Genomic DNA, 456,855 nt, shown 5'->3' on the forward strand with positions numbered 1-456,855 from the left:
GGCAGCGCATAAAATAAGCGCAATGAAAAAGATGCGCTTCGCATCCTTCTGCTCGCCGTAGAAAAGAATGCCGGCTAATGCGCCGCCCGCCGTGCCGATACCGGTCCAGATCGCATAGGCCGTGCCCATCGCGATCGTCTCCATCGCATAAGAAAGCAGGGAAAAAGAAGCCGCAAATCCGGCGATAATGAAAAGAATCCATTTGACTTTCTTTTCTTTTTGAAATTGATTCATTAAAATGACCCCGAGCATTTCACAAAGACCCGCGGCTATCAGGCTGATCCAATGCATTACGCCTTCTCCTCCTTCGTCTCAGGCTTATCCTGTGTGACCAGCTTTAATCCGATGACACCGATCAGCAAAACGCCGATCAGCACGATTTTCACCGGATCGGCTTGCTCTTTGAAAAGCAGGATTTCACTGAGCACGGTGCCCGCTGTCCCGAGTCCGGTAAAGACCGCATATACCGTTCCTACGGGCAGGCTGTCTGTCGCCTTGATTAATAGATAAAAACTGATGATGATTCCCGTAATCGTGCCGCTCCACGCCAGTGCCGAATCAGCATGTTTCAGGCCGGTGACCCATACCACTTCAAATACGGCCGCTATGACCACTAAACCCCATTTCATGTTCTTCACCCTTTCTGTATCCGGACAATACAAAAAAGCCCGGATAGTCGTCTCACATGAGATTGACTCTCCCGGGCTTTTTTCCCTCCGTGTGCATATGCGGGATATGTCCGCATATGTGTTTTCTCTCGGACCAGGCCATGTATGAACATGCGGAACCCTAGAAAACATGTCTGTTCGTATCATACTACATTTCGCCGAAACGTTCAACGTCAGATGTGATGTCAAAAACCGTCAGCTGCCTCTCCCATTTGGTAACGGTCTCACCGGGCACCATACCGATTTTTTCCGCGACACGGACGGAGGCAGCGTTTTCCGGATCAATCAGCGCCGCTATGCGTCCGTATTGCTGCGTATGAAAACCGTAGTCCAGACAGGCGTTCGCCGCCTCTGTCGCATAGCCGCAGCCCCAGCGGCGGCGGGCAAACATATAGCCGATTTCCATCAAAGTGTTTCCGTTTCCCGTCTGCGGAACGATTCCGCATTGACCGAGAAATGCGCCCGTCTCTTTATCCTCTGCGATCCAAAGACTGACGCCGTATCCTGCGGCCAATCGTTTGTTCCAGGCAATCCATTCCTTCGTTTCCCGTCTGCTTTTAAGAGAAGGATAATATTTCATGACCTCTCTGTCGGTAAACAGCCCGTACAAATTTTCTTCATCGTCATCCCGCATAGTCCGCAGACGGATACGCCCGGTTGTCAGGATGGTGCCGGAAGACTTATGTTTCATCATGCACGCCACGTCTCCTTTCCCTGTAATAGATTATGGATCCGGCAGGAAAAGTCCTTTCTCAGCATAAAAAAACCGCTTTTTAAAAAAGCGGTTTGACGATTACCAAGGTTTATTTGTTCCTAGCGCCTCGGCCAGGGCCTTGCTGTGTTTTAAGCGGTTTTTTCGTTCTCCGGCGCGCTGAACGGCCGTATTGTGAAGCATGATTTCTTCCTCGGTTTCCGGCACGATCCGCGGAACGGGTACCGATTTCCCGTTTGAATCAAGCGCGACAAAGGTCAGAAACGACGTTGCCGCAAGCTCGCGTTCGCCCGTCATCAGATGTTCTTTAATGACTTTGACAAACACCTCCATAGACGATGTGCCGACCCATGTGACGTAAGATTCAAGACATACGGAATCCTGTTGGCCGATGGGGCGCAAAAAATCTACAGAATCCATTGAGGCCGTGACTGTTTCACACCGGCAGTGGCGGGCCGCGGAAATTGAAGCGATATCATCAATGTAGCTCATCAGCTTTCCGCCAAACAGCGTATTGTGATTATTCGTATCAAGCGGAAAAACCCTGCTTGTTTTAACAACCCTTGTTTCTTTGCAAAATCTTGATTCTGGCAACTTCATATTATTTAAACTCCCCTTTGGTGTCTGGTCGTTTTGACTCATTCATCTGTACCCTATTAAACAATACTTTGACCGTTTTGTCTAAAATTTTAAATATTAAGTTGGTTAGATATTCTCTCATAAATGTTTCATTATTCATCACATCCGGGAATAATAAACGCACATTGAATACCGATAGGAGGATATCACATGGACGTATCCATTTCCAAATCCACGCGGAAACCGGCTTGCCGCAGTGAGTTTGATGCTTTGCAGACAGTCATCTTATGCCGGCCGGAACACATGGCCATCAAGGATATTATTAACGGAACGCAGAAACATTTCAAACAAGAAAATATTAACATATCCGTTGCCCTCAAACAGCATAGTGAGTTTATTGACATTTTAAGATCTCATCAGATTGAAGTCGTCCTGCTGCCTGCCGATCCCGCATTGCCTGAGCAGGTATTCACCCGGGATATCGGATTTGTCTTAGGGGAGACGGCGTTTATTTCAAACATGGCGGCTTCAGTCCGGCAGGGAGAAGAGAAAGTGTTTCAAAACCTGCTTGACAATAAGAAAATCCCTTATACGCGACTGAAAAAAGCGAATATTGAAGGCGGCGACATCTTGATCGCAGACGGCACCGTTTACGCCGGGCTGAGCAAGCGCACGGATAAAGCGGCTGTCCGGGAGCTGCGGGAGGCGCTGCCGGAGATGACGGTTGTGCCGATCCCTCTCAAGGAGGATTTCTTACATTTGGACTGTGTATTTAATATGATCTCGGAAACGGAGGCGCTATACTGCAAAAATGGCTTGCGGCAGAAAGAAATTGATCTTCTCGCCGAACGTTTTGAGATGATAGAAGTGCCTGAAGAAGAGCAATTCACGCTCGGACCGAATATCCTGTCACTCGGCAATCAGACAATTATCAGCCTGCCGCAGCACCGTCATACGAACCGCGAGCTCAGAAAAAGAGGTTATACAGTCATTGAAACCGAGTTTTCCGAAATTATTAAATCAGGCGGTTCCTTCCGCTGCTGCACCTTGCCGCTTGTCAGAACATCTTAAACATTTACAAGGCAGTTTCCTTCAAGATACGTTAATATAGAGAAGACAAGACTCTAAAGGGGGAAACCGAATGGCTAAGTACATAGGATACGCGGGAACATATACAAAAGGCGGAAGCGAAGGCATTTATTGTTTTGAACTTGATACAGAAGCGAAACGGCTCAGCCGTCCGAAGCTGGCAGCAAAGCTCGGCAACCCGACATACGTCACTCCGAATTCTGATAACAGCATGCTGTATTCCATTGAAAAGGCAGACGGAAAAGGCGGCGTCGCAGCCTATCAGATTCATCAGAACAGCGGGGAATTAACTTTTGTGAACCACCAGCTGATTGAAGGCCCGTCTCCATGCCACGTCAGCATTGATGATAAACATGAATATGTGTTAACCGCTAATTACCACAGCGGAAAAGTGCACGCCTTTCCCGTCAATGAAGACGGAAGTCTGCGGGAGCCGGCTGCCGAAGCCGCTCATACGGGAACAGGTCCTCATGAAAGACAAGAGAAACCGCATACCCATTTCGCAGGCTATACACCTGAGCATAACTACATTGCAGCCGTCGATTTAGGGACGGATACGCTTTATACTTACCAAATGAAAAACGGTTCGCTCACAGAGGTGAAAACTCACTCTTTCGCACCGGGTTCAGGGCCGCGCCACATCGTTTTCCATCCGGCGGAAAAATACGCCTATGTCATGACGGAAATCAGTAATGAAGTCATCGCGCTTGAATACAACCCGACCTTAGGTGAATTCAGAGAGCTGCAGGTCATTTCCGCTTTGCCTGAAGGCTTTACGGACAAATCGCAAGGCAGCGCGATCCGCATATCTAAAGACGGCAGATTTCTTTATGCCGCCAACCGCGGACATGACAGCATCGCCATCTTTAAGATCAACCAATATTCCGGCGAATTGTCTCTTATTGAATGGGTGCCGACAGAAGGCAACTGGCCGCGTGATTTCGCGTTTGACCCTTCCGAGACATTCCTTGTCGCGTCAAACGAAGAAACGGGAAATCTGGTTTTGTTTGAACGCGACCCGGAAACGGGCAAATTGACTCTGCTTCAATCTGACATTCCGGTTCCGTATCCGGTCTGCGTGTCATTTCTGCATCAGGTTTAATTAAAAAAGAAAGCTGACTTTATATTGTCAGCTTTCTTTTTTGTATAAATGGCAGGCGACAAAACGCCCCGCCTTCACTTCTTCAAGCTCAGGCGTTATCTTACCGCAGAGCTCCATCGCTTCAGGACACCGCGTCCTGAATACACAGCCGCTCGGCGGGTTAAGGGGGCTCGGCAGCTCCCCTTTCAGAATAATCCGTTCACGCTTGTCCTCAAGAAGCGGATCAGGAATCGGGATTGAGGATAAAAGCGCCTTCGTATAAGGGTGAAGCGGTTCCCGGTAAAGCGCAGCGCTTTCTGTAATTTCCATCATGCGGCCCAAATACATCACGCCGATCCGGTCGCTGATATGCTTGACCATTGATAAATCGTGAGCGATAAATAAAAATGTCAGCCCTTTCTCTTTCTGAAGCCTTTTTAAAAGGTTGACGACCTGAGCCTGTACCGACACATCCAGCGCGGAAATCGGCTCATCCGCCACGATAAATTCGGGATGCAGAGAGAGCGCTCTGGCAATCCCGATTCTCTGCCTCTGTCCGCCGCTGAATTCATGGGGATACCGGCTGCCGAAATCCGGATGGAGCCCGACAGCTTCAAGCAGTTCATCCGCCATCATCAGACGGGCTTTTCTTGTATTGTAAAGATTGTGGATTTCCATCGGCTCCATAATAATTTCCCTTACGGTCAGGCGCGGATTTAACGAGGCGTAAGGGTCTTGGAAAATCATCTGCAGCTTGCGGAAGAAGACCGACCGCTGTTCTGCCGCGGCACGGTGTATATCCGTCCCTTCATATGATACCGAACCGGCCGTCGGGTCATACAGACGGAGAATAACCCTTCCGAGCGTCGATTTACCGCATCCCGATTCTCCGACAAGTCCGAATGTTTCTCCTCTTTTAATGTGAAAGCTGACACCGTCGACTGCTTTTACGGCTTTCTTTCTTCCTGCGTCAAAATGCATTTTCAGCCCGCTGACTTCAAGGAGCGGAGATGCCGTCATTTTCTATTCCCCCTTTTCGCTTATACAGCGGCGTACGGTGCATAATTCTTTTTCATAGACGGTTCCTTCCAAAGACAGCACTTCGATTGTTTTTCCCGTTTTCGGGGAGTGCAGCATTCGGCCGTCTCCCAGCGCCAAACCGACATGGTGGATCGCGCCTTTTCCTTCTTCATAGGCGAAAAACAAAAGGTCAGCCGGCAGGATATCGTTTACCGCCGCGCCGCATCCGGCTTTTGCTTGGTCCTTTGCATCACGGGGAAGGGTATAGCCGTTTGCTTTAAATATCGAATACATAAACCCGGAACAGTCAAACCCGAAACCGCTCAGTCCTCCCCATAAATACGGAAGCCCGAGAAACATCATGCCCGTTTCGATGACATCGGCCGCCCGTCCTTCCGTATGCCGGCACTCGTCTGCGTCAGCTTCATTTACGAACCGTTCTCCGAGCGGCGTCACCACCCGGAAAAAGCCTTTCTCACGTCCTGCTGCCGGAAGACGCGTTAAGAAACTTACTTCCAAGTCCGGTTCGCCGTTTGTGTGATATAAAATAGCTGTCGGTTTGGTAATCCATACGGCAGGGGAAGATGTATGAAAGCCGTCTTTTGAAATCTGGCTTTTTTTCATCCACCCCGGATATCCGCGCACATCCTTGTTTGAAGGCTGGCCGGGAACGGCGACAAAAGCCCATTCCCCTTCCTCTTTGAGAATGATCACCTCTTCCCCGAAAAGCGCTTGCGTTTGGACAAGATTGTCTGTGCATAATTGCAGCCGCTCTTCATATCCCATAGACGCTAACCATTTTCTGATCTGCGGCGGGTTTTCAAGCATCGGCGCATCATACGAACGGGGAGATGACGGCAGCGTCCATACGTTGGCTGCCGCCGCTGTAACGGCTGCTCTCATCTTTTCGCCCCCTCTTGTATCGACACACCGGTAATGCCGAGACCCGGTTCGTCGGGAATCGTAATCTGACTGCCGCTGTATGTGATGCCGCCTTGAATCAAATCATCTTTCAGCATAAGCGGCGCATCAAAATCAAACTTCGTCACATTCCGTTTGCCCGCGGCAAAATGGGCCGCGGCGGTGATGCCGAGCTTGGTCTCAATCATGCTGCCGACCATGCATTCCACGCCGCACGTTTCCGCCATCGCATTGATTGTTTCCGCCTGCTTTATGCCGCCCGCTTTCATCAGCTTAATATTAATTAAATCGGCGCTTCTCGTCTGCAGCACGTGAAATGCCTGACGGGGGGTAAAGACGCTCTCATCCGCCATAATCGGCGTGTCTACGGCATCTGTGACCTGCTTCAGCCCGGCGATATCGTCTTTGTGAACAGGCTGCTCGACCAGCTCAATGCCGAGGCCTGCGTCTTCCATCTTTCGGATCGCAGTCACGGCTTCTTTCGGCATCCAGCCTTGATTCGCGTCCAATCTCAGTTTGACGTTTCCGCCGACACGTGATCTGATCGCCTGAATCCGCGCAACATCGTCCGATATGTCACCTATGCCGACTTTTACCTTTAAAATATGAAATCCTTTGTTCACATAACGGTCTGCATCCCCCGCCATCTCCTCAGGAGAATTGACGCTGACGGTAAAATCTGTTTCCAGTGTATTCCGATAGCCGCCGAGAAGCCGGTAAAGCGGCTGTCCGTGCATTTGCGCCCATCCGTCATATACAGCCATATCCACCGCGGCTTTTGCGCTTTGATTTCTTTCCAACAGCCGGCTGATATCAAACAAAACGGCTTCCGTGCCGGAAAGGCTCCGTCCCAAGAGAGCCGGCTTCAGCACATCGTGGACGGCGCTTTCAATACCGGCCGCGCTGTCGCCTGTAATGACAACCGTCGGCGGCGCCTCCCCCCAGCCGGTCAGACCGTTGTCAAAAGTGAGCTTCACAATGACCGATTCAGCATTGTAAACCGTGCGCAAAGCGGTCTTAAACGGCTTTTTCAGCGGCACGGACATCCGTCCCGTTTGAATATCTGTAATCCTCACGCCTGATCACTCCCTTCCGGAAACCCCCGATTCAATCGTTACCGCTTTGGCCGCCGTATCCATAACCGCGCGGGCTCCGATCGGAACGGCGAAGCTCGGTGAACAATGGCCGATTTTAAAGCCTTTGAGCGCGGGCTTCCCTGATTTGACAATGTAATCGTTCAGCACTTGCTCTAAAGTAAGCGACTTTTCTTTATGCTTCGGTTCGCATTGGTGAAAATCACAGACCAGGATTCCGGCTGCGTCTGACAGTTTTCCGGCCATCTTTAATTGATTCAGCATTCTGTCGATTTGATACGGCTCCTCATCAATATCCTCGATAAACAGCAATTTGTCTTTTGTATCAATTTCAAACGGCGTGCCGAGTGTGGACGTAATGAGCGACAAGTTGCCGCCCGCAAGCTCTCCCTCGGCCCTTCCGCCTGTCAGCACCTCTAAGGGAGAAATGTCCTCCGTATAGGTAAATTCCGTTTCTGTAAAAAGCTGATGATACGACGCTTTTGTCAGGGGATCAGCATTTTCAAGCCCGACATCTGTGCTCAGCATCGGACCGTGAAATGTGACGAGCCCCGTATTTTGATGAATGGCGGTATGTAAAAACGTGATATCACTGTATCCCCAGAAAATTTTCGGATTGCGGCGGATTAATCCGAAATCGATGTCGGCGGCAATACGGCCAGTGCCGAATCCTCCGCACGCGCATATCACCGCTTTGACATTCTGATCACTAAACATGTCATGGAGATCATCGAGACGCGCCCGGTCTTCTCCCGCCAAATAGCCGTGACGGGCCTTCAGCGCCCGGCCGAGTTTCACTTGAAGGCCAAGCTCATTCTCTAAAAACAGCAGCGCGGTTTGCAGCGTCCCGCTCTCAGGCGGGCTTGCGGGCGCAATCACACCGACCGTGTCGCCTTTTTGCAGTGCTTTCGGTTTATGGTTCATGACTTTTTCAATCTCCTTTCCGGATTGAAAAGTGAAACACGCCGCTCCTTTAACGGCAAAAGAACGGCGTATGTTTCCGCTGTAAGATCAGGACTTTTCCGCCCACTTCAGATCAATGTAACCGACGGGGTGCCGGACAATGCCCTTCACGCCGCTGTTCTGCAGATGCACCTGATTGTAAAAGTAAATCGGAATGATCGGAGCCTCGTTCATGAGCAGTTTTTCCGCTTTATGCATGAGCGCAAAACGTTTTTTGGCATCGGCTTCCTGTTTTGCCTGCTTGATGTAGCCGTCGTATGCCGCGCTGCCCCAGCCGGTGCGGTTCATGGAATTATCCGTCTGGAAAGCCTCTAGAAAACTGATCGGATCTGCGTAATCCGGTAAAAATGAGCTTTGAGAGAACTGGAACTTCAGTCCTTTCTGCTCTTCTAAAAAGACGTTCCATTCCATATTGGCGAGCTTAACGTCTATACCGAGCACACTTTTGAGCTTCTGCTGAATCGCTTCCGCTATTTTCTTATGCTCCGGTTTTGTGCTGTATGTCAATGTAACGGCGGGCAGCTTGTCATAATGCTCTTCTGCCATGCCTTTTTCCAGCAGTTTTTTGGCTTCTGATTCATCCGGATTTAATAAACTGCCGCCCGCTTCGCGGAAATCTTTCCCGTCAGGCTGAGTAAATCCCGGGGATACAAAGGCATGTGCCGACTTTTCACTGTTTTTGGTCACATAATCCGTGATTTCTTTCTGATCAATCGCTGCCGCGAACGCTTTTCTGATCTTTTCATTTTGAAACGGCTCCATTTTCACGTTAAAACGATAGAAATAGAGTCCGGCCTGATCCCACGTGCGGACATTTTTTCCTCCCATCAGCTGCTCGCTCAGCTCTGCCGGCACAAAGGCGGTATCCAAATCCCCCGACTGGAACATCTGATAATCGGTATTCCGGTCACTGACCATCGCCCATGTGACTTTATCCAGTTTCACCGTCTTTTTATCCCAATACGTCTCGTTTTTGACCATCGTCATGCTATCGTCATGCTTCCATTCCGTCAGTTTGAACGGCCCGTTGCCGACAAAGGTTTTTGCTTCAGTAAACCATTTCGGATCAGCCTTGGCGACCTTCTCATTAATCGGGAAATACGCCGGATTGGACACGACGCTCAGAAAATAATCCTGCGGTGCCGCCAATGTGACGACAAGCGTTTTTTTATCTTTTGCCGTGACTTTCACGTCTTCTTGTTTGCCTTTTCCGCTGTTAAATTCTTCCCCGCCTTTGATCATATAGCCGAGAAAAGCGGAAGATGCGCCCGTTTTCGGATCGAGCATCCGTTTCCAGGCGTACACGAAATCTTCCGCCGTAACGGGATCGCCATTTGTCCATTCGGCGTTATCCCGGATATTGAAGGTATATGTCAGCTTATCAGCGGACACCTTCCAGCTTTCCGCCATGGCCGGTTCGGGCTTATTATCTTTTCCGAGCCTCGTCAATCCTTCCATGATGTTATTCAGCGGCTGCCAGGAAACATTATTAAATCCGATCGGCGGATCAAGTGAGGTCGGCTCATTTTCGTTATTGAGCCGCAGCACCGTTTCACCCCCCTGTTCTTTTGCTTTGCCGGGTTCTGTCCCCGCCTGTTCATTGGCTGTACAGCCCATCAGAGCAAACGAAACAACAGCAATCACACCGATCGCCCATCTCTTTTTCATTTCAATCCCCCTTTTTCCTCTGCTGCCGTCAGCTGCTGCTTCAGCCGCTCTGCACGGTGATCCTGAAGCCAGCAGTTGACGATATGGCTTTTGGATTTCACGGTTGTTGCCGGGTATACCTTTTCACAGACGATCATCCTGTCCGGGCAGCGGGCGGCAAACGGGCAGCCCGGCGGCGGATCGAATAAATCAGGCGGCGTCCCGTCAATCGGCGACAGCTCACTATCCTCCATATCCAGCCGCGGCACTGAACGAAGCAGCCCCTTTGTGTATGGATGAGCCGGACGGTAAAAAATATCATGCCTCGTGCCGATTTCGGCGATTTTCCCCGCATACATGACGGCGACTCTGTCGGCGGTCTGAGCGACGACGCCGAGATCGTGCGTGATCAGAATAATAGACACGCCTGTTTTTCTTTGAATCTTCTTAAATAATTCAAGGATTTGTGCTTGAATCGTCACATCAAGAGCCGTTGTCGGTTCATCGGCGATCATAATTTCCGGCTCGCAGATCAGAGCCATCGCAATCACGATCCGCTGCCGCATGCCCCCGCTTAATTGGTGGGGGTACTGCTTCAGGCGGGATTTCGAGTCCGGGATACCGACCAGATCCAGCATGGCGAGAACTTCGGATTCAGCTTGTTTTCTTGTCATGGCGCGGTGTTCCAACAGCGCTTCTGAGAGCTGATCGCCTATGGTCAAAGTCGGATTGAGCGCCGTCATCGGGTCCTGAAAAATCATAGAAATATCGCGCCCCCGGATTCCCCGCATTTCCCGATCCGACATTTGGCAAAGGTTTTTCTGTTTAAATTGTATGCTTCCGGATTCAATCTTTGCCGAATGTTTCGGAAGAAGACCCATCACGGCTTGTGACGTCACGCTTTTTCCGCAGCCCGATTCACCGACGATCGCAAACGTTTCACCTTTATATAAATCGAAGCTGACGCCTCTGACGGCTTTTACAGTGCCTCCGTATGTTGAAAAAGTAACATGCAGATTTTGAACGGAAAGAACTTGCTGCGCCATTTTTCCTACCTCCTCAGTTTCGGGTCTAACGCGTCCTGCAAGCCGTCTCCAAGTACGTTAAACGCGTACATCGTCAAGGAAATGAAAAAAGCGGGGAAAAACAGCCGCCACCAATGGCCTGATAAAATCGCCGGCAGCCCGTCGTTTGCCATGACTCCCCAGCTTGCAAACGGCGCCTGAATGCCGAGTCCGAGAAAACTTAAAAATGATTCCGCAAAAATCGCCGCCGGCACCGTAAGCGTCATTTGGACAATAATGGCTCCCATCGTATTCGGCAGCAGATTTTTCTTAATGATCCGAAATGTTTTCGCTCCAAACGTTTTCGAAGCCAATACGTGTTCATCATGCTTCATCCTCAGCACCTGCCCTCTGACAATCCGCGCCATGCCGACCCATCCCGTCACGGTCAAAGCGACGATAATGGAACTGAGCCCCGGCCCCATCAGCACCATTAACAAAATGACAACGAGCAGATACGGCAATCCGTAGAGAACCTCGATGATTCTCATCATGGCGCTGTCTGTCCGGCCCCCTTTGTAACCGGCGACGCCTCCGTAGATGACGCCGATCAAAAAGTCGATCAGCGCCGCCATCACACCGACAAATAAAGAGATCCTCGCTCCGTACCACGTTCTTGTAAACACGTCCCGGCCAAGTTCATCGGTTCCGAACCAGTGTGAAAAAGACGGCGGAAGATTCTGCTCGGCGAGCGTCTGCCTTGTCACGCTGTGCGGTGATATCAGCGGACCGAACACAGCCGATAGAAACAGGCAGCATAATATCACAAGGCCGGCCATCGCCAATTTGTTCTTTTTAAGCCGCCGCCACGCATCCTGACTGTAAGACAGGCTCGGACGCTTGACCGACTCGGTTTCACCCTTTCTTTCCGCGCCCGGCTGAAACCAGTCATCAGGCACTTCTGTGTGTTTTACCGTTTCTTGCGGGAGATTCATCAGGATCACCCTTTCTTATGAAGTTTTATGCGCGGGTCTAACAGGCCGTATGCCAAATCAACCAGAAACAGCAGGACGATCAGAATCACACTGTAAAATACGGTCGTTCCCATGATGACCGGGTAATCTCGCTGATTGATGCTTTCTACGAAATATTTGCCCATTCCCGGTATGGCAAAAATTTTCTCGATGACGAAACTGCCCGTTAAAATACTTGCGGCAAGCGTCCCGAGTACTGTCACAACAGGCATAAGAGCATTTTTCAATGCGTGTTTGATCACAATTTTGACGGGAGAAAGCCCCTTTGCTTTTGCCGTGCGGATGTAATCCTGAGTCAGCACTTCGGCCATGCTTGATCTTGTCAGCCTCGCGATAATAGCCATGGGACCGACGGCAAGCGCAACAGTCGGCAGGACCATGTGAACGGGACTCGTCCAGGTAGCTGCCGGAAACCATTTCAGATGAACCGCAAATTGCTGAATCAGCAGCGTAGCCATAATAAAATTCGGAATGGAAATCCCGAGCACCGCAAGGCTCATGGCCGCATAATCGAGAAAGCCGCCGCGCCTGAGAGCGGCCATTATGCCGAGCGCGAGTCCGGAAATCACAGCGATGATGATCGCCGTTATCCCAAGCTCAAATGAGACCGGAAACCCGCGTTCAAGCATAGCGTTTACACTGTCTGACGGTTTTTTAATTGAAGGACCGAAATCAAAGGTAAGAATGGATTTTAGATAGATGGCGTATTGTGTGATAAGAGGTTCGTTCAGATGGTAGTAGGATTCGAGATTTCGCTGGACCGCTTCGTTTGTGCCCCGCTCTTCGTTAAAAGGCGAGCCGGGTATCACTTTCATCATGACAAATGTCAGAGTGGTGATGACGAGGACGGTCATAATCATGGCGATAAAACGTTTGATAAAATACCGCAGCAATGCCGTTCACCCCTTTAACAGAAAGTTGTTCTCATGGCGAGTTCTGTCATGACGAGCATGGCCTGATAGGCTTCCGGCATGTCTTTTGCCTGAAATTGAACGATTGTCGTTCCCGGGATGATTTCTGTGCCCGGCATTAAATGGGCCCATTCAGCCTGTCCGTAGTTGGCAAATTCAATGCCTAATACAGGTCTTTCAGGCGGAGTCAGCGGTTTGACCTTATCTTTATTTTTGAGCGCATAGGCTGTTTTTTCCGTCAGGAGCCGTCCGGCTTTTTGAGGGGACAGGCATTTGACCGCAGTTCTTGAAATGGTTTGTTTGACGGCGGCAGTCGTCACATTCGGGATCAGCTCCTCCGCTTCTTTTGCGGCGCAATCATCTCCGGCAGCCATGATGACCGGGACATCGTAAAATCCGGCGAGATAGGCATTTAACCCCAGTTCACCGACCGGCTTATCATTTATGTAAAAGTGGCGGACGCCGAATATCATGCTGTGCGACATAACGCCCGGCATCGACGCTCTCGCATGATAGCCGATAAACATCACACCCGAATACGATTCATCAAGCCCCTGCATCATGGAAAACGGCTTGACATCCCCCGTAATCAGCTCTGCCTCAGGGTGAAGTTTTTCAGCGAGCAGATTATTCATCTTTGAGTGGCTGTCATTCACGGTCACTTCCGTGCATCCGTTATTAAACGCTTCTGCGATGCACCAGTTTGCTTCTTCGGTCATCAGAACCCTGCCGCGCTCATAATTGTGCATGCGGGAATTGACAAATGTTTCATCAGGCAGTCCGGAAATCCCTTCCATATCCACAGATAGATACAGTTTCATGTAATGCCTCCTTTTTTACTTAAAATTTCGATATTAAATTATGAATATTCTAACAAATTATATTAAAAAAGGATGAAACATGCAATATACCATTCTGCCATTATGGGAAAAAACAAACCCTTTTCACCGGGAAAAGGGTTTGCTGGTAGAAAAAGTTACATACCGTTTTTGTTTATAGGGTGACCCCGAAACTGTCTGACCGCACTTCTGTATTCGCGATCGGGAATGACCTGATGCCTGATCGGTCCAGGAGTCTGCGGCGAAGGCTCTTCAGCCGCCTGCTTACAGACGGCATGCGGTTTATGCGCCAGCTTATGTCCCATGCCGGTCGCATTCATGACAAATGATAAACACACTAAAAGCAAGCTTAAGATGAAAGCAATAAGAAACAAATCGCTGTATGTCCCCATCAGCAGGTCATGCGGCGATTGTGTGCCGCGCGCGCCCCGAAGCATGCCGGAAGCATCTCTTTTCGTAAAATACCCTATTAAAACAGGTGCGCCCATATAAATGAACAGCCTCAAAAACTGAACGGCCGTCATGCGTTTCACCAGTTCCGGAAGCGGTCCGCCCAACGCGGCTCCCATCAGTCCGGCTGCCACGATAAGCCCTGTCCCGGCCGCCAGCATCACGAAAAGCCCCGCAAATAGAATAAGGGGTATATGATGATCCGCCGTCATCCATTGGAAATTCACGAACACCAGTATAACAGAGCCTGTTATGCCGAGCATGCCCGGACCGACTTTATCATATGCTAATGCACTGATAACAGCGGCGATGGCCACGCCTCCCAAAAGGCATGCATATAGGAATATCTGTTGAGTTTGTGACATGTGATATGCGGTCTGAAGCTCCCCGTGAAATGCAGAAAGACTGACCGCTATGGAAATACTGCCCGCAGCGATCATGAAAACACCCAAAATCGGCTTTGGAATCAGCATAAGTTTAATCGAAATCAGCGCATGTTCGTTTCTGTACTGCATGATCAGCAAGATCAGGAGAATGACGATGCTTCCTCCAAATCCCGCCAATGTCTGCCATGATGAAAAGCCCCATTTCGGCAGATGAATAAATGTATAGGCGGTCAGCACGGCTGATACACCCGCTAACAGAAAACCGATGCCGTCAAATGGAGATTTTTCAGTATTTTTATGAGCGTCATCCCTCAGCCACATATAACTGAAAATGAGGCCGAAAAAAGACAGCAGGCCAAAAATGCCGAACAGCCAATGCCAATGGCCGGCGCTTGCCGCCGCCGTGCCTAAAACGGTCCCCATAATGACGGACCCGTAAAATCCGCCGATTAACACAAATAATGCGTAATTCCGGCGTTCAATCGGAAACGAAAGCACCAGCATCGGAATCATAATCATCAGCATAGTGCCCGCCGCAGCCCCCTGTAAAAAACGGCCCGCGGCGAGCGGATAAATATCATTTGTCACAGCAGCAAGCAGCGCTCCGATGACACCCGCGGCCATCGAAATCATATAGACAGGCCGGGAGCCGAATCTTTTTCTTAAATACGGCCCCGCCGGCACGAATAAGGCAAATGCCATATTACCGATAATAATCGGATGAAAAGAGTCAAAGTTTTCCCCGCCGACCGTCTGCCGGACAAGGCTTTGGACAGCCGAAAGAGCCGTATTCGACATCAGCCCCGGCCCGACCGCCAGCACAGCAAGCAGAGAAATGATCCAGTGATGTTTTTCTTTCATTTGACAGCTCCTTTCTTACTATTTGACAAAGTGAAAAAGCTAACAGATTTCCCCCATTAGCTTGACAGAATTTTTTCATATCTTTTCATGTGAAGGATTGAACATAATATCTCATTATTATTTCAAATCCGATGGAAATTGTCAATATAAAGCGCCGCCGTCCGATTTCGTCTTTTTCACAATTTCCCACAATCTTTTCATTATTATCCCACACTTTTTGTTTAAGATGGAGTCAGTAATAATAGGCAAATCATGCTATGATGAAATAGAGAAACGGAGTGAACATGATGGATAACTATCGTGATGAAAATCGGACAGACCAAAAAGAACAGGAAGTCCTTTTAGTAAAAGAACACCCGCAGCCGGCCGGATATTCCGCGCCGGACGAGGACAAGAAAAAACGAAGCTTCGGCTGGTTCAGACCGCTTCTCGGCGGAGTGATCGGCGGAGGGCTCGCCCTCGGCATCTATACATTTACGCCGCTTGGAGACCATCAGACTCAAGATACTTCCAATCCGGCTCCCGCTCAGGAAACGTCATCGGTAACCGCTAAGCAGACATCTTCTGAATCCGGCAGCGGCAAATCGGCAAACAGCTCATCGGCAAATTCAAGCAGCATTTCGAATATGGTGGAAGACATTTCACCGGCGATTGTCGGAATCACCAATCTGCAAAAGCAGCAAAGCAGTTCCGATTTATTCGGATTCGGATCAAGCTCGGATTCAAACTCTAATTCGTCGGGTGATGATGCGGAAACGGGATCGGGTTCAGGCGTTATTTTTAAGAAAGCAAACGGCAAAGCGTATATCATTACGAATAACCACGTGGTCGAAGGCGCCTCTTCCCTTAAAGTGTCATTATATGACGGCACTGATGTAACAGCTAAACTCGTCGGCAGCGACTCTCTGACAGACTTGGCCGTTTTAGAAATCAGAGATAAACACGTAACAAAAACGGCAAGCTTCGGCAGTTCATCCGCTCTCAGAACGGGTGAATCCGTCATCGCCATCGGTGATCCGCTCGGAAAAGACCTTTCCCGCACCGTCACACAGGGCATCGTGAGCGGCTTAAACAGAACCGTCTCGATCTCCACGTCAGCCGGTGAGTCAAGCATCAACGTCATCCAAACCGATGCCGCCATCAATCCCGGAAACAGCGGCGGACCGCTCTTGAATACAGACGGCAAAATCATCGGCATCAACAGCATGAAAATCAGCGAAAATGATGTAGAAGGCATCGGCTTTGCCATTCCGAGCAACGATGTAAAACCGATCGCCGAAGAGCTTCTCACGAAAGGACAGGTGGAGCGCCCTTATATCGGCGTGAGCATGATCGACTTGGAACAAGTGCCGCAAAACTATCAGGAAGGCACACTCGGCCTCTTCGGCAAACAGCTGAATAAAGGGGTTTACATTCGCGAAGTGGCGCAGGGATCCCCTGCTGCCAAAGCCGGATTAAAAGCAGAAGACATCATTATCAGCTTAAAAGGGAAAGAAACTGACACGGGCAGCGAACTTCGCAATATTCTCTACAAGAATACGAAAGTCGGCAGCACCGTTGACGTGAAGATTATCAGAAACGGCAAGGAAATGACGAAAAAAATGAAACTGACTCAAAAAGAAGAAACCTCTTCTTAACAAAAATCCAAGGCAGCCGCCTTGGATTTTTTTATATACAGCTGAAACTTTAGGCCTAGATCAGCCGTATGACTCAGTGTACAAAGGAGGATACATACACATGAAACAAACCGGACTTTTGCTGGTCGTTACCGGCCTGATCTTGCTGCAGCTGAGCATTCAGCTTCCTCAGCAAAACACTGCTTGGGGAATGACGCTTGGTGCAAGCATTTTACTGAACCTTTCGGGAACCGGACTGATCATGCGCTCTCTGCACACGCAGACCGGCCGCAGATGAATGAAAAAAGCCGCGGGACATTCTGTCATCCTGCGGCTTTTATTTTACATAAAAGCACCCTGTCCGCTGGCCGGACAGGGTGTTTGTTAAGACATATGCTGGTCCCGATAAATCTTTTCGTTTTTCATACCGTACGCTTTTTGCACGATATAGAGCGGACGGTCTTTTGCTTCGTCATAAATCCTTCCGATATATTCGCCGATCATTCCGAGCATTAATAGAACGATGCCGCTGAATAACAGCTGTATCACAATCAGAGAGGACCAGCCCGTAATGGTGCTGTCTGTAAAAAGCTTCATGTATAAAACGATAAACATATAGAGAAAACCCGCTCCGGACATGAGCATTCCCGCATAGCTTGCCGCCTTGAGCGGTTTATGAGAGAACGTTGTGATCCCGTCCATGGAAAGCTTCAGCATTTTTTTAAGCGGGTATTTCGTTTCCCCCGCAAGCCGCTCATCTCGTTCATATTCTACAGCAGTCTGCTTAAAGCCGACCCAGCTGACGAGTCCTCTGACAAAAGGGTTTTTTTCTTTTAATCTTTTCATCTCATCACAGACTTTTCTGTCCAGCAGGCGGAAATCTCCGGTGTCGAGCGGAATATCAATATCAGTCACGCTCCGCAGCAGCCGGTAAAACAGAGAGGCCGTCTGTTTCTTGAAAAAGGTTTCTCCCTTTCGTTTCGTTCTGACGGCGTACACCACATCGTAGCCTTCTTTCCACTGCTCAATCATATCAAGGATTAATTCAGGAGGATCCTGCAAATCGGCGTCAATGACGGCGATTGCATTCCCCTCTGCATAATCCATGCCCGCTGTGATCGCGATCTGATGTCCGAAGTTTCTGGAAAAATCAATAATTTTCACTCTCGGATCAATCAGACTTTGCTCTCTTAAAATCTCAATACTGCGGTCTTTGCTTCCATCATTGACAAAGATCAATTCATAATGCTCTTTTGTTTGATCCATGACTTCTTTCAGGCGCTGATAGGTTGTCTGAATGACGAGTTCCTCGTTATAAACCGGGACGACTATTGAATATTGAATATGTCTGCTCATGTTTTTCCTCCTATTCATCAGATTGCAGTTCGTATAGTGAAGCTGACTGATTCATTCCGCCCGGCCCGCCGCTCATCCGGCTGTTTTTACCCGCGGCCTTGCTGCTTTTTGTATCAGCTGCATCATGATTTTTCGTTTTCTGATCTGTGCTTGATTGCCATTTGTCTGAAGATACTTTCTTTCCGTTTTTCTCAACCCATTCAACAATATCGTTGTTTCCGCCTTTGCCCATTCCGGATGTTAAGAAGTATTTTACTTTCCCTTCTTTTACGAGCTTTTTAAATTGAGTCAGCGTAATGGCCGGGTCAGACCCGCTGAATCCGCCGATCGCCATGACCGCTTTTTTCGTTTTTATAATGTAAGGCGCCGCTGTGTTGGAATCGGTTGTAGCAAATAGATAGTCTGCTCCGGCGTTATGCTTCTCTAAATAGTTGATCAGTTTTGTATTGACAGATGCGTTATCCATTCCCATGCCTTTTCCGCTTGCTGACGCAAGCTGAGGGCCTGTTTCAGGCAATGAGCTGTTGCCTCCGTACAGAAGCGGTGTGCTTGCCCAATAAATCGGCATCACCATCAAGACGAGAAGGGCCGCAAGTGAAACATAGTAACTGAGCGGTTTTTGGCGCTGTTTGAATACGAACAGGGCGATTGCTGCCACTGCGCCGAGAACGCCTGCTCCGATGCTCCAGCCTGCGCCGATTTGATCATTGTAGTTTCTGAGGATAAACAGCTCAAATCCGGTTGTCACAAGAATAGCGGCCGGCAATAGCCAAGACTTCCAGCCTGTCTGCTCGCGGTACAGATGAACGAGGGCGACCCATCCCGCACCGGTAAGAGCAGCGATTGGAGGCGCCAGCATAATGAGATAATAATGGTGGAAAAATTCCGCCACACTGAAGAATCCGGCAATCGGCACAAGCCACGCTGCCCAAAAGATCGTTTCCTTCTGTTCTGCAGATAATCTTCTTCTTTCTCTCGCCCCGGCGATCACTAAACCGGCCAATCCAAAAATCGCAAACGGCAGGAGCCAGCTGATCTGATCGGATAATTCTTGTTGGAAGAGTCTCAGCGGACCGGGTGTTCCCGTACCGAACATTCCTGACCCTGACTGCATTTTCGAGCCGGTGCCTGTACCGCTTTTTCCTCCGCCAGGACCGCCTTTGCCGCCGTCTCCGCCGCTTGGAGGGCCTCCTTGACCGCCGCTTGGCATTTGGCCGTTAGATGGAGGTGCCGTCATACTGCCGGTTTGTGATTTGTCTCCGCTTGATGAACTGCTGCTTGAAGACTGTCCAGGCGGTTTTTGCATTTGTGAAGAACCGCCGGAAGAAGACATCTCTTTCGATGCGTTTCCGTCGGGCCCGCCCTGGCCGGCGGAACTTTGCCCCGTCAGCCGCTGAATCCCGTTATATCCGAAAGCCAATTCCAATACGGAGTTTGTCTGGCTGCTTCCGACATATGGCCTTTTGCCGGCAGGAATATTGTCAACAATGAGCGGCCATGACAATGAAACGGCTGCTAATACGGCCAGCGCGCTTACCAGTGAAATGATTTTTTTCTTAATCGCGGTATTTGCCGCCATCATATAGAACAGCAAGAAGGCCGGTAAGATCATATAAGCCTGAAGCATTTTTGTGTTAAAGCCTACTCCGACGACAAAAAATGCCGCCAAAAGCCAGATCAGTTTTCCTTTTCGAATCGCTTTAAAGAGAAGCCATGTGGCGAACAAGAGGAAAAAGACCAGCAACGCATCAACATTGTTTGTGCGCGCTACGGCTACAGCAATCGGTGTACACGCCATGACAAACGAAGCGATGCGCGCCGCCGTTTTTCCGAACGTCGGCTTTATTAATAAGTACATGAATAGAACTGAACCTACCCCCGCCAATGCCTGAGGCAGGATGACGCTCCACCCGTGCATACCGAATATCAGCGCGCTGATCGTTTGAATCTGGTATGTAACAGGCGGTTTATCTACCGTGATAAATCCGGCTGCGTCAAATGAAGCGTAAAAGAAATTATGAAAGCTTTGAAGCATACTCGTTACCGCTGCGGTGTAATAAGGATTCACCGTATCGTCATTCCAGATGTTGTACATATTCAAGAATGCGGAAGCGAGTAAAATGAGGATTAAGACCGCGTCTATCTCGCGTTTTTTCATTTTCACCTGTGTTTTCACTCCTTTTGTTTAACTTTGAACAAGTGTAACAACCAAATGTGAAAAATTTATTAATAAACAAAGACAATTATTTTGCCGTTTACAAATAGGTAAAAAGAATGGCAAAATGGGTAAAAAAGCAAAAAAAAAGATGCCCCCGTCAAGCTGGGAGGCATCTGTCATTATTTCTGATTTACTGAATCGGTTTCAGCCGCGCTTCTATTTCAGAACGGCGGTGTTCGAGATAAGGCGGGAGCGCAACCGTTTTGCCTAGCTCTTCAGGTTTTTCATCAACCATAAATCCCGGACCGTCCGTTGACAATTCAAACAGAATTCCGTTCGGTTCCCGGAAGTACAGCGCTTTGAAATAATAACGCTCTACAATGCCTGAGTTGCTGAAACCTTCTTTCGTAATGATGCGGTGCCATAAAGCAAGCTCCTCCTCATTCTGAACACGGAAGGCCACATGGTGCACGCTGCCTTTTCCAGGACGCTCGCGCGGAAGATCGTTTCTTTCAATGAGATGGACTTCTGTACGCGCGCCACCGTTTCCGGATTCGAGCACCGTAACCGTGCCCCGGTCTTCATGTGTTTCTTTCCCGATTTCAGTGAAGCCCAGCACATCGGTTAACACACGCAGCGTCGGTTCTGCGTACGGGACGGTCAATTCAACGGGACCAAGACCGCGGAAAGAATATTCTTCCGGTATGCCGCTTTGCTTCACCGCTTCACCGATGTCTTTTCCTTTTTCGTCAGCTGTCAGCACAAGCCGCTGTCCTTCATGATCCTGAAAAGCGAGTGTGTCCCTGCCCGCTGTTTTCACGATCTCACTGTGAGAGACCTGATGCTCTTCAAATCGTTTTTTCCAATATTGAAGCGCTTGTGCATCCGGAACACGCAGGCCGATTGAAGAAATACTGTTTGTCCCCGCATGGAACGGCGCGATCCGCGGAATCTCGAAAAACGTCAATTCCGATCCCGGATTGGCTGATTCATCACCGTAAAATAAGTGATACATCGTCGGTTCATCCTGGTTTACCGATTTTTTCACAAGCTTCAGCCCCAGGATATTTCGATAAAAATCTAAATTTTTCTGCGCATCAGCCGTCAATGCTGATACATGGTGTATTCCATTAACTTTCATTATATTATCCTCCAGTCGATTATCTCGATTTCGAGATATTTTATATATACAATTTATGTTATCCGGATCGCAAAGTCAACCCATCTGCTTCACAGACAGTCTGCAGACTGCCGCTCCGCAAATAACGAACCTTTGATATTAAAAAACTATTAATGTTCGTTTTTAAAACGGTATTTTTTCCTTCTCAAAAGCAGAAACCTTTATCTTTTAGGGAAAACAACAAAATCAGAAAATTTATTTTATTCGTGTTTCAGCAATTAGGGTTTACAATATGGAAAATAGTTTTTTCAGCATGACGATTTTACATCTGGAGGGATAGGATATGCAGATTGAAGAGAACGGACTTAAAAAAGAGATCGGCCTTACCATCGCCCTCTCACTTGTTATCGGCACCATCATCGGTTCCGGCGTATTTATGAAACCAGGCGCCGTGCTTGCCTACTCCGGTGATGCGAAAACCGCGCTTATCGCGTGGCTGTTAGGAGGCATTTTGACGCTTGCCGGCGGCTTGACCGTTGCGGAAATCGGCACTCAGATTCCGAAAACGGGCGGACTTTATACATATCTAGAAGAAGTGTACGGCGAATTTTGGGGCTTTTTGTGCGGATGGGTTCAAATTATCATTTACGGCCCCGCCATTATCGGAGCAATCGGCTTGTATTTCGGCTCTTTGATGGCGCACTTGTTCAATTGGGATTCCGGCTGGTCTAAATTGATCGGGATTTCAGCCGTTTTGTTTTTAAGCATCATTAACATTATCGGAACGAAATATGGCGGCATCGTCCAGGGAATTACGACGGTCGGCAAATTGATTCCGATTATCTGCATGATCGTGTTCGGCCTTTGGAAAGGCGATCAGCATATTTTCACAGCCGTTACAAGCAGCATGTCGGACATGAATTTCGGCGCTGCCATACTGGCCACCTTGTTTGCTTATGACGGATGGATTCTGCTTGCGGCACTCGGCGGCGAAATGAAAAATCCGGAAAAGCTGCTCCCGAGAGCGATGACGGGCGGACTGCTGGTCGTCACCGCCATTTATCTTTTCATTAACTTTGCGCTGCTGCACATTCTTCCTGCGACCGACATCGTCAAACTCGGTGAAAATGCGACCGGCACCGCTGCCGGAATGCTGTTTGGCGACATCGGAGGAAAATTGATCAGCGTCGGAATCATCGTCAGCATCTTCGGCTGTTTAAACGGAAAGATTCTCGCTTTTCCGCGTGTCTCGTTTGCGATGGCGGAACGGAAACAGCTGCCGTTTGCCGGACAGATTTCGCGGGTGCATCCGACGTTCCGCACCCCGTGGATTGCCGTGTCATTTCAGATCGCGCTGGCCATTATTTTTATGATCGCCAGCAATCCCGATAAGCTGTCTGAAATCTCTATTTTCATGATTTATATTTTTTACGTCATGGCCTTTTTCGCCGTGTTTATCCTCAGAAAAAAAAGCGGCGGAAAACCGCGCGCCTACAGCGTGCCTTTGTATCCGATCATTCCTGTTTTGGCCATCGCGGGTTCACTGTTTGTGCTGATCAGCACGATCATTACAGATACACTGAGCTGCGCGCTGTCCCTCTTGATCGGCCTCGCCGGGCTGCCGCTCTATTTTTGGCTGAAAAACGGCAGAAAAAACTGACAAAAACGGTTCCTTTTACGGGAGCCGTTTTTTTTCTGGCAAAATCACGTGCAAAAGTTGACAGCAAATTCACATCTTTTGTTATACTTTTTAAGCAAGATGTCTGAATTCGAAGTATGTTACGTTTTTTTGGCGAAGTGGGTAACATAAGAAAAACAGGATGAGACACGTTTTTACGAAAAAATCAAGAGGCGTTTTTTTCGACTTTATCTGTTTTTTTTCGACAAAAGGCTATATAATAATTTGATGTGTGCATTGTCTCATTCAAACAATGGAGGGTTTTTAATGATAAAAAGAAAAAAAGATAAGTTCTCACTCCTTTTAACAGAAATCGCAAAAAACATAGACGAAACCGCAGAATATTTTGTCAACTTTAAAGTGACGAACCAGACGACTTTAAAGGAATTTGCCGATACGTTAAAAGAGTTTGAAACAAAAGGAGATAATCATGTTCATGTCATGATTAAAGAGCTGAACAAAGCTTTTATCACTCCCATTGAACGTGAAGACATCCTTGAGCTGACAAACAGCCTCGATGACGTGCTTGACGGAATCGAACATTTTTCAGCAATGATGGAGATTTTCTCGATCACTTCTTCCGATGAGCATATCGATAAGTTCAGCGGATACATCAGAGAGTGCGCGAAGGAAATTTTAATCACGATTGAACTGCTTGCAGAAAACCGATTGAAGGACATTCACCCTCACGCCATTAAAATTAAGGAATACGAGCACAGCTGTGATAACCTGCACCGTAAATCATTAAAAAATCTGTTCGGCACAGAAACCGATCCGATTAAAGTGATTCAGTACCGCGAAATTTACGAAACGCTTGAGGAAATTGCCGACTCTTGCCAAAGCGTTGCCAATAACCTTGAAACCATTATTATGAAAAACGCGTAACGAGGGGTTATAATGGATACTCTATTACTTTTAACGATATTAATTGTCATATGCGCTTTGGTATTTGACTTCATTAACGGATTTCACGATACCGCAAACGCAATCGCCACCTCAGTTTCGACAAAAGCGCTGAAGCCGCGGCACGCAATCGTCATGGCCGCCATCATGAACTTTCTCGGAGCAATGACATTTACCGGTGTGGCGAAAACCATTACAAAGGACATTGTGAATCCTTATACATTAGACAATGGGTCAGTTGTCATTCTTGCGGCTCTACTCGCCGCAATCGCCTGGAACTTGATCACATGGTATTTCGGCATTCCGAGCAGCTCTTCACATGCGATTATCGGAGCGATCGCCGGAGCGGCCATTGCAGCGTCAGGTTTTGCGACGCTTAATTATAAAGGGTTCATTAAAATTATCGAAGCACTTATTTTATCACCGATCATCGCCTTTGTTCTCGGCTTTATCGTATATTCGATCGTGAAGCTGATTTTTAAAGACAGCAATTTGGCGAAAACAAATAAACGCTTCCGCAGAGTGCAGATTTTGACGGCTGCCATTCAGTCCTATACACACGGAACGAACGACGCGCAAAAAGCGATGGGTATTATTACGATGGCGCTTATGACGGCCAATTTACATAAAAGTGATGCCATTCCTTTTTGGGTGCAGCTCTCTTGTGCCCTGGCAATGGGTCTCGGCACATCCATCGGCGGCTGGAAAATCATTAAAACCGTCGGCGGAAAAATTATGAAAATCCGTCCGGTAAACGGCGTATCTGCCGACTTAACCGGCGCAGCCATTATTTTCGGGGCCACGTTTATTCATCTCCCTGTCAGCACGACGCACGTCATTTCGTCTTCCATTCTCGGTGTGGGCGCTTCCCACCGCGTAAAAGGCGTAAACTGGGGAACGGCTAAACGGATGCTCATTACATGGGTCATCACCCTGCCGATTGCAGGTACACTCGGCGCCATCGCCTTTTTCATCCTAGATCTCTTTTTCTGATGACATCCGCTTCTTTACAGAAGCGGTTTTTTTGTGACAGGAAAATGATGTCATGACATAGAATGAACATAGCAGACCATTTTTCAAATTGTGAGGGATGCTCATGCTTTTGTTTTTTCAGATTATGGTGTGGACGATGGCGGCCGCACTCATTTTATATGTGTACGCATCCTGGCGGTATGAGGCAAAGGTAAAAGAAAAAATGTTTGCCATCCGTAAAACGTGGTATTTACTATTTGTACTGGGCTCCATGGTCTATTGGACATATGATCCCGAATCGCTCTTTGCCGCATGGAGACAATATTTGATTGTTGCCGTCTGCTTTGCCCTTATTGATGCGTTTATCTTTTTGAGCGCGTATATCAAAAAGCTCGCCGGCAATGAATTAGAGACGGATACGCGGGAAATTTTAGAAGAAAATAACGAAATGCTTCACTCCTATCTTGAAAAACTGAAAACCTATCAATATCTGTTGAAAAATGAACCGATCCATGTATATTATGGAAGTACAGAAGCTTATGCGGAAGGCATCAGCAGACTGCTGGCCGCTTATGCCGAAAAAATGAATGTCACGGCTTCCTTGTGCGACTATTCCGCACAATCGGATAAGGACCGCTTGACGGAGCATATGCCTGATGCGGCGGACGTTCAGTCCCGTCTTAACCGTAAAGACGTCTACTATGATCAAAAAGGCAGGCTTGTGCTTATTCCGTTTACAGTCCAGAACCGCCATTACGTGATCAAACTCACGTCGGAAAACCTGTTGACGGAATTCGATTATTTGCTTTTCACATCGCTAACGAGCATTTATGATTTAATGCTGCCAATAGAAGAGGAAGGTGACGGTTAAATGGAGCAGGCATTTCAAAACGGGCAGCCGGAACAAAGAGCGAAACCGTTCAAAATGTTTAAAAAACGTTCAATGACAAGTATCGCAAGTTACCAGGTCAGCCCTCATACCGCCAGAATTTTCAAAGAAAACGAGCGGCTGATTGACAAGTATAAACAAAAAAAAGCTTGATTACACTAAGGACAGGAGACACGGCTCTTGTCCTTATTCCTTTTTTCCATATCTTTCATATAATAAAACCAACAAAGAGATGCGACAGGTGATGATGTGAAGAAAATTGTCAGGCGCGTAAAGTTTGTGGATTACGGACGCTTCGGGCTTTCCGCTTATTCGCTGAGGATGCGGGCGAGGAATCTCAGGCTATTGAACCGGTTAAAAAAGAAAAAAGGCTGAATCCCGCAATGTGAACGGGACTCAGCCTTTTTTTGTTAAAGCTGCATCAGAATTTTGCTTTTACAGCGGGACCGTAGACGCCATCAGACGTCAGTCCGTTTACAGATTGGAAGCGGGCCACGGCATCTGCCGTTTTCGGACCGTAGATACCGTCAATGCCGTTATTGACAGCTCCTTTTTCAGGATAGAAGTAAAGCGCGGCGAGCGCGTTTTGCACCTGGTATACCTTTTCGCCGGACGTGTACGGCTCTGTCAGCTGAATCACCTCGTCCGGAAGAGAATACAGTGCTTCAACCGGCGGGCTGACGATCAGTACTTGTCCGACTTTAATCAGGTTCGGGTCAGCGATGTTATTCCATTTCTGCAGATCGGCCACGCTGACGCCGAATTTCCGCGCGATCGCCGACAGCGTATCTCCTTTTTGGACGGTATACGTCTGTCTTTCCCCAGAACCGATTCCCGCTTTAAACTCATCCCATGTATCCAACAGTCTTCTCGGACAAAGCTTTCCTGACCAATGCTTGTGCGCAACGACATTTGCAAGCGGGATGCCGTGCGAGGTCATTAATGTGCGGATGAGCCATTGGGCGTTTGCCACGGCCTGTGAAAAGTTGCCGTCTGCGTTTTCACAAATTTCAATACCGATGGATTTACGGTTGCCGTCCCCGTTTCCGTCACCGGCATGCCAGCCGTTTTCGTTCAGCGGAAGATGCTGATAAATTTCCGTATCATCGACTGTGAAATGCCAGCTTGTCGGTGTATCGGGATTTTTCACATAGCTTGCGTGACTTTTGGCGTTAGCTCCGACTGCGGTATTGGCTGTATTGTGCACCGTAATGTAAATCGGTGTCATTGCATAGCCTGGACGGTTATTGTTTCCTGCCGGGATAAAATCCTGTGTGATTTTTACCATATTCTCATCTCTCCTATTTCGATAAATTGTTTATTTTTAATAAAGCCTGCTGTTTTTTCCCTTTTGCTGTAACGTAATTGTTTTTAAACCAGGCGGCGGCAGTCGTTATGATTGTAAAAACGGCCGACCCGGCGGCATACAGCGTATCTGCAAGCTGGCTGACCTGGTCCTCCTGAATATTCAGCGGCGATTTGCCGAACATCAGCAAAGTTTGATTCAATAAAGCAAGCAAAAGAAGCACCGTCCTGACGACCGTGCCTTTGTCCGCGAATTTCATATCGGTTTCCCCCTTACTTTTGCAGCAGATTGTACATGATGGCGATGGCTCCGCCAATGACGCCCGTGCAGATTGCTGTCACGATCGCTCCTGTAATGGTCCGCTTAATCCATGTTGTGTTTTCGTCAATTTTGTTCAGTTTTTCGTTCAGCGTCATGATTTGCTGATCCTGCCGGTCGGATACCCGCTCTAATGCGGCCACCCGCTGTTCAAGCACCTTTTGTTCACCTTTGATGCCTGCGAATTCTTTTTGCACCGCTTGTTCATCCAGAAGCACTTCCGCTCCCCCCTCTTACATTGTTCTCACCTCCCTTCGGAAGCTTCATTCTTACGAAAATGCCGTGCCTTTGACAGAAAGGCTCCCGCCGGAAATGCTTTTGATTTCCATGACGATTTCCTTAAAGCCGGCAATATCAAATGACCACACTTCTTCTGTGCCTGACGTACCGGCGGCTGATGTCCCGTCATCAGACCTGATTCCTCTGATCGGCACGTTTTTTCCCGAGATGGATCTCCCCCAAAACGCGACATGACCCGACTCAGCCGTGCCGGTGATTTCGACGAGAAGTTTTTTCCAAGCGCCCGCCGAGAAGATGCTTCCCTCGCCCGCCTCTGCTGCATTTTCATGAAAAATCACATCTGTATATGAAAACGCCATATCACCGCCCGTACCGACAGATTGGTATAAAACAAATTCGGACTGTTTTTGATTTCCGTTTTCAAAACGGAACCGATAATATCTTTTTGTCAGGCTGACCCAACCCGAAGCGGTCAGCACTCCGCCTTTTACTGCGACAGAATGTGAAGCTGTCCACGAATTGTTATCCTCGCTCTCTTCGATAAAAAGAGTTCCGCTGCGGTCCGAATAAGCCCACCCCTGTGCTCTGTTTATTAAGACGGCTCCTAAACGGTCTTGTCCGAATTGGCTGTAGACTTCAATCGCTTCTAGCGGCGTATTGGTAAGGAGCTCTGCCATTCCGGACAAATCAGCAACCGGTGTGACATAATCGTTTTTGTTACCGCGATAAGCTTTTACGGCGCCGGGCCTGCCAAGTTGATCGGCGGGAAATTCAAATGAATGCTTTTTCATCGGCCGTCCTCCTTTTCTGATTTATTAAAAATGACAAATAAAAAAAGCCGTTTGGCTTATGACACAGCATTTTTATAATTTTCGTATGTTTCACCCGTTATTTCTTGAAATTCCTCAGGCGTGATATACTTCGCGGCCACACCTTCAGCCAGATCTTCGGCAGAGCAGTCATCATAGCCCATAGCCTGTTTTACCATTTCTATTGTGGCCCACTTATAAAACAAAGCGTAAACCCAAAAGTTAAGTCTCTTCATTTTTTCATTCTCCTTTTACGTTTAATAATTCTAATTTTAAAGACGCTAATTGCCTGCCGAGTGACTGCTGCGCTTGTTCGGCTGCTTTTCTGGCCAATTTCTCATTCGCCAGCTGTCCGCCGAGGCCTGCAAGCTGGTTTGAATCGGGAGCCGTATCTTTTTTTAAGCTCTCTTTATATGCTTCGTCAGCCGTTTCCACCCATTCTTGTTTCTCTTCATCAAAAAATGGGCGCCACATGCCTTCGCCGTTTATTTCCGGCGGAAAGTCCGCAGCGTTAGGCGGCATCATATAATCTCCTGTCTCAGAATCCGGATAAAGCTCAATCGGAGTGCCTGTATAAATGTTGTCATTGTCATACGGAAATATTAATTTCATATTCTCGCTCCTTTACGTGAGTGCCAAAACAAGGTCAATATAATAGCCGTTCACATTATTTTCTATATTGGCCATAATTCCCGTCAGCTTCATATCTCCATTAGAATATATAATAAATTTGCTATAACCGGTGGTGCCGCTGGCTGCAACCATCGTCACAACGCCTTTGGCCGGCGCACAAGAGGATGGCACACTCCCGAATACCACTTCTCTGTCCGTAAGAACGTGTCCGTTCAGGTGAAGGGTGTTTCCCACTTTGCGGTATTGAAGCGGCCTGTCTCCTGATTTAGCGCCATTTTTATAAGGAACATTTATCCAAGGTACATTCTCAGTATCAAGTTCAGTAATGAGGCGACGCCAGCCCTGCCAGCCCAAGTTCAAATCCAAATAGTTCGTGAACATATTATTTTTATAATCGACGGCAATGACATACCCAAACGTTCCCTTTCCCTCACTGTCAAGAGAGGTAAAATGAAACATGCCGCGGGTCGAAGCATTGCTCGGACTGTTTGCCGCTTTGCCGGTTGAATAAAAGGTGCCGAACGCCCTGCCGTTTTTAACGATTTTTTCAAGAAAGTTATCATCATCACCAATTGTAAGAAGATAGCCGCCGTTATCGTTTGTTATTTTCGAAAGCTGTGCGCCGTTCCACATATTTTTATCCGCCTGTGTGACATGGATGTCTTTTTTATTAGCGTGAGCGTCTACTAGTTTTTGTACAGCTTCTGTGTTGTCCAACTCAACCCAATCACTCCAAACATTATTTGCCAAAGACTTACGGAATGTTCTGTTGTCGTTTGTCATGGCAAGAACATGACCATATGACTTTCCGACACTGCAGGTCCAAAACCCGCGTCCGCCTGCAGGAGGGGTATTCGCCGCAGTTTTTTCATATGAGAAATAGGTCAATGAAGGATAATTTAACAATTCAGCATGAAGATCAGTTGTGACATTAAATAACGGCTGGCCGTCATCATTCGAAATTTTATTTAACTGCGCATTGTTCCATTTATCCTTATCAGATTTTGTTACGTGAATATCTGTTTTATTAGCATGTGCATCGACCTTTGACTGCGATCCTTCCACTGACTCAAACTCACGCCATGACGTCCAAGAATCCGAGCCTGAGATTTTATTACGCATAAACTTTCGGCGGCCTGACGACGTTGAGTCGCTGCTGCTATAGGACGTATATTCCTGATAAGCATACGTTCCGTAGTTGTGAACAAACAAATACCCGTTATTATTCACTGGCGCGTTTAATGCGGTCGTGACACTGCTCATATAATATAAACCTGTATCCGTTACCGTATTAAAGTCAGCACCGTTTCGATACTTTGCCAACCCATTATCTTCCGTTAATTTAAACAGCTGTCCTGCATTCCATGTATCCTTCTCAGCTTTCGTCACATGCCGGTCCAGATCTTGATTGTGCCGGTCAAAATCTTTCTTTGCTGCCTGCTGGACATTGTCTACGTTTCCGAGGCCGATTTGCGCCTTTGTCGTTTTGTGCGGGTTGTTCATGTCGTTTTTATGGGCCGCCAGATCCGTGTGTGCGTCATTTATGCCTTTTTCCCAGCGGTTGACGTCATCTTCGTTAATCGGATCGTCCGGAAGCCAGTCTGTTTTTTCTTCGTAAGCCATCGTTACACCACCTCAAAGGTAAATCTTAAATCAAGCGTTCTGTTATTGCTGAGATCTAAATTTGTTTTTCGTTCTGTAATGACGCTTCCTGTTTCGTCAAGCATCTGCACGGTTTCAATGTGTTTGACGTCTTCTTCCCTGCGTGTGAGAACGGTGACTGCGGCATCTTTTACGGAAATGTCCGCAATCGGAGTTTCTTTTCCGTTTAACAGCACTTTTGTGATCCTGTTTTTCAGATCGGCTGCGGCACGCTGTCTGTAAGCGGCTGATATCATGGTAAGACCACCTCGTTATTGTTGAGTGTGACGGAATAACCGACCTTCAGTTCACTGACTTTTCGGTATCTCCGATTGTTGAGAATGACACGGTCTTTGATTTCCAGTGTTTCGTTTAATGCGGCTCTCAGTGTATACGCCAAATGAGCGGGTTTGATTTTTTCAAGCGTTTCAATCAGCTCGTTCATGTGCTGCAGGTCATCAAGCCCGATATCGGCATAAAAACGATACTGCCCCGGAAACATCCGAACGTAAGCTGACGGATGTTTTAAAAAACGGTTTAGCGCCTGCTCGATCGCTTGATGTGTGATGGGCGGAATATTCGACATCTTTGAAATCAGCCTGAGCCGTCTCATATCCTCCGTGTCACCTGATTCCCGCGGTATTTTTAATATTTTTTCCCAGCGTTCAAGCCCCCACGTCGCCGTCGTGATAAAGAGCTGATCTGTCAAATCGAAAATATCGTTATTCTGCCGCTCAAACTCGGGAGCTTCCGCCTCAAGCAGTTGTGCCATCTCCTTTAATCGGGTTAAAAACGGCGGGAGGTACGCCGTCATCTCATCGAGTCTGCTCAAGGATTGTCACCTCTTTGAGTTTAGGAATTTCCACGTCACTGAGCACGAGGTTTTCCGCCGCACCGTTCATTTTGATATCGGCATAGTCACTGACGGATGCCGAGTTATAAACGATGTTGTTAATTTGTGATAAACGGACGGTGTTTTCTTCGAAGGCCATTTTCTTAAATAAATTCAGGACGCCTTTTTCAATCTCCGCTTTCACGTCATCGATCGAGCTGTTCAGCTCAGGCAGCACGGAAGCGGAGATTTCGATTTCCTTCCATACGGCGCTTTCCACCGTTACTGCCGCTCCGATCGGCGCCTGTCCTTCTCCCTGCCCTTCGTCCGGATCAATATAATCCTTTACTTTCTTGATCAGAATATCTGATGCCGGTTCCAAATTCGCATTTGTGATGACAACCTTCACCGTTCCGGCTCCGTTCCAAAGCGGGAAGATTTTCGCCCTGCCGACGCCGTCAACCTCTTCGGCCCATTGTTTATAGTGCTGTTTATTTGCGCTGACTGCTTCCCGGCGGACACGGGTAAAATAGCGCGCCCTTAAGCTGTTGTCATCTTCTTCCTCACGGCCGGGAATTAATATATCGCGCACGACTGCTTTCTCAAGCCCGGGTATCGTATCAAGCGGCAGCAGGTTCTGCCCTGAAATGCCGGCATTGCCCGCTTCACCGGCTGTTTCACATTCAAGCGTTCCATCCCCCGTATATTGAAAATACAGGTTATCAACGAAGAAACGAGAGCCTGGCGGAATGGTGATGCCCGCTGTGAATTCTCCGGCTCTGACCGCTTTTGTGGCAGGTGTTCGTTCAATTCCCGCTTCAGCAGCCCGCCTGTCCAGAAATTCTCCCTGAGCCGTATCGGAAAACACGAGCTCCAGCACGGTATCAAGCCAAATATAAGACTTTGCGAGCTCAGCGGCCGCAGGCGCGAGCGCATTGTAAATGACGCTGCCTTCTCTCGTATCAATATCTGCCGTAATGCGCGTCAGCATTCTGTCCATAATGTCGTCAAACGTCTGAGCTTCAAACATCCTCACCCAGCACCTCCTCTATCTCAAGCATGCCCTCATCAGTTTCAACGGTAAAAGAGACGGTGAAGGCATCATCTTTTTTCTCAATCTCAAAATTGGTAACAGCCAAAATACGGTCATCATACAGCAAGGCTTCTTCTATCAGTCTTGGAATCTCCATTTTTTTATAAGCATCCGTCGTGTTCTGATCTGAAAGCACTTCCTGCAGTTCATTTCCGATATCATGGCTGAAAACCGAATATGAATACCGTTCTGTGTGAAGAGCGATATAGACGAATTGTCTGATTGCGTCCAGTCCGTTTATCAGTTCATTGGTAATCCGGTTGTTTTCAAAATCAATTCGGTAGGTTTGTGAAGTTTCAATGGCCTCACTCGCATCCTCCAAATCTTCAAATTCGATTTCCGGTGTCAGGGCCATTGCACCCGCTCCTTTTAGATTTGATCATGTAAAAAAGCCCTCTTCGGATGATGAAGCGGCTTTAATAGGCTGATATTCTCTTACATTTCCGTCCGAACGCCGGTTAAATTTTGTCCAGTACAAAGAAAGACTGTCCTCCTGTTAAAGCGGCGGTCATCACCCGATCACCCGCCTGGAGCTGATCCTCTCCCCCGGATCTCAGCCGCTTCGGCACAATGAGTGCATCAGACGGAATCAAAAGTTTGTCGTGATCTTTCAGTTTCAGCTCGAGCGGCGAAACGGAGGTCACTTCGGCCGGCATCAGCTCCACCGGCGCTTCGGCGTCAACCGCTCCGACGGCTAAATGTTTAATGGCATCACTTAATCTCATCAGGATGTCCCCTCCGGAAGTGAATTTTTCTCCGTGACATCAATCGTCATGGTATGTTTTGTTCCTTGGAATTCATGGCGGTCCGTATCTACATAATAGGTTTTCTTCAGCCCGATTTCCGGAATTGAAATATAGACGGGCAATCCGCTTTCCAACCCAGGAATACCGATCGCCTGTATATTTTTCAGCTCTTTTTTAATGCCTTTTTTCTCAGCCTGCTTCACTTTTGCGCGCTGTTTCAGCTGGGCTTCGTTAATGTCGTCAGAAACCGTTTCGGTATACTGCAAAACGCCGAATGTTTTCATGCCGGCGCTGTCTGAGGCGGAAGCCTTTATCGTTTTATTGTCTTTTTGCAGCCGCATGACGACACGGGTTGCGGTGTCATCAATTGAGGTGCTGTATTGATACCCTGTAATATTAACTCCTGTTTCCAGCACCCATATGTCAGACGGCTCCGGCCATTCACGCAAGCCGAGCCTGCCTTTTTCTGAATAGAGCTGATAATTGCGCCCCGTCTGGCTTTTTGTCTGCTTTAACGCTTTTAGCATCATATCGTAAAGGCTTGTATCATTTTTAAAAACGAGTGATTTAATGGTATGGCCTGTGTTGGCAATGGATGTGACGGGAATTTGAAAATCGCTGGCGATCCTTTTTAATATTTGATCGGCGCGCTTGTTGGAAAACACGTAAACGTCCTGGTTTTTCACAAGGTATTGGAGCATATCGTATGCGGTGAAGGCGACGGTATGCTCATCGGGCGTTCTTGCAAAAACAATGCCGCGGAACAGCTCTTTTCCGTTCCATTTGAACAAAACCGTATCCCCTTCTGATACGCCGTAATACGTCTGGCTGCCCTGCTTTACGACAATCGTCGCTTCGATGGAGCGGGGCGCCTGATATCTGTGTCCTTCCAGCGTTACGCTTTCTGTGACAAGCTCGAGCCACTCCGTTTCTTTTATGACAAATAGTTCAATCATCTTTTCACCCGTTTCATTGCGGTATCTTCAGCTTCTGCCCCGGGAAGATCCAATGCCCCGGCTGCCGGATATTCCGTTTGCTGCGTTTAATCATGGCGGTTTTATTCGCGTTCCAGATTTTCCGCCACTCTGTGTGTTTTCCGTAAAACTTACCGGCGATGTCCCAAAGCGTATCCCCTTTTTTGACGGTATATGTTTTGGGTGAAGCTTTGGACGGGCGCTTCGCTTTCGTTTTTTTCTTTTGTTTGATTTTTCTTGGCGAAGCGGTTTTATATTCTTTCAGTACGATATCAAAATTCCGGTCGCCGATTTCATTGTCACCTTCGCTGTAATTAAAGCTTTCAATACTGCATGCGACATTGATTTTTGTCCCTGTAATCAAAAACTGAACGGGTTTTTTCGCTTTCATCCATGTTTCAATGACTGAAATGGCTTTTTCCGGCGAAGGAATGCTTTGATATTCGGCAATCGGGCTGTACCGTTTCGGAAAAAAAGAAGAGAACGAAATTTCTTTCGCTCCCGGTTCTTCGATAAACGTCACCTCTCCAAGTCCGGTGACTTTCACGGAATCATTCTGCACGCTGTTTGCGATATCAATCGCTTCAGGGAGAACGGGAAGCCGGAGCTTGTCCTTCCCCTGAGACAGCCAAAATTCGTAAACAGATTTAGTCAAAAGCAACGGCCCCCTTTGCTCCGGTATAAATGTCTTTTTGCAGTTCATCAATCAGCGCCTGTTTGATTTTGGCGGCGAGGCTCTCGGCGTCCTGTCCGTTATGGAAATGCTGATCGCCGCTGAATTCGATTTTAATTTCTTTTGTTCCCGTTTTTTGAACGGTTTGTCCGCCGCCTTTAACGGCTGCGGATACCGTGCCGGCTGAAAGCGCCGCCGGTTCCGTCTGGGACGGATCGGACACTTCCATGCCGAGCGCCTGAGCCGCTTTTTGCAGCAGATAACGGCCGCGGATGCCCCGCTCTTCAGGGATGATCCACTCCCGTTTGTTCCCTTCGCCGACACGGGCGATCTGCTCCTTGGTAATCAGACCCCCATTGGCATAACCGACGTACGGGCCGCCATGAGCCATACTTTTAATCCCGGGGACATTGCTGATCGAGCCGTATCGGCTTTTAATATAGCCGATAGCGGCAGCGGCGTTGTGGATTGGATTTCTGATATCATTCATGCCCGGCGCTTTGTGATCTTCAAAGGTGCTCGGAATCGTCTGCATAAGCCCCTGTGACGGGTGTCCGGCTTTGGCGTTGCTGTCCCATAGATTAATGGAATTAGGGTTGCCGCCTGACTCATGCTGTGCGATCGTCATTAATCCCGGAAGCCAGCTGATCGGCGTATTGGTTGCTTTCATTGCGGCCAAAAGCCATTCTTTGACGCTTCCTCCCGCTGCACCCATGCCGGAAAAGGCTGCTGCAAGCGAGCCTGCCTGTTTTTCGGCGTATTTTTTCACGTCAACTGAGCTGAGGCCTTTGACGACGCCGACTGAAGCAAAGCGTCCGAGACTCATCATGACACGGGAAGGAGAGTGAATATCAAGCTCTTCCCTGAATGCGTCCTCGACTTTTTTGGCCATATCTTTGGCCGCCTGTTTGACTTCGCTTCCTTTTGCAGTCATTCCTGATACGAAGTGTCCGATCAGGCCTGATCCCCAGCCGTTCGCGGAATCTCTTGATTGAACAAACGGTTTATTGATATGTGTGCTTACGTATTGCGACGTTCCCGTATCTTTTGCATTCTGTCCGGCCGAATATCCTTTCACTGTTGCGGCGCCCCATGATGACGATTGATTAACCGCCGATTGATAAGGTGTTTTCACCTTTGTTTTTAAAAATGAATCGGTGCCCGTCGGCGATGTATTCTGACCTTTGGCATAGCCCGCAACGACTTGCTTTCCGTAACCGGGTGAAGACGAAATGAGGGCATTGAACGGCGTTCCGATGTTTTTTTCCTTCCAGCCGTCCATATCCACCGCTTTTTTGCTGATTCCGCTGTCAAAGCCTTCAGTAAACTGTTTGCCGAGTGATGAAGCCGTCCCGCCAAGTCCGGATGCCTCTACAGACGCTGCTGCCGATACAGATGCAGAAGAAGAAACACCGCCCGCTCCCGCCGGAACAGCAGAAGACTGAGCCGAAGCCGCGCCCATATCATCGACAACACGCATGCCGAGCTTAGACGCAGCTTGTGAAAGCAGCATCTTTCCGCGTCCGCGATTGTTGTCAACGGGAATGACAAATTCTTTACCGGCTTCACCGATCCAGGAAATGGTCGGCTTTGTAATGTAGCCGCCCGTGGCGTTTTTGTCCGTTTTCTTTTTATCTCCGCCGCCTCCTGTGACAAAGTTCATTATGCCTGAAATCATTTTGCCGCCGGTTTTATCCCAAATCTTTTTCACCCAGTCGAATGCTGCAGAAAAAGCATCTGATATGGCCGTTCCCACTTTTACAAGAGGTTCTTTTATATGTTTCTCAAACCAGCCGCTTAACCCTTTCCATATATTCTTTACCGTATCTAAAGCAGTCTTGAAAGCATCTGATATTCCTTTACCGACATTTTTCACCATGTCTTTCACCGGATTCCAGACAGTATCCATGAACCAGCCGGAAACCGTACTGAAAACGGATTTAATTTTATCCCAAGCTCCTGTGATTTTACTCCAAATGGACGTCGTCACTCCGACGACAGCCGATTTTACGGGCCCCCATACCGTGCTCATAAACCAGCCGGATACTGTGCTGAAGACACCTTGAATCGTCGTCCACGCATTCACGATATTTGACCAGATGCTGGTTGCCACTCCGACGACAGCCGATGAAACCGGCGTCCATACATTTTCCATGAACCAGGATGACACCGTGCTGAAAATCCCTTGAATCGTCGTCCACGCATTCACGATATTTGACCAGATGCTTGTCGCCACTCCGACGACAGCCGATGAAACCGGCGTCCATACATTTTCCATGAACCAGGATGAAACGCTTCCCCAAGTATCTTGTATTGTTGTCCAAGCACTTTGCGCCGCTTTGGAAATATCATTCCACGTGTCTTTCAAAGCTCCTGAATCAAAGGCCTCTCCCAAGCTGGAACCGCCTAAACTGCCGGCGATGCCGCCTACCGCGCCGCCGATTAATGTGCCCACTCCGGGAACAACGCTGCCGATTGCCGCTCCGGCCGCGGCTCCGGCAAGACCGCCGCCTGCTGAGCCGACCTTCTCTCCTGCATTATCTTTATTGATGCCGGCTAAATCAGTAAGTGATAACAATTCACCTATGCCGGGAATTCCTTTAGCGGCACCTTTTAACCCTTTCATACCGCCTTTTAGCGCCTTTGAATCTCCCAAGCCTTTCAAAAGCGCGCCGATGCCTTTACCTGCCCCTTTTGTTTTCGGCGTGTTTACGGATGCCTGTTTGCTTTCCTTTACGGAGGAACCTCTTTTCGAGGATTTATTTCGCCCTTCGACTTTACTGCTTTTGCCCCTCGTCACTCCGGTACAGCAGCAGCAGCCCCCCAAAGCCCCGCCGGTTTTTTTGGCTGACTTTCCTGAAGATTTTGGCGCTGTTACCGTGCGCTGTGAACCCTTTGTCAGATCTGGACGCTTCGGGCCGTTGGAGCCGCCGGCAGTAAGGCCGCCCTTACTCTTTTCTTTTTTCGTGCCGCCTCCTAATAATCCGCCGATATTGAGTTTGCCTAATTTTTCAGCGATTCCTGAAAATATTTTTTCTATTAATTCCCCGGCTTTTTCGATGATTTTGTCCGGGCTGAATTTCTCAAATTTCTTGGCAATCTTGCTGACAATTTTATCAACAAATGCCTCAGCTTTTTCGATGATCGCATCAGGACTGAATTTGCCGAACTTTTTATCAATGCCTCCGAACAGTGAGGATGTAAACTGCTCCACTTTTTCCAAAATCTTATCCGGATTGAGAAAATCGAATTTCTCAGAAATTCGGTCAATCGTGTCATTTACAAATTGTTCGGCGCGGTCGATTAGCTTATCAGGACTGAATTTACCGACAACGTCGTCGACTTTCTTCATAAACGAATCAGTAAAATGATCCAGCTCTTTCAATATGGTCTTCGGACTGAATTTACTCACAACCCCGTCTACCTTTTTCATAAATGAATCAGCGAATTTGTCCAGCTCTGCTAAAAGTGTCTCCGGGCTGAATTTGCTTGCGATCTCATCCACTTTTCCCATGAATGAGGTTGTGAACTTATCCAGTTCTGCCAAAATCGTTGCCGGGCTGAATTTGCTCGCGATTTCGTCTACTTTTCCCATGAATGAGGTCGTGAACTTGTCCAGCTCTGCTAAAATCGTCTCCGGGCTGAATTTGCTTGCGATCTCATCCACTTTTCCCATGAATGAGGTTGTGAACTTATCCAGTTCGGTTAATATCGTTGCCGGACTGAATTTGCTCGCGATTTCGTCTACTTTTCCCATGAATGAGGTCGTGAACTTGTCCAGCTCTGCTAAAATCGTCTCCGGGCTGAATTTGCTTGCGATCTCGTCCACTTTTCCCATGAATGACGTTGTGAACTTATCCAGTTCGGTTAATATCGTTGCCGGGCTGAATTTGCTCGCGATTTCGTCTACTTTTCCCATGAATGATGTTGTGAACTTATCCAGCTCTGCTAAAATCGTCTCCGGGCTGAATTTGCTTGCGATCTCGTCCACTTTTCCCATGAATGACGTTGTGAACTTATCCAGCTCTGCCAAAATCGTCTCCGGGCTGAATTTGCTTGCGATCTCGTCCACTTTTCCCATAAATGACGTTGTGAACTTATCCAGTTCGGTTAAAATCGTTGCCGGACTGAATTTGCTCGCGATCTCGTCCACTTTTCCCATGAATGACGTTGTGAACTTATCCAGCTCTGCCAAAATCGTTGCCGGGCTGAATTTGCTCGCGATTTCGTCTACTTTTCCCATGAATGATGTTGTGAACTTGTCCAGCTCTGCCAAAATCGTTGCCGGGCTGAATTTGCTTGCGATTTCGTCCGCTTTCTTCATAAAGCTTGCAGCGAATTTATCCAGTTCCGCTATGATTGTTTCCGGATAAAATTTGGATGCGATGTCATTGACTTTTTTCATGAAGGTGTCTGCAATGGAGTCAAGCATTGAAAAATCGTTTTTCGGCGAAGCAGGAGCAGCAGATGCAGAAGCTTTTCCGCCGTCCGGCATATTCTTTTGCATTGCAGCCAGCTGTGCTGTCACCTTTTCGTTTAACGATAATTGAATAACATTGTTTTTTCCCGTCAGCGAATCAATGCCCGCTGAAATTCGGCCGACTGTTTTCATGACGTGATCTATGACGCGTATAGTGACAGAGTACCCGTTCTTTAACGCAGATTGCATATAGCGTTTGATACGTTCCATGGCAGGGGTCACTTCGTCTGACGCATACAGTGAAACGGTAAATCCTTTAAAACCGGCAGTCAGATCCCGCAATCTCTCAAATGCCGCTGTCGCGCTGTCTTTTGCTCCTATTTTAATGGTTAAAGACGCAGGCAGACCCGCTAATTGGGCTTGCACCTTTTGAATGACGGCACTGGCTCCGTCTTCAGCTGAAATAGAGATCATTTGTGCGCCCAGCTTTCTTTTCATAGAGCGCTGGATGCGGTCAATTGTTCTTAAAACAGATTTACTCTCTTTGCGTATATCAATTTCACTTTGGCGTTTTGTCATTTTCCTGTATTTCTCAAGCGCTCTGAAGCCATTTTGGATTTTCCTTATTTTCTTTGAAACCCGATCTTCCAATTCAAAACGGGCGGTCAGCTTTGCCATGATGTCGCTCCCCCTTTCTTCGCTTGTTTTTCAAGAATGTCCAGCTTGTAACCGATTAAACCGTACAACAGCGCCTTAAAATGTCTCGGTGCTTCATATAACTCTTTCAGTTCTGATGGAGAATAATGAAGCTCATGCATCGCGTAATAGAGATACACGGCTTCCTTATTCCCATCTTTTATCAGTTTTTTGCTTCTTGCTCCAGATCTTCTAATTCATCTTCAAAACCGTTGATCTCAATCGCTTTATTCAGCCAATTTGCATACTCACCGCCGACTGAAAGCACGCGTTTTGCCACCTCGACCGGATCTGCCGTTTTGTAAGCGTCGCGGAGCTCCTTAGACCGGAAATCAGGGTAAATCGTAGATTCAACCGCGATCCGCGCATAAAAGCGCTGGCTGTCTAAGTCTTTTACTCGGCCTCTGCCCTTCACATTTTTATATGTCGTGCTTTCCTTCTCCAGTTCATCAATGCGCTCAGTCGTAATGGCTTTAAAAATAAAAGGCACGATGTTTCCTTTTTTATCGACAAAACGCTTTGAAAGCGGAACCCGAATCTCCTCAGCCTCGACTGTTTTACCCGGCATAAAGAATGACAGATCATATACTTGTTCGTTTTTTTCGCTCATGATGAAAACTCCCTTACTCTTTTTTTTATAAAAAACAGACCTGTAAAAAGGCCTGTTTCACTCATACCGATCTTAATTAAAACGTTTCAGAAAGCTTTTCCGGCACATCGAAATCTTCAAAAGTAAACGGCACTTCTTCTTCGAGTGCTTCTGAGTCTACGTCCAGTCCGGCGATTTTTGCAGAATCAAAGTTGACGTCATACAGAGTGACGCGTTCTGTTCCGCGGCCCGATGATTTGTCATCAAGAACGGCTTGCAGCGTAAAATACGGGTCGCTGCCTTTTTTGACATAATCCATCATAAGGACGGCGAATTTGGATGTGACCTTATAGAATGTTGCCGTGCCCGTTCCGTTGGCGCCTGTTGTTTTATGTCCCGTCATGCGGCGGCCCATGATGTTTACTTCTGATTTGTTTTTTTCCACGTTTGCTTCAAACGTTTTAATATGCGCCATCTCTTCTCCGTCGAGAAATAAACGGCCTTCTTTTCCTGAAATCGTGTTTTGCGCTTTTAATGCCATCTTAGTTTACCTCCACGTTAAAGTAGAATTTTTCTGCCGCATCCACAGGCTGTACGGCGAGATCGATTAAAAAGCCGTCGCGGTCTTCATTCAGCCCGATTGTAATGTCTTTGTCTGAATCAAAGTTGGCGATGCCGCCCGCATCCTGAAGCGTAGTCAAATATTGAATGATCATCGTTTTGACGAATTGAAGGCCGTCATTTGTCGCAGGAAGATCGCTGCCCGTGCCTTTTTTCGATTTAATTAAGGCTTTCAGTTCACGTGTCAAATCGTTATTCACCGCATCAAGCACACGGACGATTTTGTTTTTCGCGAACTTTTTGTTTTTCTCTGCCGTAAATGTCACCAATGAGTTGATATCTTTTTCAACGCTGACTGACTTATCACGGGCATCATAAGAGAAAAGGAATTCACCTTTGGAAAGACGTTCGATCACTTCATCATGAGTCAGGCGGTGTAGCACATCGACGGCGCCTTCGTATTCAACGAATGTTAAGGATTGATTAAATGCGGCGCTGGCACTTGCGCCTGCCACCCAGGCGGTCGCATCTTCAGCTTTAATCTCGGTTCCGTCTTCCAGCAGCACACCTTCAGTCACATTGATAATGCCTTCATAATCGCCGCTGTAATGGGCGGTCACCCCTTGCACTTTCTGTCCCTGCGCATCGCGAAGGCGTTTAATGAATGCGGCAAATGTCGCTTTCAGCTGATCGTTTTCCGCGACAGGAAGAGCGATGACATCGAAATTCTCCGTTTCAGCCGCAGCTAAAAAATCCGTATAGTCTGAGTTGACCGGTGCTTTATCAGTTCCGCCCGCGAGACGGATGCCTGCCTGCGGGTTTAACGTTTCCCCGGATTCTTCCTCAGTGCCTGTCAGCGGGATGGAAGCCGACAGTTCGCCCGTTCCCGTAAATGTGACATAGCCGTTTGCTTTTAATTCTTCGGCTTTTTTCACCGTTTGTTTGTCAACTTCCGCTTCATCCATGTAAGTGGTCACATCGAAAGCGGTCTGATCAAGGACGTTTTCACTGATGCGGATGATGATGTCATTTCCTTTTGAACCGCCGTACAAAGCGGTTGCTTTAACACCTTGCGAAAGATCGGCACTCGCTCTGATTCCCTCTGTCAGACGGTACATCAAAACGGTTTTTGCTTTCTTTTTCGCCTCACGAAGCAGAATCAGTGACGGATCTTCAATACTGAGCCCCACTTTTTTATTCAAATCTTCAATGCTTGAAATGGAAACGAATGTTTTCGCTTCCCCCCAGCCGGATGCGACGGGAAGGGCGACAATCCCGCGTTCACCGATCGATACCCGCTCCTGGGCGGTTGTTTTAAAGTTAAAATAGATTCCGGCACGTTCTTTTTCTTTTCCTTGCGTAAATGTTCCGCCGTTCATTATTGCATGACCTCCTTGGTTAAAAATGCTTCAATGTAAGACTCGGCTTGCGCTTTTGTCATTTGTTTTTGCTTCACGCCGAATAAAGCCCCCTGGAGAATCTCGGGTTTTACGCCGAAAAGCTCCTTCGCGTGCTTTGTTAAATCCGCCGTGTCATAAAGAACCGCTCGTTCCGCAGTTGCGGCGTTTTTCTTTTTATGTTGTTTCACTTTTGTTTCACCCCGCTGTTAATGTCCACATCCCGCAGTGCGGGAGATGTTTGTTTCTGATAGTAGTAGCGGCTCGTCCAGCGGATGGTGATCACTGCCTCGCCTTTGTCTCCGACTCTTGTTTCGATACGGCTGATGCGGACGAAATCACCGGTATCCTCCCCTGATTCCGTAAGCAGCGGAATCAGCTGTCTTGATTCTCTCACCGCATCGGCGATCCGGTCGGCTGCATAGAGCGCCTGCACCGAGTCGGCATGGAACAGCTTCACATTCAGACTGTATGTCTTCTTAAAGGTAGAGACTGTGTCATTCTCGTCAAAAGCGTACGGGGGCGGGATGTAAAGTGACGGCACCTGAAATTGTTCAGGCAGTTCATTTTCATATACGGGCACGCCGCATTGCTGATACAAAAAAGCGGCGATTGAACCGGTCTCGCGATTCATCCGATATCTCCCCCCAACGTGTTAAGCCACTGATTGAAACGCTTGTCCAGCGATTCGGCGAAGAGTGTTTCATACAAAAGAAGGGCTTTGTCCCAAAACCCATTTCCGCTGATCCACTGTTTTTTTAGCGCCATTCCCGTTGAAGCTGACGGATCATAGATGAACCGGGAGCCTTGAAAATACCCGGGCACCCATCTGACATTTTCATCTGAGACGGTCCAATGTCCGTCATTTATGAATGAGGCATACTCTGCATTGGTGCCGATTTCAAGGGTCAGTCCCCCGTTTTCAATGATCCATACGTGATCCTGCGCTCCTTTTCGGAAAGAAGACAGCAGGCTTTCTGTATCAATCCCTCCCGAATGAATAAGCTCCTCTCGTACCAAGTCGAGAAAATCCTCTCCTGACTGTTCCAGCCATTCGCCTGCCTGACGGGCAAATTCTCCGGATGATGCCTTTTGCAGCGACCGACTCCATTGTTCAAGGTTTTTTATGCTCATAGTCTGTCATCTCTCACAGCGATAACCTCCCAATGGTGCTGTCTTGCTTTCTTCGGCAGTTCCAGAATATACGCCTGGCCTTCCCAAATGATTTTGTCATTGACACGCACAACGGCCTCTTTCGGAAAATGAACGAGAAACCGCTGATATACCTTATGATCAGGCTCAAGCTGAATAAGCTGCTGCTGTTTTTCAACAAACAGACACGGCACGTCTTCAGCATCGGGCACTTCCGGATAAGAAAAGACAGGCTGGAGCTTTTCGGCGGGAATCCCGAAGCGTCCGGCCTTCGGAACTGACACCGTCTCATGATAAATATCGCATCTGTCAGTGAGCAGCCGTTCGTAGCTCATAAAGGTCTCACCTTTGCGTGTGCAGAAACCGGGGAATAACCCGGCGCGATATATTCACAGAGCAGATGGTGCACCGCCGGTTTTCTGATTCCGCCTTCACCTGCCACCGTATACGAGTAGTCGCCTATCTTTTCAGATTGATAGGCGGAAGCGGCTGCTTCATTCTGGTTGATCAGCGCAAAATATTGAGAAAGCTTTAATAACGCAAGCTTAATCTTTTCGGGAAGCGGTGAGTAAACAGGGTCAGTGAACGAATGCCCCGCCATTCTGGCCGCTTCCGCCTCCGCCTCCAGAATGTCCTGTATAAGAAGCGGCTCCGGCCTGTTTTTGACTTGATCATAAACTGAATATGAAACAACGTCAGACGGCTGAATTAACATAACTGCCACCCCCGTCTTATTCTTTAACGTTTACGATTTTGGCGCTTGCATCTTCTTCTTCAAATTTGCTGTCAAGTTTAGCCGTCAGTACGATAATAAATTTGCGGCTGCGAATATCTTTATCTACTTCGATTCGGATATTCCGTGAAAAACCGAGAATGATATTTTTCGGGTGAGTCAAAATGATGTCAGACGCATCGTACTGGGAATCACCTTCTCCGACTGAGTACGGCTGCAGATTGGACACTCCTTTGACCGGAACGCCGAATGCTGAAGACAAACCGCCCTGCACCGCAAGATCTCCCAGATTGGTCTGACGGTCAGCCACACGGTCTTTCCATTCAATCTCCATGCCTTGAGATGTGTAAAATCTGAATTCCTGAGGCAGTCGCAAATATTTTGCCGGAATGGCTTTTAAGCCTTTTTTAAATGTGGCTCTGGACAGCTCTTCCCCGTTTCCGTCAATGACGTGAGATACAGTCTGCTTACGGATTCCGTCAAGCTGTGCCAAGTACGGATCAGAAGAAGATGTATCGCCGTTTACGACAAGCTCCTCAATATCGACTGCCGCCCGCTCCGCCAAAATCTGCATGATCGTCTGCTGCAGGCCGTCTTTTTCAATATTGTTTTCAAGCGTGTCATAGGTGATATTAATTTCCGCAATGACTTCTTTCGTATTCAGCTGCACCGTACTTGTTGCCGGGACGGTCAGCTGATCGTCAGTTAAGGCTTTTCCTTCCTCAGCGGCACGCAGAATACGCTGGCCGAAACCGATTTTTTCAAATTTCTGCGAGTCATTTTCCATTTGAATCACACGCGATTCGCTGAAAATGGTCGGCGTATTCTGCACCATGCGGATAAATGCTGAAGCTTGTGCGGGGTTCATTAAACCGCCGCTTTTTAAAGCGGAAAGTGACATTTCCGCCTTTCTGATGATATCTTGATTTCTCACTCTACAGTTCCTCCTTCTGACTGGGCTTAAAGCAGTCCGCTCCAAATGGATTTTTTAACAGGCTCTTGGCCGCCCGTCTCTTCTTCCGGCTGCTTTGATGCGCCTCTTACTTTTTCAAGCGCTTCAATGCGTTTAATAATCGGCGCCAGCATGTCCTCAACAAGCGTTTTCAGCTTTTCTTCATCAGACGGCGCAGACGCCCCGTCTTTGTCTTCCGTGTTCTGGTCCAAACTGTCAAGCCGCTTTAAAAGCGGGTGCAGCGCGTGTTCAATCGATTCTCTTACGTCTTCTTTTCTCATCTTGTTCAAGTCCTCTCCCTTGCGGTTTCTTGATTTGCGGTCACGGTCGAGAAATTGCTTGACCGCGCCGAATAAGCCGGCTTGCTTTTCTGCCGGCTCTTCGTAAACGTCAGCGGTTCCCGCCATGCTGTAGCCCGTAATGATACCGGCTTTAATCTGATCCCATACTTCATCGGAAGCTTTGGTGACAAGCACCCAAGATCCTTTCCGGATCACAGCATTCCCGATTTCAAAGTCATCCGGGGCGACGTACGACTCCACCACCTCGCCGGTCCCGCCTTCAAAGTTATGATTTGTATCGATGTTGCGGGCGTCCGCCAAAAAACCGTGAGCGGCCTTTTCAATCTCTTCAGCCGTCATATAATCGCCATGTGCATCGGGGACATCCGGCTCGTAAACGATGCCGTAAACAAGCTTCTGCTCATCCGATTCGTTTTTTGTAAACACCTGCACCTTTTTTTCAAATGACGGAAGGCCTCCGGCTGATTTTGTAAAAAAGAATTCCGTTTGGTTCGCCGCCTTATCGACATAGCTCACAAAACTGATAACGGCATTTCTCAATTCTCTCGGCACGAGATGTTTTCACCCCCTTTCAGGATTGCTCCTTTTTCCCTTTCAGCACCGGCCGGCTGTAGTGCTCTTCAGGCCATTCCTCAAGCGTCTTGCCGAGCACTCTTCCCGCCAGATCACGGAGGTCATTAGGAGAGACCGCGCCGGCGGAAATAAATGGCGTAAGCACCTTCGCAATTTCAAGCGGATCGCGAAAATCAGGCCCTTTTAATGTGAGCTGTACATCGTGGAGACCCAGTTCAGGCAAAAATAACGTGTTGAGCTTATTAATCAGCGTTTTCCGCTCCGGCTGAAACACCTGCTCCTCCGTGATTTTCCGTGCCGTATCGGCTGTGGCTTTGTTGTATTCCTGCGCCTCGCCCGTATAAAGCGGCGGGAGACGGAAAGCGGAACGGAGTTTATTTCTGCTTTTGTCGTCATATTCAAGAAACAGCGCATCATCCTGCAGAATTTCCGCAAGTGATTTAATTTCCACAGACACGGGCGTAATGTCTTCGCCTCCGTGAAGGTCTTTTTCCTTCGCAATGCCTTCCGCCTCAATCAGCAGAAATTTGTGGGCGTTTTCCACCCCTTCCAGGTCATTCATATAATCCTGGAGCTCTTTGTATGAGGTTTCTGACAGCATGCCGTTTTCAACCGTAATGGCGGCCGGCACGTGACGGCCCTGCTTGAAATACATAAAATTCAGTTCTTCCGCTTTCCGGGCGCCGTACAGATTGACGATATTGCCGACCCAGCGCGGAATTCCGTAAGTGCCGCTGCCGATTTTTAAGTGAATGGCTTCATTTGCCCGGTATTCTTCAGACAGGGTCTTTACGTAATCGCCGGTTCTCATGTCCATCATGCGGGGATCGCCGTATTCCTTAAAAAACACTTTCCGTCCGTTCAGCATCTGAACATATTTACGGAACCGTTTTTGCCTTTTAATCGTTTTGGATGCGCCGTTTTCTTCATATGAAAATGTAACTTCAACGGGATCAGTCACACCGCAGACGCGCATATGTTTTACATCCAGATATTCAATCCCCGCCGGTTTTCCCGCGCCGTCCCGAAGCACTTCGAGGAAACCGTTGCCCGTTTTTTCGCGGTCTTCTATCGCATATCCGAGGACCGTCTCGGCCGATTCATCAAAATGAAGACATTTGTAAAAGCTCTCCAGCTTCATCCAGTTTTTTTCGGCCCGGGCCTTTTTTGACGGGGAGCAATCTGGGCTATTTACATCAAAGGTATATTCCACATCGAACCCAAAACCCGTAATATTGACCCGATACGCGTCAATGCACTGCTGAAGAATCGTCGAGTATTCGGCGATTGTTTTCAGTTCAATGAGATTATAGGGCGGTGAAATGATGTCTTCGCCGTACAGATCGGCAAATTGATCTTCGTTCATCTGCCTTGCCTGCGGCGCGGCCATTTTTGATTTAAAGACGGTGGCTCTAACGTTTTGATAGTTCGGCAACGCCTATCTCCTCCTTTCCCGATTCGGACGTCTCCGTTTTTGTGATGCATCTTTCAGATCCGCCGCGTCATAGTCATCCAGCGCATACCAAATGGCTGAAAGTGTGTGGGGATCAATTGAAAACTCATCTTCCGACAGAACGCCGTTTTTGTTTTTTGCGTACGTTAAGTTCTGCAATTCGCGGATCGTATTTTCACAGCTGTCTGAGCAATAGATGTGTCTGAACCGTTTCAGCTTTTTTGTATACTGAAGTCTTGAGCCCGGAAACTTTTTGGCCGCAACCATGCAAAAGCCCTGCCTGCGGAAATATTGGATGCTTTTCGGCTCAGCCGAATCCGCTTTGATCAGCTCTTTTTGATCCGCCAATTCCTGAAGCTCCTCAGCTGTCTGATCATCGGTCATTTTGTTTTTGTAATACTCCCAGAAAATATAAAGATCTTTTTGATCCGGATCGACGGCAAGCCGAATGACCGCATTGTATGACTCTTCAAAACCGAAATCCATGCCCGTCCGAAACAGGGGGCGCCTGATGGAAGCAATCCGCTCCGTTACTTCGTTGTGCTCCATGACCTGAAACTGCGGAAACACGCGGATGCCGTTGACGCCGAACTGTCCTTTGCGGGCGATCCGGTACAAATCAGGATCGTAATGCCGTAAGCTGTCCAGCTGCTTAATATAGCTTTTCGGCAAAAACAGATTATCGCACGCTGTGGAATGGTGGTAATACGTATCTCCCTTAACGACGGTGCCTTTTTCATACAGCGTCTGATCATCCAATACGAACCGTTTTTTTTGGTCATCACGAAAAAAATGCCGGTACGTCCAATTGGAGGTGCCGACGGGATTTGTGGTGCATATCATATGCAGCGAAAGCTCGGGATGACGCAGACGGCCGATCAGCTCCTTAAAGCCTTCATACTTCACTTCAGAGCATTCTTCAATCCAAATCAGTGAAATATGATGAATGGATTTCAATTTGGCCGGGTTGTCCATCCCTTTAAACATAATCCGGCTTCCGTTTGAAAATCTGAGCTGCATCGGTGAAGAAACGGCCTTTACGGCATGTCCCAGTTCAAGCTCCCCGATAATATCTTCAAACAAGGCAAAAGTAGAATCTCTGTGCGTATCGAAAACTTCCCGCACGACAAGCGCCGTCCGCTTTTCACGAAGCAGCTTCAGGATGATTTTCAGCGCGGTATGATAGCTTTTTGACGAGCCGTAGCCTCCGACGAGAAATTGGTACGTTTCATTCCAATTGAACAAATAATCTTCAAAGCGCGGGTTGACCGCTTTTTCAATCATGACCGTTCCTCTTTCCGCGTAATGACAATGTCAATCGGCTTTTGGCTGTCTTCTGTTTTTTCCATCTTCTGCTGTGCCAGCTTTAATTTTTCATTTTCGATTTTTTGTTTAAATTGATCGGGGAAAAGGTCAAAGTACAAGGACAGCTTTTCAAGAGCCTTCATCTTGTCGGCAAGCTTTATTGCAATGCCTTCTTTCCCGAGTTTTGCTTCCGTGACGATGGTTCCGTCCAGAAGGTGCGAATCTTTAACGTCAACGTAGCTGATCTCCTGCATAATCGGATTATCATTTTCGTCAAAGAGCGGCCCTGATTTTCCGAAGGCCTGAACCTCTTTTTTTCCGAAGGTTACATAATCGGTAATGTCGGCGAAAGCGATTTTCACATAGACTTGAAGAACGTCCATCGCTTCGACAAACACTTTATTGACCATTTCCTTTTTCATGCGGCTGATTTCTTTGGCGACTTTTTCGTTTTTTAACAGCCTGCTTCCCGTCACATGCGCGCTTTCCGGTGAATACCCGGCTTTTATCGCAGATTGGGTGGCGTTAAAGCTTTTCACATAATAAAGACAAAACAGCCGCTGGCGTTCGTTTAACTCATCACCTTCGCCCGGGGTGTTTTTTCCGCCGCTTTCCGCGTTCTTATTAAGCGCCTCGTCCCAGCGCCCTTCTTTTTTCCATCTGCCGATCGTTCTTGCGGATACGCCTGATTTGCCGGCAAGGGCGCGATTTGTGATGCGGCCTTTATGAGACTGATAGATTGTAAATGCCTGTTCTCTTTTTGCGTTTTTCATGCTACGGCATCACCGCCACCTCCGACATGATTGTCTATAATAAAAAGCGGCTTCTAATCGGGCCGCTTTTTGTGATCGTCTGTTCACTTCTAGGTGGCAAACGTATGACAACTTATGAAGCAGGCGATTGATTTCTTTGTTCCTGCTGTTTTTGAATTTTTAAAAGCGCCCGTTTGACCGTCGTTTGTACGGTTGATTTCTTTACATTCAGCAAGGCGGCGATCCGTTCATACGAAAAGCATTCCGCTTTGTGGAGCAGCAGCATTTCTTTTTCTCTATCCGTTAAAACGGCTAATGCGTCCCGCAGTCTGATTCTGTCTTCTTCAGTCACATTTGCGGACGGTTCAAACATCAGCGCCTGCGAATAGGTTTCTATGATTCTCGGATCTTTAATGAGCATTCTCTGATAAGCGTCTCTGCGGTCTATCGCTCTTCTTATGCCGGGCTGCCGGCCTTTTTCAAGCCATTCGATGACATATTCCAAATCTGTAATAATCGTTCTGATGATTTTTTTATCTTTCAGTTCTTCTGAAGTAAGCACCGTTTCATCGGCTGCCTCCAGCTGCTTGTACCACTTTTTCGTCTCTTTCAGCGTGCGTTTATATTCAAATAGTAAGTCTTCCATGTAGATCCTCCTCTTTTTCGGAACAAAAAAAGGACACCAACCAATGCGCAGCATGTGCGCGATTGATCAGTGTCCGCAGGCTTTCCGTCTTGGACGTATTCTGTTTTTTTCGATTAATTCAATTTAAAGCCGATTTCATATTCGACCCGGGCCAGATCCCCTTTTCGCGTTTCGACAAGCGTTTTGCCGTGCTCCGGCGCTTCGGCGAGCCATGCTTCCTTCTTCAGTCCGTCTACTATAATCACCCGAACCTTGCCTTCTTCCAGCTGGCTTTTTAATGTTGTATGTTCAATGTCAGTCAGTTTTTTAGGATTCATGTTTTACGTCCTCCGTCTTTTTCAAAATGTTCACTTCATGTATGAGGCTTCCGAGCTTATTTATGAACGCTTCTTTTTCTTCAGAACTTTCTCCCCGGAGCAGGCGGAGAGCCGTTTCGGCCGCCTCAAAGAGTTCCGGGGCTTTCGCCATCAATGCCGCGTTGATCTGCTGTGAGTATGAACTTAAGTTGAAAACGGCCGCGATGAGCCTTCCGTTTGAATAAGGGAACTTCTCTTTATCCGCTTCGCTGTAAGCGGAATAAATGTAAATGGGTTTTTCTTCTCCGCTGTGTACGGCCCGCCATGGAGCGGGGCTGTGTTTTTCTTGCAATGGTGATCCTCACTTTCCATCAGCCTCATGCCATGCTTCAATTTGCTTTTCTATCCGTTTTGCCCTGAACAGCAGGCAAAAAAGCCATTTGATATATTTACACACGTGCATCAAGCCTCACTTTTGCGTCTTGAACCATTCGTTCAAGCCGTTTAATGACCGGCGTTAAATCAGTGCCTGTTTTGCAGTTCGGGCAAGGGTGAAAGACAGCGCCGAAACCCGTTTCCATCACAATGACCTTCTTCGGCCCGCACAGCTTACACATTATCTCGCCCCCTCTAATCTGTGGTTTACGTCAAATGAATTGCCATTAATGATGACTAAATAATCGCTGCACATCTCATAAATTCTTGTGCCCAAGGCTTCATCAACCTGCACCAATCCGTCACATGCCAGCTCGCTCGAGATAAGAACCGGCTTATGATTTAAATAGCGGTAATTCACGACGGCGTACATTTGTTCAATCTGCCAATCGGTCGCCCGGGGTTTTCCGTTCAGCGGTTTGAACAGATCGTCAATAAAAAGCACATCCGCCTGTTTCATACGGCCAAGCTTTGCATCGAGCAGATCAAAATCATTTTTTAAATCCGTAAAGCCCTCCACAAAAGGAAAATACAGCACCGGTGTCTGCTTCTGTCTCATGACATAATTGCTGAGAGCGGTCAAAAGATGGGTTTTTCCCGACCCCGGACGCCCTAAAAGGGCAATGCTGTTTTTCCGGCAGTTTTTCATCTTGTCGAAGTTCTCAACATATTCAAGGGCGCACTCGTATGCGTCGACGACTGCCTGAGGCTTGCCGCGCGTGATAAATCCTTTGAAATCCAGCTTCCGAAAGGCATCTGTAATCTCACTTGCACCGAGAATGCGTTCTACTTTTCGTTCGGCGGCGCAGCGGCACTTGACCCACACATCCATGCCCAGCTGTTTTTTGAGATAACCGCCCCGATCTTTACAGAGCGGACAGTCAAAGCGGCTTTTGTCTGATTCTTCCGGTCTGTCCGCCAGTAATGGACGTTTTCCGTTTTTCAGGTCGGCAAGAATCTGCTCGATCGTTCGTTTTGTCATGTATCGTATTCCTCTCTTTTTTTGTTGTGATTGTCCTTCCCGCAATTCGTGCATTCAAGCGGTCTTCCATAAACTTGGCGCAATAGCTGAAAGCCTTGATCGTTTCAGCTGAAGAGGTGCGCCGCTGTTCAAAAGCGGTAAAGCATTCGCCGAGCCATTTGATTGCTTCTTGTGCTGACGCACCGAGGGAAACAATACGGGCGATGGCCTGATAATCCCGGGGCGACGGGTATACGCTCCGCCCCTCCTGTGCAGACCTTAATCTGATAAAATGGGCGGCAATGTCGTTAATCGCTTCTTCAGCAGTATGATTTTTTGTTATATCTATTTCTCTCCGGACATTTTTGTCCCGGTGATCCGCCGATATTGTCCGGTCAGTTGCTTCCGGGCGGGTCAATGTCTTTTTCGGCGTGAATCTTTTCGAATGCTTTACGGAGACGATGAGTCCGTAAGGGGCGCGGACGGTTTTGATATACTCATGCTGTTCCAAGCTCTCGAGCCACCGCCTGACGGTTTTTTCGCTGACCGCGAATACATCGGCCATTTCTCTTGCTTTTACGGGCTTATGTCCGAGGACGATCCCCCACTTTACGCCGTCTTTTACATGTTCCTTTGTCGTTGAGCTGATGAACCATAAAAACAGCCAAATGGCGGACCCTATTTTGTCATAATGTTCTGAATTCAATAATCCGGAATAGATGAAAAACGGGCAGCTTTTACGATTCATAAGGGACCTCTCCATTTTTCTTCAGACCTATATAGCGTTCATACTGCAATCGGTTATCAAATCGGAATACCGGTAGTCCGCAAGCGGTAAAAGATATCGAACCGCCTGCTTTCCCTAAACATCTCTGGTCAGCCGGATTGCTGCTGAAACGGATGATTATCGCCTGCATCTCTCACCCTCCTGATCAATTTCTTATCGTATTTTGATACATTTTGTATCCCTATGATGTTGATTATATACGATACATTTCGTATCATCAAGACCTTTTTGATACTTTTTTTATCATCTCTTTCTTTTGATACATTTTGTATCTATAATCATAAGTAACTTAGGGTGTTGAAAAAAGAGAGGTCATTTCGGATGATAGGCGGAAGATTAAAGAGTCTCAGAGGTAAGAAAACGCAGGAAGAAGTCGCAAATCATATCGGTGTCTCGCGCGCCAGATATTCTCATTATGAAAACGGCCGATCTGAACCCGATTACGACACGCTGCAAAAGCTTGCGGATTATTTCAAAGTGTCGACTGATTATTTGTTAACCGGAAAAGAACCTTCAGATGAAGACATGTTTGCCGATCCCGACCTGCAGATCGCATATCGGGACATGCAGGACTTTTCCCCGGAAAGCAAGCAGCAGGCCATTGAATTCATTAATTATTTAAAAGAAAAAGAGAAAAACCGCAGGCCGAAACATAAATAATCCGCTCTTTTCCTTTAAACTGCTTAACGTTCAGCCGATATAAAAGCTGAATGTTTATTTTTAAAAGAAAAGGGAATTGATTCAAAGTCCGATCAGGGCTTTTCTTTCTCGCTTAAAAAAGAACATATGTTCGAAAGGGTGTATTCAATTGGGCGATTTTTTAACACATCTTGAGGAATACGTCAAAAACTTATATTGCCGCATGGGAATGACCGCCCCTCTCCATATTGATATGCAGATGATTGCCAAGGAGCTTGACATTTGGATTCATTTTGAAGATACGCACAGTATGATGCTGAAGCGGGACGGCATGTACAGCATCGTCCTGAATCAAAAAAAGTCACCCGAAGAGCAATGGCAGGATTTTGCGCACGAACTGTGCCATGTGCTGAAGCATACCGGGAACCATTTTCATATGAACAAGCTGTTCAGGGAACTGCAGGAATTTCAGGCCAACCATTTTATGTACCACTTCTGTGTGCCGACCTTTATGCTGTTAAACATGGAGCTTCCCCAGCGGAGGAGCCACGCCGTTATTTTAATCGCAGCCGCTTTCCGGGTGACGGCATCATTTGCGGAAAAAAGGCTGGAGCTGTTTGAACGGCGTAAAGCAGGTATTCAATTTCAGAAGCGGCTCGCTTGTCTGTTATCCGACAAGCGGCCGAATGTGTATTATGGAAGCGGACAGACACACTTGCATGCCGCTGAAGAAAAAACGCCGTATTTTATTGAAAATTAGCGATTCTCCGCCGGCAGTGTGTCAGCATTTTGACATCGGAGGAAGAGTATTGTGAAGCCACATTGGCGCCGGTTTAAGATGAGGCGCAGATGCGAATGCAATCGGGGCGGAAATATATCTGAACTCGCCCCGTCCGTCAAAGGCTTCACCGCGGGCCCATCTTCCTTGTGAACTCTCATCTCCCCTGGAAAAGTTAAACAGATCATACGACACTTCCTGCTTTTCGAGTTCACGCGGAAACGTAGCAGGCACGACAATGTCCCGTTCTCTTTCTTCCAGCTCTTTTATGGCCGCATACCACATATTTTGATGATACGTATCTCTTGCAATTAAAAAGGACAGCATATCCCTGACACCCGGATCGTCTGTCATCGCATACAGCCGAGTCACCTGCAGGCGTCCCTGGGATTCCGCATTTAAATTTGCCCGAAAATCTGCAAGTAAATTCCCGCTGGAAATAATGTATTTCGCATTCCAAGGATACCCTTCAGCGTCAGCCGCCATCGCGCCTAAACCTGCAACAATGGCGTGCTGCGGGTTCATTCCGCCCATGACAGCCGCGACGGCCGGGTCACTTTTATAGGCGTTTTCCTGCACATCAGCCGGCGCATCGTCCAAGAGCCTTGAAATCATCGTCGCAAGCATTTCCACATGTCCGATCTCTTCCGTTCCGACATCATGCAGCAAATCTCTATATTTTTCATCGGCACGGCAGTTAAAGCCTTGAAACAAATATTGCATCATGACGCTGATCTCACCGTACTGCCCTCCAAGCACTTCTTGAAGCTTTTTCGCGTAAGCCGGATCAGGACAAGACGGCTTTGCGCGGTATTGAAGCTCTTTAATATGATAAAACATACTCATTCCCCCATTCTTTCAAACAATCTTAGTGTATGAAAGAATGGGCAGGCGGTGCGAGTCCGTTTCTTCACTCATAAAAACCGGCCTTCACGGCTTCTACATACCGAAAAAACAGATCGGTTGGCGTATATTTTTCTCCCCGGCAGCCAAAATTGCTGAACAGCGCGTGTCTCTGCGCCGTGCTCACTTCCAATTGCAGCCCCATTTTCCTTTTTGTCCGATTGACAATGTTGCCGGGATTTACACCTGCCAGCCGATCATTCTTCTCTGTCAGCTCGGCATCAAATCCCGCTTCACGCAGCAGATCACAAATCAGTCTTGCTTTTTCCAGATCCGCGCCCCCGACGAGTGTATTTGCCTTTTTCAGATCATGATACCCATGAAAAGCCAATCCGTAATGATGGGCGGTCACTTTTTCTAAAGCCAGGGGTTCGTCAAAGCGTGTGCTTGTCAAATGGAGAGAACGGTTATCGCACCGCTTCGTTCCTTCAAATAAATAAATTGAGCTTTGGTCAGAAAATGCCCGCACCAGCTCACTGACTCCCGGCTCAATCCTGCCGCCGTGGGGAGCGAGGACGATACATTTACTTCCCTCTTTTTCTTCATAAATAATTCTGTATTCCGATTCAGCAGCAGAAAGGGCTGCGAAATTGTCATATCTATCTTTCATGTGTAGCATGCTCTCCTTTTCCAGTCAGCACCAGTTTACTCTACTCATCTGGGAATGGAAACCTTTTTATAGTATGATTTGATAGAATACGTATCAGGGGGGATATATCATGGGATTCATCAATGGATTGCTGGGCAATGCGTCGACAATATCGACGGCTGAAGCAAAAGCAGAACTGGCTCGTATTCTGCTGGAAGGTGAGAATGTCAACGCCGCATTTAAGCTCGTCCGGGATATCATTGTCTTTACGGATAAGCGTCTTATTCTTGTTGATAAACAGGGACTCACGGGGAAGAAAACGGAGATTCAATCCATTCCGTACAAGAGCATTTCCAGATTCAGCGTAGAAACCGCCGGCCGCTTTGACCTTGATTCAGAGCTGAAAATTTGGATTTCAGGCGCGGAACTTCCCGCTGTCTCAAAGCAGTTTAAAAAAGATGAAAGCATTTATGATATTCAAAAGGCCCTTGCAGCAGTTTGTATGTAAAAGAAACGGAAGCCCGGGGAGCTTCCGTTTTATTGATTACAGTTTTTCTTCAATTTTCGCCTTCGTTTTCGGGCCGTAAATTCCGTCTGCCGTTAATCCGCTGACGGATTGAAAACGTTTTACGGCATTTGCCGTCTTCGGACCGTAAACGCCGTCCGCCCCATGATTTTTTGCTCCTTTATCGGGATAAAAATAAAGAGCGGATAAAGCGTTTTGCACTTGTTTTACGTTTGTCCCTTTCGTCAGCGGTTTCGTCACTTTGATCACACCGGATGGAAGCGGATAGGAAGACACAGCCTGACTTTTTGAAGAAGAACCCGTCTGAGCGAGCTTGATCACTTGTCCGACTGTAATGTGATTCGGATCGGTGATATGGTTGATGCTTTGCAGCGATTTTACGCTGACACCGTGCGATGCGGCGATTTCCGATAAGGTGTCGCCTTTTTTCACATGGTATTCAGACGCGGAAGAAGCAATAGAGGCTTTTTTCGCCGGCATACTCCCGCTTAATTTCTTTTCAATCTTCGCCTTCACTTCATCCCAGCGGCCTTCAGACAAAATGCGGTGCGGGCAGTACTTTCCGTTCCAGTCCTGATGCTTTCTGATTCTGTCAATCCCCCAGCCCCGTTCTTTCAAAAGCTGCGCCGCAAACGCAATCGCCAGTTCTTCTGCGGCTCTGTACCGTTCGCCGCCTGACTTGCTGTAACAGATTTCTATAGCAATCGACTTTCGGTTTCCGGTACCGTTCGTGCCGTCTCCCGAATGCCAGGCATTCCGGTCCAACGGGATTCCCTGGATCACTTCTTTGTCATCAACCGCAAAATGATAGCTCGTTGATTCGCTGTTTCCCGTCATATAGCTGATTTCATTAGCGGCGGATGCGTCGTTTGCCGTGTTATGAATGGTAATATACTCCGGCGTCATCGGATTCGGACATTTTAACGCATATTTATCAGCCGATACGAGCCGTTTTTTCACTTCAATCCCCACTCTTCATCTCTCCTTATGCCTTTTTCATCAATAGGTGGCATTCGTAGGACAGATAACTTGAGCATATAGACCCTGCATTCGGATAAAAATGGAATGGATACGCATGCAAAAAATAAGACCCTTCCAAAGAAGGGTCTTTATGTTATGTTTGGTTGCGCGCGGCAATATGGAATGTGCCGTCCGCTTGGTTTTCCAAATGGCTTTCATGGCCGATCACCTGTGTAAAGCTGAATCCGACAGCAACAAGCAGCAATCCTGACAACAGTTTAGATTTCATATAGACAATCTCCTCTCTGGATTTGTTTTTGGGCGTGCACCATTTTTTCATAAAACGTGAGCGCTTTTTCAGGCTGTCCGTGTTTCATGTAAAATTTGGCAGCATCATGCGCCAATTCTTCCACATACGGATACAGCATGTGTTCTTCCAGAAAATCAAACGTGTGCCTGACGGATGCGTTATCCATTTCCTTGCCGTATAACGCATGTAAAAATTGGAACAGATTCACAAACAATTCATCATTGTATTCGCGGGCGATACTGAGCCCGAGACGGTATTGCTTCTCTGCTTCGGCTGTAGTGTTCTGTTTATAAAGAACCTGTGTTAATGAGTAAATAGAATGCGGAAGATTATCGAACTTTTCTGACCTGCAAATGGAAACGGATGTCTCAAAATATTCGGCTGCTTTAGAGAGGTCTCCCATTTTTTCGTAACAGTTTCCGAGATTATATAAGGCTGAACTGATAAGACGGGGATTGCCTTCTTGTTTTGCAAGATCTAAAGCAAGTTCTAAGTGGGGCAATGCTCTTTCTGGATACTGCATGTCATCATAATTCCCTGCAATAACGAATTCACATTGGATTCTGCGGACGTTGTACGTCTCATACGATTGGTACGTTTCAAGGGCTTGAACGGCATAACTCATGGAGACGTAGGTTTGTTTCAGGTTGTAAAATATCTCGGCCATTTTAAAAGCAAACTCAGCTTTCTCGATGTCATCAGAAACGAGTGCAAGGTTTTTTTCAGCCCGTTTGTAATACATCATGGCGTTTAGGAACATTTTCTGTTTAAATTCGTACATTCCTCGAAAAAAATTAAAGTAGTAATCAAGCAGTCCTGTCAGTTTATACTGGTTGCCTTCAATGTCTTCCAATAATTCTGAAAACTCAGGCTGAGAAGGGTCCTCCTTTAAGGGCTTGATGTAATCCAGCATGACACGGTGTCTGAATTCCATTAATGAATAATACAGCAGCAGATCCTGATCTTCTTCCATATCCTCGATCTCTCTCTCTACTTCACGTTTGACGCGCTCCGCCTCAAGAACGTGAAACTGCCGGATATGGGTATACCATTCATTAATTTTGAGCCCGACAAAAGAGGACGGAATAGTCTGCTTCATCCTCAATAAATCCCCCCTTTTGGAATGACCGAGATATGTCATATTTTATCATATTTGCTAGAAAAAGAAGAACGCAAAAAGACCGCAATTGTCGAATTTCGGATATCCGCAACGATTTATCTCCGTCACAAGCTTATTGCTTGTTTCTTCCGTGCCGTTGATATAGCATATCCTTGCAGCTTTTTATTCTGTATTAAATGGGGGTTTTCACATGACAGCACAAAATCAGTTGGTCAGCCACTTTCTGTCACATCGAAACGTAACGATTGAGCTGGCGGAAAAAATCAGCCGCGAACATTACGATTACAAGCCGGCAGAGACATCAATGTCCGCTCAGGAACTTGTAAAACACATGGTTTATTCTTTTCTTATGTTTGCAAACGTCATTAACGACGGAAACGCATCAGCCATCCAGAACAAACCGAAAGAAGAAGCAGAAACAGACCTCGTCAAACTGGCTGAAACGTGTACTGAAAAAACGACAAACATCCTGTCACAGCTGACAGAAGAGCAGCTGAACCGCGAAATTGACCTGACCGCCTCTTTCGGCAGAAAAGTGACCGGCGCGGCTCTCCTTCAGCTTGCCATGGAGCATGAAATTCATCATAAAGGCAATCTTTTCGTGTATGTCAGAGAAATGGGCCACACGGAACTTCCGTTTTATCAGCAAAAATCATAATCCGGCCATCCGCCGGTCTGCGACATAACAGCAGGCTGGCGGATTTTTTGTTCTGCATAAAATTTTCCGAAAATTTAATTGATTACCGCCTCTTAATCATATATAATCTGATAAAAATAGTAGGATTATTCAGGAGGCACACAGATGACTGTAAGCATTGTGTTTATGGGTTTCTTTGTCGGAACGCTTGTCGGATTGACGGGTGTGGGAGGAGCAGCGCTCTTGACTCCTTTACTGATCGTTTTGGGGATCAACCCCTCAATCGCCGTCGGCACTGACCTTTTATATAACTCCATCACCAAACTGTTCGGTGTCGTTTCTCATTGGAAGCAGCGCACCGTTCAATTTAAACTTGTCGGTTACTTGGCGCTCGGAAGCATTCCCAGCGCAACAGCCGCCATCGGTGTTCTTCACTTGTTTCCCGCTTTTCACCAGCATCAGGAGCAGATTATCAAACAGGCGCTCGGCTACGTACTGACCCTTGTCGCCATTTCCATTATCGCCCGCCTTTTTTTCGATAAAAAACTGCGGCCGAACCGCTGGCAGCAAAAAACGCTTGAAGAAAAGCGGACACTCATGATACTGATCGGCGTCATTTTCGGCTTCATCGTCGGCCTGACATCTATTGGATCCGGCTCATTATTTGCGATCGCCATGTTATACCTGTTCAGAATGAAAACGGCAGAAGTGGTGGGAACGGATATCGCACATGCCTTTCTGCTCGTAACTGCTGCCGGTCTGTTAAACGCAAGCTTTGGAAGCGTCGATTACCTGCTTGTATTGAATCTGTTGATCGGCTCTGTGCCGGGTGTGCTTCTCGGCAGCTTCTTTTCGCCGAAATTCTCACCGCGCCCCCTGCAGTTTGTGATGGCGGCGATTATTTTAATCAGCGGAATCAAATTAATATAAAAAAGGCGGTCTGTTGTCAGATCGCCTTTTCCCTTATAACGTCACACCGGACTTAAAGATTGCAAGCTCCCGAAAATCGTTTTTTTCGTTATTGACGAATTCTCCGCTTGCAACTTTGATGATGTATTGAATAAAATCTCTTATAATGTGATCTTCTGTTGTTTGGTCTTCCGCCAATCTCCCCGCGTTGTAATCAATCCAATGAGGCTTTGATTGAAATAAATCGGTATTTGTTGATACTTTCACAGTCGGGACAAATGTGCCGAACGGCGTGCCTCTTCCGGTTGTAAACAAAACGATGTGACAGCCCGCCGCGGCGAGCGCTGAAGAAGCGATTAAATCATTGCCGGGCGCACTGAGCAGTGTCAATCCCTTTGTTTTCAGTGTTTCACCGTATGTCAGCACATCAGAAACCGGTGCAAGACCGGCTTTTTGGGTGCAGCCGAGCGACTTGTCTTCGAGCGTTGAAATGCCGCCTTCCTTATTCCCTGGTGACGGGTTTTCATAAATCGGCTGCTCGTGCTTCATAAAATATTGCTTGAAATCATTGATCAATCGGACTGTTTTATGAAACACTTCTTCACTCGCCGCGCGCTGCATGAGAATCGTCTCAGCGCCGAACATCTCAGGCACCTCCGTTAAGACCGTGCTCCCTCCCTGTGCAATCAAGTAGTCTGAAAATCTCCCTAATAAAGGGTTTGCCGTAATGCCGGAAAAACCGTCCGACCCGCCGCATTTCAATCCGATGCTCAATTCTGACAGCGGAATCTCCTCACGTTTATCTCCCTTTGCCGTAAGATGTATCTCTTTAAGAAGCGCAGTCCCCGCTTCAATTTCATCTGTGACAGCTTGTGATTCGAGAAATTTCACACGATCTCCGTTCACTTCAGAAAGGGTTTCCCTAATCGCCGCCAGCTCATTATTTTCACAGCCGAGCCCTAAAACCAGCACACCGCCCGCATTTGGATGACGGATGGCGTTCATCAGCATTTGTTTCGTATTCTCATGATCATCGCCAAGCTGGGAGCATCCGTATTGGTGCTTTAAAACCAGCACATGGTCAAAGGGCGCAATGTCTTTCGCCTCTTTTACGAAGCGCTGCAGGATTTTCTCAGCGACGCCGTTAACGCAGCCGACTGTAGGCACGATCCACAGTTCATTCCGGACGCCGGATGCACCGTTTTCTCTTCTGTAGCCTTTAAATGTCCGGTTCTCATTTGTAAAAGGATTGTCCTCGAAGCGCGGTGAATACGTGTATTCTTGCACATCGGATAAATTCGTTTGCAGATTATGGGTATGAATATGCTCGCCGGCCGAAATCCGCCTTGTCGCACGCCCGATTGAAAAACCGTATTTAATGATGCTGCCGTTTTCTTCAATGGTTTGCAGCGCGATTTTATGCCCCCGCTTGACAGGGTCCTTCACTTCAATCGTCATTCCGTCTGTATGCAGCCGCTCCCCTTTGTTAAAATGGCGCATGGCGAGAAGCACGTTATCGTTTTTATGGATTTTTATGACCTCTTTCATTTCACTTCCCCCTTTTTTCCGCAGCATTCATGTAACGCATGCTTCATACCCCGCTTATGAATGACAGACAGAAAAAAAGCCGTTCGTTCAGTCAGCCCCGGAAGATGATTCAGATTCTTCCCCCACAACCGCTCTTCTCCTAATATGGCAGATGCCGCTTGAAACATATCATCTTTGCAACGGGACCGCGCCATTTGAAAACAGTTAAGAACCTCCCCGCCGTCTGCCGGTTTGTTCGGTCCGTTCCAGTATGAATAGATCATGGCGCTGAACGAAAATACCAGCTTCTCAGGCAGCCGGCCCTCCTGTTCGATATAAGCCCTCAGCGTCGGCAGGTTTCTTGTTTTGAATTTCGCGGCGGCGTTAAGGGTAATGCTTTGCAGATAATGGTGGATATAAGGGTTTTTAAACCGCTGTAACACGTCTGCCGCGTATTGGGTGACACCCTCCATTTGCAGCACAGTGAGGATTTCTTCATTGATCAGCTCTTCGATGAATCTGCCCGTCACCTCGTGCTCAGCCGCTTCCCGGACGGTTTGCAGTCCGTATAGTAAAGCCACTGGCGCCAATGCCGTGTGAGCGCCGTTTAAGATTCTCACCTTTTTTGTCCTGTAAGGCGTAAGGTCAGATGTGATCAGTGCGTTCAGCCCGGCCTCAGCAAAAGGAAGCTCATTCTGAAGCTGTTCCGGCCCTTCTATCACCCACAAATAATAATGCTCACCAACCACAAGCAGACGGTCTTCGTATCCGAGAAAATCGGTAAGTTCTTCCGCGGTATCAACAGGAAATCCGGGAACAATCCGATCCACGAGGGTATTGCAGAAGATGTTCGCGTCATGAATCCATTGAGTAAAACCAGGTTCCAGCTCCCACAGCCCGGCATATTGAAGCACGGCCGCCTTCAGTTTCCGTCCGTTTTCTTCGACCAGTTCACATGGAAGCACAATACACCCTTTCTCGGCGTCACCCGCAAATGCCTTATAGCGGAAATAAAGGAACGCCGCTAATTTCCCGGGGAATGTTTTTTGAGGTCTATCCTCAAGCCGGTCGCCTTTCTCAAACGTAATTCCCGCTTCCGTCGTATTGGAAATGATAAAACGAAGCTCCTCTTGTGCTGCCAGCCGTTTAAAGGAATCATAGTCAGAAAAAAGATCAATGCCGCGGCTGATGGATTTGACGATCATGTGTTCTTCAGCCGGTTTTCCGTCCTTTATCCCCTGCAAAAAAAGCGTAAATAAACCGTCCTGTTCGTTTAAACGTTTGATTTTCTCAGAGCCTCTCGGCTGTACGGCGACCACGCTTCCGTTAAAATCCGTCAATTGATTCAATTGATCGATCTGCCAGTCAGCGAAAGCCCGCAAAAAGTTGCCTTCACCGAACTGAAGGACTTTTTCAGGATATTGAATGTATTCGCCGCACATCTTTTTATTCAGCTGCCGCAAGCTGTCCGCCTCCTTCTGTATTTATGCACACGTTAACATTTCTCCGTGTGAAAACCCGGATATTCAGACGGGCCGTTATGTGAGTTTTTTAATGGAATCTCTTATCATCACCTCGGTGTTTTCGTATATTTTTTCCGCCGCCGTATCCGGGTCGGCGATTAGCGCCAAAATCTTCTCTGCGCCGAGTATGCTGATGTTTTCAACCGGGCGTTTTACTGTCGAAAGCCTCGGCGTCATGTATTGGGAAATGCCGATGTCATCAAACCCGATAACGGATATATCTTCCGGAACGTTCAGGCCCTTGGCGAAAATGGCGTTCATCGCCCCGATCGCCATATCATCGTTTGAACAAAAAACAGCCGTAGGCGGTGATTGAAGCGCCAAGAGTTTTTCCATCGCCTGACTGCCGCTTTCCATATCATAGCGGCCTTTTACACTGTATTCATGCTTAATCGGAATAGAATGATCAATTAAAGATGTCAAATAGCCTTCTTTCCGCTGAGAAGTTGACCTGAATCCTTCCTTTCCCTCAATGATCGCGATATCTCTGTGTCCGTTTGCGATCAGGCAGTCGACCGCCTGTCTGGAGCCTTCTTTATCGTTTGACAGGATATTCGTGATGCTCCGGTCATCAATGTCCCGGTTCAGCACGACAAGCGGGATGTTTTTCTCGCGGATATGATAAATAAATGAATTATCACTGTCGCTTTGGCTCATTAAAATGATTCCGTCATATCTCATAGGCGTAATGGTTTCAAAGCTTTTCAGGTCGTCAATCGCGCGGACGAACAAATTGTATTCCTCACTGATTGTGCGGTTTACACCTTTGATGGTATCGGAAAAAAAGCTGTGTGAGGTTCCGTTTGTGATGCTTGTAAAAAACAGTCCGATCGTATGGGACTTTTGCATGGCAAGGCTTTTTGCATTTACATTCGGTGTGTAATTCAGCTGTGAAGCGAGCTCTAATATTTTCTGTTTTGTATGCTCTTTAATGTAGGGGCTGCCGTTAAGTGCCCGGGATACGGTTGTGTGGGATACGTTGGCGAGTTTTGCGATATCTTTTATGGTTACCATCGTTTTTCCTTTCTTTCTGTATGCTGTCATTTATTTCTATTGTACCATTAACGGACAGTCCATAAAATCACTAAAGTTGAGGTTTTGCATGATGTAAGTCCTGAACGAGCTCGGCATGCTGCCGGTCCGTCAGTTTATACATTAAACCGATAATCAGCATGGCGCACGCTAAAGCGAAAGCCGGGTACAGCAGCAGAAGCCCTTTAATCCCGATTAACGTGCCTTTTGTCTGAGATGCATTCGGGATATAGCCGATAACGCTCAGCCCGATGCCTGAAAGAAAACCTGATAAAGATTGGGCGAGTTTTCTGGAGAAGTTGAAAAGCGAATATGTCGTCGCCTCCTTCCGTTCACCCGTCTTCCATTCCCCGTAATCAATAATGTCTGACACGAGTGCCCACGTAATGCCGTTTGGTATGCTGATCCCGATAAAAGCAATGCTCGCTAACGCCGTAAAGATAAATACGTTTGACGGCAGACAGAAATTCAGCGCATCAGCCGCGGCGCTGACGGCAAAACCGATCATCACCGTTTGCTTTTTTCCGAAATGTTTGACGAGTTTCGGCATAAACAAAACACCTAAAAATGAAGAACCGATGATGATAAAACTCATGTAGGACATCAGCTCCGCATTGTTGAGATTATACTGGGCGAAGTAAACAAGCATAGCGGATTTAATGTTATATGCCGATATTGAGAAAATCGTCATGAAAACGACGGTCAGAAGCGGTTGGTTGCCGATAAAGCATTTGAAAACCGACATGACGGACAGCTTTTCTTTCGGCGCTTCACGGACGATAATTCTTTCTTTGCAGTTTCGGTAGCAGATCATAAATCCCGCGATTCCGATTACGGCCATCATTCCCATGACTGCCGGGTAGCCGATGTGAACGTTATCAAAAAGAACGAGAATCGGGATGACGATGACACTTGTAATGAGCAGCGCGCCGAGGGAGCCGATCTGGCGGAATGCAGAAAGCGCCGTTCTGTCCTCCGCATCCTGTGTAATGGCCGCGCCGAGAGAGCCGTACGGAATATTGACGAAAGAATAAGCGACCCCCCACAGCATGTAAGAAGCATAGGCGTACACAAGCTTCCAGGTGACGCTCACGTCCGGTGACACAAAAATCAATACGGTCATGACCGCAAGGATAATACTTCCGAATAATAAGTACGGCCTGAATTTCCCCCGGGGTCCGATCTTTTTTCTGTAGTCAATGGCCGAGCCGACAATCGGATCAGTCAAAGCCGCAAACAGCTTGCTGACCAAAAAAATACTGCCGGCGAACGCTGCCGGAATGCCTGCGACATCTGTGAAAAACTTCAGCAAATAGATCTGCCCGAGATCAAACATAAATCCGTTCCCAAAATCTCCAAAACCATAGGATACTTTTTCTTTCAGACTCAGCTTATGCTCCTTCACTTTTGCGGCAGGTGCTGTCACGACAGGCACATTACTCATAGGCCACCTCTTTCATTCCATTTTTTAAAAGCGGAAATATTCCTCAGCATTCCGGTAACAAATCCCCTCGACAATCTTTCCTAAAAGCTCCATATCGTAAGGCGCTTCGCCTTGTTCCGCCCAGCCGCCGATCAGCGTGCAGACAAGCCGCCTGAAGTATTCATGGCGGGGATAGGACAGGAAACTTCTTGAATCCGTCAGCATCCCGATAAAACGGCTGAACAGGCCCATGTTTGATAACGCTTTCATTTGTTGGAGCATTCCATCTTTCGTGTCATTGAACCACCAGGCTGTGCCGAATTGAATTTTCCCCGGTGTTTTCCCATCCTGAAAGCTGTTGATCATGCTGGCGATAATATAGTTGTCATTCGGATTCAAAGAATACAAAATCGTTTTAGGCAATTGCCGCTTTTTTTCGGCGGAATCTAACAGCCGGGCAAGCGGTTTTGCGATACGTTCATCATTAATTGAGTCATATCCCGTATCAGGACCAAGGCTGCTGAACTTATTTGTATTGGTATTTCTTAACGCGTTAATATGGAACTGCATCGCCCAGTCCAGTTCGGCGTAAAGACCGCAAAGATATTGCAGCGTCCGTGTTCTGAATTTCTTTTCATCTTCAAAAGACACATGCTCTCCGCTTAATCCGGCTGCAAAAATCCGGGCCGCTTCCTCTTCGGTCGTCTCGGCATAGACCATTTGATCTAACGCATGATCCGACACTCTTCCCCCGGCATTGTGAAAAAAGCGGACGCGGGATTCTAACGCATCTAAATACGATTGGTAGGTGGTGACAGCCATTCCGGAAGCGCTCTCCAGCGAACGGACCCAATCGGCAAAACCCGGGCTGCTGATGTCCAGTCCTTTGTCAGGCCGAAATCCGGGCAGCACTTGAACCGGAAAATCACTTTCTTTCAACAGTTCGTGGTATGTCAGCGCATCGGCAGGATCGTCGGTTGTGCAAATGACTTTGACATTTGATTTCAGAATGAGATCCCTTGCGCCAAACCCGTCTCCCTGCAGGAGCTCATTCGTTTTTTTCCAAATTGCCGCGGCCGTTTTTTCATTCAATACGTCATAAATGCCGAACCAGCGCTGCAGCTCTAAATGCGTCCAGCTGTACAGCGGATTGCCTATCGCCATCGGCACCGTTTTTGCCCAGGCGAAAAACTTCTCTTCATCTGAAGCGTTTCCGGTAATGCAGCGCTCTTCAATGCCGTTGGCCCTCATGATCCGCCACTTGTAGTGGTCACCGTAAAGCCATGCCTCCGTAATCGTTGCGAAGGTTTTATTTTCATAGATTTCCTTTGGGCTTAAGTGACAGTGATAATCAATGATCGGCATGTTTTCAGCATATTCCCTGTACAGCTTTACGGCCGTTTTACTATCCAGTAAAAAATCATCACCCATAAAAGCTTTCACACTTTCATCCTCCCTCTTAAAAATGTTAACGTTAACAAAATGGTTCTTTTTTATTTTAGCTTCCTCTTTCTCACATATCAATCATTTTATTTTATTTTTCAGAAAATTGTATCCATTAACATTTTCATACAAAAAAAAAGACACTGCCGAGAAAGTCCGGCAATGTCTTCTGTGTGATCTTAAGGATTAATTAGTAAGCGAGGCTGAATAATCCTTTGATATGTGTTAAATAACGTACGTTACTTGCTTCTTTCATTAAAGATGCCGGAAGACCTTTCAGCGGAGTAGAGTTCGCTCCGATGATGGCAACCGCGTCTTTACGTCCGAGGCTTGCAAGCGTACCAGAGTTTACAGGCTTGAATGTTTCAAGCGTTTTTCCTTCTAAGTAAGCGAACAGGTTGTAACCGACAAGTTCACCCATCTGCCAAGCGATTTGCGCTGTCGGCGGGTACGGACGGCCGTCCGGCGCAAAGTATACAGCGCTGTCTCCGACAACGAATACATCTTCATGAGAAGTAGATTGTAAGAAATCGTTAACCGTCGCACGGCCGCGGTTCACTTCAAGGCCGGATTCGCCGACTAACGGGTTGCCTTGTACGCCGCCTGTCCATACAAATGTGTTGGCAACGACTTTTGAACCGTCTTTCAGATCAATAACGTTTCCTTCAACATTTGTAACAGGAAGACCTGTTAAGAACTCAACGCCGCGTTTTTCAAGACTTTTTGTCGCGCGTTCGATAAGGTCATCAGGAAGAACAGGAAGAATTTTCGGACCTGCTTCTACTAATTTCAGTTTGATTTCTTTCGGATCTACGCCGTATTTTTTCGTAAGGTTCGGCATGATATCAGCAAGCTCACCGACAAGCTCAACGCCTGTTAAGCCGCCGCCGCCGATAAGGATCGTTGCATCAGCTTCGTTTTTCGTTTTAGCGTATTCACGCACACGGTCTTCCACGTGTTTGTATACTTTGTTGGCATCAGCCGCAGATTTCAGCACCATGCTGTTTTCTTCGAGTCCAGGAATGCCGAAATAAGCCGTAACAGAACCAAGTCCGACAACAAGCGCGTCATAAGTCAGCTTAGAACCGTCAGAAAGGGCAACTTCTTTCTTATCAACTGAGAAAGAATTGACTTCTGCGATTTTAATGTCGACGTCTTTTCCTTTCAGAAGTTTTTCAAGCGGCATAGCAACAGCCTGTTCAGACACGTTGCCGGCTGCAAGGCGGTGCAGTTCCGTAATGATTTGGTGAGTCGGGTATTTGTTCACAACGGTTACGCGTGCTTCATCTTTACTGTAATGTTTGCGAACGGTTAAAGCAGAAAGAACTCCGCCGTAACCAGCGCCTAAAATGACAATATGTTTTGACATCGTATATCCTCCGTCCTTTATATCAATTTGAATCTGAGATTATTTTTGTTTTTCGTTCATGATTTCAAGATAGCTGTTAGCAAAACGGAACAGCTTTTGAGCTTGAGGATCTTTCAGCATGCGCAGCAGGCCGAAAAGTCCGATCGTTTCATTGCTTGCATCCGCGCGGTCTTTTGCTTCGATCGCAGTAGCCGCCACTTCTTTCGCTGTTTCTTTCACCGGCTCAAGAATTTCTGTAAGCGCACCCACTGTATCGCTCTTCAATACTTCGTCTGTCGCTACAGACTGTGCAAAATCATAAGACTTCGTTAAAATATTTACTAACTCAGTCAGTTTTGGAAGCTGATCCACTAAAACAGTCAGTGATTCTTGAACTTCAGGTTTTAGCAGCTGATCAATAAGATCGCGTTGGCCTTGGCTGACAGATGCATTTGTTTGATCGATTGTTTCTGGCATATCCGATTCTCCTTTACTATAAGCAGTATGCTGATTTTTTTGGAAAGGGTAGCCTTTCCCCCTTCATGCAGAAAAGCATGAAAAAGCAAGATTGTGAATTCATGCACAATCATTTACAAAAATAAATGTTTACTACCCAGTTTTTCACTTTGCCATATCCAGTATTATTTTTATATCAACAAAAACAATTGAATAAGTCAAAATTTCTTTTTCCTCTCTGAAAATAGCAAACATAAAAAACCCCAATTTGATTTACTCTTATATAATAACACTTTTTGAACAAAATTTGAACGTGAATTGTTTCGTTTATGAAATTATTTATATGGCGGGGGTGTAATAACGTTTCTTTTAGGCTATTTTTTTACAGACCATCCGCTTTTCCCCTGTCATTTTTCCCACAATTTTAATAGCGGGCCCGTTTTTCCCGTAAAGGGGTCGCATTCCGGGAGCGGGACACGGCTGATTTCTTCTGAAGTTCTATCATTTTTCTCCGTTTTTGTATCGTACTGCCGGCCGCCCGGATAAGCCCCGATCACGGTAAAATCAGAACTGCCCGACAGTTTTTTATGTCCGGTGCCGGCCGGAATGACCGCTGCGTCCCCCGTTTGAAGAACGGCATCCGCTCCTTGTTCCCCGCCGAACCTCAAAACCGCGTTTCCTTTTACCGCGACAAGAACTTCGTGCGTGGTGCTGTGAAAATGGTGATACGGAAATACTCCGCCCGTCCAGCTGTTCGACCAATCGTGCCGGCGGAGGACGGACTCTGCTTTCTGTACCGTTTCTTCATTAAATACCGCTTTATAAATAACAAGCGGAAGATTCGGGTTATTCGGAATGCGGCCGTCATCTTCAAAATAAAGCACTTGAATATCCTCTTTCTGCATTGTTTTCACCTCCGTATATGTCTGTTTCCCATTCATCATTTGTTAAAACGCTATTTTCTCATATTCCATTGCGAAGCCTGCCGGTGAATAGTATAGTATAAAAAAATATGTGTCAAAATGAGGGATTTAATGAAAGCCATCGTGATCGGAATATTGGCATCTCTGTTTTTTGCAGTCACATTTATTTTAAACAGGGCGATGGAGCTTTCCGGCGGAAGCTGGATGTGGAGCTCTTCCCTGCGTTTTCTTTTTATGGTTCCGTTTTTATTTTTGATCGTTTATGCGAAAGGAAAATGGGCGCCGCTCTGGCATGAAATCCGAAAAAAACCGTTTTTTTGGCTGAAGTGGAGTTTTACCGGGTTCGTGCTTTTTTATGCCCCGATTACGTTTGCGGCGGCATATGGGCCGGGCTGGCTGATCGCCGGCACGTGGCAGATTACAATTGTCGCGGGTGTGCTTCTGTCGCCGTTTTTCTACGAAACAAAAAATTCACCGGCGGGCCCGGTTTCCGCCAGACAAAAGATCCCGCTCATTTCGCTGGTTACTTCCGTCATCATCCTGATCGGAGCCGGTCTGATTCAGCTTCAGCATGCGGGTTCTCTGTCCGGCCGCACGATACTATTCAGCGTGGTGCCGGTCGTCATCGCCGCATTTGCCTATCCGCTCGGCAACCGCAAAATGCTGGAACAATACGGCGGAAAACTCGATACGTTTCAGCGGGTGCTCGGCATGACGCTCGCAAGTCTTCCGTTTTGGCTTTTGATCGCCGCTTTCGGCTGGCATAGAGACGGGCTTCCGTCAATGGGACAGACATTCCAATCCTTTATCGTCGCACTCAGCTCTGGCGTTATCGCAACAGTATTATTTTTCCGCGCCACCGATATGGTGAGGAATGAGCCGCAGAAGCTCGCTGCTGTTGAAGCGACGCAGTCCGGAGAGGTTCTTTTTGCACTGATCGGCGAAATCGTCTTTTTATCCGCGGCGTTTCCGTCACTTCTTTCATTTGCCGGACTGTTCATTATTATTGCGGGAATGGTCATGCATACATTCGCTTCCCGGCAGACAGACCAGAAAACGGCTGAGCAAACGTCAGCCAATCTCACCGGTTCCTGATTTTTTACGAAAGGTGTCCTCCTGTATGAAAGAAGAAATTCCGGCAATATCTTTTCTGTCAGCTGGCAAACGCTTTGAACAAAACAATACGTCCTTTGATGTCCTAAGCCGTGTAACCGGACATATTCAAAAAGGTTCTATCACGGCGTTGATAGGCCCTTCCGGCGCGGGAAAAAGCACATTGCTGTCGCTGTGCAATCTGATGAATACACCTGATGAAGGGGAAGTGCTTGTATTCGGAAAAGAAATAAGGCGCTGGGACATCAGAGAGCTCAGAAAAACCGCGGGCCTTGCATTTCAATCAGCTCCCGTCCTCAAGGGAACGGTGCGGGACAACCTTCTGCTCGCAGAAAAACTCCACGGAGCACAGCACTATACGCCTGAAGAGCTCGCAGATTTTACAGACCTTCCGCGCGGGCTTCTGGATCGAAATGCAAAAGAATTATCCGGAGGTCAGCGGCAGAAGCTCTCGTTAGCGCGAACTCTCGCCGGACTGCCGTCCATCCTGCTGCTGGATGAAATCACATCGGCGCTGGACCCGTCATCTGTTCTCATCATTGAGAAACTGATTACGAAACTCCATCGGCAAAAACAGCTGACGGTCCTGTGGATCACCCATAACCTTGAACAAGCCGAACGGTTATCCGATACGGTATGGTTTATGGCTGAGGGACGGCTTTTAGAGACCGCGGAAACGAAAACGTTCTTTAAGGAACCGAAACATGAAAAGGCCCGGGCGCTTTTACAAGGGAGCGGGTGCTGATATGAATGATCTTTCTCTGTTATTGACAAGTATATTTGTCATTATTGCTTTATTCCTGTCTAAATCTTTTAAAGCCGGCGTCGAAAAGGATATGATCGTCGCAACCGTCAGGGCCGTCATTCAGCTGCTTATCATCGGCTATGTGCTGTCGCTGATTTTTCGCGGTGATCACCCGATATTTATCATATTAATGGTGCTTCTCATGCTCACGGCCGCTTCGCACAGCGTCTCCAAACGGAAAAAAATGCGGATCGGCTCATTTTGGCGCGTTTTTCTGACACTGGCGATCGCGGAAGTTGTGACGCAGGGACTTTTACTGACCCTGCATATCATTCCGTTCACTTCAAGATATGTCATTCCGATAAGCGGCATGGTCATCGGAAACTCCATGGTGCTCTCAAGCCTGTTTTTAAGCAGGCTCAGTTCGGAAGCAGACCTGCGGAAAGAAGAAATCCAGCTGATTCTCTCTCTCGGAGGAACGCCTAAGCAGGCCGTCCGGCAGATATTGACGTCCAGTATGAAGCTCAGTATGATCCCGACGCTTGAAAGCCAGAAAACATTGGGTCTCGTTCAGCTTCCCGGCATGATGACGGGGCAGATTTTAGCGGGGGCTGATCCGATACAGGCGGTGCGCTTTCAGCTGCTGATCGTTTTTACAACGATGGCCTCCGCTCTTCTTTCATGTATCATCCTCAGCGCCTTGACATATCCTTCCCTTTTCACGGAACACTGGCAATTAAAAAAATTCAGCAGGGAAGCGTAGGCTTTTTTCCCTGCTGAATGAAGGTTTATGACAAGGTCAGAGATTCATAGTAACGGGATAATTCAATAATCATCGCTCCCATCCGCTCAATGTCCGGAGCAAGGACCCTCTTTACCCCTTCATCCCGGATCGCTTCAGCCGTCACTTTGCCGACTGCGGCGGCAAGCACTTGTTTTTCGAATGCCTGCTGCACTTCTTTTGTGAACCCTTTTTCTTTTGCATAATCAAAGAGAGAACGCACTTGAATGGCTGTCGTAAAACATACGGCATCGACCTCTCCGTTTAACAGCTCTCCCAGCAGTTTATCGACCGTCTCCCTTTCAGGCGGAATATGCTGATACGGCAGAACAGGGAATACCTCCGCTCCGTTTTTCTCAAGGAACTCCGTTAAGACCGGCGCTTTTTCGCCATGAAGCTGTATCATGACTTTTTTATCTTTAAAGTCAAATCGTTCCAAGGAGCGGATCAGCCCTCTTGTTGTACCGTCTTCATCTGAGGCATGCGGCGTGATGCCGAGCTTTTTTAAGGCCGCATATGTTTTATAGCCTCTGCAGCCGATTTTCGCTTCATGAACGGCCGCTAAAAATTCTTCTTTCAGACCGATTTTTTCCGATACCGACAATAACGTTTCCGTACCGATGCCTGTGGTGAATATCACCCAGTCGGCTTTTTGCCCGGCAAATGTTCTTACGTCGGGTTCAATTTGATCCTCCGCCAGGTATACGGTTCCTTGGAGGGAACGGACGACCGCCGTTCCGCCCTGCTTTTCTATTAATCTTGTGATCTCTTCTGTTTTCCGCGAACCGCCGATGGCAATCCGTTTCCCGTTCAATCCTTTTCCCATCGCTGTTTTCTTCTTCCCTTCAGATGCCGGGCGCCCTATGGCAGGCCGTCATTTATTTCTATTATTGTTACGCAATCAGCCGGGAAAATCAAGCTATGCTCCCGTTGAATCCCCCGTGCAGTTGCTGTATCATTAACCGGGCAGAACGATTTGATTCGCGGAGGGATTTTCAATCATGGAAACAAAAAAAGAGTTCGAGACAAAAGGATACGATACTTCGGTCATTTATGAGTTCAATGAATATCCTGATGTTCACAGCGGCCGATGCGACAATTGCGACTACACGCTGTTTAAAAGCTCAGTGAAGGGCGGAAAATTTTTGAGGGAATGCCGGAGATGCGGCATGAAGAAAAACATATAACAAAACAGGCAGCCGTCTTCCGGTGCGCTGCCTGTTTCTCAATCAATTTTCGACGGCCGCCGTTTTCAAAAATTCTTCAATGGCGCAAACAGCCTGTTTGGGGCCGCCGGTTTCTTCTATTTTCTGCTGCATGCTTTTCACGCGGCTGAGGATGTTTTTATCGCCGTATACGTTTTGAACGTCTTTTTGCAAACGGGCCACAGTGACTTCTTTCGGCGGCAGATGCACGCCAAGCCCCAATTCATCCACACGCTTTGCGGTAACCTCTTGTTCGTGCATTTGCGGAACGACAACGAGCGGGACACCCGCATTCATCGCCTCCATTGTACTGTTCATCCCGCCGTGAGATACGAACAGCTTTGCTTTCTCCAGCACATCAAGCTGAGGAACGTGCTGGCGGATGATAAAGTGATCGGGGACATCCGAAAAACTTTCCGGATCAATTGTTGTGCCGACTGACATAATAACCCGCCAGTCCGAGTCCCGAAACGCGTCAATACACATCTGGTAAAATTCAGGCCAGGCGTTAAACGCCGTTCCCAGTGAGATGAGCATAAGCGGACGGTCATCGGCTGCATCAATTTCCAGACTTCCCGTATTTGTGCGTTCTCCAAGAGACGGACCCACAAAACAGAATCGTTCATCAAAGGTTTCCTGTTTCGGCTGAAAGGCCCTTGGCATAAAGACAATATTCAGTTTTTCAGGCATAAAAAATTCTTCCATTGTCATCCGTTTCAATTGTTCATTTTCAATCTGCTCCTGGTATTCTTCTATCGCCTGTTTGGCCGCTTCCAGTGTTTCTTCGTCTCTTCCTAATTGAAAATACTCATTCATTGCATAGCTCGGGCAGAACTTTACGGCCGGGATGCCGCCATTATCCGCAAACAATTTTCCGGCAAGAGCTAAAAAATCAAACAGGACGATGTCAGGAAGGTCGTCTTTGTACAGCTCTTCCAGCTGCGGAAGCACTTCAACCGCTTCTTCCAGAAACATCACAAACGCGTCATTTTTGTTTACCCGTTCTTTTATCGTCTCCGGGTCCGCCTTTATGCTTGTGCGGTATAAAACGGGAATGGCGCCCGTTTTGGCAACGGAAGCTTCGAATTCCTCAGTCGTAGCGAATGTCACTTTATACCCGCGATTGACAAGTTCCTCGGCTACGGGCAGCGTGGGATTGACATGACCGTGAGCGGCCACATTAATAATGGCGATGTGTGTTTTTCTCATCATTTTTCTTCTCCCTCATTTTCGTTTATCTCCGCTTCTAAAGACTCCAGCCCGTACATGACACTGTTTCGGATCGGCTCAATCCGAATAGGCTCAAGGTGTGAAAAGGCTTTTACAATTCCTTTCAGCGCGACTTCCGCTTCAAGTCTGGCAAGCGGAGCGCCTAAGCAGAAGTGTACGCCGAATCCGAAGGAAAGGTGCGGATTCGATTGGCGATGAATATCAAATACGCCCGCCTTCTCAAATTTGTTTTCATCACGGTTGGCAGATGCAACGTAGCAGAGAACGATTTCCCCGCTTTTCAAGCGGCGTCCGCGCAGTTCAGTGTCGTGCCGGACCGTCCTTCTGACAAACGGAGCGGGAGCGCGAAAACGCAGCGTTTCTTCCACCGTTTGCGCGATGAGAGAAGGGTCCTGTCTCAGCTCTTCATAAAGGCCGGGCGTCTCTAATATGCTGTAAACCGCATTTGAAATGAGATTAGTCGTTGTTTCATTTCCCGCCACTAAAAGCAGGTTGCAAAACGGGATCAGATCTTCTGCCGTGAGCTTCTCTCCCTCTTCTTCCTCTTTTATCAAAATAGAAATAATGTCTTGGCCGGGCTGTTTTCGTTTGCTTTCTATTATTTCCGCAAAAAACGCCGCCAGCTCCGCCTCACATTGGTCACGTTCCTGCTGATTTTTCTCCGCCGCTTCAGGGCTCGCATCTTTCGGCATGCTGACGAGAATGTCCGACCATTTTTTAAACTGATCCATACGTTCGGACGGAACGCCCAATAATTCTGAAATCACCATGACCGGCAAAGGGTAAGAGAGATCTTTAACGATATCAATCCGTCCTTTGTTCTTTGCCTGTTTCAGGAGATGATCGGTAATGTCTTTAATTCGCGGCTCCCATTCCTTCAAGACGCGGGGAGTGAAAGCGCGATTGACGGCGGATCTGATTTGGGTATGCTTCGGCGGGTCCATATTCAGCATGGACTTTGCAATCGAGCTTTTCACATCAGTCATGAGGCTTGAGAACGTCTCTTTATCACTGATGACTTTTTTGACATCATCGTATAAAAACACACTCCAAACCTTCGTTTCTTCATCAAAGTGTATAGGGCTTTCCCGTCTCATTTTTTCGTACCAAGGAAAAGGGTTGTATACGTCCAGGCCGTTTTTTCCTTTCATCAGGGTTCTTTGGATGGCTTGTCTCGTGCTCCTCAGCTTACTCATGTTTCATCACTCCTGATTGTTTCATATTTGAATAGTTGACGTACCTTGAATTTTATCCTAGCACATATTTTCAATTTTTTTCTATTCATAACCTTAACTATTAACATAACACAACAAAAGTCATGAATCCGGAGGTGAAATTTCTCCCAAGAAAACAGGAGAAGCGCACAAAAAACCCGAGCCTTCGGCCAGGCTCGGGAGAGATGTTCACTCATTCGTCTGCGGTTTCTGGTGCTGCTTTTGGTTTTCAGGAGGCTGCGTATTTCTTTCCATATCGTCCGTATCAGCGCCCATGCCTTTCAGGAAAGAAAACAGCAGAGTGACGGCCTTGTTGATTTCCGGGTCTTTTAAAGCGCGGACGATATCAAAATACCCGGTCTTCCTGCCGCTGTCTTTTTCCTCGACGGCCTTTGTGACCCCCGCATTGATTTTAACGATAAATGGCTCAAGCTGTTTTACATCGAGCATGCCGAGAACGCCGCTTAACAGCAGGAGATTTTTCAGCATATTGGCCGTTTCCGGAGTATTCGCCTTCTTCACGAGGATATCCATCACTTTGTCTCCCTGGCCGAAGAGCCCGCGCAGAAGCGCCAAAACGCCGCGCTCGTTCATGTGCTGAAGAATGTGCAGAGATTCCAAAATCGCGTCTTTATTTCGTAAAAGAGCCGTCTCGATCTCTTCTAAGTCCTTTTTTCGTTTGTCGTCTTCTGTGACGGTCTGTTTTCGGATGCCGCTGATTGCTTTAGCCATTTTGCTGTTTCCCCCTTTTTACGGCGTCTCCCGGAAATACATAATCTTTACGCGCCCATTTCCGATCAACCCGGACACCGATCTGCGGCTGCGGGTTTCCGTAACGGAAATTGATTTTCGGAAGCGGATTAACGCCTTCTTTTTTCAAAATCTCCATCTTCGCTGATGTTTCTTTATAAGCCGGTGTATCGGTATCCTTATCGGCATAGCTGCTTGTCAAAAGGTTAATGGCAGCGTCTTTTGAATCGTTCATCGGGAGATAGACTTGTTTGCCTTTTACCCTGTCTGTGATGACGCATTTGACTTTCACATTTCCGTACGGTGATGTCAGACGGACAAGCGTTCCGTCTTCCAGCCCTCTTTCTTCGGCGAGTTCGGGCGAGACCTCAAGGAACACACTCGGTGTTTTTTCGGATATTCCTTTTGATCGGTAAGTCAGATTCCCTTCGTGAAAATGCTCGAGCAGCCGCCCGTTATTCACATGGATATCATATTCTTCATCAAATTCTTTCGGCTCGGTCCACTGAACGGGATATAGAATCGCTTTGCCGTCTGAAAACGGGAACTTGTCCGTAAATAAAAGCGGTGAATCGGTTCCGTCCGCTGCAACCGGCCATTGCAGTGAATTGTAGCCTTCGAGACGTTCGTAAGTGACGCCTGCGTAGAGCGGCGAAAGCATCGTCGCTTCTTCCATAATGTCTGCCGGATGTTCATAGTGCCAATCAGCGCCCAGACGGTTGGCGATGTCCGTAATGATCTGCCAATCAGGCTTTGAATCGCCCAGCGGTTCAAACACTTCGTAAAGGCGCTGCACCCTCCGTTCCGTATTTGTAAACGTCCCTTCTTTTTCAAGGCTCGGGCTTGCCGGAAGCACGACATCGGCGAACTCGGCCGTACGCGAAAGAAAGATATCCTGCACAACGAAGAAATCAAGTTTTTCGAATGCGGCATGAACATGGTTAATATTGGAGTCGACAAGCCCCATTTCTTCTCCTTTTAAGTACATGGACTTCAGTTTTCCTGAGTGGATGCCTTCGATCATTTCATGATTTGTCATTCCGATTTCTTTCGGCAGGTCTGTTCCCCAGCCCTGTTCATACTTTTTACGGGCTTTTTCATCCGTTACTTTTTCATAGCCGGGGAAGCTGTCAGGCATACTGCCGAAATCACTGGCTCCCTGCACGTTATTATGGCCCCGAAGCGGATATGAGCCTGCGCCGGGCTTTCCGTAATTTCCGGTCACAAGAAGCATATTGGAAATGGCCGTGCTCGTATCACTTCCTCCGATATGCTGGGTGACACCCATCGCCCACAGTGCGCACACGCTGCCGGCTTCATGAATCATCCGGGCCACTTTGATTAAGGTATCCTTGTCCACACCGGTATGTTTTTCCGCATATTCCATTGTATAAGGTTCAAGGCTTTTCACGAATTCATCTAATCCGTTCACTCTCTCCTTCAGAAATGCAGTATCCGCCAAATCGTGATCAAGCAGATATTTCGATACGGCATTCAGCCAGACAATATCTGATCCGGCACGCGGCTGGAAAAACACATCGGAGCGCTCGGCCATTTCATGTTTTCGCAAGTCAGCGACGACGAGCTTCTGTCCGTGCAGTTTATGAGAACGTTTAATGCGTGTGGACAGAACGGGGTGAGACTCAGACGTATTTGAACCGATTATCAGCACGAGCTCAGCTTTTTCTATATCTGTAATCGACCCTGAATCACCGCCGTATCCGACCGTTCTGAACAATCCGGCCGTGGCGGGAGACTGGCAGTAGCGTGAGCAGTTGTCGACATTATTTGTGCCGATGACGGCTCTTGCAAGCTTCTGCATCACGTATGATTCTTCATTCGTGCATTTGGAAGATGTGATAAAGGCAAGTGCGTCAGGGCCGAAATGTTCTTTTATATCGGTAAATTTATCAGCGATCAGCTGCAGCGCTTCATCCCATTCCGCCTCCCGAAACGAGTCTCCTTCCCGGATAAGCGGTTTGGTAAGGCGCTTTTCACTATTGACGAAATCCCAGCCGAATTTCCCTTTCACACACGTCGAAATGCCATTTGCTGGGGCCTCGGCCTGAGGCTCGACCTTTAAAATGTCTCTTCCTTTCGTCCATATATCAAAACTGCAGCCGACACCGCAGTATGTGCATACGGTTTTCGTTTTTTTGATTCTTTCATCCCGCATGGCCGATTCCATGTCCGATATGGCCAAAATCGATCCGTATCCGGTTTCGACGCCTTTTGTGATGTCAATCATCGGACGAAGCGTCTCTTGGTTAATGCCTGTTAAATACCCCGCTTCGCCTTCCATGCCTTTTTCCATCATGGCATTACACGGACATACCGTCGAACAATGTCCGCAGGAAACACATGATGATTCATTGATCGGCACATCCTGATCCCAAATGACCCGCGGGCGTTTCCGCTCCCAATCAATGCTTAAGGTTTCGGTTACCTGTACGTCCTGACAGGCTTCGACGCAGCGTCCGCACAAAATGCACTGGTCGGGATCATATCGGTAAAACGGATTTGATTCATCTTTAGGATACGGTTTTTGATCGAACGGAATGCTTTGATGATTGATTTTCATTTCCTTTACGGTATTATGTACTTCGCAGCTCCCATTGTTGTAATCACAGACCGTGCAGTACAATTCATGGTTGTGCAAAATGTTGTCCATGCCGATAATCTGCGCTTTTTTTACATCGGACGAAAGCGTATCGATGACATCTCCGTCCTTTATTTGCGCGGAACACGAACGCACCAGTTCCCCGTTAACATTGACGATACAGGTATCGCACGTTTCAATCGGCCCGAGACTCGGGTGATAACACACGTGCGGCACGTCAATTGAACTATTGTTCAAAAGCTGCAAAACGGTTTGGCCGTCCGGCGCTTCCATTTCAACCCCATTGATTGTAACTTTCTTTGTCCCAGCCATTTTCTTTTCCCCTTTCTGTACCCCTCTATACATCCTCTATGATTCCCAGCCGGCCTTTCACTAAAACATCTCGTTTATCTCAGGAAACATACGGGTATGAGCGGTAAAAAGGAGGCGTTCACATATGTTGAAGAAAAAAACACTCGCCACGGGATTATCGGCAGTGATGCTCACGGGATGCGCATTCGGCGCAGAAGCATTTTCGGTTACACAGCCCGTCCACGCCGCAGCCGCTTCAAAAACGGAAAACCAACGTGCACAAGAACTGGTGAACAGCCTTTACCAATCGGCGTTTAAAGGGGAAATGCCGCAAAATGTGAAAGGCCTGAAAATCAACCAAAGCACAAGACAGGACGTTTACGATAAAATCGGCGAGCCGGAACAAAAAGCAGACAGCCGCAATCCATTTGATTTATACAGCTGGAACATGGGAAACCCCGGTTATGGATTTTCCTATCATAAAAACGGAAAAATCTCGGAAATACGCTATTTCGGAACAGGGGTCGAGCGGCGCTTAAACCTCGGCAGCGTCACACCTGACGTCTTAAGCAAACAAATCGGCAGCGCTGACAAAATCCTGACAGTGCCAAAAACGGGCGAAACAGATTACGTCTACCATACGGGGCAGTATGAGCTCCGCTTCGTCATCGGCAGTGACCAAAAAGCAGACCACGTCAACCTAAAAGCCAGATAACGCAAAAAAAGCGGCCTCCCGGGCCGTTTTTTCATAGACAGCTTTTCCGTCGTTCCTTACAATACATGGGAGTACAAAAAAAGGGGAACAGTGTGAAGTGAATAGACATCCATTGACATACGGAATATGTACCGTTTTTATCATCGCCCTCGGTTTGCTGTCCAGAACCGCATACATCACCGCCCTATTGCCCGGCATCATAAACGCTTATTTAGGAGATGCCTTGTGGGCGGCAATGATTTTTACAGGATTCGGGCTTTTGTTTCGGCACATACGGACGGAAACAGCCGCATTTTTGAGCCTCTCGTTTTGCTGTCTGATTGAATGCAGCCAGCTGTATCACGCGCCTTGGATTGACGCAATCAGAAGCAGCACGCTCGGCGGGCTGATCCTCGGCTGGCAATTTGTCTGGAGTGACATTTTCGCCTATACCCTCGGGGTATGCGCCGCCGCATTTTTAGAATGGGCCGTAAAAAGAAACCGCCAGTCCCCTTCATAATCGGAGCATGCCGCCGATATGAAGGGATAAGGAGGTGGAAGCTATGGATATCCCTGCGTTATCAATCGCAATGCATCAGGCATCTCTGGCGCAGAATGTAAATATCGCTTTAACAAAAACGGTCATGCAGCATGCACAGGCTGCGGCAGAAGAAACAGTGAAAATGCTGCCGTCCCAGCACCCGACTGCCGGACATTCAATTGATGTGAAAGTATAAAAAAGATGCCGGATGATAACCGGCGTCTTTTTTTTGCCCGTTGTACGTACACCATACCGGGCATACAGGAATAAGGTAAACGGAACCAAACATTTGAAAAGGAGGTTTTCCTCTTGTACGATCCTTTCTATCATGAATACACAGCCGAGAGCCACGAACGGGTGCCATATCATTATCCGCGGCCGCCTTATTATTTCCCCAGACCATATCCATACTATCCGCGGCCGCCTTATTATTATCCCAGACCATATCCATACTATCCGCGGCCGTATATCCCGTTCTATCCTTGGTATTAATGTTTGAAAAGAAATGACCGCAGACAGGAGGCTTCCCCTGTCTGCTATTCAACTTTGACCGACAGGATATACGGGAGGGCTTGAACTTTTTCCATTACCGCCGCTTTCCCGCTTTTGCTTTTCACCCTTCCCTTCACTTCAAGCACCGCCTTATTCAATTCATAGGACGTAATAAGAATTCCTTTTTCCTCAAGAGAAGTTAAAATATCATGCATGACGGCTTTCTCCTCAATCCTGAAACTGACAGACAAAGAATGCGCCGCCGGTTTAAACAGAAAATTTAACAGTTCAAGCCCGATTAACGCCAAAATCGTGCCGCTGATGCCGATGACATACATACCTGCCCCGATTGTCAGCCCGATCCCTGACGTAGCCCAAATCCCCGCGGCCGTCGTAAGCCCCCGCACGACATGCCGCTGCAAAATAATCGTGCCGGCTCCTAAAAATCCGACACCGCTGACGACCTGCGCCGCCACCCGGCTCGGATCAAAGGACGTATGGCTGTTGGATAACAAATCAAAAAAGCCGTATTTGGAAACGATCATCATCAAGGCGCTGCCGACGGCCACTAAAAAATGCGTCCTCAAACCGGCTTCCTTCGCCCTGAATTCTCTCTCCAATCCAATAAGAGCCCCAAGCAGACCCGCAACCGCCAGACGAATCACAAAATCAAGTTCCATCCGTCTCTCTCCTTTCCTTATCTTCTTACCCGCTTTTTCACCCCAATCATGCGGTGTATCTTTTTTTAAAATGCACCGACTAATTGACATAAGGAGGTTTTATGAAATTTATTCTGTGGTTTTTTATATTATTGTTATTTAGCTTATTTATTTTGGGAGGATATAAAGCATCTGTTTCTCACCCTGATTTCCCGGTGCCATTATTCGCTATGCACACTAAAACAAAGGAATATGAAAAAGGAAAATACGTTTCAAACTATACATACCGTTTCGCAAAAGAAGAAGAAGGTCCGAGCGGTTTATACCAATTGGAAATAGCCGAAAAAGGCTGGAAACTTATAGGGCAGGAAGGACTTATCAAAACCTATGAAAAGCGAGGAGAACGTGTTTCACTTTTTTTCGGTACGGGGGAAATAAGCGTCATTGAAGAATGATCCTTCTCAAAAGACAGGCTGAAATCCGCAAACGGCATATCTTTTACGACTTCCTTTATCTCTGCGAATCTATAAATTCAGCCAATATCTCAATTAAGGCGAACACCTTTCTGATCCAAAAAATGCCGCCTTCAATGAGAAAATCATTATACAAAAACAAAAGCGCAACTGAAAAAGAATAAGCACCTCATAAAAAAAGCCCTCTTTTTAAAAAGAGGGCTGCAGAAGGAAAACAGGTAATTATTTATCTAAAGTGTACTCACTCACATTAAAAGTAAGAATGTTCCCAAAAACAATATGGTCCCTTCTATTTTGAAAAGGGCCTATATTATTATAGTGCTTCTCGATAACATATCTAGATAAGCCTATTCCAGAACTTTTTTGATCATACCATCTGATAAAATCTTTAATCTCTTCCATTGAAAGATCAAATTCTTTCTCAAGACCTGTGGTCATTGTAACAAGAAGAATTGCCCGATTGCTGGCGGGCTGTTTATTTGGTGGTTCCTCCCAACTGCATCTCTCAAACAGAATGTCCGGCAATCACCTCAAAAAACGAGGTGAAATCTGTCAGTATCCCGTCACCCGCCAGCTGTTTTTCTTCAAATAACGCGCGGTTTTTTCCGAGCGGATCAATGGCCATAATCTTGCCTGCACCTGCTTTTTTCGCCGCTGTGAGCCCCGAAAAGGCATCTTCAATGACTAAGCAATCTTCAGGTCTGAGGCCTAACTTTTCCGATGCGATGAGAAAAATATCCGGCGCCGGTTTTCCGGGGAAGCTCCCGTCATCAAACGTGACTTTGTCAAAATCAAACCACCGATCCAACTGAAAGACGTCAAAGTAAAACTCGACATTTTCCTTTACCGTAGCCGTGGCAATGGTCATTGGCGTTTCTGAATTTTTCAGATGATTCAATACGCCGGTCAGTCCCTTCGTCAGCTTTAACTCATCTTTGTTTTCAAGGCATAATTCTCTGTAGTAGGCTTCTTTTTCAAAAGACAGCTTCTTGATTTCTTCATTTGTTAAATCGCCGGAAATAAAATACGTCAGGATTTCACTGTTTGTTCTCCCGTGAATGTTAACGAAAATGTCTTCATCAGAAATGGTTTTCGGCGCGTATTTTTTCACCATGAAAAACCATGCTTTTTCGTGCAGATGCGAATCTTGAAACATCGTGCCGTTGAAATCAAAAATAACCCCTTTCATCGAACCGCCCGCCTTTTTTATTTTTTTGCGATTTTGACATCTACATATTGCTCGTAATGAATTTGAACATCTTTCATCACTTTATCATCCGTAATCAGATAATCCATATCGTGCAAGTTATAGAACACGTAAAAATCTTCCCGGTTGAATTTTTTATTATCCGCCAGCAAAAATTTCGTCCGCGAATTATTCAGCGCGATTTGATGAGCTTCCCCTTCTTCAATGCTGTAAGAAGAAATCTCATCATTATGTATGCCGTTGGCGCTGATGAAGGCTTTCGTAAAATTGAATTTCTGCAGATTGCCGTTCACGATGGGTCCAACGAAGGCACCGGTGTTTTTTCGGAAATCGCCGCCAATCAGGATGGTATCCGCAGTGTCACCATGTTTTAAAATATCAAATACGGGATAGTTGTTTGTGATAATCCTGATTCGCTTATGCAGCAGGTGTTTGGCTAAAAGTTCAATCGTCGTGCCGGGCCCTAAAAAAACGGTATCGCCGTCATTTACATATGAAGCTGCGAGTTCCGCGATCTTCCCCTTCTCCTCCATTTGAACACCCAGTTTTTCATTATGCGATAATTCGTGATCAATGGAATAAGATATGCTCTGTGCGCCTCCGTGAATACGTACGATTTTTCCGGCCTTATCCAGCTCGTCCAGATCTCTTCTCACTGTCATATCAGAAACATCCAGTTCATCGATAATATCACTCACCGTAATAAATCCCCGCGAGTTTACGATATCGATGATTTTTAAAAGACGCTCTTTTTTTAACATGTTCAATCATCCCCTCAACTTTACACACAATCTAACACACCGCGGCACTTCGGTCAACAAAAACAAACACTAACAAACAACATAATCAACATATAAAACAACGAAAAACTTATATAATCCCTATGAACACAGATGTTATTTCTTTATGAAGCTATTGACAACAAAAATGTATGCGTTTACTATTAAACAAAAGATAACATTTACAAACATTAACAAACTTCAATTCACACATTGGCGAAGGAGGATTCAGTAATGCTCAAATTACCTTATGACTTTATTTTCGGCGGGGCGACTGCGGCATATCAAGCGGAAGGCGCCACAAAAGAAGGCGGCAAAGGGCCTGTGGCCTGGGATGAATTTCTTGAAAAACAGGGAAGATTCAGCCCTGATCCGGCAAGTGATTTTTACCGCCAGTTTCCGGAAGATATTAAACTATGTGAAAAATTCGGAATAAACGGCATCCGCCTTTCTATAGCCTGGACGAGAATTTTCCCTGACGGCACGGGCAAAATCAATCAGGAAGGTGTTGATTACTATCATCGTATTTTCTCAGAATGCCATAAACGCAACGTCACCCCTTTTGTCACGCTGCATCATTTCGATACACCGAAAAGATTATTTGATCAGGGAGATTTCCTCAACCGCGCTGCAATAGAAGCGTTCGTCAGCTATGCGGAGTTTTGCTTTAAAGAATTCAGCGAAATCAGATATTGGAGCACGTTTAACGAAATTTATCCCACAGCCACTAACCAGTATTTACTCGGGGTTTTCCCGCCATCTGTTAAAAGTGATATCACAAAAGTCATTCAATGCCTCCATCACATGATGGTAGCGCATGCGATGACCGTCAATCTTTTTAAAGACGGCGGCTATCCGGGAGAAATCGGTGTCGTCCACTCATTGGAAACAAAATATCCCGCCAGCGACTCAGAAGAAGACCGCCATGCCTGTTTTCTGGATGACGCGTTATCAGTGAGATTTCTCCTCGACGCCACCTACCTCGGTTATTATTCTGAGGAAACCATGCGGGCTCTGGATGAAATCTGTGAGGCAAACGGCGCTTCATACGAGTTTTCAGACAGTGACTTTGACGTGATGAAAAAAGCTTCAACGCGCAATGATTATCTCGGCATCAATCATTATCAATGCCATTTCGTCAAAGCGTACGACGGAGAAACCGTTATTCACCATAACGGAACGGGCGATAAGGGCACTTCGGTCTATAAAGTAAAAGGAATCGGCGAAAGAATTTACAAAGAAGGCCTGAAGCGGACTGATTGGGACTGGCTTATTTATCCTGAAGGCATGTATGACATGCTGATGCGCATCAAACGGGACTATCCGCAATATAACAAAATGTACATTACCGAAAACGGCATGGGCTATAAAGATGAGTTTGAAGACGGCATCATTATGGATAAGGCAAGAATCGACTATTTAAAAGTCTATTTAGAAGCCGTCAGTAAAGCGATTACCGACGGAGTCAATGTAAAGGGGTACTTCTTATGGTCCTTAATGGATTTATTTTCATGGACCAACGGCTACAACAAACGTTACGGTCTTTTTTACGTCGACTTTGACACCCAAAAACGGTATCCGAAAGAATCGGCCTACTGGTACAAACTTGTAAGTGAAACAAAAACAATCATTTAATGATCATACATGGTGAAAAGAGTCTCTTTTCATCATGTGTGCCGTCTTTAGGAGGTTTTTTTCATGACAAAGGAAGAATTGCAGATGCTCGGTTTTGAAATCGTCGCCTATGCCGGCGACGCCAGAAGCACTTTATTGAGAGTCCTGAAAGAAGTCCGTGCCGGAAACTTCGAAAACACGGAAGCAGCATTGAAAAGCGCCGATGAAAATTTAACCCTCGCCCACAATGCGCAAACGAAAATGTTAGCTGAAGAAGCTGACGGCAAGGACATGGAATTAGGATTTATTTTCGTTCACGGTCAGGACCACTTGATGACAACCCTTTTGCTCCGTGATCTTATTCAGGATTTTATAGAACTCTACCGAAGCCGCCGATAAGGAGTGGAAAAATGAACGGTATCATCAAGCAAATCGAAAAGGGAAAACCGTTTTTTGAAAAAATCTCAAGAAACATTTATTTAGGCGCGATCCGCGACGGCTTCTTAACGGCCATGCCTGTTATTTTATTCGCCAGCATTTTCATCCTCACCGCCGCTGTGCCGGAAGTGTTGGGGTTCACTTGGCCTAAAAGTGTTTCTGAATGGCTTTGGAAAGTTTATAACTATTCAATGGGCGCCCTCGGTCTGATCGTTGCGGCAACAAGTGCGAAATGCCTGAGTGAATCAATGAACCGAAAAATGCCTAAAAACAAAGGGATCAACCCCGTTTCAGCGATGCTTGCTTCAGTCGTCGGGTTTCTCATTTTAAGCGTCACTCAAATCGATGGCGGATTCTCCACGGAATACCTCGGCACAAAAGGTCTTTTAGCCGCTTTTGTATCCGCTTTCATAACAGTGAACGTTTACAGATTCTGCGTGCTGAAAAATATTACGATTAAAATGCCTAAAGAAGTACCGGGTACCATTTCACAAACATTTAAAGATGTTTTTCCGTTCGCTTTTTCCGTTTTGGCCATGGTGATCGTTGATTTATTGATCAGGAACACGCTGAACGTATCTTTTGCAGAGGCTCTCTCCTCTCTCTTATCGCCGTTTTTTACCGCCGCAGACGGTTATCTTGGGATTTGTGTCATTTGGGGAATGATGGCGCTGTTCTGGTTTGTCGGCGTTCACGGGCCTTCTATTGTGGAACCGGCCATCGCAGCTATTATTTACGCAAATGTGGAGGCGAACCTGCAGCTTCATAATGCCGGTGAGCAGGCGTCCAACGTGCTGACCGTCGGACTCGGGAACTTCGTCGGCACAATGGGAGGAACCGGCGCAACCCTTGTGGTTCCGTTTATCTTTCTTCTTTTCGCGAAATCCAAGCAATTGAAAGCTGTCGGAAAAGCATCCGCGGTTCCGGTGTCTTTCGCAGTAAACGAACCTCTGCTCTTTGCTGCGCCGATCATTTTAAATCCTTATTTTTTCATTCCGTTTGTTGTAACGCCGATGGTGAATGTCTGTTTGTTTAAATTTTTCGTGGATGTTATCGGAATGAACAGTTTTATGTATGTTCTTCCGTGGGCCACCCCGGCGCCCGCCGGCTTGATTCTCGGAACCGGCATGGGGCTCTCGGCTTTTGTGCTGACGGCTGTATTAATCATTGTCGATTTCCTGATATACCTGCCATTCTGCAAAGCTTATGACAAAGTATTAGCGGCGAAAGAAGCCCAACACACCGAGCCTGAAACCGCGCCGCAAACATTACAGCCCGCCATGGCCGGCGCCTCAGAAGACGCGGCCTCCGTCATCAGCACAAATCTTCAGGAATCCTCATCCGCCTTGGAACACGGCACCAATGTGTTAGTGCTGTGCGCCGGAGCGGGAACGAGCGCCATGCTTGCGAACGCACTGACAGAAGGAGCCGAAGAATACAACGTGCCGATTACCGCCTCAGCAGGCGCCTACGGTTCCCATTACGACATCATGAAAGACTTCGATATGATCATTTTGGCTCCGCAGGTCGGCTCTTATTATGATGACATTAAAGAAGATGCGGACCGCCTGCAAGTGAAACTCATCGCAACGAAAGGAGCGGAATATATCAGCCTCACCAGAAATTCAGAAAAAGCCATTCAGTTCATACTGGAGCATACCTCAAAATAGAATCGGAGGTTTATCATGGATGCCAAACTTTTAAAATCAAGATTCGAAGACGTTTTCAAGAGAAATTACGGAGAACTGTTTTTCGCACCCGGCCGGATCAACCTGATCGGGGAACATACGGATTATATAGGCGGCCACGTTCTTCCCTGCGCGATCACAATCGGAACATATGCCGTATGCGCAAAACGCGGAGATCACCAGATCCGGTTATACTCAGAAAACTTTCCTGACAGCGGCATTGTCTGCCTTGATCTTTCCGCCACAGCATACAAAAAAGAAGACGGCTGGGCCAATTATCCGAAGGGGATGATCCATTACCTTCTTAAAGCCGGCGGCCAAATAGACAGCGGAATGGATATTCTTTTTCACGGTACGATTCCAAACGGAGCCGGTTTAAGCTCCTCCGCTTCTATTGAAATGTTAACCGGTTCCATTTTAAGAAAGTTATTCAGCCTGGATGTTTCCGATACTGAACTGGCGCTTATCGGAAAAAGAGTCGAAAATGAATTTATCGGCGTGAATTCAGGCATTATGGATCAATTCGCAGTGCAAAAAGGCAAAAAGAACATGGCCATTCTGTTAAACTGCGATAAGCTTGAGCACGAAATGATTCCGGCTGCTTTTAACGGATATAAAATCGTCATTATGAATACGAACAAGCGCCGGGAGCTGGCCGCTTCAAAATATAATGAACGCCGCAGCGAATGCGACGCAGCTCTCTCGGAACTGCGGCAATATCGGAATATCGCATCACTTGCGGAATTGACGGCAGAAGAATTCAACGAACTCGAATCCCTTCTCTCCTGTGAAACTTTGCGTAAAAGAGCCCGGCACGCGGTCAATGAAAACGAGCGGACCCTCTCAGCCGCGGAGGCTCTAAAATCGAATGATTTGAAAACGTTCGGCGAGCTGATGAATGCGTCCCACCGTTCGTTACGCGATGATTATGAAGTGACCGGTGACGAATTAGACGCACTCGCTGAAGCAGCCTGGAAAGAAGGAGCACTCGGAGCGCGGATGACGGGCGCGGGGTTCGGCGGCTGCGCCATAGCCATTGTGGAAAGTGAAGAAACCGCCGGCTTTATCCGGGCCGTTTCATCTCACTACCGCAGCAGGACAGGTCTTGAAGCTTCTTTCTACATCGCGGATATAAGCGATGGCGCGGATGAATGGAGGGAAAAATAAATCATGGCGATTCTCGTTCTCGGCGGAGCCGGCTATATCGGTTCTCATGCGGTTGATCAATTATTAAACAAAGGATTTAAAACGATAGCTGTGGATCATCTGCAGACAGGCCACCGGAAAGCTGTTCATGAAAAAGCAGTTTTTTACCATGGAGATATCCGTGACAAACCGTTTCTTCGCTCTGTGTTTGCGAAGGAGAACGTAACAGGCGTTCTCCATTTTGCCGCTCAATCCCTTGTCGGCGAATCAATGAAAGACCCTCTTTCATATTTCAAAAATAATGTGTACGGTACGCAAATTACACTGGAGGTCATGCAGGAATTCGGGGTGAAACACATTGTGTTTTCTTCATCCGCCGCTGTATACGGCGAACCTGAAAAAGTACCCATCACAGAAGACATGCCGGAAAAGCCGGAAAGCGCATACGGCGAATCAAAACTCATGACAGAAAAAATGCTGAAGTGGTGTGAAACCGCCTGCGGCATAAAATATGTCTCGCTTCGGTATTTTAACGTTGCCGGCGCGAAAACGGACGGTTCCATCGGAGAAGATCATCATCCGGAAACCCACCTTATCCCTATCCTTTTACAAACCGCGCTCGGTCAGCGCGAGGAGGTTTTGATATTCGGCACTGACTATGATACAAAAGACGGCACGTGCATCCGCGATTATGTCCATGTTTCCGATTTAATCGATGCCCATATTCTCGCTCTGGAATATTTGCAAAACGGCGGAGACAGCGGCATTTTCAATTTAGGATCAAGCAGCGGGTTTTCCGTATCAGAAATGGCGGAAGCGGCCCGGCAAGTGACCGAAAGAGACATAAAAGTAAGAGCGGCCGCAAGAAGACCCGGTGATCCAAGCACCCTCATCGCTTCCAGCGATAAAGCGCGGAACATTCTGGGCTGGAATCCGAAACAAACGGACATATCGGAAATCATTGCGTCAGCATGGAATTGGCATCGGCAACATCCAAACGGATACAAGGACAAATGAAATGGAGGCGGCGGTCATTGAAATTTTTGAATCAGTGGCAGGGTTTCTGAAAGAAAGCACTGTCTTAGGCGACATAAATGAAACAGATGTGATTTATACAAGAAACAGACTTCTCGATCTGCTCGGACTGCCGGATTATGCAGAACCGAAACATATCAAGAAACAAAACAGGCTTCACTATTTGGACGAAATGGTGAAAGACGCGGTAAAACGGTCAATCATTAACGATACGCCGGCTGAAAGAGACATGCTGGGAAGCAGAATCATGGACGTGATCACACCGGCCCCTTCTCTGATCAATGCCGCGTTCAGCGAGTTATTATCAGATTGCCCGAAAAAAGCAACAGATTACTTTTACCGACTGAGCCAAAACAACGACTATATTAAGACGCGGGCCATTCGAAAAAATATCGTGTACCGCTCATCAACACCTTTTGGAGAATTGGACATCACCATTAATTTATCAAAACCGGAAAAAGACCCTAAAGACATCGCCGCGGTAAAAAACAGTCCGGAAAACCGGTATCCGACATGCCTGCTCTGTATGGAAAACGAGGGGTATGCCGGAACACCGCACCACCCCGCCCGTTCAAACCACCGCATCATCAGGCTTGACTTAGCGGGAGAACAATGGGGTTTTCAATACTCTCCTTATGCGTATTACAGCGAGCATGCCATCTTTCTATCAAGCGTGCACAAGCCGATGAACATCAGCCGTGACAGCTTCAGAAGGCTTCTGGCCATTACGGAAATTTTCCCGCATTATTTCGCGGGATCAAACGCAGACTTGCCGATCGTAGGAGGCTCCATTCTTTCTCACGATCATTATCAAGGCGGCGCCCATGAGTTTCCGATGGCAAAAGCGGGTTCCCTCTATCCTTTTCATATGCATCATTTTCCAGACGTTCAGGCCGAAGCCGTGAAGTGGCCGGTATCAGTGATCCGCCTTCGCGCAAAAGATCCGGATTTGCTGACAGATGCCGCTGCGTATGTTTTTGAAAAGTGGCGGGAATATTCAGACGAAACCGTCAGCATCATCGCAAAGACAAATGAACCCCATAATACCGTCACTCCAATTGCCAGACGCAGGGGAACGGATTTTGAAATCGATCTCGCTCTCAGAAACAACCGCACCTCCGAAGATTATCCGGATGGCATTTTTCACCCGCATCAAGACGTTCATCACATCAAAAAAGAAAATATCGGTCTGATTGAAGTGATGGGACTCGCCGTTTTACCTCCCCGCCTGAAAGATGAGCTGGCAGAAGTGAAAAAGTATTTACTGAATGAACCTCATGACATCAAAGATATTCATCTTCCGTGGGCTGAAAACATCAAAACGGATAAAGACGTGACACCGGAGAACGCAGCAGCTGTTTTACAAAAAGAAACCGCGAATGTATTTTTACGCGCGCTGACCGATGCAGGCGTTTTTAAAATGACACCCGAAGGAATTCAGGCATTTCAGCGTTTCACGACGTTATTGGAGAATGGCAGCTGAAACATTCAGAGTGAAATCAATCAACAATCTTTTTTATCAGGAGGTATTGTGATGTTCAAAAACCGATTGAAACGTGTATTTGTAAACGCAATCTGTCTTTCTCTCATTTTCACTGCTTTTACATTCTTTGAGAAGTCTCCTAAAGCAAAAGCGGATGCCCCGTTTGCCTATGGCGCTGATATAGGATGGCTGAAACAAATGGAGGACGAAGGTGTGCGCTGGCTGGATGACGGCGGAAAACAGAAAGATGCCTTGCAGATTCTTAAAGATCACGGAATAAATGCCGTGAGACTGAGAGTGTTTGTGAATCCGCCAAGCAGCTATTATTGGCTGAAAGACGGCACAACATGGACCATGCTCGGCTATAGTGACAAAGCGGGCGTACTTGCGGCGGCAAAAAGGGCAAAAGCGTTAGGAATGAAGGTAATGGTTGACTTCCATTACAGTGATGTGTTCGCTGATCCAGGACACCAGATCAAGCCGAACCAATGGAACGGCTATTCAAACAGCCAGCTGCAGGCAGCCGTGTATAACCATACGTACGATGTCATGAAAGAACTTAAAAATCACGGCATCTCCCCTGATTGGGTGCAAGTAGGAAATGAAATGAATTCAGGAATTTTACTGCCCGACGGCAGCACGAACGATTTCAGCAAATTGACCGGCTTACTGAACAAAGGCTATGACGCCGTGAAATCCGTCAGCCCGGCCACCAAGGTCATCAGCCATTTGGCACACGGCACGGACAACAGCCTATTCAGATGGTGGTTTGATCAATTCTTTAAAAACGGAGGAAAAACCGACATCATCGGTGTTTCATTCTATCCCTATTGGGAAGGCAAGCCGTACTGGGAGCTCACCAGCCATTTATCAACTAATTTGAATGACATCGCCTCACGCTACAACAAGGAAGTCATGGTGGTTGAACTGGGCGGAGATGAAAATAATCCGAAAGATTCCTACTGGACCATAAAAGACACCATAAAACTGGTGAAAGCCGTTCCGAACGGCAAAGGAACCGGCGTATTTTACTGGGAACCCGAAGCTCACTCCAGCGTTCTGTCAGACGCGTACCCATTAGGCGCAACCGCCAAAGTGTCTAAAAACGTCTTGAAATACACAACCGCAATCGACGCTTTTTATGATGCCGCAACAGGAAAATGATTGATGCGATTCTCAAGCAGGCTCATTGTGCAGCCTGCTTTTTTATAAGGCTGTAGTGTTGGCCTGTTATGAAACAGAGCAAGTAACGAATACGGAAAGAAAAATACCCGAAAACCCGCGTTTCGGTTAAAAAACCGCTTTTTAAATAGAATACTTCTTCTGTTCTCCCTCCTTCTTATTTCTGCGCACTATCTCTCAGTTCCTAAATCATAACTTTACGATTGTTGAAAAAGAAACAAACATTTTATAATATTGTGTAAGCACCACCGAGCAGGAGGACGGGACATGGACAAAAAAGAACAGCTCCTCACGGATTTCAGGGACTTTTTTAACAAGATGGTGTGGCTGAATAGGCTGAAGATGGAAGAAAGCCTTAAGGGGCATAAACCTTCTGAAGTGCATTGCATCGAATTCATCGAAAAAATTGAAGACGCCAATGTGACAAAACTTGCGGAGTCCCTTTATATGACAAGAGGCGCCATAAGTAAATTAACGAAGAAGCTTATCAATAAAGGCCTTATCGAAAGCTATCAGAAGCCGCTTAACAAGAAAGAAATCTATTTCAGGCTTACCGAGCAAGGAAAAGTCATTTATAAAATTCACGAGGAATTGCACAAAGAGTTTCAAGAACGGGACAAAATCGTGTTTGAACAAGTAACTGATGAACAATTTGACACGATGCTGAACTTCGTGGAAACATACAGCAGGCATTTGGATTCAGAAATAAAGAAACTTGGTGCAGACATGAAATCGGAATAAATATGAATAAAACCATAGGCAGCCCTGCTCCATGAAAACGGGCTGCCTTTTTATATCCCTCTTATTGTTGACAAAGAAACAAAATCACTCTATTATTTTGTTGACAAGGAAACAAAGACAGCAATTTTGAGAGGAGAGTAATATGTCAACACATAAAAGAAAGGAACTTCGGATGCCAAAAGAAGTTCTCACAGCCGCCTGGGCTATTGCACTGGGAGCAATCGCTCCAATGCTTGACTCTACGATGGTAAACATCGCCATCGGCAAACTGACCAAAGACTTCAACACGACATTGGATACCATTCAGTGGTCCGTTACAGGCTATATGTTAGCACTTGCGATTGCAGTACCCGTATCCGGCTGGCTTATGAATAAATATAACGGTAAGAAAATCTTCATCGGCTCAGTCATCGCCTTTGGTGTCATTTCTGTTTTTGCGGGGATGAGCCGTGACGTTTCCAGCTTCATCTTCTTCCGTTTGCTTCAAGGATTCAGCGCCGGCATTATGACTCCGCTTATGTCAACACTCTTGGTTAAAACGGCAGGTCCGGAAAACCTGGGAAAAGTGATGGCAATCGTCAGCACCCCTATGATCTTCGGCCCGATCTTAGGACCTGTCATCGGAGGCTTCATCGTCCAAGGCGCTTCATGGCATTGGATTTTTTACATCAACGTGTTCATCGTTTTGATTGCTGCACCGCTTATGATGAAAACCATTCCAGACTTTGAACCATTCAACAAAGATCGTAAACTCGATATTTTCGGGATTATCAATTTGTCATTAATGAGCGCGGCATTGATGTACGGTATTACAAAAGCGGCGGATCATGCATCATTTAACAATAGCGACACCATTTTATGGGCGGGCATCGGTCTTGTTTCAGCAGCCATTTATCTTGTATATAATCAGATCAAGAAAAACCAAACCGTGCTGCCTATGAATTTGTTTGCAAACAAAAGCTTCTTATCATCTTCGATCGGGTTGTTCTTAGCGAATGTTGCCATCATGGGGCCGATGTTAATACTTCCGCTGTTTTTTCAAAACATTCGTCAGTTCACGGCAGCCGGAGCAGCACTCGCTTTAATCCCTCAAGGAGTCGGAATGCTCGTGACTCGTCCGCTGATCGGAAAAATGATTGATAAGATCGGTGCGAAATACGTGGTTACGGTCAGTCTTGTTCTTTCGCTGATCGGATCTATCCCGCTTATTTTTATCACCGATAACACAAGTATGGTTTGGATTTCCGTCGTATTATTTATCCGCGGCACCAGTTTTGGAGGAATTATGCTCCCATTGATGAGTGACGCTTATACAGGTCTTGACAGCAAACAGCTTCCGGAAGCGGGTGTCGGTATTCATATGATTGAAAACCTCGGTTCCAGCTTTGGCTCAGCTGTGATCGCAACCGTTACCGCAACTGTCATACAAGGATTGCAGCCGACGATTTCGAACAGTTTAAAAGGCTACCATGCCGGATTCTTAGTATCCGTCATCATCCTTGCGGCCATCTTCATTCCAAGTCTGTTCCTTACCCATAAAAAGACTGCCATATAAAGAACTTTTTAAAGTAAAAAACCCTTGCACAGCAAGGGTTTTAGTGAATAAAACTGATGATGGTTGCCGGCAAAGTCAGCCAACAACAGACAAAGCCTTTTACTCATTCACATTGCTTTTCATTAACCATTCTACTTCCGTTAATTCTTGTTTTTGAACGTCTTTTGTATGTTTTTTCGTAAAATGGACTTTAACAGCTTCTTCGTTTTCCCAAATCTCCCAAAGCATGATTTTGCGTTCTGATGGTTCGAGCGGATAAGCATGGAACTGAATACAGCCTTCTTCTTTGTTCGTTTCTTCCTCAAGTTTTTTGAACTCTTTCATTATTTCATTAAGGTCTTTATCACTGATGATTTTTAAGCATGCCGTTATGTAATGCATCGAAATTCCCCCTCTTCCCATCATTTTATGGCTTTACATTATAACATCGAAACCGGCATACCGCATTCTCAACATATAAAAAACCGTCCATAAAAATGAACGGCAATGTTTATTTAAGAGCATTTAGAGCGACTTTTGCAGCCTCAGCGATAAGAGCATTATTATAATTGGCATCTTCCGTAAACCGGTTTGACAGGATTGCCAAAACAATTGGGGCTCTGTCAGGCGGCCAAACGATCGCAATGTCGTTTCGTGTGCCGTAGCTTCCGGCTCCGGATTTATCGCCGACTTCCCATCCTGCAGGAGCGCCTGCCCGAATCAGTTCGTCGCCGGTAGCGTTGCCCCGCATCCAATCTGTTAAAATCGTGCGCTTGTCAGCCGTGAGAGTGTTACCCAAAGCGAAAGTCTTAAGGTCAGTTGCCAGTGCTTTTGCGGTGCTTGTGTCACGACGATCCCCGGGAATCGCAGAGTTTAGATCCGTCTCGAATCGATCAGCTTTCGTTACATGATCCCCGATCTGTTTCAATGATTTTTCAAAACCTTTGGGACCGCCAAGCTGCTGCAGCAATAGGTTCCCGGCAGTATTATCGCTGTAACGGACAGCGGCTTCTGAGATTTCTTTCAGGCTCATGCCTGTATCCAGGTGTTTTTCTGTGATTGGGGAATATGTAACCAAATCGTCTTTGCTGTAGCGGATGATAGCATTAAGTTTTTCATTTGAGCTTTTCTTCAGAACAGCAGCTGCAGCCAGAACTTTATAGGTTGATGCGTAAGCAAACCGTTCATTCGGCCGATAGGCGATTGTCTTGTTTGAACCTGTATCAATCGCATAAACGCCGAGCCTGGCATCAAATTTTTTCTCAAGCTGAACAAATTTCTGATTCGTTATACAGCTTGTCATTTTTGCGTCCTCTATAGATTTCGCTTCAGCATGCGCTGAGCCAAATAAAGGATTGAAACCGGTAAAGCTTAAACATAAAAGTCCAATGCATATTCCAAATTGTATTCTCGCTTTATTTTTCACATCCAGACCTCCTCATTATAATGATTTTGTATACATCTTCTAATTAACATTACAAACAGGGTGAAAGTCAATATAATTCCTGTGTGATGTTTTCCGTGACAGTTAGGAAATCAGCTGAAAATTTAATTAAAACACCCCTGACTCTTCAATGGATAGCGTTTCTTCCGGCAGATATTTCGCGAAGAACCCATGTGATACAGCGTTTGATTTCTTGCTTGAGCCACGGCCGCTCTCCCCGGATTCATTTTGCCATCTGGACCATGCGGCGGAAGCAGGCGGCGCAACGGCCGCCGCTCCTGTAAGTAAAACAACTGATAAATGATTGACTGAATCGTTTTTTCACCGTCATTGCTTCCCCTGTTTTTTGTATTCTGCGATTTCCTTAGGGGTAGCCTTCCGGACTCCGTCTGTGTCTGTCCTGTTTGCCACTTGAACGCCTTCCATGTTTTTTATCTCGCTGACGACTCCCAAATGCTCTAAATACACATGATCACCAATCTTGAAACGATTCAGTTTAGCCCGCTCCTCTGTCATGCTCCTGTATTCAGTCGCGGCTTTCATTTTTAATTCAGCCAGACACATTTGACAAAGGGTTACTGTTACAGAATTGCCGTTAAAATCAGTAAACGAAACCGATCTGACAGATTCCTTTTCCGGGTGCATCGTGCATGTTTTCTTCATAGGCGATGGCCGTGTAAATTTAATCATTCCGCTTCCTCCTCAAAAAAAGTCTTTTCGTCCCCTGACATAACAGCGGATGAATGGGAAGTTCCATTCACCCGCATCCGAACTGTCACGACACATGGAGATTGTCTTTCCTTCGCCGGCTGACGGATATTCATACATCCTGCATAGCTGTAAAGCCTATATTTCTTTATATTCCCAATGCTCGCCGCATTTCCCTGTTAGGATGAAATTTCTAATGCTGTTGACCAGTTGCCGCATGTTGGTTCCATGCGAAAAGCCGTGTGGACCGCCGTATCCCAATTCATACGGGTAATTTTCAGCCCTCTCATATGTGTGTATGCTTTTTAAAGGAGGTGCGTCACATGATGTTCTAACAACCAATTCAACTTAAACAAAGTGATTTAGTCGACAAAAAGATTGTCAGGAGCAAAAAGAACGGTGAATCTAAAAGCAATTGATCTTTTTGAATATGGATTGTAAGTCAACGCATTTTCCAAATTAATAAGATAAATAAAAATAGACCCCCTCACAGTTAATGGTAAGGGGGTTATTGAGTATACGGCCGATATTTCTTTTTTGAATCCAAATGTCTGCATTCCCATACCGTCTACAGATATACTTTCTCTAGATTGGAATATTTTAAGCATGTATAAGGATAACAACTGAAATAAACGAAGATTATGCAAAAATGGATTGATGAGGTGTTGAGCAGTAAAGTGTTTTATGATTTTGCCGCCATGTTAATGTACAAATATTTAATTAATACTGTATTAGTTTATTCAATATGTTAATTTTACTTTGATCTTTATTACTCTTCTTTGTTCTTCTATATCCATCTAATAAAGACTTATTATAAACCTTGAGGTAATCATCAATAGTCAGCAAATGATATTTGGCTCCGTCATCTTCCAAAACCCCTAGGTTATTATAGTCTACGTCTGCAAATGGTTTTAAATCCTCAATGCAAGCAATGCCTATTTTAGTATTCTTTTTCCTAAATTCATGCTCATGTAAATCAACCAATTTATATCCTTGCAGTTCCATACTTTTTTTTAGCTTTTCCCACTTTTCCTCTAAAAATATTACAGGAATAAGGATATCAATATCTTCTGGTGAAAAGTTCAACCCAGTTACCTTCTCAAGACCTAAAGATCCATATAATAATGGAATAATGTCTAACTCTTTATTAAGAGTTTTAGCTATATTTATAAATTCATTATACAATTTCATCTTTATATCCCCAATTTTTGGCCATTTAGAATCAACTGCTACTTGGAGTTTCTTTGGAATTTCATAAATCCTGTAGGTCAATTTTATAATTTTCACTTTAAAAGGATTCTTTTATCTCAATGGATCTCCTGAAGCTATATGCCAATGCAGATGCTTTGAATCCTGATAATCTCCTAAGTTTGTAAGCACCCTGCAAGAACCACTTTCTTTTGTCACCTTCGCCGCAACCTTTTTAATCACACCCAGCAACTCGAGTAAAAGTTCATTGTCGTCTTCTTCCAAAGTGATTAAAGAAGAGATATGTTTTTTAGGAATAGCAACAATATGCACCGGCCAAAAAGGTCTTGTATGATGATACGCCAAAACATTCTCGGTTTCTAAAACTTTATTTACTTTTGTTTTTCCGCTTAATACTTCGTCACAATAAAAGTCTTCAGTCATCATTAATCCCCCTTACTATTTAACTTTAATCATCACAATCAATATACAAATTAAACCAATTATCCGCTTTATTTTTCACTTTTGTTATTAAGATAAGAGAACCACAATAAACTTATGAACCCAGCGGCTCCTATAATTGTAGATATAATGTAAGTCCAATTAAGTAAATCCATTAACTTTCTCCTCTAAGAAAAATTCAGATCCGTCTAAATCCGTATCTATTTACATAATTTTCCATCACGTGCAATCCAGCCGCTTTTGATACAGTGTTTAAGGATTTCTACCTATTCTAACCAATACAAGACTGCCCCCCATCTACTGCTTTTACTCCTTGTACAGTTTTCAAACTAAACTTATTTCTGTATCTCTTTCAATGTATTTTTAATAATGTCAACAATAATCTGGGGTTGATCAACATGTAGACCGTGTGATGCATTCTTCACAACAATATGTTTACTATTTGTTGATAAACGCAGCAAGTCTCTTTGAAATAGATTCCACGCTGCGAAGGATTCAGCTGTATGATAAGACTGTAAACCAGCGCTGACAACTATAAGTAGGATATCTCCTAATGATGTGCATTTGTCTATTTGTTCAAAACTATCTTGAATTTCACTTAAAGAACCTTCTACCGAAAATTGGTTAAAGTAAAGAGATCTTGTTTCTTCACTGAATAGTGGTGGCATAATTTTATTTTGATCTTCATGGCAGGAATCTAAGAGAATAACTGCTGCTACTTCTTCTGGATATGTACAAGCATATAATCTTACATTTGCTCCTCCAAATGAATGCCCTACAAGCATAAATGGTGGTTTAATATTCGCATTTTGTAAAAGGGTACGCAGGTTTTCAACAGACTGCTTGCTGTCTTTCGGTCTATCGTCTTTTTCACTTTTTCCTAAACCTACTCTATCGTAGATGAAAAATTGTGCAAATTTTGAAATTTCACCTTTTATAGGGTCCCAAGAAGCAGAAGGGCACCCGTACCCTGATTCAAATATGACTGTAATGTTTTCATTTTGCCTTTCAAAAAATTCGTAATAGAGCTTAATACCACCAATATCTTGCATCTTGCCATTATTGGTAATTTCATTCATACAAAAACCTCCAGTGTTTAATCATTAGGTTCAGCGGAGAGCTTGAATTACATACTCGTAATCCCTCCGTATCCTTCATTTTGTCCTTAATCCTCACCAAACTCATATCAACACCCCAAATACTAGATAATAGTACGATATTATGCAGACCTATAAAATTTGTAATTACTTACTGTTCTTGTATTTTTAATACAACACGACCATTTTAAATGATCAATATCTTTTTGTTTTTTGCAGATCAACAGCTCAGTTAACTCAATATAAAAAGGTATTTTTATTTAGAGCTCAGCTACTTAACCACAACTTTTTGTACAAGAATAGAGTCCCAAAGCCAAAAGATCAGAGAAAATAATACGCTGAATAAATATATCTCATAACTCGCTAGTATAGACCCTAATGGGTTATAAAGTTCAAAGAGAACCGACATGATTAGCCATGCAATAAATGAAAACACTGTGTATAGTAAGAGATATTTAAAATTGAACATTCTAGGTTTTCGGTTTAAGATAAACTGCAATGGCAATAAAAAAATTGAATAACATGTCAACATGATCCCGCTAATTATAAGATAAGGAACATATTCAGCTTGATGCAGGGTGATCACATATACCAGTGTAGAACATATGGCCGACAAAATAAGGACAGCTAGGTATCTTACTACCATCAAATCTATCTCCCCCTTACGATTAAAAAACAAAAATGCTTGCAATTGCTATTTTTCGTAATAATAAGATTTGACCCAAGGATAGCTTCTGCCCTTATTTTCACACCATTCAACAAATCCCTTTGATTGTTCTTCTTTAAACAACAACCAGTCATTCAACAAATCTTGATAATAGTTAAGCTGTTCCTTATTGCTTTTTCTTGTTTGTTGACATTCTATCTTGTTGTTCAACTGCCGGGACTTGGTAAGAAGTGCTTGATCTTCTTTAATATCGCCTAGATATAAATCTTCGGATATGTGATGAAATGAATACCACAAGGCGTTCAAATGAATATCGATTAACGTTAATAAAGATAATTGTTCATTACTGCCGCCCAGTCTAAGTGCATTATTTAAGTAATCGATACGGTTTTCAGTATTTAAAAACACACCATACCACCTGTATGGTCTTGGATCTTCGGGGTTACTCTTCATCCATGCTTCAAGCAGAGGCTTTAAAAGATCCATTTCCAAAGGGTGAACAAGTATATGGTGAATATCATCTGATGTTTCTAATAAAGCAAATAGCCAACAAGCAAAATTCTGTTGTGCATGATTATCCCACGTTTTGGCTTCATCGATAAAGGAAGATAATGCTTTAAGGGATTCTTTACGTAACCCTTTTTCTTTGAGAGAGCAAAACTTTTTAAATAATGGGTATTCATCCAGTCTGTCATTTTTTAAGATATTAGTTAAGACATCTATCATGATTCACATCTCTCTTTGCCTAGAATAAACTTAAACAATTTGAAATACGACATACAATGCAACTTCAGCTACAAGCAAATAAATCATATATCTAGCATAATTTAATACATCTTGATCAGTATTTTTCTCTTTTTTAAAAGTCCATGCAAATAAACCTAATACAGTTGTTACCAATGCGATTTCAATTATTGTTATTATTGACATACCTTCCTCCTAAAAAAGACGAGAGTTCCTTATGATGCATATTTACTTAGTTTCTTCAAAATAATAATGACAATAAACTGAGTTGCTTTCCTCATATCTAATATATGTATCTTGGGTTAAGAACTTTGTATAGCCGGTTGTTTTGAGTATCGCTTTACTCATCATGAGCATATCCTTCTGGATATCATAATCTGTTTGGATATCCAAATTAACTTTAAATGCTGCATGTAACTCAAAGAACCAATCGTCAAATTTAAATTTTAAAATTTTCATTGCGCCCCCCCGATCTGTTTCATTGAAATGCGTCAATTTAGACTAAAACTATAAATCAACCTCAATCGCCTTTTCATATGCTGAATGGAAAATTATTTTGTTATCTTTCCATTCGGCATTACCTACTCCTAACACATCAAGGTCGTCTTCACCCTCGGTATTTCGGGTCATAATATATACGGTGTCCTTATTCACTTTTCTCATTAAACCAGGGTATAAACTAGGAACATGCACATAAAAATCGTAAAAGTGATTCGTTTCCCCTAAGGTGGCGTTTCTATATTCTATGGTTACTGTTACATTTTTAGCTGGCGAAGAAATGGTCCCATATGAATCACCAGTTGCCGCCAACAATGCAACTATAAGTACTACTGGAATTGTTAAGCAAATTACATATAATTGCCGTATTTTATATCTACGAGCTAACACAAAAAAACCGACTAAAGTAATCAGTACAGGGAAAATATAATTTGTTTCCACTACAAAGCTTAAGTAATAACCATCATGAGACATTAAGAAAACAGTTAAATCAAATGCTAAAACCAATACAAAGAAGATTGTTGCTCCATTTATTTTGCGTAATATTTTGTTTACCATAATCATTGCCCCCGTTCATACACCGCACTCGATCATTTGCGATCTGCAGCCTTAGAGTTGCATTATAGCAAAGTAAAAGGGGCGTCAGTAATAAAGACAGAACAAAAAGACTTATACAAATTTAATCTCTTCATTTAATTCAGAATTATTTCACCTTATAAAAACTTTCCATTTCTTCATGTTCATCACCTTCAATGAGTTCAAAGCTGCCTGGTACATTATACATTATTTTCCGTTAATCTATCAATTCCGGTTAATACCTCACCATCATCTTGCATCTTCATCTATCACACACCATAATTCATTATCTAATAATACGTTCCAACCTTTTTAACCCGCTTAATCTTTCCAATTCAATTAATTCGAACACTGCCAAGTAATTCCCTGCACTCCGGTTTCTCACCCATAGCCTCTCTTCTCAAATTCTTAACCACACAAGATTAAGGACAAAGACTCAGGTCAAATTATTCATTTTCTTCTCCTTGATCACACATTGTTCTGTTTCTTCATTCCTACATGGTAATATCTTGTTAAAGTATTTCGTATGAAAGGATATGGTCATGAAAGTTTTCGAAGCAACCACCCTGCTGGCCGCTGCCAAACAGCGCGCGGGTGAATACAAAGAACTGCGCGGCCAGATGGTTAATCTGAAAAAAGCGTTTCAAGGCATGGCTGATCTTGGTGAGGGCGATTTCTCAGGCCGGGGCGCCGACAATATCAAAGCCTTTTTTCAGGACCACGCCGGCGTCACAGACAGCTGGCTTGATCTGATCGATATGAAAATCGCATTTCTCACAAGCCTTCCCGGCAAAATCGAAGACGCAGGTCTTTCCGGATCTCATGTAGAAGAATCATTTCTGGAGCACGAGCTCACCCACGCCCTCAGTAAATCAAAGGCAATTATGGAAGAGCAGAAAAAGGACATGCGCTCCATCCTCGGTGAGATCGATGACATCATCTCGCTTGATCTATTTTCAACGGAAAGCACAGATCAGAAGCTTTCTTCAGCTGACAAAAAAAGAAGCGAAACGATACATAAGCTCGGCAAGCTTGATCACGATCTAACGAAAGAATACGCAGAAACCGAAGCGAACGAACAGTTCATCCAAGCCGACTTTCAGCAGCTTCAAAACGCAACAGGCAAAGGAAAAAGCGCCACGCCGCTTCACTACAACGCCAAAGCGTACCGTGAAAGCGACATCCATAAGAAAAAAGGCGATATCGCAAGACATTCGGATGCTTATTTGACGATTAAAAAGGAAGAAGCGAAAGAGCGGGAAATCAAGGATCTAAAGAAAAAGCTGGCCGATGGTGTCACCGATCCGGATGAGTATTTGGAAATCGCGAAGAAGATCGGCTATGAAAACCTTGAACCCGCTCAGGTGGAATATGTGATGCAGCTTGAACAAGCAAAACAGCTCGAAGAAGTCGGAGAAACGGCTTGGGATATCGTCAAAGGAATAGGCGTCGGCCTTTATGATGTCGGGAAAGACACAATAACCGGCGTCAAAGATCTGGCTGTCGGCGCATGGGATTTTTACCATCTCTCTGATGAACAAAAAGTTGCTAAAACCATATCGGCTGTATTGAACACACCCTCCTACGCAAAAATCATATGGACAAACCTGGCGGATTCATGGAATGATAAAATGGTTAACGGGGATGCGTATTCTAGATCACATTACATCACTTACGCCATCGGGAGCATCGTCGGGCTCAAAGGTTCCGGCTCAGCTGTAAAAGTATCAAGCAAGCTCGCAAAAACAGGTGCCGCCAAAGTGGATAACGTCTTGGAAGCCGGAGAAAAAGCGGCTGTCAAACATGTAAAAACCGGGATCAAAAAAGGAAAAGACTATATCAATTCCGTTTCGAAAAATAAGTACGAACCCGCACTTGCCGGAATAGCACAGGATATTGAAAATACTCACAATGTGAAAAATACGCCTTTGTTGAAAAGTATTATTGAAGATCAGAAAGAGAGTGTTCTCAGTAAATCTGTGACTTCAAATTTTAGCACAGGAAAAAGCAAGTATACCGCAGGTACAATGAAACATATTTATCATGGAGAAGTTAATAAACGCGGTAAAGCAGTTGGCTACCACCATGAAAGCATGATGGGCGGGAAGATTATACCAGGTACAGAAAAGAAACCTGACAAAAATGGAGTGTATATGGCGAAAGTTGAAGTCGGGTCTGTAAAAAAGATAGCGGATTCAAGTTTCTTTCCAAGAGAATGGAACCGCGCCGATGTATTAAAAGCAATTGACGAAGCTTATCATACTAGAAAACAAGTACGTTCAAATAAGTATAGGGGAATCACTTCAACAGGAATTAAAATTGAAATGTATTTAAATAGTGACGGAACAATAGCAACTGCATATCCGTTATATAAAAAATAATCTAAAAGGTGACCGTGACACATGAAATATTCATACAGGTTTGATAAAGATCCATTTGGTGATATAAAAATAGTTTTACCAGAAGAAATCAGTCTTTTCTCTGACTTCATTGAAAATATTACAACAATAGAACAAACTGATGAGTATATAGAATACATTCAGAATGTTTTAAATGGGATACATGAGGATTTTGAAATTGATTTAAATGGCATAAGTGTATTGATAAAAAAAGATGTTACCGATGTTGAAAACCCTTTTTTGATCGACGCCCCTTATAAAAACTCAATAGAAACAGACCAATTTAAAGAGCTGTTATTAATATGGAGAAATAAAATTCCTGAGGTATTTAAAGGTTAAGTACATTCACTATTCTACGCGGTGAAATTTGAGTAACATGTCAGACAGCACTTGCCGAAAAGGTCGGAAAGTATAGTTCTGTTCTGAGTGATCCAAAAAACATTAGTAAAATAAAAAAAGGGATCTCTAATCCTGATAGTAGACCTCCTAATGCCTTAAACAAGTTACAGAACAAATAAAACAACACATTGAATCCCTCAAGATAAAAGAAAGCCCTTCTCTTATGAGAAGGGCTTTATCTATGTTTTCAATAGGATAGACTGTCTTCAGTCCGTAGAAAAGCACATCGAGATTGCGCGTAGTCTTCCGTAAAGTACGTTCCTTTTTGACGAGTTTTCCTTTTCTATTTGCGGACATATTACCGCCTCCATTCGGTTAAGTCACCGCAATAAAAACCGCTTCCTTGTCGTTGGTAGGACCGCTACCCTGCGCCTTAATACGACTAAGTCAACGCAATAAAAAACGGCTAGAAACGTTGATATAACGTCTCTAACCGCAGTGTATGATTCCGACTGGGCTCGAACCAGCGACCTCTACCCTGTCAAGGTATCCGCAAGTGATCCGATAAGTCAGTCGGTAAGTCAAACGTTGGTATATCAGCGTTAAGTCGCCGTTAAGTCATGCGACTAACATGGAACGTTCTTATTCTGTTAATTACGATTATAGACTACAGCGCTTCTACCTGCAACCTTTACATATACTAAACCTTAACTCTAATGTCTCAATTTTTCATACTGCTAAGATTGAGTAATTAAAAATTATTTAATTCTCCTAAATACTCTTCTTCATTATATATCTTAATTATGTTGAGAGGTTCAACTTTACAATTTTTTAAAAGGTATGCAACAAATTCACTTTTAGAGTAATAATGAAAAATACTATTTATAGCTTGTAATGCTTTAGTTATAAGCGATTTTAAAATTAACAAATATTTATGTTCTTTGCCATATAGATTGTGTTCTTCTCCGTCTAGAAATGTAAAATCTTCATAGTCAACCAAAGATGATTTAAATTTTATAATATAGGGTTTGTGTAAATCTTCCCACTCAATTTCAATATCTGAAAGACCGGGTAAACAAGCTAAGTTTTGTAAAAATTCAGGTCGCATGTAATTAAAACCATCGTATTCTAACGCATTGTCAGTATGTAAAAAAGCATTTATTTGATAATCGCCATATAATTTTCGATAAATGTTAGAGATAATTTTTTCCCTGCGACTTTGGAGTAGATACCCTGAAGGTTTACTTTCTAGGTATATTTTTTTATCTTTATAGAATAAAATTTTTTTGCGTATATCAAACCTTATATCATATTTATTCAAAAATCTCTTCAAAGAAGTATCTTCTGTTAAAGCCTCTTGAAGGTTTAGGAGTCCATTATCTTTTATCGCTTTACAATCATCATCATTGAACGTTGCATGTAGTGCCACAAGCATTATTTTATCCCTTAAAATACTTTCCTCTTTGATACCGAACTTTTTAAGAAATACTTCTGCACAATACTCATCCTTATTATTAATTATGTACTCAGCAATCTGGTTTCTGTTCAAATCTAAGTACGAAGACAGAGTGTCTAATGCTGAATCTAACGAACTAATATCAAAAATTAAATTTTCGTCCAAGCTCACGCCCTCCCATACCAAAATTATACTGTATAATCAATTATAACTTCAATACAATTTAGCCCTTCAACTACTTCACAGCTGCTAAATGGCGCAAAATTCTGTATCTTTCCTGCATCGAATAATTTAAAATTAAGTCGATATAGATAAAAAGGGGGAATACGCATGAAAAAATCGTTATGGTTTGCGATTATAGTCGGCTGCCTCGTTTTCGTCATGGCTGCTTGCGGCAAGGGTACGGAGTCCTCTACGCAGACTACCAAGAAAGAAGAATCCTCTGTGGACACATCGTCGTCTGACGCAGCAGAAAAAGACACATCTTCTACGGAGAAAAAGACGTTATCAAAAGCCGGTGACAGCTTGAAAGACCCTAATGTCGGCACGATCACGGCGCATTCTGTGAAGGACAATAGAGACAAGTCGTTAAAGATCGGAGATTTAAAGATCACGTTTAAGGACGCGAAAGTATTGACTGCGACTAGCTTGACAGATGATTTTAAGGTGACGCTGAACAACGCTTTGGGAGAAGATATGAACGAGTTTACATATGCGCAAATATCTTATGATATCGAAAATGTCGGATCGGATGAAATTAAGAAGTGGAACGGATTCGAAACCGCTGTGGACAGCGAAGGGCAGCAAGTGGACTTAAGCTTTAACGCTACATTGGGCGCGCCTAACCCGTCAGCTACAGAGATAATGTCCGGCGCAAAAGTCGGAGATAATATGGTGCTTGTTCCGGTGCTGAAAGGCGAGAGTAATGTGCGGATTAAGGCTGCGGATGTACTAAAAGATTCGCACGCAAAAGACTTCATTGTGCACGGGAAAGATATTAAAATTGATCTATATTAAATAAAAAAACGCCCCATCCGGTTAAGGACAGGGCTTTTCGTTATTTTATTTCGTAGTTCCCTCTCGTTTTGTTCCGATCTCGAAAAGACCTGTCGCAGCCAAGCCGGCAAACCCGCCGGCCCACAAACGCAGCACCAAGTCGAGGTCAGTAAACGGATAAGCAATCGCGCCCAATCCGATACCGATGACGAAACTGAGAGCCGGCACAATATTCGTCGGCAGCTTAATCGTTTTCTTAACGAGCTGAACGAGCGCCGTTAAGATAGGCGCGAGGATAGTCGCGAAAATTAATACTTCTTCCATAATTATCGTCTCCCTTTTCGTTTATTTTACTGTTGCGCCTGTTATTTTTCCGGCATAGATATTTACCTTTCCGAACTGGTCCGTCTTGATCGTGTAAACGTCCGTTTGCGGATTCGCAAGGATTTCGTATTTAAGGCCGCCGAATTTTTTCGGACGCAAATAGTTAATTTCGTTCCCTTTGACTGGCGCCTTATTTGTCGGATAGATGCGCCATGAGTCGGCCGAAGCCGGAAGGTAAACGTATTTCTTACCGCCGGATGACGGTTTAGAAGAGCCGCCAGACCCCGTCAGTTTTAACACTTGGCCGACCGTAATCTTATTCGCATTCTTAATGCCATTATATGCTTGTAACTTCGCCATACTGACGCCTGTTTTCACCGCAATTTCAGACAAGGTGTCGCCTTTCTTAACGGTGTATGTCGATCCGGACGTCTTGGCCGGCTTGCTTGCAGAAGACTTGCCGCCGAGTACTTTGAGTTCCGTAGCGATTGCCGCTTTTACGGCTTCCCAACGTCCTTCCGCTAACACGCGATGTGGGCAGTATTTACCGGACCAGTCTTGGTGTTTACGCAGACGATCGATGCCCCATCCGCGTTCCTTCAGTAATTGCGCGATGAATTTGATCGCCAGTTTTTCGGCAGCTTCGTACTTAGCACCGCCGGATTTCGAGTAACAAACCTCGACGCCGATAGACGTCCGGTTGCCGGAATTTGCGCCGTTTCCATCTCCGGTATGCCATGCGTTACGGTCTGTCGGAATACCCTGAACGACTTCCTTATCGTCTACTGCGAAATGGTAAGACACTTCGTTGTTGTTTCCGATCATATATCGGATCTCTGCGTCTGCTGACGCGTCATTCGCCGTATTATGAAACGTGATGTATTGCGCATCCATTGAATTCGGACACTTAATCGAATACTTACTCGCAGACACTAGGTTCTTACGTACTGAAATCGCCATTAAATCGTCCCCTTTTCGTTTTTTGCATTAAAAAAGCCCGCCGGGACTCTCACCTGACGGGCGTGTTGCGTTTATTCAGTTATTCTCTTCCGCGGAATTTCTCTTCGAGCCTATCGATCTTGTCGATGATGACGTCATACTTATCGCTAAATTTATCGAGTAAGTCCTGTAGCCGCGATTCGCGCTCCCTATTCGATTTCATTACGTAAATCAGCAGCCACGTAAAAAGGACCGCGAACGGTCCCTGCGTTAAAAAATATTTGAGTACGTCTAATTCGCCGCCGTTCAATAACTACGCCTCCTGTCCGCCTGTTTCTTCCGAAGGTTCTTCGATAGGAGGTTTGTTGGGATCGTAAACATCTCCGGTGATTTTTTCGTATTCTTCCGGCGTTATCCGACCGGCTCCGACAGTATCGTGAACTTGCTTTTTCGTCCAAAGGCCGGCGTCATAAAGATTTTTGATACGGAGATACCAAGTCATTTAGTTTCCTCCTGTCGCGATAAGATAATATAAATCCGCTATCTGCTTCTGAAGATTCTCGATTTCATTCGGAGCCGGCGGATCAGGCTTAATGCTCTCTTTGTATTCCTCTGTCGCCCCCTCGACCCATACGTTTTTCTTCTTATCGAATCGCGGCGAGATGATCGAGGGATCGGGCAATACGTCCGTACTGTTTGGCGGCAGCACTTCTACATCGATATCTTCTTCGCCGGCATAGTCGAAATTTTTGTCGTAGTATAAAACGTGCATTCTGATTTCCTCCTTTACCATAGTGGAATACCGATATTAAAGGACACACGCGTAACGCTTGCCGAGTCGGTCGCTGAAAGACCATCGAACCGCAATTCGCCATCCGTCGTAAATGCGAACCGCGCCGTTCCATAAGATCCGATCGTAGGTACGACGAAATCTACAAGCTGCGTCGGCTTGTACGTGAACTTCGCTACCGTCGTACCGGCGGCCGGTAGCGAGCCGAACGTGCCTCGCAGTTTAATTTCGTTATTCGCTACTGAAAACTTGAACGGATAGCCGGTGTTTTGCTGCGCTCCGTTAATCAAAGTAACGTTATTCCACGTCGCGACCCACGGACTATTCCACTTATCTTTATCCGCTTGTACGACGTGGATGTCCGTTCTGTTAGCGTGAGCGTCAACCTTTGATTGCGCCCCATCCACCGATTCGAGCTCGCGCCACGACGTCCATGAATCCGAGCTCGCGACCTTATTACGCATAAACTTCCGCCGGCCCGAAGACGTCGAATCGTTACTGCTATAGGACGTGTATTCCTGATACGCGTACGTACTATAGTTATGAACGAGCAGATATCCGTTGTTATTTACCGGGGCGTTTAATGCCGCCGTTGCGCCGCTCATATAATAGAAGCCGGTATCCGTCACCGCATTAAAATCGACGCCCGTCATGTACTTTGCTGCGCCGGTATCCTGCGTCAATTTAAACAATTGCGATCCATAGCTATATCTCTCAGCTTCATCGTATAAATACCAATTATGATCAACTAACAACTGCATCCGCTCGACCGTCTGCCTTACGAGGTCTTTTACGCCCTCCGGATAACCGACCGCATATTCGACCGTGCCCTCTTCGAAACCATATTCGTCCGGCAACATATCGCGAATAGCCGCTAACTCTCCCCTAAACATTTCGTTTTCCTCTTTCAGCCGCTCGTTCTCGCCAATCAGATCCGCCACAGCACATCGCAATCGTTTAACTTCTTCGGTCATGTTTTCGCCGCCTCCATTCCGTGTATTTTCACGTTTTACCGCTTACCCTACCGATTGCCCCCGACCGCCAGTAAAGCCGCTATTTCCTCGCGAAATTCCCGTATTAATCGTGCTAATTCCGCTATCGATGTCGCATCCGAGTCGCGCAATCGCCGATTCATTACGTCGAGTACCGCGCGTTCGACCGTTGAGTGATATGCTACTTCGCGCCACTTTTCCTTCGGCGTCGGGTCAGCGTTCGGGTCCTCCGCAAGCTTCTTCGGCCAGTTCGGCGCTTTTGTCGGGTCGGTGAAATAGCGTTCATTTACGATGATGTTAAGCGAGTCGGACGTCAGTTTGTAATCGGGTGAGATCGGGATTTCAATCGCCATGGTTGGCGTCGCCTCCTTCGTTAGCTTTTCGTTCATCGCACAATAACCTGAACAACGATCTATGAACGTATGAGTGCTTGTTGTAAGTCCGCAGTAAACATTCGATGTTGGACCGCTCTTCGTTGGATAACGGCCTATCTAAACCGAGCCGGGCGCCTTCTTTGTACATATCCATACTACCGCCTTCCTTTCGTTTATTAATAAGACCTAGCAATCGCTCGCTTACGCTCACTCTTGCGGATGTTCCTTACCGCGATAGAATTATTATTTAATAAGTATCTGCGCGAAAGGGTTTTAATTGAGCGCTATTATTTAATTGAGTATAGATAATGAATATAGTAAATGAGTATAGTTCGTCTATCGTTTAAGCAAGGGACGGCTTCACCTTACGAACCCCCGGCTTCACGAATCGAAGATGCTCGGTATTGGAAGCAATACGTAAAGGTTCGATAACTGCCCGCTCTCCTGCGATTTCCTTTCGCGTATATCGATGAGTCCCACCGCCTTCAATTTCTTTAACGCATCCCTAACCGTATTCTCCGAACATAAGCATTCGCTTGCCAACGTTTTTATAGACGGAAACGATCGCTTACTGTGATTGTCCGCGTGCATTGATAGCATCGTGTAAACGAGCTTCTGCGCGCTCTTATCGAGAATCTTACGGTCAGATAAAACGCAACTCGCTACCTGCGTAAATTTGTGTTCGCGTAAGTCTAATACGCCTAGCTGTTCGTTTGTCATTCGTAATCACCTCTCACTTCTATAACGGGTAGGCTACCGTTAATTTTGCGACATGAATCACGAAACTTTTTTCGCCCGTCATTTATAACTGCGAATACACTTCGGAAAAAGGACAAAAAAATAACCCGGCCTTATGGCCGAGTCATCTCCGTTTTATTTTTCGCTGCTTATTTAGTTTTCCACGAACCTTATTTATGGCGGAATATTTTTCGTGTTGAGCCGTTAGTGAGCTTCCGGAAAGGTGCGTGTATCTTTGAACCATACGTAAATCACTATGCCCCAATAACATTTGTAAATGGCGCATATCTCCACCGCTCTCCAAGTACATAGTTGCCGCCGTATGTCGGAATAAATGCGGATGCACCCGCTTCTTTATGCCGACCTCTTTCGCGTATTCAACGAGGCGTTTTCGGAAGTGATCGCGCGTTAAACGTTCGCCATAGTTTGCGAGAAAAATATATTCGCTCTCGAAATCCGCACGGTTTTCTACTATTAATTCATTCAATATTTTCGCTGTGCCGAATTCAATAGGAACCGTACGAGCCCGTCTATTTTTCGCAACAGTAGCCGGAATATAAAGAGTACGAGCTGCAAAGTCGAAGTTTTCCTGCTTGAGCCCTAGCGCTTCAGAAATACGCATCATTCCGTCGAGTAAAACGTTCATTAAAACGTAATCCCTGAAGTCGGCATATTCGCGTTGATTAGGCGCAGCAAATAGCAACCGAAGCTCCTCCTCGTCTAAAATAACGACTTCCTCTTCGGGTTCGTTAACGTTCTTTATACCGACCATCGGGTTATGCTCGATAAGATCCTCGTCATATAATGTCTTAAAGAACACGCGCAAGGTCTTCAATCGAGTATTAATCGTCCCCGGCGCAAGCCCTTTCGTCATATGCTCGTCCTTCTTAAAATAATGGTCCTCGAATTTAACCCATTCGTCTTGCATGTAAACGATATACCTGCGAATTACTTCTCGGCTCATTTCGTGAATGGACCGCGCGATCCCCTTACGGTCAAGAAATTCGAGAAAGAAGCCGTAATTGTCTTCGTATTGGTTGAGCGTTGATTGCGCTCGCCCCTCCGATTTCTTAATTGCGCGAAACTGTACGAAAAGCACATCGAGATTGCTCGTAGTCTTCCGTAAAGTACGTTCCTTTTTGACGCGTTTTCCTGTTCTATTTGCGGACATATTACCGCCTCCATTTCGGTTAAGTCACCGAAATAAAAACCGCTACCTTGTCGTTGGTAGGACCGCTACCCTGCACCGTTATACGCCTAAGTCATCGACTAAGTCAACGCAATAAAAAACGGCTAGAAACGTTGATATAACGCCTCTAACCGCAGTGTATGATTCCGACTGGGCTCGAACCAGCGACCTCTACCCTGTCAAGGTAGCGCTCTCCCAGCTGAGCTACGGAATCATGATATGTATATGTTGCTGGGTATGTTGTTGTCTCTCTGACATTTATAATTATATATCCTGATTTCTCATTCGTCAACACTTTTTTTATCTAAAATAAAAAAAGGGCGCGTTGCAAAATTGACGGCGCCCTTTTCGTTTATGATCTCACTTGGGCAGGGGTTATTTTTTTTAATGCCTGTTCGAAGTCCCGCTCTAAATCTTCGGCGTTTTCGACTCCGACGCTCAGGCGCAGAAGGCCGTCTGTGATGCCGCGTTTCTCCCTCTCAGCTTTCGGCATGGCGGCATGCGACATGGCTGCAGGGTATGAGAGAATGGATTCGACGGCGCCGAGGCTGACGGCAAATACCGGAAGCGATACGTTTTCGACCAGCTTTTTGACGGCTTCTTTGCTTTCCAATTCAAAGGACAGGACGGCGCCCGCTCCGCTCGCTTGCCGTTTATGGGTATCGGCTCCCGGGTGTCCGGCAAGGCCGGGATAGTAAACGTTTTTGACGGCGGGATGCCCGTCAAAATAGGCAGCCAGCCGCTCAGCCGTCCGGCTCGCTTTTTCCAGTCTGACCTGCAATGTTTTTAAGCCTCTCAATACGAGCCAACAGTCCTGAACGCCGAGCACCGCTCCAAATGAGTTTTGCAGCTTATACAGCTGATTGCCGAGCTCTTCATCTTTTACGGCGGCAAGGCCTGACAGCACGTCACTGTGTCCGCTTAAAAATTTCGTCGCACTGTGGAGCACGATATCTACACCGAGATCAAGCGGACGCTGCAGAGCAGGCGTCATGAAAGTATTGTCAAGGTATGTCAGACAGCCGTGATCCTTTGCCAGTTTGACGACGCCCTTAATATCCGTGATGCCGAGCGTCGGATTTGACGGTGTTTCCATATAGATGGCTTTCGTGTTCGGGCGGATGGTTCGGGCGACCGCTTCTGTGTCCGTCATATCGACAAAGGTATGTTCAATTCCGAAACGGGACAGAACCTCAGTCACCATGCGGAATGTTCCGCCGTACACATCCTCCGTGACGAGGACATGGTCGCCTTGGGATAAGAGCAGAAACGCCGTCGAAATCGCCGCCATTCCCGAGCTGAAAGCAAAGCCTCTCGTTCCGCCTTCAAGACCTGCGATCGTTTCTTCAAGCGCTGTTCTTGTCGGTGTGCCTGAGCGGCTGTAGTCATATGTCCCGAATTCTTCAAATGAAGACTGATGGAATGTGGAAGCATGCTGGATCGGGACGCTGACGGCTCCGGTGGCTCCGTCTGTTTTAAATGGATTGTGCACGAGCTGGGTTTCCAGCGTCCAATTGTGATTACTCATATGACACGGCCCCCCTCTTTTACTTGCTGTAATGCCTGCTTTACATCCCGCTTCAAATCTTCTGCATGTTCAATGCCCACTGAAAATCTCAGCAGACGGTTGCAGACGCCGTTTGCAATACGGATGTCTTCAGGAATATCCATGTGCGTCTGTGTCGCGGGGTATGTAATAAAGCTTTCCACCCCGCCGAGACTTTCTGCGAAACAGATCGTTTTCAGCGCCTTTAAAAACGGATTGACCCATTCCTCTTTTTGCAGCCGGAAAGACAGCATCCCGCCTTTTCCGGGATATAACACATCGGCGATTTCTTCTTCCTGTTCTAAAAATTCTGCAAGTTCACGGGCGTTATCTTCATGACGGCGCATTCTGAGTCCGAGTGTTTTCATCCCTCTCATTAAAAGCCACGAATCAAACGGCGAAAGAACCGCGCCGATCGCATTTTGGTGATTAAACATGATCTCGCCGAGCTCTTCATCCTTTACGACAGCCAGACCGGCAAGGAGATCATTGTGCCCGCCTAAATATTTTGTGGCGCTGTGAATGACGATGTCCGCTCCCAGTTCAAGCGGGCGCTGGAGCACCGGGGTATAAAACGTATTATCCACAATCAAAAGCAGGCCGGCTTCTTTCGTAATCCGGGCGATTTTTTCAATGTCCGCCTCCTGCATTAACGGGTTTGTCGGTGTTTCAACAAATACCGCTTTCGTGTTTTCCGTTATTTTGGAGCGTAAACAGTCTTCATCGCTGAAATCATCGTAAATAAAGCTTAAGCCGTATTTTCTCCATTCGTTTTCAAACAAACGGTACGTGCCTCCGTATAAATCGGAGGATACAATCAATTCATCCCCGCTTTTAAATAAAGCCATAATCGTTTGAATGGCTGCCATTCCCGAGCTGAAAGCAAAGCCTCTCGCACCGTGTTCCAACACGGCGATAGCGTCTTCAACGAGCTGGCGTGTCGGGTTTTTCGTGCGCACGTAATCAAAACCTGTAGATTCTCCAATTCCTCTATGTCGGTAAGCGGTGGACAGATAAATCGGCGGACTGACCGTTCCCGTTGCTTCTTCGCTTCTATTTCCGATTTGGGCTAATTTTGTATCAACATGCTGCGTCATCAGTAAGCACCATCCTTTTTCAAAAATAAAAAAGCCCCCTCTTCATAAGAAGAAGGAGCTTTTCTCTTCCTCTTATCTTCCAAGCATGTGAATCGCTTGCTGGATTTAGCACCTTGGCACTTTGCCTTCCCGCGGCAAAGCAAACCGGTTGCTGAGGTTTCAAAGGGCCAGTCCCTCCACCTCTCGTGATAAGAATATTGTTTTGTATTTTCTGATTGTTCTATATTAACGCACTATAAAATGAATTTCAATAACTTTTTATTTATCTGAACTCTCGCAAGAAGTGCATCTGAAGAAAGAAATTTCTAATAATTCATGGTACAATAGGAAAAAACCATCAAGACAAGAAGCGGCCTGGAGGAATGCGAAGTGGCATCAAAAAACGGAATCATTCATGAGAAAAAACTTTTCTCCCATGAGCTTGAAGAGGAAATGACCGTTTTGGTCTACCTGCCCGCCACCTTCTCCCCTCTGTATAAATATCATACGGTCATCGCTCAGGACGGCCATGATTATTTCAGATTAGGGAGAATCGGGCGGCAGGCGGAAGAGCTTATGTCAAAAGGGGAAATTGACCGCTGCATCATTATCGGCGTCCCTTATAAAAATGTGCGGGAGCGAAGAAACACATACCATCCAGAAGGCTCTAAATTCGCCTCATATAAGCGATTTATCGCAAATGAGCTCGTTCCTTTTATCGACAAAGAATACCCGACTTATCAAGTCGGATACGGCCGCACCATGATCGGGGATTCCCTCGGCGGAACCGTTTCGCTTATGACGGCGATTGACTATCCGAACATGTTTGGAAACGTCATCATGCAGTCTCCGTATGTTGACGGGCACGTGCTGGATGCCGTCCGGCAGTCGGAGGATCTCAAACAGATTTCCGTTTATCATCAAATCGGAGAAAAAGAAACCGGCGTTCACACGACAGACGGCCAGGTTCTTGATTTCACCGCGCCGAACGAAGAGCTCAAACAGCTGCTGGAAAGCAAACAGTCTGAATACACGTATGAAACCTTCGACGGGGATCATAAATGGACCTACTGGCAGCCGCTCATCACGCCGGCGCTGAAAAAAATGCTGTAACCATTCATTTAAGGAGGGAACTTTCATGAAATACGGTATTGTTTTATTTCCATCAAAAAAATTACAGGATCTCGCTAATTCGTACCGGAAACGCTACGACCCGAGCTATGCGCTCATTCCGCCGCATCTGACGGTAAGAGATCCGTTTGAAGCGACAGAACAGGAAATCGAGCAGGTCGTATCACAGCTGAGACAGACGGCGAAAGAGTCGCATCCGCTCGTTCTGAAAATCACAAAATACAGCTCGTTTTCTCCTGTGAATAATGTGATATATATGAAAGCAGAGCCGACGGAGGAATTAAAATCTCTGAGTGAGAAATGCTACTCAGGAGCATTATCCGGCGAGCCGGAATACAGCTTCGTTCCGCATGTCACGGTCGGCCAGAAGCTGTCGTCAGATGAACATTCCGACGTACTCGGACAGCTGAAAATGCTGGACATTTCCCACGAAGAAGTCATCGACCGTTTTCACTTGCTCTATCAGCTGGATAACGGCTCATGGACTGTGTACGAAACATTTTTATTAGGCGGAGGAGAATAACTGCTTGGAATCCATCATCGCAAAAACTGAAAAACAGCTGAACGACGCTTTTTTCGTCAGAAAAGAGGTCTTTGTTAAAGAACAGCACGTTCCGGAAGAAGAAGAGATTGATCAATTCGAAGACACGTCAGAGCATATAGTCATATATGACGGCGGCCAGCCGGTCGGAGCCGGCAGATGGCGCTTGAAAAACGGGCATGGAAAATTAGAGCGCATCTGCGTGATGAAAAGCCATCGTTCTTTAGGCGTCGGAGCCATCATTATGCAGGCGCTTGAAAAAGCGGCGGCAGCCAAGGGCGCCGACAGCTTTATCTTACATGCGCAGACGCAGGCCGTTCCGTTTTACGAAAAACAAGGATACCGCGTCACATCCGGCGAAGAATTTCTCGATGCGGGCATCCCCCATCTGGAAATGATAAAGGAACACAAACGATAAAATCAAAAGCACTCCTGTTATATGGCAGGAGTGCTTTTTTTATGAAAATAATACTATTTCATGAATTTTATTGCATTTTATGGAAGGTTAATGTATGTTTAGTATACGAAGTATTACAATTCATACAAAAAATACAATTCATATTTCGGAGGGATAAACATGACGGCACCAAAAGGAAAACACATATTCGGGACTGTTAAAGTGGGCACAAAAGGACAGATTGTCATTCCTAAAGAAGCAAGAGATGTTTTCGATATAAATCCGGGGGATTCACTGCTTATGCTTGGGGATGACCAGCAAGGTATCGCACTTGTTAAACAAGAACTCTTTTTCGAGTTTGCAAAAGATATTTTAAACGCTAAGCAAATCGACGCAGATAGCGAGGATGAGTAAATGCACGCGATTGAGCTGAAGCAATTAACGAAACATTATAAAGAAACCGCCGCCGTTGACCGTCTTGAGTTCTCAGTTGAGAAAGGGGAATTTTTTGCTTTACTCGGTGAGAACGGAGCCGGAAAAACGACATTAATCAGTATGCTTTGCGGACTCCTTTCTCCGGATGACGGTGATGCATCAGTGCTTGGACACAGTATTTTGACTGATTTAGATAAAATAAAACCGAAATTGAATATGTCCCCGCAGGAAACAGCTATCGCTCCTCATCTAACCGTACGGGAAAACTTAGAGTTTATAGCCGGTGTCTACGGAATTCCGAAAAAAGAAGCAAAAAAAAGAACAGATGAGATGCTCGAATTGTTTCAATTAAAAGAGAAAGAAAGAGCAAAAACCAAAACATTATCAGGAGGAATGCAGCGCCGGCTCAGCATCGCAATGGGAATGATCACCAAGCCGGATATTTATTTCTTAGATGAGCCGACATTAGGGCTGGACGTCCGTTCGCGCCGCGAGTTGTGGAAAAATCTTGAGGCATTAAAGGGTGACATGACGATTATTTTAACGACACACTATTTAGAAGAGGCTGAAGCCCTGGCAGATCGTATTTGCATTTTAGAAAATGGGACTTTAAAAGCACTGGGTACGGCGGAGGCCCTGAAAAAGCAAACTCATTCAGCTACATTTGAAGATGCCTTTTTAGCGATTTGTGACGGGGAGGCGGGTCTTTATGCTTGATTTCGCCATTCGCAACCGCAAAGAAATTTTTCGTGACCCCCTGTCTATTATCCTTGGAATCGCACTGCCTGTTATTCTATTGTTTCTGTTTACGGCGATTGAAAAAAATGCGCCGCTTGATACCTTTAAAATTCAGCATTTAGCACCCGGACTCATTGTTTTCGGTTTCGCTTTCCTTACGATGTTCTCTGCATTGCTGATCGCAAAAGACAAACAGACCGCCCTTTTGACCCGTTTGTTTGCTTCCCCTTTAAAAACAGCCGATTATGTCATCGGTTATGCAATGCCGATGATGCCGTTAGCCATTTTACAAATCGTCATTTGTTTTATCGCAGCTGCTGCTGCCGGTTTATCCGCCGAGTGGATGAATCTTCTCGCAGGTATCGCTGTCTTGCTGCCGATTGCGATGATGTCCGTTTTCTTCGGTTTATGTTTAGGGGCTGTGTTTACGGACAAACAAATTTCAGGTATCGGAACGATTTATATTACACTCGTGCAGTTTCTGGGCGGGGCTTGGATGGAGGTGAGCCTGCTCGGTGACACATTCAAACATATCGCTTATGCCTTACCGTTTATTCACTCGATCGAGCTGGCCCAGGAAGTCATAACCGGAGATTATTCTTCCTTTCATCAGCATATTTGGCCGATAGCGGGATATACCGTTTTGGCGCTTGCACTTGCTTTCCTCAGTTTTATGAAAATCAGGAAGAGATAAAAAAAGCCGGCACTCCGTAATGGGAGCGCCGGTCTTCTTTATTACGTTTCTTTCAGAAGGCTTATCGTATGCGGCAGCAGACGGTCATCCCCCGGACTGCCATGCCCCGGAACGACAATGCTGATGTCCTGATATCTTTTCATGACTTTGCGGACGGCGCGCGGCCACTGATCCGGATAAAAGCCCGGAGTAGGCACGATTTCCTTTGTTTCTAAAGCCTTGATTAAGCAACCGCCGAATAAGAGCTTATCCTCAGTCAGCCAGACGGTCATATTGTCTTCCGTATGCCCTTTTCCCGGATAAAACGTTTCAATTTTCATATCGCCAAACTGCAGCTTTGTCACGTTTTTCAGATCTCCGAGCGGCCGGTCATATCCCTGCTGTCGGGCGAAGTCGGCGGTCAGCTTCGTGCTGTGCACCTTTACACCGTATTTGTACAGGGTGTTCAGACCGCCGATACGATCATCATGGGCGTGTGTCACAATGGCATCGGTCATCCTTTTGCCGGGAAACCGCTTTTTTATTTGTGTCATTAATTGCTCTGTGAGACTGTCATTCCACGGAGTATCAATCAGTACGATTCCTTTGGAAGTCTCAAGAAGCAATCCGTTCGCAGGGACGGGACTTCCGTCTGCCGTACCGATGCTTGTATGCATCCAGACATGCGGCGCCAGCTGTGTGAGAGTGACACCTTTTGCTGCGGAGCCCTCCGCCGCGTCTGCCGGTTTCATTCCGGGAGTAAAGAGGCCGAAAAGAAATAACCCCGCAATTAATAATGAAAGCTTTCTCAAATTGAATCATTCCTTTCCGCATCTTTCATATATACGACTCAAAAAAACCCGGATATATCCGGGCTTTTTCACACGTATTGATTTATTAACCGGCCTTTTCCCATGATTTGCGGCAGACGGGAAAGAGAGCGCTTACGTTTTTCCTCATGTACTTTCTTTTCTGCGGCTGCGGTGTTTTCCTGGCGGCGCTCCACCTCTCTGTACACCCTGTCATTGGCGAGGGCGGCCGCTTTCGTAATGCCGGCGTAATCAGGCTTATAACCCGCTGCCCGGTTTGCGTATTGAGAATACTGCTGGTTTTGAATCCGTCCTGCATAAATCATATGTACCCCTCCCCTTCGCTTTTCATTTCCCTTAATCTTACTTTTTGAAACGCTGTTCTTTTGTTATGATATTCTTTGTCTATCAAATGGATGAACACCTTTTAATGGGAGGACCCCTTTTTGAAATGCGCCCGACTGAATAACCGAACGATACATTTACATACATATTCTAGAGAACATTACCAATTCCTTTTTGAAGAAGCTCAGAAAGGAAATATTTTTTGCGCACATTGTGAGCAGCCCGTCTTGATGCGGCTTTCGATTTTAGAGCAGCCGGCATTTTATCACCGGCAAAAGGGAGACTTCACCGCCTGTGAAAAAGCATGCGCGGCCAAGGAACCACTAGCGGAGAAAGAAACAGAAGAGTATAAGGAAGCCGGCATGTTCCGCCTGCCGAAAGGAAAAGCGATTTCAGAGAATCCGAAACCGATCGTCTCAGAATGGAAAAGCCCGAAAAAAGTGCCTGCGGCCGAACCGTTTTCACCAACATCCGAGGCGGCTGATACGTCTTTGTTCCCCGGCATCGGCCTGAACCGTGAACAGATGAAGGCAGTTACTGAAACGGACGGGCCTTTATTAGTGCTTGCCGGAGCGGGAAGCGGAAAAACAAGGGTGCTGACAGCACGCGCCGCCCATATGATTGAACACCTCGGCATTTCACCTGAGAATATGCTGCTTGTGACCTTTACGACAAAAGCCGTCGCCGAAATGAAAGAGCGGATGGCAAATGAGTACGGTCTGGCAGCCGGAAAAGTCTCCCGTCTCGTGACAGGAACATTCCACAGCTTTTTCTATAAAATACTCTATCATTATGATTCTTCAAAATGGAACGGCAGCCAGCTTTTAAAAATGGAGTGGCAAAAAGAGCAATATGTGAAAAAGGCGCTCTATGAAGAAAATTTGGATGAAAAAGAGTTTCCCATCGACCAGGCGCTTCAGCTTATCGGCTGCTGGAAAAACACGTATCTCCCCCATGAGACCATTCCGCTTGCGGACGACTGGGAGAAAAAAGTGTACAGGCTCTACGAACATTACGAACGGCAGAAGCGGGAAAAACGGCAATTTGATTTTGATGACATGGCCCAAGGCTGTTATGAACTGTTTCAAAGCCGGCCTGATATTCTCGCGCAGTACCAAAACAGATTTTCTCATATTTTGATTGATGAATTTCAAGATATCAATCCTGTCCAGTACAACATTATGCAAATGATCGCAAGCCCAGAGAATAACCTGTGCTGCGTGGGTGATGACGACCAATCCATTTATGCGTTCCGCGGCAGCAGCCCGTCTTTCATTCTTGACTTTCAAAAGGATTATCCGGCAGCAAAGACCATTTACTTAACGGCAAATTACCGCTCGCCGCATCCGATCGTCTCAAGCGCTCATGCCGTCGTAAAGAAAAATAAAAAACGGTATGAAAAAACACTTTCTGCCGTCAAAGACGGCGTTCACAATCCCGTGATGTTTTATCCTTACGATGAAGAAGAAGAAGCGACCATGATCGTTTCGGATATGAAAGAGAAGATTCAAAACGGGGCGAGTCCTGACGATTTTGCCGTGCTTTACCGGACAAACAGCGCCGGACGGGCCATTTATGAAAGACTGCACCAATCATCGATTCCTTATCATGCCGACCGGGGCGTGCAGACGTTCTACAGCCGCAGAATCGTACGCCAGATCCTCGCCTACTTATATGCGAGTCAGAATGAAGATGATCCGGATGCGGTGAAAGACCTGCTGCCCGCCTTATTTTTAAAGCAATCCGCCCTGCAAACGTTAAAGGCGCTGTCAATTACGGAAGATTGCACGATGATTAAGGCACTGACGAAACTGCCTGACCTGAAGCCTTTTCAAATAGGGAAGATCAAGCAGATCGTTCCGTTTTTCGCAAGCATCCGGACAATGAAGCCGGTTGAAGCCATCACCTTTGCAGAAAGCAAAATGGGTTTTTCCGAGTATTTAAAAAAACGGGGCAATGAGGGAAACAAACTGGAAAAAGGCTCTGATGATCTCAGGGATGTCAAAGTGGCCGCCAAAAAATTCAAAACCATTCCCGATTTTCTTGCGCATGTCGATCATATGCGCGCCGCTGAGAATCTGAAAACCGATGAAAACGGCGTCGAACTGCTGACCATTCACCGCTCTAAAGGTCTTGAATTCAATACGGTCTATATTTTAGGCGCGGCTGACGGCTCGATCCCCCATGACTTCGCGCTTGAGACGGCGAGACAGGGCGATCCCGCTCCGCTCGAAGAAGAAAGACGGCTTCTGTATGTCGCAATGACAAGGGCCATGCAGCATTTATATGTATCTTGTCCCGCGTACAGGCGGGGAAAAACAGCGCGCAGATCAAGATTTCTCGAGCCCCTTCTTCGGACGGACAGACGGAGCGCACTCAGGATATAAAGAACCCGGCAGATCACTGCCGGGTTCTTCTCACATAAAAAGGCCTTTTTAGCAAGGCCGGCTGACGCCTATTTATTGTTCAGCATTTTAGAAATGGTGCCAAAATCAAGTTTCTCTTTACCGCTTGTAATAGATTGAACGATTTTGTCTTCCAATTCTTTCGGAACACGCTTGTTAGCCAGCTGGGACACCTTCTGAATGACGCCTCTCACCGTGTTTTCATCTTTGAAATTGGCATTTTGCAATGATCCTGCAAGGTTCATGACATCCTTCATGCTGACGCCTGTTTTCTTCTCAATATTTTTGAAAAATTGATTATCCATGGTGTGCCTCCTTTTGTGGAGTAATACGATATTGTATGAATAAAGAGCGGAACATGTGCCCGTAAGACAAGGAAAAAATTCCGAGTGCCCCGTCTCTATACTCCTTCATACATCAGGGAAGCACGGGACTGAACGGTCCCGCGCTTATCCAAGGTCTTGCTAAGGTTTAGCCAAAAAAGGATGCACCGACAATGATCAGAAGGATGAACAATACGACAACAAGAACAAATGTTGAGCCGTATCCGCCTCCGACATAGCCGCCTCCGTATCCGCCGCAGCCGCCGTAACCGCCGTAGCCGCCGTATCCGCCATATCCGAATCCCATATCTAAGCACCTCCTTTACTCTCTATACTCTATGTGAGCCGACTTGTTTGGCTTGGATAAATGCATAGGGCCGGTGCGGATTTCATTCATTTTAGTGAGAATGCTCATTTTTCTTCAGTTTCGCTTCTGTTTCGGCGGCAAACACATCTATCCATTCCTCAAAGCGCGATCCCGCTTCATCAAACTCAGACAGCTGTTTTTCAATAGATAAGATATATTTGTCATGCTCCCGCTGGTTTTGATTGTGCCGGCGGTATTTACCGTTTATGAATGATTCAAATATATTCATAACATCCCCTCCTCCTATGATCTATGCCGAACAGAGGCCGACGTTCGGCAAAAAACAAAAAAACCGGAAGCTCCGGTTTTTTAGAAAACGGCTATTTCGGTTTTTTCTTTTGCCCGCAGCCGCAGCCTTTTTTCTTAATTTTTTTTTCGTAAGGCTGATGCTCAGTTGATTTGTATGGAGAGTGTTGGGAAGGTTTGCTTGATTGACTCATGGTGATCCTTCCTTTCCTTATGTCATATATGCCAGTTTATGCCGAAGGTGACGGTAAGTTGCTGGTGGAACCGCCTTATTCCTGCAGAAGACGAGAAACCGCAGCTTCAATGATCCCGGCTGCGCCGGCTATGGCTAACAGTAAAATCAGCCATTGCGCGGTCTCGGGTATCACAATCTGCACGGCAATTAAAAAGGCGGCGCACCATACGCCCGTACACCAGTAGCAGCTGAGAAGTTCACCGATAAATGCCCTGATCCCTTTGCCTTTTATGACAATGTAGGTTTCTGTCGTGCCGTCGGGTGCGGTTTCTGTTTTTTCCTCGTGAAAAAGGCTCCGAAGCGGCGCCATAATAGTGTCAAATACGAAAAGCCTGGCCAGCCGGAAAACGGCAAACGATAACAGAATAAATGAAAGCCAATTGATAACCACCTGTTCACTCCTTTTCAAAACTTGACCTCTTTATACATATGCGAAAACCCTGATCTTCATGAATCGCACCTTGTCCGGTAAAAAAATAGGTGCGGTTTAGTTGTTTTTCTTATTCCGCTCGGCGTTTCATTTGCATTATATAAAGTATGAATGAGAAAGGAGTGAAGGTTATGTCGTTTGAAGAAAAAGTCGAAACACTGCAACCGCAAATATACGAACAATTATCCAACGAATTCGAGCAGACGATCGAAGTGATTGATTGCGAAAATGTCACAATAGATACAACACATATAACGGCCGCTCTTTCTATACAAGCCTCAGTTACTACGGCGATTATCCTCGCGACACAGCTCGCGATCGCAGATGAAGACACAGCCGATCAAATGGCAACCGAACTGCTGATCCTCGAGGATTGCCAAATAAAAAAGCGAACCCTCATTCAAGTCATTAACAGCCGCAATATTAAAATCACACTGACAGCAGACGATATCATGGCCTTTGTACAAACTTTGTTTCAGCTATTAAATATACTTTTTGCTGAACTAGACATCCTTTAACTCTTTCTTTTCAAATTTTTAAAATAGAGGTGAGAACAAATGGCAGATAACGAAAAATTCAAAGAAGAACTCGCAAATCTACCAGAAGTGGATCCGCTTTTAAAAGTGCTTGTCAGCAATGTCTTCAAAAAACACGGCGTGACAAAAGATAAAATGCGGGAAATACCTGATGAAGAAAAAGAAATGCTGATCGCATTAGTGAAAGACATGCAGGCGAAATCAGAAGCTTTTCTTGAAAGCCAGAAACAGAAAAAAGAGCAGAAAGCGCAAGAACAGCAGACAAAGCAGCAAACCCGCAGAGAACAATTAATCGAACAGCTCCGGCAAAGACGCCAAAATCCCGGTCAATAACTAAAAATAGTGATTTTTATCAGGATAGATGCCTGAGTCAAAGTAAGGGGCCGGCTCATTTAATATTAGTAAAAGAAAAGGAGGAATAGATATGGAAAGCAGACCATACTCTTGGGTTGCACTTGATCCTGAATGTGAACATCCGCGAGAAGAAAAAGAAGAAAAAGAAGGCAGAAGATGTAATGTTTGCTGTAACGGACACGGGTTCGGCGAAGATAATGCCTTCATCGACCAAGACCTGGCACAGGCGAATCTCAACAAACAAGTTTCTGAAGAAGCGATTATTATCAGAGATTCTTGTGATATTAACGTGACATCGACAGATATTCAGGCAGTCACTTCAGTCATGACAGCGATTAATGCAGCAGTCGTAACGGCCACTCTCACTTCAATCGCTGACGGAGTCATCGCTGAATTGGTCGCACAAGACTTATTGCAGCTAACAGCTAACAAACAAATCAACCGTCAAAAACTGCTCATCGAAAACTCCCGCGGCGTAAACGTGACAACAGTAGATGCCGATATCGCAACATTGATCTCAACAGCAACAAATACACTGATTGCCATCTTAGTCATCACCCTCGTCCTCTAAAAAGAAAAAGCAGAGCTAAAAATGCTCTGCTTTTTCTTATTTTCTCCGCATATGATGAATATATAGACGTTCACCCACACCAAGTGAGGCTCGCGTACATATGTTGTTAAAGACAAAAGTCAAATACCCTAAAAGAAGGAGCTGAAATCCATGAGCTGCGGAAAACACCATGGCCGAGATGAAAATTGTGTATGCGATGCAGTCGAGAAGATTTTAGCAGAACAAGAGGCTGTTGAAGAACAATGCCCGACTGGATGCTATACGAATCTTTTGAGCCCGACGATTGCAGGTAAAGACACCATTCCGTTTCTCGTATTTGATAAAAAAGGCGGATTGTTCTCCACATTCGGGAACGTCGGAGGATTTGCGGATGACAGCCAGTGCTTTGAGTCCATTTTCTTTCGTGTAGAAAGACTATGCGATTGCTGCGCGACGCTTTCAGTATTGCGCCCCGTAGATGTGCACGGCGACACCCTCAGCGTCTGCCATCCTTGTGATCCTGATTTCTTCGGTTTAGAAAAAACAGAATTTTGCATTGAAGTTGATCTGAGCTGCTTCAGCGCCATTCAGTGCCTTTCACCCGAGCTTGTTAACCGGCCTGCGCCGCACAAAGAGAAAAAGCATCACGGATAGTCATTGATTCGCATCTTTCCTAAAGAAGAATCCCCTTCCAACCTTCTATTACAGATGCAATCATCAGCCCGCCCGGACTTCCGGGCGGCTGACTCTCCGCTATCGTTTAAACCGGTACCATTTAAAACGTGAAGTCAGGAGGGATATTATGAGCAAGCATACAACATACTGTGTGCGTGAAGCGGTAGAAAATATTGAAGACCTGCAAAATGCGGTTGAAGAAGATTGCCCGACAGGCTGTTATTCTAAACTTTTATCTCCGGCTTATACATTAGGCGATACAGTGCCGTTCGCCATCTTCACCTCAAAATCGAAACCGTTCACCGCATTCGGAAACGTCGGCGAGCTGGATAACGGTCCGTGCTTTAATACCGTTTTTTTCAGAGTTGAAAGGGTCTGTGACGGCTGTGCCACATTAAGCCTGCTTATTGCTTTTGACGAGCATAAGCACATTCTTGATTTTACAGATAAAGACTCTCTCTGCGATGTATTCCGTTTAGAAAAAACGAACTATTGCGTTGAAGTCGATCTCCATAGCTTCTGCGCCATCAATTGCCTGAACCCGAGACTGATCAACCGCACACATTCTTAAATCAAAAAGCATAAAAATAAGCTGCCGGATGAAAGAATTCAGGCAGCTTTTTGTATGGTTAAAATCCAAGCGGATGCAGCGAGGTAATATCGTCTATTGCGAGTTCTGCCGGCGCTCCGTTGCTTGTCGTCCGCAGGAAGATCGCATTATTTTTTCTGCCGACGATTACGCCTCTGTAGGTTTTCCCGTTGGCTTCTATCAGACAAAGGGTCCGCGGCATATTATGCGGCAGCTTCGTTAAGAAATCAATTTTTTCAAGAATGGACATTCTGCTCATCGGCTTTTTCACGCGCTTTGGCGGAACCTTTTCCTCTGGGGCGGCATTGTGAACCGCTTCAGGCTCTTTTTTAGCGGCATCAGGCTCTTTTTTAGCGGCGTCGGGCTTGGCAGTGTCCTGCTCCGCTTGCGCCGGAACTTCTTGAACGGCTTCTTCTGCGCGGCTGTGCTGTTCAGGTACTTGCTTTTCTGGTTCGACAGCCACTGCTCCTTCAGGCTGAGTTTGACATTCTTCCTCCCGCTTTCCAGGCATCGGCTCTTCTTCCGGCAGCTGAGGCGCTTTCCTTTTTTTGATTAATATGTCCTGCATTGATGATTGCGTGTCTGAATAATCCGCCTGAACAATATACATGAGCGGTTTTTTTTCCGCGTTTCTGTTTTGTTTTGACATCTTCATCCCTCCGATTCTGTCATGTTTTATTTATATGACGGAATGATTAAAATCAGAAGAAAGAAAAAAGCAATCCCTGAAAGGGACTGCTTGTTATTTAACGTGCGGTAATATGGAATCCTGAATCAACGTGAAGATTTTCGCCCGTGATGCCTCTTGACAGGTCACTGAACAAGAATGCAGCCGTGTCGCCCACTTCTTCAGGTGTTGTCGTGCGGCGCAGAGGCGCGCGCTCTTCAATTTCTTTCAGGATGGAGTTGAAATCACTGATTCCTTTTGCAGACAGCGTACGGATCGGTCCTGCTGAAATGCTGTTGACGCGGATGTTTTCTTTTCCTAAGTCAGCGGCTAAATATCTGACGCTCGCATCAAGAGACGCTTTTGCCACACCCATTACGTTATAGTTTGAAACGACGCGCTCTCCGCCGAGGTAAGTGAGTGTAACGATGCTTCCGCCTTCAGTCATAATCGGACGCGCCGCTTTTGCGACCGCTGTCAGAGAGTAAGAACTGATGTTATGCGCAAGCAGGAATCCTTCGCGGTTCGTATTTAAATATTCGCCGACAAGCTCTTCTTTGTTTGCGAACGCGATGCAGTGCGCAATGCCGTGAATCACGCCGACCTGCTCTTTAATGCTCGCAAAGCAAGTTTCGATCTCAGCGTCATTTGTCACATCACACGGAAGGATGATGGAATCATTTCTTTCTAATGTAGCCGCAAGGTCATGAACTGATTTTTCCAAGCGCTCTCCCGCGTAAGTGAAAATGAGGCGCGCTCCGGCTTCATGCAGCGAACGGGCGATTCCCCATGCGATACTGCGTTTATTGGCAACGCCCATCACAACGATGTTGCGGCCTTCAAGTGAGAAATTCATATGTATAAAGCCTCCTGTAATCGTCTTAAAGACATAGTTTTAGTACCTGATCTTAATTTTTATCATATCATAACCTTGTCCAGATTGAAAGCATGGGAAAAAGACCGCGGATGTTGAAGCGGTCTCTTTTTTATCTCGTCTGCAGACTGTTCCTTTTAAAGGCAAAATGATTGGTCGGGCCGTGTCCCTCTCCAATGCCAAGCGTATGTTCCACGGCTTCCCGCACAAAATTGACGGCTGTCTCAAACGCGGTCTGAATGTTTTTCCCCTTTGCCGTTTCCGCCGTCAGCGCGGCTGCGAACGTGCAGCCTGTTCCGTGGGTGTGTTTGGTGTCAATATAAGCGTGGCTGATTTGGGTAAAAGACGAACCGTCAAATAATAAATCAACGATCCTCCCCTGTTCAGGCTGGTGTCCGCCTTTTATGATGACATGCTTTGCACCAAGCTTGCAAAGGCGTTCGGCCGCTTTTTTCCGGTCCTCAAACGTGCGGATTTCCATTCCCGTCAATACCTCAGCTTCCGGAACATTCGGCGTCACCGCATAGCTGCGCGGAATTAACAGCTCTTTTAACGCGGCCTGAGATTCCTCACGCAGCAGGGAAGCACCTCCTTTGGCAATCATGACGGGGTCGGTGATGACATGATCAAGCCCGTACTGATCCGTTTTTTCCGCAATTTCCGCAATCATTTCCGCGCTCCACAGCATTCCCGTTTTTACAGCGTCAGGCCGCAAATCTTCCGCCACCGCGTCAATCTGGCTGCCCAGCGCTTCCCGGGTGAGCGGATAAATGCCGTGAACACCCAAAGTGTTCTGGGCGGTTACCGCTGTAATGGCTGACATCCCGAAAACGCCGAGCTCCTGAAAGGTTTTGAGATCCGCCTGTATACCGGCGCCGCCTCCTGAATCTGATCCGGCAATCGTCAATGCTTTGCATATGCTCATGATGTTTTTCTCTCCTTTCGCATTATCCGATCCATTTATGATAAAAGGATTTCGCTCTGCTGATATCACTTGTGCCGTGTATTAATGCTCTGCCGTCACGAAACAGTACCATCTTGAAATTGTCTGTGCAAAACGAAATTAAATACGGGTTGGCTGAAACATCAAGCCCTGTCCGTCTGAGCTGTCCCGCAAGTTTTTGCAGATCAACCTGCTCGGAGATCCCCGTTCTGATCTGCACCGTGTTCCGCCCGCACAGAACCGCCGCTTTTGTCTGATTTTCATAGGATAAAAACGGAAAATCGTTTGTGCCGCAGCTTGGGCAATCAGCCGACTTAAGACGGGCGACGTTTATTTCTGACCGTTCATTTTTCCATAAATCAAAGGAACGGAGAACATGCTCGATAGATCCGCCCGTTAACAGCTTCAGCGCATCTGCTGCCTGAAAAACGGCCGTCTGCAATACAGCCGGGCTGATGATTCCCGCCGTATCGCATGTCATACCGCCTAAAGGCAATGTCTCAAGCAGACAATGAAGGCACGGCGTTACACCGGGAATGACGGTAAAAGAGAGCCCGTAGCTGCCGACACAGGCGCCATACAGAAAGGGAATCCCTTTCTGCACAGCCGCATCATTCACAATCAGTCTTGTTTCGAAGTTGTCGGCGGCATCCACGATGAGGGAGGCGTCACGAATCAATCCGGGTGCGTTTTCCGCAGTGACATCCATGACAAATCCCTCGACCTCTACATCACTATTTATAGATCGAAGCCGTTTTTCAGCCGCCGCGGCTTTCGGCATTTCCTGTCTGACATCGTCTTCGGTATAAAGCTGCTGGCGCTGGAGATTACTCCACTCCACATAATCTCTGTCAGCGATCGTTATCTTCCCGACCCCTGCTCTGACAAGCATCTCCGCACTTGCCGTCCCAAGCGCACCCGCGCCGATAATCACGGCATGAGACGACCGGAGCTTCTCTTGGCCGGAGGGACCGATCGGCTGAAACAGCTCCTGTCTGGAATATCTCTCCGTCATACCGGAAGACCGTCTCGCGGACTGCTTGCAGTTCCGTAATCTTTCACCGGAATTCTCCCGGCTTCATAAGAAAGGCGGCCCGCTTCTACGGCAAGCTTCATCGCCCGGGCCATCTTGACCGGATCATCAGCGCCTGACACAGCGGTATTTAACAGCACGCCGTCTGCCCCGAGCTCCATCGCGTAGGCGGCGTCTTTTGAAGATCCGACGCCGGCATCGACAATGACCGGCACCTTCGCCTGTTCAATGATAAAGGAAAGATTCAGCGGATTTAAAATTCCCTGACCGGAACCGATCGGGGAAGCGCCCGGCATAATGGCATGCACTCCGAGCTCCTCAAGACGTCTTGCGAGCACGACATCATCTGACGTATACGGAAGCACGATAAATCCCTCTTCGAGCAGCTGTTCTGATGCTTTCAGCGTTTCAACCGGATCAGGCAAAAGTGACCGGCTGCATCCGATGACTTCTACTTTTATCATGTCACAAAGCCCTGAAGCTTTGGCAAGCCTTGCGATTCGGACCGCCTCTTCAGCCGTTGCGGCGCCGGCCGTATTCGGCAGAAGCGTGTATTTAGACAAATCAAGCTGTTCGAGAAAGTTAGGCTGAGACTCTTCAAAGATGTTCATCCTCCGCACCGCAAAGGTTAAAATATCTGATTCCGAGACGGCCACCGCCTCTTTCTGAATCTCAAAACTCGGATATTTTCCCGTTCCTAACAGCAATCTTGACTGAAACTGTTTTCCGCCTATTGTTAACATCCTCATCCGCCTCCTACAAAATGGACAATTTCTATGACATCGCGGTCACACAAACTCGTCTTTTCATAATTCTTTTTTTCAATGATTTCTTTATTTCTCTCCACAACTACGATTCTTTGATCAAGCTGGTACGATTCAAGCAAATCCTGAACCGTCCCCTCATTTTGATTCCAATCAATTTGTTTTCCGTTCAGCTGAAGGATCATATATGAACAGCCTCCTTGCGATCAATTCGAAACGCTTCTTCCCATTCCTGTTTAATCTGTCTTTCCAGGATCATATCCCGCACCATTTCAGCAGTTGCCGGCGCCAACAGGATGCCGTTCCGAAAATGGCCGGCGGCGAATATGATCCCGCTGTCTTCAGGATGCCGCCCGATAAACGGCTTTCCATCTCTTGTTCCCGGCCTGAGTCCCGCCCAAAACCGGTCTATTTTCATATGTTCGATGGCGGGAAGCATGGTTTTCGCTTTTGCAATGACGGCCTCAATTCCTCCGATGTCAGGCGTATCGCTCCAGTCGCCCTGTTTCATCGTGGCGCCGATGACAAGCCGGCCGCTTTTTCTCGGGACGACATAACAATGATCATGGTAAAGGGTTTTGGTCAGCGGGGTATCGTCATTCCACACGGAAAGGCATTCTCCTTTTACAGGAAAAAAAGGCTGTCCCAAGCCGAGCTGGCTGAAAAACCGGCCGCTCCATACACCGCTTGCAACTGCGACTTTGTCAGCATAGACATCCCCGCCGGACGTTGTGATGCAATATTCTCCGTTCACTCGTTTTACGGAGGTGACTTGTGTATGCTCATATATGTCAGCGCCATAGCGCCGCGCCCCTTTTGCATACGCTTTGCAAACATAGTACGGTTCGACATGGACATCGTCTTTTATAAAACTTGCGCCTAGAATGTCTTTTGAAGCGTAAGGCTCTTTTTCAAGGGCATCTTCCGCTGAAAGCCAGGTGACGGAAGGTAGATCATCCATCTTCCGCAGACGGGCGATATCTTCTTCGGTATACGCCAGTTTAAGCATTCCGCCGTTATGGCGCCTGATGTCAATGCCGCAAGCTTCCTCAAGCTCTTGCCCCGCCGCTTCATACAGCCTTTGACTGTGCATGGCAAAATCAAAAAACGCATCCCGGTTTTCACATTCCGCATGAGCGCCCAGCATTCCCGCGGCAGCGCTTGTCGTTTTTCGGCCGACTTCTCCGGCTTCAAGCAAGACAACGTTCTGCTGCGTCTTCGCCAGCTCATAAGAAATGGCGCACCCGATAATTCCGCCGCCGATCACCGCCGTATCATAGTGCTTCTTCATAATCGGCCTCCCTTACCGCGCGTGCATACCGTTTTGCCGCCTCCTCAGGATTTTCAGCTGAGAAAATGCCTGACATGACGGCAATTCCGTCCGGCTTCGCCTGCTTTGTGTGTCCGATCGTCTGCAGTGTCATTCCGCCGATTGCGATGACGGGGATGGAAAGCGTGCGTTTGATCTCTGAAAGCAGGCTGATGCCTCTTGCTTCAAGTCCTTGTTTACATTCGGTTTCAAATACATGGCCGAACACCACATAATCCGCATCTTCCTTTTCAGCTTGGATGGCTTCTTTCAGCGAATGAACCGAACGTCCGATATGAAGATGGGGAAATCTGCTTCGCACCTGCTTTACGGAAAAGCTGCGGGACGGAAGCTGAACACGGTGTATATTGGCAAAAAGCGCGATATCCGCCCTGTCATTGATGATCAATTTGTCCTTATCCGCACCGCCCTTTTTCAAAAGGGACAAAAGCTGCATGATCTCTCCCGCTGTTTTATCCCGCTCACGGATATGGATAAAGCTTACTTCGCGCTGAATCGAAAGAATATCCTCGGCCAGCTCGGCAACGGGTTTGCGATTATCAGTTACCGCGTGCAGCTCCAAAAGATTCCACCTCTTTTCCGCCCTTCTCGGACCAGCCTTCTTTTTGATAGGCCATTCCCCAAAATTGATATTCATAATAGCTTGAAATCACAAAATTCTCTTTCATTTTCGCGCGGATGTCCTCTGTGCTGTTTTCAGCAATCTCGTCAAAACGGCTGATCTGTTCTTCGACTTGCTGTCTGAACCAGTCTCCGCCGTATGTACCGATCCATTTTTCATAAATCGGATGCTCCGGTTTGCACTCCTTTAAGTGTTCGCCGACTTCATAATAAAGCCAATAACAGGGCAGAAGCGCAGCTAATATTTCTCCAAAATTGCCGCTCATCACCGATCTGTACATATGAGACGTATAAGAATAGGCGGTCGGTGCCGGTTTAAATGCCGCACGCTCTTCTTCCGTAATCCCTATAAGCTCCGTAAACTCGCGGTGCAGCGCCATTTCCGCTTCATATGTCCCTTGAGCGTGGCCCGCCATCCTGCCCGTCGTAAACAAGTCTTCGGCATATGCGGCGCCGAACGCCTGAACTTTTGCAAAATGCGTCAAATAGTAGGAATCTTGCAGCACGTAATAGCTGAAACGGTCTATCGGCAGGCTTCCGTCACCGATTCCCGTTACAAACGGATGAACAAAACTTCCGTCCCACCATTCGGCAGCCGCCAGTCTGCATTCTTCAGAAAATGTCATCATGTCTTCCCCCCTGTTAAAATAAAAAAACCACTTTCCCGCATCGGAAAAGTGGTTTGGAATTTAAATGGATAAAAGGAACCCCAAAAAAATACCGCTCCACTTCCCTACGCAGGTCTGAACCTGTTCAAGTTATGAGGGTCTAAAAGTCTCACTTTTATCTCAGCCCTTATGAAGGACACCCCTAGTGGTCATACGATTATTGATTTATTTGTTATGCCTTCTATATTATCACGAATTGCAATTTGGTCAAGCTTCAAGGATTTTTCTCAGTTCCGACACGTAGTTGCGCGAGCCCGTGACGATGAGACGGTCTCCTGTTTTCAGCCGCGTGTCTCCGTGCGGAACGATGCTGTCCACACCTCTGAAAATCCGGACGAAAATCACATCGCCCATCAGCGGAAATTCTCGCAGAATGATGCCGTTATACGCCGGGTTTTCCAGATTGATCTGATATAACGAAGACTCCTCATTCGTCAGGAGGCTCATCACGCCCGGCGCCTCAATTAATGCGCGCAAGAGCGTCTTTGTAGACAGAAGGATAGAAAAAATACTGATGCCCTCTTCTTTCAGTTTTGTTTCATGCTCAACCGAGCCGACGCTTGCGATGATACGCTCAGTCCCTTTCTCTTTCGCTATTAAGGCGATTTCAGCGTTCACATCTTCATTTCCCGTCGCCACGACAAGAATATCCGTTTTGAAAATACCGTGCGACTCAAGCGTTCCGGGCTCGTAATCAGAAATCGTGTCAACCGAAAAAACGGATTCCGCAAGCGTTTCCCCGGCATTTTCCTGATACACATGGACGACCCGTACTTCATATTCCTCCTCAGGCAATTCCAGCGTAACCGGAAGCGTCATTTGGTTGGCGCCGATAAATGTAATGCGCTTTTTTTCCTGCGGCGCACTTTGCCGTTTGTATAATTTCTTAAAGCCGATCGGCGTGATGATGCTGGCAATAACCGCAACTAAAGTCAGCGCGCCGGACATATTGGCGCTGATAATGTGGAGCCTTTCTCCGATCGTAGCCGCCGCGATAACAAGCGACAGCGTGGACGTCAGCAAAAAGCCCGAAGCAAACACGGTTCTATTGTCATACCATTTCTTTAAATAAAACACCGGGAACATCTTGCTGATAAACAGCGCAAGCAGAAGCAGCGGAATCATCGTTAACGTTTTCGGATCTTGGAAGAGCGTCCAAATGTCCAATTTCACCCCGACCATGACGAAAAAGATCGGAATTAAAAACCCGTAGCCGAAGGAATCCAGCTGTTCCACCATTTCTTTATTCGGAGACAGAAGCGATACCAGAACGCCTGCCAAAAACGCGCCGAGAATATTTTCCGCCCCGAGAGATTCCGATAAAGCGACAAGCACGATAATCAGTGTGAAAATGGCTCTCGTGCCGATCTGCACGGTGCCTTTAGACATCGACTGCACAAATGAACGGTGTTTAAAGATCCTGCCGAAGAAATACAGCACGACCCCCGCGGCAAAGAGAATCAACAGAAGCCACATATTTCCGCTGTCTTCTCCGTAAAGAGAAGAGAAGAAAGCGAGCAGAATCATCGTAGCCAAGTCCGCGATAACGGCGACAAGCAGGATGATCTGGCCGATATTGGAGTTCATAATCCGTTCTTCCTTTAAAGTCGGGACCACCACACCGAGTGATATCGTCGAAATAATAAGCGTCATTAAAAATGCGTTTTGAATAAAACCGGCTAATACAAAGGCATAGGACAGCAGCAATGATAAAATAAAGATGCCGAAAAAGATAATCAGTGCGGCAGAAAACGTGTTGGGCGCTTCCTTGCCGTTCGGAAGGAATTGTTTTTTCTTCCCTTTCTCAAATGAAGAAAAATCAATTTCCAAGCCGCTTAAAAACATTAAAAAGATAAAGCCGAGAACAGACAGCGTCTCCAGCCACGTGTCTCCCTGAACGACAAGATTCAGGCCGCTTTTTCCGATAATAAGCCCCATGATGATCTCCGCGACGACGACGGGGATGCTGAGCTTAAACCGATGTAAAAGGAGCGGCGTCAAAAAAGCGACGATCAGAACGACGACTAAAGATGCGACTGATGTGTGTTCCATTCGTAAATACCTCCTTAAAACAAGGGTTATAAAAGCCCGCTTTAAGCGGGCGAAACCTTACTTTTTTTTAAAAACATAACGCATATTCTAACAAGGCTGAACGCGAAAAAAAAGTGATAAGGCTTTATTTCTTCAATTCTTTTTTTAATTTGTGCAAAAACAGCGTAATTAGGTATAGGAATTAGCCCCATAATAAATAAAAAACCGTTAATAAGGAGGCTGACACGAATGGCTTACGACATCATCAGCGATATACACGGATGTTATGACGAAATGATCGCGTTAATGCAAAAGCTCGGATATGAAGTGAAAGACGGAACGCCCGTTCACTCTGAAGGCAGGACGCTTGTCTTTGCGGGGGATTTAACGGACAGAGGCCCAAAATCCGTAGAAGTGATGCGTTTTGTGGCAAAAGCATATGAAAAAGGAGCCGTCCGTTATGTCCCGGGAAATCATTGCAACAAACTGTATCGTTACTTAAAAGGAAACCCCGTAAAAGTGATGCACGGACTGGAAACGACGGCAGCCGAACTGAAAGAGCTGTCTCCCGCCGACAGAACGGAAGTCTCCAGACAATTCATCCGCTTATATGAGTCAGCGCCGCTTTATGACATTTTACATAAGGGCGATCTCGTCGTCGCTCACGCCGGCATAAAAGCTGACGATATCGGTAAATACTCGCGTAAGGTAAAAGAATTTGTTCTGTACGGCGATATCACGGGTGAAACGTATCCCGACGGCAGACCCGTCAGAAGAGACTGGGCCGCCGCTTATGAAGGCAAGGCATGGATTGTTTACGGCCATACCCCGGTAAAACGCCCCCGGATCGTCAACCGTACAATCAACATTGATACAGGATGCGTCTTCGGCAATCAACTGACAGGCTTTCGCTTTCCAGAGCATGAAACCGTCTCTGTGGAAAGCTCAATGCCCTATGATGCCTCACGATTTCGCGAGGATCACGGAAGGCAGGCATAAAAAAAAGCCCGAAACCGGTAAACGGTTCGGGCTTTACACGTGTTCAATTAATGTTTTCATATCGTCAGGCACCGGGGCCTGAAAAACGAGCGTTTCTCCGGTCATGGGGTGTACGAATGAAAGCCGCTCACTGTGAAGAGCCTGCCGGGCAATTCCCTCATTTTTTCCGCCGTACAGTGTATCACCGACTAACGGATGGCCGAGGTAGCTCATGTGCACCCGGATTTGATGCGTCCGCCCCGTTTCCAGCCGCAGGGCTGCAAGCGTAAACGCATGTCCCGCTTTTTCCGTTTGAAAATGCGTCACCGCTCGTTGTCCCTCCGGCGTTACCATCCGCTCAATAATACTGTCGTGTTTTCTTCCGATGGGCGCGTCCACCGTTCCTTCCTTCTGAGGCATGATCCCGTGTACGACAGCGAGATACCGCCTGCTGACAAGCCCCTTCTTCTGCGCTGCCGACAAAAGAGAATGGGAAAGCCGATGTTTGGCGATCAGCATCGCCCCCGATGTATCCCTGTCAAGGCGGGTGACAAGATGAACCGTTGATTGTACGCCGCTTTTTCGGTAGTGGCTGATCACTCCGTTAGCGATGCTTTCCGACGGGTGTTCTCTTGATGGAATTGAGGAGACATACGGCTGTTTATTGACCACAAGCACATGGTCATCTTCATAAAGAATATCAAGAGGAACCGGCTCAGGCAAAAGCGTTTCACTCACATGCTCCTTCGGAAATTCAATCTTAAGCACGTCTCCTTCCGCTAACACGGCGCGGACGGTTACATGCTCTCCGTTCACAAGCAGGTCTCCCCCGCCGAATTTAATGTCAGCGAGAAGCCGCTTTGAAATGCCGAGCTGCGCCGTATATTCTTTTACCGTCATGCCGGCTTCCCGGGCAGTCATGTTCTTTTGGATAAAAAAGTTGTCCAATCCGTTTCCTCTTTCTATTCGCCTTTTCCGATAAAGGAGTCCTGCACCCTTTTCCAAAACGGAAAAGGACGGAATCTTGCAAATCTGACTTTTTCATTTGCCACACGGCATAGAATGGACTTGACATCCTTATGCAGCAAGGTTAAATGATCAATTGTGACTTGAAAGTCGACGTCGTTTCTCGGTTTGATGACACAGTTATGATGATCGGGAAGCAAAAGCGGCGAGCCGACAGTCCTGAACACTCTGTTGTTGATGGATGCCATTTCAGCAAGCTGAATCGCCCTGATGGAAGGGTGGATGATTGCGCCGCCTAACGCCTTATTATAAGCCGTGCTTCCGGAAGGCGTGGACAGACATAAACCGTCTCCCCTGAACGTTTCAAACAGCTGGCCTTTAATTTCCACGTCAGCGACGAGGCTGCCTTCTATGCTTTTGATCGTACATTCGTTCAAAGCCAGATACCGCTCCTCACGCTCTTCATCATGATAAGTGACAATCACCTCAAGAAGGGGATACTCCACGGTATGATACGGCGTTTTGGCAATGGCCAGAACGAGCTTTTCTATCTCCTGCGGAACCCAATCGGCATAAAAACCCAAATGCCCCGTGTGAACTCCGACAAAAGCCGTTTTATCAAGACGGTCGCTGTACCTGTGAAATGCGTAAAGAAGCGTTCCGTCACCGCCGACGGAAATAACGATTTCCGGCTCTTTTTCATCCAAGGTCATATCAAAATCGAGTAAATACGCCTGTATTTTGCTTTTCAGTGTATCTGAAACCTCGTCTCCTTTTGAAGAAACGGCAAATTTCATGCCATTCCCCTCCTTTCCTACTGGCGGTCTCCCGCTTTTTTCTTTCGCGAGAACGCGGCTTGGGCTTCCTGGATTTCTCCGCGGATTTCTGACATTTCTTCATCGAGCCGGGATGCGGCTTCTGAGGCCCGCTGCAGCCTCAGCTTTACTTTTTCGGGAATGTTCCCGCTGTATTTGTAATTCAGTGAATGCTCAATGGTTGCCCAAAAGTTCATGGCAAGCGTCCGAATCTGTATTTCCACAAGAACGTGCTTTTCACCGGACGTTGTTTGTAAAGGATATAAAACGACAAGGTGGTAAGACCGATATCCGCTTTCCTTATGCTCTGCTATGTAATCCCGCTTATCCACAACGGTAAAATCTTTTCTGGCAAACAGCATATTTTTGACGATCTGGATATCATCGACAAATTGGCACATAATACGCAGCCCCGCGATATCCTGCATCGTTTCGATCTGATGAAGCGGTATGCTTTTTCGTCTCGCTTTTTCAAGTATGCTCGCCACCGGCTTCACACGGCCTGTCACAAACTCAATCGGTGAGTGGTCATCTTCATACTCATAAAGGGTTCTGACGCCTTTCAGCTTCACCTTTAATTCTTCAACAGCCTGGCGGTATGGCGCTAGAAATTGCTCCCATTGTTTGTCATCCATCGTACATCCCCCAATTCCGAACCTGTTCTAAAGAAATACGCTTTTCACTTTTTCTTCCATATCTCCGTAGTTTGCATTATCTTTAATATTTTCAAGAAGATAATCGAGTTCTTCATGCAGCCCTGAAAGTTCAACCGTTTTTCCGCCGGCCTCAAGGACCGCCGGTTTTCTTTGGTCTAAGGCTTCTTTCAGATCCGGCCAGACATGTTCTTTTATAATGACATATTCAAAAGAGTCAGCTGATTCAAGTATGTATACAAAAGCAAAGTGATCGGAATCAACAAGCATTTGACCTGAGGCTTTGCGTTCCGCTCCGCTTAAGTCTTCTCCGCACTTTAAGCGGAGCGCGTCTTCTGTTAATGATGCATTTTGGATTTCAATTCTCTTTTGCATAATGTTCTCCTTTTTTAACAAAGTACAGCATTTATTTTATCATATCAAGGTCGATATTGATAAACGTAACCTCTAAAGAGATAATGGGAATTATACAATTTTTCGTCCTGAAAGGAAGACTGTCATGACCCAAGAAATAGAAATTGAATTCAAAAACCTGCTGACAAAATCAGAATTTCTGAAGCTGAGTGAAGCACTCTGCATGAAAGAACATGATTTTAAACAGCAGGTCAATCATTATTTCGACACGAAAGATTTTTCCCTGAAACAAAAAAAATCAGCACTCCGCATCCGAGAAAAAGACGGCGCGTTCGTTCTGACGTTAAAAGAGCCTGCCGCGGTCGGTCTGCTGGAAACCCACCAAGAGCTTGCGGCACCTGATCTTGACGTCTTCAAGATTCCGGATGGCCCCGTCAAACGTCAGCTGGAAGGTCTCGGAATCAACTCAGAACACATTTGCTATTTCGGGACGCTGTCGACCGCACGCGCGGAAAAAGAATCAGAAAAAGGCTTAATCATTTTAGATCACAGCCGATATTTAGAGAAAGAAGACTTTGAATTGGAATTCGAGGCTGCTGACTGGGATGAAGGAAAACGGGCGTTTGAACAATTGCTCAAGCAATTCGGCATCCCAGAGCGAATCACGAAAAATAAAATCCAGCGTTTTTATGAACAGAAACAAAAAAAGGTGGAATGACACAGTGAATATAACGAATTGGGCGGCCCTTCTCCAGCTGCAATCAATGGCGCTGCAATCAATCTCTCATACAAGCACGGCTTCAGGCGGACAATCTTCAGAAAGCCCGCTTGCAAATTTCAGCGCGCTGCTCAGCCAGTATACGGACACAGCCGTCCGGCAGCAGCCAGAATCGGGAATTTTAAACGGTGTGCGGACCGCTCACGCTTCATATTCACCGAGAATTCCCGTTTCATCCGGCTCCGCGGCTGCTTCACAGACCGCTTCCGCTTCCCCGGGCATCAAGTCTCCGGATGCGGCTTCTGATATCAGCACCGGAAACTTTTCAATAGACAGCGCCATTCAGAAAGCAGCTGAAAAATACGGAGTGGACGAAAAGCTGATCCGCGCGGTTATTAAACAGGAATCAGGCTTTAATCCGAAAGCGGTCAGCGGTGCGGGGGCAATGGGACTGATGCAGCTTATGCCTTCCACGGCAGAATCACTCGGGGTGTCAAACCCGCTTGATCCCGTCCAGAACGCTGAGGGCGGCACAAAGTACTTAAAGCAGATGCTCACGAAATACGACGGAAATGTATCTCTGGCGTTAGCCGCCTACAACGCAGGCCCCGGCAACGTAGATCGGTACGGAGGCATTCCGCCGTTTAAGGAAACACAGCAATATGTCAAAAACATAACCAAACAGTATTACGCGTAAACCAGAGAGGCTTCCTTCGCCCTCTGGTTTTTTTGCGGAGTGAAATCTTACACATGAATGAAGGCGATGTGATATGATATGAAATACAAGCGCCTGACAGAAAGGCACTTTGTTTGTAGAAATAAAATGTTATTGCTAAAATATACAGTAACTGAAGATAGTAAAACTGAAAGATAAATTCGCAATGGGAATTATGATTCCTATTAGCCATATAAAGGAGTAGTCAACATGGGACAATCGTTTAACGCACCATATGAAGCGATTGGAGAGGAACTTCTATCGCAACTTGTTGATACTTTTTATGAGCGTGTCTCGTCTCATCCCTTGCTGAAGCCGATATTTCCAAGTGATTTGACTGAAACGGCCAGAAAACAAAAGCAATTTTTAACCCAGTATTTGGGCGGACCTCCTCTTTATACTGAAGAGCACGGACACCCCATGCTCAGGGCAAGGCATCTCCCCTTTCCGATTACGGACGAGAGGGCTGATGCGTGGCTAAGCTGTATGAGCAAAGCGATGGATCAGGTCGGGCTGGAGGGCGATATTCGTGAATTTCTGTACGGGCGTCTGGAACTGACGGCCAGGCATATGGTAAACCAGTCAGAAGCGGAGGATCGATCATATTGACGAATTATCAGCATGAGCAATACTTCGCCCATTGCCACGGACATCCAAAAAAACCGCTCGAAATTTACATGTTTGTCGACCCTTTATGTCCTGAATGCTGGTCGCTGGAGCCCGCCATAAAAAAATTAAAAATCAAATACGGTCGTTTTTTTACGCTGCGGATCATTGTTTCCGCGAGCATTACATCGCTGAATAAGCAAAAGCGGAAAAAACACCTTCTTGCCGAAGCTTGGGAAAAAATTGCGAACCGTTCCGGGATGCCCTGTGACGGAAGCCTTTGGCTTGAGCAGGATCAGCCTCTTTCATCGCCCTACCTTGCCGCACTCGCTTTAAAAGCGGCCGAACTGCAGGGAAGAAAAGCGGGCATTCTGTTTCTCCGCAGCATGCAGGAAAGCCTGTTTGTTTCCAAGCAGAATATTACGGATGAAGACGTTCTTTTAGAAATTGCCGAAAAGACGAAATTGGATGTTGAAGAATTCAAGCGCGACCTCCATTCGCAAAGCGCGGTAAAAGCGCTTCAGTGCGATATGAAAATCGCGGCGGAAATGGACGTCACCGTCAACCCGACATTGACGTTCTTTAACAGCCTGCATGATGATGAAGGGCTGAAGGTTCCCGGCAACTATTCTTATGACGTATACGAAGAGATCTTATTCGAAATGCTCGGGGATGAACCGAAGCCTTCTGAAACGCCGCCTTTGGAATGTTTCATTGAATATTTCCGGTTTGTCGCATCGAAAGAAATCGCACTCGTTTATGATTTGAGTCTAGAAGAAGTTGAAAAAGAAATGAAAAAACTGGCATTCGCCAAAAAGGTCGCCAGAGTGGAAGCAAAGCACGGTCTGTTTTGGAAGTCTCTGACCGGCACCCAGGAGGATGTCACCTGTTGTGATCATTAAAAAAAGCTGATTCCTTACGGAGCCGGCTTTTTTTTGTGCAAATAAAGAAACCGCGCCGGGATAAGCGCGGTTTCATATGTCTTAACGACAACAAAGGGGATGGGAGAAATTTTTCACGGTCAAACAAAGGGGTAATGTTTGTTTGTGATCAATTTCACATCCTTATCATATCAAATCTTGTCGAGTTTTGACAAGCCATAAGATTAATGTTCATATTTTTGTCACAAAACATAACTGACTGCTTGTTTTCATAGAATATATCAATGAAAAACAAGGAGGGAAATCAATGCTCCGCACCGTATTGATCATCGGAATGATTGTGTTTTTCTTCTTTTTAAACCTGCTGGCCATGATGCACATGCTGCCGATTTACATTACATCTCCCCTGCTGTTTCTTTCCATATTGTTTGCCTTGTACCGGCTGAATCACCGAAAAACGTTTAAGGGATTTTAGAAAAAGCCTGCGCATCTAATGCACAGGCTTTTTTGGTTACGAAGGGTTCACTTTCGAAAGAAGCTCTTCCATTTCGTTCAGTTTCTCTTCAAACATTTTGCAGGCCGCCTCGATCGGTTCAGGCGATGTCATATCAACTCCCGCTTTTTTCAGTATGTCGATCGGATATTCCGAGCTTCCCGCTTTTAAGAATTCGGTATAGCGCTCCACCGCAGGCTTGCCTTCTTTTAAGATCTGGCTGCTCAGCGCTTGGGCCGCACTGTAGCCTGTCGCATATTGATACACATAATAATTGTAATAGAAATGCGGAATTCTTGACCATTCCAGACTGATTTCTTTATCAATCACCATGTTGTCACCGAAATACTTTTTATTCAGATCATAATAAAGTTCGTTCAGCAGTTCAGGCGTTAGCGGCTCGCCTTCCTGCGCTTTCGTATGAATCAGATGCTCAAATTCAGCGAACATCGTCTGTCTGAACACTGTGCCTCTGAATCCTTCAAGCATGTGGTTGAGCAGGTACAGACGCTGTTTTTCATCCTTTAAGCTGTTCAGCATATATTCACCGAGCAGCGCTTCATTAGTCGTTGAAGCAACTTCAGCGACAAAAATGCTGTAGTTACCGTACGGATACGGCTGATATTTTCTCGTATAGTAGCTGTGCACGGAATGGCCGAACTCGTGAACGAGCGTAAACAGATTATTGACATTGTCATGCCAGTTCATCAAGATGTACGGATTCGTGCCGTATGTACCGGACGAATAAGCACCGCTGCGTTTTCCTTTATTTTCGTATATATCGACCCAGCGGTTTTCAAGTCCTTCTTTTAAAATAGACGCGTATTCCTCGCCCAGCGGAGCAAGTCCTTTGAGCATATAATCTTTCGCTTCCTCATATGTGACCTTCATTCCCGAATCTTTTACGAGCGGTGTGTAAAGGTCATAAATATGGACTTCATCAAGGCCGAGAACCTTTTTCCGCAGGTCAATGTAACGGTGTAATAACGGAAGATGTTTATTGATCGTTTTAATAAGGTTATCGTAAACTTCTTCAGGGATGCTGTTATTGGATAAAGCCGCTTCCCGTGCTGATTTATATTTTTTCACACGGGCGTAAAAATTATCTTTTTTCACAGTGCCGCTGAGTGTAGTCGCCATCGTGTTTTTATACTGTCCGTATGTTTTATATACGGCTTCAAATGCGTTTTTGCGGACTTCACGATTGCTGTTTTCCAGGAAATTAATAAAGTTGCCGTGTGTGATTTGAGTTTCCTTGCCGTTTTCATCTTTAATCGACGGAAATGTAATATCGGCGTTATTTAAAACACTGAATGTATTGGAAGGCGAGGACAGCGCTTCTGAGGCTTCCGCAAGCAGGGCCTCTTCTTGTTCGCTCAGCACGTGCGGACGCTGTTTTGTAATTTCTTCAATTGCATGGGAGTAAAGTTTAAGCTCCTCTTTTTCCAGAATAAACTGGTGCAGCTTGTCCTCCTGAATCGCCAGAATTTCCGGTTCAATGTAAGCAGTCGCGCTGGCAGCCTGGGAATACAGGCTTGCGGCTTTGTCGTTCAGCCCTTGGTAGAAAGAATTTCCCGTATCCTGGTCTGAGCGCATATGCGCGTATGCATAAAGTTTCCCAAGGCGGTTCGTCACTTCATCCTGTGCCGTAAGCGCCGCGTATAAATTATCAGCCGAATGAGCAAGCGTGCCTTTAAAAGAAGATAAATTCGGGATTAATTCTTTAACTGCTTGAAATTCTTTATTCCAGGCCTCATCACTAGGAAAAATATCCTCTAGTCTCCATGTATGCTCTGCCTTTACTTCACTTCTGTCAGGCAGCTGTGCTGCTTTATTTTCCTCAGTCATGGTGATCCCCCTCGTTTTCTTTACTTCAAGCCAATTGAAAAAACGATTGTTTCTCCAAAAACTTGTGTTGTGATTATCTTCCGGCTTTTCACTGCCTTTTGTCAAATTATATGCGGCATATAAGACCGAGCATACCAATAATACAGTGAAAAAACGAAAACAAAATGCTTGTATGCCCCTCACATTCGCCACCACCTTGACGTTAGGGTGAACGAAATGAAGCATTCTCATTCCCCAAAAAAGAGGAGATCCCTCCGGCGCAGCTCTTCTGCCGTTTGAGGGAGCTTCCGTTGAGATGAGGGCATATATACTTCATTCTCAATTTCCCTTAAAAAATCCTGCAAGCATAAGAAATCAGCATATTGTTTTACCGCCATTCTGATAAGGCTATCTTGTGAACCATACCGCATCCGAATCTCCTTACGCCTGATTTTTTGCCGCAAATCATGAACCATGCCGGATAATCGGATCGGCGCGCCTTTTTTAGAAAGTTCCGCAAGCCGCAAGTATAAATGGCTCTGCCACACAAAAACGGGACTGGCAAACACAAAGCCCGCTGAAACGGGAATAAACACTTCAGATGGGAGAAATGGAAATGCAACCTGATGTCTTTCGTAAAAAAGACGCCGGATAAGACCGGCATCTTCAGATAAAAACCGCCCGCTTTTGCTGCGGAAGCCGGCTACGGCACGTCCCCACGAGGGAAGTCTGACGCTGTGCCGCCCTTCCGGATGACAAATGTCTTTCAGGTTTGCTTTGTGAAGAGGGATTGTGGTTAAGCCGGCATAAGAATAGCCGGTGTAAAACGGAGTGATGGAATGCAGCCTGTAAAAGGAGCGGGCGTCGGGGCAGTAAAACAGTAAGGAGGAAAATGAATGGACTTCAAAGAACTGCCAGTGAAAAGCAGAAAGCCGGAAAAATTGCGCGGCCATCCGTTTTAACCGTTTTGCCCCGATGATCCAGATCGGCCGGTACCCGGCGTTTTTCAGGCCTGCCGTCCGGCTCTTTAAAGAGTCCGCCGAAAGATTCGCACATTGAAATTCAAAAGCCAGCCTCTCTTCTCCGCTTTCTGCCGTCAAGTCAGGCCGCTGTCCAGCGGAAGTCAGATACGGTTCCAGGCTGACGCTGCACCCTTGTGTCTTCAGCCAGAGAAAAAGCTGTCTTTTTCCCTCCAGATGGTATTCGCTTTCAGGTTCGGATTCCCCGGGACACAGCCTGCTTTTTTTATGAGCGAAGTGCGGCAGTTTCTCCCGCCCCAGTTTGATATCAAGCTCACTTTTGCAAACGGGGCAGAACCAGCGTTTCTTTCTCAGCTCCGCCGCTTTTTCCTTTGAATAGCTTCCGGCCAGCTGAATGAGCCGTCCGTCGGCAGTCACAGCACTGAACATGTTGCATCTTCTCCTTTCCTGAATCTTGTTGTATTCAGCAGGAAGAAGGCATACTCCTGTTTACGGATGAGAGCCGTTATACGGTTTTCATCCGTTCATCATGTCATTCAGAATAAAAAAAACCGATTTCTGCTGAGAGAAATCGGTTTGTTATGATGCAAAGTGTTTTTTTATTGTATATAACGCATGATCAGCGATCACCAATTTGCCGTATTCTTCAAGACGGTGAATGCTGACTGATGATTCGTGCGCGTACTCCAACAGGATGCTTAGCTGATTTTCAACCTCTTCATCAGTTTGCTCATAAAAATCTGCATATAAATAATATCGGTCTTCAAACGAATACAGGGTCGTTTTGATTCCGTTAAGATTCAATTTTGATAGCGAGATGAGATCCTCAAAATCATCGAACCGCAAAGTGAACTGAAGCTTTTGCTCCTTATCTTCCCGGCTCTCGGCCTGCTCTTCTTTCTGGAAATCATCAAGTAAAGCATCGAGATTTTCATCTGCCGGCTCTTGTTTTTTATCTTCCGGGATCGGCAGTTCGAGTTTTTGTCCGTCCTTGGAAAGCTGGGCTTTTGTTACGATTATTTCCAGTCCTTTGTCCAATGCCTGAACCTGAATCCAAAGAGGACCCTCGACAGCGAATTCCTCTTCATCATGCACTTCATCCATGACTTCCCAGAACAGTTCTTCACTGCGCTCGCGATTGTACCAGATTTCTTCTCTGTCAAAACCGCGATCTTCAATATCACCATAAGACATATAAAATTTTACAGTATGCTCATTAATTCTTTCTATTTCCATTTTGCCAACCTTCCCTTCTTTATAAGATGTTGAAGGGACATCTAAGCTCCCGATGAATAGTACTTTACTACACTTTACCCATTCCGTCCACATCTTAACCTTATAGAAGACAGCGCAAATTCTTTATATTTCTATTTTATGATAAAACAGTTATAAAAGAAATAAAAAAGCATTTTCACACCGAAAAACAGGCTTTCTCCCGGTTCCCATCATAAATAGCGCACTGCTTCATATATTAGCTGTACAAGCAATCGATCTATAAGCGAGGTGTTACCATGCCGCACGATTACCTGCTGTCCCTTCTGCTTATTATCGGGATTGACCTTATTCTCGGCGGTGACAATGCCGTCGTCATCGCGATGGCCAGCCGGAATCTGGCTCATAAACAAAGACAGCAAGCGATCATCTTCGGAACGTTTATCGCAGTCGTCTTGAGAATCGTTCTGACGAGCGCTGCGGTCTATTTATTGAATGTTCCTTTTTTGCAATGCGCAGGCGGGGTATTTTTATTGTATCTCGGCTATCAGCTCCTGATTGAGAAGAAAGATGCGCAGCATGTGAAAAGCAGTTCTTCTCTTTGGAAAGCCATCCGCACAATCGTTATGGCTGATATCTTTATGTCGCTTGACAATGTCATCGCAGTAGCCGGCGCTTCTCACGGTGAGCTGACACTTGTAGTGATCGGTCTCTTCATCTCGGTGCCGATTATCATCTGGGGCAGCAAGCTCGTTCATGCCGCCATGGACAAAATGCCTTTATTGATGTACGCCGGGAGCGGCCTTCTCGCATTTACCGGCGGTGAAATGATTGCCGGAGACAGCAAGCTGTCATTTTTCATGGCAGAACACGGCATTATACAAATGACGCTGCCGATTTTGACCGTCGTATTTGTTATCCTCGCCAGTATGATTTACCAGCAGACTGAAAAATAACAAAAAGCCCAAACCGCGATGGTTTTGGGCTTTTTCCATGCTTATCGTAAGCTTATATCAGTTGGCAAGACGCTGTGCTTCTCTTAATTGGAAAGAACGCACTTTTCTTGGCAGGAATCGTCTGATTTCATCTTCGTTATAGCCGACTTGCAGACGTTTTTCATCAATGATAATCGGACGGCGGAGCAGTCCCGGATGCTCATTGATCAAAGTATATAAGTCTTGAAGCGGCATAGATTCAACATTTACGTTCAGTTTCTGGAATACTTTAGAACGGGTAGAGATAATTTCATCCGTACCGTCTTCAGTCATACGCAGAATCTGCTTGATCTCATCAATTGATAACGGCTCGGAGAAAATGTTTCTCTCTACAAACGGAATCTCGTGCTCTTCAAGCCAAGCTCTTGCTTTTCTGCATGACGTACAGCTAGGTGATGTGTATAATGTAACCATTAATCTTCACTCCTCTAATTAGTAGGATGAACATGTTGTATTCTCAAATTGAAATAACTTTAAAAAAGGAATCTTTATAGGTATTATACTATAAAAAAGTAAGTGTGAACAGTCTCCTGAGAAAAAAATGTGTCAATCCGGCAAATTTACGGCTGGCGGATGTTTCCCCATTCTCAATTAGCTCAGCTGATCGAAAATGTTTTTTCGTTTTTTCTCATCAATGACTTTGAGAACTTCATCCGTTTTTTCGTATGATTCTCCGTACCATTTTTCATCTTTATAAGTGTGAATGTTTTCATATGTCTGTTTCATCGCTTCAAACATTTCTTCTTCTGATTCCGTCTTAGGTGACCAGTACAGAATCTCCATTTTGTTCACTTCATTCGTAGCCAATGACCGGCGCCGATACCCGATTGACTGCGCGTGCTTGAAATGCTCTCTTTGATAAAAACGCAAGCGTTTCTGTGTATCCGTGTCATCCTCGTCAACAGGCTCCACCTCAAGCAGAATCGGCTTGTTTTTCTTTTTCAGCCTGCCGATCAGCTTACTTCCGAGGCCTTGTCCTCTGGATTTCTTTGACACAAACAGGTAATCAATAAAGATGAAAGAGTCAAATTCCGCATACATCAGCACGTGGTACTGCCCCTCTTCTTTATGATAAACATCGCTTTGCTCCTTTAACAGAGCTTCCATATGCGCTTTTGATTTCATTTCTTCAATCGGAAAATATTCACTCAGCTTTTCGTACCAGTTCATTCATTTGCTCCTTATGGGTTCGTTGACTTCACACTTTTAGATATACCCCATTTCCGATTGTTTAAACAATCTTACATCTATTAAGACGTGTGATCCTTTAACATGGTTTCAATTTTTTTAAAATGGTGTGTAATCGACGTTTTTGGTATAGCGGTTTGCCGCGTCCCACAATAAAAATTCGTCAATTCCTTCATCATGCAGCGCTTTAACCTGGTCTTCCACCTGGCGTTTTCCGTACTTTTGATAATTTCCGCTGCCGAGATATGATGCCGTGAAGTCCTGAAGCCACGGACGCGATACAGGCGGGTGTTTCAGCTTAGACAGTTTTTTATGTTCCACCTTCGCGTATTCTTTGACGACTTTGTAAGGCTCAAGATCCGGTTTATCAATGCCGAAATAGCTTGTCCAATGGCTCGGATAAATCATGGATGAAATGACATCGACCTGTTCTGAAATTTTGCTGAAATTCTGGCCGATCCCAGGCGCTTCCGGCAGCGTGGCTGAATAGCCGAAAATATCAACCGACACATCCGCGCCGTACGGCTTGAGTTTTTTCTTCGCATAACCGACAAAATCGGTGACGGCGTGAACGCGTTTTTGCACATTGCTGTCTGCTGTTTTTCCGTAATCGCCGTGTCCGTATGTCAGTTCGTCATCACGTTTTTCAAATCCTTCAGGAAAACGGACATAATCAAATTGAATTTCTTGAAAACCCATCTTTACGGCTTGTTTTGCAATCTTTACATTGTAATCCCATACTTCTTTCATAAACGGATTGACGAACGACTCGCCGCGGCCGTTTTTCCAGACACTTCCGTTTTTTTCTTTAAAGGACCACTCCGGCTTTTTGTTCGCGAGTTCGCTGTCTTTAAATACGACAATACGCGCAATCGGATAGATCTTTTTTTCCTCCAGCTTTTTCATCATCTTTTTTGGGTCTTTGATGTACGGCTTGGCGATTTTGGCATACTCAGAATGGCCGTCCGGCTTAAAGGTGAGGTTTCCGTTGTCATCCTTGACATCAATCACCATTGTATTGAGCTCCGTTTTGTCCACAAAGTCTGTCAGCTCCCCGAATTTGCTTCCTCCCGCTGAATGCCCTGTGACGTAAATGCCCCGCACCTTATCAGGATGTGAAAAATGCAGCCCTGACGGATAAGCGAACCGTGCATTTGATTTCGGCAGTTCTTTTTCGGCCAGCGCTATTTTTACAAGCGGCTGCTCCTCTTTCGCAGCGGCGTGAGCCGGATAAGCGGCTGCACTGATAAACAGTCCCGCACAAATGGCGCACAAAATGGTTTTCATACTGATCTCCCCCTTTTTTTCCATTATAGAAAAACGGGAGCAAGCTTAATAAACTTGAATGTGCGCAAAAAAATCCTCCAAGACTGAGTCTTGGAGGATGATACGTTTATAGGTAGGTTTTAAATTCATCTTCAGTGCACATAACAAAGTGTCCCGGTTTCACTTCTCTGAATTCCATCTTTTCTCCGTCTTGCAGCTGATGAATGGACGGATCGTATTTCTTTCGCGTACGATTTCTTTCATAGTCCGGATCAGGGAGCGGGATAGCGGACAGCAATGATTTCGTGTATGGGTGAAGCGGGTTTTCGTAAAGCTCATCCGCCGGCGCAAGCTCCACCAATTTTCCAAAATACATGACGCCGATGCGGTCACTGATGTATTTGACCATTGATAAATCATGGGCGATAAACAGGTAAGTGAGCCCTTTTTCTTTCTGCAATTCTTTCATTAAATTGACGACTTGCGCCTGAATGGAGACATCAAGCGCCGAAATCGGTTCGTCCGCGATGATAAACTCCGGATCAACCGCCAGCGCTCTGGCGATTCCGATACGCTGGCGCTGTCCGCCCGAAAATTCATGCGGGTAGCGGTTGGCGTGCTCTTTATTTAAACCGACCGTTTCCAGCAGTTCGTGAACCCGCTGCATCCGCTCTTTTTTCGTTTTTGCCAGGCGGTGAATATCTATTCCCTCGGCAATAATGTCGGCGACTGTCATTCTCGGATTTAAAGATGCGTACGGATCCTGGAAAATCATCTGCATTTTCCGGTTAAACTCCAGCAGCTTCTTGCGGGATTTTTTCCCGTGCACATTTTCCCCGTTAAAGAGAACTTCCCCGCCGGTTGCCTCATACAGCCGGATAATGCTGCGGCCCGTCGTTGATTTACCGCAGCCCGATTCTCCGACAAGGCCGAGCGTTTCACCTTTATAAATATCAAATGACAAATCATCTACGGCTTTTACCGTTCCTTTCTGCGTGAAAAAATGCTGTTTTAAGTGTTTAATTTCGAGAAGTTTCTCAGTCATTTTTTTCACCTTCCTTCATTAAAACAGGATGCTGATACGTATTCGGAAGCTGACGGATTTTAGCCTTCACCGCTTCAGGCGGCTCGACCTTAGGCGCATCAGGATGCAGAAGCCACGATTTCACAAAATGCGTGTCAGACACTTTATACATCGGCGGTTCCTGTTCAAAGTCAATTTTCATCGCATATGAGCTGCGGAGCGCAAATGCATCCCCTTTCGGAGGATTCGTCAGATCAGGCGGCGTGCCCGGGATGGCCGTCAGTTTTTCCTGATCGGTGCTGTCCAGGCTAGGCATTGAGGCAAGCAGTCCCCACGTATACGGATGGCGCGGATCATAAAAGATTTCATCCACCGTGCCCGATTCGACGACCTGACCCGCGTACATGACAGCGACCCGGTCGGCGACATTGGCGACAACGCCGAGATCATGCGTGATAAAAATGATAGATGTATCAATTTTCTTTTGCAGATCTTTCATCAGCTCAAGGATCTGTGCCTGAATCGTCACATCAAGCGCTGTTGTCGGTTCATCGGCAATTAACAGTTTCGGATTTGCCGCAAGCGCCATCGCGATGACGACACGCTGTCTCATCCCGCCTGAAAATTCATGGGGGAATTGGCCGATCCGTTTTTCGGGCATCGGAATCCCGACGAGATCAAGCAGCTCTATGGCGCGCTTTTTCGCGGCTTCACTTGAGATTTTTTCATGTTTGAAAAGCACTTCCGTAATTTGTTTGCCGACTCTCATCGTCGGGTTCAGAGAGGTCATCGGATCTTGGAAAATCATTCCGATGTCCTTTCCTCTGATGGCCTGCATTTCTTTTTCGGACATCGGCACGATATCGCGTCCGTCAAAAAGAATCTGTCCTCTTTTAAAGTAGCCCGGCGGCATCGGGATCAGCTTCATAATCGCTTGGGAGGTCACACTTTTTCCGGAACCTGACTCCCCCACGATCGCCAGCGTCTCTCCTTTATTCAAATGGAAATTCACGCCGCGGATTGCCTGTACCTCTCCGCCGTATGTTTTAAATGAAATGGCTAAGTCTTTTACTTCTAGCAAACGTGTCACTCATATCACTCCTTATTTGCGTAACTTAGGATCCAGCGCGTCTCTTAACCCGTCGCCGACAACGTTAAAGCCGAACATCGCCAGGCAGATAAAGCCGGCAGGGAAGAACAGACGCCAAGGGTAATAGGTTAATGCAGGCAATCCGTCTGAGGCCATCGTTCCCCAGCTCGCAAGCGGCGCAGGTACGCCGAGGCCCAAATAACTTAAAAACGCTTCTGTAAAAATCGCCGTCGGAACCGTCAGTGTCATTGTTACGAGGATAGAGCCCATCGCGTTCGGGACGATATGCTTAAACAATAGCCGGCCGGTTTTGGCGCCGAGTGTCTGTGAAGCAAGCACATACTCCTGATTCTTTAATTGCAGCACCTGTCCGCGGACGATCCTCGCCATATTGATCCAGCCCGTGATCGTCATGGCGACGATAATGGTCAGCAATCCTTTCGGCAGGACAACCATCAGCAAAATAACCATTAATAATGAAGGAACAGCCCACAGAATGTCGGCGATGCGCATCATCACTTCATCTGTGCGTCCGCCGCGGAATCCGGAAATGCTGCCCCAGATTACGCCGATTAATAAATCAAGCACGGCAGCTGCGACACCGATAAAGATGGAAATCCGCGCGCCCACCCATGTCCGGACGAATATATCCCTTCCAAGGTCATCCGTGCCGAACCAATGATCTTTCGACGGCGCTTTATCCGCATTTAATAGATTGGTAGTGGCATAATCATACCTTGAAAAGACAGGCGCAAAAATCGCCATCAGAATAATAAGAACGATCAGTACGAACCCGACCATCGCAAGCTTATTGCTGCGGAAGCGGAGCATGGCGTCTTTCCAGAGGGAAAGGCTTTTTTTATTTATTTTTTCGGCATCGCCGGCATTAGCTGAAGCTGGTTCAAACATATTTTTAGGAATGTTCTGCATGGTCTAGGCTCCTTTCTTTGCTTTGGAAAGCTTGATTCTCGGATCGATTAATCCGTACAGCACGTCTACAATTAATACGCATAAAAGCAGGAGCACGCTGAAGAACACGGTAACTCCCATAATGACCGTATAATCACGGTTTGTAATGCTGTTTACAAAATGCGCGCCTAAACCGGGAATTCCGAAAATGGATTCAATGATGAAACTCCCCGTTAAAATGGATGCCGCCATCGGCCCCATATATGTCACGACCGGCAAAAGCGCGTTTCGCAGCGCATGGCGCACGGTGACTGACGGACGGGAAAGTCCTTTAGCTTTTGCAGTCCGTATGTAATCGCTGTTTAACACTTCAATCATGCTTGAACGGGAGAGTCTGGCAATGAACGCCATCGGCATGGAAGCGAGCGCAATAGAGGGTAGAAAGGTGTATGCCCAGGATTCCCACCCTGCGACCGGGAACAGTTCTAATTTAATTGAGAAAATATATTGCAAAATCGTCGCCAATATAAAGCTCGGAACTGAGATCCCAAATATCGTTAAAATCGCAATGGTATAATCCTGCCATTTATTATGGTACAGGGCAGCAAGCACCCCGAAAAGCACACCGAACGCTAAAGCGAGGAGAATAGCTTCTGCACCGAGAGTGAATGAGACGGGGAAGCCTGAATTGATTAAATCATTAACACTTTGGCCTTTATATTTAAAAGAAGGTCCGAAGTCCCACATCGCCACAGATTTTAAGTAGCTGACATATTGAACGAAAAGAGGCTTGTCCAAGCCATAGTGTTCGTTTAAGTTTGCCTCAATTTCAGGCGGCAGCTTTCTTTCGCCGGAAAATGGTCCGCCCGGCGCTGCCTGCATTAAGAAGAATGTGGCGGTCACAATCACAAACAGCGTGATGATCATGTAAATGAATCGTTTACCGATATATTTCAGCAAGGTGAACACCTCCATGTTTTTTACAATTTTATACTTAATCAGTAAGAAAGGTATATGGGGACATCCTCCCCATATACCTTGGGTCTTTTGTTTTCAGAACCGTCTTTTATTCAAAAGAAGCATTTCTGAAGTAAACTTCGCCTGTTCCTGTCAAGATCACATTTTTGAGGTTTTTATCCTGCACCCAAGGATCCGTATAGAAATAAACTGGCGCGACCGGCATTGCGTCAATAAAGATCTTTTCTGCTTTTTTCAGCTCTTCGATACGTTTATCCGGATCCGTTTCAAGCTGAGATTGGTTCAGCAGCTTTTTAAACTCAGGATCTTCCCATCCGGTATCATTGTTTCCGCCTTCTTTATCACGGAACAATTCTAGGAAGTTGATCGGATCGTTGAAATCGCCGAGCCAGCCCATACGCCCGATTTGGTAGTTCTGGCTGTGCAGCTTGTCGATGTAAACATTCCATTCGGAGTTATCAAGCTCAACTTTGACGCCCAAGTTCTTTTTCCACATTTCCTGTACGGCCTGCGCAATTTTCGCATGCGCGTCATCCGTATTGTAGGACAGTTTGATCGCCGGAAGGTCAGAGGCATTCTTGACGCCTAATTCCTTCAGTCCTTTATTTAAGAATTCTTTAGCTGATTTGACGTCATTGTCTTTGAAATAACCTTTTGTGTTATCCTTGAATCCCTTCATTGACGGCGGCACCGCAGCCATGGCCGGGATCTGTTCGCCCTGCGTTACATTTTTCACGATGGACGAGCGGTCGATCGCATAAGCAAGGGCTTTACGGATGTTGACATTGTTCAGCGGTTTCGCTTCTGTGTTGAATTTGTACCAATACACGCCTGCGATCGGTTCAACGTGAAGAGATCCGTCTTTTTTCAATGTCGGCAGAGATTCAGTCGGAAGCTGGCCGAGCGGCATTCCTGCCCAGTCAAGCTCACCGGCCTGGAATTTTTTCAGTTCGGTGTTGTTATTGTTAATCATCACCATGTTGATTTTCTTCAATTTCACAGCGTCTTTATCCCAATATTGATCGTTCTTTTCGAGCGTGATGGAACCGCTGTGTTTCCAGGCCGTCATTTTGAACGGGCCGTTTGACACATAATTTTCGCCCGCGTTTGTGTTCCAGTTTTTATGTTTTTCCGCGATTTTCTTGTTGATCGGCATATACGTATAGAATGAAGTTAATTGCGTGAAATAAGGTGTCGGGTTATTCAGTTCAACCTTTAATGTTTTGTCATTTACGGCTTTTACGCCTACATCATCAATCTTGCCTTTTCCTGTATTGGCAGCTTCAGCGCCTTTGATATAGTAGAGCTGATAAGCGTATTGTGATTCGTTGTTCGGGTCAAGCGCCCATTTCCACGCATATTCAAAATCCTGCGCCGTCACAGGGTCGCCGTTAGACCATTTCGCACCGTCACGAATCGTAAATGTATAGGTCTTTCCGTCTTTGCTTGTTTCAATTTTAGATGCCATTCCTTCTTCAGGCTCACCTTTGGAGTTTACGCGTGTCAATCCTTCAAAAGTCTGGCGGATTACGCCTCCTGAAACGGAATCATTCGCTAAACCAGGATGCAGTGAGAACGGCTCGGTTTTAATATTGATATTAAGTGAAGTCTGTCCTTTGGTGTCTTTTTTACCGCCGCCTGATCCGCCGCTGAATCCGCCGCACGCACTTAATACAAGCGAGAAGATAAGCATCAAACCTACAATAGACCAACGCTTTTTCATGCACTAACCCCCTAATCAAATTTTTCAGCCTTTACTACTAAATACTCAGAAATATCAGACAAAATAACTTAATATTTTTCTAAACTTTAATTGTGTTCCGTCTTTTCTGATTATTTTATGTAAAGAAGCTGTAACAATAGAGTGAACAAGTTCATTATAATGAAATGAATAATTTATTGCAATACTATTTTCTCAATTTAAAATATTTAAATTTGGTCAGTTTTTCTGTCAAAAAGGTGATACACTTCTATAGTTTAAAGCATGACCTAACTAAATTTTTTTATTGCAATTTCCAGTTCATATTGCTTTTTACATATAATATTCGTTATACGAAATGTTGATATACGTTATCATTTAAGCATTTTCAGTTCTTTTTGAGGATTTCCAGCCCTTAAGCAAACTGGAAATAAGCTTGTATTCCTCTGATGACATTTGGCTATAATTGATTTATAATAGATCAATCAAATACATTTGTTGTGATTGCGATGATGAAGAGTAGTACACATTTTCATCCGTTTGAAGAGAGTCTGCGGTGCTGGGAGCAGGTAACGGGCGATGTGGAATGGACTTCTGAGCAGCTGACCGAACGTTAGTAGGCCCAGCCGGAGCAGCCTCCGTTACCAACGTCTCGAGCGATTCCATTGTAATGGAATAATCAGGGTGGCACCACGGTTCATTCGTCCCTTTTTTCTACGGGAAGAATGGGCTTTTTTTATTATGTTTTAAGAAATGAGGTAAAAACTATGAAGAAAACGATTTTTTCTGGCATTCAGCCGAGCGGTTCCGTTACCCTCGGCAACTACATCGGCGCAATGAAGCAATTTGTTGATTTGCAGCATGACTACAACGGCTACTTCTGTATTGTCGATCAGCATGCGATTACGGTTCCGCAGGATCGGCTTGAGCTGCGGAAGAACATCCGCAATCTCGCGGCTCTTTACCTGGCCGTCGGACTTGATCCCGAGAAAGCGACCCTCTTTATCCAGTCGGAGGTTCCCGCTCATGCCCAGGCGGGGTGGATGCTCCAATGCGTCGCATATATCGGCGAGCTTGAGCGGATGACGCAATTTAAGGATAAGTCAAAGGGCAAAGAAGCCGTCGTGTCCGGACTGTTAACCTATCCGCCGCTGATGGCCGGCGATATTTTACTGTACGGAACGGACCTTGTTCCGGTCGGGGAAGACCAAAAACAGCATCTTGAACTGACCCGCAACCTGGCGGAACGCTTTAATAAAAAATACAATGACATCTTCACGATTCCTGAGGTGAAAATTCCTGAATCAGGCGCGCGCATCATGTCACTGGCTGATCCGCTCAAAAAAATGAGCAAATCAGATCCGAACCAAAAGGCATTCATCACGCTGCTTGATGAACCGAAGCAGCTCGAGAAGAAAATCAAGAGCGCCGTGACTGATTCTGAAGGCATTGTAAAGTATGATAAAGAAAACAAACCGGGCGTTTCTAATCTTTTGACGATCTATTCTATTTTAGGAAACACATCAATTGAAGAATTAGAAGCTAAATATGAAGGCAAAGGGTACGGTGAATTCAAAAGCGATTTAGCCGAAGTCGTTATCGGCGCATTGACACCGATCCAAGAGCGCTACCGTGAATTAATTGAGAGCGACGAACTTGACCGCATTCTCGACGAAGGAGCGGCGCGCGCAAACAAAACGGCCGGCAAAATGGTGAAGAAAATGGAAAACGCCATGGGTCTCGGACGAAAAAGAAGATAAAGAAAAGAGGCGGGAGAATCCCCGCCTCTTTTTTAGTTCACTTTTGATTCCTGCTCCATTTCCCAAAGCTTTTCGAAAAACGGCTGCCCTTTAATCAAATTTTCACAGAACGCAAGATGTTTATCTGACCAGCCTTCAATTGTTTCATTGTAAAGCATGTCCCAAATCTCTTCAAAGCTCATCCGTTTGATCTGCTCGTACATATGCGGATTCCATTCCGTGTACCAATACACAATTTCCGCACGGTTTTTCAACCCTTTCAGCTGGTCGAGCGCCATAAACATCAGCTGCTTGATCTGCCGCTCTTTTCTCGTCAGCCCTCTGACATGCTCCGGCGCCAATGACAAAATGTGATATTCCTTTGAAGACTCCAATTGCGCCGGCTCAAATTGAAACGATTCCGGTTCTACATCCTTTACCATTTCATAAACAAGCTGCTCCTGTCTCGGAATCAGGCGGCTCTTTCTGACCGGAATGGTATATCCAATCGTATCCACGGCAATGATGCCGATCCCGTCTGTCACGACAAAACAGTACTCCAGCTTTGTCCGCTCATGATTTTTTCGCACGTATGACTTTTGGTGGACTTGGTCAAGCAGCTCTTTCGGAAGCTCTGATAAGTCGTTTTCTATGTAATGAAATAATACCGACGGCACTCTGAGCAGCGGCGTCTGATCCAAAAGCTCAACCGTGTCTTCCTTCCGCCATTCGTGAAAATGGCATACATTGTAGCCGTTTTCTTCCCCTTCAAACCAATTGACCCATACATCATGAAGAAATAACATATTCGACCCCTCACTTTATAAAAACTGTTGTCCACAGTATAGGCAAGGGATAGATAAATTATTCCATTTCAATATGAGATTTCCGCATTACGGAGCTGGATTTCCGACTGCATCGCAACAAAAAAATCTCCCGTTCCGTCCGGGAGATCATTTCACATTTTTCGGATCAAGCGCATCACGCAGCCCGTCTCCGACAAAGTTAAAGCACAATACGGTAAGAAGAATCAACAACCCCGGGAATAACGGGTACCACCAAGCCTGAATCATAAGCGTAAAGTTCTGTGCATCCTGAAGCATATTGCCCCAGCTTGCGATCGGCGGCTGAATCCCGAAACCGAGATAACTTAATGTAGATTCCGCCAAAATAACCGTTCCCACCTTTAATGTGGCTGAAACAATAATCGGTCCGAGCGCATTCGGCAATATATGAGAAAAGATGATGTGATGATTTTTTGTACCGATCGTCTTTGCAGCTAATACAAACTCTCTGGAACGAAGCGATAAAAACTCCCCTCGGACAAGGCGTGCCGTTGTTGTCCAGCCTGTAAGGGAGAAAATTAAAATTAATTTATCCATTCCGGGCTGGAAAATCGTAACAAGTGTAATAAGCAAAAATATATCAGGTATGGATAATACGATATCAACGGTTCTCATGAGAACGGCATCGACAATCCCTTTAAAATATCCGGCAACGGCTCCGACAACTGTCCCGATTGTAATCGCGCCGATCACAGAAGCGAATCCGACAAGCAAGGAGACGCGCGCCCCGTACAGAACCCTCGTAAAGATGTCTCTTCCGAATTTATCAGTTCCCATTAGATGTTTTAAGCTCGGCGGCTTCAAACGATTGATAAGAGATTGACTCTCCGGAGAGTAAGGAGCGATTACCGAAGCGAATAAGGCTGACAAGATGATGATGGTTAATATAACGGCTCCGATTACAGCTAGTTTATTTTGAAAGAACTTTTCGAAAAAAATCTTCGTCATTGTTTCCGGTTTGGATTGAATATTTTCCTTTAATTTTACTTCGCTGGGGGGTGTGCCGGTATTTGGCTGTAACATTTGACCTCTCACCTCTCTTTGTTAATATTCAATGCGGGGATCAACCAGCGCATATAAGATGTCCGCAATTAAATTCCCCACCACAACCAAAACAGCTGAAATGACCGTCATGGCCATGATAACCGGATAATCCCGCGAAAAGGCTGAATCAATAAACAATTTGCCGAGACCCGGCCAAGTAAAAATCTGTTCTACCACTACCGCTCCCCCGATAAATGACGGTATCATCAGACCAAAAATAGTGATGACAGGAAGAAGTCCGTTTCTCAAACCGTGTTTAAAAATCACTTTATTATCTCGGAATCCTTTCGCACGCGCCGTTCGTATATAATCCTGTTTTAACACATCAAGCATACTGGATCTTGTGTATCTCGTTATCCCTGCCATGTCTGCCGTGGCGAGCACAAAAGCAGGCAGAATCAAGTGATGCAATCGGTCAAATATGTTAAAGTCAGCATTCAAAGTGCTTACTCCGCCAGTGGGAAACCACCCCAGATTTACAGATAAAACCATGATTAAAATCAAACCGAACCAAAAATTCGGAATGGCAAGCCCTAAAAATGAAGTAACAGTTATCCCGTAATCCAATTTTGAATAAGGACGTTTCGCTGACAGAACACCAAATGGAATAGAAATAAGAAGAGCGACAAGGGTTGAGAAAAGCATAAGCACAATCGTATTCGGTAAGCGGGATAAGATAAGTTCAGAAACTGGAGTGCCTTTCTTGACGATAGAAGTCCCGAAATCCCCTTGCAGCATATTACCCAGCCATTTCACATATTGAACAGGTTCCGGATCATTCAACCCGTATTTTTCAATGAATTTCGCCCTGTCCGCTTGACTGATTGTAGGGTCCATCATAAGTGACATCGGGTCTCCCGGCGCTGCTTTCATGATGGCAAACGACAAAATTGTAATGCCTAAGAGAATCGGCAAGGACATTAATGTTCGCCGTAAAATATATGTAACCATGTTCTTGTCCCCTTTTTAAATAGGATAAGAGAGGAAAGGAACCTCCTTCCCTCTCCAGGGCTTTTGCTATTTTTGATCCAGCCACCATTTTTCAATATTGTACAAGTCATTTTTAGGGTGGAATACATAACCTTGTAAATTATTCGGCATCGCTCTGTGGTAATTGTAATAGAATAAGAAGCTGTACGGCTGATCTTCAGCAATCAATTTGTATATCTCTTCATATTTCTTTTGGTATTCTTTTCTGTCTGTAATTGTCTTCGCTTCTTCAAGCAGCTTATCGACTTTCGAGTTTTTATACCAGATATTATTCAGCCCGTTTTTCGATTGGCTTGAATGGAAGATAGAGAATTGATCCGGGAACGTTGCAAGACTCCATCCGAGAAGAAGAGCGTCATAATCCCAATTAGGGGCACTTGTCTGTTCAATTAACGCACTGAATTCAACAATTCGCGGTTTAGCCTCGATTCCCACTTCTTTTAATTGCTGCTGAACGACAACAGCTAAATCTTCACGAATTTTATTGCCTTGATTCGTTTTAATTTCAAATGAGAATTTTTTTCCGTCTTTATCAAGGTAGCCGTCACCGTCATGGTCTTCCCATCCGGCTTCTTTTAGCAGCTGCTTTGCTTTTTTCGGATTATAATCAAATGTCGGCACTTTAGACTTCGGATAATTCCATGACAGCGGACTCTCAGGAACATCCGCTACCTTACCGTCTCCGTTCAGCACTTGATCCACCATTGCCTGCCTGTCAAGAGCGTAAGTCAATGCCTGACGCACTTTTTTGTCCTTAAAGATCTCTTTTTTCTCATTCCAGCCGATATAGCTGTAGTTTAAGCCAAGGTCAGATTTGACCTTCACATTTCCAAACGTTTTAACCGTATCAAAATCTGTGCCCGGCACAACGAAGAAATCAATATCTCCCGCTTTTAACTGAGCCACGGCAGCGTTAGAATCAGGTATTGTTTTTACTGTCACTGTATCAAGGTAAGGTCTGCCGCCAAAGTAATCATCATTTGCTTCCAGTTTGACATACTCGCCCTTTTTCCACTCAACAAACTTAAACGGACCGGAGCCGATTGGATTTTTACGGTTAAATTCATTCTCTCCCAGATCAGCAACCGGGACCTTACCCAATATATGTTTAGGCAAAATGCCGTAACTGTCGAGAACGACATTATAGAAATAGGCATCTTTTTTCTTCATTTTAAACTGAATTTCATATTTTCCTTTTTTCGTTACGGATTTAAGGGACTCAAAACCCGAGCCACGCTCACCGTTGTAATCTTTGTTAAGAGGGATGCTGTAGGTGAAAACAACATCATCGGCCGTCAGCTCTTTTCCATCATGGAATTTTACGCCTTTTTTCAGTTTTACATCATACGTTAATCCCCCGTCAGCTTCTGTTACTTTTTCAGCCAGCGACGGCTTGACGTTTAATTTCTCATCAGTTTCCAATAATGTGCTGTAAAGCATTCCTTCAATATCAGAACTTGCAACATCGGTAGAATAAAGTGGATTAAAAAGTGTGGGTTCCCCGGTTGACCCGACAACCAAATCTCCGCCTTTTTGCGGTTTTCCTGCCGGTTTGGATTCGGTGCTTGTGGATTTTGAGCCGGAGCAGGCTGACAGGAAGATGGCAAACGCCATAAAAACACTTAGCATCATCAGTGCGCTTTTACGTAATTTCATATCAATTCCCCCTTTGTGATATATATGCAGCAAACTGGTTATGTAATCCGGCATACCCCCTCTCGATGCTTGTCATTTCAGGCATATAAATGGCAGGCAACGTAATGGCCGGGAGCGGCTTCTTCAAATGCCGGGATTTGTTCCTTGCAGATCGGTTTGGCCATCGGGCACCGCGTGTGGAACACGCAGCCTTTCGGCGGGTTTGCCGGGCTTGGCAGTTCTCCTTTCAGGATGATTCGTTCCCGCTTGACGGCGTCTTTTTTTCTCGTGACGGGCACTGAAGACAAAAGCGCTTGCGTATAAGGGTGAAGCGGATTGCCGTACAGCTCGTGTTTATCGGTCAGCTCCATCATTTTTCCCAGATACATGACGCCGACTCTGTCGCTGATATGGCGGACAACACTCAAATCATGAGAAATAAACAAATAGGTCAGGTTGAATTCATCCTGCAGTTCTTCCATCAGATTGATGACCTGGGCCTGAATGGAGACATCGAGTGCGGAAACGGGTTCATCCGCAATAATCAGCTCGGGATTCAACGTCAGAGCCCGCGCAATCCCGATCCGCTGGCGCTGCCCCCCGGAAAATTCGTGCGGATAGCGGTTTGCAAAGCTCGGATGAAGGCCGACTTTCGCCAGCAGCTCCTCCACTCGCTCGTTCCGCTCGCTCATGCTGTACATATGGTGAGTCTGGAACGGTTCTTTAATAATGGAACGCAGCGTTTTCCTCGGGTTAAGGGATGCGAAGGGATCTTGGAAGACCATCTGGATGTTTTTGCGGACGCTTTTTCTCAGCTTTTCTTCAGATAAGCCGGAGATATCCTGACCCTTAAAAAGAATCCGGCCGTCTGTCGGCTTGTATAAACGGATCATCGTCCTTCCCGCCGTTGATTTGCCGCATCCTGATTCACCGACGATGCCGAGCGTCTCCCCGCGCTTCAGTGAAAAAGAAACACCGTCAACAGCCTTTATATCACCGACTTTCCTTTGAAAAAAACCGGAGCGGATCGGGAAATATTTTTTTACGTCTTTCAGCTCTAAAATCGTTTCTTGGCCTGCAGCTGTCATTTTGATTGGGCACCCTCTTCCTCATATAAAAAACATCTTACAGAACGGCCGCTTTCATGCGTTATCAGCTCCGGCTGCCCTGTTTTGCATTTGTCCATCGCTTTTGAACACCTCGGGGCAAATCGGCAGCCTTCCGGAAGATTATCCGGTGTCGGGACACTGCCTTTGATCGCTTTTAATGTATCAATCTCTCCATCTATCACCGGTATGGAGTTTAACAGCCCTTCGGTATACGGATGAAGAGGGTTTAAAAATAAGTCCTCCACACTCGCGCTCTCTACGACTTGTCCGCAGTACATCACGATCACCCTGTCGGCGGCTTCGGAAACCACACCTAAATCGTGAGTGATCAGCAGAATGGAAGTATCAAATTTTTTGCAGAGGTCTTTCATCAGCTCCAATACTTGGGCTTGTATCGTCACATCAAGCGCCGTCGTCGGCTCATCAGCGATCAGAAGCTTCGGATTGCAGCTGAGCGCAATGGCGATCATCACCCTCTGTCTCATCCCTCCGGAAAGACGGTGCGGATATTCTTTCATTACTTGTTCCGCTCTGGAGAATCCGACGAGTTCCAGAAGCTCAACGGCTTTTTTGGACGCTTCTCTTTTATTCATTTTTTTATGGTATTCAAGCACTTCGGTAATTTGTTCGCCGATGGTCAGCACCGGATTCAGGGAAGTCATGGGCTCCTGAAAGATCATAGAGACGTCATTTCCGCGGATTTTGCAATATTCGTTTTCGGTGAAGGAGGCCAGGTCCCTGCCTTCAAGCTTAATCGAGCCGTCCATAATTTTTCCGCCCGAGCTTTGGACAAGTCCCATAATAGAAAGCGAGGTGATGCTTTTGCCCGAGCCGGATTCTCCTACAAGAGCGACGGTTTCGCCTTTGTTAATGTGAAAATCAACCCCGTCGACTGCGGGGATCGGCTGTTTCTTTCTGAAAAAATAGGTCTTTAAATTATTCACTTCTAATAGTGTGCTCATGATACGCCCCTTTCTCATTCCGCTGAAGCAGAGGGAAACATACGTTTCGCTATCACAAAATATAGAATAGTCGAAAAATTTTATAGTTGTATATTATTACATCATTATTACAAAAGCAAGAATTTTTTAGGATAAATGTAATATCCTTAAATAATTTCCATTCTTTTAATCTATTAAAGCGTTGCCTCCAGAAAGGTTTTTGAAGGGATGGCCAATGCTTCTTTTACTGTTTTTTGATGGTCGGTTAAATATTTTTTTACTATATTGAATCCGACGGCATAGCCGAGCATTGAGGGGAAGTATCCTTTTCCGTATAACAGCTGGGAAAACATTCTGCTGTCTCTCGTTAAGCGGAGGTTCGGCTTGACTCTTTTTTCAAACAGAAAATCAAGCTGCTCAGGCGTATAGTAGGACGTCCATTCAGCCGTAAGACTTGAGCCGAACCGCTCATATACAGCATATTCTGCCAGCCCCTCCATCATGATTGTATCAAGAAATGTCTCGTCTTTTTCGTCCTTTGTCACATGTTCTAACCGGCAGACGTGATTATATTCATGTGTCATAAGGGCGGATACAGCTGAATTGGAACTATCCGACGATAGAAAGAGGAACATTTTGTCCCGAAAGGCCAGACCGGATTTTGATCCGAATTCCTGACGGATTTTCCGGTTTCGTTCGTCGACGGGCAAAACGACGATCGGCACGTCCGGCCCGTTCCACTTCTCCTTTAAATAAGCTTCCTCCTTTTGAATATGGCTGTAGCATCCTTTTTCTTTCAGCCGTTTACTGGTCCTAACGCCGTCCTTCAAATGGCGGAACATGCCGTGGTTTTGCAGCATCCCGAGTATCGGCTTCCACTCTTTCTTATCGGCCCCTGAAAAAAGCGGCAAAAGATGCGGAGCCAGATCATTTACGGATGCCGCCTTTTCCATCCATTGATATGTCTGCTTGACGCTCATACGGTTCGCCTCCTCTTGTTGTTATCATATGCACACAAAAAAAAACCGGCCACCTTTTTCAGGCAGCCGGTCAAAAACTGTATTATTGATATTTTTTAAAGATCAAAGTGGCATTATGTCCGCCGAAGCCGAGCGAGTTGCTGAGAACGATGTTGACATCCTGCTCGCGCGCTTTGTCCGGTACATAATCTAAATCACACTCTTCATCAGGTGTTTCGATGTTAATCGTCGGCGGGATAATGCCGTCTTTAATGGCCATGACGGAGAAGATTGCTTCAATTCCTCCGGCAGCGCCTAACAAATGACCCGTCATTGATTTTGTCGAACTGACGGCAAGCTTGTACGCATGATCACCGAAAACGGTCTTAATGGCTTTTGTCTCGTATTTATCATTGTAGTACGTGCTTGTGCCGTGAGCGTTGATGTAATCAATTTCTTCAGGCTTGATGCCCGCATCTTTGATTGCTTCCTGCATCGCTCTTGCACCGCCTTCCCCGTCTTGGGCAGGCGCGGTAATGTGGTAGGCGTCACCCGTTGAGCCGTAGCCGACAATTTCCCCGTAGATTTTCGCACCGCGGGCAAGGGCATGCTCAAGCTCTTCAAGCACGATGATCCCCGCGCCTTCTCCCATGACAAAGCCGTCACGGTTTTTATCAAACGGGCGGCTTGCCGTTTTCGGATCAGGATTTGTAGAAAGGGCTTTGTTTGCGCTGAAGCCCGCAAATGACATTCTTGTCAGCGGCGCTTCCGTTCCGCCCGTAATCATCGCATCGGCATCGCCGCGCTGAATGACTTTAAACGCGTCACCGATAGAGTTCGTTCCCGTCGCACATGCCGTCACCGTACAGGAGTTGACTCCTTTTGCTCCGAGAGCGATTGAGATTTGGCCTGTCGCCATATCCGGAATCATCATCGGAACAAAGAACGGGCTGACCCTTCTCGGCCCTTTAGTCAGGAAGATTTCGAATTGGGATTCAAGCGTTTCAAGACCGCCGATTCCGGACCCGACCCAAACGCCGACTCTCGGCGCGATCTCGTCTGTGATATTCAGACCGGCATCTTGAACGGCCATTTTCGCGGCTACGACAGCATATTGCGTGAAGCGGTCCATTTTTCGCGCTTCTTTTTTATCCATGTGATTTTCAATATTGAAATCTTTCAGTTCAGCAGCTACTTTCGCCGGATACTCGTCCGATTCCACACGTGTGATCGGTCCGATTCCGGATACGCCGCCGATTGCATTTTTCCAGCTTGTTTCGGCATCGTTTCCAAGCGGAGACAGGGCTCCAAGCCCTGTAACGACTACTCTTTTTTTACTCATCTTGTGTACACCTCACCTTTTTTTATCGTCCCCAGCGTATTGCTATGGCGCCCCATGTCAATCCTCCGCCGAAACCGACCATGACGATGACGTCGCCGTCTTTAATTTTGCCTGCTTCCAGTTCCTCTACTAATGAAATCGGAATGGATGCTGCGGATGTGTTTCCATATTTATGGACTGTTTTAGACATCTTTTCAACCGGAAGCTCCAAACGTTCCCGTGCCGCTTCCATGATGCGGATGTTTGCCTGATGCGGAATCAAAAAGTCTACGTCCTCTTTGGAGAGGCCGGCTTTTTCAATGACATTTACACTCGATTCACCCATTTGCCGGACGGCGAATTTGAATACTTCTCTTCCATGCATGATTGTATGCCCTTTTTCATCTAAGTACAAGTGCTGACCGCCTGTACCGTCTGCTCCGAGCTCAAATGACAGTATGCCTCTGTCGTCGCTGACCGGTCCGATGACCGCCGCTCCGGCTCCGTCTCCGAACAGCACAGCCGTATTGCGGTCGTCCCAGTCGGTAATGCTTGAGAGCTTTTCCACGCCGACCACGAGGACATGTTTGTATGTTTGCGATTCAATGAATTGTTTGGCGGTTACGATACCGTACATAAAACCCGCACATGCGGCGCTGATATCCATCGCGCACGCTTTTTTGGCCCCGAGCTTCTCTTGTATCATACAGGAAACGGTAGGGAAGGACTGGTCAGGAGTAACCGTCGCCACGAGGATCATATCAAGCTCCTCAGCGGAAATGCCGGCCTGATCAAGCGCTTTTTGCGCAGCCTCAGCGGCCATGCCGGATGAATACATATCTTCCGCGGCGATTCTTCTTTCTTCTATACCTGTTCTCGTACGAATCCACTCGTCCGATGTATCTACCATTTGTTCAAGATCATGATTTGTCAGCACTTTTTCCGGGATGTAACGGCCGACGCCAAGAATTCCAGCTTTCATTGGAAAAGACTCCTTTTTTATAATGAATTTAAAACTAATTAGTTATGATCAATTATTAGTATCAGGTACTAATTCTACCCTATTTTTTTTCTGTTGGCAATATATTCGTCTAAACTATCGGACGCTGCTCCTCATAGAATAAAAGGAAGACGAAAGGAGGCTTCACTATGGATATTTTCTCCAAAATGATGTTCGGCGATTCCAGAGACCGGGATAAAGAACCGGAAGAAAACCCGGAGCAGCCTCAGGCTGAAAACGAAGAAGAGATCGATTACAACCACGTGATGAATCAGCTGGGGTCCATCATGAACTCTCTGGATCAATTAAAGCCCGTATTTAAAGACTTCGCGCCGATGGTGTCCGCTATAAAGAAAAAAATCATGTGAAAAGCCACTTCATGAAAAGTGGCTCTCTTTATTTATTCAGCTCCCCGGCATCAGATCTGCCAAGCTCATACGCTTCCGCCATGACCGATGTAAACAGGTCCATAAACGGCTGAATCATTTCCAAAGACAGATCTATGCCGGATTTCTCAAGCTCCGCCTTTGCTTCCGGCAGGTATTTCATCGCGATCTGCATAAATTCAAGAGACTTTTCATGCTGCATGTGTATCCACCTCTATTCATTTGACGGCAGTTCATTTGTTCGGTTATACGTTTTGACAAGGTCTGAGATTTTGTCTTGAAATGCTTTGTCCACCAGAGGGCTGAACGTCCCCATTTCAACGACTCCTTCCCTGAAATCAAAGTTGTGATCTCCGCTCTTGAGCGAACCTTTATTATATTGCTCGGCAATTAATGTATAGGCTTTATCTACGTTTTGCACCGTGCTTGTCAGCACCGTGTTTTTGCCGAGATTCGATTGTTCGGCGACATAGCCGATGGCGTAAAGCCCGTCTTTTTTGATTTGCTGAATGACAGGAACATTATACCCGTCTCCGGCCGGATATACAACATCCGTGCCTTCCGCTTTTAACTTCTCGTAAAGATGCAGCGCTTCATTGCCGTTATCCCAGTGGTCCGTAAATTCAGTATTGACGGTGATATCAGGCTTTTCATATTTCGCCCCTTTGATAAAGCCGTCTACTTCAGGCTGCCACAAAAAGGAGGCGATGACGCCGACCTCATTGGTTTTTGACATATGGGCGGCTGTCATTCCCCCGAAAAAACCCATTGCTTCTCCCATAAGATGAACGCTTGTGACATTATCGCTTTTCGCCGTTCCGTTTGCGACGACGAATTCCATGTCGGGATAATCCTTGCTGATCATATTGAAGATTTCCTCGTATTCATTTCCGTGCCCGTATAAAAGATTGACTCCTTTTTTATGAAAATCATCTATCGCTTTTAAAATATCTTCATCGGATCTGATATTTTCTTTATAATAAACGTCAACGTTAAATTCAGATTGTATCGCTAATAAACCTTTGTAACCTTTTGTGCCCCATACCAAGTCACTGATGGTATCGGGAAAAAGCATTCCGACCTTCTCAATTTTTCCTTTAAACGGAGTTTGTGCGCATCCGCTCAATAAAAGGAGGACAGAAAAGATCATGACAAGCCTGGTGATCAAGCCATGTTCAACCCCTTTTCAAACTCATAACATATATAATTGATATACGTTTATTGTAGCGGTAATGCACATAACATGGAAGGTATTTCTTAAAAAATGTCGAATATTGATGAAAATTGTCTTTTCCATTCTTTAATTTTTTCTTCCGCTTCCGTTTTTTGCGTTTTTTCTTTTATTTCCAGGGTAATAATCTGATTTTCGTCTTCTGTGCCGTCAGCCTCAAGCTGATTCATCAGCCCGCAGACCGCGTCTTCTAAAAAGATCCTGCTTTCGCCATCTTCTTTTTCTTCCGTCCACGGACCGTAAAGGGGAGGAAGGATAATCGCTTTGGCTGTATCCCGCTGAGCGTTTTTCTCCCAGTCTCCGTGATCCTCACTGTAAACAATCCAATATAAGGGCTCAGCCCTTTCTTCAGGCAGACACCCGCTCCCGTATTGAACGCAGATACGATCGTATTCCTTTTCACCGATTTCATCTATTATTTGAAAAAGCCCGTTTCTCGCGAGCCACATTAATCGTTCTTCTAAATACAGCTGCCTCGTTTTGTCCTCCGGTTCTGCCAAAATGACATCAACGTGCACACCCTCATCCATCAACCGTTCGCACAATGAAAGGCCGAGAAATTCATCTGCTCCAATGATCAGCGCTGTTTTCATCACATCTGCCGCCTTTCCGGTTTTTCATTCACACACAAGCCAAACAGCCCTCTGAAAAGAGATGGCTGTTGTATTCTATTCATTACAGGTCTTTTTCATGACTGCGGAAAAACCGGCAGATGGCTCTGTAAATACGCGCAGGGTTCTCAAGCAGGTGATACGTGATATCAGTCTTGCTTCCGGTCTTTTCCCGGGCTTCTTTATACGCGTTCGCATGCAGGGTGTACGGGTACGGCGCTCCGGTCGTTCTTTGCCATATATGTACCGGCGCCCGGGTGCGGCAGCCGGTAATGGTCTGATAGCTCAGTGAGCTTGCCTCTTTTTCAGAAACACCGAAGCTCTGTGCCGTTTCCCTCAGAAACTGCTTATAAAAGAACTTATTTTCTTTCTCTGATTCAAAATGGGCTTGAAGGTCAAGACAAGGATCTAACATTGCGGCTGAACGGATATGCTCCGCTGAAGACTGCAGCAATTGATCGGCGATAAGGGCGCCCATGCCTTCTGCGAGCAAGTGTATTTTCGGATTGAGGGTTTCTTGTTTCAGCACATAATGCATCAGCTGTCTGGCGTAAAGGACGGCTTTTTCCGAACCCCAATGCCGCCCGTATAAATTGCTGTTAATAATGGTGTACCCTCTGTCAAGCAGCACATGTAACAGCTGGTTTCTCCCTTCATGTTCGAGCCAAAAGCTTGAGTCCCGGCTGACAAAGTGGGTTCTGTCCCCCAGAATAAAGATACAGAAGCCATTCGGCCGATACGGCAGATGGATGACGTTCAGCTCAGATCCGAATTGGAAAAATCTTTCCGTAATCCCCATGCCTGCCCGCCTCCTTTTACTCCTAATCTCTCTATTGGCTATCATATGTAAGAAGAATGAAAACGGATCGGATAAACTCCTATTTGCTGCTATGTTTTGGCTATTATCCCAAGCACAGGAACCGAATTTTCCATCAGACGGCCGGACAGGCGGGCACATGTCAGTTTCAGGCGCGCTTTTTGATGAGAAAATGACCTTCCGCCCGCGCTTTATGTATGGTATGATACAACGTAGAATAAAATGAAGGACGAGGTGGAAACGTGCGGTTTATTATCGGTTTTATTTGGACGTTCCTTTTAACACATATGGCCTGTTATCTGGTCGCCTCCATGAACAGCGCGGCGTACAATTTCAAGCAATCATCCGTTATTGCCGTGGTTATTGCGGTGCTAGTCTTTGTTCTTGCGGAGATCATGCCTGTCAAACAGGATGCAAACCAGCATTAAATAAAAAAACCTGCTATTCAGCAGGTTTTTTTGTGTTCACGGTTTTCGTTGATACGTCCACAATCTGTTGTGGTTTGAAGTTTCAGGGAACATTTCTCCAACCGTAAGCTTGATTTTTTGCGGATTTTTGACCATGCTTCCCGTTTCGCCGATTTCAACGTACACACCGTTATTCGGCGCTTTTTGTCCCGGGCGGAATTGATGCTGCTGTCCCACGTCATTTCCTCCTTTTTCTTTTTTATGTAGTATGCGCTTGTATGCGGAGAAATATTAAAAACCGCTGAATGAGATTCAGCGGTTTTTTTGTTCATCCTGTTTGTAAAGAAGAGCTTTCAGGAGCGCTTTTTGCGCGTGAAGCCGGTTTTCCGCCTGCTGAAATACCGCAGAGTTCGGACCGTCGATAATCTCGGACGTGACCTCTTCTTCCCGATGCGCGGGCAGGCAATGCAAAAATGTATAGTCGGGTTTGGCGAGACTGACGAGTGAGGCGTTGACTTGATACGGGGCAAACACATGCAGCCGCTGCTGCGTCTCTTCCTCCTGCCCCATGCTCGTGAAGACGTCGGAGTAAATCACGTCTGCATCCCGCACCGCTTCCTGCGGATTTTCGGTAAGGGTGATTTTCGCTCCGGAAACAGCCGCCGCTTCTTTTGCGGCATTTACCGCCTCTTCCTCTACTTCATAGCCTTTCGGCGAAGCAATCGCAATGTCACAGCCCATTTTTGCGCAGCCGATCATTAGTGAATGCGCCACATTATTTCCGTCACCGATATAGGCGGCTTTTACTCCTTTTAATTTTCCTTTTATTTCTTGTATCGTTAACAGATCCGCGAGTGCCTGACACGGGTGATACCGGTCGGTCAGCCCGTTTATGACGGGAATATCAGCATGCTCGGCAAGCTCTTCGACTTTTTCATGCTCAAAGGTGCGGATCATAATGGCATCAACGAAGCCGGACAGCACCTTCGCCGTATCCGCGACTGTCTCCCCCCGCCCAAGCTGCAGGTCGCTGCTTGAAAGAAATAGTCCCGTTCCCCCGAGCTGGGCCATTCCCGCTTCAAAAGACACACGTGTGCGGGTTGAAGATTTTTCAAAAATCATCGCCAATGTTTTCCCTTGGAAAATCGGCTGTATCGGATGTTGTTTTAATAATGAAGCTTCTGTCAGAAGCGCATTGATGTCTGACGGGCTGACATCTTTTAAGGAAAGAAAATCTTTGCCGTACAAATGGGTTAATGTGTGTTCCGCTTTTATTGTGTGCATGATGCCACTTCCTTTTGATAAAGATCTTTGAGCGATACAGGCTGAGGTTCGCCGGAGCCGCTTGCTAAAAATGCCTTTACGGTTTCCGGTTCAGTAAAGACCGTCACACCGTGCGTCATGGCTTCAATCCGTTGTTTACGCGCTTCTTCAGAGTGATTGAAATTGATGTGGACCGCTTTATCCTTTCGCTCTGCCCATGCCGGGAACGCATCTTTGCATACGGTAAATCCCGCCTCTTGAGCCTGACGTTCCAATTCCGCATCACAGCCTTCCAGATAGATGCTGCCTTTTTTCTCCCAGACGTGCGCGTAGATTTTTTTCAGGGCGCTTTCTGCGTCAAACGCGACACACATGCCTTCTCCGGTCGACTTCATTTCCGGCCCGGGCTTTACGTCCACATCCTGAATGGCGTGTGAAGAAAAAACCGGGAATTTCACTGCCGTTCCGTGCTGATTTTGAACCTCGGGCTTGATGTCTTTAAGGGAAGCGCCGGCCAGCAATCTGGCGGCAAGCGGGATCATCGGCACCCCCATCACCTTAGACACGACAGGAACCGTGCGGCTTGCCCGCGGATTCACTTCAAGAACGAGAATATCCCCTTTGTCATCAATGACAAACTGAATGTTCATGATGCCTTTAAAAGCCAGTTTTACCGCGATTTTTTCGGCGGCCTCTTTTATATTCCGCTGCATATCAGGTGTGACAGACGGACCCGGAAGAATCGCAAAACTGTCGCCCGAATGGACGCCGGCGCGTTCAATGTGCTCTGTGTAAGTCGGCACGAATACTTCATGTCCGTCGGAAATCAGATCGATCTCCAATTCTTTTCCTGTAATGTACTGATCGATCAAAATCGGATACGGCATGCCCGCTTCATTTGCCAGCAGCTCTGACATTTGCGCTTCTGAATCAACGATGATCATGCCCATCCCACCGATGACATAAGACGGACGGATCAGCACAGGGTAGCCGATTCGGCTTGCTTTTTCCGTTGCTTCTTCTTTTGAATAAGCGGTTTCGCCTTTGGCATGTTTCAGGTCAAGGTCATCAAGCAGCTGATAAAACAGATCCCGATCCTCCAGCGCATCAAGGGTTTCAAAGGATGTTCCGAGCAGCGGAATGCCCGCTTTTTCCAGCGGTTCAGCGGCATTGATCGCGGTCTGCCCTCCAAACTGGACGATGGCAAAATCAATGTTTTCATGTTCCGCCACGTTCAAAATATGTTCTGTCGTCAGCGGTTCAAAATAAAGCCGGTCAGCGATTTCATAATCCGTGCTTACTGTTTCCGGATTGTTATTGATCATAATCGTTTCATACCCCAGCTTTTGCAGGGTCAGAACGCCGTGGACGGCACTGTAATCAAATTCCACTCCCTGACCGATGCGGATCGGGCCTGAGCCGATGATGAGGGCGCGTTTTTTCTCTTTCCGGCTGATATCTCCGTCGCTTTCCCCGAGGTAGGTGGAGTAGAAATAATTCGTCTTGGCATCAAATTCAGCGGCGCATGTATCTACGATTTTAAACGACGGGACGATGCCTGATTTCTTTCTGAGAGCACGGATGTCTTCTTCCGTTTTTCCCGTGAGAGATGCGATCATGACATCCGTGAAGCCTTTTACCTTCGCCTGCTTTAAAAGCAGCATTGACAGATGATCCCCTTCTTCCATCAGCTTGTTTTCCAATGTGATGATATTTCGGAATACATGGAGAAAAAACGGGTCAATTTTCGTTTTGGCATGGATGTCTTCTATCGTTTCACCGCGGCTTAACAGCTCCATGACGACGAAAAATCTCCGGTCATCCGGCGTTACCGCTAATTCCCACAGCTGATTGATCGTACAGCCGCCGAGTTCAGGCAGGCGGGTGCCGATCGTTTTCAGCTCAAGGGAGGCCGCCGCTTTTTGAATGGCCGCTTCCATATTTCTTTCAATCGCCATGACCTCTCCCGTCGCTTTCATCTTCGTTCCGAGCGTGCGGTCGGCATGTTTAAATTTATCAAACGGCCAGCGCGGGAATTTGACGATGACATAATCAAGCGCCGGTTCAAAGCTTGCATAAGTAGAGCCCGTCAGCGGATTTTTCAGTTCATCAAGCGTATAGCCGACGGCAAGTTTCGCCGCCATTTTGGCAATCGGATAGCCGGTCGCTTTTGACGCGAGAGCTGAAGAGCGGCTGACACGCGGGTTCACTTCAATGACATAGTACTGTTTGCTGAACGGATCCAGCGCAAATTGAATGTTGCAGCCGCCGACCACATCCAGCGCCGAAATAATCGCCAGGCTTGCTGAACGCAGCATCTGATATTCTTCATCCGTTAACGTCTGGGACGGTGCGACGACGATGGAGTCTCCTGTATGCACGCCGACGGGATCGATGTTTTCCATGTTGCAGACGGTGATGCATGTATGATTGCTGTCACGCATGACCTCATATTCGATTTCTTTAAATCCGGCGATGCTTTTTTCGACGAGGCATTGGCTGATCGGGCTTGCTAACAGCGCCTGTTTAATCAGCGTCTGAAACGCTTCTTTCGTTTTCGCGATTCCGCCTCCCTTTCCGCCTAACGTATACGCCGGTCTCAGAATAACCGGAAATCCGATAGACTCGGCGAAACGGAGGGCATCTTCTTCGTTGTCGACGATTTCGCTTTCCGGAACGGGCTGATCGAGCTCTTTCATCAGGGCGCGGAACTGCTCCCGGTCTTCGCCTTTTTGAATGGTTTCCACCGATGTTCCCAAAAGCTTGACGTGATGCTTCTTCAGCACGCCTGCTTCTTCAAGCTTAACGGCTAAATTCAATGCCGTCTGGCCGCCCAAATTGGCAAGCAGACCGTCCGGTTTTTCTTTTTCAATAATGGCCTCGATGCTGTCGGTTGTGAGCGGTTCAAAATATATTTCATCGGCAAACGCCTCATCCGTCATAATCGTTGCCGGGTTGTTGTTGACTAGAATAACGCGGTATCCTTCTTCTTTCAGAGCCATGCAGCCCTGCGTTCCTGAATAATCAAATTCTGCCGCCTGGCCGATGATGATCGGGCCGGAGCCGATGACTAATATGCTGGAAATGGTTGTATCTTTAGGCATGAGCGATTTCTCTCCTTGCTGGTATCACTTTCTCTAGAAATTCATCAAATATCCACTCGCTCTCAGCCGGTCCGGGATGAGCTTCAGGGTGGAACTGGACGCTTAATACGGGAAGGCGCTTATGAATGAGCCCTTCCACCGATGTATCATTGACATGATGAAATCTGATGGACAGCTCGTTTTCGTCAATTGATGCTTCATCAACGACATAGCTGTGGTTCTGGCTTGTCATAAACACCCGTTTCGTTTTCCGGTCAATGACGGGATGGTTGGCACCCCTGTGGCCGAACGGCAGCTTATACGTATTTCCTCCGAAAGCCAGGGCAATCAGCTGATGCCCGAGGCAAATGCCGAGTGCGGGGAAATCACTGAGTAATGATGTAATCCGGTTCATGTACGGCGCAATCGCTTTCGGGTCGCCCGGGCCGTTTGAGAGCACGATTCCGTCAGGCTGAATGTCGTAAACAGCGTTCATCTGCTGATACGGAATGACCGTTACTTTACAGCCGCGCTTTACAAGTGACGAGGCGATTGATTTTTTATAACCGAAATCAATCAGCGCAATATGCCGGTCTCCGTTCCCCATTGACGTGATGTCTTCAGACTGCGCCAGCTCCGCCGGGTTTTCCGTTCCGGATGCTGCCGGAATTTCTCCTGTTGTTGACACGGCAGCGTTCATCGTGCCGCCGGAGCGGATGGTTTTGACGACGGCCCGTGTGTCCACTTCGGTTAAGAGCGGGATGTTCCATTTATTTAAATACTCTCTCAAGCTTGAGACTGCTTCATGGTGAGAAAAATGTTCACACGCTTCATAGACGGCAACAGCCTTGACTTGAGGAATCTTACTTTCAAGGTCTTTTTCATTAATTCCGTAGTTTCCGATCAGCGGATACGTAAAGACGACGATCTGGCCCTTATAAGACGGGTCTGTAAGCACTTCCTGATAGCCCGTCATTCCGGTGAAAAAAACAGCTTCGCCAACACAGCGGGCCTCTTTTTCAAGTTCACCGCCGAATGATGTTCCGTCTTCCAATACTAAATAGCCTTTCATCTAAAGCCCACCTCTTGATGAATAATTAATTAAAAATATGAATTTTTATACTTTTATATCGAAAAAAAATTACCGTTTCACTGCCGAATGCGCTTCGATCGCTGCTTTCAGCATACTGACGGCCGACAGCATTTCTTCTTCAGAAACCGTAAGCGGCGGGAGCAGCCTGATGACATTCGGTCCGGCCGGAAGCACGAGAAGCCCGCGTTCCTGCAGATCTCCGATGATGCCGGACACGGGACCTGCGCATTCAATGCCGATTAATAACCCTTTTCCGCGGATTTCTTTTACAAAAGGCCCTGTCAGTTCACGGTTCAGCTGCGCTTTTAAAAATGATCCTTTGTCTGCCGCCGCCTGGAGAAAGTCCGGCTGAAACACAATATCCAAGGTTGCTTTCACAGCTGCCATGGCAAGCTTATTGCCGCCGAAAGTCGTACCATGCGTACCCGGCGTAAAGGCGTCGCCAAGCTTCTTTTTGCCGATCACGGCTCCGACGGGAAAACCGTTTCCAAGCCCTTTCGCAGCAGTGATGATGTCCGGCGAGATGCCGAAATGCTCATAGCCGAATGCCTTGCCCGTCCGGCCGATTCCGGTTTGAATCTCGTCTGTGATAAGCAGCGCCTGTTTGTCTTTGCAAAATGTCTGTAAGGCTTCGATGAATTCCGGATCGGCGGGATTGACTCCCCCTTCTCCCTGCACCGTCTCAAGCATGACGGCGGCGATATCATCCTCTTTTGAAAGCGTGCTGAATACCGACGGATCATTGAACGGAAGATAGTGAAAGCCTTGAAGCATCGGTCCGAAACCGGTCTTGATTTTGTCTTGTCCGGTGGCGGCCATCCCCGCATAGGTCCGTCCGTGAAAGGATTGATGGAACGTTACGATTTTTGTCTTTCCCGTTGCTTTACGGGCAAGCTTAATGGCGCCTTCATTCGCTTCGGCCCCGCTGTTGCAGAAGAAAACGAGATCCCCCGCGCTATGTTCGGCAAGCTTTGCCGCGGCTTTTTCCTGAAGATCATTTTCAAACAGATTGGAAACGTGCCATACACTGTCAAGCTGTTCTTTCACCGCTTCTGTGACCTCATCATGACAATGGCCGAGATTGGAAACGGCGATGCCCTGAATAAAATCGAGATACGTTTTTCCGTTTTCATCCTCTGCAATTGTCCCTTTCGCTTTTTTGATATCAATGGGCCAGCGGCTGTAGGTTTGAAATAGACTGCTCATGACACGCTCTCCTTTTCTTTGACAATTTTTGTTCCTTGGAAGGCTTGATCGGTAAAAAACGCTCCTTTTCCGTTTACGATCATCACTTCCTCGACATCTTCACTCAGTGCCGATAATGCCGAGTTTACCTTCGGAATCATCCCTCCTGAAATCACGCCGTCATCTATGAGGGCGTGAGTCTCTTGCGGCGTCAAAGTATCCAGCCTGCTCTCTCCGTCCATAATTCCTTCGACATCCGTGACAAATAAAAGTTTGTCGGCGTGTAAGGCTGAAGCGACGGCCGATGCCGCGGCGTCTGCGTTGACGTTCAGCGTTTCGAAATCACTTGTCATGGAAAGCGGAGCGATAACGGGAATGATGCCTTCTTTCATTAATGCGTGAATGATTGACGGATCGGTTTTTTGTATTTCGCCGACTTCTCCGTATTTGTCTTGATTAAGATAGGATGCTTGAAGGAGACCGCCGTCCTTTCCTGATATTCCCGCGGCTTTCAGCCCGTTTTTCGCGAGTTCGGTTACGAAAAATTTATTGATCGTCCCTGACAAGACCATTTCCGCTGTTTCCAGCACCGGTTTGGTCGTTTTCCGCTGTCCATCGACAAATTCCGTTTCAATCTGCAATGTTTTCAGCATTCTTGAAATGTCCGGACCGCCTCCATGCACGACGGCAATGTTCCAGCCGGATTGCATAAGCTCTTTTACATTTTGAAAAAAATCGGCGGATAACTCGCGGATTACGCTGCCGCCGCACTTAAAAACGATCGTTTTCTTCATGCCGCTCCCCTTTGTTATGTGCGATAGCTCGCATTGATTTTAATATAATCATAGGTTAAGTCACAGCCCCATGCCCGGCCGCTGCCGGAGCCTTCCTGCAGGCGGACTGCAATCGTAATTTCATCACCTGATAAGTACTCCTTGGCATCAGTTTCCGAAAACGGCTGAGGTTCGTTGTGTTTAAACAGACACTGGCCGCCGAGGAAAACTTCCACTTGTTCGGCCGTTACGCTTGCCGCACTGTGCCCGATTGCGCCGATGATGCGCCCCCAGTTGGCGTCTGTGCCGTAAACGGCGGTCTTCACAAGGCTTGAGCCGACGATTTTTTTGGCGATAATATTCGCCTCAAGGTTGTTTTTCGCGCCTTCGACTCTGGCTTCAATTAATTTCGTCGCTCCTTCACCGTCTCTGGCTATATCTTTGGCAAGGTCTTCGCATACAAGCTTTAATCCCTTTTTAAAAGCCGGCCAGTCAGGGTGCTGCTCCGTCAGGCAATCATTCCCCGCGCAGCCGTTTGCCATCACAAGCACCATGTCATTCGTCGATGTTTCTCCGTCAACGGTGATTTGGTTAAATGAAACATCCGTAATCTCTCTGAGCGCGTTTTTGAGCGCCTGTTCTTCCACGGCCGCGTCCGTTGTGACAAAGCCGAGCATTGTCGCCATGTTGGGGTGGATCATGCCGGAGCCTTTCGCCGCTCCGCCGATCGTGATGATGTCTCCGCCGATCACCAGTTCATAACACGTCTGTTTCGTCACTGTATCCGTCGTCAAAATGGCTTCTTCAAATGCTCCGGACACGGACGGCGCTTGACCGAGCTGTTCAATGCCCGCTTGAATTTTTTTCATGTCTAAAAGCTCGCCGATCACCCCGGTTGACGAAACCGCAACAAGCTCCGGCTCAATGCCGAGCTGGCTCGCGAAGCCGTCCCGCATTTCATAGGCGTCCTTTAATCCTTGGTCTCCCGTACAGGCGTTGGCAATCGCGCTGTTGACGATAACCGCCTGAAGCACACCCTCTTTTTTCAGGCTGGCTTGCGTCACTTTCAGCGGCGCTGCCTGAAAATGGCTCTGCGTATATACCGCTGCACTGACTGCAGGCGCTTCGCTGATAATCGCTCCGAGATCTTTTTTTGAATAGCGCAGACCGCAATGCACGCCCTTTGCCTCAAACCCTTTCGGCGAGGATACGCCGCCTTTTATTTTCGTGATTTCCTCACTCAGCTGAATCATATTTTTGAATCCCTCTTTCGTTCTATGGATAGACTGGCATCATCGTAAGTCCCGTTTCTTCCTGCCAGCCATTCATGATATTTAAATTTTGAACCGCCTGCCCTGCGGCGCCTTTCATCAGATTATCTATGACAGAAACGATGGTGGCACGGTTTGTTCTTTCATCCACGGTGACACTGATATCACAAAAATTGCTGCCGTATACCTCTTTCGTCGCCGGAAATTCACCTTCCGGCCTGATTCTGACAAAATATGAATCTTTGTAGAATTCGGAATACAATCCTCTTACCTGTGCAGCAGACATTCCCGGAGGGGCGTCGGTATACATCGTCGCCATAATGCCCCTTGTCATCGGCGCCAAATGAGCGGAAAACGTGATCGGGCCTGTGCCGGGCTGCCAAGCCGCTAATTGCTGTTCAATTTCCGGAGTATGCTGATGCTCATTAACCTTATAAATTTTGAAATTATCATTCAGCTCAGAATAATGAGTGCCCATGGATGCTTTTCGGCCGGCGCCGGATACGCCCGTTTTCGCATCAACAATCAGAAATGAATCTTGTAAAAGCTTATTCTTCGCCAGCGGGGCGAGCCCGAGCAGCACAGCCGTCGGAAAACATCCCGGATTGGCAATCAGCTTTGCAGTCTGAATCTCTTCTTTTTGCAGTTCAGCTAAACCGTAAACCGCGCTTTGAATCGTTCCTTTCGGAGCGGCCTTCCGCTTATACCACTTTTCATACACGGCCGGGTTTTGAATCCGCAGATCGCCGGATAGATCAATGACCGGGATGCCCGCCTCCGCCAGCTTGGGCGACCACTCTCCGGAAACGCCGGGCGGCGCGGCTATGAACATGACATCAATTTCGTTTCGGATCGTTTCTATATGAAGCGGCTGAAGTGATTGTGACGCTATATTCCTCAAATGCGGATATGAAGCGGCATATTCTTTTCCTTCGTCGCTCGATGAATATAATATACAATCTTCTGCATAAGGGTGATGGTTAAGAATCCTGACAAGTTCGGCGCCTCCATAACCAGTCGCGCCTATAATACCTATTTTCAACGGGTTCACCTTCTTGGTTTTGTGAAATTATTTAACATTATAACATGAATAAAAATTAATTCAATTGTATATTTAATATTTTTTCATTCATTTTCCATCTGTTTTCGCTGACAAAAAACCCCCTCTCGATCGAGGGGGGGCATAAAAAAAACAGGCTGCTCGGATCAGCCTGTTTTTTTCAGCATCATCAGCCCGCTTATAAAAAACAGCACGGAGCTGGCGTAAAAAATAATATAAACCGTAAAGAAATCAGCGAGAAACCCGCCGAGAATAATGGCGGCAGCTGAAAATACGGCCGTCCAGAAATGATAGCTGCCGACTTTTTTTCCCCGCTCCCCGCCGTCGGTGTAATCGGCGATCATGATTTTCTCGCCGTGTTTTTGCATCGCGCCGAACAGGCCCAAAAGCACCTGCACAACATAAACCTGGTGCACGCCGGTAATGTGCGGGAGCGTCAGAAGAAGCACCGCCATCCCCCACGAATTTGCCATAAGGAACCAGTGGGAATCCAGTCTTGCCGACAGCCGGCCGAGCAGCGGATGAATCAATGCGCCGCTCAGGCCGAACAAGCCGTATGAAAGACCGAATTGCGTGTAGCTGGAACCGATGTTTTTAATAAATAAAATATAAAACGGAAAGATCAGGCTGCCGGCAAAAAAGACACTGCTCTGAGACAGGATCAGCCATTTTAAATGGTTGTGTTTCATGATTTGTACCTCTGATAAAAATAATTCATAAACAAGTCATCCGGATCATATTTGTGTTTTTTCTGAAAGAACATATCGCTTTTCGGATATGCCTCACGCATCTGCTCTTTCGTTTGATACAGCATATACGGGAGATAATAACTGCCGCGGTGGCACAATGCCGTATCCGTCATTTTTCTGACAATCCGCGCAGCACTTGCCTGGCTGTCTGTTGAAAACCCTTCATTGATTAAAAGAACGAGTGAAAACATGTCTTCCTTTGCGTATGATAGATCGGCTTTTTCATTTTTTTGCACGTAGCGGATCGTAATATTTACGAGATTGAGATCTTCATGTGACAGCGTCTTGCGTAAATCATGAATGTACGGCGCAAATTCGCCGACGGGCACGAAGTATTCTTGCAGCACATCGGTGTTGTCCGTGTTTTCATATTCCAAAAATTTCGATTCTGACCGCATGACATTGTTCCTGGAGACTTTCACGCCGTTTTGGCTGAGAAAATAAGACTGCTGGGTTGACCAGAACCAATTTCTTCCCCAGTCATACCGGCGGGAGAGGCCGAGCGCGAATTTCGTCAGCGCCGGATGCTCATCTTCTTTCAGTTCATTGTGCCGCTTTAATTCTTTCTGGTTGTCTGAGAGTGTGTAATCAGTCACATACATATCGTGCAAAAAGCCTTTATCCCCTGTTGCGATCCGCGCGAGATGCATGCGCACGGCGGGGTTGCGCTGAACATGCTGCGTAAAATATTGACTGTATGTATCAGCGTTCATGCGTTTCGTTTTCATTTCATAAAGCTCATCATCCGTCAGCTCAATATCCGCGTCAAGGATGACGCCGAACAGGCCGTAGCCGCCGATGACGGCTGAAAACAGGTCATCTTTCGGAGTAACGGTGATGACTTTGCCGTCCGCCTTTAAAAGATGAAACGATTTGACCGTATCAATCAGCGAACCGTACCGGATATCCCGGCCGTGGGCGTTGGCGCTCAGTGAGCCGCCGATCGTAAAAATGTTTTGCGATTGCATGACTTTTACCGCGAGCCCGTACGGATTGACATAGCGCTGAATATCATTCCACGTCGCTCCCGCCTGCACTCTGATGATTTTTTTCTTTCGGTCGAGACCGAGTATTTTGTTGTAGCCCGTCATGTCGAGAACGATACCGTCTTCATAATACGTCTGGCCGCCCATTGAGTGTTGGGCGCCTGCGATTGAGATCTTCAAATGCTTTCTCTTTGCTTCCTTAATCGTTTCGACCAATGTTTCTTTCTCTTTTCCTTTGACCGTCTGCTTAATTTTCACGGGCATGAGACGGCTGACATCCGTCATTGTCCCTGCCTGCCGCTCCGGCTCTTTGTGAAAGGCGGAAACAGCGAATAGCGCCGTATAAACAAGTATGCTAAGGATAATGAGAAGTAATTTTTTCTTCATGGATTCCTCCCTCGCATGCAGCCGGTCTATTATATCATGCCTCACGTCCGTTTTTTTCCTTTTTAACCCGATACCGCAAAAAACCCCGAATGGTGGGAAACTCGGGTTTTTTTAGTGACTTGCCCTTCTTTCCGCACGCCGGTCTCTAGCGGCAAAGCAGACAGAATGGCGCCCGACAGAAGAATCATGTTTAGTACAGCTCGAAACGGTCAGCCGGAAAACACCGGGCATAAAAATCCACAGAAATCCTTAAAATGATTTTTTAGTCAGTATATAATCGATATATATGCAGATGTATTACCAAAGGGATTGTTTAAAACAAACATGTTAAACGAGGTGGGGAAAATAAACATAAAAGGAATCAATCATCTTCTTTTTTCTGTTTCAAATTTGGAAAAATCCATAGTATTTTATGAAAAAGTATTTCATGCACAACTCTTGGTTAAAGGGCAAAAAACAGCATATTTTGATCTGAACGGGCTTTGGCTTGCACTTAACTTAGAGGCGGATATACCAAGAAATGAAATACATAAATCTTATACGCATATGGCCTTTACAATTGACCCAAAAGATTTTGATGCAATACATCAAAGGTTAAAAAATCTAAATGTAAATATATTAAATGGGCGTCCTAGGGATAAGCAAGATCATAAGTCAATTTATTTTACTGATCCCGATGGACATAAATTTGAATTCCACACAGGTACACTCCAAGACAGACTGTCCTATTACAAAAAAGATAAACCTCATATGAAATTTTATATTTAAAGGTTTGTTTGCGATCCAAAACAAACCCTCACTGTCGCTTATCCGCGTTGATTTTTTCCTTGTAAATGCAGACAAAAGAAAAGCACCTCCAAACTTTAGGATGTACCTAAAATCCGAGGTGCATTTTCTTATTACTGAATCCCTAATGCGATTTTTGCGTAGCGTGACATTTTGTCTCTTGTCCAAGGCGGATTCCAGACGATGTGGACCTCCGTCTCTTTTACATCCGGAATGTCGGCGAGCGCTTTTTTCACCTCGTCGACGATGATCGGAGCGAGCGGGCACCCCATTGATGTCAGTGTCATCGTAACATGCGTCAGGCCGTCGTCATCCATATCAACGTCGTATACAAGGCCGAGATTGACGATATCGACGCCGAGCTCAGGGTCAACAACCTGCTCCAAGGCGCCCATGATGTTTTCTTTTAATGCTTCTTCCACGTTCCATCACTCCTTTTTCCTCAGTATAACGTAAAAGCGGGTATTGTTAACACCTTTGTGCTTTATAAATGCTTATCGAACCAGGCGACGGTTTCTAAAACGGCGTATCTCGGGACTTTATGATCAGCCCGTTCGTCTTTCAGAAACTGAAGATGGTCAGGCCGGCTGCTGTAATGAGGTTTAATCGTTTCATAAAAGCCGCGGGTCGGTGCATACGGAACGACTTTGTCTTGAACGCCGTGCCAGAACAGCAGCGGGCGGCTGCGGAGTTTTTCCGGTTCCAGACTGAGATCGAACGGTTTGAGCCGCGCAAACAGTTCGTCGACCTGTTCTTTTGTGACGTCAATGTCGATGTCCTGCTTTTGAATGTGGTCAATCTGCTGCTGAAAAAATGCCGTATAGTTCGGGCTTCCCATCAGACTGACGCCGGCTTTGACCCAATCATACGCGGCCATCGCGCCGAATGTCGTAATTCCGCCCATTGACGTCCCCGCAAGACCGATCCGCCCGTCTTCAATCAGACCGCGCGCTTCAAAATCCTTTTTCAGCACGTCAAGCTCCTCGATTTCATTTAAGACAATGTCCCAAAAATGGACGGCGAGCTCTTCTGCTGACAGCTGTTCAGCGCGTTCACCGTGGTAAAGAGCTTCCGGCAGCACGGCTCTGAAACCCTTTTCAGCAAGCAGGTAAGCGAAATGAAGATTATGCTCCTTCGCGCTTGTAAAACCGTGAATAAAGAAAACAAGGGGAGCGGGACGGTCCCGATTTTCTTCTTTTACAATATGTAAAAACGGAATGCCTGATACGGTTTGATGATCAATAAGAATCACGTTGACTCCCTCCTTAGGATAACCATAATCATAAGTGTAACATGTAGACAATAAAGATGGTAAAAAGCTACACTGTACATAAGAGAAAAACAGCAAATTATATGACAAAAGGAGTTATTTATGGAGACAAAACCTTACCTCATCGCCTTAGATCTGGATGGAACCTTATTAAAAGATGATAAAACCATTTCCCCTGAAACGGCACGGACGATTCAGACGCTGAAAGAAGCGGGCCATCATGTCTGCATCTCAACCGGCCGCCCTTTCCGTTCCAGTTCGATGTATTATGACGAGCTTGGGCTGACAACGCCGATTGTCAATTTTAACGGAGCGTTTGTCCACCACCCGAAAGACGAGTCATGGGGACGCTACCACACGTCTTTATCTGTCGATGTGGTCAGACAGCTTGCCGAACTTACAGAGACCTACCAAATACATAATGTGCTCGCTGAGATCATTGATGATGTGTACTTCCATTATCATGATGAGCATTTAATTGAGGCGTTTCATATGAATACGGCGAATGTCACATTCGGCGATCTGCGCGAAACGGTCAAAGAGGATGTGACGTCCGTATTGATTCACGCGAAGGAAGAGGACGTCGCGGACATACGCGCGCATTTATCCGATGTGCACGCCGAGGTCATTGACCACAGAAGATGGGCGGCTCCTTGGCATGTGATTGAAATTATTAAACACGGGATGAATAAAGCGGTCGGCCTGAAGAAAATCAGCGACTATTACCAAGTGCCGAGAGAACGGATCATCGCGTTCGGCGACGAAGACAACGATCTTGAAATGCTCCGATTTGCCGGGTGCGGCGTAGCGATGGGAAACGGCACGGATGAAGTCAAACAGGCCGCCGATCGCGTCACGGGTTCAAATGAAGCGGACGGAATCGCCGAATTTTTAAAATCCTATTTCTCCCTGTGAGGTTTTCCCGCTCATAACACAAAGCCTTCCGCCCATACTAAAACAGACGACTCATCTCGTCTAAATATGGAAGGGGGACATTGCAATGGGTAAACGAAACAAATCAAAACGGTTTATTCAGCAAGGCAAGGACTCTGTCAGTCTTCATGACGCAAGATTTCCATATCGGTCTACATTAGAGGAAGCACAGCATGATGCAGCAAAAGATTCGGCTGAAAGGCAGGTTGACTTTTAATGAGAAACGAACTGTTTTCTCAAGCCAAGTCATTTGTCCAGCAGGCCGTCATGATTGCTAACGGTTTCGAGGACGGCGACCAGGAAAAAGCTGTCTCACGCGCCAAAAATGCCGTGTCTTCCGCGTACGCCAATTCGACGGATGCAGAACGTCAGCAGCTGCACCAATTTCAGGATCAGCTGGAGAAATTGCAATAAAAAAAGGCGCCCCGTTTGAGATGAGGGCGCCGCTTTTTTATTTTACTTCAAATGTTTTTACCGTTTTCAGTCTTTTTCCGATCAGATCGGACTTCCCTAAAAACGTCACCGTCACCGTGTATGTTCCCGGACCGGGCACGTTCTTCCACACATCTGAAAAGTCATACGTTTCATTCGGCATTAAGGTCACGGTCTGAAACGCCTGGGTAAACATTTTGTCTTTTGAATAGCGGTACAGTTCTTTGTGATGTTGGTCATGTACGGTCAGTTCGAATTTCTGCCCTGAGCTGAATGTGAAATCGATCGGGCTTTCGCTTTTGTTTTTTAAAGACATTTGAAATTCGATCTGCTGATCTGTCTGCACAGGATTTACGGCTAATTCCGCTTGCTGTTCATTCATCTCTCCGGATACCTCCTCAGCGGGCTCCTTCTGCCCGGATTGACTGCTGCATCCGATCAATAAAATGACCGGTAATAACAGGCCAAACAGCCACTTCATTCTATCCGCTCCTATCAGTCTTTTCTGAAGAAACCAAAGATGCCCGTCGTTTGCACGATGTTTGTGAAGGCTTTCGGGTCGACTTCTTTCACGATTTTCTCAAGGTCATACAATTCGTACCGCGTGATGACGATGATCATCATTTCTTTCTGTTCGTTTGTGTAAGCGCCTTTTGCCGGCACCGTCGTAATGCCGCGGACCATTTTCCCGTAAATCGCTTCTTTGATTTCATCAGCTTTTTTTGTAACGATCATGGCGGTCAGTTTCATGTGGCGCGTGTGAATGGCGTCAATCACCCTTGTTGTGACATACAGAGCGACAAGGGTATATAATGCTTTCTCCCATCCTTGCAATAATCCTGCCGTCAAAATGATAATCCCGTTCAAAATGAAGAAATATGTGCCGACCGGTTTATCCTTCCATTTGGCCAGCACCATCGACACGATATCAAGACCGCCTGTCGAAGCGCCGAATTTCAGCGTTAAACCGATGCCGATAGCTGAGATGACTCCTCCGAATACGGTATTCAGAAGAATATCGTGTGACAGTCTCATTTCCGGGAGAATCCCCATAAAGACGGACGTCAGCGCTACGCTTAATATGCTGTATACGGTGAATGATCTGCCGACTTTCAGCCACCCTAACACACCGATGGGAATGTTTAAGAGGAACATGAGAACTCCTGTCGAAATATAAAAGGGGGCGTATTGATCAACGACGCTTGACAGCAGCTGGGCGACACCGGTAAAACCGCTGGCATATACATTCGCCGGTATCAGGAATAAATTCAGTCCCGCCGCATACAGAAACGCGCCGATGACGACGATTGCTAATTTTTTTACTTGTTCTAGTACCATGGCTTGCTCCTCCGCTCATTTTCATTATTAGCTTTTCCCTTAAAATAAAGTTTTGAACACTATTTTGCCAAATTTATATGATATAGTTGGCATACTCTCACCAACCGGAAAGAAGGGAATTATGATGACAGTTCACCTTATTGCTGACAGCGCCTCTGACCTGCCGAAATCTTATATTGAAGAAAACCGGATCGGGTTCATTCCGCTGCACGTAACACTTGGCGGAAACGAATATGAGGACGCGGTCACCATTCAGGCGGATCATATCTTTCAAGCGATGCGGGACGGGAAAGTTCCGAAAACATCCCAGGCATCACCGGATACGATAAAAAAAGTATTTTTACAATACGCGGAACTGGGAGAACCGGCGATATACATCGCCTTTTCCTCAGGTCTTTCCGGCACCTATCAGACGGCCGTAATGATCGCCAATGAAGTAAAAGAGGAATTTCCCGATTTTGATTTACGGATTGTAGATTCCAAATGCGCTTCACTGGGCTGCGGCCTCGCGGTGATGCACGCGCAAACACTCTGTGTTAACGGGAATACAATACAAGAAATCGAAACGTCTGTAAAGAACTTTTGCGCACGGATGAAACATATATTTACGGTCGATGACGTCGCTTATCTCGCGCGGGGCGGCAGAATTTCAAAAACGTCCGCTTTTGTCGGGGGGCTTTTGAACATCAAACCGATTCTGCATGTGGATGACGGCAGGCTCGTGCCGCTCGAAAAATTGCGCGGACAGAAGAAACTGTTTAAACGGATTATAGAAATGATGAAGGAAGAAGGCGGCGATTGGGCGGATCAAACCGTGGGAATCAGCTATGCAGATAATGAAGAGACGGCGATTGGGATGAAGGAAATGATTGAAGAAGCGTTCCATCCGAAAGAGATCATTCTTCATTCAATCGGCTCTGCGATCGGCGCCCACTCCGGGCCGGGCACGCTCGCGATTTTTTTCCTGAAGCCATAATTTCAATGCGGGCGGGCATCCTAACGGACAGAAGGGAGGCTTTGCCGCATGAAAGATGATGACAAAAAACCGTTGGACAATAACGCCGTAAATCAGAAAAAGAACCGGCTTGCCGAAAAAAACCGGCAGGCGGGAAAAAACCAGAATTCCAAAAAACCGGACCATCTGTAAAAGCAAAACAGCCCTCTTGTCTTAGAAGAAAGAGGGCTGTTTTTTGCGCACGGATGTCCGTTACAAAGTAAACCGGCGGACCTGATCGTTTAACCGCTCTGTCAGGCTCACCAGATTATTGACGCTTTCCGCCATTTTATGAAAAGAAGACAGCTGCTCAAGCGCGGAGGCAGAAATCTCTTCGCTTCCTGCAGCCGTTTCCTGAACGACGGCGCTGATGCTTTCGGCATGATGCAGCACTTGCTCACCAAGCTGTTTCGATTCGATGATCCGTCCGTCCAATTGAGTAAGCTCCGCCTTAATATGGGCGGCTTTTTGTTCAATATGGGCGAATGATTCTGACGTTTTCTCCATCAGCTCCTGCTGTCTGTCCGCCAAAGCGACGCCGGTCGTGACAGCTCCGGTAATGGATGTGATGCCGTCTTCAATTTGTTTTACCATATCGAAAATCTGCGCGGTCGCTTTGGCTGATCCGTCTGCGAGCTTCCGTATCTCCTCGGCAACGACGGCAAATCCTTTTCCGGCCTCGCCTGCTCTGGCCGCCTCGATTGCGGCGTTTAATGACAGCAGATTGGTCTGGCCCGCAATGTCGGAAACGGTCTGCGCCATCATACTGATGCCTGCCGCATGCTCTATGAAGAGATCGGCGGCTTCGGAAATCTCTTTTGATGTCTCATTGCTTTTATCAATGGCTTGCTTGGTCTCGGCTAAAGCACCTCGCCCCGCAGCCACCGCAGCAATCGTCTCTTCGCTGCTTCTCGTCGTTTGTTTTGAACGTTCGGCGTTCGCCTTTGAATGTTCATCCATTTGTTCAATGAATTGCACCGCATGCTGCAGATCTTCTGAAATGGTTTGGGAGCCTTGCGCCATTTCTTCCGTCGATACGGACACCTGCTCGGTCATGTCCTTCAGCGTCTGGTTTTCCTTCGTCAAACCTTCCGCAAAAGTCTCGACTTCACGGCCGACCTCTCCGATCGCCTGAATTAAGGTGCGGAGCTGTTCAGCCATCATTCCGAATGAGTCATTCAGCTCTTTCAGTTCGTCCTTCCCTTTATAATCAAGCATTTCAACAGCAAGGTTCCCTCCTGCAATACGGCGGGCATTTTCAGCCATGCGGCGGATCGGCCCTGCAATTCTCTTCGTCAGCCTGATGGAAGATATGACGGTGACGGCAAGTATCACGATGGTCAGCACGGCTGCGCTGTAAACGATAAACTGAATCTGGTCAGCCGTCTGCTTCTGCATGTCTTCATAGTGATCCCGGCTTTTCAGATTCAGCATATAAATATCATTCAGAAGACCGTTGATGCGGGCCGCCGTCCTTGTCGCTTCAGCCGGGCTTTTCGAATCAAGAGCAGCGTCCGCCTCCGCCTGCCATGATTCGTATTTTTTGGCGAGTTTGTCATAAGCGGCTTTGTCTGCACCGTCCGTCATCGTTTTTTTGAGCGCCGCCAGTTTGTCTGAGCTGCTTTTCATATAGCTTCGCACATCTTCTTTCTGGGCGTCTGCGAGCGTATAGGAATAGCCGGTGATGCTTTCTTTTAACGTATTAAGGTCAGCTTTTGCTTCCTGGACGTTTAACAGCGCGTCCACTTCATCTTCATTTGAAGCCTGAATCTTCATCATGTTTACGATGGTAAAGCCGATGACGGCGGCGAAGCAAATCATCGTAACGGCTGCGTTAACGAGCAGCCTTGTCCGTAATGTCACTTCAGATCGCCTCCTTTTTCAATCAGGCTGTTTTTCATATCCGTGATCTTTTTCGTCAGCCCGCCTGCGTTTTTGACAACTCTGATCTTGGCTAAGTCCATGCCGTTTTCCTTCAGTCCGTAAACGATCTCACCGCTTTTGATCTCCTTGTTGTCTTTTAAATCTTTCGCCAATTCATAGATGACATGGTCGACGTTTTTCACTAAAGAAGAGATAACGGCGTGCTCGGCGGTGTAATATTGATCGCTGTCAACACCGATGGCGTATACTTTTTGCGCCTCCGCTTCTTTCAGTGCGCCGACACCCGTGAAGCCGGCTGCCGTAAACAGGACATCGGCTTTTTTTCGGATCATGTTTTGGGCGATGCCCTTCCCGAGCTTATCATCGTCAAACGTACCGCTGATGTCCGACAGCACGCGGATATTCGGTTTGACTGATTCCGCGCCTTTCAGATAGCCTTTTTTAAACCGTTTAATGACGTCGGCATCTGAACCGCCGATAAATCCGATTGTGCCGGTTTTGCTCGTCATGGCCGCCAGCGCTCCGGCTAAGAAGCTTCCTTCATCCTCTTTAAACGTGACGGAGGTGACATTATCCAGGTCTGATACGGAATCAATCAGCACAAACCGCTGCTTCGGATATTTTTTGGCGACCTTTTCTAAATCCGCCTGCATGCTGTAACCGAGCCCCACAACAACATCATTGCCTTCCCGGACAAGCTGGGTCAGTCCTTTTTCGTACGTACCGGTGTCTTTTATTTCTCTGTAATCAAATGTGATGCCGAGCTCGTCTCTTGCTTTCATCAAACCTTGAAAGCCTGAATCATTAAATGATTGGTCGCCGAGGCCGTTGTCTGTCAGCATGATGCCGATTGTTTTCGTTTTTTCGGCCGCCGTCTCCTCGGATTTGCCGGCACATCCCGCCGTGCTGAGCGCAAGCAGCAGTACAGCCGCAAATATCGCCATTTTTCTCATTGAAACTCTCCTTTTGTTTTTTTCTATAGTTATATATCGGTTCGGATGTCAGAATATTTTATTTCAATAAAATATGTATGTTCGGCAGGTTGATAAACAAATGAGGGATATAGGAGCTTTTGAGAAAATAAAAAACACCGGTTTTGGTTCACCGATGTTTTTGCAGAAAATTTATTGTTTTTCGTATGTCCAGCCGTCTTTCTGATACACTTTGCCGTTTTTCATCAGGTGCCCGAGCGCCCGCTTAAAGGCGGCTTTGCTTAAATGAAACCGTTCGCGGATATCGTCAGGATCGCTTTTGTCTCCGTAAGGCATCGCGCCGTTTCTTGATCTCAGATAGGTCAGAATCTCCTCCGCGTCAACCGAAAGCGCATCCTGCTTTCTCGGCAGCAGGGACATGTTGACGGAGCCGTCTTCCTTCACCTCGATGACACGCCCCGTCACGCGGCTGCCGAGTCTCGGCTCTTCTTTTCTTTCTGAAGGGTGAATAAACGCGCGGATGCCTTCATCGGTTATCAGAAAAGAGCCTGATGCGATCAGTCTGTACACCGTGCCTGTCAGGTCTTTATTCATGACGTCTTCCTCTGCATCCGTAAATAATTCACTGATGATATCCTCAGGCGCCGGCTTGGCAAACATGCGTCCGCGGCTTGTCACCTTCAGCATGCAATACAGTCTGTCGCCTTTTTGCGGCCAGACGGATTTGTACGGAGGCAGGTGCTCCGTTGCGACGAGCGCGTCTTTTGACAGACCGACGTCGACGAATACGCCCATATCCTCCACAGCGTCCGTCACTTCCACCCATCCGTAGTCATAAAAGCTGATGAGCGGCTTTTTCATCGTCGCCGCGAGTCTTTCCTGATGATCGACGTAAATAAATACGTCCACTTCATCTCTGTCTTCAATATCCTCTGTGATTTCACTGTTATGTAAAAGAACCGTATCCTCGCCGTCGGTTAAAAAATAACCGAAATCGGTTTGGTGATCTATACTAAGCGTGAGCTGCTGCCCTGGTCTCATGTTATCGTCCTTCCTGATTCGCCCGTATGGGGCTGATGTTTTTCTCATTTTTTCCAATATGCATAAATTCATGCTTTATGCTGTTGGACATTTCTCTTTATTCTACTATAATCAACTCATAAGTGAAATGTTATAGGAGGTTTTCTCATGGCAAAAGAAAGTTCTTTTGATATTGTATCCAAAGTTGAATTTCCCGAAGTGCAGAATGCGATTCAGATGACGCTGAAAGAAATCGGCACGCGCTATGACTTTAAAGGATCGAAAAGCGATGTAACTTTAGAAAAGGAAGAACTTGTCCTGATTTCTGATGACGAGTTTAAACTGAATCAGCTCAAAGATGTGCTGAGCGGCAAGCTGATCAAACGGGACGTGCCGACGAAAAACATTGAATACGGCAAAATCGAAAATGCCTCAGGGGGCACGGTGCGCCAGCGCGCGAAGCTTGTACAGGGCATTGATAAAGACAGCGCCAAAAAAATCAACGCGGTGATTAAAAACTCCGGCTTGAAGGTAAAGTCGCAGATTCAGGACGACCAAGTGCGCGTCACCGGAAAAAATAAAGATGATCTGCAGCAGATTATTGCAGCCGTCCGCGGGGCAGACCTGCCGATTGACGTTCAATTTATTAATTTTAGATAAATTATGTGATTCCTATTGATTATTGTCTCTATTTTCGGTAAATTTGGAGAAAGGGATTTTCACAGTTAAGTTTTGGAAACCCATGACAATTACATGAACGTTCTTATCAAGAGAAGCCGAGGGACTGGCCCGACGACGCTTCAGCAACCGGTGTAATGGTTTAACCCAAACCATGACCAAGGTGCTAAATCCAGCAAGCTAAAAACAGCTTGGAAGATAAGAAGAGAGACAAATGATTACAAAGTCTTCTTCTTAAGAAGACTTTTTTTATTTCTCTTTTTTCCTTGCTGAATGTGACGAAGGAGGCAAACAATGGGACTATTACAAGACTTAAAAGAACGGATTTTAATCGGAGACGGCGCGATGGGCACTCTCCTCTATTCCTACGGCATTGACAGATGTTTTGAGGAACTGAACGTATCAAAGCCCGAGGAAATCAAGCGGATACATAAGGCTTACGTGGAAGCCGGGGCAGACATCATCCAGACAAATACGTACGGCGCGAATTTTATTAAACTCTCAAGATACGGACTTGAGGATGAAACGAAAAAAATCAATCAGGAAGCGGTCAGAATCGCGCGCGCTTCTTCAGACGGCGCTTATGTATTGGGAACGATGGGCGGCATCCGCACATTTAACAAAAACGCCTACAGCCTGGAGGAGATTAAACGCAGCTTTCGGGAGCAGCTTTATTTATTGCTTCACGAAGAGCCGGACGGTCTGCTCCTGGAAACATACTATGATTTAGAAGAGGCGCGCGAAGTGCTGAAGATAGCGAGAAAAGAAACGGAACTTCCGATTATGCTGAACGTATCCATGCACGAACAGGGCGTGCTGCAGGACGGAACGCCGCTTCGGGAAGCCCTCAGGTCAATTGCCGATCTCGGCGCTGACATAACGGGAATCAATTGCCGGCTCGGCCCGTACCACATGATTGAAGCGCTCACCGAAGTGCCGATATTCCGTGACGCTTATTTATCGGTCTATCCGAACAGCAGCCTCCCGTCTTTAGAAGAAGGCCGGCTTGTTTATGATACGGACGATGCCTATTTCCGGGAGAGCGCCGTACAGTTCCGCACTCAGGGCGCGCGCATTATCGGCGGCTGCTGCGGTACGACGCCAAACCATATCAGAGCCATGGCTGAAGCGGTCCGCGGACTTTCTCCCGTCACTGATAAAGAAGTGAAAATCAGACGGGAAGAAGAAGTCATCTCCGTCCGGAATGAACGGACCGAGCCGGGTTTAAACGAAATCGCCGCTCAAAAACGGTCAATTATCGTAGAGCTTGATCCGCCGAAAAAATTGAATTTTGACAAATTTCTGCAAGCGGCGGCTGAATTAAAAGAAACCGGCATAGAAGCGCTGACGCTCGCCGACAATTCATTGGCGACACCGCGGATCAGCAATGCCGCCTGCGGTTCATTGCTGAAAGAGCGTCTTGATATCCGTTCTCTCGTTCACATTACATGCAGAGACCGCAACATCATCGGCCTTCAGTCACATTTAATGGGGCTGGATACGCTCGGGCTCACCGACATTTTAGCCATCACGGGTGATCCTTCAAAAATCGGCGACTTTCCGGGGGCTACCTCCGTCTATGATTTAACGTCCTTTGACTTGATCAGGCTGATTAAACAATTCAACGAGGGCATTTCTTTATCTGGGAAACCGCTCGGCAAGAAAACGAACTTTTCCGTAGCCGGAGCATTTAATCCGAATGTCCGCCACCTTGATAAAGCAGTAAAACGGCTGGAGAAAAAAATAGAGTGCGGAGCTGACTACTTCGTGTCCCAGCCTGTCTACTCGGAGCAGCAGCTCATTGACATTCATCATGAAACGAAGCATCTCAAAACACCGGTGTATATCGGAATCATGCCGTTAACGAGCAGCCGCAACGCAGAGTTCATCCATCATGAAATCCCGGGCATTAAGCTGTCAGACAGCATCCGCGAAAAAATGGCGCTCGCCGGCGAAGACAAGCGGAAGCAGAAAGCCGAAGGCCTCGCCATCGCCAAGTCGCTTCTCGACACGGCGTGCGAACTGTTTAACGGAATTTATTTAATCACCCCGTTTCTCCGTTCTGATTTGACGTCAGAGCTTGCAGCTTATATTAAGCAAAAGGATGAAAAGCGGGCTGATGTATATTTGCATTGACGCGAAAGAGGCCGCCTGATATGACAGGCGGCTTTTTCATGGTACGATACAGAAAAAGAATCAAGCAAAGGAGGATTTTTTCATGGTTGAAGTAAAACCCATCACCGCAGAAGACACATACGCGATCAGACACAGCGTGCTGCGCCCCCATCAGACGATTGAGGATTGTAAATATGATCAGGACAGCGTCAAAGGAGCCTTTCATCTCGGAGGTTTTTACGACGGGACATTGATCAGCATCGCTTCTTTCTACCCGCAGAACCAGCAGGCGTTACAGGCAGCGCCCGCCTACCAGCTGCGCGGCATGGCGACGCTTGAGGAATACCGGACGCAAAAAGCGGGAAGCACGTTAATCGCCTATGCAGAACGGAAACTGGCAGATATGGGGGCGGCGCTTGTCTGGTGCAACGCCAGATGTCACGTAAAGGGATATTACGAAAAGCTCGGCTGGAAAAGCACGGGCAGCCCCTTTGACATACCCGGCATCGGCCCGCATGTGATCATGTATAAAGAACTCGCCTGAAACAGACAAATGCCCTTGGGGACATGTCTCTAAGGGCATTACCTTGAATGTCACGCCTGCTTTTATATGCGGTACTATTGACGCCCTCCCGCTTTTTTAATACCCTTTGTACATTACGCAACAGCAAGGATGGCAGGCAGAAAACGATATCTGTCAATTGCCGTTTTCAGCTATTAATTCAGAAAAGGAAGTATGAGATGAATACGATCCAAAAACCGAAAATCCCGAAAGAATTGCCGGTGCTTTCTTTCACAGAAGCGCTTCAGGACGACCTCATAAAAGAAGTCGTCATAGAGAACGCCGTCGTAAACAGCAAACTGGACGGCCTGCGCGCCGAAAAAGTCATTTTCAGAAACACCGTTTTTACGGATGTCTCTTTCAGACATATGGAATGTACCGATGTCCTGTTTGACAAATGTGATGTCTCAAACGCTGATTTCAGCGGAAGCATCATCCATAGAACGGCGTTTCAGCATTCAAAACTTCTCGGCTTGAATCTGGCGGATTCCGCCATGCGTCATGTACGGTTTGAAGACTGCCTCGCAAATTACAGCTCCTTCAGCTATTCCAATATGAAGCATGTCCGGTTTGACACGTGCGCTCTTACAGAAAGCGAGTGGAATGATGCCGTTCTTGAATACACAGATCTTGACGCCTGTGATTTGAACGGCTCAAATTTTATCGGCACGTCTCTTTTTAATATGGATATCAGCACGTGCACATTTGATCATCTGCATGTCTCACTTGAGAAGCTGAAAGGATGCCGCATCTCTCCGGCGCATGCCGTTACATTCGCAGAAGCGCTCGGAGCCATTGTGACGTGATCTTTTATTAAACGAAACGGCGGGCGATGTCCGCTATCGTTTGAATGCCTTTTTCCAAGTCCGGTAAGGATGCGTACGAATAGGAAAGACGCAGGCTTTGCCGGTCTTCGGGAAGATAGAGAGCTCCCGGATTGATCAGCACGCCGGCCTCCAAGGCACGGGTGAAAAGCGTCTGAACGGCGATTGCTTGATGAAAAGTGACCCAAATATAAAAGCCCCCCTCCGGCACACGCCACTCCGCAATATCTCCCGCGTATCTTTCAAGAGAACGCAATGCCGCATCTCTTCTGATTTTGAGTTCCTTTCTGAGACGCAAAAGGCGCGCTTCATAGCGGCCGCTTGACAGCCATTGACATGCCGCCCATTGAGATAAAGCACTGGAGCCGTAATCCGTCTGCATTTTAATATCGGCGAGCCTGTCTGCAACCGGCTCAGGGGCGACGACCCATCCGATGCGCAGACCCGGGCTTACGGTTTTTGACAGCGTGCCGATATACAGTACATTCCCCTCACCGTCCATCGATTTTAACGGAGGCGGCGGTTCTTTATCGATCCATAAATCACCGTATGCGTCATCTTCAATGACAGGCAGGCGGTGATTTCTTGCGAGCGCGATGAGTTCCTTCCTCCGCTTAAGTGACATTACCGTTCCGGTCGGATTATGGAATGACGGAATGGTGTACAGCAGCCCTGCTTCGTATTGCCGCCGGTAAGCGGGAAGATGATCCGTTTTGATTCCGCTCCCATCCATCGGCACTCCCTTAAGCCTGACGCCCGCTGATTGAAACACACGCAGGGAATGGAGATACGACGGGTTTTCAGTCAGCATGACGGAGTTTGGTTTTAGCAGCCCGATTGAAATGAGCTGAAGCCCCTGCAGCGCGCCTGAGACGATTACGATGGATGCCGGGGACGCGTGAATCCCCTTTGTTTTCAAATGTTCCGCGACGCTTTGCCGAAGCTGCAGGCTGCCCTTCGGTTCTTCATAGCCGAGCGCAAAAATGTTAGTTCCCGCTTCACGGAACAGTTCGGCCATCTCCTGCTCAGGCAGCAGCTCTTGACTCAGTTCACCCGTCCCCAGCCTGATCAGATCCGGACGCGGCTCGTTTTGATTAATGGCCTGAATCAAGGATGAATTCGGCTGATGACTCCCCGATGTAACGTATGTGCTCCAATCAAGGGGCTTAGCCGCTGCCATGATGCTCCACGTATTGTTGACGACCTTTGTGCCTCCCCCTCTTTTTCCTTCCAGAAGACCTTGGGCGATTAACTCATCAACTGCTGCCGTCACTGTGCTTCGGTTGACCTGAAGCTCCTCGGCGAGCTTTCTTTGTGAGGGAATTTTCGTGCCGATGGTCCATTCGCCATGAAGTATTTTTTCTTTTATATGCTGTTCGATCTGGAGATAAAGCGGTATGTGCGACTCCCGATCCGGACGCCAGCTGTTCATACGTCATCCCTCCTTCTTTATTTATTATACATTTGGCTGGTTCAAGTACCAGCCAAATGGCCGGAGACATCAGCACACAGTGCGGCTACAATGAGATTTAGTTGACGATTGGAGGGTTTTACGAAATGAATGCCATTCTTCACGGAGTGATGCTCGCTTTCGGCCTTATTTTGCCATTGGGCGCGCAAAACGTGTTTATTTTTCAGCAGGGAGCCTGGCAAAAACATGTGTGGCAGGCGTTTCCCGCAGTGATTGCCGCCGCGGTATGCGATACGATTCTCATCAGCGCGGCCGTCGCAGGCGTGTCAATGATTATTGCAGAGATTCCCGTTTTTCAGACCGTCATGCTTATAGGCGGCTTTTTGTTTCTCAGTTTTTTAGGCTGGCAGACTTGGAGAAGCAAACCGCAGGCCGAACAGGCGAGAAAAACGGTTTTCACGGCAAAAAAACAGGCGGTCACGGCCGTCATGGTATCCCTTTTGAACCCGCATGCGATTTTGGATACCGTCAGTGTCATCGGCACAAGCTCCGCCGCCTATCCGGGAATTGATAAATGGCTGTTTGCCGGTGCTTGTATCGCGGTTTCCTGGGTATGGTTCGCCGGACTGGCATTCGCGGGACGGCTCGTTCAAACGGCGGATACAGGAGGCCGGCTCCTCGGCATCCTGAATAAATGCTCGGCATTGGTGATGTGGGGTGCTGCTTTTTATTTTGCGGCGCTTTTGTTTCGATAAAAGGAATTCGGCCAGGCCATGTTGAATGTACCGGAAGGAAGAGGGGGAATTGGAATGTCAGACATTTTAAAGCTGTATCACTACCACAGATGGGCAAATGAGCAAGTTATTCAGCATCTGAAGACGCTGCCCGCGGTCAGCTTACAGCAGAAACTGAAAAGTGTTTTTCCGACTGTGAACGCCGTGCTTGTGCATATATACCGGGCTGATTACATTTGGCTTCACGTGCTTTACGGAGAAACTTTCGAACAAATCGTCTCGCAGTTTGATCAATTTGAAAAGCTTGACGGAGATTTTGAGGCGATTGAACATAGAATGACTGAACTGGACAAAGAATTCAGCGAATTTTTAAAAGAAATGGAGAACCCGGAAGGTCCGATCTCTATTTCTCATCCGCGCCTGGGGACGCTTCAGACGACATATGCCGATGTGATCCGGCATGTTGTGAATCACGGCACATACCATCGCGGCAATATCACCGCGATGCTTCACCAAATGGGCTATAAAGGCGTGCCGACTGACTACATTTTTTTCTCATACGAATCATAAAAAAGCAAAGGCCTCCCGGGCCTTTGCTTTTTTACTTCGAATCTATCATAATCCGATATAGCTGGAGACGCCCGCTTTTTCGGCCACATCGTAAATTGTCATTTTCATGCTTACTGATCCCTCTTTTGTTCTCTGGTTTTAGGTCAGTCCGTTTTCCGGCTTACGAATTTGCGGTATTCAAGCGGCGAAATGCCTTCAATCTGTTTAAACAGTTTGGAAAAATAGGTCGGGTCCTCCATACCGATGGCGTCCGCGATTGCCCCCATTTTGTCATTGGTTGCGGACAAAAGACGTTTCGCCTCCGTCATTCTGACTTTGTTCGTATACTGGCCGGGCGTGACGCCGAGCACCTGCTGCATACAGCGGGTCACGTAGTCTTGGTTGTAATGAAGAGCCGAAGAGAGCGCTTTGATGGTTGTTTTCTCCTGATAGTGCTCCTGCAGGTACCGGGCGGCCTCCCATGCGACTCTTTCCTTTGCGGACGGGATTTGGAACGCTTCTTTCTGAAGATGGAGCAGCAGCTCTTCAAACAGAATCTGCTTTCTGAGCGGCAGATCGGAGTTCTCGGCGCTGTCATCGGTCAGCACACTGAATTGCCCGGCCATAAACTGCGGGCGTCTCACCTTCCCTTTTTGCGGCAGGGACAGGCGGTAGCGGGACGGTTCTTCAAAGCTCCCTTTTTTTCGCCTCAGCTCCGACCAATTGTTCCCGGTTGTTTCCGTCACCTCATAAGCCGCTCCCTCAAAATGAAGCCACGAATAGGATGTCGTTTCTTCACTGCCTTTTGTCCCGTAATGTTCAAGGCCGGGAGAAAGCAGAATATATTCTCCCGCTTCAACGGAAAAGGCGTTTTCGTCTTCTGTAATGTAGAGGACGCCTTCTTTCACATACAGCAGATCAAACACCGGGAAGACCCGTCTCACATGGGTTTCGCCTTTTTTGAACACTCCTTCTCCCGCAGCGATAAAGACCGGGAACGGAGGAACTGTGAACTCGAGAAAGGACATATTTTCGGCCCTCCTTTTTAAGTCGGATTTTTGCAAGAAGTTTCGTTTCTCTCCCTTTTTATTATAAGAAAATGGAGGTACACTTTTAAACGTTGATTTTGTCAGGAAAGGGGTTAAAAGAAATGAAACAAGCGATTTTAAAACGGGCTGCGTTCAAACAATCCTCTGATCACAAACTCTCATTATACGCGCTGACTTGGCCGATATTTATTGAGGTTTCATTATATATGTTTATGGGAAACGCCGACACTCTTATGCTTAGCCAATACTCTGACAACAGTGTGGCGGCCGTGGGTGTCAGCAATCAGATTTTAAATTTAATTATCGTGATGTTCAGCTTTATCGCAACGGGCACGACAATTGTGATTTCACAGTTTTTAGGATCTAAACAGAAAAAAGAGGCGCAGGAAGTGGCTTATGTATCAATAGGAGCGAACTTTGTCATCAGTCTCGCCATCAGCGCCGCCATATTTTTTGCGGCCGTTCCGCTGCTTCATGTAATGGGTCTTTCCAATGAATTGATGCCGGATGCCAAAGTCTTTTTGCAGGTGGTCGGCGGGCTGTCCTTCATTCAGGCTTTGATTATGACGTTCAGCGCCATTTTAAAAAGCTACGGTCATACGAAGGATACGATGTTCGTTACGATCGGGATGAATATTTTAAATATTGCCGGAAACTTTCTTGTCATTTTCGGGCCGCTTGGCCTTCCGGTGTTAGGCGTCGCCGGTGTTGCGATGTCAACGTCCTTCGCGCGGATCATCGGGCTGTTCGCGATGATTGTGATCCTCAAAAAACGCATCGGACTCGGTCTGACATGGCAAAAGATTTTTCACGTCCATAAAGAGCACTTGCGGAAACTCCTGAAAATCGGGATTCCGTCTGCCGGCGAACAGCTGTCTTACAACATTTCGCAAATGGTTGTCACTTATTTTATCGCCATTATGGGCGCTCAGGCGCTTACGACAAAGGTTTATACACAAAACATCACCATGTTTATCCTGCTGTTCGGAACGGCGATCAGCCAGGGCACACAGATTTTGATCGGCAGATATATCGGCGCCAAACGGTTTGACGACGCTTATGACCGCTGCATGAAAAGTCTGTACTGGGCGCTTGGCATTGCCGCTTTGACATCCGTGATCATGACCTTGTTTTCAAAGCAGCTGATCGGAATTTTCACAAGCAGCCCTGACATTATTGCGACGGCGAGCATGCTGATCGCCATGACAATCATTCTTGAGCCCGGCCGTTCATTTAATGTCATTATCATCAACTCGCTGCGGGCTGCCGGAGATGCAAAATTCCCCGTCTACATGGCGATGATTTCCATGTGGGGTATCGGACTGCCGCTCGCTTATCTGTTCGGCATCCATTTCGGATTAGGGCTTATGGGCATCTGGATTTCATTTATCGCGGATGAATGGGTCAGAGGCATTCTTATGTACAGAAGATGGCGGTCGCGGATTTGGATTCAAAAAGGGATTGCATAAACGCCCGAAGCTTCGTTATGAAGCCGGGCGTTTTTTATGCTTGCGAAAGCTGTTGTCTCATGTCACCGAGCTCTGACCGGTAATGTGCCGCTAAACCGGTAACGGCGGGCCTTGAGTATAACGGAAACAGCTCCAGCTCTTCAGACGCCTCCTCGAAATACGCCTCGGCCTCGAATGCGATGTACTCCCATACATTCATAAAAGCTTTGTTGACGGTATGGCTCTCCAGCTCTTCTTCCGTATAGCCGAATTGCTTCATCACCTGGCGCGGGAGACGCTTTTTCGCCCGCTCATCCGTATGGACCTCCAGAAGCACCCGGGTCAGCTGAATGGCTGCTCCTAATGAAACGGCTGCATGGCGGAGTTTCTCTTGGTTCCGGCGCGCGCAAACCGGCAGCAGAAGCAGGCCGAGGGCTCCGCCTGTTTGGCCCGCGTACATCAGCAGATCATCAAACTCTTGATACGTTACTTTTTCTCTGTCAGAGATTTGGCCGGCGATAAACTCACGTAACGGCTCTTCTTCAAGCGCAAATTGCTGCCGCGCATCGGTGAGCGCCTCCCACAAAAAGCCGTCGGCGCGGGACCCGTTCAGAAAGTCTTGTGCCGACTGTTCAAATCCTCCAAGTTCCTGCACATCAAGCCGGTCAGCTTCGTGAAACAAAGCAAGCACCGCCCATACGGCCCGCCTGTTTTTTGGCGGCAGGGATGAGAAAGTCCGTTTATATAAAGGAAAGTGCGCCTCGGCAAGCTGGGCGCATGTTTCGTATTCGGTCATGGTATCACTCCTCTGTTTTTTAGTGTACCATATGTTTCACAATAAAAAGACCGATATCCTTCAGCGGAAACCGGTCGCGGCACTGTTATTCTTCTATATCGATACGATACGCCTCAAACCATGTATGGATCTGGGCAAGATGGGCGATCAGCTGCGGGCCTTTCATCAGCTGGCCGAACCACGGAACCTGAAAAGATGAACCTTCTGTCTCCAGCAGCATTTCCAGCTTCTTTCTGTCAAGCAGGGTGTGAAGCACGGAATCTTTCTGTTGTAAAATCGTTTTCAGCCATTCCGTGACCCCCTGCGTGTATTTCGGGTGATGCGTTTTCGGATAAGGGCTTTTTTTGCGGTACAAAATATCTTCAGGAAGCAGTCCTTCAAGCGCTTTCCGCAAGATGCCTTTTTCCCGGCTGCCATGCATTTTCATTTCCCAAGGAATATTCCAAACGTATTCCACAAGTCTGTGGTCGGCGAACGGCACCCGTACTTCAAGACTTGCGCCCATGCTCATGCGGTCTTTGCGGTCGAGCAGATTTGTCATAAACCAAAGCATATTTAAGTAGAACAGCTGCCGTCTCGCTTTATCTGTTCCCGTCTCACCGTCTAACAGCGGCGTTTCCGCAATGGTTTCTTCATATCTCGCATTCACGTATTCTCTAAGATTCAGCCGTTTTTGCCACTTTTCATCCAAGAGCGTGATCCTCTCCTCAGTCGACCTCATCCAAGGAAATCCGTCTTCTTCTGCCGCGGTGTGAAACCACGGATATCCGCCGAAAATTTCGTCCGCGCATTCTCCGGAAAGGCTCACGACAAAATCTTTTTTAATTTCCCGGCAGAACCATAATAGCGAGGAATCAACATCAGCCATGCCCGGCAGATCTCTGACGAGAACGGATTCCTCCAGGTGTTCAACCAGCTGATCCTGCGTAATCACGCACTTATGATGCTGTGTGCCGAATGCATTTGTCATTTTATCGATCCACGGGCCGTCATCATTCGGCTGAAAGGCGCTCGCTTTAAAAAATTTGCTGTTCTCCTCATAATCAATGGAATAAGTATGAAGGGGATCTCTGCCTTGTTTCTCAAAATGAGCGGCGGCTATCGCGGTTATCGCGCTCGAATCAAGCCCCCCTGATAAAAACGTGCAAACCGGCACGTCAGATACGAGCTGGCGTGTCACTGCATCCTGAAATAAGTACCGAATGTGAGCCGCGGTTTCATCGAAGCTGTCTGTATGCTTTTCGCTCTTTACATTCCAATAACGCCATATGGACAAACCGTCCTTTGAGAAAGTGAACGCATGGGCGGGACGCACCTCGTGAATTCCTTTAAACACCCCGCAGCCCGGAGTTCTGGATGGTCCGAGTCCGAATACTTCCGCAAGTCCGCCGCTGTCTGTGCGGGCTTTCACATCAGGATGAGCAAGGATGGCTTTCAATTCCGACCCAAACAGAAAGGAAGAGCCGTGTTCTTTATAAAAAAACGGTTTGACGCCGAGCCGGTCTCTTGCCCCGAACAGCCGCTTGCGCTTCTCATCCCAGATGGCAAAAGCGAAAATACCGTTCAAGCGGTCCACGCACTCCTCCCGCCACTCAATATAGCTGTGCAGCAGCACTTCTGTATCAGAGGTCCTCTCAAAACGGTGGCCCCTCGCCTGAAGCTCCTTCCGCAATTCCTCCGTGTTATACAGCTCGCCATTATAAATGATGGTGTACGTTTCCTCTTGATGCGTGCAGGCCATCGGCTGGCGGCCGCCTTCAATGTCAACGACCGAAAGTCTTTTATGTCCGAATAAAACATGGGGTTCTCCCCAGACGTTTGAATCATCAGGCCCTCGTTTTGAAAGAGTGTCTATCATATTGTTCATAATATGTTTCTCTTGGACGAGCTGCTTTTGAAAATCGACCCAACCCGCAATTCCACACATGTGATATCAGCTCCAATCCCGTTTCTGTCGGTATCAAATTCGTTTCTATCAGCACTTTACCCAGTTTATGCAAAGAAACGCAGATAGTTGATTTGTCCCACTAAGAGTTGTATGAGACAAGCCCGATTTGGAAAGAACGGAAGAGAAGAAACAAACAAAGGAGACCGGCACGGTTATGAAACGAAAACAGCTTTTCTCAGAAAAAAACAAATGGGGGCGCGGCACCCTGATGATAGAGGACGGCATCTGCCTCGTCGAAAACGATGAAGGCGATATCCTGCTGGCAGACAGTCTAGGTAACGCAGACGTATTGATGAAACGCGGCGGCAGATGGCAGCCGGCACGGATTTGCGGCGGTGCGGCCGAAATCGGCGCAGACACCATCCCCCTGCTCGGCGGGGAAGAAATCCGTTATGAAAAGGCGGTCAAACGGCCGCTGTTAACCTTGCTCGATTCGCTGGACGATGAAACGTTTCTGCTGTTTCTCAGCCATCTTCACGGGTTCGGCCTGTCTGTATATGATTGCGTATTTTCCTACAATCAGGCGCTGTTTTCCGGTGAAGGCGTTTCGTTTTATCACTTCTCGGCGGATGACGCACAATGCGCCTTGCAGCATCACCGCGGCAGCTCGGGTAAACACGACAGATTTGAATGGACGGCATCTGACGGACGGCGCTCCATTATGTATTCAGCGGCAAAACAAGACGGCACCGCGTAACAAACAGGCGGCACCTTTTAAATAGGTGCCGCCTGATGTATTCAGCTTTGTTTTTCACGCTGATTGACGCCCGGCGTTTGCTATTACCCTTCACAGCCGCAGCTTTTGCGGTAACAAGAGTGATTGACGCTTTTGGCATCCTGCACATCTCCTTCGCCTCATCAACATCCCCCTGCCACGGCCTTTCTCATTCAGCGGCACAGTTGCGCGACTAAAAAAAACCCGGATGCATCCGGGTTTTTCAAGCGATTGATTAAAATACGTGAAAGCCGATCGGCAAGTGAAGGCCGAGCAGCACCGTCAGGACGAGCACGATAATAAAACCGATCCACAGTCCGCCGGTTGATTTGCCTTTTTTCTTACGGATGACGAGCATTTCCATCAGTCCGATGGTAATGATGCCGAGCAGCATTTTTCCGGCGTACTCTCCGTTCCAATTCGCAAAACGGACAAAAAGCTCAGCTCCGGTCAGAATAATAATAATGTAGAATAAGCGCAGAATCATATGCGTAATTTTTGCGCCCTTCGCTTTTCCGGAACCGTACAGCCCGTAGCTGACAAATACCAGGATAAGCGCAACGACCCATGAAGTAATATGCCAATGTGTCATTATGTTCAATTCCCCCTATCAGATCAATCTGCCTCACTTATGGTACCACAACAAGCCGATCGGAGCATTATCAATCGTGCGAAAGACACACAATTATCCGATTTGGTTCGACAGCGTGCCGATCGGTTCAATTGTAATGTCAATGCGGTCCCCCGGCTTTAAAAATTTCGGCGGCTTAAACCCTTTTCCGACACCGGACGGCGTCCCCGTCGCTATAATGTCACCGGCTTCAAGCGTCATTCCTTTTGACAGCGTTTCGATTAATTCAGCTATCGGAAAAATCATGTCACCCGTTGATCCTGATTGGCGCAGTTCTCCGTTCACCCGCGTTTCAACTTTCAGGCTTTGTGGATCACTGACGGCCGACTTATGTACAATGACCGGGCCCATCGGGCATGTCGTATCGAGGCTTTTGCCGATAAAAAACTGTTTATGTTTCTTCTGCAGATCGCGCGCTGTTATATCATTTACAATTGTATAGCCGAATATATGATCAAGCGCATGTTCTTTGGAGATGTGCGATCCGCTTTTTGATATGATGACCGCAAGCTCCCCTTCATAATCAAGCTGCTCCGTTACGTCCAAGTGGCTGTCCACTGTTTCTCCGTGTCCTGTAACGGCAGCGGGGGCTTTCGTAAAAACCATGGGATGCTCCGGTATATCAGCCTCACTCCCCATTTCAACAGCATGATCACGATAATTTTTCCCGATGCAGATCACGTTCTTTGAAGGTCTCGGAATAGGCGCGCAAAGCTTTACGTCAGACAGCGCATACATAAATGAACCCGACTCATCATTCGGTTTTTTCGCCCATTCCGCAAGCTGTCCGGCATGCGCGACAAACTTATCTCCTTTTTGAATGCACTCGATCAGCGAACCCGGAATCGTCTCAAGTTCAAACAATTTTTTTTCAGCCTTTTGCAGATCTAAGATTTTGTCATCATCAATGATCAGACCGACAAATGTTCGGCTGTTCAGTTCCCCTGTCGCAAATTTCATGTTAATCCCCCATCATTTTTAAATCTGGCATTCCTTTATGTATTCTTCCTCCTGGCGGGAAATTCCTCTTTTAAACAGGCTGAAAATAAGTGTAAAAGAGTATCAAAAATTGTCACTTTTTTAGTCATATTGACGAAATAAAACCTTCTTGGCCAAAATGGGTTATACTATTATCATCCTATGTTTTCCAAAATAATCGAGAATTGGAGATCACACGATGAACAAAATTGAAGAAAAAAGATTAACTTTATTCGAGACAGCGCAAAAATTCGGAATCAATGCAACGGAGACCATCAGGTGCAGCCAGGAGCTGGACAGCCTTTTAAACGGGTGCCGGGGCGGGCTCATCCAACAAACGAAAGACAGCGGGCTGAACCCGGCCGCACAGATTGAGCACGGCCGCACCGCAGGAAAAAAAGAGGCTTTCTCATAAACGTGATATGTATATAAATCTGTATCATTTATGTATAAGACCCGGCATGCGTAAAGCGCCGGTGTTTTTACGTCTAAAGTTTTTTCCGCTCACAAAAATGTGCATTTGTCATAAGCTATTTTAGGCAGGCAGCCCAGATAAGCTCCTGGAGTGCAGTCATGAAAATCTTCACGAAAAGGATGTGCTCGTATGCCCGCAATTGTCGGAGCGTTTAAAATTAATGCCGTCGGTACGAGCGGAGTCGTTCATATAGGCGACTGCATCACCATTTCTCCAAAAGCAGAGGTTAAGACATTTGCCGGAGCGGGCAGCTTCAATACCGGAGACAATCTCACACTGACGAATTACAGGAATTCAACGAATGTGTACGATAATGATGTAATCGATCAGCCGATGGCAGGAAACGCATAAAGGAGGCGCCGTATGAATTTTTACGTCAATCAGTCGATCCATATCAATTACATGCGTGTAGAATCTGTCAGCAATTCCTCCATACTGCAAATCGGAAGCGCCGGTTCAATTAAATCTCTTTCCAATCTGTACAACACAGGGAGTTATGTTGAGCCGGCGCCGCCTGTCACCGCGGGGCAGCAGACTGTAACAACAGGGGGAGGTCCCGGCACCTCATCATTTGTACCGCTCCAGCCGCCAAGCCGGTAGTTTTAATGAAGGAAACGAGACGCGAGGTGAATGTCATGTATGATCAATCCGTTTCATCCTACCTGCAGAATTTAAATTCTTTCGTACAGCAGCAGGCGCAGCAGATTCAGGAGCTCGAACGGCAGCTGAAAGAATTCCAAAATGAAATTTCAACGCTGAAGCAGCAGCCTTCTACAAGAATCGATCGGCTCGAGTATAAATTTGATCAGCTGAAAATTGAACGGCTGGAAGGAACGCTGAATATCGGATTGAATCCGACTGATCCGAATGCCGTGCAAAACTTCGAAGTCGGCCAGACATCTCCGCAGGTCGGAATGATGCAGCAGGAACAGGCGGGCCAGCAAATGCAGCAAATCCGCCAAAACGTCGATATGTACCTGAATGAAGAAATCCCCGCGCTTTTAGAGCAGCTCGAAACTCAGTATGAGAGCAGGCTGGACGAAGCGAACAAATATCATATTATTGAAGATATCAGAAAGCAGATGGACAGCCGGATTCAGTATTATCTGTCCCATGTCCCGAAAGAAGAAAATACGGCGCCCGCGCAATATGCCGAGCAGATTGCCGAACATGTGAAGCGTGATATTGTCAGGGCCGTCGAGCACTTTATTAAGCACATACCTGGTGAAATGAAAGGTGATGATCCGTCATGATTTTTACAGTGATTAACCGGAATATTGAAGTCGGCGACATCCGGTCTACCGGTGTATCCAGTTCTTCCTTATTATTAATCGGCGACACCGATTCCGTCTATCTGTCTTCCATCTTTGACACGCCTCCGGAATCTCTTATTATCGGGCCTTATGTGCCGCTGGCGCCGGAATAATGTTAAAGCGCATTTCACGCCTCCGGAACGCCAAAATCAATTCAGTCGGGATTGCGAGTGTCTTTCAAGCAGGCGATACGAATGAAATCAATATGCGGATCAAAGTATTGGCCGATCAGCGTAGTCTTGCTGTATACAGAGATGATGAAGGCTCATTTAACAAAAAAGAATACCAGATTTTTCGGCAGCCAGCCGTCATGCCGTTACCGGAAACGGGAGTCCAAAGCGCATTCTGCCATGAAAACCCTTCAATTCGGGTAAGGAATGTGAAAGTTCAAGGGGTATCGTCAGCATCCGTGGTTCAAATCGGATCGACGTCGATCGTTCTGGGAGATTCGCGGCTGAAACATATTAGGCAGATCTTCACGCCAAGCTCACAATCACAGCAGCCCTGACATATAATGACGATGAGACTTCTATAAAGGGTGTCGTTTATGCCAGCAATTACCGGACCTATAGCTATCAATTCCATATCGGGCGGAGTCGTAAACTTTGGTGATTCCTTTTACCTTTCTCCAAAAAGCTCTTCTAAATCTGCGCTCGGTTCGGGAGCAGGCAATACCGGAGATTTCCTGTTATTAAACAACGTTGTCAATGCGACAAACTATATAGACCCCGATGTCAGCGATCAAAATGTGGTCGGAAACGCCTAAAAAGCAGCCGCTCTTTCAGAAGAGGGCTGCTTTTGTTTCAGCGTTATTTTCGTTCATTTGCTTTTTTTGTTTTTACAAGCTTTTCCGGCGGCTGTTTTCTGATCCATTTCACAAACCGCGCGAGTTTCGGGTCACGACGCAGCTCTTCTATTCCCGTGAGCCTTGCCGCAAGCTCCTGATTCGTATAGAGCGCGTGAACCTGTTTATGACAAGGGATGCAGAGCATTGCGGTCGGAAGGAATGTCCCGCCTTCTTCCTTAGGCGTTAAGTGGTGCTCCGTCAGCCGCACATGATGGCGGCCGCATAATTCACATGTGCCCTCGGCAGAATCGGCCATGATTCCTTCTCCTTTCTACATGATCTCCAATGTGACCCGGGTGCCTTTCCCGCCCGGTTCGGACGGATGAACGATTAATTTTTTCGGCAGACGCGCTCTCAGCTCCTGCACATGGCTGATCACTCCGACGGATAAGTTGTCCGATTGCAGCTTTTCGAGCGCTGTAACAACGGTGTCTAAGAGCCCTTGGTCAAGAGTTCCAAATCCTTCATCTAAGAAAAAGAATTGCAGCGGGTATTGCCCCCGCAGCTGAATCTGGGCGGACAAGGCAAGCGCAAGCGACAGCGATGTCAGAAACGTCTCTCCGCCAGAAAGGCTTGATACGGGCCGTTTGACGCCTCCGTTCGCGTCATCACGCATGACGAAACCGCCTTCTGAATCGACTAATATGGCATACCGCTGCCTTGTCAAAGCTCCGAGACGGGCAGAGGCGTCCCGAGCCACACTTTCCAGCTGTTCTTCCGCTAAAAATTCGACGAATGTATTGCCTTTACATACAGACTGGAGCTTATCAAGCCTGTCAATCTGTGTCTGCCAGCTTTTCAGTTCGGCTTCAATCTCTTTAAAGCGCTTATGCTGTTTTTGCATAACCGCGAAGGCTTTTGCCTGCGCTCCTTTTTCCTCCATGGCGGCGCCTGACTCAGCCTCTGCCTGCTTCAGCAGAGAAACGGATGCTGTCCATTCTTCCTCCGATATCCGGCGCTCGGCTAATTTATCAGTAACACGGCTGATATTTGCCGATAGCTGTTTTGAGGTGTCCAGGAACTCATCTATTTCTTTTTTCATTTCCTCTGCACGCCCTTGCGGAAGCAGATTTTTTTTGACTTGGTCCGGGTCGGCAAACCCGGTGTCTTTTGACCTCACGCGCCAGTCGTTTTGCGCTTTCTCAAGGGAGGTCTCAGCATCCCTGAGTGACATGAGACTCCCGGATTCCCGGCCTTTTGCGTCATTCAGTGATTGCTGCGCCTGCTTCAGCGCGTCGAATAGGGACTGTTCTTTCGATTTTAACAGCTGTAATTCCTGCCGCACCGCTTCAAGCTTTGCGGAAATTGATGTTTCTTCAGCTGCTGTTCCGAGCTCTTGTTCATACCCGTCAATCATCTGCTGCAGGCGCTCAGACGCATAGTGAAGCTCGAGCCGTTCCCGTTCAAGCCGATGCTTCATCTCCTGCAGGCGTTCTTTCTCCTCTTCATGTTCCTTGAGGAATGCGATGCTTGTTTCAATGCGCTTCTCACATTCTTCTGCCTGCCTGTCCTTCTCATCTATCGAAGCCTGCCAAGTGTCAATCCGGTTTGGCGGAATATCACCGCAGACTTCGTTGTACTGATTCAATCGGCTTTCTGACAGCGATTCAAGCTCTTCTAATGAATGTCTGAGACGGCCGGCTTCTTTTTCCTCGTAGCGGATTCGTTCGGCAAGCTGCTCAGCTTGTTTCACCGTCTGCTGATGCGCGCTGATCAGTCTTGTGACCTTCTCTTTTACCGACAGCATATCCTGTTTCATTTGTTTCCATTCCAAGCGGACGGCGCTGAACGCTTCATCAAGCGGGCGTCCGCTGATGGAGGAAGCGGCTTCCAGCTCCGGAACCCGGACGCTTTGCAGAAACGGACATTCTTCGGTAAAACGCCCCGACTGTTCTTCTAATGCAACCTTGGCTGTCAGCACTTCCTGAGAAAGAGCCGCCGCCTCAGAAAGCAGCGCTTCAACCTGCTGCAGCTGTTCCTGTACAGCCGTATCAGGCGAGAATGTTTCATGAGCGGAACGCGGGCGGTCATGCTGCGTCGAGCCGCATACAGGACAAGGCTTTCCTTCGATTAGTTTTTCCGATAATTCTTTTGTTAATGCAGCCGTTCTCGCTTCCTCTGAGCGCCTGCGGAGATCGGCTTGCGTTTTGTCAGCCCGTTCGGCTGCGGCTTTCAGTGAACGTTCCGTTTCACAGACCATATGGTAAACGGTTTGAAGCGTTTGATAAGCGTGCGTAACATCTTCCTCTTCCGTTTTCGCTTTCGCTGTGAGCGACTCGCTTTCTCCGTTCAGCTTCTCCACGTTTTTCAGCTGCGTTGTCAGATTGGCCCGTTCTTTCGTGATTTGTTCCTGTGTCTGCTGAAAGCCTGCCGCCAGCTGTGCGGCGGTCTGGCATTTTTTCCGTTCATCGGCGGTCACTTGAACTGCTTTCAGCTCTTCTTTCAGCTCATTCTGCCTGTTTTGGCCGCGGGTCAGGCGGTCTTTCACTCCGGCCAGCTGTTTCGAGGCGGCTTCGTATTCTTCCTCTTTTTTGCTGTGTTCCGCATTTGTTTTTTCCGCTTCTTTTTTCGCTTCAAGCAGTTTTTGTTCAATGGCTGAAAGTCTTTGATACAGCTCTTCTTCCTTGACAAGCTTCGGCTCCTGTTCGGCCTTATGGGCCCGCCATGCTTCATAGGCTTCATTTTGCCGGGTAAATGAAACGGTTTCCGCCTCTGATTTCCGTTTGGCCAGTTCGTGTTCCTGTTCGGCGCGCTGCTTCCGGCGGACGGCTTCTGTGTAACGGTCTGCGTACGGCTCAAGGGCGAGAGCTGTTTCCGCCTCTTTAAGACGCTCAGTCAAATCCGTGATGTACGGGCGTCTTTCCTCAAGCTTTTTCTCCCGGCGCTCATATTCATCTCTTTCTGTCTGCAGGTTCCAAATTTCCTGGTGATTCTCAAAGCGCTCTTTTGCCCGGACCCGTTTCTTCTCAGCTTCTTCAAGCCGTTCGTTCGCTTCGTGAAACTGCTGTTCAGCCTGCTTCAGCGCATCTTCTCCTGCGTCTCCGAGGCCGGATTGTTCGGCCAGCATTTCATTTTTTTTCGCTGCCGCTTCCTGCGCCCGCCGCCGCAATTTTTTGACAAGCCTGTCCCCGTACTGTTCCAGATTAAACAGGCGCTGGAGCATATGTCTTCTTTCCGCGCCTTTAAGCGACAGAAACTCGGCAAACTTTCCTTGCGGCAGCACGACGGCTCTTGTAAAGTCGTCAATGGTCAGGCCAAGAAGCTCTTCCACCTTTTTGTTCACTTCATTCGCTTTATCGGCCAGCACCGTTTGTTCGTCTTTGATTTCAATCAGGCGGCAGAGGGCGGTTTTTACTTTCGTTTCATCCGTTCTCTTAAAAACGCGCTCGACCTTGTAGGAAACCCGGTGGCCGGATTGAAGCGCGAATGTAAATGAGACGGCGAGCTGATCTTCGGCATGATTCAGGATGCCGTGCGTATTATTTGCGGCGCGCTCCACTTTTCCGTATAAAGCGAGTGTCATGGCATCAAGGATTGATGATTTTCCGCTTCCGGTCGGCCCGAAAATCCCGAACACCCCGGCTCCGGACAGTCCGGCAAAATCAATGGTCTGTTCCTCCCTGAAGCTGTGGAGCCCTTTTATCGTTAACAGAATCGGCTTCATGTCGCATCCTCCTCATCATCTGCTGACGCAAGCTCTAAAAACAGCTTGACCATCTCCTCATCCGGCACGCCGCCGCCCGTTTGTTTTTCATAAAACTTCTTAAATCGATCCTCAATTGATGTGTGTTTCACTTCAATCCGGTCATTTTCGGTCTCTTTTTCTTCAAAAACCGGCCTGATATGGATAAAGCCGGGATGCGCCTTTCTCAGCCGATGAATTTCCTCGAGAGAAAGCTGATCCGTCAAATGGATATCAAGATCGATCCAGGCATTCCGGTCACGCCCTTCATCAAGCCAGCCGTGAACCTCGCTCAGCCCCTGCGCTTTCCATTTGACGAGCGGTTTACCGGAAGACAGGAAAATCTCTTCCCACTTCGCTTCTCCGCCGGGCTTCGCTTCTACCACCGTCACCGATTTGGCATAACCGGCTTCCGAAAAGCTGTATGCGAGCGGAGAGCCTGAATAACGGGCAGCCGTCTTGGCGCGCTTGATCGTTTGCGGACGGTGGAGATGGCCGAGAGCCACGTAAGCCGCATCAGCCGGCAGGCTGTCAGCGGCAACTGTGTAAGCGCCCCCGACTTCAATCGGACGCTCTGAATCGGTCTGATTTCCCCCCGCGACATAAATGTGGCTCGCCGCGATTTTCACGGCATCGTCCCGGCACAGTCCGCACATGTGAGCAAACGCCTCTCTGATTTTGACATCGTAATGATCGCGAAGAAGCTTTTCCTCAAACGTATCAGAAAGCACTTCGTTTAATCTCGCCTCTGACGGATATGCCAGCGCAGCTACGGCTAACAGCTCGTCCGCCGACGGCACTTCAATATGCACAGGTTCTGTCCGCGGATAGCCGATTAAATGAATGCCGCGCTCATTTGTTAACGGAGAAGCCGCCGCCAGCCTGTCGGGATTGTCATGGTTTCCGGCAATGACGACAACCGGGCGCTTTCCGCCGTCAGAAAGCGCGGAAAGACTTTCGTAATACAATTGTTCAGCGAGCGCAGGCGGGTTGACCGTATCAAATACATCCCCCGCCATAATGACCGCATCAATATTTTCTTCCTTGACAATGGTATTCAGCTCTTCCAATACCTCGGCCTGCTCGCTCAGCCTGCTTCTGCCTTCCAGCGTTTTGCCGAGGTGCCAGTCAGCTGTATGTAAAATGCGCATACCGCATTCACCTCACTTTTTGATAGAAAAAAAGATCCGCTCCAAAAAAGAGCTTCGGATCTTGTTACAGTGTAAGAACGTGACCTCCATCGAAGAAATAGAGCGCACGCCCTTTCACTTTCGTTTTTGTAATTTGTTCAACCGCTTTTGTATACAATTCGATTTGTGTTTCATACCTTTTTTGCAGAATCGGAGCCGCGCCTTCAAATCCGTTCCGGAATTTCCCCTCTATCCGATCTGTTTTATAGTCCAGCAAATAGAGACCGTCCGCAGTTTCGTAGAGGCAGTCAATAATCCCCTGCACGAGCAGCGGTTCACCGGCCGTTTCGGCATCCTTGTACACCTCGCCGGTCGGAAGCGCCATACTGAACGGCACTTCCCGGTCAATCCGCAGCGCCCCGAGAAGGTCTTTCCCGATTTCAGTTCCGAAAAACTGGACAATTTCTTCTATATCAATAGCTTCCTGCTGTTCTTCTGTCAGCAGCTCTTTTTCGTAAAGCATCCGGACCGTCCGCTCCGCTTCTTCGGCAGTCGGAACGTGCGTCAGCGGTATGTGCTGCATCACCGTATGCATCGCCGTCCCTTTTTCGGCGGCTGTCAGCCCTTTTTTCATCATAAAACCGGGACGCCTGTATAAAAGCGTGTCTCCTGACGGTTTGATGAGAGAGCGGCCGCTGTATTCATCCTCGTATTCTTGCTTTCTCTTCAGCTCAGAAACTGACTGCTTCGTTCTGATAGCCGTCAGCTCTCGGTACGGATATTCCCATACAAGCAGACGGCGCGCCTGATCATCAAATGAAAACGAATCAGGAATCGGCTCGCCCTGCTGAATCGCTTTGAGACGTTTGCTCTTTTCTTCAGCACGTTCTTTTGGATTCTCTTCCAGCAATTCACTTTGCTGCAGCATCCGGATATGAAAACGCGACGGGTCGCGCGCGATATCCTCAGATGAGGAAAGTCCCGGCGTCCTGTGCGCTTCCATGTCACGGTGGCGGATGAGCGCCGGCCCGATAAAGTCCAAATAAGATGACGCCTGATAGCGGTCGAATTCAGAAAGAAGCCAATCGGCCCGGTCTGCTTGCGCCTGCCATTTGGCCAGCTGTTTTTCCCGGTTTTTGCAGGAACCGACGAGAAACAGCTTTTCCTTCGCTCTGGTCAGCGCCACATACAATACGCGCAATTCTTCGGATAAGAGCTCTCTGCGCATCTTTTTCTTCATCGCCACAAGCGGAAGAGTCGGATAGCTGATTCTGAGTTCCGGATGAATATACTTCGTGCCGAAACCGAGCTCTTTATCAAGCAGGTATGATTTGTTGAGATCCATCATATTAAAACTTCTGCCGAGTCCGGCGGTGAAAACGACGGGGAATTCAAGTCCTTTGCTGCTGTGGATCGTCATCAGCCGAACGACATCCTCCTGCTCGCTGAGCGCCCGGGCCGTCCCCAGATCATCGCCGCGCTCCTGCATCCGTTCAATGAACCGCAAAAAGCGGAATAACCCGCGGAACGCCGTCGCTTCGTACGAGCGCGCCCGGTCATACAAGACGCGCAGATTGGCCTGGCGCTGCTTTCCGCCTGGCATGCCGCCTGCATAGTCAAAATATCCGGTATCGCGGTATACTTCCCAAATCAGCTCAGACACCGAATGATTCGTCGAAAATGACCGCCACTTTTGCAGACTGTCATAAAAGGTTCTCAGTTTTTGATACAGGTCATCATGCCTGTCAGCGTTCGCTATATATGCTTTCAGCGCTTCATAAAACGGCGCTTTTTTCTTTTCAAGGCGTATCAGCGCAAGTTCATTTTCGTCACAGCCGACGATGGGCGATCGCAGCACGGAAGCAAGCGGAATATCCTGATACGGATTATCAATCACCTTCAAGACTGAAAGCGCCGCAGCTACCTCCACGGCTTCAAAGTAACCCGACGTCAAATTGGCGTACACCGGAATGCCCTGGTTTTTCAGCTCTTCCATTAATTGCGGCGCCCACGGCATGGAGCGCAGCAAAATTACGATATCCCGGTACTGGATATTCCGGTGTGTTTTTGTTTTGCCGTCATATACCTTAAACGGAGATGAGACAAGCTTTCGGATCTCCCCGGCTATCGCTTTCGCTTCCCAATGCACAGTTTCAAAGTCTTCGGCATCCTCGGAGCTGTCTGCGCCATCAGCGCTGTCAATGAGCAGCAGTTCCGTTTTTGCCGCGTCATTCGGCGGATACGATGCGCCGAGCTTCAATGCCGCCTGTTCATCGTAATCCACTTCGCCGATTTTTCCGCCCATCAGCTGCTTAAACAAGAAATTCGTACTGTCCAAAATATCGGAGCGGCTGCGGAAATTTTGGTTCAGGTCAATTTTCTGCCCCGCGCCTTCCCCGCTTTCTGTAAACCTTTTATATTTCCCGAGAAACAGCAGCGGCTCAGCAAGTCTGAAACGGTAGATCGATTGTTTAACGTCGCCTACCATAAACAGATTTCCCGTCTCTTCATTCCCGCTTTTAACAAGCTGCAGGATAGACTCTTGCACAAGATTCGTATCTTGATATTCATCAACCAGAACTTCATGGAACTGGTCTTGATAATAAACGGCCGCTTCGCTCGGCACCCGCCGGCCTTCTTCATCAACCGCAGTTAAAATCGCCAGGCAGTAATGTTCCAAATCTGAGAAATCAATAATTGATTTTTCTTGTTTCGCCGCTTCAAATCGTTTTCCGTACGATATCACGAGCTGAACGAGCGTTTCGATGACAGGCTTCATATCTGTTAAACTCTTTAAGTGATCTTGCGGACTTCTTGTAAAGTAATCGGTCTTTACCTTTTCGATCAGTTTCTTCGCGCCGTTTCGCAAATCGGTCGCTTCGTCCAAAAGCGCTTTGTCAAATTCATCGCCCTTTACCGCCTTCGCCCGCTTAAAGGAGACTGCGGGAACCCGTTCATACAGCGCATCGAAGTCATGCCGGCAGCTGATCAGCTCTTCTATCTGCTGAAGGTCATCCAGAAAATTATCAGCGCGCGGGGCCGGCCCACCGGGCGCTTTTGTCAGTTCAAGCGCCTTCTCAAGCTTTTGTTTTGCCCCGAAGAGCGCCATTTCAGCATCTTCTTTCACATACTGGTAAAACGGAAGCTCTTCCATTTTGCTTTCTTCCGTCACGTCATACAGGCGGACAAAGCTTTGCAGCCACGCTTCCGGGTCAGGATGCGACCGGGAATACTCGTACACCCGTTTGACAAGGTCTTGAAGATCAAGATCATGCCTGTCTGTCGTATATCTGTCCGCAAGCTCAAAAAACGCCTGATTCCCTTTTGCGTATTCATCTTCAAACAGCTCATCAAGCACTTCGTCTCCGAGCAATTCGCCTTCCGTCTGGTCAGCCATCCGAAAACCGGGGTCAAGATCAATCATATAATAATATTTTTTAAGCACTTGCAGACAGAAAGAGTGAAGCGTCGAAATGCTCGCCCGATTTAATAGAGAGAGCTGCCGTCTGATATGCAGAGATCCCGGATTTTTGGCGAGCTCTTTTTCTAATGCTTCCGCGATCCGATGCTTCATCTCCGCTGCTGAGGCGTTTGTAAAGGTCACCACAAGGAGCCGGTCAACATCAACCGGATCTTCCTCCGCGGTTATCTTTCTGATCATCCGTTCCACGAGCACGGCCGTTTTACCTGATCCGGCTGCGGCAGCGACCAAAATATCGCGGCCGGAAGAAACGATGGCGCTCCATTGGTCATCCGTCCATATGCTGTCTTTCGGTTTAGGAATTTGCATCATCATCCGCCTCCTTCTTCAGCCAATCCAGTATGGTGCCGTCTTTTTCCGCTTTCAGGCTGCGGTATTCATTTTCCTTAAGTGACTCATCAAACTGGCATACCGACTTAAACGCACAGTACGTACAAGGCGTCTTATCTTTCAGCTTATACGGGGTAATGGACACAAGCCCGTCCGTTATCGCTTCGCCAGCCTGTTCAAATGTCCGCCGCACATGGTCTGTCAGCAGATGAAAGTCCTGTTCGCTGACCGCGGCTGAGTCGGATCTTAAAGACCCGTCCTTTTTCAAACCGGCATTGATGATATTTGAACGCCCTTCCTCCAAGGTCGTGTCCATCAGACTGATCGCCTCCCGGTCACCGAGGAGAAGGCCTTTCATTTTAAATTTCTTGAAAATTTCCTGCTCGATTTCATCAAGCCCCATCGGCAGACTGGCCTGAATCATCGGATCGTGAATATGGAAATACAAAACGCCTGCCGGTGTCGCTTTCATGCCGAGCCAATCCGCGGAATGTGTAATCGATAAGTCAAGATATGTGAGCATTTGCAGAGCGAGCCCGTAATACACCTCAGCCAGATCAAGCCCCCTGTCGCTTGATTTATAATCAACGATTCTCAGCAGCAGGCCTTTTGAACTTTCCGCTTTATCCACGCGGTCGATCCGTCCGACGAGTTCCATCGTACAGCCGTTTTTCAGCGTGAAAGTGAGCGGAGGCAGCGGCCCGCTTCCGCCGAAACCGAGTTCAAGACCGACCGGGACGAAACCGCTCGCCTTCGCATGCTCGCTTAATATGCCAGAAACACGCGTGACGATCTTCTGCAGTTTTTCCTTCACATAAAAGTGTCTGTTTGAGCTGAGCAGAATCTCTTTTTGCAGCTTTGGCGCAAGCCGTTCCACCGCTTCATAGGAGAAATTCCGGCACTGATCTTTCGTCAGATCGCGCCATTCCAGCTTCTGCTCACGAAGCCGGTCTGAAATCAGCTTCAGGCTGGAGTGAAACAGCTGGCCGATATCCGGCGCGTCCAGCTTGAAAAACTGCCGCTCTTTTAATTGAAGCCCGTGAGATGCAAAATGAGAAAACTGGCAGGCATTAAACGCCTCCATCCGGGAGACGCTTCCTTTAATATGCTCGCCGTAAAGCTGGCGCGAAACAGGGCGTTCAAGACGCTTCGCCTCATTGCGGAAAAACAAGCTTGAAAACAGCTTTTTCGCACGCCGGTGATCAGGCTCTTTCATCAGCACATTGTATGCGCTCCACCATACGTCACTGATCTCGTACTCTCTTGTCCACAGCCTGAGCTGACTTGCCGTATATGTCTGAGCCACCTGTTTATTGACGAGATACTGAAGCTGCTCTTCTTCGCTTACCTGCTCGGGATCAGCCGCTGACAGCTTTTCCTGATGATCGGGAAACAGCTCGCCAAGCCGGTTTACAACGATTGACGGCAGGAGCGTTTTTCCTTCCGCATCAGCAATCGGGTATGACACATAAAGACGGTCAGACGGACTCGACAGCGCCATATAGATGAGAAAATGCTCATCAAGCAGCCGCTCACGCCCCGCGGAAGACAGCTCCACTCCGACTGCTTTCAGCCACTCCCGGTCATCATCAGACAGCACGCCGTTTTCATCCGGGCGCGCCGGAAGAACGCCGTCATTGGCCCCGATGACGAATGTGCAGGACGTGCCGTACATTCTTGAGAGATCCATATTCCCTACAAATACTTGGTCAAGCGCAGGCGGAATTAAAGAAAAATGAAGCGATTCCGTTCCCGTTTCAAGCATTTGCTGGAACAGTGCCAAAGATATTTCATCTTCACCCATCATGCCGGCAAACTCCTCGAGAAGCTGGATAACGGCATCCCACGCCTGGCCGTGCTGCTGCGCTTCGATCATGTTTCCGGTCTCTTCGGCCCGCTGCCTTTTCCGGTCCAGCTTCAGGGGAACATCGGTATCTTCCAAAAAGAGATAAAGAGCCTCCGCCATGCTTTGAACCGTTTTCGCTTTTTTCATCCGGTTTTGAAGCCGGACAAGGGGCGCGGCTATCCACTCTCTCGTCTCATTCAGCATGTGTTCCATCTCTATTTCCTGATCCGTCTGCGCGAAATCCTCATCGAGCGATACGAAGCGCCTGTATACAAACCGCTCGCCGCTCGTCCAGCGCTCCCCTTTAATGCCGTAGGCGATACAGTAATTTTCAAGCTGATCGACCTGCTCTCTTATTTTCTGCTCCGGCTGATCAAGCGGGAATAACAGTTCGGTTTTCGCACAGCGGAACACCGCTTCATATCTCCAGTTCCCCTTCACGACATCCAGGCTTGAACGGATGAATTCAATAAGCGGGTGATGCTGCATAGAAGCTTTTCCGTCAATAAAATAAGGAAGCCCGTAATCGGCAAACACTTCCTTCAGCAAATCTTTATAATCTTCCGGCTGACGGATGAGAATCGCCATATCTTTGTACCGGTATCCTCCGTCCCGGACAAGTGATTGAATTTCCCGGGCAATACCTTCAAGCTCAGCTCTTCTGTTTTGCGCCTGCATGACGGTAAAAGCTTCCTGTCCGCCGGTATACGCCGCGGCGGGACGCACATCGTACTGCGACTCTATACAGGCAAGCTCCGGCGCATGCTGATGCCGCTTCGTGCCATGCAGTTCCTTGCAGGAAATATCGGCATTCAATTCCTTTGCCGTCTGATAAAGCTTATAGTATGTGCTTCCCGTCATTCTGAACAGATCGAGCTCATCCGGTGCCTGTTCCGCCGAAGGGCTGTCCGCCGTCAGCGAGAATGTGACATGTTCAGCATGCATGATCAGCTGCTCCAGCACCCTTAATTCCTGCGGCGTAAATTGATAGAATCCGTCGACGTAAACACGGGCGCCTTTTACAACGTCCGCCAAAGGAATCTGCTGAGCGAGCAGCGTCAAATAATCCTCTGAATGCAAATAGTGTCCGGCGAGGCTTCTTTCCATCTGCTGATATAAAATGCCTAAATCATGAAGTTTTTCAGACAGCATCCGCTCTCCGCGATATTCTGATGCCGTTCCGCTTTCCGCCATGCGGCGGACGTCTTCAGGCTCAATACAGTACCGCTTAAACTCTGTCAGCATCCGTTCCACCTGCTCAGTGAACCCGGTTTTGTCACTCGCTTTTTGATACACTTTAAACTCGTGCTTATGTTCTTCAATCAGTTTCCTTAAAAGCATCTGCACACCCGTCGTCGTCACAAACGGGCGGTTCATGCCCCCGGTATGCTGAAGCACGCGCCACGCCAAACGCGAAAAACTGAACACTTGAGCGCGTATCATGCCGCCGATATCCGGCGTTTTAGCAAGCTCATATTCCATTAAAAACGTCATTTGATCCGGGACTAGAAAAATGATCGGTTTCCCGAACGGCTCCCGGCGCAGTTCATCTTGAATGCTGTCGATAATCAGCCTCGTTTTCCCACTCCCCGATCTGCCTACTAAAAACTCAACACCCAATTAGAAGACCCCTCTCTTTTTATCTTTCTACATTTTATCGAAAGTTGACGAAAATGACCAATCTCATCTGCTGGTAAAAACGGGATGACTGTTTTAAAACATATCGTTTTTGACCAAAATAAAGAAAAAAGGACTAATGATGATGTCAGAATATCCCGAAGTAATTGTACGGACGGCTCTGTCGTTCAGCATTCTGTTTATCGGCGCCCGGATACTCGGTAAACAAACCATTTCACAGATGACGCTTTTTGATTTCATTGCGGCAATCTCGCTCGGCGCCATCACGGCAAATCTGTCATTTAATACAAAGCTGCCGATTCATTATCATGTCATTGCCTACATTATTTTTGTGGCAATCATTTACCTTGTCGCATATCTTTCTATGAAAAACAGGGCCCTTAGGGGTTTCTTTGCAGGCAAACCGACCATTATCATTCAAAACGGTAAAATACTTGAGCATAATATGAAAACGATGCGTTATACCATCGACTACTTGAACCAGCAGCTGCGTGTAAATGACGTATTTGACATTTCTCAGGTTCAGACTGCCATCATTGAAACAAACGGCAGCATGTCAGTGGAGGTCAAACCGGAATTTGCGCCCGTTACAAGACAGGATCTCGGCATCTTTGCCGGACATGAAAAGAACTTTGCCGTTGAGCTGATTATGGACGGCCGGCTGGTGATGAAAAATCTGGAAGAAAACCACGTATCGGAAAAATGGCTGAGAGAAGAATTGGACAAGAGAAACCTCAAACCGGAAGACGTTGTATACGCTGTGCGCGGAAGCAACGGCCGGCTTTTTGTCGACACATACGACGACCATATTACATCGCCGCTAGATCAAGAATAAAAATGACATCCGCACATGTCACGGGCTGCCGCCGTATAATACCCTATAAACATTCGGGGGTGAGTCCAATGCACGAGAATTTTTTTCATTATACAGCCATCTGCAGCGACGATTCTGTGCTTATAAAGGATCTGGTAAAATCCATAAACGGTGAATACAGCGCTGTGATTTGCTACTCAATATTAGCCGAAAAAGCGCCGACCGCAGAAATCAGAAGACGAATCGAACATATCAGAGAGGAAGAAGTGCGCCACCTGCACGCTTTCTCTTCACTGTATACGTCAATTACCGGAAAACAGTTGACGCCGAAACAGACGGAGCATTGTCCGCACACATACAGAGAAGGACTGAGGGCGGCGTTTTATGATGAGCAGAAAACGAATGATTTTTATTTGCAGGCATCCGATAGAGCGGTGCATCCGGAAGCGAAGCGGTTATTTGCCCGCACGGCATTTGACGAGCAGCGTCATGCCGTCTGGTTTTTATACGATATGGCCCACTCTCCTTTCCACCATACAGGGGGAACGGTATCAAACGCGCCGAACACAAGCTACACCGAGGTAAATAACGGCAAATAACGGTTCAGGCAGATCACGCTCCCCCGCCGGGAGTCTTCAGACCGCTGACAAACCCCGTTCTTTCAACATGAGAGAATGGGGTTTACTTTTCGAGCCGTTTTATACTCCCTCTAAACAATGGATACCTTCTTCATTGTATAATCAGCAAAAACCCTTTATAATAAAATAAACCAACTGGTCGGTTTCAAACGAACCGAGCCCCGCTTTGCGGGACAACGATATGAATGAGGCGGAAAGGATCTGTGTGAAGTGACAAATACAAAAGGCGGTGCCGGAAAGAGCCAAAAGACGAAGAACAGGCTCGTATCCGCTTCGCGTGACTTATTTGCAAAAAAAGGATATTCAGAAACATCGATTCGGGATATTTTAGAGGCTGCCGAAATCAGTAAAGGCAATCTATATCACCATTTTAAAGGAAAAGAGTTTCTGTTTCTTCATATCATGGAAGAGGATCACCGCGTGATGATCGAGACGTGGAGGGAAATGGAAGCTGATCTGAAAGATGCTGCCGAAAAGCTGGCGGGCTTTGCGGAGCTGCTCAGCCGGATGAGCATCAATTACCCGCTTATGAGAGCAAGTGAAGAGTTTTATGCGAGTGCGTTTACGTCAGACGAGGTCGTAAAGCGGCTCAACAAAATTGATATTGAATATGACGATGTGATGAGAGAGATCTTAGAAGAGGGGAATCAAGACGGCAGCTGGTCCATTCATCATGTCGAATCAAAAGTAAAAATCCTGCTATCCGTCTTCTACGGTTTAGATGTGTTATATAAAAACGATACCATTCAGCAAAGAATCGAATTGCAAAAAGAAGCCATCTCCGTGTTTATTCACGGGTCGATCAGCGCTGATAAACAGAATGACAGCTGACAAAGGAGAAACAACATGCAAAAACCGATCAGAGAACAAAAGGCTGTACTCATCATCTTATTAAGCAATATATTTATTGCGTTTTTAGGCATCGGATTGATCATTCCCGTTATGCCGCTGTTTATGAATGTGATGCACTTGACGGGCAGCACAATGGGATACCTTGTCGCTGCCTTCGCCGTTGCGCAATTAATTGCATCCCCCATTGCGGGGAGATGGGTTGACCGCTTCGGCAGAAAAATCATGATTCTCGCCGGACTGTTTTTGTTCGCATTATCCGAACTGACCTTCGGATTGGGCACACATGTCTCCATTTTATATTTCGCAAGGGTGCTGGGGGGCATCAGTGCCGCTTTTATCATGCCCGCTGTTACAGCGTATGTCGCAGATATTACGACGGTGCAGGAAAGATCGAAGGCGATGGGCTATGTATCTGCCGCCATCAGCACAGGGTTTATCATCGGGCCCGGCATAGGAGGATTTATTGCCGATCACGGCGTTCGAATGCCGTTTTTCTTTGCGGCGGGAATTGCATTTATCGCAGTGATTTCCTCTGTCTTTATGCTGAAAGAGCCGTTAACTAAAGAAGAACGCGCAAAGCAGCTGGAAAGCGTCAAAGAATCAACTTTCTTAAAAGATTTGAAAAAGTCGATTCATCCAAACTACTTGATCGCCTTTATCATCGTTTTTGTTTTGGCATTCGGACTGTCGGCTTACGAAACGGTATTCAGCTTATTTACAAACCATAAATTCGGCTTCACGCCAAAGGATATCGCCATTATTATTACGTTCAGCTCCATTGTGGCGGTCCTCATTCAAGTACTCGCGTTCGGAAGACTTGTCAACTTCCTCGGGGAGAAAAAAGTCATTCAGCTTTGTCTGATCATCGGCGCTGTGCTGGCTTTCGTTTCTACGGTGATGTCAGGATTTTTGCCCGTGCTCGCTGTCACCTGCATCATTTTCCTTGCGTTTGATTTACTGCGCCCGGCACTGACTACTTATTTATCGAAAATCGCAGGAAATCAGCAGGGGTTTGTTGCCGGTATGAACTCAACATACACGAGTTTGGGCACCATTTTCGGCCCGGCTCTGGGCGGTATTTTATTTGATATGAATATTCACTTCCCGTTTCTGTTCGCAGGTGTGGTTTTATTTCTCGGTCTGGGATTGACCTTTGTGTGGAAAGGAAAAGCGGGCGAGGTTTCGGAGTAGGGTGCACTCACCCATCTCCGGAGCTTTTTTTGCGTTTGCGATAAGAAAAATGAATGGATTATGAGAAATAATTCATTATTTATTTATCTCAAAATCTATACTATAGTAATAGTAAGGTTAACGAGCTTAACAATTTAATATGAATGTTTCAGGAAGAAGGGTTTTCATTGAAGAAAGACAAACATCTCCTTACGGATATCTGGTTTATTCTCATCAGTGCGGCAGGGGGGTTTCTTCTTTCTCTTACAGGGATGTCGATCGCCTGGATGCTCGGAACGCTGGCCGCCGGCTGCATCCTCTCCATGACGAGGCCCCGCTGGCTGTTCATGGCGCCTGACAGAAGAGGGATTCACCGCAGATGGCTTGCCGCGGGACAAATGATCCTCGGCATCGAACTCGGCCAGAAACTGAACCTGTCCGTTCTGTCGGTTTTACGGGAGCATTGGCTTCCGGTAGGCTTCATGCTGATTTTTTCTATCGTGATGGCGCTTGTTTCCGGATATGTGCTCTTTCGGTTCAGCCGGACAGACATGATGACAAGCTTTGTAGGCACGGCGCCGGGCGGTTTATCCGCCATGCCGGGTATCGCCCAGGAAGTCGGCGCAAACACCGCGATTGTAAGCCTTATTCAGCTGACGCGCGTCCTTTTGGTCGTCATGACAATACCGTTTCTTGTCATTTTCTTATTTACCAAACAAAACGGTGCAGCTCAGACATCAGCCGGAGCCGTTTCGGCAGGAGCTTCACATCCGGGCCTTACTCCCGTCTTGTTAACGGCCGGATTTATTTTGGCTGCCTGGCTTGCAAGCAAAGGCGCAAAACGGCTGAAATTTCCCGCCCCTTGGCTGCTCGGCAGCATGATTGGCGTTGCTGCTGCGGAAATCGGCGTGTCCGCCTTGGCGGGCAAAGACATGCTGGCCTGGTGGCCGCCGGAAGCGAACCAGCTGTCACAAATTTTTCTCGGCGCCACAATCGGATCAAAAATGTACAAAAGTATGTTCACCGGTGTGACGAGAGTGCTGACCGTCGGATTTATTTCTTCCGTCGGATTAATCGCCGCCATGATTCTGAGCGCGATTGCGGTTTCTAAATTAACGGGCATCTCCATGATTACATCTGTTCTCGCCTTTTCTCCCGGCGGGATCGCCGAGATGGCGGCGACTTCGATCACCCTGCACGAAGACTCGACTTTCGTCGTCGCGGTTCAGGTCATCCGGATCGTTCTCGTCATCGCCATGCTTCCGCCCTTCTATCGGCTGCTGCACCACCTTTCTCAGCTGAAACGGGCACACGGTGAAAGAGGCCGGGCAGAAAGAGGAACATGATCCGAATAAAAAAACACGCATCCATATGCGTGTTTTTTATTTGAACAGCTCTCCGCCGCCATTTACAGACCGCCAGTTTGCTGAAAGATCACGGAACAGCCGTTCAGCAAATAACAGTTCTTCATCTGTATAGCGGTCTAAAAACGCCAAGAGCCGCTTTTTTATCAATTCATGATATTCATGATGAAGAGAATGCAGCTCTTTCCCGGCAGGAGTCAGCCGGAAATAGACTTCTTTTTTATTGTCGCTCAGCCGGGTCCTGCGCAGAAAGCCGGCTTCCAAAAACTTCGCGCAGCTTCTCGACACGGTCGGCTTTGTCGTCTTCATTTTTTCCGCTATTGACGTGACATTGATCGGTTCATGATCTCCGATACACGACAAAATGTGAATTTCCGTCAAAGTCAACTGTAATTTTTTTCCGTTTTCTTCACGGAGTTCGTCCATCCGTCCGGCCAACGACGCCCTGATGTCCTCCTGACACCTCTCCTGCTCGTGAAAAATATCTGTCAGCCCTTCAAGAATCATGTGTTTTGCATGGTCTGGCTGTCTTCTGTCCAACTGCTGAATCACCCTTCCGTATTGATTGTTTCTTTTACTATAACGTTTTGTTACACAAGAAACAATCACACAGGCGCATAAAAGGGTATCAGATGAATCCCCATCTCTCCAAACCGGCCAGAACAGCTTCTTCCGCTTCACGTCCCGAGCCGCCGGCTGCCCATGCCGCGTGGCCGTCCGGCCGGATGAAAACGGCGTGGACGTCATCCCAATCGGCACGTGTTTCAGCAAGCTCCGCCCTGACAGCTGCCACGCTGTCCGTATCAATACCGGCGGGAATGCTCCCTCTTAATGACAAAAGCACAAAGGCGCCCTTATGAAGAAAATCATACAGCCGGGCCGGCCGCCCGTCATGAAGGGTCAATTCGATATCCGGCAGGCGTTTTCCGTTCAGGATATGCGGCGGCAGCTCCGCATCCGGTTCATAATGCAGATCAAGCGCGGATACTTTTCCCGCCAATAAACGGTTGGACTCCTGAAAATCCAGCAAAGCGGCCATCGTTTCTCTTAATGCCATCCCCGACTCGGTAAAATCCATGAGCTTTATCTGGGTTTTTATATTGTGCAATACTTCTTTTCCTGTGCTGTGCCTTTCCTGATGATAGCTGTCCAGAAGATAAGGCGCCGCTTTCCCCTTCATTTGCGCCGCCAGCTTCCAGCCGAGGTTGAAGGCATCCTGAAGCCCCGTGTTCAGCCCTTGGCCGCCTGCGGGAAAATGAATGTGCGCCGCATCACCGGCCACAAAAACCCGGCCTGATCGGTACTGCTCAGCCTGACGCTCGGCATTGCCGAACCGCGACGTCCATACCGGATCACCCAATCCGAAATCAGTGCCGCATATCCGCCGCAGGTCTTCTTTCAGCTCATTTTCGGTGACCGGCTCTTCCTTCCGCTTTTGCGGAGCGTGCGGAGAAACGATGAGGACGCGGAAAAGTCCGTCCGTAAGAGGGACAATCACAACCGATCCCTCCAGGCGGCACGTTGACAAAAAGGAAGATTCGGGCGGATGTTTCAAAGCGGCATCACAGAGGGTTCCTGTTAAGTCGGCATCAGTGCCCGAAAAAGCGATGCCCGCCTGTTTCCTGACAATGCTCCCCGCTCCGTCTGTACCCGCGGCATATAAGCTGTGAAGAGTGCGGATCCCGCTTTCGTCCCGGAACACCGTCTCCACTCCGTCATCCGTCTGGGTGACAGCCACCGCTTCCGCCCCGCGGATGATGTCTGCGCCGAGACTTGATGCATACTCCTCCAAAATCCGCTCCGTTTCTGCCTGAGGCAGCATTAACGAATAATTCTGCTTCGTATCCAGCCGAGAAAAATCCAGCCGTGTATCCAGCATGGAAAAATGGCCGGAAGACACCTTCGTCCCTTTTTCCAAAAAGCGTTCCAATATACCTCTCATGGCAAAAAGCTCAAGTGTGCGCGGATGCATGATAAGCGCTTTGGAATATGGCACCGTCTTCTTCAATCGTTCAATAACAGTCGTTTTCACTCCGGCCAGCGCCAGTTCTGATGCAAGCATAAGTCCGACCGGACCTCCCCCGATAATGGCAGCCTGTGTTTTCATCTCATCAGCCCTCTTTCATATTTTTTGTTGCACACGTAACAAAATCACCAAAAAATAAAACGCCTCCTTTTTGTTTCGCGCGTAACAATTTTCATTATAGTCTTCCCTCTGCTTTTTTACAATCATTTCCGAAAAAAAAGACGCCGTTTACTTGGCGTCTGATTCACTGATGACTCCGACAATGTCTTTATCCTTAATCGGACCGAAATGACGGCTGTCGAGGCTGTATATGCGGTTGTCGCCAATAACAAAGTATTGTCCCTTCGGTATGCTTTTGCGCCCGGTCGTTTCCTTCAGCGTATAATCACCGGTCACATGGCTCCCGGCGGACAATGATGACTTTAAGGGTTTTAAAAACGGTTCCGCCACCCGTTTTCCATTCACATACAGCTGATCCTCCCTGTATGCGATTGACTCGCCGGGGAGCCCGATGACACGTTTGATCAGCACTTTGCGGTGCGGGCCTTTGAACAGGACAATATCGAAACGGCGGATCGTTTTGTAACGATGGGAAAACTTGTTGACCATCAGCTCATTTCCTTGTTTAAAGGTCGGATTCATGCTGATTCCTTCGACTTTATAATCAATAAAAATGGCATTCTTTAATTGTATGGCCAAAACAACGATAAGCACGCCAGCTATAAACCAAAATCGTTTTTTCAAGATTCCTGTCTCCCTCCGTCTTTCTCATGCTGACTGATTCTCGTCTGTAACCGCCGTTCGATATGCTTTCCGGCATACCACAGCACCGCGATCACCATTATGGCGCCCGCCATCCTGAAAGGCTGTGTCATGAGTGCATGTAGATCATATCCGATAAAGCTGATCATAAAAATCATGACCATTTTCCCCATAGCGGCTGCTGATATAAACTGCAGCGCCCCGACCCGTGACAGGCCGGCAACGATATGAACCGCAGCGGACGGCGTAAAGGGGAAGCAAAGTAAAATAAACAGCGGACCGAAACCGTGCCGCTCAACCCAAAGCATCATCCGCCTTATGGTCTGATGCCTGCGGATGAAACTGAAAGCTCTTTTCTGTCCGAAACGGCGGACGGCATAAAACATCAGCATCGATCCTGCCGCAGATCCGAGCCACGACAGAAAAAAACCTTCCCATAACCCAAATGCATTCGTATTCGCCACCACAAATACAACAAGCGGCAAAAACGGAAGAAACGCTTCAATAAAAGGCAGTGCAACCGCAGCCGCCGGGCCGAAAGCTCTATAGCTTTGGAACCATTCCGTCAGCTGTTCCTCAGTCAAATATGATAAAAATTGCTCCAACGTTTATACTCCTTAACGAGTTTGTCTATCCTTATTCTACACATTATCTCCAAAAAACGAAAATGTTTACGAATTTTCCGACTTGAAATATCGTGTAAGCGAGTATAAAATAAGAACAAACGTTCTCTTTTTTAAGAAAGAAGGAGTATTTATGCCTGACATCCGGAGCGGCACCCGCGATCTCATCGAAAAAGGGCTGTTTCTGCCCATGGCGGCTGCCATCCTGAACCGGGACCTCGAAGCGCTTGATTCGTGCCCGTTCAAATTAAAACAACCCTATAAACAGCTTATCAGCTGCTCTTTAAAATTAGCACAAAAGGATTTGAGTGATGTTCGAAAAGAGTTAAGAAAGCGTAAAATTAAAATATACGAAGCGGAAAGAGACGAAGCATTTACGCTTTATATATGCACCATTAACGGCTATGAAGAAAAACACCGTTATTTCAACCCGAGAATACGGGAACAGGTAACCGCCTTATTAGAATATTACCTGTCTCTTGCGACCATTTAAAAAGCAGCCGGGACTGCTTTTCCTTTTCAGCTGATAAATTTCAGACTATTCACACTATACATTCGACATGATTTTCTTTATAATCGGGACACGCTGTTTTCAATGAAAAGGAGGAATGTTATGAAACTGATTCATGTTCTCGCCGCCCTGCCCTTTTTCGGAATTCTCGCCGGCATTCCATTTGCCAACCGGGTGACGCCTTATGTTTTCGGAATGCCTTTCATTCTCGCGTATGTCGTCATCTGGGCGGTGCTGACTTCCGTTCTGATGGCCGCCGTTTACAAATTGGACAAAGAAAACAAGGCGGGTGAGGCGGAATGAACGCAGCATTTCCCGTAATGGCCGCCGTGCTCCTGTTTTGTGTGTATCTCGGAATCCGGGCCCGAAAAGGAAAACATATGGACCTTGAACAATGGACAGTGGGCGGACGCGGCTTCGGCACGATGTTTGTCTTTTTATTAATGGCGGGAGAAATATACACGACCTTTACATTCCTCGGCGGAAGCGGATGGGCTTACGGAAAAGGAGGCCCCGCCTTTTATATTATCGCGTACGGCTGCCTTGCCTACATTTTGTCATATTGGCTTCTGCCAGCCGTGTGGACTTACGCCAAACAACACAAACTGATGTCGCAATCAGATTTTTTTATTTCAAAATACAACAGCCCGCTCCTCGGCATTCTCGTATCGCTCGTCGGCATCGCATCCCTCATCCCCTATCTCGTCCTGCAGCTGAAAGGGCTCGGATTAATTGTTTCAGCAACGTCATACGGACAGATTCCGCCCTCCGCCGCTGTCTGGATCGGCGCTGTCTCCATCACGATTTATGTGATGATATCAGGAATCCACGGTTCAGCGTGGATATCAGTCGTTAAAGATATCATGATTTTAGGCATCGTCCTGTATTTAGGCATTTATCTGCCCATTCATTACTATGGCGGGTTTACGGAGATGTTCAAACAAATTGACGCCGCAAAACCCGGTTTTCTCACGCTGCCGGAAACCGGACAGAGCGTTTCCTGGTTCAGCTCAACGGTTTTGCTGACCGCCCTCGGCTTTTATATGTGGCCCCATACATTTGCCGCTTCCTATTCGGCGGAGCATCCGCGGGTGTTTCGGAAAAACGCGATCATCATGCCTCTTTATCAGCTCGTCCTGCTGTTTGTCATCTTTACCGGATTTGCGGCGATTCTGCAGGTGCCCGGTTTAAAAGGGGCGGACACGGATCTCGCCTTATTAAAGCTGTCTGTGAAAACCTTTGATCCCTGGTTTGTCGGACTGATCGGATCGGCGGGCATTCTGACGGCGCTTGTACCCGGTTCAATGATATTAATGGCCTCAAGCACGCTGTTCGCCAAAAATGTGTACAAAGCCATTCTGCCCGGCACGACTGACGACAAAGTCTCACGGCTCGCAAAATACGCCGTACCCGTCATCGCGCTGATATCCGTATATTTTACGCTGAAAGGCGGAAATACCATCGTCACCTTGCTTTTAATGGGCTACAGCCTTGTCACCCAGCTTTTCCCCGCCCTCTTATTCAGCCTGCCGAAGCGGCGTTTCATCACAAGCCACGGCGCTTTTGCCGGCATAACGGCCGGGGTCGGAACGGTGGCCTTCATTACGCTGACCGAATCAACCATCGGAACCCTCTTTCCGTTTCTTCCGCAGATCGTTAAAGATATGAATACAGGCATCATCGCACTGGTTCTGAACATTGTCGTCATGTTTGCAGTCAGCGCCGCAGTCAGAAAAAAACAAATCAGCGCAGCCGAAAAGGCGGCTTAAATGGTAAGATAGCGGTAAGATACACGAAAGGGGAAAAACGCATGATCATGACAACGACCGAAACCGTCGCCGGAAAACAGATTACAGAAGTGAAAGGCTTGGTGACAAGCAGTATCGTCCAGTCCCGTCACATCGGAAAAGACTTGCTTGCAGGCTTAAAATCTGTCGTCGGCGGCGAATTAAAAAGCTATACCGAAATGCTGGAAGACTCCAAAAAAGCGGTGAAAGAGCGGCTGATCAGAGAGGCGGAGCAGCTCGGAGCGAACGCCATCGTCGGCCTGCGGTTCGAACTGACCGCAGGACAGAACACATCCGAATTAATCGGATACGGAACCGCCGTCACCGCCGAATCCATTTAAAAAACAAGCCTCTTTAAAGAGGCTTGTTTTTTTATTTCTCACATGCGATATAGTCTTTATCTCGGTCAAGTCTTTTATTTGCATTGTAAAGCGCTTTTGATACATACGGCTTGTACTTGTGTTCTGCCGCCCTTGTTTTTCACTTTCGACGATTTGGCCACGCCGCCCTTATACACCTTGTTCAGCGCCTTGCAGTTTTGATACGTTTTTACCTTTGTTTTCGCTTCTGCCGTCTGCCCCGCTCCATATGAACAACCGAACACCAGACCGAAAGACAAAAGCACAGCTGCCGTCTTTTTCATTTCTATCCTATCCCCTTTCCTGAATCATGCTGTATTGCTGAACATATCATAGTTCAAATAATCTCCATTTACAAGATAAATAGGAAAATAGGTTTAATTTACGTCCGCCCGTATATCTTTTATGGAATTTTTCCCAAAACCTTTTATAATATGAATTGATAGCGCTATCTGACTATGATGATAGGAGGAGAAATGATGATGAAAAAAGGGCTTCTTGCGGGTGTTCTCACTTCAGCCGTTCTATTCGGCGCATGTACGGCGGATATTCCGGGGGTGATCAGTCCCAATACGGCGGAAGCGGCGTCCCAGCTCAGCAAAGGAATCGGCGGAAGGGCCTACCTGAACAGCACGGGCTCAGTTCTCGTCACGAAAATTCAGCTTCCAAGCTCGATTCAGGTGTCAAATGGGACAGCCTATATTTACTCAGGGTTTACCGGAGGCACAGAGGCTGATATCGGACTTCAGTACAGTGACACCTATCATGTATGGAAACCGATCATGAAAGTCGGTTCAAAGGGACAAGGCCAGGTCCGGTATCTGGAAGGAGAAAGCCAATTCACCTATACGAAAGGCTTCCGGCCCGGCAGCACCGTACAGCTGACCATTTACAAAAATCTGAACGGCAATACCCGCGCCACATATTGGGGCACAAATAATGACGGATACACCGGCCGCATCATCTCAGAACTCTCCCAAACAAATGTAGGCTCTGTCTCAAAATGGAAAGCGCTCGCCACCGTCGCGGTCACATCAGAGGATCAGCGCCCTTACATCAAATCAAACTTCTCAACAGCCTTTACGAACATCACGATTGACAATAAAGCAGTCACACCTGTGATTGATACACAGGATTTTGCCAAATTGACAGTGTCAGGCAGCAGCGTCAGCATGTCTGTGGTCAAATAAAGAATTTTGAACGCAAGATTTCTGACATCGTGCGTTTCGTGAGGGTCTGCCGGATACGCAAATCCCTTATTACGTTTAATAAACAAACTCTGTTACATTCAAAATGTCGATTTCTATATAACAATTAGAGGAACCTCATTTGTTGAGGTTCCCCGTTATTCTCCAACTCACGCACCGGTTAACTTCACATACTGTCAGCCGGCTCAGGGCTGTCCAATTTTAGTTAGAATATAGCTTTAACAGGTCTTGTGCTGGAAAACGATCTGCATCGTTCGCCTCAACAAAATATGCCAACTGCCATTTTTGTGTTTCAATAGCTTGTTTGCTAGTGGGATTTTCCCATTTAGGGTAAACTCTAATTGCCATTTTTCCTTTTGTAGCGGCTGTTTTAAGGATATTTTGCTTTACAAGAACTTCTTTTGGAAAAATGAATTATCCAAAATGATTATTACTGGCAAAAGTATTGATAACCAATAAATCAGCAGCTTTTTTATATGAAAAGGCTTGATTTTTACCATCTCCATCTTTTTCCCAAAAAGCAACAAACTGTCCTATCTTGTCAGGCGTTATTTTTGCGACTCTGAATCGAACTGATTTTGAATGCAGCTGAAACATACCGGCCCCATACTCTGAGTTTTGAGCTTCTTCTTGAATATCATGTATCGTTAAGTGATTTGGTTCATAAAAAATTTTATTTACATGTGTTAACGCCTTATAAAATTCATTCACTGCTTCGTACTCCTTATTTTTTATAGTACGTCATCCATTGCTTCTTGATTAAAATGGGCTGATCATGTGTTTCCAATAAAAAAACAGCCCTCCTCAGGGTTGTTTTTTTAACATTCCTTTCATTATTTCCGCCAAAATGCTGAGCAGTCCGCCTTATCCTGAATATTGAATTGAATCATGCGTTCAAGCAGCTCATAATGCACCGGTTCAGTCCATTGAATTCTGAACAAACGGGAAGTAGCGCTGTAGCCGGCACAGGCAATGTCCTCGGCAAAATGCGCAATTCCAGCTTCTTCGGGGGAAACACTTACATGATGCTTCGCTGCCGCAAAGCCGATAATAAAGGTGCCGTGATTGGTAAACATCGGCGTGTTCCACTTGATCTGCGCTTCTAAGTTCGGAAATTGGTCAGCCGTCCACGACAGGATTTCCTCCATTCGCAGACGATGATCAGGGCTGTCGATACTTGATAAATAGTCTTTGAAAACGTCCATGTCTTCCTCCTTCAACATCACGTCCGCTAGCGCCAAAACCCCGGATTTTCAGCTTTTTCCTTGATGTTAAATTCGATGATCTTCTTAAGCAGATCATAGTGCACCGGATCAGTCCATCGAATTCTGAACAGGCGCGAAGAAGCGCTGTACCCGGCTTGAGCGATGTCATCGGCAAAATGCTCCATCGTCTCTTTTTCAGGTAAAATGCTCAAATGATTTTTTGCCGCGGCAAACATAATGATATAGGTGCCGTGATCGGTAAATGTCGGTTTGTTCCACTTGATCTGCGCTTCTAAATTCGGAAATTGGCCAGCCGTCCACGACAAAATTTCCTCTGCTTTGAGACGGTGATCCGGGTTATCGATTCCTGATACATATTTTGCAAACACATCCATGCCCATCTCTCCTAAAATGAAATATCATTACTCTTTACATCATCATAGCCAACAGACGGACACGATACAACTCTGCCCGGGCATGTAAATCGAAAAAAGCCCTCCCCAAAAGGAGAGGACCCGTCCCTTCACATCACAGCTTTCTCTAATATCTCTCCCCCAGCTCCCGCAAAATAAAGTCGTAGATCATTCTTGTCCGCTCTTCTTTCGGATACAGCATGAATTCCTGCCGCTTCGGGATATGACTGCCCATCCTGTCCTGAAAAGTGGTTCTGAGATAGGCGGTTCTGTAAACCTGATTTTCAAAAGAATGATAGGATACTTCCAGCTCCATCGTTTTGCCGTTTGAGAACGTGACCGCTGTGTCATCAAATGCCGTCGGTTGAAAATCTTTAACGTGCACATGAGATATCCAGCCGCATTGAGGCCTTGCAGAAGAAAGTGTAGGGAATAAAAAGATGTGATTTGAAGGGTCCACCATAATCGGCGGCTTGTGAGAAATTTTAATCGCTTCATATGTTCCCGCTTTTCTCCCGGCATAGCTGGAGCCAAAGTAGCGGCAGCTTCTGTCGATGATGTGAATCGGCTTCATACTGACATACAGAATGCAGTCTTTTTCAATGACCTTAGACCCCATTTTACCGTCTATTTCCTCAGGCAAAACAGCGATGGTTGAACGATTTACTTCATAGCTTTCTAAGGGTGCGTGTGTTTTCTGGCACATAATGTGCAGCCTCCAATCCTTTTCTTGAAAATTTATACTAATAATCTATCATCTGTCATTGGAAAACGACAGGTTTTTTTTGAATATAGCTAAAAATCACCTTTTAAAGATGTAATTTAGTCTTAAATTACTATTTAAATATTATTTTTCTTTTTCATTTCACCTCATTTATACAATGCTAATTTTCGTTTTTTCGTCAATTTGCAGGATATGTCGATATAATTCCAAGTATTAGTTGTCTAAAGATTATAAAAATTAATTGATTTTTCCGGCCGTTATCCATATACTATAAAAAAGGCATTGGGGGGATTCTTTATGAAAGAGAAAAAGTCGTACACTGAGCTCATGAAGTCCCGCAACACGCAAAAAGCAAACGAATTCGATGTGACAATGGCCGATATTTACATTCAAATGGTGCTTGATGAATCCTTGTATAAACGCCGGATCGCCATGCTGACCATGCAGATTAATAAGGCGCTTGATGATAAAAATAAAGAAGCGTTCCTCACGCTTTCAAAAGAATATGCCGCACTCAAACAGAGTGAATAAGCCAATCCATATGGATTGGCTTTTTTTACATTATCCGTTTACGATGGTGCCGCCGTTCACATGAATCGTCTGTCCCGTGACATAGGAAGAATCATCGCTTGCTAAGTACAAATAGCTCGGCGCCACTTCAACAGGCTCTCCCGGGCGCTGCATCGGCACGTCTGAGCCGAAGACTTCCACTTCCTTCGCCGAGAAGCTCGCCGGGATCAGCGGCGTCCAGATCGGCCCCGGAGCCACTGCGTTTACCCTGATGCCCTGAGTGACAAGAGATTGGGAAAGAGATCTTGTAAACGTGACGATCGCCCCTTTTGTCGCTGAATAGTCAATCAATGTTTTGTGGCCTTTATAGGCGGTAATGGAGGCCGTATTAATGATTGAACTTCCTTTTTTCAGGTGAGGGAGCGCGGCTTTCGTTAAGTAAAACATTGAAAAAATATTCGTCTGAAACGTTCTGATGAGCTGGTGGCTCGTGATTTTCTCAATCCCCGGCTGCACGTGCTGCTCACCTGCGTTGTTGACCAGGATGTCAATGGAAGGAAAGGCTTGGCCCGCCTGGCGGATGACATCGTTGCAAAAGGCTTCGTCGCCGACATCCCCTGCGATCAGCAGACACTTCGCCCCCTCTTTTTCTACATATTGCTTCGTCTCTTCGGCATCCTGATGCTCATCAAAGTAAACGATGACCACATTAGCGCCTTCCTTCGCGAATAAAACGGATACGGCGCGGCCGATTCCGCTGTCTCCGCCCGTGATGATCGCCGTTTTCCCTTCAAGTTTTTTCGCCGCTTTCGGTTTGTCAAAAACGGGGCGCGGGTCCATTACATATTCAAAGCCCGGCTGCCGATTTTGATGCTGCGGCGGCAAGGTTTTCTTCTTCTGGTTAGCCATTTTGATCACTCCTTTACATTAATTACTATATTATGAGTAATTTGAGCATCTTATACGAATTTCATGTATGAACAGAGTCTTATTGGAAAAATTAAGAATATACAACAGAGGAGGTAAATCTGAATTGACTACTTTTTCAAACGAGGAACCGGCTTCCTATTGGAAAGCAACAGCTGACATTCCTTCCTTTCCCGCCCTCACTGAAGATACGGAATGTGACGTTGCGGTTATCGGCGGAGGAATTACGGGCCTGACAACGGCATACGAACTGACGAAAAGAGGTTTCCGTGTCGCTGTCATTGAAGCAGACCGGATTTTAAACGGGACGACCGCGGGCACGACCGCAAAAATCACCGCCCAGCATGATTTCATCTATGCCGATCTTATTCAGCAGATCGGCCTGACCAGCGCAAGGCTGTATTTCGAAGCCCATCTCCGCGCCATGGAAGACATGAAGCAGATCATCAAGGACCTTTCGATTGACTGCAGACTGATTGAACAAGACGCATATCTTTACACCAATACAGAATCAGGCGTCAAAAAAATCCGCAGTGAGCAGGAAGCTTATACCAAGCTCGGTATTGAACACGAGCTTGTGAAAGAACTTCCCGTCCCCGTTGATTGCAGGCTCGGTCTCGCCATGAAGAATCAGGCGCAATTCCATCCGCTTTTATATGGTGCGGCGCTCGTTAAAGAGATCGTTAAAAACGGGGCGCGGATTTTTGAACAGACGGCTGCGATCGACATAAAAAAAGAACCGCAGCCGGAAGTGGTCACGAAAAACAGACACGGCATCAAGTGCAGCTATATTGTCTGCTCTTCCCACTTTCCTTTTTATGACGGAGGCGGGCTTTACGCCGCCAGAATGTATGCCAGCAGATCCTACGTACTGGCGGTAAAACCGAAACAAGCGTATCCGGACGGGATGTATCTCAGCATAGACAAGCCGTCCAGATCACTGCGATACACCGATTTGAACGGTGAAAAACTGGTTCTTGTCGGCGGCGAAAGCCACAAAACAGGCCAGGGAAAAGAAATGTCCGAGCATTACGAAGCGCTGAAACAATTTGCGGAAGACACAATCGGAGTTGAAAGCATCCCATATCATTGGTCTGCACAAGACCTTGTCACCATTGACAAAATTCCGTTCATCGGTCCCATCTCGGGCGATGAAGAACATATTTTGGCGGCGACAGGCTTTAAAAAATGGGGCATGACAAGCTCAGCGCTCGCGGCGAAGCTTTTGGCTGATCATATTCAAAACAAAAAGAACCCGTTTTCCGGCCTGTTTATTCCGTCACGCTTCCACGCAGATCCGGGACTGAAAAAACTGATTTCCTATAATGCCGACGTGGCCAAACACCTTATCTCGGGCAAACTTGAGAGGCCGGACGCTTCACCTGAGACTCTTCGGCCCGGGGAGGGAAAAATCGTAACGGTAAACGGCAAACGGGCCGGCGCCTATAAAGATGAAAAAGGCTGTCTGCACCTTGTCGATACGACATGCACCCATTTGGGCTGTGAGGTCGAATGGAATGACGGCGAACGGACGTGGGACTGTCCTTGTCACGGGTCCCGGTTCACACCCGACGGCGGGGTTGTCGAAGGTCCCGCCATCAAGCCGCTGAAGCGCCTCAGCCAAGATTAACTAAACCATTCTGTACGAATGGTTTTATTTTTTTGCATTAAAATATTTTTATCAGATTCCTTCATTCAAGTTCCTTCCATACCGATAAAAAGAAAAAGAGAATATCTGGGGGAACTTATATTGTTATTTAAAAAAGACCGCAAAAAAGAAACAGCTTATTTTTCGGAAGCCGATGGAAAAAAACGCATCGCGCTTTCAAATCAATATGCAGATGTCCAAAAACAGCTGAAAATGGTCAGGCTGGGAAACGAAGAACTTCATGTGCTTGAAGAGCTGCAGCCGTTAATTAAAGAACATATCTCAACAATCGTCGATTCCTTTTACCGAAACCTGGATCACGAAAAATCATTAATGACGATCATTAACGACCACAGCACGGTCGAGCGCCTGAAAAAAACATTACGGCGTCATATCCATGAGATGTTTGCCGGCACGATTGATGATGAATTCATTGAAAAAAGACAGCGCATCGCTTCCATCCATTTGCGGATCGGCCTTGAACCGAAATGGTATATGGGAGCGTTTCAGGATCTGCTTCTGTCGATGATGAACATATATGAAGCAACCATTCCGGATTTGCATGAGCTTTTAAAAGCGATCAAAGCGACGACGAAAATATTGAATCTTGAACAGCAGCTCGTCCTTGAAGCATTCCAGAGCGAATATAACTGTCAGCGTGACGAACAAGAGGAAAAGAAAGCCCGTCTTCATCAAAAAATCCAGGAAACATCCGGATCACTCGCTGATTTGTTTTCAGAAACGAGCAGAGCCGTGCAGGAGCTGGTCGATAAATCCGAGGGCATTTCCGAGGCGTCAAAAGCCGGCACTGTCACTTCCGTACATGTCGAAGAAAAATCAATCGGCGGGAAAAAAGAGCTTGAAAGCCAGCAGAAGCAGATGAATAAAATCGACGCCAGTCTTCTGCAGATTGAAGAAGAAATGGACAAGCTGAATGACATCGCCCAGCAGATCGAAAAAATCTTCGGCATCGTGACGGGGATCGCCGAGCAAACGAATCTCCTGTCACTCAACGCTTCAATAGAATCCGCGAGAGCCGGGGAGCACGGCAAAGGGTTCGCCGTTGTCGCGACGGAGGTAAGAAAGCTTTCAGAGGATACGAAAAAAACCGTTTCCACCGTATCAGAGCTTGTGAACAATACTAATACACAAATCAACATCGTGTCCAAACATATTAAAGATGTAAACGGACTTGTAAGTGAAACGAAAGAAAAAATGGCGCAGATCAACCGTCTGTTTGATGACATCGTCCAAAGCATGAAAACGAGCAAAGACCAGACAGGCAAAATCGACGTTGATTTGCAGGCCTTTCTCGGCGGCCTTCAAGAAGTCAGCCGCGCCGTTTCCCACGTTGCATCATCCGTTGATTCACTTGTTATCCTTACAGAAGAATAAAGACAAACCGATCGGCCTTTTTCATAAAGGGCCGGTCTTTTTAATGTTAACTTAAAATATAATAGAGTTGACATATATAAAGACTCGCTTTATTGTATAAACATATTTTGATAAGCTGGAGGAATACATAATGAAATTGACAGAAATGATGCATATTGCCGTGTTTACCGCCATTATGGGACTTTTGGGGCTGCTCCCGCCGCTTTTCTTATCCTTTACGCCGATTCCGATTACGCTCCAGACGATCGGAGTGCTCTTATCGGGAAGCATCCTAAAACCGAAAGCGGCGTTTTTAAGCCAATTGCTTTTTTTGCTGATTGTGGCATGCGGAGCGCCTCTCCTTTCAGGCGGCAGAGGCGGGTTCGGGGTTTTTTTCGGGCCGAGCGCCGGATATCTCATCGCATATCCGCTGGCGGCATTACTGCTGAGCCTCAGCATCCAAGGCCTTCGCTCAGCTGCTGTCCCCCATTTGTTTATCAGACAGTTCTTGTTCGGCGTGCTGTTTTTGTATGTCATCGGCATTCCCGTTCAGGCTTTTATGATGCACATTGATATCTTAACTGCCGTAAAGCTCAGCCTCATCTATGTGCCCGGAGATCTGCTTAAAGCGGCCGCAGCCTCATTCGCAGCCGTAAGAATCAGAAAAACTCTTCAAGCAAGCCGGCTTTTGCCGACGAAAGGAAGCTGATTTTAGTCATCATGATTACATCATCATATTCAGATACAGCCGGACAAGCGCCGGAACAGATCGCAATTCAGACAGAAACAGAACAGATCACCTATCAAACTTGGAACAGGCTGGTTAACCAAACCGCAAACTGGCTTGGCAGCCTTTTAGGTAAGCCGGAAAACATTGCAATATTACTGCCGAACGGCATCCCTTTTTTACAACTTTTCGCAGGGGCGGCGCATGCCGGCTGCACGGCGGTTCCGTTAGATCCCCGCTCGGCAGCGGCGGAACTCGCGGACCAGCTGAACATCAGCAAAACCGGCCTCGTCATCTGTGACCGCCGGCTGAGCGGCAGACTGGACGGCGTCAAAACGCCTGTCATCCTGTGGGATGAATGCAGGCCTTTGATCGAGGCGGAAAAAACGGAAGGCGCTTTGATCAAAAACGCCGGCCTGCCCTTTTATACCGGATTCACCTCGGGATCGACCGGTAAGCCGAAAGCCTTCACCCGCTCTCACCGTTCGTGGCTGGAGAGCTTTTCTTGTACGAAACGTGAATTCGGCATTTCCCCTGATGACAAAGTGCTGGTACCGGGCACGCTTCGCTCGTCACACTTTTTATACGGCGCCGTCAGCACTTTGTTTATCGGCGGAACCGTCATCCTTCAAAGAAAATTCAACCCAGCCGGAATGAAAGACCGGCTCAGACAAGCTGACGTTCTATATACCGTTCCGACAATGACGGACGCCCTGCTCTCACTAGAGGCGTTTCCGGATACACCGCTCAAGGTGATTTCTTCCGGTGCAGACTGGCCCGCTTCGTCAAAACAAGCGCTGTCAGAGCGCTATCCCCATTTGCGGTTGTACGATTTTTACGGAACGTCCGAGCTGAGTTTCGTGGCGTTCTTATCGCCTGAAGACAGCGCCCGAAAGCCTGACGCGGCGGGCCGCCCGTTTGAAAATGTTACAATCGAAATCCGCCGGCCCGGCGGAGAACGCTGCATGCCGGGCGAAACGGGGAAGATTTTTGTGAACAGCCCGATGAAATTTTCCGGATACATCAACGGCGCAAAACCTGATGATTCCGGCTGGATGACGGTTGATGACATGGGATATATTGATCGTGAAGGCTATCTTTATATCAAAGGACGTGAAAACGGGATGATCGTATCAGGCGGCCTGAATGTATTCCCTGAAGAGATAGAACGTGTGCTCAACCGCTGTCCGGGCGTCAGAAAAGCGGCCGTCATCGGCATTCCTGATGATTATTGGGGCAGCATCGCCGTTGCGGTGATCGACGGAGATGCAAATGTAAAGGAACTGAAGAAACAGTGCCGCGAGCAGCTGGCGGCATATAAAATCCCGAAGAAATGGCTGTTTTCAGAAATACCGGAAACAGCCGGCGGAAAGATCGCCCGTGCCGCCGTACAAAAGCAGGCAAAGGACATGATGGAATGGAAGCTGTAATTACGGATGCGAAACGGACAATTTTCGCCCGGGAAAACGGCCTGTTAAAAGACTGTCTCCCAGAAGATTTGGCAGCTCCGCTGATCCGCCATTTGAGCCGGAACATGCCCGAAGACATTGATGAAGTCCTGATCGGAAACGCGACGGGCCGCGGCGGGAATCTCGCCCGGCTGTCAGCCTTGGCCGCCGGACTTCCTTTGAGCGTGTCCGGTACGACCATCGACAGGCAGTGCGGCTCCGGACTGGACGCCGTGAGGGTCGCGTGCCACTTTGTTAAAGCCGGTGCGGGGAGCACATACATCGCGGGAGGAGCGGAGAGCAGCAGCCGTTCCCCTTTCTCATCCCGGGCGCGCTTTTCTCCTGAACACATCGGCGATCCTGATATGGGCATAGCAGCAGAGTATACGGCACAGGCTTACGGCGTAACGAGAAAGATGCAGGACGAATATGCCCTTCTCAGCTATGAACGGAGCGTCAAAGCGCACGAAGACGGCTTGTACCGCCCGGAAATTCTTCCCTGTCACGGATTCGCCGCTGACGAAAACATGCTGAAAAAGCGGAACATGGAGCCTCTCATCTCCCGTGCCAAGCCCGTCTTTCAGTCCGGAGGCTCTGTCACCGCCGCCAACAGCTGCGGAATTTCTGACGGGGCGGCGGCAGTTTGTGTGATGGAAGAACAAAAAGCGCGGTCTCTCGGTTTAAAGCCGGGATTGCGTTTTATCGGAAGCGCGGTAAGCGGCGTCCATCCGCATTATCCGTCAGCAGCTCCGGTTTATGCCGTCAAAAAACTTTTGAAGGAACGGGACCTGTCACCGGATGATATTGATATATACGAAATCAACGAGGCGTTTGCCGTCAAAATATGCGTTTTTTCACAGCAGCTTCGAGTGCCGTATTCTAAAATAAATGTCAGGGGCGGCGCTCTGGCCGTCGGGCATCCGTACGGGGCTTCCGGGGCGGCGCTTGTCACCCGGCTTTTTTATGAAGCAAAAAGACGCCCGGATGCCCGCTACGCAGCAGCAGCGATCGGCAGCGGAGGCGGAGTCGGACTGGCGCTTCTCTTTGAAGTGTTAACGTAACGGCAGTATAATAGATGATATCGATAAAAAATGATCGGAGTGGAGACTTTATGACTGCCGTTTGTTTAGTAAGACATGGAGAGACTGATTGGAATGCCCAAAAGAAGCTTCAAGGCAAATCGGATATTCCGTTAAATGCGACGGGAGAGCGTCAGGCGAAAGAAACAGGAGAGTACTTAAAGGGGTCCGAATGGGATGTCATCGTCTCAAGCCCGATGAAACGGGCCAGAAAAACAGCTGACATTATTAACGGGTTTTTGAATCTTCCCATTGTCGTCATGGAAGATTTCAGAGAACGGAGCTACGGTGATGCGGAAGGAATGTCTTTACCGGAACGGTCGAAGCGCTACCCGGATAAAAACTACCCGAACATGGAGACAGCAGAAGAGCTGACAGACAGAATGCTTGCCGGTTTAGTGAAAGTTCAGGAGCGGTTTCCTGATCAAAAAGTACTGATCGTCGCTCACGGCGCAGCCATTCACGCCCTCTTGTCGGCCATTTCTGACGGTGATACCGACATCCAAAACGCAAAGCTTGTCAATGCGTGCCTAAGCAATATCGAACGAATTGAAAATAAATGGCGCGTCAAAGATTACAATGTAAGCAGCCACCTATCAGAATCATAACAAAAAGGCCCGAATTCAGTTTTGGGCCTTTTTGGCGAGCATTTTTTTCTGAAGATCATGTAATATGGCGTCCGCCCCGTCAATGCTCCGGCGCTCCGTCCATACCGCCCTGTCCGCGCGGTAAACGTGTCCGTTTTTTACGGCTGTCAGCTGTTTCCAGAGGTGATTTTTTTCGAGTTCTTTCTCACCGTCCAACAGTACGATGTAATCAGGATCGATATGCAAAAGCTGCCCGGGCGTCATCTTGATAGAGTCTGATTTCCCGCCGGAATCCGTCTGGACCGCATAGGTAAACCCTGCGAGCGTCAAAAGCCGGGACGTAAAAAACTGATCATCCTTTACGGAAATGCTGTCATTTGCAGCGTCAATTAATAAAATCGTGCCGCCTTCTGCATCCAGCTTTCTTTTGATGTCATTCAGCTTTTCTTCCTGAGCCGACAATTGTTTCTCTATGATGCCATCTTTACCGACCGCCTTTTCAATAGTAAGGGCAGCGTCAACCGCATCCTGATAATCCGCAGCTTCATTTTTTAAAGCGATTGTCGGAGCGATCTTTGTCAGTTTTCGGTATATCCCCCTGTGAAGGCTTGAGTCTGCAATGATGAGATCGGGCTTTAACGAAGTGATCTTTTTCAAATCGGGATGTGACGGGGGCCCGACGGACGGACTGCCGTCGTTTCGCTCTGTCCGATTATCCGCCGCAGCCACAGGCTTTATGCCGAGATCATGGAGAATATCATTAAAGCCCGGATTCAACACGGCAACGCGCTGCGGGTGCGCAGCCACATGCGCCGTCCCCAGATCGTGCCTGACGGCGGTTTCATGTTCCTGTTCTGAGCATGCCGTTATGAAGAGAACGGATAAGATCATCAGCATACTGAAAATTGGTTTCATCTGTTCCCCCTCTTTCGTTTTTCCGCAATTATATCATTGACAATATAAGTATCAATGATATTCATTATCATTATTTTTATAAAATGGTTTCACAGCTTTTCTCCGTCAAGAAAGCCGAAGACTGATTCATGCCGGCCGCTTTATTTCATTCCGATTCCGTTTCCATCAGACTTCTGCATTCAACAAAAGGTGACATTTATCCTGTTTTTGCCGCAGCTTCCAAAAATGGAATCAAACCGTTCGACCCAGCAAACAAGAGAGCGATTGCGGCTGTGTACAAATACTCATGTCCTTCCATCGGTTTTTTCCATTAAAATTTAAATATTTCGGGTTCCTATTAAACGAAAGAGAGATGATATACCTAAATAGAAATAAAACAAATTGAAAAAAATTGGGTCTACTAAAATATTATTCCATGCTATACAATTAATCCACAGAATAATCTGTCTATTGGTTGTTCTGCAAATGAAAAAAAGGAGAGGATAAAGAGTGAGAGGCAAAAAGGTATGGATCAGTTTGCTGTTTGCTTTAGCGTTAATCTTTACGATGGCGTTCGGCAGCACGTCTCCTGCCCAGGCGGCAGGGAAATCAAACGGGGAAAAGAAATACATTGTCGGATTTAAACAGACAATGAGCACGATGAGCGCCGCTAAGAAAAAAGATGTCATTTCTGAAAAAGGCGGGAAAGTGCAAAAGCAATTCAAATATGTAGACGCAGCTTCAGCTACATTAAATGAAAAAGCTGTAAAAGAGCTGAAAAAAGACCCTAGCGTCGCTTACGTTGAAGAAGATCACGTTGCAAAAGCGTACGCGCAGTCCGTGCCTTACGGCGTATCACAAATTAAAGCCCCTGCTCTGCACTCTCAAGGCTTCACTGGATCAAATGTGAAAGTAGCGGTTATCGACAGCGGTATCGATTCTTCTCATCCTGATTTAAAAGTAGCAGGCGGAGCCAGCATGGTTCCTTCTGAAACAAATCCTTTCCAAGACTACAACTCTCACGGAACTCACGTTGCCGGTACAGTTGCGGCTCTTAATAACTCAGTCGGTGTATTAGGCGTTGCGCCAAGCGCATCTCTTTACGCTGTAAAAGTTCTCGGCGCTGACGGTTCCGGCCAGTACAGCTGGATCATTAACGGAATTGAGTGGGCGATCGCAAACAATATGGACGTTATTAACATGAGCCTCGGCGGACCTTCTGGTTCTGCAGCGTTAAAAGCGGCAGTTGACAAAGCCGTTGCTTCCGGCGTCGTAGTCGTAGCGGCAGCCGGTAACGAAGGCACTTCCGGCGGCTCAAGCACAGTGGGCTACCCTGGTAAATACCCTTCTGTCATTGCGGTAGGCGCTGTTAACAGCAGCAACCAAAGAGCATCTTTCTCAAGCGTAGGTTCTGAGCTTGATGTCATGGCACCAGGCGTCTCTATCCAAAGCACGCTTCCTGGAAACAAATACGGCGCGTACAATGGTACGTCAATGGCATCTCCGCACGTTGCCGGAGCGGCTGCTTTGATTCTTTCTAAGCACCCGAACTGGACAAACACTCAAGTCCGCAGCAGTTTAGAAAACACCACTACAAAACTTGGTGATGCTTTCTACTACGGAAAAGGGCTGATCAACGTACAGGCGGCAGCTCAGTAAAACATAAAAAACCGGCGTCGGCCATGGCCCCGCCGGTTTTTTTATTATTTTTCTTCCTCCGCTTGTTCAATCCGCTCCATGATCGACGGGTGGCTCCCTCTGAAAATTTTGACGAGAAACGGCGGGTTGACCCGGCTCAGTCCCGTATCGGCCAAGTCCTGAAACGTCTCAATCGCCGCTTCCCGGTTTCCGGTCAGCTCGATGCCGTAGCGGTCGGCGGCGTTTTCCTGATACCTGGAGACGGCATTCGTAATCGGATCAGAAGCAAAACTGAGAACGGATATGAGCAGCAATAACAGCGGGAGGGCGGCCAGATCTTCAGGCCCCTTTATATGAAGCATTCGGCCGAAGAATTTGGACAGCCGCTTATAAAGCTTGTCAATGATATAGAACCCGGCTAATGACAGCAGCAGATACCCGGCCAGTCCGATGTACACGTGCTTCATCACATAATGCCCCATCTCATGCCCCATAATGAACAAAATTTCCCGATCCTTCAGTTTGTTAAGCGTCGTATCCCACAAAACGATTCGCTTATTCGAACCGATTCCCGTCACATACGCATTCAGCGCATTCGTTTTCTCCGACATATTTACTTCATAAACATGGCTGGCCGGAATATCAGCCTTATCGGCAAGCGACAAGATTTTGCTTTCCAGCTCCTTGTCTTTCAGCGGATAGAAATCATTGTATAAAGGATCAATCACGACCGGCTGCAGGAAAAACAAAAACAGGGTAAACGGCACAGTAAGACACCAAGCGTAAAACCACCATTTTTTTGTATGCTTTGTGATCAGCCAGTAAAACACAAGCACACACACGGCAAACAGCGGAAAACTGATCCAGAAATCAATGACATGGTCTCTTATCCAGCTTGCTGTTGTCTGCGTCGAAATATGATACGCAAGCGAAACCCGATATCCGATCCATTCAAGCGGAAGCGAAGCCGCCGTAACGATGAGTGAAATCACAAATACGAAGCTTCCGATTTGCAGCACCCGAAAGCGCACCGCTGCTTCCAGCCAATGCTTTATTTTTTTGGCAAGCCCCGTAATGAGCAGCAGAAAAAATAAAAACCAATCTAACGGCGCACCGATGAAAAATAAAAAATCCTTTACATTTGAAAAGTTTTCAGCGGCTTCCAGGCGGCCCGGGTCCATAAACGAGGACGGATCGGCTTTCGTTCCCTTTACGGCCTCCGGGACGGCGGAGTCGCCTGTCATAAAGAAATACCAATAGAAAAAAAGGCCGTACAGCACATAGGCAAGTCCGGCTGCCGCTATCCATTTGCGCATGGAAGTCTCCCTCCTTAGCCTGATGACTTACTCCTATTGTAAGCATAAATGCAAATAAATAGAACCAAGCCTCCGAAACGGATGTTAATCTTTTCACAACAGAAAAGAATGGAACAACAGGAAGCGGGAAAGACTAAAAGACGGAGTGATGAATATGAAAAAAATAATCGCGTTTATTGTAGTAATCGCCCTTTTGGTTATTGCTTTCTTTTATGTATACAGCCGGACCGGCGATGTGTTTCCATCAAGCAACGCAGATCTGATTATTCTGTCTGAGCACGGAAAAAAAGAAATCAAAATTAAAGACAGGCAGAATGTAAAAGATATGCTCGATATCTTGAACCAAGGAAAACAAGTCAAACTGACCAAAAGCGTATCTCCCGATTACGACGGAACGGTCAAATACCATGAAGACCGTTTCGATTCATTCAGCATGTGGCTCGAAGGCGGCAATTATATGCTGTACAAGTATAAAAACACGTATTACAAACTGACCCGGCATGATACGAAGCTTGTGCAAAGCATCATTAAGGAAGAATCGCAGAGCTGACCGGATCAGCATGTAAAAGCGAAGCCCCCGGCTTCGCTTTTCGTCCGTCATTTCGGAAGCATGTCCCGGACCGCCCGCCTCAGCAGCTTCCCGGTCGCGTTCTTCGGAATCTCATCAAGAAAAACCACTTCCGCCGGCCGTTTATATTTTGCCAAATGTGTTTGACAGTAATCAAAAACCGCCTGCTCTGTCAGCTCACCGTCCCCAGGCACTATATAAGCATGCACCGCTTCCCCCGTTTTGGCGTCAGGAACGCCGATGACCACGGCTTCTTTAATGCCCTCATGGCTGTAGAGCACTTCTTCTACTTCGCGCGGATAGACGTTGTATCCGCCGACGAGAATCATATCTTTTTTTCTGTCGACGATATAAAAATAACCGTCTTCGTCGCGCTTCGCCAAATCACCCGTGTACAGCCAGCCGTCTTTCAGCGCGTGCTCCGTCTCCTCGGGCATCTTGTAATAGCCTTTCATCACATTCGGCCCTTTCACGATCAATTCTCCCACTTGATGGTCGGGCAATTCGCGTCCGAGCGTATCGACGACTTTATTTTCGACATGTAAAATATTCGTCCCGATTGAGCCGGGCTTTCTCCCCCGGTCAAACGGATTAAAACAAGTAACCGGAGACGCTTCAGAAAGTCCGTACCCCTCCAGAATGGTGACGTCAAAGGTTTGTTCAAACGTCTGCAACAGAGCGACCGGCATGGAGGCCCCGCCTGAAATGCACAGTCTGACGGACGCAAAATCCTCCGCCTTGCCGTGCTCGTATTGATACAGATAGTTATACATCGTCGGAACGCCGGCAAAAATGGTTGCCTGACGGCTTTTAATCAGTTTAAACACAGAAGCCGGGCTGAATTGCGGCTCGATTAAGACACACGCTCCGCTCATCAGAGGCGCATTCATACAAACGGTTAAACAAAAAACGTGAAACATCGGCAATGCCGCCACAATTTTGTCTTTCTCATTCATTCCTAAGTATCCGGCGACATCATTTGCATTGGAGAAAAGATTCTGATGGGTGAGCATGGCGCCTTTCGGTTTTCCGGTCGTCCCTGAGGTGTATAAAATGACGGCAGTATCATCTTTGGACAATGTCGGATAAGTTCTGCTGCGCTCCGCCGGGCGAAGCATTTTTGTAAACGTTGTCATTTTTAAGCGCAATTGAGGGTCTTCTGTCGATGGAGCGTTCTCTGCTGTCTGGCTGATAATGATATGCTCCAGCAGCGGCAGCGAGCCGTGCAGGCTTTCAAATACGGGAATTAAAAGGTCGATGCCGGCGATCGCTTTGACATCGCCGTTTTTCAGCATGTATGCGATTTCTGAAGGTGTATATGCCGGATTAACAGGTATGACGACAATTCCCGCTTTTAACGCGCCGAAAAACGCAATAACAAAATCAGGCGTATTTCCGAGCAGCAGCGCGAGATGATCCCCTTTTTTCAGTCCCCTGTCCTCCAAGCCGTTTGCAAATGCTTTGATTTTACCTGCCAGCTCCTCATACGTCATGTACTGATCTTGAAACAGACAAGCTGGTTTTTCCGGTTTCTGCGATGCGGTTTCTTCCAATTTGGAAACCAGATTCATTTTCCCACCCCTTTAAAAATTGTAATGAATGAATAGTCATTCATTTATCCGGAATAAACGTTCACTTTTATTATAGAAAAATATAGAAAAACACTCAAGGGCAAAAAGCCCCGAGTGCCGTAAAACCGGAAACTATAATTGTTTCAGCGCTTCACTGACCGGCGTGCCGCCCGCCGTCAGATCGAATGCTTTTTCATACGTATTCGGTTCATCAAGGGATGCGATAACGGTCTTGGCGACATCGTCTCTTGAAATGGAGCCTCTTTCCAAATCGGCCGCGGCTTTGATATTTCCCGTGCCGGGATCATTTAATAACCCGCCCGGCCGGATAATCGTATACGTCAGACCGCTCGCTTCAAGAATTTTATCCGCATAATGCTTTGCGGCGTAATACGGCTTCAGCGCTTCATTCCAATTGCCGCGGTTATGAGCCTGAAGGGCGCTTACCATAATGAACCGCTTGATGCCTGCTATCTTTGCCGCTTCTATCGCTTTCGCGGCTCCGTCAAGATCAATCAAAAGCGTCTTATCGTATCCGGTGCTTCCTCCTGATCCGGCGGTAAACACAATCGCGTCACAGCCTTCAGCGGCTTTCGCGATGTCTTCCGGGCTTCCTTCCAAATCTGCAAGAACGGCTTCTGTTCCCGCGGCTTGAAGCGCTTCTTTCTGCTCTTGTTTCCGGACCATCGCCCGCAGCGTATGCGTGCAATCTTTTTGAAACAGCCCGGTCAGCCGCTGTCCGATCTGTCCGTTTGCTCCGATGAGAAATACCTTCATCATGATCCCTCCCCATTCATTATGGTTCTATCATTTCACAAAAACGGGCGCTGATTCAAATCATGCGTTCGGCAAATGTTCTAATAAATCAGCTCGAGGAAATCTTCCAGCTCTATTTTGCCGAAATACTGTTTCAGATCGATTCCGGCCAGCGCCTCCTTGATAGCGGTTCGGTCATACTGTTTTCCGGTCAGCGCCTGTTCGACTTCACTCACATCTTTCGCACCGAAGAAATCACCGAAAATTTTGCAGTCCTGAATGATTCCTTTTTTCACTTCAAGACGCAGATCAATCGATCCGACCGGATAACGTTTCGAATGCTGAAGATTAAATGCGGGCGACCTTCCGAAATTCCAGTCCCAGTTTTGATAGCGCTCTTCGGAAATCTTCCGGATCGCTTTCCAGTCTTCATCGGTCAGTTTATATTCCGGCACTTCGGAAAGATCATTTGTATTAAAAATATGGTGAAGCAGGTGCTTTTTGAATTCATCCGCCGTCATTTTGTCATCAAGAAACTCGCTGATGTTGGCGACACGGCTTCTGATCGACTTAATGCCTTTTGATTCGATTTTGTCTTTTTTCACTTTCAAGGCTGACACAACATGATCAATGGCGGAATCCAGCATTAATGTTCCGTGGCTGAAAATACGCCCTTTCGTCGAAAATTGAGCGTTGCCGGAAATTTTTCTGCCGTCCGCGACGATGTCATTTCGGCCGCTTAATTCAGCTTCCACACCGAGCTGGCGCAGCGCCTGAATAACGGGTTCGGTGAATTTTTTAAAATTGTGAAAGCTGTCGCCGTCATCCTTAGTGATAAAACTGAAATTCAGATTCCCGAGGTCATGGTAAACCGCGCCGCCTCCTGACAGCCTGCGGACGACGATGATTCCGTTATCTTCTACGTATTTCGTATTGATTTCTTCTATTGTGTTTTGGTTCTTCCCAATGATAATCGACGGCTGATTGACATAAAACAGCAGGTATGTCTGTTCAGGGTCGAGATGCTTCACGCAATATTCCTCGATCGCGAGGTTGATCCTCGGGTCGGTTATGTTTTGGTTGTCGATAAATAACATGGTGCTCCTCCTTTATTTCTCCCACTTTAATCCGGAAGCGGCGATTGTCACTTCGCCCCCGAACACGGATTCCGCTTCTTCTTTCAGCTTCCGGTGCTCGCCGAAATGAGGCAGATGCGTGAGAATCAGCTCCCCCGCTCCGGCCTCCTTCGCGATCCGTCCGGCTTCCAAACTGTTCATATGGCCGGCTGACGTGCCGTCCTGGTCCGCGTAAAAATTGCACTCGCAGATCAGCAGATCGGCATTTTCCGCAAACGGGATAAACGCGTCCTGGTAGCTTGAATCAGCCGTATACACAACAGAAGCTGAACCGTCAGTAATCCGCATCGCATAACAAGTGACCGGATGCACCGTTTTCAGAAAGGTAATGGTGAACGGACCTAGAGAAAGCGGGCGGTCCGGCTGATAGGCCACTCCTTTTGTATGCGTTTTATATGTAAGGCGCTCAAACTGTTCTATATCAGCATCATGCCCGTAAATCGGCAGTGCATGCGTCCCTTTTCCGAGAAAGGAGCCGACCTGTTTGGCAAATTGAAGCGGCCCGATATCAGCGATATGATCATCGTGATAATGGGACAAAATGACGGCATCAAGCTCTTCTGCCGGAACATAGGCAAACAGCTTTGATAATACGGCGCTTCCGCAATCGACGAGCAGAGAATAGCCGCCGGACTGAAACAGATAGCCTGAAGTTGCTTCGTTTGCGGCCGGAAACCCGCCGCAGCATCCAATAACTGTAACTTTCATATAATCCTCCGAATGTTTATGATAAAAAGATCCTTTCCTCCAATATACCTATTTTTCGTACAAATTGCATGTTTTAAACATTGTGCCAAAACAGCCGTTGATTTTCTTAAACTGTTATAATACAATGTAGAGACAAAACAATGAAAGAGGGATGGGTATGTTGGAAAAGATGTCGGATTTTTTCAGAAATTTACCCGGTAAGAAATGCGAAGAATGCGGAAATGAGATTGTTGAGCAGTATGAGTGTCACATTAATCTGTGCAATGACTGCTTGAAAATTAAGGATATGTGACAATAGGGCGCCGCACAATTCTAAGTTGTGCGGCGCCCGTTTTTTCGGCCGTCATCATACTTTCTGAATAGGGCGTTATTCACCATTATTAGCAATTATCTGTACGTTTTAAAAGATTCAGTATATTCAATCTATATTTTTCTATAGACGGATTGTTTTCTTTTCTATTATAATTTGTTCTAATAGCTATCTTTTTAGATACTTATTGCACTTTTTTCTTCGGGAGGTAATCTATGAAAAAATTACGCTTTGGACTAGCGACGCAAATTTTCGTCGGACTCATACTAGGGGTTGTAGTCGGTGTCATCTGGTACGGCAATCCCGCCATTCCAACATATTTACAGCCTATCGGCGATTTGTTTTTACGCTTAATCAAAATGATAGTGATTCCAATTGTCGTCTCCAGCTTAATCATCGGCGTTGCCGGCGCGGGAAGCGGAAAACAAGTCGGAAAATTAGGCTTCAAAACGATTTTGTATTTTGAGATCATTACTACTTTTGCCATTATTCTCGGGCTGGCTTTGGCGAATCTGTTTCATCCGGGAACAGGCGTTAATATACATGAAGCTCAAAAGACAGATATCAGTCAATATGTTGAAACAGAAAAAGAACAAAATAACAAATCTATCGCAGACACATTCCTGCATATCGTACCGACAAACTTCTTCCAATCATTAGCCGAAGGAGATCTGCTTGCCATCATCTGCTTTACCGTGCTGTTTGCACTCGGCATCTCGGCAATCGGTGAAAAAGGAAAGCCTGTCTTGGCCTTCTTTGAAGGTGTTTCTCATGCGATGTTCCATGTTGTGAACCTCGTCATGAAAGTTGCGCCGTTTGGTGTTTTTGCGTTGATTGGTGTTACCGTTTCCAAATTTGGGCTCAGTTCCCTGCTTTCACTCGGTAAACTGGTCGGTTTAGTATATGTAGCTTTGGCTTTCTTTCTCATTGTTGTATTCGGAATCGTCGGAAAGCTTGCCGGAGTAAACATTTTCAAATTCCTCGCCTATATGAAGGATGAAATTTTATTAGCGTTCAGTACGTCAAGCTCCGAAACCGTACTCCCCCGCGTTATGGAAAAAATGGAGAAAATCGGCTGTCCGAAAGGTATTGTTTCCTTTGTTGTGCCGATCGGATATACCTTTAACTTAGACGGATCTGTGCTGTACCAATCTATCGCCGCTTTATTCCTCGCTCAGGTATACCACATTGACTTGTCCATTTGGCAGCAGATTACCCTTGTGCTTGTCTTGATGGTCACTTCCAAAGGAATGGCTGCCGTGCCCGGGACTTCTTTCGTCGTCCTGCTTGCGACATTAGGCGCATTCAACATTCCTGCAGAAGGCCTTGCATTCATCGCCGGTGTTGACCGGATTATGGACATGGCCCGTACGGTCGTCAATCTGACCGGAAACGCGCTGGCATCCGTTGTGATGTCAAAATGGGAAGGCCAGTATGATCCCGTTAAAGGCGCGAAGGTCATGAGCCTCGCCAAAACAGAACAAAACACAACCATCTCAGGTTAAAATGAAAACCCTGCACGGAATGATTTCCGCGCAGGGTTTTTTATGCCATCGGCGATAGAACGTACCGGTGCAAAAGCTTCGCCGTATTAAGAAGCGATAATTCATGCGTGCGTTCAAATGCGTGTGAAGCGTCAATTCCCGGGCCGATCAGCCCGTGGACGATGTCATGGCCCGAACGGATGGCTGCTGAGGCATCAGAACCGTAATACGGATAAATATCAAGCTGATAATCAATGCCATAGCGCTCCGCAAGCCCGGCCAGATGTTTTCTGAGCTGATAATGGTACGGGCCGCTCGCATCCTTCACGCAAATGGAGACGGTATATTCATCCGTAGACTGGCCGTCGCCGATCGCCCCCATATCAACAGCCAAGTATTCGACGGTCTCAGGAGGAATGTTAGAATTGCCTCCGTAACCGATTTCTTCATTATTAGAAATCAGAAAATGCGTCGTATACGGAAGTTCGATTTTCTCTTCCGTGATGCGGCGGATTAAATTCAAGAGCAGAGCCACGCTCGCTTTGTCATCAAGATGCCGGGACTTAATAAAGCCGCTCGGCGTAATCTGCACGCGCGGGTCAAATGAGATGAAATCGCCGACCCTGATGCCGAGATCGGACGTCTCTTCCTTCGTCCGGACAGGCTCATCAAGGCGGACTTCCATATTCTCCTGATTCCGCTCTGCCTTGCCGGCGTCCTTGTAGACGTGCACTGAAGTCTGATGCATTAAGATGGTGCCTGTATAGGTTTTGCCGGAAGAAGTTTGGATCTCGCAATATTCCCCTTCAATTGAGTTATATCGGAAGCCGCCGATCAAGTCAATCTTCAGCCGGCCGTCCGCCTTTATCTCCTTTACCATCGCGCCGAGCGTATCGACATGCGCCGTCAGCAATCTGTGTTTCTTATCATCACGGCCGGGAATTGTGACAAAAAGACCGCCTTTGCGGTTTCTGTAAGAGGAGACGCCCCATTCTTTTAAAAGACTTTCTGTATAGGCGATAACCTCGTATGTATTGCCCGTCGGACTCGGAATCGACACCAATTCTTTAATCAGTTCCATCGTATGTTTCATATTTTCCACAGGTCATTCCTCCTATCAATTTTATTCTTCTTAAAATATACTCTTTTGATCCATAACCCGTCCAATCTTTTCCTTCTCTTTTTTCATAGAATGAAGGGAGCATGAGCATAGGAGGGAAATGTATGATCAGCCGTAAACCGCACAAGCGGAAAAGGTTTCATAATGATTGGTTTGAGGATTGGTTTGAGGATGATTGGTCTGGTGCAGCCTTCTGGGGCTGTAAAAAAGAAGAAGATCACTGTAAAAAGAAAAAAGAAGACCCTTGTAAAAAGAAGAAAGAAAAAAAGAAGCATCATCATTCATGCCGCCGCTGCTGCCGCCGCTGCTGCCGTCATTGGTAATCGTTCACACAAGCCCGTTTTACAAATAGATTTCTCATGCTCCCCAAACAGCGGATGCTGCTTGGGTTTTTTTATTAAAATTAGTACCAAGTAATAATATCAGGTGTTATAATCTGATATAAAGGAGTGATTTTTTCATGTCAAAATCTAAAATTACAGCAATCGGTACATATGCTCCGGCACGCCGATTAACAAACGCGGATTTGGAGCGCATCGTCGATACATCTGATGAATGGATCGTCCAGCGCACCGGTATGAAGGAAAGACGCATTGCCGGCGAACATGAATTCACATCGGATTTGTGTGTGGAAGCGGTGAAAAACCTTGCAGAACGATACAGCGGAACTCTTGATGATGTCGATATGATCCTTGTCGCCACAACGACGGCGGACTATGCGTTTCCAAGCACCGCGGCACGCGTGCAGGCTTACTTCGGCTGGCCGCACACGGGAGCGCTTGATATTAACGCCACATGCGCCGGACTCACTTACGGCCTTCAGCTCGCAGACGCATTAATTACCGCCGGTTCCCATCAAAAAGTGATTGTCATTGCCGGTGAAACATTATCAAAGGTAACGGATTATACTGACCGGACGACCTGCGTTCTTTTCGGAGACGCTGCAGGCGCCCTATTGGTGGAACGCGATGAATCAGCGCCGGGCTTTTTGGCAGCCGTGCAAGGCACAGCGGGAGGAAGCGCGGACGTGCTGTATCGCACGGGACTGAGCACAGAATTAAACGGCGAGCCGCTTAAAGGCGGAGGAAACATGGTGCAAAACGGGCGCGAAGTATATAAATGGGCGGCCAGAACCGTGCCTGAGGAATGCAATGCCCTTTTAGAAAAAGCCGGCTTTTCAAAAGACGATCTGGATTGGTTCGTTCCTCACAGCGCCAACATGCGGATGATCGAATCCATCTGCGAAAAGCTGCCCTTCCCGCTTGAACGGACGTTGACAAGCGTTGAATATTACGGCAACACTTCATCGGTTTCTATTATTCTCGCATTGGATGAAGCTGTGAAAGCAAAAAAACTGTCGGAAGGCCAGACGCTGGTATTATTCGGATTCGGCGGCGGATTGACGTATACCGGACTGTTGGTGAGATGGGGATTTTAATAGTACGACGATCGAAATCTAAAAAAAGAGGCCCCGAGCATCTGCTCAGAGCCTCTTTTTCTTATGATGTTATTTCTTCTTCCGTTTTGTGTTCTTTTTTGCTTTGCACCGTAAAATACACGATGGTCAGCGCGATCATGACAACGGCGATGCCCAACAGAATGGATGCCTGCTGCCACATATAGCCGTAATCGCCATTTGAAATGACGGCGCGGAATCCGTTGATGCTGTAAGTCATCGGCAGTGCCCCGTGAATCACTTGATAGAATCCCGGCAGGAGTTCAAGCGGGAAGGTTCCTCCGCTTGCCCCGAGCTGGAGCACCAGAATGATGACAGCGATAAAGCGTCCCGGATTTCCCATCGTTGTCGCCAATAATTGAATCATGGACAGGAACGCGATGCTGGTAATCATTGTAAATAGATAGAATCTCCACGTGCTTTCCACATCAAGCCCAATTCCTTTCAACAGAACCGTGGCGACAATAACGGATTGAATCAGTCCGACAAGCAGAATAACACTGAATTTGCTGAGGAACCATTCAAAACCGTTTCTCGGACGCCCTGAAGCTTCACTCAGAGGGAATACGACCGTCAGCATCAATCCGCCGACATACAAGCCCATAGAGAGAATATAAGGCGTCAGTCCGGTACCGTAGTTAGGCACGGAATGAATCGCGTTATCGTCCGTTTTTACCGGATCGGCAAACATGCTGTACGTTTTGTCATCTGTCTTAATGTCCCCGGTTTGATCGGCCGCATCTTTCAGCTGGCTGGACAATTGTCCGGTGCCGTCTAAAAGTTTGCTTAAACCGGTGCCGAGAGACGCTTGACCCTGCTCAATTTTGGACGAGCCGTCATGGATTTTGTTTTGCGCGTCCAGCAGTTTCGTTAAGCCGCCTGACACTTGGCCGCTCCCTGACACTAACGCTTCTGATCCTGATTTGAGCTGTCCGAACTTGCTGTTGTATTCGCCGATGCCGGCTGTCAGTTTGTTTTGGCTTTCAAAAACGGTCTGCGCTCCGCTGTACAATTTATCAGTTCCCGCTGTCAGCTGGTTAATCGCGTCTTGTACCGCCGCTGCGCCGTTATACAGTTTCGATGTGGACTGAGGCAGTGCTTTCAGCTGATCAGCCTTCGCTTTTACATCTTTGAGCGCGCTTTTTATGACTGACATATCCGGAAGCTGAATATCTCCGCCGGACGGAAGCTGGCTGACGATATTGTCTAAATCCGGAAGGTCGGCTTTCGGAAGCTTCTCATTCAGAAGCTGAACAAGTTTCGCTTTTTGCTCATCCGTTAAGAAATCACTGTCCTTAATCACCTTTTTGACCGCATCATCCCGGGCATCCAGGCTGTTTTTCAGATCAGAAAGCTTCTTCTTAAATTGCTGCAGGTCCTTTTCAGTCTGTTCGAGCTGCCCAACCGCGTTTTCAATGTCTGACAGGTTGACTGAATTGATCGCATCTTCAAATGCCGCCGCTTTTTGCGACACTTCCTGCGCCTTGCTGTTTAACGCGCTTAATCCATTCGTTAAATCCGGAAGCTTTTGCTGGAGCTGCTTTTGTGCGTCAAGGCTTGTTTTCAGCCCGCTGGCCACTTGGCCTCCTCCTGAAGCAATCTGTCCTGATTTATCTTGAATTTCGGCGCTTGCGCTTTGAAGTTTTGCGATAGAGCTGTCAAGCGTTTGAATTCCGCTTGTCACTTTCGCCGCGCCGTCTGCAAGCTGCTGTGTTTTATCGCCGATGGTGGCGGTGCTTTCAGTAAGCTTCGCTAAATTTTCCTTCAGCTTGGCGCTGCCGTCTTTCGCGTTTTTCGTGCCGTCGTCTATTTTCTTGGCTCCGCTGCTGGCTTTGCCGAGCCCTTTGGCAATATCTTTAAAGTTATCAAAAATGACTTTTGCGTATTGCTCTGTCACTTCTTTCGACACGGAGGCTTTCAGTTTGTCGATCGCCTTTTCCCCGATTGTCGCGCCGACATAGTTTGATCCGGCATTCGTATGATATTTCAGATCCAGCTTCTTCGGATTTTTATCCATTACCGTGCTGGCGTTTTTCGAAAAATCTTCAGGAATCTCGACCAATAAATAATATTTAGCATTTAATAAGTCCTTTAACGATTGATCAAGATCGCTTGAAAAATGCCAATCAAAATTATCATTTTTCTTTAACTCTTTCACAAGATCGTCACCGATCTGAAGATGTTTCCCTTCGTAGTCCGCCCCTTTATCCTGGTTGACAACGACAACCGGCAGCTGATCCACCGTGCCGTACGGGTCCCAGTACGCCTTCAAAAACACTCCGCTGTAAATCAGCGGAACGAATAATATGGCAATGATGGGGATTAACAGTTTCTTGTTCGTTACAATGTCTTTCCACTGGCTTTTTATTGTATTCAACCCTGTTGCCTCCTTCCGCAAACTGACTCATTTGACAAAACGGTCACGGCACCTAAAAAGTGAAGGATCATCTATTATTTAGATAATCCTTGACCAACATACATTTCCAGCAATTCGGCGATCGTCTCTTTTTCAAGAGGCGGATGGTTTTTTTCCCAGTCAAATATCAGCGCGATGTAAAGCTTGAGCATCACAAAAGCGGTCAGTTCCGGATCACACGGTTTAATGCTTCTGTTTTCTATGGCTGTTTCTATCTTTTCTTTAATGTATGACAGAATGGCCCGCTCCATTTTCGCAATGACATCCTGAACGGCTATTGTACCAATCTCGGCGTTCTCCTGAAAAATTTTAATAGTCAGCTGGTGTGTTTTTCTGAATTCCAAAATCGCGACAAGCGCCCGGTGGACATTTTCGTGAAATGAAAGCTCCGGTTTCATCGCTTCGTCTGCATGTTCCTTCATTTCTCTTAAAATAGTGGTGAAAATATCATCAAACAGTTCTTCTTTGTTTTTGAAAAACGTGTAGATGGTTCCCTTCCCCACATTTGCAAGCTTTGCCACCAGATCCATTGTCGTTGCTTTGTAGCCGAATTGTGTAAAAGACTTCGTTGCCGCTTCCAGAATGAGCTTTTTCCGATCGACGGACATGTTTCCCACCTCGTTAAATTGACCGTTTGAACATTTTAGTCATTTTGTACATAAGATAACTTATCACAGTCACAAAGAAGATTCAAATGTTTTCTCTCTTTATTGGTGTTCCCTTTACAGAACGGGAACATGCAAAAAAACCTCCGTTTTACGATAACGGAGGCTGGTACGTTTCAAATAAATAAGCCAGTGAATCGTATACGGCGGCTTTTCCCTGGTCGATACAGTCGGGGATGCCCACCCCTTCGAAAGACGCGCCCGTCGCGTATACGCCCGGATAGGAAGCTTTCAGCGCATCTCTGAACTCTTTGATGCGCTCCTTATGGCCGACATGGTATTGCGGCATGCTTTCGTTCCAGCGGGTCACACAGGTCATTTCCGGTTCGCCATTTATTTTCATTACTTTTTTCAAATCTTCCATTACGATTTTAATGATCTCGTTATCTGAAAGATCTACGATGGATTCATCCCCGGCCTTTCCGACGTACGCCCTGAGAAGCGTTTTGCCCTCCGGCGCCGCGTGCGGCCATTTTTTATTCGTCCATGTGCAGGCCGTGATGGAGAAATCGCTGTTTCTTGAGATAACGAATCCCGTACCTTCATGCTCCATCTTGACGGCACCCTCATGAAAACCTAAGGCGACGTTGGCAACGGACGTAGAATGCATGTCTTTAAGACATGAAACCGCCGGCAGATCAGAAAGCATTTTCGCCGCGGCTTTATGCGGAGCTGTCACTATGCATCCTTCCGCATAGAGCACTTTGCCGTTATCAAGCGTCACAGAATATCCTTTCTCCTCGCGGCCGATATGGGTGACTTTCGTTCCTTTCATCACCCTTGTCAGCGTAAGCTGCTTTTCCAGCTCCTCCACCAACGTTTGAAGCCCTGTTGTCAGCGTTAAAAACTGGCCCTGCTTTTTGGCTGTCAGCTGCTGTCCCGAAGGCTGCGGACGCGATTTTTTCATGCCGAGAATCAGGCTTCTGTGCTTCTGCTCAGTCTGATAGAATTGCGGAAACGTGGACATGAGGCTCAGCTTATCAATATCTCCGGCATAAATCCCTGATAATAGCGGTTCTATTAAATTCTCAACGACTTCGTCACCGACGCGTCTGCGGAAAAATTCACCCAGAGACTGATCTTCCTTCGGTTTGCTCGCAGGCAGGACAAAGTCAAGCGCCGCCCGCGCCTTTCCGGGAACAGAAAATAAACCGGTGGAGATGAACGGAGCGATTTTGGTCGGAATGCCCATCACCGCGCCCTTCGGCATCGGATGGAGCGTCTCGTTGACGAGCACGTAAGACTGGCCGGTCGCATTGTTGACGAGCAGATGCTCAAGCCCCAAATCTTTGACGAGCTGCGGCGCGCTTTTTTTCCTTTCCAAAAAAGAATCCGGCCCCCGCTCAATGATGTAGCCGTCTTTATGCTGCGTCTGAATTTTGCCGCCCGCTCTCGGGCCCGCTTCAATCAGAGTGACCTCAAGCGGCAGCTGTTTTACTTTGATTTCTTTTTCCATGTAGAAGGCGACGGCTAATCCCGTTATGCCGCCGCCGATGATGACCAGATGTTTTTTATCGCCACTCATTTTTATCGCCTTCTTTACCGTTTAATTCTACTTGTCCAGCTCTTTCAGCACGACCGCTGCAAGCGCGTCGATAAATTCAGGCTGTGCGTTCGGCATAGCCGGACGATAGTAGCTTGCGCCGACTTCTTCGGTCACAGCTTTGCATTCATAATCATTATCGTAAAGCACCTCTAAATGATCGGCAACGAAGCCTGCGGGCACGTATACAAATGCTTTATAAGGATGCTTTTGGTACAGATCGCGCGTGAGATCCTGCACATCCGGCCCGAGCCACGGATCAGGGGTATTCCCTTCACTTTGCCAGCCGACTGCGTAATCGGTAATTCCGGCGCCTTCGGCAATCAGTTTTGCGGATTCCTCCAGCTGGTCAGGATACGGATCGCCGTATTCTTTAATTTTTTCAGGAAGGCTGTGCGCTGAGACGATCAGCATCGCGTCATCCCGTTCTTCTTTCGGCATTGATTCATACGTTTTCTTCACCTGGCTGACCCAATAATCAACGAATTTCGGTTCATCATACCAGCTTTCAACAGACTTGATGGTCAAGCCGCCGAGCTTCTCCGCTTCTTCTTTCGCGCGTTTGTTGTATGACTGGACGCTGAATGTTGAAAAATGAGGGGCGAGCACAAGGCTGACAGCTTCTGTAATGCCGTCTTTATGCATGTCCGCCACCGCGTCTTCAATAAACGGTTCAATATGTTTTAATCCGATGTACACTTTGAATGTTACGTCATCCTGGATTTCATTTAAACGCTGTGCGAGCTTCTCCGCCTGCTCCTGCGTAATTTTTGCAAGCGGCGAAATGCCTCCGATCGCTTCATATCTGTCTTTTAAATCTTGAAGCATATGAGGCTCCGGCTTTCTTCCGCGTCTGATATGCGTATAATAACGTTCTATGTCCTCTTCTTTGTAAGGCGTTCCGTAAGCCATGACAAGAAGTCCCATTTTCTTTTTGCTGCTCATTTTGTTACACACCTCTTTTGATGGTCTGTCTACCTTGATTTTGACAGGAAAATCTTCTTATAACCAACGATCTGCTCAGGAAGATTGTTCCGTTTTTTTGGCCGCGGAATATTCATGTACAAACGCCGTCAGCTTTTTCAGCGTTGCCGGATTGACATCTGGGAATACACCGTGCCCTAAATTGAAAATAAACCCGTCCGTTTTCATGCCTTGATCAAGTATCGCTTTCGCTTTTTTCTCGATGACTTCCCAAGGCGCAAGAAGAAGCGACGGATCAAGATTGCCCTGAACCGTTTTTGTAATCCCTTGTTTTCTGGCGTCATCTATGCCGAGTCTCCAATCAAGACCGACGACATCAAGAGGAAGGTCATGCCAATCCCCGGCCAGATGGCTTGCGCCTACGCCGAACATGATCAGCGGAACTTGTTCTGCTGAAAGCTCCCGGAAAATTCTGTCCATCACCGGTTTTATAAACTGCCGGTAATCTTCGCGGTTCAGCGCGCCGACCCATGAATCAAAGATCTGAATGGCTTTTGCGCCGGCGTTAACCTGCGCTTTCGCATAAACGATAATCATGTCCGCGAGCTTGTCCATCAGCATTTGCCACGCTTGCGGCATACTGTGCATAAATGCTTTTGTTTTGTTGTAATTTTTAGAAGGCCCGCCTTCAATCATATAACTGGCCAGCGTAAAAGGCGCTCCCGAAAAACCGATGAGCGGAACATTCAGCTGTTCGTTTACGAGTAATCGGATCGTTTCCAGCACGTAAGGAACATCCTGTTCGGGATTCAGTTCGCCGAGCTTTTCAATATCCGCAGCAGAGCGCACCGGCTGATCGATCACCGGGCCGATTCCGTTTTTTATTTCAACATCCACTCCGATATAAGGAAGCGGCGTCATAATGTCTTTATATAAAATGGCAGCGTCCACTCCGTACTGCTCGACCGGAAGCCTCGTCACATACGCGCACAGCTCGGGCTGATGCGTAATTTCGACTAAGCCGTACTTTTCCTTCAGCTTGCGGTATTCCGGCTGAGACCTCCCCGCCTGTCTCATGTACCAGACAGGGACGTGATTTGTTTTTTCTCCCCGTGCCGCTTTTAAAAACGTATCATTAAACGCTTCTCGTTTACTCATCTGAATTTCCACCTTTCCTCCTGCAACCATACGTTCGTGTTCTTCGCCCATTACACTATACCTTGTTTTTTCAAAAGCGTATAGAATTGAGGCTTAATGTTCAAAAAATCGCCGAATTCACGATTAAGAAGAAAAAAGCTTCGGCTGAACGTATTCCGTTCCCTCTCCTTCTTGATCCGTCTGTGAATTATATGGAACGACTTTGTATGAAGCCCCTGAAAACAGATTGGCGTACGGTATGTCAAAGCTGCCTTTTCCTTTCACCGAATCCAGAAGTTTGTCTTTTCCGTCTTTCTTCTCATATATTCGGTAAACAACCCGATCATCCTTTTGAATATCCCATTTTAATTGAACCGTAATCAGTCCCATCGCCTTAAATGTATAACGGGCCGACAGGGACTTTACCGCCTCCAGCTCAATCGGGCTGCCCAGTTCCTTCACATTTTCAGGCTTTTTGAATGTCCGGCCGTTTTCCCCCGCTTTTGTGACGATATCTTTAAAGAGTCTGACCGGGTATTGGCTTCCGCCTTTCAGGTAATGGGTTTTATCCGTTTTGTCATAGCCCATCCAGACGGCTCCCGTCAGTCCGGGAGTGTATCCCGCAAACCAGGCGTCCTTTGTCGCGCCGGGGACGCCGGGAAATGTGGTCGTGCCGGTTTTCCCCGCCAGGTCACCTTGATAGCTGCCTTGTGAAGCGGTTCCTTCTTTTACGACCTGCTGAAGCATTCTCGTCATATTCCATGCCGTCTGTCCGCTGAAGACGCGCGTTTTGCCGTTTTTAGGCCCGGACAACGTTTCTCCGTCTTCGTCCGTGATGTTCTCTATAAAAAATGGCTTCGTATACATTCCGTTTGCCGCAAAGGTATGATAAGCTCCGGCAAGCTGAAGCGGAGTAACGCCTTCAGACAGACCGCCCAGCGCAATCGCGAGTCCGTTGTCAGAAATGTTCATGCCGTTTTTCTCAAGATACGATTTTCCCGTATCCACGCCGATCTGCTTCAATGTCCAGACAGCGGGCGCATTTATGCTGTAAGTGATCGCATCCTGCATCGTCACTTCCCCCTTGTACTGTCCGTCATAATTTTTCGGTTCATACCCGTCGTAGGACGTCAGTTTGTCTTGGAGAAGCGAATACGGTTTGAACTTGTCTTCCTGCATGGCGGGCCCGTATACGGCAATCGGCTTAAACGTTGAGCCCGGCTGCCGCTTCGCCGTAACCCTGTTGTATCCTTTTGTCACGTAGTCGCGTCCGCCGACCGCCGCGCGCACGCCTCCGGTTTTATTATCAATAAAGACGGCGCTTCCCTCTGCCGCCTGATCCGTCCCCGGAAAATAGCCGCTTTCCTTCATGAGGGTGTATGCCGTTTTCTGCAGCTTGGAATCAAGTGACGTCCGGATCGTATAGCCGCCTTGAAGCAGCTGTTCACCCGACATCGAATAACGGGATTCCGCCTCCTTGATGACAAGATCGATATAACTGTCAAACCAAGGCGTTTCTGATGTTTTCTTGACATGAAGCCCCAATGTCCGGCCCTGGGCTCTGACCGCTTCCTTGGCGCTGATATAGCCTTGGTCGTTCATCATTGCAAGAATCGTATCGCGGCGTTCTTTATTTTTATCCGGATGCTGAATCGGCGAATAAAGAGAAGGCGCCTTCGGAATCGCTGCCAGAACGGCTCCTTCCGCAACGGTTAAATCTTTTACTTCTTTATTAAAGTAGTAGTGGGACGCGGCTTGAATGCCGTAAACGCCATGGCCGAAATAAAGCTGGTTCAGGTACATTTCAAGCAGCTTGTCCTTGCTGTAATCACGCTCAAGATTGATGGCGATAATGACTTCCTTCGTCTTGCGCAAAAATGTTTTATCATGAGTCAGAAAAATGTTTTTCGCCAGCTGCTGGGTGATCGTGCTTCCGCCTTCCACCTTGCCGCCTGCTAAAACATCCCGGAACACCGCCCGGCCGACAGACTTCACATCAATCCCGTGATGTTCGTAAAACCGTTTATCTTCAACGGCGATAAAGGCATCTCTCACATCTTCCGGAACCTGCTGAATGGATACCGGCTCGCGATTTTCCGTATAGAGGCTCGCGATTTCATCGCCGTTTTGATCGACGATTTTTGAAGATGCGTGCAGTATTAATTTCTTTTCGTCGATGACATAATGGCCGAGAAATATAATGATAATGTATCCGATTAACGCGAGAAAAGCGGTTGCCGCCGCAATTACAGCCGGAATAAAGAATCTTTTTTTCTTTTTCAGCATAAGTCACCTCGCCTTTCTTAACTTGTAGTATGGGAAATATTGTTTCGAATTATGTCAGAATGAGTCGCCAATAGAAACTTATACCACTCTTTTGATATACTAGCAAGCAGGAGGTGGCTGATATGAAGGTTTATATTACATACGGGACAGCCGATTTTTTAAAGACGATTGCAAAGAAACACCCGAGTGAGAATATGGTGCTGATGCAAGGGGAGGATAATGCGGTTTTAATTCATGAAACAAATGGAGAAACCGTTTTTCAGGCGCCCCATTCCTATGAAAGCATCGACAGCGTCGGGGAAATCAAAAAGCCGGGCTACGCCGTCCTCAACAACATTGCCGTTACCCAGGAAGGCCGTCCGCTGTTTGAAAACCGGTTTAAAAACCGCGCCGGCAAAGTGGAAAATGAACCCGGTTTTAAAGCCATCCGCGTATTAAGACCGCTCGAAGGCGATACGTATGTCATTTTGACCCTGTGGGAAGAGGAAAAAGCCTTTCAGGATTGGCAGCAGTCAAACTCTTATCAGGAAGCTCATAAAAAACGCGGAACATCTGCCGGCATCGACACGACGTCTATTTTCTCCCGCCCGTCTTATGTAACCGCTTATTACGCAATAGACTGAAAACCGCCGGAGATTCTCCGGCTTTTTTAATGTCCCGATTTTACGCATCCTTCTTTGCACCTTCCGCCCGCCTATGAATAACCTGTAGCAATCCTATTTATAAACGGAGTGGTTCAATTGGGGATCGGCGTCTACTCGGTACATCTGCTTTATGTTGCTTTTATCGCGGCCATTATCGTTTTTATGCTCCTCAGGAAAGATACAACCTTTATTTCACTCGCCGGCATTTTTGTGATTGCGCTATGGACGACGCATTCATTCTCCGCTTCGGTCAGCAGCCTGTTTCACAGCTTCACGTATGCCGCCGGAGAATTGCTGCCGACGATTTTTATTATTTGTTTTATCGTGGCGATGAGCGGCCTCTTGACCGAAACCGGTATTAATGAAGCGATGATTTCTCCGTTTGCAAAGGTGATGAAAGGGCCGGCTGTCGCGTATTGGGTTATCGGCTGTCTGATGTTTGCCATCTCTCTTTTTTTCTGGCCGTCACCAGGAGTGGCGCTGATCGGCGCTGTGCTGCTTCCCGCAGCGATCCGAGCGGGCCTTTCTCCGATCGCCGCGGCTATGGCGATGAACCTGTTCGGCCACGGATTCGCTTTATCGGGGGATTATGTCATTCAGGCGGCCCCGAAATTAACGGCCGATGCCGCGGGCATTCCCGTGAGCGATGTCATGCAGGCAAGTATTCCGCTCGTTTTGATCATGGGGTTCACGACGACAATCACCGCTTTCTTCCTCATCATGCGGGATCGAAAAAAAACGAAGGCCCCCCTCTCCTTGGACAGCTCCGGTTCTTTGGACACAAGTATGTATCTGCCGAAAAAACTCAGGGTGATCCTGGCGGTTTTCATTCCGCTTGTTTTTCTCGCCGATATTATCTGCATGATCGTATACCGTCTGCAAGGAAACGATGCGACGGCACTCGTCGGAGGAACAGCGATCGGCATTCTCCTGATCATTCATTTCATTGTATATAAAGAGCGGCATTTAGAAAAGATCACCGAGTATTTTATCGGCGGTTTTCAATTCGGCTTTAAAGTATTCGGCCCCGTCATTCCGATCGCGGCCTTCTTTTATCTCGGTGACGCGGGGTTTAAAAGTATTTTGAACACCCCGCTGCCGAAAGGATCTGCGGGGATCGTCAATGACCTCGGATTGGCCCTGTCCCATTCTTTTCCGATGTCCGGAGAATTCGCCGGCATCGCCCTGACCGCAGTCGGTGCGATTACCGGGCTCGACGGGTCAGGGTTTTCCGGTATATCTCTTGCAGGCTCGATGGCAAAGCTGTTTTCCGCCGCGCTTCATACGGACCCGGCCGTTTTAACGGCGCTGGGCCAGATTTCAGCGATCTGGGTCGGAGGCGGAACATTGGTCCCTTGGGCACTGATCCCCGCTGCGGCTATTTGTAAAGTTGACCCGTTTGAGCTTGCCAGAAAAAACTTTATCCCGGTTGCGGCCGGGCTAGTCGTCACAACGATCGCCGCCATCATCATTCTCCCGTAGCAAAAGGATTGAAATCTTCTGACATTTTCTATACAATCATGGGAAAAGCAGACGAGGGGGCATCGCTTTTGACGTTAACGACACTTCAAAAAAGCTTAAACGCTCAGCTTGACGGGCTGTATGAGGAAATGGTTGAAATCAGGCGTCACCTTCACATGAATCCCGAGCCATCCTTTAAGGAGAAAAAAACACCGGCGTTCATCGCCTCATTTTATGAAAAGCTCGGCGTTCCCATCCGGACGAATGTCGGGGGCAACGGTGTCACAGCCTATATTGAAGGGAGTGAACCGGGACCGGCCGTGGCACTCAGAGCTGATTTTGACGCTTTGCCGATACAGGATGAAAAAGATGTGCCCTATGCTTCACAAATTCCCGGCGTCATGCACGCCTGCGGGCATGACGGCCATACGGCGGCTCTGCTCGCGGTCGGAAAAGTGCTGTACTGCAACCGGGAAAAACTGAAAGGGTCATTTGTGATGATCCACCAGCACGCCGAGGAATTATCTCCCGGCGGAGCAAAAGCAATGATTGAGGATGGGTGCCTCGAGCATGTCGATGCCATTTTCGGCACTCACCTTTGGGCGACTGAACCCGTCGGGACGGTCTTATGCCGCCCGGGCGCAGTGATGGCCGCCGCTGACGGCTTTACGATTAAAGTCATCGGCAAAGGCGGCCACGGCGCGATTCCTCACGATACAAAGGACGCCGTTTTAATCGGCTCACAAATCGTCACGGCTCTTCAGCATATCGTCAGCCGGCGGGTAAATCCGGTGCAGCCGGCCGTCATCTCAGCCGGCTCGTTCACCGCTGAAAATCCGTTTAATGCGATTGCCGATCAGGCAGTCATATCAGGCACCGTCCGCTCGTTTGACGAAAGTGTGCGCAGCCTGCTCGAAGCAGAAATAGAAGCCGTCGTAAAAGGAATCTGTTCCATGCACTCCGCTTCCTATGAATATCGTTTCAAGCGCGGTTATCCCGCCGTCGTTAATCACCCCGAGGAAGCGGCGCACGCGGCGGCAGCCGCAGCGGAAACAGACGGCGTCACGAAGGTCATTGAAGGAGAGCCGCAGATGGCCGGAGAGGATTTTTCCTATTATCTGCAGCATACAAAAGGCGCATTTTTCTTTACGGGCGCCGCTTTAGAAAACCCGGAAACCATTTATCCTCATCATCATCCGAAATTTGATTTTAATGAAAAAGCGATGCTGACGGCCGCCAAAGTGCTTATCGGCGCCGCGGTGAGCTACCCCCGATAGGGCATAAAAAACAGCCGGTACATTACGTACCGGCTGCTGTGATTCTTAAATGAAAAACGTGCCTTGCCGTCTCACCGAGCTGTGACAGCAGTTTATAATTGGCCGCTCCGCCCACGGCGGCTCCGACGACCGGCAAAAGCTGAAACAATTTCACCACGTCCAGATAATCGCGGTATTCCTGCTGAAAAACTCTCCAATCGACATCATGCTTTTTCGAATCCCACTGTTCAATCATTGAGTATATGCGTTTCCGCTGTTCACCGCTTGAGAAAGCCAGCTGAAAAATAAACAGCAAAAACAATCGCTCATCCCTGTCTTTCACATCATAGCCGTAAATAGAGGCAAGATCGAACAGACATTTCATTTTAATGGATAACAGCAAAGGAAAATCAGCCATCCCTAAAAAAATTCCGCCGGCCCCCGTACCGATCCCTTCGGCTGCCGCGACCTTTTGGTACGATGCGATGGTTTGTCTGGCGAGGGCATCTTTTTCAGCAAGCGTCATACCGTTTGTATCCCGCTTGCCTTTCACCAGATTTGAACCCGCCATTGTTGCTTCGGTCATTTTTTTAATGCTTTCTGTGATGACGGCATGAATTTTATCAGGAATCCGCTCATTTATTTTCGCCTGCATTCCTTTAGAAAAACGTTCAAGCATAGAATCTTTGCGCAAAAAACGCACTTTCCATTGCAGTGCTTCCTGTATCAGCTGCTGATCGTCGGTCATCTGTGTCTCCTTCTTTCATTGAGGTTTCAAAAACCCGATTGATTACAGCTTGCCGTACTTTTTCAATCTTCCGCCCATATACGAAGGCATGATCACAAAAATCAGAACGGCTGAAGCAACAGCCGCATACAGCGCCCCGCTGACTCCCGCGGCATAGGCTGACGCTGCACAGAACAGCAGCGCCTGCACGGTTAATGCCGATTTCATCAGCGAAAAGAAACTTTGCAGCTTCGCTTTCTGATTGACCGGGTAAAGCTCCTGCAGAGAAAGATGATGAAAATGCCCGAACAGCGGCAGAAGCTGTATTCCCGTAATAAAGACGGTAAATACGGTTAACGCCGCCGTTATCCACGGATTGGCGGAAACGAGCATAATAATCAGGATAAAAATAATCGTGAGCCTGACCTGAATGCCTAGATAATCATTTGAACGCAGAAAGGCCCGCGCATACATATAGGAGAACGTTTTCCGCTGTTCGAACGGAATCATTCTGAGCAAAAAGTCGAGATACGCCCGGCGTTTTGCCTGTTTTTTCAGGTGAGGCACATCGGTAAACAGATTGGCGATTCTGTAAAACCGCTGCTTCCTTCTTAATTCATATTCAATATGGGCTTCCCATTTTAATGATTTATGTTTTGCGGCCGATGTGAAATACACATAAAGGCCGGCCATCACAATGTAGACGGCGGCAGCGTACACATAAAACGACTGTAAGACGAAGTATAAAAGCAGCATATTGCAGATAAAGCGTATGACCGTATCCATCATTTTCATGCTTCTGTCATTCATAAACGTCATCCGCCACTCCATGGCCTGATTCCACGCTTTTACCGCCAGCATCTGAATAAATACGGCGGCATACGACGCAAGCGACGCCCCCGGACTTACAGCGAAAAACAGAGGCATGCATACAAGCGACAGAGCAATAAGCGGAAACAGCTGTGACAGATAGCTGTACTTAAATGAATGCTTAAAGTATGTCCCCATTTTCGGTTCAAGCGGCAGCAGAAACACGAGGTCCGCTTCCTTTAACAGCGTCCGGACGTATGAACCGGTCAGCACAAATGAAAAGAGCACCGCCATCACCCAAAATGACGGAAAATGAACGGGAATGTCTTTGACCCACTTGCTGTACCAGCTTGCCGCGCCGGCAATAAAAAAGATCAGCACAATGACGAGATGATCATTGAGCATATATTTCATATACATTCTGGTTTCCTTTATATGCTCTTCAAGCCGGGACTGCCAAATCGTAGACATATTATTCATGGCCGGCGTCTTCCTTCGTCAGTTCGATATACAAGTCATCAAGAGCTGCGTCTTTCATGCCGAACTGCTCTCTCAGTTCTTCCAGTGTGCCGCTTGCCCGCACTTCGCCGTTATGTAAAATAATGAAAGCGTCACAGTAGCGCTCTGCCGTAGCCAGGATATGCGTTGACATCAGCACGCTTGATCCGGCTTTTTTCGCGGCGTCCATCCGCTCCAGCAATGCATTGATCGCAAGCGGGTCAAGGCCGAGAAACGGCTCGTCAATGATATAAAGCGAAGGCTCCGCGAGAAACGCGCACATGATCATGACTTTCTGTTTCATCCCTTTGGAAAAGTGAGCGGGAAACCATTTCAGCCTTTTTTCCATTCTGAATTCTTTCAGAAGCGGAGGAAGCCTTTTTTCAAGCGTTTCTTTGGAAAGGCCGTACGCCATGGCCGTCAGCTCCAGATGCTCTTTGAGCGTCAGTTCTTCATACAGCACCGGCGTTTCGGGGATGTACGTAAATTGCGAGCGGTAGCTTTCCTTATCCTCCGAAAACGTCTTGCCGTTCAGCTCGATCGAGCCTTTATGCGGGTCCATTAACCCGATAATATGCCGGATCGTCGTGCTTTTGCCCGCGCCGTTTAATCCGATGAGTCCGACAATCTGGTTCGGCTCAAGGGTGAATGAAACATTTTTTAAGACCGGGTTTCTCGTATAACCGCCGGTTAAGTCTTTTACCGATAGCAGAGACATAATTTCTCCCCTTCTGATTCGTTTTTCTTCATAGTACCAAAAATAAAGTCTGATTTGAAACGATTCCCTTTTTTTCTCACGTGAAAAGTGTGCATAGTTATCGTTTTGGCGGACATCATAATGTATGTAGAAGGAAACAGCTTTAATCAACTGAAAATGAGGTGTTTATAAAAGACGTCTTAGAACAGTTGGATGAAAATCAACATGTCCTGTGCTTACAATTTCTTCACACACTGCTTTGATGATGTTCTTCATTCATGATGAAATAATCAAATGAGGTGTTTGTCCCAGGAATGATTAAGCAGACCCATAAGTCTTCATTTTAAAAACAAATGAGGTGCTTACAAAAGGCATATTCAATTTTCTGTGATAAAGCTCGTACTTCTGCATCAGGGTGAACGCGCAGCCGTTCATCCTGTTTTTTGTTTTGGCCGTTTTTGTGGTACGATGAGAATATACATATATTTCTTTTCAGGGAGGAAACCCATCTATGCACAAAGCGGACGATTGTATTTTCTGCAAAATCATTGCCGGTGACATTCCGTCTTCAAAAGTATACGAAAATGAACACGTCGTGGCGTTTCTTGATATCAGCCAGGTCACAAAAGGCCATACGCTCGTGATTCCGAAAACACATATCGAAAACGTGTACGAGTTTACGCCTGAGCTTTCTAAAGAATATTTTGAAGCGGTGCCGAAAATCGCACGCGCCATCCGCGATGAATTCGAGCCGATCGGGCTGAATATTCTCAATAACAACGGTGAAAAAGCGGGCCAATCGGTGTTCCATTTTCACATGCATATCATTCCGCGTTACGGAAAAGGCGACGGTTTCGGGGCTGTCTGGAAGACCCACGCCGAAGACTATACGCCTGACGATCTTCAGGAGATCGCTTCAACCGTCAGAAAACGGCTTGCCTCATCTTAAAGATGAGGTTTTTTTGCGTCCGGAAACACAAAAAACATAAATTATATTTTTTATATCAAAAAAATCAAAAAATTGTGATAGGATAATTGTATTATTTCTTACACTAAAGCGGAAAACAGGGAGAGATCGTAAACATGGAACGTACAACGAATTTCAATGCAGGACCCGCAGCCCTTCCACTGGATGTGCTGCAAAAAGCACAAAAAGAATTTGTCAACTTCAATGATACCGGCATGTCCGTCATGGAGCTGTCCCACCGGAGCAAAGAATATGACGCGGTGCACCAAAAAGCCAAAAGCCTTCTGAAAGAACTGATGGATATTCCCGACGATTATGATATTTTATTTCTTCAAGGCGGCGCAAGCCTTCAATTCTCCATGCTGCCGATGAACTTTTTAACGCCGGAAAAAACGGCGCACTTCATCGTAACGGGCGCATGGTCTGAAAAAGCACTCGCCGAGGCGAAACTGTTCGGAAACACATCCGTCACGGCATCAAGCGCAGATTCAAACCACAACCACATACCGGAAGCGGGCCTCTCAGGAATCAAAGACGGCGCCTACCTGCATATTACGTCAAACAACACGATTTTCGGAACGCAGTGGAAAGAGTTCCCGAATTCACCAATCCCGCTCGTAGCCGACATGTCAAGCGACATCCTGAGCAGAAAAATTGATGTCAAAACGTTTGATGTCATCTATGGCGGAGCCCAGAAAAACCTCGGTCCGTCCGGCGTCACGGTCGTCATCATGAAAAAATCATGGCTTGAAAACGAAAACGCCAACGTCCCTAAAATGTTGAAATACTCCACCCATACAAAAGCCGATTCACTTTATAATACGCCGCCTACATTTGCGATTTATATGCTGAGCCTCGTCCTTGAATGGCTGGCTGAAAACGGAGGTGTCGAAGCGGCTGAACGGCGCAATCAGGAAAAGGCCGACATCCTGTACGGCACAATCGACGCAAGCGGCGGGTTTTACGCGGGGCATGCCGCAAAAGACAGCCGTTCTCACATGAACGTCACGTTCACCCTCCGCGACAGCAGTCTCACGAAAAAATTCGTTGAAGAAGCGAAAGCGGCTAAAATGACCGGACTCGGAGGCCACCGCTCAGTCGGAGGCTGCAGGGCGTCTATCTACAACGCCGTCAGCCTGGCTGATTGTGAAAAACTGGCTCAGTTTATGAGAAAGTTCCAGCAGGAAAACGAATAAATTTCTTCTAACATAACGGTTCCTTTGATATACTGTTTGCATATCAATTTTTCCGGCCATCGCAATAAATGGCGAGCATATTATTGGATGGCGAAAAAGCTTAGCAGAGGAGAGCTTAGTATGAAAACAAAAGAATTAGTCATTATGGCCCTGTTTGCGGCAATCGGAGCGGTGCTTCATTCCATTATGCCGCCGGTATTATTCGGAATGAAACCCGATATGATGCTTGTGATGATGTTTATGGGTATTCTGTTATTCCCCCGTGTGCAGAACGTGCTGATGATCGGGATTGTAACGGGAATCATTTCCGCACTCACGACATCTTTTCCGGGCGGACAGCTTCCGAATATCATTGAAAAACCGGTAACGGCGTTTCTGTTTCTCGCGCTGGCGCTTTTGGTGAAAAAGAGCGTGAAAACAGCGCCCGCCGCCGTCATTACGATAGCCGGCACCTTCATCTCCGGTTTGCTCTTTTTGGCGCTGGCCCTTCTGATTGTCGGCCTGCCGGGCGGATTCACCGCATTGGTGCTCGCGGTCGTCCTTCCGGCGGCTGCGCTGAATACGATCGCCATTATCATTATGCATCCGATTGTGCAGACGATCTTAAAACGGTCCAATATGATTGAAACGGTGAAATAACCGCATACCGAAACCTCTTCCGGCCGGAAGAGGTTTTTTAATGTGTTTCAGCATGTTTTATACGAGAAGTTTTGTGAAAAAAATAAGGAACAATGCGAGGGCGGTTCCTGCTGAGCAGACGATGGCCTTTTGGCGGACGACCCGCTTCGGCGGATAAGAAGCGGCCTGGCCGAGCAGTTTCAGGTAATAAACGGCGCCCGCCGCAAAGACAAGAGCCATACAAGATAAAACAATCATAAAGACAGACAACCTTCTCCCTCCTTTTTCCTTAAAAAATATGCTAAAATAAAGCAAGCTATGTATAGAAGTTTATTCTTCTGAACAAAAATGATAAAAGTTATGAGAAAAAAAACGGGGTGATTTCAAATGGCTGACGGACGTTCCCTTTTAACAGGCCTTTTCGTAGGCGGATTGATCGGAGGCGCAGCGGTGTTACTCTCGGCTCCTTCATCCGGAAAAGAGCTGCGGGGCAAAATCAAAGAGAATTGCAATTCAATTGAGGACACAATCAAACGGTTAAAAAAAGACGGAATGGCGCTTAAGGACCAGCTTGTCCAAACGGCGAAAGAAAGCGCAGAAGTCATTAAAGACGTAGGCGGAGAGCTTCAGACCAGCATTAAAAGGTGGCAGGAGGAAATCAAACCGCACCAGCAGGATCTCCAGAAGGAAATCGCTGATATTGAAGAGAAAATCAGACAGCTGGAGAAAACCTTACAAAACTAATATCCTATACAACCAAAAAAAGTGCGGACATATTGCGTTCCGCACTTTTTTTTGCGGTTTAAAGCCTTTCCCAGCAACGGATCAAGAATTTATTATAAAATTCTTAAATTTTCATCTTTATTAATCTTTATTTTATTGGCATAATAGAGGAAAAGAAAATGTGAAGCAGGTGATCTGTATTGAATCGTGTTGAACCGCCTTACGATCTAAAAGAAGCTTTAATCTATACCCAAAAAATGGCGCAGCTGTCCAAAGCGCTCTGGAAATCTATCGAGAAAGACTGGCAGAATTGGCTGAAGCCGTACGACCTTAATATTAATGAGCATCATATATTATGGATTGCCTATCAGCTTAAAGGAGCTTCTATTTCAGAAATCGCCAAATTCGGCGTTATGCACGTATCAACTGCATTTAACTTTTCAAAAAAGCTTGAAGAACGGGGATATCTGAAATTTTCCAAGCGGCTGAATGATAAACGGAACACGTACATTCAGTTAACAGAAGAAGGGGAAAATGTATTCGAAAGCCTGCTTGAGGAGTTTGATCCGTCGAGAAACGCTGTGTTTAAAGGCTCACAGCCGATCTACCACTTATTCGGGAAGTTTCCTGAGGTTGAAGAATTAACCTGTGTCATCCGCCACATTTACGGCGAAGATTTTATGGAGATATTCGAGAAATCATTGACAAACATAAACAATGATTTTGATAGTGAAGACGGAAGGCTGAAGAAAAAAACGGACGAATCGGCTGTCCATGAAACGGCTGAAGAGCTGGAACCGATCAACAGTTAATCAAAGTGCTTCATAATCTCAATAAATTCTTCCATCAGCGCTGTATAAAGCCCCTGCTCATACAGAGCAAAAATCGTTTCATGAACATCTAATTTTTCGTTCAGCTGTCCCGCAAAAAGCGCAAGGAGCTTGTCAAACGTCACAAAGCCTTGCGCTTTTTGCGACTCCAGCTCGTCCTCCAATTCGCGGCAGATCCGCCCGACCTCTTCTCCTTCTTCTTCGGTCAGCCCTTTTTCAATCATCATCGCATAAAAAGGGTACTTATCCATATCCACCGTTTTCACCAGCAATTGTATGTAATATTCTAAACGCCCGATACGCTGATCCATTGAATCCATCCGTTTCACTTCTTTCTATCTTTAATCTTATTTTAGCTGATAATGAATGGAGAAGAAAGGTTAAACCGTACATTTCCATGTTTCACCGAGCTCTTCTGTTCTTCTCTTTCCAGGTTTATTTTTTTCTTTAAAAAAGGATTGATTTTTTCTCCTGAAGAGAGTAAATTATTTTGAGATTGTATTCCATCTTTGTACGGAAGGATGACTCTGATGAATTGCTGGAAAACCATTAATCTGATCAAAGATTATGGTGCGGTTCGTTTATTATTGACTGCTGTAGGTTTTATGATCCTGTTTTTTATATGCAACTTCTTGGCATTCGGGCTGCTGCGTCCGAATATCAGTTTAAGTGACGGGCACGTGTTTGCTTTTTGTGTTCTGCTCGTTGTTACTTTATTTGTACATAAAGTCATACATGTCCTGCCGATGATCTGTAAAAAAAGAAAAAAGGAAATGAAAATGTACTTCTTGCGGATGCCGACATGGAAAGGCATACCGAAAACGACGATGCTGATTTCAACGATCAGCCCGTTTTTATTCATTACGCCGTTATTGTTTTATGCCGGACTGGCATTTCCGAGACACGCTCATTACTTTTATATGATTTCGAGCATCCATGCGGGGTATTGCCTGCCTGATCTTCTGTTTGCCCTGCATCTGGTCAAAGCGCCCAAATCATGTCTGATTGACCAGGAATCCGACGGTTTTGATATTTTAGTAAAAAAAGTGCCGGAGTCTTGATGTCCCGCTGATTTTTCAGGTTACATTCTATCTTTTTTAATAAATATTTGGTAATGTAATATGGGAGCAGTTCAGAGAGAGGGGGAATCTCCCATCATTTTATTCTATTTTATCGTGGCTGCCCTGTTTATTCTTTATTTCATAAACAGGCTCACAAATACATTATGCCTTGTCAGAGAGATTCCTGAAGACCGGCAGGATAAGGTATTCCGTTTTATTAATGTATCTATTTTAATTTTACTGATCTCTTCATTCGTCGAGATCTCCTTTACTGTGTAAACAGGCAAAAAAATATGGCTGACGGAGGCCTGACCCCCGACAGCCATATTTTTTTCTTAATAAAGCCAAGAAGCGCCGATGATGATCAATAAGATGAACAGAACAACCAATAATGCAAAACCGCCTGCAAATACTTCACCCATCTCCAAAAGCACCTCCTACAAAACGTTTTATTTTTCCAATTACATCATATGCAATTTACTACTGAAACGATTAGGCGCCCGGGTAAGAAAACGGACCGCTTTTAGAAAAAGCGATCCGTTTCGCTTAACAAATGTAAGCTGCACCTACGATGATAAGCAATATGAACAGTACTACGAGCAGTGCGAAACCGTTTGAATATCCTCCGCCCATGGTTCATTACCTCCTTTTCATGATCAATATATTTGTATGTATCAGGAAAAAGTTTGACTAGACGAATGCCCTTTATTTAAAATCTTTTTACAGAAAGCCACAATATGTTATGATACGCATATGCAATTTAATTTGGATGATTAGGAGTGTTTAAAGGAATGAAGAAAATCGCGATAGCAGCTATTACGGCAACGAGCGTCCTGGCTCTCAGCGCTTGCAGCAGCGGCGACAACGACGTGATTGCCAAGACGGATGCCGGAAATGTAACAAAAGGCGAGCTCTACACGAACATGAAAAAAACCGCGGGCGCAAGTGTGCTGACACAGCTCGTACAAGAAAAAGTATTAGCAAAAAAATACAAAGTATCGGATAAAGAAATCGATACCAAGCTGAAAGAGTACAAAACGCAGCTCGGCGATCAGTACAGCGCCCTTAAACAGCAGTACGGCGAAGATTACCTGAAAGATCAGGTGAAGTACGAACTGCTTGCACAAAAAGCGGCGAAAGACAACATCAAAGTGACTGACTCCGATACGAAAGAATATTACGACGGCTTAAAAGGTAAAATCCGCGCGAGCCACATCCTTGTCACTGACAAAAAGACAGCTGACGAAGTGGAGAAAAAGCTGAAAAAAGGCGAGAAGTTTGAAACGCTTGCGAAAGAATATTCAACTGACAACTCAAAAGACAACGGCGGCGACCTTGGCTGGTTCGATAAAAAGTCAATGGATGAAACATTCAGCAAAGCTGCATTCGGCCTGAAAGTCGGACAAGTCAGCGATCCGGTCAAAACAAAATTCGGTTATCATATTATCAAAAAGACAGAAGAACGCGGCAAATATGATGACATGAAAAAAGAACTGAAAGAAGAAGTTCTTAAACAGAAATTAAACGACAACTCAGCTGTACAGGCGGCAATTCAAAAAGTCATGAAAAAAGCTGACGTAAAAGTGGAAGACAAAGACTTAAAAGACACGTTTAACACTTCAACATCATCATCTTCCCAATCTAAATAAAAAAACTGTGCGGGCTCTCGGCGAGCCGCACAGTTTTTTTATGCGATGGAATGATTGGAGTTTTCTTCCGCATCCGCGTTTTCACTTGCGGGCGCCGCCATACGGCGCTCGCGTTCCTGTTCCATCCGTTCAATATACACCCTTCCTTCTTTTTCAATAAACGACTGGTCCAGCTTTTCCTCTTCTTTAGCTGTTGTGAAAAGCTTATAAGCGCTGAAAATAATTCCGATAATGCAAAGGTATACCCACCAAGGAAAAAATAGCACGTCGGTTTCCTCCCTTTTTTACCCAGAGTCTTTATTCTAAGCTATGCTTGATAAAGACAAGTTATGAGAGCTGAACGTAAAAAAGACCGATCATAGAGAATCGGTCTTTTTTATCTTATTGGTGGAAAGTCGGTTTGTAGAAAGAACGGTTTTCAAGCGCAAATACACGCTCTGTGTATTCGCCCGGCTTCACCCGTTCCAGCGCTCTGTCCATCATGATCATTTTTGCATCCAGATTGTCAATGTAGTGCAGAATTTCCGCTTCTTTCACCATCGGCGGTTTCGGGCTTCCCCATTCCGCTTTTCCGTGATGGCTTAAAATCAAATGCTTCAGAATCAGCACTTCTTCAGCGTCAATCTGAAGCTCTTCGGCTGCTTTTGAAAGCTCTGTCACCATGATCGAAATGTGCCCGAGCAGATTCCCTTCCACGGTGTACGTTGTGGAGACGGGGCCTGAAAGCTCTTTTACTTTGCCGAGATCATGCAGAATGACTCCGGCATAAAGTAAATCCCGGTCAAGAGACGGATACAGATCGGCTATCGCTTTTGCCAGGTTCAGCATGGACACTACATGATACGCGAGCCCTGAAACGAACTCATGGTGGTTTTTAGCCGCCGCCGGGTAATCCATAAACTCAGCCGCATATTTTTTGACCAGATGTCTTGTGATCCGCTGGATGTTTGGATTTTTCATTTCAAAAATGTATTGAGTGACGGTTTCCATCATTTCATTTTTCGGAATCGGCGCCGTTTCCAGAAAATCATCAATGCTGACATTTTCGTTCTCGCCGGCCGGCCGGATGTTTCTCAGCTTAAGCTGGTTTCGTCCGCGATAGTGATGGACATCTCCGATCACCTTCACGATCGTCTGCGCCGCGTACGTTACTTCATCAGTCGGCTTGGCATCCCACAGCTTCGCTTCGATATCTCCCGATTGGTCCTGCAGCATTAACGTCAGGAATGGTTTTCCGTTGCTTGCGATTCCCTTAGTCGAAGATTTAATCAGAAAGTATTGATCGACCTGCTCGCCGACCTCGTGCAGCATAATACCTTTTGCCATTCTATTAAAAGCTCCCTCCATATCTTACATAATACCAGTATAGCACATACCTCTTTTTTGAAAATAAACTCTTTTATGACAGGAGGCGCATGACTTGTCCGCTGTGAAAAGACCGGCTGACATGCTCATGACAGGTGAAATAAAGTATCTGCCGCCCGCCTTCTGAAAGCTGATTCAGCACATCAAACAGCCGCTGCAGCCGCTGCCTGTCAAAATGGACAAAACTGTCATCAAGTAAAAACGGCAGTGATACCGCAGATTCCCTCTCTGACGCAAGGGCAAAACGAATCGCCGCATAAAGCTGCTCGCATGCCGCCTGTGAGAGTTCGCCTGCAGAAAACACCGTTCCGTCTTTCCGCATGACCATAATGGAATCATCAGCCTCGGAAAAATACAATTTGTGATAGCGTCCGTCCGTAAGCGGTCCGTATAATGCACCGGCGGTTTCTAACAGACGGGGAAGCGTCACTTTTTTATGCCGCTCCATTTTTTCCCTTATAATGTGTCTGACCGTCTGTAATGCGGCCCACTCTTTAGCGGTTTTTTTCACGCGCTCCTTCTGCATTTCTGTCTGCTGTTTTAAATCGGATACAAGCCCCGAGGACTCCAGCTGCTCTTGCTTCACCGTTAATAAAGCGGTTTGCTCACGGAGCTGGGCGCTTTTTTCCTCAAGCGTTTTTTTCTCTGTTTCCTTCTGAACGACTGTATGTTCAAGTTCGGACACTGTGCGGCTCATGTACGGCTCCAGCTGTTTTCCGCCTATGCCGGACAAGTGCGTTTTGATTTCGCGCAGCTGCCGCTCTGTTTCCCGGCGGCTTTCATTCAGCCTGGCGAGTTCACAAAAGTGTTCGCGGTTTTTTGCGCCTGCCGCCATGAAAAGCTGTTTGACCTGCTGTTCGTAGTAATGAACTTCTTCGTTTAATTCACGCATTTGCTCTTGTGCATGCAGCAGATCCGTTTCGAGCGCCTGCTTTCGTTTTGCTTCCTCACGGGCCCTTTCCGCCTGCGCCAGCAAAACGTGCAGTCTTTCTCTTACGGACAGCTCCCTTCCGTCTGAAGGACTCAGCTTTTTGACCCGGTCCTCAAATGCTCTTTGCAGCTTTTGCAGCCGGCCCGCTTCAATGGTCAGCTCATGCTTGTTAAGGATTTCTTTTTTGACATCTTTCATCACATGATATGCGTCAAGAAGATGGGAAGGACTTCCTGAAAACCCCAGTTCCTTCATAAAAAGTTCCGCCTGTTTTTCAGACGGCGCCATTTCCGCCTCCCATTCTTCATATTGACGGATGACTCTTTCATATGCCGCTTCTTTCTGTTCAAGCACGGCTTGATCCGCAATCAGCTGCTGCCGGTGCCGGCCGTCACGCCAAAGCTCTTCCTGCAGAAGATCAGCCGCTTCTTTAGAGATCGCCGGCTTCTTTTTCTTGTGTCCGGGCCCTCCTCTTTCTGACGGCAGCGGTTTTTGCATGCCGGACAGCATATACAGCAGCAGAGCGCCGGTAAAAAGGGCGGCGGGCAGCCATTCCTTTAACATAGCGAAAATCGCAATGAACAGAATGCCCGCACCGAGAAAGAGCTTTTTTTGTTTGGCGCGCTGTTTTTCCAGCTGCTGTACATGTTCCTGCCATTCGTTTCCTTCTGTATCAGCCGTTTGCTTATATGATTGTAAAGCGGCTTCTTTTTCTTTCCTGACAGCGGGGTCCAAAATGTTTTCCGCCGTCAAGGCATGTTTTCGTTCGGCTTCTTCCAGCTCCAGCCGCGCTTGTTCGAAAATCGCATCAAGCTGTGTCTTTCTTTCTCTTGCCTGTCCGGCGCTCTGCACGGCTTCCTGCAGCCGCCATTCATATTCATAATCGGTGTTCAGTGAAAGAATGCCGTCTTCCTCATGTCTTCCGAGCTGCTGCAATCCTGACGAAACGCGGGCAGATGTCTGCCGGATCTGTGATTGGATGGCTGCAAGCTGTTCGCCGCGCGATTCATACATATGCTGCTCGCCGGAAAGCTCCTGCAGCTGCCGCTCTTTTTGCAGCAAGTCCTCATTTGGAGCGAGCAGATCAGCCTGCCGCCTGAGTTCAGCCGCTTTTGCCCGAAGCCCCTCAAGACGGGCCGCTTTCGGATGGAGATGCGATTCGTATTTTTCAAGCTGATGCATTCCATCCTTCGGGAATTGCTTCAATGCTTCCGGATAAGAAGAAAGTTCGCTTTCCAAGGCTGTTTTTTTGTCTGCGAGCGGCTTTGCTTCTATCGCCGATTTTACTGTTTTGATTTCTTCAGTTATGTCTTTCAATCGTGCTTCGGCATCCTGCAAACGGCCGCCGGCGCTTTTTTTCTCTTCCAGAAGGCTGTGATAGCCCGCTTCCGCAGCTTCCGCCTGTTTCAGCTGGGCGCTGAGCCGCTTTAATGTATCCAACTCCTGATTTAAGCGGGGGTTCCGCCCGTTCGGCTTATACATCCTGTCAAGTTCTTTTGCCAGTCGCCCGTCAAGCTTTGCCGCCGCTTCTGACCCGAATAAGCTCGAATACAGGAGAAACTCGCCGATTTTGTCCCGGTTAAAAGCTTGAATCTCCTGCAGTCCGAATACATCGAACGAATAGATCGCTTCGTACAGCGCCCGATCTGTATCGGAAAGAAGCTGTTTGAGACATTCTCCGTCCTTGATTTCGCCTGAAGCCGTATACACTCTGACTTTTTCGGCAGCGCCTTTTGTCCGTTCGATTTTGACAGCGCCGTGATCGCCATGCTTCAATTCCACAGTGCCGCCGTAAACCCCGCCGTTTTTCGGTTCGTATTTTTTTGATTTCGGAAAACCGAACAGCACGCTTTTGATAAAGGACATCAATGTCGTTTTACCCGCTTCATTTAACCCGTAGATCACTTGCACGGGAGAATCTGACAACTGAAAACTTCGGTCGGAAAATTTTCCGTATTGGTAAATATGCATCGCCGTTATTTTCATCGCTGAAGCTCCTTCATTTGGCGTCTTAAAACGGCTTGAGCCTGCCGCTTAATATCCAGTATCTCTTCATCTGTAAATGAAGCCATCTGACGCCGGTATACGGGATGACGCTCAAGGGCTTCAAATACACCGCTCATGTCCGCGCATTGTTCTATGTCCTGAAGGAGCCCTTTAAAAAACGGATCGGGCGGCACGGTGTCTGTTTCATCCGTCCGATCCTCAAGCGCAAGCGGCCAGACGAAACATTCCTCTTCGGCCTCTTCCTCCTGTAAAGCGGAAAGAAGCTCCTCCGCGATGCCTGCGGGCGCCTCCGTCCAAAAGCGGGGCGCTGCGCCGCGAAGCACCAGCCTGACACATGCCGGGCGGCCCGCCGCGCGCAAGCCGGAGAATGTATCCGATGCGGTTTTCAGAAGTGAAGTCATATGTTCAGCTTCGGAGATATCAAGATCAATTTCCTCCCATAACACATCATGCGCTTCTTTGAATTCCCAAGACATCTCACCGTTTGCCGCCCGGACGAGATAATATCCCTTAGGCCCGGTTTCTTTTAAATGCCGGGCTTGAATATTCCCGGGGTAAATGGCGGCGGGATGCCGGGCGGACAGAACCTGCCGTTTATGAATGTGTCCGAGCGCCCAGTAATCCATGCCGCTTTTTTCAAGGTCTTCTTTCGTAAACGGGCAGTACGGGTCATGCCCTTCCGCTCCTGATAACATGCCGTGGAGCATGCCGATATGATAAGGCGCGCCGGTCACTTTCCGGTAACGGGCCGCCTGATTGACCGTTACGCTTCTGTCCTGATAGCTGCATCCGTATATGCTTGCCGCAAGCTCTCCGTTTTTAAAGAAAGATTTTTCCTCCGGTGTATCCGAGGTGAAGATATGTACATTTTCCGGCCATTCAATCGGCGTCCACTTACCGCCCAAATGATCATGGTTGCCGAATATGACGAACACTTGGATATCCGCTTCCTGTAATCTCGTAAACTGTTTTCTCAAAAACAGCTGGGCTTTTAAACTTCTGTTGGCTTCGTCAAACAGATCCCCCGAAAGCAGCACGAAATCTGCCTGCTCCCGGAGTGCCCCGTCCGTCAGTCGGCGGACGCTGTGAAATGTGCTTTCTTTAATACGCGCATATACCGGTTCAGGCAGATTCGAAATACCGTAAAACGGGCTGTCCAGATGCAGGTCAGCGGCATGAATAAACGTCAGATCAGCCATCTCGCCCTCCCCTTTCTGCAGATTGAATTACCCTTATTTTAGCACCGTTTTTATACGAATGCACGTTCTGCAAAATAAAAAAACAGCCCGGCTGTTCCGGGCTGTTTCACTTATTTTTTGGAGATGCGCAGCGCTTGTTTGATCGCTTTGAATCCGCTGGCGTTTCCGTAAATCAAAACGCCGCCTTTGTAAATTTTCGCGCCGACCGCCGCAAAGATCACGATAGTGAGCAGTGTCAGGGCGATTCCGGCCGCAGCCTGCCAAAACGGGATATCGAGCATCCCGACGCGTAAAAACATAATCATCGGCGTGAAAAACGGAATGTAAGATGTAACGGTAATAAAACCCGCGTCAGGATTGCCAAGTCCGAACATGGCGATAAAAAAACCTGCCGCGACTAAAAAAACCATCGGCTGAATCGTCTGCTGTACGTCCTCTATCCGGCTGACAACACTGCCGAGAAACGCGGCAAGCGTCGCGTAAAGAAAATAGCCGAGCAAATAGAAAATGACGGCATAGACTATCGTCGAGACGGGAACATCCGTAAAATTGAGAAATGCACTGATCGGCGACGACGCATCATTTTGAGGGTTCAGCTTCAGTGAGAGATAACCCGCCGCAATCAGCAACGCAAACTGTGTGATCCCCACGAGCGCGATACCGAACAGTTTGGCAAACATCTGCTGAATCGGCGGCATGCTTGAAATTAAAATTTCCATGACGCGGGACGATTTTTCCGTCGCCACTTCCATCGCAATCATGCTTGCGTACATGATAACTGAGAAGTAGATGACAAACAGCATGATGTATACAAGCCCCATTACCTGACCGAGCTCTTCCTCAGATTTCGCCCCTTTTTCCAGCGCGCTTTTGCTGACTTCCGGCGGAGTGTAGAGGCTGCTGACTTTTTCTGCAGAAATGCCGAGCTTGGCGGTTTCGACAGCGGTTTTTGTCTGGGTTAAAGCCTGCTTGAGCAGTTTATACGCTGATTCATCGGAAATGGTCAGCGCTTTGTATGCTCCTGTTATCGTTCCTTTTTGATCTTGTCTGATGATAAACAGTCCGTCCCATTCACCGTCTTTGACACGCTTTACGGCATCTTTTTCGGACTCCTTCGTCTCCATTGCCTGCAGATCATTGTCTGTATCCGCCGCTTTAAGCTGTTTTGCAAACGCCGGGTACAGCCCGCCCGTTTCATCAATCACCGCAATTTGCTGCTTGCCGTCATCCGATTGAAACACGGATATAATCGATTGCAGGTTGGTCACCGCTAATACTAATAAAACGGTAATGGCGGTCGAAATAATGAATGACTTTGTCGCGATTTTGTTTTTATATGTATGAAACAGCATAATCCAAAATTTATTCATATACGGCCCCCACCTTTTCTATAAAAATATCATGCAGTGACGGCTCTTCCAATTCGAACTTCCGTATAAAACCTTTCCCTTGCAGCGCCCGGAAAATATCCTGAGAAACCGGTTCATTCGCGACCTGCAGTCTGATCCCGTCATTTGTTTCCTTCCATTTCATGACACCTTCATGCGTTTTTAAAAAGCTGAGGTCATCATCTGAATGAACGGTGACATTTTTTTTGCCGAAAGACCGCTTAATGTCTTTCAGATTGCCTTGAACGACGGGTTTTCCCTTCTGGAGAATGCACAAATTCTCACAAAGTTCTTCCACATGCTCCATTCGGTGGCTTGAAAAAACGTTGGAAACGCCGCTGTTTTTCAAAGAAATAACCGCTTCTTTCAGCAGCTCGACATTCACCGGATCAAGACCGCTGAAAGGTTCATCGAGAATCAGCAGTTCAGGCTTATGCAGGACGGCCGAAATGAACTGGATTTTCTGCTGGTTTCCTTTAGACAGCTCTTCGACTTTCTTATTCTTGTAATCTGTAATGCCGAACCGCTCGAGCCATGTCATGAGCTCTTTTTCCGCCTCTTTTTTGCCCATTCCTTTTAATCTCGCCAAATAGACAAGCTGGTCACTCACCTTCACTTTCGGATACAGCCCCCGCTCTTCCGGGAGATAGCCGATTTTTTCACTGATGGAATAATTGACCGGCTGCCCTTTCCAGGTGATATGCCCGTCAGTCAGGCTTAAAAGACCTAAAATCATCCGAAAGGTCGTCGTTTTTCCCGCGCCGTTTGCGCCGAGCAGCCCGAACATTTCCCTTTCAGGTATTTGCAGGTTCAAATTGTCAACAGCGGTAAAGCTGCCGAATGTTTTCGTTACGTTTTCAATTGTAAGCACGAATCCAACTCCTTCCTTGACCCATTATATACTAATAATGGGTAAAAATTAATGGAGGATTTTAAATTCTTTATCAGAATATCATTCTATAAAGGGGGTGACATGATGGGACAATATGTATTGACCGCATTCCATGCGTCGGGAGAAACGCTGCTGGATGAACGGATCGAAGCGGATAATGAGGCGGAGGCGAAGGCCGCCGGAGAGGCTTTGTTAAAGGAAAAAAAACTTGAGAACAGTACTCATCGCTTGGTAAATGAAGCCGGAAAGCTGATTTTATTCCACAGATAACAGAAGCTTTCCGGCTTCTGTATTTTACCGGTTAAATTGCGGCGTCCGTTTTTCTAAAAAGGCGCGGATGCCCTCTTTATGATCATCCGTTTTTCTCATATTTTCCTGGGCCTTTCGTTCAAGAGACAAAACATCTTTTAACCGGCTGATATGGAGGCTCTGATAAATAGCCTTCGTTTCAATCATCGCTGACAGCGGCGCATGCAGCAATCGGTCGATATACGGTTGTGCCCCCTCCGCAGGGCCGCCGCTGAACAGCCCGTCGGCAAGCTTGAGCCGCACCGCTTTTTCAGCAGGCAATTTTTCACCGCTCCAAATCAGTTTTTTCGCTTCGATCTCACCGACGCGTCTCATTAATAAATAATGGCCTCCTCCGTCGGGGACCAATCCGATGCCGATGAAATTCATCGCGAGGCGGGCGTTTTCTTCAGCGAGCACCACATCGGCGCACAGCGCGAAACTCAGCCCGAGCCCCGCCGCGGCTCCGTGGATGGCGGCTATCACAATTTTTTTCATATCATAGAGCGTCAGCGTAATGGATTCGATCATTTTCATGAGCCGTTCATATTCTCCTGAATCATGATCCGACGTCATCATCTGAATATCACCGCCCGCGGAAAATCCCCGGCCTTCCCCCCGCAAGAGGACGATAAGCGCTTCGCTGTCGGCTGCCATCACGCATGCATTTTCCAATTCCCGGAGCATTTGTTCATTCAGCGCGTTGTAACTGTCAGGCCGGTTCAGCACAATCTCTGCGATCTTTCCCTTTTCTTCATAACGAATATACTGCATGTTTACACCCTCCTTGTATCCGCTTACATATTTTGTTCAAATGATATATTCCTTCCGCCGAAGCGAAACTCCTTTATTTTTCAAGGTCAACAGATACCGAAAAATGCATATCATTTGAAACTGAACATACATTTTTATATAGTGAAATTGATATACAAAACAAAAGGGGGGAAAACACCGATAATGAAATATGTGATACTCAGCTTGTTACTGAGCTTTTTTATGGTGCTGTTCCCCCCTTCGGATGTCGCTCTTCCTTCCCAATTGGTGACAGAAACAGACAGCCATGTACAAATTTCGGTTTACCCGCAGGAAACGGAATCGGCAAAGACGCCGGTTCAAACCAAAACCGCTCCGCAAGGCCTGTCAAAAGGATACGGTGCGTTATCCCGGATGATCTCCCTGTTATCTGTCAAACCTCTTGATCAATTCATTGATTCCACAATGGAAAGGACATGCGCCATTCCGATACAATACCAGTCAAATTACCTCCGGCATCAGACAATTTCTCATTGCCAATCTGTATTTACGATGTAAAAACAGTATATTCCGGAGGGATTTTTTATGAATATTAAAGAAAACGATCTGCCCGGCATCGGGAAAAAATTCGAAATCGAAACGAGAAATCATGAAAAAATGACGATCATCATTCATGATGACGGCAGGCGGGAAATTTACAGATTTGATGACCGCGACCCTGATGAGCTTCTGGCAAGCATTTCACTTGATGATGCGGAAGCAAGACAGATTGCCGCGATTATCGGCGGGATGGTGTACAAACCGCAGGCGCTTGAATCGATTGAAATGGCGTTCAACGATCTGATTATCGAATGGTTTAAAGTTGAAAAAGGGGCAAAAGCGGCAGGGCGGACGCTCGGCGAACTGGATGTGCGTCAGAACTATGACGTGACGGTCATCGCCATCATTAAGCATAACCGGAAAAAGCTTTTAAACCCGGGGGCTGATTCGCTCCTTGAAGCAAACGATACACTCGTCCTCTCAGGTGAAAGAAAGCATCTGAAAAAGCTGATCCAAGACTTCCTCTCCAGAGACGGAGTGTGATCTGTTTATGGACCATCTCGTATTTGAAGTCGGTACGGCGTTAGTTCTTGTAGCCATTGCGAGTGTCATCGCCAATAAAATTAAATTCTCGATCATCCCCTTCCTGATCATTTTAGGAATGCTCGTCGGGCCGCACGCGCCCCAAGCGGGCATCATTGACCTGACGTTTATTGAAAGCCGGGAAGTGATTGAATTTTTCGGACGGATGGGCGTCCTGTTCCTCCTCTTTTACCTCGGGCTTGAATTCTCGGTCGGAAAATTAGTCAAATCCGGACGTTCAATCGCCGCCGGCGGAACGATTTATATTCTGATTAATTTCAGTTTAGGGCTGATCTATGGCTTTATCACGGGCTTTTCCTTTTTGGAAGTGCTTGTATTGGCGGGCGTCATCACGATATCATCAAGCGCCATTGTCGCAAAGGTGCTTGTCGACTTAAAGCGCACGGCTAATCCGGAAACGGAGCTGATTCTCGGCATCATTATGTTTGAGGATATCTTTCTGGCGGTTTACTTATCCGTCGTTTCCGGGCTTGTTCTGGGAGACGCGACGTCTGTCGGAGGCGCGCTGATGTCAATCGTGATCGCTTTCGGATATATGCTGCTGTTTTTCATTGCCGCCCGAAAATTGCCGCCTCTGCTGAACAAGCTGCTTGATATCCGTTCAAACGAGGTATTTGTCATCGTCATTTTCGCCGCGCTCTTTTTCATTGCCGGCTTTTCCGAAACGATTCATGTCGCTGAAGCGATCGGCGCGCTCTTGCTCGGACTCGTGTTTTCGGAGACGGCCCATTCTGACAGGATTGAGCATCTTGTCGTGCCGTTCCGTGACTTTTTCGGGGCCATGTTTTTCTTCAGCTTCGGTCTCAGCATTGATCCGTTTTCACTCGGAGATGCGGTATGGCTTGCCCTTGGCGCCGTTCTGCTGACGATTGCCGGAAACTTTATCGCCGGCATGATCGCCGGGTGCCGGGCGGGGCTTTCTCATAAAGCATCGTCTAATATCGGGCTGACCATTGTGTCACGCGGCGAATTCTCCATTATCGTCGCAAATCTCGGCATCGCCGGCGGCCTGTCCGCTTCACTTAAACCTTTCGCCGCCTTATATGTTTTGATACTGGCCATCTTCGGCCCTTTGCTCACGAAAGAATCGAAGCGGATATATCTCCTGTTGAACAGCGTGTTCAAATGGAAGACGCCTGAAAAGAAGCCGCAGAAATCATAAAAAAACTGACCTCTTCATAAGGGGTCAGTTTTTTTGAGCGGGAAGAAATTGCTGAAAAGCCGTTTTTTTATTAATGGAGAAATGCTCTTTTCCCAGAATGGTATTGATGATTTTTTGGTTTCTGTAAACAGACAGCTTCAAATTCGTAGCGCCCGTTCCGTGAGCATGATCAAGATTCGTTAATGTGAAAAAATGATGCCGCCTGTCGTCCTTAAAGACAAGACGGGAATCGGCCGTCACTTTAAAGCGTTTCTCATCCTCCCATTCGATATCGGGGGCAATTGCCGTAAACCATTCCGGAATATGAGGTTTAAAACCGGTCGCCAATATCACTTTTTCTGAATCGGCCGTAAAGGTTTCATCCATCTGCCATTGATGAAAGCTCAGTACGCAGCGCCCGTTTTGCTTTTCAATTTTTTCAAGCTCCGCCATCGGCTGAATATACACGTCAGGCGAACCTCCGCTGATCGATCTGTGATACAGGGCATCGTAAATGGCGGCAAGTGTGTCAGAATCAATGCCGTGGCGCAGTCCGTCCAGCTCAGGGAGCGTGTTCAGCCGTTCCTTAAAAGGCAGGCGGTTAAAATATTCCACATAATCAGGTGTAAACATTTCCTGCCCGAGCTTGGCGGTTTCCAATTCTCGGAATCCGGCGGAGCGTGTCACCCATTGCAGCCGGCTGCGGCGGTATTGTTCATCGCGCAATAAGTCAGAAAAGATCTCCGCGGCACTCTGTCCGGAGCCGACCACTGTAATTGATTCGGCGCCGGCGAGCTCGTCTTTCCGAAACAAATATTCCGTGCTGACCATCGTGTCCTGACGCGCTTCGGCAGCAATCTCTGCGGGAATAAGCGGTTCAGACCCCGTCCCCATGACGAAATGCTTCGTTTGATAGACACTGATGCTTCCGTCCTCAATGTTCTTGACGCTGACGTCATAATGTCCGCCGGCATTTTTCACGCCGATTACCTCTGAGCCGAAACGGCATGATTTGATTTCTGAAGCCGCCCAGCTCAAATAGTCGTTAAATTCCCGTCTCGGAATATCAAATTCATTAAACGTATAAAACCGGTACAGCCGGTCATGTTCATGGAGAAAGTTTAAAAACGTGTAGCGGCTTTTCGGATCGGCGAGCGTGACCAGGTCCGCCAGAAACGCCACCTGTAAATCCGTCCCTTTAATTAATAGACCGGGATGCCACGCAAATTCTTTCTTTTTATCGAAAAAAAGAGCATCTGTTCCGGGTATATCCTCTAACAATGCGGCAAGCCCTAAATTAAACGGCCCGATTCCCGCTCCAATGACATCATACATATTATGCACCTCTTACGAATAACAGTCTGATGGTCTTTTCCCGTTTTTACAGACGGTTAAACATAAAAAAACGGCACGCTGATTCCGTGCCGTTTTTGATATTATAATGCGGATTTGACGAACATCTCATCTAAGTATTTGATTTTCTCTTCTGTATAATGCTCGAATCGGTCATTATATGATTTCGGATCTTTCGGATTGGCGAAGTGCGTGATTTTTCCGGTTTCCGGATGAATGAATTTGCTTGCCGCGCCGCAGCCGATACCGATAATCGTCTGCACTTCTTCCATAATCATAATGTTGTAGATGCTTTCCTGACCAGGGAAGGAGTAGCCGACATTTTCAAGGTTTCCGAGAATGTTTTTCTGCCGGTACAAGTAGTACGGCGTATAGCCGTGCTCTTTTGTCCAGCGGACGGCGTCATCCATCATGCGGGACACTTCCTGTCTGTCGGCAACTTTATACTTATGCTTGTTTCTCGTCATTTCTGACGCCCGTTTAAAAGAAAGCGTATGAACGGTCAAAGATTCAGGCATCAGCTTTTCCGTTTCCTCAAGACTGTGCCTGAACTCAGCCGTCCCTTCTCCCGGCAGGCCGATGATCAGGTCCATGTTGATGTTGTTCATTCCGTGTTTGCGGGAAAGATGGTATTTTTCGATGGTTTCTTCAACTGTATGGTGTCTGCCGATGGCCTTAAGCGTTTCGTTTTCATAAGATTGCGGGTTGATGCTGATTCTGTCAATCTTATACTTATTTAAAACGGCAAGCTTTTCCTCCGTAATCGTGTCGGGACGGCCCGCTTCAACGGTAATCTCCCTGATATTTGCGACATCCGGAAAAGAGCGGACCATTTCTTCATATAAAAGATCCATTTCCTCAGCGGTAATGCTTGTCGGCGTGCCGCCGCCGAAATAAATGGTCGTCACTTTGATATCATGCCGCTTCAGCCATTCTCCGATTTTCTGCATTTCATAGTGAAGCCCCCATAAAAAGGAGCCGACTCTTCCCGCCTGTCCTTGAATGGCATAAGCCGGAAACGTGCAGTAGGCGCACTTCGTCGGGCAGAACGGAATGCCGATATAAATGCTGACTTCATCTTTGACCCGGTACAGATCGGGAACCGCAGCGAGCTGGCGGTCGACAATCTCCTGCATCAGATTGATTTTTTCATCATGGATCAGATAATCTTTTTTCAGATCGGCATGCGCCTCTTCTTTTGTCAGGCCGCTCTGCAGCTTTTTATGAAGAAGTTTAGTAGGCCTGATGCCGGTTAAGATTCCCCATTTTTGTGTCATGCCCGTATGCGATTGAAGAAGATTTAAGTAGACATATGACAGCGTATTTTTCACCTGTTTAAATACTTCTTTTTCGTTCCATCCGGCAAGAAGCGGTTTCGTATGATGTTCCTTTTCGCCGGTTCCTTTGATTTCTCCGGATACCGACACGCTGTCTGCATCTTGAGAAATGGCAAGTGAGATGACGAGATCAGAGGGTTCCTCCGTTTCGCCGTATGCAAGAACACACTCTTCAAAAAATAAATTTGCGATGTTTTGCAGCGGACGATGCAGCCTGTCATCCGTGATGCCGTCTATTTTTATTTGCAATGTGATCACCTTATTTTTCAGATTCAAAACTTTCTTTAGTGTACAGAAAGAACAGGCTAAAATCAATCCGCGAAAAAGCCGCAGACCGGCGTTTCGCGTCTGCGGCTCTTGATTACGGCCGTTTCATATGGAACTTATCGAGAAAGCCTTTACGGTGCTGCATGCGGAAATATTCCTTAATCATATAGGCGACTCCCTGTTCATCATTTGACCTTGTCACCCAATCCGCTTTTCTTTTTAATTCATTTGAGGCATTCCCCATCGCGACGCCGAGACCGGCCAGCTCGATCATCGGCAGATCATCTTCCTGATGGCCGATAGCCACAACCTCTTCCATTGAAAGCCCGAGATCAGCGGCGACCATCGAAAGTCCGCTTTCTTTTGAAACCCCTTTAGGCACGATGTTCAGTTTTTCTCCGTTGACGCGGATCACATCGACGGCCGGGAATGCTTTCATTATCGTATCCGTTATATCAGCCTGCAGGCCATCTTCGGCATGCACTTCAATGACGGGCGCTGAAACCGGCTCATCAAGGAGCAGGTCACTTAATGATTCGACAAACTGCACCGGATAAAAAATCGGGTCGGACGGATGAATCATCGTTTTCCCGACCAGATTGGAGTTCACTTTCTTCTTGTTTCCGATCGAATATTTTTCGTGAAGAAGCCGGATATTGCATGGATAGCTTTCCAGCACCTGAACGATATTAAACGTGTGATCTTCTGATATTTTCTTTTCAAAAAACGGCTCATCTATTTTTTCAGAAATGTATGCGCCGCTGTGGGTAATCAATTTTGCATTCAGCTTTAATATTTTCGCCACTTTTTGAGCGGAGCGAAAATGGCGGTTTGTGACCAGTGTGACGTAAATTCCTTTTTTCTTGACGTATTCGATGGCATCCTTTGTCGTCTGATGAAGTTTGCCGTTGGAGCGAAGAAGCGCTCCGTCTATATTTAACGCCAGCATTTGTTTTGACACAGAGAAGTCCCCCTCCTTGATGACTGTACTTGTCATTAGGATATGACCCTGTCTCTTTGTTTAGAACAACCTTTTCTCCGCAGCAAAAAAGCCTGCCTCAAGCAGACTTTGAACTGTCGTTTTGTTGGGATACGATCGATTTGCTGCCTTCTCCCCAATGTGTATTTCTATTTACGAAATATATCAGGAACCCCTTATTTGACCGTTGATGCGCTCGTTTCACTTACTCTCTGTTGCTACCCCTTAACATACCAGGCAGTATAGGCGACCGTATCCTTAGATCATCTGTAAGTGTAGGCGCTTTCAGAGTTATTATCTCAATTATATTGTTAAAAAACAAGGGTTTTTTTAACTAAAAAAATCAGAGGAAATATCTATGCTGAATGTATGATAAAGTTGCAAGGGAACATACATTCTCATATAATAAAAGAAAAAAAGCGGTGACTGTCATGTCTCTATTAAAAGATATTTATAACGAAGAATTTGCAGAAGCACTTCTGAACAGAATCAAATCGGCGTATCCGGCTTTTGAGCGGGACAAGTGCCGGGCGCTGATGTTTCAGGAAGATTGGCCCGGACTGGCGTTAAAACAGCGGATGCGCCGGATCACAGACTCTTTATATGAAACACTGCCGAAGGATTACATACGGGCGCTTGACGTCTTATATGAGACAGCTCCCCGCTTCTCAGGGCTCGCCGGGATTATTTTTCCCGATTATGTCCAACAGTACGGAACGGATCACTGGGACGAATCAATGAAGGCGCTTCAGTATTTCACTCGTTTTTCCACTTCCGAATTTGCGGTCCGCCCGTATATCAGGCTTGACCGGGAGCGGATGTTCAAAGAGTTCCTTTCCTGGACGGAGCATCCGGACGAACATGTCAGAAGGCTTGCCAGCGAAGGCTCAAGACCGCGCCTGCCATGGGGAATCTCCATTCCGGCTCTTCTTGAAGATCCTTCTCCGATTCTCCCTGTCCTGGACCGCTTGATGCAGGATGACTCGTTATATGTCAGAAAAAGCGTGGCGAATAACCTGAATGACATCTCCAAAACACATCCGGATCTTCTGGCACAGATCGCAGCCGAGCGGTTCGGCAGCTGTCCGCACACGGACTGGATTTTGAAGCACGCCTGCAGGACACTGTTAAAAAGAGGAGACAAACAGGCGCTCGCGGTTTTCGGGTTTGAAGACGCCTCCCGGATTTCATTGGAACGTTTTACATTGAATTCGGAAACGGCCGCTATCGGAACCAGCATACATTTTTCTTTTCAGATCCGCTCATCCGCCCGGCAAAAAATCAGGGTTGAATACGCGATTGATTTTGTAAAGAAAAGGGGGCACCGCAGCCGCAAGGTGTTTAAGATGTCGGAGTCCGCCATGGATAACGGAGACGTAAAAGCCTTCAGCAAACATCATTCCCTTAAAGATTTAACCACCCGCAAGCATTATCGGGGAATTCACACTCTGTCTGTCATCATTAACGGTACGGTAAAAGGTTCGCTTGATTTTTCTGTTGAATAAAAAAACCCCTCCATTTCATAGATGGAGGGGTGTGAAGCTTATTCCGGACTGCCGTAAAGCTCTTCAAGAGGTTTCATAATGATTTTGTTTAACTCGCCGATCAGCATGCTCATGCGCTGTTCCGCTTCCATCAGCTGAGAAATCAATTCATGCTGCTGTACGAGAGCAACCGTTTTTTGTGCCTGCTCTACCTCTTCCTGAGTGATTTCTTCACCTGACATCTGTTTCTGCTGCAGCTGCATCTGTACATTGCGGAAGTTATCAAACATGCGTTTTGCGGATTCATCTGCGTTTACTTGATCATAAAGCCCTCTCAGACGGCTGTATTCATCACTGTTTCGCAAAGCTTTTTCAAGATCATATGCTGCATCATAAAAATGAACTGCCATAGTAACCGCTCCTTTCTTCCTTTCGGACATACCACTCCACTATAACAGACTGCGGAGCGACTTTCATCATCGGCGTATGTTTTCCTTAGAAAAGAATGACAAACAAAGCCTGAATTGCTCCGATTATCCCGCCGAGCAGACCGCCTAAATACGTTATCATCTTAAATTCTCTCTTGGAAATCGACAGCACCATTTCCTCCAGCCGTTCAACGGGAAACTGATCAACCTGCTCTTTGACCACTTCCTCAAGACGCAGCCGTTTCAGCACATCCTCCAAATGAGCGGCAATACTGCCGAGCGCCGCATCAAGCAGCTTCGGCGCGTACGTTCCCGTAATCTCCCCTTCATAACGGGAGATGATGTCACCGAGCCGGCATTCGAAAAAGGGCGCGGTTTGAAGTGCGGCCAAAGCCCGCTTTTTCATGCTGAACAGCAGATCTTTCGCATTCCACTTTTCATCGGCCTCATAAAGTGTATAAGATTTGAGCTTGCCCCATTCTTGAGAAAGCAGATCAGCCAGAAGCTTTTTCGTTTCCTCATTGCGCAAAAACTTTAACAGCTCAGGCAGCACACGGTCTGCCAAGCTTGAATTGCCGAGGAACATCTGCACCATGCTGCCGAGCATCCCCCGGGAATTCAAAAAGTCGTCAATCATATTTCCGAGCCTGTCTTTCCCTTCTTCGCTCTCAAAATAATCAATGCTCCGCTTTAGAATATAATCTGCGGCCATCGGGACTTTTTCATCCAGCTTTTCCTGAAGCTCATCAGGAAGCCAGTCTTTTATGGCGCGGTGCTCATATTTCCGGTACAGGTCCGAAAGCTTTTCATCGGTAAAACGGTCAATCCAGGCATCCGTCTTTTCCTGCGGATTCCGGATGCCCGCGGCGGCCAAAGCTTCGTGCACCGTCATCTCGGAAGCGGCCATTTTTTGCGTGAATTGTTCGGCGAAAAGAAGCGCCTGGTTTTTAACGGTATCTGATAAAAGCCGCTTTTTTATTCCTTCCGGGGTTAAAAGGTGGTTCGTCACCATGAGCCCCATTTGTTTTGCCAATTCATCCCGCCTTTTCGGGATCAGCCCCGGCGTAAACGGAACCCGTTTTCCGAACAGGTAATACGGCCGGTATGGACGAAATAACATCTGAATGGCAAGATGATTCGTCACCGCGCCGATCGCGGCTCCGATTACAATCATAAATAGAAACGTTCCTGCTATGCCCATTCCTTTTCTTCTGCCTCCATCTTATGTTCTATTTTCTTGATGATATATCTATTCGTATTATAGAGGCTGGCGGGCATGCGGGCAAATGAAGAACCTGAATTGTTGTTTGTGAGGAATAAGGCAAGATGCTGTTTCGTACTCTTTACAGTAGATCATCTTTTATGATGCGCTTAGCATATTTATTGGATGGAAGGGCCGTTCCATCAGCGGCTTTTTGAATAAAGGGGGAGTAATAATATGACAACACTCGGTTTTATGTCTGTATCCCGCCGGCACGAAGAAGATTACGCCGGGGAATTGGCTGAAAGAGCGCCTCAATATAATGTGCGCTTAGCCCGTTTTACACCGTTTGATATTTTTCCGGATTCTTTGCGCGTGAAAGCGCTCGTCTATCACCCGCAAAGCGGAAAGTGGAACGAAACGGAAATCGATATTCCCGAATATATTTACGACCGCTGTTTTTACGGAAAATCCGCTGAAGCGCAAAAAGCCAAACCGATCGTCGAATGGCTGAAAAAATATCGGAAAACGGAATTTATCGGCCGGGGGCTTCCTGATAAATGGACGGTCACGGATGCGCTCCAAAAGCATCATCTGATCAGTCCCTATATTCCTGAAACGGCCGAAGTCAGCCGCTATGAACAGGTGCAATCATACTTAGCCAAGGAAAAAGCATGTATACTTAAGCCCGCTTTCGGCGCGGGAGGCAGAGGCATCATCCTGCTTGAAACAGGCAAAAAATCAATTACGGCCACTTACTATATCGGAAAAAACAAACAAACAAAATCATTTTCCAATCACGTGTCTTTTAAGTCTTGGTGCAAAAAAGTGCTGCAGCACCGCTATTTGCTTCAATCCTACTTAAATATCCAGGATAAAGAGCGGCATCCGTGCGACATCCGCATTTTCATGCGCAAAACTGAGTCAGGCGTTTGGGAAACGGTCGGAAAAGCGGTCAGAAGGGGTTATCAGAACGGTCTTTTATCTCATTTGCCAGGAGGATCTGAACCGATTAAGTTTGACACATGGTTTGAGGAAATTCCGAGAAAGCAGCAGGCCGTTTTATTGGATGATGTCTTTTCGATCACCCAATCCGTCCCTTATTTCCTTGATGAACGGTTCGGGCCGCTGTTTGAGCTGGGGCTCGATATTTGTTATGCCAAAGACGGACGCATCTGGCTTTTGGATGTCAACTCAAAGCCGGGACGGAAAGCTATTTTAAGCGTGGCTCCGGAGGCGAAAGAGGATTTGTATACGAGTCCGCTGAGACGCTTCCGCGAACTTCAGTCACAGGAAAGCCGGAAAGGAGTATTACCGCGTGAATCATAAAGGGATGATTGTCGGCATCGATAAAAAAAGCAAAAATACGCTGTTTCTCCCCTCCTCCATGAAACGGGAAGGGCTTTTATCCGCTGCCTTCGGGACCAAGGTTGTCAAATGCCGTGTAGCCTTTTCTCAATCACTTGAAAAAAGCGCGCTCCTTTCTGAAGATTTGTTTGAGGAGCTGTTGATACCGCATAAAAGCCGGGCTGACTTTCTCATACACGGCCAGACGGTGCACATCGGACCGCTGATCGGCGTTTTCACAGCCGGGTTCACATCATCGCCGTCCCGCCCGTTAAGAGACCGTACAGCCTTCTTTTCCAAGATGCTCTCTCTTCATGAACACGCGAACGGATATTGTTTCGTTTTCGGGGCTCATCAGATCAACTGGGAAGAAGGCACCGTCCAAGCGCTGATTTATAAAGAAAACAGCTGGAAACGGACGGCCGTCCCGCTTCCGAATGTCGTATATGACAGGCTCCCGAGCCGAAAAACGGAAGAAGTTCCGCTTTTACAGCAGACAAAACAAAGGCTGATGAATGACTATCAGATTCCGTGGTTTAATCCGCAATTCTTTAATAAATGGGACATTCATAAGCTTCTGGAAAAAAACAGTCTCACCGCTTCACTTCTGCCAAAATCTGTCCTGCACCCGAATGCGGAAGCGTTAGAAACGTTATGCAGCACGTTTGGCACCGTCTATATCAAACCTGCAGACGGCGCACTCGGCACGGGGATTTATAAGGTGGAAAAAACAGATGCCGGCTTATCTGTCAAACACACGAATGAGGAAAAAACGGTGGTGACGGCAGAGTATTCAGATGCGGCATCCTTCATGACATCATTTAAAGAAAACAATGACCCGTCCGCATTTTTAATTCAGCAAGGCATTGATCTGATCCGGCTGGATGGGCGCCCCGTCGATTTCAGGGTGCACACGAATAAAAACGCCGAGGGGAAATGGACAGTGACGGCCATTGCGGCAAAAATTTCCGGTGAAAACAGCATCACGACGCATCTGGCAACCGGCGGAGAAGTCAGGACGTTAGCTGAATTATACGGCGATCCGCGAGAGAGAGTCGGCATGATGCGGAAACTTTCAAAAGCCGCCTTGGCGGTCAGCCGCGTGTTAAATGAGCACATTGAAGGTTTTATCGGCGAAATCGGTTTTGACCTCGGCGTCGATCATTCAGGGAAAGTTTGGATGTTTGAAGCCAATTCCCGCCCCGGGCGCAGCATTTTTTCCCATCCGAAGCTGAGATCGGTCGATTACCTGACAAAACGGAGAAATTTTGAATACGCGTCGTATTTATCAGAACGGTCCATCACCGCCCCGGAAAAACTTTGGCGGTGAGGCTGTCTTTTTTTAGGTTTACCCGGGACAGGCATTGAACGATGAGCTACAATGAACAAGATCAACATTTCCCATAAGGAGCGTGAACGTCATGATTTCGCACTTCAGCTGGAAACCGTTATTCAAAAAAGAGAAACTGCCCGGATGGCGGATTTCATTTTACTGGCAGGGTACGCATTACGAAGGGATTTACCATAAGTCCGGAGACATTGAATGGGGACACACACATCCGGGAAAAGAAGAGCCGGCTCTCGTAAAAGAGCTGCATGAATTAATGCTTTATCACATATATGACTGAAAGCTAAAAGCTCAGCCGCACCAGGCTGGGCTTTTCTTTTTCCTTCCGCTATTTACCACACCGTTTTCCGAATGAGATGCCGTTTGATTCACCATAATACGTAGTACAAAGCGGCAAACAGCATTGGGTGAAGCCGAGCTGGCAATGGTTTTCGTTCCGAAAATCATCGGCTGGTGCAATTCCAGCAAACCCAACCATACTACTTTATAAAGGAGATCATACAAATGGCAAACAACAACTCTTCAAACAACCTAGTAGTACCCGGCGCTGCTCAAGCAATCGACCAAATGAAATATGAAATTGCTTCTGAGTTCGGCGTAAACCTTGGCGGAGAAACAACTTCTCGTGCAAACGGTTCTGTCGGAGGAGAAATCACTAAACGTTTAGTATCTTTCGCACAGCAGAACATGGGCGGCCAAGGCGTACAATAACTCAATAAATGGCTTACAGAAGGCGCGGGATACCGCGTCTTCTTTTATGCCGTCACCCTTTTTTCCTATTCCACATACCCTAGGAAAAAAGGAGGGAAAACATGTCATTCATTGCCTCAGTCAATTGGGAGCTGTTTCAGTTCGTAAGTGTCTCTTTGGTCAATGAATATGTTGCCCACCATTTCCCGTTTATTCACAGGTATTCTTTTCCCCGCTGCTTTGAATGATATAATGAGCGGCGAGGAGGTTTTTTACATGAACATCGCTTTACTCGGAGCAACGGGAAGAGTCGGACAGGCTTTTATAAAAGAAGCGCAGAAACATGGACACATGGAGATATTCGCTCTTGTCAGATCAGCCGGAACAGTCCTTCCCATTCCTGAAAAACAAATCATAACAGGGAATGCGAAGCGGCGGGAAGATGTAAGCCGATTGATTTCCACAGCGGACACAGTCGTGAGCTGTCTCGGCACGGACGGTGACGATACCCTTTCAGCCGCTATGACCCATATAATAGACAGCATGAAACGGCATCATGTTCATCGTCTGATTACGATCGGCACCGCGGGTATCCTTCAATCACGGCTTATGCCTGATCAATACCGTTTTGAATCGGCAGAATCAAAACGAAAATCAACAAGAGCCGCAAAGGAACACGCCCGCGTATACGAAATGCTGCTGGCAGAGGATCTTGACTGGACGATCATCTGTCCCACCTACCTTCCTGACGGAGACGCTGCCGGAGTTTACCGGTTCGAACAGGATCGCCTTCCTGAAGACGGCGCTGAAATCACCGTTGGAGACACGGCGCACTTTCTGTACCGTGAGCTGATCAGCCCGCAGTTTGTCAGAAAACGGGTGGGACTGGCTTACTGAATGAAAAAAAGGGCGAATCTTTAGATTCACCCTTTCCGATTACACCGCGGACTTCGCCGTTCCTTTCTGCAATTCATACATTTGGTGGTACTGCCCCTTTTGCGCCATTAATTCGTCATGGCTTCCCTTTTCAATAATGCGGCCCTTTTCCAGCACGAGAATCTGGTCTGCGTGTCTGATCGTGGAAAGCCGATGGGCGATAATAAATGTCGTGCGCCCTTCTTGAACGACTTGCAGCGCTTTTTGAATGACTGCTTCTGTTTCGGTGTCAATGTGCGCCGTCGCCTCATCCAAAATTAAAATGGCCGGATCGAACACAAGCGCTCTTGCAAAAGAAATCAGCTGACGCTGGCCTGAGGACAGTGTGCCGCCTTTTTCGGTGACGGGCTCTCTGATGCCCTTCGGCAAAGATTGCAGAAGACTTGCGGCGCCGACTTGGCGAAGCGCTTCTTCCGCCTGCTCCAAAGAAATACGCTGATCATCGAGTGTCACATTGGAGCCGATCGTGCCCGAGAAAAGATACGGGTCTTGCAGCACAATGCCCATATGCGACCTCAGCTCCTGCCTCGACATGCCGTATATGCTTTTATCGTCCAGCAGGATATCTCCTTTTTGGGCATCATAAAAACGGAACAGAAGATTCAGGATGGAGCTTTTGCCGGACCCCGTATGGCCGACGAGGGCGACCGTCTCCCCTTTTTCAGCTGTAAAGCTGATCTGTTTCAGCACCTCTTCTCCCTTTCGATACCCAAAAGAAACATCGCGGAATTCCACTGTCCCTTCCGCCTTTCTGTCTGCGAGAGCACCTTCTTCTTCCGTTTCCTCCTCCTGTAAAAGCTCGAATACCCTGGCGGCAGAGACACGGGCCAATTCAAGCTTCGAAAATTGGTTGACAATCCCCGTAACCGGCTGGAACAAACGGTTTAAATAATCAACAAATGCATATAAAACACCGATCGAAACAATTCCGGCCGCACTCAGACTCGCGCCTCCGAAATACCAGATCAGCCCGACAAACGCCAGATTGCGCAACACATTGACAAGACTGTGGGACATGAGGGAATTTAAGGACAGCATTTTGTTCTTATAGCGAAAATGAGCTTCATTCAATTCTTCAAATTCCTTCATCGTTTCCTTTTCGCGGCGGAACGCCTGAATAATCGGCATTCCTTGAATGGACTCGTTCATTTTCGCATTGATGTTACTGTTAATGGAACGGATTTTTTGGTTGAAGACGGATGCGTATTTGCGGTACACAACCGACCAGATCATTAAAATCGGAATAATCAGCAGGCAAACGGCGGCCAGCCTGACGTCAAGCATAAACAGCGCCGTAAAAATGCCGAGCATATAAACGCCGCTTGTGATAAATGTCGACAGCACCGTTACATATAAATCCCTGACCGCTTCTGTGTCATTCGTAATGCGGGCCACGACTTTTCCGGCAGGCAGATTATCAAAGTAGCGGATCGGCATTTTCTGAATGTGTGAAAATACATCCTGCCTCATGCGCTGTATGATCCGGTTCGCTCCCATCTGCAGCAGATAATGCTGACCGTAATGAAAACATACGGAAAACATGAGCAGTCCCGCGTAAATGGCGGTCAGCGTCAGCAATCCTTTTATTTCGGGACGGTAAAATTGAAAAATCTCCTGTCTTGATAACGTAATGGCGGGATATGACCTGCTTTCTTTACCGTTTGATATTGTCAGCCGGCCGTCAGACACCGAACGGTTTCCGTCAAAACTGACGGGACGGTCAACAAAATAGTAGCCCGCACCGACTTGATAAATGTGCGCCTCTCCGGTTTTGTCCGCCCCCGGTTTGAGCCGGTCCTCCCTGACATAATCATGCCCCCGGAACCTGACGGCGCCCGGATCGTCCCTAGAGGCTTTAACCCATGTTTTTTCAATGCCGAGAATGTGGTCGTCAATCATTTTTTTTCCGATAAACGGGCCGGTCAGCTCAGTGCCGACCGCAATAATGAGCAGGACGACCGCCCATATCAGCAGCTTCTTATATTGAAGCGCGTAATTCCATAATCTTCTCCCGGTCTTCATGCGCCCGTCCCCCCTTCTTCAAGAGAGGACAGCTGCTGCCTCTCATATTGTTTTCGATACCAGCCGTCCTGCGCCAATAGCTCCCGGTGCGTGCCTCTTTCAGACACCCGGCCTTCATCCATGACGAGAATGAGATCTGCGTGTTCAACTGCCGAGAGCCGGTGGGTGGTGATAATCGTTGTTTTATGCCGCCGTTTTTTACGGATGCTGTCAATGATGGCGGCTTCCGTTTTCGCGTCTACGGCAGAAAGCGAATCATCTAATATGAGAATGTCAGGATCGGTCAAAAGCGCTCTCGCAATTGAGATGCGCTGCTTTTGTCCGCCAGAGAGCGCTACGCCCTTCTCGCCGACAAGCGTCTCCAGTCCGTCGGAAAGCATGCCGATATCGTTTTCAAAATGCGCATCTTTCAGCGCACTGCCGATTTCCTCTTCGTTTGCATCCTGCCGGCCGTAAAGCAGATTCTCTTTTACAGTCTTTGAAAATAAAATATGATCCTGCGGCACATAGCCGATCCACCCGCGGAGCTCCTCGAGCGGAATCTCCTGAATCGGAACGCCTGTAAACGTGATTGCTCCCGCACCGGGCGGATATTCACGCAACAGCTGCTTAATGATCGTCGTCTTTCCGCTACCCGTCTTCCCGACGATGCCGAGTGTCTGCCCTTTTTCTACGGAAAAAGATACATCAGAAACCGCCGGTCCCGCTCCGCTCGGATACGTGAAAGTCACTTGTTCAAAAACAAGACGCCCGGGCTCCTTGATGCCGGCGGAGTGCTTGGGTCCTATCACGTCAGGCTCATAGGAAAGCGTCTCATTGACACGATCCAAGGAGGCATTTCCGCGCTGCATGATATTGATTAATTCTCCGATCGCAAACATCGGCCAGATCATCATTCCGAGGTACACGTTAAACGATACCAGCTCTCCCAGCGTCAGCCGGTTTTGAAAAACGAGATAAGCGCCGTAGCCGAGACCGATGAGATAGCTGAGGCCGACGAGAAGTTTTACAGTCGGTTCAAAAAGTGAATCGATAAACGCCACTTTCATATTTTTCTCATATACATCCGCCGTCATATCACCGAACCGGCTGACATCATTTTTTTCCTGCACGAATGCCCGGATGACCCGGACGCCGGATACCGACTCCAGCACCTTGTCATTTAATGATCCGAAAGCATCCTGCGCTTCCGTAAACCGCTCATGGATCTTTTTTCCGTACAGGCTGACCGCAGCCGCCATTATCGGCAGCGGAATAATCGCGGCAAATGTCAGCTTCCAGCTGATGAGAAGCCCCATTGTCAAAAATATCGTCAGCATATACATCGTTGAATCAACGAGCGTTAAGACCCCGAAGCCCGTCGTCATACTGACGGCCTGCAAGTCATTTGTCCCCCGCGCCATTAAATCGCCCGTTCTGTATTTCTCGTAAAACGGCGGTGACATTTGAAGAAGCCTTCCCATCAGCTTTGAACGGAGAATCTTCTCCATGACATTCGCCCCGCCGAAAAGCTGATACATCCAAAAATAAGACAGTAAATAGACGGCTGCCGTTAATGCGAGAAAAACACATATGTAAAACAGCATCCCGCTTTTTGTAAACACGCCCGCCTTCATATCGTCTATCGCGTTACCGAGAAGTTTAGGCGGAAACATTTCAATGACATTCACAATCAATAACAGAACAATCGCTGTCGTATAGCGCAGCCAATAGGCTTTAAAAAACCACGCGAGCTTTTTTAATACAGTAAACAAATACCGTCATCCCCTTTCATCAATCAGCCGCCCTCAAGCTTTTCCGGATTGTTTTTCATTGTTTTCGCTAATACCGCCACATGCATCACACCTGTCTTTCTTTCATTTTTTTGTATAAAAAAAGACATGAAGCCTCAGCTCCATGCCTCTTATTATTATAAATAAGGTACAGACCCGCCGTTTATGCGCGACTGCCTCGTTTTTAAGCAAATGTTCAGAAAACGGAAGCTGTATGGGAGTCACGCCGGTATTCAGCTGAAGATGAGTTGACAAGCTTTAGTTTTGACATGATCCATACCTCCTTTTTCCCTATATTGTTCCTTCATCATATAAACAAATCCTTTTTTTGTCAATGCAGGTTTTACATTTCTGCCATTCGGGTATTGTAAAACAAACCTTTTTTACTGAAAGGATGAGGCCGATGTTTCACGCGGACCGGTTGATAGCAGCTTTTGACGGAAGTGATGATAGTAAAAAAGCGCTCCAAAAAGCCATAGACCTTTCAAAAACGTTTCACGCGGATTTAACGGTCGTACATTCCCACAATGCAAAAGATACCCAGACGATTGTTGATCCCCCGAGGCCGGGAGCCGGGGCAACGTATATCGGCGGCGGGATTGCAAGCGTTCCTGATCCGCTCCAGGCGGAAAGAATCTCCCCTGATCCGATGATTTATGAAGACCGTACGGAAGAAATCGTTGCGGAAGCGAGAATGCTGATGAACGACAGCCAGATTGACGGGGATATCGACATTTTAGAAGGTGATCCCGCTGATGCCATTATCGAGCATGCCGACCGTATATCAGCGGATTTGATCGTCATGGGGAGCCGGGACCAGAACAGGCTGAAAAAACTTTTATTCGGAAGCGTCAGTGAAAAACTGTCATCGAAATCCGATATTCCCGTGCTGATCGTAAAATAATTCTTTCTGTAAAGCAGCTTAATCAAAAGCTGCTTTTTTTACAGCTCCCGGCTGTTTCTTCTTTTTTTCGGCATCACAAAAAAACTCGCCATGATCAAAAAATCGATGCACAATACGACAGACCAGCCCTTTAACAGCTTGCTGAGCGCTTCGGTGCGGGAAGCGTCCTGAATGAGAAATACCGTTCCGGCTAAAAGAACGCCGCCGATGGCAAACGCTAATACATGTCTCCCCCACCCTTTTGCATAATGTTTGGCATAATCCAGCCCGTACCGCTTGACCGGTCTTGCCCCTTCCTTGACCACATAATAGCGGAACCGCTCATCCGCCCATTGAATCATGCTTTTCCCGAAGGCGACAGACACTCCGATATAAATGGCCGCCACCGCATGCGCCATAGTCGCCGCCGCCCCTCTGTATAAATCAGCTGCGGCCGCCAGAAACAGTACGGCATCCAATAAAGGAATGAGAGCGAAAAAAAACATTCCGAGCTTTTGCCGCCTGAATATATAGCGCGCCGCCAATCCGAAGATGACAGCCGCCCAAAAAGCAGCCTCACAAATGACAATCAACCAAGCAATCGCGTTCAATCCGGTTCCCCCTTATCGTTTTCTAAAATGCATTGTATCACTGCTTTTTATTTAATACAACTGTATTACAAAATTGCAAGAAAAAATATTTCCTGTTACACTGGAACCATGCCTAAAATAATCGATCATGAAAAAAGAAGAAAACAAATAGCCGAAGCCACTTGGCGGACGATTTTGGAGCGGGGAATGGAAGGAGCGACAGTGAGAAACATCGCCCAGGAAGCGGGTCTTTCTTTAGGCGCGCTGAGGCACTATTTCACCACCCAGGATGAGCTTTTAGGGTATGCGATGACACTCGTAAAAGAAAAAGCGGCCGCCAGAATTAACGAAGTTGCCATGAAAGATCTGCCGCCGAAAGAAAAAGCGGTGCGTCTGATGCTTGAAATCATCCCGACAGATGAAGAAACGATGGCTGAAATGGAGGTATGGTTCGCTTTCACAGCTTATGCCAGACATAAGGGAGAAGAGTTTCAACCCCAGCAGGACGGGATCTTGGCATATATCCGCGGTCTGATTGACTGGCTGGATGAAAATAAGCTTCTGAAACCGAATCTTGATAAAGAGATCGAAGCGGAGAAAATGTACGCCATCGCCGACGGATTGGCGCTGCATGCCATGCTTGAACCTGAGCGTCTTTCAAAAGAGAAGATCTCCCGTGTGCTCGTTCAGCATATCGAATCTCTTTTTATCTGACTGAAGTAAAAAGGCCGGATGTGTTCCGGCCTATTTTCAGCTTATGACTGAACCCCGAGCTCCTGCTGAATGTGCGACTGAAAAGCCTCCTGAATCGTTTTGGCTACAGGTCCCGGCGCTCCGCTTCCGACCGGTTTTCCGTCAAGGGTTACGATCGGGATTAATTCAGCCGTCGTTGACGAGATGAAAATTTCATCCGCATCCCTGAGTTCGTCTTCGGTAAGAGCCTTCTCCCGCACCTCAATCCCGTTTTCTTTCATCAGCTCTAACAGTTTCATCCGCGTAATGCCGTTTAAAATCAGCTCATTTGCAGGATGCGTCCGGACAGTGCCGTTTATGACGGCGTATACATTGGAAGAGGTTCCTTCCGTGACCGCTCCGTCCCTTATCAGCACCGCTTCATAAGCGCCTGCTTCATAGGCTTTTTGTTTAATCATCACATTATACAGTAAATTCAGACTCTTAATGTCACACCTCAGCCAGCGTTTGTCTTCCGCCGTTATGGCCTGCGCTCCGGCTTTTTGTTCATTTTCCGGTTTTTTCACTGAAAAGGTGTATGCCGTCGTCTGCGGTTCCAATCCTTCGTCATACTGGTGCTTCCGCGGCGCCTTCCCTCTCGTCGTCTGTATATAGACCCCGCCGTCAATGAGTTTGTTTTCCTGTACGAGCTTTTGCAGATCCCATTCTATGTCCTCTGCGGAGAACGGCAGGGTGATGCCGATTTCTGCGGCGCTTCTGAAAAGACGGACGATATGCTCACGCAGACCGAATAAGGCACCGTTATACACTCTGATGACCTCATACACACCGTCACCGAATTGATATCCGCGGTCCTCAATATCAACTGCCGCTTCTTCACGATCAATCAACTGGCCGTTTACTAATGTCTTCATGTAAACCCTCCTCATCGTTATCTGCCGTGATGTGCATTCTCAGCTGTTATTGTCAACTATTCTATCATACTGAACGAGCCGGCTGCGGAGTTTATTTTTTTCTTAAAATCTTATTATTCGACATCTTTTCTATGTCTTTTCCAGTTTTGTTCCTGTATACTTGATTCGACATACATATGCTGTTAACTTATGGCACTTCGCAAGCCTCCGCTGTTATCGGCATTATGCAGAAACTTATGCTACTGGAGAGATTGTTATGCGCAACACAAAAGAAGGTGCTTCCCCTTCTCTGTTTTCATTGGCTTTTAAACTTACGAGTTTAGCAGTTTTGTGCGGACTGCTTCTGGTAATCGTCATAATGGGATATTCCGCTTCCGCCGCAAAAAACAAACAGGTCACCGTGACCGCAAACGGGCAGCTTCGGGATGAAGCAGAAAGCCTGCGGCTGAAAAATGATTCTCCCGACGTCTTAATGAAACATTTGCAGAGAGAGCGTGACCCAGGGAAAAAAACGGTATATTTAACCTTCGACGACGGGCCGTCTCCATATACTGAACAGCTGTTGAATGTATTGAAGGCAAATGGCGCAAAGGCCACTTTTTTTATGCTTGAACCGCGGATGAAAGCCTATAAGCATTCCGTGCAAAGAGCGAAGCAGGAAGGAATCGCGCTCGGCCTGCACGGCGTGACGCACGATAATCACCTGTTTTATCAAACACCGACATCACCGCTGAACGAAATGCAGCAGGGACGCGATACACTCGAGGCAATCACCGGAGTAAAAACGGATCTTGTCCGCACGCCTTACGGCAGTAAACCGTCATTGACGGATGCCCAGATTAAGAATCTCGAAAAAGGCGGATTCGTGTACTGGGACTGGACGATAGACAGTGAAGACTGGAAGTACAAAAACGCACGGTACGTGCCGGAAGTATTGAATCAGCTCGCATATTTGGAAAGCGTTCATACGAGCAGGCCGCATGTCATTTTAATGCACGATCTGCCTGCGACGGTGCACGCTTTGCCGAGCCTGATCCAAAAACTGAAAGCCCAGGGCTACTCCTTTGATGTTCTGACGGATCAAATGATTCCCGTCCATGAATAAGAAAAGCCGGATCTGTATATGATCCGGCTTTTTTTATGTCGCGGCGCTGATCCGTTTTGCAAATTCACCGATCTTCTCATGGATGACAAGATCAAATAAATGGTCGCAATATGTCGGCTCAAGGTTAATGATCACCTGCTTCAAACCGGGAATCCGTCCCGCATCCTCAGGGACAAACCTTGCCGGCGCCACTTCAAGCGAAGTGCCGATCACAAGAAGAAGATCAGCTTTATCTAGCTTTTCATAAAGGGTTTCAAAATGCTGAACGAGATCGCCGAACAGCACGACATCCGTTTTTAATACGGTGCCGCATACCGCATGATCACCGATTTCCGCCGTACATTCCGGCACTTCGTCCTTCAGCAGATGAGAAAGCCCGTAGCGCGCTCCGCAGCGGGGGCATGCGGCGGTCTGAATTGAACCGTGAAGCTCATAGACACTGCTGCTTCCCGCTTTCTTATGCAGCCCGTCAATATTCTGCGTGAAAATGTCTACCTGCTTTCCCCGCTTTTCAAGATCCGCCAAATACGTATGGCCGGCATTCGGCTCATAGCTTCCGCTCATTTTCATCTGAAAGAGCTGTTTGAATTTAGGCCAGAATTCACGCGGACGGCGTTCAAAGGATTCCCTGCTCATCGCTTCCATTCTGGAGGTGTCTTCGGTCCATATACCGCCCGCCGAACGAAAATCAGGAATGCCGGATTCCGTGCTCATTCCCGCTCCCGTCAGTACCACGATACGTTCCGCCTGATTGATCAATGTTATAAACGCTTCCACTCTTCCACCGCCTTTTCTTTTTATCATATCATGAAAAAAGAACGGCGCCTGTTATGCCCGTTCTTTTTCTCCGGAATGATCCTTCACATGAACCGGATCATCGTGGCTTTTCTGTTTTACGAATACATTCTGGCCCGGATAGGCGAATTCCACGCCTTCCTCAGCAAAAATATCAATAATCCGGCGGTTGATATCCTGCCGCACGTCCAAGCTTTCCGCCCAGACGATGGTCTTTGTGTAAAAGTTGAAAAACAGATTGTAATAGCTGTCCGCAAACACGTCAAAGTTAACCATAATCGTATCATCATGCACGCCTTCATGTTCACGAAGCATTTCTCTGAGCCTTGTGATGCACCGCTCTAAACGATCAATCGGCGTCGCATAAGAAACACGAACGGAAAACGTGACCTGGCGCTTCGTCATCCTCGTCCAGTTTGTGATGGCTTCCATGGACAGCGTTGAATTGGGCACGGTAACAAGCGCCCCCTGCGCCGTGCGGAACCTTGTGCTTCGGAAAGTGATATCTTCAACGCCTCCCGTCACAGATGACGTCTCGACCCAGTCGCCGATCGTAAACGGCTTTTCCGTAATGATGATAATGCCGCCGAAAAAATTGCTGATCGTATCTTTAGCCGCGAGCGCGAAGGCCAATCCGCCAAGTCCGAGTCCGGCCACGAACCCGTTTACATCATAATTGAATTCCTGCGCGATCACACTGACGCTGAGCGCGAGAATGACAAAGCGCAGCACCTTGGATAAAAACGGCGCCAAAATGTCATCCATATCAAGCTCAAAGCGCTGATTGACTTTATGAAATAAAAACGAAGACGCCGATGTCAGATTGCAAAGCCCCCAGGCGATCAGCGCAACGATCAGAGAGCGGTACAATTTTTTGACAATGTCCATCTGCCCGTCTAAAAACGGCGAATACTCAATCGCCAAAAACAGACCCAGCGCCACGAAAAACCATCTGGCCGGCTTGTCAAACGCTACGGCAATCTGTTTGAATATGTCGGTTTTCGGCTTGTTTGCCAATTTGTAAATGAGCTGAAAAAAGTATTTGACAAACAGTTTTCTCAAAACGAGAAAAGCCGCTAAAATTCCGATGCTGATACTGATCTGCGAAATATGGTCAAGCGTAAAAAAGCTCTGAAATTGTGTCATCATGGCATATGCTCCTTTGTTTTGTCGAAAATCTATTATACTAAAACATTCGGACATCAGCTTTTTTTAATGTCTTTAGGCAGCCTAAAAAACCCCGGCATCAGAGTACAGACGGGGTTTTCACACATTCGTTCATCTTTCAGCCAGATACAACAGGGTCAGGCACTATTTCTTCTTTGATTGTGTCTGTTTCAGGAGAGTCGCTTTTTGGATTTCAGCATCGGTTTCGGCCTTAATTCTTTCTTCCACTTTCAATCTCCCTTTTCCCATGATCTCGCCTCCTTTTTGCCATTATAAATCATCACTGCGGATTGTAAACCGAAAAAAGCACTATCTTTATTCCAATAAAATACTGTTTCGCACATTCACCAGTTTGAATCGCTGAGCATATACGAATCTGATATAATAACAGAAATGCCCATGAGGGGAGCTGACAAGCTTGTATACCATCGCTCATCGCGGCGCATCCGGTTACGCGCCCGAAAATACATTTGCGGCATTTGATATCGCTGCCGAAATGAACGCTGATTTCATTGAGCTTGACGTCCAGCTCACAAAAGACGGCCAGATTGTCGTCATCCATGATGACAAAGTCGACCGGACGACGGACGGCTCCGGTTTTGTAAAAGATTTTACGCTGAAGAAGCTGCAGTCTCTGGACGCCGGCAGCTGGTATGGGGCTGAGTTTAAAGGGGAGCGGATTCCCCTGCTCGAAGAGGTCTTGAAGCGTTATCATTCTGAAATCGGTTTTTTAATTGAACTGAAAGGGCACGTTTCTCAAGTCGGTCTTGAAAAAGCAGTCGGCCAGCTGTTAAGCAGGTTTTCCTTTTCCATCCGCCCTATCGTTCAATCATTCAGCCTCAAGTCAATTCAGACCTTTCACGACATGTATCCGTCCGTTCCGACTGCAATAATTGCAAGACCCAGCTTCGGGATGTTTTCCAAAAGCCAGCTGGCCGCCTACAAATCAGCCGTAAATTATGTCAATATTAAATATACCCGTCTGAATCGGTTCTTGATTTCCACCGCTCACAGACACGGCCTGAAAGTATTTGCCTGGACGGTCAGCAATCAAAAGACGGCCGAAAAACTGCAAATGATGGCAGTAGACGGCATTGTAACTGATTTTCCGGATTTTATTTCTAAGGATGGCTGATATGAAACAATACATCGCAATTTTTATCGGAGGCGCGCTTGGCGCATTGCTCCGCTTTGAAATGAGCGCGCACATTCACAGCGGTTCTTTCCCGGCGGCCACTTTCCTCGAAAACGCGGCGGGAAGCCTTTTACTCGGTCTTATTACGGGTTATTTCATCATTCGGGCTAAACGCCCTCTTTTGACCGCCTTTTTAGGAACCGGTTTTTGCGGAGGTTTCACGACGATGTCAACCTTCGCAAAAGAAACCATTTTTCTGCTGCAATCGTCTCCCGCAGCGGCTTTTTGTTATGCTGCCGCGACTTTATTCGCTGGTCTTGCCCTTGCATACGCCGGCATTTTTTTGGGACGGCGGATTGCCCTTCACGCGGCGGGAAGGGGGCATGATACACCATGACGATTGTCCTGATGCTTATCGCAGCGGGTATCGGAGCGGTATTACGTTCTCTTTTGGGTAAAACAATTTCAGAAAGAACAAAAGGTTTTCCGATGCCGCTTGGAATGGCTGCGGTCAACCTGCTCGGCTCCTTCGGCCTCGGCATGTTCACCGGCCTGGGCCTGGATAATCCTTCTGCCGGCATCATCATCGCGACGGGCTTTTTCGGTGCGTTTACGACCTTTTCCACGTTCAGTATTGAAGCCGTGCAGCTGATGATGAACAATCGCATAAAGGAAAGCCTGCTCTACATCGCTGTTTCAGCAGCCGGAAGCCTTTTGGCGTTCTGGTGCGGCTTCATTATCATTTCCATTTAAAAAACCTTGAGCTTATTTTTCGCTCAAGGTTGCGTTATGAAGCATGACCGTTTCAGGCACGGGCAGCTGGCGGTTTATTGTTCCCTGACCGCCCGGCCGGCCCTGTTCTTCTTTGAGTTCAAGCTGTTTAATAAACCGGCCGTCCATTTCTAATATGAGGGCAGTGTATCCCCCGATTTGTATCGACTCACCCGCACAGATGTCAATATTCCGTTTCAGCACAAGACCGCCGATCGTGTCGACTTCCTCTTCAATCCCTGCGCCGAGAAGATGATTCACCTGATCAATCCGAACCTTTCCGTCCAGCACATAATGGCGTTCGGACAGCTTTTGAATCTGCGGCTGTTCGTCCTCATCAAATTCGTCTCTGATATCGCCGACGATTTCTTCAAGGATGTCTTCGGTCGTCACAAGACCGGACGTTCCGCCGTATTCATCAGACAATATCGCCAAATGAATCCGTTCTCTCTGCATTTTTATCAGCAGGTCGTGTATCGGGATCGTCTCGATGACTTCAATCACCGGGCGGACGTAAGACGTGATGGATACTTCCGCTTTTTCATCTTCTGTCATAAACAGCAGATCTGAAAAGAGATGCTTCGTATTGATCATGCCGATGACATTGTCTTTGTCCCCGTCCGTTACGGGCCAGCGCGTATATTTGTCTTTCAGCATCATATCAAGCATTTCCGGCACGTCCATATCAGTGGAAACAGCCGCGATTTCTTTTCTCGGGATCATGATTTCCTTGGCGATCCGATTATCAAAATCAAAAATTTTATTCACAAATGTATATTCAGACGGATTGATTTCTCCGTTTTTTAAACTTTCTGACAGCAGGATCCGCAGCTCTTCTTCAGAGTGGGAGCCTTCATGCTCAGATGCCGGCTTTAATCCGGCCAAACCGGTCAGAATTCTCGCGGAGCCGTTCAGCACCCAAATAAACGGGAACATGAACACGTAAAATAACCGAAGCGGTCCGGCAATCCATAACGTCAGCTTTTCAGCTTTTTGAATCGCAACCGTTTTAGGCGCAAGCTCACCGACGACGACATGCAGAAACGTAATCAGCCCGTACGCCGCAGCAAAAGAAATCACATGCTCAGCAGAATCCGGCAGCCCCATACCCTGAAACACAGGATGAAGCATCCGCTCAAATGCAGGCTCTCCCAGTACGCCGAGCCCGATGGATGTGAGTGTAATGCCAAGCTGCGACGCGGATAAATACTCATCAAGATCCGTAATGATACGCTTTGCGAGCACCGCCCGTCTGTTCCCTTCTGAAATGAGCTGATCGATTCTGGATCTTCTCACTCTGACGATCGCAAATTCACTCGCCACGAAAAATGCCGTTAACGCAATGAGCACACCGATTAAAATCAAACTGTCAATATCGTCCATTTCACCTTATCCCGAATTAAAGGATAAGGACGTCACCTCCTGATTTCATCGTTTTTTCTTAAGCGAGAGGAACGAAATGGGTGATTGACTACACAGAGGGCCCCATCCTGCCACCTCCTAAGTCAAAGCATGATTGTCATTTGTATAGTTTATTGTATCACAACTCCATTCTTTCATCATTTTCAGATTTTTATCATATAAAAAACAGCCTTCAAAAAGAAGGCTGCCGTTATGTGCTCCGGAAATGATTTTCTAAACAAAGCGCCGTATTAATCCCCCCGAATCCCATGCTTAAGCTTAACGCATGGTGTACGGTATGGGCGCTCGGCCCGTCGGTCACCCACTGAAACGAATCGTCAATCGGCTCCGTTAAGTTTCGGATCGGATGAAGCTTGTTTTCCCGCATTTGCAAGAGAGCAGCAATGATTTCCACCGTTCCGGCCGCACTCAGACCGTGTCCGGTAATTGATTTTGTCGCATTAATCCGCGCGTGCGACAGGCCGCTTTCAGAAAGCGCCCGGCATTCAGTCTTATCACCGATCGGCGAACCGGTGCCGTGCGGGTTGATGTAATCGATTTCTTTTGCTGAAAGACCGGCCCGCTCCAGCGCCTGGCGGATCACCGTCATTTCGCCCTCTGCTGAAGGATTCGGGTTGCGGTTCGCATCAGAAGCCATCCCCCAGCCCTTTAAGCCGGCCCACGATCGTGCGCCCCTCTGTTCGGCAGATTCAGCGCGTTCCAGCACAATCGCCCCGCACGCCTCTCCGAATATAAACCCGTCCGTATGCCGGTCAAACGGGCGGCAGGCGGCTTCAGGCCGTTCAGCGTATGTATCAGTGCCCATCGCTCCCAAAGAACGGAGAGCATGACACTCCATGTACGACAGATCGGCCAGCGCCCCGATCACGATGCACCGGTCAAACAGGCCGCCTTTGATTCCTTGAGCAGCCTGAATAACCGCCGCCTGGCCGCTGGCCGACGCGCCGCCGACCGTAAAGGCCGGCCCTTTTATCCCGAATTGCTCCGTACAAAGCCCCGACAAATCACTATCCATAAAAGAAAGCCCGTATGTCGGATTTACAAATTGCGGCGTTTCACCGTTTTTCTCAAAGGCCTGCAGCAATTCGCGCTGCGTCATATTCGAGCCGCCGATGATCAGACCGGTGCGGCTGTGATCAGCGCCGTCTAATTGAGCGTCATGCCACGCTTCATATAAAGCGATAAGCGCCGTCTTTCCTGATAATGCGGCTCTTCGGTACAAGCGCTTGGACAGCGCGTCCGGCGGCGTTAATTCGCTAAGCTCCGCGCCGATAAACGAACTGCCTTTCTGCCGGCCGGGCCGTTTCATCACATCAAAGGCGTGCCGCCCCTCCATGAGCGCATCGAGAAACGCCTCCTTGCCTTGTCCGACCGCGGTTAAGACTCCGATTCCTGTAATGCTGATGTCTGACGTGCCATTATTTCTCCTCGACATTTGTCCGTTCTCCCATCTTTATGTATTGGAAGCTATGAAGAAAAATCTTGATACAGTGCTTTGAAAATATCGCGCGACTGTCTGATCTGTTCTGAAGGCACGCTGAAAGATAATCGGAAATAGCCGCTTTTTCCAAATCCGCTGCCGGGTACGATCAATAGTTTGTATTTCTGTGCGGCATGCATGCAGAATGCCACCTCGTCTTCAATCGGTGATTTCGGAAAGACGAAAAAGCCTCCTTTCGGCATTTCAAATTCGAAACCGGCTTCTGTGAGGATGTCCACCATAAGGTCTCTCCGCTTTCTGTAAGGTTCAGCGTCAATCGAAAGATCATCCATTTTCGCCACGGCGCGCTGCATCATGACCGGAGCGTTCACAAAGCCGAGCGTCCGGTTGCAGAAAACGAACGCATCCGTCAGAAGATCGCCCTCAGGCATTTGGGCGTCTGCCGCGATATACCCGAGCCTTTCCCCCGCAATGCCGAGATCTTTACTGAACGAACTGACTAAAATCACGCGGTGATACGCCTGAAACGGATTCGCCTGCTCTTCTCCGTAGATCAGCTGGCTGTACGGTTCATCAAATAAAATAAATATGCTTTGGCCGTTCCGCTCTTCGGCTTCTTTTAATAAAGCGCCCAATTCGTTAAGGTTTTTCTGGCTGAGCACAGTCCCCGTCGGATTATGCGGCGTATTAACGATCAGTCCTTTCGTACGGGGGGTGATCGCACCTTTAACCGCTTCAATATCAATCTCAAATGAGTCAGTCAGCGGGCAGATGACGGGTCTGCCGCGGTAATTTTCAACATACGCTTTATATTCCGCAAAATAAGGCGAAAGAAGGATGACTTCTTCCTCGGGGTTTAAAATGCTTTTCAGCGCGACATTCAGCGCCCCGCCGGCTCCGACCGTCATGACTGTATGCCTGGCGGAAATTTCTGTCTGAAACCGCTCTGACAAAAAGCGCGCAACCTTTTCTCTCGCCTCCGGAAGCCCCTGGTTTTGTATGTATCCGTGCCGCCCTGTTTCAGCCGCTTCGCAAAGCGCCTTTTTAAATGTTTCAGGCGGCTCCGCAACCGGATTTCCTATTGAAAAGTCAAACACCTTATCGGCGCCGAACTCTTTTTTCAGCCGAGCGCCTTCATCAAATAGTTTGCGTATCCATGACCCTTTCTCCAGATTCTGTGTCACTTCCCGTGATAAACCGGCCACTGTCATCTGTCCCTTCTGTCTTTTTCTTCCGTTTCTATTTACAATGATTATGAAAGATTTACATGGCGCAGTCAACGCTTTTTCAGACAGCCCGCCGCGCCGTTTCAGGAGAAAGACGGAAAACAATAAACTTGTGCAAACTCCCCTTCATATATTAAACTATTCTCATAACTATAACGTGATGGTTGGGGAGGGATTTAGATGGGGCTGAGACTTATCGCATCAGTGAATTAGCAGAGCTTGCCGGTGTAACGAAACGCACGGTGGATTACTACACAAACCTCGGGCTTTTAAAGCCTGACAGGTCTTGTTCGAACTATCGTTACTACGATACACTTGCACTTAATCGGTTAAAGTTTATAGTCGCTTGTAAAAAGCAGCGATTGGCCCTGTCTGATATAAAAGATCGACTGGAGAACCAGTTTCCCTCTTCAGCCCTGCCTGACGATATTGGAAATCTGGCATCGGAAATTGATCACATGAATCAAAACATCTCCGTGATCTTGAATCGGTTTGAAAAGCTTGAACCAGAGGAGCGTGCCCAGCTGAAAAAAAGGCTGGCTCCTGAAAAGCTTGCAGTGCTTCAATCATTTATGCTGCTGTTAAGTTAAACCATTATCTTACTAACAGGAGGTGTTACCTTCATCTTCCCAAAAGAAGTGAAGGTTCTAATTGGACATTGTGAATTTGATTTTAGTCGCGGTTTTAATCGCGCTGACGGCATTTTTCGTAGCATCTGAGTTTGCGATAATCAGAATCAGAGGCTCACGGGTTGACCAGCTTATAGCAGAAGGAAATAAAGCCGCAATCGGTGTCAAAAAAGTGACCACGCATTTAGATGAGTATTTATCGGCGTGCCAGCTCGGCATAACATTGACTTCCATCGGTCTTGGTGTCTTAGGCGAATCAACGATTGAACGCTTGCTTCATCCGCTTTTCACAAAGATAAACGTACCAAGCTCATTATCGCATATTATTTCATTTATTCTCGCCTATGCGATCATTACATTCTTACACGTGGTCGTGGGAGAGTTGGCGCCGAAAACAGTCGCCATCCAGAAAGCGGAAGCCGTTTCAATGCTGTTTTCGAAACCGCTCATTTGGTTTTACCGCATCATGTTCCCGTTTATCTGGCTTCTGAACAACTCCGCCCGTCTTTTAACGAAGACGTTCGGTCTGGAGACGGTGTCTGAAAATGAGCTTGCCCACTCTGAAGAAGAGCTGCGCATCATTTTATCGGAAAGCTATAAAAGCGGTGAAATCAACCAGTCTGAATTTAAATACGTGAACAAAATCTTTGAATTTGACGACAGACTTGCAAAAGAAATCATGATTCCGCGTACGGAAATCGTCAGTCTGCCGCATGATATCAAAATTTCTGAAATGATGGACATCATTCAGATTGAAAAATATACCCGGTACCCTGTCGAAGAGGGTGACAAAGATAATATTATCGGCGTTATTAACATTAAAGAAGTGCTGACTGCCTGCATCAGCGGCGAAGTATCAGTCGACTCGCCGATTACCGATTTTGTCAATCCGATCATCCATGTGATTGAGTCGGCACCGATTCACGATCTGCTTGTAAAAATGCAGAAGGAACGGGTTCATATGGCGATTCTGTCGGATGAATACGGCGGAACCGCGGGGCTTGTCACCGTTGAAGACATTATTGAAGAAATCGTCGGGGAAATCCGTGATGAATTTGATATCGATGAAATCAACGAAATCCGCAAACTCGGAGACGGCCATTACATGCTTGACGGCAAGGTCCTGATTGATCAAGTGAACGAACTCCTCGGCATCCATTTGGAAAATGACGAGGTCGACACTATCGGCGGCTGGTTCCTTACCCAGAAATACGACGTCGAACAATACGACTCGATTATCGAAGAAGGCTGTGAATTTATCATTAATGAAATTGACGGCCACCACGTCGCATATATCGAAGTGAAAAAACTGGCGTTTGATGAACTGCTGGAAACCGCCGAACAAAAAGAAGCATAACAAAAAAGCTTGCGCGTCTGATACAGACGGCAAGCTTTTTTTCATTTACAGTTGTTCAAGTTTTTTCTCAAGCTCTTTAATTCTGGCATTCAGCTCTTCTGTCATGGCCGCAAGCCTCTCCTTCGGCGCAAGATCGGAAAAGTCCTCCAAAAAAATCGGCTCGCCGATGATAAGCCGCATTTTTCCCTTTTTAAACAGCGCTTTTCCCGTAGACGGCCCTTTATATGCGGCCGGAACGAGCGGCGCTTTTCCCATTTGGGCGATGGTCACGGCCCCTCTTTTCAGCGGGACGTCTTCTGATGTTCTCGTACCGCTCGGAAAAATCCCGACAATCTTTCCTTCCTTCAGAAGCTTAATCGGCGTTTTAATGCTGCTTGGGCCCGGATTTTCACGGTCAACCGGGAATGCGTGAATCTTCTTCAAAAAACGTCCGATCCACTTTTTCTGAAACAGCTCTTTTTTCGCCATATAATGAATCTGAAGGGGCAATATCCCGACACCGAGCGTGAGGACATCCACCCAGCCCGCATGCGTGCACGCGATAACGAATCCTTTATCAGACGGAAGATTCTCTTTATTGTACACTTTCACTCCTCCGCGCAGGGATAGAATGCATTTGATGGCATTTGCACAAAACTTATACATAACGCACTTCCTTTGTTGTAATGATCAAAAGTGTTCTCTCTCTCTATTATAACAATATTTTTTATTACCTGGTACTAATAATTATATTTTTCCTCCGCCGATCTCTATCTTTTATGACGGATTTTGGGTACTATAGAGAAATGGTGTTTGATGAGGTGAAAATGAATTTAAGCCGTTTGCATGGAACGTGCAACTTTAAACCTTTCTTATGCGTGTATAACATAGAGGGGAGAAAAGGCAGTGACGATCGATGAAATTTACCAATTGTATATGAATGATGTTTACCGGTTCCTGCTCTCCATGACAAAAGACAAGCATCTCGCTGAAGATTTGCTGCAGGAAACCTTTATGAGGGCATACATACACATTCACTCCTACGACCACAGCAAAGTAAAGCCATGGCTTTTTCAAGTGGCGAGAAATGCGTTTATAGATTATGTCAGAAAACATAAAAAGGAAGTGACCATTTCCGATGACTTAATTGGGAGCCTTTTTCAGACGGCTGTTCAAAGCCCGGCTCATCAGATTGAAATCAAGGAAGTGCTGACAGGGTATATGTCCGAACTTCCCGACAATTATCGGGAGGCCTTAACACTGTATTATTTAAAAGAACTGAATTACAAAGAAGCATCCCATATTATGAATATTTCAGAGGCTAATTTTAAAAGTGTTTTATTTCGTGCCAGACAGCGGCTGAAAGCACTTTATAATAGAGGTGTTAATGATGAATGAAGAATTTAAAAAGCGTTTTTACCAATACAAAAATGGAGAAATGAGCGACCGGGAAATGGCCGCCTTTGAAGAAGAGCTGGAAAAGCTGGAAGTCTATCAGGAGTTGATTGAAAGCGAAATGCAGGACGACCGGGAATGGGACGTCGGCATCAGCCCGGAAAAACAGAAGGCCATTTTATCATACGGAAAACGCAAATCGTATTTGCGGATTTCAGTTCTCGCCGTCATCTCCACTTTGATGATTTTGCCGCTTTGCACATTAGGAAGCTACCTCTATTACGGTCTGGGAGGAAAAGAAAGCACCGGCAATCAATTAATGGAGACCGCGGCAGTGACGGTGGCGACCACAATGCCGAACGTCCTCGTCGATACCTCCGGACTGAAAAGCCAGGTGAAGCTGTTTGGAATGAATACGGAATTTCCGCTGCAAAAGCAGATCGGCACAAAAACGAAATCCGTCGGCGGAGAACGGATTGAAATGTTTTTAGATACGGTCAAATCGCCTGCCGTTAACTACTATGATCTAGACGCGGCACAGGCAAAGCATTATTTCGCCCATCCTTCCGGCTTAAAGGAACGTACGATTGAAAAAGCCGGACAGACATTAAAAAAATTGCCTGAAGGAAGCGTGGCGGAGGTCTATCTTTCTTATGACAGGGCCTACCCTTCTTCTCAAGTATATTCGACTTTTAAAAAATACGATGTGAAGTTTTTATGGAACGCGGTCGAAACGGAGAAAAATCTGAAAGACAGTCCTTATGCAGAGCCGTTAGGATTTCCCGGGAAAGATTCCAAGATGGTGTCCTCTTTCGAAACGCAAGGACAGACAGACCGTGAACAATTTATCAATGCCCTTGAATTTATGTCCCGCCATAAAAAATGGGCGCATGCGATATCGAAACGCAAAGACATGAATCTTGGCAGCCGAATCGACTATGTTGAACATCACGGAATGAACGTATACGGCTCTGTCGTGACGGGGCCGACAAAAGAAATCGAACGTCTGCTGAAAAACAAAACAGTAAAAGCAGCAAACATCGGTGAGGTGGAATTATGGAATTGGTAAGAATTTTTAAAGAGCATAATGTTTTCGGCTGGATATCAGTCGGTACCGCGATTTTGTCGCTGCTGCTTTTGAACGTGGCAATCATCAGCAATGTGACTTTCTATTCTTATCAGATGCTGCCGTTTGCGATGGCCGCCGTGCCGTTCGGCATCATTGAGCTGTTTATTAAAAAAGGCCGGACGGGCCCGGGACTGCTCGGTGTCATTCTCAATCTGTTCGTCATTGTCTGTGTATATACGATCGTTGCGGTTGATACGAATCTGCAATTCGGTTTTTAAACATAAAAACAGGCCCTTTTACGGGGGCCTGTTTTTTTAAAATGAAAGAACGCCGATTAAATGCAGCAATACGACGATGATAGCCAGCGGCACGAGGTATTTCAGAAGGAAATACCACACCTGAAAGAAACGATAGCCGATGGCGGAACCGCTTTTCATCTCGGCAAACAGCTCCTGCTTCGGTATTTTCAGCGGGACGAAGATTGATATTAATAAAGCGCCGAGCGGAATCAGCACATTGCTGACGGTGAAATCCGCAAGATCAAAAAACGTTTTTCCGAACAAATGAACATCACCGAGAACACCGTATGATAAACAGGACGGAATTCCGACTAAGAAAATGAGCAGACCGCTTGTCCACGACAGCTTCTTTCTTTTCATTTCATCACCTTTCCCGACAGTCGCCACGATAATTTCCACCATCGAAAAGGCCGAAGTCAGCGCGGCGAAGAAAAAGACCGCCAAAAAGCTGATAAAAAACAGCGAGCCGAACGGCAGCCGGTCAAACACAGCCGGCAGCACGGTAAACAGCAGTGTAGGCCCTTCATCCGGTTTAAAGTCGAACGAAAAAACCGCCGGGAAAATGGCCAGTCCCGCAAACAGCGTAACGAGCACATTCATCATAACAATGGAACCCGCCGAACCCGGAAGATTTTGGGTTTTCGGCAGGTACGAACTGTATGTCACCATGACCGAAACACCGAGCGTTAATGTAAAAAACGCCTGTCCTAAAGCATATAGGATGGATTCCGGCGTCAAATCTTCAAAGTGCGGAACCAATAAAAATCTAATCCCCTCAACGGCATGATCGAGCGTGACTGATCGCAGCACAAGCAATAGAAACAGCACGAATAAAATCGGCATCAGCACCGCACTGACACGTTCAATCCCTTTCTGCACGCCTTTTGCGACGACCGCCACCGTCATGATCATAAATACAAGCTGCGCAATGAGAGTCTGGATCGGATTTTCAATGACCGTCCCGAACACCGTGCCGTACTGCTCCTGAGTGAGCCCGGATAAAGAACCGGTAACGGCTTTTAACACATAAAGCAAAATCCACCCGCCGACAACACTGTAAAAAGACAAAACTAAAAAACAGGCCGCCACACCCACATAACCCGTAAGGTGCCATACCGACTTCGGCGCGGCTTGTTTGTAGGCATCAATCGCATTTGTCTGGCTCCGCCTTCCGAAAATAAATTCACCGAGCAAAAGCGGATAGCCTAAAAGCACGGTAAAAAGGACGAATACAAGAAAAAAGGCGCCTCCCCCGTTCGTACCCGCTACGTAAGGGAACTTCCAAATGGCTCCCAGACCGATCGCCGAACCGGCAGCGGCCATAATAAATCCTATTTTTGAGGCCCATTGAACCCTTTTTTGGTCAGACACGACTTTCCACTTCCCTTCCGCCCTATATTATCCCTTATTCGCTGCGATAACTTAAGCCCATTTCAATATGTTTCATTATTCCGAAAAATAAAAAGGAGCGGCGGATGCCGCTCCTTACAAATCCCCGTTTAATTTCGAATGCTTTCTCGAATATAAGAAATAAATCACCAGACCGATGATCAGCCAGATAAAGAAACGGAATATGGTGGTGGCGCCGAGGTTAATAATCAAAAACACGCAGAACAGAATGGACAATACCGGAATAAAGGGAACCCCCGGACATTTAAAAGCCCTTGGCAGATCAGGCTGTTTCTTTCTCAATACGATAACCGCCACGGAAATCAGGACAAATGCGGCAAGCGTGCCGATGTTCACCAGCTTCGCCAGTTCATCAAGCGGGACGAGCGAGCCGAGTAATGCCGACAGGATGCCGAAAACCCATGTCACCACGTGCGGCGTTTTATGCTTCGGATGGACTTTTGAAAGCGCCCCCGGCACCAAACCGTCACGGGACATGGCAAACATCACCCTCGTCTGGCCGTACAGCATGACGAGCATCACCGTTGTCATCCCCAACACTGCGCCGATATCAATAATCCCGGCCACCCAATTCTGTCCGGCCATCTGCAGGACGAGAGACACGGGATGGTCAACGCCTTCAAAGCGGGCAAACGGAACGACGCCCGTCATAATCGCCGATACGGTCACATACAGCACGGTGCAGACGATTAATGAAAAGATAATTCCTTTTGGCAGATCCTTCGCCGGATTTTTCGTTTCTTCAGCGGCGGAAGAGACGGCGTCAAAACCGATAAAAGAGAAGAAAACGAGCGCCGCGGCACTGAAAACACCGCCGAACCCCATCGGTATAAACGGCTGCCAGTTGTGAGGTTTGACATATACGGCCGCAACGGCGATAAACAATAGAACAACCAGAACCTTTAAAATGACCATAATATTATTGACCCGCTTCGATTCCTTAATGCCTAAATAGAGGAGGAATGTAATCGCAAGCACGATAACAAATGCGGGGAGATTAAAGAATGTGACCGTGCCTTTAATGGATCCCGGCGCGGCCGTTAATGCGGTCGGAAGATGAATGCCGAAGCCCGCCAAGAATGATTGAAAATAGCCGGACCAGCCGACCGAAACCGCGCTGACGGCGAGCATATATTCCAAGATTAAATCCCATCCGATGATAAACGCGAGAAGTTCACCCAGTGTCGCATAAGTAAACGTGTAGACGGAACCTGAAACCGGGACGCTTGAAGCAAATTCGGCATATGACAGAGCCGCAAATAAACACGCAAGAGCGGCGATGACAAATGAAACGGTCAGCCCCGGCCCCGCCGTGACAGCGCCTGTTCCGGTTAATACAAAAATCCCCGTTCCGATGATGGCCCCTATCCCCAGAAGGGTCAGATCAAAGGCCCCTAACTCTCTTTTCAGCGACTTTTCCCCGCCCGTTGCGGCAAGCAGGTCCTGAATGCTTTTCTTTCTGAATACGCTCCCCTTCATCTGCTTCACTCCTTGTAAATCAATATATGTTAGAATATTCAGATAACAATAGCAATAATGACTAAATTCTTATTTTTCGCATGAAATGTTTCAGCACATCATCCCTTTCTCCTATGTCATATTATAGCGAAAAATATAAAAATGAAAATAACTTTTTTGAAAATTCTATATATTATTTTTAGTTTTCATAAAACAGAACTCAGCGGATTCTCCACTGTGAAATATTAACATTAGTGATTCAGCTGGCGACGTCCATTTTTTGAAAATCGTATTCATATGTACGTTCAAATAAAAATCCCGCACTCTTTAAAAGCGCGGGATAAGACTTGCGTATTATGTTGAAATAAATCTTCCGCCATTTACGTGAATGGTTTGCCCCGTCATATAGGAAGATTCGTCTGAAGCCAGAAGCACGTAAGCTCCGGCGTGTTCAGCAGGCTGTCCCGGTCTTCCCATCGGAGTGTCCAGACCGTGCTTTTCCACCTTTTCTTCAGTAAACGTTGCCGGAATCAGGGCGGTCCAGATCGGCCCGGGGGCCACCGCATTAACTCTGATCCCCTGATCGGCCAATGACATCGCCATTGAACGCGTAAAGGAAACGATGCCGCCTTTCGTGCACGAATAGTCGATCAATGATGTGTCTCCCTGATAAGCGGTAATAGACGTTGTATTAATGATGGCGCTCCCTTTTTGCAGGTGGGGCAGCACGGCTTTTGTCATATGAAACATAGAAAACATGTTTGTACGGAATGTCTTCTCCAGCTGTTCAGCTGTAATATCAAGAATCCCGTTTTGCGGATGCTGCTCAGCCGCATTATTAACGAGAATATCTATTTTTCCGTAGCGATCTAAGACTTGCCGGACCGCCTTCTGACAATGCGCCTCATCACCGACGTCTCCCGGAATTAACAGGCATTCGGCCTGGTATTCTTCCGCACGCTTTTTCGTTCTCTCAGCATCGGCATGTTCGTCTAGGTACAGGATGGCAAGATCCGCTCCTTCCTTCGCGTAAGCGATCGCAGCCGCTGCGCCGATGCCGCTGTCTCCGCCCGTGATGACGGCGACTTTTCCTTTTAATCTGCCCGACCCTTTTACATCCGGGTCCTCCAAGAGCGGTTTTGGCTCCATGTCTGACTCAATGCCGGGCTGGCGGTTTTGCACCTGCGGCTTTTGTCCTTCCGTCTGTCTGTCTATCGGATTCATATTCTCACACTCCTGCAATTGGTATTACTGAGACGATACCACGCAGTGCGGGGAGTTAAACGGACAAATATGCCGGTAATTAAAGCTGCTGAGCCGTTTCGGGAAAAGCGCCGGTGTATTTCGCAGACGGCCTGTAAATCATGTTGTCAGCGGACTGTTCAAGCACGTGTGCGCACCAGCCTGCCATTCTGCTTGCTGAAAAGGTCGGCGTAAACAAATCATTGTCGACATCAATGGCCTGCATCACAGCCGCTGCGTAAAACTCCACATTCGTATACAGCTTCCGTCCGGGCTTATATTGCTCTAGCAGGCGGATGGCTTCCTTCTCCACATAAAGCGCCAAGTCAAGCGACGGATCATTTCCCGCCACCTCTTCAGCCTTTATGCGCAGCGCTTCCGCCCGCGGGTCTTTTGTTTTGTACACCCTGTGCCCGAAGCCCATCAGGCGTTCTCCCCTCATAAGCTTCGCTGCCAAATACGCTTCTGCATTTTCTTTTGTCCCGATGTCTTCAAGCATTTTCGTGACGCCTGAAGGCGCGCCTCCGTGCAGCGGCCCTTTCATCGTACCCAGTGCGGCAGTGACGGCAGACACTAAGTCCGATTCAGTCGAAACGGTGACTCTCGCCGAAAAAGTCGATGCATTCATCCCGTGCTCCATCGCCAGAATCATATACGTCTCAAGCGCTTTCTTTTGGGCTGCGGACGGCTGCCTGCCTGTCAGCATATACAAATAGTTTTCAACGTGTCCGTATCGCGCCTCAGGTGACAACGCTTCCTGCCCTTGTTTACGGCGGTATCTGTACGCAATAATCGTCGGTGTGACGGCAATCAGTTTAATCGCTTCTTCCGGCTTGGGCGGATATGTAAATGAATCTGTGCCCAAACCTGAAACAGCCGTTCTCAGCACCGCCATGTCTTCCATTTCATCCGGAAGCGTTTCCAGTAAGTCGATCAAATGTTTCGGAAGCCCGCGCTCGGCTGCAAGTTCTTCCTGAAACGCAAGCAATTGCCGCTCATCAGGAAGCGCCCCGTTCAAAATGAGATACGCCGCTTCTTCAAAACTGGATTGCAGCGCGATATCCTTCGCGTCATAGCCGCGATATATTAAATGCCCCTTTTCTCCATCAATGTGGCTGATCGCCGTTTCTGCACAAGTAATCCCTTTCAATCCACGATAAATCAATTTCATTCCCCCTTATCCTCTTTCTGTTATTATAGTAAATATAATATTTAAAAAATAATGAATATTTTTAAGGGAATTAATTAAAACTTTTAATCAGAGGAGTGCATCTATGGATTTTAAATGGCTTCACACCTTCGTCACCGCGGCAAAATATGAGAATTTCAGAAAAACGGCGGAAACGCTTTTTTTATCTCAGCCGACCGTCACCGTTCATATAAAATTATTAGAGAAAGAAATCAGCTGCAAGCTGTTTCAGCGGAGCGGCCGGAAAATACAATTGACGGAAGAAGGAAAAGCATACGTGCCGTTTGCCATGAGGCTTTTGGAAGACTATGAAAACAGCATGGCGGAGCTGCACAGGGTGCGCCAGGGCTACTCGCACACGCTGACACTCGCTGTTTCACCGCTTATCGCCGACACCGTTCTCCCGTCTGTCATGAAGCGTTATACAGAGGACAATAAAGAAACCGAAATGACGGTCACCATTTTCGAATCGGAAGAAATCGCCTCTCAAATCAGAAACGGCTCAGCCGATATCGGACTGAGCTGCTTAAAGGTGCAATCATCTTCCCTCACTTGCCGCCCCCTGTACAATGACCCCGTTGTCCTCGTCGCGCCGCCCGGCCGAAAACCCGGAACAGGGAAGGCGGATGAAGTGAAAGACCTGTTCGGACAATATCTGCTTTTGACCCATAACCATCCTGACTATTGGGATGATTTGCTCCGCCAGGTCAGAATACAGTTCCCTTTCGTCAGGACAATGAAGGTGACACAGACGCATATTACGAAACGATTTATTAAAGAGGGGCTGGGTGTCTCATTTCTGCCGCTGTCAGCGGTACGGGCCGAACTCGCCGCAGGCAGCATGATTGAAATTCCGTGCGAATTCGCCCAGATGCCGAGCGCGGGCGCATACGCCATCGCCCTCTATGAAAATGAAAAAAAGAAAACCTTTTTAGATTTTTTATCACATTTTCATTTTTAGGTGAAACAAATGGAGCTCTGTCCCGTCTAAATAAAAAACCCGTTCTGATGAACGGGTTTCTATCTCTGCTAGAATCTTTTCGCGCCCAGGTAGCGCGGTTTCCAGTAGCTGTTATTCAGATCACTTGTTGTGACGCCGTCAGAACCGGCATGGATGAACTTGTTGTTTCCGATGTACACACCCATGTGTGAAGGGCCGGCCTGATATGTTGTAAAGAAGACGAAGTCTCCTCTTGACGGGCTGGACACGCTCTTCATTGAGCTCCAGTATCCCGCAGTGCTCGTTCTGCCGACACTCGTCTGTTTGTTTAACAGGTACCAGATAAATCCGCTGCAGTCAAAGCCGGAAGTCGTTGTTCCGCCCCATACATACGGCGTCCCGGTTAAAGATTGCGCATCAGAAATCAGCTTGTTTACATTCAGGCTCGTCTGTGCAACATTATGGCTGGATGAAGGCTGCTTTGATGACGAAGATCCCGAAGACGTTGAACCGGAAGTTGATCCCTTTACTTTAAGAACTTGTCCGATGCGGATCAGGTCCGTTTTTAAACCGTTTAAACTTTTTAATTGGTTTACCGTCATTTTATATTTATTCGCAATTTTCCAAAGGCTGTCGCCTTTTACGACTTTATATGTAGACGATGATGACTTGCTGCTTGAGCTTGAACCTGAGGATGATTTACCGTTGATCGAAAGCGTCTGACCGATGTAAATGATATCCGATTTTAATTTGTTCTCAGATTTAATGGAATTAATTGACGTTCCGTACCGATTTGAAAGTCCCCATAATGTATCGCCTTTTTTTACCTTAATCGTTTGCGCAGATGCCGCGCCCGCAAACAAAGTCGTCCCCAAAACCACTGCCGTTGTTGCTGTAACAAGTTGCTTTTTCATATTTTCCTCCCTGAATGATTCTATCTATTTTATGTGTCTCTTTTTTAAAGTTTTTATCTGTTTCCTATTATAAGGTTCAATTTCCACTAGAAATAGACTTGACTTCCCGTGACAAATTTCTTACTAATTCGTTTTAGAAAAAAGTTTTTAAGGGTATTAAATATTTCAATTTGATTTCAAACGTGACGAAAAACGAGTCAATTTGTCATGTTTTTTTCCTGTGATCCTCGTATTTTGGAAAAACAAAGCAGTTTATTTTCCAAATAACCCCTTGTTAAAAAAATCCTCGACTTTTTCAAAAAAGTGAATGGTTTTCATCCTTTCTTGAAAACATAAGTTACACCGGAATTTACATTTCTAACAATGTTTCACCTGAAATTTACAGGAGGAACAGGCGCTCTTTACAAACACCCCCTACCATTAGACATGCAGACACGATTAAAGGAGGACGAGTGAGAATGAGTCTATTTAAACAGGTTCGATCAAAACTTCTGCCGGCGGCAGCCGTATCCGTGCTGACAGCCGGTCTGATTGCGGGCGCGGGGCTTCAGCACTCCGAACAGGCTGCGGCAAAAAAACAGCCTGACAAAAACGAAATCAGAAACGTCATCTTCATGGTCGGCGACGGAATGGGCGCTCCCTATATGAACGCCTACCGTTCGGTCATTAACAAAGGAAAGCCTTCGGATGGTATGAAACTGACGGCATTCGACCCCAATCTCGCCGGTATGATGATGACTTATCCTGACGATCCTGATTCCAATATTACCGATTCCGCGGCGGCTGGCACGGCAATGGCCACAGGCGTGAAAACGTATAACGCGGCGATCGGAGTCAATAAAAAAGGAAAGCGGGTAAAATCCGTCCTCGAAGAAGCGAAACAAAGAGGGAAATCCACCGGACTTGTCGCAACTTCAGAGATTGCCCACGCCACCCCTGCGGCATTCGGAGCCCATAACAAATCCCGAAAGAACATGGATGACATCGCAAGCAGCTACTTTGATGACCGCATCAACGGAAAACAGAAAGTCGATGTGCTCCTCGGAGGCGGCAAGTCAAACTTTATCCGTAAAGACCGCAATGTAACAAAGGATTTCAAAAAAGCGGGATACAGCTACGTGACATCAAAACAGGAGCTCAAAAAGGATCGTAATAAGAAGATTCTCGGCCTGTTTGCCGATGGCGGACTCGACAAAGCAATCGACCGCTCAAATGCCGTCCCTTCATTAGAAGACATGACAACGGCAGCGATCGACAGGCTGAACAAGAATAAAAAAGGGTTTTTCTTAATGGTCGAAGGCAGCCAAATTGACTGGGCGGGACATGACAATGATATAGTCGGCGCAATGAGTGAAATGAAGGATTTTGAAAAAGCGTATAAAGCAGCGATCGCATTTGCCAAAAAGGACAAACATACGCTTGTCGTTGCCACGGCTGATCATACCACCGGCGGATTGACGATCGGCGCGAATGACGATAAAAACTGGCATGTTGAACCGATTCTTGCCGCAAAAAAAACCCCGGCATTTATGGCTGACCAAATCAAAGCGGGCAAATCCGTATCTTCCGTGCTTGCGCATTATACAGACCTGAAATGGTCAAAAGCGGAAATCAAACAGATCGAAACGGCCGCAAAACAGGATGCTGACAAGAGCATCTACAAAGCGATCATTAAGCTCTTTAATGCGAAAACCAACAGCGGCTGGACAACCGGCGATCATACAGGCGAAGAAGTTCCCGTTTACGCATACGGTCCGGGAAGAGAGTCATTTACGGGGCTTTTAAACAACACGGACCAGGCCAAAAAGATCTTTCACATCCTGAAACACGGAAAATAAAAAAAGGATGCGGGGGTTTCCCCGCATCCTTTCTTCTTTTACAGATATCTCCGGTGCACTCCTTTGCCGTCATACGAAAACATCACTTCTCTGTCTTCAAGAACAGATTCGATGTGCACGCTCCTGCCCCACAGCTGGTACAGATACGGCAGCACTTTCTCCAAATATTTCAGATCAAGCTCAATTCCCTCATACCAATGTTTAATATAAAGTTCATTATTCTTCAGGTAATCCCCGTCATTGACGGTCAGATAAGGAAATCCCCCGTTGACCCTCATGTTCACGAGCTGGTCGCGCACGGCCTTCCATTCTTTGTCGATCACTTTATAGTCCCTGCCCTGCTTTTGGAATAAATACAAATCCTCACGCATCACGAGATCTTTCGTCAAATAATTGCGGATAAATGATATATCCGATTCAATTTCCCTGACCTCAAACATTTTCTCGCGTCCGGAACCGGGCTTTACCCCTGTTTTTTTCATTTCATCTGTCGGGTTGTCATAACGCTCTTCGATGTCTTCAAAAATTTTCAGCCCTAAATAATACGGGTTGATTCCCGTTTTTGACGGCTGAACGACGCCTGCGTTCAGCTTCGCAAATTCGATAGCTTCATCTGAAGTCAGGTCAAGCTCGCGGATAATCCGCTGATGCCAATAGGATGCCCAGCCTTCGTTCATGATTTTCGTTTCCAGCTGAGGCCAGAAATACAGCATTTCTTCTCTCATCATGGTTAAAATGTCACGCTGCCACGGTTCAAGCTCCCGCGAATGTTCCTCGATAAACAACAGAATATCTTTTTCCGGCCGGGGCGGAAACGGTTTTTTCCCTTTTTTCTTTTTCAGCTGCTTCGGCTTATCCATTCCCCATAAATCATCGTAAGGCGATGGCGCGGTTTCTTCTTCGTCCTCCTCTTCGTCATCGACGCTCCACAGCAGCTTCGGCCTGACGAGCGACGGATCGATATGCTCCTGAACCGCCAGAATGGCATCTAAAAAGGACTCCACCTCTTTTATCCCGTGAATTCTTTCATAATGCTTAATCCGCTCCGCCGCAGCCGCCATACTCTCAACCATGTCCCGGTTCGTATTTTGAAAGCGGCAGTTATGTTTGAAAAAATCACAATGGGCAAGAACATGGGCTACAATTAATTTATTTTGGATCAGCGAATTGCTGTCCAGCAAAAAAGCGTAGCAAGGGTTGGAATTAATGACAAGTTCATAAATTTTGCTCAAACCGAGATCATAATGGAGTTTCATCTTGTGAAATTGTTTGCCGAAACTCCAATGGCTGAATCTCGTCGGCATGCCGTACGCGCCGAATGTATAAATAATCTCAGCCGGACAAATTTCATATCTCATCGGGTAGAAATCAAGGCCGAAACCCTTCGCAATGTCGGTTATTTCCTCAATTGCCCGCTGTAAACCTTTTGTCTCCTCCGCGTTCAACCGAATCCCCCCTACTTGGACTTATTTATAATGTATGACCCCTCCTCTCAAAAGATGAAATAACAGACCGGTTTCCGTCTGAAAACTTTCGGCACACCCGCCCCGTTTGCTTTATATGTAAGTGGGTAAAACACACACCATACCCCAAAAAGAAAAGGAGCGATTCTACTTGAATACAGCAGACATGCTTACGACGTATCTCAGCAAACTCCCGAATCTGGTCATTGCACTGCTCGTCCTGCTTATCGGCTGGGGCATTGCCAAAATCATTGAAAAAGCTGTATACAAAGGCCTGCAAAAAACAAAAATCGACGACAGACTGTTCGCCGAAACAAAGCCGGCGCGCTATTCCTCAGAAAAAGTCATCAGTAAAGTCATTTATTTTATCGCATTAATCATCGTTTTTATTCTATTCTTTAACATTCTGCATCTGACAACCGTGGCTTCGCCTTTTGTCAGCATGCTGTCAGCGATAACGGCGGCTGTGCCGAGCATTTTAAAAGCCGGCCTGATTCTGCTGTTGGGCTGGGCGGCCGCTTCGCTTTTCAGCTATCTCGTCAAAAAAGCGGGCATGAAACTCGCTGAAAACGGCCGGCTCAGAAAATGGACAATGGTGTCTGAAGAAGCGGAGATGAGCAGATCCGTTACGGCCGCTTCACGAATCGTTTTTTACTTCGTCTTGCTCTTGTTCCTGCCCGGCGTCTTGGCCGCTCTCCAAATCAGCGGAGTATCAGGGCCGTTTACAAATATGATCCAAAGCGTTTTGTCCTTTATACCGAAATTATTCGCCGCGGCGCTGATTGTTTTAATCGGCTGGCTTGTTGCCCGTCTCGTCCGTGATATCGTCACAAACTTTCTGGCGAGTATCGGCACGGAAAGGCTCGCCGCACGTATGGGGCTTTCTATATACCTGAAGGATACAAGCCTGTCGGCAATCATCGGAACGATTGTCTACGTGCTGATTTTCATTCCGGTGATCATTTCTGCGCTTGACCGGCTTGATGTGGCGGGTATTTCTGAACCGGCGTCAGCCATGCTGCACACGGTCTTCACAATGCTCCCTAATATCATCATCGGTATCGTGCTGATCATCGCCGGCATCTGGATCGGAAAATGGGTCAACAGCATTGTATCCGGGCTCTTGCACCGGGCCGGTTTCGACTCTCTTCTCGGTAAAATGGGTTTTGAACAGACGGGTACCCCGAAGCTGACGCTTTCTCAGACGGTCGGCATGATTGTTCAGATTATCATCGTCCTGCTGTTTACGGCAGAGGCGCTGCAGCTTGTTCATCTCGAATTTCTCGTCGTTATCGCAACAGGTATTATCGCTTACCTGCCTAATGTTCTGGCCGCTGTATTTATTCTCGGAATCGGACTTTTGGCCGGACAGCTCGTCAGCAGACTGCTTGCCGGCATGCTGAGCGGAAAGGAATTCAGATTCCTGGCGCCGGTTGCGAAATATACCATTATCACTCTTTCAATCTTTATGGCGCTGGATCAGCTCGGTGTCGCCGACACGATCGTAAATGCCGCGTTTATTCTGATTCTGGGCGGTTTCGCGCTTGCCTTCGGACTTTCATTCGGTCTTGGCGGAAAAGATTTCGCCTCTCGTTATCTCGCAAAATTGGATCGCAAAATTGAAAAACATCAATCGGCTGACGATCGGAAGCCGCCGATGTCTTAACGAAAAAAACGTGTGCTCAGAAGGAGCGCACGTATTTTTTTGAGTTAAGGGGGCAAATTCCTTTTTTTTCATTTTAGATTCATATATGATAGACTGTAACAGAAGCAAAATCTCTTTTTTCGAGGTCATTCTATGAAATTAACGAACTATACCGATTATTCTTTACGCGTTTTGATTTTTTTGGCTTCCAGACATTCCGATGAACTTTCCAACATAAAAGAAATCGCAGATACTTATTCCATCTCTAAAAACCACCTTATGAAAGTCATTTACCGCCTCGGCCAGCTCGGATATGTCGAAACGATCCGGGGCCGGGGAGGCGGAATCCGTTTAGGAATGACACCGGAAGACATAAACATTGGAGAAGTCGTTCGAAATACAGAAGACGACTTTAACATCGTAGAATGCTTTGACTCCAAAAAAAATCTCTGTATCATATCTCCCGCCTGCAACTTAAAGAACCTTCTGAATGAAGCCCTGCAAGCTTACCTGGCCGTTTTAGACAAATATACGTTAAGGGATCTGGTCAAAAATAAAGAGGAGATTATGAGACTGCTCAGAAGCTGAAGGAATGCCCGCATTCCTTCTTTTTTTATGCCGGCATAAGAAAAAAGGACTATTTCTATTAATATGATAAACGATTGCAGACAAGTGCCGATATAAAGATTATCATTACTGATATCCTCACCTTGCGGCTGCAACGAATGGGGATAGTAAAATCATCGCAGGAAAAGGGAGATTCATTATGAAAAAAAAGGTAGCGGTCGGTTTGACTGCATCTGCGATCGTCGGGTCTGCGTTAGCTGTAACACCGGCAGAAGCACAAACGATTAAGGTTAAAAGCGGAGATTCATTATGGAAGCTTGCCCAAAACTACAATACGAGCGTGGATGCCATTACATCAGCCAATCATCTAAAATCCACCGTTCTTTCTATCGGGCAGACGCTCAACATTCCTAACGGCAAATCAGATTCCGGCAGCAAAAAGCCATCTTCAAAGAACAGCGGCACGACTAAAAGCGTTTATACAGTGAAAAGCGGCGACTCGCTGTGGCTGATCGCATCTGATTTTAAAATGTCCGTACAGGAACTGAAAAAATTGAACGGTCTGACAAGCGACTTAATCCGCGCGGGACAGAAGCTGCAAGTGACGGGGAAAGTTTCCTCAAGCACCGATCAGAAAAAAACCGCTCCTGGCAGCAGCTCAAACAGCAGCAAAAAGCAGTCATCATCTTCCGGGACGTATAAAGTCAAACTCGGCGATTCACTATGGAAGATCGCAAACAGCGTCAATATGACCATTGCGGAACTCAAAGTATTAAACAACTTAAAAACGGATACGATCTACGTAAACCAAGTCCTGAAAACAAAAGGAACGTCTTCTTCGGGAAACACGCCGTCAAAAGACAATTCAAACCAAAATAAAAACCAGACGCAAACGTCCTCCTATACAGTAAAAAGCGGAGACTCACTCTGGAAAATCGCAAACGCATACAATATGACGGTTCAGCAAATCAGAAGCATCAACAAACTGACGTCAGACATGCTGCGGGTCGGACAAGTGCTTAAGCTGACCAAAACGTCATCTTCCGGCTCTTCGACTTCACCGTCAACTCCGAACCAGTCCGGAAATACAGGGAAAACCACTACATATACCGTGAAAAGCGGGGATTCTTTATGGGTGATCGCCCAAAAGTTCAATGTGACCGCCCAGCAGATCCGCGAGAAAAACAATCTGAAAACAGACGTTCTTCAAATCGGACAAAAGCTGACGATTACCGGGCAGCAGACAAACACGACTCCGAATCAGTCCGGCAACACAGGCGGCACAGGTTCAACAAGCGCGAAGATTAATGTAATGATCGATGCCGCAAAAGCTCAGCTGGGCGTACCGTATGTATGGGGCGGGACGACGCCGAGAGGCTTTGACTGCAGCGGTTTCATTTATTACGTTCTCAATAAGGTCACTTCTGTATCCAGACTTTCAGCCGCAGGCTACTGGAATACGATGACATCAGTCAGCCAGCCGGCGGTCGGTGACTTTGTCTTTTTCTCAACTTATAAAGCCGGACCTTCCCACGTCGGTATTTATCTCGGGAACGGCCAGTTTATTAATGCCAACGATTCGGGTGTCGTTATTTCCAGCATGAACAATTCCTATTGGAAACAGCGCTACCTCGGCGCAAAACGTTTCTTCTGATATCTGACAAGCTGTACGGCCTCAATAAGGCTGTGCAGCTTTTTTTACAGTCTGAAAATATTAATGCTGATCACGTGTTTTGTCACCGGATGGAAATACACTTCAGCACGGGATGAAAACGTTTCTTTTGTTGTTTGCACCGTTACGCGAAACACATCTTTCGTCTGTTCCCGGTTCACTTTTGTACGGCCCATGTACGAATAATCGGTAAGCTCGGCCCCCTTGTATTCACGTTCAAGCTGGTTCCATGCGAGCTGTTCCCATTTTTCAACTGACGGATCAAGGTGTTCTGTATGCCCTTTTTCAGCGATCGAGGCAATGAGAATGCCGCAAAACAAGAGGGCAAGCACAAATGGAAGGGATTTCATCTTTATGTTCTCCTGAGTCGTTTTTTGTCAATCTTAGCGTGTCCAAAGAAGAGACGGATATGCGGTTTTATTTTATGTCTCCCTCATATTGCTATGCCGCTGTGATAAGGACACCAACTTTTCCCCCGTTGCATCGGTCTTCGACGGCATAAACTAACGGAGAACTTCTCATTGAAAGGAGAAGCGTAAGATGGATCATGCGGATTATGATAAAGCCTTATATTACACACACCGGTCTCAATGGGACAATTTGTTAATTTTGATGGTTCGTACAAAAGATGATTTATTATCAAAGCGTATTGAGTACTTTCTGCACGCGTATCATTTCGAATATGATCATGCGGTGCTTGAAAAAGAGCTGTATTCCCTTCTCGGGTATATTGATCATGCGACAGAGCTCGCTTATGAAGATCAATTAGCCATGCTGACATAAAACAATCCCGGCGTCAGACGCCGGGATTTCTTGTATTTGTGAACATATTCAGCTCTTCGATCATCTCTTTCAGGCTGACTGCCATATCCTCAGATACGGTCCGGCGCTCCATGTCAATGTGAATCGGGTCTAAGACCAGCTGTTTCGGGATGACATTTGCATAAACGCCCCGCATGACCGTCCGCATATTCGCCAGCGCGTTCATGCCTCCTTTTCCTCCGCCCGCCGCGGCAATGATTGCCACCGGTTTGTATGCCCAGTGATCGCTGCTTAAAAAATCGATGGCGTTTTTTAAAGCGCCGCTCATGCCGCTGTGATACTCGGGAGATAATAAGACGACGGCCGCCGACTTTTTCACCTGCCGCCTTAACTCTTGCACTGCGGGCAGCTCGTTCTGTTCTTCTTCACCGTTATAAAGCGGCAGTTCACTTTCGCTCAAATCAATAAAATCGGTATGAAACCGATCTCTTATATAAGAAGCGGCAATTCTAGTCCGCCCGTTTTTTCTCGGTGTGCCGCTGATCACTAATATGCTCATCATTTTACCGCCTTTCCAAAAACATTATATTTTACCGCATACAATGCCGCCTGCGTCCGATCGGAAAGATTCAGCTTTGACAGCAGGTTGGACACGTGGGTTTTCACTGTTTTTTCTGAAATAAACAGTGCCGCCGCAATTTCCTTATTGCTTTTCCCTTTGGCTATTTCTTGAAGAACATCTTTTTCACGAGGGGTGAGCTGATCATATTTTTCCTTATCCTGATCGTCCTGAACCATATGGGTCAGCACGTGAGGCACAATATCCGCCGACAGCCGGTAACGTCCGGAATACACTTCCCAGAGCGTTTTCACTAAATCATCGGGCTGGGCGTCTTTCAGCTGATACGCTTTTGCGCCGGCTTTAAGGGCGGGAATGACATGCTCCTGATCAGAATAGCTCGTCAAAACGACGATACTGATGTCCGGAAATCGTTCAGCCGCAATTTTTGCCGCTTCTATGCCGTCCATATCAGGCATTGATAAATCCATCAAAATCATGTCCGGCTCCGTCTTTTCAGCTTGCTGAAGCGCTTCAGCACCGGTGGACGCCTCACCGACAACTTCAATGTCTTCCTGAGTGGCGAAGAAATAGCGCAGTCCTTTGCGGACAACGTGATGATCATCAGCAATCGGCGAGCGTATAAGACCCGTCCGGCTCAATCAGAAAAATCCACCCTGTCTGCAGCCCGGTCAGGCTGAGCAGTTCGCGAAGCACTTTATCAAGCGCTTCCTTTAAATCGTGGCTTTGGTTTAAGGTTTCCGCAATCGCTTTTAACGTTTTTAACGTTTCTACCGTCGTTTTCGTCAATTTCCCTCACTCCGGCCAATCAGAATTATCCATATTATATCAATTCTTTTCTGTATATTCCTTTGTTTTCAGCATGAATTTTCCTCATACTTTTGATGAGGCGTATAAAAAAACCGCCGGAAGTCGCTTCCGGCGGTTTGTTGTTTATTTCGTTTTTTCCACTATGCCATCCACCGTTTTCATGACGGCTTCAGATAATGCGGCAAGACGCTGTTCGCTGTCTTGTAAAGAAGTTCCCTTCACGGCGAAATAGAACTTCACTTTCGGCTCCGTTCCCGATGGACGAAGGCAGAACCAAGAGCCGTCTTCAAGGAAATATTTCAGGACATTTGACTTCGGCAGATCAATATCTTCTTCATGATGATCGGCAAATACAGTCCGTTTTCCCGTTGAATAGTCTTCAGCCTGCGTGATTTGTTTTCCGGCCATCTGCTTCGGCGGATCGTTTCGGAAGGAAGTCAGGATAGCGGAAATCTGCTCTGCTCCCTGTTTTCCTTTTAACGTCAATGACTTCAAGCCTTCACGGTAATATCCGTATTCTTTAAAAATGGACAGCAGCGCGTCATAAAGCGACATGCCCTGCTTTTTATAAAAGGCGCATACCTCGACGGCTAACAGCGCAGCCTGGATCGCGTCTTTGTCACGCGCGAAATCGCCGATTAAGTAGCCGTAGCTTTCTTCATACCCGAACTGGAACGTGTATTGGCCTGATTTTTCATATTCTTTGATCTTTTCACCGATAAATTTGAAGCCTGTCAGCGTGTCAACCGTATCTAATCCGAACGATGAAGCGACGGCGCGGCCCAATTCGCTCGTGACAATCGTTTTCATGACGACACCGTTTTCAGGAAGGGCGCCCTGTTTTTTCTTCTCGGAAAGCAGGTAATGCAATAAAAGCGCGCCTGTCTGGTTTCCCGTCAGCACTGTGTACTTGCCTTCGCTGTTTTTTACGGCAATGCCGAGACGGTCGGCATCCGGGTCCGTAGCGACGAGAATATCAGCGTTTTGTTCTTCTCCGAGTTTAATGGCATATTCGAATGCCGCGTGCTCTTCCGGATTCGGCGATTTGACGGTTGAAAAATCCGGGTCCGGCAGCTCTTGCTCCTTCACGACGGTGACGTTTTTGTAACCGAGTGCTTCAAGACCGCGGCGCACCGGTTTATTTGCCGTGCCGTGCAGCGGAGTGAACACGACGCTGACATCCACTTCAGCCGAAAGCTCGGGATGTACGGAGATGGAAGTCAGTTCTTCAGTATACGGTTTATCAATTTCTTCACCGATTATTTTAATCAAACCTTTTTCTTTCAGTGAAAGTTCATCTTCAACTTGAATCGTTAATTCATTTTCTATGGCATTCACTTCCGCAATGACGATGTCCGCTTCTTTCGGCGGCAGCTGTGCGCCGTCATCGCCATACACTTTATATCCGTTATATTCAGGCGGGTTATGGCTGGCCGTCACGACGATACCGGCATAAGCGTTCAGCTTTCTCACCGCAAAAGACAGCTCAGGCGTCGGGCGGAGCTCATCAAATACGTATGTTTGAACGCCTTGGGAAGCAAGGGTTTTTGCAGCTTCCATCGCAAACTCAGGAGATTTATGACGGGAGTCGTATGCGATCGCAACCCCTCTTTTTTTCGCGTCTTCCCCCTGTTTCGCGATATACGCCGCAAGTCCGGCGGATGCTTTGCGGACCGTGTAAATATTCATCCTGTTCGTACCCGGCCCGATTTCCCCTCTCATGCCTCCTGTTCCGAACTCAAGATCTTTGTAGAAAAAATCTTCCAGCAGCTGCTCGTTTCCTTCTGCGTCCGCCAATAATTTTTTCAATTCTGAATCTAATTGTTCGGCCTGATTCCAGCGTTCGTAACTCTTACTCCAACTCATGTTCGTCCTCCTATAATTTCAGCTTATGACCATATTTTAATATGAAGCGGCTGTCCGTGTCACTTGATAACTTAACCAAATGCTTTATGTAAAAAGATAAAAGAAGGGCTCATGCCTTTTCGGCACAGCCCTCCGGTTATTATTGTTCGAGCGGAACAACCGCGTCGTGCAGCAGCGTATTTAACCACTCAGTGTGTTTTTCTTTCGTTTCGTCATTCCATTGGAATCGGTCGCTCATGTAATCAATCACGGCTGTTTTATACGTTTGCACCCATTTGATGTCGAAGAACAGTCTTCCCGTTCTGCGGACGAAGAAATCGGCAGGTGTCGCAGCCATTTCTTCTTCGATGCTGTAAGCTGCTTCAGCCAAAATGTGAACCGGAATCTGGCGTTTTTCCGCTTCGTCTTTCAGACCTTCAATCCGGCTGAATACATTTTCAACGTTAGAGCCGTATCTGATGGCTAACTGCTTAGCGGTTTCCTGTGATAATCCGATTTTCAAGCCGTCTTTTGTCTTTGCTTCCACAAATGACTCGAAGTTTTTAGAGCCGCCGACATGTCCGCCGGAAATCGGCATCGTCTTCGTCTTGCAGCCGCCGAAGTCCTGGCCGCCCTCTTCTTTCAAGCGGTCGCGGACAAGATCGACAATGTGCTCAGCCATTTTACGGTAGCCCGTCAGTTTTCCTCCGGCGATCGTAATCAGGCCTGATTGAGATGTCCAGATTTCATCTTTACGGGAGATCTCAGACGGGTCTTTCCCTTCTTCGTGAATAAGCGGTCTGAGGCCGGCCCAGCTTGATTCAATATCGTCCGCCGTAATGTTCAGTTCCGGGAACATATAATTGATGGAGCTGACGACATAATCGCGGTCCTGCACCGTCATGCGCGGGTGCTCAAGTTTTTGTTTGTAAACCGTATCGGTCGTACCCACGTATGTTTTTCCTTCACGCGGAATGGCGAACACCATCCGGCCGTCCGGCGTATCAAAGTACACCGCCTGTTTAAGCGGGAACACGGATTGGTCGAATACGAGATGGACCCCTTTTGTGTGCTGAAGATGTTTTCCGCTTTTGCTGTGGTCTTTTTCTCTCAGCTCGTCGACCCACGGACCTGTCGCATTGACGATTTTTTTGGCGTAAACTTTGTATTCCTTGCCTGACAGCAGATCTTCAATTAAAACGCCGACAACTTTTCCTTTTTCATAAAGCAGTTCTTTCACTTTAGAATAGTTGACAGGCTCCGCACCGAATTTAACGGCTTCTTTCATGACTTCAATCGTCAGTCTCGCATCGTCCGTCCGGTACTCTACATAATAGCCTCCGCCTTTTAAGCCGTCTTTTTTGACGAGCGGCTCTTTTTGCAGCGTTTCTTTAGCAGACAGCATGCTTCTGCGCTCTGATTTTTTTACTCCCGCTAAATAGTCATACACACGCAGGCCGATGGAAGTAGAGAATGAACCGAACGTGCCCCCTTTATGAAACGGCAGCAGCATCCATTCCGGCGTCGTGACGTGCGGGCCGTTTTCGTACACGATGGCACGTTCCTTACCGACTTCTGCAACCATTTTGACTTCAAATTGCTTCAGATAACGCAAACCGCCGTGGACAAGCTTTGTGGATCTGCTTGATGTGCCGGCCGCGAAATCCTGCATTTCGCTCAAAGCGACTTTCATTCCCCTTGAAGCAGCGTCAAGCGCCGTACCGGCACCCGTAATACCTCCCCCTATAATAAACAGATCGTATGTTTTTTTAGTCATGTCTTCCAGCATATGATCCCGTTCCAAACTTGAAAATTGGTGATTCATCATTACGTTTCCTCCTTGTTGTCACGGTATAGAAAAAGAGACCACAACAGCCAAAGCGCAGTTATCACTTTGGTGCTGTGGTCTCTCCTCATCTCAGGACCGTTCCTATTAACTTGTTTTCAGTATACCACATTTTTATCTTATTTAAAAGCCATAGCTGCATTTACTGCTTTTTTCCATCCGCCGTACAATTCATCGCGTTTTTCATCTTCCATTTCCGGTTTGAATTGCTTATCAAGGTTCCATTGATCAGCGATTTCAGTGCTGTCCTTCCAGTAGCCGACAGCGATTCCGGCCAAATACGCGGCACCGAGCGCCGTCGTTTCATTAATTTCCGGACGTTCGACCGGCACATCAAGCAAGTCGCTCTGGAATTGCATGAGGAAGTTATTTTTTACCGCTCCGCCATCTACACGCAATGTTTTTAAAGAGATGCCTGAATCAGCCTCCATGGCATCAAGCACATCTTTCGCCTGATAAGCGAGAGATTCAAGCGTAGCCCGGATGAAATGCTCCTTCGTCGTTCCGCGTGTCAGGCCGAAAACTGAGCCGCGCACGTCACTGTCCCAGTACGGTGTGCCTAATCCGACGAAAGCGGGCACGACATAAACACCGTCAGCGGAATCCACACGCTCTGCGTATGTCTCGCTTTCTTTTGAATCTTGGAACATCCGCATGCCGTCTCTCAGCCATTGGATGGCAGAACCTGCGACAAAGATGCTTCCTTCCAGTGCATACTCGACTTTTCCGTCTAATCCCCAGGCGATTGTCGTCAGAAGGCCGTGATCAGAAGTGATGGCTTTTTCTCCGGTATTCATCAGCATAAAGCAGCCTGTGCCGTATGTGTTTTTCCCCATGCCTTCTTCAAAGCACGCCTGACCGAACAGCGCAGACTGCTGGTCTCCGGCCGCTCCCGCAATCGGAATGTTTTTACCGAAGAAATGATAATCAACCGTTTTCGCGTACACATGAGAAGACGGTTTCACTTCCGGCAGCATTGATTTCGGCACGCCTAAAATATCAAGCAGCTCGTCATCCCATTTTAATTCATGAATATTAAACATCAGCGTTCTTGAAGCGTTGGAATAATCCGTTACGTGCGCCGCCCCTCCGGACATTTTCCAGATGAGCCATGAATCAATCGTTCCGAATAGAAGATTTCCGTTTTCCGCTTTTTCCCGCGCGCCTTCTACATTGTCAAGAATCCATTTGACTTTCGTTCCTGAGAAATAAGGGTCGATCAAAAGTCCCGTTTTTTCTCTGAATGTATCATTATATCCTTTTTCACGAAGCTCTTCGCAAATGCCGGATGTTTGTCTCGATTGCCAGACAATCGCATTGTATACCGGCTTTCCGGTATCTTTATCCCATACGACCGTCGTTTCCCTTTGGTTCGTGATGCCGATGCCGGCAATTTGATCAGCGCTGATTCCGGACTCGGAAATCACAGTCGCGATAACGGCGAGCACCGATCCCCAGATTTCGTTCGCATTGTGCTCCACCCAGCCCGGCTGAGGGAAATGCTGTGTGAATTCCTTTTGAGCGGAATGCACGATTTTTCCTTCTTTATTAAAAAGAATCGCTCTTGAACTTGTTGTGCCTTGGTCAATTGATAAAATATAGGTCTCCATGATGCCGCTCTCCTTTTTAAATATATTCAGAATTTGATAATGTTTTCCGTGATTGAGATTTCTTGGTATAAATATAGAGTATGAAAAGCACTACAACCATTATAACGCTTACAAACCAAAAGCTAGGTGTCACATTTCCTTTAAACGCGGCATTGTAAAATACGCCGCCGAACGCACCGCCCATGATCGGACCGATTACGGGAATCCAGGCATATTTCCAATTTGAAGGCCCTTTTTTCGGGATCGGCAGAAAGGCGTGAGCGATTCTCGGCCCCAAATCCCGCGCAGGGTTGATCGCATATCCGGTCGTCCCTCCAAGAGAAATCCCGATGGCAACGATGAGGAATCCGACAATCAGCGGGTTCAGCCCTTTTGTAAATTCATTCGCTCCGATTGCCAAAATGCCGAGCACAAGCACAAACGTACCAATGACTTCACTTATCATATTCCCAAATGTATGAGGAATACTCGGGCCGGTCGAGAAAACGCCCAGTTTAGCGGCCGGATCATCCGTCGCCTTCCAATGCGGCAGATAATGAAGGTACACAACAACCGCACCGATCATTGCTCCGATCATCTGTCCCGCAATATAAACAGGGACGTCTTTCCAAGGAAAGCTGCCTTCAAGCGCAAGGCCTATCGTTAAAGCCGGATTCAAGTGAGCGCCGCTGATGCTGCCGACGGCATATGCCGCCATGGCTACTCCCAATCCCCAGCCGAATACAATAACAATCCATCCGGATTGGTATGAAAGCGATTTCTTTAAGTTGACTCCCGCACAAACGCCGCCGCCGAAAATAACAAGCAGCATTGTACCGATTACTTCTCCCCAAAATGCTGTCATCATCATTCCTCCTAAATGACAAAATAGCAGGTTTGACAGAGTTATAGAGAATAAAAAACCCACAACAAACCGCTTTACGCTTTATTGCTTCCGTAAAGAGCTGTTGTGGGTCTCCGGGTCTCCATCACATAGTATTAACCTAGGTCTATTGTAACAATGGGTGTAAGCGGTGTCAATCTTTTTTTGTCATAGAATGTTCATATTTAGCCCATAGTTCGGTGTCTGAAGTCGTCACGGCCGTGGCTCCTGCCTGCAAGGCGTTTTCAACGTCCTGCTCCGTGCGGATGAAGCCGCCGGCAAAAATCGGAATCCCCGTCATTTCTTTAATTTCTCTGATTAAAGTCGGAACGATGCCCGGGAGAACCTCGATAAAGTCAGGCTTATGCTTTCCGACGAATTCCATGCTTTTCTCCATGGCGCTTGTATCCAAGAGAAACAGACGCTGGATCGCGTATATTTTCTTTTGTTTCGCTTTGACGATGACTGATGATCTCGTCGAAATGATGCCCGCGGGCCGGATATCCTGGCAAATGAACTCCGCACCGTATTCATCATGCTTAATGCCGTGGATTAAATCGACGTGAACCATCAGAAGTTTTCCGTGTTTTTTTGCTTCATTCACAACACCTTTTAATTGACCGAGGTGGATATCTAAAATGACGCCGTATAAGAACGGACTTTCTAAAAATGCATCGAATTGCTTCATGTTCCGGATTGCCGGTAGAATCTGCTGGTTGTGAAAACTCATGTTTTACTCCTTTACATTAAAAATCAATGCTCAGCACGCTTTCCTTGACGGTCGAAATGATGAAAGAGAGCTCCTCGTCCGACAGGCAAAAAGGCGGAGACAGCTGAATGACATTATTATATCCCGCTACAGTATCGCCATTTTTCCCGACAAGCAGGCCTTTTTCTCTGCACGCGGTGATGACGTGCTGCACAAGGGCGGCATCAGCGGGTTCCTTCGTGACTTTGTCCTTGACGAGCTCAATGCCGGCAAGAAGGCCCTTGCCCCGTACATCTCCGACCGCCGGATGTTCTCTGAGCGGCTCAAGCTCACGGAGCAGCCTTTCTCCAAGCTCCCGGGAGCGGGCGATCAAATTTTCGTCCTCCATCAATTGCAGGTTTTTCAAGGCCAGGGCGCAGGCTGCCGGATTGCCTCCGAATGTATTCACGTGCCGGAGGCGGCCGTACGGCTCACCACCCGAATACGCCTCAAAAATCTCCCGTTTTACTGCCGTTGCCGACAGCGGCAGATAAGCGCTCGTAATGCCTTTTGCCATTGTGACGATGTCCGGTGAAACGCCGTAATGCTGAAATCCGAACGGCTCTCCCGTGCGGCCGAAACCGCAAATAACTTCATCACTGATCAGAAGCGCGCCGTGGCGGCGGCAAATGTCCTCTACCTTTGCCATATACCCGTCCGGGGGCATCAGTATCCCTCCGCCTGTAATAATCGGTTCCATAATAACGCCGGCAATCGTTTCGCTTAACTCCCACGTCATGATCCGGTCGATGTCATGCGCGCTTTCCAATGTGACGGCATCGCCGGGATTCCGATAAAGATCAGGCGGCGCCGCGTGCAAAAAACCTTGTGAGAGCGGCTCATATTTATATTTTCTCTGCGCCTGGCCGGTAGCGGCGAGCGCCCCCATCGTATTGCCGTGATAGCCTCTGTACCGGGAGATGAATTTGAAGCGGCTGTGATCGCCGTTTTCAATGTGGTATTGGCGGGCAATTTTGAACGCGGTTTCATTTGCTTCCGATCCGCTGTTGGAAAAGAAGATTACATAATCGCCGCCGAGCCATTCATTCAGTTTTTCCGCAAGCTCAATCGCGGGTTGATGGCTTTGGGTCAGCGGATAATAAGGAAGCTCCTTCAATTGGCTGTAAGCCGCATCGGCAAGTTCCTTTCTCCCATATCCGATATTGACGCACCACAGGCCTGACATGCCGTCCAAATACCGTCTGCCGTCAATGTCCGTAACCCAGGCGCCTTCCCCTTTTTGGACGATTATGCTGTCATCCGGCTCCGCTCCTTTCATCGCGTGCCAAATCAGCTCTTTATCCTTTTGTTTGAGTGACTGATTTTTTTGTACATGTTCCACACCGCTCATCTCCCTTTCAATATCATTGCACTGTATCGAAAGCTGCCCGGCTTCTGACGCCGATTCTCTTGGTGAAGTTTTCCTCTTAATAAGAATATAAAGGCGCGGCATGGGCGAGTCAATAAAGCGGCGGCAATTAAAAAAACGCTTTCTCCCAGAAAGCGAAAGGGCTACAAGAGCATATCCCGAAACCGGGGCCGGTGCAAGTGTTTTTATAAAAAAACCCGCCCCTTAAGCGGAGCGGGCGTTTTTTTATTTCAGATGCGTAATCCGGTAAATGTCTTTGCGCCGGTCTTTCAGCTGGCGCACGGTTCCGTTTTCACGCTGCCTTCTTAAGATTTCAAGGTCCACGTCCCCGATCACGACCATTTCGATATTCGGATTCGTTTCACCGACGATTCCGTCTCTGGCAAATTCAAAATCAGACGGAGCAAAAATGGCTGACTGCGCGTATTGAATATCCATATTTTCTGTTTGCGGCAGATTTCCGACCGTACCTGAGATGACGGTGTAAATTTGGTTTTCAACCGCTCTCGCCTGAGAGCAGTACCTTACGCGCAAGTAGCCTTGGCGGTCTTCAGTGCAGAACGGCGTAAAGATAATTTTCGCCCCTTGATCCGCGGCAATTCTCGCAAGCTCCGGAAATTCGATATCGTAACAGATCTGAATGGCGATCTTTCCGCAGTCCGTATCAAATACGCGCACCCTGTCTCCGGCGCTGATGCCCCACCATTTCCGCTCATTCGGCGTAATGTGAAGCTTATATTGTTTTTCAATCGTGCCGTCACGTCTGAATAAGTAGGCGATGTTATAAATTTTCCCCTCTTCTTCAACGAAGTGGGAGCCGCCGATGATGTTGACATTATATTTCACCGCGAGATCTGTAAAGAGGCTGATATAGTCCTCGGTATATTCGGTAATCCTCTGAATGGCCAGACTCGGAGAACGCTCCTCGAGAAATGACATGAGCTGCGTCGTGAAAATTTCCGGGAACACCGCGAAATCAGATCTCGCATCGGAAGCCACATCGACATAATATTCAACCTGATTGGCAAATTCCTCGAAGGAGTAAATCTTTTTCATTTCATATTGAATGACGCAGATGCGCACCGGAAATGCCGATTTGTAATAGCGCTTCGATTGCGGCAGGTAATCGACATTGTTCCATTGCATTAATGTCGCATATTTAATGGACGCGGTGTCATCCGGGAGATAATTCGGATTGATCCGCATGAGCGTAAATCCGTTCATCAGCTGGAAAGAAAGCACCGGATCATAAATCTGATGGCGCGTCACCTGTTCGACATAAGCTCTCGCCGTCATTTCTTCCGCATACTTATGATAATTCGGAATCCGCCCGCCGATAATAATGCTTTTCAGATTCAATCGTCTCGCCAAGTCTTTTCTCGCCTCATACAGCCGGTGTCCGATTTTCATCCGTCTGTATTCCGGGTGAACCATTACCTCAATCCCGTACAGATTCAATCCGTCCGGGTTGTGGTTCGTGATATAACCGTCGTCTGTAATGTCCTGCCACGTGTGGCGGTCATCATATTCATCGAAATTGATGATCAGGCTTGAGCATGAACCGATAATTTCCCCTTCGTACTCGGCGCAAAACTGACCTTCCGGAAAGTGCGCGAGATGGCTGATTAAATGCTCAGGCTCCCACGGCTCCATCCCCGGAAAACAATCCTTTTGTAGCTCAATAATTTTGTTGATATCTTTCTCTTCCATATTCCGTATGACCATTTTCTTTTCAAAACGGGTCAGATCAAGTTTCTCAGACAATGCTGCTTCCCCCTGCCGGTTCGTTTTGATCGTTCAATCGCTGTAAGAGTAATTCAAGTTCCATTTCCGCCATCGATTCCAGTCTGTGATCGTATTCTTCAAATAACAGGGCGCTTGTTACCTTATTCGGCACGATGACACATTTCATGCCGGCCCGTTTGGCTGCGATAGAGCCGTTGACCGAATCCTCAAAGGCCAGACATTCAGATGGTTCAACGCCTAAATGTTCCGCAGCTTTCAGATAGAGCTCCGGATTCGGCTTCACTTCTTCTACGTCGTCAGCCGTCTGAATCACTTCAAATTCATCAAACAGGCCTAATTCCTTCAGATGGCCCGATACCCATTTGAAATCTGAGCTGGACGCGAGCCCCACCTTCAATCCTAATTCTTTTGCCGCGGCTAAATAAGCTTCCACTCCGGGGCGCGCCGTTTCCGTCTTCATCCGCTGTTCGAAGCGCCCGCGCCTGATCGCCGTCAGTTCATCATGATCGAGCTTTCTTCCCAGCTGCTCCTCTAAATATGCGAACGGCTTAAACCCCGCGGCCGTTCCGATCACCTTTCCCCAGACGGATAAAGGCAATGTTGAACCGTGTTCTTCAAACATTTCCTGCAGCACTTCATATTCATGGGTTTCTGTATCTAAAATTAACCCGTCAAAATCAAAGATTAATGCTTTTATCAATGGTTACAGCTCCTTTAGCTAAACGTACTGACCTATGTATACACTATACCGTGAATTTCTTTCGCGTTCAAAATGTAACATTCTCACGGAAAGAAGAGCCTGCATGAGTGCAAGCTCTCTTCATCCGTTACTGTGTGTTTTGACTGGAAATATTGGAAAGAGCTGCTCCCGCAGACTCATTTGAACGCTGATCGACCGCTAAGTCTCCAAGCGCAACGATCCCGACCAGATGATTTTGATCGACAATGGGAAGGCGGCGGATTTGGTGTTGGGCCATCAGATGTGACGCCTCTTCAAGACTCATTTCCGGGTTTCCGGATACAACTGCAGAAGACATCACGTGTGAAACAGGTGTTTGGCCGTCGCGGCCTTGAGCCGTTGTTCTCAATGCGATATCACGGTCTGTCAGCATTCCTTTTAATTCCCCTCCGTCAACGACGGGAATTGCTCCGACATTATGCTGGTGCATCAGCGCAGCCGCTTCCTGAATCGTTTGATTGGGAGAAACGGTAGCCACGTGGGTAGTCATTGATTGTTTGATTGAACTCATTGTAAAGCACCCCTTTCGACATTTATTATGCTCGGGGATTTGTCTCATTATAAAGGGAGTTAGAGGAAAGAAATTGTGGTATCATGTCAAGGAAGCAAAAAAGAGCCTGTCAAAAGGCTCTTTATACCCTTCAGATCAGCCTTCTGTGACCGCAGGCTTCTGATCCGGCCCCTGTCTCGAAAGCATCATAGGTAAAGGGAAAGTTCATTCCGCATTCATTCAGCAAAGCGCAATTTTTATCAAACAGCGCCCGCTCTTTGACGTCATATACCGGGTGCGGCTTTGACAGCATGATATGTACCGTTTGCAGACAAGCCATAATTTGAAACGCTTCTTTTAAAGTTCCTTGGTAACGTTGGTTTTGTAATGATAATACGCCCCTTTTTTTAAAGCGCTGAATTTCCAGTTCGGAGAAATAAAGAGGAAAGACATTTTGAAACAATTCAGAGGAAAGCTCTTGTATCGCGCTTTCTTGTCCGTCAGTCGCTGCGTTCACAATTCTCACATCAATCACCTTTCTTGCCATGTGAATATCCTTAATCTTTATCAAGAATAGCATAGAAAAAAACGCGAAAGCTAAGGTAAGTGTTTCCTATTGAAACAGCCGCTTTCCGCTTGAAAAGGAGCTTTATGATATGAAACAAAATGACCGCGGTCTGGAACTCCTGATTACGGAAAAGCACGCCGGACAATGGCTGTTTTCAGTCCTGAAATCTGAATTCCAGGCGTCAAAACCCGTAATTACGGAATGGATGAACCAAGAAAGCATTCAGGTGAATCGAACATCCCCGAAAAACAACATCATACTGAAGACCGGAGATCGCTTATTCATTGATCTTCAGGAAAAAACGGGTTCTTCGGTGACTCCGGAATACGGAGAGCCGGACATTTTATTTGAGGACAATCATATGCTGATTGCAAATAAGCCGGCGGGAATGCCGACTCATCCAAATGAAGAGGGTCAGACCGGCACCCTCAGCAACCTGATCGCTTACCATTTTCAAATCAACGGCGAGCAGGCGAAAGTGCGCCACGTTCACCGTCTTGACCGTGACACGTCAGGCGCGGTCGTTTTCGCGAAACACCGCCTGGCTCATGCAATCCTTGACCGTCAGCTCGAAACCAAAACATTAAAACGCACCTATATCGCCGCGGCGGAAGGAAAAGTCACGCCGAAAAAAGGCACGGTTGACTCGCCGATCGGCCGCGACAGGTCACATTCCGTCAGACGGCGCGTCTCACCCGGCGGACAAGCCGCCGTCACCCATTACAAAGTGAAAGGCTATCATCCCGGTGCGCAGCTTACATTGGCAGAGCTTGAACTGGAAACCGGGAGAACACATCAAATCAGGGTGCATATGGCAAGCATCGGCCATCCGTTGGCGGGCGATGACCTGTACGGCGGAAGCAGGACGCTGTTTCACAGGCAGGCGCTTCACGCAAAAAAAGTCAGTGTCGTCCATCCGATCTCAGGAGAAGAAATCGTTGCCGAGGCGCCGATGCCGGCTGATCTGGCTCATTTTACCGAAACGTATTTTTCTTAAACCGGGTCGGCATATATAATATATCGTTTCGGCGCATTTCCAATGTAAGAAAACGGATAGCAAGTGGTCAGAATCAGTTCCTCCCGCTTGTGCTGAAGGGTGATGACAGATGTATCATCCCGGCTGACAATTTTTGTACGGCTGATTTTATAAGAAAACGTGCCGTAAGACAAAATCACGTTCAGTCTGTCTCCTTTTTTCAATTCGCCGGTCCGGCGGAACACCGTGTCCCTGTGGCCGGATAACACAATTTGGCCGTGATCGCCCGGATAATAGCTGTCCTTATAATGTCCGACGCCTTTTGCTAAATCATCTGCGTCAGTCCCTTCCACGATCGGGAGCTCAGCGTCGATTTCAGGGATTTCTAAAATGCCGCTTGCCTCACCCGTTTCGGGGTGAAATTCTTTTTTGCGCTGTGTCAGCACAGCGCTTTTTGTTTCGTTCTTTTCCAAGACAGGTTCTGTTGCTTTTTTTGCTTCTTCAAGCGAATGGTTCGTTTTCATATGTGAATCAATGATCTTCCAGCTTCCGTAACATGTGATGATGATACCGGCGATGATGACGAAAAGCGGAATAAGTTTCAGTTTGTTCATCGTGTGCGGATTCCCCTTTTCTTTCTGAAAAGCCAATATACGCCGGCACCCGTGATCACCAGACCGGCCAATGCCGTCTGATGGCTGCCCGCTGAAGTATCAGGCAATGGGCGGCCTTTTTGTGTGCCGCTTTCAGTCTGTTTTGTGCTTTGTTCCGAATTTGCGGCAGACGCCGGACGGGATTCGGGAATTGACTGCACTGTATCAGATGCTGTTTCTTCTGCGACAGGACGTTCAGGTTTTTTGGTTTGATCAGGCTGTTCTGCCGCATCCGGTTTTTTAGCGGGTTTTTCCGCTTGAGGTTTTTCTCCTTTATCAGGCCTGGTGCCGCCCGGTGTTTCCCCGCTTCCCGGCTGATTGCCGGTGTCATCAGGTGTTTCGGCGGCTGATGCCGTGCGGATGCGGCCGTCGGTTTGATAAGAAATCGGTGCGGAAAAGCTTTTGACATAGTCTACTGTCGCTTCCAAATCCTCAGGCCCCGTCACCGGATTCTTGCCGAGTTTCCCGATCGGACCGTATTTTGCCCCCGCTGCCGTCGCCATAAATTGATTGACTGTTACTGTATATCCTTTTTCGGGCTGTATGTCTGTCCCGTCCGCCATCTTCATATCAACCGCTTGTCCGGTTTCCGGGTTCCATGTATAGGAAAATCCGCTGATGCTGTAATCCGGTCCGTACACCGGAGAAATTTGCGCGTTAATGATCTCCCGCAAATCTTTTCCTTTGATTTCAAGCTTCGTCAGCACATTGCCGAACGGCTGTACATTATAAAGGTCTCCCCATGTAATCGTCCCTTTTTTTATGCCGTCCCGGATGCCTCCCCCATTCATAAGCGCAAAATCGGATTTCATCTTCGCTTTCATACCGTCGGCAATCAGATTTCCGAGCGCCGTGTCGCCGTCATTTGAATACCCGCCCGTTATATCATGGGCCGCTTCCCCGACCGCTTCGCTGATAATCGGTTTCACTTTCTCTTCGTATTTGCTTAATATGCCTGCCGCAACCGGGTCAGGCTTGATTTTGCTTTGATCGATATATTGGATTTCCGCTGATTTTTTCACGATATCCTTCGACTCTTTATCAAGTTCAAGATCCGCGATTCCGATTGCTTTTCCGTATTCAAATGCCTGCACGATCAGCTTGCCGTCGATTTCTCCGTTTACGACTTTATGATTGTGCGCGGCGAAAATCACGTCAATCTCTGAGTCTGTTCCGCTTGCAAGCTTTGCGGATTCTCCCGTGATGGCTGAGCCATTTTGTTCAGCAGACATATGGGCGAGCACGGCGATTGCTTTAATTCCTTTTTTCTTCAGGTCAGCAGCGGCGTCATTGACGGCCTTTACCTCATCCGTAAACGTAATATTTTTAATTCCGTCCGGGATGACCATGCCTGCCGCCGATCTGGTTACAACCCCGATAAATGCGACCGGAATTCCGGAAACGTATTTAATTTCATACGGCGGCAGAAAGGACTCCCCTGACTTCAGTTTACAGTTGGCGCAGACGAGCGGGAAATTTTGGCCGTCATAACCGCTTGTCCCCTTACCGTCCGGATGATCTCCTCCATTGATGATCCGTTTAAGCTCATTCGTTCCTTCATCGAATTCGTGATTGCCGACAGTTCCGACATCAAAACCGATGTCTTCCATCAATTCTACTGTCGGTTCATCCTGAAAAAGGGCTGACACGGGAGAGCTGCCCCCGATCATATCGCCCGCATGCACGACAAAGGCGTGTTCTTTCTCGGCTTTCGCCTTTTTAATGTACGCTGTGGCGTAGTCCATCCGCCCGAACGTGCCATCCGGTTTACCGTCTCCGTTAAGGTCAAGCTCATATTGCTGATCAATTTTTCCGTGCAGATCATTCATGCTGATGATTCTGAGTGGGACACGGCCGGAGTCTTCTGTCTGCTGTTCTTTATACGCTTTATCCGTGCCGGCTTCATTCAGTGATCCGGCTTGTCCGATTGCTTCCGCATCTTTCACGCTGAACATCAAAAAACAAACCGTCAGCAAACAGCACGAAAGACGCATACCCCTTTTTTTCTTCATTCATTTCCCCCCTGTCTTCTAAGAAATACGTTAGCTTATTTTCTTAAAAATCACATCACTTTTTTGTAAAGATTGTCTTCGCCGGCGCAAAATAGTAAATAATCCCCACGTAACGAAACAGGACTTGATGTATAACGGATCGGCTTTTTTCACATCTTAATGATGATTTGACATGAAGGAGGAAAACAACCAGTGGAACAGCAGCAGAATCAGCAGCAGCCGCCAGTAAATCAAGGGATCCCGGGTTCACCGCAAGTGAATCACGGAGGACATGAGCTTTTCGATATGCATGAAGTGCTGGCCGGAACAGTCGGCGTTTTGGATCAATTTATGATGCTCAGACAGTTTATACAGGATCAGCAGCTGGCCGACATCCTTGACCGCCAGTATCAATTCATTCTCGGACTCTATAATCTGACGGCAGAATGCTTTAAGACCGGCCAAAAGCCTTCTCAGGAAACGTCGACATATATGATGAAGGAACAGAACCAGGCCGTCTACGGTATAAAACCGACTCAGCCGAAAAAACCGAATCAATCATTAAATGATGTCAAAGATCTCGGGATCAGCGGCCATATGCTCGGCCTGATTAAAGCTCAAGCTTCTCTCTTGACGATGAGCTCGCTTGAAATGACCAATCCCGTCACTAGAAGAGTGCTCTCCGCCCAAATTCAGCAATATGTCGAAATGGCGTATGAAATCTTCTTATACCAAAACAAACACGGTTATTATCAGGTTCCTCAGCTCAATGCACAAGATATGCAGACCATGCTGAATTCATTTGCACCGGCCCAGGGACAGCCGCAAATGCCTCCGATTAAAGGACAAATGGGACAGCAGCAGCAAAACCTCCATTGATTAAAAAACGGCGTTGGAAACCTGACTCTCCAACGCCGTTTTCTTTTTTTCATATGCTTTTGTGAAATCATGTTCAAATCGTTTCAGGCTTTCTTTCGTAGCCGCTTCAAAGCCTTTTTCAAAATCCTGTGTTTCGGCGGTTTTATTGATAATGGTTAAGATAATGCCTTCTCCGAATGTTTCGGTTAAGTCCTTTATCATATAGAAGCTTTGCAAATAGACATCCGTTTCATATTCCATACGCGATTTCTGCCATTTTCGGTCGGTCGTTAATTGATCAAACGGCACGACGGAAAATGCAATCGGATCAATGACTACATCATAATGCGCGACCCACTCGCTCAACCCCTCATGAAACCAAAGCGGAAATACAGACGTATCCGTCCCCAATTGCCGCGTTTTTTGATGAAACGCATAGTGTGTATATTCATGTATAATCAATTGCTTATACATGAAAACGGCCAGCTCATCTTTTTTCAAAAGCTGTTTTTTCTCTTCAGGCAAAAGCCCCATCATCTGCTCCTGTTCTGAATAAAAACCGACTACATTTTTCAATCCTGAATATTGCTCCATTTCATCTTCATCCGAAAAGAAAATGAGTTCAAGCGGCGCTGCACCTTTATAACCGACAATGATTTGATTGATACGCTTTGCGTGGTCCAGCGTAAGCTTGGTCAGATCCAAGAGCGGCTTTTCATCCGCCGTATAGTAAATCGCTGTATGTTTGTAAATTTCTTTATTCATGTGTTCAGTCACTTGTTCCTTCGTCGGAACAGAGCGGCTGTTTTGGCCTGACAGGACGTACATCATACTTACTGAAACGGCTGAACTGACAGCCAATATGACAAGGACTCCGCATAGGATCAGAGTGAATGCCGCCCGTTTCCCCATGCCGTCACGCAAACAAGCTCCCCTCCCCGATCCTTTCATTTTCATCTCATTCTTTACTTTATGCTCAGGAGCGCTGGGTCGTGACGGCAGATAAAATAAAAAAGCCGCAGCAAATGCGGCTTTTCCATTCATTTATTTATTGGGGTTTGGGAATACACGCTGCACCATTTGGCCGAATTCATCAAACAGACCGGATACAGGATGTCCGTTTTGGATTCGTTTTCCGTAGCCTTGCATGCGTTCAACGAAGTCCGGGTTCGCTGATACATATACAGTCCGGACATGTTTATCGGCTGATTTCACCTTATCGGTAATCTTATTTTTCAAATGGTTGGCGATGGCGCCTTTTTGCCCGTTTGTCAAAACAACGGCAACATATGCGCTGTTTCCGGCAACGATCACAGTCGCATTTTTAACCTCTTTTAAATCAGTCACCTTGTCGGCGGCTTTATCAGCCACTCTCAGGTTACGATTGTCATTGTGATCGGTGTTTTGGTTATGACGGTTCACTGTATTCATATTTGTCGCACCGTCGTTAGGCGTGTTGCGGTAATTTACATTCTGGGTGCGGTTGTCATTTCGTTTTCCTTCTCCTTGGTTCCCCATACTGCACCCTGCGGTAATCAGCATCGGCAGAAGAAGGGCAGAGATAACTGCTTGTTTTTTTATCATGTGAATTCCTCCTTTCTCACTTTACGTATAGGTTTTTCTATTCGGCGGGATTTATGCACGCCGTTTGCATTCTGAACGGTTTGGATAAATATCAGAAGGAAAGGGAAAGGTAAGCGTAATCAATTGAATGAGGAGGGATTTAACTTGTTCAGAAAAAAAAGCGGTATCAGCCCGACAGCGCTGCTGATCGGATCATCGATTCTGATTGCAGCTTTATCACCCGAAATCCGCCGGAAAATCTCCGGAATGGTTTCAGGCAGAATGCAGCATAAAGATGGCACACACTCCATGCAGCCTGCTGACCTGATTCAACAGGCTTTCAGCGGGGAATCCGGCGGACAGCAGCACACGGACAAAGCCCGGCATTCACAAACCGGCTCATTGCAGCCTGCCGACCTGATTAAACAGGCTTTCGGCGGCGAATCCGGCGGACAGCAGCATGAGCAGACTTCCCGCAATCACTCCGGCTCATCCCATACGGACGGACAGGCAGACCGCAGCCGCAGTAAAGAAACTTCGCCGAAGCCTCACTATACCGAGCCGATTCACTTCGAAGAAAGCGCGGTGAATGTTTTAAATGACAGCACCGTGATGAATATGCTGGAAGAAATTGAACCCGGAAATCATTAGAAACGAAAAAATCCTTCATTCGTTCAACGATGAAGGATTTTTCGTTTTAGTGCTATCTGCTTTTTTATTAAGCTTCTTCAGTTTCAATGACGATTGTGGAATCATTGTACACCGCGGTATCGGTTTCCTTCGTCATTTTACTTGTTAACAGCCCTGCGGTCATACTGCCGCTGACATTTAAGGCGGTGCGCCCCATGTCAATTAACGGCTCAATTGAAATGAGCAGTCCGGCAAGCGCCACAGGCATGTTCAAAGCGGATAGGACGAGCAGAGCCGCAAATGTCGCGCCGCCTCCCACGCCTGCTACACCGAATGAACTGATTGCCACGATGGCGATGACGGAAATGATAAATCCCGGTTCAAACGGGTTTTGCCCCACTGTCGGCGCAATCATCATCGCGAGCATCGCCGGATAAATGCCGGCACAGCCGTTTTGACCGATTGATAAGCCGAATGAACCGGCGAAGTTCGCAATGCCTTCCGGTACGCCCATGCTTTTTTGTGTTTTAATATTAAGCGGCAAAGCCCCTGCGCTTGAACGGGACGTAAACGCAAACACCATAACCGGAAAAGCTTTTTTCACGTATGTGATCGGATTTAAACCGCTGAACGTGATCAGCAGCAAGTGAATGATAAACATGGCGATAAGCGCGGCGTATGAAGCGATCACAAACATCCCCAGTTTCGCAATGCTGTCGATGTCGCTTGTCGCGATCGTTTTGGTCATAATCGCCAATACTCCGTAAGGCGTCAGTCTTAAAATTAATGTCACGACGCGCATAATAATCGCGTAAACCGCATCGACAATTCCGCTGAATGTCGCTGCGTGCTCCGGCTGTTTCCGTTTCACGCCCAGAAAAGCGATGCCGAGGAAAGCGGCGAAAATAACGACTCCGATGGTGGAAGTCGGTCTGGCTCCCGTGAAATCAAGAAACGGATTCCCCGGCAGAAGCTCAACGATTTGCTGAGGCAGCGTTTTGGCCGTCATATCCTCAGATTTTTGCTGCAGCTCCTGACCCCTTGATAACTCGGTGCTCCCCTGGTCGATATGAACGGCTTTCAGATCAAAGGAAAGCGCCGAAACAATTCCGACTGCCGCGGCAATTGCTGTCGTAGCAATCAAAATTCCGATGATCAGTCCGCTGATTTTCCCAATGTTATGGGTCAGTTTAAGCTTCGTAAATGCGCCGAGAATAGAAATAAAGACTAGCGGCATGACGATCATCTGAAGCAATTTGACATAACCGCCGCCGGCAATATTAAACCAATCGGCCGTTTGTGTCACGACATGTGAGGCCGGCCCGTAAATCAATTGCAGTGCAAAACCGAATACAATGCCTAATCCGAGTGCGGTAAAGACACGTTTAGAAAAGGAAACGTGTTTTTTTTGCATCACAAACAGACCTGCTATAAACAAAAACAAAATAAAAACATGTAAGATTACAAATAAATTCTCCAAAACAGGTAAACACTCCCTTGCTCATTATCCTTAAACACTATATTACATCAATTCCGATCGGTCAAGTAAGAATTGACAATATATGTATTTTTATTGATTTTTCTCTTTTCTTTCCATCCTTTCTTTAGTAACTTATATAAGGGTGATTGTTATGCTGAAGGAACTGTTTCTTAATTTGACGATTTTAATCACATTTAATTATCTCTTCACCGTTCTTTTTAAAGAGTCGCTTTCACATAAAGAAGACCGTCCGATGTTTCAATTACTGAAGGGGACGGTCTGCGGGCTTTTAGGGGTTTTTCTGATTGCTTTCGGCTTTTCTTACTCCGATTCCATCATTGATCTCAGAAATATCCCCATTATCATCGCCGCTCTTTACGGAGGCTGGGTGTCTACAGCAGCTGCCTTTATCATTATCGTGGCAGGCCGTATCCTGATCAATTTCAATGCCAGCGCCATTTATTCTATCGCCGCAGTCGGCATGATTGCGATACTTTCTGTGGCCGTATTCAGAGGAAAAAAGCCGAATCACAAAAATGCGTTCGTTATGCTGCTCTTTTCAAATGTTATTATCACCCTGACGCTGCTGTTACTTATGCCTGAACAGCCTGCCGGGGCCCTCGTTTATTTTTGGCTCATTTCTACCTTGGGCGGAATGCTGTCGCTGTATATCATTAAACACGAAGCCGATGCCCGCCTTTTGTTCAAGCAATACAAGTTTCAAGCGAATTATGATTTTCTGACGGGGATTTTTAATAAGAGAAAATTCGAGGAAGTCTCGCGCGTTCTGTACGATCGGGCGTCTCAATCCCCCTCGTCTCAGCTCGCGCTTATTTATTTGGATATTGATCACTTTAAGCAGATCAATGACCAATACGGCCATTATGAAGGGGACCAAGTGCTGAAGGAACTGGGGGCGCGCCTGAGGTTCTTACTCAGCAGTTCTGATCCGTCAGCCCGTATCGGCGGGGAAGAATTTGCCGTGCTTATGCCCAATTGCACGTATACAAAAGGGCTTCACCTCGCAGAAGAAATCAGGCACACGATTGACGCGAACCCGATTCTGCTGACGAGCGGAGATACAATTCCCGTGACCGTTTCCCTCGGCATCGCGCATTATCCGACAAATACATCGGATCCTCAGACATTGCCCCTGATCGCGGACCGGATGCTGTACAAAGCGAAAACATCAGGGCGCAATCAAGTGTGCAGCACTGAAAAAAAAGAATGATCGCCCGAAGAGGAAATCATTCTTTCTTTTCAGTGAGAAAACCGCCCCTCAGGAAAACAGGAATCAGGCTGCCCTCATATTCTTTTTCAATAAACGCCGCGGTATCATCTGATTGATACAAAGACAGGAGTTTTTGCATCCGTTCATCATCTTTATTCTCAGCTCTGACGGCGATCAGATGAATATATGCTTCCTTCATTTGCGCCGATCGGATCAGCGCGTCCTTCTCCGCATGAAATCCTGCTCTTTTCGCCTCGCTTTGACTGAGAACTGCTGCGTCAGCATGTTCCGCCGCCTGATAGGCGTTCTTTTTTGTTTCCGTTTTTAAGGTCAGATGCTTCGGGTTGTCCTTGATCATATCAGTTGAACCCGTACCGGTGAATCCCTTTTTCAATGTCATCAGTCCGGCCTCCTGCATGAGAAAAAGCGCCCTGCCGAAGGCCGCCGCTTCACCAGGCACGGCAATGACCGCTCCGTCCGGTATATCCTTCAGCCGTTTATGTTGCTTGGAATACACCCCCAGCGATGCCGCATATGTCGTTCCTAAAGGAGCCAGCTTCTTTTTCATATGAGGCGGCAAAGATTGAAAATAAGAAACGGATTGAAACGCATTGGCGTCGAGATCCCCACCGGCAAGCGCCAAATCGGCCTCGGCATAATCCGAAAACGTTACCAAAGAAAGCTGCAATCCTTCCTCACCGGCTTTTTTCGCGACAAACTCCCAGATCGATTGATCAGATTCATTGATTCCGATAGTAATTGTCCGGTTCCCGTCAGGATAATGACATGAAGTAAGTGACATGATCAAAATGAAAAGAAACAGACTGTTTATAAGCTGCAGGTTCAAGTTGACCTACTCCCTATCTATTTTTATGTACAGAGGCGGCACCATGGTATTCGGGCTCATGATTACATACAATACCGATTAAAAAAAAGGTTGTCAATTGCTTCCTTAAGAGACCGTAAAGCGGTTTTTATCAGCTGAAAATGGGCTGTTCTAGTCTCAAATCAGATTTCCGTATCAGAGCGTTCCCCTCTTAAAACATGTTATTTCGAAAAAAGTTACATTTAGCAGTTGTTTTTTCTTCGAATTACTGGTAGAGTAAAGGTAATTATTTTTGTTCGAACTATCTTTAAGAAGAAAGTTTTGTAAGAGTTTTCGTCTTGGAAGTTTGTTTTAGAGCAAGAATAGTGAATTTAAGCGTTATGTCGCTTTAGGAGGAAATTTCATGTTAGAAGGTAAAGTAAAATGGTTCAACTCTGAAAAAGGATTCGGATTCATCGAAGTAGAAGGTCAAGACGATGTATTCGTTCACTTCTCTGCTATTCAAGGCGAAGGCTTCAAAACTTTAGAAGAAGGCCAATCTGTTTCTTTCGAAATCGTTGAAGGAAACCGCGGACCACAAGCTGCTAACGTAACAAAAGCATAAATTGTTTAAAAACCCTGCCGGTGTACGCCGGCAGGGTTTTTTTCATCTAAAACGAAAAGCTGTTTTGCAAAGGCAAAACAGCTTTTTTATATCAGGTGGCAATATCGCGTTTTAAGAAGACGCCGAATGCGAGCGCCAGAAAAATGATGAAGTAAATCACAAGCATCACAACCGAAAATGTCATCGTCATCCCCTCTACTAAAGGAGTCCCGTTCATATATTGCGACAAATCCGTATTGGCGAATAAAATATATTTGGTCCATTCAAATTTCGTGGCAAGAAATACAGTCGCCGTGTTCCCCATAACCAATAGAAAAATAGAAAATCCGACCGCTAATGAGCTGTTCCGGAATACCGCAGACAGCATAAACGCCATCGTCGCAAGCATAAAAGCGGAGACAGATTCATAGACATATGTTTTAGCGAGGAAAGCGATGATATTTTGCTCAAAAACATGGCCGTCTTTGTATACGAGATGAACATCAGCCGCAGTATCTCCCCCTGTACCGAAAAAGACCAATCCCAGCAGAGCGGAGCCGGCAAATAAAATCACAAGCATCAGCAGTCCGAACAGCAGCACCGTCATATATTTAGAAAGCAAAATCTGAAAACGGCTGAGCGGACGGATAGCCAGCAGCTTGATCGTCCCCCAGTTGAACTCATTCGCCACGATGCCTGCGGCAATGATAATCGTAAACAGCCCGGTCAAAACCGTCATCATCGAAGAATCAGCTACGTATGACCACACTGTGTACCCTGTATCCTCAGGAATATTATGATCCATACGGTATTGATTTATCGCGATATTCTGTTTCAGACTATCAATGACAGTCTGATTTCCGGTTTCCTTCATCTGCTGTTTCATTTCTTTGTTTTCGGCCTGGAGCTCCTGTTTCCAATTCGGATTGGCTTCGCTCGAGGTGAAATGGTTTGACAGAAGCGCAAAACCGATCATCGAAACGCCTAAAATTACAATCATAGCCCACGTGCCGACGCGGCTGAAAATTTTTATCCATTCATTATAGATCAGCTTAAACATATTGAACCTCCTCTTTCGTCCCGCCGGTAATCTCCAAGAAACGGTCTTCCAAAGATTTTGTCATGATTTTCACTTCATATAAGCGGATGTTTTCACGGACGAGCAGTGATATCACATCAGGCACTTCCTGTTTTGACAGCCTGATCTCAATGCCGTTTGTCTTCTTCATACAGTCAAACTGACTCAGAACGGCCAGAGCCTCTTCTCTTTGTTCAATATGGAAGAAGTATGTATCTTTATCCTCTTTTCCTTCATCCCTTACTTTTTGAATATCGACAAGCTCCCCTTTTTGCAGAATGCCGATTCGGTCGCACATTAACTCCATTTCTGACAGCAGATGGCTTGAGACGATGACAGCCATTCCTTTTTCACGTGTCAGCTTTTTCAGATGGTCCCTGATTTCCCTGATGCCCGCGGGATCAAGGCCGTTTGTCGGTTCATCCAGAATCAGCACCTTAGGATTATGCAGCAGGCTTTGGGCGAGGCCGAGACGCTGTCTCATTCCGAGAGAGTAGGTTTTTACTTTGTCATGTATTCTGTCCTGCAACCCGACGAGCTCGATGACCTCATCTATTTTTTCTTTCGTAACGCCTTTTACCATCCTTGCGTACTGCTGTAAATTTTTATAGCCGCTCAGGAATTTGTACAGCTCCGGGTTTTCAACGATGGCTCCGACGTGCCTGACCGCTTTTGCATAGTTTTTCGTAATGGATTCCCCGCAGATTACGATGTCTCCCTGAGACAGTTTCATTAATCCGACCATCATTCTGATCGTAGTGGTTTTCCCCGCTCCGTTCGGCCCTAGAAACCCAAACACTTCGCCCGCCCGGACGGAGAAGCTCAGATCATGAATAATCGTTCGTCCTTTTATCGTTTTCTTTACCTGTTGCAGTTCTAATACCGTTTCCAATTAGAATCCCCCTTCTATTTCGTGCGCCTGCATGACGCTTCTGTACCATTGCAGCACGGACATTCCTTCCTGTTCCCGAATTTCTTCGACCTCGCGCCGTTCAGCGATTTTCCCTTTTATGAAAACCATCACTTCGTCTAACAGCGTCTCAATCTCGCCGATCTCATGCGTGGCAATGACGACGATCTGGCTGTCAAAATCAATATAAGATACGAGACTGTTGACAATCGATTCTCTGACAGCCGGATCAAGACCTGAAAACGGCTCATCCAGCAGAATGACGGATGCTTTTCTCGACAGGGCCAAAACGATTTTCAGCCTGCCCCGGCTGCCTTTGGACAGCTCTTTTATCTTCCGCTTCGCTGAAAGATTCATTTCCGTTAATAGGTTATGTGCTTTTTCCAGCTGAAAATCCGGGAATTGCGAATGATAAAATGTGAGCATATCACCGACGGTCGTCCGGGCGGAAAACATATCGTGTTCGGTTAAATAAGCCGTACGAAACAGCATGTTCCTGCTTACTGCGCAGTCTCCCATCCGGACGGCGCCCGATGTCGGGAACGCTAGCCCGGCAAGCATTTTAAGCGTTGTTGATTTACCGCTTCCGTTCGGCCCTAAAATTCCGTAGATTTTACCCGGAGACAATGAAAATGATACATCGCTGACCGCGAGCCTGCGGCCGTATTTTTTTGTTACGCGTTCAAAATCAAGATTCATCGTTTGCTTCCTCCGCATATTGTTTGATCCCGTCGATCATTTCCTCAGGAGATAACCCCAGCTCCGCCATTTCCTGAATAAAGCGTTTGAAAACGTCTTTAGTCAGCCTGTCTTTCAGCTCCGCTTTCAGATCGGACCTTTCCGCTATAAAGGTTCCCTGTCCTCTTCTCGTCTCCACGATCCCCAGCCTTTCCATTTCACTGTACGTTCTTTGTATCGTATTCGGATTCACTTTCATCTGTACGGCCATCTCCCTTACGGACGGCAGTTTGTCCCCCGGTGAAAGCTCGTCTCGGATCAGCCGGTAATATACACGATCGGCAATCTGCAGATAAATCGGCTTGGATGACTGAAATTCATTCTCCATCATTACACCTCAACCTTTCGATTCAGCAGCATAGAGGCCAGCGCGAGACAGAGCGCCGCAAGCACGATCACTGCCAGGAAGCTGAAAAGCGAGATGTGGACGGCCTTCAGCTCCACCGTCCAGCCGGTCAATTTTGTATAGTGAAAATCAAAATCCGCATACACTTTTACCGGCCATAAATCATGTTGAGATGAAGTGAAAGGCGTAATGATTTTATCGTCAATATAGGTCCAGACAAACGCAAGCACGATGCAGATCACCCAACGGAGGACGGGAACATGTTTTAATGAGTGAAAAACAGTCCAAAATACGGCCACGATCACAGATAAATACGCTGAACTGATCAGCAGGTAAGCATTCAGTCCGGTTAATGTGCCGGCCAGGGGAATGGTGTGTTCCAGCGCTCCTTTTGCAGAAAGCATCCGGTACATCCAAATGCCGTAACCGGTCAGCGCCAGCTGCCCGATCAACTGATACAGCAGTGAGGCCGTCAGCTTGGAAGCCAGCAGATAAAATCCTCCATTCGGATTGTAAAGCCACAGCTGATTTTTTCCTTCTTTATGAAGGTGATAGTACATAAAAAGCGGCGCTACAAGAAATTGAAAAAACCCCATTGCCGTAAAAAAGCCGAAAATGACGAGCGGTTCTTTCTGACGGGCAGCGATGACGTGGGCTGCAAACGCCCAGCAAATCATGCCGCAAAGCCACACCGCGAGCCAAATCCATGAAACTTTCGCATCTTTTTTCAGCAAACCTAAAAACGATGTCATTCTTTCTCTCTCCATTCGGATCAAGTGTATGAGTAACATAGTACACTAGATCATCACGTATTACAATATCTTCAATAAAAAAAAAGACAAATCCGCTCTTACGCAGATTTGCCTTTTCAATTACTTCTTTTTGTTTTTTAAGGAGAGCAGCGCATCACGATAGCTGCTATCCTGCATTTTGCCGCCGCTATCAGGATCGTTTGGTTCCTGATCCGTCTCAGAAGTCTTAAACTTCTGAAGCGCCTGACGGTACACATCATCGCCCATTGTATTCTTTTTCTCACGGGGAGATTCAGATTTTACAACGACGGGAGCATGCTCGGCTGAGCGCTCCTCGGCCGGATCATGCTTTTCCGGCTGTTCGGCTGTAGTGCCGATCGCTTCTCTCTTTTCTTCTTTGACATCCTGTCCTGCAGAAGTGCTGCGGACATTGAATGTGATAAGAAGTGCAATCACAATGACAGCAGCAATAACCGCTATAATAATGGCCATATAACCCTCTCCTTACTGTCGTCCGGCAGTTAGATTACCTGTGACTTGGCTGACACGTCTGCCAAGCGCACGGCCTAATTGAAGGCCTTCTTCCGTCATCAGCACATCGCTGTCAACCGGGCATGTGACGCCCGCACCGTAGTAAGAGCCGTACAGCGCGTTTTCAGGAACGTTGCCGGGAAGTCCGACAACAATCATGCCTTGGTGAAACATAGGAGTGATCAGATTGTGCATTGTCATTTCTAATCCGCCATGTGTTGTCGCCGTCGTACAGAATACGGCGCCGACTTTATCAATCAGCTCGCCTTCAGCCCACAGATAGCCGAGTCTGTCGATCCACGCTTTTAAGCCTGAACTGATGGTGCCAAAGTGTCCTGGGCATCCCCAGATAATGGCATCCATGTCTTTCAGCTTGCGGATGTCTGCTTGATCGACATGGTCGATCAGGACTTCAGCCTCAGCGTTTTCTCGTGCTCCTTCGGCAATGGCTTCAGCAAGGTGTTTTGTATGTTCGCCTTCACTATCGTACACTACGTAAATTTTCATTCAGGAAACCTCCCATTCAGATGATTAAGATTCCTTCACTTCTTTAGGGGCCGGAAGCAATGACAGCTCCTCTTTTTTCTTCGCCCGCTGTTTGTCTTTCCGTACGTCACGCAAGAACAGGCTCAGGACTACGCCGATAACCGCAAAGATCGTCGCCCACATAAACGCGTCATTAATCCCCATAACGTTGGAATTAAGTGAAGCTGTTTTGTAGAGATATGAATAAACGGTTTGTTTCGCCGCATCAAGCGACATGTTCATGTTGACCATTAAATTCGAAACCGCGCTTTGGAACGACTGCATGAAGCTTGGATCAGCCGTGCTCGTTTTATCCGCAATCTGCGAATAGTGCATTGTCGTACGGTTCGTATAAATCGTTGTGATCAAACTTGTTCCGATTGAACCGCTGATCTGGCGGAGCGTGTTGCTCATCGCCGTGCCGTGGCTGTTCAACCGTGCCGGAAGCTGGTTCATTCCGGCTGTCATAACAGGCATCATCAACAGTGACATACCGAATGCGCGGATGGCATAGACAAGCATAATGTGCGTGTAAGGTGTGTCAATTGTCAATTTTGTGTACTGGAATGTCGTTGCGACCGTGATGACCAGCCCGATAATCGCAAGCGGTCTCGGACCGATTTTGTCAAACAGAATACCAGAAATCGGCGACATGATCAGCATGACAATCGCGCCCGGCAATAGCAAGAGGCCCGATTGCAGCGCTGTAAAGCCGACTAAGTTCTGCAAATAAATCGGAAGCAGGAACATTCCTGTGTAAAGCGCAACGGTAATAATGATGTTAATCACACTGGAAAGTGAGAAAATATCATATTTAAATACCCGGAAGTCGAGCATCGGTTTTTCAGAGCGCAATTGCTGAATGACAAACGCGGCAATCGCGATGACACCGACAATGACGGTAGACAGCACGATCGGATCTCCCCAGCCGTCGCTGCCCGCTTCACTGACTCCGTAAAGCAATGAGGCAAATCCGACAATGGATAGAATCGCACCCAAGCTGTCGAGTTTGATTTTTTGCGGTTCCACCAAGTTCTTAAAGAGGAAGAACGCTATGATAATAACGATTGCCCCGATCGGAACAAGGCCGTAGAACATAATGCGCCATGTGTAATGCTCGATGATCCAGCCGGAAAGAGTCGGTCCGACCGCCGGAGCAAACATCATCGCAAGACCGAAAATCCCCATTCCTTTCCCCCTGCTTTCAGGCGGGAAGATAAGCAGAATGGTTGTCATGACCAGCGGCTGCAGGATACCGCCGCCGACCGCCTGAATTAACCGGCCGATCAGCATGGTTGAGAAGTTAGGCGCGATTCCGCAGACTAACGTTCCCGCTGTAAAACAGAACATGGCTACGAGAAAGAGGCTTCTCTGTCCGAACCGGGTAATTAAGAACGCAGATAACGGAATCAAAACACCGTTGACCAGCATGTATCCGGTCGTAAGCCACTGAATCGTCGTCGCACTCACACCGAACTCGGTCATTAAGTGCGGCATCGCCACGTTAAGAAGCGTTTGGTTCAAGATCGCCAGGAATAACCCGGCCATAAGCACAATAAGCAATGTTTTAGGACTTTTTACTTGATTATCTGATTTAGCCACCTAAGACAACCTCCCTTCATGGTTTGATGACTGATCTGTATTATTCAGAGATTTTTACAGATGCGTTCATACCAGGAAGCACCTTGTCAGATGGGTTGCTGAGTGAAATTTTAACAGGAACTTTTTGCGTTACTTTTGTGTAGTTGCCGCTTGAGTTTGAAGAAGGCAGCATATCAAATGTTGAATTTGTCGCATAACCGATTTCTTCTACTGTTCCGTCAAATGTTGTATTAGGGTCGCCGTCAACAATTACGTCTACTTTGTTTCCTACTTCAATGTCTCTAATGTCTGTTTCTTTAATGTTTGCAGTGATGTAAAGGTGTTTCATGTCAATTTCCTGGGCAATTGTCGTACCGGCTTGCACCATTTGGCCGTTTTTCACTTCGTTTTTCACGATTGTTCCATCCATGATGGCTTTTACGTCAGCATTTTGCTGTCCTTTGATTTTTGCAACAACGTCGTTTTTGCTTACTTCTTTCCCCTCATCAAGGTTCCAGTCAGTTACTTTACCCGCAGCAGGAGCTGTGATAGCAGCCATGTCGCCGGCAACTTTTGCTTCATCGGTTTTTACATAGTGTGTGCTTTGATAATAGTAGTAAGCACCTCCGCCTATAATTGCAAGAACAACAATCAAACCGATAATGTTGGTCAGAATTAAACGTCCTCTGTTCATTTTGTTTTCTCCTTTCGTTTCTTCCTCTATCATTTTGTGGAATGATGATAAAAATATGTGGGGATTTTTTTATTTTCCGTTTTTCACTGCACAGCCGTTTGCAAGCTTCGTTAAACTTTCCGCAAGCTTGCGCAGGTACTGCAGTTCAGCGGTATTGAGCTGCCGGTATAAGACCGCCGCTTTTTCGGCATATTGAACAGCAGCTTTCTTTAGAAGTTCTTCCCCCTCTTCGGTTAACTGAATCATAACAACACGCCGGTCGTCGTGATAGTCGCTCCGAACCATTAGGCGGCGCTTATACAGAATATCGGTCATTCTCGTGACAGACGCCGGTTTCAGATCAAGCGACAAAGCCAGCCTTGAAAGCTGCGTGCTTTTGCTCTTATGTATTTTGAACATCAGCAGATACTGCAGCACTGTAATATCAAAAGGTTCAAGAACTGTCTCCAGAATCATTTTCTGCTTTTTGTAAATCGATCTGGAAGTATCAAACAGTTGTTCAAAACTGAGCAAAGCGAGCTCTGATTCAATCACCGTATTTTCACCTCATTCCCTTAATAATAGTTCACAAGATAAAATATTAATAAATGAAAGAAGGTTTGTAAAGAGAAAAGTTTCATTTTTTAAGGATTTTTTTTATGCCGTTTTTTCTCTTTATTTTTAATTTAAAAAAGCCGGGTGAAGAACCGCGGCCGCACGATTCTTCACTCGGCTTTATATTTCATACGATGCTTTGCTTACACCGGATTCCTCATTTTTAAAAAAGCTTTTCAGCGCTTGAAATACGTCTGATTTCTGTTTCAGGATGTAGTATTTAAATTTATCATCTTTGACATTTTTATAGGCGGACATGAGGGTGGAATGCCTGTTATATTGATTGACCTCACCGTAACAGAACAGGTTCGATTTTTTCATGATGTCATTGACGAGCTTTACGCACCGGGCGTTATCCGAAGTCAGGTTATCTCCGTCTGAAAAATGAAAGGGATAGATATTGTAGCGGGCGGGGTCATATTTTTCATCAATTAATTCAAGAGACTTCCGGTAAACGGAGGAACAGATGGTGCCCCCGCTCTCGCCTTTCGAGAAAAAATCTTCTTCCGACACAACCTTCGCTTCCGTATGGTGGGCGATAAATTCGATATCAACCGTTTCATACTTTGTCCGTAAAAATCGTGTCATCCAAAAAAAGAAGCTCCTCGCCATATACTTTTCCCATACGCCCATCGAACCGCTTGTATCCATCATCGCTAAAACGACAGCTTTCGATTCCGGCTTCGTCACATCATTCCATGTTTTGTATTTCAGATCTTCCGGATAAATAGGGTAAAACGACGGCTTGCCTGTCATGGCGTTTCGTTTATAGGCCGACAGCATCGTCCTTTTCTTATCGATATTCCCTGTCAGCCCGGTTTTCCGGATATCATTGAACTCGATATCGGTATGGACGATATTGTCCCTTTCCTTTTGCTGCAGATTCGGCAGTTCTAATTCCTGAAACAGCGCTTCTTCCAGATCCATCAATGAAACTTCCGCTTCATAATAATCCTCGCCTGCCTGATCGCCGGCTCCCTGGCCTTTTCCGGCCCCCTGCTTTTTATCTGCGCCGTCTCTTGCGACGACATCGCCGACTTCGCTGTCGCCGTCGCCTTGGCCGACATGTTTATTTTTATCATAGTTATAACGGATTTTATATTCATCAAGCGAACGAATCGGGATTTTCACGACATCTTTTCCGTTGGACATAATAATGCTTTCCTCAGTAACAAGGTCCGGAAGGTTGTTTTTTATCGCTTCCTGTACTTTCTTTTGGTGGCGCTGCTGGTCGTCAAAGCCTTTGCGATGGAGGGACCAGTCTTCCTCTGAAATCAAAAAATTTCCGCTGTCATTACGGGACATGAATTCCCCTCCTTAACCGTTATGGTCGTTTTACATGTGTATTCCGGCTTGGTCCTGTTTATGAAACAAGTCCGGCGAAAAGATTTATTTTTATCTTATGCCGGCCGGACTCTCCAATTGACAAACAATTGTGAAAAACAGACAAAAGAACCCGTCCTTTTACAGACGGGCCTCTCAATGAAATCAAACATCAGCGGTTTAACAAGCTTCCGACATACTTCAGCAGTTCATTAGCGCTAGTCGAGTTATAGCCGTGTTCATCTATTAACCTTGCCACTACCTCATTGACCTTTTTAAGCTGCTGCTCATCCGGCGTTTTGGTTGAGGTCGTAATTTTCACCACGTCTTTTAAGTCTGCGAACAGCTTTTTCTGAATCGCTTCGCGGAGTCTTTCGTGCGAATTATAGTCAAAGCGTTTTCCTTTTCTTGCATAGGCGGATATGCGGATTAAAATTTCTTCGCGGAACGCTTTTTTCGCGTTTTCTGAAATGCCGATCTGCTCTTCAATGGATCTCATCAGTTTTTCGTCAGGATTCATTTCTTCACCCGTCAGCGGATCGCGGAGCTTATTTTTATTGCAGTACGCTTCCACATTATCTAAATAATTGTCCATGAGAGTTTTCGCGGATTCTTCATATGAATAGACGAACGCCTTCTGCACTTCTTTTTTAGCGATGTCATCGTACTCTTTCCTGGCGGCGGAAATAAAATTCATATACCGCTCTTTGTCCTCGGCGGAGATGGACGGATGCTGGTCGAGTCCTTCTTTCAAGGAACGCAGCACGTCAAGCGAATTGATCGATTCCATATTTTTTCTGATAATTGTTGAGGAAATGCGGTTGATGACATAGCGCGGGTCAATTCCGCTCATTCCTTCATCATGGAATTCCTTCTTCATATCCTCAAGATCAACGGAATTGTAACCTTCAACGCTTTCTCCGTCATAGAGCCTCATTTTTTTGACGAGATCAATATCAGAGCGGTTCGGTTCCTTCAGCCTAGTCAAAATAGAAAACATCGCGGCCACTTTTAATGTATGGGGGGCGATGTGTACGTCAGAAACATCACTTTCAGAAATCATTTTTTCATAAATCCGTTCTTCCTCTGACACCTTTAAATTATAAGGAACAGGCATCACGATGATCCTGGAGTGAAGGGCTTCATTTTTCTTATTGGCAATAAACGAGCGGTACTCCGTTTCGTTCGTATGCGCAACAACCAATTCGTCGGCTGAGATGAGCGCAAACCGTCCGGCTTTGAAATTCCCTTCCTGCGTGAGTGACAGAAGGTGCCACAGAAATTTTTCATCGCATTTCAGCATTTCCTGAAACTCCATCATTCCGCGGTTCGCTTTATTTAATTCACCGTCAAACCGATAAGCGCGCGGATCTGATTCTGAGCCGTATTCGGCAATCGTTGAAAAATCAATACTCCCCGTCAAGTCGGCGATATCCTGTGATTTCGGGTCAGACGGGCTGAAGGTTCCGATTCCGGTACGTTTATCCTCCGAGAAGAATATACGTTCAACCTTTACATCCTCAATTCTGCCGCCGTATTCTTCTTCAAGCCGCATGACATTAAGCGGAGAAAGGCTGCCCTCAATTCTGATGCCGTATTCTCTGTAGAAGTCGTCGCGCAGATGATGGGGAATGAGATGGAGAGGATCTTCATGCATCGGGCAGCCTTTAATGGCGTAAACAGCGCCGTTGTCTGTCAATGAGTAGGCTTCAAGCCCTTTTTTCAGCATGGTGACAAGAGTTGACTTTCCGCCGCTGACGGGTCCCATCAATAGTAAAATCCGTTTTCTTACATCGAGCCGCTTGGCAGCCGGGTGAAAGTATTCCTCCACGAGCCGTTCCAGAGATTCCTCAAGGCCGAACAGCTCCCGCGAAAAAAAGCTGTATGTCTTTTTACCGTCATCCTCCTCGATTCCGCTGTCTTTTATCATATTAAAAACGCGAGAATGAGCAGACTGCGCGACCAATGGATTTTCTTTTATGATCTCCAAATAATCAGCGAACGTCCCTTCCCATTTGAGACGCTGCTCTTCCTCTCTGTACTTTTCAATTTTCTTTAATATATCCATAAGAACCTCCTCTGTCATGGTTAATGCACTAGAAATAAGGTACTTTGTTACAATCTATGCGGTGACGTGATAATACATGCTTTTCGTTTCTTAAAAATAAAGACGTTACAAGGCCGTCATTGACAAGGGTCCGGTGCACCGTTCATAATGAAAGAAATACAGTTTCATCCAGACTCGGACATCAAATGGAAAAGCAAAGAGGAGGAGAAATGATGAAAACGATCATTTTACTTGGGGTCATTCTCACTTTTTTAGTATCCATTTTTACGGCGGGTTACGACAGCAAACCTGAAAACAAATAACGGCAAAAGGGTGCTCTTTATGAAGAGCACCCTTTCCTGTACAACATAACAATGTTTCATATTTGAATATGTTCTTGGACAGTTGATTTTTCATGAGATTTGCAGCTTGTTTGATACTCGATTTTTTCGATTTTGCAGCCCGGGCCGATTTCCACATGTTTCCCTCTGACGATGTCTGCTTCCGTGTATTCGAGATAAATTGCGTCTCCTTCGATCAATTCAGCAGAAAGCGTGCCGGCTTTCCGTTTAAGAAAACCGGGTTTCCGTCTGACGGTGATCGATGTGCCGCCGATTTCTTTCACGCGGCTTCGGTCATAACGCAAATGGATGTTTACGTCCCCTGCGTTTAACAATCCTGCCACATTGATACATCCTGTTACATGAAGCAGCTCCGTCTCGCAATCGCCGCCGACGGTGAGACTGCCTTTTATATGACACTGCTCTCCCGCGGCCCCGCCGCCAATTTCAGCAAGTCCTTTCAGCCTCATCGTGGCGAAACGCATGGAGCCGCCGACTTTCAATGTGCCCATCACATTTGCTGAACGTGCTGATAAATCTCCTGCAACTTCATGCTCTCCGAAAATTTTCAGCCTGTTGATCTCGGCATCTCCTAGAAAAAGTCCCGTACCGAATATCCGGCAGCGTTCGCTTTGAAGTCCTTCGCCGACAGTTCCTTCCCCTTTAATGCTTACATTTTGGTAGGAGCCGCCGGAGGCGTGTCCGGCTCCGTACATTTTTAAATGACTCAATTTTTTTGTCGTTTCCATCGCAGTTCCTCCTATCGTTTCACGACTTTGTTAACCAAAGCGGAAGGATCACATGTAAAATCGCCGCTGTATTCCACAGTCCCAATGGTGCAGCCTGCGCCGATCCGCACATGATTTCCGCGGACTGTCTTCGCGTTCGTGTCCGCCAATTCAATGATGTCACCTTCAATCAGCTCCGCTGTCAGCACCGGGGCCGGCATCAGCTTAAAACGCGTTAGCACGCTCTTTCTGCTCATCACTTTCAAATGGCGGCATCCGATTTCTTTCACATGGCTTTCTCCCGCCGCCAGCTTAATACTGACTTCATCGGCATTCAGCAGGCCGCCGATCTTGCATTTGCCTTCCGAACGGAACGTCTCTGTCTCGCAATCGCCTTCAATCGCGGCTTTCCCGGATATGAAAATATCATCAGCTTTCACACCGCCGCCGAAAGATGAAAATCCCGCGACGTTCAGCCGCTCCGTTTTGACATCACCTTTAATGACACCCGTTCCGTTGATACGGATGGATTCAGCTTCGGCACTGCCGCCAATTTTCCCCGAACCGCTGATCGTCAGCGTTTGCGTCTTGACATGTCCGTCTGTTTTTCCGCTGCCGTTAAACAAAAAGCTCACGCACTCCACATCACCTGACACCGTGCCGCTTCCGTTGATCTCCACTGTATGAAAACGGCCTCCTTTTGAACTTCCTGAACCGTTGATGATTAACTTATCTGTTACTTCCATTGATGGTCCTCCTGCATCCATTTCGTTTTTAATTCTTCCGATGCCGCAGCAAGCGCCACCCGTTCAACCACTTTGACAGTCGGTTCAAATAAAATATGTTCCGCGTCTGCGATGAAGCACGTCGTTACGCCAAGCTTTCGGAGCATGACAAGCTCCGTATTCGCTTTCAGCTCGGAAGCCTCATACGTTTTCAGCACCCCTGCCGCCAATTTTCCTTCCTCAAGGCTGATATTGCCCGATTGCAAAAGCCCTTCAAGCACATATAAAGACAGCAGCGCGCGGGACGTGAATGTCACACCGTCTTCGCCATAAACTTGCAGCGCGGCTTTTGAAATCAGTCCCTTTTGAAGCAGTTCCGCAGACGTTATATTGACATCAGTCATTTGCGGAGACAGCATTTCTCTCATTTCATCCAAAGACAAATTTTCTTTCATTTTCTGTATTTTTGAGATACGTTTTAATATTTCCGCTCTCGGAAAAAATGTTTCCTGGCCTGTAAATGTTGATTTTCGGATAAACCATTCTTCAGGGATTAAATTTTTCCGTTTCCAGCGGTACAGCTGCCCGTATGAAATTGATGTTTCTTCCAGCAATTCTTTTTTAGAAATCAGTTGTTCCTCCATGAATCCAGCTCCTTCGATGAATGTATTGTAACATAACACTGTTACGTTGTTAAGCCTGGAATTATAAAAATGCCGTGAACAGCTGCTGTCCGTCTTTTTTATTCAATAAAAAAAACGCCCGGATGCGGGCGTTTTTTCTCACGTCAAATCTCTGTAATTTTGCTGGCGCAGCGCTTCATATACAAGAATCGCGGCCGTGTTGGACAGGTTTAATGATCTCACATGCTCGGTCATCGGCAGACGCAGGCAGCGGTCCATATTGTTTTCGATCAATTCTTTCGGAAGTCCGCTCGTTTCTCTGCCGAATACGAAGAAAAAGTCTTCCTCCTTATTTGAGTAATCAAATGATGTGTGCGGCTTTTGGCCGAATTTTGTAATGAAGAAAAACTTTCCGTTCTCATATGCCTCAAATAACTCTTCCAATGAATCATGATATACGACGTTGACGAACTCCCAATAATCGAGTCCGGCGCGCTTCAGCATTTTATCATCGGTCGAGAATCCGAGCGGGCGGATCAAATGAAGCGTTGTGTCTGTTGCCGCACAAGTACGTGCGATATTTCCCGTATTGGCCGGGATTTCGGGTTGATATAAAACGACATGTAATGCCACGATGTTCACCTCTGTTTTTTATTCCGCCCACCATTATATCATTAATTACTCTTTTGTCGTATCATCCGTAATATGAAAAAACGCATATCTGATGGAAGGAGTATACGCCGTTGAATCCTCATATGACCAATATCTCATTCTGCTGTCATACGTTTGGGCATTGACGAGCGGCATATTGCTTTTATCTTTCGCGACCACGATCGCCGTATGATTAAAACGGCCGTCCCCTTCAAAATCATAGCAAATGATATCTCCGGGCATCAGTTCTTCGGCTCTTGATACTTGCACCGCGCGAAGCCCTGCCTTGGATTGGGCCAGATACATCTTCATCGAATGCGCGACCGTCCAGCTGTAGCTCCACGAGCTTGCCTTCATCCACCAGCCTGAGCCTCTGTTCGGATGCCCCCGCATCGGTGCTTTTCCGGCATGTAAACATTGGGAAATAAAATTGGTGCAGTTGTCGCTGAAATTTTTATAAGCGGGGTTTCGTTTATTCCAAAACTTCTCCGCGTACTGCACGGCAGCCAGACGGTCGTATTGAAACGCCCGCCCGAAATCTTCCCGTTCACTCCGCTCATATTCAATTACGCTGTTTCCGTCAGAAAATCCCGCCGGTTTTTTCTTTACTTCCCGGTCTTTAATCAAAAGCTGATCATAGAGAAATGCAGTCCGTTCCTCAATCTGCTCTTCTAAGTAAAGGTGTCCGTCATGCTCCTTGCACAAATATTCGAAATGAATCGTGTACATGACGCATAACGTGCCGTCGTCCTCAAGGCTGCTTTTGACAATGACGGCTTTTGCCTTCGCTTTCACGATGTCAACTTTCCGTTTTTCAAACAGCTCTTTTTTTCTCGTCAGGACCTCAAGATCGCCGGGCTGCCCATTGTGCCTCATCTCGGTTCCGTTGATTAAATAATGAAGCCGGGCCTCCGCTAAATCTTCAATAATATGCTTCAAGCGCTCCACCCACCATACTGTTTTATAAAGAAAAAAACACTTGAACTCACGCCAAGTGCTTTTTCTCTATACATATGTCAGGACCGGCCGGTTTTAGTCTTATCAGAAACCGATAACAGCTCCAGTCCCTTTTCAATTTCCCGTATGGCGTCCTCATCCTGCTCCTTTTGAAGCGCTTTTTCTAATTCCCCCGCATAATCAGGATCACCGATTTTCCCGATGGCCCAGGCGGCCGTCCCCCTGATGACGGGGCGCGGATCTTGGTGCATCAAGGCCGTTAATTCCGGAAGAGACGAGGCATCTTTAAAATGAGCCAAAGCTAAAATCGCATTCCGCTGTATCGGCTTCTTGCCGCGCCATGATCCCGATACATGTCCGAATTTTTCTTTGAATTCGCGGTTGCTTATGGTCAAAAGCGGCTTTAACAGCGGCTTTGCGATTTCCGGATCAGGCTCCATCTGCGGATGAAGATGAAAATCTTTCCCCTTATTAATCGGACAGACCGTCTGGCACGTGTCACAGCCATACAGACGGTTTCCGATTTTCGTGCGGAACTCATCCGGCAGAAATCCCTTTGTCTGGGTCAGGAACGAAATACAGCGCTGGGCGTTAAGCTGTCCGGGATTGACGAGCGCGCCGGTCGGACACGCGTCTAAACATTTTGTGCACGTACCGCACATATCTTCAATCGGCACATCCGGTTCAAAGGGCAGATTGGTGATCATTTCAGCCAGATAGACGTAAGAGCCGTATTCAGGCGTGGTGATCATGCAGTTTTTGGCGCTGAAGCCGATTCCCGCCCGTTCAGCCACGGCCCTGTCGGACAATTCCCCTGTATCCACCATTGACTTCGTGCGGATATCCTCATGTTTGCTTTGGAGAAAATTCTCCAGCAGATCAAGCTTTTCCCTCAGCACGTCATGATAATCCTTCCCCCAGGAAGCTCTGCAAAAAATGCCGCGCCGCCCGTCCCTCGTGCTCCTCGGCGCATCTTTCATTTTGGAAGGATAAGCAAGGGCGATGGCGACGATTGATTTGGCTTTCGGGAGAAGCAAAGACGGTGTAACCCGTTTTTCAATATCCGGTTCTTCAAACCCGGATAAATAGCCGAGTGATTCCTGAAGAATCAGCCGGTCCCGCAGACTGTCGAACGTATCAGCCGTCGTAAACCCGATTTTGTCGACTCCGATGCTGTTGGCGTATTCGATTAATTCCTCTTTCAGTTTATGAATATTCATTTTTTGCACAGCCTCCTTTCTTTGTGATCAGGCTCCCGCACAGGTATAATAGAGTTTTATCATCCCGAAATGGAGTGAACACACTTGAACATCAGTTTAGATCCACTTATTGCTGAACGGGTGCCGGGGATCAAAGCGGCAGCCGTCTTATATGAACAGATCGAAATCGGGCCTGCTCCGCAAATGCTGAAAGGCCGCCTCCGTTTATTTCAAGAATCTCTTTACTTTGATTATGCTGACGGCGGTATAGATGAGCAGCCTTTTGTAAAAGAGTGGGCGCGTATAATGGAACAGCTCAGTCTCGCCTTTTCAGGACAAAAAACGCCGATGGAGCTTATGCTCGGCGATATTTCCCGGGAACGATTCATTGAAAGTGTGAATTCAGCCCATGATACCATACTTTTTTTCTCCTTGAAATATTCATTGCCTATCATGGCGTATGATGCCGCAGAAATAGATGAACCGATTTCAATTACGATCGGAGAAAAAGAAAGCGTACTGTCTTTCTCCGGCCCGGACGGCGTTTTCGGCGACTTCACCGGACATATCAATACACGCCCTGTCACGCCCGGCACAAAGAAAATGCTGCAGCTGATCTTTTTCCCGCCTTCATTTCATGCCGACGCGGCGGATGAGCTGCTATCATCCTTAACAAAAATGTTTGAACAAATTCACGGAGGCACGCATACCGTCTCTTGGCTTTCATAAAAAGACACGCCTTCGTGTCTTTTTTCACATAAAAAAACGCAATACTTCGTTTATCAGAGAAACGAAACACTGCGTTAATAACGTATGTATGGAGCGGGTGATGAGAATCGAACTCACGACATCAGCTTGGAAGGCTGAGGTTTTACCACTAAACTACACCCGCATCAAAATTATTTTTTTGTCAGTACCGATTTGATGTTTCTAATATTACATGTTTATTTTTTTTTCGTCAAGGGAATGTTAAAAAATTTGTCGAAAAAAATTCTTTTTTTGTCCACATGTTAAGTTGGGTTTACATTTTGTTAAGAGTCTCATACAATATGAAAAAGAAGAAAACTTGAGGTACGCCTGATGATGAAAAATAAAGTAAAAGAGCTGAGAGCCAGATTCGGCTATTCTCAGGAAACGCTCGGAAAAGAAGCCGGAGCCACCAGACAGACGATTGCAGCGATTGAAAAAGGAGATTATGTGCCTTCACTTTTATTGGCGCTTAACATCTGCCGGGCTTTCTCCCTGCCGATGGAGGAAGTTTTCTGGCTGGAGGAGGAGAAAAAATGAGTTTGAAAAGAAAAGCGTGTTTTCACCTTGCACTCTACGGATTGGCCTGCTGGACGCTTATTTCCTTTATGGAAGCGGCGCCGCGGATCGCTCAGTTTTTCCAAACGGAGGGGAGCGGTTCATTTGAGCTGAATATCACGCCGTTTCTGCTGTTTACCGTTTGTACTGCATTATATATCTATACTGAAAAGAAAAAACGGAACGGCAAAAAGCACAGGCTTGTGCCCGATGAATTTGAGGAACAGGATGAAAGAGAACGGATGATGACGGCTAAAGCTTGCCGTTCCTCGTATATCGCCGTTTACTTCTCATTGCCGGCCGCAGCCGTTCTGCTTTTGTTTTATCCGCTGATTCAGCCACATCTTCCCTTTTTTCCGATTCTTTTGATTTTCATTCTGATGATGATTCAGCATTTGGCTTATGTTTTCACTTTTCATAAGCACGGCAAAAACTCCGGTTCATGACAGATCCGGAGTTTTTTACGTTACCAGCTCGCTTTTTTCACCCCGGGAATCCGGCCTTTATGGGCCAGCTCCCTGAATGCGATTCTGGACAGTTTAAATTTTCTCATATATCCGCGGGGCCGCCCCGTCAACGTACAGCGGTTATGAAGCCTGGCCGGAGCAGAATCACGCGGCAGTTTGCCCAGCGCTTCCCAGTCTCCTTTTGCCTTTAATTCTCTTCGGATGTCCGCATATTGTTCAACAAGCTTCTGCCGCTTGAGCTCTTTGATCACTTTTGATTTTTTTGCCATTTCAGCACTCCTAACAAATCGTAATAATTACGTTTTGTATCATATCATCCATATGAGCATCGTGCAAGCTAAGCGCTTAAAAAGGCGGGTGAATACCCGCCTTCACTGCCGGCATTTCCCCGGAAATGAATCCGCAGAAAGCGCCCGCCGTCAATTATCCGCCTTGCGACGTCATCAGACTGTCGCTTTATTTCCTCTTGCAAAATGGTCGTTTCCCATTGCTTCACCCAGTCTGCGCTCAAGCTTTTTAGTCCGTTCATTCTGAAACGGCAGAAGCGGAAACACGAGTTCAGCCAGATAATAAGCTTCTTCCAGATGCGGGTAGCCTGAAAAGATAAACGACTCAATGCCGAGTGCCTGATACTCTAAAATTCGAGCAGCGACAGTCTGCGGATCACCGACAAGCGCCGTGCCCGCTCCGCCTCTGACCAGTCCGATGCCGGCCCAGAGATTCGGGCTGATCTCAAGCTTCGAGCGGTCACCGTTATGGAGATCGGCCATCCGTTTTTGTCCCGAAGAATCAGCGCGCCGAAGCGCAGCCTGCGCTTTCGCAATCGTCTCTTCGTCTAAGTGGCTGATTAATCGATCAGCCGCTTCCCATGCCTCTTCCTCAGTCTCCCGGACAATCACGTGAAGTCTGATGCCAAAACGCATCGTCCTTCCTTCCTTGGCAGCCTGTTTTTTAACGGTTTCAATCTTTTCTTTTACCTGCTCCGGCGGCTCTCCCCATGTTAAATAGACATCTGTATGTTTCGCCGCAGCTTCAATTCCCGCCTGTGATGAACCGCCGAAATATAATGGCGGATGCGGAGACTGCTTTGGCGGAAACAGCAGATTGCTGTTTTCCACTTTGATATGGTCCCCTTCATATGTCACCGTTTCGCCCCGCATGAGTCCGCGCCAGACGGTTAAAAATTCTTCAGTCGCCTTATAACGTTCATCGTGGCTGATAAACATGCCGTCTCCCGCCAGTTCATAAGGATCTCCGCCCGCTACGACATTTACGAGCAAACGGCCGTCTGACAGCCGGTCCATTGTCGACGCCATTCTCGCGGCGACAGACGGCTGCATCAGTCCCGGACGGACCGCCACTAAAAATTTCAAGTCACTCGTTTCCCCCGCTAAAGCGGCAGCCGTCAGCCACGGGTCTTCACATGATCTCCCCGTCGGCAGCAGAACCCCCGTATAACCGAGTCTGTCCGCCGCCTGTGCCACTTGCTTAAAATAAAGATGATCCGCCGTTCTCCCTCCCGTTTGCGTCCCTAAATACCGGCCGTCACCATGCGTCGGAATAAACCAAAGAATCTCCATATGAATCTCTCCTTTTTTAATAGGTTACCCTTCATAACTGTTCCGCCATTTTAATAGTTTCCGTTCGAGCATTCTGACCAATGCATCTGTCAGCTTGCCGACAGCCGCAAAAATGATAATGCCGACAAACACCTTATTTGTCTGTGAAAATTGTCTGGCATCCATAATCATATAACCGACGCCCTCGCTCGATCCCATCAGTTCCGCCACCACGAGACCGAGCCACGCAATGCCTAGAGAGAGCCTGATGCCGAGCAGGATATTCGGCAGAGATGCCGGAAGAATTAATTTCGTCATCTGCTGATACCAGTTAAATTCCAGCACCCGCGCGACGTCAAACAGCTTCGCGTCCACACTGCGGATTCCGAGAAACGTATTAATGTACACGGGGAAAAATGCCCCTAATGCGATCAGCAGAATTTTTGATGTCTCATCAAACCCGAACCACAAAATAAACAGAGGAGTCACGGCCAAGTGCGGAACCGTTCTGAGCATTTGAAGAGACGGATCTAGATATGCTTCCGTCCGCTTTGAGAAACCGACCAGCAGCCCGAAAACAAGTCCGAGGCCCGCGCCAAGCAGAAATCCGGCAGCCGCCCGGTATAAGCTGATCTCTAAATGACCCCAAAGTTCACCTGAAAGAAGAAGTTCCTGAAACGTCTGCAAGATGACGACAGGTGAGGGGAGCACCGTGGCCGAGACGATGCCCAGACTTGCGATAACCTGCCATACTGCGATAACCGCAGCCGGGAGTACAACCCCTTTCATCCATTGGTATGAATACTTCCGGGATCTTGCCAGAGCTTTCTTTTCTGATTGGCTTATTGCGCCGGCAGCCGTTGATGCTTCTGCTTTCATTACTTGCCACCCCCCGTTTCAAGCGCTTTTTTAATAAATGAATTGTCGACAACGTCTTTTACATGAATTTTCTTATGAATCGCTTTTGTTTGATATTGAAAATCAGCGGTTTCCTGCTGGGCTTTGACAATATCATCATTGATCGGTTCATTGAGAGGCTCAGTATTGTTAAGCACGTTTCTGACGACTTTCGGATCAAGATGTTTGATTTTCGCATATAAGGAGACAGCTTCATCTTTGTGTTCCTTTTGCCATGTAACTGCTTTATTGAACACTTTCAGAAAACGGACCACCTCATCCGGGTGTTCTTTGGAAAATCCCGTTCTGACTAACGTGAAACCGGGAGAATATAAATCTGTGCTTTCTCCGTTCGCCAATATTTCCGCCCCGTGCTGCAGCGTTTCAATCGACAAATACGGCTCCCAAATGGACCATGCGTCAACTGATTTGTTTTCAAAAGCGGAAACCGCCTCATCAGGCTGAAGCTGGATGATGGTGACGTCATCGGCGGAAAGCCCCGCTTTATCTAAAGCTTTATAGAGAAAATCAAAGCCGCTGCTGCCTTTGGCTACAGCGATTTTTTTACCTTTCAATTCTTTCAGGCTCTGAATCCCGCTGCCCTTGTTTACGAGAATGCCGTTTGCCTTTAACCCGTCCTGAGACAGCCCGATCTCTTTAAAATCAATTCCAGCCGCCTGACCGGAAATGACCGGTGAATTGCCGACCTGGGAAAAATCAAGCTTATCGGCGGCAAGACCTTCAAATTGCGGAGGACCGCTTTGGAATTCGACCCATTTTACTTTTATTCCGTCTTTTTTGAAGGCCTCTTCAAACCAGCCTTTTTCCTTGGCAATGAGAAGCGGGCTTAAACTCTGCTGGATGCCGATCCGGATTTCTTTCACCGTTTTCCCGCTCCCCCCTGTCCTGTCTGCACTGCATCCGGCTGACATCATGACTGCTGCGGCTAAAAGAATGATGATTTTTTTCACTTCACTTCGTCCCTTCTATATCCCGGACCCATCCGCAAACCGGAGGTCTTCCGTTTTCTCAAACTCAGAAAGCACCTTCTGCCGGACGGCCTGAAAATCCGCTGAGGTCCGATTGCGCGGATGCGGAAGCTGAATCGGCATCAGGCTGTGCAGCCGGCCGGGCTTTGCCCTGAGGATCGCCAGCTTATCGCCTAAATAGACGGATTCATCAATATCATGCGTGACCAGAATCATCGTCGTTTTTTTCTCGCGCCATATATCAAGCAGCACATCCTGCAAATGTTTCCTCGTAAAAGCGTCAAGCGCCCCGAACGGTTCATCTAAAAGCAGCACCTCCGGCTCGCGCAAAAGGGCTCTGGCGATGGCAACCCGCTGCGACATGCCGCCGGATAATTCGCGCGGATAAGCGTTCTCCGCTCCCTGCAGCCTGACAACCTCAATCAGATCATCCACTTTTTTCCGAACGGCCGGGTCGTTCATATTGAGATCGGCAGCGATGTTTTGTTTTACCGTCAGCCAGGGAAACAGCCGGTGCTCCTGAAAGATAAATCCCTGCCGGATGCCCGGTCCCGACACATTGCGGCCGTTTATTGTGACAGAGCCTTTATAATCGGTATCAAGACCGGCAATCAATTTTAAAAGCGTGCTTTTGCCGCATCCGCTCGGCCCGATGACAGTCAAAAATTCTCCCGATGCAATTGACAGCTCAATATCATTCAGCACCGGCGTTTTCCGGCCTTCATGCTCAAAAGCTTTTTCTTGTATGCTGATGGTTACAGCCATCTGTCTTCCCCTCTCTTTCTGCCGCGTGCGATCGAAAAACAAAAAGGCCCCCATCTCCGATTGCTTGCAGAGATGGGAGCCTTCGGCGGTCCGATCGGCAACCCGTTTGTTTTTAAATTTGAATATCATGTTAATTCAAATTATTCCGACTTGTCAACTGTTTTTTATAAGGATTAAAATACGCCCTCCGGTATAACCCTGCCAGAGAGCGCATCGGCTGTATCACGTATTTACTTCCTTTTCTTGGCGGGCGATTTTCAATAATGTCCGCGCGTTGTTGCCGAAAATGTTCTCTATATCTTCTTCCCGCATATTGATTTCCCGGCAGGTCCTCACCTGCTCCTGAAGATATCTGTATACATATCCTCTCGGAAATCCGTTCGAATCCGTCCCGAAGATGATCCGTTCAGCACCGATTAATTCAGATGTCTTCCGAAACAGAATTTCCAAATCAAGCGGGTACGGCATCCACCTCATCCACTGATTTGAGCCGGACGTGTCAATATACACATTCGGGCAGCTCCAGCACAGCTGCAGCAGTTCCTGATAATATCCGGCGCCGAAATGCGGAATGATGAACGGGATATCAGCATACTCTCTCGCGACGCGATAGATGGAGAGCGGGTTGATGTTGCGATGGCTGACAATGCCCCCCGCTCTTCCTAAAAGCCCGAAGTGAATTAATACAGGCAGCCTTTTGTCAGCCAGATACGTCCACAGCTTTTTCAGCGACGGATCATGAAAATCGATGTCTGTCAGCGGCCCGAACAGTTTATACCCTTTCAGACCGAGCTCTTCTACCGCTCTTTTCAGCTCTTCATACGCATCCTCCCGCTCCAAAGGATGATATGCAAATCCGGTAAATCTCGCGGGATTGGCTTGAATAAACGCCGCCATCCGGTCATTGCTCTCTGCTGTTAAAAAATTCAGCACGTCAATGCCATACTTATCTAATTCATTCTCCCATCTTGTCATCAAAGCGATTTCGCCGTCATCGCCCTCCACATCATGCGGATCAGGAAAATCCCAAGTCAGATTCATTCTTTCTGACCGCTCCCGGTTATAATCGGAAAATGTCTTATCGTTTTTGCCGAAATAAAGGCTGTACGGCAGATGACCGTGAATATCGACAGGTTTAAAATGCTGCCGGAAAAGCATACAATCGCCGCCTCCCTTACCGCCTGACAATAAAAAAAGGCCCTTATCCAGTGAAGAATAAGAGCCTCTTGTGTCCAAGTCAGCGGTTTCTATTTTTTCTCATCTTAAACCCATTATTCCCGTCAGTCAAGTAGGCTTTCAAACCCAAACCCTTTTTTCGATAATAAAAATAATTATTTTATAATCATTATAAAATAATATTGACTTTTTAATGATAGGTGATATTATGTTTTTATAAATCTAAAGAGGTGATCACATGAGTTCAAATAAATTGACAACCAGCTGGGGCGCTCCTGTCGGAGATAACCAAAACTCAATGACGGCCGGCGATCGCGGTCCTGCTTTAATACAAGACGTCCATCTGCTTGAGAAATTGGCGCACTTTAACAGAGAACGCGTTCCCGAGCGTGTCGTTCACGCAAAAGGCGCGGGCGCACACGGTTATTTTGAAGTCACAAATGACGTTACAAAATATACGAAAGCCGCATTTCTGTCAGAAGTCGGTAAACGCACGCCGCTCTTCATCCGTTTCTCAACCGTTGCGGGCGAACTGGGCTCTAGTGACACAGTGCGCGACCCGCGCGGATTTGCCGTTAAGTTTTATACAGAAGAAGGAAACTACGACATCGTCGGAAACAATACACCCGTGTTCTTCATCCGCGATGCCATCAAGTTCCCTGACTTTATCCATACACAAAAAAGAGATCCGAGAACACATCTGAAAAACCCGACGGCCGTTTGGGATTTCTGGTCTCTGTCACCGGAATCCCTGCACCAGGTAACCATTCTGATGTCAGACCGGGGCATTCCGGCGACTCTTCGCCATATGCACGGATTCGGAAGCCATACATTTAAATGGACAAATGATAAAGGCGAAGGCGTCTGGATCAAATATCACTTTAAAACAGAGCAAGGCGTGAAAAACCTTGATGTTAATACAGCCGCAAAAATCGCGGGCGAAAATCCCGATTACCATACGGAAGATTTGTTCAATGCGATTGAAAACGGCGATTTCCCCGCATGGAAATTATATGTTCAAATCATGCCGTTAGAAGACGCAAACACATATCGCTTTGATCCGTTTGACGTCACAAAAGTATGGTCTCAAAAAGATTATCCGCTGATCGAAGTCGGCCGCATGGTTCTGAACCGCAATCCGGAAAATTACTTTGCGGAAGTAGAACAGGCGACGTTCTCTCCCGGCACATTAGTCCCTGGCGTCGACGTCTCACCTGACAAAATGCTTCAAGGCCGGTTGTTCGCATACCATGACGCGCATCGCTACCGTGTCGGCGCGAACCATCAGGCGCTGCCGATCAACCGTTCCCGCAATGAAGTGAAAAACTATCAGCGTGACGGACAAATGCGTTTTGATGATAACGGCGGCCGCTCCGTCTATTACGAGCCTAACAGCTTCGGCGGCCCGAAAGAGTCACCTGAAGATAAACAGGCGGCATATCCTGTATCAGGTTTCGCAGACAGTGTAAGCTATAATCATCATGATCATTACACACAAGCCGGCGACCTGTACCGCCTGATGAGCGAAGAAGAGCGCGCGCGCCTTGTCGCCAATATCGTCAGTGCGATGAAACCTGTGGAAAAAGAAGAAATTAAGCTGCGCCAGATCGGCCACTTCTACAAAGCTGATCCTGAATACGGCAGACGCGTTGCCGAAGGACTCGGACTGCCATCACCAAAATAACATCAAAAAACCTGCCGGTCTGCCCGGCAGGTTTTTTCTGTTTATTATCAATAAAACCGTTTTTTTCTCAATTATACGAAGTGGCATGCCGCAAAATGATGAAGCCCTTTTTCTGACAGCGCCGGACTTTTCTCAGCACATATCTTCTTGGCTGCCGGGCATCTCGTTCGGAATTTACAGCCTGAAGGCGGATCAGAGGGGCTCGGTATATCACCCTTTAAAATTATCCGCTCCCTTTTCGCTCCGGGATCAGGAACAGGCACGGCTGATAACAGCGCTTTCGTATAAGGGTGAAGCGGCCGTGAAAAGAGCTCCTCCTTTGACGCGTATTCCACAATCGTCCCTAAATACATGATGGCGACCTTCGTACATAAGTGCTCCACCACGCTTAAATCATGAGAAATGAATAAATATGACAGCCCGTGCTGTTTTTGAAGGCTGCTGAACAAATTGATCATCTGCGCCTGGATGGAGACATCTAACGCCGCCACGGGTTCATCCATAATGATAAATTGCGGCTTGAGCGCCATCGCTCTTGCAATCACGATCCGCTGCCGCTGCCCTCCGGAAAATTCATGCGGATAACGGTCGATAAAGTTTGCGGAAAGTCCGCAGGCTTCAAGAACTTCCGCCGTTTTATCACGCGCGTTCCGTTTCACCGCCAATTGATGCTCGATCATCGCTTCACCGATGGCTTCTCCGATCCGGCGCCGGGGATTTAAAGAACTGAACGGATCTTGAAAGATGAGCTGCGCTTCTGATCTGAAAGTTTTGAGCTCGCGCCGGCTCATCCGAAACACATCACGCCCCTGAAAAAACACCTCTCCCTCTGTTTTTTCATGAAGCCTCAAAATGGTCTTGCCGATTGATGACTTTCCGCTGCCCGATTCTCCCGCTAAGCCGAACACTTCTCCCTTTCCTATCGTAAAACTGACACCGTCAACCGCTTTTACGGGATTTTTGCGGGTCTTTCTCATCCCCCCATGCTCCTCGTAATATTTTTTCAGCCCCTTGACCTCCAGCAACACATCACTCATCTGCTTTCTCCTCTCTGTAAAGCCAGCACGCCGCCTGATGCCCCTTCCCGAATTCAGTAAAATGCGGGCTCGATTTTCGGCATATTTCCGTGCTGTGTTCACATCGCTCCGCAAAATAACAAGACGATCCCGACAGGTCCGCAAGCTCGGGGACTTGCCCCGGAATGGTGTACAACATCTCCCTTCTTTGACCGATAACCGGCTTGGCCGCGAGCAGCCCTTTCGTATACGGATGCTTCGGATCAGAAAACAGCTTTGCAACCGGTCCTTCCTCCACAATTTTTCCCGCATACATGACAATCACATAATCAGCCATTTCAGCAACCACGCCAAGGTCATGAGTAATGAATAAAATAGACGTGCGAAATTGCTTTTTCATATCCCGCAATAAATCCAATATCTGCGCCTGAATGGTTACGTCAAGCGCTGTCGTCGGCTCGTCGGCAATGATCAGTTTCGGTTCGCAGCTTAGCGCGACAGCCGTCATGATGCGCTGCAGCATGCCGCCGCTCAGTTCATGAGGATATTGGTGCATAACCTGCTCGGCATGCGGGATCTCCACTAACGTGATCAGTTCAACGGCCCTCCGCCATGCTTCTTTCTTACTCAGCAATAAATGTTCGCGAATCGGTTCGGCCAGCTGCTCACCGATTGTAAATACCGGATTCAAAGATGTCATCGGTTCCTGAAATATCATCCCGATTTCGCTGCCGCGGATTTTCTGCATGTCTTTTGGTTTCAATTCCAACAGGTTCCGTCCGGAAAAATGCACCGCTCCCCGTTCGATTCTCCCCGTCTCGGGAATAAGCTGCATAATGGACAATGACGCCATGCTTTTCCCGCAGCCGGACTCCCCTACAATACAAACCGTTTCCTCCTCATGTATCGTAAAGCTGACATCGTCCACGGCCTTTACCGCCCCCTCCTCAGTATAAAAAGCCGTTTCCAAATGCCTCACTTCTAAAAGCGGTTTTTTCATTTCATTTTCACCTGCCGTTTTACCTTAGGATCAAAAGCGTCTCTTAAACCGTCTCCAAGCAGATGAATCGCCACAACGGTCAGAAAAATGGCCGTTCCCGGCGGAATCCACAGCCACGGACGGAGTGTAAAATCCATAAAATGATTCGCCGCTTCCATCATGTTTCCCCAAGAAGGTGTCGGCGGAGCAACGCCAAGCCCGAGAAAACTCAGCGCCGATTCACTCAGCATCGCTCCCGCCACATGCAAAGTCGCCGCTACCAGTAATAACGGCAATGTATTGGGAAGCAAATGATAGAGGATTTTCCGTTTATCACTAAGCCCCAGAACTTCCGCGGCCATCATAAACGGCTGCTCCTTGAGCGACAAAATCTGTCCGCGTACAAGCCGCGCCAGACCGGGCCATCCGATCAGGCTTAACATCATCATAATCAGGTACATTCTGTATTCAGAAGGCACTTTCCACTCCGACATCACCGCAGCCAAAATCAAAAGCAGCGGCAGTCCCGGGATGGACATGAGCATATCAGCAATACGCATAATGATCATATCAGCGGCTCCCCGATAAAATCCGGCCGCAGCCCCGAGTAAAGAACCGATGACAAGCGACAGCACCATTGAAGCAAGCCCCACGGTCAGAGAAATCTGCCCCGCCAGCATCAGCCTCGTCAGCACATCTCTCCCGTACTGGTCAGTTCCCAGCCAATGATGGATTCCCGGCTGCTGATTGGCATTTGAAATATCCGTCCGATCTGTTATGTACGGAGAAAAAGACGGCCCGATAAAGCACAATAAAAACATAAAACATAAGAAAAGAAGACTGATGACCGTCAGCTTATGCTGCAGCAGGCGGCGGTACGTCTGCTTCCAAAGAGAAGGCGGCGCCCCTTTTTGTTTTTTCATTCCGAACACCCCCTATTTCAGCCTGACCCGCGGATCAACCGCGGCATAAGCGATATCCGCCAAGAAGTTCCCCACAATCGTTAAACAAGACAAAAACAAGGTAAACGCCATCAAAACCGGATAATCACGATAATGCACAGATTCCATCTGAATACGTCCGACACCCGGCCACCCGAAAATCTGTTCAATAATGATGGCTCCGGAAAACAGTCCCGGCAGTTCAAAAGCAAGCAGGGTGATGGCCGGAATGAGCGCGTTTTTCAACGCATGTTTCCAGATGACGGTGCGCTCTTTCAATCCCTTCGCTCTCGCCGTTCTGATATAATCCTGTCTGATCACGTCCAGCATGCCGGAGCGGAAATACCTTGTCAGCGAGCCGATGCCGAGCATAGATAAAATCACGACCGGAAGAATCATATGTCTGGCGGCTTCAAGCACGTACGAAAAACCTGTACTCGTGCTTCCGGTATCAATCATCCCGCCGACGGGCAATATTTTCAAATCCACCCCAAACCACTTAATAAACAGAAGGCTGATAAAAAAAGACGGGAACGCCATGGAAGCAAAAACAAGAAACGTCACGATCCCGTCAAACCATGAGTATTTCCTGACAGCGGATATGACACCCGTTATCATCGCGGCTGACCATGTGACAAGCAACGCCAAAAACGCGACAAAAAACGAATTCCAGACATATTTCCGAAGCAGTGACAGGACGTTCTCCTGATATTTCAAAGAAAACCCAAAATCTCCGCTGAGCACATTTCCGAGCCATGTCACATAGCGCTGCCAAATCGGCTGATCCAGCCCGTAAAGCGCTTTTAACTCCTGCGCTCTTTCAGGAGTCAGGTTTACATTGGAATCAATATAGTCGCCCGGCAGCATGGCGAATAAGAAAAAAATAATAAAGGACGTACCGAATAAGATCACAAGCATTTGAATGAATCGTTCTGCGGCATACCGTTTCACAAAAAGCCCCTCCTTTCCGCTGAAAGGGCAAAATCCCCAGGATGCACCGGGTATTTTGCCCAACCGTTCTATTGAATTGAGACATTTGAGAGACTTGAACTGATTCCAGAATAATTGTCAGGCTCAAGCCCTTTTATTTTTCCGCTGACCGCCCTTGCACTCTGACGGTAATGAATCAGAATGTAAGGCGGGTTTTCCCCGAGCTCCCGGTACAGCTGGTGATAAATCTCTTTTCTTTTGCTGATATCAAGCGTGCCGGCTCCTTTCTCTATCAGCCGGTCCGCTTTCGGATTGGAATACCCCGTTACATTATTGGGATGGCCGGAAGCCAGCTTTTCCACCGTGTCATTCGGATCAAGAATCTGCGAGGTGGAAACGGCGGCAAGGTCATATTGTTTGTCATTTATTTTCGCTACTTCTGTATTAAAATCCATCACTTCCGGTTTTAATGAGATTCCGATGTCCGCGTAATTTTCTTTCGCGATCGGGATGAAATCATCATCCGCTTTAGACGTGTAATAGCTGATTTCAAGCTTTTTGCCGTTTTTTTCACGTACACCGTCTTTGCCCGTTTTCCAGCCCGCTTCATCGAGAAGCTTTCTGGCTTTTTCAGGGTTAAACGCGTATCGATTGACATCTTTGTCATCATAAGCCCACGAAACCGGAGACACCGGCACATTCGCGACTTCTCCGTAGCGTTTAAAGCGGACATCGACGATTTTTTGACGGTCAAGTCCGTAAATAAGCGCCTGGGACACTTTCTTATCTTGAAAAGGCGGACGCTTGTGATTGACGTACACAAGCCCGTAATCATTCACGACAGATACGCTTATATTGGCAAAACCGAGACTTTTTAAATGCTGAACCGTATCATCATCAGGTGAAAAAGAAGCGTAATCTAGGTCACCCGTTTCAAACAGCTGAAGGGAAGTTGACGGATCGATAATTTTATAAATCAGCTTTTCGGTTTTTGGTTTTCCGGCATAATAGTGTTCATTAGCCTGATAGCGTATTTCCTGTCCCGGAAGATATTCTGTAAATTGATAAGGTCCCGCTCCGAGCGGTTTGGCATAAAGCTCTTTTAAATAGTCCAGTTTGCCGAATTGATATTTCTTTCCGTAGTAGGCTTCTGACAGCACCTGGCCGCCTAAAAGAAGCAGCGACTTCGCACTGACTTTCTCAGTCGTGATTTGAATGGTTCTGTCATCAAGGAGGCGAATGCCCTCTATCGTCTTTGCCTTTCCTTCTTTGTAAGCCTTACCGCCTTTAATATAGGCCATGGTGATATCTTCATAGCCCGCGTATGCAGGATCATGCAGCAGTGTTAAAGTGAATGCGGCATCCTTTGCGGTCAGCGGTGAACCGTCGCTGAAAACGAGATTTTTTCTTAAACGGAACGTGTATGTAAGCTGATCTTTGGAAATTTTCCAGCTTTCCGCAAGAGCCGGGGCAGGCTTCCCCGTTTTATCCAGTTTGACTAACGGTTCAAAAATAGGATCTGTCGCATTTCCGTCCCAGCCGTTTTCGTAAAAGTACGGCAGAAACACACCGCCCGGCGCGGAAATCCCAGCAACAAAAGTGTCAGTTCTGGCTTTCGATTTAGCGGGAATGGCCGCCGGATGAGAAGCTTTAAATTCCTTTGTCTTGACATGGGCAATACGTGTTTCTTCCTTTTTATCCACCGCAGATGACGGTTCTTCCCCGGCGCTCCCTAACGCGCACCCTGATAACATGATGGATACCGACAGCGCGAGTACCGTTGTTTTTATCCTCCATTTTCTCTCCTTCATCTTTATCGAACCCCCGCATGCTTTTCATCTATCTTTATATAAATCTGCTCCATCTGTTCCTCATTTCTCATAATCTCCCGTTTGTTTTTCTCTACAAGCAGTTCGAAATTCAATGTGTATTTTCTGTACTTTTTTCGTTTTTTGCTCTTTTTGCGTACATGTGATACCTTTTTTAACGCCACTTTTATCCCTCCGCTTTTCATTTCATTCATGACTTTCACGCAAAAAAGGCCCTTATCTGTTTAAAAGATAAGAGCCTTCGGTGATCCGATCAGCCATCGTTTGGAAATATGTAATGATTATGTTAATTCATACAATCCCTACCTGTCAACTATAATTTAAAATATCGTTTCCTTCCGGGGGTTTTCCTCATACACTCTCTCATTTTTCCGCATATGCTAGAAAACATAGCAGAGTACAAGTGAAAGTGAGTGAGAATGTGGAAAAGACAACATTGACCGGTCGCATCGTCAAAAAAGATGACCCGGACTATAATGCTGCAAGAACCAATATCAATTTAAGCCTGCAAAGATATCCAGACATCATTGTGTTTTGTCAAAACAAACATGACGCCCTCAATGCGGTGAGATGGGCACGTGAGAACAATGTGCCTTTCCGTATCAGAGGCGGAAGACACAGCTACGAAAATTTTTCCCTGTTAAATGACGGACTAGTCATTGATCTCAGTGAAATGAAGAAAATAAGAGTAAATGAGGATAAGCGGCTGGTCTCGATTGAAGCGGGAGCCGAATTGGGGGAAGTCTACCGGACACTCTGGCGGTACGGCTTGACCCTTCCTGCGGGAACCATTGCGAATGTGGGAATCACAGGGCTGACGCTCGGGGGAGGAATCGGATATTTAACAAGGACAGCCGGACTTACTTGCGATCGTCTCCTCCAGCTCGAAATGATCATAGCGGACGAAAAAGCGGGTGCTGACTTGATCACAGTCAACCGCTCAAAGCACTCTGATCTATTTTGGGCATCTCAGGGCGGAGGGGGAGGCAACTTCGGCATTGTCACATCCATGATGTTTAAAGCCGTGCCGATCTCGTGCGTGTCTGTTTTTTCTGTCACTTGGGGCTGGGATGATTTTGAGGAAGTATTTAACACATGGCAGCGCTGGGCTCCATTTACAGACAACCGGCTTACCTCATCAATTCAGTTTTGGCCTAAGGAAGTAAACCGCATAGAAGCGCTCGGTCAATTTACCGGGACAAAGGATGAGCTGAAAGAACTGCTGGCTCCGTTAATGAAAGCGGGAAAACCGGCAAGCGGCATGGTCAAGACAGTGCCATTTATTAAAGCGGCAGCCTTTTTTAACAGCCCGGGAGGCAATCAGCCGCAAAAGATGAAGCGGTCAGGATCCTTTATTGAAAAACCATTATCAACACGCGCGATTTCCACTTTAAAGCGCTATTTAGAGCACGCTCCGAACGAAAACGCCAGTGTGTGGCAGCAATCTCTCGGCGGGGCGGCCGGACGGATCGCTCCTGACCAAACGGCATTCTACTATCGCAACGCAATCATTGCCCAAGAATATATTACAACTTGGACATCTGCTGAAGAAGAAAGACAAAATGTCCGCTGGATCGAAGGACTGAGAACGTCCCTATCAAGAGAAACGATGGGAGATTACGTGAATTGGCCTGATAGAGAAATCAGAAACTGGCTGCAAACGTATTACGGAGAAAATGTTCACCGCCTCCGTCAAGTCAAAACGAAATACGATCCGGAAAATATATTCCGCTTTGAACAGAGCATTCCGCCGCTTCGCCGTTCACCGTTTTTCTAAAAAAGATGAAGATGGGCAAACTCCATCTTCATCTTTTCTTTTATTGATATAAACGGCTTCCCTTCTCTGCAAACTCTTTTGCTTTTTCTTTCAGCCCTTCGTTGACGGCCTCGTCTTCAGTAAGTCCGTTTTCCTTCGCATAATCACGAATATCCTGAGAAATTCTCATACTGCAGAACTTCGGACCGCACATCGAACAGAAGTGAGCCGTTTTTGCGCCTTCAGCCGGCAGCGTTTCATCATGATATTCCATTGCTCTTTCAGGATCAAGCGACAAATGAAATTGATCACGCCACCGGAATTCAAACCGCGCCTTAGACAGAGCATCGTCACGGATCTGTGCACCCGGATGCCCTTTAGCAAGGTCTGCGGCATGTGCCGCGATTTTGTACGTGATGACACCTTCTCTTACATCATCACGATTCGGCAGCCCCAAATGCTCCTTCGGCGTGACATAGCAAAGCATCGCCGTCCCGTACCAGCCGATCATCGCCGCGCCGATTGCTGAAGTAATGTGGTCATAACCCGGAGCGATATCCGTCGTTAATGGTCCGAGCGTGTAAAAAGGCGCCTCTTTACAAATTTCCAGCTGCTTGTCCATGTTTTCCTTAATTTTATGCATCGGCACATGACCCGGTCCTTCGATCATCACTTGCACATCGTGCTTCCACGCAATCTCCGTCAATTCTCCGAGAGTTTCCAATTCCGCAAACTGCGCTTCATCATTGGCATCCGCAATCGAACCGGGGCGAAGCCCGTCACCAAGAGAAAAAGCGATATCATAGGTTTTCATAATTTCACAAATGTCTTCAAAATGCGTGTACAGAAAGCTTTCCTGATGATGAGCCAGGCACCATTGCGCCATAATTGCCCCGCCGCGGGATACGATTCCCGTCGTGCGTTTAGCCGTTAACGGGACGTAACGAAGCAGTACGCCGGCATGGATGGTGAAATAATCCACGCCCTGCTCCGCCTGCTCAATCAATGTGTCACGATAAATGTCCCACGTTAAATCCTCGGCAATGCCATTTACTTTTTCAAGCGCCTGATATATCGGCACCGTCCCCACAGGCACGGGGCAGTTGCGGATAATCCATTCACGCGTCGTATGAATGTCTTTTCCCGTGGATAAGTCCATCATCGTATCGGCGCCCCAGCGAATCGCCCACGTCATTTTTTCGACTTCTTCTTCGATAGAAGATGTAACAGCCGAGTTGCCGATATTGGCATTGATTTTCACATGAAAATTCCGGCCGATAATCATCGGCTCGCTTTCCGGGTGGTTGACGTTAGAAGGAATAATCGCCCGGCCGCTCGCCACCTCTTCCCTGACAAATTCGGGAGACACATGCTCACGTATTGCGATAAACTCCATTTCCGGCGTAATGATGCCTTTTCTCGCATAATGCAATTGTGTTACATTTTTCCCCGGCTTGGCCCGAAGCGGTTTCCGCTGTAGGCCGGGGTATTCGGCGGCACGGCCCTCTTTTTTATAGCCGTTGTCTTCAGGTCTCACGGTCCGGCCGTTATATTCTTCTACATCTCCGCGCCCGGTAATCCACTTTGTGCGGAGCGCCCCCAGCCCTTCATGAATATCAATCTGTACATCTGGGTCTGTATACGGCCCGCTCGTATCATAAACACGGACCGGCGCATTCTCCTCTTCCCCGAATGCCCCCGTAGTCGCACTCAGGCTGATTTCCCGCATCGGCACTCGTATATCGGGCGAAGAACCTTCTGCATAAACCTTTTTACTGCCGGAAAAACTCGACATAATGGAAATGTTCGCTTGCTGTACTGATTGATTTTGCATACAAATCTCTCCTTTATCATTTGAATAACAGAACCAAGCTCAGCACCAGCACAAAAAAACCGGGTTCAAAGAAGAACCCGGTTTTGCAGTCAGAAAGAAACTATTATTGTTTTCATCAACAATAATAAAACCTTTACTTCCCCACGCTGGTACGAACCAGATCAGGTCCAAAGGGTTAAGAAGCCGCCGCTTCTCTCTCAGCCCGCTCAGACGGGCACCCCCAGTAACTATTGATTTCGCTCTCATCGTAACATAAGTTGTGTACAAAAAAAAGCATATTATCAAAATTCAGATAACGGTAAGGTCATAAGCTCTGTTTCCCGAACGCCTTTTTCGGTATTAAAAACCCGATAACCCTTTGCGGTTTCCCGGGAGGAGACAGCCCGGAACAGCTGACCGTCTTTATAATGAAGCGCAGCGCCGTCATCAGCGGCATAGCCCTCCCTGAGTTTCTTTTCTGAAATCAGACGGTGATACACCGGCCGGCGCTCCGCTTCTCCGTCATAGTGCGGACAAAAGCTTCCCCGCAAAAATCCTAAAGCTCTTAACTCTCTCAAATCTCCAGCTGAATCCGTCACTCCTTCTTCATACCAGCAAATCGCCCCGGCGCTGAGACCCGCCAACATGATGCCGTTTTCCCAAGCCTCACGAAGAATAAGGTCAAGCCCCCACTCTTTCCATAAGACAAGCATATTGCGCGTATTTCCGCCGCCGACATATATAATATCTTTCTTCATGAGAAAGGATCTGAGATCAGAACCCGGCGGTTTAAACAGCGACAAGTGATCCGGCTCACACCGCAGCTTTTGAAAGGCCTGATAAAACCTGCCGATATAATTCTCCGAATCTCCGCTTGCCGTCGGCAAAAAACAAATTTTCGGCTTTGACCGCGCCGACTGCTCTAAAATATACTGATCCAGCACAAGATGATCCGGCTCCATGGAAAAGCCCCCGCCGCCCATTGCAATAATCTGCTTCAATGTCATCACCTCTTTTTTCCTCTAGTATAACAGCTCATAAAAAGGCGTTACCCCCCATTCCGGATACCGCCTTTAAAAAGTATTTGTTATCTGAAAAATGAAAACGCACCGTATAACACAACGGAGATCCCCGCGGCGATAAGCGCCGGAACAAGCTTCGAACGGGCATACTTCACAACATCGATCCCCAACACCGTACAGGTTGTCACCGTATTATCACTGAGAGGAGAAGCAAACGCTCCAAATGTTCCGCTCGCAAACACGGCCCCGATCGCTAATAATAAACTGGTATGTGACTGTACCGCCAGCGTTACGCCGAGCGGCATTAATAGCCCCCAAGTCCCCCAGGATGACCCGATAAAATAGGATATAACAGCCCCCAGTATAAAAAGAGACGGCGCAATAAACATATGAGGGATCCATGACGTTAAATGAGAAGTAACATATTTCGAGAATCCCAGATCTTCAGATACTGCTGTTACGGCCCAAATCAGCGATAACATAATAATAACGTTGACCAATTCGTTTCCGCCCTTAATAAAATGGGTAACAAGCTCGCCTGCATGAAAACGCTGAAACATAAAAAGAGCAAATGCTGCAATAACCGCTGCCAATAATGCGGTTAACATGACGCCAAGCATATCGCTTTTGATAAAAGCATTCAAAAACCCTTGTGCTTTTGAATGGCCGTCCCACCAGCTGAGAAAGAGTGTTAATAGCAAAAACAGCCCGATCGGAATGATTAAATTCCAAGGCCGAATCGGTGTTTCCTTAATATAAGCACGGTGCGCCGAATCCAGCTCCTCCTGCTGGTCAGCATGCTCATCACTTTCGAACATTCCCGTATGTCCATCGTGAATATCTGAGATCGTCCCTGTTTCCATGTTGAATGAACCTGAGCCTTTTGAAAGCAACACACCGCTGTTCCGCGGAATCGGTTCCGTATTTTTGTTATGTTTGCGAGCAGAAGTTTGTCCGCTCTTTTCTGTTTTTTCTAAGCTTTCGTCCGCTTTTTGTTTCTTAAAAAAGCAGTAATAAATTCCGACTACTATAATCACAATGGAGAAAAAATTGAAGGGAATACTTTTCACATACACCGTGTAAGCCGGCTGATCTATTCCTGACGTTTTAAGGGCCTGTCCGATAATGGAAACCATGTAGCCGACAAATGCCGTTGCTATCGGAATCAAGGCAATGACAGGGTTTGCCGTAAACTCAATGGCATACGCAATTTTCTGTTTCGACAGGTTCAGACGCTTGCTTAAAGCTTTCATGATCGGTGCAATTGTGACGATGCGAAAGTCCGGTTCACTGAACGTGCCAAATGTCGACAGCCATGCAAGCAGCATCGCACCTTTTTTGGTTTTAACTTTTTTACTGATCAAATGGACGAATCCTTTTATCCCGCCGGTCAGCTTTATAATCCCTACAAGGCCGGCATATGAATATAGAAACACAATGATTCTAATATTATTGGTGACGACAATGTTGCTGATTACATATTGAACCATATGTTCAATCCCGCCAAGCAAGCTGGGATGCAAAAGATAGCTTCCGACCAGCAAACCGACAAACAGACCGGACTGCACTTGCTTTGTAATGATTGAAATAGGAATGACCAGAATAAATGGGATAAGACAAGCCCAAGTCCCTTCCATAAAAAACACCTCTTTCAAAGAACTTCTTGTTAGTATCTTTGAAAAAAGCGGATTTATACAATCAGCAGGTATCATGTTTTCACAAGCTTTGGAGGATATTTTCATGCAACAAAAAAGGCTTCTACATATTGTAGAAGCCTTTGTATACCGGTGGCCGGGGTCGAACCGGCACTCCAGAAGGAACACGATTTTGAGTCGTGCGCGTCTGCCAATTCCGCCACACCGGCATGTAATGCGTCGTGTTCAACCGACGTATATAAATATAACATGTATTTCATAAAACGTCAACGGTTTTAGCAAAGTTTTTTAAATGGTAATGCAGTATATGCGATACAAGCAAGAAACTTATATTGATAGTCATTACGTTTTTATTATATAAAAAAAGTGATCTGCAATATGCAAATCACTCTCATATATGTTTTATAATGTGAAAACTGATGACCAATTTAACATAGTTCGTTCAAAGTTAAATTGGTGCCGAGGGCCGGACTTGAACCGGCACGGTAGTCACCTACCGCAGGATTTTAAGTCCTGTGTGTCTGCCAATTCCACCACCCCGGCAATAGAAAGGCGACACCCGGATTCGAACCGGGGATAAAGGTTTTGCAGACCTCTGCCTTACCACTTGGCTATGCCGCCGTAATTTGGAGCGGAAGACGGGATTCGAACCCGCGACCCCCACCTTGGCAAGGTGATGTTCTACCACTGAACTACTTCCGCAACATGTAAAAGAACTTAATACATCTTATGCTGTTGTTTTTAAAAAAATGCAACTGGGCTAGCTGGATTCGAACCAACGCATGACGGAGTCAAAGTCCGTTGCCTTACCGCTTGGCTATAGCCCAATGATAAAATGGGGCGATTGATGGGAATCGAACCCACGAGTGCCAGAGCCACAATCTGGTGCGTTAACCACTTCGCCACAACCGCCATAATCTGAAGATGAATAAATAAAATAGTGGCAGGGGCAGTAGGAATCGAACCCACACCGGAGGTTTTGGAGACCTCTGTTCTACCGTTAAACTATGCCCCTATTTATAAAATGGTGGAGGGGGGCAGATTCGAACTGCCGAACCCTGAGGGAGCGGATTTACAGTCCGCCGCGTTTAGCCACTTCGCTACCCCTCCATCATTTAGAGTGCCGGCCAGAGGACTTGAACCCCCAACCTACTGATTACAAGTCAGTTGCTCTACCAATTGAGCTAGACCGGCAAATGGTGGCTCGGGACGGAATCGAACCGCCGACACACGGATTTTCAGTCCGTTGCTCTACCAACTGAGCTACCGAGCCTTTTTATAAATGGCGGTCCGGACGGGACTCGAACCCGCGACCTCCTGCGTGACAGGCAGGCATTCTAACCAACTGAACTACCGGACCATTTTTTTGGTTGCGGGGGCAGGATTTGAACCTGCGACCTTCGGGTTATGAGCCCGACGAGCTACCGAACTGCTCCACCCCGCGATGATAATGGTGGAGGATGACGGGCTCGAACCGCCGACCCTCTGCTTGTAAGGCAGATGCTCTCCCAGCTGAGCTAATCCTCCATCATATAAGTGACCCGTACGGGATTCGAACCCGTGTTACCGCCGTGAAAGGGCGGTGTCTTAACCGCTTGACCAACGGGCCCTGGTATTTTTTCGTTTGTTATGTATTGATAATTAGTGGCGGAGAGCAAGGGATTCGAACCCTTGAGACGGGGTTACCGCCTACACGATTTCCAATCGTGCTCCTTCGGCCACTCGGACAGCTCTCCATAAATGGCTCCGCAGGTAGGATTCGAACCTACGACCGATCGGTTAACAGCCGATAGCTCTACCACTGAGCTACTGCGGAATGAAGTCTGCCTGGCGATGTCCTACTCTCACAGGGGGAAACCCCCGACTACCATCGGCGCTGAAGAGCTTAACTTCCGTGTTCGGCATGGGAACGGGTGTGACCTCTTCGCCATCATCACCAGACATTTTAGTGACATGTATTATTATACTATGTATTTCAGAAAAAGCAAGAGTTTTTTTAAAAAAATTCTCTCAAAACTAGATAACAGTAAGCATACATTCAAATTGGTTAAGTCCTCGATCGATTAGTATCTGTCAGCTCCATGTGTCGCCACACTTCCACCTCAGACCTATCAACCTGATCATCTTTCAGGGATCTTACTTCCTTGCGGAATGGGAAATCTCATCTTGAGGGGGGCTTCATGCTTAGATGCTTTCAGCACTTATCCCGTCCGCACATAGCTACCCAGCGATGCCCTTGGCAGAACAACTGGTACACCAGCGGTGCGTCCATCCCGGTCCTCTCGTACTAAGGACAGCTCCTCTCAAATTTCCTGCGCCCGCGACGGATAGGGACCGAACTGTCTCACGACGTTCTGAACCCAGCTCGCGTACCGCTTTAATGGGCGAACAGCCCAACCCTTGGGACCGACTACAGCCCCAGGATGCGATGAGCCGACATCGAGGTGCCAAACCTCCCCGTCGATGTGGACTCTTGGGGGAGATAAGCCTGTTATCCCCGGGGTAGCTTTTATCCGTTGAGCGATGGCCCTTCCATGCGGAACCACCGGATCACTAAGCCCGACTTTCGTCCCTGCTCGACTTGTAGGTCTCGCAGTCAAGCTCCCTTGTGCCTTTACACTCTGCGAATGATTTCCAACCATTCTGAGGGAACCTTTGGGCGCCTCCGTTACCTTTTAGGAGGCGACCGCCCCAGTCAAACTGCCCACCTGACACTGTCTCCCCGCCCGATAAGGGCGGCGGGTTAGAAGGTCAATACAGCCAGGGTAGTATCCCACCGATGCCTCCACCGAAGCTGGCGCTCCGGTTTCCAAGGCTCCTACCTATCCTGTACAAGCTGTACCAACATTCAATATCAGGCTGCAGTAAAGCTCCACGGGGTCTTTCCGTCCTGTCGCGGGTAACCTGCATCTTCACAGGTACTATAATTTCACCGAGTCTCTCGTTGAGACAGTGCCCAGATCGTTGCGCCTTTCGTGCGGGTCGGAACTTACCCGACAAGGAATTTCGCTACCTTAGGACCGTTATAGTTACGGCCGCCGTTTACTGGGGCTTCAATTCGCACCTTCGCTTACGCTAAGCGCTCCTCTTAACCTTCCAGCACCGGGCAGGCGTCAGCCCCTATACTTCGCCTTACGGCTTCGCAGAGACCTGTGTTTTTGCTAAACAGTCGCCTGGGCCTATTCACTGCGGCTCTCTCGGGCTTGCACCCTAACAGAGCACCCCTTCTCCCGAAGTTACGGGGTCATTTTGCCGAGTTCCTTAACGAGAGTTCTCTCGATCACCTTAGGATTCTCTCCTCGCCTACCTGTGTCGGTTTGCGGTACGGGCACCTCTCACCTCGCTAGAGGCTTTTCTTGGCAGTGTGGAATCAGGAACTTCGCTACTATAATTCGCTCGCCATCACAGCTCAGCCTTCACGGGAAACGGATTTGCCTATTTCCCAGCCTAACTGCTTGGACGCGGATATCCAATACCGCGCTTACCCTATCCTCCTGCGTCCCCCCATTGCTCAAATGGTGAGGAGGTGGTACAGGAATATCAACCTGTTATCCATCGCCTACGCCTTTCGGCCTCGGCTTAGGTCCCGACTAACCCTGAGCGGACGAGCCTTCCTCAGGAAACCTTAGGCATTCGGTGGAGGGGATTCTCACCCCTCTTTCGCTACTCATACCGGCATTCTCACTTCTAAGCGCTCCACAAGTCCTTCCGGTCTTGCTTCACAGCCCTTAGAACGCTCTCCTACCACTGTTCGAAGAACAGTCCGCAGCTTCGGTGATACGTTTAGCCCCGGTACATTTTCGGCGCAGAGTCACTCGACCAGTGAGCTATTACGCACTCTTTAAATGGTGGCTGCTTCTAAGCCAACATCCTGGTTGTCTAAGCAACTCCACATCCTTTTCCACTTAACGTATACTTTGGGACCTTAGCTGGCGGTCTGGGCTGTTTCCCTTTCGACTACGGATCTTATCACTCGCAGTCTGACTCCCAAGGATAAGTCATCGGCATTCGGAGTTTGACTGAATTCGGTAACCCGGTAGGGGCCCCTAGTCCAATCAGTGCTCTACCTCCGAGACTCTTACCTTGAGGCTAGCCCTAAAGCTATTTCGGAGAGAACCAGCTATCTCCAGGTTCGATTGGCATTTCACCCCTACCCACACCTCATCCCCGCACTTTTCAACGTGCGTGGGTTCGGGCCTCCATTCAGTGTTACCTGAACTTCACCCTGGACATGGGTAGATCACCTGGTTTCGGGTCTACGACCACGTACTCAATTCGCCCTATTCAGACTCGCTTTCGCTGCGGCTCCGCATCTTCTGCTTAACCTTGCACGGGATCGTAACTCGCCGGTTCATTCTACAAAAGGCACGCCATCACCCGTTAACGGGCTCTGACTACTTGTAGGCACACGGTTTCAGGATCTCTTTCACTCCCCTTCCGGGGTGCTTTTCACCTTTCCCTCACGGTACTGGTTCACTATCGGTCACTAGGGAGTATTTAGCCTTGGGAGATGGTCCTCCCGGATTCCGACGGAATTTCACGTGTTCCGCCGTACTCAGGATCCACTCAGGAGAGAACGAAGTTTTGACTACAGGGCTGTTACCTCCTATGGCGGGCCTTTCCAGACCTCTTCATCTACCTCGTTCCTTTGTAACTCCGTACAGAGTGTCCTACAACCCCAAGAGGCAAGCCTCTTGGTTTGGGCTGGTCCCGTTTCGCTCGCCGCTACTCAGGGAATCGCATTTGCTTTCTCTTCCTCCGGGTACTTAGATGTTTCAGTTCCCCGGGTCTGCCTTCTCATATCCTATGTATTCAGATATGGATACCACTCCATTACGAGTGGTGGGTTTCCCCATTCGGAAATCTCCGGATCAAAGCTTGCTTACAGCTCCCCGAAGCATATCGGTGTTCGTCCCGTCCTTCATCGGCTCCTAGTGCCAAGGCATCCACCGTGCGCCCTTTCTAACTTAACCGTTAAAAAGAATCACTACGTGATATCTTGCATTACTAATTGAATGTGAATTACTTCTGTTATCTAGTTTTCAAAGAACAACATCTCGAAGAATCGAATGATCCTTCAAAACTAAACAAGACAGGGAACGTTCTGTTTATAAGACCCAAGGTCTTATATTCCGTTAAAATCCTTAGAAAGGAGGTGATCCAGCCGCACCTTCCGATACGGCTACCTTGTTACGACTTCACCCCAATCATCTGTCCCACCTTCGGCGGCTGGCTCCATAAAGGTTACCTCACCGACTTCGGGTGTTACAAACTCTCGTGGTGTGACGGGCGGTGTGTACAAGGCCCGGGAACGTATTCACCGCGGCATGCTGATCCGCGATTACTAGCGATTCCAGCTTCACGCAGTCGAGTTGCAGACTGCGATCCGAACTGAGAACAGATTTGTGGGATTGGCTTAACCTCGCGGTTTCGCTGCCCTTTGTTCTGTCCATTGTAGCACGTGTGTAGCCCAGGTCATAAGGGGCATGATGATTTGACGTCATCCCCACCTTCCTCCGGTTTGTCACCGGCAGTCACCTTAGAGTGCCCAACTGAATGCTGGCAACTAAGATCAAGGGTTGCGCTCGTTGCGGGACTTAACCCAACATCTCACGACACGAGCTGACGACAACCATGCACCACCTGTCACTCTGCCCCCGAAGGGGACGTCCTATCTCTAGGATTGTCAGAGGATGTCAAGACCTGGTAAGGTTCTTCGCGTTGCTTCGAATTAAACCACATGCTCCACCGCTTGTGCGGGCCCCCGTCAATTCCTTTGAGTTTCAGTCTTGCGACCGTACTCCCCAGGCGGAGTGCTTAATGCGTTAGCTGCAGCACTAAGGGGCGGAAACCCCCTAACACTTAGCACTCATCGTTTACGGCGTGGACTACCAGGGTATCTAATCCTGTTCGCTCCCCACGCTTTCGCTCCTCAGCGTCAGTTACAGACCAGAGAGTCGCCTTCGCCACTGGTGTTCCTCCACATCTCTACGCATTTCACCGCTACACGTGGAATTCCACTCTCCTCTTCTGCACTCAAGTTCCCCAGTTTCCAATGACCCTCCCCGGTTGAGCCGGGGGCTTTCACATCAGACTTAAGAAACCGCCTGCGAGCCCTTTACGCCCAATAATTCCGGACAACGCTTGCCACCTACGTATTACCGCGGCTGCTGGCACGTAGTTAGCCGTGGCTTTCTGGTTAGGTACCGTCAAGGTGCCGCCCTATTTGAACGGCACTTGTTCTTCCCTAACAACAGAGCTTTACGATCCGAAAACCTTCATCACTCACGCGGCGTTGCTCCGTCAGACTTTCGTCCATTGCGGAAGATTCCCTACTGCTGCCTCCCGTAGGAGTCTGGGCCGTGTCTCAGTCCCAGTGTGGCCGATCACCCTCTCAGGTCGGCTACGCATCGTCGCCTTGGTGAGCCGTTACCTCACCAACTAGCTAATGCGCCGCGGGTCCATCTGTAAGTGGTAGCCGAAGCCACCTTTTATGTCTGAACCATGCGGTTCAAACAACCATCCGGTATTAGCCCCGGTTTCCCGGAGTTATCCCAGTCTTACAGGCAGGTTACCCACGTGTTACTCACCCGTCCGCCGCTAACATCAGGGAGCAAGCTCCCATCTGTCCGCTCGACTTGCATGTATTAGGCACGCCGCCAGCGTTCGTCCTGAGCCAGGATCAAACTCTCCGATAAAGTAGTTTGACTGACTACGCACATCACTGTGCGATTTATTTAAAACTTTGAATTAACAGGTACGTTTTGTCTTGTTTAGTTTTCAAAGATCATCTCAACCTCATCTTGAGGCGACTTTTTCAGTATAACATTTCAGCGATTTGCTGTCAAATGTTTTTTGTTTTTATTTCTCCGCCGCTGTGAGCTTTTTGTTGAAGCGCATCAGCGACGTTTAATAATATACCATGCCTATGATTCAGCGTCAACACTTTTTTTGAAAGAATATCCTCGATGATATACTTCCTGCCCTTTGGTCTCTATTTGAGATACTTCAACAAAGCCTTTTTCCGTCAGGTAATCAAGCATAACACCAAGATCTTGGGTGAAGTGCACCAGTTCAGGGTGCTGAAGCAATTCTCCAAACTGCCACATTTCTTTTTCTTTCATCACTTGAAAAAGGTGGGCAGAACCGATTTCAGCTTTTGAATGGATGAGAAAATCATTTGCTAAGAATAATAATTCGAGCCTTTTCTCCAAACTTTCGTGACTCTCGACAAGTTCGGAATATAGCTTATATACCTGCGGCTCAATGTGACGGACCTGGTTCCAGACTGTCGTTTCGGGATAAAATCCCCGGTCAATCACTTCTATGCGGGCCAAGTGGTGAAGAGCATGCACTACCGCATAATATGCATCCAGAAAATGATCAGCTTCAAAAAACGCTTTTCCTTCTACAAATCTTCTGATCAGCTTGCCGTATTCCATTCCGATCTTTAATTTCCGCTCGGCGAAAGGAAAAGTGCTGAGCCGGTCATTGAGTTCAGATATATATTCATTGCGGTCAAACAGTACTTTGCCGTTGATGATCCAATCTATGACTCTTCTATTGGTCCCAAGCAGAATCCATTCCTGAAGCAGAGCCTCCGTTACAATATGTAAAGAAGCGGTTTTTTGTTCGAATTCATAATGCTTTATAAAAAGAGGTTCATCAGCCTGTTTGACAATGACAAGCATGACCGCATCAAAGTTATCCGTGATGGATGATGCTTTACTCCTTCTCTCAATCATAAGGACGGCCAGCGTATCGGGATGACTTGCTCTTTCTTGGTAAATTGGACGGAGAAGATTGTCCATTACGATTCCTCCAATGCGATTGTTTCACTAGCTATTGTTTCTACATTTCTATGATAAAACATGAAAGTCCTTTTTTCTAAACACATTGCACTATTATAACAAATTTCCTTTCAGGTGCCATATTTATTCTTCCCTTTTCTTACGAAAACATGAAGAATATGCCATCTGTTTTGTGCTATAGTTAAACGGGAGGGGGATGGACATGGCGAAATACTCAAGCAAAATTAATAAGATCAGAACGTTTGCGTTAAGTTTGGTTTTCGTTGGGTTTATCATTATGTACATCGGGCTGTTCTTTAAGCAGTCTGTTTTGCTTGCCAGCTTGTTTATGATTCTCGGCCTGCTGTCGATCGGGCTCAGCACCGCCGTTTATTTTTGGATCGGCATGCTGTCCACAAAAGCGGTCCGGGTGATGTGCCCCGCTTGCGAGAAAGAAACGAAGATTCTGGGCAGAGTGGATATGTGCATGCATTGCAGAGAGCCGCTTACATTGGATAAAGGATTGGAAGGCAAAGCGTTCGATGAGTCTTATAACAGAAAAAACAGTGCAAAATAAACGAAGCTGACCGTATCAAAGCGGTCAGCTTCGTTTAGTGGTTTTCTTTTTTGGAACATTCTTGGCAGACGCCGTAAATCTCCAAACGGTGGTGGCTTACCTTAAACCCCGTGACGTGAGCCGCAAGCTGTTCCACTTCGTCAAGCCCGGGATAATGGAAGTCTACGATTTTTCCGCAGCTTTCACAAATGGCGTGATAATGGTCAGAGGTGACAAAGTCAAATCTGCTGGACGCATCTCCGTACGTCAGTTCCTTTACAAGCCCAGCTTCCCGGAATACACGCAAATTGTTATACACTGTCGCAACACTCATATTAGGGAATTTCCCTTCCAAGGCTTTATATATATCGTCCGCTGTCGGATGTGCCATAGAATCCACGAGATATTCCAGAATGGCATGACGTTGAGGAGTAATCCGGACTCCCGTATCCTTCAACGTGTCTAAGGCTTCTTTTAATTCATGTGCAGCCATCCGTCATGCACCTCTCTTCTAAAAAAGATTCTTACTTTATAATGTTTATAATTAGTGTACATCTTTTTCCGGTCTCCTGTCAAATGTAATCTGAAGAAAACCCCGTGAGTTCAGCATTTGTCCATTAATTAGACGCAATTTGTTCCAATTCTCGAAGCGCCTCGGCAACGTGATCTTTCACTTTTACCTTTCTCCACTCCTTCACAAGACGGCCTTCTTTATCTAACAAAAAAGTGGATCGCTCGATACCCATATATTCTTTCCCAAAATTCTTTTTCAGCTTCCACACATCAAAAGCTTCCGCCAATTTGTGCTCATCATCAACGAGGAGCTGGAAAGGAAGATCGTGTTTTTGCTTAAATTTTTCATGTTTATCACGGCTGTCAGGGCTTACTCCGATAATAACCGCATCAAGTCCCGCGAAACTTTCGTGCTGATCACGGAAATCACATGCTTCCGTCGTGCATCCGGGTGTCATGTCTTTCGGATAAAAATAGAGAACGACGTACTTCCCTTTAAAATCCGTCAATGCTACTTCTTCCCCGCTGTCATTCACTAATTTCATATCCGGTGCTGTTTGTCCGATTTCAATACTCATTTCTTATACCTCCGGGTTTTTTATTAAGCGTATCCAATTCACGTTAAGATTACAACCGTTATCCCCCCGCTCTTTTCTGGAAGCATGAACCGTTGTGCTCGCAATGAAGCATGCTACAATAGAACATGATGTAAGGAGATATTAGGAGGGTCATTTTTTGTATACAAAATCAGTTGAACTTCATAAGGAAGCGTTAGAGCATATCGTCGGAGGCGTGAACAGCCCGTCCAGATCCTATAAAGCGGTAGGCGGCGGTTCACCCGTTGCGATGGAAAAAGCGAACGGCGCTTATTTCTGGGATATAGACGGGAATCAGTATATCGATTTTTTAGCGGCTTACGGCCCGATTATTACCGGACATGCCCATCCGCATATTACTGAAGCGATTAAAACAGCTGCTGAAAACGGCGTGCTGTACGGGACGCCGACCAAACATGAGGTCACTTTCGCCAAAATGCTGAAGGAGGCCATTCCTTCACTTGATAAAGTACGATTCGTAAACTCAGGCACTGAAGCGGTGATGACAACGATCCGGGTTGCACGCGCTTATACAGGCCGGACAAAAATCATTAAATTCGCCGGCTGCTATCACGGCCATTCTGACCTCGTACTTGTCGCTGCGGGTTCCGGCCCGTCTACGCTCGGCACCCCTGATTCCGCCGGCGTGCCGAAAAGCATCGCCAATGAGGTGATTACCGTTCCTTTCAATGATATTGAAAGCTACAAAGCCGCGATGGATAAATGGGGTTCAGAAATTGCAGCGGTTCTCGTCGAGCCGATCGTCGGCAACTTCGGCATCGTTGAACCTGAAGAAGGATTTTTAGAACAGGTAAATGAATTGACCCATAAAGCGGGCGCGCTCGTCATTTATGATGAAGTGATCACGGCGTTCCGTTTTATGTACGGAGGCGCGCAGGATCTTCTTCAAGTGAAGCCTGATTTAACGGCGCTCGGTAAAATTATCGGGGGCGGCTTGCCGATCGGCGCTTACGGAGGCAAAAAAGAGATCATGGAGCAGGTTGCTCCGCTCGGTCCGGCATATCAAGCCGGCACGATGGCCGGAAACCCGGCATCTATCCTATCAGGCATCGCCTGCCTGGAAGTGCTGAAGGAAGAAGGCGTTTATGAGCGGCTTGATGAGCTCGGCGCCAGACTTGAGCAAGGCATTCTCGCCCATGCGGAGACACATGGCATTACCATCACCGTCAACCGTTTAAAAGGCGCGCTCACGGTTTACTTCACTGATGAAAAGATCGTCAATTACGAGCAGGCGGAAAATACGGACGGAGAAGCATTCGCCAAGTTCTTCAAGCTGATGCTTGAGCGCGGCATCAATCTCGCTCCATCGAAGTATGAAGCTTGGTTTATCACAACCGCACATACTGAAGAGGATATCGACGCCACTTTACAAGCCGTTGAAGATGCGTTCAGACATATGAAAAAATAACTGCTGAAACAAGCGGGAGCCCGGGGCTTCCGCTTTTTCTTTTTGTCCGATTTGTGAGATAATGGTTTTTTCAAAAAAAGACCTTGAATAATTGGTATGATCCCTGTATATTACTTTATTGTTTAGCAAATCAGCCAACAGGGAAATGTAAGTGTCAGCCGTTCGTTCGGCACATAATTTATTAGAGAAAGGAATGCACGCACAAACCAATGAAACTTGGTGCCCGCATTTTAAAAACAGGGATTGCGATTACGCTCGCGCTCTACTTAGCATCATGGATCGGACTTCCGTCGCCGATCTTTGCCGGGATTGCAGCTATATTTGCCATACAGCCCTCTATTTACAGGTCTTTTCTTATCATTATTGATCAGGTTCAGGCAAATATCATCGGCGCTGTCATCGCTACGGCATTCGGACTGATTTTCGGACCGAGTCCGATTATGATCGGATTGACCGCAGTGATTGTCATCACGATCATGTTAAAACTGAAAATTGAACACACCATTTCGATTGCGCTCGTGACGGTTATCGCAATTTTAGAAACACCGGGAAACAGCTTCCTGACGTTCGCTCTGATACGAACAAGCACCGTTATTTTAGGCGTGCTGTCTTCTTTTATTGTGAACCTTGTGTTTCTTCCGCCGAAATACGAAACGAAGCTGACTCATCATACGGTTGAATATACCGATGAGATCATGAAATGGATCAGGCTGACGATGCGTCAGTCCACGGAACACTCGATATTGAAAGAGGATATTGAGAAGCTGAAGGAAAAGATGATGAAGCTTGATCATACGTACCTTCTTTATAAAGAGGAGAGAAGCTACTTTAAGAAAACGACGTATGTAAAGTCGCGCAAGCTTGTATTGTTCAGACAGGCGATTATTACGGCGAATCGGGCGCTTGATACGCTGAAAAAGCTGCACCGCTATGAAAACGAGATTTATCATATGCCGGAGGAATTTCAGGAGACGCTGACAGAAGAAATTGATTATCTGCTTCATTGGCACGAAAGGATTCTGATGCGGACGGTCGGCAAGATCAAACCGCATGATGACGACGCTGAAGAAAGCATAAGATATAAACAGCTTTTGACGAAGTCTTTCTTGAAAAATCAGCAGAACTGCGAGGATGAACTGCTTGATTACAATATGCTCAGCATTATGGCTGCGGTTGCGGAATACCGCGAGCAGCTGGAGCATCTCGATACATTAATTACGAGTTTTCAGACATACCACCCGAAAGACAGCGAATTAGAAACAGACGATGATGAGTAACCCGGTGCTTCCGTAAAACCGGGTTTTTTTGCATTCAAAAAAACGTATGCCGCCCATTCGGACGGCATACGTTTTTGTATCAGTTCAAATTCTGAATCGTAAATAAGTGTCTGTACTGGCCGCCTTGGGCCATTAATTCCTCGTGCGTGCCGGTTTCGACGACGGCGCCGTTTTCCATGACGACAATTTTATCCGCGTGCGTAATCGTGGACAGCCTGTGGGCGACGATAAATGTCGTCCTGTTTTTCGCAAGCTTTTCCATCGCTTCCTGAATGTAGTGTTCACTTTCCAGATCAAGAGCCGATGTCGCTTCATCCAAGATTAACAGCGGCGGATTTTTTAAGAATACACGCGCGATGGAAATCCGCTGTTTCTGCCCGCCTGACAATTTGACGCCCCGTTCGCCGACTTTGGTTTCATAGCCTTCGGGGAAATTCATAATAAATTCATGGGCATTTGCCGCTTTCGCAGCCGCAACCACCTCATCCAGAGACGCTCCCGGTTTACCGATGGCGATATTTTCACGAATCGTCTCACTGAACAGAAACGTATCCTGAAGCACCATTCCGACTTGATTGCGGAGGCTTCTCGCTTCATAATCGCGAATATCTGTGCCGTCAATCAGCAGGCTGCCGCCGGATACATCATAAAAACGCGGTATGAGGCTGACAAGCGTCGATTTACCGCCGCCGCTCATCCCGACGAGCGCGACGGTTTCCCCTTTTGTCACCTTTAAGGAAACGTCCTGCAAAATCGTTTCTTTTCCTTCCTCATAACGGAACGAGACATTTCGGAATTCAACTTCGCCCTTAACGCCGTCAGCTTTTACTGCATTCGGTTTATCAGTCAGTTCATACGGCTCGTCGATAAATTCAAATATGCGGTCCATTGAAGCGATCGACTGGGTCAGGGTCGTCGATGAGTTGATCAATCTTCTGACCGGATTGTACATTCTGTCAATATAGCCGACGAACGCAACCATCGTCCCTACCGTCAGCGGACCGTTTATGACAAAATAACCCGCAAACGCGATAACGAGCAGCGGCGCCAAATCCGTAATGGTATTCACGACTGCAAACGTTTTTGCGTTCCAATTCGTATGACGGATCGCTCTGTCCAGAAAATGTCCGTTTTTTTCATCAAAATTGGCTTGTTCATAATCTTCAATGGCAAAACTTCTGATGACGGGCATCCCCTGAACTCGTTCGTGCAAATGTCCCTGAACTTGGGCGAGTGCCTGAGAACGCTCACGTGTCAGTTTTCGGAGACGGCCGTAAAAGTATTTCACTGAAATTCCGTATAACGGAAACAAAATGACAGATATCAATGTCAGCTTGACATCGAGTGTAAACATAATGCAGATGACGATCAGCACCGTCATCATATCAAGCCAGATATTCATCAGTCCGGTTATGACAAAGTCTTTTGTCTGTTCGACATCATTTATCACCCGGGAAATGACTTCGCCCGTTCTCGTGTTGGCATAAAACCTCAGGCTCAATTTTTGAATATGATCAAACAATACTCCCCTGATATCATAGAGCACCCGGCTGCCCGTCCATTGCGCGAAGTATTGCCGATAGTACTCTACCGGGGGACGCAGAATTAAAAACAGCACAAACATGATGCCCATTATCGTGAATAGCGATGATGTTTTAGCGCTTGCCGTTCCGCTCCCTTGAATAATGTCATCGACCACGTATTTTAACAGCAGCGGGAGAGCCAGCGGGATGGAGAATTTTATGATGCCGATTAACACTGTGATAAAAATTTGTTTTTTATAAGGTTTTACAAATTGCATATAGCGTCTGATTACGCCCACACTTTATCCCCCTCTCTCTTTAAGGCGTGTGAGCCCATGTGAAAAACCTGTTGACACCCCAACAGGTTTTTTATTGTATTCTTTATTTTGTATAGCGCAGATACCGTTCATACCACATATCAACAAATTCCGGAGCAAACGGTCCTTTCCGCTGATGAATCCAGTGCAGCAGCGTATTCAGATACTCCTTCAGAATGCTGTCGATCTCTTTAGGGTAATTCATTGATTTGCGGTGGTCATCGTATTCATCCTCGTCAAGAATGTTATACGTCATATCCGGAAACACCTTGACATCCAAATCGTAATCAATATATTTGATGGCCTCTCCGTCATAAGCGAACGGCGAGCTGATGTTGCAATAATAGTGTACTCCGTCATCTCTCAGCATTCCGATGACGTTAAACCACTGACGGGCATGAAAGTAGCAGATCGCCGGTTCTCTCGTCACCCACGTCCGTCCGTCGGATTCCGTCACCATTGTCCGGTCGTTGGCTCCGATGATACACAATTCCGTACTTTTTAAAATCGTCGTTTCATTCCAAATTCGATGAAGCAGCCCGTTATGCTTATAGCTGTGAATTTGAATGGTTTCTCCTTCCTTGGGATATCCCATATTTCTCCCCTACTTTCTGTAAAGCCCTGCAGTCAATGCAGCCGCAATTGCTTTCCGACAAGTCTTTTCACTATTATAACGTTACGAATTAAAAAATGAAAATAAAAGAACCACTCCGCTTCCGGAATGGCACATTCATTTCTGCACATAGGAAGACGGCTTTTCCGTGCTGCGATAAGACTGGATGACTTGCTCTGTCTGCCTTTGGAATAACTCCTGTATGCCGGCCAGGTCTTTTCGCTTTGTCGCAATTTCGTCCTGTACATTGTCCAGCTTTGCATCTCTTTCCAGACTGATGAGTTCCGCTTCCACCTGCCGGCAGCGGTCAAGTTCTGACTGCAGCTCGAGAAGCTGATCCATGATTTTCATCTGTTCACTTACAAGCTTTTCAAACTCTGACATCGGGTTCCTCCTTAGGCTTTTAGGTTGATACTCCTTACCATTTCGATTTTACGCCGGAAAACCCTTTGACTCATTCTGTAGAGGAATCACAAGTTTTGTCGTTTTGGCAACAGAAAAAAGCACTTCCATCCGAAGATGAAGTGCTTTTTCGTTTCAGTGATTAGCTGTTTTGCTGTTTGTTTTGTTCAGCAGATTGGTTTTGCTTTCTAACCTGCTGCGCATCAGTTTCACTGCCGAATTCAGTGCCGTATTGACCCTGACCGGAAGCTGATTGCTGGTTTTGTTTTTTCACCTGCTGAACGTCTGTTTTGCTGTATTTTGAGTTTGCCATTGTTATCACCTCCACGCACTTTAGAATGCGCAGGAGATGATAAGGCTATTCATCTTTTTTTAAAACTTATACAAGCAGAGAACGTCCGCCGTCAATAATGATGGTCTGGCCGCGGATCATGTCCGCTTTTGAAGAAACTAAAAACTCCACCGTATCGATCATATCTTTAATTTCGACCATTCTGCCGGCCGGCGTATTTTGGCGGGCATCTTCCAGCAGTTCATCTCTGTTAGGGAAATGCTTCAGCGCGTCCGTATCAATCGCTCCGCCTGACACCGCGTTTACGATGATATTTTTCGGAGACAGCTCAACCGCCAGATAACGGGTTAACGATTCTAAAGCGGCTTTTGAGACACCGACCGTCGTATAGTTTTCAAGATAGCGGATGCTGCCGAGCGAGCTGATGCTGACGATGTGGCCGCCTCCGTTTTTCTCCATCATCTTTGCTGCTTCCTGGGCGCAGAAAAGCAATGCTTTCGCATTGATATTCATCGTCCAGTCCCAGTGTGTTTCTTCCAGTTCCATGACCGGTCTCAGCACGCCTGAAGCCGCATTATTGACGAACACGTCCAGTCTGCCGAATGTTTCGTCAATCTGGCGGAACATGTCTTTGATTTTTGCCGGCTGGCCGACATTGGCTTTAATGACGAGCGTTTTAACGCCGAGTTTTTCAATTTCTTCGGCGGTTTCTAATGCCGCTTTTTTACTGCGGGCGTAATTGATGACGATGTTGTATCCTTTTTCCGCGAGTCTGATGGCGGCTGCTTTCCCGACGCCGCGGCTGCTTCCCGTGATCAGTGCGCATTTATTTTGTTCCATTTTTCCTCAGCTCCTTGCTGTGTATAGTTCTTTTCATTCAACAAACAATAAAAGCAATATGTGTTGAAAGGGGTCTTTTATATGTATGTCGGACGTGATATGGGCGAATTGGCCATGATGCCCAAAAAAGATTGGAGAGATTCAGAGCTCGCCTATTTCCATCATGCCTTCCAGCAAATTATGCCGTATTTAAACGAAGAAGGCCAGTCCAAATACCGGGAACTGATTCAGGAAATCGAAGCCCGCGGCGGACTGAAACGGAATGAAGCGGATTATGGCCACGGCACTCGCGTCAGCTATGACTGACGCTTTTTACAGGCGGCCGCTTTCTTCCGCCATTTTCCATATCTTTTGATGGGAAACGGGAAATGCGTATTCCTCGAGCTCCTCTTTTGTGACCCGTATAAATTCCGTTGTATCCGACACTTGTTTTACTTTACCGAAAAAGACCGAAATATTCCAGACGAGATGGGTGAAAACATGTTCTACGATGCCTTCCAGCTCCCCGATTTCAGCGGTTGTTCCCATCTCTTTTTCTAAATAGGCTTCAAGCTGCTCTCTTTCGGTTTTGATTCCTTTCTGAGTTTCGGTATTCGGAAACTCCCACAAGTTGGCGAGCAAGCCTTTTGGCGGCCGTTTATGAATATAGACATCGCCTTGATCGTCTGTCAGCACAACGGCTGCCATTGTTTTTATTCCGGGCTTTTTCTTTTTGCTTTTAACGGGCAGCTCCCGCTCTGTCCCTTCCGCAAATGCCGAACAGTGCTTTTGTACGGGGCAAAGCAGGCAGGACGGCGATTTCGGGGTGCAGATGATCGCGCCGAGCTCCATTAAACCCTGATTGAATTCAGATGGTTTTTCATGAGAAATGAAAGCGGATACCGCCTGTTCGAAAATGGTTCTGGTTTTAGGTTTTGCGATATCGTCCCATATGGAAAGAATTCTCGACATGACACGCATCACATTGCCGTCTACGGCGGGAATCGGTTTGTTGTATGCGATGCTGAGCACGGCGCCTTTTGTATAAGGGCCGACGCCTTTCAGTCCGCCAAATTCCTTTTCCTCGGCAGGGACGACTCCCCCGTACCGCTCATGCACTTCTTTTACGGCACTTTGCAGATTTCTTACACGGGAGTAATAACCCAGCCCTTCCCAGGCTTTGAGCACTTTTTCCTCATCGGCTTCAGCGAGCGCCGAAACGGTCGGAAATTGCTCAACAAACCGCCGGAAATAAGGGATAACGGTTTCTACGCGCGTCTGCTGCAGCATCACCTCTGACACCCACACCCGATACGGGTCCTGATTTTCTCTCCACGGCAGAATTCTCTGTTCTCTTTCGAACCATGTAATTAAGTCCTCGCGAAATTTGTCTATATCTTTTTGTTTCATTTTTTCTTCAAGTGCGTTCATATCTTCTCCTCAGATGTTTCGGGTTCCGCTTTTCTTGACACCGTATTTTGGTGTAAACTTAGGGCACGTTACGATAATATGTTACATTAAATAGTGATAAAGAAAAAGCGGAAACATATGAGAACGGCGGATAAACGCCATGATTGGGCAAACAGAAAATGGGGAATATCTTATAATGCGAAATATGCGGGCAACTGATTGTTAACGCCTGCTAGGAGGTCAACAATGGATACTGGCACTCACGTTGTCATGGGTATCGCGCTTGGCGGAATCGCAACTCTTGATCCTGCCGTCGGCATGCACACCCCCATGTCTCAGGCAGTTATGATCGCCGCTCTTGCCGGCTCTCAGGCACCTGATATTGATACCATATTGAAGCTGAAAAATAATGCCGTTTATATTCGAAATCATAGAGGGTTCACGCACTCCATTCCCGCCGTTTTATTTTGGTCCGTTCTGATTCCGGGTATTTTGTTTATGTTTTATCCGGAAGCGAACTTTTTGCACCTGTGGCTGTGGACGCTTCTCGCTGTCGTTTTGCATGTGTTTGTTGACATTTTTAACGCATACGGCACGCAGGCCATCCGCCCGTTTTCGCGAAAATGGATCGCTCTCGGTTTAATCAATACCTTTGATCCGTTTATTTTCGTCAGCCATTTGGCCGCGATTGCCGTGTGGTATATCGGAGGTCATCCGGGCGTGACATTTCTGATGCTTTATATCATCCTCGCAGGATATTACGCCGTCCGGTTTTTGATGCAGCTGCGGATAAAGCGAAGGCTGCGCGAAATGATTGAAGAGGAGATTGAAACCATTATTATTTCGCCGACGATGAAATTCAGGCAGTGGCGTATCGCCGTGACGACGGCGCATGCCTTTTATGTCGGCAGAAGCCTTGACGGCCATGTCGTGATATTGGATACATTCAACCGCGTGCCCGTTCCGGAAACCGATGTGATGAAGGCCGCGAAACAGGACGAAAATATTGCAGCCTTTCTTTCATTTTCCCCCGTTTACAGGTGGGAGGTCGATACCTTTAAAGATCATTATGAGGTGCGTTTTATTGATTTGCGCTACCGGAGCAAAGGCCACTATCCTTTTGTCGCCATCGTCCACCTCAGTCATGATTTAGAGTTTCTCTCTTCTTACACGGGCTGGATTTTCAGCGAGGAAAAATTGCAGAAAAAATTAAAGCTCGGCTCTGTTTAAGAGCCGGGCTTCTTTTGTCTTCTCACATATATAGCCGCAAACACGAGGCTGATCACCGATAGAGCGGCCGCGGGTTTAAAAAACGGCGGGAAATACGTTAATTGAATATCGTTTTTTCCTTTTTGCGCTTTAAATCCGATAAAGGAATAATCCGCTTTTTCAATCTGCTCTTTTCTGCCGTTTATCTTCAGCTCCCAGCCTTTTTCATAAGGAATCGGAAGCATGATATACGGCGCGCGGGTTTTGTTATCATACGAGATATGAAGCGTATTTCCGCGCCAGCTGAGATCGGCCCGCGGTTCTTTTTCCGCTTTTCGGTATGCGCTTTTCAGCGTATCGTACCGTTCTTCATAAAGCGCCAGTCTGTCAAGCTGATACGATCCTTTCGGCAGACGGATTTGGATGTTTTTTGTTTTCGGCACTCTGACAGTAAGATCGTTGACACCTGTTTTGTAAATGGATTGATTCGATTTTCTCGTTGTCGTGTAATCGTTCACTTTTAATGTAAAGCCCTGGTCCTTCGCTTTATTCTTCAAATAAAAGCTGACGTAATAATCGCCGCCGTCCATCTTAGCGGCTTGCGGCGTAATGATCAGGCCGCCGCCGTCTTCGTTTACCGTCAGGATGCCGTTATGATAATCGCCATGTTCGGCCGCTACCTCTGCATGGCGGATCATATTTTTCGCCTCAGGCGCTTTTTTCGTGTTGGTTGTGCTTGATTCCGTGACGATCCCGTCAAGCATTGCCCGTTCCCTGGCAAGGGCGGGCGCTTTTTTCAGGCCGCCCTCGTTATATACGCGATCGGCTGTCCGGACGAACGGAAGCATATATTGATTTTGATAAACCGCATAATGGGTTGATTCCATGATTTTTTTGAACCCGTACGGCACGCCGGCCTCGTTTGTTTTTTCCGTCATATAATATTTTCCGTAAAGCAGGCTGTATAAATTAGCCCTGTTTCCTAATGTCGCATAGCGGCTGACGCTTTCTCTGCCCATGTCAATCTGGAGGTCGTTCCAGTAAAAGGACAGCAGATTGCGGTTCAGTATGCTTGAGTATACGCTGAATCCGTTGAATCCGTATATGATCGGGGTGTTATTGAAAACACCGTTCATCCAATCTAAACGGGCAAACGGATCAGGGTCTTTTTCTTTCAGACGCTGAATGAGCTCTGATTGCTCTTTGCCTTTATAGTCAGCACCCGTCATAAAGGTATGCGATACCGTATAAATCTTCCCGCCTTCTGATAAAGCATATTTTTCATATGTATTAGCCGTAAGCACAGCCGTAAGCAAAATGACGGCATAGACGGCGGGCACCGCGCCTTTCAGTCTTGTCTTTGCTGCAAAGAAAGCGGCTATGCTCAGCACCAGAAGAAGGATGACGGGCAGGTTGGCGTGATCAGAAATATCCAGACTGTACCGCCTCACCTGGCTCCAATAGAGCAGAACGACGAGTACGGCGGACATCAGCATACTCTTCATGCTGATGTCTGAAAGCTTAGAAAGCCCGGCTGAAACCGTTCCGGCAATCGTGAAGCACAGGACGTATTCAAACCTGTTCTGCGGAGCTGAAAAACCGTTAAAGGCACTTGCCGCAAACGGACTGAAGTGAAACAGAATATACAGCAGACTGATTCCCGCAAACAGCCGGAACAAGCGGTTTTTGTATAAAGTAAATGTAAATAGAAAAAGCAAAAAAGCCGCCGGCAGGATGATAATCCGGCTAGAAAATAAAATGTTGTCGGAAAAATCAAGCCATGCAATATGCTCTGAATACGGCGGCCGCAGATTATGAAGGTATCCGTACACGACAGGAATAAAGGAAACTGCGCTTATGCCGAACCCGAGAAGGCCCGGCAGAATAAATATCCTGCATTGAGTGAGCCTTTTCGCCTCATTGCCTTCAAGGGGGATCACCCACCTGAATAAGATATAAACGCCGATGAAAATCAGATTAATATACGCAAAATAAAAGTTGTTGATCAATGTCAGCGCACAGGCGAAGATAAACCACGCCGGCTTTTTTTCCCGGATGATTTTTTCCGCGCCCAACACAAGCAACGGCAGCCACACCATACTGTCAGTGAAAAAGTCCCAATATACCTCATGCCGGAAGTAAATAATCGAGACCCCGTACAACACGGCGCCGGCAAAAGCAGGCACCGTCCGTTTGACGAAATAGCGGAACACACACGCCGCCGTGAATATGATGAAACTCTGCTTGGCGATGCTGATAAAAACGGAGGCCTGCGCCCAAAACAGCGCATCAGCCTCACCCGTCAGCTGAATAAGCTGCAAAAAGCGGACAGCGGCGGAGATAAACAGGAATAGAAAAGAAGTAGAGAAATAATAGCCGAGCTGACTGTACACTCCCCCGCCCAGTCCGAACGAATAGCTGTAAAACAGCCTGCCGTTCATATATTGATCAAACAGCAGCTTTTTGAAGACCGCCATTTGGGCGATCCCGTCTCCAGACCCCGTCATATAGCGGCCTGCCGACCACTCTTTTAAGAAAAAAATATGAGCGGCTGCCGCAGCCAGCACACAGGCTGCCGGCAAGATCCATTTATTTTTTTTCATACAACGTCCCCAGACCCTGCGCACAGCGGCGGCTGTTTAATGGTTCCACTTGCGCTTTTTTGTATAATTCGTTTCATTTTGTTCTCCGTACGTTATATTCGCTTCTTTAATTAAATAGTGCGGGCGTTTTTTTGTTTCATAGTAAATCCGGCCGATGTATTCTCCGATGATGCCGAGACTCAAAAGCTGGATGCCCCCTAAAAACAGCACGGCGGAAATAATGGTGAAGTATCCGGGTACGGACACGCCGTGTGTCAGAATATGAACAAAGGTTGTTACAATATAAACCATCGACAGAAGCAATATCAGAATACCGGTGAAAAAGCATACCCTGAGGGGCTTGTTGTTGAAGGAGACGACACCGTCCATTCCGTAGTTGAACAGATTGCTGAATGACCATTTGGACGTGCCGTTCTTCCTTTCGACATTTTCATAAAATACGATTTTCTGGTCAAACCCGATCCAGCAGAACAGCCCTTTCGAGAAACGGTTCCCTTCACTCAGCTTCAAAAGAGCATCAACGGCCTGCCGGCTCAGCAGGCGGAAATCTCCGACCCCGTCACGCAGGTCCACTTCGACGGCTTTGTTGATAAATTTATAATACAGGGAAGAAAGCACGGAACGCACGGGGCTGTCCCCTTTTCGGTTGCGCTGCGCGATGACTTGGTCATACCCTTCTTCATAGCCTTGAATGAAGTCTTTCAGCAGATGGGTCGGATGCTGCAGATCGGCGTCCATCACGATTACCGCTTCGCCCTGCACGTGTTCAAATCCTGCCAGAATGGCCGCTTCTTTCCCGAAGTTGCGGGAAAAAGATATGTATTTGACGCGATGGTTTCTGGCGGCCAGTTCTTTAATCTGCTGAAGGGTGTCATCCGCGCTTCCGTCATTGATGTAGAAAATTTCATAGTCATAATGAATCGTCTGAAATTCTTTTTTTAAAGATTCATGGATGAGCTTGACGTTGTTCCCTTCATTGTAAGACGGAATAATAATTGAGATTAACCTTTGTTTCATGAAGGCACCTTCTTTGTATTATTCTTTTTTTAGGACGGCCTTAAAGGAATTGTCCGCAAAACTTCAGTAAGGCTTTTCCTTTTTTTAATGACGTTTAAACCCTTTTTTTGTTACAGGGAAAGAAATTTTTTTCTGCATATGGTTTATATTTTGTCATGTTTTTCGGCAGATATGAGAAAAAAAAGAAAAAGTCTGTACGCGGGACAGACTTTATTGCTGAAGGTATTCATGAATCAAATGGCTGACGATGCGCGGTTTTTCGTGAATGACCCAATGTGAGGCATCATCTATGAAGATTAAGTCGCCGTTTGGAATCATCCGTTTTGTTTCCTTGGCGAGCTTTTTGCTCAGCGCTTGGTCATTGACGCCCCATATTAATCGGTACGGAACGGGCATTTTAAGCGGAACGGCAGGGCCTAAACCGCCGGCTCTGATCGCCCGGTACCAGTTCAGCATCGCCGTGAGCGCTCCTTTTCTGCCCCAAGCTTCTTTGTAGCTGTCGACATCTTCCCGTGAAAAAAGCGCCGGTCGTTCGGATAAGCCGATCGCGTGATCCAATACGCGGTAATTGTCTTCAGACAATCTCCGTTCCGGCTTTTCCGGCAGCTGAAAGAACGCGATATAAGAGCTTTTCTTCCACTGCGGCGGGTAGAACGGTGTGACCTTCCGCATAACCGCCGGGTGCGGGATATTGACCGTGATTAATTTTTCAACGTATTGCGGCCGCGTGGATGCCAAATGCCAGGCCACGGCTCCTCCCCAATCGTGGCCGATGACGACGGCTTTGTCATCTGTAAAATGCGTGATCAGCCCGATAATGTCGTCTCTGAGCGTATCAATGGTATAGTTTTCAATGCCCTCCGGTTTGTCACTGAGATTATAGCCGCGCTGATCAGGCACGACAACATGGTATCCGGCATCCGCCAGCGGTTTGATCTGGCTCTTCCAGCCGTACCAGAATTCCGGAAACCCGTGCAGCAGCACCGCCAAAGGACCGTCTTTCGGACCGGCTGAAGCCGTGTGCAGCGTCACTCCGTTTGTTTCGATCATGTGAAACGTAATGTCATTCATCGATTCTCCTCCCCGTTTGTTTCAATCTTCTTTCTGTTAAGACGATGATCAGTACGCTGATCGCAATCAATAATACGGCCTGAACGATCAAGGCGAACGGCTGAGTCAGCCGGATAAGCAGGCTGCCCGCAAATCCAGCTGCCGCCGATATAAGGCCGAACAAAATCATGAGAAGCGCACTGAATCGATTGCCTTCTTTCCACTGCGACTCATCCGCCATAGAGCGCTTCGTCCGATATCCGTACAGGCTGTTGATCGACTTCGGCGGAAAAAATGTGACTAAAATGCCGGCCGCAGCCATCAGAAGGCCGCCGATTACCATTATCATATCTGTCACTCTCCTTTTCATCTTTTACGAAAGGAAAGGCGAAAAGTTTCAGAAAAAAAGCAGGCTCATTCGCCTGCCCGAATCTTTATTTTTGAGTTAAGTCGGCCGTTTTCACATAACCTGCTTTCCCGCCGTATGTGACGTACGCCCATTTACGGTCAAATCCTCCGTCATGGCTGAACCCCCAGCCGAGCACATTGACGGTTTCACCCGCTTTAACGGACCCTTTTTTGCCGGTTTCCAAAGTCGGCGTATAAAAAGCGGTTTGTTTCGCCGTCACCGCCTTCACCGGCTGCTTCATCAGAAAATGTGTGGAGATATAGGCTTTGTGACCTTTGTAGTCAATCTCAGCCCAATCTGCTCCTTGAAGCCGTTTAACCTTTACGGAATCCTCTGAACGAAGCGTGCCGATAATCGACCCTTGTTTATTTGGTTCTTTGCGGACGTTAAGTTCTCCTGCTTTCACGATATATGTATCTGCTGCGGTGTCTATTTTTGTCTGGTGAACTGCTGCGGCATTCGCTGCCGGATCGAAAAAAACGGTGCCTGCGGCTAAAAATAAGCAAAGTCCTGCGGCCGGAATAAATGCGGTTAACCCCTTTTTCATGTTCATTGTGGTTCCTCCCCGCTATTTTATAAGTTATTACACATTTCCACATTCCGCCGGTCGCCAAACATGATTTTTCCTATTTCTTTTATAAAAAGAAAAAACCGCCGGACGATATCCGGCGGGTGCACTGCTATGTTAATGCAGGAGACCCCTGCTTTGATCCAAATAATGAGAAACGTCTTCCCGAACGCTCTGGAACATATGGAGCTTACTGCCGTATGATTCGATCCATTCCTTGACGACGCGTTCTGTCATTTGCTCTCCTTGATACGGGCGGCCGGCTTTTGCGTAAGTCGCTTCGAAATCTCCCCATAAAAGCTCAACCCAAGTTCGCGCTTGCAAATAGCTGAGCATGTCATTTTTCTCAAGCAGCAAATTCGTCAGTTTGTCGATATATGTATTCATGTCTCTGTCTCCTTTCCTTGGGAAAACCTGCTGCTTTTACGCAGCTTGTCACAGGCATATACTAACTTTACGTCTTCAGTCCAGAAGGCGCAACCTTTTGATATTGGCCGAGGGGGAAAACAAATGGTCCGGAACAAGGCAAAAGGATTTCCTAATCAGAACAATAATAAGTTTGAAGGCGAACCGCGGGCAAAGGATGACTACGCTTCTAAACGGGCGGACGGTTCAATTAATTCGCACCCGCAAGAACGCATGAGAGCTTCAGGCAGACGATAACACACACACCGTAAGAGACCGGGAATGACCCGGTCTTTTTTTTGCGGAAAAAAACATCCTTTTGCGGTCATAAAGCTAAATAAATTCCATAATATGTTAAATGTTAAACCGAAAGCCGGTAGACAAAAAAGGAGGGGTTTTATAAAATGAAGACAGTTTCAAAACGATTGCTGAGCCTTACCGCATTCTTACTGTCAGTTTCATTATTTGCTGTTTCAGCTGAAGCAGCGGGCAGCCCGCAGACATCTGTATCAAACAGCGGTGAGGAGTTTGACGCACATCAGAATCAGCCTGTACAAACAACACAGACATCCCCCGCTTATGAAGGAACGGGCCTCACCAAAAGACAGCTTGCACAAAACAGCAAATCTGACATCAAGTCATTAAAGCCTTCCAGTATTATTGGGACAGACGAACGAATCAGAATTTCTCCTACAACATCATTTCCATATCGAGCGACAGCACAGCTGACTGTTACATACAGCGGCAGCACAAGCACCTACGGATGCACCGGTTTTTTTGTCAATGCCGACACGATCGTTACGGCGGGACATTGCGTGTATGACCAGAAAAACGGCTGGGCATCGAAAATTACGGCAGCTCCCGGCCGCAACGGATCATCGTACCCGTACGGCTCTTATTCAGGCAAGACATTCTACAGTGTCAAAGGGTGGACAGAAAACGGTGACACAAACTATGACTACGGGGCAATCAAAGTAAACGGGTCGCCCGGGAATACTGTCGGCTGGTACGGCTACCGGACGACCAACAGTTCCAGTCCGGCCGGGCTTTCCTCAACCGTGACAGGATATCCGTGCGACAAAGTGTCCGGTTCCATGTGGTCGGACAGCAAGCCGATTCGTTCTGCCGAGACATATAAACTCACTTATACGACAGATACGTTCGGCTGCCAGAGCGGATCGCCCGTTTACCGCAATTACAGCGACACCGGCCAGACCGCCATTGCCATTCATACAAACGGCGGGTCGTCTTACAATCTGGGAACAAGGGTGACAAACAGTGTATTCGACAACATTCAATATTGGTCAAATCAATAAAGCTTTTGTTTTCTTTCTCGCGGCGGCCGTTTTATGCGGATGCGGCAAAGCGGATGATTCCGCCGCCAAAAAAGTATTGCCCGTTACGCTCCATGTTGAGGATGCAGAAGGCTCACCGGCGGCTGGTGTGACGGTCACCGTGATGAAAGCGGCGGAGTCAGATCATCAGCCGAATATAGACCGCGGAGAGATAATAGGCAAGACTGATCACCACGGCGAGATTGCATGGAAAAGTGCCGCGAAAGGAACTTATGCCGTCGTTTTTGAAAAAGACGGAGTACCGGAAACCCGGAATATGTCCTTAGCTGAGAATGATAAACATACGGTGATCAGCATTACATTGAAACAATGAAAAAAGCTTGCAGGCGGAATATCCCCTGCAAGCTTTTTGTTATCCTTTATGCACTTGGTATTCATAGATATCTTTCTTCTCAGACAGATGAGCGAACGTGGAAAGCACAAGGCCGAGAGCCGTCATCAGCGCACCGCCGGCAAACAGCCATGAGTAAGATCCCGTTCCCCCGAGAATCAATCCGCCGATCCAGGCGCCGAGCGCGTTTGCCAGGTTAAAGGCAGAAACGCTCACCGCAGCGGCGATTGTCGTGCCGTTTTCAGAGGAAGAAATAACCTTGGTCTGCAAAAGCGGCGGCGTGCCGAACGCACATGCGCCGAACAAAAATGTCGCTGAAACGGCGGCGGCGGGAAAAACAGCGATATAAGGGAAAATCGCCAAGACGCCGATCAAGCCGATCATCACACCGATCATCGTGCGTGTCAGCAGTTTGAGCGGCACTTTCCCCGCGAAGAAATTCCCCGCCACTCCGCCGAGACCGTAGGCAAATAATGCGCCTGTAATGCCGACTGTGCCGAACCCCGCTGAATCTCTTAAAATCGGCTCAATAAACGTGTAAGCGATAAATACGCCTGAGTAGCCGAGAATGGTGATCGCAAAGGAAAAAATCACTTGCTTATGCTTAAAGACACTCCATTCATTCATCAGCATCGGAATCACTTTCGGTTTCCGGTTCGGTACGACCAGCATCAGTCCGATCAGCCCGATCATGCCTAAAACGGAAATAATGAAAAAGACGGCCCGCCAGTTAAGGGCATCCCCTAAATAAGAGCCGAACGGGACACCGAGCATCAGCGCCACGGTTAATCCGCCGTTCATGGAAGCCGCGGCGGCGGAACGTTTTTCAGGCGGCACCATTTCACTCGCAAACACCATGGCGATCGCAAAAAAAGCTCCGTGGATGGATGCGGATAAAATTCTGGAAATCGCCAGCACGGCGAAGTTTGGCGCAAAGACGCTCATCAGGTTGGCAAGGACGAAGATGCCCATCAACCCTAGCAGCACCGGCTTTCTCGGCAGCTTAACCGCGATAATGGTTACGATCGGGCCCGTCAGGCAGACGCTTGCCGCGTACGCCGTAACAAGCATGCCCGCTGAAGATACATGTATATGAAAGTCATCGGCAATCGACGTCAGAATACCCATGACAGCATATTCCGTATACCCGATGGAAAATGTGCAAATCATTAAAACAAAAATCATTAATTTCACTGATGGCTGTTTCATTTTGATATTCAACGCAAATCGCCTCCTTTTTATTTAAAAAACAACGAATTCCATCTTAAAAGATATCAAAAATGAATTCAATCATTTTTTACTGAAAGGTTGAAACGAATGTGCCCGAAAAGAAAAAGAGGCCGGAACCGGCCTCTTTTGTTATTTTTTTTCTTTTAAAACGGAAATCGGCAGTGCTTCTTCCCCATCAGACGGGGAAGATCTTTGTCCCCAGGCGAATACGCCGTTGATGTAATCAATGCGGAAAGTGTCATCAGAACCTTCTATCTGATACACCCCGCCGGGCCGAAAGTCTTCCGGGTTCAGCATGTAAGCTTTGGCCATCGTAATTTTCCGTTCAAGCACGGCCAGTTCATTTACAATGCCCATCTGTTCCGCTTTTCGCGCTTTTTCCTTCAGTCCCGCAATTTCTGTCTGTAGTTCATGAGGCGTCATTTGACTGTATCGTTTGTCCATTTCAGTTTACTCCTCTTCCTGCAAGAATTGATCAATATCGTCAATCGAGAATCCTTTTCTGAATAAGTACTGTTTAACCTTCATTCCGCTTTCATAGCTGCCGTCATAGCGGTATTTCCTGATCGCTTTTTCCGCATGAGCCTTCAGAGCTTCCATCTCGGCTTCATCATCATTTTCATACTCCGTCTGTTCCAGAGCGGCATTGATGACGTCGAAAGGGAAACCTTTTCGCTGAAGCTGCATCTGCGCCCGCTGTTTGATCTCTTTTGTGGACAGCTTTTTGTCCTTTTTCAGGATTTTGCCGATATGTTTCAGCGCTTCTTGTATTTGCTCATCAAATGTAAACGCACTGAGCGTCTCCTTGATGGTATCGTCGTCTATTCCTTTCGCTTTCAGCTCGCGGAACAGGACGTCAGGGCCTTTGCCGTTTGTTTTTTTGTGGGTGCTCGCATAGGCTTCGGCAAATTCTTTGTCATTTAAGTAGCGGTAATCGTACAGTTTATGGATGACTTCAGAAATGACCATGTCCGGTGTTTCTTTTTTCTTCAGATGATCCCGGACTTCTTTTTCAGAGCGCATCCGGTATGATAAAAATTCTACGGCGCGGTTAAAGGCTTTTTTCACGTCATCGCCGTGCTGGATTTCAAGAATGTCAAGCTCGTCCAGTTCTTTCCCTTTTTTCAGGTCAAAACGCACAAGCACGTCGGCGTCGACGCTGAATGCATATTTCTCATCAAGAAAGATGTTGAAGCGCTCGGTATTTTTCTTTTGGGTCGATATTTTTGTAATAAACGGCATCCCGGTCTCCTTTCCCGCCCCGATGTTCAGGCGTTTTTCTTTTTGGCAAATGAGGTACAGTATATGTATCAACGTGTAAGGAGAGATGGATATGAATATCGCGATGACAGGCGGCACTGGTTTTCTGGGCCGGCATCTGACAGGTGTGTTTACCCGCCGGGGACATCATGTCTATATTTTATCAAGAAAACAGAGAGAAACCGAACAAAAAAATGTGACATATGTTCAATGGCTGGCCGAAAACGCGGCGCCTGAGCGCGAGCTTCCCCCTATTGATGTATGGGTGAACCTCGCCGGAAAATCCATCTTTGACCGCTGGACGGACACAACGAAGGAACAAATCATCTCAAGCAGAATAGAAGCGACGAGAGAAGTCAGACGGATTATAAAGCAGCAGCCAAAAAAACCCCGGGCTTTGATTCAGGCCAGCGCCGTCGGCATTTACGGCACAAGCACAGAAAAAACGTTCACCGAACAGTCAGATACGTCAAATGAAGATTTTCTCAGTCATACGGCTCATATGTGGGAACGTGAAGGCCAGAAAATTGAAGCGCTCGGCATCCGGACGGTATATGCCAGATTCGGGGTGATGCTCGGTGAAAAAGGCGCCCTGCCGCTCATGGTTCTCCCTTATAAACTGTTAGCCGGCGGCACCATCGGCTCTGGACGGCAATGGCTGTCATGGGTTCATGTCGATGACGCCGCGGAACTCATCGCTTATGCGGCGGAGCATGATGACTTGTCCGGTCCCATGAATGTGACATCGCCGAACCCCGTGGAAATGAAGCAATTCGGAAAAATGATCGCAAGCGTCCTGCACCGCCCCCATTGGATTCCCGTACCGGAACTTTTTCTGGAGAAGGCCTTGGGAGAAATGAGCCTGCTGATCGTAAAAGGCCAGCGCGCCCTGCCTAAGCAGGCGCTGACATCCGGTTTTCAATTTACGTATGAAGAACTTGATTCCGCTTTAAAGGATCTCTTATCTGCATAAAAACGGAAATAAAAGCCAATCCTATTGGTATTCTGTTTTGAAGGAGGGTCTTCTTTTGGAAAAGAAGCGCGAAAAACATCAGCAGGGAGCCAATCTGAAAAAAATGCAGGAAGTCCTTTATTCCGGTGAATTCAAAAAAGCGGAAAGAGCAGCCAAACGGAAGTAAACTGAATAAAGATCGGAACCGGGCAGATACTATGTTTGTTTGATATCACTTTTTTCAGGGGGCGATTGATATGGGCAGAAATCATACTCACAAAAACCGTGATAAAAACAAACAAAAACTTCCTCAAGTTCCGGATGCTTTGAAACGCGAAACAGACGGCACATATGAGGAATATTCAAGCGAGCTTGCTGATTCCGCTGACCGCGAAGCGCAGGCGCGGATGAAAGCCGCTGACAACAGAGCTAAAAGCAAAACCCGCTAATACGAAATCCCCGCCTCTGTATAGAGACGGGGATTTTTTTTACAGTTCGGTAAACAGGCTTTTTGCCGGCGTCCGTTCTTTCGCCTTAGGCTGTTCATCCGGATAGCCCGTTTGAATGATGGCGGCAAAGCGCTCATTGTCAGCAAGGCCGAAGTCTTGGTGCACCTGTTTGTCATACATGATACGGCCGCTTTTCCAGACCATGCCGATGCCGTTTTCATGTGCGAGAAGCTGAAGGTTTTGAATCATGCCGCTCAGCGCCGCAAAATCATCGTTTCTCGTAAATTCATTTTCATCTTCTTTAAAGACGACCAGCAAAAATCCCGGAACGGCGCTGAGATTTTTTCTCATGTTCCGCTCTTTTTCCTCGTTGAAATCATCTTTTATCTTTTTGAAAAATGAGACGTAGCTGTCCGCAAGCTTTGCTTTTCCCGCTTCGCTTGCTGCGTAGATAAAACGCCATGGCTCCGTCAGCCTGTGGTTCGGTGCGTAAACGGCGGTTTCAAGCATATCTAATATGACTTCAGAAGGTACGGTTTCCGGTTTAAACGACCGGATGGATCTTCTGTTTCTGATTGTATGTGCAAGACTTTCGTTTTGCTGTAATTGTTCGGTTTTCGGCATGCCGATTCACCTTCCTATCCAAATGAAAATGATTATCATTTATAATATAACGGATACGACCGGCTTTTGTAAACCGTTACGGAAGCTGAAAATTGATTGTTTCGGCATACACGGCCGTTCCCGTCATCTTGATGTTCATCTCTCCGTTTTCCTCCGCGATCCTGATTTCCACTTTTCCGTCTTTCCCGATTTCCTGGCCTTGTTCAATTGTGAGGCATTCGGCTTCGGAGCCTCCGTATTGCCGCATATAGGCTGCCATGACGCCTGAAGCGGTTCCCGTGACGGGATCTTCGGTCGTTCCGGAGAAAGGGGAAGAAAAATGGCGTCCGTGCAGATCACTTTCCGGATGAACGGTTTCCAGAGAAAACGGATGAACGCTCGCTTTCGGAAGATCGCGCAAAACAGCGGGGAATTGTGCGTTGTCCGGCACCATATTCCGTGATGCTTTAAGTGATCTCAGCGGAACAATCAGTGTCCAGATCCCCGTTGATCCGTAAACAATCGGCAGCCCGCTGTGAAAATCCTCAGCCGTAATCCCGAGCGAGGCCGCAAGCTTTTCTTTGTCTCCCGTAAACGGCAGAAATTGCGGGGGAGCCTGTTCGAGTGTGATGTATACCCGGCCGTTTCGTTCAGCGGCTTTTGCGGGAAGAATGCCGGCTTTCGTTTCAATTTGATATGTCTGATCAGCCTGAAGCCTTCCCTTTTCAATTAATGCGTAAAGAGAGGCGACGGTAGCATGTCCGCATAAATTCATTTCGTGGCCGGGTGTAAAATAGCGGATGCGCAGATCGGCTTCCCCGCTTTTACAGAGAAATGAGGTTTCATTGTACCCTGCCATTTCGGCGATCATCTGCATCTCTTCATCTGAATAATCATCTCCGTTAAAGACGATTCCCGCGGGATTTCCCAAATTCGGAATATCGGAAAACGCTTCATATTTAAACACGGTTGCCTGTTTCATTCATCAGCCTTCCTTTCACCTTATGATCATGTTATTCAGTATAACAGAGTAAAATTAGAATTTTTAGTCAATTATTCAAAAAAAAAGACGCCTTTTAACGGCGTCTTTTTTTGGTTTTTCCGATCAGGCGGGTGACGAGGATCATCGTGACGGACAGCGATCTGTTTTTGCGGTATGCCAAGTATTTCCCGCGCCACTCCGGTTTGTATTTTTCTTTAAAGGCCCGCAGCCCGCTGAAGCTGTACATATACCGGACGTTGTTGAAGATGACGGCCGCGGCTCTTTCCGACCAGAAAGATGTAAAAGCCGTACCTACGTTTGACAAAGGCGCCATGCCCATATTGAAGGTGGTATAGCCTTTTTCCTGCGCCCAGAGAAACAGACGGATGAAAAGCGCGTCCATAATACCGTTCGGCGCGCTTTTCCGATAACGCATCAAGTCGACGGATATCTCGCCTTCCTGATACATCGGCATCAGGTTGGCAAAAGCGATGATCTCCCCTTCCTCGTCTTTCACGTAAGCAATCGGCGCCTGTTCCAAATAATCCCGGTCGAAGAAACCGAGAGAAAAACCTTTCTCTTTTTTCGGTCCGAGCCATTCGTCCGAAATGTCTTTCAGTTTGGCGATAAACTCGGAGGAAAACGGCGGTTCCCCGACATGAAATGTGTAGCCTTCGCGGTCAAATTTGTTGTTAATCGCCCGCAGCCCCGCTTTTTTCTTACCTGAGAGCGTAAAGGCCTCCATATCCACGAACGCTTCTTCTCCAAGCTTGAAGAAGTTATAGCCGAAGTCATGGTACAGCGCCAGATCTTCACGTTCGATCTGATAAAACATGACACTCAGCCCCTGCTTATGCGCTTCATTCAGAAATTCCTCAATCACAAGCGGAAAAGAGTCTCTCTGTCCTGACGGATCACCGAGCACGACAAGCCTTCTGGAAATCTGGCTGAACAATAAAAGCGCTTTGCCGTCGCTTGAGAAATAAAACCGCTTATCCCCGAGAAAGCCGAGATGGCTGAGCGCATTTCCGCCTTCTTCCGCCAAAAAGGACTTCAGCCGTTCAGGATCGGCCTCTTCTCCGATCGGCTTCGATCTTTTATGATAAAAGAACGTAAACAAAAGGAAAAACAGCGGCACAACAATAATGGCCGTCATCGTGGCATATGTAATGTGCGAATTGTTATGGACGAAATAGTCGTGGCGCAAGAGCCGATTCATTTTATCCCAAATAAAGCCGGCAATGAGATTGTAGTTAAACAAGGCGATAATAAACAGAGCGGCCGCAAAAATCATCTGGCCGAGCGTATACGAAGCCTGCTCTCTGATAAACTGCCGCTTTAACAGCACAAGCAATGCGATGACGACAGGCAGAATAAAGATCGCGCTGATGTTCAATCCTTTTAAGAAACTGAACACAAAACCGCCGACCAGCGCGGCAACCGCCATTGAATAAGAACGTTTCGTCCGTTTGTATAATTCAATCGGCAAGATTAAAAGAATCAAAGCCGCGCTTAACGATAACGCGTTAAACGCAAGGAGCGCCGGGCGCGGAATATGCGGGATGACCGTCTCCCTGTCAATCGGCAGGGCGACGGACGCCAGCACGACGACTCCCGCCATGAAAACCAAAAGCGACAGCGAACCGTAAAGCACCCTGATTAAGATAGCGCGCTGGAATACGAGAAGCACGTTCGTCGTTTCCACGGCAGGCGCCATCTTCGGATTTGATTCCAGCCGTTTAAGCGTATTTTCCGTTAAATCGCCAGCCGCAAAGAACAGCCCGAACACAAACGGAATAAATGAATACACAATCCGGTAGATGACGATGGATGTCACAACCGCCTCCTGCGGAAAGCCCATATTCTGCATGCCGAGCAGAAACAGAAGGTCAAACGAACCGAATCCTCCCGGCACAAGACTGATGATTCCCCCGATAGCGGCAATGGCAAATACCCCGAATACATGGCGGACATCCGCGTGAATTCCCATGACATACAGGGAATAATACATGACGACAGCCGCCGCAAACCATTCGGCAAACGATGCCCCGATGTAAGAAAAAACCGGATGCCTCGGTTTTGCTTCACCGTCTTCTGCGCCAGCTTTTTTATTGTTGATCCCAGCGGCGATTAAGGCTGCCGGCACAATAAGCGCCACTCCCGCGATAACAGCCCACAGCCACGGTTTCTCACCTGTAATCTCTCCAACCGGCAGAACGCGGGCGATGGTCAGGATACTGAAGACGGACAGCCCGAGCAGCGCTGAGGACGTAAGCCAGGCGATGCCTGCGACGAGGCGTTTTACGTCATTCGTATGTTCTTTGTAAAGCATCGTCCGCAGCCCGACGCCCGCCAGACCGCCGAATCCAAGGACATTGTTAAAGGAATTGGCGATAAAAGAGACCCTGAATACTTTCCAATTCGGAATGTTGAGGCGAAGCGTCCGTTTCAGCACAAAGTCATAAAAGGACATCGCGCTGACGGCAAGAAGGCCGAGCAGAACGAGAATAAATAAATCGTAACGCTCAATCCCGTTAATAATGTACAGCGTTCGTTTAAAAGAAAGGTCTGTCAATTCCTTTTTGGACTGATAAATGACTAAAAGCAAAACTGCAATAGGAAATAATACTTTTAATATCGATAAGGCATTCTTTTTAGTCAGCAATGTTCTCTCCAATCATCATAAAATAGCTTATTTATTATAATTCCCCCAATAATCTCCAACATATTATACACTACCACCTCACATTCAAACAAAACTCGTCTGCAACTTTCTTTCTCTGATTAAAATCAGTAATATGGTATGCAGGAGTATAAATGAGGAAGTGAGACGATGGATTATAATCTGCATGATACAACAGTATTAAGCGGCGATATTTTTTCTCCTGAGGAACGGGATATTTGGGTGCTGTACATGAAAGTGATGACATCGGCGGGGCTCGGCGATGTGTCGGAGTGGATGAAGCTTGATATGAGCATGCCGCAAATGAAAGTGCTGATGCTTCTGAACAACCACGGGACGCTTAAGGTGAGTGACATAGCGGAGAAAATGGGCGCTTCTCTTTCAAATACGACGGGGCTGCTTGACCGTTTAGAAAAATCATGTTTCATTACACGCGCTCCGTCAGAAGAAGACCGCCGTTCAGTCGTCGTTCAATTAACGGAAAACGCGAAAGATATTTTCCGCAGCCTTTATCAAAAAGGACATGTAAAATTGAAGCGTTCATTGGAAACGCTGACCGCTGAAGAAAAACAAACGGTCAATCAAGGGCTTGCCATTTTGGCAAGAGCGCTTGATTCTTCCAAACAGGGATAGAGATGAAAAAGGCCTGCCGGTATCGGCGGCCTTTTTTTGTTTGACATTTAATTCACTTGAAGTGAATAATATATTCAAAGTGAATTAAAAACGGAAGGATTGATCAGTATGCCGGAGCCATTGCAAACAGAAAAAAACCAGAGCCGGGCCATCACTCTCTTTACGATCGGTGTGTTCATGGCGGCGCTGGACAACGGAATTATTTCCGCTGCTCTGACGACGATTAACAGCTCTTTTGATGTTTCTCCTTCATGGGGATCGTGGGGAGTGACCCTTTACACATTGGGACTCAGTGTCAGTGTGCCGATTGTCGGCAAGCTGTCGGACCGATACGGGCGGAAAAAGCTGTTTATGATTGAAGTCGGGCTGTTCGGACTCGGCTCTTTGCTTGTCGCACTCAGTCAGAGCTTCCCGATGTTTTTGGCGGCACGGCTCATTCAGGCGCTTGGCGGCGGCGGAATTTTTATTATCGGGAGTTCGCATGTGCTGGCCGTGCTTCCGAAGGAGAAACAAGGGAAAGCTCTCGGGCTTTTAGGGGCGATGAACGGTATGGCGGCCGTCCTCGGGCCGAATATCGGGAGCTTTTTGCTTGATGTAACCGGATCGTGGCATTGGCTGTTCTTGATTAACCTGCCGATTGCCGCCGCTTTGGTTGTGTGCGGCGGTTTGTTTATCGCTGAAACGAAAGAGCCTGAGGCGAAACGTCTTGACCTCGCCGGCACAATGCTGCTGTCTCTTGCGATCTTATCTTGTATGATCGGTATCACGAATCTCGATGGGGCGAAGCTGTCAGAAAGCATAATGGACGTAAAGGTGTACGGGTATCTTTTGGGATCGGCACTTCTCTTTCTGGTGCTTCTTAAGGTCGAAAAGCGGGTTGAAAACCGAGGGGGCGATCCGATTCTCGCCTACTCGCTGCTGCAAAATAAAGTGTTTCAATGGACGCTCGTTATCGGATTTTTATCGGGAGGGCTGCTCGCTGCGGTCATTTTTATTCCTTCTTATGCGGAGCAATATTTGCACGTATCGGCGGAGAAAGCGGGTTATTGGATGACACCGCTCGCGTTGGCGTCAGGCATCGGAGCGTGGCTCGGCGGGGCGATCACGGATAAAAAAGGGCCGGTCTTTTCCGCGGTTGTATCAGGCGCCATCGCATTTGCAGGCTTCAGCCTGTTTCCGTTATGGGTGACGGATAAATGGGAATTTGTCACAGCGAGTGTCATTGCGGGGATCGGTTTCGGATTTCTGCTCGGGGCTCCGCTGAATGTGCTTGTATCAGAAACGGCGGGCCAAAACAAAGGAACAGCGCTCGGCACGCTGTCACTCGTAAGGCAGGTCGGGCTGACGCTCGCTCCGGCTTTATATGCCGGCTTCATTACAGCGGGCTTTGACCGGATCGGAGATGACATCAAAAACCGTTTAGCGAAAAGCGGCATTCCCGCTGATCAGGCGCAAACGCCGGATATCGGCGGCGGACTTTCTTCGTTGCAGGAGCAGGTAAGCCGAATCCCCGTTCCCGCTGTCAAAAAAGCGGTTTCTGATGCGATTGAAGCGGGCATTGCCAGCGGCTACCACCATCTTTATACGGCAGCCGCCGTCATTTCATTATGCACGATTGTATCTGCGGCTGTTTTGGCGTTTTTCCGGAAGCCGGCATCCTCTAAGACAGATGCCAGCCCATCCTCCGGGAAAGCTCAGTAATATGGGCGATGTGATGTTCAGAGTGCCAGACATATAGTCCGAGCGCTTGTTCCAGCGTAACCGTCTCTTTAGATACAGGATGGAAGTATGTCCGTTTGAATTGGGCTTTCGTCATGGAGCGCAAAAGAGCGGCCCATCTTCTGTGCAGGATCGCTAACAGCTCAAGCGCATCCCCGCAAGCGGCGGTTTTGGAATCATGAAGATCGGCCCAGCCTTTTTCATCATAAGGACGGATTTCCGGTTCATTCTCCGTTAAGCTCAATTTAAACCGGGTATAGCCGTTCATGTGGCTGTCCGCCAGATGGTGAACCACTTGGCGGACAGTCCATCCCCCTTCGCGGTACGGCGTATCAAGCTGACTGTCCGACATCGCTCTGACAGCTTGTTTCAGTTTGGCCGGAGCGTGTTCGAGCGCATTGATCCATTCTTGTTTCTGTCCGGCCGAAATCGATTCAGCCGGCTGATATTCTCCAATCGGATAGCTGAGAGTTTGTTTTTCCATTTTTGTCTCTCTCCCGTTGCTCGTATTATGAAAGTATGATGGTGATGTCACAGCCTTCCGCTTTCGCTTCACGAAAGACCTGAAGCACACTCTCGGCGCCATTTTCTGTAAGCTGCTTGCTTTGTTCAAACTGTCTCCATTCTAAAACGAGGGGGTATTCCACCCAGCCGGTCAGACAATCCCATAAAGCGTCAAGGTTTTCACCGTAGTATTCAGGAAGGGCAAGTTCCTTTTTCAATGTCTGGTGCAGGTCGCTCATACTTCTGATTTGCTCCCCGTTAATAACTGCTTTATTCATACGCGGCTCCTTTCCCATGTTTTTATTCTATCAGTTTACCATTTTCCTCTTCAGAAGTGACCGGAGTCTGCCGCGGTTCCAGCTGGACAATGCCTTGCCCGCCGTCAACGGCCACCCTGTCCCCCGTTTTCAGTTTTGACGTTGCATTTCCGCACCCGACAACGGCAGGAATCCCCAGTTCCCGGGCAACGATCGCCGCGTGGGACAAAGGGGCGCCGACGTCCGTTATGATAGCGGCCGCTCTTGGAAAAAGCGGGGTCCAGCCTACATTGGTTGTCGACGTCACTAAAATTTCCCCCGCCGCAAAAGAATCCCCGTCTTCCGGGACATCAAGGACACGGACAATGCCCTCCACTCTCCCGGCCGCTCCCGCGAAACCTTTTAAAGTGTGCGCATCATCAGCTTCCGCAGGCATAAAAGCATCGTAATAATCCGCTCTTCTGTCAGGATTTTCAGCCCATTTAAACGGATTGAATCTTCCGTTAATAACGGATGGGAACGGCGGCAGTTTTTTATAGGTTTCATAGTTTTGCTTTCTCGCTTGAATCGACGCAACCGCCGGCTCTTTCCCCGCGAGCAGATCGGTTATTTCATGCAGATACAAGAAGAAAATATCGTCCTTCATGCCGGTCATTTCCGCCGCTCTGAGCGCGAATGCTCTGGCTGTCCGATACACCCTGACAAATTCGGATCTGGTTGTTTCTCTCATATTCGCGTATTCTGACGCTTTTTCCATTTTGGCTTTGAGCCATTTGACCTTATGAGGAAACTTTTCTTCAAATCTTCGGAAGGCCTGTTCATGCGCCCGCTGCTGTTTCAAAAGCAGTTGTTCGGCATCAATACCCGACTCCTTGTGTTCTTTGATCTGCTTCGTCAGCCAATCCCGGTTTTCTCCCGGATGCGGTATGGAAAGTTCGTATTCATGCGGACCTCGGTGGCCTTGGTTCCTGAGATATTCTTCCTCGCTCATACGGCCTTTTATGACTTGATCAATGCCGATAATCGGCTCCAGGCTGGCCAGTCCGCCTTTTCCCCTCAGATTGGACAGCAGGAGATTCGCATCTTCTATCCCTGCGAGTTTTGTTAATTGAGAGGTTAACGACGAAGAGGATTGCGCAGAATCACGCCCGCCGGATATTAGCGCAAACCACGCGTTGCATAAATACGGATAGATCTCATCATTCCATATCGCTAATAATGCCCGCTCCGTTTCGGCACGTTTCAGCTTTTCCTCAATATTCCGGCACCACTCCGGCGATTCGTCCAAGTAGGAGGACATGTTTTTTTTCGCGAGCTTCATTTTCGACAGATACGGTTTCAGTTTTTTCGAGATGATCTTCAAAAGTTCATACTTTGAGAACGGATATAAAGGAATCTTCATTTCCGCCGGGATTTCTCCCAATGTATCGCTCATCATTTTTCCTATTTTTCCGCCTTTCGGATTCAGACCGAAAGCGGCGAGAACGGAAAGAGGCTGGCTCATATTGTTATAGGCTCTGCCGCAAATATTGCCGGACCAGACATAATAGCCCGGAATGATGCCCGACTCTTCATCCAGATTCCGGAGGAGCGACCATGTCAGCGGCGTCATCACATCGGGAATCGCTTCTCCTATATTTGTGTTTGTCCATAAAAAATCACCGCTGAAAGAATCATTCCATTCATAGGTTTCCAGATTTCCGGCCTGTAAGGTCGTAATCGGGCGGGATTGTAGAATATACAATGTCCCGCCCGCGGCGGCCCATTCAATATCCTGCGGCCCTCCAAGATCTTTTTCCAGCTTTTTCGCCAGTTTATAGAGCTTTGACGCATATTTGCGAAATTCCCCGGGGCCGTCATATTTTTTCTTAGGCCGTGCCAGTTTAAAAGAATAGGCATCGGCTTCCCCGGAAACGAGCTGCTCCCCGAGACCGTAGACGTAATTGCCTGTCATCTCCCGCCTGCTCCCCGTAATCGGATCTGCGGTAAACAGCACTCCGGATATCTCAGACGGTATCATCAGCTGGATGACGATTGCGATTTCATGCTCATCTTCCATTCCCTGAACGGCGCTATACGCTTTTACCCTTTCTGACTGTGCCGATCGGCGGACTTCATCAATCGCCCTGGACATGTCTTGATCTGTTTTGACATTCAACACCGTATCGAATTCTCCGGCGAAGGAAGCCTGAGCGGAATCCTCGCTCAGCGCGGATGATCGTACGGCAAACAACGCAGATGCATGGCGGCTGCGGATGGATTTCACATATTGATCAATAGCCTCTCTCGCCTGATGGCGCAGCTGTCCGTCCTGAAAGGCAGACGGCAAAATCACAAACCCTTCAGGCACAGGATACCCGCTTTGATACATTTTAGAGAGAATGCTTCCTTTTCCTCCCGCAAAGGAATAAAGTTCGTCCGGAAGTTCTCCGAATGTTTTGACACAGTCATTCATAATGTCCCCGCTCCTTTTTAGTCGTTCATCCAAGCTCACAGTTTTTCTCTTTTTCACTTTTTTTGAAAGTATTTCCTATAAGTATACAATATATCGGTCTTCACAAGGGAGAAAATCGATGGCGTTATGTTGTCATAAATGCATCCGTCAAAACGGCCGCAGCGGGGTCTTCAGCCTTACAGTGAAAGCGCTATTAAAATTAGAGATAGGCGGCCCGATACTGCTTGCCTGGCATTCGCTTCCGGCTTGCCGCGGAGGGTTTCGTTTGCAGGTTATGTACAACTTCCGTATCAAAAAAGGCGGCTGAAAACGCCGCCTTTTTTTCAGACTGTGCGGCCTTGATGCGCCGCCGTATTTCTTTTGGTCCGCTTCGGCTGATACACTTTCCCGACAAACAGGTATCCGTATCTGAAATGGTTGCACACCCAAGATACGAAAATGGGACCGAGCGTGCAGATCAAAAATAAAAGAAGGATGGCAGCCGCTAAAGGCATTGATCGCAAATAGCCTTCCAGAAGATATCCGCTGATTAAAAAGTAGGAGTGCAGCAGATAGATTGAAAACGAATAGTTGCTGATCATCATCACAATCGCGGGCACTTTTTTGAGCTTTGAAAACAGATGAAAACACAGAAAGATCATACTGACCGCGTAAATCATAATATCCGGACGCTTAGAGGAAATGGAGCCGCCGCTGATATATGAAACGGCCACAATCAATATTGCCGATACGGCCGCACTGAAGTAAACCGCATAACGGTACTGATTCATGAGCGATAAAAAACGCGGATATTCCTTTCCGCAATAAAATGCCAGACAGAAATAAAACACCCAGCCCGGAAACGGAACCCAAAAGAACGGAAAAATAGAATCAAGCCCCGATGATGCCGGCGGATGAAAGATGGAAAAGTAAGCCAGATAGACGGCGTTGATGATAAACGAAACAGACAGCACCCACATGGGAGATTTGTTGTTCAGCCAGCGGTGCAGCAGCATATGGAGAATGTAAAATTGAAAGATCACAAGAATGAAGTAGCCGATGAAGTTTCCTAAAAACACATTCTCTAAAAATTTACCGATCACTGAAACGAATCCGGCTCCTTCTTCCGCCACGCTTTTCATTAAAATGGCATCCACCGCGGCAATAAACAGAAACGGCACGAAAATGACTTTGCCCCTTTTCTTTAAAAAACCCGCGGGAACGCCTCCCGGGTATGACCTGGCAAGCAGAAATTCCGAAATAAAGATAAACGCCGGCGTGCTGAACATCAACAGGGTCCGAAAAGCATCAACTGTATGGGCGGCACTGGCTAAGGACTCTTCCTGAATCATCAGCACCATTGAAACTACGTGAAGCAGAACCACACTTAAACAGGACAGGCAGCGAATCACGAAAATTTCTTTTATCTGCATGCGGCCGCTCCTTTTTCACAAGCGCGCCGGACTTTAGCGTATGCTTGGCGCAGCCATTTTTCCCGCAGCTCGGGTGTGCTCGTTTTGACGACAGAAAAAAGGTTCCGCTCGGCTTTTTGAATGCCGCAAAATTGCAGAATGCCTTTTTTCAGCGTAATCCAGTCCGAGTTTTTCCGGAACCACTTTAAGTACCAGCCCGGGGAATCCGCCGTATAAAAGACCTGTGCCGTCTCTGCCCGGAGCAGTCCTTTTACGCGGCCTTTTTCATATGTGTAGGCTTCTCCAGCGACAAGCACTCTGTCAAAAAAGCCTTTCATAATCGCCGGAACGCCTCCCCACCACAGCGGGTAGATGAAAATGAGATGATCCGCTTCTTTCATCAGTTTCCGGTATTTCTTCGTTTCAGCGTCCCGGTTCATGTCAGAGCGCTTTTTTTCGCCGCCGTACTTCAGCACGGGATCAAATTGGTCGGCGTATAAGTCAATGACCGTATAGCTTTGGCCGCTGTCCTTTAAAGCCATGACGACGTATTTTACGAGAGCCGCATTGAAACTGTTCTCATCCGGGTTTGCATACACAATCACCGTCTTCATATGTCCCTCCCATTATTTCTTAATTTTTACAATGATTATATCATGATGTCATATGAATGAGGCAAAGACATGAGAAAGGCTTTTTCCAGTTCTGCTGCCGTTTCGATAACCCCTTTCTGCATATTTTTGCTGATTTTGCCGCCGCGGATTCAATGACAAGCATCCGGCACTTCTGCGTTTTTGAGCGGCCGTATGGTATACTAGCTGTCAAATGAATGGCTTGGAGGACAACATGAGAATTTTAAAGTACGCGATTTTAGGGCTTTTGCGAAAAGGCGAATTGAGCGGATATGATATATCGAGCTATTTTAAGGAAGAGCTCGGCCAGTTTTGGAGCGCAAAGCACAGCCAGATTTATCCGGAATTAAAAAAACTGACGGCTGAGGGATTTATTACGTTTCGCACTGCGATTCAAGGAACAAAGCTTGAGAAAAAAATGTACACGCTGACTGACAAGGGAGAGCTGGAGCTTGCTGCCTGGCTGACGAAAAAAGACCCGATTCCTGAAACGGTGAAGGATGAATTTATGCTGAAGGCTTATTTCATCTCAGCTTTGACGCAGGAAGAAGCGGATGAGCTATTCACCGATCAGCTCGTAAAGCGGAAGGAGAAATTGTCCGATCTGGAAAACAGTTATCAAGAACTGATGACATCGTCCGCGGAGGCGGATTCATTTTCTTCTCCTGATTTCGGCCATTATCTCGTGCTGACAAAAGCGCTTGAGCGGGAACGGAATTATATTTCCTGGCTTGAAGATATTTTGGCTCTCATCAAAAAAGCATAAACAAAACGGGGCGGCTCTGTATCTGCAAGCCGCCTGTTTACGTTCTGAGAACCGCATTGATAAACGAATCAGCCATTAAAATAAGAAAAAGCAGACTGAAATACACAATCGAATAAAAAAACATCCCCTTCGACCATTGCGTGTCATCCGCCGCCTGAAAGCCTTTGACGCTCCGGTACAGCCAGATGGCTCCGAGCAGGAGAGCGGACGCGGTATAAAACAGGCTGACGTCTATATAAAAAGGAACGAGCAGCGAAACCGCAGTCAGAACGGCAATATAGCGCAGCATTTTTATTTTTGTGGCGCGGTTGCCTTTTATGATCGGCAAAAGCGGAATGCCGGCGGCACGATACTCTTCCTTTCGCCTGATTCCGATCGCCCAGAAATGCGGCGGCTGCCACAAAAACATAATCGCGTATAACAAAATCGCGGGCATATCAATGTACCCGGTGAGCGCGCAATAACCGATTAAAGGCGGAGCCGCCCCGGGAAAGCTGCCGACAAATGTGCTCCAGACGGATTGTCTTTTAAACCAAAGCGTATAAACGACGGCATACAGCAAAAAGGCAAGCAGGCCAAGAACGGCGGTCAGTACATTAAGCGAAACAAGCATGATGAATCCGCATGCGCCGAGACATGTGCCGTACAGGATCATGACCGGCGGCGGTATTCTCCCCGTGACGCTGGCGCGGGTGCGGGTTCGCGCCATCTTTGCGTCCATGCCGCGGTCAAAAAAGTTATTAAAAACAGTGCTTGATGCCATGACTAACGCCGTTCCGATCATGGCAACCGCCATGGCGGCAAATATACCGGGCCCTCCGCCCGTCCTTTCTGACTGAATCCATGCGATCCAAAATCCGCCCAATGCGGCGAGTGAATTTGAGATGATAATCCCCGGTTTGGCAAGAATGATAAAGTCCTTGACCGTCATCCGGTTTCCGTTATGCTTCAGCGGCTGTTCCGTCTGTGCTGCATTTGAGTTCATTTGTTCAGGTTCTCCTTTTTCGGCTTATCATATCAGGAAGAATCAGGAAGCGCAATTTATTTTGGGCATTTTTCACACAATTGTAAATTGTGTATGAAAAGCCGCATCTTGTGACCGGATGCGGCTTTTGCCTTTTTCTATTCAAATCCTGTCCATACAGCTTTTTCAATCCAGCGGATGCTCCGAGCTCGGGCCGGCGATGGCGGCTCCACGCGTCATTTTTGCGCCTCACTGAGATGTTCGCTCTCTTCAGTCACTCAAAAACCGTGTGGATATTGCAAATCGACGTTCTTCTTTCCCGAGCCTTTTCAAGAAAACTTCAGAAAAATAGAAAACCTTGCCGATTAGACGGCAAGGTTTGTTTCTTACAGTGTAAATGCGATATCCGCCCCTGATACAGGGTCTTTGACGAATACGCCCTCTTCTTTTTCTTCGATCTCAAAGCCGGCATCGGTCAGCGCTTTTGTCACACGTGACAGCTCTTTTTGATGCGGCAGCGCGATGGTGTAATAATCCAGCCCGCTTGCATTTCCCGGTTTCGGCGGCGCATGTTTTCCGGCCCATATATTCAGACCGATGTGATGGTGATACCCTCCCGCTGAAACAAACAGAGCGGACATGGCGGCGTAATTGCCGACAATGTCAAAACCGAGGATATCGGTGTAAAACGCTTTGGCTTCCTGTAAGTCCGTCACATGAAGATGGATGTGGCCGATAACAGTTCCTTCTGGAAGACGGCTTTTCCGTTCAGCTCCGGCTTCTTCCAAAAGCCCGTCCACATCGACGGGCGCCGTTTGCATGACATAATTGCCCTCTGCATCGCGCTGCCACGTGCTGCGGGGACGATCGGCGTATATTTCAATACCGTTGCCGTCCGGATCAGACAGGTAAAGAGCCTCACTGACCGCGTGATCCCCCTGACCGAGCGCGATGCCGTTTTCAATCAGCCTGGCCAATGCGATGCCGAGTTCTTTCCGGTCAGGCAGAAGTATCGCGAAATGGTAAAGGCCGGTGACAGACCGCTCCGGCAGAACGACGGCGCTTGGATTTTCTTCAAGCACCAGCAGGACGCGTTTTCCGTCTGCTGACAGTCTTGCTGAACGATCTGTCTGCGAGATGACTTGAAGGCCGATTACATTCCGGTAAAAGCCGAGCGAGCGTTCCATATTTTTAATGGTCAATTTGACATAACCGATTGCCGTATCTTGATGAATGCCGGTCATTTGAACGCCTTCTTTCTTATGCTGAAAAAGTTTCTCCCTTTTTTGATTTGAAAAGGAGCTGATCCAATGAAAGCAGACGGCTTCCTGAAAGCGCTAAGTGAATTGACGCAACCAGTAAGATGAAATCAAATTCCGATCCGCCCATAAATGGTGAGGAAAGCTTCGCCGTGAAGATGGCGCCGACTAATGTGACGGCAAACAGAACGCCGATAATGCGCGTTGCCAAACCGAAAAAGATCAGAACCCCGCCGACAAGCTCAATCGTCGCGATGACATAGACCATAAAGGCCGGAATCCCGATGCTCTGGAAAAATTGCGTAGTTCCTTCCAACCCTTGAAACTTGGATAAACCGTGAACAAAAAAGATAATACCTGTTACAACCCTTAAAAGCAGTGTTCCTGTTTCGAATGATTTATTCATAAAATCCTCCTTGAAAATTATTATCACTTACTTTATGTAAGCTAGTATATATACATAACTTATTTACGTCAAGTAATTTTGTTACATTTAACGAAAATAACTTAAAAGTACTATTTGCCTTCGCGAAAAAAAGACCTCCGCACTCTGTCGGAGGTCTTTTTCCCTATCTATAATTCCCGGAACTGGCTTTCATATAATTCCCGGTAAAACCCGTTCTGGCTGAGAAGTTCGGCATGGGTTCCTTTTTCAGCCATTTCGCCGTCTTTCAGCACAAGAATCTGATCCGCTTTTTGAATCGTGTTCAGCCTGTGAGCGATGATGACGCTTGTTCTGCCCGCCATTAAACGGCCGAGCGCTTCTTGTATTTTCACTTCGGTCACTGTGTCAATGTTGCTCGTCGCTTCATCCAAAATGAGCAGCACCGGGTCTGCCAGCACAGCTCTCGCGATGGAAATGAGCTGTTTTTGTCCTTGGCTGATGCCCGCGCCGTTTTGGGTAAGAACAGTATCATAGCCTTTCGGGAGCCGTTCGATGAACCCGTGGGCATTGGCGGCTTTTGCGGCTTCCTCCACCTCTTTGTCAGAAGCATCCAGACGGCCGTAGCGAATATTTTCCCTGATGGTGCCCTGAAAGAGAAAGGAATCCTGCAGGACAAACCCCATGTTTTTTCTCAGACTGGATCTCGTCAGTTTTTTGATGTCCGTTCCGTCAATGAGGATTTTTCCGTTATTCGGCTCGTAAAAACGGGCGATCAGGCTCGTAACGGTTGTTTTACCCGCTCCGGTCGGTCCGACGAAGGCGATGGACTGTCCTTTCGGAACGCTGAAGGACAGGTGTTTTAAGATCGGGCTGTCTTCATGATAGCCGAAGGAGACATCTCGGAATTCAATCTCTCCCGTTTTGATCGGCTGGTACAGCGCATGCTCTTCATCTTCCCGCTCCTCTTTTTCATCAAGCACGTCAAACACCCGTTCAGCCCCGGCGATGGCCGATAACATCGTATTGAACTGATTGGCTAAATCATTTAAAGGGCGCGTGAACTGCCGCGAATATTCGGCGAATACGACGATGGAACCGATTGAAATCCATCCCTTCAGCGCAAACAGCCCGCCGACCGCCGCTATAATCGTAAAGCTTAAATTGTTTAAAGAGTTCATGACTTTCGGAATGAATCCCGAAATTGTCTGCGCCCAAAACCCCGATGATTGTAACGCCGCGTTTTTTTCTAAAAATTGTTCCATGACGCGGTCTTCCCTCGAATAGGCTTTAATGACCTTCGCCCCTGATATCGACTCTTCAATAAAACCGTTCAGCTCGCCGAGGTTTTTCTGCTGCTGCTTAAAAAGCAATCCCGTCCGGTTGGTGATCCATTTAATGCTCAAAAGCATGATCGGAATAATCAAAAGCGTGATCAATGTTAAAAGCGGACTCATGTACAGCATGACGGCGATTGTGCCGACGAATGTAATGACGCTCGACAGCACTTGAATGACGGATGTATTTAAAGTGGAGCTGACATTTTCGATATCATTGGTGACCCGGCTCATTAAGTCCCCGAGCCGCTGTTTATCAAAAAACGGAATCGGCAGCTCATGCAGATGGGTAAACAGCTCGCTCCGCATTTTAAACACGGTGCTTTGCGAGATATTGATCATCCAATAGTTTTGAAACCATAAGGACAATGATTGCACGAGGTAAATCCCAAACAGGATGAACAGCACCCCCGCCAATCCGTCTGTCGTCTGCCCGACGATAAAATGATCAATCGCTTTCCCGATGACGAACGGTCCGAGCAGGCCGAATATGGCGCTTATGACTACCATGATGATCACAAGGGTTAAAAGCCCTTTTTTCTCGGCTACATAAGACCAGATTCTGCGCAGCGTGCCTTTTGTATCTTTTGCTTTCGCGCGTTTTCTGCCGCCTTCATTTGATTTGAGCGGTATTTTCGGATATCGGAAAGGTTTACGAATGTCTTTTTGCATTGTCAGCTCCCTCCTTTCCGAATTGTGATTCATAAATCTGCCGGTACAGATGAGACTGTGCCATCAGCTCTTTGTGCGTGCCTTTGGCCAGCAGTTCGCCGTCTTCAAGCAATAATATGGTGTCAGCCTTCATCGCAGTCGTTATTTTCTGCGTAATAATCAGTGTCGTGCATTCATAGGATCTGATCGCTTGTAAAAGCTTCGCTTCCGTTTGAAGATCAAGCGCGCTCGTACTGTCATCTAACAGCAGGAGGGACGGCTTTCTGATAAAAGCGCGCGCGATGGAAATCCGCTGCTTCTGCCCGCCTGACAAATTGACGCCCCGCTGTCCCAGCACCGTGTCGTATCCGTTTGACAGCTTCATAATCGTGTCATGGATTTGCGCGTCTTTGGCCGCCTCCATTACTTCATCTAGTGAAGCATCCTCCCGCCCCCAGGCGATATTTTCACGGATGGTGCCCGAAAACAGAAGCACTTCCTGCGGAACATAGCCGATTTCCCTGCGCAGCCCGCAAGCGGAGAATTCACCGATCGGTTTGCCGTCTATGAAAATACTGCCCGAATCAGCCGTGTACAGGCGCGGAATCAGCTGAAAAAGCGTTGATTTTCCTGAACCTGTCGCGCCCATAATGGCAACCGTTTCTTTCGGGCTGGCAGAAAAGGACACGTGATGCAGCGCGTCTTTTTCCATGCCCGGATAGCGGAAGGACACTTCGCGAAACTCAATCCCGCCTGCAAGCGCCCGTGCCGGGTCCTGCCCCGTTCCCTCGCCGCCTTCTGTTTCCAGCACCTCGCCGATTCTTTCTCCGGAAGCCTTCGCCCGGGAAAATACCATGATGAGAAAAGGAAGGACGGACAGCGCGCCTGTAATCCGCGTCGCATAGTTAATGACGGAAACGACATCGCCGACCTGCGCTCCGCCCTGAGCAATGCTTTTGGCGCCGAACCATAAGATAAACAAAATACAAATGTTCATCAGCAGCATTAAAATCGGCATCGCCGCTTCCACGAGACGAAAAGCGGAGACCGTTTTTTCCATCAGCTTCGTATTCGATTTCAAAAAACGTTTCACTTCGTGGTTTGCACGGAGGAGCGCTTTAATCAGTTTGATCGCCGTCAGGTTTTCCTGCATGATCGTGTTGACCTGATCAAGCCGCTTTTGCACAGACCGAAACAGCGCGCCGCCTCTTTTCAGCACCCACAGCAAAAACAAAAGCAAAATCGGCACCGTGATCAGCAGAAAAAACCCGAGTTTCGCATTGACGGTCAGCGAGAGAATAATGCCCCCCGCAATCATTAACGGCGCCCGGAGCATAAACCGGAGACTCATGAAAAGCATATTCTGAACCTGTGTCACATCGTTTGTCAGCCGGGTGATAAACGATGTGGATGAGAATTGCGCAAATGTCGAATAGGAGAAGGATTGAATTTTTTGAAAAAGCCCTTTTCGCGTATCATACGCATAGCTCTGGCTGATGTGGGCGGAGTAGAATGAATTTAAAATGCCCGATGCGAATGAAACAGCGGTCAGTCCGATCATCACGCCGCCCCACAGCCAAACCGTTCCGAGATCCTGCTTTAAAATTCCTTCGTCAATGATTTTCCCGATCAGCAGGGGCTGTATCAGCTCTACCGCAAGCTCGATGAGCATGAAAAACAGAGCGATTCCCGCCAAAAGAGAATACGGTTTTACATATGATAAAGCCTTTGACATGTGTAAGCCTCCAAATCCTTTGTTCAATATTATTATTTTATGCCTTTCCGGCAAATGAATAAAGAAATTTGGTGTGCCGTTTTTTCAATAATCTGCGAAAAAGATAAAACCTTCCCGGGAAGGGAAGGTTTTGACCTTATTGATCCAATTGCTGTTCAATGCGCTCCCGCATTTGCGGAACGCCTAATCCGACAATGACCTGAAGCGCCCTGCCTTTTCTGACGACGCCGTGGGCTCCCAGCTCTCTGAAATCGGCGTCACTTTTGACCTTTGATTCATCAGCGACAGTGACGCGGAGACGGGTGGCGCAGTTGGTGACCTCCGTAATATTGTCCTTTCCGCCCAGCGCTTCAATATACAAAGCGGCTGTATCCCGCTGTGTTTCGTCTGCCGCCGCTGTTTCTTTTGAAGCCTGCTTCCGTTCTCTGTACTCCTTTTTCGAATAGAGCTTTGTTTCCTGCCCTTCCTCTTTTTCTCTGCCCGGTGTGGCGATGTTGAATTTGAGAATGAGGAAACGGAAGACGAAAAAGTAAACAGCGGTAAAACACAATCCGATAATGATCTGGTATACATACGTCAAGCCGTGGCTTGACGCCAGCGGAATCCAGTTCAAGGTCGCAGCTTCGATCAAACCGCCTCCCATATTTCCGACGACGCCGGCCATATACATGACGGTTGCCATGGAAGCGGCAAGCAAAGCATGAACCGCAAATAAAAACGGCGAGATAAAAAGGAATGTAAATTCAATCGGCTCTGTAATTCCCGCGACAATGGACGTCAAGGTGACCGGGATCAATAGGCCGGCGACGATTTTTTTCTTTTCCTTTGAAGCCGTGGCGTAAAAAGCGAGCGCGATTCCCGGAATGCCGAAGATTTTCGAGTTGCCGTGAAGCGCGAAGCCCCCCTGCGGGAACAATTCTTTCAGCGGTTTGACGCTTTGAGAGTATTCCCCGAGATGCTGGGCCCAATAGGTGACGATACCGCCTTCAGCCACAGCCGGACCGTAAATAAACGGCGAGTAAATAAAATGATGCAGGCCGGTCGGAATTAAAATCCGCTCCAGGAACGTGTAAATCCACACGCCGATCGCCCCGGAAGAAACGAGAAAGCTTTGCAGCGAGCCTATTCCGGACTGAACCATCGGCCACACGTATGCCACCGCAAGTGAAATCGGTATCATAATGAAGAAAGAAATGATAACGATGTAGGAAGATCCTTGAAAAATCCCCAGGAAATCCGGCAGTTTTTTATCAAAATAACGATTGTGCAAATACACGACAATAGATGAAATAAAGATGGCGCCGATAATATTCGTATCAAGCGTTTTGATCCCGGCGATCATCGTCAGCCCGCTCGTTCCGCCCGCTTCCTGAGTCATATCGACATGAAAAGCCCCGCCCCAAACCGTCAGAATCGCATTGATAAAGTAATTGAATGTCAGATAAACTGTAAGCGCTTCCAAACAGGCCCGCGCCTGCGCTTTTTTCGCTAAGGCGACAGGTATGCCGATCGCAAACAGGAGCGGCATTTGATTAAAGACGGTCCAGCCGCCCTGTTCAATGACGTACCAGCATTGATACCAAAGCCCGTCAGGATCAGCCAGCGGCCCCATCAGCGTTTTATTTTTAAACAGCGTACTCAGACCGACAATAATACCGGAAAATGCAAATAATAAAACAGGCACAAACATCGCGCTGCCGAAGCGCTGGACTTTTTGCATCATTTCACGTGACCTCCCGCTATTTATCAAAATTTTCGAGCTCTTTATAATCAACATATGCGCGGAATAACGCTTCGCCCACCAGAAAAAACGGGGCAAATGCGACGATTTCCGTTTTATCGCTTAACGTCACCGGCTTGCTGGTCGCATAAAGATTATACGGCGTCGTTTGCGCCAGTACGTTGTTTTTCAGATTGGTGATTGAAATAAACGGAACTCCCTTTGCGGACAGGGTCCTTACCTGCGGAATTAATTCGGGTGTTTCGCCTGATAAAGAAATAATGATGAATACGTCATCAACCTTAAAATCATCACACATGATATCAAACTCTGTGATGTCCTGAATTAAAATCAGATACTTCCGCCGGGATACAAACATCCGCTGCAGCTCACGGGCGCACACCCTCTGAGCCGTCCCCGATCCGTAAACGAAAATCCGTTTTGCTTCATCTATCAGCCGGCACATCTCCGTCATATCTTTTGACTTCACGTATTTTACATTGGCTTCAATATCATCCAGCAGCTTTTCAAACGTCATATTCTCGCCCTCTTCAGGCTGATCCTCCCATTTCAGAAAAACACGGAATTCACTGTAGCCGCTGAAGCCCAGTTTTTGGGCGAGCCGCAGGATGGAAGACCGAGAGACATTGCAGGCTTTCGCCATGTCATTGATACCGAGATGGTAGCACGTATGTTTATGATTCAATATATATTTTAAAATATAAAAATCGTTGTCATTTAATTTCGCGTAATGCTGATTAACCAGTTCTTCAAGACTCATCCCAAAAATCCCCCCGTTTTCTTTCTATTATATAGAATAACAGATAAAGAAAACGGGGAAGATTGTCATCAGGAAATAGGAGACGGACTTACATCAAGCTCAGGCCAGTAGTCCTTGTTAGCCTCCATCAGATCTTCAAGAATCAGTCTTGCCACACGGGCGTTCGGCACTGTTTTTGACAGGATCAGCGCCTGCCACAGCTTTTGAAATGACCGCTCTTCCCACGCTTCAGCCGTCAGTTTTTCAACAGACACCTGCTGTTCCATCAGGCCTTTTTGAAATTGCGGTATGTTCCCGACTAAGAGCGGTTCCGGTCCGTTTGAGCCTACGAGACAAGGAATCTCAACCATGGCTGACGGATCAAAGTTTGCGATCGCGCCGTTATTTTCAACGATTAACAGCATCCTCTCCCCTGTGTTGTAAGCGATGGCCCGGGCAAGGTCGACGATATAGGAAGCATGATCATCAATTTTAATTTCACTGTTCTCCGACGATTGTTCGCGCGTAATCATATCGCATTGGCTGAAAATGAAAGCTTCCCGCCCTTCCATGACTTCGTTGGCTCTCGTATGGTTCGGATTTGATTTTTTCACCATATCATCCGGGAATAAGTAATATTGCAGATATGTGTTCGGAAGCGTATCCGGATCAGCCGCCTGTACGTCGCGCGCTTTTTTGAATGTGTCATTCCAGCTTGCTTCAGTCTGTTCGGCCTCCGTCTTCGGAACGTAGCCGTATTCACGGACATGCTCTTTCAGCTTCGGCATTAAATCATTGCCATGCCGGTCTGTGATGGACGTCCACCAGCCAAAGTGGTTCAAGCCGTAGTAACGGACGTTCATTTCTTTTCGTGAAGATAATCCGAGGATGTTCGCCATGCGATCCTCAATTCCGACCGGCATGTCGCAGATGTTCAATATTTTTGAGTTCGGTCTGAGGCGCCGTGTAGCTTCGGCCACAATCGCCGCCGGATTGGAGTAATTCAGCATCCATGCGTCGGGCGAGTACGTTTCCATATAATCAAGAATCTCCAGAACACCGCCGATAGAGCGCATGCCGTATGCGATTCCGCCCGGCCCGCATGTTTCCTGGCCGACCACGCCGTACTTCAGCGGGATTTGTTCATCGAGCGCGCGCATCGCATATTTTCCGACGCGGATATGCGCCATGACGAAGTCAACATCCGTAAAAGCCGTCTCTGGGTCATCAGTCGCCAGAAATTCAATGTCCGGCGCTTTTTCTTTTATAAATACCTCACACGCACCCGCAATCCGCTCCTGCCTTTCTTTATCATTGTCATAAAGTTTCAGCTTTCTGATCGGAAACTCTTCCAGGTGATTCAAAAGCATTAATACAATTCCGGGGGTAAATGTGCTGCCGCCGCCTGCAATAACGATTGAGAATGATTTGTCTGTCATGTGAAGCCCTCCTCTGATAACGTTTACATTTTATTTATATCATGAGAAGGTCCGATCTGTACCGGGTTTGGAGGAGTTAGATCATTTAATCAATTTTAGTTATTTTTCTCAAAAAGCGGGAAAGTTCCCACAGGTACGAAAAAGGCCTGCTGTCATCAGCAGACCCATTCTCAAAAATGCTCTTGTAAATCAGAAAGCAGCACTTCCTGCTCAAATTGCGGATTTCCGATCGGAAAAATTCTGGCTGTTTCCTTGTCTTCGTTGACATGCTGAATATAAATCGGAACTCCTTCGTACGTCACATACGCCATGGCGGCGGATTCCGAAATGTCTTTCGCACGCTGTGTATTCACGTCTCAAACCTCCTTTAGGCCTCACACATAACGTGTCCGGCAGCCAAGAGAAGTATGCTTGTTTCTTACAATTGTCCGGTGGTGAGTTTGAATTTTTTGAGGCGTTTGTAAAACGTGCTCCGCGGGATTCCGGCCATTTTGGCGGCCAGCGTGACATTCCCCTTCGCTGATTCAAGGGCGTTTACGATGATGTTTTTCTGAATGTGCTCCCGGATGGAGACAGGGGACGCTTCTTCCTGTTCATAAGACTCGGCCGCCTCTTTAAGACCTGACGCTTCAAGCAGGGCTGCGATGGGGCGTTCTGACAGCCGTCCGTCCGGGAACATGACGGAAAGACGTTCAAATACATTAAACAATTCCCTGATATTCCCCGGCCATTTCCGGCTCTTTAATAGGTCTAAAAAGTCATCAGGAAGCTCCCCCCGCCAGCCGCGATTTCGCTGAAATTCAAGGAAGAGGCCGGGAATGTCTTCGGTGCGTTCTCTTAATGGAGGGAGGTGGATCGGACAGACGTGAAGCCGGTAAAATAAATCTTCTCTCAGCTTTTTGCATTCGACAAGCTGTCTCAGATCAGTGTGGGTGGCAGTGATGATTCTGATGTCAACGGGAATCTCTTTTGTCCCGCCGACCGGGGTGACTTTCCGTTCCTGCAGCACCCGTAACAGAGCGACCTGCATGGAGTGTGATATTTCTCCGATTTCATCGAGGAAAAGCGTGCCTTTATCGGCTTTTTGCAAAGCACCGTTATGTCCTTTCCGTTTGGCCCCGGTGAAGGCGCCTTCCGAGTAGCCGAACAGTTCGCTTTCAATCAGCTTTTCGGGGACCGCTCCGCAATTGACGGCGATAAACGGGCCGTTTTTCCTGGAGCTGTTGTTATGAATCGCCCGGGCGGCAACCTCCTTTCCCGTCCCGGTTTCTCCCGTAAGACAAACGGTTGCGTCCGTTCGGGCGACAAGCTCCAGCTGCTGAAGCATATGTCGGGATGACGGGCTTTTGCCTGCCGCACCATGGAATATAAAAGACGGCTTTTCTTCTCGTTTGGATAAATAAACGCATGTGTAGCCGTTCTCCTCCCGCTTCGCCTGCTTGATGTGATAGCCATGTTCCTCAAGCCCGCGCAGCGTATGTCCGGTAAAATGCTGAACGGGACGGCTTGCGGCGATAACCCGGCTCATTTCATTGCAAAGCACGATCGGATCGTGAGACCGGGTAAGCCCGGCGAACTTGCTGATCATGTCAAGTTCTGTCATTTTGATCTTTAGGGCAAGCTCCCGTTCCGCCGTATAAGCGATGGAGGAGGCAATTCCGAGCATAAACGGCTGAGCGCGGGCGGCGGGGCAGGAAATATCAATGACACCCGCCAGCCGCCCGTCTTCATAACGGATCGGCGCGGCGGAACAGCTCCATTGATGAGAAGCGAGCGAATAATGTTCGGAACCGTGTATCATGACCGGCTCATTTGTATAAAGAGCCGTCCCGATCGCATTCGTGCCGACGGCCGTTTCCGTCCAGCGGGCGCCTTTTAAGAAATTGATGCGGTTCGCTTCATGAATGGTGCGCGGGTGGCCGTCAACTGAATGGACAACGCCGTCTGAATCAATCAGGAGAACCATCATTTCCATTTCCCGCATCGCCGTTTTCATTCTTTCTGCATACGGCGTTGAGGCCGCTAAAAATAACGCATGCTTTTCGGCCTGTCTTTCTAAATGATCTGCCGGCATCACATTCGGCCCCTTTTCGAGATAAGGGTTGACGTCGGCTTTTTTGCAGCGGTGCCATGAGGCGGCCACCCGCTTCTGAATACGGGATTCATCGAGCACGCCTTCTTTCACAAAACGCTTCCAGGTTTTAAAATCATTCCGAATGACATTCATTGTATTCGCTCCCCCCTGTTCAGACCATCTTTTCATATATTGTAGGGTAAAAATAAAGCGCTTTCAACGAAAAATACCCCTTCTCATCTGAGAAAGGGTATTCCGGTTATACGGAATGCACCGCAAGTCCGGTGACATTCAGCAGGGCTTCCTGAAGCGTTTCTGACAGAGTCGGATGCGCCGCGATAAAGTGCTCCGACATATCCGCCGTCATTTCACCGTTCATCATCATGACCGCCTGACCGATCAATTCTGTCACGTCCGGCCCGATCATTGACACGCCGACGATTTCTCCGAATTCCGGTTCGGCAATGATTTTCATTTTGCCGCCATGCTGATGCTTTATTAACGCTTTTCCGTTAGCAGAAAATGAGCATTCTCCGATTTTCACATCTCCGTATGTCTCTCTCGCCTGTGTTTCCGTCAGTCCGACAGCGGCCATTTCCGGCGATGTATAAATACAGCGGGGCACCGCCCGCATATTGACTTTGCTGTCCTTTCCCGAGGCATGCGCGGCGGCTGTGATTCCTTCATGAATGGCGGCATGCGCGAGCTGCATTCCTCCGGCCGCATCGCCGCACGCGTATATATGAGGCACATTGGTCTGCATATGGTCATTGACTTCAATACCGCGCGGAGAATACCGGATGCCGGCCTGCTCCAGATTCAGGCCTTGCAAACGCGGTTTTCTCCCGATTGCAACCAAAACGTGATCAGCCTGAGCCTCAATTTCTTTGCCGTCTTTTGTCCACACGGCGGTTTTCCTTTCTTTGTCAATCCGCTGAAGGGCGGCTTTCGTCTGAATATCAGCCCCGCTGTCTCTTAAAGAGTCTTCGAAAACGGCGGCAATTTCTCCGTCTTCTGCCGGGAGCAGCCGGTCAGCCGATTCAATCACCGTCACTTTCGTTTTAAACCGGCTGAATAAAGAGGCAAATTCACAGCCGATCACACCTCCCCCGACAATAAGCAGAGAAGAAGGAATTTGCTGTAAAGAAAGCGCGTCTTTGCT

At 47.2% G+C, this 456,855-nt stretch carries 478 protein-coding genes, 18 tRNA genes, 3 rRNA genes, 9 pseudogenes, 5 riboswitches and 1 other annotated feature (2 of these 514 running past the window's edge); of the genes and pseudogenes, 168 read left to right on the forward strand and 340 right to left on the reverse strand.

The genetic code is table 11. The features are described 5' to 3' along the window. The 4 genes from SB24_RS03250 to SB24_RS03265 form a co-directional block, all read right to left on the reverse strand. On the reverse strand, window positions 1–291 hold the 5' portion of the coding sequence (locus SB24_RS03250; RefSeq protein ID WP_007407235.1) for a DMT family transporter. It extends 24 nt beyond the left edge of the window; the window shows 291 of its 315 coding nt (coding positions 1–291); it begins with the start codon at window positions 289–291; its stop codon lies off the left edge, out of view. Continuing rightward, window positions 291–629: a DMT family transporter gene (locus SB24_RS03255; RefSeq protein WP_007407236.1), complete on the reverse strand. Its 339-nt coding sequence runs from the start codon at window positions 627–629 to the stop codon at window positions 291–293. Before SB24_RS03255 ends, SB24_RS03250 begins: the two co-directional genes overlap by 1 nt. A 66-nt stretch (window positions 630–695) precedes the next feature. Beyond that, window positions 696–804: riboswitch (guanidine-I (ykkC/yxkD leader) on the reverse strand. 12 nt (window positions 805–816) lie between these two features. Then, entirely contained in the window at window positions 817–1,362 is a 546-nt protein-coding gene (locus SB24_RS03260; protein ID WP_039251722.1) for a GNAT family N-acetyltransferase, read from the reverse strand. Window positions 1,363–1,461: 99 nt separating this feature from the next. Beyond that, entirely contained in the window at window positions 1,462–1,980 is a 519-nt protein-coding gene (locus SB24_RS03265) for an acyl-CoA thioesterase (protein WP_007407238.1), read from the reverse strand. A 189-nt stretch (window positions 1,981–2,169) separates the two neighbouring features. On the opposite strand from SB24_RS03265, the gene SB24_RS03270 reads away from it, so the two are divergent. Together SB24_RS03270 and SB24_RS03275 are read left to right on the forward strand one after the other, a co-directional pair. Continuing rightward, complete coding sequence (locus SB24_RS03270) at window positions 2,170–3,030, forward strand: dimethylarginine dimethylaminohydrolase family protein (RefSeq protein ID WP_039251726.1); 861 nt, start codon at window positions 2,170–2,172, stop codon at window positions 3,028–3,030. Window positions 3,031–3,100: 70 nt separating this feature from the next. Further along, window positions 3,101–4,150: a lactonase family protein gene (locus SB24_RS03275; protein ID WP_025284622.1), complete on the forward strand. Its 1,050-nt coding sequence runs from the start codon at window positions 3,101–3,103 to the stop codon at window positions 4,148–4,150. Between the two features lie 27 nt (window positions 4,151–4,177). Here SB24_RS03275 and SB24_RS03280 read toward each other — a convergent pair whose 3' ends face one another. From SB24_RS03280 to SB24_RS03325, 10 genes are all read right to left on the reverse strand, one after another. After that, window positions 4,178–5,149, reverse strand: a complete 972-nt coding sequence (locus SB24_RS03280) for an ABC transporter ATP-binding protein (RefSeq protein WP_007610864.1) — start codon at window positions 5,147–5,149, stop codon at window positions 4,178–4,180. A gap of 3 nt (window positions 5,150–5,152) precedes the next feature. Further along, window positions 5,153–6,052 (reverse strand): C40 family peptidase, encoded by a 900-nt coding sequence (locus SB24_RS03285; RefSeq protein ID WP_039251729.1) that lies wholly within the window; start codon window positions 6,050–6,052, stop codon window positions 5,153–5,155. Further along, complete coding sequence (locus SB24_RS03290) at window positions 6,049–7,116, reverse strand: dipeptide epimerase (RefSeq protein WP_197985285.1); 1,068 nt, start codon at window positions 7,114–7,116, stop codon at window positions 6,049–6,051. The genes SB24_RS03285 and SB24_RS03290 overlap by 4 nt, the downstream gene beginning before the upstream one ends. A 36-nt stretch (window positions 7,117–7,152) precedes the next feature. Continuing rightward, window positions 7,153–8,088, reverse strand: a complete 936-nt coding sequence (locus SB24_RS03295; RefSeq protein WP_039251736.1) for a S66 peptidase family protein — start codon at window positions 8,086–8,088, stop codon at window positions 7,153–7,155. An 87-nt stretch (window positions 8,089–8,175) separates the two neighbouring features. Beyond that, on the reverse strand, window positions 8,176–9,795 hold the full coding sequence (locus SB24_RS03300) for a peptide ABC transporter substrate-binding protein (protein ID WP_039251738.1): 1,620 nt from the start codon (window positions 9,793–9,795) through the stop codon (window positions 8,176–8,178). Then, the gene (locus SB24_RS03305) at window positions 9,792–10,820 is read right to left on the reverse strand and encodes an ABC transporter ATP-binding protein (protein WP_033575301.1); all 1,029 of its coding nucleotides are present in this window, start codon (window positions 10,818–10,820) and stop codon (window positions 9,792–9,794) included. Before SB24_RS03305 ends, SB24_RS03300 begins: the two co-directional genes overlap by 4 nt. A 5-nt stretch (window positions 10,821–10,825) precedes the next feature. After that, window positions 10,826–11,773, reverse strand: coding sequence for an ABC transporter permease (locus tag SB24_RS03310; RefSeq protein WP_003154782.1), 948 nt, complete (start codon window positions 11,771–11,773; stop codon window positions 10,826–10,828). 5 nt (window positions 11,774–11,778) lie between these two features. Further along, window positions 11,779–12,705: an ABC transporter permease gene (locus tag SB24_RS03315; RefSeq protein ID WP_007610853.1), complete on the reverse strand. Its 927-nt coding sequence runs from the start codon at window positions 12,703–12,705 to the stop codon at window positions 11,779–11,781. A gap of 14 nt (window positions 12,706–12,719) precedes the next feature. Continuing rightward, complete coding sequence (locus SB24_RS03320) at window positions 12,720–13,544, reverse strand: M55 family metallopeptidase (protein ID WP_007407248.1); 825 nt, start codon at window positions 13,542–13,544, stop codon at window positions 12,720–12,722. A 155-nt stretch (window positions 13,545–13,699) separates the two neighbouring features. Beyond that, window positions 13,700–15,259 (reverse strand): MFS transporter, encoded by a 1,560-nt coding sequence (locus SB24_RS03325; RefSeq protein ID WP_039251745.1) that lies wholly within the window; start codon window positions 15,257–15,259, stop codon window positions 13,700–13,702. Window positions 15,260–15,546: 287 nt separating this feature from the next. Between SB24_RS03325 and htrA the strand changes: the two genes are divergently transcribed. Further along, on the forward strand, window positions 15,547–16,896 hold the full coding sequence (gene htrA, locus SB24_RS03330; RefSeq protein WP_156124863.1) for a serine protease HtrA: 1,350 nt from the start codon (window positions 15,547–15,549) through the stop codon (window positions 16,894–16,896). 100 nt (window positions 16,897–16,996) lie between these two features. Further along, window positions 16,997–17,173 (forward strand): hypothetical protein, encoded by a 177-nt coding sequence (locus SB24_RS20155; RefSeq protein ID WP_165408949.1) that lies wholly within the window; start codon window positions 16,997–16,999, stop codon window positions 17,171–17,173. 86 nt (window positions 17,174–17,259) lie between these two features. Here SB24_RS20155 and SB24_RS03335 read toward each other — a convergent pair whose 3' ends face one another. From SB24_RS03335 to SB24_RS03345, 3 genes are all read right to left on the reverse strand, one after another. Next, window positions 17,260–18,231, reverse strand: coding sequence for a glycosyltransferase family 2 protein (locus SB24_RS03335; RefSeq protein ID WP_003154790.1), 972 nt, complete (start codon window positions 18,229–18,231; stop codon window positions 17,260–17,262). Window positions 18,232–18,241: 10 nt separating this feature from the next. Continuing rightward, the gene (locus SB24_RS03340) at window positions 18,242–20,395 is read right to left on the reverse strand and encodes a glycosyltransferase family 39 protein (protein ID WP_039251752.1); all 2,154 of its coding nucleotides are present in this window, start codon (window positions 20,393–20,395) and stop codon (window positions 18,242–18,244) included. 184 nt (window positions 20,396–20,579) lie between these two features. Beyond that, on the reverse strand, window positions 20,580–21,530 hold the full coding sequence (locus SB24_RS03345) for a ring-cleaving dioxygenase (protein ID WP_039251754.1): 951 nt from the start codon (window positions 21,528–21,530) through the stop codon (window positions 20,580–20,582). 322 nt (window positions 21,531–21,852) lie between these two features. Here SB24_RS03345 and SB24_RS03350 point away from each other — a divergent pair, with 322 nt between their 5' ends. The 6 genes from SB24_RS03350 to SB24_RS20550 all read left to right on the forward strand — a co-directional run bounded on the left by SB24_RS03350 (window position 21,853) and on the right by SB24_RS20550 (window position 26,326). Beyond that, a complete protein-coding gene (locus SB24_RS03350) occupies window positions 21,853–23,169 on the forward strand; it encodes an APC family permease (RefSeq protein WP_007610842.1) in 1,317 nt (438 codons plus the stop codon). 285 nt (window positions 23,170–23,454) lie between these two features. After that, window positions 23,455–24,072: a DUF47 domain-containing protein gene (locus SB24_RS03355; protein WP_003154804.1), complete on the forward strand. Its 618-nt coding sequence runs from the start codon at window positions 23,455–23,457 to the stop codon at window positions 24,070–24,072. Window positions 24,073–24,084: 12 nt separating this feature from the next. Next, window positions 24,085–25,083 carry an inorganic phosphate transporter gene (locus tag SB24_RS03360; protein ID WP_003154805.1) on the forward strand — a complete coding sequence of 333 codons (999 nt, stop codon included), beginning with the start codon at window positions 24,085–24,087 and terminating at the stop codon, window positions 25,081–25,083. A gap of 103 nt (window positions 25,084–25,186) precedes the next feature. After that, window positions 25,187–25,933: a type II toxin-antitoxin system SpoIISA family toxin gene (locus SB24_RS03365; protein ID WP_007407256.1), complete on the forward strand. Its 747-nt coding sequence runs from the start codon at window positions 25,187–25,189 to the stop codon at window positions 25,931–25,933. Next, on the forward strand, window positions 25,934–26,104 hold the full coding sequence (locus SB24_RS03370) for a type II toxin-antitoxin system SpoIISB family antitoxin (protein WP_003154807.1): 171 nt from the start codon (window positions 25,934–25,936) through the stop codon (window positions 26,102–26,104). It abuts the gene before it with no gap. A gap of 96 nt (window positions 26,105–26,200) precedes the next feature. Next, window positions 26,201–26,326, forward strand: coding sequence for a hypothetical protein (locus tag SB24_RS20550; RefSeq protein ID WP_023356844.1), 126 nt, complete (start codon window positions 26,201–26,203; stop codon window positions 26,324–26,326). Between the two features lie 46 nt (window positions 26,327–26,372). On the opposite strand, the gene SB24_RS03375 is transcribed toward SB24_RS20550, so the two are convergent. The 36 genes from SB24_RS03375 to SB24_RS03540 all read right to left on the reverse strand — a co-directional run bounded on the left by SB24_RS03375 (window position 26,373) and on the right by SB24_RS03540 (window position 53,356). Then, window positions 26,373–27,239: an N-acetylmuramoyl-L-alanine amidase gene (locus SB24_RS03375; protein WP_039251757.1), complete on the reverse strand. Its 867-nt coding sequence runs from the start codon at window positions 27,237–27,239 to the stop codon at window positions 26,373–26,375. Between the two features lie 13 nt (window positions 27,240–27,252). Continuing rightward, a complete protein-coding gene (locus SB24_RS03380; protein ID WP_003154813.1) occupies window positions 27,253–27,516 on the reverse strand; it encodes a phage holin in 264 nt (87 codons plus the stop codon). A gap of 13 nt (window positions 27,517–27,529) precedes the next feature. Next, window positions 27,530–27,793: a hemolysin XhlA family protein gene (locus SB24_RS03385; protein WP_003154815.1), complete on the reverse strand. Its 264-nt coding sequence runs from the start codon at window positions 27,791–27,793 to the stop codon at window positions 27,530–27,532. Window positions 27,794–27,844: 51 nt separating this feature from the next. Then, window positions 27,845–28,606 (reverse strand): hypothetical protein, encoded by a 762-nt coding sequence (locus SB24_RS03390; protein ID WP_033575307.1) that lies wholly within the window; start codon window positions 28,604–28,606, stop codon window positions 27,845–27,847. 56 nt (window positions 28,607–28,662) lie between these two features. After that, complete coding sequence (locus SB24_RS03395) at window positions 28,663–28,860, reverse strand: XkdX family protein (protein ID WP_012117366.1); 198 nt, start codon at window positions 28,858–28,860, stop codon at window positions 28,663–28,665. A gap of 4 nt (window positions 28,861–28,864) precedes the next feature. Next, complete coding sequence (locus tag SB24_RS03400) at window positions 28,865–29,236, reverse strand: XkdW family protein (protein WP_015417295.1); 372 nt, start codon at window positions 29,234–29,236, stop codon at window positions 28,865–28,867. A gap of 12 nt (window positions 29,237–29,248) precedes the next feature. Further along, entirely contained in the window at window positions 29,249–30,880 is a 1,632-nt protein-coding gene (locus SB24_RS03405) for a pyocin knob domain-containing protein (RefSeq protein ID WP_015417294.1), read from the reverse strand. 2 nt (window positions 30,881–30,882) lie between these two features. Then, window positions 30,883–31,155: a hypothetical protein gene (locus SB24_RS03410; protein ID WP_003154822.1), complete on the reverse strand. Its 273-nt coding sequence runs from the start codon at window positions 31,153–31,155 to the stop codon at window positions 30,883–30,885. Continuing rightward, window positions 31,152–31,730 (reverse strand): YmfQ family protein, encoded by a 579-nt coding sequence (locus SB24_RS03415; protein ID WP_015239689.1) that lies wholly within the window; start codon window positions 31,728–31,730, stop codon window positions 31,152–31,154. Before SB24_RS03415 ends, SB24_RS03410 begins: the two co-directional genes overlap by 4 nt. Beyond that, window positions 31,714–32,760 carry a baseplate J/gp47 family protein gene (locus tag SB24_RS03420; RefSeq protein WP_015417293.1) on the reverse strand — a complete coding sequence of 349 codons (1,047 nt, stop codon included), beginning with the start codon at window positions 32,758–32,760 and terminating at the stop codon, window positions 31,714–31,716. Before SB24_RS03420 ends, SB24_RS03415 begins: the two co-directional genes overlap by 17 nt. Beyond that, a complete protein-coding gene (locus SB24_RS03425) occupies window positions 32,753–33,178 on the reverse strand; it encodes a DUF2634 domain-containing protein (protein ID WP_015417292.1) in 426 nt (141 codons plus the stop codon). The genes SB24_RS03420 and SB24_RS03425 overlap by 8 nt, the downstream gene beginning before the upstream one ends. A gap of 103 nt (window positions 33,179–33,281) precedes the next feature. Continuing rightward, complete coding sequence (locus tag SB24_RS03430; RefSeq protein ID WP_003154827.1) at window positions 33,282–33,548, reverse strand: DUF2577 family protein; 267 nt, start codon at window positions 33,546–33,548, stop codon at window positions 33,282–33,284. Then, window positions 33,548–34,525, reverse strand: a complete 978-nt coding sequence (locus SB24_RS03435; RefSeq protein ID WP_039251762.1) for an XkdQ/YqbQ family protein — start codon at window positions 34,523–34,525, stop codon at window positions 33,548–33,550. Before SB24_RS03435 ends, SB24_RS03430 begins: the two co-directional genes overlap by 1 nt. 13 nt (window positions 34,526–34,538) lie before the next feature. Next, window positions 34,539–35,198 (reverse strand): LysM peptidoglycan-binding domain-containing protein, encoded by a 660-nt coding sequence (locus SB24_RS03440; protein WP_039251765.1) that lies wholly within the window; start codon window positions 35,196–35,198, stop codon window positions 34,539–34,541. Further along, window positions 35,191–40,314: a transglycosylase SLT domain-containing protein gene (locus SB24_RS03445; protein ID WP_039251768.1), complete on the reverse strand. Its 5,124-nt coding sequence runs from the start codon at window positions 40,312–40,314 to the stop codon at window positions 35,191–35,193. The genes SB24_RS03440 and SB24_RS03445 overlap by 8 nt, the downstream gene beginning before the upstream one ends. Continuing rightward, the gene (locus tag SB24_RS19910; RefSeq protein ID WP_015239684.1) at window positions 40,302–40,454 is read right to left on the reverse strand and encodes a hypothetical protein; all 153 of its coding nucleotides are present in this window, start codon (window positions 40,452–40,454) and stop codon (window positions 40,302–40,304) included. The genes SB24_RS03445 and SB24_RS19910 overlap by 13 nt, the downstream gene beginning before the upstream one ends. Window positions 40,455–40,495: 41 nt before the next feature. Next, window positions 40,496–40,942: a phage tail assembly chaperone gene (locus SB24_RS03450; protein ID WP_003154836.1), complete on the reverse strand. Its 447-nt coding sequence runs from the start codon at window positions 40,940–40,942 to the stop codon at window positions 40,496–40,498. Window positions 40,943–41,018: 76 nt separating this feature from the next. Then, on the reverse strand, window positions 41,019–41,462 hold the full coding sequence (locus SB24_RS03455; protein WP_003154837.1) for a phage tail tube protein: 444 nt from the start codon (window positions 41,460–41,462) through the stop codon (window positions 41,019–41,021). 1 nt (window position 41,463) lies between these two features. After that, window positions 41,464–42,861 (reverse strand): phage tail sheath family protein, encoded by a 1,398-nt coding sequence (locus tag SB24_RS03460; protein ID WP_007610810.1) that lies wholly within the window; start codon window positions 42,859–42,861, stop codon window positions 41,464–41,466. Beyond that, a complete protein-coding gene (locus tag SB24_RS03465; RefSeq protein ID WP_039251772.1) occupies window positions 42,861–43,070 on the reverse strand; it encodes a YqzN/YkzM domain-containing protein in 210 nt (69 codons plus the stop codon). The genes SB24_RS03460 and SB24_RS03465 overlap by 1 nt, the downstream gene beginning before the upstream one ends. Continuing rightward, window positions 43,067–43,513: a hypothetical protein gene (locus tag SB24_RS03470; RefSeq protein ID WP_039251775.1), complete on the reverse strand. Its 447-nt coding sequence runs from the start codon at window positions 43,511–43,513 to the stop codon at window positions 43,067–43,069. Before SB24_RS03470 ends, SB24_RS03465 begins: the two co-directional genes overlap by 4 nt. After that, the gene (locus tag SB24_RS03475) at window positions 43,510–44,013 is read right to left on the reverse strand and encodes an HK97 gp10 family phage protein (protein ID WP_039251778.1); all 504 of its coding nucleotides are present in this window, start codon (window positions 44,011–44,013) and stop codon (window positions 43,510–43,512) included. The genes SB24_RS03470 and SB24_RS03475 overlap by 4 nt, the downstream gene beginning before the upstream one ends. Beyond that, complete coding sequence (locus SB24_RS03480; RefSeq protein ID WP_039251781.1) at window positions 44,010–44,366, reverse strand: DUF3599 family protein; 357 nt, start codon at window positions 44,364–44,366, stop codon at window positions 44,010–44,012. The genes SB24_RS03475 and SB24_RS03480 overlap by 4 nt, the downstream gene beginning before the upstream one ends. Next, window positions 44,363–44,746, reverse strand: coding sequence for a protein YqbG (gene yqbG, locus SB24_RS03485; RefSeq protein ID WP_003154846.1), 384 nt, complete (start codon window positions 44,744–44,746; stop codon window positions 44,363–44,365). The genes SB24_RS03480 and yqbG overlap by 4 nt, the downstream gene beginning before the upstream one ends. Before the next feature lie 16 nt (window positions 44,747–44,762). Then, window positions 44,763–45,698, reverse strand: coding sequence for a phage major capsid protein (locus SB24_RS03490; RefSeq protein WP_007407274.1), 936 nt, complete (start codon window positions 45,696–45,698; stop codon window positions 44,763–44,765). Between the two features lie 26 nt (window positions 45,699–45,724). Continuing rightward, window positions 45,725–46,570, reverse strand: a complete 846-nt coding sequence (locus SB24_RS03495) for an XkdF-like putative serine protease domain-containing protein (RefSeq protein WP_039251785.1) — start codon at window positions 46,568–46,570, stop codon at window positions 45,725–45,727. A 19-nt stretch (window positions 46,571–46,589) separates the two neighbouring features. Next, the gene (locus SB24_RS03500; protein ID WP_099686888.1) at window positions 46,590–47,981 is read right to left on the reverse strand and encodes a phage portal protein; all 1,392 of its coding nucleotides are present in this window, start codon (window positions 47,979–47,981) and stop codon (window positions 46,590–46,592) included. Between the two features lie 48 nt (window positions 47,982–48,029). Further along, window positions 48,030–49,328 (reverse strand): PBSX family phage terminase large subunit, encoded by a 1,299-nt coding sequence (locus tag SB24_RS03505; RefSeq protein ID WP_039251791.1) that lies wholly within the window; start codon window positions 49,326–49,328, stop codon window positions 48,030–48,032. Beyond that, on the reverse strand, window positions 49,325–50,122 hold the full coding sequence (locus SB24_RS03510) for a terminase small subunit (protein ID WP_025851819.1): 798 nt from the start codon (window positions 50,120–50,122) through the stop codon (window positions 49,325–49,327). Before SB24_RS03510 ends, SB24_RS03505 begins: the two co-directional genes overlap by 4 nt. 112 nt (window positions 50,123–50,234) lie before the next feature. Then, on the reverse strand, window positions 50,235–50,747 hold the full coding sequence (locus SB24_RS03515) for a sigma-70 family RNA polymerase sigma factor (RefSeq protein WP_017417605.1): 513 nt from the start codon (window positions 50,745–50,747) through the stop codon (window positions 50,235–50,237). Between the two features lie 113 nt (window positions 50,748–50,860). Next, a complete protein-coding gene (locus SB24_RS03520; RefSeq protein WP_003154859.1) occupies window positions 50,861–51,064 on the reverse strand; it encodes an XtrA/YqaO family protein in 204 nt (67 codons plus the stop codon). Then, entirely contained in the window at window positions 51,054–51,395 is a 342-nt protein-coding gene (locus SB24_RS03525) for a hypothetical protein (protein ID WP_039251797.1), read from the reverse strand. The genes SB24_RS03520 and SB24_RS03525 overlap by 11 nt, the downstream gene beginning before the upstream one ends. 97 nt (window positions 51,396–51,492) lie before the next feature. Then, a complete protein-coding gene (locus tag SB24_RS20160) occupies window positions 51,493–51,660 on the reverse strand; it encodes a hypothetical protein (protein ID WP_099686863.1) in 168 nt (55 codons plus the stop codon). Then, window positions 51,660–52,460 (reverse strand): ATP-binding protein, encoded by an 801-nt coding sequence (locus tag SB24_RS03530; protein WP_039251801.1) that lies wholly within the window; start codon window positions 52,458–52,460, stop codon window positions 51,660–51,662. The genes SB24_RS20160 and SB24_RS03530 overlap by 1 nt, the downstream gene beginning before the upstream one ends. Beyond that, a complete protein-coding gene (locus SB24_RS03535; protein ID WP_039251804.1) occupies window positions 52,360–53,187 on the reverse strand; it encodes a phage portal protein in 828 nt (275 codons plus the stop codon). Before SB24_RS03535 ends, SB24_RS03530 begins: the two co-directional genes overlap by 101 nt. Next, entirely contained in the window at window positions 53,177–53,356 is a 180-nt protein-coding gene (locus tag SB24_RS03540; protein WP_039251807.1) for a hypothetical protein, read from the reverse strand. The genes SB24_RS03535 and SB24_RS03540 overlap by 11 nt, the downstream gene beginning before the upstream one ends. 191 nt (window positions 53,357–53,547) lie before the next feature. Here SB24_RS03540 and xre point away from each other — a divergent pair, with 191 nt between their 5' ends. Both xre and SB24_RS03550 read left to right on the forward strand, forming a co-directional pair. Further along, entirely contained in the window at window positions 53,548–53,886 is a 339-nt protein-coding gene (xre, locus tag SB24_RS03545; RefSeq protein WP_003154871.1) for an HTH-type transcriptional regulator Xre, read from the forward strand. 148 nt (window positions 53,887–54,034) lie between these two features. After that, window positions 54,035–54,625 carry an ImmA/IrrE family metallo-endopeptidase gene (locus tag SB24_RS03550; protein ID WP_003154873.1) on the forward strand — a complete coding sequence of 197 codons (591 nt, stop codon included), beginning with the start codon at window positions 54,035–54,037 and terminating at the stop codon, window positions 54,623–54,625. Window positions 54,626–54,646: 21 nt separating this feature from the next. Here the strand turns inward: SB24_RS03550 and SB24_RS03555 are convergent, their stop codons facing one another. After that, on the reverse strand, window positions 54,647–55,483 hold the full coding sequence (locus SB24_RS03555) for a manganese catalase (RefSeq protein ID WP_039251810.1): 837 nt from the start codon (window positions 55,481–55,483) through the stop codon (window positions 54,647–54,649). A gap of 70 nt (window positions 55,484–55,553) precedes the next feature. Beyond that, complete coding sequence (locus tag SB24_RS03560) at window positions 55,554–56,156, reverse strand: poly-gamma-glutamate hydrolase family protein (protein WP_015417281.1); 603 nt, start codon at window positions 56,154–56,156, stop codon at window positions 55,554–55,556. A gap of 109 nt (window positions 56,157–56,265) precedes the next feature. Here SB24_RS03560 and SB24_RS03565 point away from each other — a divergent pair, with 109 nt between their 5' ends. Continuing rightward, on the forward strand, window positions 56,266–56,643 hold the full coding sequence (locus tag SB24_RS03565) for a PH domain-containing protein (RefSeq protein ID WP_007610770.1): 378 nt from the start codon (window positions 56,266–56,268) through the stop codon (window positions 56,641–56,643). 36 nt (window positions 56,644–56,679) lie between these two features. On the opposite strand, the gene SB24_RS03570 is transcribed toward SB24_RS03565, so the two are convergent. The 3 genes from SB24_RS03570 to SB24_RS03580 all read right to left on the reverse strand — a co-directional run bounded on the left by SB24_RS03570 (window position 56,680) and on the right by SB24_RS03580 (window position 59,036). Next, the gene (locus SB24_RS03570) at window positions 56,680–57,633 is read right to left on the reverse strand and encodes an N-acetylmuramoyl-L-alanine amidase (RefSeq protein ID WP_015417280.1); all 954 of its coding nucleotides are present in this window, start codon (window positions 57,631–57,633) and stop codon (window positions 56,680–56,682) included. A 142-nt stretch (window positions 57,634–57,775) separates the two neighbouring features. After that, window positions 57,776–57,910, reverse strand: a complete 135-nt coding sequence (locus SB24_RS19915; protein ID WP_003154881.1) for a PhrA family phosphatase inhibitor — start codon at window positions 57,908–57,910, stop codon at window positions 57,776–57,778. Next, window positions 57,900–59,036: a Rap family tetratricopeptide repeat protein gene (locus SB24_RS03580; RefSeq protein ID WP_087920760.1), complete on the reverse strand. Its 1,137-nt coding sequence runs from the start codon at window positions 59,034–59,036 to the stop codon at window positions 57,900–57,902. The genes SB24_RS19915 and SB24_RS03580 overlap by 11 nt, the downstream gene beginning before the upstream one ends. Before the next feature lie 205 nt (window positions 59,037–59,241). On the opposite strand from SB24_RS03580, the gene SB24_RS03585 reads away from it, so the two are divergent. Next, the gene (locus SB24_RS03585; protein WP_015417279.1) at window positions 59,242–59,709 is read left to right on the forward strand and encodes a DinB family protein; all 468 of its coding nucleotides are present in this window, start codon (window positions 59,242–59,244) and stop codon (window positions 59,707–59,709) included. A gap of 144 nt (window positions 59,710–59,853) precedes the next feature. Next, on the forward strand, window positions 59,854–60,618 hold the full coding sequence (locus SB24_RS03590) for a sulfite exporter TauE/SafE family protein (protein ID WP_007610763.1): 765 nt from the start codon (window positions 59,854–59,856) through the stop codon (window positions 60,616–60,618). Window positions 60,619–60,651: 33 nt separating this feature from the next. Here the strand turns inward: SB24_RS03590 and SB24_RS03595 are convergent, their stop codons facing one another. The 8 genes from SB24_RS03595 to SB24_RS03630 form a co-directional block, all read right to left on the reverse strand. Beyond that, window positions 60,652–62,145 (reverse strand): UxaA family hydrolase, encoded by a 1,494-nt coding sequence (locus SB24_RS03595; protein WP_039251816.1) that lies wholly within the window; start codon window positions 62,143–62,145, stop codon window positions 60,652–60,654. After that, entirely contained in the window at window positions 62,142–63,587 is a 1,446-nt protein-coding gene (locus SB24_RS03600) for a tagaturonate reductase (protein WP_039251819.1), read from the reverse strand. The genes SB24_RS03595 and SB24_RS03600 overlap by 4 nt, the downstream gene beginning before the upstream one ends. A 75-nt stretch (window positions 63,588–63,662) precedes the next feature. Next, window positions 63,663–64,661 (reverse strand): LacI family DNA-binding transcriptional regulator, encoded by a 999-nt coding sequence (locus SB24_RS03605; RefSeq protein ID WP_007407297.1) that lies wholly within the window; start codon window positions 64,659–64,661, stop codon window positions 63,663–63,665. 70 nt (window positions 64,662–64,731) lie between these two features. Continuing rightward, window positions 64,732–66,123, reverse strand: coding sequence for an MFS transporter (locus SB24_RS03610; protein WP_039251822.1), 1,392 nt, complete (start codon window positions 66,121–66,123; stop codon window positions 64,732–64,734). Between the two features lie 24 nt (window positions 66,124–66,147). After that, window positions 66,148–67,545, reverse strand: coding sequence for a glucuronate isomerase (uxaC, locus tag SB24_RS03615; protein WP_099686864.1), 1,398 nt, complete (start codon window positions 67,543–67,545; stop codon window positions 66,148–66,150). 190 nt (window positions 67,546–67,735) lie between these two features. Beyond that, window positions 67,736–68,914, reverse strand: a complete 1,179-nt coding sequence (locus tag SB24_RS03620) for an NAD(P)/FAD-dependent oxidoreductase (protein ID WP_014417508.1) — start codon at window positions 68,912–68,914, stop codon at window positions 67,736–67,738. 39 nt (window positions 68,915–68,953) lie between these two features. Further along, window positions 68,954–69,370: a DUF1641 domain-containing protein gene (locus SB24_RS03625; protein WP_003154908.1), complete on the reverse strand. Its 417-nt coding sequence runs from the start codon at window positions 69,368–69,370 to the stop codon at window positions 68,954–68,956. A 386-nt stretch (window positions 69,371–69,756) separates the two neighbouring features. Then, the gene (locus SB24_RS03630; RefSeq protein ID WP_015417270.1) at window positions 69,757–70,254 is read right to left on the reverse strand and encodes a cupin domain-containing protein; all 498 of its coding nucleotides are present in this window, start codon (window positions 70,252–70,254) and stop codon (window positions 69,757–69,759) included. A 129-nt stretch (window positions 70,255–70,383) separates the two neighbouring features. Between SB24_RS03630 and SB24_RS03635 the strand changes: the two genes are divergently transcribed. Genes SB24_RS03635 through SB24_RS03645 form a run of 3 tightly spaced genes read left to right on the forward strand, consistent with a single transcriptional unit; the run spans window position 70,384 to window position 72,893 of the window. After that, window positions 70,384–71,367 (forward strand): DMT family transporter, encoded by a 984-nt coding sequence (locus tag SB24_RS03635; protein WP_039251828.1) that lies wholly within the window; start codon window positions 70,384–70,386, stop codon window positions 71,365–71,367. A gap of 25 nt (window positions 71,368–71,392) precedes the next feature. Continuing rightward, a complete protein-coding gene (locus tag SB24_RS03640; protein ID WP_039251831.1) occupies window positions 71,393–72,130 on the forward strand; it encodes an ABC transporter ATP-binding protein in 738 nt (245 codons plus the stop codon). A 1-nt stretch (window position 72,131) separates the two neighbouring features. Continuing rightward, window positions 72,132–72,893: an ABC transporter permease gene (locus SB24_RS03645; RefSeq protein ID WP_039251832.1), complete on the forward strand. Its 762-nt coding sequence runs from the start codon at window positions 72,132–72,134 to the stop codon at window positions 72,891–72,893. Between the two features lie 25 nt (window positions 72,894–72,918). On the opposite strand, the gene SB24_RS03650 is transcribed toward SB24_RS03645, so the two are convergent. Beyond that, complete coding sequence (locus SB24_RS03650) at window positions 72,919–73,737, reverse strand: uroporphyrinogen-III synthase (RefSeq protein WP_039251834.1); 819 nt, start codon at window positions 73,735–73,737, stop codon at window positions 72,919–72,921. Between the two features lie 175 nt (window positions 73,738–73,912). Between SB24_RS03650 and SB24_RS03655 the strand changes: the two genes are divergently transcribed. Beyond that, window positions 73,913–74,098 (forward strand): DUF8096 family protein, encoded by a 186-nt coding sequence (locus tag SB24_RS03655; protein WP_003154919.1) that lies wholly within the window; start codon window positions 73,913–73,915, stop codon window positions 74,096–74,098. Between the two features lie 42 nt (window positions 74,099–74,140). On the opposite strand, the gene SB24_RS03660 is transcribed toward SB24_RS03655, so the two are convergent. The 4 genes from SB24_RS03660 to fdhF form a co-directional block, all read right to left on the reverse strand. After that, complete coding sequence (locus SB24_RS03660) at window positions 74,141–75,325, reverse strand: macrolide family glycosyltransferase (protein ID WP_031378841.1); 1,185 nt, start codon at window positions 75,323–75,325, stop codon at window positions 74,141–74,143. Continuing rightward, window positions 75,325–76,542: a cytochrome P450 gene (locus tag SB24_RS03665; RefSeq protein WP_039251839.1), complete on the reverse strand. Its 1,218-nt coding sequence runs from the start codon at window positions 76,540–76,542 to the stop codon at window positions 75,325–75,327. The genes SB24_RS03660 and SB24_RS03665 overlap by 1 nt, the downstream gene beginning before the upstream one ends. 207 nt (window positions 76,543–76,749) lie before the next feature. Beyond that, the gene (locus tag SB24_RS03670; RefSeq protein WP_039251842.1) at window positions 76,750–77,292 is read right to left on the reverse strand and encodes a helical membrane plugin domain-containing protein; all 543 of its coding nucleotides are present in this window, start codon (window positions 77,290–77,292) and stop codon (window positions 76,750–76,752) included. Beyond that, complete coding sequence (gene fdhF / locus SB24_RS03675) at window positions 77,285–80,242, reverse strand: formate dehydrogenase subunit alpha (protein ID WP_039251846.1); 2,958 nt, start codon at window positions 80,240–80,242, stop codon at window positions 77,285–77,287. The genes SB24_RS03670 and fdhF overlap by 8 nt, the downstream gene beginning before the upstream one ends. A 124-nt stretch (window positions 80,243–80,366) precedes the next feature. Between fdhF and SB24_RS03680 the strand changes: the two genes are divergently transcribed. The 4 genes from SB24_RS03680 to SB24_RS19405 all read left to right on the forward strand — a co-directional run bounded on the left by SB24_RS03680 (window position 80,367) and on the right by SB24_RS19405 (window position 81,948). After that, complete coding sequence (locus SB24_RS03680; RefSeq protein WP_015417262.1) at window positions 80,367–80,936, forward strand: YjgB family protein; 570 nt, start codon at window positions 80,367–80,369, stop codon at window positions 80,934–80,936. Window positions 80,937–81,033: 97 nt separating this feature from the next. Further along, a complete protein-coding gene (locus SB24_RS03685; protein ID WP_007407313.1) occupies window positions 81,034–81,435 on the forward strand; it encodes a ribosomal maturation YjgA family protein in 402 nt (133 codons plus the stop codon). Window positions 81,436–81,478: 43 nt separating this feature from the next. After that, window positions 81,479–81,652: a YjfB family protein gene (locus SB24_RS19400; RefSeq protein ID WP_012117340.1), complete on the forward strand. Its 174-nt coding sequence runs from the start codon at window positions 81,479–81,481 to the stop codon at window positions 81,650–81,652. 113 nt (window positions 81,653–81,765) lie between these two features. Next, window positions 81,766–81,948 (forward strand): hypothetical protein, encoded by a 183-nt coding sequence (locus tag SB24_RS19405; protein ID WP_076851211.1) that lies wholly within the window; start codon window positions 81,766–81,768, stop codon window positions 81,946–81,948. 283 nt (window positions 81,949–82,231) lie between these two features. Here SB24_RS19405 and SB24_RS20620 read toward each other — a convergent pair. After that, window positions 82,232–82,628, reverse strand: a pseudogene (locus SB24_RS20620) (MgtC/SapB family protein); the annotation flags it as partial. Window positions 82,629–82,729: 101 nt separating this feature from the next. Here SB24_RS20620 and SB24_RS03700 point away from each other — a divergent pair. Beyond that, entirely contained in the window at window positions 82,730–83,062 is a 333-nt protein-coding gene (locus tag SB24_RS03700; protein ID WP_039251852.1) for a hypothetical protein, read from the forward strand. 523 nt (window positions 83,063–83,585) lie between these two features. Here SB24_RS03700 and SB24_RS03715 read toward each other — a convergent pair. Next, window positions 83,586–84,269, reverse strand: a complete 684-nt coding sequence (locus SB24_RS03715; RefSeq protein WP_039251857.1) for an HAD family hydrolase — start codon at window positions 84,267–84,269, stop codon at window positions 83,586–83,588. A 17-nt stretch (window positions 84,270–84,286) separates the two neighbouring features. Next, window positions 84,287–85,048: a DeoR/GlpR family DNA-binding transcription regulator gene (locus SB24_RS03720; protein ID WP_033574547.1), complete on the reverse strand. Its 762-nt coding sequence runs from the start codon at window positions 85,046–85,048 to the stop codon at window positions 84,287–84,289. 252 nt (window positions 85,049–85,300) lie between these two features. Between SB24_RS03720 and lacG the strand changes: the two genes are divergently transcribed. From lacG to SB24_RS03765, 9 genes are all read left to right on the forward strand, one after another. Beyond that, entirely contained in the window at window positions 85,301–86,701 is a 1,401-nt protein-coding gene (lacG, locus tag SB24_RS03725) for a 6-phospho-beta-galactosidase (RefSeq protein ID WP_039251859.1), read from the forward strand. 63 nt (window positions 86,702–86,764) lie between these two features. Next, complete coding sequence (locus SB24_RS03730) at window positions 86,765–87,079, forward strand: PTS sugar transporter subunit IIA (protein WP_015417256.1); 315 nt, start codon at window positions 86,765–86,767, stop codon at window positions 87,077–87,079. Between the two features lie 11 nt (window positions 87,080–87,090). Further along, the gene (locus SB24_RS03735) at window positions 87,091–88,788 is read left to right on the forward strand and encodes a PTS PTS lactose-specific transporter subunit EIIBC (protein WP_015417255.1); all 1,698 of its coding nucleotides are present in this window, start codon (window positions 87,091–87,093) and stop codon (window positions 88,786–88,788) included. Between the two features lie 15 nt (window positions 88,789–88,803). Further along, complete coding sequence (locus SB24_RS03740) at window positions 88,804–89,973, forward strand: galactokinase (RefSeq protein WP_039251862.1); 1,170 nt, start codon at window positions 88,804–88,806, stop codon at window positions 89,971–89,973. Window positions 89,974–89,976: 3 nt separating this feature from the next. Continuing rightward, window positions 89,977–90,969 carry a UDP-glucose 4-epimerase GalE gene (gene galE, locus SB24_RS03745; RefSeq protein WP_039251866.1) on the forward strand — a complete coding sequence of 331 codons (993 nt, stop codon included), beginning with the start codon at window positions 89,977–89,979 and terminating at the stop codon, window positions 90,967–90,969. Between the two features lies 1 nt (window position 90,970). Then, entirely contained in the window at window positions 90,971–92,470 is a 1,500-nt protein-coding gene (galT, locus tag SB24_RS03750) for a UDP-glucose--hexose-1-phosphate uridylyltransferase (RefSeq protein ID WP_039251869.1), read from the forward strand. A 51-nt stretch (window positions 92,471–92,521) separates the two neighbouring features. After that, window positions 92,522–93,634: a glycoside hydrolase family 53 protein gene (locus SB24_RS03755; RefSeq protein ID WP_039251872.1), complete on the forward strand. Its 1,113-nt coding sequence runs from the start codon at window positions 92,522–92,524 to the stop codon at window positions 93,632–93,634. Between the two features lie 285 nt (window positions 93,635–93,919). Beyond that, the gene (locus SB24_RS03760) at window positions 93,920–94,393 is read left to right on the forward strand and encodes a MarR family transcriptional regulator (RefSeq protein ID WP_007407329.1); all 474 of its coding nucleotides are present in this window, start codon (window positions 93,920–93,922) and stop codon (window positions 94,391–94,393) included. Window positions 94,394–94,535: 142 nt separating this feature from the next. Next, a complete protein-coding gene (locus tag SB24_RS03765) occupies window positions 94,536–95,948 on the forward strand; it encodes an MDR family MFS transporter (RefSeq protein WP_039251875.1) in 1,413 nt (470 codons plus the stop codon). Between the two features lie 99 nt (window positions 95,949–96,047). Here SB24_RS03765 and SB24_RS03770 read toward each other — a convergent pair whose 3' ends face one another. The 11 genes from SB24_RS03770 to SB24_RS03815 form a co-directional block, all read right to left on the reverse strand. Then, window positions 96,048–96,329 carry a putative quinol monooxygenase gene (locus SB24_RS03770; protein ID WP_007407331.1) on the reverse strand — a complete coding sequence of 94 codons (282 nt, stop codon included), beginning with the start codon at window positions 96,327–96,329 and terminating at the stop codon, window positions 96,048–96,050. Between the two features lie 109 nt (window positions 96,330–96,438). Further along, window positions 96,439–97,359 (reverse strand): class A beta-lactamase, encoded by a 921-nt coding sequence (bla, locus tag SB24_RS03775; protein ID WP_095352227.1) that lies wholly within the window; start codon window positions 97,357–97,359, stop codon window positions 96,439–96,441. A gap of 339 nt (window positions 97,360–97,698) precedes the next feature. Then, entirely contained in the window at window positions 97,699–98,061 is a 363-nt protein-coding gene (locus SB24_RS03780; RefSeq protein ID WP_015417247.1) for a hypothetical protein, read from the reverse strand. A 738-nt stretch (window positions 98,062–98,799) separates the two neighbouring features. Then, window positions 98,800–99,270, reverse strand: a complete 471-nt coding sequence (locus SB24_RS03785) for a hypothetical protein (protein ID WP_039254947.1) — start codon at window positions 99,268–99,270, stop codon at window positions 98,800–98,802. 111 nt (window positions 99,271–99,381) lie between these two features. Then, complete coding sequence (locus SB24_RS03790) at window positions 99,382–99,714, reverse strand: HIT domain-containing protein (RefSeq protein ID WP_014417482.1); 333 nt, start codon at window positions 99,712–99,714, stop codon at window positions 99,382–99,384. Between the two features lie 350 nt (window positions 99,715–100,064). Continuing rightward, window positions 100,065–100,808, reverse strand: coding sequence for an alpha/beta fold hydrolase (locus SB24_RS03795; protein ID WP_039251883.1), 744 nt, complete (start codon window positions 100,806–100,808; stop codon window positions 100,065–100,067). A 289-nt stretch (window positions 100,809–101,097) separates the two neighbouring features. Continuing rightward, on the reverse strand, window positions 101,098–101,472 hold the full coding sequence (locus SB24_RS03800; protein WP_052250239.1) for a UPF0715 family protein: 375 nt from the start codon (window positions 101,470–101,472) through the stop codon (window positions 101,098–101,100). A gap of 48 nt (window positions 101,473–101,520) precedes the next feature. Next, complete coding sequence (locus SB24_RS03805) at window positions 101,521–102,219, reverse strand: hypothetical protein (RefSeq protein ID WP_039251887.1); 699 nt, start codon at window positions 102,217–102,219, stop codon at window positions 101,521–101,523. Between the two features lie 30 nt (window positions 102,220–102,249). Then, the gene (locus tag SB24_RS20165) at window positions 102,250–102,423 is read right to left on the reverse strand and encodes a hypothetical protein (RefSeq protein WP_162988632.1); all 174 of its coding nucleotides are present in this window, start codon (window positions 102,421–102,423) and stop codon (window positions 102,250–102,252) included. A gap of 42 nt (window positions 102,424–102,465) precedes the next feature. After that, on the reverse strand, window positions 102,466–102,696 hold the full coding sequence (locus SB24_RS03810) for a hypothetical protein (RefSeq protein WP_039251891.1): 231 nt from the start codon (window positions 102,694–102,696) through the stop codon (window positions 102,466–102,468). A 48-nt stretch (window positions 102,697–102,744) separates the two neighbouring features. Continuing rightward, window positions 102,745–103,293 carry a hypothetical protein gene (locus SB24_RS03815; RefSeq protein WP_039251892.1) on the reverse strand — a complete coding sequence of 183 codons (549 nt, stop codon included), beginning with the start codon at window positions 103,291–103,293 and terminating at the stop codon, window positions 102,745–102,747. Between the two features lie 560 nt (window positions 103,294–103,853). Between SB24_RS03815 and SB24_RS03820 the strand changes: the two genes are divergently transcribed. Then, window positions 103,854–105,692, forward strand: coding sequence for a T7SS effector LXG polymorphic toxin (locus SB24_RS03820; protein WP_039251895.1), 1,839 nt, complete (start codon window positions 103,854–103,856; stop codon window positions 105,690–105,692). 21 nt (window positions 105,693–105,713) lie between these two features. Next, a complete protein-coding gene (locus tag SB24_RS03825) occupies window positions 105,714–106,049 on the forward strand; it encodes a hypothetical protein (protein ID WP_039251897.1) in 336 nt (111 codons plus the stop codon). Window positions 106,050–106,800: 751 nt separating this feature from the next. Here SB24_RS03825 and SB24_RS03835 read toward each other — a convergent pair. Beyond that, window positions 106,801–107,670, reverse strand: coding sequence for a hypothetical protein (locus SB24_RS03835; protein WP_039251900.1), 870 nt, complete (start codon window positions 107,668–107,670; stop codon window positions 106,801–106,803). Window positions 107,671–107,835: 165 nt separating this feature from the next. Here SB24_RS03835 and SB24_RS03840 point away from each other — a divergent pair, with 165 nt between their 5' ends. Continuing rightward, the gene (locus tag SB24_RS03840; protein WP_039251903.1) at window positions 107,836–108,522 is read left to right on the forward strand and encodes a hypothetical protein; all 687 of its coding nucleotides are present in this window, start codon (window positions 107,836–107,838) and stop codon (window positions 108,520–108,522) included. 45 nt (window positions 108,523–108,567) lie between these two features. Here the strand turns inward: SB24_RS03840 and SB24_RS03845 are convergent, their stop codons facing one another. The 12 genes and pseudogenes from SB24_RS03845 to SB24_RS03905 all read right to left on the reverse strand — a co-directional run bounded on the left by SB24_RS03845 (window position 108,568) and on the right by SB24_RS03905 (window position 116,490). After that, window positions 108,568–108,825, reverse strand: coding sequence for a holin (locus SB24_RS03845; protein WP_014470928.1), 258 nt, complete (start codon window positions 108,823–108,825; stop codon window positions 108,568–108,570). Window positions 108,826–108,846: 21 nt separating this feature from the next. Beyond that, entirely contained in the window at window positions 108,847–109,785 is a 939-nt protein-coding gene (locus SB24_RS03850; protein WP_039251911.1) for an N-acetylmuramoyl-L-alanine amidase, read from the reverse strand. A gap of 79 nt (window positions 109,786–109,864) precedes the next feature. Then, a complete protein-coding gene (locus SB24_RS03855; RefSeq protein WP_013351581.1) occupies window positions 109,865–110,074 on the reverse strand; it encodes a BhlA/UviB family holin-like peptide in 210 nt (69 codons plus the stop codon). Window positions 110,075–110,077: 3 nt separating this feature from the next. Further along, the gene (locus SB24_RS03860; RefSeq protein WP_014470930.1) at window positions 110,078–110,266 is read right to left on the reverse strand and encodes an XkdX family protein; all 189 of its coding nucleotides are present in this window, start codon (window positions 110,264–110,266) and stop codon (window positions 110,078–110,080) included. After that, entirely contained in the window at window positions 110,267–110,536 is a 270-nt protein-coding gene (locus tag SB24_RS03865; protein WP_039251918.1) for a hypothetical protein, read from the reverse strand. 338 nt (window positions 110,537–110,874) lie between these two features. Next, a pseudogene (locus SB24_RS20625) lies at window positions 110,875–111,249 on the reverse strand (pyocin knob domain-containing protein); the annotation flags it as partial. 326 nt (window positions 111,250–111,575) lie between these two features. Next, window positions 111,576–111,899 (reverse strand): hypothetical protein, encoded by a 324-nt coding sequence (locus tag SB24_RS03875; protein ID WP_039251920.1) that lies wholly within the window; start codon window positions 111,897–111,899, stop codon window positions 111,576–111,578. 402 nt (window positions 111,900–112,301) lie between these two features. Continuing rightward, window positions 112,302–112,640 (reverse strand): helix-turn-helix domain-containing protein, encoded by a 339-nt coding sequence (locus SB24_RS20630; protein WP_039251923.1) that lies wholly within the window; start codon window positions 112,638–112,640, stop codon window positions 112,302–112,304. Between the two features lie 142 nt (window positions 112,641–112,782). Next, entirely contained in the window at window positions 112,783–113,829 is a 1,047-nt protein-coding gene (locus SB24_RS03890) for a tyrosine-type recombinase/integrase (protein ID WP_039251925.1), read from the reverse strand. A 159-nt stretch (window positions 113,830–113,988) separates the two neighbouring features. Beyond that, window positions 113,989–114,061 (reverse strand) — tRNA-Val (locus SB24_RS03895). Window positions 114,062–114,199: 138 nt separating this feature from the next. Further along, on the reverse strand, window positions 114,200–115,375 hold the full coding sequence (gene metC / locus SB24_RS03900) for a cystathionine beta-lyase (RefSeq protein WP_039251927.1): 1,176 nt from the start codon (window positions 115,373–115,375) through the stop codon (window positions 114,200–114,202). Continuing rightward, window positions 115,368–116,490, reverse strand: a pseudogene (locus SB24_RS03905) (methionine biosynthesis PLP-dependent protein). Before SB24_RS03905 ends, metC begins: the two are co-directional and overlap by 8 nt. Before the next feature lie 69 nt (window positions 116,491–116,559). Beyond that, a riboswitch (SAM riboswitch) is annotated at window positions 116,560–116,685 on the reverse strand. A gap of 174 nt (window positions 116,686–116,859) precedes the next feature. On the opposite strand from SB24_RS03905, the gene SB24_RS03910 reads away from it, so the two are divergent. From SB24_RS03910 to SB24_RS03935, 6 genes are all read left to right on the forward strand, one after another. Beyond that, complete coding sequence (locus SB24_RS03910) at window positions 116,860–117,582, forward strand: esterase family protein (protein ID WP_007409075.1); 723 nt, start codon at window positions 116,860–116,862, stop codon at window positions 117,580–117,582. A gap of 25 nt (window positions 117,583–117,607) precedes the next feature. Then, window positions 117,608–118,123, forward strand: coding sequence for a YjcG family protein (locus tag SB24_RS03915; protein ID WP_021494998.1), 516 nt, complete (start codon window positions 117,608–117,610; stop codon window positions 118,121–118,123). A 4-nt stretch (window positions 118,124–118,127) separates the two neighbouring features. After that, window positions 118,128–118,559: a GNAT family N-acetyltransferase gene (locus SB24_RS03920; RefSeq protein WP_039251936.1), complete on the forward strand. Its 432-nt coding sequence runs from the start codon at window positions 118,128–118,130 to the stop codon at window positions 118,557–118,559. Window positions 118,560–118,718: 159 nt separating this feature from the next. Beyond that, entirely contained in the window at window positions 118,719–118,952 is a 234-nt protein-coding gene (locus tag SB24_RS03925) for an AbrB/MazE/SpoVT family DNA-binding domain-containing protein (RefSeq protein WP_003154973.1), read from the forward strand. Then, window positions 118,953–119,690, forward strand: a complete 738-nt coding sequence (locus tag SB24_RS03930; RefSeq protein WP_007409079.1) for an ABC transporter ATP-binding protein — start codon at window positions 118,953–118,955, stop codon at window positions 119,688–119,690. Continuing rightward, on the forward strand, window positions 119,683–120,405 hold the full coding sequence (locus SB24_RS03935; protein WP_015417231.1) for an ABC transporter permease: 723 nt from the start codon (window positions 119,683–119,685) through the stop codon (window positions 120,403–120,405). The genes SB24_RS03930 and SB24_RS03935 overlap by 8 nt, the downstream gene beginning before the upstream one ends. A gap of 41 nt (window positions 120,406–120,446) precedes the next feature. On the opposite strand, the gene bla (SB24_RS03940) is transcribed toward SB24_RS03935, so the two are convergent. Both bla (SB24_RS03940) and SB24_RS03945 read right to left on the reverse strand, forming a co-directional pair. Continuing rightward, window positions 120,447–121,196 carry a subclass B1 metallo-beta-lactamase gene (bla, locus tag SB24_RS03940; RefSeq protein ID WP_039251944.1) on the reverse strand — a complete coding sequence of 250 codons (750 nt, stop codon included), beginning with the start codon at window positions 121,194–121,196 and terminating at the stop codon, window positions 120,447–120,449. A gap of 68 nt (window positions 121,197–121,264) precedes the next feature. Further along, entirely contained in the window at window positions 121,265–121,519 is a 255-nt protein-coding gene (locus tag SB24_RS03945; protein ID WP_020955647.1) for a hypothetical protein, read from the reverse strand. Between the two features lie 120 nt (window positions 121,520–121,639). Here SB24_RS03945 and SB24_RS03950 point away from each other — a divergent pair, with 120 nt between their 5' ends. Continuing rightward, window positions 121,640–123,925 carry an ATP-dependent helicase gene (locus SB24_RS03950; RefSeq protein WP_039251949.1) on the forward strand — a complete coding sequence of 762 codons (2,286 nt, stop codon included), beginning with the start codon at window positions 121,640–121,642 and terminating at the stop codon, window positions 123,923–123,925. 68 nt (window positions 123,926–123,993) lie between these two features. On the opposite strand, the gene SB24_RS03955 is transcribed toward SB24_RS03950, so the two are convergent. The 4 genes from SB24_RS03955 to SB24_RS03970 all read right to left on the reverse strand — a co-directional run bounded on the left by SB24_RS03955 (window position 123,994) and on the right by SB24_RS03970 (window position 125,505). Next, window positions 123,994–124,248, reverse strand: a complete 255-nt coding sequence (locus SB24_RS03955; protein WP_003154986.1) for a sporulation-specific transcription regulator SpoVIF — start codon at window positions 124,246–124,248, stop codon at window positions 123,994–123,996. A 166-nt stretch (window positions 124,249–124,414) separates the two neighbouring features. After that, window positions 124,415–124,573 (reverse strand): YjcZ family sporulation protein, encoded by a 159-nt coding sequence (locus tag SB24_RS03960; RefSeq protein WP_039251952.1) that lies wholly within the window; start codon window positions 124,571–124,573, stop codon window positions 124,415–124,417. 91 nt (window positions 124,574–124,664) lie between these two features. Then, window positions 124,665–124,862, reverse strand: coding sequence for a hypothetical protein (locus SB24_RS03965; protein WP_012117306.1), 198 nt, complete (start codon window positions 124,860–124,862; stop codon window positions 124,665–124,667). Window positions 124,863–125,148: 286 nt separating this feature from the next. Further along, the gene (locus tag SB24_RS03970) at window positions 125,149–125,505 is read right to left on the reverse strand and encodes a DUF1360 domain-containing protein (RefSeq protein ID WP_007409086.1); all 357 of its coding nucleotides are present in this window, start codon (window positions 125,503–125,505) and stop codon (window positions 125,149–125,151) included. A gap of 170 nt (window positions 125,506–125,675) precedes the next feature. Here SB24_RS03970 and SB24_RS03975 point away from each other — a divergent pair, with 170 nt between their 5' ends. From SB24_RS03975 to cotZ, 5 genes are all read left to right on the forward strand, one after another. Continuing rightward, entirely contained in the window at window positions 125,676–126,062 is a 387-nt protein-coding gene (locus SB24_RS03975; protein ID WP_039251956.1) for a spore coat protein, read from the forward strand. A 39-nt stretch (window positions 126,063–126,101) separates the two neighbouring features. Continuing rightward, the gene (locus SB24_RS03980; RefSeq protein ID WP_007409088.1) at window positions 126,102–126,413 is read left to right on the forward strand and encodes a hypothetical protein; all 312 of its coding nucleotides are present in this window, start codon (window positions 126,102–126,104) and stop codon (window positions 126,411–126,413) included. Window positions 126,414–126,504: 91 nt separating this feature from the next. Then, window positions 126,505–127,005, forward strand: coding sequence for a spore coat protein CotX (gene cotX, locus SB24_RS03985; protein WP_007409089.1), 501 nt, complete (start codon window positions 126,505–126,507; stop codon window positions 127,003–127,005). 150 nt (window positions 127,006–127,155) lie between these two features. Next, window positions 127,156–127,638, forward strand: coding sequence for a spore coat protein CotY (gene cotY, locus SB24_RS03990; RefSeq protein ID WP_007610670.1), 483 nt, complete (start codon window positions 127,156–127,158; stop codon window positions 127,636–127,638). Window positions 127,639–127,786: 148 nt separating this feature from the next. Further along, a complete protein-coding gene (gene cotZ, locus SB24_RS03995) occupies window positions 127,787–128,230 on the forward strand; it encodes a spore coat protein CotZ (protein WP_015417224.1) in 444 nt (147 codons plus the stop codon). 58 nt (window positions 128,231–128,288) lie between these two features. Here cotZ and SB24_RS04000 read toward each other — a convergent pair whose 3' ends face one another. The 10 genes from SB24_RS04000 to SB24_RS04045 form a co-directional block, all read right to left on the reverse strand. Beyond that, window positions 128,289–128,897: a CotO family spore coat protein gene (locus SB24_RS04000; protein WP_039251961.1), complete on the reverse strand. Its 609-nt coding sequence runs from the start codon at window positions 128,895–128,897 to the stop codon at window positions 128,289–128,291. A 97-nt stretch (window positions 128,898–128,994) separates the two neighbouring features. After that, a complete protein-coding gene (gene fabI / locus SB24_RS04005) occupies window positions 128,995–129,771 on the reverse strand; it encodes an enoyl-ACP reductase FabI (RefSeq protein WP_003155001.1) in 777 nt (258 codons plus the stop codon). A 130-nt stretch (window positions 129,772–129,901) separates the two neighbouring features. Next, complete coding sequence (thiD, locus tag SB24_RS04010) at window positions 129,902–130,714, reverse strand: bifunctional hydroxymethylpyrimidine kinase/phosphomethylpyrimidine kinase (RefSeq protein ID WP_015417222.1); 813 nt, start codon at window positions 130,712–130,714, stop codon at window positions 129,902–129,904. A 22-nt stretch (window positions 130,715–130,736) separates the two neighbouring features. Continuing rightward, window positions 130,737–131,747 (reverse strand): thiazole biosynthesis adenylyltransferase ThiF, encoded by a 1,011-nt coding sequence (thiF, locus tag SB24_RS04015; protein WP_039251967.1) that lies wholly within the window; start codon window positions 131,745–131,747, stop codon window positions 130,737–130,739. After that, on the reverse strand, window positions 131,744–132,514 hold the full coding sequence (thiG, locus tag SB24_RS04020) for a thiazole synthase (protein WP_007610655.1): 771 nt from the start codon (window positions 132,512–132,514) through the stop codon (window positions 131,744–131,746). Before thiG ends, thiF begins: the two co-directional genes overlap by 4 nt. Further along, a complete protein-coding gene (gene thiS / locus SB24_RS04025) occupies window positions 132,511–132,714 on the reverse strand; it encodes a sulfur carrier protein ThiS (RefSeq protein ID WP_039251972.1) in 204 nt (67 codons plus the stop codon). Before thiS ends, thiG begins: the two co-directional genes overlap by 4 nt. Beyond that, a complete protein-coding gene (gene thiO, locus SB24_RS04030; RefSeq protein WP_039251975.1) occupies window positions 132,711–133,820 on the reverse strand; it encodes a glycine oxidase ThiO in 1,110 nt (369 codons plus the stop codon). The genes thiS and thiO overlap by 4 nt, the downstream gene beginning before the upstream one ends. Continuing rightward, the gene (tenI, locus tag SB24_RS04035; RefSeq protein ID WP_012117296.1) at window positions 133,804–134,421 is read right to left on the reverse strand and encodes a thiazole tautomerase TenI; all 618 of its coding nucleotides are present in this window, start codon (window positions 134,419–134,421) and stop codon (window positions 133,804–133,806) included. The genes thiO and tenI overlap by 17 nt, the downstream gene beginning before the upstream one ends. Next, on the reverse strand, window positions 134,399–135,106 hold the full coding sequence (tenA, locus tag SB24_RS04040) for a thiaminase II (RefSeq protein WP_039254950.1): 708 nt from the start codon (window positions 135,104–135,106) through the stop codon (window positions 134,399–134,401). The genes tenI and tenA overlap by 23 nt, the downstream gene beginning before the upstream one ends. 87 nt (window positions 135,107–135,193) lie before the next feature. After that, a riboswitch (TPP riboswitch) is annotated at window positions 135,194–135,302 on the reverse strand. 53 nt (window positions 135,303–135,355) lie between these two features. Next, complete coding sequence (locus SB24_RS04045) at window positions 135,356–137,200, reverse strand: monovalent cation:proton antiporter family protein (protein ID WP_039251978.1); 1,845 nt, start codon at window positions 137,198–137,200, stop codon at window positions 135,356–135,358. A gap of 228 nt (window positions 137,201–137,428) precedes the next feature. Between SB24_RS04045 and prpE the strand changes: the two genes are divergently transcribed. Next, complete coding sequence (gene prpE / locus SB24_RS04050) at window positions 137,429–138,178, forward strand: bis(5'-nucleosyl)-tetraphosphatase PrpE (RefSeq protein ID WP_039251980.1); 750 nt, start codon at window positions 137,429–137,431, stop codon at window positions 138,176–138,178. A gap of 33 nt (window positions 138,179–138,211) precedes the next feature. Here the strand turns inward: prpE and SB24_RS04055 are convergent, their stop codons facing one another. The 4 genes from SB24_RS04055 to SB24_RS04070 are packed head-to-tail and all read right to left on the reverse strand — an operon-like array spanning window position 138,212 to window position 140,966. Next, on the reverse strand, window positions 138,212–139,105 hold the full coding sequence (locus SB24_RS04055; protein ID WP_039251982.1) for an RluA family pseudouridine synthase: 894 nt from the start codon (window positions 139,103–139,105) through the stop codon (window positions 138,212–138,214). Between the two features lie 14 nt (window positions 139,106–139,119). Continuing rightward, the gene (locus SB24_RS04060) at window positions 139,120–139,920 is read right to left on the reverse strand and encodes an NAD kinase (RefSeq protein WP_003155018.1); all 801 of its coding nucleotides are present in this window, start codon (window positions 139,918–139,920) and stop codon (window positions 139,120–139,122) included. A gap of 17 nt (window positions 139,921–139,937) precedes the next feature. After that, window positions 139,938–140,573: a GTP diphosphokinase gene (gene yjbM, locus SB24_RS04065; RefSeq protein ID WP_003155019.1), complete on the reverse strand. Its 636-nt coding sequence runs from the start codon at window positions 140,571–140,573 to the stop codon at window positions 139,938–139,940. A gap of 27 nt (window positions 140,574–140,600) precedes the next feature. Beyond that, window positions 140,601–140,966, reverse strand: coding sequence for a UPF0738 family protein (locus SB24_RS04070; protein WP_039251985.1), 366 nt, complete (start codon window positions 140,964–140,966; stop codon window positions 140,601–140,603). Window positions 140,967–141,090: 124 nt separating this feature from the next. Between SB24_RS04070 and SB24_RS04075 the strand changes: the two genes are divergently transcribed. The 5 genes from SB24_RS04075 to SB24_RS20175 all read left to right on the forward strand — a co-directional run bounded on the left by SB24_RS04075 (window position 141,091) and on the right by SB24_RS20175 (window position 144,340). After that, window positions 141,091–141,663: a CYTH domain-containing protein gene (locus SB24_RS04075; RefSeq protein WP_014417426.1), complete on the forward strand. Its 573-nt coding sequence runs from the start codon at window positions 141,091–141,093 to the stop codon at window positions 141,661–141,663. 4 nt (window positions 141,664–141,667) lie between these two features. Beyond that, the gene (locus SB24_RS04080; RefSeq protein WP_039251987.1) at window positions 141,668–142,360 is read left to right on the forward strand and encodes a lytic transglycosylase domain-containing protein; all 693 of its coding nucleotides are present in this window, start codon (window positions 141,668–141,670) and stop codon (window positions 142,358–142,360) included. A gap of 228 nt (window positions 142,361–142,588) precedes the next feature. Further along, window positions 142,589–142,987, forward strand: coding sequence for a globin domain-containing protein (locus SB24_RS04085; protein ID WP_003155023.1), 399 nt, complete (start codon window positions 142,589–142,591; stop codon window positions 142,985–142,987). After that, window positions 142,984–143,886 (forward strand): protease adaptor protein SpxH, encoded by a 903-nt coding sequence (gene spxH, locus SB24_RS04090; RefSeq protein WP_039251990.1) that lies wholly within the window; start codon window positions 142,984–142,986, stop codon window positions 143,884–143,886. Before SB24_RS04085 ends, spxH begins: the two co-directional genes overlap by 4 nt. 286 nt (window positions 143,887–144,172) lie before the next feature. After that, complete coding sequence (locus tag SB24_RS20175) at window positions 144,173–144,340, forward strand: hypothetical protein (RefSeq protein WP_003155026.1); 168 nt, start codon at window positions 144,173–144,175, stop codon at window positions 144,338–144,340. 36 nt (window positions 144,341–144,376) lie between these two features. Here SB24_RS20175 and pepF read toward each other — a convergent pair whose 3' ends face one another. The 4 genes and pseudogenes from pepF to SB24_RS20180 form a co-directional block, all read right to left on the reverse strand. Beyond that, a complete protein-coding gene (gene pepF / locus SB24_RS04100) occupies window positions 144,377–146,206 on the reverse strand; it encodes an oligoendopeptidase F (RefSeq protein WP_099686889.1) in 1,830 nt (609 codons plus the stop codon). Window positions 146,207–146,433: 227 nt separating this feature from the next. Then, window positions 146,434–147,594: a competence protein CoiA family protein gene (locus SB24_RS04105; protein ID WP_039251993.1), complete on the reverse strand. Its 1,161-nt coding sequence runs from the start codon at window positions 147,592–147,594 to the stop codon at window positions 146,434–146,436. A 150-nt stretch (window positions 147,595–147,744) separates the two neighbouring features. Continuing rightward, window positions 147,745–148,401: an adaptor protein MecA gene (mecA, locus tag SB24_RS04110; protein ID WP_003155032.1), complete on the reverse strand. Its 657-nt coding sequence runs from the start codon at window positions 148,399–148,401 to the stop codon at window positions 147,745–147,747. Continuing rightward, window positions 148,384–148,494: pseudogene (locus tag SB24_RS20180) on the reverse strand (adaptor protein MecA); the annotation flags it as partial. The gene mecA and the pseudogene SB24_RS20180, both read right to left, overlap by 18 nt. A 182-nt stretch (window positions 148,495–148,676) precedes the next feature. Between SB24_RS20180 and SB24_RS04115 the strand changes: the two are divergent. After that, window positions 148,677–149,333: a TerC family protein gene (locus SB24_RS04115; protein WP_007409109.1), complete on the forward strand. Its 657-nt coding sequence runs from the start codon at window positions 148,677–148,679 to the stop codon at window positions 149,331–149,333. Window positions 149,334–149,390: 57 nt separating this feature from the next. On the opposite strand, the gene spx is transcribed toward SB24_RS04115, so the two are convergent. The 8 genes from spx to SB24_RS04155 all read right to left on the reverse strand — a co-directional run bounded on the left by spx (window position 149,391) and on the right by SB24_RS04155 (window position 157,550). After that, window positions 149,391–149,786, reverse strand: coding sequence for a transcriptional regulator Spx (gene spx / locus SB24_RS04120; protein ID WP_003155034.1), 396 nt, complete (start codon window positions 149,784–149,786; stop codon window positions 149,391–149,393). A gap of 177 nt (window positions 149,787–149,963) precedes the next feature. Continuing rightward, a complete protein-coding gene (locus tag SB24_RS04125; protein WP_007409110.1) occupies window positions 149,964–150,542 on the reverse strand; it encodes a GNAT family N-acetyltransferase in 579 nt (192 codons plus the stop codon). A gap of 117 nt (window positions 150,543–150,659) precedes the next feature. Next, window positions 150,660–151,847: a putative glycoside hydrolase gene (locus tag SB24_RS04130; protein ID WP_015239569.1), complete on the reverse strand. Its 1,188-nt coding sequence runs from the start codon at window positions 151,845–151,847 to the stop codon at window positions 150,660–150,662. Between the two features lie 106 nt (window positions 151,848–151,953). After that, the gene (gene oppF / locus SB24_RS04135; RefSeq protein ID WP_012117283.1) at window positions 151,954–152,871 is read right to left on the reverse strand and encodes an oligopeptide ABC transporter ATP-binding protein OppF; all 918 of its coding nucleotides are present in this window, start codon (window positions 152,869–152,871) and stop codon (window positions 151,954–151,956) included. Beyond that, window positions 152,864–153,940, reverse strand: coding sequence for an ABC transporter ATP-binding protein (locus SB24_RS04140; RefSeq protein WP_003155039.1), 1,077 nt, complete (start codon window positions 153,938–153,940; stop codon window positions 152,864–152,866). Before SB24_RS04140 ends, oppF begins: the two co-directional genes overlap by 8 nt. Before the next feature lie 12 nt (window positions 153,941–153,952). Further along, a complete protein-coding gene (gene oppC, locus SB24_RS04145; RefSeq protein ID WP_007409113.1) occupies window positions 153,953–154,870 on the reverse strand; it encodes an oligopeptide ABC transporter permease OppC in 918 nt (305 codons plus the stop codon). Window positions 154,871–154,873: 3 nt separating this feature from the next. Beyond that, a complete protein-coding gene (locus SB24_RS04150) occupies window positions 154,874–155,809 on the reverse strand; it encodes an ABC transporter permease (RefSeq protein WP_003155043.1) in 936 nt (311 codons plus the stop codon). Window positions 155,810–155,915: 106 nt separating this feature from the next. Then, window positions 155,916–157,550, reverse strand: a complete 1,635-nt coding sequence (locus SB24_RS04155; RefSeq protein WP_012117282.1) for a peptide ABC transporter substrate-binding protein — start codon at window positions 157,548–157,550, stop codon at window positions 155,916–155,918. 476 nt (window positions 157,551–158,026) lie between these two features. Beyond that, window positions 158,027–158,238: a binding site (T-box leader), on the forward strand. Window positions 158,239–158,293: 55 nt separating this feature from the next. On the opposite strand from SB24_RS04155, the gene trpS reads away from it, so the two are divergent. Beyond that, window positions 158,294–159,286, forward strand: a complete 993-nt coding sequence (trpS, locus tag SB24_RS04160; protein ID WP_014304785.1) for a tryptophan--tRNA ligase — start codon at window positions 158,294–158,296, stop codon at window positions 159,284–159,286. 32 nt (window positions 159,287–159,318) lie between these two features. Here the strand turns inward: trpS and SB24_RS04165 are convergent, their stop codons facing one another. From SB24_RS04165 to SB24_RS04205, 9 genes are all read right to left on the reverse strand, one after another. Continuing rightward, on the reverse strand, window positions 159,319–160,071 hold the full coding sequence (locus SB24_RS04165) for a YjbA family protein (protein WP_007409116.1): 753 nt from the start codon (window positions 160,069–160,071) through the stop codon (window positions 159,319–159,321). Between the two features lie 147 nt (window positions 160,072–160,218). Then, the gene (gene opp4C, locus SB24_RS04170) at window positions 160,219–161,133 is read right to left on the reverse strand and encodes an oligopeptide ABC transporter permease (RefSeq protein WP_007409117.1); all 915 of its coding nucleotides are present in this window, start codon (window positions 161,131–161,133) and stop codon (window positions 160,219–160,221) included. A gap of 21 nt (window positions 161,134–161,154) precedes the next feature. Continuing rightward, complete coding sequence (locus SB24_RS04175) at window positions 161,155–162,105, reverse strand: ABC transporter permease (protein ID WP_003155051.1); 951 nt, start codon at window positions 162,103–162,105, stop codon at window positions 161,155–161,157. A 66-nt stretch (window positions 162,106–162,171) separates the two neighbouring features. After that, a complete protein-coding gene (locus SB24_RS04180; RefSeq protein ID WP_039252002.1) occupies window positions 162,172–163,800 on the reverse strand; it encodes a peptide-binding protein in 1,629 nt (542 codons plus the stop codon). 77 nt (window positions 163,801–163,877) lie between these two features. Further along, complete coding sequence (locus tag SB24_RS04185; protein WP_003155053.1) at window positions 163,878–164,867, reverse strand: ABC transporter ATP-binding protein; 990 nt, start codon at window positions 164,865–164,867, stop codon at window positions 163,878–163,880. Then, window positions 164,864–165,850, reverse strand: a complete 987-nt coding sequence (locus SB24_RS04190) for an ABC transporter ATP-binding protein (protein ID WP_012117279.1) — start codon at window positions 165,848–165,850, stop codon at window positions 164,864–164,866. The genes SB24_RS04185 and SB24_RS04190 overlap by 4 nt, the downstream gene beginning before the upstream one ends. Before the next feature lie 173 nt (window positions 165,851–166,023). Then, on the reverse strand, window positions 166,024–166,809 hold the full coding sequence (locus tag SB24_RS04195; RefSeq protein WP_012117278.1) for a DUF2268 domain-containing putative Zn-dependent protease: 786 nt from the start codon (window positions 166,807–166,809) through the stop codon (window positions 166,024–166,026). Between the two features lie 82 nt (window positions 166,810–166,891). After that, on the reverse strand, window positions 166,892–168,130 hold the full coding sequence (gene fabF / locus SB24_RS04200) for a beta-ketoacyl-ACP synthase II (RefSeq protein ID WP_015417206.1): 1,239 nt from the start codon (window positions 168,128–168,130) through the stop codon (window positions 166,892–166,894). 22 nt (window positions 168,131–168,152) lie between these two features. After that, window positions 168,153–169,091 carry a beta-ketoacyl-ACP synthase III gene (locus SB24_RS04205; protein WP_007409122.1) on the reverse strand — a complete coding sequence of 313 codons (939 nt, stop codon included), beginning with the start codon at window positions 169,089–169,091 and terminating at the stop codon, window positions 168,153–168,155. A 167-nt stretch (window positions 169,092–169,258) separates the two neighbouring features. Between SB24_RS04205 and SB24_RS04210 the strand changes: the two genes are divergently transcribed. Beyond that, complete coding sequence (locus tag SB24_RS04210; RefSeq protein ID WP_007409123.1) at window positions 169,259–169,477, forward strand: hypothetical protein; 219 nt, start codon at window positions 169,259–169,261, stop codon at window positions 169,475–169,477. A gap of 28 nt (window positions 169,478–169,505) precedes the next feature. On the opposite strand, the gene SB24_RS04215 is transcribed toward SB24_RS04210, so the two are convergent. The 4 genes from SB24_RS04215 to SB24_RS04230 form a co-directional block, all read right to left on the reverse strand. Beyond that, the gene (locus SB24_RS04215; protein WP_007409124.1) at window positions 169,506–169,697 is read right to left on the reverse strand and encodes a ComZ family protein; all 192 of its coding nucleotides are present in this window, start codon (window positions 169,695–169,697) and stop codon (window positions 169,506–169,508) included. Window positions 169,698–169,709: 12 nt separating this feature from the next. Continuing rightward, a complete protein-coding gene (locus SB24_RS04220; RefSeq protein WP_015417205.1) occupies window positions 169,710–170,663 on the reverse strand; it encodes a BMP family ABC transporter substrate-binding protein in 954 nt (317 codons plus the stop codon). An 89-nt stretch (window positions 170,664–170,752) separates the two neighbouring features. Beyond that, the gene (locus SB24_RS04225) at window positions 170,753–171,319 is read right to left on the reverse strand and encodes a Rossmann-fold NAD(P)-binding domain-containing protein (protein WP_015417204.1); all 567 of its coding nucleotides are present in this window, start codon (window positions 171,317–171,319) and stop codon (window positions 170,753–170,755) included. Window positions 171,320–171,401: 82 nt separating this feature from the next. Further along, window positions 171,402–172,136: a lipase family protein gene (locus SB24_RS04230; RefSeq protein WP_015417203.1), complete on the reverse strand. Its 735-nt coding sequence runs from the start codon at window positions 172,134–172,136 to the stop codon at window positions 171,402–171,404. Window positions 172,137–172,396: 260 nt separating this feature from the next. Between SB24_RS04230 and SB24_RS04240 the strand changes: the two genes are divergently transcribed. Then, complete coding sequence (locus tag SB24_RS04240; protein WP_003155069.1) at window positions 172,397–172,582, forward strand: YjzD family protein; 186 nt, start codon at window positions 172,397–172,399, stop codon at window positions 172,580–172,582. A gap of 36 nt (window positions 172,583–172,618) precedes the next feature. Here the strand turns inward: SB24_RS04240 and SB24_RS04245 are convergent, their stop codons facing one another. The 10 genes from SB24_RS04245 to SB24_RS04290 form a co-directional block, all read right to left on the reverse strand. Continuing rightward, complete coding sequence (locus SB24_RS04245) at window positions 172,619–172,798, reverse strand: YjzC family protein (RefSeq protein WP_003155070.1); 180 nt, start codon at window positions 172,796–172,798, stop codon at window positions 172,619–172,621. A 75-nt stretch (window positions 172,799–172,873) separates the two neighbouring features. Beyond that, window positions 172,874–173,845 (reverse strand): ornithine carbamoyltransferase, encoded by a 972-nt coding sequence (gene argF / locus SB24_RS04250; RefSeq protein ID WP_039252015.1) that lies wholly within the window; start codon window positions 173,843–173,845, stop codon window positions 172,874–172,876. After that, window positions 173,833–176,928 (reverse strand): carbamoyl-phosphate synthase (glutamine-hydrolyzing) large subunit, encoded by a 3,096-nt coding sequence (locus SB24_RS04255; protein ID WP_039252018.1) that lies wholly within the window; start codon window positions 176,926–176,928, stop codon window positions 173,833–173,835. Before SB24_RS04255 ends, argF begins: the two co-directional genes overlap by 13 nt. After that, window positions 176,921–177,979, reverse strand: coding sequence for a carbamoyl phosphate synthase small subunit (locus SB24_RS04260; RefSeq protein WP_007409132.1), 1,059 nt, complete (start codon window positions 177,977–177,979; stop codon window positions 176,921–176,923). The genes SB24_RS04255 and SB24_RS04260 overlap by 8 nt, the downstream gene beginning before the upstream one ends. Before the next feature lie 69 nt (window positions 177,980–178,048). Then, window positions 178,049–179,206, reverse strand: coding sequence for an acetylornithine transaminase (locus SB24_RS04265; protein WP_031378489.1), 1,158 nt, complete (start codon window positions 179,204–179,206; stop codon window positions 178,049–178,051). Beyond that, the gene (argB, locus tag SB24_RS04270; RefSeq protein WP_015417199.1) at window positions 179,203–179,979 is read right to left on the reverse strand and encodes an acetylglutamate kinase; all 777 of its coding nucleotides are present in this window, start codon (window positions 179,977–179,979) and stop codon (window positions 179,203–179,205) included. The genes SB24_RS04265 and argB overlap by 4 nt, the downstream gene beginning before the upstream one ends. Before the next feature lie 14 nt (window positions 179,980–179,993). Continuing rightward, window positions 179,994–181,211: a bifunctional ornithine acetyltransferase/N-acetylglutamate synthase gene (argJ, locus tag SB24_RS04275; protein WP_007409135.1), complete on the reverse strand. Its 1,218-nt coding sequence runs from the start codon at window positions 181,209–181,211 to the stop codon at window positions 179,994–179,996. 22 nt (window positions 181,212–181,233) lie between these two features. Continuing rightward, window positions 181,234–182,271 (reverse strand): N-acetyl-gamma-glutamyl-phosphate reductase, encoded by a 1,038-nt coding sequence (gene argC, locus SB24_RS04280; protein ID WP_031378488.1) that lies wholly within the window; start codon window positions 182,269–182,271, stop codon window positions 181,234–181,236. 164 nt (window positions 182,272–182,435) lie between these two features. Next, window positions 182,436–182,978 (reverse strand): MFS transporter, encoded by a 543-nt coding sequence (locus SB24_RS04285; protein WP_039252022.1) that lies wholly within the window; start codon window positions 182,976–182,978, stop codon window positions 182,436–182,438. Then, window positions 182,975–184,411 (reverse strand): FAD-binding oxidoreductase, encoded by a 1,437-nt coding sequence (locus SB24_RS04290; RefSeq protein WP_031378486.1) that lies wholly within the window; start codon window positions 184,409–184,411, stop codon window positions 182,975–182,977. Before SB24_RS04290 ends, SB24_RS04285 begins: the two co-directional genes overlap by 4 nt. A 324-nt stretch (window positions 184,412–184,735) precedes the next feature. Between SB24_RS04290 and fosM the strand changes: the two genes are divergently transcribed. Next, a complete protein-coding gene (gene fosM / locus SB24_RS04295; protein WP_031378485.1) occupies window positions 184,736–185,179 on the forward strand; it encodes a FosM family fosfomycin resistance protein in 444 nt (147 codons plus the stop codon). Window positions 185,180–185,310: 131 nt separating this feature from the next. On the opposite strand, the gene SB24_RS04300 is transcribed toward fosM, so the two are convergent. Both SB24_RS04300 and SB24_RS04305 read right to left on the reverse strand, forming a co-directional pair. Then, the gene (locus SB24_RS04300) at window positions 185,311–185,619 is read right to left on the reverse strand and encodes a metal-sulfur cluster assembly factor (RefSeq protein ID WP_003155088.1); all 309 of its coding nucleotides are present in this window, start codon (window positions 185,617–185,619) and stop codon (window positions 185,311–185,313) included. Window positions 185,620–185,681: 62 nt separating this feature from the next. Beyond that, a complete protein-coding gene (locus tag SB24_RS04305; protein ID WP_007409140.1) occupies window positions 185,682–186,449 on the reverse strand; it encodes a prolyl oligopeptidase family serine peptidase in 768 nt (255 codons plus the stop codon). A gap of 120 nt (window positions 186,450–186,569) precedes the next feature. Here SB24_RS04305 and SB24_RS04310 point away from each other — a divergent pair, with 120 nt between their 5' ends. The 3 genes from SB24_RS04310 to SB24_RS04315 all read left to right on the forward strand — a co-directional run bounded on the left by SB24_RS04310 (window position 186,570) and on the right by SB24_RS04315 (window position 187,814). Next, window positions 186,570–187,382 (forward strand): Cof-type HAD-IIB family hydrolase, encoded by an 813-nt coding sequence (locus SB24_RS04310; protein ID WP_039252027.1) that lies wholly within the window; start codon window positions 186,570–186,572, stop codon window positions 187,380–187,382. Between the two features lie 85 nt (window positions 187,383–187,467). Continuing rightward, complete coding sequence (locus SB24_RS20185) at window positions 187,468–187,617, forward strand: hypothetical protein (RefSeq protein WP_003155094.1); 150 nt, start codon at window positions 187,468–187,470, stop codon at window positions 187,615–187,617. Next, the gene (locus tag SB24_RS04315) at window positions 187,617–187,814 is read left to right on the forward strand and encodes a DUF3813 domain-containing protein (RefSeq protein ID WP_003155097.1); all 198 of its coding nucleotides are present in this window, start codon (window positions 187,617–187,619) and stop codon (window positions 187,812–187,814) included. The genes SB24_RS20185 and SB24_RS04315 overlap by 1 nt, the downstream gene beginning before the upstream one ends. A 37-nt stretch (window positions 187,815–187,851) precedes the next feature. On the opposite strand, the gene SB24_RS04320 is transcribed toward SB24_RS04315, so the two are convergent. After that, the gene (locus SB24_RS04320; RefSeq protein ID WP_039252029.1) at window positions 187,852–188,313 is read right to left on the reverse strand and encodes a BsuPI-related putative proteinase inhibitor; all 462 of its coding nucleotides are present in this window, start codon (window positions 188,311–188,313) and stop codon (window positions 187,852–187,854) included. A 14-nt stretch (window positions 188,314–188,327) separates the two neighbouring features. After that, window positions 188,328–189,170: a YitT family protein gene (locus tag SB24_RS04325; RefSeq protein ID WP_003155101.1), complete on the reverse strand. Its 843-nt coding sequence runs from the start codon at window positions 189,168–189,170 to the stop codon at window positions 188,328–188,330. Between the two features lie 124 nt (window positions 189,171–189,294). On the opposite strand from SB24_RS04325, the gene SB24_RS04330 reads away from it, so the two are divergent. Together SB24_RS04330 and SB24_RS19920 are read left to right on the forward strand one after the other, a co-directional pair. Next, on the forward strand, window positions 189,295–190,146 hold the full coding sequence (locus tag SB24_RS04330; RefSeq protein ID WP_039252032.1) for a DegV family protein: 852 nt from the start codon (window positions 189,295–189,297) through the stop codon (window positions 190,144–190,146). 48 nt (window positions 190,147–190,194) lie between these two features. Further along, window positions 190,195–190,317 (forward strand): hypothetical protein, encoded by a 123-nt coding sequence (locus SB24_RS19920; RefSeq protein WP_003155105.1) that lies wholly within the window; start codon window positions 190,195–190,197, stop codon window positions 190,315–190,317. 60 nt (window positions 190,318–190,377) lie between these two features. Here SB24_RS19920 and SB24_RS04335 read toward each other — a convergent pair whose 3' ends face one another. The 3 genes from SB24_RS04335 to SB24_RS04345 all read right to left on the reverse strand — a co-directional run bounded on the left by SB24_RS04335 (window position 190,378) and on the right by SB24_RS04345 (window position 194,069). After that, window positions 190,378–192,027, reverse strand: a complete 1,650-nt coding sequence (locus tag SB24_RS04335) for a methyl-accepting chemotaxis protein (protein ID WP_039252035.1) — start codon at window positions 192,025–192,027, stop codon at window positions 190,378–190,380. Next, window positions 192,024–193,001 (reverse strand): BMP family lipoprotein, encoded by a 978-nt coding sequence (locus SB24_RS04340; protein ID WP_039252037.1) that lies wholly within the window; start codon window positions 192,999–193,001, stop codon window positions 192,024–192,026. The genes SB24_RS04335 and SB24_RS04340 overlap by 4 nt, the downstream gene beginning before the upstream one ends. 171 nt (window positions 193,002–193,172) lie before the next feature. Continuing rightward, a complete protein-coding gene (locus SB24_RS04345; protein ID WP_169539338.1) occupies window positions 193,173–194,069 on the reverse strand; it encodes a CvfB family protein in 897 nt (298 codons plus the stop codon). Window positions 194,070–194,168: 99 nt separating this feature from the next. Between SB24_RS04345 and SB24_RS04350 the strand changes: the two genes are divergently transcribed. From SB24_RS04350 to SB24_RS04365, 4 genes are all read left to right on the forward strand, one after another. Then, a complete protein-coding gene (locus tag SB24_RS04350) occupies window positions 194,169–194,660 on the forward strand; it encodes a YajQ family cyclic di-GMP-binding protein (RefSeq protein ID WP_003155112.1) in 492 nt (163 codons plus the stop codon). Between the two features lie 100 nt (window positions 194,661–194,760). Then, window positions 194,761–194,883: riboswitch (SAM riboswitch) on the forward strand. 89 nt (window positions 194,884–194,972) lie between these two features. After that, complete coding sequence (locus SB24_RS04355) at window positions 194,973–196,814, forward strand: bifunctional homocysteine S-methyltransferase/methylenetetrahydrofolate reductase (protein WP_039252040.1); 1,842 nt, start codon at window positions 194,973–194,975, stop codon at window positions 196,812–196,814. Window positions 196,815–196,896: 82 nt separating this feature from the next. Then, window positions 196,897–197,337: a GNAT family N-acetyltransferase gene (locus tag SB24_RS04360; RefSeq protein WP_007409151.1), complete on the forward strand. Its 441-nt coding sequence runs from the start codon at window positions 196,897–196,899 to the stop codon at window positions 197,335–197,337. Window positions 197,338–197,534: 197 nt separating this feature from the next. Continuing rightward, window positions 197,535–198,161, forward strand: a complete 627-nt coding sequence (locus SB24_RS04365) for a pentapeptide repeat-containing protein (RefSeq protein WP_031378479.1) — start codon at window positions 197,535–197,537, stop codon at window positions 198,159–198,161. Between the two features lie 7 nt (window positions 198,162–198,168). Here SB24_RS04365 and pdxR read toward each other — a convergent pair whose 3' ends face one another. Beyond that, window positions 198,169–199,611 carry a MocR-like pyridoxine biosynthesis transcription factor PdxR gene (gene pdxR / locus SB24_RS04370; protein WP_039252046.1) on the reverse strand — a complete coding sequence of 481 codons (1,443 nt, stop codon included), beginning with the start codon at window positions 199,609–199,611 and terminating at the stop codon, window positions 198,169–198,171. A gap of 125 nt (window positions 199,612–199,736) precedes the next feature. On the opposite strand from pdxR, the gene SB24_RS04375 reads away from it, so the two are divergent. Together SB24_RS04375 and SB24_RS04380 are read left to right on the forward strand one after the other, a co-directional pair. Then, the gene (locus tag SB24_RS04375) at window positions 199,737–200,345 is read left to right on the forward strand and encodes a LysE/ArgO family amino acid transporter (RefSeq protein ID WP_025284538.1); all 609 of its coding nucleotides are present in this window, start codon (window positions 199,737–199,739) and stop codon (window positions 200,343–200,345) included. Between the two features lie 54 nt (window positions 200,346–200,399). After that, window positions 200,400–200,894: a DinB family protein gene (locus SB24_RS04380; protein ID WP_015239546.1), complete on the forward strand. Its 495-nt coding sequence runs from the start codon at window positions 200,400–200,402 to the stop codon at window positions 200,892–200,894. 143 nt (window positions 200,895–201,037) lie between these two features. On the opposite strand, the gene SB24_RS04385 is transcribed toward SB24_RS04380, so the two are convergent. Next, window positions 201,038–201,901, reverse strand: a complete 864-nt coding sequence (locus tag SB24_RS04385) for an AraC family transcriptional regulator (RefSeq protein ID WP_007409155.1) — start codon at window positions 201,899–201,901, stop codon at window positions 201,038–201,040. A gap of 122 nt (window positions 201,902–202,023) precedes the next feature. Here SB24_RS04385 and SB24_RS04390 point away from each other — a divergent pair, with 122 nt between their 5' ends. Continuing rightward, window positions 202,024–203,391 (forward strand): MATE family efflux transporter, encoded by a 1,368-nt coding sequence (locus SB24_RS04390; protein ID WP_039254954.1) that lies wholly within the window; start codon window positions 202,024–202,026, stop codon window positions 203,389–203,391. Between the two features lie 34 nt (window positions 203,392–203,425). Here the strand turns inward: SB24_RS04390 and SB24_RS04395 are convergent, their stop codons facing one another. Together SB24_RS04395 and asnB are read right to left on the reverse strand one after the other, a co-directional pair. Next, the gene (locus SB24_RS04395; protein ID WP_015417187.1) at window positions 203,426–204,166 is read right to left on the reverse strand and encodes a squalene/phytoene synthase family protein; all 741 of its coding nucleotides are present in this window, start codon (window positions 204,164–204,166) and stop codon (window positions 203,426–203,428) included. Between the two features lie 85 nt (window positions 204,167–204,251). After that, window positions 204,252–206,093 carry an asparagine synthase (glutamine-hydrolyzing) gene (gene asnB / locus SB24_RS04400; protein ID WP_025284535.1) on the reverse strand — a complete coding sequence of 614 codons (1,842 nt, stop codon included), beginning with the start codon at window positions 206,091–206,093 and terminating at the stop codon, window positions 204,252–204,254. Between the two features lie 175 nt (window positions 206,094–206,268). Between asnB and SB24_RS04405 the strand changes: the two genes are divergently transcribed. Both SB24_RS04405 and SB24_RS19925 read left to right on the forward strand, forming a co-directional pair. Continuing rightward, entirely contained in the window at window positions 206,269–206,811 is a 543-nt protein-coding gene (locus SB24_RS04405; RefSeq protein WP_014417377.1) for a DUF2777 family protein, read from the forward strand. 35 nt (window positions 206,812–206,846) lie between these two features. Next, complete coding sequence (locus SB24_RS19925) at window positions 206,847–207,026, forward strand: hypothetical protein (RefSeq protein WP_134816601.1); 180 nt, start codon at window positions 206,847–206,849, stop codon at window positions 207,024–207,026. Between the two features lie 38 nt (window positions 207,027–207,064). On the opposite strand, the gene SB24_RS04410 is transcribed toward SB24_RS19925, so the two are convergent. Both SB24_RS04410 and SB24_RS04415 read right to left on the reverse strand, forming a co-directional pair. Next, window positions 207,065–207,421, reverse strand: a complete 357-nt coding sequence (locus tag SB24_RS04410; RefSeq protein ID WP_007409161.1) for a YisL family protein — start codon at window positions 207,419–207,421, stop codon at window positions 207,065–207,067. Between the two features lie 93 nt (window positions 207,422–207,514). After that, entirely contained in the window at window positions 207,515–208,420 is a 906-nt protein-coding gene (locus tag SB24_RS04415; protein WP_031378473.1) for a fumarylacetoacetate hydrolase family protein, read from the reverse strand. 217 nt (window positions 208,421–208,637) lie between these two features. On the opposite strand from SB24_RS04415, the gene SB24_RS04420 reads away from it, so the two are divergent. From SB24_RS04420 to SB24_RS04450, 7 genes are all read left to right on the forward strand, one after another. Beyond that, on the forward strand, window positions 208,638–208,853 hold the full coding sequence (locus SB24_RS04420) for an aspartyl-phosphate phosphatase Spo0E family protein (protein ID WP_007409163.1): 216 nt from the start codon (window positions 208,638–208,640) through the stop codon (window positions 208,851–208,853). 189 nt (window positions 208,854–209,042) lie between these two features. Continuing rightward, entirely contained in the window at window positions 209,043–209,264 is a 222-nt protein-coding gene (locus SB24_RS04425) for a spore germination protein (protein WP_003155135.1), read from the forward strand. 12 nt (window positions 209,265–209,276) lie between these two features. After that, window positions 209,277–209,513 carry a spore germination protein GerPB gene (locus SB24_RS04430; RefSeq protein WP_007409164.1) on the forward strand — a complete coding sequence of 79 codons (237 nt, stop codon included), beginning with the start codon at window positions 209,277–209,279 and terminating at the stop codon, window positions 209,511–209,513. Window positions 209,514–209,548: 35 nt separating this feature from the next. Beyond that, window positions 209,549–210,166 carry a spore germination protein GerPC gene (locus SB24_RS04435; RefSeq protein ID WP_031378472.1) on the forward strand — a complete coding sequence of 206 codons (618 nt, stop codon included), beginning with the start codon at window positions 209,549–209,551 and terminating at the stop codon, window positions 210,164–210,166. Continuing rightward, window positions 210,163–210,339: a hypothetical protein gene (locus SB24_RS04440; protein WP_003155141.1), complete on the forward strand. Its 177-nt coding sequence runs from the start codon at window positions 210,163–210,165 to the stop codon at window positions 210,337–210,339. The genes SB24_RS04435 and SB24_RS04440 overlap by 4 nt, the downstream gene beginning before the upstream one ends. Next, window positions 210,339–210,734 carry a spore germination protein GerPE gene (locus SB24_RS04445; protein ID WP_007409166.1) on the forward strand — a complete coding sequence of 132 codons (396 nt, stop codon included), beginning with the start codon at window positions 210,339–210,341 and terminating at the stop codon, window positions 210,732–210,734. The genes SB24_RS04440 and SB24_RS04445 overlap by 1 nt, the downstream gene beginning before the upstream one ends. A 39-nt stretch (window positions 210,735–210,773) precedes the next feature. Next, on the forward strand, window positions 210,774–210,992 hold the full coding sequence (locus SB24_RS04450; RefSeq protein ID WP_003155143.1) for a spore germination protein: 219 nt from the start codon (window positions 210,774–210,776) through the stop codon (window positions 210,990–210,992). A 43-nt stretch (window positions 210,993–211,035) separates the two neighbouring features. Here the strand turns inward: SB24_RS04450 and SB24_RS04455 are convergent, their stop codons facing one another. The 5 genes from SB24_RS04455 to addB all read right to left on the reverse strand — a co-directional run bounded on the left by SB24_RS04455 (window position 211,036) and on the right by addB (window position 223,162). Then, on the reverse strand, window positions 211,036–211,329 hold the full coding sequence (locus SB24_RS04455) for a hypothetical protein (RefSeq protein WP_007409167.1): 294 nt from the start codon (window positions 211,327–211,329) through the stop codon (window positions 211,036–211,038). A gap of 15 nt (window positions 211,330–211,344) precedes the next feature. After that, window positions 211,345–214,737 (reverse strand): exonuclease subunit SbcC, encoded by a 3,393-nt coding sequence (sbcC, locus tag SB24_RS04460; protein ID WP_039252060.1) that lies wholly within the window; start codon window positions 214,735–214,737, stop codon window positions 211,345–211,347. Continuing rightward, window positions 214,734–215,906, reverse strand: coding sequence for an exonuclease subunit SbcD (sbcD, locus tag SB24_RS04465; RefSeq protein ID WP_007409169.1), 1,173 nt, complete (start codon window positions 215,904–215,906; stop codon window positions 214,734–214,736). The genes sbcC and sbcD overlap by 4 nt, the downstream gene beginning before the upstream one ends. A gap of 64 nt (window positions 215,907–215,970) precedes the next feature. Next, window positions 215,971–219,675, reverse strand: coding sequence for a helicase-exonuclease AddAB subunit AddA (gene addA, locus SB24_RS04470; RefSeq protein ID WP_039254956.1), 3,705 nt, complete (start codon window positions 219,673–219,675; stop codon window positions 215,971–215,973). Further along, a complete protein-coding gene (gene addB / locus SB24_RS04475; protein WP_039252063.1) occupies window positions 219,662–223,162 on the reverse strand; it encodes a helicase-exonuclease AddAB subunit AddB in 3,501 nt (1,166 codons plus the stop codon). The genes addA and addB overlap by 14 nt, the downstream gene beginning before the upstream one ends. Window positions 223,163–223,301: 139 nt before the next feature. Here addB and SB24_RS04480 point away from each other — a divergent pair, with 139 nt between their 5' ends. The 5 genes from SB24_RS04480 to SB24_RS04500 all read left to right on the forward strand — a co-directional run bounded on the left by SB24_RS04480 (window position 223,302) and on the right by SB24_RS04500 (window position 228,000). Next, a complete protein-coding gene (locus SB24_RS04480) occupies window positions 223,302–224,015 on the forward strand; it encodes a DUF421 domain-containing protein (protein WP_079891285.1) in 714 nt (237 codons plus the stop codon). 68 nt (window positions 224,016–224,083) lie between these two features. Beyond that, window positions 224,084–224,593 (forward strand): ferritin-like domain-containing protein, encoded by a 510-nt coding sequence (locus SB24_RS04485; RefSeq protein WP_015417176.1) that lies wholly within the window; start codon window positions 224,084–224,086, stop codon window positions 224,591–224,593. A gap of 249 nt (window positions 224,594–224,842) precedes the next feature. Continuing rightward, on the forward strand, window positions 224,843–225,463 hold the full coding sequence (locus tag SB24_RS04490; protein ID WP_039252068.1) for a TetR/AcrR family transcriptional regulator: 621 nt from the start codon (window positions 224,843–224,845) through the stop codon (window positions 225,461–225,463). 15 nt (window positions 225,464–225,478) lie between these two features. Next, window positions 225,479–226,675 (forward strand): MFS transporter, encoded by a 1,197-nt coding sequence (locus tag SB24_RS04495; RefSeq protein ID WP_007409175.1) that lies wholly within the window; start codon window positions 225,479–225,481, stop codon window positions 226,673–226,675. A 167-nt stretch (window positions 226,676–226,842) separates the two neighbouring features. After that, window positions 226,843–228,000, forward strand: a complete 1,158-nt coding sequence (locus SB24_RS04500) for an AbrB family transcriptional regulator (RefSeq protein ID WP_033574498.1) — start codon at window positions 226,843–226,845, stop codon at window positions 227,998–228,000. 36 nt (window positions 228,001–228,036) lie between these two features. Here SB24_RS04500 and SB24_RS04505 read toward each other — a convergent pair whose 3' ends face one another. The 4 genes from SB24_RS04505 to SB24_RS04520 form a co-directional block, all read right to left on the reverse strand. Next, window positions 228,037–228,558, reverse strand: a complete 522-nt coding sequence (locus SB24_RS04505) for a MarR family transcriptional regulator (protein WP_012117244.1) — start codon at window positions 228,556–228,558, stop codon at window positions 228,037–228,039. Between the two features lie 88 nt (window positions 228,559–228,646). After that, window positions 228,647–230,125, reverse strand: coding sequence for a monooxygenase (locus SB24_RS04510; RefSeq protein WP_039252071.1), 1,479 nt, complete (start codon window positions 230,123–230,125; stop codon window positions 228,647–228,649). Window positions 230,126–230,272: 147 nt separating this feature from the next. Then, window positions 230,273–230,788 carry a signal peptidase I gene (lepB, locus tag SB24_RS04515; RefSeq protein ID WP_003155158.1) on the reverse strand — a complete coding sequence of 172 codons (516 nt, stop codon included), beginning with the start codon at window positions 230,786–230,788 and terminating at the stop codon, window positions 230,273–230,275. Further along, a complete protein-coding gene (locus tag SB24_RS04520) occupies window positions 230,785–231,411 on the reverse strand; it encodes a TVP38/TMEM64 family protein (protein WP_039252073.1) in 627 nt (208 codons plus the stop codon). The genes lepB and SB24_RS04520 overlap by 4 nt, the downstream gene beginning before the upstream one ends. Before the next feature lie 151 nt (window positions 231,412–231,562). Here SB24_RS04520 and SB24_RS04525 point away from each other — a divergent pair, with 151 nt between their 5' ends. The 4 genes from SB24_RS04525 (at window position 231,563) to SB24_RS04540 (ending at window position 234,068) form a co-directional block, all read left to right on the forward strand. After that, a complete protein-coding gene (locus SB24_RS04525) occupies window positions 231,563–231,922 on the forward strand; it encodes a YhjD family protein (protein WP_012117241.1) in 360 nt (119 codons plus the stop codon). 120 nt (window positions 231,923–232,042) lie between these two features. Next, window positions 232,043–232,243 carry a DUF3311 domain-containing protein gene (locus tag SB24_RS04530; RefSeq protein ID WP_007409181.1) on the forward strand — a complete coding sequence of 67 codons (201 nt, stop codon included), beginning with the start codon at window positions 232,043–232,045 and terminating at the stop codon, window positions 232,241–232,243. Further along, on the forward strand, window positions 232,240–233,709 hold the full coding sequence (locus SB24_RS04535; RefSeq protein ID WP_039252077.1) for a sodium:solute symporter family protein: 1,470 nt from the start codon (window positions 232,240–232,242) through the stop codon (window positions 233,707–233,709). Before SB24_RS04530 ends, SB24_RS04535 begins: the two co-directional genes overlap by 4 nt. 41 nt (window positions 233,710–233,750) lie before the next feature. Beyond that, entirely contained in the window at window positions 233,751–234,068 is a 318-nt protein-coding gene (locus tag SB24_RS04540) for a YbjQ family protein (RefSeq protein WP_003155166.1), read from the forward strand. Window positions 234,069–234,099: 31 nt separating this feature from the next. On the opposite strand, the pseudogene SB24_RS04545 reads toward SB24_RS04540, so the two are convergent. After that, a pseudogene (locus tag SB24_RS04545) lies at window positions 234,100–234,370 on the reverse strand (excalibur calcium-binding domain-containing protein). A 195-nt stretch (window positions 234,371–234,565) separates the two neighbouring features. Here SB24_RS04545 and SB24_RS04550 point away from each other — a divergent pair. Next, window positions 234,566–235,276 (forward strand): YrpD family protein, encoded by a 711-nt coding sequence (locus SB24_RS04550; RefSeq protein WP_039252080.1) that lies wholly within the window; start codon window positions 234,566–234,568, stop codon window positions 235,274–235,276. A gap of 219 nt (window positions 235,277–235,495) precedes the next feature. Here the strand turns inward: SB24_RS04550 and SB24_RS04555 are convergent. From SB24_RS04555 to SB24_RS04570, 4 genes and pseudogenes are all read right to left on the reverse strand, one after another. Next, a pseudogene (locus SB24_RS04555) lies at window positions 235,496–236,005 on the reverse strand (MepB family protein). A 122-nt stretch (window positions 236,006–236,127) separates the two neighbouring features. After that, window positions 236,128–236,499 (reverse strand): iron chaperone, encoded by a 372-nt coding sequence (locus SB24_RS04560; protein WP_039252083.1) that lies wholly within the window; start codon window positions 236,497–236,499, stop codon window positions 236,128–236,130. A gap of 26 nt (window positions 236,500–236,525) precedes the next feature. After that, a complete protein-coding gene (locus SB24_RS04565) occupies window positions 236,526–236,894 on the reverse strand; it encodes an iron chaperone (RefSeq protein ID WP_012117235.1) in 369 nt (122 codons plus the stop codon). Window positions 236,895–237,039: 145 nt separating this feature from the next. Then, entirely contained in the window at window positions 237,040–237,618 is a 579-nt protein-coding gene (locus SB24_RS04570) for a competence protein ComK (RefSeq protein ID WP_003155179.1), read from the reverse strand. Between the two features lie 315 nt (window positions 237,619–237,933). On the opposite strand from SB24_RS04570, the gene SB24_RS04575 reads away from it, so the two are divergent. Continuing rightward, window positions 237,934–238,167: an IDEAL domain-containing protein gene (locus SB24_RS04575; protein WP_007610478.1), complete on the forward strand. Its 234-nt coding sequence runs from the start codon at window positions 237,934–237,936 to the stop codon at window positions 238,165–238,167. Between the two features lie 30 nt (window positions 238,168–238,197). On the opposite strand, the gene SB24_RS04580 is transcribed toward SB24_RS04575, so the two are convergent. Then, the gene (locus SB24_RS04580; RefSeq protein ID WP_007610477.1) at window positions 238,198–239,055 is read right to left on the reverse strand and encodes an SDR family oxidoreductase; all 858 of its coding nucleotides are present in this window, start codon (window positions 239,053–239,055) and stop codon (window positions 238,198–238,200) included. A 124-nt stretch (window positions 239,056–239,179) separates the two neighbouring features. On the opposite strand from SB24_RS04580, the gene SB24_RS04585 reads away from it, so the two are divergent. The 7 genes and pseudogenes from SB24_RS04585 (at window position 239,180) to SB24_RS04610 (ending at window position 245,957) form a co-directional block, all read left to right on the forward strand. Then, on the forward strand, window positions 239,180–240,703 hold the full coding sequence (locus SB24_RS04585) for an FAD-dependent oxidoreductase (RefSeq protein ID WP_039252087.1): 1,524 nt from the start codon (window positions 239,180–239,182) through the stop codon (window positions 240,701–240,703). A 231-nt stretch (window positions 240,704–240,934) separates the two neighbouring features. Beyond that, window positions 240,935–241,309: pseudogene (locus tag SB24_RS20635) on the forward strand (protoglobin domain-containing protein); the annotation flags it as partial. A 9-nt stretch (window positions 241,310–241,318) separates the two neighbouring features. Beyond that, entirely contained in the window at window positions 241,319–242,116 is a 798-nt protein-coding gene (locus SB24_RS20640) for a methyl-accepting chemotaxis protein (RefSeq protein WP_404977402.1), read from the forward strand. Window positions 242,117–242,246: 130 nt separating this feature from the next. Then, entirely contained in the window at window positions 242,247–242,804 is a 558-nt protein-coding gene (locus SB24_RS04595) for a biotin transporter BioY (protein WP_039252092.1), read from the forward strand. Window positions 242,805–242,815: 11 nt separating this feature from the next. Continuing rightward, entirely contained in the window at window positions 242,816–244,252 is a 1,437-nt protein-coding gene (locus SB24_RS04600) for an acyl-CoA synthetase (protein WP_039252094.1), read from the forward strand. Next, window positions 244,240–245,331, forward strand: coding sequence for an acetyl-CoA C-acyltransferase (locus SB24_RS04605; protein WP_032871120.1), 1,092 nt, complete (start codon window positions 244,240–244,242; stop codon window positions 245,329–245,331). Before SB24_RS04600 ends, SB24_RS04605 begins: the two co-directional genes overlap by 13 nt. Before the next feature lie 50 nt (window positions 245,332–245,381). Continuing rightward, a complete protein-coding gene (locus SB24_RS04610; RefSeq protein ID WP_039252097.1) occupies window positions 245,382–245,957 on the forward strand; it encodes a histidine phosphatase family protein in 576 nt (191 codons plus the stop codon). 15 nt (window positions 245,958–245,972) lie between these two features. On the opposite strand, the gene SB24_RS04615 is transcribed toward SB24_RS04610, so the two are convergent. Next, window positions 245,973–246,851 (reverse strand): ABC transporter substrate-binding protein, encoded by an 879-nt coding sequence (locus SB24_RS04615; RefSeq protein WP_039252099.1) that lies wholly within the window; start codon window positions 246,849–246,851, stop codon window positions 245,973–245,975. A gap of 489 nt (window positions 246,852–247,340) precedes the next feature. Here SB24_RS04615 and SB24_RS04625 point away from each other — a divergent pair, with 489 nt between their 5' ends. Then, window positions 247,341–248,489 carry a S8 family peptidase gene (locus tag SB24_RS04625; protein ID WP_007409199.1) on the forward strand — a complete coding sequence of 383 codons (1,149 nt, stop codon included), beginning with the start codon at window positions 247,341–247,343 and terminating at the stop codon, window positions 248,487–248,489. A gap of 44 nt (window positions 248,490–248,533) precedes the next feature. On the opposite strand, the gene SB24_RS04630 is transcribed toward SB24_RS04625, so the two are convergent. Continuing rightward, window positions 248,534–249,784 carry a M48 family metallopeptidase gene (locus SB24_RS04630; RefSeq protein WP_039252105.1) on the reverse strand — a complete coding sequence of 417 codons (1,251 nt, stop codon included), beginning with the start codon at window positions 249,782–249,784 and terminating at the stop codon, window positions 248,534–248,536. 154 nt (window positions 249,785–249,938) lie between these two features. On the opposite strand from SB24_RS04630, the gene SB24_RS04635 reads away from it, so the two are divergent. Continuing rightward, window positions 249,939–250,334, forward strand: a complete 396-nt coding sequence (locus SB24_RS04635; RefSeq protein ID WP_012117225.1) for a YhfM domain-containing protein — start codon at window positions 249,939–249,941, stop codon at window positions 250,332–250,334. Between the two features lie 47 nt (window positions 250,335–250,381). Here the strand turns inward: SB24_RS04635 and SB24_RS04640 are convergent, their stop codons facing one another. From SB24_RS04640 to SB24_RS04655, 4 genes are all read right to left on the reverse strand, one after another. After that, a complete protein-coding gene (locus SB24_RS04640; RefSeq protein WP_039252108.1) occupies window positions 250,382–251,923 on the reverse strand; it encodes a fatty acid--CoA ligase family protein in 1,542 nt (513 codons plus the stop codon). A gap of 132 nt (window positions 251,924–252,055) precedes the next feature. Next, window positions 252,056–252,700 carry an SDR family oxidoreductase gene (locus SB24_RS04645; protein WP_039252110.1) on the reverse strand — a complete coding sequence of 215 codons (645 nt, stop codon included), beginning with the start codon at window positions 252,698–252,700 and terminating at the stop codon, window positions 252,056–252,058. 80 nt (window positions 252,701–252,780) lie between these two features. Beyond that, window positions 252,781–253,776, reverse strand: a complete 996-nt coding sequence (gene lplJ / locus SB24_RS04650; RefSeq protein ID WP_007409204.1) for a lipoate--protein ligase — start codon at window positions 253,774–253,776, stop codon at window positions 252,781–252,783. Window positions 253,777–253,788: 12 nt separating this feature from the next. Then, window positions 253,789–254,523 (reverse strand): MBL fold metallo-hydrolase, encoded by a 735-nt coding sequence (locus SB24_RS04655; protein WP_039252112.1) that lies wholly within the window; start codon window positions 254,521–254,523, stop codon window positions 253,789–253,791. A gap of 169 nt (window positions 254,524–254,692) precedes the next feature. On the opposite strand from SB24_RS04655, the gene yhfH reads away from it, so the two are divergent. Then, window positions 254,693–254,815 carry a protein YhfH gene (gene yhfH, locus SB24_RS19415; protein WP_370465857.1) on the forward strand — a complete coding sequence of 41 codons (123 nt, stop codon included), beginning with the start codon at window positions 254,693–254,695 and terminating at the stop codon, window positions 254,813–254,815. Window positions 254,816–255,048: 233 nt separating this feature from the next. Continuing rightward, on the forward strand, window positions 255,049–256,338 hold the full coding sequence (locus SB24_RS04660) for a glutamate/proton symporter GltT (RefSeq protein ID WP_003155211.1): 1,290 nt from the start codon (window positions 255,049–255,051) through the stop codon (window positions 256,336–256,338). A gap of 40 nt (window positions 256,339–256,378) precedes the next feature. Here the strand turns inward: SB24_RS04660 and SB24_RS04665 are convergent, their stop codons facing one another. Continuing rightward, a complete protein-coding gene (locus SB24_RS04665; RefSeq protein WP_204283013.1) occupies window positions 256,379–257,410 on the reverse strand; it encodes a M42 family metallopeptidase in 1,032 nt (343 codons plus the stop codon). Between the two features lie 131 nt (window positions 257,411–257,541). Between SB24_RS04665 and SB24_RS20555 the strand changes: the two genes are divergently transcribed. Then, window positions 257,542–257,760, forward strand: coding sequence for a hypothetical protein (locus tag SB24_RS20555; RefSeq protein WP_039252117.1), 219 nt, complete (start codon window positions 257,542–257,544; stop codon window positions 257,758–257,760). Between the two features lie 137 nt (window positions 257,761–257,897). Then, window positions 257,898–258,875 (forward strand): beta-ketoacyl-ACP synthase III FabHB, encoded by a 978-nt coding sequence (fabHB, locus tag SB24_RS04675; RefSeq protein WP_007409208.1) that lies wholly within the window; start codon window positions 257,898–257,900, stop codon window positions 258,873–258,875. A gap of 61 nt (window positions 258,876–258,936) precedes the next feature. Here the strand turns inward: fabHB and SB24_RS04680 are convergent, their stop codons facing one another. From SB24_RS04680 to SB24_RS04705, 6 genes are all read right to left on the reverse strand, one after another. Continuing rightward, window positions 258,937–261,270 (reverse strand): YhgE/Pip domain-containing protein, encoded by a 2,334-nt coding sequence (locus SB24_RS04680; protein ID WP_039252120.1) that lies wholly within the window; start codon window positions 261,268–261,270, stop codon window positions 258,937–258,939. Between the two features lie 74 nt (window positions 261,271–261,344). Then, on the reverse strand, window positions 261,345–261,917 hold the full coding sequence (locus SB24_RS04685) for a TetR/AcrR family transcriptional regulator (protein ID WP_039252122.1): 573 nt from the start codon (window positions 261,915–261,917) through the stop codon (window positions 261,345–261,347). Window positions 261,918–262,065: 148 nt separating this feature from the next. Beyond that, window positions 262,066–263,499 (reverse strand): protoporphyrinogen oxidase, encoded by a 1,434-nt coding sequence (gene hemY / locus SB24_RS04690; protein WP_039252125.1) that lies wholly within the window; start codon window positions 263,497–263,499, stop codon window positions 262,066–262,068. Between the two features lie 27 nt (window positions 263,500–263,526). Beyond that, complete coding sequence (gene hemH, locus SB24_RS04695; protein ID WP_007409212.1) at window positions 263,527–264,462, reverse strand: ferrochelatase; 936 nt, start codon at window positions 264,460–264,462, stop codon at window positions 263,527–263,529. Between the two features lie 75 nt (window positions 264,463–264,537). Then, entirely contained in the window at window positions 264,538–265,599 is a 1,062-nt protein-coding gene (hemE, locus tag SB24_RS04700; RefSeq protein WP_039254959.1) for a uroporphyrinogen decarboxylase, read from the reverse strand. 123 nt (window positions 265,600–265,722) lie between these two features. Further along, window positions 265,723–267,864 (reverse strand): transglycosylase domain-containing protein, encoded by a 2,142-nt coding sequence (locus SB24_RS04705; RefSeq protein ID WP_015417157.1) that lies wholly within the window; start codon window positions 267,862–267,864, stop codon window positions 265,723–265,725. Between the two features lie 122 nt (window positions 267,865–267,986). On the opposite strand from SB24_RS04705, the gene hmoB reads away from it, so the two are divergent. From hmoB to SB24_RS04720, 3 genes are all read left to right on the forward strand, one after another. Then, entirely contained in the window at window positions 267,987–268,487 is a 501-nt protein-coding gene (hmoB, locus tag SB24_RS04710) for a heme-degrading oxygenase HmoB (RefSeq protein ID WP_039252130.1), read from the forward strand. 117 nt (window positions 268,488–268,604) lie between these two features. Continuing rightward, a complete protein-coding gene (locus SB24_RS04715; RefSeq protein ID WP_015417155.1) occupies window positions 268,605–269,990 on the forward strand; it encodes a hypothetical protein in 1,386 nt (461 codons plus the stop codon). 68 nt (window positions 269,991–270,058) lie between these two features. Then, the gene (locus tag SB24_RS04720) at window positions 270,059–271,246 is read left to right on the forward strand and encodes a M20 family metallopeptidase (RefSeq protein ID WP_039252133.1); all 1,188 of its coding nucleotides are present in this window, start codon (window positions 270,059–270,061) and stop codon (window positions 271,244–271,246) included. Window positions 271,247–271,268: 22 nt separating this feature from the next. Here SB24_RS04720 and SB24_RS04725 read toward each other — a convergent pair whose 3' ends face one another. From SB24_RS04725 to ecsA, 3 genes are read right to left on the reverse strand one after another with little or no spacing between them, the layout of a single operon-like run. After that, window positions 271,269–271,973, reverse strand: a complete 705-nt coding sequence (locus tag SB24_RS04725; RefSeq protein WP_015417153.1) for an EcsC family protein — start codon at window positions 271,971–271,973, stop codon at window positions 271,269–271,271. A gap of 42 nt (window positions 271,974–272,015) precedes the next feature. Beyond that, window positions 272,016–273,242, reverse strand: coding sequence for an ABC transporter permease (locus tag SB24_RS04730; RefSeq protein WP_039252136.1), 1,227 nt, complete (start codon window positions 273,240–273,242; stop codon window positions 272,016–272,018). Continuing rightward, on the reverse strand, window positions 273,235–273,978 hold the full coding sequence (gene ecsA, locus SB24_RS04735; protein WP_003155231.1) for an ABC transporter ATP-binding protein EcsA: 744 nt from the start codon (window positions 273,976–273,978) through the stop codon (window positions 273,235–273,237). Before ecsA ends, SB24_RS04730 begins: the two co-directional genes overlap by 8 nt. A gap of 490 nt (window positions 273,979–274,468) precedes the next feature. Between ecsA and SB24_RS04740 the strand changes: the two genes are divergently transcribed. From SB24_RS04740 to SB24_RS04750, 3 genes are all read left to right on the forward strand, one after another. Beyond that, on the forward strand, window positions 274,469–274,906 hold the full coding sequence (locus SB24_RS04740; RefSeq protein ID WP_007409220.1) for an HIT family protein: 438 nt from the start codon (window positions 274,469–274,471) through the stop codon (window positions 274,904–274,906). 134 nt (window positions 274,907–275,040) lie between these two features. After that, window positions 275,041–276,120, forward strand: coding sequence for a 3-phosphoserine/phosphohydroxythreonine transaminase (gene serC / locus SB24_RS04745; protein ID WP_015417151.1), 1,080 nt, complete (start codon window positions 275,041–275,043; stop codon window positions 276,118–276,120). A gap of 120 nt (window positions 276,121–276,240) precedes the next feature. After that, a complete protein-coding gene (locus tag SB24_RS04750) occupies window positions 276,241–276,759 on the forward strand; it encodes a tryptophan transporter (protein ID WP_007409222.1) in 519 nt (172 codons plus the stop codon). A 57-nt stretch (window positions 276,760–276,816) separates the two neighbouring features. On the opposite strand, the gene SB24_RS04755 is transcribed toward SB24_RS04750, so the two are convergent. Then, entirely contained in the window at window positions 276,817–277,008 is a 192-nt protein-coding gene (locus SB24_RS04755; RefSeq protein WP_007409223.1) for a membrane protein YhzF, read from the reverse strand. A 117-nt stretch (window positions 277,009–277,125) separates the two neighbouring features. On the opposite strand from SB24_RS04755, the gene SB24_RS04760 reads away from it, so the two are divergent. Beyond that, a complete protein-coding gene (locus tag SB24_RS04760; protein WP_014417330.1) occupies window positions 277,126–277,482 on the forward strand; it encodes a YtxH domain-containing protein in 357 nt (118 codons plus the stop codon). A 179-nt stretch (window positions 277,483–277,661) separates the two neighbouring features. Continuing rightward, window positions 277,662–278,273 (forward strand): HTH-type transcriptional regulator Hpr, encoded by a 612-nt coding sequence (locus SB24_RS04765; protein WP_003155240.1) that lies wholly within the window; start codon window positions 277,662–277,664, stop codon window positions 278,271–278,273. On the opposite strand, the gene SB24_RS04770 is transcribed toward SB24_RS04765, so the two are convergent. Continuing rightward, window positions 278,270–278,611: a YhaI family protein gene (locus tag SB24_RS04770; protein WP_003155243.1), complete on the reverse strand. Its 342-nt coding sequence runs from the start codon at window positions 278,609–278,611 to the stop codon at window positions 278,270–278,272. The genes SB24_RS04765 and SB24_RS04770 overlap by 4 nt on opposite strands. 210 nt (window positions 278,612–278,821) lie before the next feature. Here SB24_RS04770 and SB24_RS04775 point away from each other — a divergent pair, with 210 nt between their 5' ends. Beyond that, the gene (locus SB24_RS04775; RefSeq protein WP_007409225.1) at window positions 278,822–279,352 is read left to right on the forward strand and encodes a DUF3267 domain-containing protein; all 531 of its coding nucleotides are present in this window, start codon (window positions 278,822–278,824) and stop codon (window positions 279,350–279,352) included. A 60-nt stretch (window positions 279,353–279,412) separates the two neighbouring features. Continuing rightward, the gene (locus SB24_RS04780; protein ID WP_003155245.1) at window positions 279,413–279,631 is read left to right on the forward strand and encodes a hypothetical protein; all 219 of its coding nucleotides are present in this window, start codon (window positions 279,413–279,415) and stop codon (window positions 279,629–279,631) included. A 56-nt stretch (window positions 279,632–279,687) separates the two neighbouring features. On the opposite strand, the gene yhzE2 is transcribed toward SB24_RS04780, so the two are convergent. Both yhzE2 and yhzE1 read right to left on the reverse strand, forming a co-directional pair. Then, window positions 279,688–279,774, reverse strand: a complete 87-nt coding sequence (yhzE2, locus tag SB24_RS04785; protein WP_003155248.1) for a sporulation protein YhzE2 — start codon at window positions 279,772–279,774, stop codon at window positions 279,688–279,690. Window positions 279,775–279,898: 124 nt separating this feature from the next. Further along, window positions 279,899–279,985 (reverse strand): sporulation protein YhzE1, encoded by an 87-nt coding sequence (gene yhzE1 / locus SB24_RS19425; RefSeq protein ID WP_017417375.1) that lies wholly within the window; start codon window positions 279,983–279,985, stop codon window positions 279,899–279,901. 158 nt (window positions 279,986–280,143) lie between these two features. Between yhzE1 and SB24_RS04795 the strand changes: the two genes are divergently transcribed. After that, window positions 280,144–281,001 carry a peptidylprolyl isomerase gene (locus SB24_RS04795; protein WP_039252140.1) on the forward strand — a complete coding sequence of 286 codons (858 nt, stop codon included), beginning with the start codon at window positions 280,144–280,146 and terminating at the stop codon, window positions 280,999–281,001. 38 nt (window positions 281,002–281,039) lie between these two features. On the opposite strand, the gene SB24_RS04800 is transcribed toward SB24_RS04795, so the two are convergent. From SB24_RS04800 to SB24_RS04825, 6 genes are all read right to left on the reverse strand, one after another. Then, a complete protein-coding gene (locus tag SB24_RS04800; protein ID WP_007409227.1) occupies window positions 281,040–281,267 on the reverse strand; it encodes a sporulation YhaL family protein in 228 nt (75 codons plus the stop codon). A gap of 115 nt (window positions 281,268–281,382) precedes the next feature. Further along, the gene (gene yhaM, locus SB24_RS04805) at window positions 281,383–282,327 is read right to left on the reverse strand and encodes a 3'-5' exoribonuclease YhaM (protein WP_003155251.1); all 945 of its coding nucleotides are present in this window, start codon (window positions 282,325–282,327) and stop codon (window positions 281,383–281,385) included. A 73-nt stretch (window positions 282,328–282,400) separates the two neighbouring features. After that, window positions 282,401–285,283, reverse strand: coding sequence for an ATP-binding protein (locus SB24_RS04810; protein WP_039252142.1), 2,883 nt, complete (start codon window positions 285,281–285,283; stop codon window positions 282,401–282,403). Beyond that, window positions 285,280–286,503: a metallophosphoesterase family protein gene (locus tag SB24_RS04815; RefSeq protein ID WP_015417147.1), complete on the reverse strand. Its 1,224-nt coding sequence runs from the start codon at window positions 286,501–286,503 to the stop codon at window positions 285,280–285,282. The genes SB24_RS04810 and SB24_RS04815 overlap by 4 nt, the downstream gene beginning before the upstream one ends. Window positions 286,504–286,613: 110 nt before the next feature. Continuing rightward, entirely contained in the window at window positions 286,614–287,873 is a 1,260-nt protein-coding gene (locus SB24_RS04820; RefSeq protein ID WP_039252144.1) for an ABC transporter permease, read from the reverse strand. Then, complete coding sequence (locus tag SB24_RS04825; protein WP_039252147.1) at window positions 287,866–288,762, reverse strand: ABC transporter ATP-binding protein; 897 nt, start codon at window positions 288,760–288,762, stop codon at window positions 287,866–287,868. Before SB24_RS04825 ends, SB24_RS04820 begins: the two co-directional genes overlap by 8 nt. Before the next feature lie 105 nt (window positions 288,763–288,867). On the opposite strand from SB24_RS04825, the gene SB24_RS04830 reads away from it, so the two are divergent. After that, window positions 288,868–289,053: a YhzD family protein gene (locus tag SB24_RS04830; protein ID WP_003155259.1), complete on the forward strand. Its 186-nt coding sequence runs from the start codon at window positions 288,868–288,870 to the stop codon at window positions 289,051–289,053. Window positions 289,054–289,077: 24 nt separating this feature from the next. Here the strand turns inward: SB24_RS04830 and SB24_RS04835 are convergent, their stop codons facing one another. Next, window positions 289,078–289,845: an enoyl-CoA hydratase gene (locus SB24_RS04835; protein WP_007409232.1), complete on the reverse strand. Its 768-nt coding sequence runs from the start codon at window positions 289,843–289,845 to the stop codon at window positions 289,078–289,080. A gap of 183 nt (window positions 289,846–290,028) precedes the next feature. Between SB24_RS04835 and SB24_RS04840 the strand changes: the two genes are divergently transcribed. Genes SB24_RS04840 through SB24_RS04850 form a run of 3 tightly spaced genes read left to right on the forward strand, consistent with a single transcriptional unit; the run spans window position 290,029 to window position 292,129 of the window. Beyond that, the gene (locus SB24_RS04840) at window positions 290,029–290,382 is read left to right on the forward strand and encodes a hypothetical protein (RefSeq protein ID WP_007409233.1); all 354 of its coding nucleotides are present in this window, start codon (window positions 290,029–290,031) and stop codon (window positions 290,380–290,382) included. 27 nt (window positions 290,383–290,409) lie between these two features. Further along, window positions 290,410–290,907: a cation:proton antiporter regulatory subunit gene (locus tag SB24_RS04845; protein WP_007409234.1), complete on the forward strand. Its 498-nt coding sequence runs from the start codon at window positions 290,410–290,412 to the stop codon at window positions 290,905–290,907. 7 nt (window positions 290,908–290,914) lie between these two features. Further along, on the forward strand, window positions 290,915–292,129 hold the full coding sequence (locus tag SB24_RS04850) for a cation:proton antiporter (RefSeq protein ID WP_039252149.1): 1,215 nt from the start codon (window positions 290,915–290,917) through the stop codon (window positions 292,127–292,129). A 24-nt stretch (window positions 292,130–292,153) separates the two neighbouring features. Here SB24_RS04850 and SB24_RS04855 read toward each other — a convergent pair whose 3' ends face one another. The 3 genes from SB24_RS04855 to SB24_RS04865 form a co-directional block, all read right to left on the reverse strand. Beyond that, a complete protein-coding gene (locus tag SB24_RS04855; protein ID WP_039252150.1) occupies window positions 292,154–293,443 on the reverse strand; it encodes a lysine N(6)-hydroxylase/L-ornithine N(5)-oxygenase family protein in 1,290 nt (429 codons plus the stop codon). Window positions 293,444–293,544: 101 nt separating this feature from the next. Continuing rightward, window positions 293,545–295,047 carry a coproporphyrinogen III oxidase gene (locus tag SB24_RS04860; protein ID WP_015417142.1) on the reverse strand — a complete coding sequence of 501 codons (1,503 nt, stop codon included), beginning with the start codon at window positions 295,045–295,047 and terminating at the stop codon, window positions 293,545–293,547. Window positions 295,048–295,159: 112 nt separating this feature from the next. After that, the gene (locus SB24_RS04865; protein ID WP_007409237.1) at window positions 295,160–296,026 is read right to left on the reverse strand and encodes a Cof-type HAD-IIB family hydrolase; all 867 of its coding nucleotides are present in this window, start codon (window positions 296,024–296,026) and stop codon (window positions 295,160–295,162) included. 383 nt (window positions 296,027–296,409) lie between these two features. On the opposite strand from SB24_RS04865, the gene SB24_RS04870 reads away from it, so the two are divergent. Further along, entirely contained in the window at window positions 296,410–297,549 is a 1,140-nt protein-coding gene (locus tag SB24_RS04870) for a DNA alkylation repair protein (protein ID WP_079891286.1), read from the forward strand. A 38-nt stretch (window positions 297,550–297,587) separates the two neighbouring features. On the opposite strand, the gene SB24_RS04875 is transcribed toward SB24_RS04870, so the two are convergent. Beyond that, window positions 297,588–297,938 carry a YlbF/YmcA family competence regulator gene (locus SB24_RS04875; RefSeq protein WP_015417140.1) on the reverse strand — a complete coding sequence of 117 codons (351 nt, stop codon included), beginning with the start codon at window positions 297,936–297,938 and terminating at the stop codon, window positions 297,588–297,590. A gap of 85 nt (window positions 297,939–298,023) precedes the next feature. Further along, window positions 298,024–299,157: a DUF445 domain-containing protein gene (locus SB24_RS04880; RefSeq protein WP_015417139.1), complete on the reverse strand. Its 1,134-nt coding sequence runs from the start codon at window positions 299,155–299,157 to the stop codon at window positions 298,024–298,026. Between the two features lie 237 nt (window positions 299,158–299,394). Here SB24_RS04880 and SB24_RS04885 point away from each other — a divergent pair, with 237 nt between their 5' ends. The 6 genes from SB24_RS04885 to SB24_RS04905 all read left to right on the forward strand — a co-directional run bounded on the left by SB24_RS04885 (window position 299,395) and on the right by SB24_RS04905 (window position 303,439). Next, on the forward strand, window positions 299,395–300,486 hold the full coding sequence (locus SB24_RS04885; protein ID WP_012117192.1) for a YheC/YheD family endospore coat-associated protein: 1,092 nt from the start codon (window positions 299,395–299,397) through the stop codon (window positions 300,484–300,486). Further along, window positions 300,476–301,834, forward strand: a complete 1,359-nt coding sequence (locus SB24_RS04890) for a YheC/YheD family endospore coat-associated protein (protein ID WP_039252153.1) — start codon at window positions 300,476–300,478, stop codon at window positions 301,832–301,834. The genes SB24_RS04885 and SB24_RS04890 overlap by 11 nt, the downstream gene beginning before the upstream one ends. Before the next feature lie 82 nt (window positions 301,835–301,916). After that, on the forward strand, window positions 301,917–302,132 hold the full coding sequence (locus SB24_RS04895; RefSeq protein ID WP_012117190.1) for a YheE family protein: 216 nt from the start codon (window positions 301,917–301,919) through the stop codon (window positions 302,130–302,132). A gap of 224 nt (window positions 302,133–302,356) precedes the next feature. Next, on the forward strand, window positions 302,357–302,563 hold the full coding sequence (locus SB24_RS04900; RefSeq protein WP_007409244.1) for an alpha/beta-type small acid-soluble spore protein: 207 nt from the start codon (window positions 302,357–302,359) through the stop codon (window positions 302,561–302,563). Window positions 302,564–302,664: 101 nt separating this feature from the next. Then, window positions 302,665–302,790, forward strand: coding sequence for a hypothetical protein (locus SB24_RS20325; protein WP_007610363.1), 126 nt, complete (start codon window positions 302,665–302,667; stop codon window positions 302,788–302,790). Window positions 302,791–302,818: 28 nt separating this feature from the next. Next, window positions 302,819–303,439: an NAD(P)-dependent oxidoreductase gene (locus tag SB24_RS04905; RefSeq protein WP_039252156.1), complete on the forward strand. Its 621-nt coding sequence runs from the start codon at window positions 302,819–302,821 to the stop codon at window positions 303,437–303,439. Between the two features lie 39 nt (window positions 303,440–303,478). Here SB24_RS04905 and SB24_RS04910 read toward each other — a convergent pair whose 3' ends face one another. Together SB24_RS04910 and SB24_RS04915 are read right to left on the reverse strand one after the other, a co-directional pair. Beyond that, window positions 303,479–305,500: a multidrug resistance ABC transporter ATP-binding protein/permease BmrD gene (locus SB24_RS04910; RefSeq protein WP_039252158.1), complete on the reverse strand. Its 2,022-nt coding sequence runs from the start codon at window positions 305,498–305,500 to the stop codon at window positions 303,479–303,481. Continuing rightward, window positions 305,497–307,254: a multidrug ABC transporter ATP-binding protein BmrC gene (locus SB24_RS04915; RefSeq protein WP_039252161.1), complete on the reverse strand. Its 1,758-nt coding sequence runs from the start codon at window positions 307,252–307,254 to the stop codon at window positions 305,497–305,499. Before SB24_RS04915 ends, SB24_RS04910 begins: the two co-directional genes overlap by 4 nt. A 421-nt stretch (window positions 307,255–307,675) precedes the next feature. Between SB24_RS04915 and SB24_RS04920 the strand changes: the two genes are divergently transcribed. After that, window positions 307,676–308,176 (forward strand): universal stress protein, encoded by a 501-nt coding sequence (locus SB24_RS04920; RefSeq protein ID WP_003155289.1) that lies wholly within the window; start codon window positions 307,676–307,678, stop codon window positions 308,174–308,176. A gap of 38 nt (window positions 308,177–308,214) precedes the next feature. Here SB24_RS04920 and SB24_RS04925 read toward each other — a convergent pair whose 3' ends face one another. Then, window positions 308,215–308,766: a hypothetical protein gene (locus SB24_RS04925; RefSeq protein WP_032871085.1), complete on the reverse strand. Its 552-nt coding sequence runs from the start codon at window positions 308,764–308,766 to the stop codon at window positions 308,215–308,217. A gap of 108 nt (window positions 308,767–308,874) precedes the next feature. On the opposite strand from SB24_RS04925, the gene SB24_RS04930 reads away from it, so the two are divergent. Continuing rightward, entirely contained in the window at window positions 308,875–309,459 is a 585-nt protein-coding gene (locus SB24_RS04930) for a TetR/AcrR family transcriptional regulator (protein ID WP_012117186.1), read from the forward strand. 41 nt (window positions 309,460–309,500) lie between these two features. Here the strand turns inward: SB24_RS04930 and dat are convergent, their stop codons facing one another. Then, window positions 309,501–310,352, reverse strand: a complete 852-nt coding sequence (dat, locus tag SB24_RS04935; RefSeq protein ID WP_014417308.1) for a D-amino-acid transaminase — start codon at window positions 310,350–310,352, stop codon at window positions 309,501–309,503. 256 nt (window positions 310,353–310,608) lie between these two features. On the opposite strand from dat, the gene SB24_RS04940 reads away from it, so the two are divergent. Next, window positions 310,609–311,457, forward strand: a complete 849-nt coding sequence (locus tag SB24_RS04940) for a polysaccharide deacetylase family protein (protein WP_007409254.1) — start codon at window positions 310,609–310,611, stop codon at window positions 311,455–311,457. Between the two features lie 33 nt (window positions 311,458–311,490). Here SB24_RS04940 and SB24_RS04945 read toward each other — a convergent pair whose 3' ends face one another. The 3 genes from SB24_RS04945 to SB24_RS19935 all read right to left on the reverse strand — a co-directional run bounded on the left by SB24_RS04945 (window position 311,491) and on the right by SB24_RS19935 (window position 313,668). Then, on the reverse strand, window positions 311,491–312,261 hold the full coding sequence (locus SB24_RS04945) for an NAD-dependent protein deacylase (RefSeq protein WP_225562047.1): 771 nt from the start codon (window positions 312,259–312,261) through the stop codon (window positions 311,491–311,493). Between the two features lie 24 nt (window positions 312,262–312,285). After that, complete coding sequence (locus SB24_RS04950; protein ID WP_015239489.1) at window positions 312,286–313,401, reverse strand: mechanosensitive ion channel family protein; 1,116 nt, start codon at window positions 313,399–313,401, stop codon at window positions 312,286–312,288. A 162-nt stretch (window positions 313,402–313,563) separates the two neighbouring features. After that, a complete protein-coding gene (locus SB24_RS19935) occupies window positions 313,564–313,668 on the reverse strand; it encodes a YhdX family protein (RefSeq protein ID WP_003155299.1) in 105 nt (34 codons plus the stop codon). Between the two features lie 169 nt (window positions 313,669–313,837). On the opposite strand from SB24_RS19935, the gene SB24_RS04955 reads away from it, so the two are divergent. From SB24_RS04955 to crcB, 3 genes are read left to right on the forward strand one after another with little or no spacing between them, the layout of a single operon-like run. Then, window positions 313,838–314,554 carry a glycerophosphodiester phosphodiesterase gene (locus SB24_RS04955; protein WP_039252168.1) on the forward strand — a complete coding sequence of 239 codons (717 nt, stop codon included), beginning with the start codon at window positions 313,838–313,840 and terminating at the stop codon, window positions 314,552–314,554. Between the two features lies 1 nt (window position 314,555). After that, complete coding sequence (locus SB24_RS04960) at window positions 314,556–314,951, forward strand: fluoride efflux transporter FluC (RefSeq protein ID WP_029325977.1); 396 nt, start codon at window positions 314,556–314,558, stop codon at window positions 314,949–314,951. Then, on the forward strand, window positions 314,948–315,307 hold the full coding sequence (gene crcB, locus SB24_RS04965) for a fluoride efflux transporter CrcB (RefSeq protein ID WP_039252170.1): 360 nt from the start codon (window positions 314,948–314,950) through the stop codon (window positions 315,305–315,307). Before SB24_RS04960 ends, crcB begins: the two co-directional genes overlap by 4 nt. 12 nt (window positions 315,308–315,319) lie before the next feature. On the opposite strand, the gene SB24_RS04970 is transcribed toward crcB, so the two are convergent. From SB24_RS04970 to SB24_RS04980, 3 genes are all read right to left on the reverse strand, one after another. Then, complete coding sequence (locus SB24_RS04970) at window positions 315,320–316,708, reverse strand: hemolysin family protein (protein WP_039252172.1); 1,389 nt, start codon at window positions 316,706–316,708, stop codon at window positions 315,320–315,322. A 229-nt stretch (window positions 316,709–316,937) separates the two neighbouring features. Then, a complete protein-coding gene (locus tag SB24_RS04975; protein WP_039252179.1) occupies window positions 316,938–318,182 on the reverse strand; it encodes a beta-ketoacyl synthase N-terminal-like domain-containing protein in 1,245 nt (414 codons plus the stop codon). Window positions 318,183–318,214: 32 nt separating this feature from the next. Then, complete coding sequence (locus SB24_RS04980; RefSeq protein WP_015417125.1) at window positions 318,215–319,399, reverse strand: pyridoxal phosphate-dependent aminotransferase; 1,185 nt, start codon at window positions 319,397–319,399, stop codon at window positions 318,215–318,217. Between the two features lie 179 nt (window positions 319,400–319,578). On the opposite strand from SB24_RS04980, the gene SB24_RS04985 reads away from it, so the two are divergent. Both SB24_RS04985 and SB24_RS04990 read left to right on the forward strand, forming a co-directional pair. Beyond that, window positions 319,579–320,004 carry a Cu(I)-responsive transcriptional regulator gene (locus SB24_RS04985; protein WP_007409263.1) on the forward strand — a complete coding sequence of 142 codons (426 nt, stop codon included), beginning with the start codon at window positions 319,579–319,581 and terminating at the stop codon, window positions 320,002–320,004. 61 nt (window positions 320,005–320,065) lie between these two features. Next, window positions 320,066–321,400 carry a hemolysin family protein gene (locus SB24_RS04990; protein ID WP_003155308.1) on the forward strand — a complete coding sequence of 445 codons (1,335 nt, stop codon included), beginning with the start codon at window positions 320,066–320,068 and terminating at the stop codon, window positions 321,398–321,400. 45 nt (window positions 321,401–321,445) lie between these two features. Here SB24_RS04990 and SB24_RS04995 read toward each other — a convergent pair whose 3' ends face one another. Next, the gene (locus tag SB24_RS04995; RefSeq protein ID WP_015417124.1) at window positions 321,446–322,045 is read right to left on the reverse strand and encodes a lysophospholipid acyltransferase family protein; all 600 of its coding nucleotides are present in this window, start codon (window positions 322,043–322,045) and stop codon (window positions 321,446–321,448) included. A gap of 240 nt (window positions 322,046–322,285) precedes the next feature. On the opposite strand from SB24_RS04995, the gene sigM reads away from it, so the two are divergent. Genes sigM through SB24_RS05010 form a run of 3 tightly spaced genes read left to right on the forward strand, consistent with a single transcriptional unit; the run spans window position 322,286 to window position 324,121 of the window. Continuing rightward, window positions 322,286–322,777 carry an RNA polymerase sigma factor SigM gene (sigM, locus tag SB24_RS05000; RefSeq protein ID WP_039252181.1) on the forward strand — a complete coding sequence of 164 codons (492 nt, stop codon included), beginning with the start codon at window positions 322,286–322,288 and terminating at the stop codon, window positions 322,775–322,777. Further along, on the forward strand, window positions 322,767–323,843 hold the full coding sequence (locus tag SB24_RS05005; RefSeq protein WP_087920756.1) for an anti-sigma factor: 1,077 nt from the start codon (window positions 322,767–322,769) through the stop codon (window positions 323,841–323,843). The genes sigM and SB24_RS05005 overlap by 11 nt, the downstream gene beginning before the upstream one ends. After that, window positions 323,831–324,121, forward strand: a complete 291-nt coding sequence (locus SB24_RS05010) for an anti-sigma-M factor (RefSeq protein ID WP_003155315.1) — start codon at window positions 323,831–323,833, stop codon at window positions 324,119–324,121. The genes SB24_RS05005 and SB24_RS05010 overlap by 13 nt, the downstream gene beginning before the upstream one ends. Before the next feature lie 36 nt (window positions 324,122–324,157). Here SB24_RS05010 and SB24_RS05015 read toward each other — a convergent pair whose 3' ends face one another. The 4 genes from SB24_RS05015 to SB24_RS05030 form a co-directional block, all read right to left on the reverse strand. After that, a complete protein-coding gene (locus tag SB24_RS05015; RefSeq protein WP_039252183.1) occupies window positions 324,158–325,513 on the reverse strand; it encodes a sodium-dependent transporter in 1,356 nt (451 codons plus the stop codon). A gap of 114 nt (window positions 325,514–325,627) precedes the next feature. Next, window positions 325,628–327,031 (reverse strand): branched-chain amino acid transporter BcaP, encoded by a 1,404-nt coding sequence (locus SB24_RS05020; protein ID WP_015417121.1) that lies wholly within the window; start codon window positions 327,029–327,031, stop codon window positions 325,628–325,630. A gap of 333 nt (window positions 327,032–327,364) precedes the next feature. Beyond that, entirely contained in the window at window positions 327,365–328,234 is an 870-nt protein-coding gene (locus tag SB24_RS05025; RefSeq protein ID WP_039252186.1) for an SDR family oxidoreductase, read from the reverse strand. Window positions 328,235–328,313: 79 nt separating this feature from the next. After that, window positions 328,314–329,417 (reverse strand): citrate synthase/methylcitrate synthase, encoded by a 1,104-nt coding sequence (locus SB24_RS05030; protein ID WP_039254964.1) that lies wholly within the window; start codon window positions 329,415–329,417, stop codon window positions 328,314–328,316. A 109-nt stretch (window positions 329,418–329,526) separates the two neighbouring features. Here SB24_RS05030 and SB24_RS05035 point away from each other — a divergent pair, with 109 nt between their 5' ends. Next, window positions 329,527–330,402 carry a transcriptional regulator CitR gene (locus tag SB24_RS05035; RefSeq protein WP_007409271.1) on the forward strand — a complete coding sequence of 292 codons (876 nt, stop codon included), beginning with the start codon at window positions 329,527–329,529 and terminating at the stop codon, window positions 330,400–330,402. Between the two features lie 68 nt (window positions 330,403–330,470). On the opposite strand, the gene SB24_RS05040 is transcribed toward SB24_RS05035, so the two are convergent. Beyond that, complete coding sequence (locus SB24_RS05040) at window positions 330,471–331,295, reverse strand: C40 family peptidase (RefSeq protein WP_015417118.1); 825 nt, start codon at window positions 331,293–331,295, stop codon at window positions 330,471–330,473. Between the two features lie 458 nt (window positions 331,296–331,753). Between SB24_RS05040 and SB24_RS05045 the strand changes: the two genes are divergently transcribed. Beyond that, window positions 331,754–333,133, forward strand: a complete 1,380-nt coding sequence (locus SB24_RS05045; RefSeq protein WP_039252189.1) for an alkaline phosphatase PhoA — start codon at window positions 331,754–331,756, stop codon at window positions 333,131–333,133. Between the two features lie 38 nt (window positions 333,134–333,171). On the opposite strand, the gene SB24_RS05050 is transcribed toward SB24_RS05045, so the two are convergent. Then, complete coding sequence (locus SB24_RS05050; protein WP_033574462.1) at window positions 333,172–334,578, reverse strand: SpoVR family protein; 1,407 nt, start codon at window positions 334,576–334,578, stop codon at window positions 333,172–333,174. A 169-nt stretch (window positions 334,579–334,747) separates the two neighbouring features. On the opposite strand from SB24_RS05050, the gene SB24_RS05055 reads away from it, so the two are divergent. The 3 genes from SB24_RS05055 to SB24_RS05065 all read left to right on the forward strand — a co-directional run bounded on the left by SB24_RS05055 (window position 334,748) and on the right by SB24_RS05065 (window position 338,462). Beyond that, the gene (locus SB24_RS05055) at window positions 334,748–336,262 is read left to right on the forward strand and encodes a mechanosensitive ion channel (protein WP_039252197.1); all 1,515 of its coding nucleotides are present in this window, start codon (window positions 334,748–334,750) and stop codon (window positions 336,260–336,262) included. 132 nt (window positions 336,263–336,394) lie between these two features. Continuing rightward, on the forward strand, window positions 336,395–336,829 hold the full coding sequence (gene nsrR, locus SB24_RS05060; protein ID WP_007610306.1) for a nitric oxide-sensing transcriptional repressor NsrR: 435 nt from the start codon (window positions 336,395–336,397) through the stop codon (window positions 336,827–336,829). Between the two features lie 178 nt (window positions 336,830–337,007). Continuing rightward, window positions 337,008–338,462, forward strand: coding sequence for a peptidoglycan endopeptidase LytF (locus SB24_RS05065; protein ID WP_039252199.1), 1,455 nt, complete (start codon window positions 337,008–337,010; stop codon window positions 338,460–338,462). Window positions 338,463–338,506: 44 nt separating this feature from the next. On the opposite strand, the gene SB24_RS05070 is transcribed toward SB24_RS05065, so the two are convergent. Then, a complete protein-coding gene (locus SB24_RS05070; protein ID WP_033574459.1) occupies window positions 338,507–338,830 on the reverse strand; it encodes a DUF3889 domain-containing protein in 324 nt (107 codons plus the stop codon). A 190-nt stretch (window positions 338,831–339,020) separates the two neighbouring features. Between SB24_RS05070 and SB24_RS05075 the strand changes: the two genes are divergently transcribed. Beyond that, a complete protein-coding gene (locus SB24_RS05075) occupies window positions 339,021–339,263 on the forward strand; it encodes a YhdB family protein (RefSeq protein WP_031378435.1) in 243 nt (80 codons plus the stop codon). Between the two features lie 13 nt (window positions 339,264–339,276). Here SB24_RS05075 and SB24_RS05080 read toward each other — a convergent pair whose 3' ends face one another. The 13 genes and pseudogenes from SB24_RS05080 to SB24_RS05140 form a co-directional block, all read right to left on the reverse strand. Continuing rightward, window positions 339,277–339,801 carry an NADPH-dependent FMN reductase gene (locus tag SB24_RS05080; protein ID WP_039252202.1) on the reverse strand — a complete coding sequence of 175 codons (525 nt, stop codon included), beginning with the start codon at window positions 339,799–339,801 and terminating at the stop codon, window positions 339,277–339,279. Beyond that, window positions 339,801–340,445, reverse strand: coding sequence for a response regulator (locus SB24_RS05085; protein WP_039254965.1), 645 nt, complete (start codon window positions 340,443–340,445; stop codon window positions 339,801–339,803). The genes SB24_RS05080 and SB24_RS05085 overlap by 1 nt, the downstream gene beginning before the upstream one ends. After that, window positions 340,435–340,611 (reverse strand): annotated as a pseudogene (locus SB24_RS05090) (histidine kinase); the annotation flags it as partial. The gene SB24_RS05085 and the pseudogene SB24_RS05090, both read right to left, overlap by 11 nt. 144 nt (window positions 340,612–340,755) lie before the next feature. Then, a complete protein-coding gene (locus tag SB24_RS05095) occupies window positions 340,756–342,498 on the reverse strand; it encodes a phospho-sugar mutase (RefSeq protein WP_039252207.1) in 1,743 nt (580 codons plus the stop codon). Window positions 342,499–342,637: 139 nt separating this feature from the next. Then, on the reverse strand, window positions 342,638–344,305 hold the full coding sequence (gene glpD, locus SB24_RS05100; protein ID WP_003155341.1) for a glycerol-3-phosphate dehydrogenase: 1,668 nt from the start codon (window positions 344,303–344,305) through the stop codon (window positions 342,638–342,640). A 137-nt stretch (window positions 344,306–344,442) separates the two neighbouring features. Continuing rightward, complete coding sequence (gene glpK / locus SB24_RS05105; protein WP_007610291.1) at window positions 344,443–345,933, reverse strand: glycerol kinase GlpK; 1,491 nt, start codon at window positions 345,931–345,933, stop codon at window positions 344,443–344,445. Between the two features lie 16 nt (window positions 345,934–345,949). After that, complete coding sequence (locus SB24_RS05110) at window positions 345,950–346,777, reverse strand: MIP/aquaporin family protein (protein ID WP_039252210.1); 828 nt, start codon at window positions 346,775–346,777, stop codon at window positions 345,950–345,952. A gap of 172 nt (window positions 346,778–346,949) precedes the next feature. Beyond that, on the reverse strand, window positions 346,950–347,525 hold the full coding sequence (locus tag SB24_RS05115) for a glycerol-3-phosphate responsive antiterminator (RefSeq protein WP_007610287.1): 576 nt from the start codon (window positions 347,523–347,525) through the stop codon (window positions 346,950–346,952). A gap of 16 nt (window positions 347,526–347,541) precedes the next feature. Further along, window positions 347,542–348,894 (reverse strand): aspartate aminotransferase family protein, encoded by a 1,353-nt coding sequence (locus SB24_RS05120; RefSeq protein WP_099686890.1) that lies wholly within the window; start codon window positions 348,892–348,894, stop codon window positions 347,542–347,544. A gap of 243 nt (window positions 348,895–349,137) precedes the next feature. Further along, window positions 349,138–350,676 carry a bifunctional GNAT family N-acetyltransferase/carbon-nitrogen hydrolase family protein gene (locus tag SB24_RS05125; RefSeq protein ID WP_007408451.1) on the reverse strand — a complete coding sequence of 513 codons (1,539 nt, stop codon included), beginning with the start codon at window positions 350,674–350,676 and terminating at the stop codon, window positions 349,138–349,140. Beyond that, window positions 350,669–351,358: an HAD family hydrolase gene (locus tag SB24_RS05130; protein ID WP_003155347.1), complete on the reverse strand. Its 690-nt coding sequence runs from the start codon at window positions 351,356–351,358 to the stop codon at window positions 350,669–350,671. Before SB24_RS05130 ends, SB24_RS05125 begins: the two co-directional genes overlap by 8 nt. Before the next feature lie 127 nt (window positions 351,359–351,485). Beyond that, window positions 351,486–351,908 (reverse strand): CBS domain-containing protein, encoded by a 423-nt coding sequence (locus tag SB24_RS05135; protein WP_007408449.1) that lies wholly within the window; start codon window positions 351,906–351,908, stop codon window positions 351,486–351,488. Between the two features lie 130 nt (window positions 351,909–352,038). Further along, window positions 352,039–352,434 carry a DUF5365 family protein gene (locus SB24_RS05140; protein ID WP_015417107.1) on the reverse strand — a complete coding sequence of 132 codons (396 nt, stop codon included), beginning with the start codon at window positions 352,432–352,434 and terminating at the stop codon, window positions 352,039–352,041. Between the two features lie 109 nt (window positions 352,435–352,543). Between SB24_RS05140 and SB24_RS05145 the strand changes: the two genes are divergently transcribed. Then, window positions 352,544–353,452, forward strand: a complete 909-nt coding sequence (locus SB24_RS05145) for an RluA family pseudouridine synthase (RefSeq protein WP_007408447.1) — start codon at window positions 352,544–352,546, stop codon at window positions 353,450–353,452. On the opposite strand, the gene SB24_RS05150 is transcribed toward SB24_RS05145, so the two are convergent. Both SB24_RS05150 and SB24_RS05155 read right to left on the reverse strand, forming a co-directional pair. After that, complete coding sequence (locus tag SB24_RS05150) at window positions 353,449–354,045, reverse strand: class D sortase (RefSeq protein ID WP_031378431.1); 597 nt, start codon at window positions 354,043–354,045, stop codon at window positions 353,449–353,451. The two genes, SB24_RS05145 and SB24_RS05150, sit on opposite strands and share 4 nt — an antisense overlap. Then, complete coding sequence (locus SB24_RS05155; protein WP_039252218.1) at window positions 354,042–356,096, reverse strand: 5'-nucleotidase C-terminal domain-containing protein; 2,055 nt, start codon at window positions 356,094–356,096, stop codon at window positions 354,042–354,044. Before SB24_RS05155 ends, SB24_RS05150 begins: the two co-directional genes overlap by 4 nt. A 192-nt stretch (window positions 356,097–356,288) precedes the next feature. Here SB24_RS05155 and SB24_RS05160 point away from each other — a divergent pair, with 192 nt between their 5' ends. Next, window positions 356,289–356,954: a spore coat protein gene (locus tag SB24_RS05160; protein WP_007408445.1), complete on the forward strand. Its 666-nt coding sequence runs from the start codon at window positions 356,289–356,291 to the stop codon at window positions 356,952–356,954. Here SB24_RS05160 and SB24_RS05165 read toward each other — a convergent pair whose 3' ends face one another. Further along, window positions 356,955–357,857: a hypothetical protein gene (locus SB24_RS05165; protein WP_039254966.1), complete on the reverse strand. Its 903-nt coding sequence runs from the start codon at window positions 357,855–357,857 to the stop codon at window positions 356,955–356,957. Between the two features lie 120 nt (window positions 357,858–357,977). Continuing rightward, window positions 357,978–358,517: a YhcN/YlaJ family sporulation lipoprotein gene (locus SB24_RS05170; RefSeq protein WP_003155362.1), complete on the reverse strand. Its 540-nt coding sequence runs from the start codon at window positions 358,515–358,517 to the stop codon at window positions 357,978–357,980. Window positions 358,518–358,661: 144 nt separating this feature from the next. Here SB24_RS05170 and SB24_RS05175 point away from each other — a divergent pair, with 144 nt between their 5' ends. Beyond that, window positions 358,662–359,147: a hypothetical protein gene (locus SB24_RS05175; RefSeq protein ID WP_015417103.1), complete on the forward strand. Its 486-nt coding sequence runs from the start codon at window positions 358,662–358,664 to the stop codon at window positions 359,145–359,147. 67 nt (window positions 359,148–359,214) lie between these two features. Here SB24_RS05175 and SB24_RS05180 read toward each other — a convergent pair whose 3' ends face one another. Further along, window positions 359,215–360,606, reverse strand: coding sequence for an L-cystine transporter (locus SB24_RS05180; protein WP_015239461.1), 1,392 nt, complete (start codon window positions 360,604–360,606; stop codon window positions 359,215–359,217). Between the two features lie 151 nt (window positions 360,607–360,757). Here SB24_RS05180 and SB24_RS05185 point away from each other — a divergent pair, with 151 nt between their 5' ends. After that, window positions 360,758–361,837 carry a GGDEF domain-containing protein gene (locus SB24_RS05185; protein ID WP_015239460.1) on the forward strand — a complete coding sequence of 360 codons (1,080 nt, stop codon included), beginning with the start codon at window positions 360,758–360,760 and terminating at the stop codon, window positions 361,835–361,837. Between the two features lie 16 nt (window positions 361,838–361,853). Here SB24_RS05185 and SB24_RS05190 read toward each other — a convergent pair whose 3' ends face one another. Continuing rightward, a complete protein-coding gene (locus SB24_RS05190) occupies window positions 361,854–362,684 on the reverse strand; it encodes a MetQ/NlpA family ABC transporter substrate-binding protein (protein ID WP_039252223.1) in 831 nt (276 codons plus the stop codon). 382 nt (window positions 362,685–363,066) lie between these two features. Between SB24_RS05190 and cspB the strand changes: the two genes are divergently transcribed. After that, a complete protein-coding gene (cspB, locus tag SB24_RS05195) occupies window positions 363,067–363,267 on the forward strand; it encodes a cold shock-like protein CspB (protein WP_003155376.1) in 201 nt (66 codons plus the stop codon). Window positions 363,268–363,358: 91 nt separating this feature from the next. Here the strand turns inward: cspB and SB24_RS05200 are convergent, their stop codons facing one another. The 18 genes from SB24_RS05200 to queG all read right to left on the reverse strand — a co-directional run bounded on the left by SB24_RS05200 (window position 363,359) and on the right by queG (window position 379,610). Further along, window positions 363,359–364,306, reverse strand: a complete 948-nt coding sequence (locus tag SB24_RS05200) for an ABC transporter permease (protein ID WP_031378428.1) — start codon at window positions 364,304–364,306, stop codon at window positions 363,359–363,361. Continuing rightward, on the reverse strand, window positions 364,299–365,216 hold the full coding sequence (locus SB24_RS05205; protein ID WP_031378427.1) for an ABC transporter ATP-binding protein: 918 nt from the start codon (window positions 365,214–365,216) through the stop codon (window positions 364,299–364,301). The genes SB24_RS05200 and SB24_RS05205 overlap by 8 nt, the downstream gene beginning before the upstream one ends. After that, the gene (locus SB24_RS05210) at window positions 365,217–365,933 is read right to left on the reverse strand and encodes an ATP-binding cassette domain-containing protein (protein ID WP_039252235.1); all 717 of its coding nucleotides are present in this window, start codon (window positions 365,931–365,933) and stop codon (window positions 365,217–365,219) included. Beyond that, a complete protein-coding gene (locus SB24_RS05215) occupies window positions 365,923–366,300 on the reverse strand; it encodes a GntR family transcriptional regulator (RefSeq protein WP_031378425.1) in 378 nt (125 codons plus the stop codon). The genes SB24_RS05210 and SB24_RS05215 overlap by 11 nt, the downstream gene beginning before the upstream one ends. A 2-nt stretch (window positions 366,301–366,302) precedes the next feature. Next, window positions 366,303–367,070 (reverse strand): hypothetical protein, encoded by a 768-nt coding sequence (locus tag SB24_RS05220; RefSeq protein ID WP_012117148.1) that lies wholly within the window; start codon window positions 367,068–367,070, stop codon window positions 366,303–366,305. Window positions 367,071–367,190: 120 nt separating this feature from the next. Then, window positions 367,191–367,562: a hypothetical protein gene (locus SB24_RS05225; RefSeq protein WP_003155385.1), complete on the reverse strand. Its 372-nt coding sequence runs from the start codon at window positions 367,560–367,562 to the stop codon at window positions 367,191–367,193. Window positions 367,563–367,574: 12 nt separating this feature from the next. After that, complete coding sequence (locus SB24_RS05230) at window positions 367,575–368,108, reverse strand: NAD(P)H-dependent oxidoreductase (protein ID WP_003155386.1); 534 nt, start codon at window positions 368,106–368,108, stop codon at window positions 367,575–367,577. Between the two features lie 24 nt (window positions 368,109–368,132). Continuing rightward, window positions 368,133–369,674: a DHA2 family efflux MFS transporter permease subunit gene (locus tag SB24_RS05235; RefSeq protein ID WP_087920790.1), complete on the reverse strand. Its 1,542-nt coding sequence runs from the start codon at window positions 369,672–369,674 to the stop codon at window positions 368,133–368,135. Between the two features lie 94 nt (window positions 369,675–369,768). Continuing rightward, entirely contained in the window at window positions 369,769–370,434 is a 666-nt protein-coding gene (locus SB24_RS05240; protein WP_007610259.1) for an HlyD family secretion protein, read from the reverse strand. 36 nt (window positions 370,435–370,470) lie between these two features. Further along, window positions 370,471–370,935 (reverse strand): MarR family transcriptional regulator, encoded by a 465-nt coding sequence (locus SB24_RS05245; protein ID WP_003155389.1) that lies wholly within the window; start codon window positions 370,933–370,935, stop codon window positions 370,471–370,473. Between the two features lie 180 nt (window positions 370,936–371,115). Beyond that, complete coding sequence (yhbH, locus tag SB24_RS05250) at window positions 371,116–372,300, reverse strand: sporulation protein YhbH (protein ID WP_012117146.1); 1,185 nt, start codon at window positions 372,298–372,300, stop codon at window positions 371,116–371,118. Window positions 372,301–372,490: 190 nt separating this feature from the next. After that, window positions 372,491–374,386 (reverse strand): serine/threonine protein kinase PrkA, encoded by a 1,896-nt coding sequence (gene prkA, locus SB24_RS05255; protein WP_003155391.1) that lies wholly within the window; start codon window positions 374,384–374,386, stop codon window positions 372,491–372,493. A 358-nt stretch (window positions 374,387–374,744) separates the two neighbouring features. Then, window positions 374,745–375,455 (reverse strand): hypothetical protein, encoded by a 711-nt coding sequence (locus tag SB24_RS05260; RefSeq protein WP_039252241.1) that lies wholly within the window; start codon window positions 375,453–375,455, stop codon window positions 374,745–374,747. An 11-nt stretch (window positions 375,456–375,466) separates the two neighbouring features. Next, window positions 375,467–376,180 carry a polymer-forming cytoskeletal protein gene (locus SB24_RS05265; protein ID WP_039252243.1) on the reverse strand — a complete coding sequence of 238 codons (714 nt, stop codon included), beginning with the start codon at window positions 376,178–376,180 and terminating at the stop codon, window positions 375,467–375,469. Continuing rightward, window positions 376,171–376,803: a YhbD family protein gene (locus tag SB24_RS05270; protein ID WP_015417094.1), complete on the reverse strand. Its 633-nt coding sequence runs from the start codon at window positions 376,801–376,803 to the stop codon at window positions 376,171–376,173. The genes SB24_RS05265 and SB24_RS05270 overlap by 10 nt, the downstream gene beginning before the upstream one ends. A 138-nt stretch (window positions 376,804–376,941) precedes the next feature. Further along, on the reverse strand, window positions 376,942–377,424 hold the full coding sequence (trmL, locus tag SB24_RS05275; protein WP_099686866.1) for a tRNA (uridine(34)/cytosine(34)/5-carboxymethylaminomethyluridine(34)-2'-O)-methyltransferase TrmL: 483 nt from the start codon (window positions 377,422–377,424) through the stop codon (window positions 376,942–376,944). A gap of 36 nt (window positions 377,425–377,460) precedes the next feature. Then, on the reverse strand, window positions 377,461–378,372 hold the full coding sequence (locus SB24_RS05280; protein WP_012117141.1) for an amidase domain-containing protein: 912 nt from the start codon (window positions 378,370–378,372) through the stop codon (window positions 377,461–377,463). A gap of 77 nt (window positions 378,373–378,449) precedes the next feature. Then, window positions 378,450–379,610 (reverse strand): tRNA epoxyqueuosine(34) reductase QueG, encoded by a 1,161-nt coding sequence (gene queG, locus SB24_RS05285; RefSeq protein WP_015417093.1) that lies wholly within the window; start codon window positions 379,608–379,610, stop codon window positions 378,450–378,452. A gap of 84 nt (window positions 379,611–379,694) precedes the next feature. On the opposite strand from queG, the gene SB24_RS05290 reads away from it, so the two are divergent. Beyond that, complete coding sequence (locus SB24_RS05290) at window positions 379,695–380,318, forward strand: hypothetical protein (RefSeq protein WP_031378422.1); 624 nt, start codon at window positions 379,695–379,697, stop codon at window positions 380,316–380,318. An 89-nt stretch (window positions 380,319–380,407) separates the two neighbouring features. Here the strand turns inward: SB24_RS05290 and SB24_RS05295 are convergent. After that, a tRNA-Gly gene (locus tag SB24_RS05295) sits at window positions 380,408–380,481 on the reverse strand. A 191-nt stretch (window positions 380,482–380,672) separates the two neighbouring features. Between SB24_RS05295 and SB24_RS05300 the strand changes: the two genes are divergently transcribed. Continuing rightward, window positions 380,673–380,876: a helix-turn-helix transcriptional regulator gene (locus SB24_RS05300; RefSeq protein ID WP_003155407.1), complete on the forward strand. Its 204-nt coding sequence runs from the start codon at window positions 380,673–380,675 to the stop codon at window positions 380,874–380,876. Beyond that, window positions 380,873–381,340, forward strand: coding sequence for a hypothetical protein (locus SB24_RS05305; protein WP_015417091.1), 468 nt, complete (start codon window positions 380,873–380,875; stop codon window positions 381,338–381,340). Before SB24_RS05300 ends, SB24_RS05305 begins: the two co-directional genes overlap by 4 nt. A gap of 20 nt (window positions 381,341–381,360) precedes the next feature. Here SB24_RS05305 and rpsN read toward each other — a convergent pair whose 3' ends face one another. The 6 genes from rpsN to SB24_RS05340 all read right to left on the reverse strand — a co-directional run bounded on the left by rpsN (window position 381,361) and on the right by SB24_RS05340 (window position 386,729). Continuing rightward, window positions 381,361–381,630: a 30S ribosomal protein S14 gene (gene rpsN / locus SB24_RS05310; protein ID WP_015417090.1), complete on the reverse strand. Its 270-nt coding sequence runs from the start codon at window positions 381,628–381,630 to the stop codon at window positions 381,361–381,363. Window positions 381,631–381,804: 174 nt separating this feature from the next. After that, on the reverse strand, window positions 381,805–382,941 hold the full coding sequence (ssuD, locus tag SB24_RS05315) for an FMNH2-dependent alkanesulfonate monooxygenase (RefSeq protein WP_039252247.1): 1,137 nt from the start codon (window positions 382,939–382,941) through the stop codon (window positions 381,805–381,807). A 24-nt stretch (window positions 382,942–382,965) separates the two neighbouring features. Next, the gene (locus SB24_RS05320) at window positions 382,966–383,799 is read right to left on the reverse strand and encodes an ABC transporter permease (protein WP_031378419.1); all 834 of its coding nucleotides are present in this window, start codon (window positions 383,797–383,799) and stop codon (window positions 382,966–382,968) included. Then, window positions 383,799–384,788 (reverse strand): aliphatic sulfonate ABC transporter substrate-binding protein, encoded by a 990-nt coding sequence (locus SB24_RS05325; RefSeq protein ID WP_031378418.1) that lies wholly within the window; start codon window positions 384,786–384,788, stop codon window positions 383,799–383,801. Before SB24_RS05325 ends, SB24_RS05320 begins: the two co-directional genes overlap by 1 nt. A 15-nt stretch (window positions 384,789–384,803) precedes the next feature. After that, complete coding sequence (locus tag SB24_RS05330; protein ID WP_014417255.1) at window positions 384,804–385,571, reverse strand: ABC transporter ATP-binding protein; 768 nt, start codon at window positions 385,569–385,571, stop codon at window positions 384,804–384,806. A 222-nt stretch (window positions 385,572–385,793) separates the two neighbouring features. Then, on the reverse strand, window positions 385,794–386,729 hold the full coding sequence (locus SB24_RS05340) for an amidohydrolase family protein (RefSeq protein WP_033574447.1): 936 nt from the start codon (window positions 386,727–386,729) through the stop codon (window positions 385,794–385,796). Window positions 386,730–386,985: 256 nt separating this feature from the next. Here SB24_RS05340 and katA point away from each other — a divergent pair, with 256 nt between their 5' ends. After that, window positions 386,986–388,431 (forward strand): catalase KatA, encoded by a 1,446-nt coding sequence (gene katA / locus SB24_RS05345; protein ID WP_003155420.1) that lies wholly within the window; start codon window positions 386,986–386,988, stop codon window positions 388,429–388,431. Window positions 388,432–388,502: 71 nt separating this feature from the next. Here the strand turns inward: katA and SB24_RS05350 are convergent, their stop codons facing one another. The 6 genes from SB24_RS05350 to SB24_RS05375 all read right to left on the reverse strand — a co-directional run bounded on the left by SB24_RS05350 (window position 388,503) and on the right by SB24_RS05375 (window position 394,290). Further along, window positions 388,503–389,468 (reverse strand): ABC transporter ATP-binding protein, encoded by a 966-nt coding sequence (locus SB24_RS05350; protein ID WP_039252255.1) that lies wholly within the window; start codon window positions 389,466–389,468, stop codon window positions 388,503–388,505. Continuing rightward, window positions 389,461–390,447: an ABC transporter ATP-binding protein gene (locus SB24_RS05355; protein WP_033574445.1), complete on the reverse strand. Its 987-nt coding sequence runs from the start codon at window positions 390,445–390,447 to the stop codon at window positions 389,461–389,463. Before SB24_RS05355 ends, SB24_RS05350 begins: the two co-directional genes overlap by 8 nt. Beyond that, entirely contained in the window at window positions 390,444–391,349 is a 906-nt protein-coding gene (gene opp4C / locus SB24_RS05360) for an oligopeptide ABC transporter permease (protein ID WP_033574444.1), read from the reverse strand. The genes SB24_RS05355 and opp4C (SB24_RS05360) overlap by 4 nt, the downstream gene beginning before the upstream one ends. A 12-nt stretch (window positions 391,350–391,361) precedes the next feature. Beyond that, window positions 391,362–392,285, reverse strand: a complete 924-nt coding sequence (locus SB24_RS05365) for an ABC transporter permease (protein ID WP_197985248.1) — start codon at window positions 392,283–392,285, stop codon at window positions 391,362–391,364. A gap of 101 nt (window positions 392,286–392,386) precedes the next feature. Further along, on the reverse strand, window positions 392,387–394,108 hold the full coding sequence (locus tag SB24_RS05370; protein ID WP_039252263.1) for an ABC transporter substrate-binding protein: 1,722 nt from the start codon (window positions 394,106–394,108) through the stop codon (window positions 392,387–392,389). A 2-nt stretch (window positions 394,109–394,110) separates the two neighbouring features. Further along, the gene (locus SB24_RS05375; RefSeq protein WP_015417079.1) at window positions 394,111–394,290 is read right to left on the reverse strand and encodes an FbpB family small basic protein; all 180 of its coding nucleotides are present in this window, start codon (window positions 394,288–394,290) and stop codon (window positions 394,111–394,113) included. Between the two features lie 257 nt (window positions 394,291–394,547). Between SB24_RS05375 and SB24_RS05380 the strand changes: the two genes are divergently transcribed. Continuing rightward, window positions 394,548–395,903 carry an FAD-binding oxidoreductase gene (locus SB24_RS05380; RefSeq protein WP_025284453.1) on the forward strand — a complete coding sequence of 452 codons (1,356 nt, stop codon included), beginning with the start codon at window positions 394,548–394,550 and terminating at the stop codon, window positions 395,901–395,903. Between the two features lie 40 nt (window positions 395,904–395,943). Here SB24_RS05380 and thiC read toward each other — a convergent pair whose 3' ends face one another. From thiC to SB24_RS05495, 23 genes are all read right to left on the reverse strand, one after another. Continuing rightward, a complete protein-coding gene (gene thiC / locus SB24_RS05385; protein WP_015417078.1) occupies window positions 395,944–397,716 on the reverse strand; it encodes a phosphomethylpyrimidine synthase ThiC in 1,773 nt (590 codons plus the stop codon). Window positions 397,717–397,837: 121 nt separating this feature from the next. Continuing rightward, window positions 397,838–397,948: riboswitch (TPP riboswitch) on the reverse strand. 49 nt (window positions 397,949–397,997) lie between these two features. After that, window positions 397,998–398,696, reverse strand: a complete 699-nt coding sequence (locus tag SB24_RS05390) for a Type 1 glutamine amidotransferase-like domain-containing protein (RefSeq protein ID WP_033574442.1) — start codon at window positions 398,694–398,696, stop codon at window positions 397,998–398,000. Window positions 398,697–398,782: 86 nt separating this feature from the next. Continuing rightward, window positions 398,783–400,354: a Na+/H+ antiporter NhaC family protein gene (locus tag SB24_RS05395; protein WP_039252267.1), complete on the reverse strand. Its 1,572-nt coding sequence runs from the start codon at window positions 400,352–400,354 to the stop codon at window positions 398,783–398,785. A gap of 145 nt (window positions 400,355–400,499) precedes the next feature. Beyond that, window positions 400,500–400,581 (reverse strand) — tRNA-Leu (locus SB24_RS05400). Window positions 400,582–400,826: 245 nt separating this feature from the next. Further along, a tRNA-Leu gene (locus SB24_RS05405) sits at window positions 400,827–400,915 on the reverse strand. Between the two features lie 7 nt (window positions 400,916–400,922). After that, window positions 400,923–400,993 (reverse strand) — tRNA-Cys (locus tag SB24_RS05410). A gap of 6 nt (window positions 400,994–400,999) precedes the next feature. Continuing rightward, window positions 401,000–401,074 (reverse strand) — tRNA-Gly (locus tag SB24_RS05415). A 53-nt stretch (window positions 401,075–401,127) separates the two neighbouring features. Next, window positions 401,128–401,199: transfer RNA gene (locus tag SB24_RS05420), tRNA-Gln, on the reverse strand. Between the two features lie 9 nt (window positions 401,200–401,208). Then, window positions 401,209–401,284, reverse strand: a tRNA-His gene (locus SB24_RS05425). Between the two features lie 29 nt (window positions 401,285–401,313). Beyond that, window positions 401,314–401,387, reverse strand: a tRNA-Trp gene (locus SB24_RS05430). Between the two features lie 10 nt (window positions 401,388–401,397). Beyond that, a tRNA-Tyr gene (locus tag SB24_RS05435) sits at window positions 401,398–401,482 on the reverse strand. Window positions 401,483–401,493: 11 nt separating this feature from the next. After that, window positions 401,494–401,566: transfer RNA gene (locus SB24_RS05440), tRNA-Thr, on the reverse strand. 3 nt (window positions 401,567–401,569) lie between these two features. Continuing rightward, window positions 401,570–401,645 (reverse strand) — tRNA-Phe (locus tag SB24_RS05445). 10 nt (window positions 401,646–401,655) lie between these two features. Beyond that, window positions 401,656–401,732: transfer RNA gene (locus SB24_RS05450), tRNA-Asp, on the reverse strand. A 7-nt stretch (window positions 401,733–401,739) separates the two neighbouring features. After that, a tRNA-Met gene (locus SB24_RS05455) sits at window positions 401,740–401,816 on the reverse strand. A 7-nt stretch (window positions 401,817–401,823) separates the two neighbouring features. Further along, window positions 401,824–401,899: transfer RNA gene (locus SB24_RS05460), tRNA-Val, on the reverse strand. A 10-nt stretch (window positions 401,900–401,909) separates the two neighbouring features. Next, a tRNA-Glu gene (locus SB24_RS05465) sits at window positions 401,910–401,981 on the reverse strand. A gap of 36 nt (window positions 401,982–402,017) precedes the next feature. Then, a tRNA-Ser gene (locus SB24_RS05470) sits at window positions 402,018–402,108 on the reverse strand. 5 nt (window positions 402,109–402,113) lie between these two features. Further along, window positions 402,114–402,188, reverse strand: a tRNA-Asn gene (locus SB24_RS05475). A 9-nt stretch (window positions 402,189–402,197) separates the two neighbouring features. Further along, window positions 402,198–402,313, reverse strand: a 5S ribosomal RNA gene (gene rrf, locus SB24_RS05480). Window positions 402,314–402,415: 102 nt separating this feature from the next. Then, a 23S ribosomal RNA gene (locus SB24_RS05485) occupies window positions 402,416–405,345 on the reverse strand. Window positions 405,346–405,520: 175 nt separating this feature from the next. Further along, window positions 405,521–407,070: ribosomal RNA gene (locus SB24_RS05490) — 16S ribosomal RNA — on the reverse strand. The 16S, 23S and 5S rRNA genes sit together here with 16 tRNA genes alongside, the layout of an rRNA operon. A 228-nt stretch (window positions 407,071–407,298) precedes the next feature. Further along, window positions 407,299–408,183, reverse strand: coding sequence for a nucleotidyltransferase-like protein (locus SB24_RS05495; RefSeq protein WP_039252270.1), 885 nt, complete (start codon window positions 408,181–408,183; stop codon window positions 407,299–407,301). Window positions 408,184–408,385: 202 nt separating this feature from the next. On the opposite strand from SB24_RS05495, the gene SB24_RS05500 reads away from it, so the two are divergent. After that, entirely contained in the window at window positions 408,386–408,739 is a 354-nt protein-coding gene (locus SB24_RS05500; protein WP_039252273.1) for a YgzB family protein, read from the forward strand. Between the two features lie 34 nt (window positions 408,740–408,773). Here SB24_RS05500 and perR read toward each other — a convergent pair whose 3' ends face one another. Both perR and bcp read right to left on the reverse strand, forming a co-directional pair. Continuing rightward, window positions 408,774–409,211, reverse strand: coding sequence for a peroxide-responsive transcriptional repressor PerR (perR, locus tag SB24_RS05505; RefSeq protein WP_003155465.1), 438 nt, complete (start codon window positions 409,209–409,211; stop codon window positions 408,774–408,776). A gap of 124 nt (window positions 409,212–409,335) precedes the next feature. Next, complete coding sequence (gene bcp / locus SB24_RS05510) at window positions 409,336–409,809, reverse strand: thioredoxin-dependent thiol peroxidase (RefSeq protein WP_039252278.1); 474 nt, start codon at window positions 409,807–409,809, stop codon at window positions 409,336–409,338. Between the two features lie 157 nt (window positions 409,810–409,966). Here bcp and SB24_RS05515 point away from each other — a divergent pair, with 157 nt between their 5' ends. Both SB24_RS05515 and SB24_RS05520 read left to right on the forward strand, forming a co-directional pair. Continuing rightward, window positions 409,967–411,256, forward strand: coding sequence for a glutamate-1-semialdehyde 2,1-aminomutase (locus SB24_RS05515; protein WP_039252279.1), 1,290 nt, complete (start codon window positions 409,967–409,969; stop codon window positions 411,254–411,256). Window positions 411,257–411,465: 209 nt separating this feature from the next. After that, window positions 411,466–412,533, forward strand: a complete 1,068-nt coding sequence (locus tag SB24_RS05520) for an aromatic acid exporter family protein (protein WP_039252280.1) — start codon at window positions 411,466–411,468, stop codon at window positions 412,531–412,533. A gap of 79 nt (window positions 412,534–412,612) precedes the next feature. Here SB24_RS05520 and SB24_RS05525 read toward each other — a convergent pair whose 3' ends face one another. From SB24_RS05525 to fabL, 5 genes and pseudogenes are all read right to left on the reverse strand, one after another. Next, complete coding sequence (locus tag SB24_RS05525) at window positions 412,613–414,355, reverse strand: ABC transporter ATP-binding protein (protein WP_015417069.1); 1,743 nt, start codon at window positions 414,353–414,355, stop codon at window positions 412,613–412,615. A gap of 82 nt (window positions 414,356–414,437) precedes the next feature. Further along, on the reverse strand, window positions 414,438–414,968 hold the full coding sequence (gene ntdP / locus SB24_RS05530) for a nucleoside tri-diphosphate phosphatase (RefSeq protein WP_003155475.1): 531 nt from the start codon (window positions 414,966–414,968) through the stop codon (window positions 414,438–414,440). Window positions 414,969–415,103: 135 nt separating this feature from the next. Continuing rightward, complete coding sequence (locus SB24_RS05535; RefSeq protein WP_003155476.1) at window positions 415,104–415,370, reverse strand: YgaB family protein; 267 nt, start codon at window positions 415,368–415,370, stop codon at window positions 415,104–415,106. Window positions 415,371–415,530: 160 nt separating this feature from the next. Further along, window positions 415,531–415,683 (reverse strand): annotated as a pseudogene (locus tag SB24_RS05540) (gamma-type small acid-soluble spore protein); the annotation flags it as partial. 84 nt (window positions 415,684–415,767) lie between these two features. Next, the gene (gene fabL, locus SB24_RS05545) at window positions 415,768–416,520 is read right to left on the reverse strand and encodes an enoyl-[acyl-carrier-protein] reductase FabL (protein WP_003155478.1); all 753 of its coding nucleotides are present in this window, start codon (window positions 416,518–416,520) and stop codon (window positions 415,768–415,770) included. An 81-nt stretch (window positions 416,521–416,601) separates the two neighbouring features. Here fabL and SB24_RS05550 point away from each other — a divergent pair, with 81 nt between their 5' ends. Next, a complete protein-coding gene (locus tag SB24_RS05550) occupies window positions 416,602–416,826 on the forward strand; it encodes a hypothetical protein (RefSeq protein WP_007408563.1) in 225 nt (74 codons plus the stop codon). A gap of 6 nt (window positions 416,827–416,832) precedes the next feature. On the opposite strand, the gene mutY is transcribed toward SB24_RS05550, so the two are convergent. After that, window positions 416,833–417,930 carry an A/G-specific adenine glycosylase gene (mutY, locus tag SB24_RS05555; protein WP_012117124.1) on the reverse strand — a complete coding sequence of 366 codons (1,098 nt, stop codon included), beginning with the start codon at window positions 417,928–417,930 and terminating at the stop codon, window positions 416,833–416,835. A 225-nt stretch (window positions 417,931–418,155) separates the two neighbouring features. On the opposite strand from mutY, the gene SB24_RS05560 reads away from it, so the two are divergent. Continuing rightward, complete coding sequence (locus SB24_RS05560; RefSeq protein ID WP_031378907.1) at window positions 418,156–419,139, forward strand: metal-dependent hydrolase; 984 nt, start codon at window positions 418,156–418,158, stop codon at window positions 419,137–419,139. Here SB24_RS05560 and SB24_RS05565 read toward each other — a convergent pair. The 6 genes from SB24_RS05565 to SB24_RS05590 all read right to left on the reverse strand — a co-directional run bounded on the left by SB24_RS05565 (window position 419,136) and on the right by SB24_RS05590 (window position 425,152). Continuing rightward, window positions 419,136–421,721, reverse strand: coding sequence for a YfhO family protein (locus SB24_RS05565; protein ID WP_039252286.1), 2,586 nt, complete (start codon window positions 421,719–421,721; stop codon window positions 419,136–419,138). The genes SB24_RS05560 and SB24_RS05565 overlap by 4 nt on opposite strands. A gap of 36 nt (window positions 421,722–421,757) precedes the next feature. After that, complete coding sequence (locus tag SB24_RS05570) at window positions 421,758–422,738, reverse strand: glycosyltransferase family 2 protein (RefSeq protein ID WP_003155484.1); 981 nt, start codon at window positions 422,736–422,738, stop codon at window positions 421,758–421,760. 210 nt (window positions 422,739–422,948) lie between these two features. Further along, on the reverse strand, window positions 422,949–423,809 hold the full coding sequence (locus SB24_RS05575; RefSeq protein WP_015417065.1) for an alpha/beta fold hydrolase: 861 nt from the start codon (window positions 423,807–423,809) through the stop codon (window positions 422,949–422,951). Then, window positions 423,802–424,137, reverse strand: coding sequence for an SdpI family protein (locus tag SB24_RS05580; RefSeq protein ID WP_007408558.1), 336 nt, complete (start codon window positions 424,135–424,137; stop codon window positions 423,802–423,804). Before SB24_RS05580 ends, SB24_RS05575 begins: the two co-directional genes overlap by 8 nt. 85 nt (window positions 424,138–424,222) lie before the next feature. Then, the gene (locus tag SB24_RS05585) at window positions 424,223–424,750 is read right to left on the reverse strand and encodes an SH3 domain-containing protein (RefSeq protein ID WP_015417063.1); all 528 of its coding nucleotides are present in this window, start codon (window positions 424,748–424,750) and stop codon (window positions 424,223–424,225) included. A gap of 132 nt (window positions 424,751–424,882) precedes the next feature. Next, window positions 424,883–425,152 carry a YfhJ family protein gene (locus tag SB24_RS05590; RefSeq protein ID WP_003155492.1) on the reverse strand — a complete coding sequence of 90 codons (270 nt, stop codon included), beginning with the start codon at window positions 425,150–425,152 and terminating at the stop codon, window positions 424,883–424,885. Window positions 425,153–425,275: 123 nt separating this feature from the next. On the opposite strand from SB24_RS05590, the gene SB24_RS05595 reads away from it, so the two are divergent. The 3 genes from SB24_RS05595 to SB24_RS05605 all read left to right on the forward strand — a co-directional run bounded on the left by SB24_RS05595 (window position 425,276) and on the right by SB24_RS05605 (window position 426,838). Further along, entirely contained in the window at window positions 425,276–425,428 is a 153-nt protein-coding gene (locus SB24_RS05595; RefSeq protein WP_003155495.1) for a small, acid-soluble spore protein K, read from the forward strand. A 146-nt stretch (window positions 425,429–425,574) separates the two neighbouring features. Then, window positions 425,575–426,486 carry a trypsin-like serine peptidase gene (locus SB24_RS05600; protein ID WP_015417062.1) on the forward strand — a complete coding sequence of 304 codons (912 nt, stop codon included), beginning with the start codon at window positions 425,575–425,577 and terminating at the stop codon, window positions 426,484–426,486. Further along, complete coding sequence (locus SB24_RS05605) at window positions 426,449–426,838, forward strand: DUF2606 family protein (RefSeq protein ID WP_015417061.1); 390 nt, start codon at window positions 426,449–426,451, stop codon at window positions 426,836–426,838. The genes SB24_RS05600 and SB24_RS05605 overlap by 38 nt, the downstream gene beginning before the upstream one ends. A 39-nt stretch (window positions 426,839–426,877) precedes the next feature. Here SB24_RS05605 and SB24_RS05610 read toward each other — a convergent pair whose 3' ends face one another. From SB24_RS05610 to recX, 3 genes are all read right to left on the reverse strand, one after another. Beyond that, window positions 426,878–428,071, reverse strand: coding sequence for an MFS transporter (locus SB24_RS05610; RefSeq protein ID WP_031378905.1), 1,194 nt, complete (start codon window positions 428,069–428,071; stop codon window positions 426,878–426,880). A gap of 144 nt (window positions 428,072–428,215) precedes the next feature. Beyond that, a complete protein-coding gene (locus tag SB24_RS05615) occupies window positions 428,216–428,530 on the reverse strand; it encodes a YfhH family protein (RefSeq protein ID WP_039252290.1) in 315 nt (104 codons plus the stop codon). Between the two features lie 6 nt (window positions 428,531–428,536). Further along, on the reverse strand, window positions 428,537–429,328 hold the full coding sequence (recX, locus tag SB24_RS05620) for a recombination regulator RecX (RefSeq protein ID WP_031378903.1): 792 nt from the start codon (window positions 429,326–429,328) through the stop codon (window positions 428,537–428,539). Between the two features lie 91 nt (window positions 429,329–429,419). Between recX and SB24_RS05625 the strand changes: the two genes are divergently transcribed. The 3 genes from SB24_RS05625 (at window position 429,420) to SB24_RS05630 (ending at window position 430,747) form a co-directional block, all read left to right on the forward strand. Further along, the gene (locus tag SB24_RS05625; RefSeq protein WP_039252291.1) at window positions 429,420–430,319 is read left to right on the forward strand and encodes a TIGR01777 family oxidoreductase; all 900 of its coding nucleotides are present in this window, start codon (window positions 429,420–429,422) and stop codon (window positions 430,317–430,319) included. Window positions 430,320–430,374: 55 nt separating this feature from the next. Continuing rightward, window positions 430,375–430,485 carry a YfhE family protein gene (locus SB24_RS19450; RefSeq protein WP_003155504.1) on the forward strand — a complete coding sequence of 37 codons (111 nt, stop codon included), beginning with the start codon at window positions 430,375–430,377 and terminating at the stop codon, window positions 430,483–430,485. A 70-nt stretch (window positions 430,486–430,555) separates the two neighbouring features. Further along, a complete protein-coding gene (locus SB24_RS05630; RefSeq protein WP_003155508.1) occupies window positions 430,556–430,747 on the forward strand; it encodes a YfhD family protein in 192 nt (63 codons plus the stop codon). A 39-nt stretch (window positions 430,748–430,786) separates the two neighbouring features. Here the strand turns inward: SB24_RS05630 and SB24_RS05635 are convergent, their stop codons facing one another. The 3 genes from SB24_RS05635 to mprF all read right to left on the reverse strand — a co-directional run bounded on the left by SB24_RS05635 (window position 430,787) and on the right by mprF (window position 434,997). Beyond that, on the reverse strand, window positions 430,787–431,371 hold the full coding sequence (locus tag SB24_RS05635; RefSeq protein ID WP_015417058.1) for a nitroreductase family protein: 585 nt from the start codon (window positions 431,369–431,371) through the stop codon (window positions 430,787–430,789). Between the two features lie 76 nt (window positions 431,372–431,447). Then, complete coding sequence (locus SB24_RS05640; RefSeq protein ID WP_039252294.1) at window positions 431,448–432,332, reverse strand: PhzF family phenazine biosynthesis isomerase; 885 nt, start codon at window positions 432,330–432,332, stop codon at window positions 431,448–431,450. Between the two features lie 94 nt (window positions 432,333–432,426). Then, the gene (gene mprF / locus SB24_RS05645) at window positions 432,427–434,997 is read right to left on the reverse strand and encodes a bifunctional lysylphosphatidylglycerol flippase/synthetase MprF (RefSeq protein WP_039252296.1); all 2,571 of its coding nucleotides are present in this window, start codon (window positions 434,995–434,997) and stop codon (window positions 432,427–432,429) included. A gap of 168 nt (window positions 434,998–435,165) precedes the next feature. Between mprF and SB24_RS05650 the strand changes: the two genes are divergently transcribed. Both SB24_RS05650 and SB24_RS05655 read left to right on the forward strand, forming a co-directional pair. Continuing rightward, a complete protein-coding gene (locus SB24_RS05650; RefSeq protein ID WP_012117110.1) occupies window positions 435,166–435,648 on the forward strand; it encodes a MarR family transcriptional regulator in 483 nt (160 codons plus the stop codon). 108 nt (window positions 435,649–435,756) lie between these two features. Beyond that, the gene (locus SB24_RS05655; protein ID WP_031378900.1) at window positions 435,757–437,349 is read left to right on the forward strand and encodes an MFS transporter; all 1,593 of its coding nucleotides are present in this window, start codon (window positions 435,757–435,759) and stop codon (window positions 437,347–437,349) included. Here the strand turns inward: SB24_RS05655 and bstA are convergent. The 3 genes from bstA to SB24_RS05670 are packed head-to-tail and all read right to left on the reverse strand — an operon-like array spanning window position 437,309 to window position 440,583. Then, window positions 437,309–437,851, reverse strand: coding sequence for a bacillithiol transferase BstA (gene bstA / locus SB24_RS05660; protein ID WP_031378899.1), 543 nt, complete (start codon window positions 437,849–437,851; stop codon window positions 437,309–437,311). The genes SB24_RS05655 and bstA overlap by 41 nt on opposite strands. 25 nt (window positions 437,852–437,876) lie before the next feature. Continuing rightward, window positions 437,877–438,149, reverse strand: coding sequence for a ribonuclease inhibitor Barstar (locus SB24_RS05665; protein WP_007408543.1), 273 nt, complete (start codon window positions 438,147–438,149; stop codon window positions 437,877–437,879). A 22-nt stretch (window positions 438,150–438,171) separates the two neighbouring features. Continuing rightward, entirely contained in the window at window positions 438,172–440,583 is a 2,412-nt protein-coding gene (locus SB24_RS05670) for a PEP/pyruvate-binding domain-containing protein (protein ID WP_015417053.1), read from the reverse strand. Window positions 440,584–440,701: 118 nt separating this feature from the next. Here SB24_RS05670 and SB24_RS05675 point away from each other — a divergent pair, with 118 nt between their 5' ends. Further along, window positions 440,702–440,890, forward strand: a complete 189-nt coding sequence (locus SB24_RS05675) for a hypothetical protein (protein ID WP_031378897.1) — start codon at window positions 440,702–440,704, stop codon at window positions 440,888–440,890. A 16-nt stretch (window positions 440,891–440,906) separates the two neighbouring features. On the opposite strand, the gene SB24_RS05680 is transcribed toward SB24_RS05675, so the two are convergent. Further along, window positions 440,907–441,995 (reverse strand): acyltransferase family protein, encoded by a 1,089-nt coding sequence (locus SB24_RS05680; protein ID WP_031378896.1) that lies wholly within the window; start codon window positions 441,993–441,995, stop codon window positions 440,907–440,909. Next, window positions 441,986–442,588, reverse strand: coding sequence for an NAD(P)H-dependent oxidoreductase (locus SB24_RS05685; RefSeq protein ID WP_015417051.1), 603 nt, complete (start codon window positions 442,586–442,588; stop codon window positions 441,986–441,988). The genes SB24_RS05680 and SB24_RS05685 overlap by 10 nt, the downstream gene beginning before the upstream one ends. Window positions 442,589–442,820: 232 nt before the next feature. Between SB24_RS05685 and SB24_RS05690 the strand changes: the two genes are divergently transcribed. Beyond that, window positions 442,821–443,372: a PadR family transcriptional regulator gene (locus tag SB24_RS05690; protein ID WP_012117104.1), complete on the forward strand. Its 552-nt coding sequence runs from the start codon at window positions 442,821–442,823 to the stop codon at window positions 443,370–443,372. A 37-nt stretch (window positions 443,373–443,409) separates the two neighbouring features. Here SB24_RS05690 and cyoE read toward each other — a convergent pair whose 3' ends face one another. The 11 genes from cyoE to lpdA all read right to left on the reverse strand — a co-directional run. Beyond that, the gene (cyoE, locus tag SB24_RS05695; RefSeq protein WP_015417050.1) at window positions 443,410–444,357 is read right to left on the reverse strand and encodes a heme o synthase; all 948 of its coding nucleotides are present in this window, start codon (window positions 444,355–444,357) and stop codon (window positions 443,410–443,412) included. A 365-nt stretch (window positions 444,358–444,722) separates the two neighbouring features. Beyond that, window positions 444,723–445,580: a catechol 2,3-dioxygenase gene (locus tag SB24_RS05705; RefSeq protein WP_039252300.1), complete on the reverse strand. Its 858-nt coding sequence runs from the start codon at window positions 445,578–445,580 to the stop codon at window positions 444,723–444,725. Window positions 445,581–445,596: 16 nt separating this feature from the next. Next, the gene (locus SB24_RS05710) at window positions 445,597–446,001 is read right to left on the reverse strand and encodes a DoxX family oxidoreductase CatD (protein ID WP_007408534.1); all 405 of its coding nucleotides are present in this window, start codon (window positions 445,999–446,001) and stop codon (window positions 445,597–445,599) included. A 167-nt stretch (window positions 446,002–446,168) separates the two neighbouring features. Next, entirely contained in the window at window positions 446,169–447,986 is a 1,818-nt protein-coding gene (locus tag SB24_RS05715) for an ABC transporter ATP-binding protein (RefSeq protein WP_039252303.1), read from the reverse strand. Further along, window positions 447,967–449,700: an ABC transporter ATP-binding protein gene (locus SB24_RS05720; RefSeq protein WP_015239413.1), complete on the reverse strand. Its 1,734-nt coding sequence runs from the start codon at window positions 449,698–449,700 to the stop codon at window positions 447,967–447,969. Before SB24_RS05720 ends, SB24_RS05715 begins: the two co-directional genes overlap by 20 nt. Window positions 449,701–449,836: 136 nt before the next feature. Then, window positions 449,837–451,423 carry an alpha-glucoside-specific PTS transporter subunit IIBC gene (locus tag SB24_RS05725; RefSeq protein WP_015388532.1) on the reverse strand — a complete coding sequence of 529 codons (1,587 nt, stop codon included), beginning with the start codon at window positions 451,421–451,423 and terminating at the stop codon, window positions 449,837–449,839. Between the two features lie 16 nt (window positions 451,424–451,439). Further along, window positions 451,440–452,201: a MurR/RpiR family transcriptional regulator gene (locus SB24_RS05730; protein WP_007408530.1), complete on the reverse strand. Its 762-nt coding sequence runs from the start codon at window positions 452,199–452,201 to the stop codon at window positions 451,440–451,442. Window positions 452,202–452,269: 68 nt separating this feature from the next. Further along, window positions 452,270–453,619, reverse strand: coding sequence for a maltose-6'-phosphate glucosidase (gene glvA, locus SB24_RS05735; protein ID WP_039252307.1), 1,350 nt, complete (start codon window positions 453,617–453,619; stop codon window positions 452,270–452,272). A gap of 170 nt (window positions 453,620–453,789) precedes the next feature. Continuing rightward, window positions 453,790–453,972 carry an H-type small acid-soluble spore protein gene (locus SB24_RS05740; RefSeq protein ID WP_003155535.1) on the reverse strand — a complete coding sequence of 61 codons (183 nt, stop codon included), beginning with the start codon at window positions 453,970–453,972 and terminating at the stop codon, window positions 453,790–453,792. Between the two features lie 65 nt (window positions 453,973–454,037). Beyond that, window positions 454,038–455,846, reverse strand: a complete 1,809-nt coding sequence (locus SB24_RS05745) for a sigma-54-dependent Fis family transcriptional regulator (RefSeq protein WP_039252310.1) — start codon at window positions 455,844–455,846, stop codon at window positions 454,038–454,040. 106 nt (window positions 455,847–455,952) lie between these two features. Next, window positions 455,953–456,855, reverse strand: the 3' portion of a protein-coding gene (gene lpdA, locus SB24_RS05750) for a dihydrolipoyl dehydrogenase (protein ID WP_015239408.1). 477 nt of this gene lie beyond the right edge of the window; only the last 903 of its 1,380 coding nucleotides appear in the window; the start codon falls outside the window, past its right edge; its stop codon occupies window positions 455,953–455,955.

It is taken from the genome of Bacillus sp. Pc3 (genome assembly GCF_000815145.1).
GTDB lineage: Bacteria > Bacillota > Bacilli > Bacillales > Bacillaceae > Bacillus > Bacillus velezensis.

Excerpts from the sequence above, each read along its gene's own strand:
- SB24_RS04395 (WP_015417187.1), bottom strand. The coding sequence starts at position 204,166 with ATGACCGAATACGAAACATGCGCCCAGCTTGCCGAGGCGCACTTTCCT.
- glvA (WP_039252307.1), bottom strand. The coding sequence starts at position 453,619 with ATGACAGACAAATCATTCTCAATCGTTATTGCAGGCGGCGGCAGCACA.
- SB24_RS19915 (WP_003154881.1), bottom strand. The coding sequence starts at position 57,910 with ATGAAATCTAAACTGTTGTCAGGATTGCTGCTTGTTGCTGTCGGATTC.
- SB24_RS03510 (WP_025851819.1), bottom strand. The coding sequence starts at position 50,122 with ATGAAAAACGCAAAAAGAGAACAGGCATTTACAATCTATCAGTCTCAT.
- SB24_RS04485 (WP_015417176.1), top strand. The coding sequence starts at position 224,084 with ATGCACGAGAATTTTTTTCATTATACAGCCATCTGCAGCGACGATTCT.
- cotX (WP_007409089.1), top strand. The coding sequence starts at position 126,505 with ATGGAAAGCAGACCATACTCTTGGGTTGCACTTGATCCTGAATGTGAA.
- SB24_RS04970 (WP_039252172.1), bottom strand. The coding sequence starts at position 316,708 with ATGGACGATATTGACAGTTTGATTTTAATCGGTGTGCTCATTGCGTTA.
- SB24_RS03410 (WP_003154822.1), bottom strand. The coding sequence starts at position 31,155 with ATGATATCAGCCGCTTACAGACAGCGTGCCGCAGCCGATCTGAAAAAC.
- SB24_RS03305 (WP_033575301.1), bottom strand. The coding sequence starts at position 10,820 with ATGGCGCAGCAAGTTCTTTCCGTTCAAAATCTGCATGTTACTTTTTCA.
- SB24_RS03365 (WP_007407256.1), top strand. The coding sequence starts at position 25,187 with ATGCTTTTGTTTTTTCAGATTATGGTGTGGACGATGGCGGCCGCACTC.
- SB24_RS04440 (WP_003155141.1), top strand. The coding sequence starts at position 210,163 with ATGATTTTTACAGTGATTAACCGGAATATTGAAGTCGGCGACATCCGG.
- SB24_RS03355 (WP_003154804.1), top strand. The coding sequence starts at position 23,455 with ATGATAAAAAGAAAAAAAGATAAGTTCTCACTCCTTTTAACAGAAATC.
- SB24_RS05690 (WP_012117104.1), top strand. The coding sequence starts at position 442,821 with ATGAGAATTTTAAAGTACGCGATTTTAGGGCTTTTGCGAAAAGGCGAA.
- SB24_RS04075 (WP_014417426.1), top strand. The coding sequence starts at position 141,091 with ATGACCCAAGAAATAGAAATTGAATTCAAAAACCTGCTGACAAAATCA.
- SB24_RS05075 (WP_031378435.1), top strand. The coding sequence starts at position 339,021 with ATGGATCATGCGGATTATGATAAAGCCTTATATTACACACACCGGTCT.
- SB24_RS03645 (WP_039251832.1), top strand. The coding sequence starts at position 72,132 with ATGAATGATCTTTCTCTGTTATTGACAAGTATATTTGTCATTATTGCT.
- bstA (WP_031378899.1), bottom strand. The coding sequence starts at position 437,851 with ATGGAAAAACAAACTCTCAGCTATCCGATTGGAGAATATCAGCCGGCT.
- SB24_RS03290 (WP_197985285.1), bottom strand. The coding sequence starts at position 7,116 with ATGTCCGTGCCGCTGAAAAAGCCGTTTAAGACCGCTTTGCGCACGGTT.
- SB24_RS04230 (WP_015417203.1), bottom strand. The coding sequence starts at position 172,136 with ATGGGGATTACGGAAAGATTTTTCCAATTCGGATCTGAGCTGAACGTC.
- SB24_RS04685 (WP_039252122.1), bottom strand. The coding sequence starts at position 261,917 with ATGTCCGTCGATCGGAAAAAGCTCATTCTGGAAGCGGCAACGAAGTCT.
- SB24_RS03730 (WP_015417256.1), top strand. The coding sequence starts at position 86,765 with ATGACAAAGGAAGAATTGCAGATGCTCGGTTTTGAAATCGTCGCCTAT.
- SB24_RS05580 (WP_007408558.1), bottom strand. The coding sequence starts at position 424,137 with ATGATAATGGTAATCGGCGGCCTTCTGATGGCTGCGGCCGGCATTTTA.
- SB24_RS03760 (WP_007407329.1), top strand. The coding sequence starts at position 93,920 with ATGGACAAAAAAGAACAGCTCCTCACGGATTTCAGGGACTTTTTTAAC.
- thiO (WP_039251975.1), bottom strand. The coding sequence starts at position 133,820 with ATGAAGAAGCACTATGATACGGCGGTGATCGGCGGCGGAATTATCGGG.
- SB24_RS04575 (WP_007610478.1), top strand. The coding sequence starts at position 237,934 with ATGAAAGAGAAAAAGTCGTACACTGAGCTCATGAAGTCCCGCAACACG.
- SB24_RS03840 (WP_039251903.1), top strand. The coding sequence starts at position 107,836 with ATGAAAAAATCGTTATGGTTTGCGATTATAGTCGGCTGCCTCGTTTTC.
- SB24_RS03595 (WP_039251816.1), bottom strand. The coding sequence starts at position 62,145 with ATGAAAGAGGTCATAAAAATCCATAAAAACGATAACGTGCTTCTCGCC.
- SB24_RS04380 (WP_015239546.1), top strand. The coding sequence starts at position 200,400 with ATGTCAGACATTTTAAAGCTGTATCACTACCACAGATGGGCAAATGAG.
- SB24_RS05320 (WP_031378419.1), bottom strand. The coding sequence starts at position 383,799 with ATGAAAGCAGAAGCATCAACGGCTGCCGGCGCAATAAGCCAATCAGAA.
- SB24_RS04130 (WP_015239569.1), bottom strand. The coding sequence starts at position 151,847 with ATGAAAACCATTTTGTGCGCCATTTGTGCGGGACTGTTTATCAGTGCA.
- thiD (WP_015417222.1), bottom strand. The coding sequence starts at position 130,714 with ATGAGCATATGCAAAGCATTGACGATTGCCGGATCAGATTCAGGAGGC.
- SB24_RS04455 (WP_007409167.1), bottom strand. The coding sequence starts at position 211,329 with ATGGCCGATTCTGCCGAGGGCACATGTGAATTATGCGGCCGCCATCAT.
- SB24_RS03430 (WP_003154827.1), bottom strand. The coding sequence starts at position 33,548 with ATGAGATTAAGTGATGCCATTAAACATTTAGCCGTCGGAGCGGTTGAC.
- SB24_RS04920 (WP_003155289.1), top strand. The coding sequence starts at position 307,676 with ATGTTTCACGCGGACCGGTTGATAGCAGCTTTTGACGGAAGTGATGAT.
- htrA (WP_156124863.1), top strand. The coding sequence starts at position 15,547 with ATGGATAACTATCGTGATGAAAATCGGACAGACCAAAAAGAACAGGAA.
- pepF (WP_099686889.1), bottom strand. The coding sequence starts at position 146,206 with ATGACTGAGGAAAATAAAGCAGCACAGCTGCCTGACAGAAGTGAAGTA.
- SB24_RS04290 (WP_031378486.1), bottom strand. The coding sequence starts at position 184,411 with ATGAAGAAAAAATTACTTCTCATTATCCTTAGCATACTTGTTTATACG.
- SB24_RS04425 (WP_003155135.1), top strand. The coding sequence starts at position 209,043 with ATGCCCGCAATTGTCGGAGCGTTTAAAATTAATGCCGTCGGTACGAGC.
- SB24_RS04750 (WP_007409222.1), top strand. The coding sequence starts at position 276,241 with ATGAAAACAAAAGAATTAGTCATTATGGCCCTGTTTGCGGCAATCGGA.
- SB24_RS05005 (WP_087920756.1), top strand. The coding sequence starts at position 322,767 with ATGATGAATGAAGAATTTAAAAAGCGTTTTTACCAATACAAAAATGGA.
- queG (WP_015417093.1), bottom strand. The coding sequence starts at position 379,610 with ATGAATATTCATAAACTGAAAGAGGAATTAATCGAATACGCCAACAGC.
- SB24_RS04725 (WP_015417153.1), bottom strand. The coding sequence starts at position 271,973 with ATGACCGACGATCAGCAGCTGATACAGGAAGCACTGCAATGGAAAGTG.
- ecsA (WP_003155231.1), bottom strand. The coding sequence starts at position 273,978 with ATGTCTCTGCTATCGGTAAAAGACTTAACCGGCGGTTATACGAGAAAC.
- SB24_RS04945 (WP_225562047.1), bottom strand. The coding sequence starts at position 312,261 with ATGATAAAAAGAAAAGGCGGTGGAAGAGTGGAAGCGTTTATAACATTG.
- SB24_RS05230 (WP_003155386.1), bottom strand. The coding sequence starts at position 368,108 with ATGAAAATTTACGTAGTGTACGATAGTGAAGGCGAACATACAAAACAC.
- yhaM (WP_003155251.1), bottom strand. The coding sequence starts at position 282,327 with ATGGCAAAAGGTATTATGCTGCACGAGGTCGGCGAGCAGGTCGATCAA.
- SB24_RS03620 (WP_014417508.1), bottom strand. The coding sequence starts at position 68,914 with ATGTCAAAACATATTGTCATTTTAGGCGCTGGTTACGGCGGAGTTCTT.
- SB24_RS05150 (WP_031378431.1), bottom strand. The coding sequence starts at position 354,045 with ATGAACAAACTGAAACTTATTCCGCTTTTCGTCATCATCGCCGGTATC.
- SB24_RS04435 (WP_031378472.1), top strand. The coding sequence starts at position 209,549 with ATGTATGATCAATCCGTTTCATCCTACCTGCAGAATTTAAATTCTTTC.
- thiF (WP_039251967.1), bottom strand. The coding sequence starts at position 131,747 with ATGACGGAGAGATATTCCAGACAGGAGCTGTTTCAGCCGATCGGTCCC.
- fabHB (WP_007409208.1), top strand. The coding sequence starts at position 257,898 with ATGTCAAAATCTAAAATTACAGCAATCGGTACATATGCTCCGGCACGC.
- SB24_RS04155 (WP_012117282.1), bottom strand. The coding sequence starts at position 157,550 with ATGAAAAAGCGTTGGTCTATTGTAGGTTTGATGCTTATCTTCTCGCTT.
- thiG (WP_007610655.1), bottom strand. The coding sequence starts at position 132,514 with ATGAGGATGTTAACAATAGGCGGAAAACAGTTTCAGTCAAGATTGCTG.
- SB24_RS04450 (WP_003155143.1), top strand. The coding sequence starts at position 210,774 with ATGCCAGCAATTACCGGACCTATAGCTATCAATTCCATATCGGGCGGA.
- SB24_RS05120 (WP_099686890.1), bottom strand. The coding sequence starts at position 348,894 with ATGAGCGGTGTGGAACATGTACAAAAAAATCAGTCACTCAAACAAAAG.
- SB24_RS03400 (WP_015417295.1), bottom strand. The coding sequence starts at position 29,236 with ATGAAATTAATATTTCCGTATGACAATGACAACATTTATACAGGCACT.
- SB24_RS04205 (WP_007409122.1), bottom strand. The coding sequence starts at position 169,091 with ATGAAAGCTGGAATTCTTGGCGTCGGCCGTTACATCCCGGAAAAAGTG.
- SB24_RS03475 (WP_039251778.1), bottom strand. The coding sequence starts at position 44,013 with ATGAGCATAAAAAACCTTGAACAATGGAGTCGGTCGCTGCAAAAGGCA.
- SB24_RS05680 (WP_031378896.1), bottom strand. The coding sequence starts at position 441,995 with ATGCAGATAAAAGAAATTTTCGTGATTCGCTGCCTGTCCTGTTTAAGT.
- SB24_RS05045 (WP_039252189.1), top strand. The coding sequence starts at position 331,754 with ATGAGTCTATTTAAACAGGTTCGATCAAAACTTCTGCCGGCGGCAGCC.
- SB24_RS05220 (WP_012117148.1), bottom strand. The coding sequence starts at position 367,070 with ATGACATCGTTTTTAGGTTTGCTGAAAAAAGATGCGAAAGTTTCATGG.
- SB24_RS04665 (WP_204283013.1), bottom strand. The coding sequence starts at position 257,410 with ATGAAACATACGATGGAACTGATTAAAGAATTGGTGTCGATTCCGAGT.
- SB24_RS04960 (WP_029325977.1), top strand. The coding sequence starts at position 314,556 with ATGAAACAATACATCGCAATTTTTATCGGAGGCGCGCTTGGCGCATTG.
- SB24_RS03915 (WP_021494998.1), top strand. The coding sequence starts at position 117,608 with ATGAAATACGGTATTGTTTTATTTCCATCAAAAAAATTACAGGATCTC.
- SB24_RS03850 (WP_039251911.1), bottom strand. The coding sequence starts at position 109,785 with ATGGCGATTTCAGTACGTAAGAACCTAGTGTCTGCGAGTAAGTATTCG.
- SB24_RS03375 (WP_039251757.1), bottom strand. The coding sequence starts at position 27,239 with ATGGTAAAAATCACACAGGATTTTATCCCGGCAGGAAACAATAACCGT.
- SB24_RS03420 (WP_015417293.1), bottom strand. The coding sequence starts at position 32,760 with ATGTTTGAAGCTCAGACGTTTGACGACATTATGGACAGAATGCTGACG.
- SB24_RS03925 (WP_003154973.1), top strand. The coding sequence starts at position 118,719 with ATGACGGCACCAAAAGGAAAACACATATTCGGGACTGTTAAAGTGGGC.
- oppF (WP_012117283.1), bottom strand. The coding sequence starts at position 152,871 with ATGACTGAGAAACTTCTCGAAATTAAACACTTAAAACAGCATTTTTTC.
- SB24_RS05685 (WP_015417051.1), bottom strand. The coding sequence starts at position 442,588 with ATGAAGACGGTGATTGTGTATGCAAACCCGGATGAGAACAGTTTCAAT.
- SB24_RS03875 (WP_039251920.1), bottom strand. The coding sequence starts at position 111,899 with ATGGCGATTGAAATCCCGATCTCACCCGATTACAAACTGACGTCCGAC.
- SB24_RS03325 (WP_039251745.1), bottom strand. The coding sequence starts at position 15,259 with ATGAAAGAAAAACATCACTGGATCATTTCTCTGCTTGCTGTGCTGGCG.
- SB24_RS04105 (WP_039251993.1), bottom strand. The coding sequence starts at position 147,594 with ATGTTCAGTGCTGTGACTGCCGACGGACGGCTCATTCAGCTGGCCGGA.
- SB24_RS04045 (WP_039251978.1), bottom strand. The coding sequence starts at position 137,200 with ATGGAACACACATCAGTCGCATCTTTAGTCGTCGTTCTGATCGTCGCT.
- SB24_RS04640 (WP_039252108.1), bottom strand. The coding sequence starts at position 251,923 with ATGAATCTGGTTTCCAAATTGGAAGAAACCGCATCGCAGAAACCGGAA.
- SB24_RS03635 (WP_039251828.1), top strand. The coding sequence starts at position 70,384 with ATGAAAGCCATCGTGATCGGAATATTGGCATCTCTGTTTTTTGCAGTC.
- SB24_RS03670 (WP_039251842.1), bottom strand. The coding sequence starts at position 77,292 with ATGGCTAAAGCAATCAGCGGCATCCGAAAACAGACCGTCACAGAAGAC.
- SB24_RS04875 (WP_015417140.1), bottom strand. The coding sequence starts at position 297,938 with ATGGCAGTTCATTTTTATGATGCAGCATATGATCTTGAAAAAGCTTTG.
- SB24_RS05705 (WP_039252300.1), bottom strand. The coding sequence starts at position 445,580 with ATGACCGGCATTCATCAAGATACGGCAATCGGTTATGTCAAATTGACC.
- SB24_RS03890 (WP_039251925.1), bottom strand. The coding sequence starts at position 113,829 with ATGTCCGCAAATAGAACAGGAAAACGCGTCAAAAAGGAACGTACTTTA.
- SB24_RS04480 (WP_079891285.1), top strand. The coding sequence starts at position 223,302 with ATGATGTCAGAATATCCCGAAGTAATTGTACGGACGGCTCTGTCGTTC.
- SB24_RS19935 (WP_003155299.1), bottom strand. The coding sequence starts at position 313,668 with ATGGGAAAAGGGAGATTGAAAGTGGAAGAAAGAATTAAGGCCGAAACC.
- SB24_RS04770 (WP_003155243.1), bottom strand. The coding sequence starts at position 278,611 with ATGGATTCAATGGATCAGCGTATCGGGCGTTTAGAATATTACATACAA.
- glpK (WP_007610291.1), bottom strand. The coding sequence starts at position 345,933 with ATGGAGACCTATATTTTATCAATTGACCAAGGCACAACAAGTTCAAGA.
- SB24_RS03515 (WP_017417605.1), bottom strand. The coding sequence starts at position 50,747 with ATGGAAGACTTACTATTTGAATATAAACGCACGCTGAAAGAGACGAAA.
- SB24_RS03520 (WP_003154859.1), bottom strand. The coding sequence starts at position 51,064 with ATGAATCCTAAAAAACTGACTGACATTGAACATACAACATTAAAAAGC.
- SB24_RS05270 (WP_015417094.1), bottom strand. The coding sequence starts at position 376,803 with ATGGAGGAACAACTGATTTCTAAAAAAGAATTGCTGGAAGAAACATCA.
- addA (WP_039254956.1), bottom strand. The coding sequence starts at position 219,675 with ATGCAAATTCCTAAACCGAAAGACAGCATATGGACGGATGACCAATGG.
- SB24_RS04365 (WP_031378479.1), top strand. The coding sequence starts at position 197,535 with ATGAATACGATCCAAAAACCGAAAATCCCGAAAGAATTGCCGGTGCTT.
- SB24_RS04265 (WP_031378489.1), bottom strand. The coding sequence starts at position 179,206 with ATGAGCAGTCTATTTCAAACCTACAGCCGCTGGCCCATTGATATCAAA.
- SB24_RS05210 (WP_039252235.1), bottom strand. The coding sequence starts at position 365,933 with ATGAATCTTGATTTTGAACGCGTAACAAAAAAATACGGCCGCAGGCTC.
- SB24_RS04175 (WP_003155051.1), bottom strand. The coding sequence starts at position 162,105 with ATGGTTACATATATTTTACGGCGAACATTAATGTCCTTGCCGATTCTC.
- SB24_RS05110 (WP_039252210.1), bottom strand. The coding sequence starts at position 346,777 with ATGACAGCATTTTGGGGAGAAGTAATCGGTACAATGCTGCTTGTTATT.
- lplJ (WP_007409204.1), bottom strand. The coding sequence starts at position 253,776 with ATGTTATTTATCGACAACCAAAACATAACCGACCCGAGGATCAACCTC.
- SB24_RS03785 (WP_039254947.1), bottom strand. The coding sequence starts at position 99,270 with ATGAAATTGTATAATGAATTTATAAATATAGCTAAAACTCTTAATAAA.
- SB24_RS03590 (WP_007610763.1), top strand. The coding sequence starts at position 59,854 with ATGACTGTAAGCATTGTGTTTATGGGTTTCTTTGTCGGAACGCTTGTC.
- SB24_RS05650 (WP_012117110.1), top strand. The coding sequence starts at position 435,166 with ATGGATTATAATCTGCATGATACAACAGTATTAAGCGGCGATATTTTT.
- yjbM (WP_003155019.1), bottom strand. The coding sequence starts at position 140,573 with ATGGATGACAAACAATGGGAGCAATTTCTAGCGCCATACCGCCAGGCT.
- SB24_RS05675 (WP_031378897.1), top strand. The coding sequence starts at position 440,702 with ATGGCGTTATGTTGTCATAAATGCATCCGTCAAAACGGCCGCAGCGGG.
- SB24_RS03500 (WP_099686888.1), bottom strand. The coding sequence starts at position 47,981 with ATGGCCGCGCCGCAGGCAAGGCAGATGAACGAAGATCAATTTGCCGAT.
- SB24_RS04430 (WP_007409164.1), top strand. The coding sequence starts at position 209,277 with ATGAATTTTTACGTCAATCAGTCGATCCATATCAATTACATGCGTGTA.
- SB24_RS20155 (WP_165408949.1), top strand. The coding sequence starts at position 16,997 with ATGAAACAAACCGGACTTTTGCTGGTCGTTACCGGCCTGATCTTGCTG.
- SB24_RS04645 (WP_039252110.1), bottom strand. The coding sequence starts at position 252,700 with ATGAAGGTATTTCTCATCGGAGCAAACGGACAGATCGGACAGCGGCTG.
- SB24_RS04740 (WP_007409220.1), top strand. The coding sequence starts at position 274,469 with ATGCACAAAGCGGACGATTGTATTTTCTGCAAAATCATTGCCGGTGAC.
- sbcD (WP_007409169.1), bottom strand. The coding sequence starts at position 215,906 with ATGCGCATTTTACATACAGCTGACTGGCACCTCGGCAAAACGCTGGAA.
- nsrR (WP_007610306.1), top strand. The coding sequence starts at position 336,395 with ATGAAATTAACGAACTATACCGATTATTCTTTACGCGTTTTGATTTTT.
- SB24_RS04815 (WP_015417147.1), bottom strand. The coding sequence starts at position 286,503 with ATGGCTGATCTGACGTTTATTCATGCCGCTGACCTGCATCTGGACAGC.
- SB24_RS04530 (WP_007409181.1), top strand. The coding sequence starts at position 232,043 with ATGAAACTGATTCATGTTCTCGCCGCCCTGCCCTTTTTCGGAATTCTC.
- SB24_RS04510 (WP_039252071.1), bottom strand. The coding sequence starts at position 230,125 with ATGAAAACACAGGCTGCCATTATCGGGGGAGGTCCGGTCGGACTTATG.
- SB24_RS03540 (WP_039251807.1), bottom strand. The coding sequence starts at position 53,356 with ATGCAGGCGATAATCATCCGTTTCAGCAGCAATCCGGCTGACCAGAGA.
- SB24_RS03310 (WP_003154782.1), bottom strand. The coding sequence starts at position 11,773 with ATGAATCTCCCGCAAGAAACGGTAAAACACACAGAAGTGCCTGATGAC.
- SB24_RS04660 (WP_003155211.1), top strand. The coding sequence starts at position 255,049 with ATGAAAAAATTACGCTTTGGACTAGCGACGCAAATTTTCGTCGGACTC.
- SB24_RS03680 (WP_015417262.1), top strand. The coding sequence starts at position 80,367 with ATGTTGAAGAAAAAAACACTCGCCACGGGATTATCGGCAGTGATGCTC.
- SB24_RS04415 (WP_031378473.1), bottom strand. The coding sequence starts at position 208,420 with ATGAAATTTGCGACAGGGGAACTGAACAGCCGAACATTTGTCGGTCTG.
- SB24_RS03650 (WP_039251834.1), bottom strand. The coding sequence starts at position 73,737 with ATGGGAAAAGGATTGAACGGGAAACGGATTGCCATCGGCGGTTCGCGG.
- SB24_RS19400 (WP_012117340.1), top strand. The coding sequence starts at position 81,479 with ATGGATATCCCTGCGTTATCAATCGCAATGCATCAGGCATCTCTGGCG.
- SB24_RS03770 (WP_007407331.1), bottom strand. The coding sequence starts at position 96,329 with ATGCATTACATAACGGCATGCTTAAAAATCATCAGTGATAAAGACCTT.
- galT (WP_039251869.1), top strand. The coding sequence starts at position 90,971 with ATGGAGGCGGCGGTCATTGAAATTTTTGAATCAGTGGCAGGGTTTCTG.
- SB24_RS04995 (WP_015417124.1), bottom strand. The coding sequence starts at position 322,045 with ATGTATAAGTTTTGTGCAAATGCCATCAAATGCATTCTATCCCTGCGC.
- SB24_RS05520 (WP_039252280.1), top strand. The coding sequence starts at position 411,466 with ATGAAACTTGGTGCCCGCATTTTAAAAACAGGGATTGCGATTACGCTC.
- SB24_RS05200 (WP_031378428.1), bottom strand. The coding sequence starts at position 364,306 with ATGTTTAAGCTGATCTATAATGAATGGATAAAAATTTTCAGCCGCGTC.
- SB24_RS05575 (WP_015417065.1), bottom strand. The coding sequence starts at position 423,809 with ATGAATGACATTACGTTTCACATGATCGAAACAAACGGAGTGACGCTG.
- SB24_RS05590 (WP_003155492.1), bottom strand. The coding sequence starts at position 425,152 with ATGAATACATATATCGACAAACTGACGAATTTGCTGCTTGAGAAAAAT.
- SB24_RS04185 (WP_003155053.1), bottom strand. The coding sequence starts at position 164,867 with ATGACAGCTGCAGGCCAAGAAACGATTTTAGAGCTGAAAGACGTAAAA.
- SB24_RS03450 (WP_003154836.1), bottom strand. The coding sequence starts at position 40,942 with ATGAGCGAAAAAAACGAACAAGTATATGATCTGTCATTCTTTATGCCG.
- yqbG (WP_003154846.1), bottom strand. The coding sequence starts at position 44,746 with ATGTTAATTCAGCCGTCTGACGTTGTTTCATATTCAGTTTATGATCAA.
- SB24_RS03480 (WP_039251781.1), bottom strand. The coding sequence starts at position 44,366 with ATGAGCTACGAACGGCTGCTCACTGACAGATGCGATATTTATCATGAG.
- SB24_RS20175 (WP_003155026.1), top strand. The coding sequence starts at position 144,173 with ATGCTCCGCACCGTATTGATCATCGGAATGATTGTGTTTTTCTTCTTT.
- SB24_RS05495 (WP_039252270.1), bottom strand. The coding sequence starts at position 408,183 with ATGGACAATCTTCTCCGTCCAATTTACCAAGAAAGAGCAAGTCATCCC.
- SB24_RS03960 (WP_039251952.1), bottom strand. The coding sequence starts at position 124,573 with ATGGGATTCGGATATGGCGGATACGGCGGCTACGGCGGTTACGGCGGC.
- SB24_RS03530 (WP_039251801.1), bottom strand. The coding sequence starts at position 52,460 with ATGACAAAACGAACGATCGAGCAGATTCTTGCCGACCTGAAAAACGGA.
- SB24_RS05115 (WP_007610287.1), bottom strand. The coding sequence starts at position 347,525 with ATGAGTTTTCACAACCAGCAGATTCTACCGGCAATCCGGAACATGAAG.
- SB24_RS05535 (WP_003155476.1), bottom strand. The coding sequence starts at position 415,370 with ATGTCAGAGTTTGAAAAGCTTGTAAGTGAACAGATGAAAATCATGGAT.
- SB24_RS03665 (WP_039251839.1), bottom strand. The coding sequence starts at position 76,542 with ATGAGTAAGCTGAGGAGCACGAGACAAGCCATCCAAAGAACCCTGATG.
- SB24_RS04615 (WP_039252099.1), bottom strand. The coding sequence starts at position 246,851 with ATGAAACCAATTTTCAGTATGCTGATGATCTTATCCGTTCTCTTCATA.
- SB24_RS03285 (WP_039251729.1), bottom strand. The coding sequence starts at position 6,052 with ATGAGAGCAGCCGTTACAGCGGCGGCAGCCAACGTATGGACGCTGCCG.
- SB24_RS20165 (WP_162988632.1), bottom strand. The coding sequence starts at position 102,423 with ATGTCAATAATAACAATAATTGAAATCGCATTGGTAACAACTGTATTA.
- SB24_RS03820 (WP_039251895.1), top strand. The coding sequence starts at position 103,854 with ATGAAAGTTTTCGAAGCAACCACCCTGCTGGCCGCTGCCAAACAGCGC.
- thiS (WP_039251972.1), bottom strand. The coding sequence starts at position 132,714 with ATGATCCTTCAGCTGAACGGAAAACAAATTGATTGGAATCAAAATGAG.
- tenA (WP_039254950.1), bottom strand. The coding sequence starts at position 135,106 with ATGACATTTTCTGAAGAATGCAGACTGGCGGCTGCCGAATGGTGGGAC.
- SB24_RS19925 (WP_134816601.1), top strand. The coding sequence starts at position 206,847 with ATGTATTCAGCTTTGTTTTTCACGCTGATTGACGCCCGGCGTTTGCTA.
- SB24_RS03795 (WP_039251883.1), bottom strand. The coding sequence starts at position 100,808 with ATGAATGAAATTACCAATAATGGCAAGATGCAAGATATTGGTGGTATT.
- SB24_RS03610 (WP_039251822.1), bottom strand. The coding sequence starts at position 66,123 with ATGAGTAATGTGCCTGTCGTGACAGCACCTGCCGCAAAAGTGAAGGAG.
- SB24_RS03655 (WP_003154919.1), top strand. The coding sequence starts at position 73,913 with ATGGAAACAAAAAAAGAGTTCGAGACAAAAGGATACGATACTTCGGTC.
- SB24_RS05725 (WP_015388532.1), bottom strand. The coding sequence starts at position 451,423 with ATGATGCAAAAAGTCCAGCGCTTCGGCAGCGCGATGTTTGTGCCTGTT.
- SB24_RS04980 (WP_015417125.1), bottom strand. The coding sequence starts at position 319,399 with ATGACAGTGGCCGGTTTATCACGGGAAGTGACACAGAATCTGGAGAAA.
- SB24_RS04560 (WP_039252083.1), bottom strand. The coding sequence starts at position 236,499 with ATGGACGTTTTCAAAGACTATTTATCAAGTATCGACAGCCCTGATCAT.
- SB24_RS03405 (WP_015417294.1), bottom strand. The coding sequence starts at position 30,880 with ATGGCTTACGAAGAAAAAACAGACTGGCTTCCGGACGATCCGATTAAC.
- perR (WP_003155465.1), bottom strand. The coding sequence starts at position 409,211 with ATGGCTGCACATGAATTAAAAGAAGCCTTAGACACGTTGAAGGATACG.
- SB24_RS04905 (WP_039252156.1), top strand. The coding sequence starts at position 302,819 with ATGAACATCGCTTTACTCGGAGCAACGGGAAGAGTCGGACAGGCTTTT.
- SB24_RS05330 (WP_014417255.1), bottom strand. The coding sequence starts at position 385,571 with ATGGCTGTAACCATCAGCATACAAGAAAAAGCTTTTGAGCATGAAGGC.
- oppC (WP_007409113.1), bottom strand. The coding sequence starts at position 154,870 with ATGCAGAACATTCCTAAAAATATGTTTGAACCAGCTTCAGCTAATGCC.
- SB24_RS05305 (WP_015417091.1), top strand. The coding sequence starts at position 380,873 with ATGAGTTTGAAAAGAAAAGCGTGTTTTCACCTTGCACTCTACGGATTG.
- trpS (WP_014304785.1), top strand. The coding sequence starts at position 158,294 with ATGAAGAAAACGATTTTTTCTGGCATTCAGCCGAGCGGTTCCGTTACC.
- SB24_RS05625 (WP_039252291.1), top strand. The coding sequence starts at position 429,420 with ATGAATATCGCGATGACAGGCGGCACTGGTTTTCTGGGCCGGCATCTG.
- SB24_RS04195 (WP_012117278.1), bottom strand. The coding sequence starts at position 166,809 with ATGAGCGTCAAGCAGACATATCAATGGATGGAAAAGGCGGCATCCGTA.
- SB24_RS04390 (WP_039254954.1), top strand. The coding sequence starts at position 202,024 with ATGAAACAAGCGATTTTAAAACGGGCTGCGTTCAAACAATCCTCTGAT.
- SB24_RS04410 (WP_007409161.1), bottom strand. The coding sequence starts at position 207,421 with ATGACACATTGGCATATTACTTCATGGGTCGTTGCGCTTATCCTGGTA.
- SB24_RS03935 (WP_015417231.1), top strand. The coding sequence starts at position 119,683 with ATGCTTGATTTCGCCATTCGCAACCGCAAAGAAATTTTTCGTGACCCC.
- SB24_RS04180 (WP_039252002.1), bottom strand. The coding sequence starts at position 163,800 with ATGAAATTACGTAAAAGCGCACTGATGATGCTAAGTGTTTTTATGGCG.
- SB24_RS05185 (WP_015239460.1), top strand. The coding sequence starts at position 360,758 with ATGCTGAAGGAACTGTTTCTTAATTTGACGATTTTAATCACATTTAAT.
- SB24_RS03800 (WP_052250239.1), bottom strand. The coding sequence starts at position 101,472 with ATGGTAGTAAGATACCTAGCTGTCCTTATTTTGTCGGCCATATGTTCT.
- SB24_RS03565 (WP_007610770.1), top strand. The coding sequence starts at position 56,266 with ATGGGATTCATCAATGGATTGCTGGGCAATGCGTCGACAATATCGACG.
- SB24_RS05670 (WP_015417053.1), bottom strand. The coding sequence starts at position 440,583 with ATGAATGACTGTGTCAAAACATTCGGAGAACTTCCGGACGAACTTTAT.
- SB24_RS05040 (WP_015417118.1), bottom strand. The coding sequence starts at position 331,295 with ATGAAAAAGCAACTTGTTACAGCAACAACGGCAGTGGTTTTGGGGACG.
- SB24_RS03965 (WP_012117306.1), bottom strand. The coding sequence starts at position 124,862 with ATGAATATATTTGAATCATTCATAAACGGTAAATACCGCCGGCACAAT.
- fabF (WP_015417206.1), bottom strand. The coding sequence starts at position 168,130 with ATGAGTAAAAAAAGAGTAGTCGTTACAGGGCTTGGAGCCCTGTCTCCG.
- SB24_RS03445 (WP_039251768.1), bottom strand. The coding sequence starts at position 40,314 with ATGGCAAAGCTGACCGCCCGTTTTGAATTGGAAGATCGGGTTTCAAAG.
- SB24_RS05155 (WP_039252218.1), bottom strand. The coding sequence starts at position 356,096 with ATGAAGAAAAAAAGGGGTATGCGTCTTTCGTGCTGTTTGCTGACGGTT.
- SB24_RS04730 (WP_039252136.1), bottom strand. The coding sequence starts at position 273,242 with ATGAATAATATGTCTACGATTTGGCAGTCCCGGCTTGAAGAGCATATA.
- SB24_RS04540 (WP_003155166.1), top strand. The coding sequence starts at position 233,751 with ATGATCATGACAACGACCGAAACCGTCGCCGGAAAACAGATTACAGAA.
- SB24_RS03755 (WP_039251872.1), top strand. The coding sequence starts at position 92,522 with ATGTTCAAAAACCGATTGAAACGTGTATTTGTAAACGCAATCTGTCTT.
- SB24_RS05715 (WP_039252303.1), bottom strand. The coding sequence starts at position 447,986 with ATGCAAAAAGACATTCGTAAACCTTTCCGATATCCGAAAATACCGCTC.
- SB24_RS04820 (WP_039252144.1), bottom strand. The coding sequence starts at position 287,873 with ATGAATAAATTTTGGATTATGCTGTTTCATACATATAAAAACAAAATC.
- SB24_RS04595 (WP_039252092.1), top strand. The coding sequence starts at position 242,247 with ATGAAATTGACAGAAATGATGCATATTGCCGTGTTTACCGCCATTATG.
- SB24_RS04260 (WP_007409132.1), bottom strand. The coding sequence starts at position 177,979 with ATGAAAGGCTATTTAGTATTGGAAGACGGAACATCATTCGGCGGTGAA.
- SB24_RS04810 (WP_039252142.1), bottom strand. The coding sequence starts at position 285,283 with ATGAAAATAACGGCGATGCATATTTACCAATACGGAAAATTTTCCGAC.
- SB24_RS04115 (WP_007409109.1), top strand. The coding sequence starts at position 148,677 with ATGCCGCACGATTACCTGCTGTCCCTTCTGCTTATTATCGGGATTGAC.
- SB24_RS03715 (WP_039251857.1), bottom strand. The coding sequence starts at position 84,269 with ATGAAAGGGGTTATTTTTGATTTCAACGGCACGATGTTTCAAGATTCG.
- SB24_RS05550 (WP_007408563.1), top strand. The coding sequence starts at position 416,602 with ATGTATGTCGGACGTGATATGGGCGAATTGGCCATGATGCCCAAAAAA.
- SB24_RS04635 (WP_012117225.1), top strand. The coding sequence starts at position 249,939 with ATGAAAAAAATAATCGCGTTTATTGTAGTAATCGCCCTTTTGGTTATT.
- SB24_RS04630 (WP_039252105.1), bottom strand. The coding sequence starts at position 249,784 with ATGCGCAAATGGATAGCGGCAGCCGGACTTGCCTATGTGCTGTACGGC.
- SB24_RS20185 (WP_003155094.1), top strand. The coding sequence starts at position 187,468 with ATGGGTAAACGAAACAAATCAAAACGGTTTATTCAGCAAGGCAAGGAC.
- SB24_RS04255 (WP_039252018.1), bottom strand. The coding sequence starts at position 176,928 with ATGCCTAAAGATACAACCATTTCCAGCATATTAGTCATCGGCTCCGGC.
- SB24_RS04060 (WP_003155018.1), bottom strand. The coding sequence starts at position 139,920 with ATGAAATTTGCCGTTTCTTCAAAAGGAGACGAGGTTTCAGATACACTG.
- SB24_RS05355 (WP_033574445.1), bottom strand. The coding sequence starts at position 390,447 with ATGAAAAAACCGCTTTTAGAAGTGAGGCATTTGGAAACGGCTTTTTAT.
- SB24_RS04315 (WP_003155097.1), top strand. The coding sequence starts at position 187,617 with ATGAGAAACGAACTGTTTTCTCAAGCCAAGTCATTTGTCCAGCAGGCC.
- SB24_RS04705 (WP_015417157.1), bottom strand. The coding sequence starts at position 267,864 with ATGCTGAAAAAGAAAAAAAGATTCTTTATTCCGGCTGTAATTGCGGCG.
- SB24_RS04355 (WP_039252040.1), top strand. The coding sequence starts at position 194,973 with ATGGGACTATTACAAGACTTAAAAGAACGGATTTTAATCGGAGACGGC.
- SB24_RS03640 (WP_039251831.1), top strand. The coding sequence starts at position 71,393 with ATGAAAGAAGAAATTCCGGCAATATCTTTTCTGTCAGCTGGCAAACGC.
- SB24_RS05170 (WP_003155362.1), bottom strand. The coding sequence starts at position 358,517 with ATGATAAAAAAACAAGCAGTTATCTCTGCCCTTCTTCTGCCGATGCTG.
- serC (WP_015417151.1), top strand. The coding sequence starts at position 275,041 with ATGGAACGTACAACGAATTTCAATGCAGGACCCGCAGCCCTTCCACTG.
- SB24_RS03320 (WP_007407248.1), bottom strand. The coding sequence starts at position 13,544 with ATGAAACTGTATCTATCTGTGGATATGGAAGGGATTTCCGGACTGCCT.
- SB24_RS04760 (WP_014417330.1), top strand. The coding sequence starts at position 277,126 with ATGGCTGACGGACGTTCCCTTTTAACAGGCCTTTTCGTAGGCGGATTG.
- SB24_RS03865 (WP_039251918.1), bottom strand. The coding sequence starts at position 110,536 with ATGCACGTTTTATACTACGACAAAAATTTCGACTATGCCGGCGAAGAA.
- opp4C (WP_033574444.1), bottom strand. The coding sequence starts at position 391,349 with ATGAAAAAACAAAAAGGGGCGCCGCCTTCTCTTTGGAAGCAGACGTAC.
- SB24_RS04880 (WP_015417139.1), bottom strand. The coding sequence starts at position 299,157 with ATGGGCATAGCAGGAACGTTTCTATTTATGATTGTAATCGGAGCCGCG.
- SB24_RS03980 (WP_007409088.1), top strand. The coding sequence starts at position 126,102 with ATGGCAGATAACGAAAAATTCAAAGAAGAACTCGCAAATCTACCAGAA.
- SB24_RS04605 (WP_032871120.1), top strand. The coding sequence starts at position 244,240 with ATGGAAGCTGTAATTACGGATGCGAAACGGACAATTTTCGCCCGGGAA.
- SB24_RS04320 (WP_039252029.1), bottom strand. The coding sequence starts at position 188,313 with ATGAAGTGGCTGTTTGGCCTGTTATTACCGGTCATTTTATTGATCGGA.
- galE (WP_039251866.1), top strand. The coding sequence starts at position 89,977 with ATGGCGATTCTCGTTCTCGGCGGAGCCGGCTATATCGGTTCTCATGCG.
- SB24_RS03370 (WP_003154807.1), top strand. The coding sequence starts at position 25,934 with ATGGAGCAGGCATTTCAAAACGGGCAGCCGGAACAAAGAGCGAAACCG.
- SB24_RS05655 (WP_031378900.1), top strand. The coding sequence starts at position 435,757 with ATGCCGGAGCCATTGCAAACAGAAAAAAACCAGAGCCGGGCCATCACT.
- SB24_RS05640 (WP_039252294.1), bottom strand. The coding sequence starts at position 432,332 with ATGAAACAGGCAACCGTGTTTAAATATGAAGCGTTTTCCGATATTCCG.
- SB24_RS04550 (WP_039252080.1), top strand. The coding sequence starts at position 234,566 with ATGATGAAAAAAGGGCTTCTTGCGGGTGTTCTCACTTCAGCCGTTCTA.
- SB24_RS03265 (WP_007407238.1), bottom strand. The coding sequence starts at position 1,980 with ATGAAGTTGCCAGAATCAAGATTTTGCAAAGAAACAAGGGTTGTTAAA.
- SB24_RS05365 (WP_197985248.1), bottom strand. The coding sequence starts at position 392,285 with ATGCTTGTGATCTTATTCGGTACGTCCTTTATTATTTTTTTCTTATTC.
- SB24_RS04495 (WP_007409175.1), top strand. The coding sequence starts at position 225,479 with ATGCAAAAACCGATCAGAGAACAAAAGGCTGTACTCATCATCTTATTA.
- SB24_RS05010 (WP_003155315.1), top strand. The coding sequence starts at position 323,831 with ATGGAATTGGTAAGAATTTTTAAAGAGCATAATGTTTTCGGCTGGATA.
- SB24_RS05340 (WP_033574447.1), bottom strand. The coding sequence starts at position 386,729 with ATGCTTTTCCGGCAGCATTTTAAACCTGTCGATATTCACGGTCATCTG.
- yhzE1 (WP_017417375.1), bottom strand. The coding sequence starts at position 279,985 with ATGGGCGGAGGATATTCAAACGGTTTCGCACTGCTCGTAGTACTGTTC.
- SB24_RS05225 (WP_003155385.1), bottom strand. The coding sequence starts at position 367,562 with ATGGCCATTATTATAGCGGTTATTGCTGCTGTCATTGTGATTGCACTT.
- SB24_RS04845 (WP_007409234.1), top strand. The coding sequence starts at position 290,410 with ATGAATATTAAAGAAAACGATCTGCCCGGCATCGGGAAAAAATTCGAA.
- spx (WP_003155034.1), bottom strand. The coding sequence starts at position 149,786 with ATGGTTACATTATACACATCACCTAGCTGTACGTCATGCAGAAAAGCA.
- fdhF (WP_039251846.1), bottom strand. The coding sequence starts at position 80,242 with ATGGCTGGGACAAAGAAAGTTACAATCAATGGGGTTGAAATGGAAGCG.
- SB24_RS03805 (WP_039251887.1), bottom strand. The coding sequence starts at position 102,219 with ATGATAGATGTCTTAACTAATATCTTAAAAAATGACAGACTGGATGAA.
- SB24_RS03345 (WP_039251754.1), bottom strand. The coding sequence starts at position 21,530 with ATGAAAGTTAATGGAATACACCATGTATCAGCATTGACGGCTGATGCG.
- dat (WP_014417308.1), bottom strand. The coding sequence starts at position 310,352 with ATGAAGACATTAGTAAACGGCCAGTTGATTGATCGTGAAGAAGCGGCA.
- SB24_RS04000 (WP_039251961.1), bottom strand. The coding sequence starts at position 128,897 with ATGTCAAAACAAAACAGAAACGCGGAAAAAAAACCGCTCATGTATATT.
- SB24_RS03360 (WP_003154805.1), top strand. The coding sequence starts at position 24,085 with ATGGATACTCTATTACTTTTAACGATATTAATTGTCATATGCGCTTTG.
- SB24_RS05630 (WP_003155508.1), top strand. The coding sequence starts at position 430,556 with ATGGGCAGAAATCATACTCACAAAAACCGTGATAAAAACAAACAAAAA.
- SB24_RS20555 (WP_039252117.1), top strand. The coding sequence starts at position 257,542 with ATGATCAGCCGTAAACCGCACAAGCGGAAAAGGTTTCATAATGATTGG.
- SB24_RS05745 (WP_039252310.1), bottom strand. The coding sequence starts at position 455,846 with ATGAATGTCATTCGGAATGATTTTAAAACCTGGAAGCGTTTTGTGAAA.
- SB24_RS04215 (WP_007409124.1), bottom strand. The coding sequence starts at position 169,697 with ATGCAGCATGAAAAGTCTCTTGAATTTATGCAGATCGCGATGAAATAC.
- SB24_RS05025 (WP_039252186.1), bottom strand. The coding sequence starts at position 328,234 with ATGAATCCGATAGACAGACAGACGGAAGGACAAAAGCCGCAGGTGCAA.
- SB24_RS05500 (WP_039252273.1), top strand. The coding sequence starts at position 408,386 with ATGGCGAAATACTCAAGCAAAATTAATAAGATCAGAACGTTTGCGTTA.
- SB24_RS04855 (WP_039252150.1), bottom strand. The coding sequence starts at position 293,443 with ATGTATGATGTCATTGGAGCGGGAATCGGGCCGTTTAATTTAGGGCTT.
- SB24_RS04570 (WP_003155179.1), bottom strand. The coding sequence starts at position 237,618 with ATGTGCCAGAAAACACACGCACCCTTAGAAAGCTATGAAGTAAATCGT.
- lacG (WP_039251859.1), top strand. The coding sequence starts at position 85,301 with ATGCTCAAATTACCTTATGACTTTATTTTCGGCGGGGCGACTGCGGCA.
- SB24_RS04930 (WP_012117186.1), top strand. The coding sequence starts at position 308,875 with ATGCCTAAAATAATCGATCATGAAAAAAGAAGAAAACAAATAGCCGAA.
- crcB (WP_039252170.1), top strand. The coding sequence starts at position 314,948 with ATGACGATTGTCCTGATGCTTATCGCAGCGGGTATCGGAGCGGTATTA.
- fabL (WP_003155478.1), bottom strand. The coding sequence starts at position 416,520 with ATGGAACAAAATAAATGCGCACTGATCACGGGAAGCAGCCGCGGCGTC.
- SB24_RS04840 (WP_007409233.1), top strand. The coding sequence starts at position 290,029 with ATGAAATATGTGATACTCAGCTTGTTACTGAGCTTTTTTATGGTGCTG.
- SB24_RS03300 (WP_039251738.1), bottom strand. The coding sequence starts at position 9,795 with ATGAAAAAGAGATGGGCGATCGGTGTGATTGCTGTTGTTTCGTTTGCT.
- SB24_RS03270 (WP_039251726.1), top strand. The coding sequence starts at position 2,170 with ATGGACGTATCCATTTCCAAATCCACGCGGAAACCGGCTTGCCGCAGT.
- SB24_RS04835 (WP_007409232.1), bottom strand. The coding sequence starts at position 289,845 with ATGCAGTATATTCGTTATGAAGAAAAGGGAAAGATCGCAGAGATTGTG.
- SB24_RS05720 (WP_015239413.1), bottom strand. The coding sequence starts at position 449,700 with ATGTCAAAGGCTTTATCATATGTAAAACCGTATTCTCTTTTGGCGGGA.
- SB24_RS03625 (WP_003154908.1), bottom strand. The coding sequence starts at position 69,370 with ATGCCAGAAACAATCGATCAAACAAATGCATCTGTCAGCCAAGGCCAA.
- SB24_RS03825 (WP_039251897.1), top strand. The coding sequence starts at position 105,714 with ATGAAATATTCATACAGGTTTGATAAAGATCCATTTGGTGATATAAAA.
- SB24_RS05300 (WP_003155407.1), top strand. The coding sequence starts at position 380,673 with ATGAAAAATAAAGTAAAAGAGCTGAGAGCCAGATTCGGCTATTCTCAG.
- SB24_RS03560 (WP_015417281.1), bottom strand. The coding sequence starts at position 56,156 with ATGAAAGATAGATATGACAATTTCGCAGCCCTTTCTGCTGCTGAATCG.
- SB24_RS03660 (WP_031378841.1), bottom strand. The coding sequence starts at position 75,325 with ATGAGAAAAACACACATCGCCATTATTAATGTGGCCGCTCACGGTCAT.
- recX (WP_031378903.1), bottom strand. The coding sequence starts at position 429,328 with ATGCCGTTTATTACAAAAATATCGACCCAAAAGAAAAATACCGAGCGC.
- hemH (WP_007409212.1), bottom strand. The coding sequence starts at position 264,462 with ATGAGCAGCAAAAAGAAAATGGGACTTCTTGTCATGGCTTACGGAACG.
- SB24_RS04225 (WP_015417204.1), bottom strand. The coding sequence starts at position 171,319 with ATGAAAACAGCGCTGATCATTGGAGCAGATGAATTTCTCGGCCTTTCA.
- SB24_RS05595 (WP_003155495.1), top strand. The coding sequence starts at position 425,276 with ATGGTCCGGAACAAGGCAAAAGGATTTCCTAATCAGAACAATAATAAG.
- cspB (WP_003155376.1), top strand. The coding sequence starts at position 363,067 with ATGTTAGAAGGTAAAGTAAAATGGTTCAACTCTGAAAAAGGATTCGGA.
- SB24_RS03630 (WP_015417270.1), bottom strand. The coding sequence starts at position 70,254 with ATGCAGAAAGAGGATATTCAAGTGCTTTATTTTGAAGATGACGGCCGC.
- SB24_RS04125 (WP_007409110.1), bottom strand. The coding sequence starts at position 150,542 with ATGAACTGGTACGAAAAGCTGAGTGAATATTTTCCGATTGAAGAAATG.
- SB24_RS03585 (WP_015417279.1), top strand. The coding sequence starts at position 59,242 with ATGACAGCACAAAATCAGTTGGTCAGCCACTTTCTGTCACATCGAAAC.
- SB24_RS03720 (WP_033574547.1), bottom strand. The coding sequence starts at position 85,048 with ATGTTAAAAAAAGAGCGTCTTTTAAAAATCATCGATATCGTAAACTCG.
- katA (WP_003155420.1), top strand. The coding sequence starts at position 386,986 with ATGAGTTCAAATAAATTGACAACCAGCTGGGGCGCTCCTGTCGGAGAT.
- SB24_RS03335 (WP_003154790.1), bottom strand. The coding sequence starts at position 18,231 with ATGAGCAGACATATTCAATATTCAATAGTCGTCCCGGTTTATAACGAG.
- SB24_RS05140 (WP_015417107.1), bottom strand. The coding sequence starts at position 352,434 with ATGGCAAGAAAGGTGATTGATGTGAGAATTGTGAACGCAGCGACTGAC.
- fabI (WP_003155001.1), bottom strand. The coding sequence starts at position 129,771 with ATGAATTTCTCACTTGAAGGCCGCAACATCGTTGTGATGGGCGTTGCC.
- SB24_RS04385 (WP_007409155.1), bottom strand. The coding sequence starts at position 201,901 with ATGTCCTTTCTCGAGTTCACAGTTCCTCCGTTCCCGGTCTTTATCGCT.
- SB24_RS04330 (WP_039252032.1), top strand. The coding sequence starts at position 189,295 with ATGACAGTTCACCTTATTGCTGACAGCGCCTCTGACCTGCCGAAATCT.
- SB24_RS03780 (WP_015417247.1), bottom strand. The coding sequence starts at position 98,061 with ATGATTAAATTTACACGGCCATCGCCTATGAAGAAAACATGCACGATG.
- SB24_RS20630 (WP_039251923.1), bottom strand. The coding sequence starts at position 112,640 with ATGACAAACGAACAGCTAGGCGTATTAGACTTACGCGAACACAAATTT.
- SB24_RS03555 (WP_039251810.1), bottom strand. The coding sequence starts at position 55,483 with ATGTTTTATCATATTAAAGAGCTTCAATACCGCGCAAAGCCGTCTTGT.
- SB24_RS03845 (WP_014470928.1), bottom strand. The coding sequence starts at position 108,825 with ATGGAAGAAGTATTAATTTTCGCGACTATCCTCGCGCCTATCTTAACG.
- cyoE (WP_015417050.1), bottom strand. The coding sequence starts at position 444,357 with ATGAACTCAAATGCAGCACAGACGGAACAGCCGCTGAAGCATAACGGA.
- SB24_RS03930 (WP_007409079.1), top strand. The coding sequence starts at position 118,953 with ATGCACGCGATTGAGCTGAAGCAATTAACGAAACATTATAAAGAAACC.
- SB24_RS04210 (WP_007409123.1), top strand. The coding sequence starts at position 169,259 with ATGGATATTTTCTCCAAAATGATGTTCGGCGATTCCAGAGACCGGGAT.
- SB24_RS19910 (WP_015239684.1), bottom strand. The coding sequence starts at position 40,454 with ATGCATGAGCTTCATTATTCTCCATCAGAACTGAAAGAGTTATATGAA.
- yhfH (WP_370465857.1), top strand. The coding sequence starts at position 254,693 with ATGTCGGATTTTTTCAGAAATTTACCCGGTAAGAAATGCGAAGAATGC.
- SB24_RS04795 (WP_039252140.1), top strand. The coding sequence starts at position 280,144 with ATGAAGAAAATCGCGATAGCAGCTATTACGGCAACGAGCGTCCTGGCT.
- SB24_RS04580 (WP_007610477.1), bottom strand. The coding sequence starts at position 239,055 with ATGGCTAACCAGAAGAAGAAAACCTTGCCGCCGCAGCATCAAAATCGG.
- mutY (WP_012117124.1), bottom strand. The coding sequence starts at position 417,930 with ATGAACGCACTTGAAGAAAAAATGAAACAAAAAGATATAGACAAATTT.
- SB24_RS03740 (WP_039251862.1), top strand. The coding sequence starts at position 88,804 with ATGGATGCCAAACTTTTAAAATCAAGATTCGAAGACGTTTTCAAGAGA.
- opp4C (WP_007409117.1), bottom strand. The coding sequence starts at position 161,133 with ATGTTACAGCCAAATACCGGCACACCCCCCAGCGAAGTAAAATTAAAG.
- SB24_RS04345 (WP_169539338.1), bottom strand. The coding sequence starts at position 194,069 with ATGAGAAAAACATCAGCCCCATACGGGCGAATCAGGAAGGACGATAAC.
- yhbH (WP_012117146.1), bottom strand. The coding sequence starts at position 372,300 with ATGTCCCGTAATGACAGCGGAAATTTTTTGATTTCAGAGGAAGACTGG.
- argB (WP_015417199.1), bottom strand. The coding sequence starts at position 179,979 with ATGAAGAAAACGATCGTTTTTAAGTGCGGCGGCAGCGTAATCCGCGAG.
- SB24_RS05095 (WP_039252207.1), bottom strand. The coding sequence starts at position 342,498 with ATGAGTTGGAGTAAGAGTTACGAACGCTGGAATCAGGCCGAACAATTA.
- SB24_RS04975 (WP_039252179.1), bottom strand. The coding sequence starts at position 318,182 with ATGTCGAGGAGAAATAATGGCACGTCAGACATCAGCATTACAGGAATC.
- SB24_RS05600 (WP_015417062.1), top strand. The coding sequence starts at position 425,575 with ATGAAGACAGTTTCAAAACGATTGCTGAGCCTTACCGCATTCTTACTG.
- SB24_RS04535 (WP_039252077.1), top strand. The coding sequence starts at position 232,240 with ATGAACGCAGCATTTCCCGTAATGGCCGCCGTGCTCCTGTTTTGTGTG.
- SB24_RS03350 (WP_007610842.1), top strand. The coding sequence starts at position 21,853 with ATGCAGATTGAAGAGAACGGACTTAAAAAAGAGATCGGCCTTACCATC.
- SB24_RS04325 (WP_003155101.1), bottom strand. The coding sequence starts at position 189,170 with ATGGTACTAGAACAAGTAAAAAAATTAGCAATCGTCGTCATCGGCGCG.
- SB24_RS04190 (WP_012117279.1), bottom strand. The coding sequence starts at position 165,850 with ATGAGCACACTATTAGAAGTGAATAATTTAAAGACCTATTTTTTCAGA.
- SB24_RS05080 (WP_039252202.1), bottom strand. The coding sequence starts at position 339,801 with ATGAGCATATTAGTGATCAGCGGCACACCGAGAAAAAACGGGCGGACT.
- SB24_RS04910 (WP_039252158.1), bottom strand. The coding sequence starts at position 305,500 with ATGAAGACCGGGAGAAGATTATGGAATTACGCGCTTCAATATAAGAAG.
- SB24_RS03815 (WP_039251892.1), bottom strand. The coding sequence starts at position 103,293 with ATGGTAAACAAAATATTACGCAAAATAAATGGAGCAACAATCTTCTTT.
- SB24_RS05665 (WP_007408543.1), bottom strand. The coding sequence starts at position 438,149 with ATGAATAAAGCAGTTATTAACGGGGAGCAAATCAGAAGTATGAGCGAC.
- SB24_RS05565 (WP_039252286.1), bottom strand. The coding sequence starts at position 421,721 with ATGAAAAAAAATAAATGGATCTTGCCGGCAGCCTGTGTGCTGGCTGCG.
- SB24_RS03810 (WP_039251891.1), bottom strand. The coding sequence starts at position 102,696 with ATGAAAATTTTAAAATTTAAATTTGACGATTGGTTCTTTGAGTTACAT.
- prkA (WP_003155391.1), bottom strand. The coding sequence starts at position 374,386 with ATGGATATATTAAAGAAAATTGAAAAGTACAGAGAGGAAGAGCAGCGT.
- SB24_RS04885 (WP_012117192.1), top strand. The coding sequence starts at position 299,395 with ATGACAACACTCGGTTTTATGTCTGTATCCCGCCGGCACGAAGAAGAT.
- sbcC (WP_039252060.1), bottom strand. The coding sequence starts at position 214,737 with ATGAAGCCGATTCTGTTAACGATAAAAGGGCTCCACAGCTTCAGGGAG.
- SB24_RS03790 (WP_014417482.1), bottom strand. The coding sequence starts at position 99,714 with ATGATGACTGAAGACTTTTATTGTGACGAAGTATTAAGCGGAAAAACA.
- SB24_RS04600 (WP_039252094.1), top strand. The coding sequence starts at position 242,816 with ATGATTACATCATCATATTCAGATACAGCCGGACAAGCGCCGGAACAG.
- cotY (WP_007610670.1), top strand. The coding sequence starts at position 127,156 with ATGAGCTGCGGAAAACACCATGGCCGAGATGAAAATTGTGTATGCGAT.
- cotZ (WP_015417224.1), top strand. The coding sequence starts at position 127,787 with ATGAGCAAGCATACAACATACTGTGTGCGTGAAGCGGTAGAAAATATT.
- SB24_RS04780 (WP_003155245.1), top strand. The coding sequence starts at position 279,413 with ATGGGAGCAGTTCAGAGAGAGGGGGAATCTCCCATCATTTTATTCTAT.
- SB24_RS05065 (WP_039252199.1), top strand. The coding sequence starts at position 337,008 with ATGAAAAAAAAGGTAGCGGTCGGTTTGACTGCATCTGCGATCGTCGGG.
- SB24_RS03700 (WP_039251852.1), top strand. The coding sequence starts at position 82,730 with ATGAAATTTATTCTGTGGTTTTTTATATTATTGTTATTTAGCTTATTT.
- SB24_RS04285 (WP_039252022.1), bottom strand. The coding sequence starts at position 182,978 with ATGAAACACAACCATTTAAAATGGCTGATCCTGTCTCAGAGCAGTGTC.
- SB24_RS04655 (WP_039252112.1), bottom strand. The coding sequence starts at position 254,523 with ATGAAAGTTACAGTTATTGGATGCTGCGGCGGGTTTCCGGCCGCAAAC.
- SB24_RS05585 (WP_015417063.1), bottom strand. The coding sequence starts at position 424,750 with ATGAACATGAAAAAGGGGTTAACCGCATTTATTCCGGCCGCAGGACTT.
- metC (WP_039251927.1), bottom strand. The coding sequence starts at position 115,375 with ATGAGTAATCACAATTGGACGCTGGAAACCCAGCTCGTGCACAATCCA.
- hmoB (WP_039252130.1), top strand. The coding sequence starts at position 267,987 with ATGAAGGTTTATATTACATACGGGACAGCCGATTTTTTAAAGACGATT.
- SB24_RS04870 (WP_079891286.1), top strand. The coding sequence starts at position 296,410 with ATGTATGATAAAGTTGCAAGGGAACATACATTCTCATATAATAAAAGA.
- SB24_RS05730 (WP_007408530.1), bottom strand. The coding sequence starts at position 452,201 with ATGAGTCTTGAAGAACTGGTTAATCAGCATTACGCGAAATTAAATGAC.
- SB24_RS05215 (WP_031378425.1), bottom strand. The coding sequence starts at position 366,300 with ATGGAGAATGAATTTCAGTCATCCAAGCCGATTTATCTGCAGATTGCC.
- SB24_RS03455 (WP_003154837.1), bottom strand. The coding sequence starts at position 41,462 with ATGGCATTAAAAGCGCAAAACACGATTTCAGGAAAAGAAGGCCGTTTA.
- SB24_RS05570 (WP_003155484.1), bottom strand. The coding sequence starts at position 422,738 with ATGAAACAAAGGTTAATCTCAATTATTATTCCGTCTTACAATGAAGGG.
- bcp (WP_039252278.1), bottom strand. The coding sequence starts at position 409,809 with ATGAGTATTGAAATCGGACAAACAGCACCGGATATGAAATTAGTGAAT.
- SB24_RS04310 (WP_039252027.1), top strand. The coding sequence starts at position 186,570 with ATGGAGACAAAACCTTACCTCATCGCCTTAGATCTGGATGGAACCTTA.
- SB24_RS05615 (WP_039252290.1), bottom strand. The coding sequence starts at position 428,530 with ATGGACAAACGATACAGTCAAATGACGCCTCATGAACTACAGACAGAA.
- ssuD (WP_039252247.1), bottom strand. The coding sequence starts at position 382,941 with ATGGAGATTCTTTGGTTTATTCCGACGCATGGTGACGGCCGGTATTTA.
- pdxR (WP_039252046.1), bottom strand. The coding sequence starts at position 199,611 with ATGAACAGCTGGCGTCCGGATCGGGAGTCGCACATACCGCTTTATCTC.
- SB24_RS05240 (WP_007610259.1), bottom strand. The coding sequence starts at position 370,434 with ATGATAGAGGAAGAAACGAAAGGAGAAAACAAAATGAACAGAGGACGT.
- SB24_RS03470 (WP_039251775.1), bottom strand. The coding sequence starts at position 43,513 with ATGAATCGCGAGACCGGTTCAATCGCCGCTTTTTTGTATCAGCAATGC.
- SB24_RS03395 (WP_012117366.1), bottom strand. The coding sequence starts at position 28,860 with ATGAAGAGACTTAACTTTTGGGTTTACGCTTTGTTTTATAAGTGGGCC.
- SB24_RS04420 (WP_007409163.1), top strand. The coding sequence starts at position 208,638 with ATGAACAAAATTGAAGAAAAAAGATTAACTTTATTCGAGACAGCGCAA.
- thiC (WP_015417078.1), bottom strand. The coding sequence starts at position 397,716 with ATGCAAAATCAATCAGTACAGCAAGCGAACATTTCCATTATGTCGAGT.
- SB24_RS20325 (WP_007610363.1), top strand. The coding sequence starts at position 302,665 with ATGTCATTCATTGCCTCAGTCAATTGGGAGCTGTTTCAGTTCGTAAGT.
- SB24_RS05020 (WP_015417121.1), bottom strand. The coding sequence starts at position 327,031 with ATGAAGGGGAGCGTATTCAGAAAGAAAAGCATTCAGGACCTGCTTGCC.
- SB24_RS04445 (WP_007409166.1), top strand. The coding sequence starts at position 210,339 with ATGTTAAAGCGCATTTCACGCCTCCGGAACGCCAAAATCAATTCAGTC.
- xre (WP_003154871.1), top strand. The coding sequence starts at position 53,548 with ATGATAGGCGGAAGATTAAAGAGTCTCAGAGGTAAGAAAACGCAGGAA.
- SB24_RS04850 (WP_039252149.1), top strand. The coding sequence starts at position 290,915 with ATGGACCATCTCGTATTTGAAGTCGGTACGGCGTTAGTTCTTGTAGCC.
- SB24_RS05260 (WP_039252241.1), bottom strand. The coding sequence starts at position 375,455 with ATGGAAACGACAAAAAAATTGAGTCATTTAAAAATGTACGGAGCCGGA.
- SB24_RS04950 (WP_015239489.1), bottom strand. The coding sequence starts at position 313,401 with ATGATGACACAATTTCAGAGCTTTTTTACGCTTGACCATATTTCGCAG.
- SB24_RS05350 (WP_039252255.1), bottom strand. The coding sequence starts at position 389,468 with ATGAGTGATGTGTTGCTGGAGGTCAAGGGGCTGAAAAAATATTACGAG.
- mecA (WP_003155032.1), bottom strand. The coding sequence starts at position 148,401 with ATGGAAATAGAAAGAATTAATGAGCATACTGTAAAATTTTATATGTCT.
- SB24_RS04610 (WP_039252097.1), top strand. The coding sequence starts at position 245,382 with ATGACTGCCGTTTGTTTAGTAAGACATGGAGAGACTGATTGGAATGCC.
- SB24_RS03390 (WP_033575307.1), bottom strand. The coding sequence starts at position 28,606 with ATGAAAAAGCATTCATTTGAATTTCCCGCCGATCAACTTGGCAGGCCC.
- SB24_RS03275 (WP_025284622.1), top strand. The coding sequence starts at position 3,101 with ATGGCTAAGTACATAGGATACGCGGGAACATATACAAAAGGCGGAAGC.
- SB24_RS04565 (WP_012117235.1), bottom strand. The coding sequence starts at position 236,894 with ATGGATGTGTTTGCAAAATATGTATCAGGAATCGATAACCCGGATCAC.
- SB24_RS05035 (WP_007409271.1), top strand. The coding sequence starts at position 329,527 with ATGGATTTTAAATGGCTTCACACCTTCGTCACCGCGGCAAAATATGAG.
- SB24_RS04830 (WP_003155259.1), top strand. The coding sequence starts at position 288,868 with ATGGGACAATATGTATTGACCGCATTCCATGCGTCGGGAGAAACGCTG.
- SB24_RS03280 (WP_007610864.1), bottom strand. The coding sequence starts at position 5,149 with ATGACGGCATCTCCGCTCCTTGAAGTCAGCGGGCTGAAAATGCATTTT.
- hemE (WP_039254959.1), bottom strand. The coding sequence starts at position 265,599 with ATGAGTAAACGAGAAGCGTTTAATGATACGTTTTTAAAAGCGGCACGG.
- SB24_RS05135 (WP_007408449.1), bottom strand. The coding sequence starts at position 351,908 with ATGAGTTCAATCAAACAATCAATGACTACCCACGTGGCTACCGTTTCT.
- SB24_RS05560 (WP_031378907.1), top strand. The coding sequence starts at position 418,156 with ATGGATACTGGCACTCACGTTGTCATGGGTATCGCGCTTGGCGGAATC.
- SB24_RS04070 (WP_039251985.1), bottom strand. The coding sequence starts at position 140,966 with ATGCAAAAGAGAATTGAAATCCAAAATGCATCATTAACAGAAGACGCG.
- SB24_RS03380 (WP_003154813.1), bottom strand. The coding sequence starts at position 27,516 with ATGAAATTCGCGGACAAAGGCACGGTCGTCAGGACGGTGCTTCTTTTG.
- SB24_RS20160 (WP_099686863.1), bottom strand. The coding sequence starts at position 51,660 with ATGTGTAAGCTGTGCGGGCCGAAGAAGGTCATTGTGATGGAAACGGGT.
- SB24_RS03735 (WP_015417255.1), top strand. The coding sequence starts at position 87,091 with ATGAACGGTATCATCAAGCAAATCGAAAAGGGAAAACCGTTTTTTGAA.
- SB24_RS04940 (WP_007409254.1), top strand. The coding sequence starts at position 310,609 with ATGCGCAACACAAAAGAAGGTGCTTCCCCTTCTCTGTTTTCATTGGCT.
- SB24_RS04900 (WP_007409244.1), top strand. The coding sequence starts at position 302,357 with ATGGCAAACAACAACTCTTCAAACAACCTAGTAGTACCCGGCGCTGCT.
- SB24_RS03260 (WP_039251722.1), bottom strand. The coding sequence starts at position 1,362 with ATGATGAAACATAAGTCTTCCGGCACCATCCTGACAACCGGGCGTATC.
- hemY (WP_039252125.1), bottom strand. The coding sequence starts at position 263,499 with ATGAGTGGCGATAAAAAACATCTGGTCATCATCGGCGGCGGCATAACG.
- SB24_RS04775 (WP_007409225.1), top strand. The coding sequence starts at position 278,822 with ATGAATTGCTGGAAAACCATTAATCTGATCAAAGATTATGGTGCGGTT.
- SB24_RS04350 (WP_003155112.1), top strand. The coding sequence starts at position 194,169 with ATGGCAAAAGAAAGTTCTTTTGATATTGTATCCAAAGTTGAATTTCCC.
- SB24_RS05395 (WP_039252267.1), bottom strand. The coding sequence starts at position 400,354 with ATGGAAGGGACTTGGGCTTGTCTTATCCCATTTATTCTGGTCATTCCT.
- SB24_RS05070 (WP_033574459.1), bottom strand. The coding sequence starts at position 338,830 with ATGAAATCCCTTCCATTTGTGCTTGCCCTCTTGTTTTGCGGCATTCTC.
- argF (WP_039252015.1), bottom strand. The coding sequence starts at position 173,845 with ATGCACACAATAAAAGCGGAACACACATTAACCCATTTGTACGGCAAA.
- SB24_RS04375 (WP_025284538.1), top strand. The coding sequence starts at position 199,737 with ATGAATGCCATTCTTCACGGAGTGATGCTCGCTTTCGGCCTTATTTTG.
- SB24_RS03605 (WP_007407297.1), bottom strand. The coding sequence starts at position 64,661 with ATGGTAACCATAAAAGATATCGCAAAACTCGCCAACGTATCCCACACA.
- rpsN (WP_015417090.1), bottom strand. The coding sequence starts at position 381,630 with ATGGCAAAAAAATCAAAAGTGATCAAAGAGCTCAAGCGGCAGAAGCTT.
- SB24_RS05145 (WP_007408447.1), top strand. The coding sequence starts at position 352,544 with ATGAAACAAAATGACCGCGGTCTGGAACTCCTGATTACGGAAAAGCAC.
- SB24_RS03255 (WP_007407236.1), bottom strand. The coding sequence starts at position 629 with ATGAAATGGGGTTTAGTGGTCATAGCGGCCGTATTTGAAGTGGTATGG.
- asnB (WP_025284535.1), bottom strand. The coding sequence starts at position 206,093 with ATGTGTGGAATTGCGGGTTGGGTCGATTTTCAAAAGCAGCTCGTCCAA.
- SB24_RS04525 (WP_012117241.1), top strand. The coding sequence starts at position 231,563 with ATGCCTGACATCCGGAGCGGCACCCGCGATCTCATCGAAAAAGGGCTG.
- SB24_RS03975 (WP_039251956.1), top strand. The coding sequence starts at position 125,676 with ATGTCGTTTGAAGAAAAAGTCGAAACACTGCAACCGCAAATATACGAA.
- SB24_RS03860 (WP_014470930.1), bottom strand. The coding sequence starts at position 110,266 with ATGACTTGGTATCTCCGTATCAAAAATCTTTATGACGCCGGCCTTTGG.
- SB24_RS03955 (WP_003154986.1), bottom strand. The coding sequence starts at position 124,248 with ATGGATAATCAATTTTTCAAAAATATTGAGAAGAAAACAGGCGTCAGC.
- SB24_RS05370 (WP_039252263.1), bottom strand. The coding sequence starts at position 394,108 with ATGAAGGAGAGAAAATGGAGGATAAAAACAACGGTACTCGCGCTGTCG.
- ntdP (WP_003155475.1), bottom strand. The coding sequence starts at position 414,968 with ATGGGATATCCCAAGGAAGGAGAAACCATTCAAATTCACAGCTATAAG.
- SB24_RS03295 (WP_039251736.1), bottom strand. The coding sequence starts at position 8,088 with ATGAACCATAAACCGAAAGCACTGCAAAAAGGCGACACGGTCGGTGTG.
- yhzE2 (WP_003155248.1), bottom strand. The coding sequence starts at position 279,774 with ATGGGTGAAGTATTTGCAGGCGGTTTTGCATTATTGGTTGTTCTGTTC.
- SB24_RS05265 (WP_039252243.1), bottom strand. The coding sequence starts at position 376,180 with ATGGAAGTAACAGATAAGTTAATCATCAACGGTTCAGGAAGTTCAAAA.
- SB24_RS04340 (WP_039252037.1), bottom strand. The coding sequence starts at position 193,001 with ATGAGAAAAATGGCGATATTTGCGGCTGTACTGCTGCTTGCGCTCAGC.
- SB24_RS05235 (WP_087920790.1), bottom strand. The coding sequence starts at position 369,674 with ATGGCCGGGTTATTCCTGGCGATCTTGAACCAAACGCTTCTTAACGTG.
- SB24_RS05635 (WP_015417058.1), bottom strand. The coding sequence starts at position 431,371 with ATGCCGAAAACCGAACAATTACAGCAAAACGAAAGTCTTGCACATACA.
- SB24_RS03425 (WP_015417292.1), bottom strand. The coding sequence starts at position 33,178 with ATGGCCCTGACACCGGAAATCGAATTTGAAGATTTGGAGGATGCGAGT.
- SB24_RS03535 (WP_039251804.1), bottom strand. The coding sequence starts at position 53,187 with ATGAATCGTAAAAGCTGCCCGTTTTTCATCTATTCCGGATTATTGAAT.
- glpD (WP_003155341.1), bottom strand. The coding sequence starts at position 344,305 with ATGATGAATCACCAATTTTCAAGTTTGGAACGGGATCATATGCTGGAA.
- SB24_RS19920 (WP_003155105.1), top strand. The coding sequence starts at position 190,195 with ATGAAAGATGATGACAAAAAACCGTTGGACAATAACGCCGTAAATCAG.
- SB24_RS04165 (WP_007409116.1), bottom strand. The coding sequence starts at position 160,071 with ATGTTATTTCTTCATGATGTATGGGTCAATTGGTTTGAAGGGGAAGAA.
- SB24_RS03945 (WP_020955647.1), bottom strand. The coding sequence starts at position 121,519 with ATGATTTATGCAGGACGGATTCAAAACCAGCAGTATTCTCAATACGCA.
- SB24_RS05710 (WP_007408534.1), bottom strand. The coding sequence starts at position 446,001 with ATGAATAAATCATTCGAAACAGGAACACTGCTTTTAAGGGTTGTAACA.
- prpE (WP_039251980.1), top strand. The coding sequence starts at position 137,429 with ATGGCTTACGACATCATCAGCGATATACACGGATGTTATGACGAAATG.
- SB24_RS03460 (WP_007610810.1), bottom strand. The coding sequence starts at position 42,861 with ATGAACGGCGGAACATTTACGCAAGGAAAAGAAAAAGAACGTGCCGGA.
- SB24_RS03505 (WP_039251791.1), bottom strand. The coding sequence starts at position 49,328 with ATGATTGAAAAAGCGGTCAACCCGCGCTTTGAAGATTATTTGTTCAAT.
- SB24_RS03765 (WP_039251875.1), top strand. The coding sequence starts at position 94,536 with ATGTCAACACATAAAAGAAAGGAACTTCGGATGCCAAAAGAAGTTCTC.
- fosM (WP_031378485.1), top strand. The coding sequence starts at position 184,736 with ATGTTAAACGAGGTGGGGAAAATAAACATAAAAGGAATCAATCATCTT.
- SB24_RS04405 (WP_014417377.1), top strand. The coding sequence starts at position 206,269 with ATGAAACGAAAACAGCTTTTCTCAGAAAAAAACAAATGGGGGCGCGGC.
- argJ (WP_007409135.1), bottom strand. The coding sequence starts at position 181,211 with ATGATTCAGCTGAGTGAGGAAATCACGAAAATAAAAGGCGGCGTATCC.
- SB24_RS04360 (WP_007409151.1), top strand. The coding sequence starts at position 196,897 with ATGGTTGAAGTAAAACCCATCACCGCAGAAGACACATACGCGATCAGA.
- SB24_RS04085 (WP_003155023.1), top strand. The coding sequence starts at position 142,589 with ATGGGACAATCGTTTAACGCACCATATGAAGCGATTGGAGAGGAACTT.
- SB24_RS03435 (WP_039251762.1), bottom strand. The coding sequence starts at position 34,525 with ATGATTGAACTATTTGTCATAAAAGAAACGGAGTGGCTCGAGCTTGTC.